Origin of the sequence: Salinicola socius (genome assembly GCF_001937195.1) — a bacterium.
Taxonomy (GTDB): domain Bacteria; phylum Pseudomonadota; class Gammaproteobacteria; order Pseudomonadales; family Halomonadaceae; genus Salinicola; species Salinicola socius.
The window spans coordinates 1-370,185 of sequence record NZ_MSDO01000001.1 but is presented as its reverse complement, the minus strand read 5'-3'; the positions used below and the strand labels follow the sequence as shown (position 1 = coordinate 370,185).

Sequence of the window (370,185 nt, the reverse complement as noted above, 5' to 3'; positions counted from 1 at the left end):
AGTTGGTAGAGCAGTTGGCTTTTAACCAATTGGTCGTAGGTTCGAATCCTACACGACCCACCAGACCCGCCGATTCCACGCCACAGCGCGATTTTACGCGCAATCGTGACGCTAACACCGCCGATTACCGTACCTTCTGATAAGTGCGTCATTTGGAACAATGACAGGTAGGCACGGCAAACCCGACAATGAATGACGCTGTTCTATTTTGCGACTCTTCATCCGCCGTGCCGATGGCTCGCCTCTATCCCGCCGTCTTGACGTCCGGTTCCGCCAGCAAGGCGGCCTCGGCCATGACCGTCTGGCGAAAGCGTTGGGCGAGCACACTCTGCTCTCGGTCACGGGTGGCGATGGCGAACGCGGCAACGGGTTGCGGCCCCACGAGTCTTACCAGCTTCAGGGCACCGGTTTGAACCCCCCGCATCGAGGCCGGGACGAAAGTGACCCCCGCGCCTCCGGCCGCCAGCATCATCGCCGATGCCTTTTGAGGAGCATGGTGGACGATCCGGGGAGAAAAGCCGGCATCCGCACAAGCGCCAAGGATCGCATCATAGATGGCGGGAGCCAGGCTGCGCTCGAACATCACCACATCTTCGTTGGCGAAATCGGCCAGAGAGACCTGCTCCAACTTCGCCAGGCGGTGCGTATGCGGGACGACGGCGACAATCGGTTCATCGACGATATGCTCGACGCGCAGTCGGTCGCGAACGGGCGCGGGCGGCCGGATGAAGGCGACCTGCACCTTTCCGTCTGCCACGCGGTCGCACAGTGGCACTGTGTCGCGTTCCTCGAACAGCAGATCGACGTCAGGGGCCTCTTCACGAAAGGCCCGAATGGCCCTTGGTAACAGCGGATGTAGCGTTGCGCCTGGCGTGAACCCAATTGACAGCGCCCCTTTGCGTCCCTTGGCTGCGCTCTGCACACGGGCGGGGATCGCGGCCGCTGCGGTTAGAAGAGGTTCGGCAAGCGCGCGAAGCTCTTGTCCGGCATCGGTGAGTTCGACCGTTCGCGCATGGCGGATAAACAGTCGCTGACCCAATTGCGCCTCCAGCGCCATGATCTGTTGGCTGAGAGGCGGTTGCGCCATGCCGAGATGCTCCGCCGCGCGTTTGAAGCTCGATGCTTCCGCAACAGCGACGAAATAGCGAAGCCGACGGAGATCGAGCTGCGGTTTAGTCATTGTTTTCTTCCCGGATCACGACGGCTCTTTCCGGCGTGACTGCCACATGAGACGTCTTTGGGTTTCGGTTTTCTGATTTCGATATTCATATCATATCAAAAAACCTTAAAAGTCATATCGGAATTTATCTTACGATAGGACTTTCATATGCCTTGTCATGTGCAGATCAAGGTGGTTTCAGAATGGCAAACGCATCGAGAATAAAATCCTCCCCTGCTGACATTTCAGGGGTAGCCCTGCTGAACGATCCACATCTCAACAAGGGCACCGCCTTTACCGCCACCGAACGGGAACGATACGGCCTCGTCGGTCTGCTTCCCGATACGGTCGAAACGCTGGACCGAGAGGTCGAGCGCGTACAGACCCTCCTTGCGGTCAAGGACAGCGACCTGGAGCGCTATATCTATCTGATCGAGCTCCTCGATCGCAACGAGACGCTGTTCTACAAGATGGTGATGGCGGACCCGATGCGCTTCCTGCCGATCCTCTACGATCCGACCGTCGGCGAGGTATGCCTGAAGTTCGGACACATCTACCGCCGGGCAGGCGGCATGTATGTGTCGCTGACCCACAAGGGCCGCGTCGCCGAGGTGCTCCGCGCCTGGCCGGTCGAGGACGTACGCTTCATCTGCGCGGCGACGGTCGAGCGTCCGGCGGATGTCCGGGCATGGATCGAGGGGATGCTCTACACGCCGGTCTACGCGGAGCTCGGGACGGCATGATCGGCACGATCGTCTCGGCTTTGGCGCCGATCGCGCTGGTGACGGCGCTCGGCTGGTTCGCCGGGCGCTGGAAAGTGCTGCCCGACAACGCCGCCGCGGTGCTGGCGGGTTTCGTCGTCACCTTCGCGCTACCGCTGTCGCTATTTCTGGCGGCCGTGGCAGCCAAGCCGTCGGAGATCCTGAACCCACCCTACCTCGCCGCGCTCGCAGCGGGGCTCGTCGGCAGTTACGCGATCGGGCTGCTGCTCGCTCGCTTCGCGTTCCAACGAACCTTGCCGGAGGCGTCCGTCCAGGCCATCGCGGCGTCCTTTCCCAACATGGCCTATTGCGGCCCCCCCGTCCTGATCGCGGCGATCGGACCGTCCGCGGTGCTGGCGGTGGTGATCGGCAATCTCATCGTCACGCTGATCCTCATTCCCCTGACGCTGGTTCTGCTCGGCGGCAGCGGCGGCATCGCGCGCGCGATCCGCTCGGCGGTGCTGCAGCCGCTGGTGCTGCTGCCGGTCTTCGGCGCGGTGCTTGCCGTTGCCGGTGTCCGCCTGCCCGACCTGCTGACATCCTCGGTCGACGAGATCGGCAGGGCGGCGGGCGGCACCGCGCTCTTCACGCTTGGCCTGATCCTGTCCCGGATCACGCCCCGGATCGACCGCGACGTCCTCGTCAATGTCAGCCTCAAGAACGTCGTTCAGCCCGCCCTGATCCTTGGGACGGGGATGGCGGTGGGCCTGTCGGGGGACCAGCTCGCCCAGGTCTTCCTGATCGGCGTGCTGCCGGCGGCGACCGCAGTGCCGACGCTTGCCCTGGCGCATCAAACCTATGCGGACGAGGCTGCGGCCAGCGTGATGGCCAGCACCCTCTTCGCCATCCTTTCCATCAGCGGCGGTATCGCCATCGTAGGAGCCTTGTCATGACCTTCTTCGGGAAAGCAGGAACGCTGTCGGTTGCCGACCTCATCACCCAGACTCTTGCCGATATCGGTGTCGAGCGGATCTGGGGCGTTACCGGCGACAGCCTGAACGCGATCAACGACTCGTTGCGGCGGCTGGGCAGCATCCAGTGGATGCATGTGCGCAACGAGGAAACGGGCGCCTTCGCCGCTGGCGCGGAGGCATCGGCGACGGGCAAGCTTGCGGTCTGCGCCGGCAGTTGCGGGCCGGGTCATCTCCACCTGATCAACGGGCTTTACGACTGCCAGCGCAATCACGTCCCCGTGCTCGCCATCGCCGCGCACATTCCCTCGTCCGAGATCGGCCTTGGCTATTTCCAGGAGACGCGGCCGACCGAGCTGTTCCGCGAATGCAGCCATTTCTGCGAGATGGTGCAGGACCCGGCGCAACTGCCCGAACTGCTTCATCGCGCGATCCGCACCGCGATCGGGCAGCGCGGCGTCGCGGTGCTGGTCATTCCCGGCGACGTGTCGATGAAGGACGCGCCCGCCCATGCGCGTGCCGAAATGCCGCCGCTGTTCGAGCCGCGCATTGTTCCCAATGCCGACGAGATCGGGACGCTCGCGGAAACGCTGAACGCCTCGAAGGCTGTGACGTTGCTCTGCGGGTCGGGAGTCGCGGGCTCTCATGCCGAGGTGGTAGCGCTCGCCGACGCGCTCGGCGCCCCCATCGTCCACGCTTTCCGAGGCAAGGAACATATCGAGTGGGACAACCCGTTCGACGTCGGCATGACCGGGCTGATCGGCTTTTCGTCGGGCTATCACGCGATGATGGAGTGCGACACGCTGCTGATGCTGGGGACCGATTTTCCCTATCGCAACTTCTATCCCGAGAAGGCAACGATCGTGCAGATCGATCGCGATCCGTCGGCGCTGGGCCGCCGCGCGCAGCTCCACCAAGGCATTGTCGGCGATGTGTCCGAAGCGGCGACAATGCTTCGGCCGCTCATTGCGGGTGGTCGCGACCGGACGTTCCTTGACAAGGCGCTGAGGCATTACCGCAAGGCGCGCGAGGGCCTCGATGACCTCGCCGCCCCGCGCGAGGGCGACAAGCCGCTGCATCCGCAGTATGTGGCCAGAATGGTGAACGATCTTGCGACCGACGACGCGATCTTCACCGCCGATGTCGGGACGCCCTCGGTCTGGGCAGCCCGCTACCTGACGATGAACGGGAAGCGCCGGCTGATCGGATCGTTCAACCACGGCTCGATGGCCAACGCGATGCCGCAGGCGCTGGGCGCGCAGGCGGCCTATCCCGGGCGGCAGGTGGTGTCGCTGTCGGGCGATGGCGGGCTGACGATGATGATGGGGGATCTCCTGACCGCGATCCAGATGCAGCTTCCGATCAAGATCGTCGTCTTCAACAACGGCACGCTCGGTTTCGTCGAGCTGGAGCAGAAGGCCTCCGGCTATCTCGACACCAACGTATCGCTCAAGAACCCCGATTTCGGCGCGATCGCCCGCGAGATGGGCTTTTTCGGGCAGCGCGTGACGCGCTCGGATCAACTGGGAACCGTGTTGCGCGAGGCGTTCGCGCATGACGGCCCGGCGCTGGTCGATGTCGTCACCGATGGCATGGAACTGGTGATGCCGCCGAAGATCAAGGCGCAGCAGGTGGCGGGGTTCAGCCTCTATTCGACCCACGCGATCATGAACGGGCGCGGCGACGAACTGGTCGAACTCGCACGGACCAATCTCCTGCGATGATCGCTTCGCTCGGCCCGCGCAACCTGGCGAGGATTCGCTCGGCCCTGTTGGTGGCGCGCTGCACCGCGGCGGCGATCCTGTCCTATGCCGTCGCGGATGCGCTCGGACTGGGGCACCCGGTCTGGGCGGTCGTCTCCGCCCTGATCGTGTCGCAGGAAACCGCTCGCGAAACGCGGCGTTCGTTCCTGTGGCGGGGGGCGGGGACGTTGATCGGGACGGGCGCGGCGCTGCCGGCAGCGGTGCTGCTGATGCCCGATCCGGCGCATCCCCTGACCGCTACCGGCGCCGCCGTGGCGATCTGCGCCGCCATCGCCCGACGCTGGCCGCGCATGCGCGTCTGCCTGTGGACCGCGCCTCTGGTGATCCTGACCGCCACCACCGACCATAGTATTTTATACACTGCCGCCCAACGCAGCGGCGAGGTCTTGCTGGGCGGCATGGTCGGCGCGGCGATTCACCTGCTGCTCGATTATGCAGTTATCAGGCGTCTGGCGCAGAATTGGAATGACCGCGATGACGCGACGCCCATGCTTCCCGCGTCAGAACCCGCGCAACCCGAAGTGCCTGCTTCGGGCAGAGGGCGCCATTAGAGTGCTTTAGCGTAGAGGTAGTGCCCATCATCGTCGGGCGGGGCCCACCATTCGATTCATGTTCCGCTTTTTACCCCCCATTCTTCACCCCGAACGGCTTGCCGCGCTAAAAGTTGCGCATCGTTTCGCGATAGCCCAGGAAATCCTTGTGTCGCTGTTCGATACGGCTGGCCATGGCGTAGTCACCGTTCTGCTTGGCGACTTTCTCGGCGGAGTCGATCTGACGGATGGCGGTATCGATCCGGCCCTCGAGCTGGAGCTGTTCGGCGCGCGCCAGCTGCCCCCAGGCGTCGCGGCCGGTGCGGCCGGCGGCTTCGGATAGCAACCCGAACACGCCAGGATCTTCCGGATACTGCTCGCTCATGTCGCGCAGCACGTCGAATGCCTGGGCCGGAGACGTCTGCACCAGGGCTTCCGCCTGTACCCACTGCGCCGGATAGTATCGGGGAGAGAGTCGCAGGAGGTGCTGTGCCCGGGTCAGCGCGTCCTGGCGGCGGCCGGCGTCGTAGGCGACCTCGGCGGCGGTGGCGGGGATCATCGAAAGATCGGGATACGCCTCGGCGAGTTCGTCGAGCGTCTTCAGTGCCGCGTCCGGCCGCGACTGTCGTGCGTCGATCAGTGCCTGCAGGTAGCGGACGGCGGCCTGGGGCGGGTCGTCCTGTTCCAGCGTCGTCATTGCCTGGCTCGGATTGTCCTGATTGAGCATCACCAGCGCGCGACCACGGATCATGGCGTAGGTCGGGTCGTCACGGTGTGGGGGAGAGGGCAGCTGGTCGGCACGAGCCTGGGTATCGCTGATCCGCGATTCGGTGACCGGGTGCGTCAGCAGGAACTCCGGCGGGTTGCCGCCCTGAAGCGCGGCCAGCTTCTGCAAGGTGCGAAACATCTCCGGCATGGCCTGGGGATCATATCCGGCCTTGGACATGGCGCTGAGACCGACGCGATCGGCCTCCTGCTCGAAGCGACGTGAGTAGGCCAGCTGATCCTGAATGAATGCTGCCTGTGAGCCCATCATGGCGGCAATGCCGGCACCACCGCCGCCGCCCGCGGCAAAAATCATCCCCGCCAGCATCGCTGCCATGGTCGGCAGTTGCGTCTCCTCGACCCGCTCCATGCGCCGGGCATAATGGCGTTGGGCCAGGTGGCCCAGCTCGTGAGCTAGCACCGAGGCGAACTCGTCTTCATTGGGGGCGGTGGTGAACAGGCCGGCATTGACGCCGACCACGCCACCGGGCACCGCAAACGCATTCAACAGGCGGCTGTCGATCAGCGTCACCACGAGCCGTTCGTTGACCCCGCTGTAGGGCACCAGCTTGGCCAGCATCGAGCGGACGTAGGTCTGGGTTATCGGGTCCTGCCAGGGATCGGTCTGCGCCCGAAACTGGCGCAACCAGGCCCGCCCCAGACGATACTCGTCGTTGGTGGTGACGGCGGCACTGGTACTGCCGAGATCCGGAAGCTGATAGCCTTGCTGAGCCTGAGCCAGCGGGATCGAACCGGCCAGGCCGGCCGATAGCAGCGAGACGGCCAGCAGCTGGCGTTTGAATGATGTCAGTCGTTGATTGGTCATGCTGACGATCTCGATTCCCATTAAGGCAAAGACGCTAGTGGAATGGCGATAGTGTACTGGCAGACACGAGGCTTTCAGAGCCACGTTCGGTGGTCATGGTCTGAGGTATCATGACTTCGACCACCGTGTGGTGAAGACGTTGCCTGGGCGCTGTTCGAAAAGCCAGGGTGCGATGTCATCGGCCCCGTGGCAGGCTAACGAACTTTAGATTCCTCTTTCAATTCACGTTCATCAACCTGGGATGCGCCATGTCTCGAACGCCCGATTGCCGACTGGATACGTCCGGATTGAGCTGCCCGCTTCCGCTGCTCAAGGCCAAGCAGGCGCTGGCCGACATGGAAGGCGGGCAACTGCTCGAGGTCACTGCCACCGATGCCGGCTCGTGGCGGGATTTCGAAAGCTTCGTCGAGCATAGCCAGCATACGCTGGTCGAACGTGAGGCGTCGGAGGGCGTCTACCGCTACTGGCTGCGCAAGGCCGATGGAGCCGCACGAGCATGAGTTTGAAGGGCATTCTGCGTCACTGGTTCGAACGTTATCTTTCCGACGAGGAGGCCATCGTCCTGCTGGCACTGCTGGTGGGCGGCTTTGCCATCGTCATCTGGCTCGGTGGCGCTTTGGCACCGTTTTTCACCGCCCTGGTCGTGGCCTTTTTGCTGCAGGGCGTGGTGGCTTGGCTTGAGCGCCGCGGTCTGCCACGGCTGCTGGCGGTCGGGCTGGTCTTTCTGCTGTTCGTGGGGGCGGTGCTGGCGCTGGCGCTGATCGTGATGCCGCTGGTCTGGAACCAGCTGGTCGAGCTGGTCCAGGAAGCGCCCAGCATGTTCGCCAGCAGCCAGCGCTGGCTGGGCGAGATGCAGGCGAAATACCCCACCATCGTCACGCCGGACCAGATCCAGGGCTGGATCGCCACCGCGGGCCACCAGGCCTCCCAGATCGGCCAGCGGGCGTTGACTTTCTCGCTGGCGTCGCTGGGCAACCTGATGGCGGTGATCATCTATCTGGTGCTGGTGCCGATCCTGGTTTTCTTCATGCTCAAGGATCGCGAGCGGCTGGTCGACTTCATGCTGTCGATGCTGCCGGGCAAACGCACCCTGATGACACGTATCTGGCAGGAGATGGACGATCAGATCGCCAACTACGTTCGCGGCAAGACCATCGAGATCATCATCGTCGGTAGCGTTGCCTTCATCGTCTTCTGGGCGTTCGGTTTGCCCTACGCGGCACTGCTGGGGCTGATGGTTGGGCTGTCGGTGCTGGTCCCCTATATCGGCGCGGCGGTGGCCACGCTGCCGGTGGCGGCGGTGGCCGTTTTCCACTTCGGCATCAGCGATCAGTTTCTTTACGTGCTGGTGGCCTATGCCATTCTGCAGGCGCTCGACGGCAATGTGCTGGTGCCGATCCTGTTTTCGGAAGCGGTCAACCTGCACCCCGTCTCGATCATCCTGGCGGTGCTGTTCTTCGGCGGCCTGTGGGGGTTCTGGGGCGTGTTCTTCGCCATTCCGCTGGCGACCTTGATCAAGGCGCTGGTCCAGGCCTGGCCGCGAGGCGAGTCGGGCCAGACCGGGTTGACGAAAGCGTCCTGACGTCGTCGTTCCGGCCGTCAGCCGTTAAGTTCGCGTGCCGCTGCGAGCACTTCCTCGACATGGCCAGGAACCTTGACGCCACGCCATTCCCGGGCGAGCTTGCCGTCGGCGTCGATCAGAAAGGTGCTGCGCTCGACGCCGAGATGTTCCTTGCCGTACATCTTCTTCAACTTGATCACGTCGAACTGCTTGCAAACGGCCTCGTCGCGATCCGAGATCAGTTCGAAAGGGAAGCCCTGTTTGGCCTTGAAGTTCTCGTGAGACTTGAGGCCATCCCGGGAGACGCCGAAAACGACCGTGTTGGCGGCTTCGAACTCGCCGATTCTGGCGCCGAAGTCGCCGCCCTCGGTGGTGCAGCCGGGCGTGCTGTCCTTGGGATAGAAGTAGATCACCAACTGCTTGCCGCGATAGTCGCTGAGCCGAAAGGCGGTGTCGCCGGTGGCCTCGGCGGAGAAATCGTCGACGGGTTGTCCAACGCGGATTGTCATGAGTCGCTCCGAAATGAGGAGAAGGTGAGTCGTGGGGATTCCTCGGGAATCCGTCGTGATCGAACGATAGCCGATTCTGAAGGTCAATGCTCGGGCGTGGCCTCGCCGTGACGGTCGTCCGGATCCCCTCAGTCGCCTCCGTCGTCGGGACGCCGAGACTTGTCAGCCGCCATCGATGTGACCCCCGTCATCGTCGACATGACCATCGTTGGAGACGCCGATATCGCCGGGAGCCGGCTTTGTCGGCTGTACACGCCGGGGCTGCCTGAGTACCATCTGGGATCTGCAAAATCGTGCCTGGACAGGCGCCATGCCAACTCGGCATGCGGCCGGGGTTCCGGAATCCGCGAGCGGCCGACCATCCCGGCCACAGGAAGAGAGCTGCAAAATGATCACAGGCAGTATCGTTGCCATGGCGACGCCGATGAAAGCCGGCGGTGAGATCGATTGGGAGGCGCTGCGTCGCCTGGTGAACTTTCATCTCGACCACGGCACCGACGCGATCGTCGCCGCCGGTACCACGGGCGAGCCGACCACGATGTCGTTTGCCGAGCATTTCGATGTCATCCGCACCGTGGTCGAGGAAGTCAACGGTCGGATTCCGGTGATTGCCGGGACGGGTGCCAACAACACCGCCGAGGCGGTGGAGCTGGCGCGCTATGCCAGCGAAGTGGGCGCCGACTGCTGTCTGTCGGTGGCGCCCTACTATAACAAGCCGACCCAGGAAGGCTTGTACCAGCACTTCAAGGCGGTCGCCGAAGCGAGCGAACTGCCGATCATCCTGTACAACGTTCCCGGTCGTACCTGCTCCGATATCTACAACGAGACGGTTTTCCGTCTGGCGGAGCTCGAGCGAATCGTCGGTCTGAAAGATGCGACCGGCAATCTGGAGCGTGCCGAAGAGCTGATCGACCGGCTCGAGGGCAGTGATTTCGCGCTCTATTCCGGTGACGACCCCACCGCCTGCGACTTCATGCTGATGGGTGGCCACGGCGATATCTCGGTCACTGCCAACGTGGCACCGCAGTCGATGCACGATTTGTGTGTCGCGGCGACCAGCGGCCAGCGTGAAAAGGCGCACCAGATCAACGCCCGCCTGGCGCCACTGCACACGGCGCTGGGGATCGAGTCCAATCCGATTCCGGTCAAGTGGGCACTCAATCGCATGGGTTACGCCGAAACCGGCATCCGACTGCCGCTGACCTGGCTATCCGAGCGCTACCACGGCAACGTCGGCGAAGCGCTGCAGCTCGCCGGTATCGACAGGAAGTGATGCCTGTCGACGTGGAACGAATCGCTAATCAGCCCATTGCTTCAAACAAAGGTGGATGCATGAAGCCCATCCTCAAATGGATGCCTCTGATGTTGTGCTCGTCGCTGGCCCTCTCGGGCTGCGGGCTATTCCAGGACGGTTACTACTACGACCGTAACGACGAATATCAGAACGCCAAGATGACCCAACCGCTGGATCTGCCGGCTTCACGCAATAAGGTCCGATATCAGGATTCGATGCCGGTACCTCAAGCGGATAGCGATTTTTCGGCCGACGACAGCGTCGAGGAGGCACCCCGCCCGCAGCCTCTGGCTTCGGGGCAGAGCGACGAGCAGCCGTACGTGGAGATGCGTCAGGCCGGCAGCGAGCAGTGGCTGCTGGTCGACGCCGCGCCGGCAAGCGTATGGCCACGGCTGCAGGGGTTCGCCGTCGATCACGGCGTCAATCCGACGGCCATCGATGCCGCCAGTGGTCGTATCGAGACCGCTCAGGGCAGCATGAGCCTGCGCCAGGGGCTGCGCAGCGGTACCAGTGAAGTGCGCTGCGATATCGGCGGCAGCAAACCCTGCCTGAGTTCGGTCAAGGCCTATCTCGATGCCAACCACACGGCCGACAGCGGCGTGTCGCTGGCCGCGCAGCCGCTCGATCAGAGCGAGCGGGTTCGATTGCGCAGCCGCGATGGCGGCTGGGAGCTCGACCTGGCGCTGGATCGCGAACGTGCCTGGTCCGAACTCTATTACCAGCTGCAGAACGGATTCGATGCCGCTCGCCTGACGGTGACCGATCAGAATCGCAGCGCCGGCCAGTTCTTCATCGATTACCTGCCGCTTGACGCCGGCGATGGCGGATGGTTCAGCTGGTTCGGTAGCGATCCGCAGCCCAGCCACTATCGCCTGCAGCTCGACTCCAACGCCGGCAATACCGTGGTGACGGTGGCCGACGCCGAAGGTCAGCCAGTATCGCCGGCCGCGGCCCGGGAGCTGCTCGACGCCATCGCGTCCAAGCTGCGCTGATGTCGTCGCCGTCCACTCCGGGCCTTCACTTCGCCTCGCTGGGCAGCGGCAGCAAGGGCAACGCGACGCTGGTCAGCGACGGCGAAACGCTGGTCCTGGTGGATTGCGGCTTTGGCGTGCGCGAGGCCGAAAGGCGCCTCGCGCGGCTTGGCGTCCATCCGCGTCAGCTGGCGGCGGTGCTCGTGACCCACGAGCACAGTGATCACATCACGGGCGTGGGGGCGCTGGCTCGCCGTCATCAGCTGCCGGTCTATCTCAGCGCCGGCAGCTGGCTCTCCGGCAAGCTCGGCGAGGTGCCCAGTCACCAGTTGCTGGTACCGCAGGCGCGTTTCGCCATCGGCGGGCTGGAGATCGACCCGGTCACCGTTCCCCACGATGCTCGCGAGCCGATCCAGTTCTGCTTTCGTGCCAACGATCGTCGTCTCGGCGTGCTGACCGATCTCGGTCACCCGACGTCTCACGTGGTCGATGTCTTCAATGGCTGCGACGCGCTGTTCCTCGAGTGCAATCATGATCCGCGGATGCTGGCCGAAGGGCCTTATCCGCCTCATCTGAAGCGCCGTGTCGCCGGTCGCTGGGGGCATCTGGCCAACGGTCAGGCGGCGGATCTGCTGCGCCAGCTGGGGCTTGACCGACTGCAGCGGATTGTCTGCTCGCACCTGTCGGCGCAAAATAATCACCCCGAGCGAGTGCTGGAAACGCTGGTGCCGCTGCTCGACGGCGATGAATCGCGTCTGCTGGTCTCGGCCCAGGATCGAGGTATCGACTGGCAGCAGGTGGCATGACGGCGGAATGAATCCGCGTCGCGGCCACACACCACGCTTCACTCTCATCTTGTTCATGAACCTGCTGCCCCAAGGGGCCGCGACGCGGAGACAGCTCCATGCAAAAACGCGATCTTCTCTATGCCGGCAAGGCCAAGTCGGTCTATCTGAGCGACGACCCGCAGCGGCTTGTCCTGCACTTTCGCGATGACACCAGCGCCTTCGATGGCAAGAAGAAAGAAGCGCTCGAGCGCAAGGGCATGGTCAACAACAAGTTCAACGCCTTCATCATGGAGAAGCTTCAGGCCGCCGGCATTCCCACCCATTTCGAACAGCTGCTGTCCGATACGGAGTGCGTGGTCAAGAAAATGGAGATGATCCCGGTCGAGTGCGTGGTGCGTAATCTGGCCGCTGGTGGCCTGGTCCGTCGCCTCGGCGTCGAGGAGGGCATCGAGCTCGCTCCACCGACCTTCGAGCTGTTTCTGAAAAACGACGAGAAAGGCGACCCGATGATCAACGAGTCGCTGGCCGAGACGTTCGGCTGGGCGACGCCCGCGCAGCTTTCGACCATGAAATCGCTAACGTTCCAGGTCAACGACGTGCTCAAGCAGCTGTTTCTCGATGGCGGCATGCTGTTGGTCGATTACAAGCTCGAGTTCGGTGTCTTCGAAGGCGAGATCGTGCTGGGCGACGAGTTCTCTCCGGATGGCTGCCGGCTATGGGATGCCGAGACCCGGGAAAAGCTGGACAAGGATCGCTTCCGCCAGGGCCTGGGTGGCGTGATCGAAGCCTATGAAGAGGTGGGGCGCCGTCTGGGCATGACCTTCGACTGAACCATCATCGCGAGACCGATACGACCAAGCCCCGACGTGAAAACGCCGGGGCTTGTTGCTGTTCGGATGCGGTGACAGAGACGTTTCAACGCCTCGCGTCATCGTTCAGTCGATGCGCTCCGCGCCCTCTATGGTGATCGGTGTCTTCGGCACGTCGGCATGCGGGCCCTGTCGTCCGGTAGGCATTCCGGCGATCTTGTCGACGACGTCCATACCCGAAACCACGTGACCGAATACCGTGTAGCCCGGGTTGTAGAGATCGCGGTAGTTCAACGCGGTATTGTCGACCAGGTTGATGAAGAACTGGCTGGTCGCCGAATCCGGATTGGCGGTCCGCGCCATGGCAATGGTGCCGCGGGTGTTGTCGAGTCCGCTTTTTTCCAGCGCGATCGGATCATGGGTCGCCTTCGGTTCGAGATCCGCCGTCATGCCGCCACCCTGAATCATGAAGTCCTGCATGACACGATGAAAGACGGTGCCGGCGTAGAAACCTTCGTCGACGTAGCTGAGGAAATTGTCCACCGTGTCGGGTGCAGCCTTGGCGTCGAGTTCGACTTCGATGTCGCCCTGGCTCGTCTCCAGACGCACGTGGGGGTGATCGGCATCGGCCAGCGCCGGAAGAGAAAACAGCGCCAGGGCGGACAGGCAGAGAGAAAACAGCGACTTTCGCATCGAGGGCACTCCAGTCATTCGTCGAAGCACGCCAGCCTAGCCGCATCGATGCCCGCTGACCAGTGTCGACCCCGGTGCAGATGCGTTTAACGCGGCGCGATCGTCTCCACCCGGATTTCGATGCTCCGGCCATCCTCCGTGACCTGAAAGCCCACGTTGACGTCGCGCAGGAACACGCCGTAGCGCCTGGAGGCATCGTGCCGGGTCGGCGAATTGCCGTGGTAGGCAGGGCGCGGGTCCTGCGCCAGCACCTCTTCGATCAGACGCAACAGGGATTCGCCGTCGGGATGACAGCGAAGCGCTTCGCTGGCCGTGGCGCTGAAAGTGACGCGGTGTTGAAGCGGCGGCACGGGCGCGTATCCGGCGCTGGCATCGGGGCGCGACTCGGCCCAGGGTAGATACGGCTTGATGTCGAGGATCGGGGTCGCGTCGCAGAGATCGTGCCCGCGCAGATGCAGTTTGACTCGGCTCCGGCGCTCGGCCAGCCGCGAGCCGGCAACCGGTGCCCGAGCGAGTGAGGGTGTGGCGGTGCACTCGACGGCGACCAGTTCGACCAGTGACAGTCCCAGACGATTGGGCCGGTGGGTACTGCGGCTGGCGAAGACGCCGATACGCTGATTGCCCCCCAGGCGCGGCGGGCGAACCCGAGGCTTCCAGCTTTCGGGGCTGCGATCGAAGACGAACGTCAGCCAGAGGTGCGTCATCGCCTCCAGCCCCTCGACGGCGAGAGGGTCGTCGAACGCCGGTGCGAGGTAGAGAATCGCCCGCGCCGACGGTGCCAGCCCCGGCTGACGCGGAATCCCGAACTTGTCGGGATAATCGCTGGCGACGTGACCAATGGTCTCCAGCGTGAAAGCGCTGTCGTGTGGAGGGACGTGAGATCGAGGCTCTGGAATCATGGAATCGCGCTTCTCGAGGTGAAATTTCGCAACGGTGCCATACTGCAGTGGCGCTCGGGCCTCCGCGCGCGCGGGATTTTGAAGACTCGCATGATACCAAGGAGAGGTGTTGGATGAGTTTTTTGCACGTTTACCACGAGGCGGATGGTGATCAACCGCTACTGAGTACCCATGATGCCTACCGCATCGCGCTGGAGATGAGCTCGATCGAGATCTACTTCGATCGACGCGAACTGACGGAGTTGCCGGTGGGTATCGATACACAGCAGCTCATGGTGTTGAACAACGAGACCGCGATCGACATCCAGCGTCTGAGCGGGCGCCAATATTGCGATCTGCGCGGAATGAGCCCGCAGTATCCCGGTCTCGAGTTACGGCGTGAACTCCTTTGCACGGAATCGTCCAACGACGAGGAGACCTGGCACCTCTTTCTCAGGGGACAGGCGATCTTCTATTTCCATCTCAACTATCGGGTCTACGTCGTCGGCTGCGATCGAGGCGACCTGATCTCGGTTCCGGCGGGACTGCCGCACTGGCTCGATATCGGGCCCGAACCCGACTTTCTATTGCTGGCGCTAAGTAACACCCGGTCGCCCAACCTCATCGCGACGGCGAGCGACATCGCACTGCGATTCCCGCGCTTCGAAAGGTTGGTCGACAACGTTGCAGCGTGACAGCGATCTGCCTCGCGCTGATGAAGGAGAGACCGCCATGCTCGAGCGAACCCGTTTCCGGCAGGCGCTACCCAAGGATGCGCCGGACCAGGCCGAAGTCTTCCATCATGCGATCATGGAAGGCGCCGCCGGCCACTACACGCTGGCGCAGCGTGAGGCCTGGGCGGCAGTGCTGCCGCGAACGGCGGAGGCCTGGGTGGCCCGTCAGGCACTCTATCCCACGCTGGTCGCCGAATGTGACGGTCATTGCGTCGGCTTCTGTGAACGCGACTTGTCGGCCGGGCGTATCGAGACGCTCTACGTCTGGCCGTCGGTGGCCCGACAGGGGCTGGGCTCGCGTCTGCTGGCGCTCTCCGTCGAGGCGCTGAGCGACGCCGGCTACAAGGTCGTGTCGATCGAAGCGAGTCTGGTGCTGGCGCCATCGCTGGCCGGGCGCGGCTGGGAAACACTCCAACAGGAGCGTGTCGAACGCCATGGCGAGCGGCTGGCGAGGGTGCGGATGCGTTTGACCATGGAAGATACCGACGTCCAGTGATCCGGTTATTGATGTCAGGCGCCTGGACTTTCCTTGGAACGGTGAATTCGGTAGAGTCACTTCCATAATGAAAGTGACCCATGATATTTCCCTGTTCTGCCCGGTAGCTCGCGCGCTCGAATGCGTGGGCGACAGCTGGACGCTATTGATTCTGCGTGATGCGATGCACGGCGCGCGGCGATTCGACGAGTTCCAGCGCGGCCTGGGTATCGCCTCCAGCATGTTGACGCGACGCCTGGAGCGCATGGTTTCCGACGAGCTTCTCGAAAAGCGCTGCTATCAGCAGCATCCCCCGCGTCACGAGTATCATCTGACAGCCAAGGGGCAGGACCTCGCCCCGGTCATCCTGATGCTCTATCGCTGGGGAGAGCACCATTTGCCGATCGAAGCCAACGGCTTCTATCTGATCGATCGACAGACCCGCGAACCCGTCGATCCGATCCTGTACGACCGCCATCATCAGCGCCCCCTGGCGCCCGGTGACGTGCGTCTGGCGCCGGGACCCGATGCCACTCCGGCGGTTCATGCCCGTGTCGAACGCATGCATGCTGCCTTCGACCGTGGCGGTATTTCCGACTCGCAGCCGACAATGGCAACGGCCGCCGGCCAGACAGCCGATGCTGCGAGTGACTCGATCAATGACTGAAAGGACATCGTCATGCGACGTATCGTAGTGACAGGTATGGGACTCCTCTCGCCGCTGGGATGCGGCATCGATCCTGTATGGCAGCGGTTGCTGTCGGGCGCCTCCGGCCTACGCCGATTGCCGGCGGAGACCGTCGAGGGGCTGGCCGTGGGTGTCGGCGGGCCGGTACCGACCATCGAGGACGACAGCGCTGGCTTCGATCCGGACGCGACCATGGATCCCAAGGAGCGGCGCAAGATGGACCGCTTCATCCAGATGGCGGTAGCGGCGGCGGAAGAAGCGCTGGCCCAGGCCGACTGGTTCCCGCAGACGGAAGCCGAAAAGGAGCGCACGGCGACCCTGATCGGCTCGGGAATCGGTGGCTTTCCCGCCATTGCCGACGCGGTGCGTACGGTCGATAGCCGCGGGCCGCGCCGGCTGTCGCCGTTCACCATCCCTTCGTTTCTGGCCAATCTCGCCTGTGGCCAGGTGTCGATTCGTCATGGCTTCAAGGGACCGCTCGGCGCGCCGGTGACGGCGTGTGCCGCCGGTCTGCAGGCGATCGGCGACGCCGCGCGCATGATTCACGCCGGTGAGGCCGATGTGGCGCTCTGCGGCGGCAGCGAAGCCTGTATCGATCGCGTCAGCCTGGGTGGCTTCGCCGCCGCCAAGGCGCTTTCCAGCCATTTCAACGACACGCCGGAACAGGCCTCGCGGCCGTTCGATCAGGGCCGTGATGGCTTCGTGATGGGAGAGGGCGCCGGGTTGATCGTGATCGAGACGCTCGAACATGCCCTGGCGCGAGGTGCGACGCCGATCGCCGAGCTGGTCGGCTACGGCACGACGTCAGACGCCTATCACATGACCGCAGGCCCGGAGGATGGCTCCGGCGCGGCACGGGCGATGCAGATCGCGCTGCGCCAGGCCGGCCTGGAAGCGTCCGAGATCCAGCATCTCAACGCCCATGCCACCTCGACGCCGGTCGGCGATCGCGGCGAACTGGCCGCCATCCATCGGCTGTTCGGCGACCACTCGCCAGCGATCAGCGCGACCAAGGCGACCACCGGCCACCTGCTGGGCGCCGCCGGCGGGGTCGAGGCGATCTTCACGCTGCTGGCGTTGCGCGACCAGGTTGCGCCGCTGACCCGCAACTACACCGATCCTGACCCGCTGGCGGCGGATCTGGACGTGGTCCACGGCGAATCGCGCAAGATGCCGATGGAACACGCCATCTGCAACGCCTTCGGTTTCGGCGGCGTCAACGCCAGCGTGATCTTCAAGCGTTACGATGCTTGAAACCGACTGAAACGGGGTGCGCTCGGCACCGCCTGAGCCTACCCGGACATAAAAAGCGCCGCTGGCCTTAAGGCTAGCGGCGCGTTTCTTTGGCAGCCAAATCGATAATGGGAAACTTGGCGAGCGATGGTCAGGCTAGGCGAAAATTGGCGAGGGCACGGAATTTACCGGGGTAAATGAGTATCCCGAGCCGATTTTCAACAACGTCTGACCGAGCGTAGCCAGTTTACCAAAGCGGTTTCAGGCCATGGTATCGACGATGCCGCCTTCGACTCGCATTGCCGCGCCGGTGGTGGCGCTGGCCTGGGGCGAGGCCAGGTAGACGCTGAGGTTGGCGACTTCCTCGACCTCGGCCACGCGCTGAATGATCGAAGACGGCCGGTTCTCCTTGACGAAGTTGGCTTCCGCCTCGACTTCGCTGATGCCCTGCTGTCTGGCGATGTCGGCAATCATCTTGCCCACGCCTTCGGATTTGGTCGGCCCGGGAAGCACGGCGTTGACCGTGACCTGGGTGCCCGCCAGAACCTTGGCCAGCCCGCGCGAGATCGACTGCACGGCGCTTTTGGTCATGCCGTAATGGACCATTTCCGCCGGGATGTTGAGCGCCGATTCGCTGGAGAGGAACTGGATCCGGCCCCAGTCGCGCGCTTTCATCCCCTGGGCGTAGTGACGCGACAGGCGCACGGCGCTCATCACGTTGACGTCGAAGAACTGCTGCCACTCCTCATCGGGGATCTCGAAGAAATCCTTGGGTCCGAAGATGCCGACGTTGTTGATCAGGATATCGCAGGAAGGCTTGGCCTCGATCAGCGTCTGACATCCCTCGGCGCTACCCAGGTCCGCCGCGACGCCATCCACGCTTGCCCCCGGAATCTTCTGCTCGAGCGTGGCGATGGCCTCATCCACGCGCGCCTGGGTGCGCCCGGTCACGGTGACTGCTGCGCCGGCATTGGCCAGCCCCTGGGCGATGGCCAGTCCGATGCCGGCGGTGGAGCCGGTGACGATGGCGGTCTTGCCGGTCAGATCGATTTTCATCGGGTATCTCCCTCTCCTTGGGCCAATGTAGTCACACTGGCGTGAATCGAGAATGCATCGTGGCCTCGACGAAAGTCGCAGAGGTACACTGATTCAATTAGGGCAGCTTAGTTCAGCCACAACCCCGCTGCCCGTTTCAGCATGGGGCGCTTTTCGCAATTCGCCGTCCCATCGCTGAAAGCCCGGGCGTCATCGCCTCCTTATACTCATCCGACACCACCCTAACCTTCAGGGAGAAAGACATGGCCGCGAGCCCGACACGTGACGATTTCGACCGCTACATGACCCCCAACTATTCGCCGCAGCAGGCGATTCCGGTGCGTGGCGAGGGTAGCCGGCTGTGGGATCAGGCGGACAAGGAGTATATCGATTTCGCCGGCGGCATCGCGGTCAATGCGCTGGGGCACTGTCATCCGGCGCTGGTCGGCGCGCTGACGGCGCAGGCCAACAAGCTGTGGCATCTCTCCAACGTCTACACCAACGAGCCGGCGCTGGCACTGGCCAAGCAGATGGTCGAGCGGACCTTCGCCGACAAGGCTTACTTCTGCTCTTCCGGTGGCGAAGCCAACGAAGCGGCGTTCAAGCTGGCGCGGCGTTGGGCGTTCGACAACTTCGGCGAGAAGAAGCACAAGATCATCTCGTTCAGACAGGCGTTCCATGGCCGTACGCTGTTCACCGTCAGCGTCGGCGGTCAGCCCAAGTATTCCGAAGGCTTCGGCCCGATTCCGGGCGGCATCGTTCACGCCGAGTTCAACGACCTCGACAGCGTGCGCACGCTGATCGATGACGACACCTGCGCCATCGTGGTCGAGCCGATCCAGGGCGAAGGCGGCGTGACGCCGGCAACGCCGGAGTTCATGCAGGGCCTGCGCGAACTGTGCGATCGGCATCAGGCGCTGCTGGTGGTCGACGAGGTGCAATCCGGTGTCGGCCGCAGCGGCAAGCTCTACGCCTACATGCACTACGGCGTCACGCCGGACATCCTGACCACCGCCAAGGCGCTGGGTGGCGGCTTCCCGGTCGGCGCGATGCTGACCACCGATCGCGTGGCGCCGTCGCTGGCGGTGGGCACGCACGGCTCCACCTATGGCGGTAACGCGCTGGCCTGCGCGGTGGGGCTGGCCGCGCTGACCACCATCGACACGCCGGAAGTGCTGGCGGGCGTCGAGCGGCGCCATGCGCTGTTCCGCGAGCATCTCGAAGTCATCAATCGCAAGTACGGCGTGTTCAAGGAGATTCGCGGCATGGGCCTGCTGATCGGTGCCGAGATGAGCGACGACTTCGAGGGCCGCGCGCGGGACATCCTGCCGCTGGCGCTGGAGCAGGGGCTGATGATTCTGGTGGCCGGTCCCAACGTGCTGCGCATGGCGCCCTCCCTGGTAATCCCGGAAGCGGATATCCAGGAGGGCATGGCACGGCTGGAACTGGCCATCGGGCAGCTCGTCGACCCATCATGATCGACGCCGATAACGTCTCAGCTGCCGTGGCGGATCCCGCGGTGAGAAGCGTCGGTCATCTCCTGGTTCGTCCGGCGCAGTCGGGCGATCTGGCAGCGATCGAGCGCCTCGCCGGCGGTTCCACGCCCAGACTGACGAACCTGCCCGCGCATCGCGATCGGCTGGAAGAGCGAATCGCCCGTTCCAACCGCTCGCTGGCGCATAACGTCGACTTCCCCGGCGACGAGCTCTACACCTTCGTCCTCGAGGACCGGGATCTGGGCGAGATCGTCGGCACCGCCAGCATCCGGGCTCAGGCCGGCGCGCAGGACGCCTACTACACCTATCGTCAGGAAACCCTGATCCACGCCTCGCAGCAGCTCAATCTGCGCCACGAGGTGCAGACGCTGTCGCTCTCTCACGAGATGTCGGAAGTCTCGCTGCTCTGCGCGCTGTCGCTGGATTCGCGCTATCGCGGCACCAGTGCGGCGACGCTGCTGCGCCGTGCTCGGTTGATGTTCATCGCCCAGTATCCCGAGCGCTTTGCGGAAACGCTGGGCGTCGCCTTTCCGGGCTATCTCGACGAAGCGGGCGGTTCGCCGTTCTGGGACAGTGTCGGTCGCCATTTCTTCGAGCAGGGCTACCACGAAATCAATCTGCTGGCAGGCGTGCGCTCCAAAAGCTTCATTGCCGAGGTGATGCCGCAGTTCCCACTCTATCTGCCGCTGCTGACCCCGCAGGCCCGGGCGGCGATCGGGCGCGAACATCCCGCCCATGAACCGGCACTGCAGGAGATGCTGGCCGAAGGCTTCGTGCGTTCGCGGCATGTCGATATCTTCGACGCCGGTCCAGTGGTCAGAGCGGAACGGCAGCGTCTGCACACGCTGACCCACTGCGGCTGGCATCCGGTACGCATTCGCCCGGCGGCCTCGCTGCCGGATGCGGAGCCCGCCATGGTGGCCAATCAGCAGCTGGCGGACTTTCGCTGCACCGTCGCGCGCTACGCGCTCACGCCGACCGGCCAGCTGCTGCTGTCGGAAGAGCAGGCGGCACTGCTCGGCGTCGAGGAGGGGCGTGCCGTACTGGTCGCGCCGCTGGCGCTACCCAATGTCGAAGACGCGCTGGACGAGGGAGAACTGTAATGCGCCTGCGACCCATTGGGCATCACGATATCGACGAACTGCAGGCCTTGGCCCAGGAGACCGGTGTCGGTTTCACCTCGTTGCCGAATAGCCGCGAGTTTCTGGCGGCCAAGATCGCCAACGCGGTGGCGGCTTTCGAAGGCCGCGTTCCCGAACAGGAACGACTCTACTTCTTCGTGCTCGAGGACGAGCAGAGCGGTGAACTGGCAGGGTGCTGCGCGATCGAGGCCGAGGTCGGTCGCGAGACGCCGTTCTATCACTACCGTGTCGGCAAGTTGGCTCACTCCTCGGTTCAGCTCGATCTGCATCGCACCATCGATACGCTGTTTTTGAGCTCCGATCATACCGGCGACGCCGAAGTCGCTTCGCTGTTCCTGCGCCCGGCCTATCGCCGCGATCGCAACGGCACGTTGCTCTCCAAGGCGCGCTGGCTGTTCATGGCGGAATTTCGCGAGTGTTTCCCGGCCAAGGTGCTGGCGGAAATGCGCGGCGTGTTCAGCCCGGACGGCGTCAGTCCGTTCTGGGAAAGTCTCGGCAGTCATTTCTTCCCGATGGAGTTCAAGCAGGCCGATCAGCTCACCGGGCTGGGGCAGAAGAGTTTCATCGGCGAGCTGATGCCGAAGTATCCGATCTACACGCCGTTTCTGCCGCAGGCGGCAAGGGAGTGCATCGGCCAGGTCCACGAGCACACCCGCCCCGCGCTGGAGATGCTCAAGAAGGAAGGGCTGCGCTGGGAAGGCTATATCGACATCTTCGATGGCGGCCCGACGGTCGAGGCCTACATCGACGACGTTCGCGCCATTCGCCACTCGTCCTGCGTCACGGTGGAAGTCAGTGGCGACTCTCTCGCCCAGCCCGAACGCCCCGGCTGGATGGCCGCGACCACTGGCATGAGCGACTTCCGCTGCAGCTGGATCGGCCGTGGCCCCAGCGAGGACGGCGTGATCGCGCTCACCACCGTGGAAGCCGAGCGGCTGGGCGTGACCAGCGGCGATGCGCTGCGGGTGCTCGAGTCCTGACCCGTGCAAGGACGCATTCGGAGCCGCCCTTACAAAAACCGGCCCGTTCGAGGGCCCCGGTGACGCGGGGCCGCCCCCTTTTTCAGAACCATCAGGAGTGATGTATGCACGCCAAGCAACAGTTGCTGATCGACGGGCGCTGGACCGACGGCGCCGCCGCGCGCTTTGACAAGCGAGATCCGGTCTCGGGTGCCGTGTTATGGCAGGCGGCGGCGGCTTCGCCCGAGCAGGTCGACGAGGCGATCTCGGCTGCACGGCGTGTGTTTCCTGGCTGGGCGCGACGACCCTTTGCCGAACGTCAGGCCATCGTCGAACGCTTCCGCGACGAGCTCGAGGCCAATCGCGAGCCGCTGGCCCAGAGCATCGCCTTTGAGACCGGCAAGCCGATCTGGGAAGCGCGCACCGAAGTGGGCGCAATGATCGGCAAGGTGGCAATCTCGCTCACCGCCTATCACGAACGCACCGGCGAGCGAGCCCGGGACGCGGGCGGCACGCGCGCCGTGCTGCGCCATCGCCCGCACGGTGTTCTGGCGGTTTTCGGCCCCTACAACTTCCCGGGGCATCTGCCCAACGGGCATATCGTGCCGGCGCTGCTGGCGGGCAATTGCGTGGTGTTCAAGCCCAGCGAGCAGACCCCGATGACCGCCGATCTGACACTGCAGTGCTGGGAGCGGGCGGGCCTGCCTGCCGGCGTGATCGACCTGGTCCAGGGCGCGGCGGAAGTGGGGCAGGCGCTGGCGGGCAACGCCGATATCGATGGCCTGCTGTTTACCGGCAGCGCCAAGGTCGGCGGGCTTTTGCACCGCCAGTTCGGCGGCCAGGTGGGCAAGATCCTGGCGCTGGAGCTGGGCGGCAACAATCCGCTGGTGGTCAAGGACGTGCGCGATCTCGACGCGGCGGTGCTGACCGTCATCCAGTCGGCGTTTCTCTCCGGCGGTCAGCGCTGCACCTGTGCCCGTCGCCTGATCGTGCCGATGGGTGAGTCCGGCGATCAATTGATCGAGAAACTGACGCGCACGCTGACCGAGCTGCGCGTCGCCGAGCCGTTCAGCGAGCCGGCACCGTTCTATGCCGGGCTGGTCAGCCCGCAGGCGGCCGAGGGTTTGCTCGAAGCGCAGCGCGACCTCGAAGCGCGAGGCGGGCGGGTGCTGGTGCGGATGCAGTCGCTGCAGGCGGGGACCAGTCTGCTGTCGCCGGGGCTGGTCGACGTCACCGGCTGCGAGGTGCCGGACGAGGAGCACTTCGGGCCGCTGCTCAAGGTTCATCGTTACCAGAGCTGGGACGAGGCGATCGAACTGGCCAACGATACCCGCTACGGACTTTCTGCCGGCCTGATCGGCGGAGATCAGGTCGACTGGGACGACTTCCTGCTGCGAATTCGCGCCGGCATCGTCAACTGGAACCGTCAGACCACCGGCGCTTCCGGCGATGCACCGTTCGGCGGCATCGGCGACAGCGGCAATCATCGCCCCAGCGCCTACTACGCGGCGGACTACTGCGCCTATCCGGTCGCCTCGATGGAGGCCGATACGCTGACGATGCCGGCGGAGCTGCCGCCCGGCATCCAGCTATGAGCCATGCCCTCAGTGGAGTCACATCATGAGCGACACGATCAACGCTGACGCGCCGGACATTCGCGAGGTCAACTTCGACGGCCTGGTCGGGCCGACCCATAACTATGCCGGGTTGGCGCACGGCAACGTGGCCTCGATGCGCCATGGCGGGCTTGCCTCCAATCCGCGCGAGGCTGCGCTGCAGGGGCTGGCCAAGATGAAGTCGCTGATGGATGCCGGCTACGCCCAGGGCGTGCTGCCGCCACAGCAGCGCCCGGATCTGGGCGCGTTGCGGGCGTTGGGTTTTCATGGCGACAACTCCCGGGTGCTGGCCCGTGCCGCGGAAGAGGCGCCTCAGATTCTGCGAGCGGTGTGTTCGGCCTCGTCGATGTGGACGGCCAATGCCGCCACCATCACCCCGAGCCTCGATGCCTCGGACGGGCGCGTGCACTTCACGCCGGCCAATCTGCAGTCCAGCTTTCACCGCTATCTCGAACCGGAGACCACAGGCCGCGTGCTGGCGTCGATTTTCCGTGACGAGCGTCATTTCGCCCATCATGGCGTACTACCGGCGACGCCGGCGTTCTCCGACGAGGGCGCGGCCAACCATACCCGCCTGTGCGGCGATCATCGGGAGCCCGGCGTGCACCTGTTCGTCTACGGGCGTCAGGCCTTCGGCGGCGAGCGTGGCCCCAGGCGCTACCCGGCTCGCCAGACACTGGAGGCGAGTCAGGCGATCGCGCGCCAGCATGGGCTCGAGGATTCCCAACTCGTGTTCGCCCAGCAGCATCCGGATGCCATCGATGCCGGCGTGTTCCACAACGACGTGATCGCGGTGGGCAACGGGCCGGTGCTGCTCTACCACGAGATGGCGTTTCTCGACGAGGAGAAGACGCTGGAGGCGCTGCGCGCCCGGATGGCCTCGCCACTGATCCCGGTGCGGGTGCCGAGCGAGGCGATCAGCCTCGAGGACGCGGTCTCGACCTATCTGTTCAACTCGCAGCTGTTGTCGAATCCGGATGGCAGCATGACGCTGGTGGTGCCGGGGGAGTGTCAGGAGAACGAGACGGTCTGGCGCACGGTTCAGGATCTGCTGCTGGCGGGCTACAACCCGATCAGCGACGTCACGGTCAAGGACGTCAAGCAGAGCATGCGCAACGGCGGCGGCCCGGCCTGCCTGCGTCTGCGCGTGGTGCTCTCGGCGGCGGAACGCCAGGCGCTGAGCGGCCGGGTGCTGCTCAATGACGCGCTCTATGCCGATCTGGTGGGCTGGGTCGAGCGCCACTATCGCGACAGCCTGACCCCGGACGACCTGGCCGATCCCCGGCTAGCCGACGAGACGCTCACGGCGCTCGACGAACTGACCCGGCTGCTGGGCATCGGCAACGTCTATCCGTTTCAGATGGGGGCGTAAACCGGCCGGTCAGCCTTGGCCCGCAGCCCCGCCGACCATGCCGCTGCGCAGGTTCGAGGAGTCGTGACGCGTCTTGAGGTGCTGACTGACGGTGTCTTCCGGCGAGCCGGCCAGTTCCCGGAACATGCCCATGCTGCCGAGCAGGGCGGAAGACTCGTAGGGGATGAACACGCGCTCGCCATCCTTGGCCATGGTCGGCAGCGCCTTGATGTAGCTCTGGCCGAGCAGATAGCCCACCACGGTTCGCTTGTTCTCTTCGTTCTCGCCGATGGCATTGAGCACCAGCTTGATCGATTCCTGCTCGCCCTGAGCACGCAGGATCGCGGACTGCTTGTCGCCTTCGGCGTTGAGAATCGACGACTCGCGCTGGCCCTGCGCCATGGCGATGGCGGCGGATTTCTCGCCCTCGGCTTCGGTTACCGTCGCGCGTCGTTTACGCTCGGCGGCCATCTGCAGGCGCATGGCACTTTCGACCTCCTCGGGCATGGCGATGTCCTGCACCTCGACACGGGAGATCTTGACGCCCCACTTGGATGCAGGCTCCTCCATGGCGGACTGGATCGCGTTGTTGACCTCGGCACGCGACTCGAACAGCTTGTCCAGCTCCATCTTGCCCACCACCGAACGCAGCGTGGTCTTGGCCAGCACCTCGACGGCCTGGCTCATGTTGGCGACTTCGTAGACGGCCCGCTTGGGGTCGATGATCTGATAGTAGAGCGCGCCATTGATCGTGACCGTCACGTTGTCGGTGGTCACAACCGGCTGGCCGGGAAAATCCATTACCGTCTCTCGGCGGTCGATGCGGATCTCGTCGGTGGCGATGGGATAGTACTCTTCGCCCTGCTTGCGATAGCGGATCATGCTGATGGCGCGAGGCTGCTCGATGAACGGAATGATGAAGTTGATCCCGCTCTCGAGCAGCCGATTGAACGACCCCAGGCGCTCCACGACCATCACCTCAGACTGGCGAACGATCACCAGCCCCTTGACGATGAGCAGCACGCCGATGGCGACGATGATCAGGCTGATGATCAGACCCGGGCTGGCAAGAAAATCCATGTTGGTCACTCCGTTGGGCGCTTCAGCGTGACGATGGCCTCGGTGCCGTCGAAATGCTGAAAGATGACCGGGCTGCCCAGTGGCAGCTCGGTCGTGTCGGTGTCGGCAACTCTCAGTCGATAGAAATCGCCATTGATCTTGAGGCCGCTGGCGCCATCGAAATCGCGCTTGAGCGTGCGGTACTCGTTGCCCTTCTCGACGCCGGTGCCAGTGGTGCCGTAGTCGACGCCCGGCGGTGAGAATCGGGGGCGGATCACCCGGATGACCACCGGCAGCAGCACCCCGGCGACGAGCCCCAGGCCGATCAGTTGCCAGGTCAATGAAGCGCCCAGCCAGGCCAGCAGCGCTGCGGTGGCGGCGGCGATCGCCAGCGCCAGCAATACCAGCGCGCCGGAGGCCAGCTCCGCCAGCCCCAGCAGCAGCGCGACGGCCAGCCAGACATAAGCCACGTTCCAGTCCATATCGGTCCTCGGTGATCGAGTCGGGAGAAAACTTCTCGAGGTCGGCGCTCGATGCCAGCCGGCGCCCGGGGCTCGTCAGCTTCACTGCAAAGCGGTCAAACCGCAGACTGGCAAAAAACCTCATGGATCGGGAGGCAATTCATCCAGTGGCCGACCGATGCATTTATCGAAGATGATAGTCATGGCCTCGTAGTCGCAATGGTAGGCAGCGATATTGGCGTGCAGCCACTCCTCACGCTGGATTCCATCCCATGAAATTTCGTAGCCGACATTGATGACAAGATGCTCGAAAAGGAGGCGCTGAGCTCGACCGTTGCCTTCTCTGAAGGGGTGAATGACGTTCAAATCGCCATAGAACTCAGCGATGGCGCTGACCAGTGGGCCGCGAGAAAGGTTGGTGAATTCCTGTTCCTGGGCCAGGCGAGTGAAGAGCTTGCCAGCCTCGGGTTCGATGCGCTGTACGTTGCAGAAGCGAGTCTCGCCTTTGGTGATGTCGATGGTTCGGAGCTCACCGGCCCAGGGGTAAAGATCGGCAAATAGCTGATGATGAAGGCGCTTTAAATAACCGAGGTCGTAAGGTGGTGGGGCGAACTGAATAGTCTCTGCTGCGAGAACCGTCAGTTCGCGCTCCGCGGCTTCCAGTGTCGGGTCATCCCCAATGCCCAGTAAGTTCCTGAGTATGGTGGTCCCCTCATAGCAATAGGGATCCTGACCGGCGCCGTACTTATCCACGGATCAATTCTGACGATATTTTTCCAGAACAGCCGCCTTACTGCTCAGGGGGCGGGATGGAATAGTCGAGTCCATCCCTTCGAGACGCAGACTGGCCGCATAGTTGGCCTGTTTCACCTTGGCGAAATAGGCCCGCTTAGCCTTGAGAGATACGTTTGGCATGACGACTCCTGCAAGCGTTTTTTCTATTCTAACGCATCGTGGCCCGCGATGGAGTCAATGAGCTGATGCTAGTTGGCTTTGTTGTTTTTTCTGCCCGCCATGAATCTAGAAGCGTATCAGAGATCGTTACGAGAAAGAGGATAGCGGTCACCCTCGATTCGCATGCGAGAAATGATGTGAAGACCATGGCGTGCTCGGCTGGATGCGTCAGTCGTCTCCCAGCTTGACCATCCTGGGCCGGCCGATCAGCACGCCGGCCACGCTCTGGCCGGCGAGCAGCACGATCAGGAAGGTCAGTGACAGCTGCCAGTCGCCGCTCAGGCCGTGCAGGGCGCCGAACAGCAGTGGACCGCTGGCGCCCATCAGGTAGCCGATGCTCTGGGACATGCCCGAGAGCATCGCGGCATGCTGGGGCTGTCGGGTACGCAGCACGATCATGGTCAGCGCGAAGGCGAAGCAGCCGCCCTGACCGGCGCCCAGCAGCAGCGCCCACAGCAACGGCGAGGCGGCGGGTGCCAGCAGCAGGCCGAACAGCGCCAGTGCCACCAGCGAGCAGAGTCCGAGCACCAGCAGGCTGTGATGGGTCAGCCGCGAGGCCAGCCGGGCGACGACGTAGCTGCCCGGAATACTGGTGAGATTGATCAGCGACAGCATGATCCCGGCGGTCGCCACGGGTACGCCGGCCTGGATCGCCACCGCCGGCACCCACGTCTGCAGGGTGTAGAAGCTGAGCGACTGGGCGCCCATGAACAGCGTCAATGTCCACGCCACCGGACTTCTGAACAGGCGCGACATCGGCGGCCGACGGCTCGATGCCTGTTCGGCCGGGGCCAGCGAGAGCGCCACCCGCCACCACACGATGGCGGAACCGACACCGAAGGCGGCCCACAGCCAGATCGGAGTCGACCAGCTTCCCGACAGATTCATCAGCGGAATGGCGCTGCCGGCGCTGATCGTGGCGCCGACGCCCATCATCACCGTATAGAGCCCCATGGTGCGGCCGAGTCGATCACCGCGATCGCGTTTGACCAGGCTCGGCATGAACACGTTGCCGAAGGCGATGCCCATCCCCGCGCACAGCGTGCCGAGCAGCATGACCGTCAGGCTCTCGACACCGCGCAGCACGCCGCCGATGGCGATCAGCGTGATCGCGCAGGCGATGGCACGGTCGAGGCCGACGCGATCGGCGAAGCCCGGCGCCAGCGGTGACAGCAGCCCGAAACAGAGAATCATCCCGGTGGTGAAGAGGCTTGCCGTCCCCGCGCCGATGGCGAGCGTCGACATGATCGGATCGAGCACCGGCCCGATGACGACGATCGGTGCACGCAGGTTGATCGCCGCCAGGCCGAAAGCGACGAGCCACAGCCAGGCCGGTAGCGCGGGACGAGAGATCGAGGCTGGCGACACGGGGAATGATCCTTCGCAGAATGGGTCGGCATCTTATCATCGTTGATCGGCGCATCGATGGTTGTACATGTAAAGTGATCGTTTTACACTGAGGCCATGGACATTCGCACACGACTCATTTCGACCGCCGAGCAGCTCTTCGACCGCCACGGCTTCACCGCCACCGGGATGGACCGGCTGACCCAGGCCGCCGGCATTTCGAGCCGCACGCTTTACAAGCACGTCGGCAGCAAGAACGGCCTGATGGCCGCGGTCCTGAACGAGCGCGATCGTCGCTTCCATCGGCGGATCAACGCCGACAGCGTCGATGCGCTGTTCGGCGCGCTGGAAACCTGGTTCGCCGAGGAGGGCGCGCGGGGCTGCCTGTTCCTGCGGGCCTGGGGAGAAACCGGGGGTAGCGTGCCGGAGATCGTCGAGGTGATGGCCCGGCACAAGGAGCGCCTGCGGCAACGCATCGACGACATCGTCGTGGCGGAGATCGGACACCGCGACGACGAGCTGACCGAGGCGATTCTGCTGCTGTTCGAGGGCGCGACCCATGCCGCGACCTACCGGGGCGGGGCCGCCGTCGAAGGCGCTCGGCGCGCCGCACGGCGCCTGATCGAGGGCGCACGCACCCAAGGGCTCTCGTCCTGACGCGGCCAAGCATGACCTGACGGTCTGACACGACCCTGATCCACTTCTCCGGCCCGAGGCCGGCGGATTCGTCACGACTATGAGGAAAACGATCATTTTACACCACGAGCGTCGTCTCGCGGCCTTGCTGCCGCCCGACGCGCCAGCCAAAAAGGATCCTGATATGACCCGTCAAGAACTTCGGCTCGTCGTTGCCGGCACCCTGCTGATCGGGGTGAGCTACGGGTTGGCCCGCTTCGCCTACGGACTCTTCCTGCCCAGCATGCGCGAGGATGTCGGGCTGAGTTCGGCCATGGCCGGTGCCATCGGCAGCGGCGCCTATCTCGGCTACTGTCTCGCCATCGTGGTCAGCGCGCTGCTGGTGGAGCGTTTCGGCGCCCGATTGATGGCCGTCGTCGCGGCGCTGGTTGCTGCAGCGGGGATGGCGGTCATCGCCGTCAGCACCAGTGCAGTGTGGCTGGCCGGTGCCATTCTGCTGGCGGGTGCCAGCACCGGCCTGGCGTCACCGCCCATGGCGCAGGCGGTATCGACGTCGATCGCGACCGCCCGCCAGGGACGCGCCAATACCGTCATCAATGCCGGTACCAGCCTGGGGGTCGCCATCTCCGGCCCGGTGGCTTTCATCGCGACGGGGCAGTGGCGAATCGCCTACGCCGCCTTCGCGGTGACCGCGCTGTTCAACGCCGTGCTGCTGCTCGTCAGCGTACCGCGACCTCGGGGTTCCGAGGAGCGTGGCGACGCTTCTCCCAAGGAAGAGGACCGTCGGAATAGAGGCGGGCTATGGCGGGCATCGGCGTGGCGAGTGATGTTGGCCGCTGCGGGCACGGGAATCGCCAGCGCCGCCTACTGGACCTTTTCGAGCGAATCGGTCGTCACGCAAGGAAATTTCGACCAGGCGATGGCCAATATCGTCTGGATTCTGATCGGTGTCGCGGGCCTCGTCGGTGGCCTCGCGGGGGATCTCGTCAAACGCTTCGGTATCAATGGGGTGCATCGCTCGACGCTGGCCGCGCTGGCGCTCGCCCTCTGCCTGCTGGCGCTGATGCCGTCTAGCCTGCCGGCGGTGCTATTGTCCGCGGTCTTGTTCGGGGCGGGCTACATCATGCTCACCGGCATCTATCTGGTCTGGGGCGTGCGCCTCTACAGTGACCGCCCGGCCATCGGCCTCGGCCTGCCGTTTCTGATGATCGCGGTGGGCCAGATCGTCGGCTCACCGCTGGCAGGCTACCTGATCGGCAGCCGCGGATACGCATTCTGCTTTATCCTCTTTGCGCTGATCGCGCTGGCGACGATGCTGGTCGGATATCGCTCGGATAAAAAGCAGGACGAGCGACAAAAGAAAGTCGTGGCTGCTCGGGGCGCTGGCCGGAAGCCCGTCTCGTCATCAATGACGGACTCTTCGGTCCATGACTTCTACATGCCGGCCATGCCGCCGCTTGGGTTGATCGAAAAGATGGGCCGCTGGTTCCATCTCGTCAGGCGCTGACGCCATCGCGGGGAGCCCTGGGGCTCCCCAGGCGACTCACTCTTGCAACATCGCCTCCACCACGCAGGCGTGCTGCAATAGCGCGGCATCGTCGCCCTGGGGGCGAGACAGCATCAGGCCAATCGGCAGCTCCGCGCCTGAAGGGAAGTAGGGCAGCGAGATCGAGGCCGCGTCGAGATAGTTGAAGACGCTGGTGTTGCGCAGCGCCAGCCGATTCGCCCGCTGGAACGCGGCGGCATCGTTCTCGAGCTCGGCCCGCCGTGGCGGAAGCGTCGCCACCGTGGGCAGCAGCACTGCATCGAAGCCGGCCATTTCGTGCTCGAAACGTCGTTGCCAGTTCGCTCTCGGCCAGAGGCGCTGAAGATAGTCGGCGGCACTGATATCACGGCCGCCATTCAGACGTTCGGCGATCAGCGGATCGTATTCGGCCTCCGCATGCGCGAGCTGCTCACGGTGCAGCGCCGCCGCTTCCGGCACGACCAGTCCACCTTGCTGATTGATCGCCAGCGCGCCGTCGACGGCCGCGAACGGCAGGCGCTCGATGCAACACCCCCTGGCTTCGAGGGTAGCGACGGCCGCCTCGAAACCGTCGCGAACCGCGTCGTCGAGTTCGCTCAGTAATCCGCCTTCGGCGATCGCCAGCCGCAGCGGGCGCGGCCTGGCATCCAGCGGCGGCATCGGCCGTTCGGCCAGTACCGACCACAACCGCGCGCAGCAGTCGACGCTGGGCGCGATCGGGCCGACGCAGTCGAGACTCGGGGCGAGCGGGTAGGCGCCTTCGCCGGGCACGGTTTGCTGACTGGGCTTGAAGCCGGTCAGCCCGCAGAACGCGGCGGGAATCCGCAGCGAACCGCCGGTGTCGCTGCCCAGCGTCGCCGCGGCGAGGCCGAAGGCGACCGACGCGGCGCCGCCGGAGGTCGAACCGCCGGTGATGCGCTCGGCATCGAACGGATTGGGCGGCGTGCCGTAGTGTCGATTGAGACCGAGCCCCGAGAACGCGAACTCGCTCATGTTGGTGCGTCCGGTCAGCAGCGCACCGGCGCGGCGCAGACGTTTGACCGCGGGCGCATCGTCGGTGGCAGGCTTGCCGTTACCCAGCACCCGGGAGGCGGCTTTGGTCACCTCGCCATGGACATCGAACAGATCCTTGATGCTGATCGGCAGACCGGCCAGCGATTCGGCCAGGTGGACTCGCATCAGCCGGTCACGCAGCTTGTCGGCATCGAATTGGATGAAGGCCGTGGCGGTGACGTCGGCCTGTGACTGGGCCCGCTCGATCAGCGCCTCGAGCGCCTGGGCGGGGGTGAAGGCGTTGCCATCGACCGCCGCCTGCCAGTCGGCCAGCCGGCGTTGCCGAGGAGGGAAATTCCAGAACGCCTTGGCGGCATCGAGCTGACTCATTGGGCTACCTCGAGTTCGATCACGGTGTAGGCGTGGCTCAGACGACGGTTGAGGACCGGATCGTTGAGCGTCATCGAGAAGCGCGGGCTGGGCCGGATACCACCGATGGCAGGCACGGTGCCGCACAGCAGCAGCGTGTTGGATGCCAGCGATTCGCCATGCTTGATCGCGGCGGGCAGTTTGGCCAGCAGCGTCTCGACATCCAGCAGCTCGGCGAGAGTGCCTTGCTGATAGCTGACGAGCTGGCCGCTCTCCTCGATCTCGCTTGCCAGTTCCAGCGAATCCCAATGATCGCGCACCTCGTCCAATGGCCAGGCCTGGATGGCGACCGGCTTGGCGCAGAGCTGCTTGGATTCGGCCACGCCCACGGCTTCCAGCTTGCGATCGGTGTGATCGGAGGCGAGCGTCACCCACAGCCGGCCGTCGCCATCGCTGACGAGACAGACTTCGGCTTCGCCGGAGCCCTCGCCGCCGAGCATCTCGACGTTTTCCGCCTGGGTCAGCAGTTGGGCGCTGGCGCGGTAGAACAGCGGCACGCTCGACGGCGGCTTGACGCCGATGGCGGCCAGCTCGTCGATGTGATGCTGGACACCGGCCTGATCGCGGCCGGCCCAGCCGGCGATGGCCAGGCGTTGCGGGGTGACGCTAAGGGAGCCTTGGGGCGTTTCGAAAGTCAGCATGAGATAGGTTTCCGCATTCGATGGATAAGAATTACAGCGAGTTCGGGAGCCATAGCGCGATGCTCGGAAAAGCGATCAGCAGTACGGCCATCACCAGCATGGCGGCAATGAACGGTAAGGTACCGATGATCACGTCGGAAAATGGCTTGCCGCGACGCGATGCCTGCACGATGTAGAGGTTGAGACCGACCGGTGGCGTAATCAGCGCCATCTCGACGAACAGGATCATCACCACGCCGAACCACACCTTGTCGAAGCCCGCGGCGAACAGCAGCGGCGCGATGATCGGCAGCGTGATCACCATCATCGACAAAGTCTCGATGAAGAAACCGAGAATCACCAATAGCGCCAGCACGCAGAGCAGCAATCCCATCGGCGAAAGATCGAGCTGGGTCAGCAATTGGGTCAGCTGGTTGGAAAGGCCGGCGGATGCGAGCGCGAAGTTGAGAAACGAGGCCGCCAGCATGATGAACAGAATCATCGAGGTGGTGCGCACGGTGTTGTCGAGGGCTTCGGTCAACATGCGCCAGTCCAGTCGCCGATTGAACGCGGCGAGGATCAGCGCTACCACCACGCCGATGGCGGCGGCTTCGGTGGGCGTCGCCCAGCCGGTGTAGATCGAGCCGACGATGGCGACGAACAGGATCAGCAGCGGCAGCAGGAACTTCAGGTGGCGCAGGCGCTCCGGCCAGCTCGAGTGACTGCGTGGCCCCCCGAGCGACGGCTTGATCGCGCAGAACAGGATGGCCGTCAGCATGAACAGGCCGGTCAGCAGCAGCCCCGGCAGCAGCCCGGCAACGAACAGCTTGGGGATCGAGGTTTCGGTCAGAAAGCCGTAGACGATCAGATTGATCGACGGTGGAATCAGGATGCCCAGCGTTCCGCCGGCGGCAATGCTGCCGCAGAAAAGCCGCGGGTGATAGCCGAGCTTGTCGCCCTGCGGCAGCGCCACAGTGGAGATCGTCGCGGCGGTGGCCACCGACGATCCAGAGGTGGCCGAGAACAGCATCGAGGTCATCACGTTGGCATGCAGCAGACCGCCGGGCAGCCAGGAAAGCCAGTGATCCATGGCGCGATAGGCGCGCTCGGCGATCCCCGCACGCACGATGATTTCGCCCATCAGCACGAACAGCGGTATCGCGATCAGCAAGAACGAATCCGCTGCCGACCAGAGATTCTGCCCTAGCGCCCGCATCAGCGGAAAGAACGAAAAAAACTGATCGACGCCGAAGGCGAGCAGGAATAACACAATGGCGACAGGGATGCCGGTCAGCAGTAGCGCCAGAATTCCGATCGAGAGATAGAGCAGCATCAGGATTTTCCCCTTGCTGTCGCGGTTTCGAGGTCGCCAGCTTCCTGCTGATCGGCGTCATGACCCATGCCGATCAGCGTATGGATCGTGGCACTGTCGCCCTGCGTCGCGGCCAGCAGGGCGCGAATCGCGAGCACCGCCGCCGAAAGGGCAAACCAGGTGTAGCCCAACACCCAGACCAGCTGCGGTATCCACAGCGGCGTCGACAGCGGCGTATTGGCGGTGGTGTGGTTGGAAAGCGACCCCGAGAACACTGGCCAGGCGTGGATGACGATCATCCAGCCGACCAGATTGACGGCGAGGATCGAGAGCAGGTCGAGCGCGGCGCGGGCGGCGATCGGCAGCTTCGAGTAGCCGACGTCGATGCGGATATGGGCACGTTCGACCAGCGTATGCGAAAGGCCCCAGGCCGAGAGAATGGCAAGGACATAACCGGCATACTCTTGCACGCCTTCGAAGGAGTGACCCAGCAGTTTGCGGCTGACGACCTCGATAATGACCAACGTCACCACGGCAAGCAGTAGCAGGCCGATGAGGCGAGCGGCCCAGCGGGAGATTTGACGCACAGCGTGCACGAGCACGTCGACCAGCGAAACGAGAGAGAGCATGTTGGATACCTGCATCGCGGCCCGGCCGACGCGCGCTGGCGCCGGCCGGAATGAGCGGGATTTAGGTGGTGCTGGTCACTTGACGATGGGAAGCGCGACCAGCGGTGCGACGTTCTCGTTCCAAAGTGAGATCGTCTCGTCGTCGATGCGCGATGCCCAGCTCGGCAGTACGGCGTCGACCAGAGCCTGATGGGCACGCTCGCGGTCGGCATCGGTCACCTCGACCAGATTCATGTCGCCCGGATCGCCATGTTCGCAATCGCCGTTACCGGTCAGACAGGCAATGCCCTGCTGTTCGTCCTTGGCCAGATTGTTCCAGACCGGATCGACGAAACCAGGTTCGATCTGGTCTTCGATGATCTGCTTGGTCTCATCGTCGAGTGAGCTCCAGGTATCGTTGCTGACCGCGGTGATGACTGTGTCCCATCCGCCGATGGGCAGCGGCAGCAGATAATCGGCGACATCCTGCCAGCCGGAGTTGTAGCCGGAGAGCGAGCCGGTGACGGCACAGTCGATCACGCCGCGCTCCAGCGCGCCGGGGACCTCGTTGAAGGCCATGACCGTGCTCTGGGCACCGATAGCGGAGAGGAACTCCGCCGTGGTGCGGCCACTGGCGCGAACCTTCTTGCCCTGCAGATCGCCGAGGCCAGTGATCGGCGTATTGCAGAACACCACCTGCGGCGTGTTGGGCGCGATCGCCAGCACGTGCGCATTGTAGTGAGACTGCATCGTCTTTTCGGCGATCGGCATGAATGCCTCGCTGACCTCGCGTGCCTTGACGGGATCGGTGGTCATCATCGGCAGATCGAGCCCTTCCAGCGCCGGCGCCTCGCCGCCGACATAGTCCGAGAACGTCATACCGACATTGAACAGGCCGTTTTTCAGATAGGTGAAGACATCGCTGCCTTCGATGCCCATCTGATCGAAGGTCGTCATCTGGACCTGGATCTGACCGTCGCTGGCCTTGGGCAGGGTCTCGGTCCAGAACGGCTTTTCGAAGTTCTTGTGCAGGGAGACCGCGCTCCAGGTACCGACGACATTGAGGCTGGTATCGGCGGCGGCGCTCTGGGCAAGGCCGACAGTCAGGGCGGAGAGCGTGAGGCCAAGCAGTGTCTTCTTCATGGGAGTCTCGCTTGTTGAGGTTGTTTTACGAGTCTTCGGCAGGCGCGAGCGGCGTGACCGCCGCGATATCGCCGCTACCGATACTTGAGGCGATAGTTGGGAATGTCGGTGATCAGCATGTGACCCGGGGCATGGGCCATGGCGAAGGGTAGCTTCGCATTCATCAGCGCGACCTGCGGCGTCACCCCGCAGGCCCAGAACACCGGAATATCGCCGGCTTCCATCACTGGCGCATCGCCAAAGTCCGGCCGGTGGATATCGTCGATGCCGATTAGCTCCGGTCGCGCCAGATGCAGGGGGGCGCCATGAACGCTGGGCATGTCGGTGGTGATCTGCACCGCGCGGATGGCATCGGCCGGCGACATGGCGCGCATCGAGACGACGTAGCTGCCGTGGAACGGGCCGGCGGGTATCAGCGGAATACGGGTTCGGTACATCGGTACGATGGTGCGCGCGGCCATGTGGCGAACCGGCACGCCCTCGGCGAGCAGCGGCTCCTCGAACGAGAACGAGCAGCCGATCGAGAAGGTCACCAGATCGTCGCGCCAGCGAGAGACCAGATCGGCTGGCTCGTCGACCAGTTCGCCATGTTCGTAGACGCGGTAGCGGGGTACGTCGGTGCGCAGGTCGATCGCGTCTCCCAGTGCCTGCGGATGAAAGCTGCCCGGTTCACTGACATCGAGTACCGGACAGGCCGCTCGATTGGCCATGCAGAAACGCAGGAAGTCGCTGGCGTAGGCCTCGGGGATGATGACCAGATTGGCCTGGGCATAGCCCTTGGCGATACCGGTGGTCGTGTTGGGCCAGTCGCCGCGGCGGATAGCGGCGCGTGCATCGGCTGGAGAGACGATAGCGTCGAGAGAGAGCATCTTGTCGATCCTGATTGTCATTGTCGTGGCAGCTTTGGCCGACAGAGCCGGACGCCACCTTATGCAATCCAACGCTATGAGTTCATGGCGCATCAATCCAATCGATTTTTATGATGCCTTTTCATCGGCAAAACCTTTCAATGGCCGGGTCCATCGGCAACGCCCTGTCAGTGTCAGGCGTGCTCGCGCTGGTCCCGCTGGCCGAGTTCGATCGCCAGGTCGATGACGCCATCGGCCAGTGCCTTGTCGATGTGCTGCGGCCAGGAGGCCGCGAAGTCCAGCCGTGGCAGATCACAGGGCAGCGTGACGAGCTCGCCGCGGGCGATCTCCTGTTCGACGATGCGGGGCGGAATGGCACCGACGCCGATACCATCCAGCGCTAGGCGCACGATGGTCCAGACTGAGCCGGAACAGTGCAGTTTGATCCGCTCCAGGCGCTGTTGATGCAGCAGAGACTGCAACTCCCGATAGGGGCGGCTGTCGCTGGCAAAGGTGATCAGCGGCGTGCCGCTGCGTTCCAACGCTGCCAGTGAAAAGGTGTCAGGATCGAACCCTAGGCACGGATTGACGATCAAGCCGGTCGGGTAGTGGCATAGCGGACGACTGAGTATGTCCTGGGCGTCGACCGCCCCCAGCGTGAAAGCCATGTCGATCTGGCGATTGAGCAGCCGGTTGGCGAGCCCCGGCGTGCCATCCACCTCGAGCTGAAGCGTCATGTCGGGAAAGCGGTCGGCGAGCTCGGCAATGAACGCCGGCAACCAGCTGTGAGCGACGGTCTCGACCACGCCGAGGCGCAGCACCCCCTGGAAAGGGTTGTTGGCCTCGAGCATCGCCATCGCTTCCTGGCGCGTCTCCAGCATGTGCTGAGCGTGGCGGTAGAACTGTCGACCCTTCGGCGTGGGCTGGATCGGGCGCTGGGCGCGATCCAGCAACGGCCCGCCGACGAAGTCCTCGAGCCGGGCAATACGATCCGAGATGGAAGGCTGGGTCAGGTGCAGGTGCTGTGCGGCAAGACGAAACGATCCCAGTCGCACGATCCAGACGAAGGCCTCGATTTCCTTGAAGTCGAACATGACGGGGTCGCTCGGGTCGCGGTAAAGGTAACGGTAAAGGTAAAGGTAAAAAGAAACCGGTTGCCCGCCAGTATTGCATGGATGATCTGGCCGGGGAGATGCGCGATTTCCGCCATCGTCGGATGTCCGCGCGCGCTTCGGGCCGCTACAATGGGTCACCCTTTCTGTATCGGACGCGTCCGACTGGCTTCACGAGAGCCGCTTCACAAGAGCCATCGCGTCCGTGCATTGTCATCTGACCGTGACACCTCGATGCACGCCGACCGTCATCTTTTTCTGCATCACTTCAGCCGGCATGTGTCGTTCAACTTCTGCCCGACGTGGTAGCCGGATTGCCCGCGAGGCGAACAGACGAAAACAGGAGCGCTTGATGAGCCAGGATTCCCCGGACGACAATTTTCCCGCCAACACCGATCACCGACGTCGCCACTCCGCCAATGTCGTGGATGGCCCCGGCAAGGCTGCCAGTCGCGCCATGCTGCGGGCGGTGGGCTTCACCGACGAGGATTTCAAGAAGCCCCAGGTCGGTATCGCCTCGACCTGGAGCCGCGTGACGCCGTGCAACAGCCACATCAACGTGCTGGCCGAAGCCGCCAGTGACGGTGCCGATGCCGCTGGTGGCAAGGGCGTGATCTTCAACACCATCACCATCTCCGACGGTATCGCCAACGGCACCGAGGGCATGAAGTACTCGATGGCCTCGCGCGAGATCATCGCCGACTCCATCGAAGCCGTTTCCGGCTGCGAGGGCTTCGACGGCGTGGTCGCCATCGGCGGCTGCGACAAGAACATGCCCGGCTGCATGATCGGCCTGGCGCGTCTGAACCGCCCCAGCCTCTTCGTCTACGGCGGTACCATTCAGCCGGGCGCGGGCCATACCGATATCGTCTCGGTATTCGAAGCGATGGGTGCCTACTCCCAAGGCAACATGTCGCGGATCGAGGTCAAGCAGATCGAGGAGACCGCGATTCCCGGGCCGGGTTCCTGTGGCGGCATGTATACCGCCAACACCATGGCGTCGGCGATCGAGGCGATGGGCATGAGCCTGCCCAATTCCTCTGCCCAGGAAGCCGTCTCCCAGACCAAGAACGACGACAGCCGCGCCGCCGGCGAAGCCGTGCTCAAGCTGCTCGAGCTGGATCTCAAGCCCTCCGATATCATGACCCGCGAGGCGTTCGAGAACGCCATTACCGTGGTCATCGCCCTCGGTGGCTCCACCAACGCCGTGCTGCACCTGCTGGCGATCGCCAATACCGTTGGCGTCGAGCTCTCGCTCGATGATTTCACCGAGATCGGCAAGCGCGTGCCGGTACTGGCCGACGTGCGCCCGAGCGGCCAATACATGATGAGCGAGCTGGTGGCGATCGGTGGTATCCAGCCGATGATGAAAATCCTGCTCGACGCGGGCCTGCTGCACGGCGACTGCATCACCGTCACCGGCAAGACGCTGGCCGAGAATCTGTCCGGCGTGAAGCCGTATCCGCTCGACCAGCAGATCATCAAGTCGCTGGACGAGCCGGTCAAAGCGACCAGCCATCTGCGCATCCTCTATGGCAATCTGGCGCCGGAAGGGGCGGTGGCCAAGATCACCGGCAAGGAAGGCACGCGCTTTACCGGTCGTGCCCGGGTATTCAACTCCGAAGAGGAAGCGCAGGCGCGGATCAACGATCTGACGGTGGTCGCCGGCGACGTCGTGGTGATTCGCTACGAAGGGCCGAAGGGTGGCCCCGGCATGCGCGAGATGCTGACGCCGACCTCGGCGATCATGGGGCGTGGCCTGGGTGACAAGGTGGCGCTGATCACCGATGGCCGCTTCTCCGGTGGCAGCCACGGTTTCGTGGTCGGTCACATCACCCCGGAAGCCTTCGTCGGCGGCCCCATCGGCCTGGTTGAAGACGGCGACGAGATCACCATCGATGCCGAGAACGACGTCATGACCGTACACATCGACGATGCCGAGATGGATCGTCGCCGAGCGGCCTGGAAGCGCCCGGCACCGCGCTATACCCGCGGCACCCTGGCCAAGTATGCCAAGACGGTCAGTTCGGCTTCCAGGGGCGCGGTCACCGACCTGCCCGAAGCGCTGGAAGACTGAGACGTCGGCCAGCGGTTCGCTGGCCGTGTCAGTGAAATCGACGCCCCGGTGCTTTGCATCGGGGCGTTTTGCTGTCAGGCGTTCGTTCGATCTGATCGTGAATTGAATTCATGATCGAGCTGCATAAGTTTCATGTGCTCGCGGGCCTATCATCGCCGGCGCTTGGGTATCCTTGGCGACCTACGCTTTCGACGGCTCGGCGCATGCCGATCTTCATGCTGTTCGAACCGCACAACCCCATCAGGGAATGATCATGAAAACCAGTCGCGACCGAATCATCACGACACACACCGGCAGCCTGCCCAGAACTCTCGAGCTGTCGAAGCTGCTGGTCATGCGCGAGCAGGGCAAGGCGGTCGACGCCGCGACGTTCGATGGCGAGGTCGCACGTTGCCTGGATGGCGTGATCGGCGCGCAGCTCGAGGCGGGGCTCGACAGCATCAATAATGGCGAGGCGCCGCGCGTCGGCTTTTCGACCTATGTCACCGAGCGCATGACCGGCTTCGGTGGTGAAGGACGGCGCAAGCCGACGCTGGATATCCAACGCTTTCCCGGCTACGCCGAGCACATGGCGCGCCAGATCGGGGTTTCGGAGGATCTGGCCAAGGTCTGGAACACGCCGCTGGCCCAGCGCGCCGTTCAGTACGATCCGACACTGGCCGGCGTGAAGGCGGAACTCGCGTCGTTCGATGCCGCGCTCGCCCATCGTGCCCGACCGCTGGAAACCTTCCTGACCGCCGCGTCACCGGGCGTCGTCACCACGACCATGCTGCGCGCGGAGAACAATCCCGACTATCCCACCGACCGCGACTACGTGCTGGCCGTCGCGCGCGAGATGAAGCAGGAGTACGAGGCCATCGTCGCTGCCGGCCATGTGCTGCAGCTCGACGCGCCGGATCTGGCCATGGAGCGGGTCATCATGTTCGGCGATGACGATCTTGGTACGTTTCTCGAACGGGTCGAGTTGCACGTCGAGGCGATCAACCTGGCGCTGGAGAACGTTCCGGCCGACAAGGTGCGTCTGCATGTCTGCTGGGGCAATTGGCAGGGCCCGCACCAGGACGACGTGCCGGTGGCCGAGCTGCTGCCGATTCTCTACCGCGCCAAGGTCGGGGCGTTGAGCATTCCGCTGGGCAATCCGCGTCATGAGCACGAGACCGTCTCGTTCAAGACGCATCCGTTGCCGGACCACATGCTGCTGATGCCGGGCGTGATCGACGTCACCACCAACTATCTCGAGCATCCCGAAGTGGTCGCCAACCGGATCTGCGCCTCGGTCGAGGCCATCGGTGATCGCGAGCGGGTGGTGGCAGGCACGGACTGCGGTTTCGGCACCTTCGCCAGCTACGAGTTCGTCGCCCAGGACGTGGCCTGGGCCAAGCTCAAGGCGCTGAGCGAGGGCGCGGCCATCGCCACCCGCCGGCTGTGGGGCTGAAAGAGAACCGCGACGATTTCCGTGCAGTGATCGGGGGCACTCCTATACTGCAGGGGCAAACGGCACAACAGGGAGAGGTGCAATGTCGACCAAATGGATGAATGCCGGGCTGGCGCTGGGCGCCATGTTGATCGCCGGTAGCGCGGTGGCACAGGAGCTGGATGGGCAGGGCGACAAGGACAAGTCGTCAGGGTCTCAGGTCGGTGAGCAGCAAGGCGCGCATGAAACAGAGACGCAAGCGGAGGGAGCTCCCAAACTCGCCAGGGAGTGTCTCGATCTCGCGCTGCAGGAAGACGAGGGTAGCGAGACATTCCGAGGCAATTCCATCTACGAGAACAACGCCAAGGAGTACGACGCCGAGGAGCTCGAGAAGGGGGATACCTTCGAGCTGCTGGTCGATCTGCTTGGCGAGGGTAACGCCAAGTACAACCTGACCTGCGAGATCGATGCCGACGGCAACATGACCTACAAGGGTATGGGCGAGTCGACCAGCGTCAAATCGTGAAGCGGACTCGTGCAACGTTGCAGGCGGCCCCCCGGGGCCGTCTGCGTTTGCACTCCTCGACCGGCCACGGCTTTTCATCAGGAGGTCATTGGTGAGCATCCCCGCAGACATCGTCGAGACGACGTCTCCGGTCGGCGTCATTTCGGACACTCACGGGCTGCTGCGTGACGAAGCGCTGGCACTGCTGGCGGACTGTCATCCGTTGATTCACCTGGGCGACGTCGGTGATCCGGCGATTCTCGAGCGTCTCTCCGGGCTCGCGCCCGTCTTCGCGGTCCGTGGCAATATCGATCGCGAAGGCGAGTGTGCGACGCTGCCGTCACACCGGCGTCTGGTGGTCAATGGGCACGATCTCCAGCTGGTTCACGACATTGCGGACATCGACGCGCAGATGGCATTCGAGGCCGTGCTGCACGGTCATTCGCACAAGCCGCGCAACGCGTGGCGGGACGAGGCCGCCGGCCGCCAGCTGTGGTTCAACCCCGGGGCGGCGGGCAGGCGCCGTTTCCGCTTGCCGATCACGCTCGGCAAGCTGTGGATCGATGCCGACGGCATCCGCAGCGCGATCATCCATCTGCCGCTGTGAGTTCGGAAATCACTCGTCTTCGGGCACGATCCGGATCAGCGCGCCGTTGCTGGCATCCGTCAGCACCCACAGTGCGCCGTCCGGGCCTTCCGTCACGTCGCGAACTCGGCCAAGCGACGGCAGCAGACGCTGCTCGCCGCTCACCCGTTCGCCATCGAGCGTGAGCCGCACCAGGCCGCCGGGGGAAAGCGAGGCGATGATCAGATCGCCCTGCCAGCCGGGGAAGCGCTCCCCCTCGTAGAAGGCCATGTCACCCGGCGCGATGACCGGATCCCAGTAGTAGACCGGCTGCTCCATCCCTTCCTTTGCGGTCAGCCCGTCGCCGATCGGTGCGCCGCTGTAGTCCTCGCCGTAGGTGATCACCGGCCAGCCATAGTTGTTGCCGGCCTCGGGACGATTGAGCTCGTCGCCTCCTTTCGGGCCGTGCTCGATCGTCCATAGCCGGCCACTGGTCGGTTCCAGTGCTGCACCCTGGACGTTGCGGTGGCCGTAGGACCAGATCTCGGCCAGGCCCGCGTTGCCGTCGGCGAACGGGTTGTCCTCGGGAATCGAGCCGTCCGCGTTGATCCGTACCACCTTACCCAGATGCGCGTTCAGATCCTGCGCCAGCTGACGCGGCTCGGGCAGTGAGCGCTCTCCGAGCGTCACGTAGAGCCGGCCCTCGGCGTCCCACGTCAGCGTGGAACCGAAATGCTTGGTGGAATCCCATGCCGGTGTCTGGCGGAAGATCACCTCGACGTTCGTCAGTCGGCTGTCATCCTGGCTGAGCACGCCGCGAGCGACCGCCGTACCGTTCTCGCCGTCTCCCCTGGGCTCCGCGTAGCTGAAGTAGATCCGACGGTTGCCGGCGAAGTCAGGATCGAGCGCCACGTCCAGCAGGCCGCCCTGGCCGCGGGCGTCGATTTCCGGCAGACCCTCGATCGGGGCGGAGAGCGTGCCGCTTTCCAGATCGACGGTACGCAGGCGGCCGGGACGCTCGGTCACCAACGCCATGCCGTTGTCGACAAATGCCAACCCCCAGGGATGTGCCAATCCTTGCGCTATCGTCGTCGGGGTCAGCGCGATCCGGTCCTCGATCGCGGGGGCGCGGGTCTGGCCTTCGAATGCCGGCGTCTGCCCCGGCGCGTTGGGCGGGCCGCTGTGCACGGGTTCCTGGGCTAGCGTCTCGCCGCTCAGCGATAGCAGTAGAGCGGTACTGGACGAGGTCACGAGATTTCGAATCATGTCGGTCTCCACGGCGTGAGGCTGGCATTACGGTTCACTGTTGACTGTAGCAGCCTTCTTCCGGCGGCGAGTCTCGTCACGGTGTCAGGCCGGACATGAAGATTGTCGACAAACGCTGCCTGTGGTCCATGAGAATTGATATAGTTAGCCTTTTACTGGAGTTTGATCTTGTCCGCCGACTCGCCCGCGCCACGCTCACCCCTGTTCCGCGCTCCCCCTCCCACCTGGATGCGCTGGCTGCTGCTCGTCCTGTGCTGCGTCATTGCCAATCGATTGCTGGATGCGGTGCATATGCCGGCTGGCGGATTCATCGGCCCCATGGCGGTCTCGATCGCTTATGGGGTAATGATCGGTGGCCTGAAACTGCCGCGGATCGGCTTCAAGCTCAGCCAGGGCGTGATCGGCGTACTGATCGCCCAGACCTTGACCCTGTCGGTGCTGTTCAAGATCCTCGACTCATGGCCGGTAATGCTGATCGCGACCGCCATCACGCTGTTGCTGAGTCTGATCGTGGGAATCGGTCTGGTGCGCTACGGTGGGCTGCCGGGCTCCACCGCTGCCTGGGGCACGACCCCGGGCGCCGCCGCGGCGATGGTGGCGATGGCCGAGGAGAGCGATGCCGATCCGCGGATCGTGGCGGCGATGCAGTACGTGCGCGTGGTCTGCGTGGTGCTGATAGGGGCGCTGGTCAGTCACTATCTCGGCGTGACCGATAGCAGTGGCGCGGGCCATGCCGCCAATCTGCCCGCCCGCCTGGGAGATCTGGGAAACTTCGCCGTCACGCTGCTCGTCGTCGTCATCGGGGTGTGGGTGTTCGATCGGCGCCTCCCCGCCGGCGCACTGCTGGGGCCGGTGGTGGTTGGCAGCGTGCTTCATCTTTCCGGGGCGATCACCATTGTGCTGCCACAGCCGCTGCTGGAGCTGGCCTACGGGATCATCGGCACCTATGTAGGACTACGCTTCGACCGCGAGACCATCCATAACATTGCCCGCGCCCTCGGCAAGATGATTCTCGCCTCGCTGATCCTGATTGCACTTTGCGCCCTGTCGGCCTGGTTGATGACCGTGCTGATGCATACCGAATTCATCACGGCCTATCTGGGCACCAGCCCCGGCGGTCTCGATTCGATGACGATCATCGCCATCGATACTCATGCCGACGTTGGACTGGTGGTGGCCTTGCAGACGTTGAGGCTGTTCACCGTCGTGCTGGTAGGGCCGGCCATGGCGAGGTTGGTGGCGCGGTTTGCACGGCCTTCGACGATCTAGATTTGCCCTGACAGTGCTACGCTCTGTCTGAAAAATGCCTGCGCTCGCCCATCCGGCGTTAAAAATTGACTCAAAATGCTCATTTACACCTCGTAAACTCCGCTTTTTCGTCAATTTTTGCCTTGTCTGGCCATCGCTCGCCGATTTTTCAGACAGAGCTTAGTCGAAACTCCACTGCCAGCGCTTTTGGGCGCGTCTCGATGGGGAGGGCGTCGGGGTGTGGCTGCGAACTCGGCTGACCCATGCCTGGCGATTTTCCCAGCGAATCAGATAGACCGTCTCGCCGTCGCGCAGAGGCGGGTTGGCGGGATCGATCAACACGGCTTCGAACCAGCGCGAGAGGTGGTAGACCTGCAGTTTGCCGTTGACCGGGTGAGCGGCGACCTGGACGGCGGCTTCCGCCCCTTTGTCGCTCGCGGACGCCATCGGCGTCGCGTGCGGGGCAGAGTTGGAAAAATGACGATAGATCAACGCGATGGAACATAAGCCCAGCCACGTTGCTATCTCTTCCGGCGTTAGATGGAGCCATTGATCCATGAAGTCCCCCTGCTGCTGAACGCGATAGCCTCTGTCGGTGGGCAGATCGTCTTCTTATACGGCGCCTTCGAGGACGCTTTTCGACGCTGTCGGATCGAGCGTTGCCTAGCAGAATACGGATCGCCAGTTCGGCTCTCCACATCAGAACGGTAAACAATTGCTGTCTAACGTAGTCATCGGCAGGGATTGCGATTGCGATTTCCCGATTGATGAGACGGTTCTTCCTACGCCCTGTTCCGGGGCCACTGTTCCAATCGCGTCACGGGGTTTGCGGACGACTCGGGTCTGCAGTATTCCTGAGTCGTCAACGCGGTTTCGCTCGTGGCGCGGGGTTACGGTGCGCCGCCCATCGGTTGGCTTCGCAATCTGACGATCCAGCAAACACAACAACGACAACGGCGGGAGCAGGTATGCAACGACAATCTTCCAACATTCAATATCGGCAGCAGGATGCCAGCTACTTCGAACAGCGCGGGTTGAGCCGCTACGCTGGCCCCTGGTCGCTATGGGCGCTGGGCGTGGGCGCGGTCATTTCCGGCCACTACTCGGGTTGGAATCTGGGACTGTCGCTCGGCGGCTGGGGTGGCATGGCGATCGCGACCGTATTGATTGCGATCATGTATCTGGGGCTGACATTCTGTATCGCCGAGATGTCGCCGGCGCTGCCACATACCGGAGCGGCGTACTCTTTCGCCCGGTCGTCGATGGGGCCCTGGGGTGGCTTCATTACCGGGCTGTGCGAGAACGTCGAGTACATTCTGACGCCGGCAGTCATCGTCTTCTTCATTGGCTCCTATCTGGGCAGCATCTTCGAGACGCCGGCGGCAATACAGCCGCTATGGTGGGGCATCGGCTATATCCTGTTCGTGGGTCTCAACATCGTCGGCGTGGAGCTCTCCTTCAAGGTGACGTTGACGGTGACGCTGCTGGCCCTGGCGGTGCTGGTGGTGTTCTGGATATCGGCCATTCCCAATATCGATTTCTCGGTCTGGGCGCTGAACATCGGCAGTGACGGGGAGCTGCTGGAGGGCGGTGGCGGGCCGTTCCTGCCCATGGGTATCGGTGGCGCGCTGGCAGCGATGCCGTTCGCGGTATGGCTGTTCCTGGCCATCGAGCAACTGCCGCTGGCCGCCGAGGAAGCCGTCGATCCCAAGCGCGACATGCCCAAGGGCATCATTCTGGGCATGATCACCCTGATCGTCTCGGCCTCGATGGTGCTGTTCCTGAACCCGTCTCTGGTCGGTGTCGGCGCCTATGCGCTGGGCCAGAGCGGCGAACCCTTGCTGGACGGATTCACGGCGATCTACGGCAGCGGTCTGGCCAAGGTGCTGGCGCTGGTGGCGATCATCGGGCTGATCTCGAGCTTTCATACCATCATCTTCGCCCAGGGCCGCCAGATCTACTCGCTGTCGCGCGCCGGCTACTTTCCGACCTGGCTGTCGGTCACCCACGGCACCCGCAAGACACCGCACGTGGCGATGATCGCCGGTGCCTGTCTCGGGCTGGTCATCATGCTGGTGCTGTTCGTCGGTCTGGGGATCGATCAGGGTTCGGCGGTGATCGGCGGGACGCTGCTCAACATGGCGGTGTTCGGTGCCATGTGCTCCTACATCGCTCAGGCCGCTTCGTTCATCCTGCTGCGCAGAAACCGAGCCGATATCGCGCGACCCTATCGTAGTCCGTTCGGCGAACCGGGCGCCTGGGTCACGATCGTCATCGCGCTGGTGACGCTGTTCTTTCAGTTGAGCGATCCGACCTACCGTGTCGGCATTCTCGGCGTCATCGTCTGGTTTGCCGTGGCGATTGCCTACTTCGCCATCGTGGGTCGCCACCGGCTGATTCTGTCGCCGGAAGAGGAGTTCGCCATGGAGCGCGGCGAGAAGATTGGCGAGAAGAGTGGCGGGACGGTACCGGCAACGCCCAAGCGTTGATCGCGCGGGCTATCGTCGAACACCGATGCTCCACAGGCGCACGGCCCCGATCATGAGACCGGGGCCGTGCGTTTTGAAGCGCAGAATGTTTGCCAGGGCGCGTGGCTGGAAGCGAGCGACGCGCCCTGGAAGCCTCGGTTACTGCTGGACCTTGAAGTACTTGTCGTAGATCTTGTCGTAGGTACCGTTGTCCTTCAGCGTGGCCAGGGCGTCGTCGAAGCGCTCGGCGAGCTCCTTGTCACGCGGACGGAAGGCCATGCCGAAACCTTCGCCGAAATACTTCTCCGGCTCGCTGATCATGTCGCCGACGGTGACGTAGTTGCCTTCTTCGCTGTCCAGCAGCGTGGACTTGCCCACCGGGAAGTCGAGGAAGGCGACGTCGACACGACCGGCGTCCATGTCCAGTACCAGGTCATCGGCGGTGGTGTAGCGGCTGATGTTGGCATCGTCGCCATACATGTCGGTCACGTAGTTATCCTGCAGCGTGCCGCGCTGGACGCCGATGGTCTTGCCCTTCAGCGACTCGGGATAGACCGTTTTGATACCGCTGTCGGCGGCAGCGAACCACGCGGAGGGCGGCTGGATGTACGGGTCGGAGAACAGCACGGTCTGGCGACGCTCGTCGTTGATCGTCATCGACGACATGATGGCGTCGTACTTGCGTGCCAGCAGGCCGGGAATGATGCCGTCCCAGGCTTGCACGACCCATTCGCAGTCGGCCTTGATCTGCGCGCACATGGCGTTGCCGAGTTCGATATCGAAGCCCGTCAGTTCGCCGTCCGGAGTGCGGTATTCCATCGGCTCGTAGGGGACATCGACGCCGATACGCAGCTGTTCGGTATCCTGGGCCTGGGCGACACCCGCGATCAGCGCGGCGCCGAGCAGGCTGGTAGTCAGCAGTTTTTTCATGGATCGCTTCTCTTTAGTGATACGTGTGTTCTTGTGTGTTGCGACTTGGCCCGATTCGATGGCGACCTTCTCGAGTCACGAACGCTTCGAGACATCCAATGACGACAACCGCAGCATAACGAAAGCTTACACGATTGAATATCACGTCAATCAACGCCTGACTCACGGCGCCAGCAGATAGCCGCTGCGGTGACTCTGATGGCCGGCGATATCGGCGACGATCATCCCCGCCGTTGCCATCCGGCGCTCGCTGCGGGCGTAGAACATGCCCGCCTGCGGCGCATGGACTGGCTCGACCCGATCACTGAGTGGATCGATGATCTCGGCGATCAGCTGACCGGCTTCCACCTCGATGCCGGGCGCGGCATGGAACACCAGCAGCCCGCCGATCGGTGCATGCAGGAAGTCCATTGCCGCCAGTTCGGTGGCCGGGTAGGCCAGTTCGGGCAGAGGCGGCGCCTCGCCCGCGACGAGGCCGAGATGTCTTAGCCAATCGATGATGGCCTGGGCATCGCGGCCGGCGAGGTCATGGTCGACGTCGCGTTGACCGCGCAATTCCAGCGTCACCGACTGGCAGCCGTAGTCGACTGGAAAGCGTGCACCGAAGGTCTGCTGCAGCTGTTCCCACACCAGCGTGAAGCACTCGTCGAACGACTGCCCGCCGGAGTCGGTGGCCAGCATGCTGGCCTTGGAGCCGAAGTAGCGCGCCAGCGGCTCGAACACGGGCCACGCCGCCGGCGTGGTGTAAAGATGTTCCACGGCATCGAAATCACAGTGGAGATCGAGCACGAAATCGGCGCGGCAGGCCAGGCGCTGCAGGGTCAGGCGCATCGACTCCAGCGCGGTGGTCGGCCCGGTTTTCGCGAGAGCCGCGAGCAGTGCGGCCTCGAAGCGATCACGAATCACATTACGATTGTGGGCGATGTCGTCGTTCAGCGCGGCGTCCAGCCCATCGGCAATCTCGTCGGCGACGCTGGCGTAACGGCGATTGAAATTGGTCAGGCTCTCGAAATCGTAGCGGCCCAGCGGCGTATCCATCAGCTGCTGATCCAGGCCGATCGGGTTGGCGACCGGAACGAGCGTCACCCGGCAGGCCAGTTGCCCCAGCGCTTCGAGCTCGGCCAGACGCTGCTTCAAGGTCCAGGCAACCAGCATGCCCGGCAGCTCGTCGGCGTGCAGCGCGCCCTGCACGTAGAGATGTCGTTCGGCATCCGCCGGGCCGAAGTGAAAGCTGTCGATATGGCGTTCGGTGCCCGGCACCGGGCTGATCAAGGGGTGCTTCTGATGTTCCACGACGCTTCCTCGGCTCAAGGATCGAAAAAGCCCGGCCTGCTGGCCGTCAGTTCAGCGGCCGGGCGGTGGCGGCGGTTTTACTTGGCGCAGTCCTGCTCGCCAGGACGTACCGACAGATCGTAGTCGAAATACTGATCCATCAGCTTGTCGAAGGTGCCATCGGCGTAGACGGCGCAGATCGCCTGGTCGAATTTGGCGGCCAGCGCCTTGTCACGCTGGCGGAACGCCATGGCGGCGCCTTTGCCGAAGATCGACGTCGGCGTCTTGATGCTGTCGCCGAGCTGTTTGTAGGGGCTGTCGTCCTGACGGAAATCGATGGCATCAACGGCGATCGGGAAGTCTTCGAAGGTCAGGTCGAGTCGGCCGGACTTGAGGTCGTTGACCACGTCCTGTGAAGAGCCGTAACGGTGGATGTCGAGAACGTCGCCATATTCCTGGGTGACATAGACATCGCGAATGGTGCCGCGCTGCACGCCGACGGAAAGCCCTTTCAGGGAGTCCTTGTCGTCGATGTCGATATCGCGATCGCGGGCGGCGATCCAGACGCTCGGCGTGTTGTAGTAGGGCAGCGAGAACATTACCTGGCGCTCACGCTCCGGCGTAATCGCCATCGACGACAGGATCGCGTCGTACTTGCGCGCCAGCAGACCGGGAATGATGCCGTCCCAGCTCTGCTCGACCCAACTGCATTCGAGGTTGGCGCGGGCGCAGAGCTCGTTGCCGAGATCGATCTCGAAGCCCTCGAGGTCGCCGTCTGCGTTGCGCACCACGAAGGGTTCGTAGGGCACATCGATACCCAGACGAATGGCGTCCTTGTTATCGTCCTGAGCCATGGCCTGAGTGAAGACCTGACCGGAGAAGAGGGCGCCGGCGATCAGCGCGCTGGTGATCCACTTGTTCATGATGACTCTCTTTTGTGTGTGGTGATTTGTCATGGATGACGAAACGTCGAACGATGGACCTGTCTCGCGATCAGGCCCCGCGCGGGCGCAGGTGCGCCAGCAGTCTCTTCTCCAGGGTCCGGAACGTGAACATGATACTGAAAGTCAGGCAGAGATAGATCAGCGCGACGAAGATGAAGGCATCGAACGGCGCGTAGAAACGGGCGTAGACATAGTAGGCCGCCCCGGTCAGATCCATGATCGTGACCACGCTCGCCACCGCGCTGGCATGCAGCATGAAAATCACTTCATTGCCGTAGGCTGGCAGGGCACGACGGAAGGCGCTGGGCAGGATGATGCGGCGCATCATCAACTTGCGCGACATGCCGTAGGCCCGTGCCGCCTCGATCTCGCCCTTGGCGGTATTCTTGATCGCGCCGTGGAAGATCTCGGTGGTGTAGGCCGCGGTATTGAGGGTGAATGCGATCAGCGCCGGGAAGAACGCCTGCTTGAATACCACCCAGAAGATGCTGTCCTGGATACCGTCGAAGAACACCACGCCGTAGTAGACCAGATAGAGCTGGATCAGCAGCGGCGTACCGCGGAACACATAGGTGTAGGCGTAGATCGGCAGCTTGATCCAGCGCCGCTTCGAGCCGCGGCCGATGGCGAGCGGTACCGCCAGGATCACCCCGATCAGCAGCGACAGGAACACCAGCTGTACCGTGGTGACGAGACCGCTCCAGTAGAAACTCAGCGTGTTGGCGGTGAATATCACGTTGCCGGAGAGCAGATCGGTGAACCAGCCGTTCAATTGTTCCATTCGCTGGACTCCCCAAAACCGGTGTTGTAACGCTTGGTCAGCTTGGCAAAGCCCCATTCGGACAGCGTGGCGATCAGTAGATAGATCATCGCCACCGGGATCATGAACATGAACGGTTCATGCGTTGCCTTGGTCGCCTCGGCGGCGACGCGGACCATGTCGGTCAGGCCGATGATCGACACCAGCGCGGTGGTCTTGAGCAGGACCATCCAGTTGTTGCCGATTCCCGGCAGGGCGTGGCGCATCATCAGCGGGAAACGAACGCGTCTGAACGCGAGCAGGGGGCTCATGCCGTAGGCGCGCGCGGCTTCCATCTGACCCTCTTCCACCGCCTGGAAGGCACCGCGGAAGGTTTCACCCATGTAGGCCCCGAAGATCAGGCCGATGGTGATGACGCCTGCCACGAAGGCATTGATATTGATGAAGATATCGATATCGAACGCGTAGTAGAGCTGATCGGTGAGCATGTTGATGCCGATCTGGCCGCCATAGAACAGCAGCATCATCAGCACCAGATCCGGCACGCCACGTACCAGCGTGGTGTAGAGCGTGCCGATGCCATGGATCAGTCGATTTCGCGATAGCTTGGCGCTGGCGGTCAGCAATCCCAGGATGACGGCCAGTATCAGCGAGAGCACCGCCAGTTCGATGGTGACCAGAGCGCCGTCGAGCAGCCGCGGACCGTAGCCTTGCAGGTCGATCATGATGGAGTCCGCCTCAATGCTTGGGCGCCAGGAATTGGCGCAGGCGCTCGGAGCGCGGATTGTCGAGGACGTCGGCCGGCGTGCCGGTCTCTTCGACCACACCCTGATGCAGATAGATCACCTGGCTGGAGACATCCCGGGCGAAGGCGATCTCGTGGGTGACCAGGATCATGGTCCGCCCTTCGTCGGCAAGGCCGCGCATGACCTGAAGCACGTCACCGACCAGCTCCGGATCCAGCGCCGAGGTCGGCTCATCGAACAGCATGACTTCCGGATCCATCGCCAGGGCCCGGGCGATCGCGCCGCGCTGCTGCTGACCGCCGGACATCTGGGTCGGGAAGTAGTCGGCGCGATCCAGCAGGCCGACGCGATCGAGCAGCGCCCGGGCTTCCTCGATCGCCTGTTTCCTGGGCTTGCCGAGCACGTAGACCGGCGCCTCGATGACGTTCTCCAGCAGCGTCATGTGCGACCACAGATTGAAGTTCTGGAACACCATCGAGAGCTTGGCGCGAATCCGCTCGACCTGTTTCCAGTCGGTGGGCTCGCGGCCGTGTTTGGTGGCGCGAAAATTGATCGCTTCGTTGTGAACGATCAGCTCGCCCTCGTCGGGCTGTTCCAGCAGGTTCATGCAGCGCAGAAAGGTACTTTTCCCGGAGCCGGAAGCGCCGATCAAGGTGATGACGTCGCCCTTGTGCGCCTGGAGAGAGATCCCCTTGAGCACCTCGTGGTCGCCGAAGCGCTTCTTGATGCCCTGGGCTTCCAGGGGGATGGGGGTCGCGGCCATGATGTTGTCCACCGAGTGGGTTGGCTGGCGGGAAGCGGCACGGCGTCAGATGGCCCGTCTTGCTGTCGGTCGTGCCATCCTGGGATGGCGTTGGCGACGCCGACTCCCCGGCGAAAAATCCGGCGATTCTAGCAGTTTCGCCGTTAGGTTCCAGACAAGGGCTGATCCAGGCGGCGGCGCGGCGGGGCGACAGGTCGGTAATCGAACCGTAACTGATTGTTCATGGTGGAAAACTCCTCGGCACTATTGTCGTTGTTGATCGGTTATCGTCTTTGGTGATTGTCGCTATCGATTGTCGCGAAGCCGTCATGGCGAATCGGGTGGTTCACAGGGGCGGACCAGCAATGCCGCACGCGCGTTCAGCTCGACGTGGGCATTGGGGAAGACCACCGAGAGCGGTCCCTCTTCCACGACGAAAGGCCCGCTCTCGTCATCTTCGGCCAACGTCTCGCCGACCGGAAATTCGCTGAAATTGGCGACGTTCTCGGCAAAGGTAAGGCGAAAGGTGTCGCTCGTCCGCATCAGCTCATGCGCCACCTGAAAGAAGCGAAGCTCATCGAGGGTTGCGGTGGAGAATGGGCGTCCTTCCGCCAGCGCGCCAAGCCATGCGCGCATGCCATTCAAGGCGTCGAGATCGTTGTCGCCAAACGGGCGTACCTTGCCGAGCTCCAGAGTATAGGCCTCGGCCGCGTGGTAATGGCGCGAATAGTGGGAAAAGGTCCAACTGTGCTGGTGTTGAAGCAGCACGGCCTGCATGCCAGCGGCCGCGAGCGCCCGCCAGTGGAACCTGGGCTGCGTCTCTGGCTGCTTTTCCGTCTCTGGCCGTTTTTCCGACTCTGGCCGTTTTTCTGAATAGGGCACCACGGCGAAGCGCGGGTATCGGCTGTCGCGAATGGCGGTGTGCATGTCGAGATGCAGCCGGCGCTCGGGATATCTCGCAAAGAAACCGTCCACTGCCCGCATCAGCTCACGCGCGCGCTCGGGTTCCGCTCCGTGCTGGTCGAGCCCACGCCGGAACAGGCGGTTGAGATTGGTGGTGACGAAACGGGCCTGCGCGCGTATCGAGGGGAGATTGCCGAGGATCACCAGCAGCGGTGCAGCGAGTGCGAGACGACCCGATTCGAGGGCGGCCAGCCATTCTCCGACGAGCTCGATGGGCGCGGTCTCGTTGCCGTGGATGCCGGCGGAGATCACCACGCTACGCGCGTCCGCGGAAACGACGTCCGGCGTCAGTTCGAGGATGCCCTCGCCGAGAATGCGGTAGCGTCCACCGGGTAGGCGGCCCTGGCCGGCGGCACCCGGTGAGAAAGAGTCGAAGCCTTCCGAGGCCAATGCCTCGTCAAGCGTTGCCGAGAGCCACTTATCCAGCATGAGCTGCTCGCCGCGGCGGCATCGGGATGATGCGGGGGGACGGGAAGGGAAGCAAGATCGGCGTGGACATAGGCTGGGCTCTCGCCAGTGTTGGCTGCTGTCGGTAGCAGCCAGCTTACCCCGTTCGTCGTCTCCGGCAAGGCGCCTCGTCGATACGCTGAAAGAATGCGGCCTGATCTTGAAACCGGCGTCATGAAAGCGCAGTGGTGGACATCTTCGACCGGAAAGCCTTGGGTCTTGTCTTCCGTCGAGAAAGTCGTGGCGTGGAGTCTGACCGGGAAAACCCGCTCGTCGCGGGTCTTCCAGGTTCGTTCGCGGCGCTGTCGTGCCGCTATTCGATCCCCCCTCCGGCTTTCGTCAGACCCCGCGGGTTCCGGTATAGAGCGTGTAGATCGAACGGCTCGCGGTCATCAGCAGCCGGTTGCGGTGCTCACCGACGAAACACAGATTGGCGCATACCTCCGGCAGCAGGATGCGACCGATGCGGTCGCCATTGGGGGCAAAGATCGAGACGCCGTCATGCCCCTCGCCCCCGGAGACTGCCGCCCACAGGTTGTCGTCCTGATCCAGCGTGATGCCGTCGTAGGTTTCGCTGTCCTGGCTCGACACCACGGTTTCGCGATTGCTGAGCGACTGGCCGTCCTGGGAGAGCGCCCAGCGTGACACCGTCGCCGGCCGATCCGGAAAATGGGAAGGCGCGGTATCGCTGACGTAGAGCCGGCGCTTGTCGCCGGACAGTGCAATGCCGTTGGGCTTGCCCAGCTCGTCGGACAGCAGCTTCGGCGCTTCCAGCGTGTCGTCGACGTAGTAGATCGCCGGCTTGACCTCCAGCGGGCGCTTCTCGCCTTCATAATCGACATGGGCGCCGTAGCCGGGATCGGTGAAGATCACGCCGTCGTTGGGCAGGATCACCAGGTCGTTGGGGGCATTCAATGGTTTGCCCTGAAAGCGACTGGCGAGAACGGTGGTGGTGCCATCCCACTCGTAGCGTACGACGCGCGCCGGTGAATGCTCGCAGGCGACCAGACGGCCATGATGGTCGAAGGCGTTGCCGTTGGAGTGACCGACGCCTTCGCGCAGCACGCTGACCCGACCGGTCATCTCGTCCCAGCGCATCTGCCGGGCGCGGGGAATATCGCTGAACACGGCGTAGCGCCCGACGGCGTTCCAGGCAGGTCCCTCCAGCCACAGCCCCGCCGACCAGTGGCGCTCGAGCGGTGTATTGAAGACATAATAGGGTTTGAAGCGATCATCCAGCACCTGCCACGCCTCGTCCGGATAGCGAGCGGGGGGCTCGGTTGCCGTCTGGGCCAGCAGGCTGGGCGAGAAGGCGACGGAGGCGCCGATCAAGGCAGAATTTCGCAGTAGCTGTCGACGATCGAGGGTCATGGCAGGCTTCCAGTCAAAAGGTGCTCCCACTATAGAACGCCCGTTGGGAGGGGCGAGAGGATGAGCGCTGATTCTCGACCAAAGCATGAGCTTTCGGGTCAGCCAGACGCTCCTCCGATGGCGCCGGTTCGCTGGCAGATTTCCGGATCCTGCGAGACCTGGACCAGTTCGTCGACAGGGAACTCGAGTGCCCGTGCCTTGGAGATCAGCCCGGCATAGGTGGGCGGGTCCAGCGTGGGGTCACGTGAAAGTATCCACAGGTAGTCTCGATCCGGACCGGCGACGAGCGCATGTTGATAACTGTCATCCAGCGCCAGCACGCTGTAGCCGGCGTAGAAGGGGCCGAAGAAGCTGACCTTGAGATGACCGACACTGGGGTCGCCGACGAAGCTGGCGCGACCCTCGGCGCTCTCCCAGCGCTGCTCGGCCGGATCGTAGCCGCGATTGATCACGCGAATGTCGCCATCGTCGCGGCGGCTGTACTCCGCCGTGACGCATTCGAGACCCTCCTCGAAACCGTGGTCGAGTCGGGCGATCTCGTACCACTGGCCCAGGTAATGCTCGATCCGGAAGTCATTGACCGGCTGCGTTCCCTCGGGAACGCCCGTGCAGCCGGCCAGCAACGTGAAGGGGGCGAGCCAGGTCAGGCGAGGGTAATGTGGGAGTCTCGTTGGCAACAGCATGGGGATCCTTCCTTTTGCGGCTGTTGCTGAGAGTTTTTCGATGAGAAAAAGTTGCATTCGCTGTCGGCGCGGCCGCCTCACATGCCTCACGTCTCGTCACGCGGTGGCGTCGGACGGATCAGTATCTCGTTGACATCGACGCGTTCCGGCTGGTTCAAGGCGTAGATCACGGCATTGGCGATGTCCTGCTCTTCGAGGGCCTGTTCGGGCGGCGAATCGAAAAACGGCGTGTCTACCATGCCGGGCTCGATCAGCGTGACGCGAATCCCCGAGCCACGCAGCTCCTCTCTCAGATTGTGGCCGATACCGGTGACTGCCCACTTGGTCGCGCTATACATCGAGCCGGCGATGGTGGTGCGCCCGGCGGCCGAGCCCGTCAGCAGCACATGTCCGTGGCTCGCGCGCAGGGCCGGCAGCGCTGCCTGAATCGACAGCCCGACGCCGTAGACGTTGGTCAGGATCATCGACTTCCACACCTCGGCATCGGCGCCGCTGAAACCACCGGGCGTTCCGCCCATGCCGGCATTGGCAAAAAGCCCGTCGAGACGGCCGAAACGGGAAAGCGTCTGTGCCACGACCCGGTGCTGATCCTCGGCGGAGGTCACGTCGCAACTGAGCGCCAGCGCATGGTCTTCGCCGAGGGAAGCCACCAGGGCGTCGAGCTTGTCCGTGTTGCGAGCGGCCAGGGCAACGCGATATCCCGATTCGACTGCCAGCTTTGCGGTGGCGGCACCGATCCCGCTCGAGGCGCCTGTGATCAAGATGACCTTGTCATGGGACATCGTCGCATCCTTTCGTCGTGAACGAGGGTAGCCGCCCCGAGAGAGGCGGCCGTTTCATCAGCTGGCTTCCCGAGCTTCCATCTCGTGGCGGTAGGTCTTGGCCAGGGTGGCCTTTTCCGAGTCGCTCAGGGCGCGCCCCGCCAACTGGAACACTTCCTGTTCCTCTTCATCGAGATGATGCGTCACCAGATCCTGAAGCTTTTTGGCGCTGGCCAGCCAGCCGGGAGAGTCGTACTCGGTCTCTTCCAGCGTCTCGATCAGCTCGTCGATCTCGTGATGCTCGGCAACGCTGTGACGCGCCTTCTCCTGCGTCATGTCGTGCTCCATCATCGGAATATAGAGCGCGCGCTCTTCCGCGACGGCATGGTTCTCCAGCTCGGCGCGCAGACGCTTGAACAGCTCGTCGCGACCTTCGCTGTCGCCATGGGTCTTGACCAGCAGGTCCAGCAAACGGCGCTGCTTGTCGTGACTTTCACGCAGGTCTTCAAAAAGCGTCATCTTCTTCATCCTTGTGTCGCGGTCCTGGCGGGTGTCGGCAACGGGTCAGGGCCGCTGCCACAGACAAGGTTAGGTGAGATGAACGGCGGCTGCTAAATCCTTCACGATTATCCTCGTGCGAGGGCAGTTACGGCTTAAGTCGGATGTCCATGACGTCTCAACTGTGGTTATTTGTGTCAATAATATTATCAATAATTATGACGACGAGGATGCCATGGCAGACGACGCCAGTAACGAGCGGCACGACGGGCAGAAAGACATCCCGGCCGACGAGCGGCAGACCGGGCTCAATCAGGGCCTGGTGAACTACGGCGACGCCGGGTTTTCGCTGTTTCTACGCAAGGCCTTCATCAAGGGGGCGGGTTACAGCGACGATGCGCTCAATCGCACCATTGTCGGTATCGTCAATACCGGCAGCGGCTACAACCCCTGTCACGGCAATGCGCCGCAACTGATCGAGGCGGTCAAGCGTGGGGTGATGCTGGAGGGCGGGTTGCCGATCGAATTCCCCACCATCTCGATCGCCGAGAGTTTCTCCACGCCCACGAGCATGTACCTGCGTAACCTGATGTCGATGGATACCGAGGAGATGATCCGCGCCCAGCCGATGGATTCGGTGGTGCTCATCGGCGGATGCGACAAGACGGTGCCTGCCCAGTTGATGGGCGCCGCTTCCGCCAATGTGCCCATGCTCGAGCTGGTGACCGGCGCGATGCTGACCAGCGGCCATCGCGGCGTCCGTGTCGGCGCGTGTACCGACTGTCGTCGCTACTGGGGCATGTATCGCGGCCAGGAGATCGACGATCAGGAGATCGAAGAGGTCAACGCCAAACTGGTCGGCAGTGTCGGTACCTGCTCGGTCATGGGCACGGCCAGCACCATGGCGTGTATCAGCGAAGCGCTGGGCATCGCGTTGCCGGGCAGCGCCTCGCCGCCGGCGGTGACCGCGGATCGCATGCGCGTCGCCGAGGCGACCGGAAGACAAGCCGTGATCAACGCCAGGACGCGCGTGACGCCGGACAGGATCCTGACCGAAAAGGCGTTCGAGAATGCGCTGCGGGTGCTGTTGGCGATCGGTGGTTCCACCAACGGGATCATTCACCTGACGGCCATCGCCGGACGCATGGGTATCGATATCGACCTGGCGGCTTTCGATCGGATGAGCCGCGAGACGCCGGTGCTGGTCGATCTCAAGCCGTCGGGTCAGCACTACATGGAGGATCTGCATCGTGCCGGCGGGCTGCCGACCGTGCTGCGCGAACTGAAACCGCTGCTGCACCTGGATGCCATGACCGTGACCGGACGCACGCTGGGCGAAGAGATCGATGCCGTGCCGGCTTTCGAGCAGCAGGTGGTGCATCGCTTCGACGCGCCGCTCTATCCGGCCGGCGGGATCGCCTTCTTACGCGGCAACCTGGCGCCCGATGGCGCGATCATCAAGCAGTCGGCCGCCGATGCCCGGTTGATGGAGCACGAAGGTCGTGCGGTGGTGTTCGAAAATGCCGAGGACATGGCCGCGCGCATCGACGACCCGGCGCTGGACGTGACGGCGGAGGATGTTCTGGTGCTCAAGCGGATCGGACCCGTCGGTGCACCGGGAATGCCCGAAGCGGGTTATCTGCCGATCCCGCGCAAGCTGGCCCGGCAGGGCGTGCGCGACATGTTGCGAATCTCCGACGGCCGCATGAGCGGCACGGCGGCGGGTTCCATCGTGCTGCACGTGACGCCCGAAGCCGCCCTGGGCGGGCCGCTGGCGCTGGTCGAGAACGGCGACCGGATTCGCCTGAGCGTGAGCGAACGCCGCCTCGAGCTGCTGGTCGATGACGCAGAACTCGCGCGGCGCCGGGAAGGCTGGCGGCCGATTGCCCTGACCGCCGAGCGAGGGTATCGCAAGCTGTTTCTCGAGCAGATCACCCAGGCGGATCAGGGTTGCGATTTCACCTTCCTGCGGCCGCCGAACATCCAGCGTCGGGTGCCGAAGTGATGGCGGGCCTCGAGGCCGATCACTCGTATCAGCCGCCTTCCCGGAGCCGGTAGAGATGCAGATAACGCTCTTTCGAGGGCTGGAGATGCTGGTAGCAGAGGCGGTGTAGCTCGGCGCGATCCTGCTGCTTGAGCGCGTCGATCATGGCGAGGTGCTCATCGCGCGCCAGCAGGATCGCCTGGCGATCGGTGGTGCCGATGAAACGAATGGCGTGGGCCTTCTGCGCGAACTCGTTGATCGTATCCGCGAGATAGTCGTTGCCGCAGGCCGCGAACAGCGTGCGATGGAAGGCGATGTTGTGATGGAACACCGCGCGCAGATCCCCGCTCTCCACCGCCGCACCGTGCTGCGACTGGATGGCGGTCAGCGCATCGATCAACGCGGGCGGGGCCGGCATCGGGATGCGATCCGCGGCGGCCTCTTCCAGCAGCTCACGCATGACATAGATCCCTTCCACCTCTTCGGGTGTGTAGGATTTGACGAAGGCGCCACGATTCTTGATCCGTTCCACCAGACCGGCGTTCTCGAGCTGAAATAGCGCCTGGCGCACCACGTGGCGCTTGCCGGCGAAGCGCTGCATCAGGTCCTCTTCGACCAGTCTCTCTTTCGGGTGCACCCGATTCAGCACGATGTCCTCTTCGATGGCCGAGACGATATCGGCGACGCTGACCGCTTCGGCAGTCGCCTCTGCACGCTCGTCGGCGAGCCGCTGACCGCTAGCGGGGATGGTCGATTTAGCGATGTCTCGCTTTGGCATGAGCGTTTCCCGTCATGATGAAGTTCCCGTCGATCTGTCGGCCATTGTCTGCAGCCGATCGGAGTGGGGCAAGTGGCGCTTCGGCACGACTCCCACCAAGAATCATGATCGAAACGTGCAGAATCGATTCTGCTGCGTCAACCTCCCGGATGATGCCAGTTTTTCAGCTTTTAGCGCCGTTTTGTAGGACGTTAGTGCTTTAGTCTCTATTGGCGTCAATATTATTGACAATATGATCGATAAATTAATACGTTCTTTCAGTCGCGGCAAGAACAGGCATGACAAGGACAGGTACGACAAGGACAGGTACGACAAGGATAGGTACGACAAGGATAGGTACGACAACGAATAAGCACGATAACGATAACCAGACTCCGTCAGAGAGGAATCGATCATGCACGCCAAAGCCCTTCGCCACTGGCTGACGATCACCGCCATGGCCATCAGTCTGTCTCCCCTGGCGCAAGCCGCCGATTACGTGGGAGGCGATGAAGTCACCGTACTGCAGGGATTCAAACCGGGAGGCGGCAGTGACGCCCTGGCACAGCTGGTCCAGCCGCGCCTGAGCGAGATCCTCGGCGTCGATTTTGTCAACGAATACATGCCCGGCGCCACCGGTGCCATTGCCTGGACGCGTCTGGCCAAGCAGTCGCCCAAGGATGGCGGCACCATCAGCATCACCAATACGCCGATGCTGATGACCAACTACATCATGAACGATGCCATTACCTACAGCACCGACGAGTTGACCCCGATCGCCAACGTGGTGACCGATCCGGGCATCGTCGTCGTCAGCCCTGACAGTCCCTATCAGACCATCGAGGATCTTTTCGAAGCCGCCGAGCAGAGCCCGGGAACGGTGACAATCGGCAATTCCGGCGTCGGCGGGGACGATTTCTTCACCACCATCCTGCTCGAGCAGGCCAAGGGCCTGTCGTTCAAGAAGGTACCGTTCCAGGGCGACGGCCCCTCCGCGACGGCCGCCATGGGTGGCAAGATCGATGCCAGTTTCAACAACGTGGGCAACGTCTATGGCCAGGTCGAGTCCGGCAACCTCAGAGCGCTGGCGGTGTTCGCCGAAAAGCGGCTGACCAGCCTGCCTGACGTGCCCACCATGAAAGAGAAAGGCGTCGATATCGTGGCGGGCTCCTCGCGCGGTTACAGCGCACCGGCGGGCATTCCGGATGAGGCTCGTCAGCAGCTGATCGAGGCATTCCAGACTCTGGCCAAGGATCCCGACTTCCAGGCCCAGGCGGAAAAACGCGCCATGAACCTCGATGTCGTCACCGGAGATGACTACCGCGCGATGATCGAGCAGATGGAAAGCGACTATCGCGGGATCTGGGAGTCGGTCAAGGACGAGGTCGGTCGCTGAATGGCTGACGCACTAGCGAGGAGAAGGGCGCCATGAATGTCAGTCGTTTGCTGCTGGGTGTGTTCGGCATCGTCGTGGCCGGCGTCTTCTTCTTCGACGCCAGCCAGTACCCGCGCGCCGCGGCCCAGATGCCGGTGATCTACGCCGTGGCCGTGGCGCTGCTGTCGCTGGCGATGGTGGCCAGCGAACTTCGCCTCCGGCGCCGTGCGACGGCCACTCGCGGCTCCGGTGCCGGAGCTGGTTCAGGTACGGGAGTGACTGGCGCAGGTGCTGGAGTGACCCGTGCTGGAGCTACGGGCGTAAACACCGTTGCGGAGGGTTCGAGCGAGGCAACGCCGGAACCTCGGCGCTGGGCGGCGGTCGCCGTCATTTTCCTGCTGGCGGTGGGTTACGTCTCGGTGATGACGACACTCGGCTACGTGCTGGCCACGGCGCTGTTCATGGCCCTGGCGCTGGCGATTCTGCGCACGGTGAAATGGACCTTCGCGTTGATCGCCGGAGCGGTGCTGATCGCGATGATCTGCCTGGTGTTCGTGCAGTTCCTGGGCTTGCCGATTCCGCTGCTGCCGAGCTTTCTATAAGCGCTCATCAAGGACAGCTTGTAAGCACTCGTCACAACCGGCGGCCCACGTTGCTCAAATCGAGCGCAGGAGAGTAGACGCGCATGGATTCCTCTTTGGTAATGATCGGGCTGACCAACGTGCTCAGCTTCAACAACATAGCCTGCATCCTTGGCGGGACGCTGCTGGGGTTGTTCGTCGGGGCGATGCCGGGGTTGTCGGCAACGATGGCGTTGGCCTTGCTGCTGCCGCTGACATTCAGCTTCGACCCCGCGACCGGGCTGAGCATGCTGGCTTCGCTCTACGTGGGGGCGTCCTATGGCGGTTCCATCGCTGCGATTCTGTTGCGCACGCCCGGTACGCCGTCGGCGGCGGCAACCGTTCTCGATGGCTTTCCGCTCTCGCAGCAGGGGCGTGCCGGCGAAGCGCTGGGAGTGTCGCTGTTCGCCTCATTCTTCGGTGGGCTGATGAGCGGTATCGCGCTGCTGACGGCGGCGCCGCTCCTCGGCACGCTGGTGCTCGAGTTCGGTCCGGTCGAGCTGTTCGCGATCGCCGTACTGGGCATCACCATCATCGGCTCGCTGGCCCAGGGCTCGGTCATCAGCGGACTGCTCTCCGGCGGGTTGGGTCTGCTGCTCAGTACCGTCGGGATGGATCTGACGACGGGCACGCCACGGATGACCTTCGATCAGATCAATCTGTTCGGCGGGATCGATTTCACGGTAGCGCTGATCGGACTGTTCTCGGTGCCCCAGGCACTGACCCTGATCGAGAATTCTCACCAGGGTGGCAAGGTGGCGAGCCGTATCACCGACCGCTTGATGCCGCGGTGGAGCACCATCAAGCAACTGATGCCCAACATCCTGCGCTCCAGCGGCATCGGTATTGTCGTTGGGCTGATCCCCGGCACCGGCGGCGATACTGCCAGCTGGTTCGCCTACAACGAGGCCAAGCGCTTCGCCAAGGACAAGAGCCGCTTCGGCAAGGGAGAGGTCGCCGGGGTCGCCGCGCCTGAGGCCGCCAACAATGCCGTGGTCGGTGGCGCACTGATCCCCACCATCGCCCTCGGGATCCCGGGCAGCTCTTCCACCGCGATCCTGCTGGGTGCGCTGATGGTGCAGGGTATTCTGCCGGGCCCTAATCTGCTGACCGATTACGGCGATGTCACCTACACCCTGATCTGGGCGGTGATTCTCGCCAACATCGCGCTGCTGGTGGTGGGGTTGGCGTTCACCAAGATGAGCGTGTCGGTGACCAAGATCCCCGATGGCTTCATCGCCTGCGCGATTCTCACGCTGTGCATCATCGGCGCCTTCGCCATCAACAACAGCCTGTTCGATGTCGGACTCATGCTCGGCTTCGGTCTGTTCGGTTACTGGATGAGCAAGGCCGGAGTATCTCCTGCGCCGATGGTGATCGGTCTGATCCTGGGTCCGGTGATGGAGACCAGCTTCCAGCAATCGATGCTGATCGGCAACGACAGCTTCGGCGTTTTTCTGGAGAGCCCGATCGCCACCGTGCTGCTGATCCTCGCGCTGCTGTCGATCCTGCAGGCGACACCGTTCTTCCGCTGGCTGCGCGTGCCGTTCAAGCGTCGCCTGAAACCTGATTGATGCCACGGCATGCCAACCAACCGGAGAGATGACCGATGACCCGAATTACCGATGTACAGGCGCGAACGGTCAATGTCGCGCTGGACAACCCGACCCGCTTTTCCAACCGGCAGGTCCTCAAGCGTGACTACGCGCTGGTCAAGGTGACCGGCGACGACGGCATCAGTGGTATCGGCTTCTGCTACGGCGGCAACAATGCCGGCCACCTGGTGACGCAGGCCGTACGCGATCTGCTAAAGCCCGTGCTGATGGGGCAGGACACTCACCGCGTCGAGGGGTTGTGGCAGGAGATGTATCAGGAGAGTTTGCTGCACGGCCGCACCGGTTCGGTGATGCGGGCGCTGAGCATCCTCGACGTGGCGCTGTGGGATCGCAATGCCCGCGCCGCCCATCTGCCGCTCTATAAATTTCTTGGCGCCAGCGACGAAGAGAGCGTGGCGGCCTACGCCAGCGGTGGCTATTACCTCGACGGCAAGACGCCGGCCAGGCTGGCGGAAGAGATGACCGGCTACGTCGAGAAGGGTTTCAAGGCGGTCAAGATGAAGGTGGGACGCGAAGGTCTGGCTGGCGAGGAAGCGCGTCTGGCGGCCGTCCGCGAGGCCATCGGCCCCGATGTGCTGCTGATGATGGACGCCAACAACGCCTGGCATGATCTGCCTTCGGCCCTGGCCTTCGCGCGGATGGCCGAGCCCTATTCTCCCTACTGGATCGAAGAGCCGTTCAGCCCGGACGACATCGACAACCATCGTCGCCTGGCCGAGCGCACGCCGATTCCGGTGGCGACGGGCGAGATCGAAGCCGGACGCTGGCGCTTCAAGGAGCTGCTGGACAAGGAGGCGGCGATGATCCTGCAGACCGATGCTGCGGTCTGTGGCGGGATCACGGAATTTCGTCGCATCGCCGCCACGGCGGCCAGTTACGGGGTGGAGATCTGCCCGCACTGGTTCCATGATCTTCACGTACATCTGGTCGGCTCGACACCGAATGCGCCTTTCGTCGAATTTTTTGCCGACGATCAAGTGCTTAACTTCCGTAGACTGATCGATACGCAGTTGACCTTCAGCGACGGACGTCTGCACCTTCCGCAGACGCCGGGATTGGGTTTCGACTTCGACGAGGCGACGCTGTCGCGCCACGCCGCCGACCCCTGGTCCTGAGTCGAGCGATCGCCAGGGTCGACGCTTTCCATTTTCCCACTACCTTTTCCTCATTACCTGCCTGCCAGAGGTTTGTGCTCATGTCGTCGAATGCGCCCTGCGGTGCCGTACTTTCGCCGGTCATCACGCCGTTTAACGATGATCTCTCTCCCGATGCCGAGCGCTTCGTCGACCATTGCCGCTGGTTGATGGCCAACGATGTCGGTCTGGCGATCTTCGGCACCAACTCCGAGGCCAATTCGCTGTCGCTGCAGGAGCGTCTCGATCTGCTCGATCACCTGGTCGCGGCGGGGATCGACACCGCCCGGCTGATGCCGGGGACCGGCTGCTGTTCGATACCCGACAGCGTGGCCCTGACCCGCCATGCCGTGAGCCAGGGCGTGGGTGGCGTGCTGATGCTGCCGCCGTTCTACTACAAGGGCGTCTCGGAAGAGGGGCTGTTCCGGTTCTACTGCGAGGTGATCGAACGCGTCGGCGACGAGCGGCTGCGCCTCTATCTCTACCATATCCCGCCGGTGGCGCAGGTGCCGATCGGGCTGGGTCTTATCGAGCGGTTGCTGAAGCGCTATCCCGAGGTCGTGGCTGGGATCAAGGACAGCTCTGGTGATTGGGCCAATACTCAAGCTGTCATCGATGCCTTCGGAACGCTGGGATTTAGAGTCTATGCGGGTAGCGAGCGCTTTCTGCTGCCCACGCTGCGAGCCGGCGGCGCCGGTTGCATCAGTGCCACGGCCAACGTCAATCCCCGCGCGATCTCGGCGCTGGGCGGCAGTTGGCAGGGCGACGATGCCGATGCGCGCCAGCAGGCGCTGAACGAGATTCGCGATATCTTCGAAAGTGTGCCGATGATCCCGGCGCTCAAGGCTGCCACCGCGCATTTCAGCGGCGATGCCGAGTGGGATCGCCTGCGGCCGCCGCTGGTCTCGCTCGACGAGCGCCAGCGCGAGACGTTGCTGATGTCGCTGGCACGGGTCGGATTCACGATGCCGGGCGTCGCAGGGTGACTGTTGGTGAAGTAGAGTCGATCGTCTTTTTCAGTGATAAGGATCATTCGTGACGCGTCAACAACGCCGCCTGTCCCGCATTCGCAATTTCCTGGATCTCGAGCGCGCCGGTCAGCGCCATCTTCCCCGGCCACTCCATGGATACGTCGCCAACGCGGCGGAAGATGGCAAGAGCCTGGCCGCCAACCGCGCGGCCTTCGATGACTACTGTTTCCTGCCCCGCGCGCTGACCGACGTCTCCCGCGTTTCGCTCGAGACCGAACTGCTGGGTAAGCGCTATGCCGCCCCGTTCGGGATCGCGCCCATGGGGATCAGTGCCTTGTCCGCCTATCGGGGGGATCTGGCGCTCGCTCGGGCGGCGGCTCAGGCCAATGTGCCGATGATCATGAGTGGCTCGTCGTTGATCCCGATGGAGGAGGTAGCCAGGGTCGAGGGCGCAGACTGGTTCCAGGCCTATCTGCCGGGAGACAAGCCGGGCATCGAGGCGTTGATCGCCCGTGTCGAGCGAGCCGGCTTTCATCATCTGGTCATTACCGTCGACTATCCCGTTCCCCCCAATCCCGACAACAACCGACGCAGCGGCTTTTCATCGCCAATTCGTCCGAGTCTTCGCCTGGCCCTGGATGGGCTGGTCAAGCCGCGTTGGCTCTACGAGACGTTCTACAAGACGCTTCGTCATCACGGGATTCCTCACTTCGAGAACAATCACGCGACCCGGGGCATTCCAGTCATCTCCCGTCACGTCAATCGCGACTTCTCCGGACGCACGCATCTCGACTGGGACTATCTCGCGCTGGTGCGAGAACGCTGGCCGGGGAACCTGATCGTCAAGGGCATCCTGCATCCTGAGGATGCCAGGCGGGCCAAGGCGCAAGGTGTCGATGCCATCATCGTGTCCAATCACGGCGGCAGACAGCTGGATGGCACGATCGCGCCGCTACGAATGCTTCCCGAAGTGGTCGATGCGGTCGGAGACTTCCCCGTCATGATCGATAGTGGCTTCCGGCGCGGAACCGACGTGCTGAAAGCCCTCGCGCTGGGTGCCCGCTTCGTCTTCTTCGGGCGCCCTTTCAATTATGCGGCAGCCTACGCCGGAGAAGCCGGCGTCAGCCATGCGATCCGTCTGATGCAAGATGAAGTCACCCGCGATATGGCACTTCTCGGTATTACGGAGATCGAGCAGATGGACATGAGCCGATTGAGAAGAACGCGCTAAAGCCGGTTCTGCCATTCGCTTTTTCCCGACTGTCTTCGAATGGCACCCGTGATCCATATGGCTGCTGGGCGCGCCGGAACAACATGGGTATGCTGTGGATTCACACGCCGCCGATGGTGCGAGACGGTCAAGGCCGCTTTTGCGCGAATAATGCAGAGAATAAAGCAGGGGGACGAGGGAAGAGCAATGATGCCGAACATGGAGCTGGATCGCCTATCTCGAGAGATACGAACCATTCCCGATGTAGATTCTGACTTGTCGGACACCTCAATCTGCCACACTCATTGACGGGCCTAGGTTATTCCGTCGGTTGTTTCCAGGATCTAGTCATCTTCGGGTCGGGGTTCGTCTGTGACGACAGCAATGGCAAAAGCAGACAGGATCAGGGGGCGAGCCGCATGCGATGGGCGTTGATCGGATGTCTGTCGCTACTCTCCTTCGTTTCACTCGACAGTCGGGGCGATGAGCTCGCGCCTGCCATCATTGCCAACCTGACCGTGCAACAGTCCTCCCTGCCGCTCGAAACGCTTAGAGCCATATTCGCGATGCGACAGAGAACGCTTCCCGACGGCCAGGCCGTCCACGTTTTCGTGTTGCCCGACGACAATCCGATTCACGAAGCTTTCTCCAAGAAAATACTTGGGGTCTACCCTCACCAGCTTCGACTGGCCTGGGACCGCGCCGTGTTCTCGGGCACCGGGCAAGCGCCCAATGAGGTCGACGACGAAACCGAAATGCTCGAGGCCGTTGCCTCGACGCCTGGCAGCGTTGGATACATCAAACAAACAAGCCTGACGGATCAAGTGCGGGTGCTCGACATTGAATAAACTGAAACCGTTCTCGATCGCAGCTCAAGCGGCGATATCCCTGATGCTCGCGGCAAACGCTCATGCCGTGGAAATGTCGGATACCTTTCAGGTTCATGGCTTCATGAGCCAGGCACTCATCGTGACTGACCACAATGACTTCTTCGGTCCTAGTAGTGAGAAAGGCGGCAGCCTGGAATATACCGAATTAGGGCTTAACGCTTCTGTTCGGCCATTGAGCAATGTGCTAGTGGCGGGGCAGCTTCTTGCCAGACAAGCAGGAGATATACAACAGTTAAACGACGTAGAGCTGGATTATGGTGTCATCGATTACCAGTTTTATAGTGACGCCGATATGACAGCAGGAGTGCAAGTGGGGCGATTCAAGAATCCGTTAGGTCTCTATAATCAGACTCGTGATATTGCCATTACTCGTCCCAGTATTTTGCTGCCGCAGTCGATTTACTTTGATCGCACACGCAAGCCCGCGTTATCTGCCGATGGATTGACTAGCTATCTTGAAAAACCACTGAAGGACGGTGTTTTAAGACTGCAGGTGGGTGCTGGCAAACCTCGTATGGACAAGCAATCCGAAATATCGGCCTGGGGCAGGGACGATTTAGGAGATTATTCTGGTAAGACCTCTTATATTGGACAGCTACGCTATGAACATGGCGGTGGAGGCATCATCTTGGCGATGACTTACGCCGACGTCAACGCTGGCCTGGATTCCAAACCGTCTGGCCCGGGATCAGGAAACTTTTCGTTTCAACCTTGGATATTCTCTTTTCAATACAATAGAGAAAACTGGTCTTTGACGAGTGAGTATGCTCTCCGTCACGTCAGGTCAAGTGGGTTCTCAGACCCCTATAATTACGAAGCGACAGGCGAGAGTTGGTATGTCCAGTTTACTCGTCGCCTAAGCGCTGATTGGCAGTGGCTGTTAAGATATGACTCGCTGGTGACAAATAGAGCAGATCGTTCTGGACGAGACTATGAGGAAAGAACGGGGAGGCCTGCTTATACAAGGTACGCAAAAGACTGGACTGCTGGATTGCAATGGCAGCCATATTCTCGTTTTTTGATTTCTACGGAATTCCACAATATCGAAGGGACTGGCTGGGTACCGTTTCAGGACGTGTCAGAAGTTAGTACGCAGGAAAAATACTGGAATATGCTTCTTTTTCAGGTTTCTTATTTGTTTTAAATGGATGGGTGATCACTTCAGGGCGTACTCAGATGCACGCAAAGGGAAGGAGTTTTCGTTTAGACCTAAAGTGGCGAGCGATGCTGCTAACGAGCTTGCTGTTGCTGGCACTGACCAGCCTGATAGTATGGGTGAGCAATCATTCTTTGATGAGCCAGTTTCAGCAATCCCGGGACGAATTTTATAGTAATCAGAGCCAAGAAGTCAGTTTTAATATACAGCGGTCTGCTGATGTCATGAGGCAAATGGCCGGCATGATCGCATCTTCGGAAGATCTGGGGCATGCACTTCTGAATCATAACGAAGCCGGTGTCGAAGCAATCATAAAAGCCCTATGGCCGACTTTGCAGCTTGATGTTGGGATCGACGATATTGTCGTTTATAACCGAAATCTAACTCCCATTGTGGCGATGGGACGGAAGTTGGAGTTTTCGTCTCGAGTGGATAGCAAAGAGTGGATAGAGGGAGTTTTGAGTAACGAGAAGCCCAGTGACAGACTACTGTGTGTTGAAGCCTGTCAGCAGTATGTAGCCGTTCCTATCCTTGCACAAGGTGTGGACGCAGGTGTCGTTATGATTTCCAGATCATTGGCAGATATTACCCGCTATTTACAAAAGAGTTCGGGTAGCGAGGTGGCTTTACTTGTCAATTCAGGTAAATCTTCGGTGGAAGGACGTTATCTTCCACGATGGGGCGCATATTTGGCCGCATTGACTCATGAGTCTACGGTTTTCCCTTTTATTAAGAAGCTATCTCAGCAATTCGATTTTTCAGCGACTCAAGGGAAATCCTTGAGTTATAACGATGGCGGTAGAAAATACGAGGTTGCTTCTATTGCCTTGGGCACGGGAAGCGATGACCGGTCTCCTAGTTATTTTTTGTTGATTTCAGACGTAACGAATCAGCTCAAGGAGATAGCGAAGACGACACAAGCCATTCTTACGATCTCTCTCATAGGTTGGGCGGCGGCGGAAATCTTGCTTTATCTCATTCTGCGTTATCGTATGGGCCGTCTGAGAGAAATCAGCCGAAAACTACCTCTGCTAGCCGAGCGCGAATATAACGTGATGCGGCGCAGTATAAAGGCAAGAAAATCCTTGTTTGTCGATGAAATTGATGCGCTGGAAACGACAGCGGTGGAACTTGAAGTCAAGCTTGAAAGTTTGGAAAGTGAGGTTGGTAAACGTGGGGTGCAGCTCGAAGCCAGGGTTAAAGAACTCGCAAGAGAAAGGGATTTTATCAGAGGTCTGATGAATACCGCACAGGTCCTGGTACTGACGCACCGGCGCGACGGACGTATTACGCTGACGAACCATCTTTGCCAGGCTATTACTGGCCTAAGCGATGAAGCTTTGCAGCAGCGCACTTTTCAACAACTGTTCTCGACCGACTTTTTTAATGCCGATGAGTTTTTGAGTATTGGTGGGCAGCAGGAAAGCCATTTTATGGCGGTGGATGGCATTGTTAGAACGATTGTCTGGTATCATACGCCACTCAGAATTGATGAAAACTGCCAAGAGTTGATTTCTGTCGGCGTCGATATCACTGAGCGCAAGCTGGCGGAAAGCCGCCTTGCCTGGCTAGCCAACAGAGACCCACTGACAGAACTTTATAACCGTCGTTTTTTCGAAGAAGCCCTCCAACGAGCCGTCGTCACTGGCGCTTTTGGCGCTGTACTTTACCTGGATCTAGATCGTTTCAAGGACGTCAATGAGCTGAGTGGGCATCAAACCGGCGATCAACTACTGCGAGCGGTTGCCTCTACGCTATCTGGGCTGAGTCATGGATCTATCGTGGCTCGCCTTGGTGGGGACGAATTTGCGGTTCTAATGGAGCACACGTCCACCGACACCGCTGTCGATCTAGCGAGAAAGATAGTTGACCACCTGGATCAGCAAAGTGTCCATATTCATGGGCGGACACATAGAGCCAGCGCGAGTATCGGTATTGCGGCCTATCCCGATCACGGTGATCGTCCTGACGAGCTGATGGCTAATGCAGACTATGCCATGTACAAAGCCAAAGCGGATATGGCGAAACGTTGGCATCTACTACAACCTGATCAGCAGGATCGTGAAGAGCTGAAGCAGCGGGTTTTCTGGGCCGAGAGAATACGAAGCGCGCTATTGTATGATCAGTTCGAGCTAATGCTACAACCCATCTTTAGGTTGATAGATTTCAACATCCAACATTATGAGGCGCTGCTAAGATTGAGAGGCGACGATGGCGAGTATCTCTCTCCGGGCGCCTTCATTCCCATTGCTGAGCGAAACGGCCAAATCGCAGCAATCGACCGTTGGGTGGTAGCGAAAGGGATTGAGCTCATCTCGAAATTTACTGACGGTTCGATAAGTCTTGCTATCAATCTTTCTGGGCAGTCTTTGCAAGACAAGGAGTTAGTGCCTTTCATGGAGTCTGAATTTGGCAAGCGAGGGGTCGAGCCTCGTCGCCTGATTGTAGAAGTCACGGAAACGGCTGCCGTAACTGACTTTACCTCCGCGAGAGGGGTTCTCGAGGATATTCGGCGCCTGGGGTGTCAGGTGGCATTGGATGATTTTGGAGTCGGGTTCAGCAGTTTTTACTATCTTGGCCAACTACCCTCTGATTATATTAAAATTGACGGCTCGTTCATCACGACGCTTCCAGATAGTGCAGAAAATCAGCTTATCGTCAGGGCGATTGCCGACATTGCCAAGGGATTGGGTAAGAAAACGGTGGCAGAATTTGTCGACAAGCCCTCCATACTACCATATTTAAGAAAATACAATATTGACTATGTGCAGGGATTCTATTTGGGAAGGCCTCAGCCGGCCACAGAAGTTGGGATTGGATGAAAGTTCAGCGGCGTATGAGCGATGTCGAAATAGCGAGACGCCAAACGCTGAATTTTTGAGGAACTTCAAATTTCTGTTGGCGACAAATGATCACGACAGAGCGAGGGTTTTTACTCTTAGGCATCGTGTTTTCTGCGAAGAGTTAGGTTTTTTTTCGCTCGACCTGACGGATCGCCTGGAACAGGATGCGTTTGACGCTAACTCTCTTCACTGTCTGGTAGAACACCGTAACACGGGACTGGCGATAGGCTGCTTGCGCGTCGTCATGGGGAATGATTTTACTGGCAGGATTTCGACACTACCTGTCGAAAAACATTGTCGTGATCTTGGCGTGGCGATCAATCTTGATCTCAATGAAATTAACAGGGAAAGCCTATGCGAGATTTCACGCGTTGCTATTCCTCGTTTTTTTCGATCTGGCGGTAAGGATGAATCGCTTGCGACCGAGCTGGAGCGCTGGGTCTTTGGTCAGCATGATCGTCAAGATTTCTTCATGACAGGCGTCGCTCTCAACCTGTGCGCAACGGCATTGAGTGGGATTTCGGAACGTTATCACGTGTTGGCAATGATTGAGCCGCGTTTCCAACGCTTGTTGGCGCGTGTCGGCCTGCGCTTCGAACAAGTAAGCCCGACGGTAGAGCTTCTAGGACTGAGAGCGGCTTTCTACATCAATCAGCAGCGAGCTGAGGTAGAACTTAGCAATACCGTTCGCCCGCTCTATGAGGCACTACGGGATGATTTGAAAGCGCAGTATGCTCGCGAGGGAGGAAACACCCAGCTTGGCGATTTTCGTTGATTGACCGGCGACGGCGCTCCAGCTCGCCGTCGCCGCCTTGCATCAACCGATCGCTGCGGCGATCTTCTCGCCCAGGCTCTGGGTCGTTCCCTTGCCTTTCAGGTCCGGGGTGAGCGCTGACTTGTCGTCGCTCGCCAGCACTTTCTCGATCGCGCTGACCATCGCGTCACCGGCTTCCTTGAAGCCGAGATGCTCGAGCATCATTGCGCCGCACCAGATCTGGCCGATGGGATTGGCGATGCCCTTGCCGGCGATGTCCGGCGCGCTGCCGTGGACCGGCTCGAACAGGCTCGGGAACTCGCCTTCCGGGTTGATGTTTGCCGAGGGCGCGACACCGATGGTGCCGGTACAGGCGGGGCCGAGGTCGGAGAGAATATCGCCGAAGAGGTTGCTGGCGACGACGACGTCGAACCAGTCCGGATGCAGCACGAAATTGGCGGTCAGGATATCGATGTGGAACTGGTCGACGCTGACGTCCGGATAACCCTTGGCCATCGCCTTCACCCGTTCGTCCCAGTACGGCATGGTGATCGAGATCCCGTTGGACTTGGTCGCGGAGGTCAGCTTCCGGCGCGGACGGCTCTGGGCCAGCTCGAAGGCGTACTTCAGCACCCGGTCGACGCCGGTTCGCGTCATCACGGTCTCCTGCATCACCGTTTCCCGTTCGGTACCCTCGAAGATCTTGCCGCCGATGCTCGAGTATTCCCCTTCGGTGTTTTCGCGGACCACGTAGAAGTCGATATCACCGGGCTCTCGATCGGCCAGCGGGCTCTTGATGCCGGGCATCAGACGACAGGGCCGCAGGTTGATGTATTGATCGAAGTGGCGCCGGAACTGCAGCAGCGAACCCCACAGCGAGATGTGGTCCGGCACCTTGTCCGGCCAGCCCACCGCGCCGTAGAAGATGGCGTCGAAGCCAGACAGGATCTCGAACCAGTCATCCGGCAGCATCTTGCCGTGTTCGAGGTAGTAGTCGCAGCTGCCGAACTCGAAATGCTCGAACTCCAACTCGATATCGAAGCGCCTGGCGGCCGCCTCCAGCGCGCGCAGACCTTCCGGAACCACCTCGATACCGATGCCGTCGCCGGCGATCACGGCAATCTTGTGGGCCTTTTTCTGGGCTTTCTGTTGAACCATGGTCGAGTTACCTCATGAAGTCGATGAGCTGTCGGAAGACCGCATCCGGCGCTTCCTCGGGAAGATAGTGTCCGCATGGCAGGGCGCCGCCCTCGACGCTGGCACTGGAGACTGTCCGCCACTCGGCGAGCGCATCGAAGCACCGCTCGATGGTTCCATGCTCGCCCCACAGCACGTTGAGCGGAACGCGAAGATGGTGGCCGGCATCTCGATCGGCGCGGTCGTGTTCCAGATCGATGGTGCGGGAGGCGCGATAGTCTTCACACAGTCCGTGGGCTGCACCGGGAAGCGCCAGGCAGCGCTGGTACTCGGCGATCGCTCGCGGATCGAACGGGCCGAGTCCGGCGTGGCGGCCGCCCATGATTCGGGTGACGTAGTCGCCGGGCGAGGCTTCGATCCAGGATTCCGGCAGCGGCGCGGGCTGAATCAGAAAGAACCAGTGCCAGTAGGCAGTGGCGAAAGCCAGATCGGTGGCCTCGTACATTGCCAACGTCGGTGCGATATCCAGCACCATCAGCTTGATCACCCGGTCGGCGTGATCCAGCGCCAGCCGATGCGCGACCCGACCGCCGCGATCGTGGCCGCAGAGAAAGAATCGCTCGAACCCCAACGCCTGCATGACCGCGACCTGATCCAGCGCCATCCGACGCTTGCTGTAGTTGGAATGATGTTCTTCACCCGCTGGCTTGCCAGAATCACCATAGCCGCGCAGATCGGTCGCGATCACGGTGTAGTGTTCGGCGAGCCTGAGGGCGAGAAGATGCCAGATGATGTGCGTCTGCGGGTGACCGTGAAGCAGCAACAGCGGCGGGCCTTCGCCGCCGATCACGCCATGAATGGCGACGTTATCTTCCACCTCGATATCGAATTCGCGAAATCCCTCGAACATCGGCTTGGCCTCGACTTGGGTTTCTTTCTGCGCTGACTGCAGTGTAGCCACTGAACGGCTCGGGATAATCGGGCTAGAATCGAAGCGACTGTTTCGTTCAAGTGGAGAATCTTATGTCGGCGGTCGATGATCTGGCCTTCTTTCAGCGGGTCGCCCAGGCAGGCAGTTTGACCGGTGCGTCCCGGGAGCTGGGCCTTTCCCTGTCCGCCGTCAGCAAGCGCTTGCAGCAGCTCGAGGCGCGTCTGGGCGTGTCGCTGGCCGCGAGGACGACGCGGCGATTGGCGCTGACGGCGGAGGGGGAGCGCTACCTCAAACGCGGCGCGATGATCCTCGATGATCTGGGCGACCTGGAAAACTCGCTGAGAGATCAGAGTGCTGCGTTGTCTGGTCGGCTGAGAATCAATGCGACGTTCGGTTTCGGTCGGCGTCATGTCGCGCCACTGATCTCACGTTTTGCCGCGCTTCATCCCCAGATGGAGCTGCTGCTGGAACTCACCAGTTTTCCGGTGGGGCTCGACGAGCAGGGATTCGATATCAACATCCGTGTCGGTGAGCCGCCGGCGTCGCGCTGGATCGCCAGACGCCTGCTCGCCAACCGCCGCATGCTCTGCGCGGCGCCCGGCTATCTGGCGCAGTCACCGAAGCTCGAACGGCTGGAGGATCTGGCACGGCATCGCTGCCTGATCGTGCGCGAAAACGACAGCGACTATTCGTTGTGGCGGTTCGAGGCCACCGACGAGACGCGCACACCGCGCGCCATTCGCGTTCAGGGCCGGCTTGCCAGCAATGACGCCGAAGCCATGACGCGGATGGCGCTGGATGGCCATGGCGTGTTGCTGCGTTCGTGGTGGGACGTTCACGAGCATCTGGCGAGCGGTGAGCTGGTGTCCGTGCTGCCTCAGTGGCAGGGGATCCGAGCGGATTTTCATCTGCTCTACAGCGAACGAGCACGCGAGAGCGCGCGGATTCGACAGTTCGTCGACTTCATGACCGCGGAGATGGCCGGGCGGGTGCCACCGTTGTCGTGATGCCGTGGCTCGATGGGGCAGAGACTCAAGTCAGCGAGTGGGGGAAACAAAAGCCGGGCAAAAAAATGCCCACCAGGGGATGGTGGGCGAGTAAGGGATCATTCAAGGGAACACTAACTCAGAGTGCGAGCCGTTCCGATTAGTTCCGAGAGAGATCAAAAAAATCGGCATGAAATTGTAACGTTATTTTGCCAGCGGCCATCGTGCCGCGAGCACGAATCGCGACACCTGGATTACCCTCACATTCTAGAACGAGAATGCGCCTTCGACGGCCGGCCATGCAGGCTTGCCACCCTGGGTCTCGACGCCGTCGAGCATGGCTTCGACGCGATCCGGATGATCTTCGATCCAGGTCTTGGCGACCTCTTCCATCGATTTCTCCTCCTGGCCGTACTGCTTGATCATCCAGCTTTGCTCTTCGGCAGAAAACGAGAACTGGTTGAAAAAGGTGACCAGGTTGGGGTGGGCGTCGGCAAAATCGCTTGCCATCAACGTGCGCACGTCGCTGGCGCCGTTGCCCTCGCCGAACAGGTTCTTCGAATCGCCGAGATACCGCATCGGCAGCTCGAGGTTCATCCAGTGTGGCGTCCAGCCGACCCAGACGATGGGCTCCTCGTTGGCGATGTGGCTCTTGGCGGCACTCAGCATGCCCACCGTGCTGGTGTCGACCAGCGTCCAGTCGCCCAGGCCCCAGGTGTCCCCATCGATCGCCTTGTTGAGGATCTCGCTGGCAGCGGAGCCGGCGCCGAAGCCGTAGATCTCGCCGTTGAACTCGTCACGATGCGCATCGAGATCGGCGAACGACGTGACGCCGCTATCGTAGACATAATCGGGCACGGCCAGCGTCATCTGCGCCCCGGTCACGTTGGTGGCCAGGCGGGTGATGCTGCCGTCGGCTTCCAGCGGTTCCAGCATCGAATTCTGCGCCGGCAGCCAGGCGCCCAGGAAGACGTCCACGTCGCCGGTGTCGAGGCCCTGATAGATCACCTGCAGGCCGATCTCCTGGGCCTTGCCCTGATATCCCAGTGGTGCCAGCAGCTGGCGGGCAATCTCGGTCTTCACGGTGATGCCGGGCCAGGCCGGCACGCCGTAGGTGACGGTGTCGGCGGCCTGCGCCGCGCTCGCGCTGGTCAACGTCAGGCCGGCGCCCATCAGCAAGCCAGTGGTCAGCGTCAGGGCGGAAATCGTTGTCGCTCGTTTCATTTATTGTCTCCTGTCGTTCCCTCAATTGGCGTATCTCCTCCGCATAGGCGCGCGGTCTCGGCGCGCACGCGTACCAGGGATACACGCAGAAAAGCCGCCCGGTTAGTGGATCGAATCCGTAACCTCGGGCGGCTTGCATCAACGCAACGCTGTCCGGTTCATCTCGACAGCACCCGTAGATGTGATTGCAGCATGTCCAGGTCGAGATAGGTGCCCTGGAGATGACGCTTGCCGGTGTTGGGGTCGAAGGCGTTGCGACCATGCAGCACGCGGCGGTTGTCGAAGGCGACCATCTGGCCAGGAGCGAGCGTCAGTTCCACGCGTCCTTCCGGGCGACGCAGGATCTGCCACAGCGCGCGATAGGCGTCATACCACGCTTCGATCCGATCCGATGGCAGGCTCAGCGTATCGCGGATCCAGTTGTTGAAGCGGATCTCGCAGGGGCGGCCTTCGGCATCCAGATCGATGACCGGTTCGCGCACCGCGATATCGTGGCCTTCGTCCTGGAAGCGGAAGTCGATCGGTGTTTCCGACAGCACCCGGAACGCTTCGGGGTTTTCCACCCGCAGGGTTTCGGCGGCAGCGAAGCCGTCGGCGAAGCTGGATTCGCCACCTTCGGCATCGTTCTCGAGGCAGTAAAGTAGTTGGATATCCGGCGGCTGGCGCCAGTTGGGCAGGTCGGTGTGCAGCTCGAGACCGATCGCCGTGTAAGCGGCGTTGTTTGGATTGGGAACCGAGCGCACGTCGAACCGGCCGCCGAAGTTGGTCGAGCGCATCGGCCCGATGCTCTCCGCGATACGCGACACTTCTTCCAGCTCGCACGGCCCCTGATCGAGCATCACCAGCCCGTCGCGCAGCAGGGCGCTGGCCCAGCGGCTGCGACCATCGCCGCCACCGACGAAATCGGCATGGCTGACGTGGCTTGGCGTGAAGCCCTGGTGCCAGGGGGTCGGTGTCGGCAGCAAGGTCGCGAGCTCCTGCCCTGGACAGCGCTGATGTAGCCAGCCGGCGTCGAAGCGTGACACGTGGTCGTCCTGCCAGATCAGCGTCAGCGAATCGACATCGAACTCGAACGACGCCAGCACTTCGTCAGAGGCGAAGCGCTCCCACAAGGGATCATCGAGCAGCTTGTAGAGGCGTTCACGCGTCATCGGATGACGGCACTGATCACAGGCGCAGTGATCGCGCAGCCACATCAGCGGAAACTGGCCGGTTCGGCCATCCGACCAGGTCAGCGTCAGACGTCGAGCCTGCTGGACGGCGCTTGCCAGCGCAGCCTCCGTGGCGCCGTTGCCCTGGCGATAGCGGCGCAGTTCGGCCATGTCGATGGGAGTCTGGCCCTGACGAGCAGTCAGAGCGTCGTTGAAGGCATTTCTGGATGAAAAAAGAGCGGATGACAACAGGGCACTTCCTCGATGGCTGAAATTGCCATCTGTGTTAGTAACGTGTGTTAGTAACGTGTGTTATTGCGTGTCACTAGGATGCGGATTGCGTCGTGACATGACAAACGATTAATCTGACCGCTAAGGCCAAGTTTGGCTAATGACCAGCTTTGTCTCTTGGGCCAACGAATCATTTTTGGGAGCGTCATGTCGGAACTACCGCCGGTGCTATGGCTGCAGGCGTTCGAAGCCGCGGCGCGAACGCTGAGCTTTACCGAGGCCGGGCGCGAACTCGGCGTCACCCAGTCGGCGATCAGCCAGCGGATCCGGCTCCTCGAGGATCGCGTCGGCCAGCCGCTGTTCGTCCGCTATCCGCGCAGTCTGGCGCTGACGCCGGCCGGGCAAGCCTGGCTGCCCAGCGTACAGGGCGCATTCAGCCGGCTGGCCGAGGGCACATCGGAAGTCTTCGGCCCTAGCCCCGGCGCGCCGGTGACGTTACGCGCCACGCCGGCGATGCAGCAGACCTGGCTGGCGCCGAGGTTGATTCATTTTCAGCGGATGCACCCCGAGATCACGCTCCGTCTGGTCAGCGCCATCTGGGCAGACGATTTTGGCGCCGAAGGGGCCGATCTGGAGATCCGCTATGGGCATGGCGACTGGAGCGACGTGACAGCGGAATGTCTGGGGGAAGAGCGGTTGCTGCCGGTCTGCTCCGCCGCGCTGGCGGCGGAGCTCAACTCGCCGGAGGATCTTGCCGGCAAGACGCTGCTGCATGCCGCCGGGTTCGCCGCCGGCTGGCCGCGCTGGCTGGTCGAGGCAGGATTCGCCGGTCTCGAGCACCGCTGTCAGGCGATGATCTGCGATACGCACGTGACGACGCTGGCGCTGGCGTCCTATGGCGGTGGGGTTGCGCTGTCGCATCGCCGCCTGCTCGAGGCCAGCCGGGACCTGGTCGCGCCGTTCGATCTCGACATGGCAACGGATGAAGCGTTCTGGCTGGTCCGCCCCAGCCGTCGCCAGCTCAGGCCTGCCGCTGCGGCGCTGTGGGAATGGCTCTCCCAGACCAGTGAATCTCCGCCCTGAATCTTGGCGGGCGCTACACTCTAGTGGTAACGAATCCTACCGGAGGTGGACCATGGCAACGTTCTTCACGCCCGCCAGGCGTCGCATCACGCTGGCAACGACCTTGCTCGCCCTCGCGCTGGCGGGCACGACGCTGGTCGGTTCTCCCGCCGTCGCCGACGGTGTCTCGGTGGTCGATCCCAAAACCGGCCACCGCGTGAGACTCCCGGACAACGATCGCGACGGTCGAGCCGACTATGTGCCCAACCGGTTGGATGTCCATGTCAGCCCTGGGCTCACCTATCCGCGTGAGACCCGCGAGCAGCGGCCCAGCGGCGGTGGCTCGATCTGCCATGGCAACGATGGCGGGTCGACCGTCTCCACCGCACGGCGTGCCTGCGATCCCGGCGCACCCGCCGGCGATGGCGGCGCTGACGACGCTCCGGCCCGATCTTCTTCGCCTGCGCCAACCCGTCCCAATACGTCCTCGTCGACGCGACTCGACTGAGCTCGTCGAGTCCGTCAGCGGGCGAAGTACTCCTCGAGGGCGGCGACGACCCGGTCGATATCGGCCATCGAGACATCGCGGTGGGTTACGAAGCGTGGGGCATAGAGCGCACCGACCAGGATGTCGCGTTCCTTTAACCAGGCATGCAGATGCGCAGGGTCGAGTTGCGGGCGGGTAAATGCGACGAACACCATGTTGGTGGCCTGCGCTGTTACCGTGATGCCGTCGATATCGGCGAGACCTGCCGCCAGACGCTCGGCCTTGGCGTGGTCTTCGGTCAGTGGCGCCAGATGATGCTCCAGCGCATATTCGCACGCCGCCGCGAGCATACCGACCTGACGCATGCCGCCGCCGACCACCTTGCGCCAGCGTCGCGCCGTCTCGATGAAATCGGCAGCGCCGACCAGCACCGAACCGGCCGGCGCTCCCAACCCTTTCGAGCAGCAGATCGAGATCGTATCGAAGGGCTGGCACAGCGCCTTCAGGCTGGCCCCGGTAGCGGCCGCGGCGTTGCCGATTCGCGCGCCGTCCAGATGGGTCGCCAGGCCGTAACGCCGCGCCAGTGTCGTGGCCTCTTCGACATAATTCGCCTCCAGCACCTGGCCGTGGAAGGTGTTCTCCAGTGTCAGCAGGCGCGTGCGGGCAAAGTGAGGATCGATCGGTTTGACCGCGGCCTCGATCTTCTTGAGAGGCAGCGTGCCGTCCGCTTCGTTCTCGATCGGCTGCGGCTGAATGCCGCCCAGCACTGCCGCCCCACCGCCCTCCATCCGATAGGTGTGTGCCAGCTGGCCGACGATGTACTCATCGCCGCGCTGGCAGTGGCTCAACAGCGCCACCAGATTGCTCTGGGTGCCGGAAGGAAAGAACAGCGCCGCCGCCTTGCCGGTACGCTCGGCGATATAGGCTTCCAGATGTGCAACGCTGGGATCGTCGCCCCAGACGTCATCGCCCAGCGGTGCCTCGAACATCACCTGACGCATCGCCTCGCTCGGGCGGGTGACGGTATCGCTGCGAAGATCGATCATGGGGATAGCCTTGTAAAAGTTGTCGGAGTCGATGGGTGACTTTACTCCATTGCGTGACGCCGCGAGTGCGCACAGGACTCAGGTTGGGCATAACCGTCGCTAGCGCGGCGCGATCGATGTGATACGCGAGCGGCCGCATGGTTCTCGCTGTCTGGGTATTTCCATCCGGCAAGCTTGGCGACAAATGTGGGCGTGTGGTGAACCTGCCGCTTTATAAGATAGGCAGGATGAGAGGGGAAAATCTGATGTAGATTCCATCTAAACTCTGCCTATCGTAACCGCGATGTTAGGTGGAAGCCTGAGCGTCTACTTTCAAATTACTCCGTTGCCTTCACTTTTTTCGGTTTCCATAATTGATAGGTACCCACTCATAGCCCTCTCCGACCTTGCGAATATGACCGATGCCAGGGAAAGGCATATGCGGCGCAGCCACCAGGTCCCGATGCTTGGCAAAGTCGGCGAAGGCCGCTGTGCGGACTTTCCTCGCCTTCTTCTGATCGACGTCATAGGCGATCGTCACGGACGGATCGGGGAGTTGAACAGCCACTACATGAACGATGTCGCCGGTGAAGGTAAGGGTCTGACCCTCGCTTTCCAATGTGAAGAATGCACTTCCCGGCGTATGCCCCGGATGAAGGAAGGCGGTCAGGCTTGGCAGCACTTCGGTAGTTTTATCGAAGGTGTCGATCTTCCCGGCTTTGACATAGGGTTCGAGGATCGTTTCAGCCTGGTCAAAGTAATGCTGGTCATAGTCGGTCTGTTCTGCATTTTGAGGATCCAGGAAAAAGTCGACATCCGGTTTACCCACATGGACCGTCGCGTTGGGAAAAACGCGCTGGCCATCACGGGTTAGTCCGCCCATATGATCGGAATGGACGTGGGTGAGTAAGACATCCGTGATCTGTTCGGGTTTTGCGCCGGCCGCCTGCAAGCTCTCGATCAGCTGACCACCGAGGTTTGAACCGAAGAGTTGACCTACGCCGGTATCAACGAGGACAAGCTTGTCCCCTAGCTCTAGCAAAAATGCATTGATGGAGACCTCGACGGGATTGGTCAGGTACGCCTGCGCCAAGCGTTCGTCGATCTCCTTGTTGGTGATACCGTGCAGAATCTCGTGAAGGTTCTGCGGTACGCTGCCGTCGGAGAGAGCCGTTACCCGGACGCTTCCAATAGTGAAGGCATAAGTATCGGCGCCTTCATTCTGTTGGGCGATCCCCGGGGAGTGATTCAGAGTGGCGGTAGTGGCTGCAGAGACGGGTCCTGCGGCTGAAAGGCCCAGCAGTAGAGTGGAAAGTATGAGTGAACGTATCATCATGGGTCTGTCTTCCTGTTTCAGGTAGGTGTCAGAGACAGATCATAGGGGCCGGCGGGTCTGGCGAGAAAACGATGCCGGTTATACCTTGCATAACCCTCACGAATACTCATGGCCACGCTCGAAGTGAGCGAGGCTCCACAAAAGACGTGCTTTCATGCCCGACCGTTTGAATGATATCGATATTGGTCTTTTGATGGCCTTCGAAGCCCTGATCCAGGAGCGCAACGTCAGCCGCGCCGCAGACCGTCTAGGAATCAGTCAGCCGGCCCTTTCAGGGCGATTGACCCGTCTGCGGGCATTGTTCGGCGATCAGCTTTTCGTACCGGTGGCGGGTCGGGGCGTCATGCCAACGCCACGTGCCCAGGCATTGGGCGAGACATTGCCCAGGCTCCTGGGACACCTGCGCGAGTTCATCGGACATGCTCCCCATTTTGATCCGTCACAAAGCGACCGGACATTCGTGCTGGCAGCTTACGATAACCCTGCCGTCATGCTTGGCCCCGACCTTGTTACGGCCTTGAAGCGAGTGGCGCCCCATGCCCGGATTACGTTCGTGTTGCCGGATCCCGAAACGATCACCCCGGCGCTTGATCGCGGGGACGTGGATATGGTCATCGGATTGCCCCGGACGGCAGACGAGGGCCTGATTGGCCGGACGCTGTTTTCCGATCAGTTCGTCACGGCACAGCGCCGGGGCCATCCACGGGGAAGTCAGCCGGTCACGCTGGACGAGTTTTGCGCCGCTGAGCATGTAGTGGTGTCGAGCGAGGGCGGGGGCTACGCGGGGCCGGTGGATCGTGCATTGGAGGCGCTGGGTCGGAAACGGCAGGTTAGTCTATCGGTCCAGAGTTATGCCCTAGCGCCGATTATCATGGCGGACAGCGATCATCTGTGTACGTTGCCCGGCCGCTTTCTCCGGCGGTTTGAATCCATGTTGGACCTATTCACGCCACCGATGGAGATGGGTTCATTTGAGCTTTATGCGCTTTGGCATCCACGCATGCGGGACGATCCGGCTCATCGGTGGTTTCGCGACCTGGTCGTTGAAGTCAGCGAGGGCATGAGCGATCGTTCCGCGACAAGATGCTAACCATACACTTAGGGGCATTTCTTGCCGGGTGGCGACGCCATCGATGCCGTACAAACATGCCTTGTACTCGTATGTGGCAAGCAGCTGTGAAAAGGCCCCAATGGTGGGGCCAGGCACGATCAGTACGCGGATTATCCTCGATGCTCGTCAAGCCACCGCTGGATATGCGCTGCGACTTCCGCCGGCGCTTCCAGCGGCAACAAGTGGCCGATACCTGCCAGTTCCTGTATTTCCGGGGTCGGTAGAAAGGGCGCGAGTCGGTCGGCGAGCACGGCTGGAGGATCCACTCGGTCGCACTCACCGGTCAACAGCAGCGTCGGCACATCGATCCGTCGTGTCGTCTCGCTGATGTCTTCGAGCATGGCCACGGCCGGCCAGGCGGCCTTGGCCGCCGGATCGCCGGCCAAACTATCGGCAATGGCGCGTTCGCGCATCACCCCGGCGACGGGCGTCGCGGTGAGGACATGATCGAGCGTCTCTTCGACACTCGCGCGGCTGTCATAGGCCGATTGCATGGCAAGACGCTGAGGCTCCGGAACATCCATTGGCAGGGCCGGGGACGATGCCACCAGCACCAGCTCTTTCAGCCAGGCCGGCCGTTGGCCCGCGAGATACTGGGCAATCTTGCCACCCATGGAATGGCCGACCAGGACGACATCGCGAAGCTGACGCGCGTCGATCATCCCGCTAACCGAATCGGCCAGATCCGCAATCCGATACCCGCGCCGCGACAGGCTGGATTGCCCCCAGCCCGGCAGGTCAGGCATCAGGCAACGGTGCCGCCCCCCGAGTGCCTTCGCCACTTCCGTCCAAGTGCGGCCAGAACCGCCCCAGTAATGCAGAAACACGAGCGTGCGCTGCCCAGCGCCATGCTCCACGACATGAAGAACGGCATTGTCTGTTTCGATCATCATCTCTTTCTACTCCCAACACGTACGAGGAGTCGCTATCCTGAATAAGATCGTCAGGCGATGGAATGTGGCAAAAATGAAATACTGTCGATCATGAAATGAGGGAATCGGGTTCATGGATCGTTTCCGACAAATCGAAGTCTTCATCGCGGCGGTCGAACATGGCAGCATCGCCGCCGCCGGAAGAGCGTTGGATCTTTCGCCTGCCATGGCTGGCAAATATCTGAGTGCGCTCGAATCGACGCTGGCAACGCGGCTCTTGCAGCGCAGCACCCGGGCGTTGTCGCTAACCGATGCCGGCCAGCAATATCTGGCGACATCAAACCGGATCATGGAGGCGCTGGCCGAGGCGGACGCCGAAGCACGCGAGGGCCGCAGCCAGCTTGCCGGGGAGATTCGAGTCGGCGTACCGCGCGCCTTCGGCACCCTAAAGCTGGCGCCGATGCTGACCGCATTCTGCCGCGCTCATCCACAGATCACACTGAACCTGCAAACGGATGAGCGTTACGCCGATCTGATCGATGGCCGGCTGGACCTTGCCGTGCGCATCGGAACACTCTCCGATTCGGCGTTGTATACCCGGCCACTCGGCAGTGTTCGCATGGGCCTTGGCTGCGCGCCCGGCTTGCTCGGCGCTCATGAACGTCAAAATGTCTTGCTAATCCGCCAGCTACCGCGACTGGTATTTACGGCCGCCCGATCGCCCGGCGACTGGATGGTGAGCGATAGTGACAATCGCGCGTACGCCGTCGACGGCCCAACCGCTATGCGCTCGGACGACATCACCCTGCTGGTTCGTGCGGCGGCCGAAGGCCTAGGTATCGTGTATGCGCCCATGTTCGCGCTCGACGAGCCGCTGGACGACGGCCGCCTGGTGCGGGTATTGGACGATCACCAAACGACACGACTCGACCTGCAGATCGTCTACACCGATCGCCACCATCAGCCCGTGCGAGTTCGCGCCCTGATCGATCATCTGGCATCCGGTTTCCAAGACTAGTCAGCCAGGACTTCTTCCGTACTGACGGGCTGACCGACATTTCCGGCGCTCCGTGCGTCAGCATGGCTTTTGAAGACGCTGGCGCGGCTGTTGTCATCTCGTCCAGCCTTTATCCTCAAGGCCAATTTGCCTGGTCAGTAGGGCTGACGCATGATGCGAATCATTTTCGAAAACGTCTGAACGACAGGAGAAGCGCATGACACAGTACGCCGTGGTGGCTTACGACTACACGGATGAAGAGGCGCTCGACCGCCGGCTGGCCAATCGCGATGCGCATCTGGCCGGCGTGCGTGAGCTTGCCGCGCAGGGGAAGTTTCTCAGTGGCGGCGCGATCCTGAATGATGAGGGCAAGATGATCGGCTCCAACGCGCATTTTCGTTTCGACGACCGCGCCGATCTTGACGCCTGGCTCGAAACCGAGCCCTACATGACCGGGCGGGTCTGGGAACATGTCGACATTCGCGAAGTGAAACTGTTCGATCCGAGCGCCTGAGAGAATCATGACCGATAGCCCCACGCTTGGATGTCAGGTTCGCCATCTTCTCGAGACGGCGCCTCGCGAAACGCTACCGCTGACCTATCAGCAACTCGCCGAGGCGTTGGGGTTGCAGCCGCCGCGCACCATTCAGCGCGTCGCCCAGGCACTGGAAATCCTGATGCGCGAGGATGCCCAACGGAACCGTCCCTTCATCGCCGCACTGGTCGTCAGCCGCCGCGGGAAAGGCATGCCGGCGCAAGGTTTCTTCGATCTGGCGGTGGCACTGAGGCGATTCCCCGCTGACCCGGCGCAGCAGATTGAGGCCTGGCGGCAGGAGTTCGAGCGCGTTCTGGCGGCGACGAGGTAGGCCTTCGCGGCCAATTTCCAGCCTAAGCCGAGGCGCGGCTCATGTGCCCTTGGCGCCGATCGCCGACAGTTCCATCAGCAGCGGCCCGCCGGCCAGGGCTTGGTGCAGGCGAGTGGCGAGGAGTTCCAGAATGGCGTCGTTCTCGCCCACCAGCCGGGTCGTCACGACATTCAGGCCGGGGGCGCGTGACATCGCCTGGGCGCAGATCTCGGCAATATCGCCACCTTCGCCGGCGTGTCGGCCCGGGGAAAGAAACAGCATGGACAAAATCACGTCGCCTTCGGCCAGCTCCGGTGAGGCCAGCAGCGTCTCCAGCAGTGGCTCGTTGAAGCGGTAGGCCTCGCCCTCGCGGCGCTCCATGGAGGCAAAGGTCACACACTCGGCCTCGTCGGCCAGCAGCGCGCTCAATTGCCCGGCGAGATAGTTGCGCACCGCCGTGACCTCTGGGATCGGGCTGCCGTGGTCGACCAGCACGACCTTGGGCTGCGACAGGTTGGCCATGCGCTCGCGCACGTTGTCGGCGAGAAGTCGCGCCAGGCGCAGATCCGGCGCCAGCAGCGTATCGACCAGCGGCGGGGCGACCTTCACCGACAGCTGCGGGTAGCTGGCCTGCACCTCGGCCAGACGCTCCGGCAGGTAGCGGGTCAGCGCCTGGCTGGGCCCGAAGAAGAAGGGCAGGATCAGCAGCTCCGTCACGCCCTCGGCCGCATATCGTTCGGCCAGCGGCCCCACGGATACAGCCTTCTGCCCGCCGAGCTGCTCGGGCGGAATCTTGAACGAGTGGAGTAGCGATGCAGCCTCGACCGCCTCGCCCGTGGCCTGGCTCAAGGCCTCGGCAAGACGACGCAGGTTGAGCGTTGACTTGGGGCGCAGGGAGCCGTTGTCGACGAGCAGAATCTTTCGCATGGAACCTCAAAGCTGGCGCAGATGGGTGGCCAATCAAGCCTTTCGCGGCAAAACGAGCCGACACGAAACCAGCATAACCGGGTTTTCCCGATAGGGAAAAATAGCAAAGCGGTGGGCCGATGGCGCTCTGGTTTTCCCTATCGGGAAAGTGGGTAGCCTTTTGAATGGCCGGATTAGGTGATGTGAATATAATGCCACTGAGCACGTGCGGCTGCGGCATCAATGTGAAACCGCAATGCCGTTTCCGTGACTGGCCTTGTTAGGGCTTATCAGACGGCATAGCATAACTTTATCGCTACTCGCGGAGGCGTCATGACTACCGAAACGCTGGATCACCTACGCTCCCAGATTTTGACTCTCTCCGAGTCAGAACGCGCGGCGCTGGCTCGCGAACTCATCATGAGCCTGGATGGGCCCCGTGACGACTCCGTTGAGCAGGCCTGGAACGAGGAAATCGTTCGCCGTGCATCCAAGGCCAAAAGCGGCAAGGGCACAATGTTCAGTCGCGAAGAATTCCGAACCAAGATGCGGGCGAGACTGGGCCAGTAAGTGCGAACGGTAAGAATACTCGAAGAAGCCTCTCAGGAAGCGATCGAGGCTGCAGCTTGGTACGAATACGAGCAACCTGGACTCGGAACAGAGTTTTTCGTTGCTATTGAAGCTGCCATTGACGTCATTGAAGAAAATTTCATTCCTTTATCTCCCCTCTCGGAAGAAGCTGGCGAAATCGGTGCAAAGAGACTGATTTTGGAGCGCTTCCCGTTTGACGTTGTCGCGATCGAGTTGCCGGAAGAAACCGTCGTTATCGCCTTTGCTCACCACTCCCGAAAGCCTGGCTACTGGCTAGGACGCAGTAGGTCCTAACAGGTATTAGCGTGGCCTAGGCATTGGATAACTTGATGCGCGGGTGCGCCCGGCGAAGATCGGCCCTTCATCGCCGCATTGGTCGTCAGCCAACGAAAGAAAGGCTGCAGGCCCAAGGCTTCTTCGATCTCGCCTTGGAGTTGGGGCGGTTTCCTGCCGACCTGGCGCGACATGCCAAGGCTTGGCGGGAAGAGTTTAGGCGGCCATCGGGCGTTATGTAATAGGAATTATTGCGTGGCTTTACGATAAGGTAGTGAATTAATTTAAATTCACGTAAATCATGAGTAGATGTTGGGTTCTTTGTTTTTCTAGCTCGAGTGTTAAGTGGCGATTTTTCAAGCGCCTGTTTTGTAAAATTTAGCAGGCTGGTTGGTTTTAATGGCGGCTTGAATACTAAACGTGATGTGCACATAGTTTTCGAGAAGAAATCGATTGAACTCCCATTGATGACTTAGACGATCCTTTTTTCTCGGACGCGCTGTCGGGTCCGTATACATGTACAGATGAAGGCGGCTCCCGGACCGCTGCTGAGCGAATTGCTCAACTTCCGAATGGGTCATGAGCCAGACTTTTTCGCTTGATAAATCAACGAACGCTACTAACTCAGCAGGGGAATCCTTACGCAACCACCAGTCAAGCGCTGATTTACCAGAGCCACCACCTGGTTTTGCCTTATGATTAGTTTTTACCTGTATCGTTCGGGCCTCCCCATCCTTAGGGGAATACGCGACGAGATCCACGCCGGTATCAGTGGTCATGGGAGCAGACTCAATCCCGCACAGAAGTAGACGGTACTGAACTAAAAACTCTCCGCATTTGCCTATCTGAGATTTTGATAACTCCATGACATCCTCGAGTGTCTGGCGTTGCCAGGAAGTCCAATGCCGTTTTATGGAATGAGCCAAAGTTGTGACACCGTCGCCGAATCCACTTTGTTAGGTCTTTGAATTACCCCCAAACCGCCCCAATACATCTTGCCTAAAGTACCGCTTCAGCAGGTCGTAAAGCTCGGGGTAGACATCGACTAACTGATCTGGGGCGGTGAAGAAGAGTTCGCAGCAGACGGCGAAGCATTCGCCGGGGTGGGTGGCGGCGTAGTCGTCGATGGGCGTTTCTTCACCACGTTCGAGATGGGCTTGCAGGTCGTCCCACACCGCGGTGAAAACGCGATGCCACTCCTGGGCGGTGACATCACTGTTGGCGGCGAGCGGGGGGAAGCCGTCGATATCCTGCGAGTTGCCCAGGTCGAGCTTGTGGGCGAATTCGTGAATGATGACGTTATAGCCGGTGTAGTCGCCGCTTTCGGCGACATCGGGGATCGCCAGTACCACTGGGCCGCGCCAGGAGGTTTCCCCGGCGCGCTCGTCGACGTATTCGTGCATCACGCCGAAGTCGTCCATCTCCTCGACGTGGCGATGGAAGGCGTCCGGCAGCAGGAGGATCTCGGTGACATTGTCGAAGGCGGCGCTGGCGTCGCGGTCCGACCAGCCGAGGGTGAGCAGTTGAGCCTGCGCGGCGATGGCGAGCAGGGCGGATGAGTCGAACTCGACGCCGTCACCCGCGCCCCAGCGTTTGCGCTGCAGCAGCTGCCAGGCGCGTGGGCCGAGCCATTCGGCATCACTGTCGTCGAGATCGGCCAGCAGTGGCAGGCCGTGGCGGATCGTCCGCCACGCCTCTGGGTCGAATGGCTGGCGCGACCGCTTCCTGGCGTCGCGCCGGCTATCCTTCCAATCCTGGCGCCGGGCTTTCCACCAGCCCTGCCACCCGCTCTTTTCCCCGTCTTTCCAGGCACTCATGTCACGCTCAGCTCTCTTCCTGACGGCCTCCGGATTTCCACGACCAGTCGCGCAGGCGCAGGTCGAACAGGTCCAGACGGCGATCCTTGAGGTTGGTCACCGCGCCCTCGGAGCGCACCAGCTTGAGCTTGGTCAGGTCGAGATCCGAGAACATCACCATTTCGGTATTGGGCGTGGTTTCCGACAGCACCGCATCGTGGGGGAAGGCGAAGTCCGACGGCGAGAACACCGAGGACTGGGCGTACTGGATGTCCAGGTTCTCGATCGACGGCACGTTGCCGACGCTGCCGCAGACCACCACGTAGCACTCGTTCTCGATCGCGCGGGCCTGGGCGCAGTGGCGCACGCGCAGGTAGCTGTTCTTGGTGTCGGTCCAGAACGGTACGATCAGGATATCCATGTCCTGCTCGGCCAGCAGCCGCGGCAGCTCGGGGAATTCGACGTCGTAGCAGATCAGCATGCCGACGCGACCGGCATCGGTTTCGAACACCTGCAGCTCGTCGCCGCCTTCGACCACCCAGTCACGACGCTCCTGCGGGGTGATGTGCAGCTTTGCCTGACGGTCGATCTCGCCATCGCGGTGGCAAAGATAGGCGACGTTGTAGAGCTTGCCGTCCTCGCCCAGTTCGACCATCGAACCGGCCACGATGTTGATGTTGTAGGAGATCGCCATGCGCGAGATTTCGGTCTTGAAGCGCTCGGTGAACCCGGCCAGGAAATGGATCGCGGCGACCTGATCGGTCTGGTCGGTCAGCCCCATCAGAGGCGTGTTGAACAGTTCCGGGAAGACCGCGAAATCGCTCTGGTAGTCGGAGATCGCATCGACATAGAACTCGACCTGCTGAAGCACCGCTTCGACCGAGTCGAATTCGCGCATCTGCCACTGCACGGCGCCCACGCGAACCTGGGTGCGGCGGGTCTCGATGATCCGGCTTGCCGGTTCGTAGAGGATGTTGTTCCACTCGAGCAGCGTGGCGTAGCCCATCGATTTCTCGTCTTCGGGCAGATACTTGGTCAGCAGGCGCTTGACCAGGAAGTCGTTGGCCAGCTGGAACGAGAGGATCGGGTCGTAGAACTCCTTGCGCGCGACCCGATCGATGTACTCGGCGGGGGACATCTCGTCGGCGTGCTGGTGGTAGTTCGGGATCCGGCCCCCGGCGAGAATCGCGCGCAGGTTCATCGAGCGGCACAGATCCTTGCGCGCTTCGTAGAGGCGCCGGCCGAGACGATAGCCTCGATAGGCCGGGTCGATCAGTACGTCCAGCCCGTAGAGCGCGTCGCCATTGGCATCGTTGAGGATGATCTCGCGATGGCCGATCAGCTCGTCGTACTTGTGCGGGTTGGAGAAGTGGTCGTAGTCGACCAGCACCGTGAGCGCGACGCCAACGATCTTGCCGTCGTCCTCGATGATGATCTGACCATCGGAAAATTCGCCGATCAGCTTGTCGATCGTCAGCTTCGACCATGCGCCGCCGATATCGTCGTAGACGGCGTCCATCAGTCGCTTGAGCTGCGGGTAGTCCTCGGGGGTGAGGTTGCGCAGATTGAGGTGCAGTTCTTCCAGAGACATTGAGCGCCTGACTCCATCCGAGAATAAGGGGCGTGGAAAACGTGGATCTAGGCGCAAAGTCTAACACGCCGACGCCTCCTCACCCCCGCGGTATCGGGATTCGAATCGTCCAACCCCGGTCAATCGGCCCTTCAGAATGCGGGCGTCCTGCCGACAATAACCTCAGCAAACCTAATTTTCCTTTGCGACGTTGAGCGGTTCGGCGCTCCCGTCGGAGATGCGGCATGAGACGATTACTACCGGTCTGTGCGGGGCTGGCCATGGCGGCGCTGAGCGGCATCGCCGAGGCGCGCCCCCTGACCGATGATGGGCGGTTGACGTTCAGCGGGTTCGGCACGTTGGGGCTGATCCACAACAACCTCGACGAGGCGGATTTTACCCGCGACATCAGTCAGCCCAAGGGCGCCGGCGAGGGCTGGAGCGCGCGCACCGACTCGCTGTTGGGCGCGCAGGTCGGCTATCGCTTCACCGATCGGCTCGACACCGTGGTGCAGGGCATCAGCCGCTACCACGACAGCGGCGATTTCAGTCCGGAAGTGAGCTGGGCGTTCCTGCGCTATCGACCAGATCCGGGTGTGCAGCTGCGCGTCGGCCGCCTCGGCTGGGATGTCTATCAGCTCTCCGACTCACGCTATGTCGGCTACGCCTACCCCTGGGTACGACCGCCGGTGGATCATTTCGGCACCCTGCAGCTGACCTATATCGATGGGGCCGATGTCACTTTCAAGCAACCGGTCGGCAGCGATCTGCTGCTGCTGAAGCTTTACACGGGGCGTTCCGACAGCGATGTCTTCATCGGGAAAGGCATCGAGGCCCATTTCGACGTCGACAAGGTCTACGGCGGGCATCTCGATTACGAGACCGGGCCGTGGCGATTCCGCGTGGGTTACACTGAGGTCGAATCCGACATTACCTTTTCGGGGGATGTTCCAGAGCAGCTCGACGCTCAGTTCGATCAGATCCGCGCGTTCAATCCCTTTTTCAGCCTGACCGCCGACGACGTGCTGGGCGATGCCTTCGGTTTCGACCGGGTCCGGCTTTACTCGCTGGGCGCAGTCTACGATCAGGGGCCCCTGCAGCTGCAGGCGATGTGGAATCGCAGCAAGACCAGCGCGGAAGGTGCCGTCGATTCGGGATTCGTCTCGGCGGGCTATCGTATCGATCGTGTCACGCCCTATCTGGTCTATTCGGAGGTCGAGACGACGTCCGATGGCGAGGGCGGCAGCGAGGGCGACTTCAAGCAACGGACCTATTCGGTGGGTGCGCGCTATGATGTCACGGCCAACATGGCCTTGAAGGCACAGCTGGACCGCGTTCATATTCAGCGCCCCGGATTTCTGTGGCGAGACATCGATAGTGACTGGAACGGGGGCTGGGGATCGATCTTCAGCCTCGGTCTGGACTTCATTTTCTAGGATAGCGTCCATGAACCGAGTCCGAAGGCTTCTACTTGCCTCAACCCTGACCGTCACCACGCTGATCACCTCGTCGGCCAGTGCCGACATCGCGATCGTGGTCAATGCCGGCAGCGGCATCGACCAACTGACCCGGAGCGATGCGGTCAATATCTTCATGGGCCGCTACCGCAAGCTGCCCACGGGTAACGTCGCGCTGCCGGTGGATTCGTCTTCGCTCAAGGCGCGCTTCTACCGTGCGCTGGTCAACAAGGATCTGGCGGAGATCAACTCCTACTGGGCCAGGCTGGTGTTTTCCGGCGAGGCGTCGCCGCCACAGCAGATCGCCTCGAGCGATGACGTGCATCAACTCGTGATCCAGAACATGAACGCCTTGAGCTATGTCGATGGCGCCAACGTACCCGACGACATGCATGTCGTACTGATGTTGGGCGAGTAATCGCATGCCTCGCCTATTGCTGCTGCTGCACACACGGCTGGCGCTGCGCACCACGGCGATCATTCTGCTCATCGTCACGCTGCTGGGCGTGGTGTTCCTGTCGCTGGCCGTCTACCTGCGGGCGGAGAGCGTCCAGCAGGAGCAGCAGTCGCGTATCCAGGAGCTGCTGACGACGGTGGAGCGTACCGCCCAGGTCGGTTGCTTCCTCGGCGATCGCCATTTGGCGCAGGAGGTCACCGACGGTCTGCTCAGCAACAATATCGTCAACGCCGTAAGCATCGAGTCCGCCGATGGCACCACGCTGGCGAGTGGCCGAGCCGGTCAGATCGCCCCCGGTGTCACACGGGTCACCCGAGACGTTGCCTCGCCGTTCGAGCCGCAGACGCCGGTCTGCCGAATCACGATCGAGCCCAACCAGGCCTATATCGACACGCTCGTGGCGCAGGCCTCGAACTTCATCGGCGGCGCCTTGCTGCTGCAGCTGATAGGCATCGGCTTCTGTGTCGTGCTGGTAGTGGTGAAGTTCGTCACGCGGCCGATCACCGGGCTTTCGCATCGCTTGAGCGAACTGGAGGCGGAGACCGGCCAGCAGCTACAGGCGCCCAAGGGCAACCGCGATGACGAGATCGGTCAGCTCGTCATCAGCGTCAACGCCATGATCGACAACCTGGTCCAGAGTCTCAGCGAGGAGCGCCGGCTACGGCTCGAGCGGGAAGTCGAGGAGCGCCGTTACCGGGCGATCTTTGACAACGTGGAAGCCGGTATTTTCGAGCTCGACGGTGCCGGCCTGATCCGATCCGCCAATCCGGCCTTCCGGCGCCTGTTCGACATCTCGGGCGAGATGGATCTGGAAAGTCACCCGGTCGCGTTCGCATCGCTGGTGAGCGAGGGTGAGGGCATGGCTGGGCCCTTCTTGATCGACGATGACGCCGGCGGGCACGAACGGCAGTGGGAAGTGGCGCTGGAGAATGGCGATCAGCAGCGCTGGGTCAGCCTGATCCTGAGCCCGCTCGAGACCGGACGGCTGCAAGGGGTTGCGCACGACGTTACCGAGCGCAAGAGAGCCGCGGATGCCGCCGAACGGATGGCGATGACCGACCCCTTGACCGGACTGGGCAACCGTCGCGGTTTCGATCACCGTCTGGCGGTGATGGCGCGCCACCACCGTCTCTATCCCGAACGCTGCCATGCATTGATCACGCTGGATTTCGATCACTTCAAGCGCATCAACGATACTTATGGCCACCAGGTCGGAGATCTGGTGCTGAGTCATGTCGGCGCCATTCTGGCGGATCTGATGCGACAGCGGGACTACGTGGCTCGCCTGGGCGGCGACGAGTTCGTGGTGCTGCTCGAAGGGTGCGATCAGCGTGCCGATGTCGAGATCGTTCTGGCGCGATTCCTCGACCGCCTGCGGGTACCGTTGAAGGTCGAGGACAATATCGATATCGCCATTGGTGTCAGCATCGGTGTCGCCATGCTGGGTCTGGACACCGATGACGTCAGCCAGGCCGTGCAGTTCTCCGACATGGCGATGTACGCCTCCAAACGCGCCGGGCGCAATACCTGGCGCTTTTACGAGGCCCTGAGCACGATCTGAAGGTCAGGCACGATCTGAAAATCAGGCGCGATCCGACGCCGAATCTCAGCCGGGACGGAACATCTTGAAATTCTGATCCTGGCTTATCTCGAAGTAGTCGGCGGGGCCGCCGCCACGCAGGATCGGCCGAGCGGCAGCGGTCTGATAGACGCCCTCCTCCAATAGCGTCGGGTCGATATGCACGCCGACCACTTCGCCCAGCACCATCCAGGTATCGATCCTGTCGCCGGCGGAGGACTGCAGCTGAAGGGTTTGCGTCAGCCGGCATTCGAACACGACCTGCGCTTCCTTGACATGGGGGACGCCCACTACCTGCGATTCGGCCGGCGTCAGCCCGGCCAGTTCGAATTCGTCGACCTCGGGGCCGACGGCGGCACAGCTCTGGTTCATCGGCTCGGCCAGCGGGCGCGTGGCCAGCTGCCAGCAGAACTCGCCGGTCGCTTCGATGTTGCGCACGCTGTCCTTGTAGCCGACGCTGGCAAAACCCACGATCGGTGGCGTGTAGTTGAAACCGTTGAAGAAACTGTAAGGGGCGAGATTCAGCTGGCCTTCGCGGTTACGAGACGAGATCCAGCCGATCGGTCGCGGGCCGACGATGGCATTGAACGGGTCATGGGGCAGCCCATGGCCGCGGCTCGGTTCATAGAAATGCGCGTTGTTGGGCATACCGGAGGATCCTGAAAGTCTTGATGGAGCGTCTTGATGGAGCGTCTTGATGGAAAGAGGCGGGCTAACGAAATGACGGGAAGAGGATCGATTGGTCTCAAACATTCTCTCGAGGCTTTTGATCCGGGCTCTCGATCAGGGCTCTCGATCAGGTCTGGGCGAGAGACCTTCAGTCCGCTCTGTCGATCGGGAGCCGACAGCTTGTCGGCCCGGCGGACTGAGCCGCCGGGCCGAGCATCCAGGCGGTGCTACTTGCGCACGACGCGATAGATGATCAGCAGCACGATGGCACCGAGCACGGCGATGACGAAACTGCCGAGATTGAACCCGGAAACGTCGCCGAAGCCGAGTGCCGTACCGATCCAGCCGCCAATGACGGCACCGAGAATACCGATGATGATCGTGACGATGAAGCCACCCGGATCTTTACCCGGCATGACCAGCTTGGCAATGGCACCGGCGATCAGGCCGAAGATGATCCACGCAATAATTCCCATGGTGTCTGTCCCTGTTTGAGTCATGCTGAGTGATTCGCAACAAGCGCATCCTTCCTGACACGCCCTTGGAAGTTAGTCGTAGATGGGGGAAACGACAAGCAAGGATCGGCGCTATCATCATGGCTTGCGTCGGGTGTTCCGGACGTCATGATCTCGCCTCTCGGGCATCATGAGCCAGATCGCGCTCGGACGACGCATCGCTGGATATCGATCGAATGATCCAGGGAGGGGGCATGTCTGCTGGCGGAGTCGACCAGGCGATCGCGCCGGCCGAAGCCATCCTCGAGGACTGGCCGCTCACGCTTTGCCGCATTTTCACCGGCCCTGATTCATCAGCCCTGGCCTTTCAACACTCGCGCCGAAACGCTCTCAGCCATTCCGACACGAGCTCGACTCGCTTCTCAGGCGGTACGGCTGGCCAGGAAGGTCAGCGTACGACCGTGGGCCAGCGCCGACGCTTGCTGGTGGTAGCTCGCCCGTGCCCAGCAGTTGAAACCGTGCTCCGCTCCGTCGTACAGATGGACTTCGGCATTCTGGTGGCTGGCAAGTGCCTGGCGGGTCTGCTCGACATGCTCGAGCGGAATGTGGTCATCCTCGGCACCGAAGTGAAACTGGACCGGCACCTTGAGTTCGCCGGCCCGCGGCAGATACTCGGTGATGCCGCCGGCGTAATAGCAGATCGCCGCATCGACACCGGCATCCAGGGCGCAGAGGTAGGAAAAGACGCCGCCCATGCAGTAGCCCACCGAGGCTACCGGGCCGTCGCAGACCGGGCTTGCCTTCAACGCCTTGACCGCGGCGCGCAGGTCGCTGGTCGCCGTCGGGTAATCGAGCGCCTGCTTGTGGGCGACCGCCGCTTTCCAGTCGTCGCCGTCATAGCCCAGCTCGACGTCCGGCTCATCGCGCCAGAACATGTCGGGCACGATGACGCTATAGCCATCCATCGCGTACTGCTCGGCGACGCCACGCATGTGGCCATTGACGCCGAAGATCTCCTGAATCAGCAGAATGCCCGGGCCTTTACCCTTGTGCGGCAGCGCCTGGTACGCCTTGAACGTCTTGCCGTCCTCGGCGGTGATCTCGATCCATTCGGTCTTGATGTTCGTCTGGGAATCGCTCTGAGACATGGTCTCTCCTTGTGGGCGGTTGACTGAACTTGAGATAGACGGTGAAGCCCGAGGGAGGAAGTCTAGCAGGCAATGAAAAAGACGAGAGTATGGCGATCCCCCGATCCCCCGATCCCCCGATCCCCCGAGCCGTCGGGTGGCAGGCAGATCAAAGGGAGGATAGTGGTTGGCCTGGCTCTGCAGCGTCTCTTACCGCTGCGTCTCACCCAGAATTCTCGCGGTATCCCGGGCCGGCGGCAGCCCGAATACCCGGGCGTAATCACGGCTGAACTGGGTGGCGCTTTCATAGCCGACTTCGAAGGCCGCGCTGGTGACGCTTTTGGCACCGGCCACCATGAGCATGCGTGCCTTGAGCAAGCGAACCCGCTTTTGATACTGCAATGGGCTCAGCGTCGTGACTGCCTTGAAGTGCCGGTGGAAAGCGGACACGCTCATCGACGCTTTCCGAGCCAGTGTCTCCACTCGGATCGGTTCGGCGAAGTCCCGCCGGATCCACTGAATGGCCTGGCTGACGCGTGCCATGGCGGTATCCGGCGCCGCGATGTCTCGCAGCATCCAGCCGTGGGGCCCTTGCAGGACGCGATAGAGAATTTCCCGCTCATATACCGGTGCGAGAGCCGCGATGTCGTCTGGCCTGTCCATCAATCGCAGCATACGTAGCCACGCGTCCATCAATTCAGGCGTGACCGCAGCCACCGAAAAGCCGGCTTCGCTTTCGTTGCGTTCGGCGGGCGAGGGCAGGTCGGTCAGCAGCGTCGAGAGCACCGTGGAATCGAGCGTCAGACTCAGCGCGAGATAGGGCTCTCCCGACGCCGCCGGATGGATCGTGCCCACCGCCGGCAACTCGATCGACATGACGAAATACGTGGCCGGATCATAGCGCAGCGTGCGCTCGCCGACGGTCATCGTCTTGCTGCCCTGCAGGATCAGATTGATCATCGGGTCGTAGACGGCGGCCAGCATATGTTCCGGGATTTCGCCCTGAACCATGGCCACCCGCGGGATACCCGTTTCGGTACGGCGATTCTCGGCCCTGGAAGCCAAGGCGCGAAGGTCGAGCAGTTGATCGTTCATGAGATCTTTCATGCCAGGCATGCTGATCCCGGGCGGGTGTCCGCGCAAGCAAAAAGCAGAAACGGGCAGGTTTGGGGCAGGAACGGCTGAGCCCGCGATGAGGGTAAGGGTTACGGTAGTCGCTGGCGACATCGTCGGAACCGCGAGGCTACTCCATGCTTGATCATCTCTTTCTATCCGTCAGCGATATCGAACGCTCGATTCGCTTCTACGAGGCCGTGCTCGCCCCGCTGGGGATTACGGCGCGGCTCGATTACGACGGCAAAGACGGCCCGCCGGGCCACCCGGATCTCAAGGGATTCGGCGCCAATGGCCGGATGTTCTTCTGGCTGCGCGAGGGCGTGGTCGAAGGAAAAGCCGTTCACGTCGGTTTCGTGGCGAACGGCAAGGCAGAAGTCGAGTCGGCCTACGCTGCGGCCATCGACAACGGTGCTATCGACAACGGCGCGCCCGGGGCACGACTGCATTACGACCCCGACTATTACGCCGCCAACGTGCTGGATCCCGATGGCTACAGTCTCGAATTCGTCTACAAGAACTGGCAGCACGCCCGATGAAAAAACTCCTGATCTACGGCGCGACCGGCTATACCGGCCGCATGGCGGCAGCGCATGCCAAAACGTGGGGGCTCGATTTCGAGATCGCCGGACGCAACCAGCAAAGGCTGGCGCCCCTCGCTGAACAGCTGGGTGTTCCGTTGCGGGTATTTGAGGCCGAGGCCGATGCCGGGGCAGCGCAAGCCCTGGCCGGTATCGATGTGCTGCTGAACGTCGCGGGTCCTTTCGCGAAAACGGCGGAGCCATTGATGCGGGCGTGCCTCGAGGCCGGGGTCGATTACCTGGATATCACCGCCGAGATCAACGTCTATCGGTTGGCGGAACGCCTGGGTGATGAAGCAGTCGAGGCCGGCGTCATGCTGCTGCCTGGTGTCGGCTGGGACGTGGTGCCGACCGATTGCCTGGCAGTGCATGTCGCGCAGCGTGTGCACGAGCCGCAGTCGCTGAGGGTGGCGCTTCAGGTTCCCGGCTCCATGTCGCGGGGCTCCGCCATGAGCGTCAGCGAGATCATCGGCGCGGGTCTGATGGCGAGAGTCGACGGCCATCTCGCACCCATCCCCGAGGCGCAGCCGCAAGACTTCGATTTCGGCGAGGGTTTGGTGCCGTGCGCGCCGCTGTCGTTCGGGGATCTGGTGACCGCCTGGCACTCTGCCAGTATCCCCAATATCGCCATGTTCGTGCATGTCAGTGGCGATGCATTTCCCGAGGGCGATTTGTCACAACTGCCTGACGGCCCGACGGCGGAGCAACGCGATGCCCATCGCGCCCGCGCCGTGGCCGAGGTAACGGCGGCTGACGGCACGGTGGCCCGCTCGATGATCGAAACCGTCAACGGCTACTCCTACACGCCGCTGGCGGCCGTGGCGGCTGCAAGTCGAGTCCTCGAAGGTGAACGCCGGTCGGGTTTCGAAACGCCAGCGCGGCTATTCGGTGGCGGGTTCGCCGAGACCATTGCGGGCACGGTAATTACCGATCTTTAGGGTGAAAATGGGTATTTAGCGGGGGCGGGGCAGAGGGAGGCGTCACCAGGCACCTTTCCTTCCCCGACAAAGCACTGATTTTGTCAGGTGCGGGAATTACGACATCTCGTTCTCGCGCCTATCGAATGCATTCTGCGCCTCGGCCACCCTTTCCAGATGGTCGATCGTCCACCGATAGAGAGCACCGAACGGTTCCTCCAACGTTCGCCCCAAGGGGGTGATGCTGTATTCCACCGCGACTTGTGAGGATGGGATGACCCGCCGAGCGACAATGCCGTTTCGCTCGAGACGGCGAAGTGCCTGAGTCAACGATTTTTGAGTAATCCCCTCCAGGCGGCGTTTGAGTTCATTGAACCGAAGCGGCTTTTCGCAAAGTGCCGTCAGAATCAGCACTGACCACTTGTCCGTTATCTGATCCAGCAAGAAGCGGCTCGTACACTCGATGGTGTTGTCCTTTTCGGTTGACTCGTTGGGAGCCGATATCCGATCCGTCGTTTCCTGCATGCGGTTACCTCCGAGATACCTGATGGCTTTAAAGTGCGTAATTGATATCTGGTATCAGAAGTATACCATTCGAATTCATTCGAAAAGGATCAACCTCATGTCGTCAGTTCATTTCACAGAAACGGAAGATAAACTCGCGGTCATCGATGTGCTTTACCGGTTCGCCGCAGGCATTGATCTGCGCGACGGCGCGCTTCTCGGGTCCACTTTCACGGAAGATGCGATATCCGATTTCCGACCGGCCGCGGCAAAAGCCGGGTTCGAATATCCAGTGCTGCAAGGCAGAGAGACTATCGTCTCCGCGTTATCGGACTCGTTGCAGCACTTCGACACCACTCACTCCGTCACCAACCCCCGCGTGTGCATCGACGGTGACAAGGCGACTCTGGAAGCGATCGTGGAAGCGCAACATGTGCCGCGCGATGACCACTCGCGGCACTACCTCATGAAAAACCGCTATGACGTCGAATTGATCCGACACGATGAAGCGTGGCTGATCCAGCGAGCGACGATCGACAACGTATGGCGCGATGGCGACCCAACGGTCCTCACCGGCGTCTAGAACACGGCCGAACCTCCCGTTGCGACTGGCGTGGTGTCGTAATGTGGATGCTGGACATTAGCGCTGATAGGTCGAGGCGATCGCGAAGGGCGACCATCATCGGCCAGTAGATATAGACCTGCCGAGATGAACCTGCAGAGATAGACGCGACTCACCCACAGCGACTTCACGGCTCAGGAAGCTGTCGTGGGCTCGTCGGCTTCCAGTTCATGCGCGATAAATCGGCCGGCGGTCCGGGCGACTTGCGTCAGGCGCTCGTAGGGCATGCCGTTGCAGGCCGAGGCGGATAGCCCGCGCAAGGTGACCGACACATAGTCGGTCAGGGACTCCGCATCCTGCGGATGGACTTGGTCGAGGTAAGCGCGAATCGCCTGGAGGCCGCCGCTGGCAAGATTCTCGGCCATCCGACGGGCGGCCGGGTCATCTGCCCGCATTCCCTCCGTAATCATGCAGCCACGCAGCACGCTATCTCGACCGTACTGTTCGGCCGCGGCGAGCAGCAGCGCGGGAAGCGCTTCGGCGGGGGGGCGATCAGGTGCCAGAAGTTCGGCCAGCGGCAGGGCGTTTTCCTGCGCATAGCGCAGCATAGTCCGTTCGAACAGCTCTGCCTTGCTGCCATAGGCGGCATAAAAACTGGGGGGCTTGATGTCCATGGCGTGGGTCAGGTCCGCAAGGCTGACCGCGTCATAGCCGCGCTCATGAAAAAGCGCCTGGGCAATAGCGACGCCCGCTTCGCGATCGAAAGCAGGACGGCGTTGCCGGGTCTTGGCGTTCATGGGACCTCGCGAGATGAAAACTGCATTGTATCGACTGCTATATCAAAGCTCCAATGCATGAGCAAGGACTTCTCTATATCGACCGCTAAATAAAGTGCGTGACACATCGTGCTATGTAGCGTTCACTACATTGGTCATTTCCGTCTCCTTCCTCGTACAGGGAAATTTCCATGTCATTCCAAGATAAAGTCGTGCTGGTCACCGGTGGCTCATCCGGTCTGGGGCTCGCGATTGCGCAGGAGTTCGCCGAGCAGGGTGCTCGCGTGGTCATCACCGGGCGCCGACAGGAGGCGCTGGACGAGGCCTTGTCCAGCTTGGGCGACAACGCGGTCGCCATTGCCGCCGATGTGTCGAACACCTCCGATCTCGCCTCGCTATTTAGCCGCATCGAGTCGCTGCATGGCCGTCTCGATGTCCTGATCGCCAACGCGGGGACGGGAGAAATTACGCCACTGGGTACGATCACCGAAGCGACCTTCGATCGCATTTTCAATCCCAACGTGAAAGGGGTGACGTTTACCGTCCAGGGCGCGCTGCCCCTGATGCCTAGGGGCTCCAGCATCGTCATCATCGGCTCGACCGCCTCGATGAACCCCGGCCCTGGCCTGAGTGTCTACGGTGCCACCAAGGCCGCTCTGCGTGCCATGGTCAGAAGCTGGATTCTGGACATCAAGGGTTCCGGCGTGCGGATCAATCTCCTCAGTCCCGGCCCGGTCGACACGCAATCTCTGCGCAGCATGCTGGCCGATGACGCGGAGCAGATCATTCAAGCGTTCAGCGAAAAGAGCACGCTCGGACGGATCGGCGAGGCACACGAAATCGGCAAGGCGGCGGCGTTCCTGGCGAGCGATGCCTCGAGCTATATCAACGGCGTCGAACTGTTCGCCGATGGTGGCGCGTCCCAGGTCTGATCAGCCAGCGAGCCGGTAACCCATACCACTGGAGCAGCTGCGTAAAACCATGACCATCCTCGACCACATCGAATTTGCCGTGCGCGACGCCGAAGTCTCGCGTCGCTTCTACGAACTTGCCCTCGCGCCGCTGGATATCGTCCGGGTCATCACCGTCGGGCCCGAGCGTACCCGCACAGGGGGCACGCGCCACGGTTTCGGCAAGGACCGCTATCCCAGCCTCTGGGTCCATGATCACGAGGCGCCTGGAGCGGGTATGCACATAGCCTTCGCGACGCGGGACCGGGCCATCGTCGATGCCTTCTATCAGGCCGCAGTGAAAGCGGGCGGGACCGACAACGGACCGCCCGGCATCCGGACGCACTACCACGAACACTACTACGCGGCGTACGTATTGGACCCGGACGGTAACAATGTGGAAGTGGTTTGCCAGGACGCCACTATCAACAACCAGTGATGGTAGGAAAGCTTCCGTAGAAACTTGTGTGGCAAAAGGCACAAAGAGCCTGGAAGACGACTCCTCATCGATGTCAGCTTGCCTAGACACCCGTTTCTATTACGGCAACGCTATCCGTGACCGTCGGTGATCGGAACCGCGCCGCGTCTCGGGCAGGCGGCAGCCCAAACAGACGCGCATATTCTCGGCTGAATTGTGACGCGCTTTCGTACCCGACGGTGAACGCGACCGATGCGGCGTCAAGCGTATCGAACATCAGCAGCCAGCGGGCCCTGAGCAAGCGTAGTTGTTTCTGGTACTGAATCGGGGTCATGGCGGTCACCGCTTTGAAATGGCGATAGAAGGCTGCAACGCTCATGTTGCTCATCGTCGCGAGTGGCTCCACGCGAAAAGGCTCGGTGTAATGTTCGCGAATCCAGTGAGTGGCACGCTGGACCTGCGCCAGTCTGCCATCCGGGCGTGCGATTTCACGCAACGTGCCTCCCAGCGGCCCTTGCAATGCCCGAAACAGGATTTCTCTCTCGATCATCGGCGCCAGCACCGGGGCGTCGTTCGGTCGGTCCATCAACCGCATCATGCGTAGCCAAGCATCGATCATCTCGGCCGGCGCGGGCACGGCGGAGAAGTCACTCGTGCTCGGCTGCTCCGTCGTCACCACTTCGTCGATCAGTAGCGTGGCGATGACATCGGGATCCAGCGTCAAGCTGATCGCGAGGTAGGGAAGGTCCGGTCCGCTGGCGTGGATCTGTCCAGTGGCGGGCACGTCGACGGGGACGAGAAAGTACGTGCCCGAATCGTAGGTCGAAATCTGATTTCCGATAGATAGCGTCTTGGAGCCTTGTAGAACCAGGTGCAGCATCGGCTGATACACCTGATCTGCACACGCCTCGGCCTGGACCATCGCCACGCGTGGCAGGCCAGTATCCGTCCATCTGCTTTCCGCGCGCATCACGATGCTGCGCAGTTCACCCATTGGGTTGTTCATGGACTCGACCTTGAGCCGGCTATACGGGCAAAGCAAGCGACATGAGAAGAACAGGCAATAAGCTGCGAGTAGTTGGCAATCGTCTGACTTCCTTTTGGCCGAATACTGTTGCCAGGCCGTAGATCGCACCGAGGTTGCAAGAACGTAACGCGATATTTACGGGATCACCCCATAATTGGAAGCTAATCTCATGAAACTCGAAGGAAAAATTGCCGTCGTCACCGGCGGATCTAAAGGCATCGGTGCGGGTATCGCCAAAGCGCTGGGCGCGGCGGGCGCCACCGTCGTCGTCAACTATGCCTCGAACGCGGACGACGCCAACACGGTTGTGAAGCAGATTCAGGAGCAAGGCGGCAACGCTTTCCCTATCCAGGCGGACATGAGTCAGGCCATCGATGTCGTTCGGCTGTTCGAAAGCGTGAGAATGGAATACGGGACGCTAGATGTCCTGGTCAACAATGCCGGTGTGGCGGTCTTTCAAATGATCGAAGATCTCACCGAGGAAGCGTTCCACAAACAGTTCGATCTGAATGTCTTGGGCTATCTCCTGGCCATTCGTGAGGCCTCCAAGCTGTTCGGTCAATCGGGCAGTGTCATCAATATCAGTTCGATTCTCAGCACCGATCCCTACCTGGCTTCCAGTGTCTATTCCGCCACCAAGGGCGCCGTCGATACGTTGACGTTCGCCTTGGCAAGAGAGCTCGGAGCGCGAGGTATTCGAGTGAATTCGATCTTGCCCGGACACACCAATACCCCGGGGACTGACGGCAATTTTGCCGGGGAGCTTGGCGAAAAGCTCGTTGCCGGTACGCCGCTGGGCCGGTTAGGCGAGCCGGAAGACGTTGCACCGCTGGCGGTGTTCCTGGCCTCCGACGACTCGCGCTGGGTTACCGGCGAATCCATTCGGGCGTCCGGCGGCGTGCGCGGAGTGGGTTACTAAGCGCTCTGGTCTCGTCACTGTCTCATCACTTCAGCTATTTCTCTTCGTCTGGCGTCTTTCTTGATGGGGGTAGGGCTGCGCCAGCATGAACGTTCACTCCAGGGAATTTTCGATCGATGCGAGGCAGAGGCATCGGTCGCGTTCCGAACCGTCTAAGCTTGAGGGCTTTCAAGTCAATCCTGCTCGGCATTAGGAGCCGCATGGACGCTTTCAGCCCGACCTGGATCGCCGCCCAACTGGGCGGGCTCGTCGCTCTCGGCTTTATCATCATCGCCTTTGCCAGCCGCCAGGATGATCGGCTGCTGGTCTATCTGATCTTCGCCAATGTCGCTTTCGCGGTGCATTTCGGCTTTTTCGGGCAGTGGGTGGCGATGGGCATGTCGGTGCTGGTCGTCTTGCGTATCCTGCTGGCACGTCGTTTTCCCCGCAATCTGACGGTGATGAGTCTGGTGCTGGTCGCCAGTGGCCTCGTGGCGCTCGCGACGTGGCGCGAATGGTACGATCTCTTTCCTTTGCTGGCGGCCACCTTCGGCACGCTGGCGATGTTCCTGTTCCGCGGCCTGGTCATGCGGGCCATGCTCGCCGGCGTGGCGCTTAGCTGGTTGATCAATGCGTTGATCATCGGCTCGATCGGTGGTGCCATCGCCGAAGCGTTGGCGCTCGGCACCAACCTTCTCACCATCTGGCGTCTTCATCGCGCAAGGCATCGGCCCGAGTCAGGCTGATGACGATGTCTTTTTCGCAATCTCCGGTATCAACGCAAGGGAGCGAGGCCATGTTCAACGCGGCTCGCGGCCGCCGCGCCAGTCTATTCGGCCTGGCTGTCCTGGTGATGTTTCTGATCCTCGTGGTGGGGCCTTGGGCGCTCACGAAGTGGGCGGAAAGCCGCTTCACCCAATCGCTGGGGGAGCGTGTCCAGATCGAACGCGTCAGTTTCAATCCGTTCACGGCGACTGCCGCGTTCTCGGCGCTGCGAATCGGCAAGAACGACACACCGATGATCTCGATCGAGTCCGGCAAGGTCGTCTTCTCGTGGTCGACGCTCTGGCAGCCCGGCATTCATATCTCTGAGGTGCAGCTCCATTCGCCACGTCTCCACCTCGTTTCTCCTTCCTCCGGGCCGCTCAACCTGACCACACTGGGCGAGGATTCATCGTCGGGGAACGTCGCGCCGCTCGGCATCGACCGTATCGAGGCGGACGACGGCCGGATCGATTGGCAGGACCGACGGATTTCCGGGAAGCCGTCATTGGGCGCCACTGACGTGAGCGTCACGCTGCACGATTATCAGCGCTCGAGCGATTCGCCGATGCAGGGGCAGGCCTCGGGGACGGTCGGCGGTGGCCGCGTCGATCTCGACGGGCGATTCGGCGTGATGCCGTTGATCGGCGATCTTTCCGTCAACGCGCGAAACGTAGCGGTCAAGGCCTTCGAGCCGTGGATCAGCGCTGCGTCGGCGGTACGACTCGAGAGAGGCCGAGTCGATCTCGATGGTCAGGTTCGTTTCGGTGCCGCCGTGGACGCGTTGATCGCCTATCAGGGGCAACTGGGGCTCGATGATCTGGCAACGACCGACAAGCAGGGCCAGTCGTTGCTGTCGCTGGAACATGGCGTCTTCGAGGGCCTCGATTTCACTGCAGGCGATCATCTGGTGATCGATTCATCGAGGCTCGCCGCACCAACGCTGACGGCCCTGATCGATGATGATGGGCGTTTGAATCTCACCGCGCCGTTCAGCGACGGGCAAGGTGGTCAGGCGACGAATGATCGACAGGGCGGCGATCAGGCCGCTGGTCGAGGCGAGGCCTCTCCGAATCAGGGGCAGGAGCAGAACCGGAATCTGCCGCAGGACCAGGCGCGTAACGCGGGTCGGAGCCAGGGGCTGGCGGTCGCCTTGAACCGACTCGAGATCGAGCGGGGAAGGTTCGATTTCGAGGATCGGCGCATGTCGCCGACCGTTTCGCTCGCCGTCAGCCAGTTGAGCGGCCAGTTCACCCGGTTCGATACCCGCAGCGCCAAGCCCGCGAGCTATCGCTTCGAGGGCATGGAGAGCGACGGCACCCCGGTGAGGATCGAGGGGAACGTCAGTCTGGGCAACCCACCCGGTGGACGGATGCGCCTGACGACCCAGCATCTGGCGCTGTCCCAGTTCGCGCCCTACATTCAGCGCTTTGCCGGCTATCGTATCGAACACGGTATCGCTGATCTCGAGCTCGACTATCTCTTGCAGGGCGATACGTTGACCGCGCGCAACCACATCATTCTCAAGCGGTTGGATCTGGGCAACGAGATCGACCCGAACGAGACGTCGTTACCTTTGAAGCGTCTGATCGGGTTGCTGCAGGCCGAAACGGGCGTGATCAACCTGGACATCCCCATCGAGACCACCGTCGATGGCAACACTCAGGTGGATATGAGCGTGGTGGTGTGGCAAGCGCTCACGGAGTCGCTCAACAATATTGTCACGTCGCCGGTCGACTCCCTGCAAGCGCTGATCGGGGGCGACGGTTGAACGGATAGCCCACTAGCGGCGATCTGGGCGCTATTCGGCCAGCCATCAGTCAATCAGCCGTCAGCGGCAGCCAGACATGCTCGTAGCCGATGGACAGCGCGACACCCGCGAGTAGCGCGGCCATCCCCAGGCTGAAGCCCTGGAGGATTTTGGGATTCTCGAGTCGCTTGCCGAGCACGACACCGATCAGCGCGTAGCTGCCGGGGGCACCGACAGCCAGCGCGGCCAGACCCATTGACCACAGCGTCAGGCTGAGCCCGTGGATGCCCGCAGCGGGAAACTGAATGGTGGCGATCGGCAGCGTCGCCACGATTCCCTTGGGATTGCACAGCTGCATGATCAGCCCATCGCGCAAGCGCATTACCCGTGGTGCCTGGCGCACGGCCGGCAGGTCGATGCTCGAACGGGCGATATTGATGGCGAGATAGAAGATGTAACCGCAGCCCAGCGCGCCCACCACCGCAAGCATATCGCCCCGGACCCAGGCGGCACCGGCCCAGCCGAACAGGAGAAACAGGATCAGCATGGCCAGCCCCACGCCGATATAGAACCCCAGCGAGGATCTGGCCTGGCCATGGAGCCCGGCATTCAGGCCGAGCAGGTTCACGGGCCCAGGCGTGTACATGACGCCCAGAGCATAGGCGACGATCGCTAACATGGCGGACTCTGGGTCAGGGGGTGACGGCGCGCTGGTACTGGTACGGCGTCATGGCGTAGATGCGTTTGAAGCGCCGGTTGAAGTGGCTGAGGTCGGCGAAGCCGTAACGCATCGCAACCGCGCTGGGCTGCTCGCCGGTTTCCAGCGCATGACGCGCGGCGTTGATGCGGCAGTTGATGACATACTGGTGCGGCGTCATGCCGAACTGCTGGCGGAACAGTCGCAGGAAATGGTACTTCGAAAGATGCGCAGCCTGGCTCAGATCGTCCAGCGACATATCCTCTTCCAGATGAGCGAGAACGTACTCCCTGGCGCGCTTCAGCAGCGCATCGGAGCGGCCCACGACGGCCCCCGGATTGAACTGGCCGTCACGCTGGACGAGTCGGGTGGCGATCCGGTAGAGGGCGTATTCCTGGTCGATACGGCTGCCGACATGCTGGGTCACCAGGCGCGCCAGCTCCAGGATGGCGTCGCGCAGTACCGGGTCGGGGATCAGCGTGTCGCGGCTTCTGAAGCTTTCGTTACTCTCGTGCCCCGTCGCATCGGCAAACGCGGCTTCGAGCTGGGCGGGCGACACGTAGGTCATCACGTAGCCCAGCGCGCTGCCGCCACCCGACTGACCATCGTGGACCTCGCCGGGATTGAACTGGATGACGTTGCCGGGCGGGCTGCGGTGATACTGCCCGCTGCTGAAGAAATCCTGGCGGCCGGCGAGCGTGACGCCGAAGGCATACTCCTCGTGAGCGTGAGGATCGTAGCGAAAATCACTCATCGCCGCTTGCAGCACGGTAAGCTCGGGCACGTGCCGACTCTTGAAAAACCGAAACTGGCTGGTCTGCTTGGCCATGGCTCCTCTCCCCGAACGCCGATCCGCCTAGCCTAGGCCGAGCGACATGCCGATAGCTTGGACATTATTGCGCAATGGCAGGCGACGAGGCCGGATCTCGACTCAGGCTCGCTGGCGCCGATCCTCGATGATTCGTCTGCCACGAATGCAGTCGGCCTCATGTGGCTCGTCGATCCACGTCTCGGCGATGCCCTGTTCGATCCATTCGGCCACCGCCGGATGCGCGAGCAGGCGCTCGGCGTAGGCCATGGCGGGCGTGCCGAGTTCGATACCGTAGCCGCGGATACGCACCGCGACCGGGGCGAACATGGCGTCCACGGCGGTGAACGTGTCGCCGGCGAGCCATGGGCCGCCAAACGCCTCGAGACCTTCCTGCCAGAGAATATCGAGGCGAGTCAGATCCTTCTCGAGCGCTTCGCTCGGCGTATCCAGATCGAGGGTCAGCGAGCAGTTCATCGAGCACTCGTCGCGTATCGCCGCAAAGCCCGAGTGCATCTCGGCACTGGCGCAGCGCGCCCAGGCCCGGGCGGCGCGATCGCCGGGCCATGCGGCCGGATGACCCTCGGCAACATATTCCAGAATCGCCAGTGAATCCCACACCACCTGCTCGCCATCGTGCAGGCAGGGCACTTTGGCCGTGGGCGAAAAGTGCGTGAACGCCTGCTGCTGGCCGGCACCTTCGAACGGCGTCAGCACCTCCTCGAACGGGATGTCCAGCGCGCGCAGCAGCACCCAGGGTCGCATCGACCAGGAAGAGTAGTTCTTGTTGGCGATGAAGAGTCGATACGTCATGGCGGCCTCCGCTGTCAGGGAAACGTCGAGTATTGCGATTTCGTCGTTGATCCGCAAAGCCTCGGTCACTCGGTCGCCGAACGTTCGAGAGAACAGCGCCTGATTACTCGGGACACAGCGCGCGATCCAATGAAGCGTGATCGTTCGATGGAATAAGCACAGCGCCGATCGGACTTTTTGATTCTTTTCACTCGCCCCAACACTCAACGGTTAACCGACTAGGCTTTAGCCAATCGATGTCGAGAGCGCGCTTTGCGCCGTTTCGTTCAATTACCGGTTTATCGGTTACCGGATATGCCGAGAGGTCATGGATGGCTCCCAACTCGCTGACCGACACCAACAGCCCCCTGAGTGCCGATCAGGCCAAGCGCGTGCAGCAGGCGCTGGCGGATCTGGATGCCTCCCAGCGCCAGTGGTTGAGCGGTTATCTGGCCGGTCTCGGCGCCCAGGCCGCAGCAGGGACGACGCAGGCCGGGGCCTCGCAGACAACGCCGACAGCGTCCACCACGTTGACCGTGCTCTACGGCAGCCAGACCGGCAATGCCGAAGGGGTGGCCGAGCTGGCCGCCGAGCGTGCTGGCGCCAAGGGCTTCGACGTCACGCTATTGAGCATGGCGGATGCCAGCAAGAAGACGCTGAAGGCGGTCGAGCGGTTGCTGGTCGTCGTCAGCACCCAGGGCGACGGCGATCCGCCCGACCCGGCGCTCGAATTCCACGAGCTGATGATGGGCCGCAAGGCGCCCAAACTCGCGGGGCTGCGTTTTGCCGTGCTGGGCCTGGGCGACGCCAGCTACGAGCACTTCTGCCAGACCGGCAAGGAGTTCGACGCCCGGCTGGCAGAGCTCGGTGGCGAAGCGATCCACGAGCGGATGGATTGCGACGTGGATTATGAAGAGACGGCCGAAACCTGGATCGACGAGGTGCTCGAGTCGCTGGCCGGGGATCTCGCCACGCCGCCACCGACTCAGGTCGCCGCAACCGACGCTTCGCAACACGTTCAGCCACGCTACTCCAAGAAGCATCCGTTTTTGGCCGAAGTGCTGACCAGCCAGCCGCTCAACGGTCGCGACTCGGACAAGCAGACCCTGCATCTCGAACTGTCGCTGGAAGAGTCGGGGCTCGAATATCTGCCGGGCGATGCGGTCGGCGTGGTGCCGCAGAACGACCCTGGCCACGTCGACGAACTGATCGAGATGCTCAAGTTCGATGCCGAATCGCCGCTGGAAGAGGGGCGCGTGCTGCGGGACGCGCTGCTGACGGACTTCGAGGTGACGACGCTGACGCGGCCGTTCCTGCAGCAATGGGCCGAATGGTCGCAGGCGCCGGAATTGCGCCGGTTGCTGGGTGAAGAGGCCCGCGATGAACTGCGTGACTGGCTTCACGGGCGCCAGATCATCGATGTGGTCGAGCAGTTCCCGGTCGAGGGGATCGATGCCGCCCAGTTTTCGGCGGCGCTGCGCAAGTTGCCGCCACGGCTCTATTCCATTGCTTCGAGCCAGGCAGCCGTGCCCGACGAAGTGCATCTCACCGTCGCCGTGGTGCGCTACGAGACGCACGGCCGCGCCCGCAACGGCGTCACCACGAGCTACCTGGCGGACCGCATCGAGCCCGGCGACCGCGTGCCGATCTATATCGACCGCAACAAGCAGTTCAAGCTGCCGGACGATGACGAGGCGCCGCTGATCATGATCGGCCCCGGTACCGGCGTTGCCCCGTTTCGCGCTTTCCTGCAGGAACGCGAGGAGCGTGGCGCCGGCGGCGACAACTGGCTGTTCTTCGGTGACCGACGCTTCCGCAGCGACTTCCTGTATCAATCGGAATGGCTCAAGTGGCGCCAGCATGGCTTGCTAACGCGATTGGATGTCGCTTTCTCTCGCGATCAGGCCGACAAGGTCTACGTTCAGGATCGTCTGCGCGAACAGGCTGAAACGCTCTATGCCTGGCTCGAAGCGGGGGCGTATGTCTACGTCTGTGGCGATGCCGAGTTCATGGCGCCGGACGTGCATCAGGCGCTGCGCGACGTCATCCGTGAGCAGGGTGGGCACGGCGAGGCCGGCGCCGACGATTATCTGCGCGAGATGCAGCAGGAGAAGCGGTATCAGCGCGACATCTATTAAGCGTAGGAGCGCCAACATGGACATCATCGCCAAATTGCGTGACGTACCCTTGGATGAGCTGCATCCCAACGAGCGGCTCAAGGTTGAAAGCGATTACCTGCGGGGGACGCTCGAAGAGGGTCTGGCCGACCGTGCTACCGGTGCCGTCGCCGAGGACGATACCCAACTGACCAAGTTTCACGGCTTTTACCAGCAGGATGATCGAGACCTGCGCGACGAGCGCCGGCATCAGAAACTCGAACCGCTCTACAGCTTCATGGTGCGATTGCGGCTGCCCGGCGGTCTGGTCACGCCGGCGCAGTGGCAGACCCTCGACGACGTGGCGTCACGCTACGCCAACGGCACGCTGCGCATCACCACACGGCAGACCTTTCAGTACCATGGCGTGCTGAAGGAAAATCTGCGACCGCACCTGCAGACGATCCATCAGGCCATGGTGGACACCATCGCCGCCTGTGGCGACGTCAACCGCAACGTGATCTGCACCGCCAATCCGCATCGCTCGGCCGTTCATCGTCAGGTTTACGAGTTGAGTCACCGGATCAGTACCCGACTACTGCCCAGCACCCGCGCCTATCACGAAATCTTTCTCGGCGAGGAGCGTGTCGCCGGTGGGGCCCAGGAACGTGAATCGAAGAGTGAATCGGAGCGCGCTGAGTCGGAAGCGAAGGTGGGAGACGACCGGGAGCCGCTCGATCCCAAGGAGCCGTTGTATACGCGCCATTACCTGCCGCGCAAGTTCAAGGTGGCCCTGGCGATTCCGCCGGAGAACGATGTCGATCTGTTCGCCCACGACGTCGGTTTCATCGCCGACGTGGTCGACGGCGAGCTTCACGGCTTTACCGTCTGCATCGGCGGTGGCATGGGCATGACCCATGGCGACCCGTCGACCTTTCCGCGCCTTTCCGATCCCATCGGATACTGTTCGCCGGAAGCCGCGCCCGCCGTCGCGGAAGCGATCATGCTGGTCCAGCGCGATAACGGCAATCGCCGCGATCGCAAGCAGGCACGACTGAAATATACCGTCGAGGAGATGGGACTCGACGCGTTCAAATTGGAGGTGGAACGGCAACTGGGCGAATCGCTGGCACCGGCGCACGACTATCACTTCGACAACAACGGCGATCGGCTGGGCTGGATACAAGGCGATGACGGTCGTTGGCACTATGGCCTGTTCGTCCAGAACGGTCGCATCGCCGACTTCCCGGATGGCCCGCAGCTACGCACCGGCCTGCGCGAGATTGCCGAGCAGCATGACGGCGATCTGGTTCTGACCACCAATCAGAACGTGATCATTACCCAGGTCGAAGAGTCCCGGCGCGGGGCCATCGACGCGCTGCTGGACCGTCATCGGCTGGTCGCGGAAACTTCGCCGCTGCGACGCAACGCCATGGCCTGCGTGGCATTCCCGACCTGCGGGCTGGCGATGGCGGAAAGCGAGCGCTACCTGCCGTCGCTGATCGACCGGCTCGACGCCGTGATGCGCAAGGCTGGGCTCGCCGACGATGCCATCATCGTGCGCATGACCGGCTGCCCCAACGGCTGCGCGCGGCCGTACCTGGCCGAGATCGGTTTCGTCGGCAAGGCGCCGGGGCATTACAACCTCTATCTTGGCGGCGGTTTCAGCGGCCAACGGTTGAACAAGCTCTACCGCGAGAACATCGACGAAGCGACCATTCTCGAGGCGCTGACGCCGCTGATCCAGCGCTACGCCACCGAGCGTGAAGATGGCGAGCCCTTCGGCGACTTCGTGATTCGCATCGGCGAGATCAACGCGACCACCGCCGGGCGTGTGTTTCACCAGACTTGAACGGCCGCCGTTCAAGAGAGATCAGCCCCGGCTTGGTACCGGACGCTTGGCCGGACCGCCGTAGGGCCACAGCCAACCCTTGGGCATCGGTCCTTTGTTGCGACCGCCCTGGCACTGCTGTTCCCAGGCGTGGGCGAGGATGCCCACCGAGCGCGACAGGCAGAACAGGCCGCGAGCCAGCGGGGCGGGAAAGCCCAGTTCGGCATAGATCACGGCGGTAGCACCGTCGATGTTGAGCGGAATCGGCTTGCCTTTCATGGCGATGAGCTGGCGTTCGACCTCGCGGGCAATGGCGACGAAATTGCCATCTACCTCGCCGCGACCGGCGGCTTCCTCGACCAGTTCCAGCAGTCGCGGCCCGCGGGGATCGACCGGATGGAAGCGGTGACCGAAGCCGGGAATGATTTTGGTTCGTTCTCGCTGCCAGGCGGCAATCCCTTCCTGGACGGCGGCTTCCAGCTTGTGCCCGCCAAGCTGGTATTCGAGGATCGACTGGTACAGCTCGACGGCCTGTTCGCCAGCGCCGCCGTGGACGTCGTCGAGCACGTTGACGGCCGAGGCCATGGCGTTGTTGAGGCTGCTGCCGCAGGTCACCGCCATCCGTGCGATGGCGATGCTCGGGGCCTGCGGACCGTGATCGACAGCGCTCATCAACGCCGCTTCCAGCAGCGCCGCCTGCGCTCGGGTGGGCAGCTCACCGCGAGTCATCAGCCACACCATGTCGGTAAAGCCGACGTTGCCGATCAGCTCCTCGATCGGGTAGCCGCGATAGCGGATCTCGCCGGGGCGCATATCGATGATGTCGGTTTTCCACCACTGCTGAGCCTGGTATTCGGGCGTGTGAGCGTCGATCATGAGATATCTCCGGTTCTATTCGTCGTTGGCGGCGTGAGCGGGAAGCAGGGTGGCGTTGTCCTGGCCTAGCCGAGGCGGCGGCGACGCCACCCGCGGTGGCTGGTCATCGAAGCGATAACCGCCGCTGACCACCTCCAGCGGTCGGCCGATCGAGGTGTCGTCGAATCGCTCGATCAACCCGCGGTCGCGAACCTGGGGGTGGGCCAGCGCTTCGGCGACGCTGTAGACAGGCCCGGCGGGCACGCCGGCTTCGACCAGGCGTGGCCACCAGTACTCGGTCGTTTCCTGTTTCAGCACCACCTCGATGCAGTCGCTCAGCGCCTGTCGGTTATCCAGCCGTGCCTGGCGCTGGGCAAATCGCGTATCCGTCAGCCATTCGGGGCGTCTGAGCAAATGGCAGATCGCTTCGAACTGCTCCTGCTTGTTGGCGGCGATATTGATCAACCCATCGGCCGTGGAGAAGGTGCCGGAAGGGCTCGCGGTCACGTTGTCGTTACCGAGCGGCTGCGGCGGCTTGCCGGCGATGAGCAGGTTGGATACCGCCCAGCCCATGGTGGCGAGCACGGACTCGAGCATCGAGATATCGATGAAGTGTGCCTTGCGCGGGCGCTCCGCCAGTGCCGCGTTGATCGCCATCGCCGCCGTCAGGCCGCCGACGGTGTCGGCCAGCGGATAGCCGACCCGGTAGGGTGCGTTCTCCGGCGCGCCGGTGATGCTCATCACGCCGGCCATGCCCTGAATGATCTGGTCGTAGGCCGGATAGTTGGCCAGCGGGCCGTCCTGGCCGAAACCGGAAATCGCGCAGTAGACCAGTTCGGGATTGGCCTGGCGCAAGGTCTCGAAGCCGAGCCCGAGGCGCTGCATCACGCCGGGGCGGAAGTTCTCGACCACGACATCGGCGGTGGCGACCAGTTCGAGAAAGGCTTCACGCTCTTCCGGTCGCTTGAAGTCGAGCGTCACCGAACGTTTGCCGGCGTTCTGGGCGAGGAAGGAAACCCCCATCAGCGCCTGATTGAGCGCGGGGTCCGCGCCGAGCTGGCGGGCCAGATCGCCACCCTGGGGTCGTTCGACCTTGATCACCTCGGCTCCCAGATGAGCCAGTTGATGGCAGCAGAACGGGCCGGCCAGCACGTTGGTCAGATCGAGTACCCGATAACCGGTTAACGGCGATGACATCATTCCTCCTGACGAAACAAATTCTTTCAGAGAGAATATGTTCGGTCCGAGTTGGTTGCAATAGCGTTTTGTCTGTCGCAACATTCGCCATTAGTTCAAGTCAAATGTCCGTGACAGAAAATATCCACGATCGAAAGGAGCGTCCCATGGCCCAGCGACGTGTGGAGGCCGTCGAGCGAGCCCTGACTCTGCTCGAGGCGTTCTCCCAGGAGCGGCGAGAGTTCTCGTTGACCGAACTCGCCAACGCCTCGGGTTTTTACAAGAGCACCATCCTGCGGCTGATGGCGTCGCTGGAGCATTTCGGCTACGTCACCCGTGACGAGCGCGGCATCTACCGGGTCGGCCCCGCCGTGTCGCGCCTGGCGCCGCTGGCGGGCGACGGACCGCAGCTCGAGAATCTGGTGCGGCCGATTCTGGAATCGCTGCGCGACGCCAGCGAAGAGACCGCCTCTTTCTATGTCCGCGATGGCGACCATCGTATCTGTCGGCTGCGCGAAAACGGTCGGCTGGAGGTGCGCCACCACCTCGAGGAAGGCGTCAGACTGCCTCTGGGTCGCGGTGCGGCGGGTCGGGTGCTCAATTACGAGACACCCCGGGGCCAGGTCGCGGTGTCGAGCGGAGAGCGCCAGGCCGGCCTGTCGGCGGCGGCCATCGGCATCTATAACGGTGAAGGGGAGTTGATGGGCGCGCTGGCGTTGTCGGGTCCGAGCGAGCGATTCAACCTGGCCGCCAAGGACCGCCACATGCCGCTACTGACACAGTACGCCCCGCGTCTCGAACGCCAATGGCCACGCGCGCTGCGCACCTCCTGAATAATCGGCGTTCGCGTGATACAACGGACGGCTCGGTAGCGAGTCGTCCTGTTGCCAACGAGTTGCCAGCTGATTGCGAGCAGGAATCGAGATTTACCTTGCTGCTGAACCCGCCTGTGGAACCGCCGTGTCGGACTGGACTTACCAAATCAGGCTCGCCAGATCAGACCCGCCGGATCAGGCTTACTGGATCAGGCCGACTTCCTTGGAGATCTCTTCGATATCGGCGATCTGCTGGTGGACGTAATCCTTGAAGTCGTCGCCGCTACGGTCGAACGGAATCAGCCCGTTCTGACGCATGACGTCCTTCCACTCCTGACTTTCGTACACCTTGTGCAGGGCATCTTCCCACCAGGCGACGTCTTCGTCGGAGAGTTTCGGCGGTAGGTAGAAGCCGCGCCAGTTGATGCCTTCGACATCCACGCCCTGTTCCTTGGCAGTGGGGAAGTCGTTGAGCGCACCGGGCAGGCGGCCATCGGCGAGTACGGCGAGAACGCGAAGATCGCCCGATTCGACGAAACCCAGAATCTCCGAGGCGTCTCCGGAGAAGGCGTCGATATGACCGCCGACGACCTGCGTCATCGCTTCGCCGCCGCCGTCGAACGGAAGATACTTGATCTTGTTCAGCGGCTTGATGCCGTCGGCGCGGGCCATCATCAGTACCTTGAGATGATCCCAGCCCCCGCTGGCACTGCCGCCGGCAAAACTGACGCTGGAGGGTTTCTGCTCCATCGCGTCGAGCAGATCCTCGAGGGTCCGGTAGGGAGAATCCTTGCTCACCGCGATGACGCCGTAGTCGGCGCCGACGGTGCCGGCCCAGTTGACCATGTCGGCGTCCAAGCCCGGAAACTGATGCTGGGCCAGGCGGGTGGTGGTGGACGTCGACGCCGAAACGATGACGTCGTTCTGACCGGCCCGTTTGGTGACGACGTGAGAGAATGCGACGCCACCGCTGGCGCCTGGCATGTTGGTGGTCTGGACGCTGCCGTCGATGGCGCCGATTTCACTCAGTACCTGCCCCACGCTGCGGCAGGTGAAATCCCAGCCGCCGCCGGGATTGGCGGGCGCGATACAGTCGATCTTCCCGCTCGGACCGGCCGCCTGGGCCGACAGGGACAGCGTTGCCAACGTGAGCGCCGCACAGAGTGCGGATGGTTTCAAGGACAGCAGTTTCATGGCGTCTCCATTATTCTCTTTTGTAGAACCTGTTCCGACAGTGGAAATTATGTCGGCTCGGGAACGGGGTCAATCTCAAGACCGTGAATTGCGACTAAAGAATATTGACAGAGGCTATGTTGTTCTCTCAGGTAGAACTTTTCGGGCCGATAAGTTCCCCCGGCAGTCGTAGAGAAGACGCTATCGACGGGTCCAGGTTTTATCCCCGCGGCTTGAGCGTCAAACTACCCGGACGCGTCGTCCTCGGTTGGGAGGGCTGACGCCTTCGGGGAGTGGACGACTCCGAGCCATCTCTTTATCAACTATCTGGCCACCACGGTGTTTTATGGCGTTACGACAATCGACCCGTATCAACAAGTACATCAGCGAAAGCGGGATGTGCTCTCGCCGTGAAGCCGACCGTTTCGTGGAGCAGGGCAACGTATGGATCAACGGGCGCCGAGCGACGACCGGCGACCAGGTGGTGGCGGGGGATCGGGTCAAGGTCAATGGGCAGGAGATCGAGCCTCAGGAAGCGGAGGATCTGATCCTGATCGCGCTGAACAAGCCGGTGGGTATCGTCAGCACGACCGAGTCCAGCGAGAAGGACAATATCGTCGAGTTCGTGAAACACGGCGCGCGAATCTTTCCCATCGGCCGACTCGACAAGGATTCCCAGGGGCTGATCTTCCTGACCAACAACGGCGATCTGGTCAACAAGATCCTGCGCGCCAACAATCATCATGAGAAAGAGTATCAGGTGACGGTCAACAAGCCGGTCACCGACGAATTCATCGACGGCATGCAAAGTGGCGTGCCGATTCTGGGCAAGGTGACGAAGCGCTGCCAGGTGCGCAAAGAGTCCACGTTCGTGTTCACCATTACCCTGGTGCAGGGGCTCAACCGACAGATACGCCGCATGTGCGAGTATTTCGGCTATGAAGTCACTCAGCTGATTCGTACCCGAATCATGAACGTGGCGCTCAAGGGTCTGGCGCTGGGCGACTGGCGGGATCTGACCGAAAAGGAACTCGACGGTATTCTCGCGCTGACCCAGCAGTCCGAGAAGGTGGCCGACAAGGGCCAGTCACCCCGCGCCAGGTCGGCGTCGAAAGCGGGTGCGAAAAGCGCCGGTCATGGGCCAGGGAATAGCTCGGCCGGTGGCGCGAAGAACAAGCCGCCCAGCGCGGGTGGCAGGGGTGGCCCCGCCAGCCGTCACGCCGCGAAATCGGGCGCGCGGGGCTCGGCCACCCCCCCGGGGAAGGGCAGGTCTGCAGAGAAGGGCAAGCCGGCCGCGAAGCGCAAACCGGCCATGAAGGGAAAGCCAACGGCGAACGGAAAACCCGGCGCCAAAGGCAATCCGAAGGCCACCCAGGGCAAGCCTGGCGCCAGGGGCAAGCCGGCAGGGCAACACGCCACGAAGTCCGGCAACGGCGGGCCGAGCCAGTCCAAGGCGGCGTCATCGAAACCGGGCAAGCCCGATGCCCGCCGAAGCGGCAAGAGCGCCGGCCGTTCAGCGCAGGGCCGCAAGAAGCGCTAAGGCGCGGGCCGTCGATGCCGATGTTTGCGCCGCTCGCGCCGCGTCAGCCGACGTGGTCGATTACCTGATCGAACCCCTGCTTCATGTGCGCTTCGATGAAGTCGAGCGCCGCTGGCAGGGACTCTCCCTTGGCATGCTCCAAATAGCGGTCGTGGGACTGGCGCGCCGGGCCGGATCGGTTGTGTGCCCGCTGATGCAGGACGAAATAGCAGCGCAGATGCGGCTTGACCCGCCCCCAGGCATCGATCAGCAGGGCATTGCCGCTGAGTTCGTAGCACCACTGATGCAGCTCCAGCTCACGATCGATGGCAAGCGCACTGTCGCCGCTGTCGATTGCCTCGAGCAGGCGGGCGTGACGCCGGTCGAGATCCGCGAAACTCTCTGCGCTGCGTTTGGGCCACAGGCTGCGAAACGCCATCTGCTCGATCCCGGTGCGGTACTCGTAGAGTTGATGCAGCCCTTCGCTGGTCAGCTCGAGTACCCGCACGCCCTTGTAGGGCTCGCTGATCAGCAGTCCGATATTCATCAGGTGCCGAATCGCTTCGCGCAAGGGAGCGCGACTGACCCCGAGCTGCTTGGCGAGCGCGTTCTCGGTCAGTCGTGTCCCCGGCGCAATCGTGCCGTTGGCGATCAGCGTCTGTAGACGCTGTGCGGTCTGTTCCCAGAGTGTGCGTCGCCCGGGTATCTGCTCGATGTCGGTGGTGAACATTCGGTTCCAGCGGTTGGAATGGAGGCCTTCAGGCGTGCAGGTAGGCGTCGTAGAGCGCCGCCAGACGTGCCGTAAGGCTTTCGCTTTGGGGGTTCACGATAGCATGTCCGTCGATTTGATAGACCGGTGTCAGACCGCCAAGCGTGCCGGTCACGAAAGCCTCGTCGGCAGTGTAGGTCTCTGCCAGGGTATAGTCCGTCTCGCGAACGACGATACCGTTGTCGCGGGCCAGACGCATGACTGTCTTGTGGGTGATGCCGTTGAAGTTGTAACGGCCGGTTGAGGTCCACAGCTCGCCATCGCGAACGATGAAGAAGTTGGTGGAGTTGCAGCTGGCGACGAAACCGTGAGGGTCGAGCATCAGCGCCTCGTTGGCCCCGGCGTTGATCGCCTGGATCAGGGCCTGAATGAAGTTGAGTCGGCTGTGGGAGTTGAGCCTGAGATCGAACACGTCCGGCGAGCTGCAGCGAAACGTCGACGTGAACAGCGTCAGCCCCTTCGCCTTGGCCGCCTTGTCGATCACCTTGTGCTCGGCAACGATGACGATGGTCGCCTCGCCGAGCAGGAATCGCGGGTCCTGGTTGGGCGTGCTCTTGAGGCCGCGGGTGACCATCAAACGGATATGCACGCCGTCGGTCATGTCGTTCTTCGCCAGCGTCTCGTGGATCAGGCCGACCAGTTCGTCGCGGTCGACACCGATATCCAGTGAGATCGACGCCGCCCCCTGATAGAGGCGCTTCATGTGCTGGTCGAGTGCGACCAGCTTGCCGTTCACCAGGCGAATACCTTCCCACACGCCATCACCCAGCACGAAACCGCTGTCGAAGATCGACACCGTCGCCTGGCTCTTGGGTTTGAATTCGCCGTCGACGTAGACGATGACGTCCTCGTTGCGCGCGTCGGCGACGTAGGATTGCGAGCTGCCGTTGGTATGGGTCATTCGGGTGTCTCCAGAAAACGAAAATCAATGGGCGGGTTCGACATCGGTCTGCGGGCGTTGCCACATGGCGAAACCGGTGAAGCCGTAGAGCAGCGAGAACGCCATCACCAGCCAGTGGTACCAGAGGAAGGGCAGGTAGTCGGCGGTAGCGACACCGGTGGTGGTCGCCATGAAGACGGCGCCGCTGGTCCATGGAATCATCGGCGTGGAGAGCGTGCCGCCGGCCTCGACGTTGCGTGACAGCACCACCCGCGCAAGCCCCAGCCGGTCGTAGATGTTTCGGGTCATCGACGCGGCCGTGAAGATGGCGACATACGCCGCGCCGCCGAAGATCGTGCCGAAGAAACCGCAGGCCATGGTGGCGAGCGTCAGCCTGCCAGTGCTGCGGTGCACCATCTTCGTCAGCGCGTTGGCGATGGTTTCCAGCACGCCCAGACGTTCCATCAGTCCGCCGAGGCCCAGCGCGAAGATGACGATGGCGATCACCGGTAGCATCGACACCATGCCGCCGCGGTTGAGGATGCTGGCGAGGTAGCCGTCGCCGTAGTCGCCCTGATTGCCTGCATAGAGTGCAGTGACGGCCTGCAGCGGCGTACTGCCCTGGATTGCCCAGGCGCAGGTGACGCCGAGTACCGCACCGATGGCGATGACCGGCAGCGCCGGCTTGCGCAGGGCCAGCAGCACCAGTGTGGCGAGGATGGGCAGCAGCAGCCAGAGCGAGATCGAGAAGTGCGCGTCGAGCTGATTCATGACCGCATCGGCCTGCTGCATGTCGTAGTCGGCGCTGGAGAAGTGATTGCCGGCGATGGCGAAACCGACGGTTGCCAGGCTCACGCAAGGGACGCCGGTGTAGAGCATGGAGCGCACGTGCTCGATCAGCGGCACTTCACAGATGGAGGCCGTCAGCACGGTGGTATCGGAAAGCGGCGAGAGCTTGTCGCCCACGTATGCGCCGGAGATGACCGCGCCGGCAACGACCGGCAGCGGCAGTTCGAAACCGTGGCCGATGCCCATCATGGCGATCCCGATGGTGCCGACCGCGCCGAAGGACGTACCCGTGACCAGGCCGGTGAGGGCGCAGATCAGAAACGCCGCCGGCAGGAACCATGCGGGGTCGATCAGCGACACGCCGTAATAGATGACGCTGGGAACAATGCCACCGGCGATCCAGCCGCCGATCAGGGCACCGACGGTCACGATGATCAGAACGCCTTCGAGCCCGCTGCGGATCCCGTCGAGCGCACCCTGCTGTAGCGAGTCGTAGGCGTGCCCCAACCCTTTGCCGATCGCGAACATGGCGAACCAGGCGGCAAAGAGCGCCAGCGCCACCGGAATCTTGAGGATCAGCACCGTCGACATGATGACGGCGAAACTGGCAAGGATCAGACAGAGGGCACCAGGCCCCGGTGGTCGGGCATTCCGTGAAGTCATTTCGCACCTCTAGCGTTCTTGAGCTTGTTATGTGTCGTGCTGCCCAAGATTGTATACAGCATACAAAGAGGTCGATTCAAGCGATAGCCGAAGCGCGTTAGCGTTAGGGCCGCTGCAACCGGCCAGCATCGAGACGAAAAAAAGCGGCCGAACGCGGCCGCTGGAGGGGAGAATCGGAAAAATGAAAAGGTCAGTCGCGGCGCTTCTGTGAGTCGTGACGATCCTGACAGTGGTGCAAGGAGAACGGCCCGGCTTATCCGCCGTGGCGACCGGACCTAGGCTATGTCTGAAAAGTACTGCGCTTACTCATACGGCGTTAAAAATCGGATGGTGCGCCAGTCCGATCAAGATGCTCATTGACACCCCGTAAACTGGTACGCCAGCCCGGTCTTGCCTTCGCTCGTCGACTTTTCAGACAAAGCCTAGCCGACAGCTTCGACACCGGCCTTGGCAACCTGGACGTCCTGGTCCGGTTTCACTCCCGATACGCCGACACTGCCGATCACGTGGCCATCGTGAATGACCGGCACCCCGCCGGCCAGCAGCGCCGTCATCGGGGCGGTCACGAAGGCGGTGCGGCCATTGTTGATCATATCCTCGAAGACTTGGGTCTCCTTGCGCCCGATCGCCGCGTTGCGCGCCTTTTCGGTGGCCACGCCAGCGCTGAAAGGCGCGGCGCCATTCATGCGACGCAGGCCGAGCAGATGGCCGCCGTTATCGGCGACGGCGATGGTGACCGCCCAGCCTTGCGCTTCGGCTTCGGTCTGCGCGGCATCCAGGATGGTGTTGACGTCGGTGAGTTCGAGTGCGGCTTGGGTAAACATCGGGGTTCTCCTGTGAGGAATCCGTTGGGTTATGGTCAACGATCAAGCGTTATGGGAGGACTGGCGCCTGGTGTCAGGCGGTGTCCAGGCATTCATCCACCAGTTCGATCCAGTGGCGTACCGGCGTGCGTCCGGCGCCATTGAGATGACTCTGGCAGCCGATATTGGCGGTGACGATGGTATCCGGCGCTTGCGCTTCCAGCGCGTCCAGCTTGTTGTCGCGCAGCCGCTTGGCCAGCGTCGGCTGGGTGATCGAATAGGTACCGGCGGAGCCGCAGCAGAGGTGCGAGTCCTGCACCGGGGCGAGCGTGAACCCCAGCCGCATGAGCACGCCTTCGACGGCTCCCCCCAGTTTCTGCGCATGCTGTAAAGTGCACGGGCAGTGAAACGCCAGCCGTGCTGCCGGATGGCGCGTGCCCAGCGCTTCCAGATCCTCCTCCCGCAGGATCTCGACCAGGTCCTTGGCCAGCTCGCTGACGCGCCTGGCCTTGGTGGCATACTCGGGGTCGTCGGCCAGCATTTCGCCATACTCCTTGACGAAGGCGCCACAGCCGCTGGCGGTCTGGACGATCGCTTCCACGCCGGTTTCCCCGGGGGCTCCTCCGTTTTCGATCAGCGGCCACCACGCATCGATATTGGCACGCATGCGTTCGCGCCCAGCGGCCTGGGCATTGAGGTGAAAGTCGATGGCGCCACAGCAGCCGGCTTCCCGGGCCGGCTTGACACCGATACCCAGCCGGTCGAGCACCCGTGCCGTGGCGTCGTTGGTGTTCGGCGCCAGCCCTGGCTGCACGCAGCCTTCCAGGATCAGCATCTGGCGGTCGTGGCGGGCAGGGTCGGGGCGTTGTTGGCGATAGGGTTGCCGTTGCGGCTGGCGGGCCGGAATCTTGTCGCGCAGATCCTGTGGCGCCAAAGGTCGAAACGTCTGGCCCAGGGCCAGCAGGGCCTGAAAGCGCTTGGGTTCGACCAGCGCCGTGCGCAGGCCCAGTCGCATCACGCGCTCGCCGGGCCGGCGACCGACTCGGCGGTCGATCTCGGCACGCCCGATATCCAGCAGTTTGTGGTATTCGACGCCTGAAGGGCAGGTCGTCTCGCAGCTGCGACAGCTCAGGCAGCGATCCAGATGCAGCTGAGTTTCCTCGGTGATCCGGGCATCGCCGTCATCGCTCTCCAGCAGCTCCTTGATCAGGTAGATGCGCCCGCGGGGACCGTCGCGCTCGTCACCCAGCAGTTGGTAGGTTGGGCAGGTGGCATTGCAGAAGCCGCAGTGCACGCAGGTGCGCAGAATGCGATCGGCCTCGACAATATGAGGCTTCGTGCGGGCGGCTTCGGAGAAATGGGTCTGCATGGGATGGAAGTCTCCTCACCACTCGGCGTAGAGCCGGCCGGGATTGAAAATCGACTGAGGATCGAGTCGGTTCTTGAGCTGGCGGTGATACTTGGCCAGCACCGGCGCCAACGGCGTGAACGGTGACGCGCCGCTGGCATCGGGCGTGAAGCGTGTGGCGTGACCGCCGACCGCGATGGCGGCCTCGTGAATGTGGGCGTCGGCCTGCGGGTCGCCCTCGACACCGCGTCCCTCGGAACCTTTCAGCCAGCGTTGGGCACCGGCCCAATCGACGAGCCAGTCGCCCTCGAGCGCCGGCATGCGGGCCAGCGCCGGCAGCGACAGACGCCACAGGGTGGCAGAAGTCTCGAGCGCGTCAGCGAAGAAGGGCAGTCGCTGCTCGCGAAGTTGTTCCCAGAACAGCGGCTCTTCCGCTTCACCGCCAAGGCGCTGACGCGTGGCCGTCACCGAGCCTTCGCCGCCCTCGAGTCTCAGGTGCAGCGTCTGGCCATCATGAGCGGCACCGGTGATCGGCAAGGGTTCTCGACCCCAGGCCGTCAACCGATCGAGCGCTTCGGCCAGCGGCAGTTCGAAGCGCAGGCAGGCGCGTGCCTGGGGCAGCGGCAACACCTTGAACGAGATCTCGGTCAGCACCCCGAGCGTGCCCTGGGCGCCGACCATCAACCGCGAGAGATCGTAGCCGGCAACGTTCTTCATCACCTCGCCGCCGAATCGCAGCAGCTTGCCCTCAGCGGTAATGACGCGAACGCCGAGCACGAAATCGCGCACGGCGCCAACCCACGGGCGGCGGGGGCCGGAAAGTCCGGCGGCGACCATGCCGCCCACCGTGGCGTTGTCACCGAAGTGCGGTGGTTCGAAGGCGAGGCGCTGGCCGTTGTCGGCGAGCACCCGTTCGAGATCGCGAAGCCGAGTGCCGGCGCGCACGGTCGCTACCAGCTCCACCGGATCGTAATGCACGATGCCGTGGTGGCCGGTGGTGGAGAGCGACTGCGCGGCATCGACCTGGCGACCGTAGAACGCCTTGGTGTCGCCGCCGACGATTCGCAGCGTGGCTCGCTCGGCCTGGGCGCGCGCGACCTGCTCGCAGAGCGCCTCGCTATCGTCGTTGCCCGCCAGCGCATCCGGCCCGGGTTCGTCCGCCGAGGTGTATTCCGGCCGCTGATCCTGCAGATGAGTCATGGGCGTGATTCCTGTTTCTGAAGCGGCGTGGCGCTATGCCTCGTATCAGAGCTCAAAATCTGGGCAGCTCGGGATGCGGCAGCTCACCGTGATGCACGTGCATGGCACCGAATTCGGCGCAGCGGGCCAGCGTCGGGATGTTCTTGCCGGGATTGAGCAGGCGACGCTCGTCGAAGGCTGACTTCACCGCATGAAACAGGGTGATCTCGTCGTCGGCGAATTGCGTGCACATCTGGTTGAGCTTCTCGCGGCCGACGCCGTGCTCGCCGGTAATGGTGCCGCCCGCCTCGACGCACAGCTCGAGAATCTTGCCGCCGAATGCCTCCGTGGTCTCGAGCTCGCCCGGCTGGTTGGCGTCGAACAGGATCAGCGGGTGAAGATTGCCATCGCCGGCGTGGAAGACGTTGGCGACCCGCAGTCCGTAATGCGCGGACAGTTCGTTGATGCCCTTGAGCACGCGCGGCAGTTCACGCCGCGGAATGGTGCCGTCGATGCAGTAATAGTCCGGCGACATCCGGCCCACGGCGGGGAAGGCGGCCTTGCGGCCGGCCCAGAACAGCTGTCGTTCGGCATCGTCGCGCGCGAGCTGGATCTTAGTCGCGCCAGCGGCATTGAGCAGCTCGCGAACGCGCTCGCAGTCGGCCTGCACGTCGACCTCGACGCCGTCCAGTTCGCATAGCAGGATCGCCTGAGCCTCGACCGGATAGCCGGCGTGAACGAAATCCTCGGCGGCGCGAATCGCCAGGTTATCCATCATCTCGAGTCCGCCGGGAATGCAGCCAGCGGCGATGATGTCCCCGACTGCTCTGGCGGCCAGCTCGACGTCGTCGAAGCAGGCCATCAGCACCTTGGCCACTTCCGGCTTGGGCAGCAGCCGCACCGTGACCTCGGTGATCACCCCGAGCATCCCCTCCGAGCCCATGAACAGCGCCAGCAGGTCGTAGCCGGGAGTATCCAGCGACTCGCCGCCGAGGGTCATGCGCTCGCCCTCGATGGTGACGATCTCCACGCTCAGCACGTTATGGACGGTGAGGCCGTACTTCAGGCAGTGCACGCCACCGGCGTTCTCGGCGACGTTGCCGCCGATCGAACAGGCGATCTGCGACGACGGATCGGGGGCATAGTAGAGACCGAAAGGCGCCGCCGCCTCGCTGATCGCCAGGTTACGCACGCCGGGCTGAACGCGGGCGATGCGGGCATCGGCATCGACGCTGAGGATCTTGTTGAAGCGGGACATCACCAGCAGCACGCCTTTTTCCAGCGGAAGCGCACCGCCGGAAAGCCCGGTGCCGGCGCCGCGTGTCACTACCGGTACATGATGCTCGTAGCAGACCCGCACCAGCGCCTCGACCTCGGCCAGCGTCGTGGGCATGGCCACCAGCATCGGCACCACGCGATAGGCCGACAGGCCGTCGCACTCGAACGGTCGCAGGTCCTCCTCGCGATCGAGCACCGTCAGTTGGGGAGCGACCGCCAGGATCGCCGCCATCAGCGCCGATTTGTCGACGTCGGCGATATCGCCATCGATGCGCTCGTCATAAAGCAGTTCCATGGCCTCTCCTGGGTGCTGATCTTGCATCGGGTGCGGCTCGGGAAAACGATTTTGTGGAAGCGCTTTCCACATCGGTGATCCGACCATTCTGTGGAAGGTCTTCGGCAGCGGCTATTAGCCAAAAGCCCAACGAAAGGAAAAGTGGTCAGACCAAAAGGGTGGCAACGGCGCGACTCCCGACCGTGGCCGGGAGTCCTCGAGCGTTAACGCCTGACGTCGATCGGCGCTGTCTGGTCATCCGCCCATGAGCGGGTCGTTGAAGCCGAACACATAGAACGCGAGCAGCCCTATGATCCCCGCGAACAGGCAGTAGTAGATCGTCGGCAGGATCGTCTTGCGCAGCGTCGTGCCTTCCCGACCGAGCAGTCCGACGGTGGCGGAAGCCGCAACCACGTTGTGAATCGCGATCATGTTGCCTGCAGCGGCGCCCACGGCCTGCAGCGAGATCATCATCGCGGTGGAGACGCCCAGCACTTCGGCGACATTGAACTGGAACGCCGCCAGCATCAGATTGGAGACGGTGTTGGAGCCGGCAATGAACGCACCGAGCGCACCCACCGCCGGGGCGAACAGTGGATAGATCTGACCCACGCCATCGGCGACCAGCTGGGCCATGGCGACAGGCATCGAGACCAGGTCGGACTCGTTGACGCCCGAGTTGATCAGGATCCGCACCATCGGAATCGTGAACAGCAGCACGAAACCGGCGCCGAAGATGGTCTTGGAGGACTCGGCAAAAGCGGCCTTGACCTGGGGGGCGCGCATGCGATGCAGGAAGATCGTGCAGATGACGGCGATCAGGATGATGCCGCCGGGCAGATACAGCCATTCGACGCTACCGGAGACGCCTTGTTCGCCGAGGATGTTGCTCCAGCCGGTACTGATCGATGACAGGCCCGCCTTGACCGAGGGGATGGTGCGCGAGATCACCAGCAGGATGGCGACGATGACGTAGGGCATCCAGCCCCGCAGCGTCGACATCGGCGCACGGCCGGCGACATCGTCGACCTTGATCTCGATGGTGCCGATCCATTCTGCCGGCCATTTCGAGCGCTCCGGGAAGTCCCAGGTATCCTTGGGCAGCAGGAAGCCCTTGCGCGCCGCCGGGACCACGATCGCCAGCCCTATCAGGCCGCCCAGCAGCGACGGGAATTCAGGTCCCAGGAAGACGCCGACCAGCATCGAGGGGACCACGAAGCTGACGCCGACGAACAGCGCGAACGGTGTGATCGACAAGCCTTCGGTCCAGGATCGGTTTTCGCCGAAGAAACGCACCATCACGATGACCAGGATCAGCGGCATGAAGACACCGATGATCCCGTGGGTGACGACCACCTCCGAAGTGATCAGGCGGAAATAGGTCTCCCAGGTCGAGCCGTTGGTGGTGAGCTGATCGGCGATCGCTACCTGATTCACGCCACCGGTGACACCCACCACGATCGGGGTGCCGACGGCGCCGAACGAAACCGGCGTCGACTGCAGCATCATGCCGACCACCACGGCAGCCAGCGCCGGGAAGCCCAGTGCCACCATCAGCGGGGCGGCCACGGCGGCCGGCGTGCCGAAACCGGAGGCACCCTCGATGAAACAGCCAAACAGCCAGGCCACGATCAGAGCCTGCACACGACGGTCCGGACTGATGCCGGAGAAGCCGTTGCGGATCGCCATGATGCCACCCGAGTGCTTCAGCGTGTTGAGCAGCAGGATGGCGCCGAAGATGATCCACAACAGCGAGACCGTCATGATCAGCCCCTGCAGCGTCGAGGCCAGCACCCGGGTGCCGGTCATGTCCCAGGCCAGCAGCGCGATCAGCACTGCAACGACGAATACGATCGGCATCGCCGTCCGTGCCGCCATGCGGAAACCGATCAGCAGGATACCGGCCAGCACCAGCGGCAGGAAGGCAAGCAGAGAGAGAAGCGTGTGATCCATATCGAGAGCCCCTGTGTCGTTGTTATCAGTGGGAGGTCGCCGGTAGCCATCGCGACCTGACGATGGCGCTTGCCGGATCGCCGGCCGATGTCGATATTCTTCCGCTCGATACTCAGGCGTGGCGATTGACTCGGAAGATAACCACAGAACGGGTCACTGCCAATCGTGGTTAATTGGTCAGACCTTTATGGGGCGGGACATGGGATCGCTTTCCAAGTACTTGAACGGAAAAGAGTTAGGAGCCTATTGGCGGGGGTGGAAACGGGGGCGGTTGGCGGTGGCGCTGCGACTAATGGACATCGCCGCCTCACCGGAACGGCGAGGCGGCGACGGTGTCGAGGCAAGAGAGGGCCCGGCCACGGGTTGCGGTGAAATGGCCCGGCGACAGAACCGTCAGCCGGTGGCGAGCACACCCGTCTCGGCTTCGACCTGCTCGGTGGACATCAGCTCGAGGGTCACGGGGATCGACTTGCCGGCGATGGTGTTGCTCTGCCGATCCCGATTGGCCAGCGGAATCAGATCGTTGACCTCCGGGTAGTAGGCGCCGAGACAGTTCTCCGGCAGGTCGTAGGCGATGATCTTGAAGCCCGACACGCGACGTTCGATACCATCGTCGCTCACCGCCCTCAACGTGACCCGGTTGCCGGCTTGGAAACCGTGCTTCTCGATGTCGGCAGGATTCATCATCAGTACCATGCGGGTGCCGTAGATATCCCGATAACGGTCATCCAGGGAGTAGACCGTGGTATTGAACTGATCGTGCCCGCGGATCGACAGCAGCTGGAAGTGGGCGTCGCCCGGTTCGGAGGCATCTTCGGTGAGATGGTCGTCGGGGAACAGGAAGTGGGCCTTGCCGGAGTCGGTCTTCCAGATCCGGTCGCGGGCGGCGATATCGAGATGGAAGACGCCTTTCTCCCCCAGGCGCTGATTGAAGTCGTAGAAGGTATCCGGCTGCGTCGCTTCGATCCTGTCGCGGATGCGGGCGTAATCCTCGGCGAGCCACTCCCAGTCGACCTTCGGGTTGGGGGCGAACGTCGCCTTGCCGAGGCCGGCAACGATGGCGATCTCGGAGCGCAGATGCTCCGACGCCGGCTCCAGGGCACCCTTGGAGCCCTGAACGTTGCACATGCCGTCTTCGATGGTAATGGTCTGCTCGACGCCGGCCTGGATGTCCTTCTCGGTGCGCGCCAGCGCCGGCAGCAGGTAGGCCGCCTTGCCGTGTATCAGATGGCTGCGATTGAGCTTGGTGGCAATCTGGACGGTGAGCGGGATGTCGCCCACGTGGGCGGCGACACGGGCCTGGTCTGCGATGGCGCGGAAGAAGTTGCCGCCCATGCCGAGAAACGCATCGACCTCGTCACGCAGGATCGCCTCGCAGCAGAGCGACACGTCGTGACCGTGCTCGCGCAGACATTCGATCCCGAACACCTCGTCCATCTTCGCCAGGAACGCCTCGCCGGACTTGTGAAAGATCCCCACGGTGCGATCGCCCTGGACGTTGGAGTGGCCACGAACCGGGCAGGCGCCGGCGCCGCGCCGGCCGATATGACCGCCCATCAGCAGCAGGTTGAGAATCTGATGGACGTTGTCGCCGCCGCGGATGTGCTGGGTGATACCCATGCCCCAGCAGCAGATCACGCGCTCGGATCGCATCCAGGCCCGGGCGGCTTCCTCTATCGCCGCACGTTCGAGCCCGCTGTGGCGCTCGATACGCGCCCAGCTCAGGTTGCGGCAGTGATCCGCGAACGCGCTGAAGCCATCGGTGTGCATCGCAATGAAATCGTGGTCGATGACACCCTTGGCGCCGCTGGCACGAGCCTCGTCGTCGACATCGAGAATGTGCTTGCAGATGCCCTGAATCGCGGCGATATCGCCGCCGATGCGGACCTGGTGATATTGCGAGCTGATCGGCACGCCGTGGTTGGTGAGCATGTCCCTGGGCGTCTGCGGATTGGCGAACTTGACCAGCGCCCGTTCGCGCAGCGGGTTGAAGGTGATCACCTCGGCGCCGCGCAGGCGCGCCTCGTGCAGCAGCCCCATCATCCGCGGGCTGTTGGTGCCGGCGTTCTGGCCGAACAGGAAGACGCAATCGGTATGTTCGAAATCCTCCAGCACCGTGGTTGCCTTGCCCACGCCGATACTTTGGGGCAGGGCCACGGTGGTGGTCTCGTGGCACATGTTGGAGCAGTCGGGAAAATTGTGCGTGCCGAGCATGCGACCGTAGAGCTGCCACAGGAATGCCGCCTCGTTGGAGGTGCGCCCCGAGGTGTAGAGCTCGACTCGCTTCGGGTCGAAGGCGGCGACGCGCTCGCCGATCTCGCGGAAGGCAGTCTCCCAGTCGATCGGATCGTACTTGTCGGTCGCCGGGTTGTAGCGCATCGGGTGCGTCAGCCGCCCTTGCTTCTCGAGGGCGTGATCCGACCAGCCGTGCAGCTCGGAGACGGTGTGCCTGGCGAAGAATTCCGGCGTGGTCCGCGCGGCCGTTGCCTCCCAGGCGACCGCCTTGGCGCCGTTTTCGCAGAACTCTGCCGGGCCAGGCTTTTCCGGATTGGGCCAGGCACAGCTCGGACACTCGAACCCGCCGTTCGGGTGATTGATCTTGAACATCAGGCCGTTGCCCTTGAACGGCACCTTCTCGCGCAGGAAATGCGACTCGGTGGCCTTAATCGACTGCCAGCCGCCGCCCGGCGCATCGTGTTTGCCCTGCTTGCCATGCAACTCGTCATCCTTGAGTCGGCGTACCATGATCTACTCCTTCGTGACCGATCCGAGGTGGTAAACCCGCCGCGATCCTGTCTGAAAAGTCCTGCCCGAAAAGGTGGCTCGCAGGCTCACGGTATGACTGCTATCCGTAACAGTATGGCAACGATTTCCGATTTTCGCCGACGCGATGTGAATCGTCAGCGTGCGCGTTCAGGGTTTGACGACTCACGCTCCCTTGGACATGCTGCGACCACTGCAGCGTGACAGCCGTATCTGACGAGGAGTGTGACATGGGCCGTAAGATGTTCGATCTGTGTGGGCGCGACGAGCGTCTGCGATTCTCTCCCTACTGCTGGCGGGTCAAGTATGCGCTGGCGCATAAAGGGCTCGATTGCGAATTCGTGCCGTGGAAGTTCACCGACAAGGAGGCGATCGCCTTCTCCGATCAGACGAAGGTGCCGGTATTCGTCGATGGTGACCAGACGGTCGTCGACAGCTACGAAATCTTCCGCTATCTCGATCGCGTCTATCCGGACAAGCCGCTGCTGGGAGGCGAGACGGCCGAGGCTCGGGCAAGATTCTTCAAGTTCTACGCTGAGCGTTCGCTGGCGCCGGGCGTCATGCGCACCATCCTGATGGACGTATTCAACGCCGTGCATCCCGACGACCGTGACTATTTCCGTACCACGCGCGAAAAGGCGTTCGGCCGCACGCTGGAGGAGATGCACTCGCCGAGCCAGGGGCTATCGATGCTCGACAAGGCACTGGAGCCGATGCGCGGTCGACTGGAAGAATCGCCGTTTCTGGAAGGCGACGAAGCGGGCGCATCGGACTATCTGGTGGTGGGCGCGTTCATGTGGGCGCGGGTCACCTCCGCGGCCGATCTGATCTCCAACGCCGACCCGGTCTACGCCTGGTTCCAGCGAATGCTGGATCTGCATGGCGGCGTCGGCCGCAATGCCACACGGATCGTCGATATCGACGGCGGCTATGCCAACTGATCGCGAGCTTTAGCCGATCGAGCAGGCGCTTTTGAACGGCGCGGGGCGATGTCGGAAGACGCCGCCTCGCGCAAAGCCTATCCTGACAGCATCCGGCTTACCGCCGGGCGTCACGACAGGAGCCTGTGATGATCGATCTCTACTACTGGACGACCCCCAACGGTCACAAGATCACGCTTTTTCTCGAGGAAGCGGGTCTCGATTATCGTATTCATCCGGTCAATATCGGCAAGGGCGAGCAGTTCACGCCTGAGTTTCTCGAGATCGCCCCCAACAACCGTATTCCCGCGATCGTTGATCGTGCGCCGGCCGATGGCGGTCAGCCGCTGTCGCTGTTCGAATCCGGCGCGATCCTCGAATATCTGGCCGACAAGAGTGGCAAGTTCCTGCCCAAGAGCGGGCGCCAGCGCTATCGCGTGCTGCAGTGGCTCAACTGGCAGATGGGCGGGTTGGGGCCGATGGCGGGCCAGAACCATCACTTTCGCAACTACGCGCCGAAGAAGATCGATTACGCCGTCGAACGCTACATGAACGAGACCTCGCGGCTTTACCGCGTGCTGGACAAGCAGCTCGACGATAACGATTTCGTCGCCGGCGATGATTACTCCATTGCCGATATGGCGATCTGGCCGTGGATCAAGCCCTACGAGAAGCAGGGCATGGACCTGGAAGACTATCCCAGCCTGCAGCGCTGGTTCGAGCAGATCGGCCAGCGCGAGGCGGTCAGGGTCGCCTACGCCAGGGCGGAAGAGATCAATCCGCAGAACAACGTGGAAATGACCGACGAGGCGCGCAAGCACCTGTTCGGGCAGTAGCGCCTGCGCCACGACGCCAGACTTGGCGATATCCACGACAACCCCGGCCTCGGCCGGGGTTGTCGTTTTGCGCTCTAGCCGGCAAAGAACTCCCGGACCTGGCGAAACGCGGTCGAGAAATAGAGCTCGTAGGTGTCCTTCTCGACGAAGCCGATATGCGGGGTCGCCAGCACCCGGGGATGGGCCTGGTAAGCGTTGGCACCGGCGGGCTCGTTCTCGAATACGTCCAGCGCGGCCGCCCCGGGACGCCCGGCATCGAGGGCGTCGAGCAGCGCACCGGCGCGGATCAGCTCGGCACGGCTGGTGTTGACCAAGAGCGCATCGGCGCGCATCGCGGCAAGGTCCGCCGGCGTGATCATGCCTCGGGTATCGCCATTGAGCTTGAGATGCAGGCTGATCACGTCGCAGCGGGCAAGGAAGGCGTGACGATCGGGCTCGAATTCGATGCCCATTTCGAAGGCACGTCCGGCGCTGCTTTCCCGACCGTGTGCGACGACGTTCATGCCGAAGGCCTGGGCGTAACCGGCAACCAGATTGCCGATCTTGCCCAGACCCCAGATGCCCAGCGTACGCCCGTGGACGGCGTGGCCCAGCGACTCCGCCTCCAGGAGCTGGTTGGTGCGCTGCCAGTCACCCTCGGCCTGTCGGGCGAGATAGCCGCCCAGACGCCGACAGCCCGCCATGATCAGCAGCCAGGTGAGCTCCGCCGGCGCGATTGGCGAGCCGCCACCGTCGCGTACGGCGATATCCAGTTCCTGGCAGGCCTCGACATCGATGGCCGAGGAGAGTCGCCCGGTCTGGACCACCAGCTTGAGATTCGGCAGCTGCTCAAGCAGTTCGCGGGTCAACGAGGTGCGTTCGCGGATCAGGATGATGGCGTCGCTGTCCGCCAGGCGGGCGGGCAGCGCCTGGTCGTCGAGATGTCGATGTTCGATGTCCAGGCGCACATCGCTGCCGTCGAGTTCGTGGGCGGCATCGAGAAAGGCACAGCATCCCTGATAGTCGTCCAAGACCGTGACCGTTATCGACATGACTGCTCCCTCGAAATGATGGCGTTTGCGCATTGTTGGCACTTTCGCCATCGGCTGTCGAGTCGCTTTCACCGTCTTCGATGGCCGGTCTTCGTTTCAACTCTCTTCGCGCTCCAGGAACTTGCGTACCCGCTCGGTACTGGGGTTGGTGAAGAACGTCTCCGGGTCCGCCTGTTCGATGATCAGCCCCTTGTCCAGGAACACGACCTTGTCGGACACCGCCCGGGAGAAGGCCATCTCGTGGGTGACGATGACCATGGTGTAGCCCTCGGCGGAGAGATCCCTGATCACCGACAGCACCTCGCCGACCAGCTCCGGGTCGAGCGCCGACGTCGGCTCGTCGAACAGCATCACCTCCGGCTGCATCGCCAGGGCGCGAGCGATCGCCACGCGCTGCTTCTGGCCGCCGGAGAGGGTGCTGGGGTAGGCGTCGGCCTTGGGCGACATGCCGACCTTCTCCAGCAGTTCGCGAGCGTGGGCCTCGGCCTGGGTCTTCGATTTGCCCAGTACGTGGATCGGCGCCTCGGTGACGTTGTGCAGCACGTTGAGATGCGGCCACAGGTTGAAGCTCTGGAAGACCATGCCGGTACGGGCGCGAACCCTGGCCAGCTCGCGCACCGGCATGGGCCGGCCGGCGTCGTTGACCCCGATGCGCTGGCCGCCGATATGAATGCTGCCGCGGTCGGGCTGCTCCAGCCAGTTGATGCAGCGTAACAGCGTCGACTTGCCGGAGCCGGAGGAGCCCAGAATCGTCACCACGTCGCCTTCGCGCACCTCCAGATCCACGTCGCGCAGGACCTCGACGCCGTCGAAACTCTTCGACAGATGGCGGATCGAGACCGCGGCCTGCTCGCTGCGGGCTGCGTCAGGCACGGTTTGTTCAGCCCCGACCCTTTCAGACGTGTTCTTCTCAAACATTGTCGAACCCCCGTTTGGCGCTGAAGCGGCCACACTGCTTGATGATGATCTCCATGACCACGCTGACCGCCCAGTAGAAGCCGATGACCACGATGAAGGCCTCGGTAGGGATGAAATAGGTTCCCGACAGGCTATTGGCGGCGGCGGTGAGTTCCTGCACGGTGATGATTACCAGGAAGGCGGTGTCCTTGAGCGCGTAGATCAGCTGGTTGCCCAATAGCGGCCGGGTCTGCATCACGATCTGGGGCAGGATCAGGCGGAAGAACATCTTGCCCTTGGTGAATCCATGCGCCTTGGCGGCTTCGACCTGGCCGGGCGGGAAGGTCAGCCGGGTGCCGCGGAATATCTCGGCGAAATAGCAGCCGTGGTAGACCGCGAGTGCCCCGACGCCGGACCACCACGCATCGAGACGAATGTCGAACGCCGGCAGACCGTAGTAGAGCAGATAGGCCAGGATCAGAAACGGCAGCATCCGCATGCCGTCGATGACTACCCGCAGCGGCACGGTCAGGCGTGGCCGGCTTCCCTCCAGCAGATAGAGCATGCCGCAGCCGATCAGGAATGCAGCGCTGATCGACAGGCCGAAGATCTCCATCGTGCTGAAGAATCCGCTCCAGAACTGGTCACGGGCGCTCCACAGAATCTCCCAGTTACTCATGGCGCCTCCTCGGCGTTTGGGGACTGCCGCCCTGTCGTTGTTGGCCCATCACACCGCCAGCCGATTGGCGCGACGTTCGGCGATTCGCTGCAGCCAGACCAGGCAGCCGATCGCGGCCATGTAGAGCGCGCAGGCGACCAGAATCGGTGGCAGGGGTTCGTAGGTGACGGCCGAGATGCGATTGGTGACCCGGGTCAGGTCGACGATCCCGATCACCGCGATCGCCGGGCTGCCCTTGATCAGAAACGACATCTCGTTGATCAATCCGGGCAGGCTGGTGATCATCATCTGCGGCAGCATGATGCGCCGGAAAGTGACCCACGGTGTCATGCCGGCGGCCATGGCCGCCTCGCGCTGATCGCGGGAGAAGTTGCGAAAGGCGCTGCGCCAGATTTCGGCGTTGAACGCCGTGGTGTTGAGCGTCAGCGCCAGGATGCCGGCGACGTTGCGATCGAGATTGATGCCGAAGGTCGGGGCGCTGAGGAAAATGAACAGCGCCAGCGTGACCAGCGGCGTGGCACGCGCCAGGCTGATATACAGCACCAGAATCTGATCGATGACGGGAATGCGGGCGAGGCGGATCAGGGCCAGCATCAGGCCGGCCGTGACCCCCATGGCGATCGATACGCCGGAAATCCAGACGGTCGTCCAGGCGCCCTCGAGCAGCATCTGCCAGGCACTGGCGTTCATGGGCGGCTCCCGAAGACTTGAGAACGGGGAAGGCGCCGCGCAAACCTGCGGCGCCAAGGATGTTACGTGTCAGGCGCTGTGACGTGTCAGGCGATGAGGTGTGTCGTGCGACTCGACGATCGGGCCACCAGGATCAGTCGTCCAGGCCCGCCAGCTCGTGGAACTGCTCGACGCTTTCCAACGGCTCGTCGGGCAGGTCGGGGAAGCTCTCGCCGAACCACTTCTCCTGCAGCTCGGCCAGACGGCCGGTTTCCTTCATGTGATCGAGGAATGTGGTCATGTAGGCGAGCAGTTCCGGGCTCGACTTGGGGATCGGCCAGGAGACGTAGCCGGCGCCGGAGACCGCCGGGCCCTTGGCAAAGACGTCCGGCTTGGAAGTCACCAGCGTGTTGACCGGCACGGCCGAGTCAATGACGAAATCGAGGCGGCCGTTGGCCAGGTCGGCGAAGGCTTCGGGGTAGGATTCGTACTGCACTACCTCACCCAGCTCGCCGCCGTCGTCCTCGAGCATCTTCTTCAGCTCCGGCAGCCGCGACAGCAGCACGCTGCCCGCCTGAACGCCCACTTTCTTGCCGCTGAGGTCGTCGACGTCGTTGATGCTGTCGTCGTCGGCGCGCTTGATCGCGAAGTGTTGGGCGGAGGCGTAGGGCGGGGTGTAGTTGAACACCCGCAGGCGCTCGTCGGAGACCGAGGCGCCGGTCAGCGCCATGTCGTACTGGCCGGTAGAGACGGCCGCCAGCAGGCCGGTCCAGGGCAGGATGTCCTGGCGGATCTCGAAGTCGGCGTAGTTACGCAGCTCCTCGAGCATGTCGGTGTTGAAGCCCTTGGCGTTGCCATCCTCGATGAAGTTGAACGGGGCGTAGTTGTCCTCCGTCGCCACGCTCAGATAGCCGCGGCTTTCGATCTCCGGCAGGTCGGCGGCGAACGTCGCCGGCGACACAGTCGACAGGGAAAGTGCCATCAGCGTACCGGCCATGGTCTTGGCGGCGAGACGGGACAGTGGGAACCTGACGGTGGATTTGCGGTTCGGGAAGCGCATCATGAAGTACACCCTCTCATTGTTGTTGGTGTCGGTGATGGGTCGTGACGATTGCGTACCGGTGATCCCACCCTAAAGAATCCGGGAGCGGTTGCTGTAGAGCCAGTTGATGAACATCGGCTGGCCAGATCGGCGTTGCCGCCGGCAAATCAGGCGAGGGCCCTCAGTGCCGCGATCAGCGCATCCAAGGGTGCCCCGGCAAAGCCGATTCCCACCAGCTGTCTGGCCCCCGGGCGTGGCGCAGTGGGCGTCCATTCGGCCTGTCCGCCGCTCCACTGGAACACGTAGTGCCGGCCGTCGGCCTGAAGGAACCCCTTGGCTCGCGCCAGGCCGTCGGCATGCTCGGTCAGCAACGCTTCCAGCGTTTGCCGTGACAGCGAGGAGGGAAGCGCGATCGCGAAGCGTTGCCAGTCGGGGTCGCGCTCGTCGGTACGGCGCAATGTCAGCGGTCGCTTCGGTGCCGCTCGCTCCCGTCGTCCGGTCCTGAAACCGGCGTGAGCGACCTGGGCATGGGGATTGAGCGAATGCAGCCGACGCATCAATCGTTCGCGCTCGGCATCGTCGAGATCGTCGCCGCGATTGAGCGAGAGGGTGTCGGCGCTGGCAATCTGATCGGCCACCAGCTCGCCGACGCGGCTGTCAATCAGCCGCTGTGCCAGGCTCGCCAGATCGACCAGGGTGACGATGCGTGCCAGCCGGAAGCGGCGCGCCACCCGGATCAGGTCGGCGATCCGGCGCGGCCGGGCCACGCCGCTGGTCTCGATGATCAGCGCCGCCGGCGGCGCCGGCCAACGGCCGATACGCGACAGCTGGGTTCCCAGCTCGTCGCTCAGCGAGCAGCACAGGCAGCCGCTGCTGAGCTTGAGCAGGCGCTCCCCGGCGTAGTCGATCAGCTCGGCATCGACATTGATGGTGCCGAAGTCGTTGACCAGCACCAGCGTATCCGGCGCCACGCCGTCTCGCAGATGGGCGTTGAGCCAGGTCGTCTTGCCGGCGCCGAGATAGCCGGCAATCAGTATCACCGGGATCGGATCGGCGTCGGGCTCAGCCATTGTCGAAGACGCGACCACCGACGACCGTCGCGGCGACGCCGATCGAGGCCAGCCGCGCCAGCGGCACCTCGCGCGGGTCCTCGTCGAGCACCGCCATGTCGGCGAACTTGCCCACCTCCAGGCTGCCGACGCGGTCGTCCAGCTTGAGGGTGTAGGCCGCGTCCAGCGTGATCAGGCGCAGCGCGCGTTCCACGCTCAGCGCCTCGTTGGGCCCCAGCACCTCGCCGCTGGCGGTCTGACGGGCGACGGCGCACCACGCCGTGAACAGCGGCGCCAGCGGGGTGACCGGGGCATCGCAATGCGCCGCGATGGGGATGCCCAGGCGATCCGCCGAGGCCAGCGGTTCGAGGCGCTGGCAGCGCTCGAAACCCAGCGTGCGCGAGCGGTGGATGTCGCCCCAGTAGTAGAGGTGGTTGGCGAACATGTTGAGGCACACCCCCAGTCGTGCCGCGCGTTTCAACTGGGCGTGGCTGATGATCTGGCAGTGCTGCAGGGTGTGGCGATGATCGGCCCGCGGCCACAGTTCCAGCGCCGATTCGATGGCGTCCAGCATCAGCTCGACGGCCTCGTCGCCGTTGGTGTGGATATGCAGCTGCAGCCCGGCCTGATGATAGCGCTGCACGATCTCGGTCAGGCGTTCCGGCTCGGCGTTCCACATGCCGTTGGGCGAGCCGTCGTGGTAGCCCGGCCACATGAGGCGTGCGGTATAGCCCTGGATGGAGCCGTCGGTCATCAGCTTGACCAGTCCGAAATGGAGCTTGTCGCTGCTCTTGTCGCGGCAGCCCAGCACCCGCTCGATACCGTCTTCGGGCGTGTAGGTCAGCGCGCTCATCGCCGGCGCCAGCCGCATCGGCACGTCGTCCCGGTTGCAGGTGCGCTGCATGCTCTCGACGCCGGCCTCGCTCAGCGGATTGTAGAGGTCGGTCAGCGTGGTCACCCCGTGGCGCTGGCCGATGCGCGCGTAGCGCTCGAGTGTCGCTTCCTCGCTGCCGCGGTCGAAGAGATCGAGGTCGAGCGAGTCGAAGATCGCGAACATCGCTGCCATCTCGCGCAGCTCGCCGTTGGGACGGCCGTCTTCGAAGGTCACCACGCCCTCGATGTCGGCCTGCGATTCGAGTCCCGAGGCGCGCAGCATGGCGCTGTTGACGGTCATCATGTGCAGGTTGGCATGAATGACCACGATCGGCCGCTCGGCGTCGACGGCATCGAGGTCGTTGCGATCCAGGCGACGATCCGGGAAGTAGATGGGATCGAAGCCCCAGGCGATCAGTGGCGTCTCGGCGTCGAGCTTGGCTACCTGCTCGCCAAGATGGTGCTGCAGTGAAGCGATGTCGGTCAGCCCCGGCCAGGTATGGCCGTCGGGGTCCTGTCGGGGAAAGAAGCCGGCGTAGGGATACTCCCATAGCACGCCTTCCAGCGCGTGGCTGTGGCCCTCGACGAAGCCGGGCAGAATCACCTTGTCGGCGAAGCGCTCTTCGAGCTCGAAGTCTCCCAGATCCGACAGCGTTTCCAGCGAGCCGACGCCGAGAACCCGGCCATCGCGTACCGCGATGTGCGTGGCCTCCGGCTGCGAAGGGTTCATGGTCAGGATGCGCCGGGCGGAGAAGATGCGATGGCTCATGAGGGATTGGGCTCCTGAATCGGGGCGGTGCGGTTGCCCCGGCTGCGCTGCCATTTCAGCAGCAGCGGGATGCAGATCAACATCAGTATCACGTAGCCGCCGAAGATCGCCAGGTAGCTCCAGGCGCCGAGGGAGGGGGCGATCGGGGCGACGAAGAACAGCGTGGGAATGTTGACCACGATGATCGCGATGTTGAAGAACGCCAGCTCCTTGGGTACCGAGGTGCTGAAGTCGGCATCCAGCATGCGCAGCAACAAAAGGCCGGTGCCGGTGGAGCCACAGCAGCAGCCGAAGGCGGTGACGGCGCGTTCGGGACCGAGTCGTCCGCTGAGCTTGCCGATCGCCATCGCGCCGAAGAAGGTGACCGTCGTCACCGCGACCGCGATAAGCAGGATCGGCACCAGCAAGGCCGACAGCACGGCGATCTGGATGCTCATCAGCGTGGCGACGACCATGAAGTCCACCGAGCCGCTGGTGATGCGCTTGAGCGTGTCGTCGTCGACCTTGGCGGCCCAGCCGAAGCGGTCGATCGCCATTCGCATCAGCACGCAGACCGTCAGCCCGTGGATGAAGAACAGGTTATAGCTGAAGAACACCGACAGCACTTGATTGCCTGCCACCAGCGGTTGCATCGCACTCAGCCATGCATAGGTAATGACATAGGCCACGCCCAGCAGGCCCAGATGCCAGGCCAGCGAGTCGACGGTGCCGGCGTGCGACACCTGTCTGCCGGCCGAAGGCTGAGTCTCGGGCGTGTGAAAGCCGCGCACGAAGTCGTCATCGAGCGTCGAATGGCGATTGGCGTTGAGCCCTCGCTTGAGGAAATGGCGTGCGGCCGGTACACCGACGAGGAAGGCGGCCACGAAGCCCAGCGAGGCGAAGATCACGCCCACTTGCGCGGCGTTGGCAATGCCGTAATCGTTCTCCCAGATCGTGCCGTAGGTCAGCGCCTGGCCCGGCCCCTGGGTAAATCCATGAGTGACGATGGCGCCGAGCAGCGGGCTGAGATCGCTGTCGGTGATCAGGTCGTAGCCCGCCATCAGGCCATAACCGATCACCGCCTGAGCGCCGAGGCTGGCGGTCCAGATCAGCGTCAACCACAGCCCGCCACCGACGATACCCTGACGCTGTTCGCCCGCGGCCGGTTTGGGGCTGCCGGTCAGACACAGCGACATGAAGCTCAGGGTGAAGAAGTGGAAGGCCAGCGCGGTAAAATCCGAAGGGCCATAGCCGGGAATCAGCCCCGCGGAGAGTCCGACGAAGCCGATGATCCCCGCGACGATGCTGCCGGGGATCAGGCTGGCACGCAGCCAGGAAAGACGACTGCGCAGCAGACTGCCGGCGACCAGCAGGGCGGCGATCAGCGCGAAGGCAATGACGCCAGGGAAGGTGCTGCCCATGATGTAGTCCTTGTGATTGACGTTGTTGTGGTTGGCTCATACTACGCTCTGTCTGAAAAATGCCTGCGCTCGCCCATACGGCGTTAAAAATTGACTCAAAATGCTCATTTACGCCTCGTAAACTCCGCTTTTTCGTCAATTTTTGCCTTGTCTGGCCATCGCTCGCCGATTTTTCAGACAGAGTTTAAAGTTCGCGCTGCACGGCACTACAGGCCAGATTCTCGTCATGCTCGGGACAGTTCCGAACCCCGGCCGCCTGTCGAACAGGTCGACTGGCGCGAATCTTGCAGCGTTTAGAGCTCAGCCACGGGGCGGGAGCTCGGCATGCTCGATCATTATTTTCACCTCGACTTCGATACCCGGCGCGGCCTGCAGGAGCAGCTGCGCGAAGCGCTGCTGGATGCCATTCACACCGGCACGATCCCGACCGAGGAGGCGCTGCCCTCGTGTCGCAAGCTGTCGCTGCAGCTCGGCATCTCGCGCAATACGGTCGCGCTGGTCTACGAGGGGCTGGTGGAGGACGGTTATCTGGTCAGCCGGCCGCGCAGCGGTTACTACCTGCACGATGCCTACCACGAGCCCGATGCACTGGAAACGGGCCGGGGGATGCGCGACGAGATCGTGGATGCACCCGTGTGGGGCAGTCGTTTCACCCATCGGCCCAGCCATCTGCAGGGCGTCCTGCGTCCCGGCAACTGGATGAGCTACGAATTTCCTTTCGTCTACGGTCAGCTCGATACCCGGTTGTTTCCGCTGGAGCAGTGGCGAGAGACGTCGCGCCGGTTACTGGGCGGACGGCGCGAACGCCACTGGCTGAGCGATCGCTACGATCAGGACGATCCCATGCTGGTCGAGCAACTGCGAACCCGGGTGCTACCCAAGCGCGGAATTCATGCTCGCAGCGACGAGATCCTGATCACGCTGGGATCGCAGAATGCCCTGTTTCTGATCGCCCAACTGCTGTTCGATGCGCGGACGCGGGTGGCAATGGAGAATCCCGGCTACCGGGAAGCCGCCAACGTCTTTTTGCGCCAGGGCGCTCAGCTGAGCTACCAGCGGATCGACGCTGAAGGCATTTGTCTGGATGCGGCAGCGGCCGGGAGCGACTACCTCTACGTGACGCCGAGCCATCAGGGGCCGACCGGGGTGACCATGAGCCGCCGTCGACGGGAAGCCTTGATCGAGCAGATCCAGCGCCGCGATCAGATCGTGCTGGAAGACGATTACGACGCCGAGGTCAATTTCGATCGTCATGCTCAGCCGGCATTGAAGGCGAGCCGGGCAGGCTCCCGCGTGATCTACATGAGCAGTCTGTCGAAGCCGCTGTCGCCGGGACTGCGACTAGGCTACGTGGTGGCCGATGCCGAGCTGATCGAGGAGCTTCGCGCATTGCGCCGGCTGATGTATCGACACCCGCCTTCCGGACTGCAGCAGCAACTGGCGCAGTTTCTCTCCCAGGGGCATTACGACCGTTATCTCAGGCTGTTCGCCGACGAAATGCGTCATCGCTGGGAGATCATGGACGCTGCCATCGGTCGGGATCTCCCCGCCTGTCGTCGAGTCGGTGGCGACCATGCCAGCGTGTTCTGGCTGGAAGCCCCCCAGTCGGTCGACACCCAACGTCTGGCGTGGCAGGCCGCGCAGTACGGCGTGCTGATCGAGCCAGGCTTTCAGCACTTCTTCGATCAGGCACCACCGCGCAACTACATGCGACTGGGATTCGGGGCCATCGATGCCGAGCGCATTGCGCCGGGAATCACCCGATTGGCTCGGGCCTTCGGTTAGGCGGATATCCTGTGCGCATTCAAACGCCTGCGTTCAGCCGGACAGCGGCGACCGGCATGTCGCCGGTCGCCGCTGTCTGGTCTTAGGAAACCAATCAGCCAGCCGCAAACTCGCCCAGCACGGCGTCGAGGATCGTCAACCCCTCGGTGACTTCCGCTTCGCTGACGATGCACGGTGGCACCACGTGAATGCGATTCTCGACCACGAACGGTAGCAGTCCCTTGGCGATCAGCGCGTTCTTGATGGCGCCCATTCGAGCAGCCGGTAATGGGGTACGGGTATTGCGATCGCTGACCAGCTCGAGTGCATGGAAGACGCCGAGGCCTCGGGTTTCGCCGACGATGGCATGATCCTTCGCGAGCTGCTGGAGCCCGGCGGCCAGCGGGCCGTTGCCGACACGGTCGGCGTTTTCCACGATGCCTTCGTCGCGCATCGCATCCAGCGTGGCGACGATCGAAGCCATCGCCAGCGGATGGCCCGAATAGGTCAGGCCGCCGAAGAACATGTGATCGTCGAAATGGCGGCAGATCTCATCCGAAATGATTACCCCGCCGGCCGGCACATAGCCAGAATTGACGCCCTTGGCGAACACGATAAGATCCGGCCTGGCGCCGAAATGCTCGAGGGCGAACCAGCGTCCGGTGCGGCCGAAGCCGGCCATGACCTCATCGAAGATCACCAGGATGCCGTACTGGTCGGCCAGTTGGCGGACACCTTCCAGATAGCCCCTGGGAGGAATCAGCACGCCAGCGGTGCCGGGAATCGACTCCAGCAGAATCGCCGCGATGGCGCTGGGGCCTTCGCACTCGATCACTCGCTTGAGATGTTGCAGCGCGCGCTGGCACTCCTCTTCCTCGTTGCCGGCCCAGAAGTCGCTGCGGTAGAGGAACGGGTTGAAGAAGTGGGCATGACCGCGGGCGAATTCGTTGGGGACCCGGCGGGGGTCACCGGTTGCGACGATCGCCGCACCGGTATTGCCATGATAGGAGCGGTAGGCCGACAGAATCTTGTCGCGGCCAGTGACGCTGCGGGCCATGCGCATGGCATTCTCGTTGGCATCGGCGCCGGCGTTGGTGAAGAACACCTTGCCGAAGCCGGACGGCGCGCGTTCGAGAATGCGCCTGGCCGCTTCCCCCCGGGCAAGATTGGCATGCGCTGGCGCGACGGTGGTCAAGGTCTCGGCCTGGGCCTGAATGGCAGCAACGACCCTGGGATGCTGGTGGCCGATGTTGGTATTGACCAGCTGGCTGCTGAAATCCAGATACTCCTTGCCAGCGTAGTCCCACAGCCGGCAACCCTTGCCACCGGCGATCACCATCGGCGAGAGATTGCCCTGCGTCGACCAGGAGTGGAACACGTGCTGGCGGTCGAGCTGGTGGACGTACTCATTGGACACGTCTTCGTTGATGATGGTGTCGGTCATGGCGAGCTTCCTGTTGTTCGGGTTTGATTCCTGGCCGGGCTTGCGGAGGTTGGAGCCGGATGTTCAAAGACTAGGACGCTGCGATCGAAACGCGTAGAGCCAGAATTCGGCAGAGGTCGTGACAGCGTAGCCGGATGTCCCGAGCTGGACGCCAAACTGGCCCTACCCGGGCTTCGAGCCGCTGGGTATGGTTCTCGCTCGGCACCGAGCGGACCTCATGGCACCCAACGATATCTGTAGCCGATCGATATCTGGAATGAGCGATATCTGGAATGAGCGATATCGGCAGGCAACCCATGCTCGGTGGATCAAGGCCGATCTATCAGGGAAGTACCCCTCAGCGTGATCTCATCGATGCCAATGCTGTGGCCGGCCGTGGGGCTTGCCTGCTTTGCCGGATTCGTCAGGGGCTACTGCGGCTTCGGCTTCGCCATGCTGCTGGCCCTGGGGCTGATGCTGTTTCTGCCGCCGATCGAAGCGGTGCCGTTGGCGTTGCTGCTGGATCTGGTCACCAGTGTCGGCCTGTGGCGGCGCGCCGGTCGTCTGGCCGACTGGCCCCGCCTTCGGCGGCTACTTTGTGGCATGGTGGTGGCGACCGCTCTGGGTGTGGGCCTGATGGCCTCGTTGCCGACGGCACCGATGCGGATTGCGGTCGCCCTGCTGGCCCTGACCGGAGCCGTGGCGCTGTTGCTGCGGCGGGAGTCGCCGGTCGAAGCCGAAGAGCCCGCTCCAGCGCGGGCCGGCAGCGGCAAAAAGGGAAGCTGGTCCAGCGTGGCTGCCGGCGGCATTTCCGGTCTCTGCATGACGCTGGCCTCTTCCGGCGGGCCACCGCTGATGCTCTATCTGCTTCATCAGCGACTGCACCCCAAGGCGCTGCGGGCCACGGCGATCATGTTCTTCGCGGCCAGCAGCACGGCGTCGCTGATCGGATTGACGCTGGCGGCAGAGTTGGGCCGGGAAACACTGATCCGCGCTGCCTGGCTTGTGGCACCGGCGCTGATCGGCAATATTCTGGGGCAGTGGGCGTTCGAGCACTCCCGACCACGCTCGATGAGAGCCACCGTGGCGCCGCTGCTGATCGTGCTGTCGGTCTGGGTGCTGGCCCGTGAAGCTGGCTATGGCTAGAACCGTCTGGCGAGCGGATGAACACCGTCGAGCGCTGTCGCTCGGCCTATCGAAATCTGACGAGGAACATACTGTGAGCGATATCGTTTTCATCACCGGGGCGACCTCCGGTTTCGGCCGTGCCGCGGCCCATCGTTTCGCCGAGGCCGGCTGGTCGCTGGTGCTGTCCGGTCGCCGGGGCGATCGTCTGGATGCGCTCGAAGCCGAGCTGGGGGACAAGGTCGCGGTGCATACGCTGGTTCTGGACGTGCGCGACGACGAGGCCGTACAGAAGGCCGTCGATACACTGCCGGAGCCGTTCAAGCGCGTGCGTACGCTGATCAACAATGCGGGTCTGGCGCTGGCGCCGCAGCCGGCACAGAAGGTGGCGCTGAAGGACTGGCATACGATGATCGATACCAACGTTACCGGCCTGGTCAATGTGACCCATGCGCTGCTGCCGACGCTGATCGAGGTCGGTGAAGGGGCGACGATCGTCAATGTGGGCTCGATTGCCGGCCAGTGGCCCTATCCGGGTAGTCATGTCTACGGCGCGTCCAAGGCTTTCGTTCAGCAGTTCAGCTACAACCTGCGCTGCGATTTACAAGGTACCGGCGTGAGGGTGACCGATCTGGCCCCGGGCATGGCCGAAACCGAATTTACCCTGGTACGTACCGGCGGCGATCAGACGGCTTCCGACAAGCTGTATCGCGGTACCACCGCACTGACGGCCGAGGATATCGCCGAGCAGATGTTCTACATCTCGACATTGCCGGCGCACATCAATTTCAACCGCGTGGAGGTGATGCCGACGCGCCAGGCCTGGTCGGCTTTCGCGGTCGATCGCGACGACTGATGGCGGTTCGGAAGCCGGCGCGATAACGGGCCGGCGAGAGGATATACGCAAAAGGCCCGAGCCTGTGGTTGACAGGGCTCGGGCCTTTCTCGTTGGTCTTTCTTATTGGCCTTGCGTCAGAGCTTGCTGGAATGCTTGAGCTTTATGGTTAGACGCCGGGATTCTGCTCGATGCCCTGAACGTACCAGGGAGAGCCATCGCGCAGGGCCCGCTTCAAGTGCCAGGTCTCGTTGAATTCGGTCTCTTCGCCGTTCTCATCGAGCACGCCATGGAACAATACGGTCGCTTCGGCTTCATCCTTGAGTTCCTGCACACTGCCCAGTTCGGCAAACAGACGCACGATCTCGGTGCGGTTGTTGGCCGGCTGCGCCATGCGTTCCGCTTTGAGCAGGTTGTAGAGCTCCGGCGTCACGTACTCCTGGATCTGGCTCAGATCGTTGTTGTCCCAGGCGCGCTGCAGGGTGGTGAAGTGCTCCTTGGCTCCGGTCAGGAAACGCTCGCGATCGAACCACTGCGGCTCGGTGGCGATACCGCCGGCGCTCGTTCCGGTGGCGTTGCCGCCCATGAACGGTGCCGGCTGCGAGCTGGCATCGTGGTGCGCCGCGTCGCGCGGCTGACCGCCGTCGCGATGGCCGGCCGGCGCATGGCGTCGACGTCCCGCAATGAACCGGAAGGCGATGAACGCCACCAGCGCGATCAGCAGCATGTCCAGCATTCGGAAACCGTCGAAGGCGCCGCCGAAGAACAGCGATGCCAGCAGGCCGCCCGCCAGCATGCCGGCCAGCGGACCGGCGAAACGGGACAGCCCCGCGCTTGGCTGACGCGGCGGCGCGGCGGCGTTGCTGCGCGTGGTGGTCGGGGTCGGCTGCTGGGCCGAACGCGAATAGGAACCGAAGCTCTTGCCACCGCCCAGCCGGCGGGCCTCGGCGTGGTCGACGGCGGCGCTGAAGCCGAGCAGGCCGACCATTAACATGACGAGCAGATGGCGCATGGCGTTCTCCTGAAAATCGTTGTCCTGGACGAGTACCGAGCCCGAACCGACAAGAGGCCGGATGGATGCGGATTGCGACCGAACAGGGGTTTCGAACCGATGCGGGTTTCGAAACGAGTCTCGATCGAGCGCACTCGTTGCTGCGAGCATTGTCGCAGACGGGCATGAATGGAAGCTGAACGTACCGGCTTCCGGCCTGATTCTTTGGTCGCGATCTACTCGCGATCCCGCTCGCGTCGGCAGAAGACGGGCTTGCCCGGTTTCGACTCTTCCGGCGAATGGCGATAGCCGGCGACGTCGAACTCGGTCAGCGTCGCCGGCTTCTCGATCCGTTCCCGAATCAGCCAGGCTGCCATCAACCCGCGGGCCTTCTTGGCGTAGAAGCTGATGATCTTGAACTGGCCATTCTTTTCGTCTTTAAAGACCGGCGAGACGACATCGGCCTCGAGCCGCTTGAAGTCGATCGCCTTGCTGTACTCGTTGGAGGCGAGATTGACCAGCGTCGAACTGCCGCTGGCGGCGACCGCCTTGTCCAGATCCGGGGTCAAGCGATCCTGCCAGTAAGCATACAGGTCCTTGCCGGCGGCGTTCTCCAGACGGATACCCATCTCCAGTCGATAGGGCTGGATCAGGTCCAGCGGGCGCAGCATGCCGTAGAGCCCGGATAGAATCCGCAGGTGGTCCTGAGCGAAGGCGTTGTCGGCAGCGCTGAAGCTGGCGGCTTCCAGTCCGATATAAACGTCGCCCTGGAACGCCTGCGCTGCCGGCTTGGCATTGTCGAGCGAGAACGGCGTCTTCCAGTCGGCATAACGGGCGGCGTTGAGTCCGGCCAGCTTGTCGCTGATACCCATCAGCTTCGATAGCTGCTGGGGCGAATAGCCGCGCAGGATGTCGATCAACTCCCGGCTCAGATCGAGATAGTCGGGGCGGGTGACGTCCCGGGTCGTCGGGGGCGTCTCGAAGTCCAGCGTCTTGGCCGGAGAGAGGATGCTGAGCATGGCGTGCTTATCCGTTTCGTGAACGATTCGTTATGGTGCGCTGCTGTCGGCGAGCGTCAGGATCGCGTTTCAACAACGCGCCCCGGGGCCGAGCTTCAAGGGCAGGGATTGGAAATCCGCTGATGAACCCTCTCGATGGCGTCGAGTACCTCGTCGGAAAGCGTGAGCGAGTCGCTGTCGATGTTGGCATCGAGCTGTTCGAGGGTGGTTGCGCCGATGATGTTGCTGGTGACGAACGGCCGCGAGGTGACGTAGGCCAGTGCCATCTGGGCCGGATCCAGGCCGTGCTCGCGGGCGATGTCGACGTACGCCTGCGCTGCCTCGTTCGCCAGTTCGGAGGTGTAGCGGGAGAAACGCTCGAACAGCGTCAGCCGACCTTTGGCTGGCTTCTGGCCGTCGAGATACTTGCCCGAAAGCACACCGAACGCCAGCGGCGAGTAGGCCAGCAGGCCGACGGACTCGCGATGAGCGATTTCGGACAGGCCGATCTCGAAGCTGCGGTTGAGCAGATTGTAGGGGTTCTGCACGCTGGCGACCCGCGGCAGGCCCTGAGTCTCGGCCAGGTGCAGGCAGCGCATGACGCCCCAGGGGGTGTCGTTGGAGAGTCCCACGGCGCGGATCTTGCCTGCCTCCATGGCCTCTTTCAGCGCGCCGAGGGTCTCTTCCAGCGGTGTGGCATCGCTGTCGTCGCCGGGCAGGTAGCCCAGCTGACCGAAGCAGTTGACGTGCCGGTCCGGCCAGTGAAGCTGGTAGAGATCGAGATAGTCGGTCTGCAGGCGCTTCAGACTCGCGTCCAGCGCCTGATGGATCTGCTCGCGGGTATGGCGCGGGCCGCCACGCAGGTGCTCCATGCCCCGGCCGGCGCCCGCTGCCTTGCTGGCGATGATCAGATCGTCGCGCTTGCCACGTTTCTGCAGCCAGCTGCCGATATAGGCTTCGGTGCGCCCCTGAGTCTCGGGCTTCGGCGGCACCGGGTACATCTCGGCAGCGTCGATGAAGTTGATGTCGGCGGCGATGGCCCGGTCGAGCTGTTGGTGCGCTTCGACTTCGGTGTTCTGTTCACCGAATGTCATCGTGCCGAGGCACAGACGCGAGACCTGCATGTCGGTATTGCCTAGGGGGCGTCGCTGCATGTTGCGCTCCAGAGTGTAAAAAAGCCGGGTCGAAAGGAACCGGACCGAGACGAAAAAGGCGGTGAAAATCGTATGTTACTGGCGTCGCTGTGAGGCGGCAAACCAGGGCTGGGCGTCAGGGGTTGAGTCGCTGCCCGGGCAGGCGTATTCTTGCGGCCTTTCGCCGCTCGGCCCCGGTCGAGCGCGCCTGTGTAGAGTCGATTCCGACGCGCCATGGATTGTAAAAAAGCGGCACGCTGTCCTGCTGTCCAGACAGCGTGCGGCCATAGAGAACAAGAGGCGTCCAGATCGACACGGTAGTTCGGACCGTCAACGGATCCCAGTCTCCAGGGTCACTGTCAGTTATGCCACAGACGTTTTCTTTCTTTACGCGCTTCGAGTTTCAGCTGGCCACGCAGCTCAGCCACACGCGCTGGATGACGGGGTCGCCGGGCAAGCAGCGCTTCATGCTGCGCTGGTTCAAGCGTTGCGCCGACGCCGGCCACGTACCGGCGCGCTCGCTCTACGGTCGCGTGCTGATGCATCGCGGAATCTCGCCGCGGGACAAGTCGACCGGTGCGCGCTATGTGCTGCAGGCGGCCCAGCAGGGCGACAGCCACGCTCAGTATCAGGCCGGACGCATCTACGAGCTGGGCTGCTCGCAGTATCAGCCCAACGTGCATCACGCGGTGACCTGGTACGCGCGATCCGGCGAGAATGGACATCTCCAGGCGGCGCAGCGGCTGGCCGATGCGTATCGCCGCGGTGAGCTGGGCTTGCCTCATGATCCCGTGCGTGCGGACGAATGGCAGCGCTGGGCGCACAATCTCGCTGCAGACGGACCCAACGGCGAGACGCCTGCCGCGCTCGCCACGCACTGACCGCCCGCAACCGTCGGAGCACTCCGCGTGAACCCCGTCACCCTCCGGTGGCGGGATGAAGTCACGCCCCAACGCTGTCATGATGATGCCTCATCGGCGTCGCAAGATGAGACGGCATCATGGAGAGGGAGCCCGCAACGTGTTGCTGCCCACCCTGCTAGACATCGAAGCTTCCGGCTTTGGCCGTGGCAGTTATCCCATCGAGATCGGCCTGGCCCGTGGCGATGGCAGTCGCTGTGCGTTCCTGATCCAGCCGATCCAGGCGTGGACGCACTGGGATCCCAAGGCAGAACTGCTGCACGGCATCTCCCGATCGCGTCTGCTGCGTGAAGGTCACCCACCGATCGAAGTCGCGCGCTGGCTCAACGACGAGCTGGCGGCGAGCGGTATCGCCTACAGCGACAGCTGGGGCTACGACAATACCTGGCTGTCGCTGCTGTTCGATCAGGCCGGCATGCTGCCGCGGTTTCGGCTGGAAGCACTGCGACGACTGCTGAGCGAGGCGCAGACCGAGTGCTGGGCTGCGACCAAGGAGCGGATCGCCGAGCAGCACGACATACGCCGTCATCGTGCCGGTGACGACGCCCGCCTGTTGCAGCTGACCTATAAAGCCACGCTGAATCTCGACTAGTTCGCCACCATCGCCTGCTGATCGTGGACGACGGCCCGGCGGCGCCTCAACCTTCTCCGCTGACGCTCAGCAGGATCTTGCCGGTATTGCGATTGTCGGACAGATGCTGCATCGCCGTCTCCGCTTCCTGAATGGGCCAGGCCCCGGCGATCAGCGGTTTGATGTCGCCGCTGACCAGCTTGGGCCAGACGTGGGCGTACAGCGCATCGAGAATCGCCCCCTTGGCCTTCGCCGAGCGTGAGCGCAGGGTCGAGCCGATCACCCGCTGGCGCTTCATCAGCATGCGGCCCAGGTTGATCTGCGCTTCCAGCCCGCCCATCAGACCGATGAGCACCAGGCGGCCATCCGCGTTCAGTACGACCAGATCCTGGGCGATGTAGTCGCCACCTACCGGATCGAGAATCATGTCGGCGCCGCCCCAGTTCTTGACCGCCTCGACGAAGCTGCCGTCATGCCGGTTCCAGCCGGCGTCGGCGCCCAGTCGATAGCAGGTCTCCAGCTTGTCGGCGCTGCCGGCGGTGACGAAGCAGGGGTTGCCGAACACTCGGCAGAGCTGAATCGCCGCGGTGCCCACGCCGCTGGCGGCGGCATGCAGCAGGACGCGCTGGCCGGTCTGAACGGCGCCTTCCATGTAGAGGTTGAGCCAGGCAGTGGCGAAGACTTCCGGCAGCGCGGCGGCCTCACGCAGCCCCAGGCCCTGGGGAATGGGCAGCACCTGCGCTTCATTGACGACGACCTGTTCGGCATAGCCGCCACCGGCAAGCAGGGCACAGACCCGGTCGCCTTTCCGGAAACGCTCGACGCCGTGGCCGACTTCGCTGATCGTGCCACTGACTTCCAGCCCCGGTATTTCGGACTCTCCCGGCGGCGGCGGGTAGTTGCCGCCACGCTGCATCAAGTCGGCGCGATTCATTCCCGCCCAGGCGACGTTGATTCGCACGTCGCTGGCACCCAAGGCGCCGGGGGCGTCGTGCTCGCGCCAGATCATCTGATTGGCTTCGATAGCGATGGCATGCATTCGTAATCCTCCTTGATGGTACGGCGTGCGTTACCGAGCTTCGAATCGCTTCACTCAAGCCCGGTCGTTTTCCAGCCCGGTCTCGTTCATGCTGCACTGTCGGCCAGACGGTCCAGCAAGGCCTCGATATCGCTCTCGGAAAACAGCGTGCGACGGGTTTCGACATCCAGGAAACCGTGCTCGACGGTGGTGTCGAGGAAGGTCAGCAGTGGCGAGTAGAAGTCGGCGACATTGAGCACGCCGATCGGCTTGCCGTGCAGGTCCAGATAGCGCCAGGTCCAGATCTCGAACAGCTCCTCCAGGGTGCCGATACCGCCGGGCAGGGCGATGAACGCATCGGCATGTGCGGCCATGGCCGCCTTGCGCTCGTGCATGTTGTCGACCCGGATCAGCCGGCTCAGGCCGTGATGCGAGACTTCGCGCTGTACCAGATGTTCGGGCATCACGCCGATCACGTCACCGCCTTCGGCAAGGCAGGCGTTGGCCAGTCTGCCCATCAGACCGTTACGGGCACCACCGTAGACCAGACCCCAGCCGCGTCTGGCAATCGCCGCACCCAGCGCTTCCGTCGCCTCGGCGAACCGCGGATCGTTGCCTTCGCGCGAGCCCAGATAAACACAGATTTTCACGCTATCGCTCCTGGAAAATGAATGAAAGGGAGTGGCCGGGACCTCGCATACGATCAGGGAATGCTGGCCGCGACGTCATGCTCTGCGTCAAGCCAGCGACCGATGGCGTTGTCGCCGCAGAGATGGTGGGCGTACTGCGTGTGCAGGCAGCGCACCTGATCCCAGTTGGTGATGCCGCCGACGCCGCGCTCGCGCATCAACTGCGAGTAGCCGCGCTGCTCGACCGCCTGGCGCTGTTCGTCACTCATGAAGTCCCAGCGCTGGCGGACATAGTCGGCGTGGCTTTGATGATAGCTGGCGAGCCATTCGGAATCCTGCTGTAACCGGGCCTCCAGCTCCTTGATCACACCGCTGGCCTCGAGGCGGGACAGCACGACCTTGAGACGCTCGCAGGAGAGCCAGTAGAGCGTCGGAAACGGTGCCTCGTCGATGATCGGGGCCATTCGCAGCACCAGCGGGCGGCCGTGGCTATCGGTGGCGGCAACCGCCTCCAGGCCTCGGGGCGGGCGGCCCAGCTGTTCGGCGATGATCGATAGCTGCTCGTCGGTGGGGGCCTGATTGGGGTGTATCACCATAGCGAAATCCAGTATGACCTAGTCCGTTGCGACTCAGCCTGCCACGACTCAGTCCAGTATGACCTTGTTGGAGCGCGCCACGGCGCGATAGAAGGCCTGGCTCAGCTGCATCGGGGTGGGCGAGTAGAGATAGTCGCGCAGCAGGTAATCGCGGGCGCGCTCGACCAACACCGCGTGCAGTCGATTGAACGGCGCATCATAGTCGTAGGGATCGGGGCCCGGCAAACGCAGATGTGGATAGTCGGCCAGGCGTTCCATGAAGTAGTGCTCCAGCACACGCTCGACCGCGCGATGACGATCGAGATCGTCAGGATCGATCCACAGGTCGAAGTCTATCGACATGCGGGGATTATCCGCGTCGCGCCAGATCCGCAGTACGAGCTGCGGTCAGGGCGATCAGGTCGTTGGGCGCCAGCGATAGCTCCAGGCCGCGCCGGCCGCCGCTGACGTGTATCGTCGCCAGGGTCATGGCGCTCTCGTCGATGAAGGTCGGCAGCCGCTTCTTCTGGCCCAGCGGGCTGATGCCGCCGACCAGATAGCCGGTGGTGCGTTCGGCCGTCGCGGCTTCAGCCATGCGGCCCCTGCGCCCGCCGGCGGCCTTGGCCAATGCCTTGAGATCCAGCGTGGCATCGACGGGAACGAGAGCGACGACCAGACGGCCATCGTCGAGTTGCGCAAGCAGTGTCTTGAACACGCTGGCGGGTGGAAGCGAGAGCGCCTGTGCGGCATCGAGGCCATAGGAACCCTGGGAGTCGGACTCGCCATTCAGTTCGTAGCTGGTGACCTGATGAGGAATCTTGCGCGACTCGAGCAGCCGGACGGCCGGCGTCACGAGGTTGCCCGCCTCTCGCTCGTACCGGGTTGCGGAGTACCCGGGGACGTTTCTACGCTGATCATGCTATGGAGACTCCCTGCCGATGGCGACTGACTGCGAACTGACCGACTGCGAGCCGACCGGGTGCTGCGCGCTTTGCGAGCGTGCCGCGCCGTTGACGCGTCATCATCTGATTCCCAGATCGTTGCACCGCAAGCCGCGCTATCGCAAGCGTCATGGTCGCGATCGGATGCAGATGGCGGTGCTGTGGGTCTGTCGGCCGTGCCATTCCCATCTGCACCGTACCCTGAGCGAACGCGAACTCGCCGATCATTATGCAAGCCGCGAGGCGCTGCTGTCGCATCCCGACATTCGCGCCTTCGCCGCATGGCTGTCGACCAAGCCGGATGGCTTCGTGCCCAAGCGTCAGGCTAGGCGCCGCGGATCGTGACCTCATGGATATCAGACCAGGCGCAGGCCGCGAAAATCCTGCCACGCCTCCGCGAGCGGTGCCGAGAGGCGGTCACGCAAATGTTCGGGCAGGCTGTCACGTGCCGTCTCGAAGGCTTCGAAATCACGGTTGTGCAGCCAGCAATAAGCCCAGGCACAGGCCTCGTCTTCGTCACGGGGCAGGGGCTTGGCGGGCATCTGCACCAGCAGGAAAAGCGCCGTTCTGGCGGCCCAGCGCGGCGGCCTGGCGTCGCCGCTCCAGTGGGTCAGGGTGGCGCCGTCCGGTGTCGACTCGGGCTCTCCCAGTTTGGCGATGCGCGCGGTATCGGCCAGAATCATGGCCAGCCGGTCGGGATCGGCCTGCCCCAGCATCAGCCAGTGGCCGACCAGTTTCGAGTTGCCGGCCAGCACCCGAGCGTAGAAAGGTCGGGAGGAAACGTTGTCGGGCGCGTCAGGCCGCTTGCACATATTCGTCCATCCATTTCCGATGATGAGAACACTATCGTGAACTTCGATTTTGCCACGCGTATCGATCGCCGCCAGCACCCCACCAAGAAATGGCAGCAGTACGACGAAGACGTCCTGCCGCTGTGGGTTGCCGACATGGACTTCCGCTCGCCGCCGGCGATACTCGAGGCGCTGGCGACGCGCGTCGAACATGGTGTGTTCGGTTACGGCGGGGTCTCCGAGAGTCTAAAGCAGACGCTGTGCGAATGGAGCCGCCATCACTATGACTGGGCGATAGACGCGCGGTGGCAACACTGGGTGCCCGGTGTGGTACCGGCGCTCAACCTGGCCGCGATGGCATTCAGTGACCCCGGCCAGGGCGTGCTCACCGCGACCCCGATCTATCCGCCGTTCCTGAGCGTGGCCAGTAACACCGGACGCGAGGCGCAGACGTTCGAACTGGCCGAACCCGTGGCAGCCGGCGGGCCCTGGCGGCTCGATCTCGAGGCGCTGGAGGCGGCGATCCGGCCCAACACCCGCGTCCTGCTGTGGTGTCATCCGCACAACCCCACCGGCCGGGTGTGGAATCCCGATGAGCTCGAGGGGCTGGCCGAGCTGGCGGTACGGCACGACCTGATCGTCGTCTCCGATGAACTGCACTGCGATCTGATTCTCGATCCGGCGCTCCCCCATCGCCCGCTGGGCCAGCTGTGCCCGGCGCTGGCGGATCGCCTGGTCACGCTGTGGGCGCCGTCAAAGACGTTCAACATCGCAGGGCTCTCTTCGGCCTGCGCGATCATTGCCGACGACGACCTGCGCCAGCGATTCCAGGCAGCGGCCGCCGGCTTGCTGCCCGGCGTCAACGTGCTCGGGCTGAGCGCATCGCTGGCCGCCTACGCCGAGTGCGAAGATTGGCGGCAGGCGCTGCTGAGCGAGCTGCGGGACAACCTGGCCATGGTGGAGGCCCATGTCTCGCGCTGGCCGGGCGTGACCATGGCGACGCCGGAAGCGACCTATCTGGCGTGGCTGGATTTTCGCCATAGCGCGTTGGCCGAATCGCCGCAGCAGCGCTTGCTGGAGGAAGCCCGCGTGGCGCTTTCCGATGGCGCCGACTTCGGCTCTCCGGGATTCGTCAGGCTCAACTTCGGGATGCCGCGAAGCTGGCTGGAAGAGGCGCTGATGAGGCTGGACAGGCTGCTGGCGGAACCGGCCTGACAAAAACGCCCGGCCCGAGACTCCACTCGGACCGGGCGTTCCTGACTCCCCCCGAATCGGCGCCGATCAGTAGAGCAGGGCAAACAGACGCCGGCGGTAGACCACGGTCAGCGGATGCTCGGCACCCAGCGCGTCGAAAACGCGCAGCAGCGTCTTGCGTGCGGCGTCTTCCCCGTAGGCGCGATCACGCTTCATCACCGCCAGCAGCGCCTCGAGGCCGGTTTCGTAGTGACCGTCGGCAATCTGGCGCATGGCGCGCTGATACTGCGCTTCGCTATCGTCGCGCTCGCCCAGGGCGTCGATGTCGGCCTGACTCAAGGCTTCCTCGCCGAATTCGATGCGGGCACGTACGCCGCGCGCCTTCGCGGCATCGCGCTGTTCCGGCGGCAGGTTGTCGAGAATCTGCTTGGCGTCGTCGGTGCGGCCGGCGGCCACTCGCACGCTGGCCAGATCGATCTGGTAGTCGTGATGTTCCGGGTACTGCTGGATCAGCTCCCGATAGATCGCCTCGGCAGTTTCGGTGTCACCGGCGGCCAAGGCCGACTCGGCCATCTCCTCCGGGCTCTGGGACGCATCGGCCGGCGCCTCGATGTACTTGCCCAGCCATTCGCGCACCTGCTTCTCCGGTAGCGCGCCCTGGAAATGATCATAGAGCTGACCCTGAGAGATCAGCTTGACGTCCGGCACCGAGCGCACACCAAGCTGTGACGCGATCTGCGGGAAGGCTTCGATATCGAGCCGGGCCAGCACGAACGCGCCGGCGTACTCCTGAGCGAGTTTTTCCAGCACCGGCTTCAGGCCCCTGCACGACTCGCTCGAGTTGGCCCAGCTCTGCAACACCACCGGGTACTGCATCGAGCCTTCGAGCACGACCTGCTGAAAGTTTTCCAGCGTGACGTCGACAATGACGTCCTCCGGGGCAACGCTACTGCCGGTGCCGTTCGGATTGCTCTGTTCCGGGCCGGTCAGCGGCTGTCCGGTACGGGGATCGACGATAGCCATGTAAAAACCCTTGATGTTCGATTCGAGATTGCTGAGTGTTATGCGGGTAACGGTGCGTCTATTCAACCCCGGCGTTCGACTCACGCTCTGGAATCCGCCATTTCATGCCATTGTCTCGCATACTCAGGCGCACGCTGGCCCTCGTGCTGGCGTTCGCCGTTCTGGTCATCGCGCTATTGCTGGGGCCTGCCTACATGCTGGCTTCGCAGCAGGTGCCGCTGCATGCCAACTGGCAGGGTGCCGACCGCTCTTCCAGTGGCCTGGCGCCGGACCCGGATGAGATGCGCGAGGCCGTGGTCCAGGTCTACGCGGCGCGCACTTTCGAGTGGCGCGGGGCATTCGGCGTCCATACCTGGATAGCGACCAAGGCCGAGGGCGCCAGTCGCTACCGCGTCTATCAGGTGCTGAGCTGGCGTCGGCCCACGGTGGAAACCGGCTATGCGTTGCCGGATCGTCAATGGTACGGCAACCCGCCGACGTTGCTGGCAGAGATCCGAGGTGACAAGGCGGCGCGGGCGATCCGCGAGATCGAGCGTGTCGTGCCCGATTACCCGGATCCCGATCGATACCGTATCTGGCCCGGCCCCAACAGCAATACCTTCGTTGCCTGGGTAGTGCGACAGGTGCCGGAGCTGTCGGTCGATTTTCCGCCCAATGCCATCGGCAAGGATTATCTGCCGGGCCGGATCATGGCGCAGACGCCGACGCAGACCGGCTATCAACTTTCGCTCGGTGGACTGTTCGGCGTCATGCTGGCTTGGGACGAGGGCTTCGAACTCGATGTGCTTGGTCTGACGGTCGGGTTCGACTGGCAGTCGCCGGCGCTCAAGTTGCCCGGTATCGGCCGGGTCGGCATGGCGCAGCCGACCGGCAGCCAGTCACAAAAGGCAGTGGAGCAGGACATGCCTTAGGCGGTGACTCTCCGCTTCCAATCATGAACCGGCATCAGACGGATGGATAGCCGGGCGGTCCGGAACAATCCCGTTGGAGGTGGCTCGTCGCATCAAGTGCGTTGAATGACAGGTCTTGAAGGAAGGACTTCGAGAAGAAATTCGATAGAACGACAGCGCAAAGGTGGGTGAGGCAAAGCCTCGGCGCGATGCTCGTAGAGACGGTCGGGCATCGCAGAAAGATTTGCCAAACCAAAAAGTAGCAACAAAAAAAACCGGCGCCTGAGGAAGGCACCGGTTAAATAATTTGGTAGCGGGGACCGGATTTGAACCGATGACCTTCGGGTTATGAGCCCGACGAGCTACCAGACTGCTCCACCCCGCATCAACTTGTGGCGTATTATACGTATGGATTAGACGATGTCAACACCGTCATCTTCATGACGATGTCCTGGGCGGCCCAGGTGTGCCATCACGTTATCGAACGCGGATTCATAGCGCTCCCACAACTCGCCCGAGACCGGAGCGATCGACAACAAGCGCAGCAGCGTCTGATGCAATTCTTCCGGGGGCGTGGGCGGGCGGCCCAGGCCATCGTTGAGTCGTGCCACCTGAACTTCCAGGCGCAGCGGCTCCAGCGCCGTAGGAATGGCGTCGCCGGCGAGCAGCACGAGCTGGACCAGGCAGCGCTGGAGGTGCTCCTCGGCCTGCTCCGGAGACTGCGTCTGGCGCTGGGTGTGGCGGGCTTCCAGCGCCTGGCGGATTTCGCTGTCGAGCTGGGTCGTCTCTGCGGCCTCTGCTGTTTCCGGTCGCATCCACTCGCGATATTCGGGCCACTGTCGCGCCTCTTCCATCAGGGAGAGCCGGTCCAGCGTGACTTCCCGCGCGTGGACGATGCCTTGCCAGCGCTTCTCCATGCCTTCGCTGCGTCGGCTGCGCGGCAGCGGCACCAGACGCTGCGCTTCTGCCAGCGCCGAGTCGAGGACATGTCGCTCTCTGGCGGATTCGGGCTGCCAAGCGTCCAGTCGGTCGATCAGCGCCTGCATATCGTCGAAGCGCTGCTGCTGTTTCGCCTGCTGCTCGTCGCGGACACTGTCGCGGGAGGCAAAAATGGTGTCGCAGTGGCTGCGGAACTGGCGCCACAAAGTCTGTTCGATGCCCTTGGGCGCTCGACCCAGTTCTCGCCAGCGTTGCTGCAACGCTTTGGCCTGCTCGGCTCGCTGCCCGGCCGGCGCCGCATCTTCTGCCAGCTGTCGTGCCTGCTCGACCAGGTCGCGTTTGCGGCTGGCGACATCACCGGCGCGCTCGTCGATCAGCGACTGCAGCTGGCGGCGCAGGCGCGCGTAGTGCCGGCCGGTCGAGGCGGCCTGGCGCCGCGGCACCGGCCAGTGCTGATCCCACTGCTCCTGGGCGGCATCGCGAACCTTGCGCAGGCCGTCCGGATCGGCTGCGTCGGAAGGGTGGGCCAGCAGCGTCTCGAGCTGCTCGCAGAGCGCCTGGCGGACCGCGAGGTTATCCTGTTCCCGCGACTCGAGCTCGGCCTCCCACTCCGCCAGCTGTGCATGCAGGGCATCCGAGGCGGTGCGAAAGCGCTGGGCCAGATCACGGGTCGCGGCGGCGTCGCCGAGCTGGCGCCAGTCGCGGATCAGCTGCTGATGTCGGCGATGACGCTCCGCATCCGGCTGCTCTCGGGCTTCGGCCAGCGCTTCGATGTTCGCCAGCAGGGCTTCACGCTTCGGCGCCGCAGCGAAGCCGCGCCAGTCCTTCAGTTCGGCCAGTCGGGCGGACTGCTGCTTGTAGGTCTGCTCGTGAGTCGAGGAGAGGGGCTGCCCGCTGGACTCCAGATGTTGACGCAATCGGCGATGTAGCTGCGAGGCGGGGCGATAGCGGCCCTGGTCGAGTTCCTGAGACAGCGCGTCGAGGTGTTCGCCGATCTCCTCTTGCGACCACTGACTCTCGGCCTTGGCTGCGCCCTGGGCATCGAGATATCGCTGGCTGGCCGTCGCCTGGCGCTGCGCGTCGAGTACCAGCTCGGTCGGCGGCAACGTGTCTGGCCAGGCCAGCCGATCGAGAGCGGGCTGCAGCGGTTCGCCCTTCTCCAGACCCGCGCGCAGGGCGGGGGCTTCGGCCTGCAGCCGCTCCCAGGCCTGCCAGATGGATTGGGCCTGCTGATCGAGCGCGACGTAGCGTTGCTGGTAAGGCTCGCTGACGCCGTAACGGTCCGAGACATCCTGCCAGCGCTCCTCCTGCAGCCGCCATTTGCCTTGCAGCGCCTGCATGACTTCCGGCGTCAGCCGTTCGGATTCGCCGACGATCGCCAGTGCCTGACCCAGCGCCTCGAGAATCCCGTCGCGGGTTGCTTGTGCCTCGGACTTCTCGCGCTTGACGCGCTCGAGTTCGCGGTGTTGATGGTCGTGCTCGGCGATGCGCTGGCGACAGCGTGTCACTGCGGTCTCGAAGCGGGCATGCTGGCTCTCGTCGACGCTACTGGTGAGAGCGTCCCAGCGCTTGATCCAGTGCTTCAAGCGCGCCTCGAACGTCGGTTCCCAGGGGCGGTTGGCCTGTGCCTCCAGCGTCTCCAGAAGCTGCTCTCGCTCACCCTCCTCACGACTCTGCTGTTCGGCATCGGCGCGCAGCCGTGCCAGACGTTCGCGGGCGAGGCGAGCCACCTGCTTGTCGCGTCGCGCCTGCTTGGACAACAGCGCGAGCCCCTCGGCGGAGACGACTCGCTCCGCGGCGGCGTGGCGCACGGCGGTAATGCCGTTTTCACTGGCGTGATGAATCAGGCGACTTTCATCGTCGATGCGCGCCAGCGCGGCGAGACGCAGGGATTGATTGTCACTGAGCACGATCAGCGCATCGACCAGCGCCATGTCCTCGAGCTGCTCGACCTTCGCGAGACGGGTATTGAGGTCGGGACTGGGCGAGACGCGACCGCCGAGGAGATCGACGAGGCGCTGGAACGACTCTTCGCTGGGCGACTGGCGGTGCCACTGAAACAGCGGATCGAGCGCCTGCACCCGAGCGAGTGCTGCCTGACGAACCGCGGGCGAATCATCCTGGGCGAGCTGTCGAAGCGTGTCGAGGTCGTCCGGGCTCAGCTGAGAGGCGGCTTGGGCGCGGACAGCGGGATCCTTGTGCCGCCAGCGGGGAGAGAAAAAACGTTGAAAGAGTCCTGGCATGGCCGGTGTGGCATCCTGAAAACGACGAGGCTGGCAAAGGTCGACCTCGCAACTTGGCGGCGCCGACGGCAACTGTCTATCTAACCATCTGACGGCCGGCGGTAAAAGCCCGATTGATGGACGTCGGTCTGCGATGAAGTCTGGTATTGATGGATGCGGCGGTCTGCGACCAATGAATGCATCGGTCCGGGATCGTCAGCTGCGTCGGTCTGTGGAGACACCTGACAAAAGGTCTGAGGAGCCTTATGATCGGTTGCAGCGACGCCCTCCCTCGCTTAGCGTAACCCCATTCCCCCGCTGCGGAGTTCGGTCATGAGTCTCAACAGGGATCGGGCAGATACTGCCTTTACATTCAAAGGCGGCATGCTGCCGATGACAGTCATGGAGTTGTCCAGTGGCGACCCCGAGCGTATCCGCGCGCAGTTGGCTGGCAAGGTGAGTCAGGCACCAGCCTTCTTTCAGCATACCCCGGTGGTGTTGAGCGTCGAACAGCTCGATGAGCCACATCTCGCGCTCGAGCGCATCTGTGCTGTCTGCCGTGCGCACAAGCTGTTGCCGGTGGCCGTGCGCGGCGGTTCGGATCCGGTCAAGCAGTCGGCGTGGGCGCTGGGACTGGGATGGTTCCCGCCGCAGGAGAGTCGTCCGCGGGCGGTCGAGCCCCGCCCCGTCGAAGCGCCGGTCGAAGCGGAGCTGCCGGTACCGCCGCCGGAGGTGTCGGTCCACGCCGGGGGGCGTATTCATCGTGGCACGGTGCGCTCTGGCCAGCAGATCTCCGCCTCGGAAGGCGACCTGGTCGTCATCGGAGCCGTCAACCCCGGCGCCGAAGTGCTGGCGGCGGGTAGCGTGCACGTCTACGGGTCGTTGCGGGGGCGGGCGCTGGCCGGCATTCACGGCGACCGTGAAGCCGGCATCTTCTGCCATGACCTGCATGCCGAGCTGCTCTCCGTGGCCGGAACGTACAAGCGGCTGGAAGATATCGACCCCAAGATTCTGGGTTGTTCGGTACAAGTGCAGCTCAAGGAAGACCAGCTAAGGATCTCGGCGCTGAACTGAATGGCGCGAGAATGATCAACATTTATCGGGTAACAGGAAGTTCATCTTGGCCAAGATCATCGTTGTAACATCCGGTAAAGGTGGCGTCGGTAAAACGACCAGCGCAGCGGCTATTGCCACGGGGCTGGCGCTGCGCGGAAACAAGACCGTGGTCATCGACTTCGATGTGGGGCTGCGGAACCTGGATCTGATCATGGGTTGCGAACGCCGGGTCGTCTACGATCTGGTCAACGTCATTCAGGGCGAGGCCGGGCTCAAGCAGGCCATGATTCGCGACAAGCGCTCCGAGAATCTGCACATCCTTCCGGCTTCCCAGACCCGCGACAAGGATGCGCTGACGCTGGAAGGGGTCGAGAAGGTGCTGATGGATCTGTCGGAAGAGTTCGACTACATCATCTGCGACTCTCCTGCCGGTATCGAGCGCGGCGCCCAGTTGGCGCTCTACTTCGCGGACGAGGCCGTCGTCGTCACCAACCCGGAAGTGTCGTCGGTGCGAGATTCCGATCGCATTCTCGGGCTGTTGTCTTCCAAGTCGCGCCGCGCCGAGCAGAACCGCGAACCGATCAAGGAGCATCTGCTGGTCACCCGCTACAATCCGAACCGGGTCGACGACGGCGACATGCTCAATCTGGACGACATTCGCGAGATTCTGGCGATCGATCTGGTCGGCCTGATTCCCGAATCGGAAGCCGTCCTGCGCGCCTCCAACCAGGGGGTGCCGGTCATCCATGACGACAAGAGCGATGCCGGGCAGGCTTACGCCGATACCGTGTCACGCCTGATGGGCGAGGACGTACCGCTACGTTTCCAGTCGGTGCAGAAACGCGGGTTGATCGCACGCATGTTCGGAGGAGGAGGCCGCCGGTGAGGCTACTTGATTTTCTCAAGGGCGAACGCAAGAAATCGGCATCCGTTGCCAAGGAACGGCTGCAGATCATCGTTGCCCATCAACGCGGACATCGGGGTCAGCCCGACTACATGCCAATGCTGGAGCAGGAGTTGCTCGCGGTCATTCGGCGTTACGTCAAGGTCGACCAAGATGCTATCAATATCAGCCTGGACAGCGACAACGACTGCTCGGTGCTCGAACTCAACGTGACGCTGCCCAACGAAGGCGAAACGGTCAAGGGTTAGTGTCGCCGACGACTCGGATCAGGGCTCGCGAACAGATGCTTCGCGAGTCGATGGTCGGTCAGTCGCTCAGCGGCACATGAGTCGTGTTGCCGGCTATGCTAGGCTTGGCCTTTTGCGCAGGCGGAGAGCGGAATGGCCAAGAGTGGAATGGTCCATGGCAAAAAAGCCCAGCCCCAGGCAGAACTGACGTTCCTCTGGCACGACTATGAAACCTTCGGCGCCGATCCGCGACGGCACCGAGCCTCCCAGTTCGCGGCGATTCGCACCGATGCCGATTTCAACGAAATCGGCGAGCCGCTGACGCTATACGCGCGTCCGGCCGATGACGACCTGCCCAACCCCCAAGCCTGTCTGATCACCGGTATCACGCCGCAGGCGGCGCTACGCCGTGGCGTGCCCGAGGTGGAATTCGCCGCGCGGATTCAGGCGGAAATGAGCGTTCCCGGCACCTGTTCTCTGGGCTACAACAGCCTGCGCTTCGATGACGAAGTCAGCCGCCACCTGTTCTATCGCAATCTCTTCGATCCTTACGCCAGAGAGTGGCAGAACGGCAATTCACGCTGGGATCTGATCGATGCCGTGCGCGCGTTCTATGCCGTGCGTCCCGAGGGCATCGAATGGCCGAAGCGCGAGGATGGCGCGCCGAGCTTCAAGCTCGAGCATCTCACCGCAGCCAATGGTATCGAGCACGAGGGCGCTCACGATGCGCTGGCGGACGTGCGTGCCACGATCGGCCTGGCTCGGCTGCTGCGGGCGCAGAACCCCAAGTTCTTCGATTATCTGCTGTCGTTGCGTCAGAAGCGCCGGGTGGCCGGGCTGCTCGATGTCGAGGCCCGCAAGCCGATGCTTCACATCTCGCGGCGCTATCCCGCCAGTCGGGGCTGCAGCGCGCTGGTCGTGCCGCTGGCCGCACACCCTTCGAATCCCAACGGGATCATCGTCTATGATCTCGCCGTCGACCCGGCGCCGCTGTTCTCGCTGACGCCCGAGGAGATTCGCGCGCGCATCTTCGTCAGCGACAGCGAGCTGGCCGAAGGCGAGACGCGAATTCCGTTGAAAGTGGTCCATCTCAATCGTAGCCCGGTGCTGCTGCCGATCGCCACGGCAGACGAGACCGTGGCCAAGCGCCTGGGGCTCGACCGGCCGCTGTGCGAGCGCCACTGGCAAGCGCTGGTGCAGAATCCGGAATCCGCCAGCAAGGCAGCTCTGGCCTTCGCCGATGCGCCCGCCGATCCGCCGCAGGATCCCGATCTGATGCTCTACTCCGGCGGCTTTTTCTCGCCGCACGACCGCCAGGCGATGGAGCGCGTGCATGCCACCTCGCCGGATGATCTGGGCGAAACCGGCTTCGCGTTTCAGGATCCTCGGCTCGAGGAGATGCTGTTCCGGATGCGGGCGCGTAGCTACCCCGATACCCTCAGCAGCGACGAGAAAGCGCAGTGGGATGCCTTCCGCTGGACGCGCATGAACGACGCCCACAGTGGCGGAATGACGCTCAAGGATTTCGCCCGCGAGATCGAACGCCTCAATCAGACCCCGCTGGAGGATCGTGAACGCCAGGTGCTCGAGGAACTGGTGATGTACGTCGAATCGATCATGCCGGAGCAGGCCTTCGACGCCTACTGAGATGTCTCGTGCCCGACATTCAGGGTGCAATCGTCGCGCGTCATCGCGCTGTCACACACACTGCCTAGCCTGCATTCCCTTGATGACAAACAACAAGCATGGATCAGGGGAGCTTCATGGGGATCGAGATCAGACGGCGTCGCGGCGTGGCGCTGATGGCGGTGTCGTTTTCTGCGGCGGCGTTCTCGGCACTGGTGCCGGTGCTGAGCATTGCCGACGTCTATACCATCGCTGGTGGTGACAGCGAAGCGACACCTCGCAGCGTGACCGGTACGGATACGTTGAGCGTCGAGGCCGGGGCCGTGCTCGAAACCGGGGACACCGCGGTCGAGTGGACCGGGGCGTCGCCCGCGCCCGGCGTGACCATCATCAACGCCGGCTCGATTCTCAGTCGGGGCCGGGGCATCGATACCGATGGCGACGAGAGCGAGCGCTCGCTGACGCTGTACAACGCCGCCGGCGCGGTTATCGAAACGGGTGACGACGCCTTCCGGGACGACACCGACGTCACCGATGGCGAGATCAGCGTCGATAACGCAGGCACCCTGCACTCGATCGGCGGTCAGGTTCTGGATTTCGACTCGATCGAATCGCCGACGGCCGTCGTCACGATCACCAATGCCGAAAGTGGCGTGATCGAGGCCGACGACAACGATGCGATTCGCCCGGGCGCCGGCAAGATCACCATCGATAACGCGGGCCGGATTCTGTCGACGGCCTCCGCCAACCGGGCGATCAATGTCGACGATGTCGCCAACCTTTCCGAATTTCATCTGACCAACGATCGTACCGGGATCATCGAGTCCATCGACGACGCCGTGCGAATCGATGGCGATGACGACCAGCGGGGCGCCAACGGCGTCGTCACGGTCGACAACCACGGCCTGATTCTCTCTTCCGGCACCGGCGACGATGCCGGTCAGGCGATCGATTTCGATCACATCGAGTCCGGGCAGACCGCCGTCACGATCAATAACTACGTCGGCGGCGAAATCCGGGCCGAAGATGCCGATGCCCTGCGCCCGGGAGAGGGCGCCACGGTCAACAATACCGGCACCATCGTCTCCAACAGCAGCGAACCCGATGCCTCCAACGACGCGGTCGATCTTCAAGCCCATGCCGCGGCAGTCAACAATCTGGCCGGTGGCACGATCTCCGGCGCACGCCACGGTATCACGACCGATGTCGACGTGACCGTCTACAACGCGGTCGGGGCGACGATCCGGGGTCGCAACGGCTCGGGTATCGGTTCCGATGGCAATGGGACGGTCGTCAACGAGGGCTTGATCAGCGGCGACATCGATAGCGACTCCGAACTGGGCGATGGCGACGGCGTGGATATCGACTTCATTGGCGATATCACCAACCGCGGCACGATCCGGGGAACCGGAGCCAAGGGCCAGAAGCCGGGCGATACGCCCAGTCAGAGCGAAGGTATCGCCATGGGCGGCGGCTCCATCGTCAATGCCAGCGAGAGTGCGCTGATCAGCGGCGCCGACAACGGCATTCTGATCGACGATGGCAGCAGCGGTGGTGCCTATGGCGAGACCACGATCGTCAACCGCGGCACCATCGAAGGCATCGATGGCTACGGGATTTCGCTGGTCGGCGACTACGACGACACCGTCGTCAACTCGGGGCGGATTGCCGGCGGTAACGGATTGGCGCTGGATCTGGGTGATGGTGACGATACGCTGGTCGTCGAGACTGGCGGGGCGTTCGATGGTCGTATCGATGGTGGAGATGGCGTCGATAGCGTCCTGCTCGACGGTGACGGTAAATTTGCCGGTGGCGACGATTTCGAGTCGCTCTCGATCAACGGTGACTGGCGGATCACCGGCATTCAGCGCTATGCGGATGGGATCGACGTCACCAGCGGCAGTCGTCTCGATCTGGACGGCACGCTGGATGGCCCGCTGACGGTTGCGGCCGAGGGCCTGCTCGAAGGCAATGGCACGCTGGGGGAGGTGACCGTGAATGGCACCATCTCGCCCGGCCACTCCGTCGGCCAGCTGAACGTGACCGGCGATTACCGGCAGACCGCCGGTTCGACCTATCAGGCGGAGATCGATGGCGCCGGGCGCGCCGATCGAATCCGCGTCGATGGCATGGCGGCGCTGGCTGGCGAGCTCGTCGTGACGCCGCTATCGGATGCCGCTTATGCGGCCTCGAGCTACACCCTGGTCACCGCGACCGAGGGCGTCAGCGGCGTCTACACCGATCCCGAAGCATACTCACCGTTTTTCGATCTCGATCTGGATTATCGGAACAATGCCGTCGTGCTCGACGTCACGCGCAACGACACCCGCTTCGCCGATCTTGCCGCGAGCGATAATCAGCGTGCGGCGGCCGCCGGGATCGAGAGTCTGGGCGCGGGCAACGGTCTCTACGACCTGATCATCAGCACGACCGATACCGCGAAGCTTGGCCACGATTACGACGCGCTTTCCGGCGAGATTCATGCCAGCACGCGCACCGGGCTGATCGAGGAGAGCCGGTTCGTGCGCGAGGCGGTGTTCGAGCGGATCCGTCGTGCCGACGCGGAGTCTCCTCATGTCGCCATTGCCACCTCATTGGCCATGGAAGGGCTGTCCAGCGACCGGTCGGGGTTCTGGCTGCAAGGGTTTGGCGGCTGGGGTGAGAGTGACGGCGATGACAATGCTGCCGGGCTGGAGCGCTCGATACACGGGCTTTTCGTGGGGGTCGATACGATGATGGGCGCCAGCGAAAGTGATGCGTGGCGACTCGGTATGGCCGCGGGTTATGGTCGCTCGGACTACGATGTCGACCGTCGCGATTCGTCCGCTGATATCGACAGCTACACTCTGGTCGCCTACGCCGGCCGATCCTTCGGGCCGTTGGGTCTGCGTCTGGGTGCGGCGCAATCCTGGCACGATGTCGACACGCGCCGCTCGATCGACGTCGCGGACTTCGAGACGGCCAAGGCTTCCTACGATGCTCGCACCGCTCAAGTGTTCGGCGAGATCGGCATCTCTCTGACGGCGGGCCGGACTCGGCTGGAGCCCTACGCCGGACTCGCCTATGTCGATCTGCACAGCGACGGCTATCAGGAGAGCGGAAAGGCGGGCCTGCATGGCCAGGATGGGGACGCCGACGTTACCTTTTCGACGCTGGGGCTGCGGTCGACGACGCCATTCGAGATCGGCAGTGTAAACGCCGGTTGGCAGGCGGCGGTGGGTTGGCAGCACGCTTTTGGCGAGCGGACACCGACGGCGGACCAGGCATTCCGGGTCGGGGACACCTTTTCGGTCGATGCCGTTCCGGTGGGCGAGGACGCCATCACGCTCGAAACCGGGATCGACATGGCGATCTCGCCGGCAACCTCGGTGGGGGTAGGCTATACGGGCAGACTGGCCAGCGACGCACGGGACCAGAGTGTCGACGCCAATCTGAAGATACGTTTCTAGGCACTATCCGATAATCGACCGCGCCGAGCCTGCGCTAACGACGAAACCCCAGCCAGACGGCTGGGGTTTTGCGTTGACGGATCCGCGACGATGCGGGGCCCTATTGTGTCAAAGGCTCGAAGTCGCTGGTCAGCGCATCGACGTCACTGGGTTGATCGCGCGGGTCGGCGGTGATGTCGAGCGCCGGGCTGTGGCGCAGGGTCTGCCAGGCGCTGCGGATATCCGAGGCGGTCAGCTTGTCGACCTGCGCGGCCAACTGCTGGCGACGATCGAAATCCGCCTCGGGGTAGGCAAGCGTCTGCCACAGTCGATCGGCCCGCGCCGACAATGACTGATCGCGCTGCAGCAGCTGCTGACGCACGGCCTGGCGATAGGGCGCCAGATCATCATCGCTCAACGCCTCGATGCGCTGATCGAAGGTCTTCAGGAAGGCGTCCATGCGCTGTTCGATGGTGTCGCTTGCGACGCTTGGCGACTGCACCAGCATCATCAGCCCCGGGGCATCCATGAACGGTGCGTAGCCGGCGCTGACGATGTAGCCCAGCTGCTCGTCGGTGCGCAGCTTGGCGAAGAAAGGTGGTCCGATCAGTTGCCCGATCACGGCCAGGCTGGCCTGGCTTTGCAGCGCGCGGTCGGGCCCCTGAAGGTAGCGCAGCACGGCTGCGTCGTTTCGCGCCGTCGCCGGATGCAGAGCCGGCGCGTCCGGCGGTACGTCGAGCACGGTCAAAGGCGGGATGTCGTCGGCGCGAAGTTGGGGCGCCAGCGCGTTGGCCACCAACAGCCCCTCGCGCTTGGCAAGCGTGGCATCGAGGTTGCCCACCGCCATCGCTTGTACGTAGAGCTTGCCGAGAAACTGCCGGCGGTAGTCGCGCACATCCTGGGCGCTGATCTCGTCGATCGCTGCCAGCATATTGGGCGTGCTGATCTGAGGGCGCATCAAGGCCTCGCCCAGTGTTCGCTGCATCTGCCGGTAGAGTGCATCCTGGGGCGCGTTTTCCCAATTGCGCTCCAATCCCTGCTTGACCCGCTCGATGCTGCCATCGGTGATATCGCCTTGCTGCAACTGTTCGATGACCGTCTGCATCAAGCGGTCCTGATGGTCACGCCATCCGGAAAAGGCGAGCGTGATGCCGCGACCGTGGGCATAGGCCGCAAACTCCTGGCCGGCCAGCGAAGCGGGATAGAAGCGCTCGTTGAGGCCGTCGTTCAACCAGCCGGCCAGCAGTCGTGTCAGCACCGCATGGCGGGCATCCTGCGTGGCATCGGGGTTCTGCAGGCTGAAGCGCCACTCGACGCGCGGGGCGCCGAATTCGCTGTCGGCCTGGTGCCAGATCTCGACGCTGGGTGAATCGACGAGGCGCGCGGGTTCGGCGCTATTGAACGGCTGGACGCTGAGGTCCTCGGCGATGTAGGGGTTGGGCTCGGGAAGCGCCAGTCCGTCGAGTGACGTTCCGCGGGGCCAGTCGTCGCGACGCGTCAAGGTGTAGGGCGTCGCAAAGTACTGTGTGGTTTCGTCTCCCGAGACATCCGGCCCGCTATAGACCCGCAGCAGGTTGCCCGGTGTCAGCCGGTCGAGAATGTCGTCGATCGCCGCCTTGTCGAATTGATCCATGCGGTAGGGCGCGTACTGCACGTCCTTGAGCGGATAGTGCGCCAGGCTCATTGCCATGCCGCTGACGGTATCGATCGGCTCGCTGCGCTGCTGGAAACGGAAGCTCTGTTCGGCCAGCTTGGCTTGTTCGTCGTAGCGCCAGGCGTCGACGCCGTGATCGCGGATGCGCCGAATCTGGTCGAACAGGCTTGCCTGGATGTCGTCGAGGTGATTTTCGCCCTTCGGCGTCAGACTGATCGAGATATCGAACAGCGCATGCTGACCGTCGCCCTGGCTCGTGCCGGCGGACAGGCCATCGGCCCAGCCGGCCTTGCGCAAGGCGGCCAGCAGGCTGCCTTCGCCTTCGTGGCCCAGCAGGTTGGCAAGATAATCGTCGGGCTTGTCGGCGTACTCGAGGATCGGGTCGTCGACGGGGAACAGGAACTCCAGCTGGCGCCGGGCTTCGTTGGTCTTGATGCGCAGCGATGCCGGCAGGTCACCGTCTCTCGCCAGCGGCTGATCGACGACCGGCTTTTTCAGGTCGCGATCCGGCACCGCATCGAAGCGCTGACGCACCTGCTGTTCGATCGTGTCCAGCGGCTCCGGAGCCAACACGGCCAGGTGCATCACGTTGGCACCGTAATGCTGGTGATAGAAATCGAGCAAGGCCTGACGCAGCGGACGTTTGTCGCTATTGAGCGTCTCCAGGCTGCCGACGGAAAAATGATTGATCGGATGATCGGGGTTGAGCGCCTTGCCCAGCGCTTCGTTGATGCGACGGCCGTCGTCGTCACGACGCGCCTGATACTCGGAGTTGACCGCATGTCGTTCGCGATCGACGTAATCGGGATTGAATTGGGGGGAGATGAAGAACTGCGAGAAGCGATCGAGCGCGTCGGGAAAGGCGCCGGGATCGACATCGAAGTAGAAATTGGTGTCCTGGTCCGCGGTAAAGGCGTTGTGGGACCCGCCATTCTGGCTGATGAAGCGCTGATAACCGTCCGGATCGGGATATCCCTCGGTTCCCAGAAACAGCATGTGCTCGAGAAAGTGTGCAAGCCCGGGCATGTCGGCCGGATCGTTGTCGCTGCCCACCGAGACATCCATCGCCGCCGCGGCCTTGTCGGCATCGGGATCGCTGACCAGCAGTGCCTGCAGACCATTGTCGAGCGTGATGGCCCGATACTGGCGGTCGTCATTAGGGCTCTGGATCAGGGCGTTTTGAACCAGAGCGCTCTGGGCTGCGGAACTCTGGGTCGGCTGAACACGATCCACCGAGGCGGCATCGGCAGCGGCGAGGGTGGTTGCAGGCATCGTGATGCCGACCAGCGCAAGCCCTAGGGCCAGATAACCGGCAGCGAACCAGGTGCGAAGTCCAAAACGCTGCGCTACCGAGGTGCCGGGGAGCCGCGCACGGTGCGATGACGCTCGGTGATGGAATTGCTGCATACAGACTCTCTCAGTAATGGATCGACTCATTGGCTGACAACGCCAGGCGATGAACAAGGGTCAGGCGGTGAACTCTCTACCCGGTCGTCAACAGCGAAGCAGGTGGCGAGGTGGCCTTTCAGGCACTCCACACCCGCATGGGGCCGGTCGGATAACCGCAAGCCCACGCCTGATTTGCCGGGTCGTTCACCTGCCTTGATACCGGAAAAGCGCCCAACAGTTCCCTATCCGCCACGCCGATCAGGTTGCGCGCCGAGGCCAGCGAGGTCTCCTGAGAGAGCCACTCTTCGGCCTGGGACGAAGCGATGACCGCGGGCAGGCGATCGCTCATCGGCGAGATGACCTCCGTGGTGGGCACCGTGATCAGCGCAAACGAGTCGCGTGACTCGCCGGTATCCGGTGCGTAGCGACTCCAGATGCCGGCCAGCAACAGCGGCGAACGGTCGGTGTGAGTGACCATGAAGGGCTGCTTGCCGCGTAGCCCGGGCTGCCAGACGTAAATGCCGGTCACGGGAATCAGGCAGCGCCGTTGCGCCATCGCTTCACGGAACATCGGGCGCTCGTCGAGGGACTCGGCGCGCGCGCAGTGAGGCGCCTGATCGAGGACTTTCAGCCAGGTGGGGGTGAGGCCCCAGAACGCGTCGCGCAGCACGGTGACATTCGCCTCCCGGCGCAGCATCGACAACCATCGGCGAGGCGCCAGGTTGGGGCCGAGCACCGGTGGATCGATGCCACGAAATGCGGGACGTTGCGGATGGCGCGTCCAGTCGTCGACATGCAGTCGACCAGCCATGATTTCTCCTCGTGGGTGTGCGGGCTGCAGGAGTCACAGCCTATGCCACCGTGGGCTCGGGGCCAAGGCGTTATCGCGCGGATGGCCCAGCCAGCTTCCGCCTGGGCCAGCTACGGTCATCAGGCGTAAAACTCTCGCGAAAACGTAGCGTTAATGCGCATGACGCTTGCGTTTATGCGGTATGGCGATATGCTGGGAAACGCTGTTCGATTTTAAGTCGACAACAACATTTTTCCGGCCTCCGGACCATCGGCAGCGATTCGACACTATTCCGAGCGAGGAATTTCATGGCTCGACCGCGACAGCACGCCCCCGAGGCGCTCCATGCTCAGGTCATGGCGGCCTGCAATGCCTGGCTGAGAGACAATCCCGTGCACACGCTGTCGCTGCGCTCGCTGGCTCGCGATGTGGGCTGTGCACCGAGCACGCTGCTCAAGCTGTACGGCAGCTTCAGCAACCTGCTGCAGTACGTCAATATCGAGACGCTCGATCGTATGGGCGCTGCTGTCTCCTGGCTCGAGGATGCCGATCCGGAGCCGCAGCTCAAGGCGCTGGCGACGGCGTACTGGCAATTTGCCCAGCATGAACCCCACCGTTGGCAGATGCTGTTCGAATATCCGCTTGCCGACGAAGGTGAGCTGGACGAGCGCCAGAGTCATATCATCGAAGCCCTGTTTCTGCGGGTCGAGAGCGCCCTCAAGGCGCATCAGCCGGCCCTCGACGACCTCGGCGCTCGACGCATGGCGAGAACGCTATGGGGCAGTGTCCACGGTCTGGTCCAACTGGGGCTCAACGATCGTCTCGGTTATTGGCAGGGGCAGCCGATGGAAGTCGGTGAATTGCTCGATCAATTGCTGACGATGACCCTGAACGGGCTGAGCTACCGACCGGATGCCTCGTGATCTCGGGGTTTCTGACCCAGCGCCGCTTTGCGCCGTTCTTCTGGACTCAGGCGCTGGGCGCGTTCAACGACAATCTGTTCAAGAACATCCTGCTGCTGCTGCTGACATTCGTTGCCGTGCCTCGATATGGCTGGGACACGGGACTGCTCAACAATCTGGCAGCGGGCCTTTTCATCCTGCCTTTCTTCCTGTTTTCCGCCTGGGGCGGTACGCTCGCCGACCATCTCGACAAGCAGCGTCTGGTACGTCGGCTCAAGTTGCTGGAGCTGGTGACGATGATCGCGGCGGCGGTGGCGGTCTGGTTCGAACTGTTCGGCCTGCTGCTGGCATTGCTGTTCATGATGGGGACTCAGTCGGCGCTGTTCGGGCCGGTTAAGTACGCCATTCTCCCCCAGCATCTGGCCGCCACCGAGCTGGTCAAGGGCAACGCCTGGGTCAATCTGGGCACGTTCGTCTCGATACTCCTGGGCACGCTGCTGGCCGGCGTGCTGGCATCGCTGGATGGCGCCCTGGGCCGAGCGACGATTGCGGCGAGCCTGATCATCATTGCGCTGATCGGCGTCGTCGTCAGCCTCAAGATTCCCGCCGCGCCGCCGAGTGTGGCCGGGCGCGTGGCATGGCGACCGTTTTCCGGGACCTGGCGCGTGATGCGCGACGGTCTCGGCGAAAAGCGGGTGCGGCCGGCTCTGATCGGGATCAGCTTCTTCTGGTTTCTGGGGGCCTGTTACCTGACCCAATTGCCCGCCTGGGTACGTGACGTGGTTCACGGCAGCGAAGGCGCGGTCAGCTTTCTGCTGGGGGCCTTCGCGGTTGGCGTCGGACTTGGGGCGCTGCTCTGCTCGCGGTTGTCGGCAGGGCGTCTGGAGCTCGGACTGGTGCCGATCGGGGCGCTGGTGATCGGCGTGTCAGGTCTCGAGCTGGCCTCGCAATCGGGCCTTGCCGGCGAACAGCTGGCGCTTGGCGAACTGCTGACGATGACCGGTTTCTGGCAGATGAGCACGCTGCTGGCGCTGGTGGGGCTCGGTGGCGGTCTCTACAGCGTGCCGCTCTATACCTTGATGCAAGTGGCCAGTCGCGATGAGCGGCGCGCCCGCATGGTCGCTGCCAACAATATCCTCAACGCGTTGTTCATGATCCTGTCCGCCGTGTTCGGGATCGTGGTGCTGAGCGTGATGAAGCTGTCGCTATTCGTACTGTTCGCCTGCCTCGGGTGGTCGGCGCTGCTGGTGGGCATCGCCCTGCTGATGCGCAACCCGAGACCGGCGCTGCGGCTGTTGATCTTCGCCTTGATCCAAGTGCTCTATCGGCTTCGCTGCCGCGGTCGACAGCATGTGCCGGCGACCGGCCCGGCACTGGTGGTCTGCAATCACGTCAGTTTCATGGATGCGCTGGTGCTGGGCGGCGCCTGTCCTCGTCCGCTGCGCTTCATGATGGATCGGCCGATCTACGAAAATCCTTGGGTCAACTGGTTCTTCCGCATCGCCGGCGCGATTCCCGTGGATTCCGACCGGCGCGACCCGGGCGGCGTGCGGCGAGCCCTGGAGGAAGTCAGCCGAGCCCTGCGCAATGGTGAGGTGGTGATGATCTTCCCGGAAGGCCGGTTGACGCCGGACGGCGACGTGCAGGCCTTCCGTCGCGGTCTCGATCTGGTGCTGGCGCGCGATCCGGTGCCGGTAGTGCCGGCGGCGCTGTCGGGATTGTGGGGATCGTGGACATCGAACAAGGACGGCAAGGCGTTGACCAAATGGCCGCGGCGATTGAGAGCTCGGGTACTGCTGGTCTTCGGTGAACCGATCCCGGCAGGGCACTCGCCGCGCCGGACGCTGGAGCGGCGGGTCCGTGGTCTCAAGCGGGCGGCGGACCAGAGTCTGGCCTCGAGGCTGGGTGGTCCGATCTAGCCGCCGGACATCGCGGCCGACTTTCCGGATCAGCCAGTCGCCAGCGCCGGCGACTGGCCGTCGTCTCGAAGACCGGCCGGTCTACTCGCTGCTGCGGCGTCGAACGCCTTGTTGCCAGCAGCGTGCCGAGGTGATCAGGTTATCCCCGATCTCGAGAATCTCCAGCCGATTGGCGCCGATCTGCAGGCAGGCCTGGGCGTCGGGAAAGGACTCCAGCTCCTCGAGAATCAGGCCGTTCAGGGTCTTGGGGCCGTCCGTCGGCAGTTGCCAGCCGAGCGCCTTGTTGACTTCGCGAATGTTGGCCGTGCCTTCGATCACGTAGCTGCCATCGGTCTGCGGGTGAATGTCCCGGTAGGTGCCGGCGACATCGGTGGTGAACTCGCCCACGATCTCTTCCAGAATGTCTTCCAGCGTCGCCAGCCCCTGCACGTCGCCGTACTCGTCGACGACCACGCCGATGCGGCGCTTCTGCTGCTGAAAGTTGAGCAGTTGCGTATGCAGCGGCGTCGACTCCGGAATGAAGTAGGGCTCGCGCGCTTCCTGCACGATCGCCGCCTTCTGCAGATCCGGCTTGGAGAGAAAACGCGAGGCGTTGCGTAGATGCAGGATGCCGATGATGTTGTTGACGTCGCCCTTGAAGATCGGCAGACGGGTGTGCTGACTCTGGCGAATCTGCGCGAGCAGCGTCTCAAGGTCGTCGTCGAGATCGAGGCCGACGATTTCGTGGCGCGGCACCATGATGTCGTTGACGGTGACGTTTTCCAGATCGAGGATCGACAGCAGCATCGCCTGGTGACGGCCGGGGATCAGCGATCCGGCTTCGTGGACCACGCTGCGCAGCTCGTCTCGGGTCAGACTGTCGGCGCCCGCGTTGAGGTGGCGAACGCCGATGAGCCGCAGCAGGTTGTTGGAGATGGCGTTGACCAGCCAGACCAGGGGGTAGAATAGCTTCAGCAACGGCGCCAGGACCAGCGACGCCGGCAGCGCGATCCGATCGGGCTTGATGGCCGCGTAGGTCTTGGGTGTCACTTCACCGAAAATCAGCACCACGATCGTCAGCACCAGCGTCGCGATCGCCGGCCCCGAGACATCGCCGAAGAAATGGATGGCGAGGATGGTGGCGATCGAAGCCGCGAGGTTATTGACCAGATTGTTGCCGATCAGTATCACGCCCAGCAATCGGTCGGGACGCTTGAGTAGTTCGACGACACGCCTGGCCGAGCGAGATCCGGCATTGGCCTGATGATTCAATCGGTAGCGATTGATCGACATCATGCCGGTTTCGGAGCTTGAGAAGAATGCTGACAGGCAGACCAGAATGAACAGCAGGCCCAGCATCAGGCCCAAGGGTATGTCATCGCTCAAGGCGGGGAATTCCTCAGGGGTGGTCAGGTTGTTTTAGGGCGTTAACCGAATCCTGTCAACGCCGCCGATAGCCGCATCCGTCGCGGCTGTCGGCTGACAGGAGTCAGGCGTTGTAGTGGAAAATGTACTCGAGCACGAACTTGGTGCCGAAGAAGGCCAGTACCAGCACGCCGGCGCCGGCCAGCGTCCAGCGTACCGCCTTCTGGCCGCGCCAGCCCAGATAATGGTGTCCCGCCAGCAGTCCGGCAAAGATCAACCACGCCAATAGCGACAGAATGGTCTTGTGGGCCAGGTGCTGGGCGAACAGATTATCCAGAAACACGAAGCCGCTGATGATAGCGACGGTCAGCAACAGCATGCCGCACCAGATCAGTTCGAACAGCAGCTGTTCCATCCGGGTCAGCGGTGGCAGCACCTGGACGATGCCGCCGGTGTGGCGGCGTTTGAGGGCATGATGCTGAAAACCCAGCAGCGCTGCCTGAACGGCGGCGATGGCGAGAAAGGAGAACGCGGCGATCGAGCTCAGGATATGGAAATAGAGTCCGGGCGAAACGCCGGATTCGATCATTCGGCTGGGCATGCCGACGACGCCGACGATGGTGACGGCGGCCAGCGGAAAGACGCAGACGCCCGCGTTGAGGACCGGTTTGAACAGGCTGGCCAGCAGCAGCAGTGCCACCACCAGCCAGCCGACCAGCGCCGCGCTCTGGGTCAGGCCCAGGTGCAGGCCGTACGGGCCGATGATCGCCACCCCGACGATGAGGGTGTGACAGAGCAGTGCGATCAGCCCGGCGCCGCGCACCCAGTTCGGGCGTTCGGTCACGCGCCGGGCGAGGCTCAGGCTTTGCCATAGCCCGGCGGCGAGATAACAGACAATAGCGACAAGGGCGAAAGGAAGCGCCGGCATCGGTGGTTTGGCCTCGTTAGCGGTTTCTGGTGGCCGCCGTGACGATGAAAAGAGTTCGAGAAGCAGATGTGCTGGATGATAGGCAATCGCGTTTCGCGGCTACTATACCCAATCGCTGCCACCTCGCCCAGCCATGGCTTCCAGCGGCCAAGCACGGCGAAGTAACGGGATGCGACCGGCCGCATGGAGCCAGGCCGCTTCCATGCGTATAATACCGGCCACATTCCTTCTAGCGGCGCCGCGAGCTTGAGTTCGAGCATCGGTGGCGCCAGGCATCGTTGCCCGGAGCGTTCCATGTTCGAAAGTCTCTCCAATCGCCTGTCGCAGACGCTCAAGTCGATTACCGGCCAGGCACGTCTGACCGAAGACAATATCAAGGATACCCTGCGCGAGGTGCGCAAGGCCTTGCTCGAGGCCGACGTTGCCCTGCCGGTGGTCAAGGATTTCGTCGAGCGGGTGCGTGAACGCGCCGTGGGGCAGGAGGTTTCCAAAAGCCTCTCCCCGGGTCAGCAGTTCGTCAAGATCGTCCAGCAGGAGCTGGAAGCGATCATGGGTCAGGCCAACGAGGCGCTGACGCTTCGAGGGTCACCCGCCGTGGTGCTGATGGCCGGTCTGCAGGGCGCGGGCAAGACCACGTCCGTCGCCAAGTTGGCCAAGTATCTGCGCGAGCGGGAAAACAAGAAGGTACTGGTGGTTTCTGCCGACGTCTATCGTCCGGCGGCGATCGATCAGCTCGAGACGCTGGCGAAGGAGGTCGAGGTCGACTTCTTTCCGTCGAACAGTGCCCAGCAGCCGGTGGCGATCGCCGAAGCCGCGATCAAGCACGCCAGGATTCAGTTCCACGACGTGGTGATCGTCGATACCGCCGGGCGGCTGGCGGTGGACGAGGCGATGATGGCGGAAATCCAGGCGCTGAATCAGGCGATTCAGCCGCAGGAGACACTGTTCGTCGTCGATGCCATGACCGGCCAGGACGCTGCCAATACCGCCAAGGCCTTCCATGACGCGTTGCCGCTGACCGGGGTGATCCTGACCAAGGCCGATGGTGATGCGCGCGGTGGTGCTGCGCTCTCGGTACGCCACATTACCGGCAAGCCGATCAAGTTCATGGGGATGGGCGAGAAGGTCGACGCCCTGGAACCTTTCCATCCCGATCGCGTGGCCTCGCGTATTCTCGGCATGGGCGACATGCTGTCGCTGATCGAGGAAGCCGAGCGCAACGTCGACAAGGGCAAGGCCGAGCGACTCGCCAAGAAGGTCAAGAAGGGGCAGGGCTTCGATCTCGAGGATTTTCGCGATCAGCTCCAGCAGCTCAAGAAGATGGGCGGTATGGGCGGGCTGATGTCCAAGATGCCGGGTATGGGGCAAATGGCGGAGATGGCCCAGAACAAGGGCGCCGAGCAGGAGTTCGGCAAGCTCGAGTCGCTGATCAATTCGATGACCCCGCAGGAGCGCCGCAAACCCGAGATCATCAACGGGTCGCGCAAGCGCCGCATCGCCATGGGCGCGGGCTTGCAGGTGCCGGATCTCAATCGTCTGCTCAAGCAGCACAAGCAGATGCAGAAGATGATGAAGAAGGCCGGCCAGAAGGGCGGTATGCAGAAAATGATGCGCGGCATGTCCGGCATGATGGGTGGCGGAGGCCCGGGTGGTCCTGGCGGCCCCGGTGGCATGGGCGGAATGGGCGGGATGGGCGGCGGCGGTTTCCCCCGACGTTGATTCGTTCGCTGACCGCAACAAAAGGTTCCCAAGGCACGGCCTTTTCCGTAGAATGCTGCGTCTTCGTCTCGGGCAAGTGTTCGAGAAGACTTGATTTCGTGGCGTAACGATTAACTTAACCGAAGGATTATCAACGCAATGGTAACCATTCGTCTGGCACGTGGTGGCGCCAAGAAGCGTCCCTTCTATCACCTGACCGTTAGCGATTCTCGCGTTTCTCGCGATGGCCGCTTCATCGAGCGCGTCGGCTTCTTCAACCCGGTCGCCCGCGGCCAGGAAGAGCGCCTGCGTGTCGATCTGGAACGCGTCACCCACTGGCAGTCCCAGGGTGCACAGGTTTCCGAGCGCGTGGCCGAGCTGGTCAAAGAAGCGCGCAAGGCCCAGGCCTGAGTTCGATCATCATGCCGCAGTCGGCTCACGAAACGCTGCCGGGTGAACCCTTGCCGAATGAATCCGGCAAGGACGAACCGATCCAGCGTGAAGAGACGCAGCACCTGGTGCTGGGGCGTTTGACTAGCCCGCACGGCGTGAAGGGTTGGCTCAAGGTCTACTCCTATACCAGTCCGAGCGAAGGCATCTTCGACTATCCGGTATGGGTGCTTTCGAGGCAGGGGCAGCGCGAGTCGCGGCGTCTGCTCGAGGCGCGGCCGCAAGGCAAAGGTCTGGTGGTCCGACTGGAAGGTATCGATACGCGAGAGCTGGCCGAGCAGTGGGCCGGCGCTGACGTGTTGATGGAAAAGACGGCGCTGCCCGAACTGGATAGCGGCGAGTACTACTGGTATCAGTTGGAAGGCTTGCAGGTCGAGACCCGCGACGGCGTCAAGCTGGGGCGAGTCGATCATCTGTTCGAGACCGGTGCCAACGATGTGCTGGTGATCAAGCCCGCCGAGGGCAGTCTCGATGATCGCGAACGGTTGCTGCCGTTCCTGCCTGACGATGTCATCGTTCAGGTCGATCTGGTCGGGCAATCCATGATCGTCGATTGGGATCCTGCCTTCTGACACTCTGTACGCTGGCGGGTGGATGCCGGTAGCAGAGCTCAGCGAGAGAGCGATCGTCGGCGACGGACAGGAGAAGCGTACCGTGTGGATTGGTGTCGTCTCCCTGTTTCCGGAGATGTTCGAGGCCATTACCCGGCATGGCGTCACCGGTCGCGCCGTGGAGCGTGGACTACTGGAAGTGGCGTTCTGGAATCCCCGGGACTATGCCACGGACAGACATCGTACGGTCGATGATCGACCTTACGGCGGTGGCCCCGGCATGTTGATGAAAGTCGACACCCTGCGTGGAGCCCTGGTCGAAGCGCGGGCCGGCGCGGAAGCCGCCGGGCATCGGCCCAGCGTGATCTATCTCTCGCCCCAGGGACGCAGGCTGGATCAGGCCGGGGCTCGCGAGCTGGCATCGCGGGATGGCCTGATCGTCGTGGCGGGGCGTTACGAAGGTATCGACGAGCGCGTGGTCGAGGCCGATATCGATGAAGAGTGGTCGATCGGCGATTACGTGCTCAGCGGTGGCGAGCTACCGGCCATGGTGTTGATCGATGCACTGGCGCGAGAAGTGCCGGGCGTGTTGGGTCATCAGTCTTCGGCCAGCGAAGACTCGTTTGCCGACGGCCTGCTGGATTGTCCGCACTATACGCGGCCCGAGGTCATCGACGGCCACCGGGTGCCGGACGTCCTGCTCAGCGGCAATCACGAGCTGATTCGTCGCTGGCGACTGAAGCAATCTCTCGGGCGCACCTGGCTCAGGCGTCCGGATCTGTTGCAGAGCCGAACGTTGGATCGTGAACAGCGCAAGCTGCTCGACGAATTCATCGATGAACACGTCGCGAAGGAAGCGGTTTTTCGTGACGGCGGTGCATGAGGCGATCGATCTTCGAATGCGTGAATTTCGAACGGATGAATCGTCGACATGCGTCATCCACGAGTCCGATTCCGCCCCGACCGTCTGTCGGACGGGCGCCGGGATCACGAAATGTCCCCCAGGGATGTTTCTTCAATCAGGAGCAAGACATGAGTAGCAAGAGCAAAGTGATCCAGGCGCTCGAAGACGAGCAGATGGGCAAGGAAATCCCGGCGTTCGCGCCTGGCGATACCATCATCGTCCAGGTCAAGGTCGTGGAAGGTAGCCGTGAACGTCTCCAGGCTTTCGAAGGCGTTGTCATCGGCAAGCGTAACCGCGGTCTGAACTCCGCTTTCACCGTGCGCAAGATCTCTCACGGTGTCGGCGTCGAGCGTACCTTCCAGACTTACAGCCCGCTGGTGGCCGGTATCGAGGTCAAGCGTCGCGGTGACGTGCGTCAGGCCAAGCTCTACTACCTTCGCGAGCGCAGCGGCAAGTCTGCTCGTATCAAGGAAAAGCTGGGCTGATTCAGCGCACGCCGCTGATTCACGCGCTCCCGTTCATCGCTCTGGAGCGTGCCCGGCAGGAGCTACGGAAACCCCGCGAGTCATTCGGCTCGCGGGGTTTCCGCGTTATGATGGGGCTCCTTGTTTCACCTGCCAATTTCCGCTTCGGAGCCGCATGAACGATCACGATCGACGCGATGCCTTTCTCGATGCGCTGTGGCTGGAGCGGGGTGTCAGCGAGCACACGTTGAGCGCCTATCGCCGGGACCTGACGGCGTGGATCGTCTATCTCGAGGCGCAGGACGAGCGTCTGCTGGCGCCCGGCGACGCCACCCTGATCGACTTCGTCGAGACGTGTCGCGAACGCTACCACCCACGTTCCATCGCGCGACAGCTCTCCTGCCTGCGACGGTTCTACCGGTGGGCGTTGGCGGAGAGCCTGATGAGCTACGACCCGCTGGTCGAGATTCAGGCGCCGCGGGTACAGCCGGGTTTGCCGTCGACGCTCGAGGAGCACGATGTCGACCGGCTGCTGATGGCACCGGACGTGGAGACGGCGCTGGGCCTGCGCGACCGGGCCATGCTGGAGGTGCTCTACGCCTGCGGGCTGCGCGTCTCAGAGCTGGTGGGGTTGACGGTGGCCGCGGTCAACCTGCGCCAGGGTGTCGTGCTGATCCGCGGCAAGGGCGACAAGGAGCGGCTCGTGCCGCTGGGCGAAGAGGCGATGGCCTGGGTCGAGCGCTATCTCCGCCAAGGGCGCAGCGAACTGATGCAGGATATCCGCCAGCCGCCGCTGTTTCCTGGGCGCCATGATGGTTTCATGACCCGCCAGACCTTCTGGTATCGACTCAAGCACTATGCCCAGCTCGCCGCCATCGACAAGCCGCTGTCGCCGCATACCCTCCGTCACGCCTTTGCGACGCATTTATTGAATCATGGAGCCAATTTGCGTGTCGTACAGTTGCTGCTCGGTCACAGCGATCTGTCGACCACGCAGATCTACACCCACGTGGCCCAGGCGCGTCTGGAAGCGCTACACGCTCAACACCATCCAAGAGGTTGAACATGAGAAGTCGTCTACTGTTGTCCACTATCGCGCTGTTGGGGACCGTTCTGGCGCCGGCGGTCTTTGCCGCCCCCCCGGCCGATCTCGCCGACAAGCTCAATGCGCATAGCGGACAGCCTCTGCCGATAGAGGCCATCGACGATTCGCCGGTGCCGGGGCTTTACGAAGTTCGGCTACGTGGTGGCAATACGCTCTATTCGGATGCCGACGGGCAGTACCTGATCGTCGGGGACCTCTATCAGAATGCCGACGACGGCATGGTCAACCTGACCGAGCAGGCTGCCAACCAGCGGCGCAAGGCGCTGGTCGATGCGATCCCCGAAGCGCAGCGCGTGGTCTACAGACCGGCTGGCGAGGTCAAGGCCAGGCTCACCGTGTTTACCGATCCCACCTGCCCTTACTGCCACAAGTTGCATGAGGAGATGCCCCAGCTGAATGAGTTGGGTATCGAAGTCGACTATCTGGCCTTCCCGCGCATGGGGCCGAATTCGGATGCGGCGAGACAGCTCGCCCAGGTGTGGTGCGCCGACAACCGTTCCGAAGCGATGAGCGCGGCCTTCCGCGGTGACAGCGTGGAGGCGTCCGGCAGCTGCAAGGCACCCATCGACTCGCAGTATCGGCTGGGGGTCGAATCGGGCATTCAGGGCACGCCCGCGATCATCTTCCCCGATGGCAAGATGGTGCCGGGCTATCTGCCGGCGAAGCGCCTGGCGACGATGCTCGGCATCGATGCGGACGGCGATAGCTGATCGCCGGCGCGAAACCCCTCGAGTCAGCTTGACAAGGGGGGCTGGGCTTTCTACCGTGACCGCCCTTCAGGGCACTTTGTGCGTCAATATCGGTACTGCAAAGAGTCTGGTGCCGTGACCGCGGTTACCGCTCCGGAGGGTGATGCGAAGAGTACATATCAGTAGGGGAGAGCGACATCTTGGATCCGGTGAGAGTGGGTATCTGCGGACTGGGCACCGTAGGCGGTGGCACCTTTGACGTTCTGACGCGCAATGCCGACGAGATTGCCCGTCGTGCGGGACGTCCCATCGTCATCGAACAGGTCGGTGCCCGTCGTGACAACCCCGATTGCGACACCACCGGGGTCAAGGTGACACGCGACATTTTCGAAGTCGCGCGCAATCCTGATATCGATGTACTGGTCGAGCTGATCGGTGGCTACGACGTCGCCCGCGAGCTGGTCATGACGGCGATCGAAAACGGCAAGCACGTGGTCACCGCCAACAAGGCGCTGATCGCCGTTCATGGCAACGAAATTTTCCATGCCGCCCACAAAAAGGGTGTCATCGTCGCTTTCGAAGCTGCCGTCGCTGGCGGTATACCGGTGATCAAATCGCTGCGGGAAGGCCTGGGCGGCAACCGCATTCAGTGGCTGGCTGGCATCATCAACGGCACCGGCAACTACATCCTCACCCACATGCGTGACGAAGGGCGGGCTTTCGACGACGTACTCGCCGAAGCGCAGGCGCTAGGATATGCCGAGGCCGACCCGACCTTCGATGTCGAGGGCATCGACGCCGCCCACAAGCTGACGATTCTGGCATCCATCGCCTACGGCGTTCCGCTGCAGTTCGATCGTGCCTATACCGAGGGCATCGCGCGGATTACCGCCGAAGACGTCGAACAGGCCGACAACCTGGGCTATACCATCAAGCATCTCGGCATTACCCGGCGCGGCGACAATGGTATCGAACTGCGAGTCCATCCGACCCTGATTCCCAAAGAGCGGCTGCTGGCCAATGTGCACGGCGTCAAGAACGCCATCGCCGTGATGGGTGATGCGGTTGGTCCGACGCTCTACTACGGTGCGGGCGCCGGGGCGGAACCCACGGCATCGGCCGTGGTTGCCGATTTGCTGGACGTCGCGCGGAACATTGCCACCGCGCATCGCTATCTCGTGCCATACCTCGCTTTCAGTGGCATCAACGATGAAGCCAACGCGCTGCCGATTCTGCCGATGGAAGAGATCGTCACGGCATACTACCTGCGACTGCTGGCCGTGGATCGCCCCGGCGTGCTGGCTCGAGTGGCGACGATTCTCGCCGAGCAGAGCATCTCGATCGAGGCCATCATTCAGAAAGAAGCGACCGAAGGTGAGCTGGTACCGATCATTCTGCTGACCCATCGCACTCGCGAACAGCATATGAACGATGCGATTCGACAGCTGGAATCGCTGGCTGACATCGCCGGGCCGGTCACGCGGATTCGGGTCGAGTCGCTGGACGAGCAGTAACAAACCGAGAGGGAAGAGGCCAGTCGCACCAGAGAAGTGCGAGGAACCGGGCAATATCCTGCTCCTGGGCTCCTGGGCTCCTGGGTTCTCTGGCTCTTCCTGGCGCAACGCGCCGCCATTCTGTCTTCAAGCGGCGCCGCCGCGTTCTTTCGGGTGAGGGATTGACGATGCGTTACATCAGTACGCGCGGCCAGGCGCCAGCGCTGAGTTTCGAGGAGGTCGTGCTGACTGGCATGGCGGTCGACGGTGGCCTTTACGTGCCGGAGACGGTGCCGCAGCTGTCGCACGAGGAGCTGGCCGCGATGGCCGGGCTCTCCTACGCCGAGATCGCCTTTCGGGTGATGAAGCCGTTCGTCGGCGGCGAGATCGACGACGACACCTTCCGCGGGCTGGTACGCGATGCCTACGCGACCTTCAGCCACGATGCCGTGGTGCCGCTCAATCAGCTCGATGCCAACCACTTCCTGCTCGAGCTGTTTCATGGCCCGACGCTGGCGTTCAAGGACGTCGCGCTGCAGCTGCTGGGGCGCATCCTCGATCACTTCCTGGCCAAGCGTGGCGAGCGGGCGGTGATCATGGGCGCCACCTCCGGCGATACCGGCTCTGCCGCCATCGAGGGCTGTCGTCACTGCGATCATCTCGACATCTTCATCCTGCATCCGCACAACCGCGTCTCCGAAGTACAGCGACGCCAGATGACCTCGGTGCTGGCCGACAACGTCTTCAACATCGCCATCGAGGGCAACTTCGATGATGCCCAGGCGATGGTCAAGGCGAGCTTCGCCGACCAGGCGTTCCTGAACGGCGCTCGACTCGTGGCGGTGAACTCGATCAACTGGGCCCGCATCATGGCCCAGATCGTCTACTACGTTGCCGCTGGCGTGGCGCTGGGTGCCCCGCATCGTGAAGTGAGCTTCTGCGTGCCGTCGGCCAATTTCGGCAACCTCTTCGCCGGCTACATGGCTTACAAGATGGGGCTACCGGTCAAACAGTTCATCATCGCCACCAACGCCAACGATATTCTGCACCGCACGCTGGCCGACAACGATTTTTCGAAGCGCGAGCTGGCAGCGACGCTGGCGCCATCAATGGATATCGTGGTGTCGTCGAACTTCGAGCGCCTGCTGTTCGATGCCTACGACCGGGACGGCAATGCCGTGCGCGAACTGCTCGAGCGTTTCCAGCAGGAGCCGGCCGTGCTGGCCGAAGCCCCGCTCGCCAAGCTGCGCGAGAAATTCTCCAGTTTCAGCGTCGATGACGACACCATCCTCGAAACCATTCGTGATGCCCATCATCGCACCAAGGCGCTGCTCGATCCGCATACCGCCACCGGTTACCGGGCGGCAGAGCGCGCCCGCGCCGATGCGGTGACGCCGATGATTACCCTGGCGACGGCGCATCCGGCCAAGTTTGCCGAAGCCGTGGTGAGAGCGGGTTTCTCCGGCGTGCCGCTACCGCCGCACATGGACGATCTGCTCGAGCGCGAAGAGCGCTATACGGTGCTGCCGGCCGAGCTGAAAGCGGTACAGAGCTTCATCGCCGATAACCGACGCTGAGCGCGACGCATGCCTGAGGCCATTGCCATTCCGGATTCTGCCCGGTGTCGAATCCAATCGCGGCCGAGAGACGAGAGTGTCTATCGGCGCGGGCTGGACGGCGGGCTTAGCGAGCTCCAGTCGCGCATTCTCGCCGGTCGGCTGCACGGGTACGACGGGCCGCTGGAGGCACTGACCGCACCGGCGCTGCGCTATCTCAGCCATCCCGAGCAGCTTTGCGACGCCCGCCGGGGTGCCGAGCGCATCGCGCGTGCCGTCAGCGATGGCGAGCACATCGGCATCCTCACCGATTACGACGTCGACGGCATCACCTCGCATGTGGTGATGCTGCGCTCGATGACCGAGCTGTTCGGCGTGCCGGCCCAGAAGCTGCATAGCCTGATCGGGCACCGCATCAACGACGGTTACGGCATCAGCCTGCCGCTGGTCGAGCGCACACTGGCGCTGAAACCGCGCCCGAGTCTGGTGATCACCGCAGATTGCGGCTCCTCCGACGAGCCGCGCATCGCGCGCCTGCGCGAAGCGGGGATCGATGTGGTCGTCACCGATCACCACGCCTTGCCCATCGAAGGCCCGCCGGCTTCCGCCTACGCCACGATCAATCCCACTCGTCCGGACTGCGGCTATCCCGACAAGACCATCGCGGGCTGCATGGTGGCGTGGCTGACGATGTCGCTGACCCGCTCGGTGTTGATCGAGCAGGGCGCGCTGTCGGCCTCTACCCCTAAGCTCTCACCCTGGCTTTCCTACGTGGCGCTGGGCACGGTGGCCGACTGCGTCTCGTTGGGGGCGAGTGCCGCCAACCGCGCCGTGGTGACTTACGGGCTGAAGCTGATCAACCGTATGGAATCGGCCTGCTGGCGGGTCATGGCAGAGCGCCTGGGCGCCGACAGCATGCCGTTCAACGCCGAGACGCTGGCCTTTCAGATGGGCCCGCGAATCAATGCGCGTTCACGACTGGATGACCCTTACGCGGCACTGCACTACATGCTGGCCGCGGAAGACGGCGTCGCGCGCCAGCATCTTCAGATACTTGACGACGACAATCAGGCACGCAAGGCGCTCGAGGCCGATATGGTCGAAAGCGCCCGTGCGCTGGCCAAACCGCAGCTGGCGGACGATCTGCCGGCGCTGGTGATCCACCTGCCGGAAGGACACGCCGGGGTGCAGGGCATCGTCGCTTCGCGCCTGGTCCAGTCCTACGGTCGCCCGACGCTGGTGCTGACGCCGGCCACCGCGCCGGACATGCTGACCGGTTCCGGACGTTCGATCGAGGCGCTGCATCTGCGTGATGCGCTGCAGCGCACCCACGATATCGCACCCTCGAGCCTGCCGCGTTTCGGTGGCCACCGCGGGGCGGCCGGTGTCGGTGTCCCGCTGGCCGAGCTGGGTACGTTCCGCCACGCCTTTCTGCAGGCCGTGCGGGAACAGCTGGGCGAACGTGAGCTGTTCCCGGTGGTCTGGACCGACGGCAGCCTGAACGCGTCGCAGCTGACCCTGGCAACGCTGGACGAACTCGAGGTGTTGGCGCCCTACGGCCGTGAATTCGATGCGCCGCTGTTCGAGGCCGAGTTCCTGGTCGAGCAGCTGCGTCCGGTGGGCGCCGAGGGCAATCACCTGATGCTCGAACTCTCCTGCGAGGCAGTCGTCAGTCGGGCCATCTGGTTCCGCGCGCTCAACCCCGGCGAAGCCGCCCCGATTTCGCTGGGCGACCGGATACGATGTGCCTTCAAGCTCTCTCGCAATCGCTGGAAGGGTCGTGAGTCGCTGCAGCTGATGGTCGAGCACGCCGAGCGCCTGACGCCCTGAACTCTCGAACCGCTCGCTTTTAGCCCCAATTCCTGCCCTGCACTTCTGCCGCGCCGACCTCGGCGCTTCCCCGTGATGCCGACGCTCTCTTCTGAGTCGCGTTGACGATATAATTCGCCGCGGCGCCACAAGCGCCGCCTTTGAATTCGGCTGCCTATCCGGCAGTGACAAGACAACAGGGATTGCCTGATGGAAGCGACGCAACGTCACCGTTCCTACGAGGATGCGCTGGCTATTTTACTGGGATCGTCCTGCGCGGCGCTGGGATTGGCGCTCTATCACCATGCCGAGATTCTGATCGGCAGCACCGCGGGCATGGCGTTACTGGTGACCTATATCACCGGTTGGAGTTTCGGGCCCGTCTTCTTCGTCATCAACCTGCCGTTCTACTGGCTCGCCTGGCGGCGCATCGGCCATCACTTCACTTTCAAGACGTTCGGCGCGGTGGCACTGCTTTCGTGGATATCCTGGATGCTGCCGAGCTGGCTGGAGATCGGCGAGGTCGACCCGCTGTTCGCGGCGCTGGCCGGGGGCAGCCTGATCGGTCTGGGCGTGCTGTTTCTGTTCCGCCATCGTGGCAGTCTCGGCGGCTTCAACATCCTGGTGGTCTATCTGCAGGATCGTTATGGCTGGCCGGCAGGCAAGGTGCAGATGGGGCTGGATGGCCTGATCATGTTGGCCGCGTTTTTCGTGCTGCCGGTGACCAACGTGCTTTATTCGATCGTCGGCACCGTGGTGCTGGGTGCGATTCTGACCATCAATCACCGCCCGGGACTCTACGCCGGCATCAGCCAGAGCTGAAGAACGCGCCGGAAAACGTCCGCCAGCGCCGCGATTCAATAGTTGGGCCACAGGCCCGGGGTGACCAGTTCGAGCAGGTGGCCGTCCGGGTCTCGAAAATAGAGGCTCACGCTGCCTTTCGGCCAGCGGGTTCGACCTTCGATCTCGATCCCTTGGTCGGCGAGGTGCGCCTCCCAGGCTGAGAGACTCGCCGTGGGAATCGCCAGCGCCAGGTGCTGACGGCCCTCGCCGTCGTGGGGCGGAATCGTACCCATGTCACCCGGCAGGAATACCGTCTCGTCGGTCTGACCCCGCTGAAACACCAGCAGCATGGTGTTGCCGGTGGGATAGGCGGTGAAGCGCTCGTCTTCGAGATGAGGCTCGAGCCCTAGCACGCGCATGAAGAAGTCCCGCGCCCGCTGCATGTCGGCCGTGTAAAGAACGCTCTCGATGACGCTGCCCAGCGGTGGTGCCTGGCGTGGTGAAGTCATCGCTTTCTCCTTGCTGGTTTCGGCCTTCTGGCTGCGATCAGCCGCGCAGCCAGAACCACCAGACGATGAACACGATCACGGCGATGCCCAGGGTGTTGAGCAGGAGTGTCATGCCGTTGCTTCCTCTGCTTGGATCTCGGGTTTCGAATGGCGACCGCGATCGGGCCGAAACAGGCGCAGTCGGTTGGCGTTGCTGACCACCGTGACCGAAGAGAGCGACATCGCCAGCGCCGCGATCATCGGCGACAGCAGCATCCCGGTGAACGGGTAGAGTATACCGGCGGCAATCGGGATGCCCAACGCGTTGTAGCCGAACGCGCCCCACAGATTCTGCTTGATGTTGGCAAGCGTGGCGCGGCTGATGGCGATGGCGTCGCCGACGCCATGCAGCGAGTTGCGCATCAGCGTGATGCCGGCACTTTCGATGGCGATGTCGGTGCCTTGACCGATGGCGAAGCCGACGTCCGCCTGGGCCAGTGCCGGGGCGTCGTTGATGCCGTCGCCGACCATGCCGACACGTTCGCCGCGTCGCTGCAGCTCGGCGATGGCCTGCTGCTTGTCGCCAGGCATCAGTTCGGCACGAACCTCGTCGATGCCCGCCTCTTTTGCGATGGCTTCGGCGGCAGCACGATTGTCACCGCTCAGCATCACCACTTTCAGGCCCTCCGCCTGTAACCGCGAAATCGCCGCGCGACTATCCGGGCGCAGTGCATCGCGAATCCCGAAAAGGGCTGCCAGCTCACCGCCGATGGCGAGATAGATCACGCTGGTCGCCTGCGCCTGCCACTCTCCGGCAGCGGACGCGGCGGGAGCGATATCGATGTCGTGCTCGTTCATCAGCGCGGCGTTACCCAGAAACACCTGGCTGCCGTCATTTAGCGTAGCGCTGACGCCACGGCCGGTCAGGCTCTGGAAGTCGTGAATCGACAGAGTATCCCCGGTATCGCCGACATGGGTCATCAACGCATCGGCCAGCGGGTGCTCCGAGCCGCGCTCCACGGCCGCTACCACCGCGTTGACACGCGCTTCGTGCTGCCAGTAGCGGCTATCGGTGACGCGCGGCTTGCCCTCGGTCAGGGTGCCGGTCTTGTCGACCACCAGCGTGGTCAAGTGGCTGGCGGTCTGCAGCGCTTCGCCGTCGCGAATCAGAATGCCGTATTCGGCGGCCTTGCCGATGCCGATCATGGTCGAGATCGGTGTCGCCAGACCCAGCGCACAGGGGCAGGCGATGATCAGCACGGTAGTTGCCGCCACCAGCATGTGCACGAGTTGCGGTGCGGGGCCGAAGTTGAGCCAGACCAGCGCCGTGACGACGGCGGCGATCATCACGCTGGGCACGAAGATCGCCGACACCCGGTCTGCCAGTGCGCCGATCGGCGGCCGCGACTCCTGGGCGCGGGAGACCTGATCGACGATACGCCCCAACCGGGTGTCGTCGCCGATATGGCTCGTTCGATAGATAAGGCTGCCTTTGCCATTGACGGTACCGGCGCTGACACGATCTCCCGGCGTCTTGCGTATCGGCTCCGGCTCGCCGGTGAGCATCGACTCGTCGATGAAGCTTTCGCCTTCCTCGACGTCGCCATCGACCGGTAGACGCTCGCCGGGCCGCACGCGAATTCGATCGTCCACCTGAACCTGCTCGATCTCGATATCGCGCTCTTGTCCATCACGGATCACCCGGGCCGTCTTGCTCTGCAGATCGAGCAGTCGAGACAGCGCCTGACTGGTGCGGCCTCGGGCCCTCAGCTCCAGTGTCTGACCGATGCCGATCAGACCGATGATCATCAGTGACGCTTCAAAATAGAGATGGCGGGAACCCTCGGGAATGGCCGTGGGTATCAGCAGCACGGCTATCGAATAGAGCCATGCGGCGGTGCTGCCCAGGGCAATCAGCGTGTCCATGTTGGCCTGATGATGACGAAACGCTTTCCAGGCGCCGTCGAAAAAACGTCGGCCCGCGGTCGCCAGCACGCCCAGGGTGGCAAGGCCCAGCGCCAGCCAGATCCCACGTTCGCCGCCTTCGAGCTGTGGGGTATGCACGAACATCGCCAACATCATCGGCACCCCCAGTGCCAGGCTGATGGCGGATTCGATGGCATGGCGGCGAGCCAGGCGGGAAGCGTTCTGCTGGCGCTTGGCGGAGGCCTCGCGCAGATCCTCGATTGGCGAGGCACCATAGCCGGCGCTCTCGACCGCCGCGATCAGCTCGGCGGTGCCTGCCTGGCCGCTGACCTGAGCCGTCTCGCTGGCGAAGTTGACCTGGGCATGCTGCACGCCAGGCGTGTTCGACAGCGCTTTCTGCACTGCGTTGACGCAGCCGGCGCAGGTCATGCCGCTGATCGACAGGCGTTGCAACTGGCCGATCTCTGAGGTCGATCCCGTCTCGTCGGATTCGCTCCCATCGGCGCTGGACTCGACTGCGGCCTCGACCGGAGCCGTGTCTGGTGTCCCGGCGTCTTCCTCGCGCGCCCCCTCGACCGGGGGATAACCGGCTTCGGTCAGCAGTTGGGCGAGCCGATCCTGTGACAGCGTGCTGATGACGTGAAGGCGATGCCGATCCGGTTCGCCGCTGACTTCGGCCTGATCATCCGCGGCTTGAATGGCCACGCGCATCCGTTTGACGCAGCCCTGGCAGTGCATGGCATCGACGCGATACTGGTAGCGGTTCATGAGCTCTTCCTTGCCGGTGCGCAACAGGCATCGGCGTTGTCGGGCGTCTGCTCGATCAGGCGGCAGATGCTATGGCCGTCGGGCGTGCCGTCCGGCAGTCGCGACCATTCGTTCATGGCACGCTCCATCCGATCCGCCAGCGCCTGAAGTTCGCGGATCCGAGCGTGAATCTGCGGCAGACGCGCGGCCAGCAGGTCGCGGACCAGCGGACAGGGAGAGTCCCCCTGATCGGCCTGCTCGAGAATGTCGGCGATCTCCTTGAGGCTGAAGCCCAGCGTCCTGGCTCGCTGAATGAAACGCAGCCGTTCGAGATCTCGCTGATCGAACAGCTGATAGCCATTGTCCGGGTCGCGGCTGGGCTTCAGCAGCGCCTGACGCGTGTAGTGACGCACCGTCTCGGCGGTGACACCGGCGGTTCGGGCCAGTTCGGTTACCTTCATCTCTCGTCCTCGCTGATCCACTGATAACGTCAGTCTAAAACCCAGGTGTAGCCCAATGGTCAAGCAGCCTCGTCATCGGTTGCCCCTGGCGTGACCGGGATATAGCGGTTGGTCTTACGACTAAAGAAATCTCTAAAAAGCGATTAAAACGACCGTTTGCGCATTGACGCTCAACCCCCGTTCCGTCAAAACGGATAGCGAAAAGTCGAGCTTTTTCATCTCGGGAAATGGCTCAGAGAAAAACGGAATCACCGACCGCATTAAAGGCAAACAAGCCGCCGCGGCGGCTTCCTGGGTCCAGGGGAACCAATCATGATTATTCGTTATCACCGTCTGACATTGGCCATCGCCTTAGCGAGCGTCGCGACATCGGGACAGGTTTTCGCCGGGTCGTTCCAGTTGCAGGAGCAGAGCGTCAGCGGCCAGGGCACCTCCTGGGCCGGGCGAGCTTCCAACGTACAGGATGCTTCCATCGTCTACGGTAACCCTGCGGGGATGTCCTTCCTCGATCGTGCCCAGATCACGGCCGGTGCCAACCTCATCGATGCCAGTGCCGACATCGACGAGGCCAGCGGCACTCAGCCGGCGGTAACCGGTGTCGGTCCGGGCGGACCCGTGATCGGCGCCGTGCCCTCCAGCGGGAGTAACGACGGCGACATGATCCCGCACAAGGCGATCCCGTTCGGTTACTACGTCCAGCCGATCAACGACCGCTGGACCTTCGGCCTCGGCGCCTACGTGCCTTTCGGCCTGGTCACCGATTACGACAACGATTTTCAGGGTCGCTATTTCGGCAACTACAGTGAAGTCGAAGTCATCACCGTTCAGCCAACGCTCGCCTATCGCTTCAGCGATCAATTCGCGATCGGGGTCGGCGTGACCTGGAACCATATCAACGGCGAACTCGAGAGCAAGACGCCCAACCCGCTGCCGGCCGCGCTGGGCGGCACCGGTGACGGCACCGTCAATGTCGAGGGTGACGACGACGCCTGGGGCTACAATATCGGCATGATCTATCGCCCGGTCGAGTCGACGACACTCGGTCTGACCTACCACTCGAAGGTCGATTTCGATCTCGATGGTGATGTCGACTACGACAATATCTTCAATAGCGCCAATCCGCTGGCCGGGCCCATCAACACCAGTGCCGATGCGGGTCTGGCGATCACGCTGCCGGAGACCATCGATCTCTCACTGACCCATGAGCTCGACGAGCGTTGGACGCTGATGGCCGGCGCGAGTTACATCCGCTGGAGTCGTTTCGACGAAATCAAGGTGAATGTCGGGCCCGGCGCGCCAACCGGCGACATCGTGGAAGAGCAGGATTACGACGATGTCTGGCAGTATCGCGCGGGTCTTTCCTATCGCGTCAATCCGCAGTGGCTGCTCCGTACCGGCATCGGCTACGACGAATCGCCGATCAACGACGAGCATCGTAGTCCGCGTGTGCCATCCGCAGACCGGACGCTGGTCTCGATCGGTGCCGGCTGGACGCCGATCGACGACCTGACCATCGACGCGGCCTACAGCTATATCTGGGAAGATCGAGCGGATGTCGATCTGCAGGATGCCAACGGCACTTCCTACCGCGCCGAGTACGACAATACCCTCAATCTGTTCGGACTACAGGCGACCTACCGCTTCTGATGCCACGCCAGTCGCGGCAACCCTATGACCCCGGCCCAGGCCGGGGTTTTTGCGTCATGGGGCGCGCCGGGACGATCCCTATATCCGAGTCACGGAGATGCATAAATAACGTTGGACGTTTCATTTCCTTTACATAATAAAAAAATATGTCACGTAGCAGCGCTCTCAGAAGAATAGAGAGACGGGATACTGATTCAGGCCGAGACCTGTTCGTCTCTCTTGTCTTGACCGACTCCTCAATTGTCTTGACCGACTCCTTAATATCCTCATGGCTCAGGAGGCTATCGATGGCACCTTCGGTGAACTCAGACCGCGATATCAACACGTTGGATGCCACAGCCGCTACGGCAGGCTCTCCACAATGGTTGTCGACGCTGGTGAAGGCCATCGCTTCGAGCAAGTCCAATGGCGAAACGGAAGAAAGTCGTGCTTCCGAGGCATCCGAATCGACCTCCGATACCTCGCTGAGCGTCGAGCAGATGCGCGACAAGTACGACATTCCGGATTTTACGGGTGACGGTCTGCTGGAGGTCAAGGTCGGTGACGACAAGACCGTGGGCGAGAAAGCCGCCGAGGATTTCATCAACGGTATCCGCGACGACGTGAAGAGTGGAAAACTCGCCGAGGATTCGGATGAAGCGAAACTGGTCGATCTGATCGACGCTCAGGGCGCCACCGAAAACGGCTACGATCTCTACGGCTACGTCGAGCTGATGGAGTCTGGCGGCTCGACCTACCGTCAAACCCAGACGGACCCGACGCACCTTACGGGCGATGACGCCAAGGCGATCATCGACGAAGACGAGTTGGCCAAACAGATTTCCGGCCTGATGCAGAAGGAAGGTATCAGCAAGCGTTACGACGATGCCCTGCAAGGCGCGATCGAGAGCATCCCCGAGGATACCAGGACGGATATCGCCGACAGGGTGGACAAGGCGCTATTCGAGCCCGACAGCAAGGACCCCAATCTGGACTTCGAGGATTACGTCATCGCCATGAAGGAGAAGGCGGACGCGACGGATGACGAGGCGCTGTCGGACGAGATCCAGAAAGAGGTCGACAACTATTTCGAAGCGTTGCAGGCGCTGGAGCCGGACAGCTACGTCGATCGTAAACAGACCTTCGATCAGAACATGATGACGCACCAGCTGGACTCCTATATGGAGAATCCCGACTCGGTGGATGCCGAAAATGCCAGCATTGGCCTGCGGGACACGATCGATATCGTGCAGGCCGGGGTCAACAGTACGCTGCAGAGCCTCGACAAGTCCGACAAGTCCTACAACGCCTATCAGACCCTGAACAAGGATCTGGAGTCCTTCAAGCAGTCTCTGCCCAGCCTGTCGCCGGAGGGCCACAAGCAACTGGCCAAGGCGCTGCAGCTGGCGACCGAGGTCACCAATCGTCCTGGCATCAGTCAGAATGAGAAGAACAAGCTGTTCCAGTCGGTCATCAACGATAACCTGAAATCGCTGCCTGCAGCGGAGAGAGGTACCTTCAAGAAACTGCTCGACTCGGCGAGTTCCACCGGCACCTTGGGCGCGATGAGTGGCACGATGAGCCTGATCAGCGGTGGTATGCAGATTTCCAACGGCGGTTGGGACGACATGTCCACCGACGAGCGCGTCGCCGCGGTCAGGGATCTGGTCGGTGCGCTGAGTTTCGGCAACGATTTCGCCCGATTCGGTTCGAACCTCATCGAGCAACTATCGGGCAAGATCGATGTGCCCGGCGTCGAGGGTGGCGTTCCCCGAGCGCAGGCGACCTCCTGGCTGGGGCTGCTGGGCGACAACTTCCCGGATATCTGGAGAACCGGAGCCGACGTCAAGGCCGACCTGTTCTCCGAGGCGATCAGTACCCGAGTCAACAAGGCCTCCGAGAATCTGGGCAATCAGGGGATCCCGCTGGATGATCTCGACGAGAACGGGCGCAAGAATTTCGAGAAGCTGGCGGAAAACCTGGGCAATCAGATGATCGACACGGGGTCTCGCACCTCGGGCGGGGATATCGCCAAGAATGCCGGGCGTTCGTTCCTTCGCTTCATGGGGGGCGCCGGACTGGATATCACCGGTGGCGTCATGGACCTCGTCAGCGGCGTCAAGAAGCTCAAGGATGCCGACACCGCGCTGGAAAGGGCAGGGGCCGGCCTTCAGATCGGGCTCGGTGCTTCCGGCACCGGCATGGCGATCGCCAATACGGTGTCGATGTTCGCGCCCAGCGGCAGCAATCTGGCCGCCAATATCGGCGGAATCGGCACTCGCGTGATGAGCGGGATCTTCATGGGAGCCCGCGTGGCTGGCCCGGTACTGGGTGTCGTCGGCACCATTTTCGGTATCGCCGGGACGCTGATCGCCGAGGCGATCAACCACAAGAAGCTGCAGAAGCTGACCGACTCCCAGGGCGAGTTCTTCAAGGATCTCTCCGAGTACGGCGTGACCGAGGAGGACTGGGGCGACAAGCTCGAGTTCGCCCGCTACGAGTCCTACATGTATGGCGGGCGCGACTCGCCCGACGATCAGTCGATCTTCGAGTACCAGGCCGACGAATGGGAACACTTCCAGAACACCGAGGGCGAGAAGGGCAGCTCGTTGCCGCGCCTGGCGCCTCATCTACACAAGGACGGCGACCCGGACGAGAAAAATCTCTGGGAAAAACATCTGGATGGCGGCACCACGCGACAGAACGGCAAGGACAGCTACTACAAAACCGATGACTGGCGTCCCTGGGGCGATACGGACACGGAAATACTGGACCCTGCGGACGAATCCGGTCTGCCCCGATATGGCGATAGTGGCGGCGCGGGCACCTTCAGCGACTTCAGAGAGGATATCGACCGGGTCGATATCGGTTCCATCGAGCTCGTCGATGATGGCCGCGTCGTGTTCGTGAAAGATGGCGTCAGGCAGATCATCGACCCCGAGGCCGGCGACAGTCACTCGGACAAGGAGACTCGCACCGAGATCATCGACTACCTCAAGGGGCTCTACGATCTTGCGCATCCAGACGGGGAGAGAAGCCAGCAGCGTATCGACGAGATGGATAGCGTGTTCGCCCAGACCGATCGCTACAACGATGTCGATGCCATCGGCAATTACGTCAAGGCGGAAGACCCCGCCGCCTGGGACGAAAAGCCTGATGTCGTCAATATCTTCGGCGACAAGGGGAGCCCGGGTAATTTCGGAGACTTCAAGGAGGACATGGACAAGGTCGATGTGGCCTCCATCCGGGTGTTCGACGATGGCCAGGTCTACTTCAAGAAGTCGGGAACCTGGTACGTGCTCACACCGAACGCCAACAGCAAGATCGACGGCGAGTTCGACAAGTTCACCGGCTACCTCAAGGAGCTTTACGACATCACCCACGATGATGGTGTGCTGAACAAGCGTCTCGCGGCGCAGATCGACGAGCTGTTCGGAAGTACCGACGATTACAACGATCTCGACGATCTCAAGAAGTTTCTTGATATCGCCTGAGCCTAATGGGTGTCCTGACAACGATCGAAGATAGAAGCCCCGCCGCGCCTCCATGAGCCATTGGCGAGGCGGATAAAAAAAGCCGCTGCGCAGGGCAACGGCAATCGATCGAAGAAACCATGTTACGAGATGCCTTCGGGCCTCTTTTCGGCAGGGTGTGTCCATGGAGCACTCCTGCTGGAGTGTTCCATGTACGTGGGATCAGAAGTTGTAACGTACCAACAGGTCGGTCTCGTCGTTGCTGTAGTCACTGTCGTCGACGTTTTTCGAGTCGTCGAACTTCTGTTCGAGCGCCAGGATCAAATTGTCGTCGAACAGCATCCACGCCGCGCCGGCGAGATAGAACGCGTTGCGGGCATCGGAGTCGCTATCTTCCAGCCGGTTGAGACCGGTATAGAGCTGTACCGTGCCGGGAACCTGACCCTTGACGTTGTAGAGCGCGACACCCTCGTAACCCCGCGCCTCGTCGACGATCCCGTCGCCGTTTTCGACTCCGCTGAAGTCGCCGTCACGAACCAGGTTGTGATATTCCCCGGCGGTCAGCGCGAAATACCAGTTCCCGGGCGTCCAGCGCGCGCCGAGCAGGGCGGCATCGACATTTTCGTCGGTGTTGTCGCCACCACGGAGTTCGCCATCGATATCGCTATGGGTGTAGGTCAAGCCCAGCGACAGGTCATCGCGCGGTTGGTAGACCGCCGCACCCTGGGCGGTGTATTTCCGATCCAGGCCGGTGAGGTTGCCGCTATAGCCCACGGAGCTGGGAACGTCGTCTCTCGAAGTCTGATAGAGCACACCCAGTGTCCAGTCTCCCCAGCTGTTCTTGTAGGAGATGGCATTATCGGGCCGGCCGTTGCCATCGAAGCCACCATCGCTGGAAGCGCCGCTGAACGAACCCTGCGCTGTCGCCCCGTTGTACCAGAACCAGTCGGTCCAGACGCCCACCATGTCGTACCACAGCGAGTACTGCTTGCCGACCAGAATGGTGCCGTAATCGTCATGGCTGACACCGGCATAGAGCAGTCGCTTGTAGTGTGCATCTTCGCCGTTCTCGTAGAAGGGATCGAAGCCCCACTCGGCGCGGGCGATCGATGACCAGCCGCCCTTGAAGTTGTGTTCATGAATCAGACGAACACGTGACCCGGCATTGGTCGGATCGTGATCGTCATGCACGTCATCGACGAAGCTGCTTCCCGCCGCGATACGGCCACTGAAGGTCACTTTGTCCTGGGTGGTTTCGTACAGCGTCAAGCCCAGTGCGGATTGACTGGCCACAAGCGTTCCGGTGGCGACGATACCCGCCAAGAAAGTTTTATTCATGGTAATGACTCTTACTGACTGTTTTTGTAGAAAGTGGTCATTCGTTTTATAAAACGAGTTCACTGGATTTATAAAAAGGTCGACTCGATTGATAAAAGCGCCACTTGATTGATGATCCGTGATCGCTCCAGCGATCAGTTGTTATCGGTGGCCTGACTATCGGCGAACTCTTCGAGCGACAGCTGACGGTCACTATCGACGTCAGCGGTACCGAAGGCACCCATCAGGTCAGAATTCGAGCGCGCTTCGCTGACATCGATGACGCCGTCACCATTGCTGTCGAGCGAGTTGAATTGCTCGACCACCGCTGGCGGTAAGCTCATTTCCAGCTTGCCACGATCGAAACTGCCAGCACCGTCACCCGCCGGGGTGTAGTTCTGACAACCTGCCAATGCCACGACGGCGGCGGTGAAGAGTCCTGTTGTTATGGACTTCATGTTCAAGAACATCTTGAGCTCCCTTGCAGGAGTGGGTTTTGGGGCTATTCCCCGCTTTTTAGCCGCAAGCGCCCTAAACAGGCGGCGTGAGGCGCCTGCGGCCAAATCTATTGTTATTGGATAGAGAAGGGCGCTAGGCCGCTTCGCTTTCCAGAAATGCCGCCTTGAGCAGTGCTTGAGTGTAGGGTTCTCTCGGATGGGTGAAGATATCCTCTACCGAGCCGTGTTCGATGACCCGCCCCTCCTTCATCACCATCACGTCGTCGGAGAGCGCGCGAACCACCGAGAGATCATGGCTGATGAAGAGATAGGTCAGGCCGTGCTTCTTCTGCAGATCCCGCAGCAGGTCGATGACCCGGACCTGAACCGAGCGGTCGAGGGCCGAGGTCGGTTCGTCGAGCAGCAGCAGCTCGGGCTTCAGAATCAGCGCGCGGGCGATGGCGATTCGCTGACGCTGGCCGCCGGAGAATTCATGCGGGTAGCGGTTGCGCATCGAGGGGTCCAGTGCGACCTCTTCCAGCGCGGCGATGACCTCAACCTCGCGCTGACGCCGATTCAGCGCCGGGTGATGCACCTTGAGGCCTTCACTGATGATCTCGCCCACCGTCAGGCGCGGTGAGAGCGAACCGAAGGGGTCCTGGAATACCACTTGCAGGCGCGACCGCAGCGGCCGCATCCCGGACTTGTCGAGCCCGGAAATATCGGTCCCTTCGAAGCGAATATCGCCCTTGGATTTCAGCAGCCTTAGCAGGGCTCGGCCTAGCGTCGACTTTCCCGAGCCGGACTCGCCGACGATGCCCAGCGTCTCTCCACGCCGAATGGTGAGGTCGATCCCCCGGACGGCTTCGAAGTACTGACTCTTGCCGAACAGACGCTTCTTGAGCGCGAAGCGGACCTTGATGTCGCGCCCGCTCATCAACACCGGCGCATCCGCCGGCGCCGGCTCCTTGCGGCCTCGCGGAATCGCGTCCAGCAGCATGCGGGTATAGTCGTGCTGGGGATTGTCGAATACCTCGAGGGTGCGGCCGCTCTCGACCACCTCGCCATAGCGCATCACCGCGACGTGATCGGCGAAGTGACGAACGATGCTCAAATCATGGGTAATGAACAGGATCGCCATGCCGTACTTGGCCTGCAGCGACTTGAGCAGGTCGAGGATCTGCGCCTGTACGGTGACATCGAGCGCCGTTGTCGGCTCGTCGGCGATCAGCAGCTTGGGCTCGCAGGCGAGCGCCATGGCGATCATCACCCGTTGACGCTGACCGCCGGAGAGCTCGTAGGGATAGCTATCGATGCGTCGTTCCGGCTCGGGAATGCCGACCTGGTTCAATAGCTCCAGGACGCGCTGGCGATTGGCCTTGCCGGTAAGCTGTTTGTGCTTGATCAGCACCTCGCCGATCTGGCGGCCGATGCGATGCAGCGGATTGAGCGAGGTCATCGGCTCCTGGAAGATCATCGAGATATCGTTGCCGCGCACGCGACGCATCCGCTTGGGGGTCACCTCGAGCAGATTTTCGCCATTGAAGCGGATCGCACCGGCGGTTTCGGCGAGGTCGGGAAGCAGACGCATCGCGGCGGTGGAAGTCACCGACTTGCCGGAACCGGATTCGCCGACCAGCGCCATCGTTTCGCCCTCGGCGATGGAGAAACTGACGTCCTTGACTGCGGTCACCGGTCCATTGGGCAGCTGAAACGTCACGCTGAGCTTGTCGATTTCGAGCAGGGATTGAGTCATCGATCAGTCCTTAACGCGTGCGCGGATCGAGGGCGTCGCGCAGCCCATCGCCCAGGAAGTTGAGACAGAACAGCGTCGCCGCGAGGAAGAATGACGGCACCAGCAACATCCACGGTGCGCTCTCCATCATGTCGACGCCTTCGGAGATCAGCACGCCCCAACTGGTCAACGGCTCCTGCACGCCGAGTCCCAGGAACGACAGGAAGCTTTCGAGCAGAATCACCTTGGGCACGGTCAGGGTGACGTAGATGATCACCGGTCCGATGGCGTTGGGGATCAGGTGGCGGGTGACGATCTTGGTATCGCGAACGCCGAGCGCATGGGCGGCCTCGATGAACTCGCGACGTTTCAGCGCCAGGGTCTGGCCGCGCACGATGCGCGCCATGTCGAGCCACTCCACCGCACCGATGGCGGCGTAGATCAGGAAGATGTTGCGCCCGAACACCACCATCAGCAGGATCACCAGGAACATGAACGGCAGCGAATACATGATGTCGACGAAACGCATCATGACGTTGTCGACGCGGCCACCCAGATAGCCCGAGATGGCGCCATAGAGCACCCCGATCACCAGGCTGACGAAGGAGGCGACCAGTGCCACCGATAGCGAGACACGCCCGCCGTAGAGCACCCGGGTGAGCAGGTCGCGGCCGTTGGCGTCGGTACCCAGGTAGTGGGCGCCCTCAAGCGCAGGGCCGGTGCCGAAGGCATTCCAGTCGACCTCGGCCAGCCCCCACGGCAGCAGCCACGGGCCGACGATGCAGACCACGATGATCGCGATCAGCAAGGCCAGGCTGGCCATGGCAGCGCGGTTCTGGGAGAGCCGCCGCCAGGCGTCGCGGGCCAGGCTTTCACCCATAGGGGCGGCGCCCGCCTCCGGCTCCGGCGCGCGGGGCGGATTGGGGCCGCCGGCGGGCAGCGGAGCACCATGGGATTGTTCGCCGCTGTAGGGCTTGGATTCAGACGTCATTGGCGCCCTCCCCGGTGGCACGAATGAATGGAGTCGAGGCTCGGTCGTTGTTCATGAGGCGGTTATTGTTCATGGGTCAGTCGTCGTAGCGAATTTGGGGATCGAGCGCGGAATAGAGCAGATCGACGATCAGATTCATCAGCACGATCAAGACGCCGTAGAAGACCACGGTACCCATCACCAGGGTGTAGTCGCGGTTGAGCGCCCCCTGCACGAAGTAGCGGCCGATGCCGGGGATGCCGAAGATCTGCTCGATCACCACCGAACCGGTGATGATTCCGGCGATGGCCGGTCCGAGATAGGACATGACCGGCAGCAGGGCGGGGCGAATGGCGTGGCGCCAGATCACTTCGCCCTCGTTGAGACCCTTGGCCCGCGCGGTACGGATGAAGTGGCTACCCAGTACTTCGATCATGCTGGCGCGCATCATCCGCGCGATATAGGCGATCTGCTGGATCGACAGCGCCACCACCGGCAGCACCAGGTTGGGCAGGGCGCCGCCGTTCCAGCCGCCCGCCGGCAGCCAGCCCAGCAGGACGCCGAACACCAGCGCGAAGATCGGCGCGATCACGAAGTTGGGTACCGCGATGCCGGTCAGCGCCGTGCCCATGACCACGTAGTCCACGGTCGAATTTCGCCTGATCGCCGCCGCGATCCCCAGCGGTAACCCGATGATCAGTGCCAGCAGGATCGCCAGCCCGCCGATCTCCAGACTCACCGGGAAGCCCTGGGCTATCAGCTCGGTGACGGAGAAGTCCTTGTACTTGAACGACGGCCCGAAATCGCCCTGGAGCAGGTTGCCCATGTAGCGCAGATACTGCATCGGCAGCGGCTCGTCGAGATGGTAGGCCGCCATCAGGTTGGCTTCGATCTCCGGCGGCAGCTGGCGCTCGCCGTCGAACGGCCCGCCCGGTGCCACCCGCATCAGGAAGAACGAGATCGTGATCACGATCAGCAACGTGGGAATCGCCTGCAGCAGGCGCTTGAGGGTGTAGATCAGCATGCGGAATCACCTGAGCCTGGACGCAGCGGCGTATTAGAGAGAATCATTGCTCGCTCTCCTGGAGATAGCGCAGCGGGTGAACGTCCATCGGGTTGCTTTCCCAGCCCTGAATGTCGGGCGAGACCAGATGGACGGAGACATAGTCGTAGAGTGGCAGCAGCGCGTAGTCGTCCAGCAGTCGCTGCTGGGCACGGGTCATCAACTGGCGGCGTTTCTGCGGATCGAGCTCCGCTGTGCTGGCGGCGACCAGCGCGTCGTACTCCGCATCGTGATAGCCGCTGCTCCGGCTGGCCGAGCCGTTGTCGGCGTAGGCATTGAGAAAATCGAACGGATCGTTGATGGTCGCCACCATGCCGTAGCGCGCGACTTCGAAATTGCCTTCGCGAATGGTGGCGTAATGCACGGCGGCCTCGGAATTGATCAGCTCGACTTCCACGCCCAGCGGCTTCCACATCGCGGCCACGGCCACCGCGATCTTCTTGTGATCCTCCAGCGTGTTGTAGTTGAGTCGCAGACGTAGCGGATGGTCGGGGCCGTAGCCCGCTTTCTGTATCAGTGCCTTGGCGCGTGCCATGCGCTCGTCCATCGGCATGTCGGCGAAATCCAGCTCGCCTTGCGGCGCGTTGGCGGTGTTGCGGGGCACGTACCAGAACGAGGGTGTCTGGCCCTGACCCAGAATCTGGTCGGTAATGACGTCGCGGCGGACTGCCAGGTTGAGGGCTTCGCGGACGCGTTTATCTGCCAGTGGCTGGCCGTCGTGGAGGTTGAACATGTAGAAATATTCGGCGGTCAGCGGCCCGACCCGAAGCGCGTCGCCGAGGTTCTCCCGCGCCCAGGCAAAGCGCGACGACGGCACGCTGGAATAGGCGATGTCCATCTCGCCGGTGCGGAAACGGTTGAGGGCCGAGCCGGCATCGTCGATGGGATAGAAGGTAGCCTTGTCCACCTCGACGCTGTCGGCGGCATGGAAATGCGGATTCTTCTCCACCACGATGCGCGACTGCGGTTGCCACTCACTCAGCGTGAAGGCGCCGCTGGAAACGGTGTTACCCGGCTGCACCCAACCCGCGGCCTTGGCGATGACGTGTTCGGGAAGCGGCGCCGCTTCTGTCATCGCCAGCGCCTGCAGGAACCAGGCGGTGGGCTGGGACAATCGGATGCGCAGCGTATGCGAATCGACGGCTTCGACCCCGAGGGCGTCGGCACTCTTGTCACCGGCATTGATCGCCCGGGCGTTGACGATGGGGTAGTAGAGATTGGCGTTCTGGTTGGCGATCGCCGGATCGAGCACGCGACGCAGGGCGAAGACGGCGTCCTCGGCAGTGATCGGCTCGCCGTCGGACCACTCGGCGTCGCGCAGATGGAAAGTGTAGGTCTTGCCGTCGTCGCCGACTTCCCAACGATCGGCCAGCCCCGGGACCAGGCTGCCATCCTTGGCGTAGGTGACCAGGCCCTCGAACAGCGCGCGGGTGATGCGTGTCTCCCAGGTGCCGCTGGTCTTCTGCGGATCGAGGGTGCCCGGCTCGGCACCGTTGGCGATATTGACGCTGAAGGCCTGCGCCGGGATGGCGAATGCAGCCAGCGTGATGCCGCCCAGCGTGGCAAGTAGGTGGCGCGAGATCTTGCTGCAGGGTTTCGAAATCATCTTGTCATGCTTCCCTCGGCCGCCGGTCGCAACGATCGTACGATCCGGCGGCATTGGTGATTCGAGTTGTTATGTCGTCAGTCCGCTTTTAACGAAAACCAGCGCGACAGATGCCGGTTGAGCGCGTTGTCCTCCCATCCCTCCAGCTTGGGATTGACCAGATTGCGCGAGACGTCGACGTAGATCGGTGCCACCGCGTAGTCGGACAGCGCCTGCTGTTCGGCCTGCTGCAGCAGTTTCTGTCGGGCCGCCAGGTCGGTTTCGCGACTGGCCTTGGTCATCAGCTCGTCGAAGGGCTGGCTCTTGTAGCCACCGTAATTCTTGGGCGAGTCGCTCTGCAGAATGCCGAGGAAGTTGCTGGCGTCGTCGAAGTCGGCGACCCAGCTGCCGCGTCCGACGTCGAAGTTGCCTGCGGCGAGCTCGGCGTAGTGCACGGCGCCTTCGGCATTGATCAGCTGCGTCTCGACGCCCAGCGGCTGCCACATCGCGGCCAGCGCCACGGCGATTCGCTTGTTGGCCTCGGTGGTGGAGTAGCGCAGGGTCAATTCGAGCGGGTGGTCGGCATCGTAGCCGGCCTCATCGAGCAGGCCCTTGGCCTCGGTGACTCGGTCGTCCATCGCCTGATCGAGGCCGGGCATGGTCTGGGCATCGTAATGGCCGACGCCATCGGGCACGAAGCCGCTGGCCGGGGAGACGACGCCGCCCATGATCTTGTCGGCGATGACGTCCCGGCGAATCGCCAGGTTGAGCGCTTTCCTGACACGCTTGTCGGCGGTCGGGTGGCCGTCGCGCTGGTTGAGGGCGAAGTAGTAGTTGGCCAGCTGCGGGGCGAGATGCACGGCGTCGGGCAGGTTCTCCTGCAGCCACTGATATCGATCCGGCGAGAAGTCGCGGACGATGTCGAGGCCGCCGGCGCGGAAGCGCTGCAGGCCGGCGCTGCGATCCTCGACCGGATAGTAGTCGACACCCTCGAGCGCGACGTCGTCGACGGCATGGAACTCGGCGTTCTTGCGCGCCGCGATATGATCGTGGGAGACCCAGCTTTTCGGGGTGAAGGCACCGTTGGTGGCGATATGGTCCATCTGGGTCCAGTCGTCGCCATACTGCTCGACCAGATGCGAGGGCACCGGAGACGCGGCGATATGCGCCAGCAGCGTCGGAAAGTAGGGCGTTGGCTGGTTCAGGGTGATCTTCAGCGTCTTGGCGTCGATGGCTTCGACGCCGAGTTCTGGGGCGTCCTGCTCGCCCTTGGTGTGCGCTTCGGCGCCGCGAATGGGATAGAACAGGCTGGCGTAGACGGCGCCGTTGGCCGGATCGAACAGACGCTGGAAGGCGAGCACGAAGTCCTTGGCAACCACGGGTTCGCCGTCCGACCAGTTGGCGTCGTCGCGGAGCTTGAAGGTGTAGACGGTGCCATTGTCGCTAATGTCCCAGCTGCTGGCTGCGCCGGGGATGTACTCGCCGCCCGGATTCAACGTCACCAGGCCCTCGAACAGGTCGCCGAGGACGTCGTTCTCCCAGGTGGTACCGCCGATCCGGGCGGTATCCAGTGATGCCGGTTCGCCCTGGATGCCGATATTCAGCGTGGCGGCCCGGGCGGTGTCGACGGACAGGGATGTCGCAAGGCTCACGGCCGCGAGCAGGGGAAGGACGAGCCTGGCGGTTCTTCGATGTGAGCCGTATCTGGGCTGTGTACGCATGATCGAGTCCATCCGTTGTTGAGCGTTTGTTATTGCCGGGGCTGCTGGCGCCTTCGCCGGTTTTGGCGACCCCGTCTCGATCTTAAGTCTTCATGTTCCCGCTGGAACAGTTCCTGCGGGAATCACCGTTCCCGGATCGCCCGGGTCGAGATAGCGACGCACGGCGCAGAGCTCCGTTTCATAGCGACTACCCGAAAGTCGACGGCATTCGATACGCGCATTGTTGGTGGGCGAGTGCAGCATGCGGTCCTCGCCGAGGTATAGCGCGACATGATCGACGACCAGCCGGCCCTGGTCGTTGGGCTTCTCGAAAAACAGCAGATCGCCGGAGCGCCGCTCGTCGAGCTCGACCGGCTGACCCGTCTTGACCTGATCGTGGGCGTCGCGAGGCAGCGCGATGTCGATGGCGGCGAACAGGCTGTGAACCAGCCCTGAACAGTCGTAGCCGAAGCTCGAGTTGCCGGCCCACAGATAACGCAGTCCATCGAATCGTCGACCCAGCATTTCCAGGGTGGCCGCGGTAGCCGGAAAAGCGTCGCCCGGTAACTGGACGCTGTCGCGTGGCAACCAGCCGCGTCCCAGCGAGGTCTTCACCCACACTCGCGAGCCTTCGCGGGCCTTGGCGTTGTCTCCCGGTTCGGCCAGTTTCAGCCGAGTCAGAAAACTCAGTTTCAGCGAGCGTTCCTGGGGCAGACCCTGGAGCCAGGCGACGGGAGCCATCACCACCACCGACTCGGCATCGGCCGGGCAGCCCTCTGCCTCGACGAGCTGCGTCGCCGGAATCCAGCCGGGGTAGCCGCGCTCGTCCAGCGAGGACCGCTGGCTCGGGACCACCACCCGATTCCAGTCGTTGCCCTGGCTGTCCCGCTGGCGTTCGAGCACCTCGACCGGCGTGTCCAGCAGGACCTGCGTGGCGAGCCGCTTCTCCTGGCACAGGGCAAGACGGGTGTCGTCGTCCAGATCGGCCAGCCACTGCTCCAGCAGCACCGGGTCGGCCAGCGCCGGGGAGTCGATGGCTCTCGGCGCTTCGGGGGATGTCCACAATCCGGCGACGGCAACACCTACGCAACTCACGTCAAGTCTCGCTGAGCGTCATTCACGCGATTACTCCGTGAAGTGAACCCAGCGGGACGGATGATCGTCCTCGACGTTGTCTGCCCAGCCTTCGAGCTTCGGGTTCACCAGATTGCGGGTGACGTAGGTCAGCATGGGAATGAACGCATAGTCGTTCAGGGCCACGTTCTCCGCTTTCTCGAGCAGCTTCTCGCGGGCATCCAGATCCAGGGTCTGAGCCGCCTGGTCCATCAGCTTGTCGTACTCGGGGTTGGAGTAGGCGCCGTAGTTGTTGCCGACACCGGTGTGCAGCAGGGTGAGGAAGTTCTCGGCATCGTCGTAGTCGGCGATCCAGCCGGCACGCGCCACATCGAAGTCACCTTGCTGAATGGTCTGGTAGTGGACGGTCGCTTCGGAGTTGATCATCTGCACGTTGACGCCCAGCGGCTTCCACATGGCGGCAACGGCGATGGCGATCTTCTTGTGCTCGTCACTGGTGTTGTAACGCAGGCGTAGATCCAGCGGGTGATCCGGCCCGTATCCGGCTTCCTTCAACAGTTCCTTCGCCTTGGCCATGCGCGCGTTCATGTCGTCACTGCCGAGATCCATCTGCTGGACGTCGTAGTGGCTGGTGCCCGGCGGGACCATGGCAGTCGAGGCCTTGAAGCTGCCGGCCATGATCTGCTCGGAGAGCACGTTGCGACGGACCGCCAGGTTGAGCGCTTCGCGCACGCGCTTGTCGGCGGTGGGGCTGCCCTCGCGGTTGTTGAGCACGTAGTAGTAGGAGCCAAGATATGGGCTCATGTGGGTGGCGTCGGGGAGGTTCTCGGTCAGCCACTGGTAACGGCTGGAGGGATATTCTCGCAGCACGTCCAGCTCGCCGGCGCGGAAGCGCGAGATGCCGGCGTTGCGATCTTCCGTGGTGAAGTAGTTGACGCCGTCCAGGGAGACATCGTCGGCATCGTAGTAGGTCGAGCTCTTCTCGACGCTGATCTTCGACTGCGAGACCCAGTCCACCGGCTTGAACGCCCCGTTGGTGGCGATGTGGTCGAGCTTGACCCAATCCTTGCCGTACTCGTCGACCAGGTGCTTGGGTACCGGGTAGGAGGTGTAGTGGGTCAGCAGTTGCGGGAAATAGGGCGTGGCGTGGTTGAGCGTGACCTTGAGCGTCCTGCCGCCATCGAGAGATTCCGCTCCCAGCGTGTCCGCGGCCTTGTCGCCGGTGTTGATCGCTTCCGCGTTGACGATCGGATAGAGCATGTAGGCGTACTTGGAGGCGTTCTCCGGCGCCAGCAGATGCTGCCAGCCGAACACGAAGTCCTCGGCTGTGACCGGCTCGCCGTCGGACCATTTGGCGCCTTCACGCAGTTGGAAGGTGTAGGTCTTGCCATCGTCGGAGACCTCCCAGTCTGTCGCCATGCCCGGCAGCAGCTCGCCATCCGGCGACTTCTTGAACAGCCCTTCGTAGACGTCCATCAACACCTGGGATTCCCACACGCCGCCGGAAACCTGCGAGGTATCGAAGGAGGCGAGCTCGCCCATGACGCCGATGTTGAGTGTCTCGGCCAACGCCGGCGATGCCATCAGCGAGGTGGCCAGCGCCAAAGCACTGAGCGGAAACAGCGTGCGGGGGAGGGACGTCTTCGACATGGATGGAGCACTCCGGCTTGTTGTTGTGAAACATTTCGTTGTGAAACATTCGTGGTGGAAATCTTTACGGGGCAGCGCCGAGAAGGAGCCGATCCGAATGCGTTCCCGAGCGATGGCCGGTATGGCCCGTAGATTCAATGCAGTACCTTCGCGCGAACCTCATGAGCCGTCTAATTCAAATGCTCGATGGCCTGTTTCATTTCACGCATAGAGGACCGCAAAGGCGGCGGATACGCCACCTTTGCCTTGCATTCGATCCCCGTTAGACGTTGGTCTATTCACTCTGGCAGATCGACCCAGCGCGAGGCGTGCATATCCAGCGCGTTGTCTTTCCAGCCTTCGACTTCGGGATCGACGAGGTTGCGCGAGCTATAGGTATAGATCGGGGTCAGCGGATAGTCGGCCAGGGCCAGCGCTTCGGCCTGGGCCATCAGCTTGCTGCGTTTGGCCGGGTCCTGCTCGGCGTCCGACTGGGTGATCAGCCGATTGTAATCGGCATCCTGGTAGCCGCCGTAATTGTTGGTCTCCGCCGACAGCAGCTGCAGGAAATTCTGAGGATCATCGTAGCTGGAGATCCAGGCGGCGCGGGCGACCTGGAAATCGCCCTCCATCAGATCGGCGTAATGGACGTTGGCTTCGGTATTTCTGAGTTCGACGTCGACTCCCAGCGGTTTCCACATGGCTGCCACGGCCACCGCGATCTGGCGATGCTCGTCGCCGCTGTTGAAGCGCAGCGTCAGTTCGAGCGGCTTGTCCGGGCCGTAGCCGGCTTCCTGCATCAGCGACCTGGCCTTGGCCAGTCGGCTGTCCATGTCGTCGTCGAGGCCCGGCTGGGACTGGGCCTCGTAGTCGCTGGTACCCGGGGGAACGAGAGAGGTCGCCGGCTCGACACCGCCTTTCAGCAGCTGCTTGGCGATCACGTCGCGACGAATCGCCAGGCTCAGCGCCTCGCGGACGCGCTTGTCGGCGACCGGGGAGCCGTCGCGAAGGTTGAACACGTAGTAGTAGGTGCCCAGTGACGGGAACAGGTGGGTGGCGTCCGGCAGGTTTTCCGACAGCCGTGGATACTGCGCCGCCGGGTAGTCGCGCAGGATATCGAGCTCGCCGGCGCGGAAGCGCTGGATGCCGGCGTTCTTGTCCTCCAGCGGATAGTAGTCGACGCCGTCCAGGCTGACGTTGTCGGCATCATGGAAGTTCGGGTTCTTGACCGTTTCCAGCTCGGTGTTGGAGACCCATTTCACTGGCTTGAACGCCCCGTTGACCGCGATATGCGACGGATCGCTCCAGTCATCGCCGAACTCGTCGACGACGTGCTTCGGGATCGGGTAGGCGAACGGCAGCACCAGCGTCTTGAGGAAATAGACGGTAGGGGCGTTCAAGGTGATCCTGAGCGTCCTGCCGTCGTCCAGGGACTCGACACCCAGTGAATCGAGCGGCTTGTCACCGGCGTTGATCGCCTGAGCGTTGACCACTGGATAAAGGCGATGCGCGTAGTTGGAAGCCGTCTCGGGATCGACCTGATGACGATAGGCGTAGACGAAATCATCGGCGGTCAACGGTTCGCCATCGGACCATTCGAGATCGTCGCGAAGGTGAAAGGTGTAGATCTTGCCGTCAGCGGAAATATCCCAGCTTTCGGCGGCACCGGGGATGATCTGGCCGTCGGCATCGATGGCGATCGGGCCTTCGAAGATATCCCGCAGGACGTCCTCTTCCCACACGCCGCCGGTGATCTTGGCCGGGCTCAGCGAGGCGGGATCGCCGGAGATGCCCACCTGTAGCGTGGCGGCCTGAAGCGGCAGGGCGGTCAAGCTGGCGGCAAAACCGATAGCGGTGGCAAGTCGGGTCGGTATCATGGAAGCGCTATCCCTCGAATGAGTGTTGAGTCGAACGCGTATCGATGACGCGCGATTTTTCCAACCTTAGCGCATAGCGTCATCCCGCACAGCGCTTTGAGGTTGCCCGTGGCGCGCGGGATGACGCTATGGCGCCATTTGGCTACAATGAGCGCCCTTTTGGGGCGTTCTCTCGATTCGGTTTCCGGCTCACGCTTTTGTCGGCTCGGGGGAGCGCCCGTGGCTACGTTGGCAGGAACCCCATGCAAGAGATCAACCCGATCAACAACCTCATCAAGGACCTGTCCGAACGGACAGACGTCCTGAGGGGGTATCTTTGACTATGCCGAGAAGAAAGACCGGCTAGAAGAAGTCTCCCGCGAGCTGGAAAACCCGGATGTCTGGAGCGATCCGGACTATGCCCAGAAACTGGGCAAGGAGCGTGCCTCCCTCGAGGCGGTGGTCGAGACGATCGATACGCTCGACAGCGGCCTCACCGACAACCGCGAGCTGCTCGAGCTGGCGGTGATGGAAGAGGACGACGCCACCATCGACGAAGTGCGCAAGGAGCTTGCGTATCTCGAGGGGCAGCTCGACAAGCTGGAATTCCGGCGCATGTTCGCCGGCGAGATGGACGAGAATAACGCCTATCTCGATATCCAGGCCGGCTCCGGCGGCACCGAGGCTCAGGACTGGGCCAACATGCTGCTGCGCATGTATCTGCGCTGGGCCGAGCATCACGGCTTCAAGGCAGAATTGACCGAAGTCTCGGCAGGCGAAGTCGCCGGTATCAAGTCCGCCACGATTCACGTGCAGGGCGAATACGCCTTCGGCTGGCTCAGGACCGAAACCGGTGTCCACCGTCTGGTGCGCAAGAGCCCGTTCGACTCTGGCGGCCGTCGCCACACCTCATTCGCGTCCGTGTTTCTTTCCCCCGAGGTGGACGACAAGTTCGAGGTGGAGATCAATCCGGCCGATCTGCGAACCGATACCTATCGCTCCTCCGGCGCTGGCGGTCAGCACGTCAACACCACCGATTCGGCCGTGCGTATCACCCACGAGCCGACGGGCATCGTGGTGGCGTGCCAGAGTCAGCGTAGCCAGCATGCCAACCGCGACTTCGCCATGAAGCAGTTGAAGGCGAGGCTGTGGGAGCACGAGATGCAGAAGCGTAACGAGGCCAAGCAGCAGGCCGAGGACAGCAAGGCGGATATCGGCTGGGGCAGTCAGATCCGCTCCTACGTGCTCGACGATCAGCGGATCAAGGATTTGCGCACCGGCGTGCAGAGCAGCAATTGCGACAAGGTGCTGGACGGGGATCTGGATCAGTTCATCGTGGCGAGCCTTAAACAGGGCCTTTGATCGGGCCGACTGCGCTCGCCAATACGGCGTTGAAACTCGACTCGCCATGCTCATTGACACCACCGTCAACTCCGCTGGCTCGTCGAGTTCGCCTTGTCTTGGCGTCGCTCGTAGCGGCCCCTCGACCGGTTCGGGCGCTCGAACAACGCGCCGCGCTCGCGGCTTAACTTTCTTTTCGACAGGCGATGACATGGCGAATCAGGACAATCCGCAATCCCCTTCCGAGGCACATTCTGAATCGCAGAACGAGGTGCAGGAAGAAAATCGGCTGATCGCAGAGCGCCGCGCCAAGCTGGCGATGCGTCGCGAGCAGGCGGCGGAGCAGGGCGGCAGTGCGTTCCCCAACGACTTCCGACGCGACAGTCTGGCGGCGGCTCTGCAGGCGGAACTGGGCGACAAGGACAAGCCCGAGCTCGAGTCACTCGATCGCCAGGCTTCCGTTGCCGGCCGGGTCATGCGCAAGCGCGGGCCGTTCGTGGTGATCCAGGACGTCTCCGGCCAGATCCAGCTCTACGTCGACAAGAAGGGACTGCCGGCCGCGCTGCTCGAAGATATCCAGAGCTGGGACATCGGTGACATCGTCGCCGGCCGCGGCCCGGTGCACAAGTCCGGCAAGGGTGATCTCTACGTGATGCTGGTCGAGGCCAAGCTGCTGACCAAGAGCCTGCGACCGCTGCCGGACAAGTTCCATGGCCTGACCGATCTCGAAGCGCGCTATCGTCAGCGCTACGTCGATCTGATCATGAACCCGCAGTCGCGGCGCGTGTTCGAGGTTCGCTCCGGCGTCATCGCCGCGATCCGTCGCTTCATGGTCGAGCGCGGTTTCATGGAAGTCGAAACCCCGATGCTGCAGCCGATTCCCGGCGGTGCCACGGCGCGACCGTTCACCACGCATCACAATGCGCTGGATATCGACATGTATCTGCGCATCGCGCCCGAGCTCTATCTCAAGCGTCTGGTCGTGGGCGGATTCGAGCGGGTGTTCGAGATCAATCGCAACTTCCGTAACGAAGGGCTGTCGACGCGCCACAACCCCGAGTTCACCATGCTCGAGTTCTACTGGGCCTACGCCGACTATCGTGACCTGCTCGATCTCACCGAAGCGATGGTTCGCGACGCGGCCGAACAGGTGCTGGGCACGACCACCGTCACCTATCAGGGCACCGACTATGATCTGGGTCAGTCGTTTCGTCGTCTGACCCTGCGTCAGTCGATTCTCGAATACGGTGGCGAGGTCGAAGGCGGCGCCATCGGTGAAGCCGATATCGATACCCTCGACGCCGCCAAGGCGACCTGCGAGCGCCTGGGTATTTCGACCAAGCCGAGCTGGGGGCTGGGCAAGCTGCAGACCGAGATCTTCGAGGCAGTCGCCGAGCACCGACTCGATCAGCCGACGTTCATTACCGAATACCCGGCTGAAGTCAGTCCGTTGGCACGGCGCAACGATACCAATCCCCATGTCACCGACCGCTTCGAGTTCTTCGTCGGCGGGCGCGAGATCGCCAACGGGTTCTCCGAGCTCAACGATGCCGAGGATCAGGCCGAGCGTTTCGCCGCCCAGGTGGCAGAGAAGGACGCTGGCGATCTGGAGGCGATGTATTACGATGCCGACTACGTGCGTGCGCTGGAATACGGCATGCCGCCGACTGCCGGCGAGGGCATCGGGATCGACCGTCTGGTGATGCTGCTGACCGACAGCCCGTCGATTCGAGATGTGTTGCTGTTCCCGGCGATGCGCCCCGAATAAGGCCGAATACGATAGCTGCGCTGCTCGATCGCAGCGTGGCGCGGCAAGCGGCGGCTTCACCCATACCCCATGGGCTCGGACGCCCGAGTTCCGTGCGCCTTGCGCTAGAGCAGCTCGCAGATTGTCTCGGCCTCTTTCACTTGAAGACGACCAATCGGCATTCTGTGAGCGGTTTTCGTTAGACGTTGTTGGTCAGGGGCGCAGCGAGCGCCCATAATGGCTGCGGTTCGAATTCCGCCGACCCCGTGCGGTTCCCAAAAAGAGGTGACACCGATGAAGCTGCTCAATCGTTCCGCGCTGAGCGTCAAGCCGACCCAGGCGTTCGTCGACTGGGTCAACTCGTTGGAGCCGACCGTCGGTGAAGACGACCTGACGCTCGACGACATCGCTGGCGAAAACACCGTCTATCTGATTCCCGAAATGGATACGCCGGAGGCATTGCACGGCTATATCGAGGAGCGTTACTACGACATTCTCGAAAGCGAACTGCGGGCCTGGGAAGAGGACGAACGCCAGTGGCCGGAGAGCCTGAACTGGGCATTGTTCGAAGCTTTCCTGACGCTCGAGCATAGCTATCTGGCGGTGGATCTCGACGACGAGGCCGAGTTGGAGACCTCCGAGGTCGACGACGAACTGCTGATGGAAACCGACGAGGAGTGATGGGTCGGATGTTGCCTGACGGTAGTGCTCGACGCTTCTTCAGACCATGCTGAAGCGGCTATTCGAGGAGCGCCCGGGGGACGACGGTCTACCCGGGCGCGAACGCAGGCTGGCGCTGCTGGCGATGATCACCGGTACCCAGATGGCGGTGCTGGACAACGGTATCGTCAACATTGCCCTTCCCACGTTGGCCAAAGAGCTGGCGATCAGCGGCTCCGAATCGATCTGGATCGCCAACGTCTATCAGCTGGTGACCGCCGCGCTGCTGCTGACCTTCGCCGCGGTGAGCCGGCGCGTCGGGCGCCACCGCCTCTATATCGGCGGGTTGATATTCTTCACCGTGGCATCGCTGGGCTGTGCACTGGCCCGTTCGTTCGAATTCCTGCTGGCAATGCGGGGGCTGCAGGCGATCGGCGCTGCCGCGATGCTGAGCATCGGCCCCTCTCTCTATCGAATCATCTTTCCCACCCGGCTGCTGGGCTCGGCGATCGGGCTCAGTGCGCTGACGGTGGCCTTCGGTATCGCGGCGGGGCCATCGCTGGGCGGGCTGATCCTGCATGTGGCGAGCTGGCCGTGGCTGTTCGCGATCAATGTACCGATCGGCCTGCTGGCTCTCGTGCTGGGCGTGCGCGCGCTGCCGCGAGAGAAACCCATCCTCGGGCGAATCGATGTCTGGGGCGCGCTGATGTCGATCGTCATGCTCAGCGGCAGCGTCTTTGCCCTCGATCAACTGGGTCATGGCAACGGGGGCGCGCTCGCGCTGGTGACGCTGGCGCTCAGCGTGATCTGCCTGGTGGGGTTCATCTATCGCCAACGCCACGCCGCCAGGCCGCTGGTACCCCTGGCCCTGTTTGCCGAGCCGCGCTTCTCGTTCGCCGCTATCGTGTCGATGTTCGCGTTTCTGGCGCAGGGTGTGGCCTTCGTGGGCTTGCCGTTTCTCTACCAGACCGTCATGGGCGTGTCGCCAATCATGTCGGCGGTACTGTTCACGCCCTGGCCGCTGGTCATCATGATCATCGGTCCGCTGGCCGGGCGGCTGGCGGACAAGGGCAATCCGGCCTTGATCAGCTCGACCGGGCTGGCGCTGTTTCTGCTGGGCATGCTGGCGTTGACCGGGCTCGATGCCGATTCCAGCTATATCGACGTGATCTGGCGCACCGCGCTCTGCGGCGTGGGCTATGGTCTGTTCCAGGCACCCAACAACCGCGAAATGATCGGCAGCGTGTCGGTGGAGTTGAGCGCCAATGCCTCGGGCGTGCTGGCCTCGGTGCGCACCTTCGGGCAGTCGCTGGGGACGGCGCTGGTCGGTCTCATCCTCGGTCTCTCCTTCGGTTCGCTGACGCTGTCGCTGTGGGTCGGGGTTGGCTCGGTTCTGGTGGCTCTGGCGCTGAGTCTCTACCGAACGCCGATGGCGGCCAAGGGGCTGCGTCGCTGATCTGCCGCCTCTGCGCGCCACCTCGTTCTTCGGGCCGTCGCCCGAGAGGGCGATGAGGCGTTACAATGGTTCGGTTGGCACAGGAGGAGCTGTCATGAGTGTTCAAGCACGTATCGAAGAGAAACTCTCGACGCTCGAACCGGTCCGGATGACGGTCGAGAACGAGAGTCACATGCACCATGTGCCACCGGATTCGGAAACCCACTTCAAGGTGACGCTGGTCTCCGAGCGGTTCGCGGGCCTGATGCCGGTCAAGCGCCATCAGTTGATCTACAGCCTGCTGGCCGACGAGCTCGCGGGGCCCGTTCATGCGCTGGCGCTGCATCTCTACACGCCGCAGCAGTGGTCGGCTCGCGGCGAGGCGCGCCCCGATTCGCCCAATTGCCGCGGCGGAGGCCGCCGGTGATCGGCGACCCTCAACGCCTCCAGTACCTCGAAGCCATGGGAATCGCCAGTTGGGTTTCGCGGTATCGCTTCGTCAATGCCCGGCCGACCGAGCAGGGCGATTGGAGCGTTGCACCGGAGCCGGAAAAGCCGGCGCCGGGTCAGCGTCTGCACGCACTGCTGGAAACACCGGTGCGGCCAGTCGAGGTCGATCGCGGCCAGCCCGCCGATGATGTACCTCCGGCTGGCTCAGGCGCCGCGGCGCCGTTATCGCGAGCCCGGGCGCTGCTTGATGGTGTTTCGGTCGATGGCGTTTCGATCAATGGCGCTTCGAGCGGTGGCGATAAGACCGCCGAGACCGCAGCGGCATCCGAGCCCGCTTCCCGGCCGGCATCTGCGCCTGTCGACGAGGCACCCTCCGACGATGTCGCAGCGCTCGGGACATCGGCGCCGGCCGAGCCGTTGCGTTTCACGCTGTCGCTATCGGTCATCGGCGAGCGATGGTGGCTGATGCTGCCCGGCGAGCGGCCGCTCTCCCTCGCAGGTCAGATCCTGCTCGGACAGATGCTGAAAAGCGTCGGGATGCCCGTCGAGGCGACCCCGTTGTCGAGTCTGTCCTGGCCGTTGATGGATGTGTCGGCGAGCGACCCGGCCGACGAGGCCCGCGAAGGCATCCAGGTGTTCTGTGCCGGACAGGCGCGACGCCACGGCATGACGATCGACGGCGCTATCGTGGTGGGCGAAGAGATCTGGGCACCACTGCTGAGCGACCCGGCAAACGAGGTCAACTGGCGCTGTCACCATCTACCGCATCCCGACGATCTGCTGACCTCCGCCACGGCCAAACGGGAATGCTGGTCATTGCTGCAGGCGGTTGGGCAAGCCTGGCATCTACGATCTACCGCTCCGGAGTGAGCGGATCTCGCTGACGTTCGGCGTCTCCGACGTCAAATGCTCCCTAGAGTCACGTTTTCCATGTCCGCCAATGTTCCAACTTCCCCGATTTCATCGCATAACGCGTCACTGGTTCTGCTTGGTGTCCATGACCTGCCGGCACTGATGGCGTTCGAGCGCCGGGCCAACGACGATGCCTGGTCGGAAGCGCTGTTGAGCGCCGCGCTGATCGATGACGGCTACGAAGTCTGGGGCCTCTGGTCCGGGGGCGGCGCGGAACTGCGAGCCGCGGCCGTTCTGGCCTATCTCCCCTTTGACGCCGAGCTGCAGTCGATCTGTGTTCTGCCGGAAGAGAGGCGTCACGGCCTGGCCCGGGAATTGCTGGGCTGGATCATGCGGCGTGCCGGCGAACGCGGTGCCGAGCGCCTGTTGCTCGAGCTTCGCGCTTCCAATGTCGCGGCTCGCAGGCTCTATGAGGGCGCCGGATTCGGAATCGATGGCCAACGGCGTGGCTATTATCGGCAAGATGACGGTAGTAACGAGGACGCGCTACTGATGTCGCGGGCGCTGACCGAGTAACCGTGTCGGCGGCCAGTGGCGAAGACAGTGGTGTAAGCAGGCAATGGCAGATGAAACGAACGGTGGGCAGGGCAGTTGTCGGAAAGGCTTGCAGCAGAATGAGCGGATGAGCGTGATACAGGTAGGGGGTTAACGGGGCAGCCTGTGGCAGGTCGCCCCGTGGCATCGCTTCAGCCGTTGTCGCTGGTCGCGCTGCCGTCCAGAGGTTGCAGCTTCTCGAGCAGGCCACCCAGGCGCTGTTCCCACTCGTCACGCTCCTGCTGGAAGCGAGCGTTCTCGGCCTTCAGTTCTTCATTCTCCATCTTCAGCATCTCGATGCTGTCGACGGCGTCCTGAATCTTCTGTTCCAGTTTGGCGAAGATTTCACCATTCATTGATACTCTCCTTGAAAGTGAGTGACGTTAACGGTTAACGACGGGTGTCTTTAACGTTGATGACCGCGTGTTTGAAAACATCGATGGGCCCAGTGGGCGCCAGCCTACGTGGCGCCGGGGCCGACGACAAGCGTCTCGAAGTGGCGACGTCAATCGGTCGCCAGCTGGCGCCGAAACAGCCGACCGTGACTGTCTCCGGCGACGATTTCGCGGTGCAGTTGCCAGTGGGCCGGTGGCTGCCAGTCAAGCTCGTGCTCCGTCTCGACGTAGATCATCGCCTCGGGCGCCAGCCACCCCTGGGACTCGAGCCGCTGGCAGGCCAGGGCTGCAAGGCCTTGGCGAAAAGGCGGGTCGAGAAAGACGATATCGAACGGAGACGGGACCCCGGTCAGGAAGCGCTCGACGTCGATTCGATGAACGTGGCCGGCCGCGCCCAGCGTTTCGATATTCGTTTCCAGCATCGTTGCCACATCGGCAACGGACTCGACGAACGCTGCCATGGCCGCGCCGCGCGATAGCGCTTCCAGACCCAGTGCGCCGGTGCCGGCGTAGAGATCCAGCACGCGACGGCCGCCGATATCGAATGCCAGCCAATTGAACAGCGTCTCGCGCACTCGATCCGGCGTCGGACGCAGACCCGGGCTATCCGTAATGGGTAGCTTGCGGCGGCGAAACTCGCCGCCGATCAGGCGCAGCTGGCCGCTGCCACGATGGGCGGGTTGCTGGCCTGTGCGGCGAGAGTCGCTGCCTTTGGCGGGGCTTCGAGCGCTATCGTCAGCGCGGTGTCGGGCGCCGTTGGCAGCTCGGCGGGAGCGGCGTCGATTCATGGCGCGCAATTGTACCCCCGCAACCCTCGCGGTGATAGGATGAGGCCTCGATATCGATATTCTCCGAAGCCGTGATGATCGACGCTAATCCAGCGGCGCACGCACGGCTTTTCAGCAGTGAAGCCATCCATGTTCGGACTATTCAAGAGTCGTAAAAAGCAGCAGGAAGAAGAGGCCCGCCGGCGCGAGGCCGAGGAAGCCGAGGCCGCGGCGGCAGAGAGAAGCGCAGAAGAGGAAAGCGCAGAAGAGGGATCCGGCGAGACGGCAAGCGACGATGCCGAGCGCGTCACCTCCGACGCGTCGCAGTCCGAGGACGTGCCGCGCGGCCAAACCGGCGTCGAGCAGGCGTCCTACCGGACCGAAACCTCCCCTGCGCCGGGCCAGGAGCCCCCCCTGAATGTCGAGACCGTTGCGCCCGGTATCGAACCTCTCGTTCAGGATGAGGATCCCGATCGTCCGCCCGCGGTGGATTACGATCCTTCGACACTCGAGGAGACGGCCGCCAGGCAAGCGCTCGATGCACCCCTGTCGCAGGAGTCGTCGAAGTCCGCGCTCCAGGAAACCCCGGCCGACGGCACACGTGAAGCCGATCTGGCAACGGATGTGACCCCGACGCCGTCGCCCTCGTCAGCATCCGATGCCACGCTGGATTCGACGCCAGAGCCTGAAGCCTCGTCGCCGGCTGTCGAGCCATCGACCGCCGCGGCCGAGCCGAGGGAAAAGCCCAAGGGCGGCTGGCTGTCGCGCGTGCGTGCCGGCCTCGGCCGCACGCGCGCCAACCTGACCGACGGCATTGCCGATCTGCTGCTGGGCAAGAAGCAGATCGACGACGAGCTGATCGAGGATCTCGAAACCCAACTGCTGCTGGCCGACGTGGGTATCGAGGCGACCAGCGAAATCATCGAGCGTCTGACCGAGCGGGTGTCACGCAAGGAGCTGGCCGACGCCGATGCGCTATACCGCGCGTTGCAGGAAGAACTGGCGGCACTGCTCGAGCCGGTGTCGAAGCCGATGCAGCTGCCAGCGAAGGGCGAAGGCCCGTTCGTGATTTTGATGGTCGGCGTCAACGGGGTCGGCAAGACCACGACCATCGGCAAGCTGACCCAGCGCTTTCAGAACGAGGGTCGCAGCGTGATGCTGGCGGCCGGCGATACCTTCCGGGCCGCGGCGGTGGAGCAGCTCAAGGTCTGGGGCGAACGCAATCGGGTTCCGGTCATCGCTCAGCACACTGGTGCCGACAGCGCTTCGGTCATCTACGATGCCGTCGCGGCGGCGCGAGCTCGCAAGGTCGATGTGCTGATCGCCGATACCGCCGGCCGACTGCACAACAAGAGCCATCTGATGGAAGAGCTCAAGAAAGTGCAGCGAGTCATGGCCAAGCTCGATGCCACGGCACCGCATGAGGTGATGCTGGTGCTCGATGCGGGCACCGGCCAGAACGCGATCTCCCAGGCGACCACGTTCAACGAGGCGATTCCGGTCACCGGTATCACCTTGACCAAGCTCGATGGTACTGCCAAGGGCGGCATCATTTTCGCGCTTGCCAAGAAGATGGGGACGCCAATTCGCTTCATCGGTGTCGGGGAGTCGCTCGAGGATCTGCGCCCGTTCGATGCCCAGACGTTCGTCAAGGCGCTCTTCGATCGAGACGCCGGCCGGGACAGCGACGCGGATTCATGATCGCGTTCGAGCATGTCGGCAAACGCTACGGCGGGCGCTTCGAGGCGCTCGCCGACATCAATTTCCGCGTCGAGCGCGGCGAGATGCTGTTTCTGACCGGCCACTCCGGTGCCGGCAAGAGCTCCCTGCTGCGTCTGGTCATGCGGCTCGAGCGGCCATCACGGGGCCGCGTTCTGGTCGCCGGCCACGACCTCGATCGACTGCATATCAGTCAGGTTCCCTACTATCGCCGTCAGATCGGCGTGGTTTTCCAGGATCATCAATTACTGTTCGATCGCGATATCTTCGCCAACGTCGCCTTGCCATTGACGATTCAAGGCGTCGAGCCGGCCGATGCCGCGCGCCGCGTGCGTGCTGCACTCGACAAGGTGGGGCTGCTGCATCGCGAGCGGGCGCTGCCGATCGAACTTTCCACCGGTGAACAGCAGCGCGTAGGGATCGCCCGTGCGGTGGTCAACAAGCCGGCGCTGCTGCTGGCCGATGAGCCGACCGGCAATCTCGACCCTCAGCTTTCTGCCGACATCATGCGGCTGTTCGAGGATTTCAATCGCATCGGTACCACGGTAATGGTGGCGAGCCACGATCTGGCCTTGATCGCCCGGCTGCGTCACCGCGTGTTGAAGTTGCGGGATGGACGGCTCATCGGTGACGGGGAGGCGGCATGAGCAAGCGTCAATCTCCGGTGGAAGAACGTCGCGGCGAAGAACGCCGTGGCGCGCAGAAGCCGCAGCGTCGTGCCGCGGGCGGCGGTCGCGCGTGGATGCGCCACCATCGCGCGATGATGGGTGACAGTGCCTTGCGGCTGGTCAAGCGACCGATCGCAACGCTGTTGACTATGCTGGCGATCGCCATCGCGCTGATTCTGCCAGCCGGCCTTTGGCTGGCGCTGGATAGTGCCCGGCTGCTCGATGCCGAGCTCGACGAGAGCGCCACGCTGACGGTCTACTTCGACGCCGATGTCGACGAGTCCGAAGCGATGGACCTGGCGGCCGAAGTCGGGGGGCAACCTGGCGTGGCCGGAACCCGTCTGGTGACCGCAGCCGAAGGGTTGGCGGATTTTCAGCAGACGCTGGGGGTCGACGACGCGCTGTCCCAGCTCGATGCCAATCCGCTTCCGGCAAGTGTCGTGGTGACGCCCGCGGATACCGATCCTGCTGGTGTCCAGTCACTGAGCCAGCAGTTGCAGACGCTCGACGGTGTCGATGAGGTGCGGCTGGATCTGGCTTGGCTGGATCGGCTGCAACAATTGGCGGCGCTGGGGCAGCGCGTTGCGCTGGCACTGGCATTGCTGTTCGGCCTGGGCGTGCTGCTGGTGGTCGGCAATACCATCAGGCTCGCCGTGGAGAGTCGTCGCCAGGAGATCGAGGTCGTCACGCTGATCGGCGCGACGCATGCGTTCGTGCGGCGCCCGTTTCTTTACAGTGGCGCCTGGTACGGGTTGGGTGGTGGCGTCCTGGCACTGGTGATTCTGCTGCTGGGTGGCAACTGGCTGGCATCGCCGGTGGCGGCGCTGGCGCAAAGTTATGGCGCTCACTTCGCGCTGCCATCCCTGGGCGGAAGCCATTCGGCTTTGCTGCTGCTTTTTAGTACACTACTAGGCTGGCTAGGCGCATGGCTCGCCGTCGGGCGTCATCTGGCGGACATCAAGCCAAGGTAGATTGATCAGCGGTGTCGAGTCATCGCCAATGCTGCCCAACTGAGGGCATAATAGCCGGCGTCACCGTTCGCCGGTTTATCGTCATCTCGAAGGACGGCATGACTTCGGATTTTCCGGAGCTGGCGTCAGTATTGAACGTTTGTCTAGACTGAGGGTCTTATCAGGCATCCTCGTAGACAGGCAGAATACCCTGTCGCGACGCGTTGCTGTCGAATCGAGCCGGATGGCTCTTCGCCTCGACACGCCGCCTATCATGGAGACAACGCACATGAGCACCAGTCTTCAATCCATTGGGAACCTCTCCCCGGGTCACGATCTCAACGGTTATATTCAAGCCGTCAACGGCATTCCGGTGCTGACGGCGGACGAAGAGCATGATCTGGGCGTGCGGCTATACCAGGAAGACGATCTCGAATCGGCTCGCCGATTGATCATGTCGCACCTGCGTTTCGTCGTGCACATCGCGCGTAGCTATTCAGGCTATGGATTGCCCCAGGCCGACCTGATCCAGGAAGGTAACGTCGGGTTGATGAAGGCGGTCAAGCGCTTCGATCCCTATCAGGGCGTGCGGCTGGTCTCCTTCGCGGTTCACTGGATCAAGGCCGAGATTCACGAATACGTGCTGCGTAACTGGCGCATCGTCAAGATCGCCACGACCAAGGCGCAGCGCAAGCTGTTCTTCAATCTGCGCAGTGCCAAGAAACGTCTGGGTTGGTTGAACAACGACGAGGTCGATGCGATCGCCAGGGATCTCGACGTCAAACCCAAGGTCGTGCGTGAGATGGAAGGTCGCCTGACGTCCTATGACGCCGGTTTCGACGCCAGCCCGGGCGAAGAGGAAGAGCAGGGCTATCAGGCGCCGGCGCAGTATCTCGAGGATCACAGTTTCGATCCTGCCGCCCAGCTCGAGGCCGACGATTGGGAAGCCGATTACACGCAGCGGCTGCGCAGCGCGCTGAGTGAGCTCGACGAGCGCTCTCGGGACATTCTGCAGCGCCGCTGGCTCTCCGAGCACAAGTCCACGCTGCATGAACTGGCTGATGTCTACGGCATCTCCGCCGAACGTATCCGTCAGCTCGAGAAAAATGCAATGAAGAAGATCAAACTGCAGCTGGGTGATTCCCTGGCGGCTTGATGATCTTTGCAGGACGCAGCACCAGAAAGCCCGGCCAATGGCCGGGCTTTCTGGTGTCAGTACGACTGGTGTCAGTACGACTGGCGCCAGCGCTATAGCGAGGTGGTCTGAGGCGAGGCGGCCAGCAGCCCGCCGCCCAGCAGACGCCACTGGTCTTCCCAGTGCGTCGTGGGCCGATGGCGAAAGTCGCTGCGAACGTACTGGCTGATCCGGCCTTCCATGAAGGCTGACAGCAGATTGGCCGCCGCCGATACGGTCAGCCGAGGGCGCAAGCCCTCGCGGAGTTCCGCCTCGCGCAGCACCTGCTTGAGCTGTGTTTCCAGTCGCTCGAACAGCTGGGACATGCGTGTGCGCAGACGCGCGGTCTCGCCGGTCAGCACGTCGCCATCCATCAGCCGGCTGAGACCGGGATTCTTTTCGGCGAACGTCAGCACCAGTTGGACGATCGTCTCGCAGCGCGCGAGCGCCGACGGTTCGTCGTCGAGGATGCGTCGGATACGCTCGAACAGGCTGGCCTCGATGAACTCGATCAGCCCCTCGAACATGCGCGCCTTGCTCGGAAAATGGCGGTAGAGAGCTGCCTCGCTGACACCGACCTGGCGGGCCAGCGCGGCCGTGGTGATACGTTTGCCGCTATCCTCCTCGAGCATCAGTGCCAGTGCCTGAAGGATCTGTTCGCGGCGGGAGAGTGGGGGAGTTGCCTGCGTCATGGCGGTTCTTATCGGTCGCTTTGTTGGAGCTCCTTCCTGGAGCGGCCCGGTCGCGTGATGATCTATTGGGCGACCGGGGCGGGCCTTCCGGGCCCGCAATGATGGGAACGGGGGTTATGCGCACCGTTGTTGCTGGATTCGTCAGTCTCGGTGGTCGGTGATCTGGGTGCCGACCCCGGCATCGGTGAAGATCTCCAGCAGCGTCGAGTGCACCACGCGGCCATCGACGATGACAGCGCTGCCGACGCCGCCCTTGACCGCTTCCAGCGCGCAGCGAATCTTCGGCAGCATGCCGCCGTAGATCGTGCCGTCGGCGATCAGCGCATCGACCTGCTCGGTGGAGAGTCCGGTCATGACATTGCCTTCGGCATCCTGCAGGCCGGCGACGTTGGTCAGCAGCATCAGCTTCTCGGCCTTCAGCGCTTCGGCCACCTTGCCTGCCACCAGATCCGCGTTGATGTTGTAGCTGCGCCCCTGGCGGTCGACGCCGATCGGCGCGATGACAGGGATGAAATCGCGCTCGGCGAGCATCTCGATCAGATCGGTGGAGATGTGCTCCACTTCACCGACATGTCCGATATCGATGATCTCGGGCTCGGTCAGCGCCGGATTGTGCTGCTCGACCTTGAGCTGACGCGCCAGGATCTGAGCGTTGTCCTTGCCGGTCAGACCGATCGCCTTGCCACCGCACTGGTTGATCTGGGTGACGATGCTCTTGTTGACCAGCCCGCCGAGCACCATCTCGACCACATCCATGGTCTCGGCATCGGTGACACGCATGCCGTTGACGAAGCGCGATTCGATGTTGAGTCGCGCCAGCAGCTGGCCGATCTGCGGGCCACCACCGTGGACCACCACCGGATTGATCCCGACCTCCTTCATCAACACCATGTCGCGGGCGAAGGAGTCGATCAGCTTGTCTTCGGTCATGGCGTTGCCACCGTACTTGACCACTACCGTCTTGCCGGAATAGCGCTGAATATAGGGCAGCGCTTCCGACAGGATCTCGACGACCTGACGCGGATCGCGTGGGCTCTCGTTCATGAGGCGTTATATCTCCACTGTCTGTGCGCCACGCGTCTATCGAAGGCGGCGCGTTCCCTGTTGTTGCGTAAGGCTCGTCTTCTGCGACCTCAGAACGGCAATTCGACGTTCGGTGCCACCGACAGCAGTGCGGCGCCGAACTGGCGCTGGATGCGGGCCAGCGCAGCCTGATCCTTGCCTTCAAAACGCAAAACCAGCATCGGCGTGGTATTGGAGGCGCGACACAGCCCCCAGCCATCGGGATAGTCGACGCGAATGCCGTCCAGCGTCGTCTTGATGCCATCCTGACCGAAGTCACCGGTCTCGGCCAGTCGTTCGATGATCGCGAACTTCTCCTCGTCGGTGACCGCCGCGTTCAGCTCCGGGGTGCAGATATCCTGCGGGAAAGCACTGAAAAAACGATCGGCGTCATGCGGTTGGCGCGAGAGAATCTCCAGCAGCCGGGCGGCGGCATAGAGCCCGTCATCGAAGCCGTACCAGCGTTCTTTGATGAAGATGTGGCCACTCATCTCGCCGCCAAGCTGGGCGCCGGTCTCCTTCATGCGCGCCTTGATCAGCGAGTGACCGGTGCGCCACATTTCCGGCTCGCCGCCGGCCTGCTCGATGATCTGAGCCAGGTTGCCGGTGCACTTGATGTCGAACACGATGCGGGCGCCGGGATCGCGCGCCAGCAGATCCACCGCGAAGGCCATCAGCAGCCGGTCCGGATAGATCATCTCGCCTGCCGGCGTGACCACGCCGAGGCGATCGCCATCGCCATCGAAGGCCAGCCCGATATCCGCACCGCTCTCCTTGACCCTGGCGATCAGGTCGACCAGATTGTCGGGATTGCCCGGGTCGGGATGGTGGTTGGGAAAGTCGCCGTCGATTTCGGCGAACAGCGGGATCGTCTCGACGCCCAGTGCCTCGATGAGCCTGGGGCCGAGCTCACCGGCGACACCGTTGCCGCAGTCCACCACCGCCTTGAGCGGTCGCTCGCGCTGGCTCCGGTCGAGAGAGACATCACCCAGGATGCGCTGGAGATAGGCTTCGCTGACATCGACCCGTGTGAGCGTACCGTCGCCATCGGCGAGCTCGCCTTGGCGGATGCGCTCGAACAGGCCGGTAATCGCCTCGCCCGAAATCGCCACACCATCGAGCACGATCTTGAAACCGTTGTAATCCGGCGGATTGTGGCTGCCGGTCACCATCACGCCACTGCGACTCTCGTCGAGGGTGGCGGTGGCAAAATAGAGCACCGGCGTTGGTACCCGACCGATATCGATCACGTCGCGGCCGGAAGCCCTCAAGCCGCGAATCAGCGCCGCCTGCAGCCGGGGGCCGGAATGGCGGCCATCGCGAGCGACGATCACGCGCTGCTGGCCGCGGGCGGCGGCTTCGCTGCCTACCGCACGGCCGATCCACTCCACCGTTTCCTCGGTCAACGTCTCGTCGACGACGCCGCGGATATCGTAGGCGCGAAAGATCGAAGCGGGCACGTTGGCGCCGGACTGGTCATTCATCGTCGTTTCCTTGCCTTCGTTCGTCACGGCCATCGTTTACCACGTCTATCATCCACCATATCCGTCGTTCACTACGGCGATCCGTGTTCACGCCCAGCGCTCGAACTCGAGTTCCACCGAAGCGTGACCATCGGTGATCAGCCACTGGCCTTCCATCAGCGTGGCGCCAAGACTCAAGTTGCGATCGACGAGGGCAGTCAAGGCGGCCAGCGGCTCGGTCGGCAGATTCCAGACCTCGACCCGCGGCAGTGCGCGAATGTCGTTCTCGAGTTTCTTCCACCACTGCACCGCGCTGCGGGGCGCGTAGGGGTAGATCAGCACGCGCTCGGCCCGGGAGAGCCCCTGCTTGATTCGCTTCAGCGACGGCTCGCCCAGTTCTATCCACGAAAGAATGCGGCCGTCCGATGCCTTGAGCCACAGATCCGGCTCGTCGTCGCTGCTCAGTCCGCGCGTCATCGCGAGATCGTTATCCGCGCTGGTGGCGTGCGCGTTGGCGATGAACGCCAGCAGACGCACCATCAGCCGAGTGGCCGTCTCGGAGGGATGGCAGGCCACGGTCAGCGCGTGATCGCCGTAGTAGTGACGGTCCAGGTCGCTGACATTGAGTTTCGCTTTATAGATAGTTGCGCTTAGCGCCACGCTGGATTCCTTCAATGAGAGAACAGCTGACTGCTGCCGTGGTCGGCAGGGATCATCGGCGGCCGTTCATCGACGACCCGAGTGACCGAAACCGCCATCCGCTCGGTCGGTGGCGACGAACTCCTCGACGATCTCGAGTTCGGCCTGGACCACCGGCACCAGCACGTACTGTGCCAGCCGCTCGCCGGGCTCGAGCATGAACGTGTCGCGGCCGCGGTTCCACACCGAGATCATCAGCTCGCCCTGATAGTCGGAGTCGATCAGTCCGACCAGATTGCCCAGCACGATACCGTGCTTGTGGCCGAGCCCGGAGCGCGGCAGGACCACACCTGCCAGGGCGGGATCGCCGATATGGATGGCAAGGCCGGTGCGTACCAGGGCGCTGTCACCGGGCGTCAGGGTCAGCGCCTCGTCGAGCAGCGCGCGCAGATCCATGCCGGCGCTGCCGGTGGTTGCGTAGTGCGGCAACGGATAGTCGTGCACACGCTCGTCGAGAATCTTGACCGAGAGCCTGGGTCTGACCGTCGCTGCCGCAGATGGCGCGGTGGAAGAATGGCTGAGTGACATGAAAAATCATTCCTGAAAGCGCATGAGGGGAAAGCGTTTGATGCGAAAAACGACCTGATAAAACAGCGATAGTTTACCACCGCTGGAGGCGAACCGATCGACACCCTGTCAGGTTAGGCGGTCAGCGATATGATCGACGATGGCGCCGGCCAGAGCCGCCTTGGATTGAAGCGGAAGCTCGAGATGACGTATCTGGTCGTGCGTTTTCCACAGCAGTGTGACGGCGTTGTCATCACTTCCGAAACCGACGCCCTCGCGAGAGACGTCGTTGGCGACGATCAGATCCAGCCGCTTGCGTTCGAGCTTGCTACCGGCGTGAGTCTCCAGCGACTGCGTCTCGGCAGCGAATCCAACCGTGAACGGGCGGTCCGGTCGCGCCGCGATCGTGGCGACGATATCCGGATTGCGCACCAGCTCGAGGGTCAGGCCGCTGTCGGCGTCCGTCTTCTTGAGTTTGTGCTCGCTGACGGCCGCGGCGCGATAGTCCGCCACGGCGGCGCAGCCGATGAACAGATCGCAGGGCAGTTGGGATTCGACGGCGGCCAGCATCTCCGTCGCCGAGGTCACGTCGATTCGATTGACCCCGGGGGGGATCGGCAATGTGACGGGGCCGCTCACCAGGCTGACGCTGGCGCCGCGCTCGACGCAGGCGGCAGCGAGTGCGTATCCCATCTTGCCGGAGCTGTGGTTGGAGAGATAACGCACCGGATCCAGTGCCTCGCGAGTCGGTCCGGCAGTGATCACCACGCGCTTGCCGGCCAGATCCTGATGCACGGGCATCATTCTGACCGACTCTCCGCCGGATTGTCCGACCTCGCTCAGCAGCTGGGCGAGAAGGGTTTCCGGCTCCAGCATTCGGCCAAGACCGACGTCGCCACAGGCCTGGTCGCCGGCGTCCGGCCCCAGCAGGGACCAGCCCAGCTCAACCAGTCGATCGGCATTGGCCAGCGTCGCCGGATGACGCCACATCGCCTGGTTCATGGCGGGTGCCATCAGGCATCTGGCTTCGGTCGCCAGGCACAGCGTCGTCAGCAGATCATCGGCATGACCGTGGGCCAGTCGCGCCATCAGGTCGGCGGTGGCCGGCGCGATCAGGACGATATCCGCCCATTTCGCCAATTCGATATGGCCCATGCCGGCCTCGGCTTCCGGGTCGAGCAGTGACGTCCGCACGGGTTCGCCGGTGAGCGCCTGCAACGTCAGCGGCGTGATGAACGCCTGTGCGCCCTCGGTCATCACCACGCGCACATCAAAGCCCGTCTTTTTCAGCAGACGAGCGAGATGCGCGCTCTTGTAGGCGGCGATGCCGGCGCTGATGCCGAGCAGGATGCGGTTTCCGGTCAATCCCGGACCAATCGGTAGCGACATGGAATCTGTCCTGATGGTTCGGTCGTTACCATACCACTGCGGTCGCGGGTTGCGTAATGGTGAGGTAAAAGTGGCGGCCGCCGGTGCAGCGGCCGCTCGTGGCGATCACTCGGCGTTGCTGACCAGGCGCCTGCGCGAATCGAACGAACGCGGTCGGTTCATGATGGCTCCCGAGAGGTGAGGTGTGGTTCCACCATAGCCCAGTCGGCGTCCCTCGCCATGCGCGGACGCCAACTGAGCCGCTGCCACCGCTGCCTTAGCGCACCGCGGGGCCGAAGGCGAAATCCACCGGCACCGGACTGTCGATCAGCTTGATCGGGCCTTCGAGCTGGCCGTCGTCCGCGCCGATGCGGAACACCGCGATGGTGTCCGAGTTCTGATTGCCCACGTAGAGCCAGCGGCCGGACGGTTCGATGTTCATGCCCCGGGGGATCTGCCCCCGGCTCTGGACCCAGCCCATGGGGGCCAGACGCCCCGAGTTCGGGTCGACTTCGAACATGGCGATGCTGTCCATCCCGCGATTGGTGGCATAGACCCAGCGTCCGCTGGGATGAACCCGGATTTCGGCGGTGGTGTTCGTCCCTGTCGGCACCTCGCCCGGATTGTCTGGATTGAAGGCGGGCCGGGTGAAGGGAGTGCCCTGGGGCAGCGTGGAGATCGACTGGCGCCAGATGAAGGCACCCCGGCGGGGCTCGAAGTCGAACACGTCGATGGTCGAAGAGAGCTCGTTGATGACGTAGGCCCGGCGCTCGTCGGGGTGGAACGCCAGGTGGCGACAGCCGCTGCCGGAAGGCACGTTGGCCCGCGGAACCGGGCCGGGTGCCAGCTTGCCCGTCGCCGGGTCGAGCTGCCACGCCAGCAACGTATCGCCGCCCAGGTCCACCCCGAAGACGTGCTGGGCGCCGGGGTTGGCGAGCATCATATGGGCGTGCGGCCCCTCCTGGCGTACCGGGTCGGGCCCGCCGCCATTGCCCGGCGCCTGGAACAGGTCGCTCATCGGCTCGATTCGGCCATCCTCGCCCAGCGGGAAGACGACGAAGGTGCCGGTGCCGTAATTGGCCGCGAGCAGGTGCCCGCCCGAGGGGTGAACGGCGCAGTGGCAGGGCCAGGTACCGCGGGTCGAGCGGGCGTTGATCAGCGTCAGCTTGCCGGTGTCGGGGGCGATCGAGTAGGCGCTGACCCGACCCAGCGGCTCGCCGGTGGCGTCTGCGCCGAGTTCGTTGACGCAGTAGAGATAGCGCTGCGACGGCGCCACGGCGAGAAACGACGGGTTGTCAGCGGTGATCGTCTGGACGTGGCTCAGATCGCCGGTAGCGTGATTTAGTTGGTAGACGTAGAGGCCTTCGGCGCGGCTCGGGGCGACACCACCGGGAGCCGTGTTCGGCGCCGAATAGGTGCCGACGTACAGATAGCGTGATGCGGCCGGTGCGATCGGGTCGGCCTGCGACGCGCTGTTCTGGGCAAAGGCGCCCGGTGCGCTGACCGCCCAGGCCGCGCCGACGCCCACCGCCTGCAGGAAAGTGCGTCGGGAGAGGCCTGCGGTGGCTGAGGAAACACTAGAGGGCCGTTGTTGTTGCTCTTTGACTGTCATCTCGATGACTCCAGGGGCTAGCGGTCGGGCGCTATTGGCATCGGCCGCAAGTTGGGTAGCACTCGCCTCGGCGTGTTGCCGAGACGGCGCTACGGGATCCAGTGCTGCACCGCCGTCTCCACCCCCCGCAGCTCGGCAAGCCCCTTGAGTCGACCGATCAGCGGGTAGCCGGGGCGGCTGTCGCGCTTCAGGTCGTCGAGCAGGTGGTGACCGTGATCGGGGCGCATCGGCAGGCGATGGCCGCCTTCCCGCTGGCGGCGGCGCTGTTCCCGAACCAGCTCGCCGATCACGCCCACCATGTCGACGTCGCCGTCCAGGTGCTCGGCCTCGTGGAAGCTGAGCGGATCGGCTTCGCGCCGGGTGGCGCGCAGGTGCACGAAGTGGATCCGCGGCCCGAACCGCCTGGCCATGGCGACGAGATCGTTGTCTTCACGAACGCCGTAGGAACCGGTGCAGAAGGTCAGGCCGTTGGCGGGGCTGGGGGCGCACGCCAGAATCGCCTGGGCGTCGTCGGCAGTCGAGACCACGCGAGGCAGTCCGAGCAGCTCGCGGGGCGGGTCGTCCGGGTGAATCGCGAGGCGGATGCCGGCGGCTTCGGCAGTTGGTACGATCGCGCGCAGAAACGTGGCCAGATTGGCGCGCAGCCGTTCGGCATCGATCTCGCGGTAGGCGTCGAGCGCCTGACGGAAATCTTTGAGCGTGTAGTGTTCTTCGGTGCCGGGCAGCCCGGCGATGACGGTATCGATCAACTGCGTTCGCGCTGTCGTGTCGAGTGTCTCCAGATAAGCGCTGGCCGCTTCCCGCTCGGTCTCGCTGTAGTCGGTTGCTGCCCCTTCACGCTGAAGCAGAAACAGATCGAAGGCGGCGAATGCCGTCTGGTCGAAGCGCAGCGCGGTGCCGCCATTAGGTAGTGGCCAGGCCAGATCGGTGCGAGTCCAGTCGAGAATCGGCATGAAGTTGTAGCAGACCACGTCGATACCGCACTCGCCGAGATGGATCAGCGTCTGGCAATAGTTGTCGATATAACGCTTGGCTTCCGGCAGCCCCTGCTTGATCGCTTCGTGTACCGGCACGCTTTCCACCACGGACCAGGTCAGGTCGGCGGCTTCGATCAGGCGCTTACGCTCGGCAATGGCGGCGACCGGCCAGACCTCGCCGTTGGGAATCTCGTGCAGGGCCGTGACGATGCCGGTTGCGCCGGCCTGGCGAATCTCGCCGAGGGTGATGGGATCGGCAGGGCCGAACCAGCGCCAGGTATGTTCCATGATCAGGCTTTCCCGTCTGAGTTCTTGTAGGACATTGCGGCGATGGCCGCTTCGATGCCGTCGCGTTCGATGATCGTCAGCGCGTCCACGACGCGAGTGTGAAAAGGCGCATCGTCGCGCAGCGCCGCTGGGAAAACGGCATCGAGCGCGAGGAAGGCCGCGACCAGCGCCACCGGATCGTCCGGGTGACGGCGATGCAGCGCGGCGAACGTCTCGGCCAAGGGATCGTCGACCGGATGCGGCTGGCCGCGGAGATCGGTGCCCGCGGTGTAGCGAATCCATCCGGCGACGCCCAGCGCGGTTACGCTGATGTCGGCGCCGTCGATCGACCGCTCGACACCGCCGGCCAGCCAGCGCTGGGGAATCTTCTGCGAACCGTCCATGGCGATCTGCTGCAGCCGGTGGCGCAGGCTGTCGTTGCCGAAGCGCGCCAGCAGGCTGTCGGTATAGGCGCCGGCATCGGTACCGGTCGGCAGCGACAGCGTCGGGATCGCTTCCTGATGCCAATAGTGCCGAAGCAACTCACGAAAAGCGGGGCGCGCAACGGCGGCATCCACCGTTTCGATGCCGGCCAGCGTGCCAAGATAGGCGAGCAGCGAGTGGGCGCCGTTGAGCAGGCGCAGCTTCATGGTTTCGAACGGGGCCACGTCCTCGACCATCTCGACGCCGTCGGCTTCCCAGTCCGGCCGGCCCAGCGGGAAATCATCCTCGACCACCCACTGGCTGAAGGTTTCGCAGACCACGGCGGCGGGATCGTCGACCCCCAGCGCCGCCAGACGCTGGCGATCGGCATCGGTCATCGCCGGTACGATGCGGTCGACCATGCTCGAGGGGAAGGCGACGCTGGCTTCGATCCAGTCGGCCAGCGCCTCATCGTGAAGACGGGCCAGCGAGACCACCGCGCGCCGCGTGCGCTGGCCGTTGTGGGGCATGTTGTCGCAACACAGCACGGTGAACGGTGCGACCCGGGCCGCTCGGCGTCGCGCCAGCGCCTCCACCAGCATGCCCGGCGCGGTCTCCGGCGATTCGGGATTTGCGATGTCATGGACGATCGGCGCGGCATCGGTCAGCAGTTCGCCGCTGCTCGGACTCAGAAAATAGCCCTTCTCGGTCACCGTGAGCATGACGATGCGGACAGCGGAATCGCTCATCCGCGCCAGCAGCGCCTCCCGGTCGGGCCCATCCGGCCCCGCGTAGAGCGCTTCACTGATGGCGGTGACGTCCCGCAGCGTGACATGCTCGCTGTCGCTGTATTCGGCGACGTGGTAGCGGCAGTCGCCTTGGCGCAGTTGCTCGACCAGGGTGCGGTTGGAACGGATGTTGGCGCTGCAGATGCCCCAGTCTGTCCGTCTTTGGTCATCGAGCCCGCGGTCGTCGACGAGGCGATTCAGGCAACGCTGAACGTAGACCGCCTGATGGGCGCGATGGAACGCGCCCAGGCCCAGATGAACGATACCGATCCCGCTCGACGTTCGTCGGCTCGGCTCGCGCTCGATATGGATGTCGGCTGCGGCCATGGCGCTATTTCCCCATCAGTAGATTCGGCAGCCACAGCGACAGCGCCGGGACGAACGATACCAACATCAGCACGATCAGGTTACAGATCAGAAACGGTACGATGGCTTTTGCCACGCGCAGCATGGGCAGCTTGCCGATGCTCGATACCACGAACAGACAGACACCCACTGGTGGCGTGGTCAGGCCGATCATCAGGTTGAGTACCGCCATCACGCCGAAGTGGATCGGATCCATGCCGATGCCGGTGGCCACGCCCAGCAGCGCCGGGAACAGGATGATCAGCGCAGCGATGGTCTCCATGAAGGCACCGACGAACAGCAGGATCAGATTGAGGATCAGAATGACCACGATCGGATTGGTGCTGATGCCGAGAATCGCATCGGCGAGCATCTGCGGAATCTGCTGGCTGGTCAGAATCCAGCCGAACAGATTGGCCAGCCCGACCAGCAGCATCAGCGAGGCGGAGGTGATCACGGTGTCCGACAGAATGCCGCCCAGGTTGCGCCAGTTGATCCCCTTGTAGACGAAGGTGCCCACCAGCAGCGCGTAGAGGCTGGCGACGATCGAGGCCTCGGTCGGCGTGAACAGGCCGCCGATGATGCCGTAGAGGATGATGAAGGTCATCAGCAGCGCCCAGAACGCGCTGCGGCCCTCCTTGATCAACTCCTTGAAGGTGGCGCGTTTCTCCTTGGGATAGCCACGCCGCACCGCCAGCCAGTAGGCGGTGATCATCATCGCTATGCCCAGCAGTAACCCGGGCACGGCGCCGGCCAGAAACATGCGACCCACGGAAATGCCCGAAAGCGAGCCGACGATGATCATCGGCACGCTGGGTGGAATGATCGGGCCGATCGTCGAGGAGGCGGCGGTCACGGCGGCGGCGAACGGCTTGTCGTAGCCGGCCTTGGCCATGCCCGGGATCATCACCGAGCCGATGCTGGCGGCATCCGCCACCGCGGTGCCGGAAATGCCGCTGAAGATCATCGAACCGCCGACGTTGGCTAGGCCCAGGCCGCCGCGGATGTGGCCGACCAGGGCATTGGAGAAGCGCACGATATGCTGAGTGATATTGCCCACGTTCATCAGGTTGCCGGCCATCACGAAACCGGGGATGCACAGCAGCACGAAGGAGTCGATCCCGGAAAACATGCGCTGCGGCACGATGGTCAGCGAGATGCCGCCGAGCATCAGGTAGGCCACTGACGAGACACCGAGGCAGAAGGCGATCGGCAGACCGATCAGCAGCAGTGCCAGAAAAGTGATGAAGAGAACGGCGATTTCCATCAGAGCGCCTCCTGGCGAGCGGTGTCGATGCGTTCGCCACGAGCGATGGCGATGATGCCCTCGGCGAGACCGATCAGGCTGTACAACAACAGCGCCCCGAACAGCACTACCGAAGAGAGAAAGATGTAGAGCATCGGGATACGCAGGGTCGGTGATGTCTGAAACGCCCCGATCTGGGCGAACTGCCAGGCATTGGGCAGCACCATGACCGTGAACACGAGAGTGATTGCCGAGATCAGCGTGAGATAAGCGGCACGACCGCGAAACCCAAGCCAGCCGTGAAACAGTTCGACGTTGACGTGGCGGTTGCGGTGCTGCACCACGCCGGCTCCCAGCGCCACCATGTAGATGAAGAGATAGCGGGTGAGTTCCTCGGTCCACGACAGCGTGATGGGTAGAAACAGTCGCGAAGCGACCTGCAGCAATACCGTCAGCGACAGCCCGACCAGCGCGATCACGGCCAGCCATAGCAGAAGGCGATCCAGCCCGTTAGCCAGACGGCCGATGGGGCCGCCCAGGCGCGGAACACGGTTCAGGATCTCCAGGCTCTCCTGAATATCCTGCGGCTGAGTGTCCGTTTCTTGTTCCGACATGGCGATCTCCGAACGGGGGAATGGGGCCGGGAGCGTCGTGCCCCCGGCGTGCGATTGTCAGAGACCCTGAATTTCGTCGTAGAGCTTGCGCTGATCGTCGTCGAGCGCGTCGAGTACCGCCGGACGCGCTTTCTTGGCGAACGCTTCCTGATCGACGTCGACGAACTTCATGCCCTTGTCCTTGAGTGCCTGTTCGAGGCGCTTCTGGTCATCCACGAACAACCCTTCCTCGTAGGACTGCATCTCGCTGGCCGCGTCGCGTACCACGTTCTGCAGATCGTCCGGCATCGATTCGAGCTTCTGCTTGCCGATCACCACGTAGATCCAGCTGCGGACGTGATCGGTCATGTCGACGTACTGCTGGACTTCGTTGAAGCTGGCGCTCTCGATCAGGCTGAGCGGGTTTTCCTGCGCTTCGATGGTGTTCTGCTGCAGCGAGGTGAAGACTTCGCTGAAGGCCATCGGGGTCGGCCGAGCGCCGAGCGCTTGCCAGGTATCGACGAACAGCGGCACGTTGGGCACCCGGATCCGCAGTCCGTCGAGATCGTCCGGCGTCTTGATCGGGCGGTTCGAGGTCAGCTCGCGCGGACCACGCTCGAACCAGGCGATCGGCACCAGCCCGGTGCGCTCGGTGATCTGCTGTTCGATCTGATCACCGACCTCGCCTTCCACGGCCTTGCGCATGTGGTCCGCATCGCGAAACAGATAGGGTACGGCCATCATCGCCGCGGCGGGCGCCCAGTTCTGCAGGCTCTCGCCGGTGATGGTCATGTCGGCGGTCCCCAACTGGATGCTGTTGATCACATCCATCTCGCTGCCGAGCTGCTCGTTGGGGAACACCTGGACTTCGATGCGGCCATCGGAATTGGCTTCCACCAGCGCCTTGAACTTCAGCGCGGCCTTGTTCCAGATATTCTGCTCATTGGCCAGATGGCCGAATTTCAGCGTGTAGTCCGCGGCCATGACCGCCTGGCTGCCCAGCAGGGTGGCACCGAGGGCCGCACCGGCCAGCAGATGTTTGAGGGTTGTCGTCGTCAACATGGCGTGAGTCTCCTGTCGCGTGGGATACGCGTCGGTGTTGTTGTCCGAGCTCGCACTTCCGGATCTTTTTCCGGCCTCAGAGCGGGTTCGATAGGGCGTTCAAGGCGAGATTTTCACCAGCACCTTGCGCGCCTGTTCCGGGTGGTTCTCAAGCAGATCGATGGCACCGGGCATCTCGGTCAGCGCGACGCGATGGCTGATCAGCGCCTTGGGGTCGAGACGACCGGCGGCGATGTGCGCGATCACCTCCGGGAATTTGCGATTGTTCAGACGCGAGCCGACCAGCGTCAGCTCCTTCTTGATCACTTCCAGCTGAATCAGGTCGCTGGGCGTGGGGCTGAAACCGAGCAGGCCGATGCGACCGGCGGGACAGGCCATCCGCAGCATGGCCGGCAGCATCGCCGGTATGCAGGCGGCATCGGCGATCAGCGGGATGCCCTCGCCGTCGGTGGCGGCCAGCACGGCCTGCTCGAGATCGTCCGTGCGACCGTTGATCACTTGGCTGGCGCCCAGTTCACGTGCCGTCGTCAGCCGTTCGTCGAGGATGTCGGTGACGATCACCTCTTCGATACCGAGGGCGCGAGCCATCTGCAGCACGGTCAGGCCGATCACGCCGGCACCGATCACCAGCAGGCGATCGCCCGGATGCGGCTCCATCCTCGACAAGACGTTGGCGGCGATCGAATAGGGCTCGACCAGCGCGGCGGCATCCAGATCGAGCGCGTCGGGAATTCGGTGGGCGTTGGCCGCCGGCACGTTGACCCGTTCGGCAAAACCGCCGTTTCTGTGAACGCCGATCACCTGCATGGCGCTGCAGACGTTGGGCCGGCCGATACGGCACGGATAGCACTGGCCGCAGTTGACCACCGGATCGATGCAGACGCGCTCGCCGACGCGGGCGGCATCGACACCTTCGCCGACCGCGCTGATCACGCCGGCGAACTCGTGACCTGTTATGCGGGGAAACTGCACGAAGGCGTTGTCGCCATGAATGATGTGCATGTCCGAGCCGCAGATGCCGGCGAACGCGACGTCGACGACGACTTCACCCGGTGCTGCGGCCGGTGCAGGCTGATCGCCGACGGCAAATACATGAGGGGCGCTGACTTCAAAGGCTTGCATCGATGACTCTCCTGACTGTGTCGCAATCGCCGTATCGGTGGCTGACCGGTCCCGCATTCGCCAGCGCTACATGCGCCGGCCCCACATTTGCCCGTGCCACCTTCACCAGTGCCACAGCGTGCCGTCCTCGAGCCGGTTGACCGGCAGGCTGGCGCGCTTGAACGGGTAGCGGGCGGCGGCTTCCTCGTCGATGTCGACGCCGTGCCCCGGCGATTCGCCGACCAGGAAATGGCCATCCTCGAATCGATAATCGTGAGGAAAGACCGAGTCGGTCAGCGCGTCGTGGGGCATATGTTCCTGTATGCCGAAGTTGGGCACCCAGGTATCGAAATGGACCGCGGCACCGAGACAGACCGGGGACAGATCCGTCGGCCCATGGAAGCCGGTGCGCACGTGGTAGAGCGAGGCGAGGTCGGCGATCCGGCGCAGATGCGTGATACCGCCGCCGTGGGTCAGCGGGGTGCGGATGTAGTCGATCCACTGGTTCTGGATCATCTCTCGACAGTCGTGGATCGAGTTGAACACCTCGCCGATCGCCAGCGGCGTGGTGGTGTGTTCGCGGATCAGGCGCAGGCTCTCCTGATTCTCGGCCGGCACGCAGTCCTCGAGCCAGAACAGGTGGTAAGGCTCGACCGCCTTGCCGAGACGTGCCGCCTCGATCGGTGTCAGCCGGTGATGGACGTCATGCAGCAGGTGCAGGTCATGGCCGAAACGCTCGCGCACGGCGGCGAACAGCTGGGGCACGTGGTTGAGATACTTCTCGGTACTCCAGACGTGTTCGGCGGGAAGTTCGGCATCGGCCGGCTCGTAGCGCTCGCCCTCACGCTTGGCGACGCCGTAGATGGTCTTGATGCCCGGCACGCCGGCCTGCACCCGCACCGCCTTGTAGCCGAGCTCGACGTGACGAGCGACCTCTTCCAGACAGCTGTCGATATCCTTGCCGGTGCAGTGGGCGTAGGTCATCACCCGCTCCCGGCTCTTGCCGCCCAGGAGCTGATAGAGCGGCATGTTGGCGGCCTTGGCCTTGATGTCCCAAAGCGCCATGTCGACCGCGCCGATCGCGCTCATGGTGACCGGACCGCGACGCCAGTAGGCGCCACGATAGAGATACTGCCAGGTGTCCTCGATACGGCTGGCATCGCGACCGATCAACGCCGGCACGACATGCTCTTCGAGATAGGCCGCGACCGCCATCTCCCGCCCGTTTAGCGTGGCATCGCCGATTCCGTAAATACCGGATTCGGTCATCAGCTTGAGAGTGACGAAATTGCGTCCGGGGCTGGTGACGATGACGCGGGCGTCGATAATTTTCATGGACTCTCCGGCTAGGTAGAAGGGCAGCTTCAGTGGTTGGCGAAAAGCTCGGGGAAACGTTCGATCAGGCGCGGCAGCGAGTTGAGCAGTTCGCGCAGGTGGGCCTGCACGGCACGCTCGGCGGCATCCGGGTCGCGATTCTTGATCGCTTCGACGATACGGGCGTGCTGGTCGACCAGCGTCTCCAGCGGCGTGCCATCGGGCACGCTGATGTAGCGCACGCGATCGAAGTGCGCCTTGACCTCTTCGGTGAAGCGCCAGGCCGATTCATGGCCGGCTTCCCGAGACAGGGTCTGGTGAAACTCCTCGTCCAGCACGTAGAAACGGTCATAGTCGCCGCCGTCGATCGTTCTGCGCTGGCGTTCGACCAGCTCGGACAGATCGTCCAGTCCGCGCGATGACAACCCGTTCTCCGCCGCGGATTTGGCCACCGCCACCTCGATCGCCTCGCGGACGAAACGCGCGCTGTAGACCGCCTGGGGCGAAATCTTGACCACGAAGGTGCCGCGCTGGGGGCGGACTTCGACCAGGCCGGCTTCGGAGAGCCGGATGAAGGCTTCGCGGACCGGCTGGCGGCTGACATCGAAGGTGTCGGCAATCTCTTTCTCGGAGAGCGCCTGCCCTGGCGAGAGCACCAGCCGAATGATGGCGTGACGCAGTACCTCGTAGAGACGCTGGCGGACATGGCCGGCATCCGAGAGATTCCAGAGGTCATGCAGGGTCGTTGTGGTCACAAGGGCTCCAGCGTTCTTGTCTGACTAGTATGGTAGTTAATTGGCAGAAATTGGCGATTCGACTTTGGGGGTAGAAATGCACCATGCCGGAGAATCGATCACAGGTTTTGACCGAAGTGGCCGATGTCCTGAATGAATGGCTCGACAACTCACGGCAGATGAACGGGAGGGGCATGGCAATACGCGATTGGCCGGAGGGGGAGCGGCCGCGGGAGAAGCTGTTGACGCTGGGGGCCGCGGCACTGTCCGATGCCGAACTGCTGGCGATCTTTCTGCGCGTCGGCGTCAAGGGGCGCTCGGCGGTGGATCTGGCCCGCGATCTGCTGAGCAGCTTCGGCGGGCTACGCCAACTGCTGGAGGCGGATCGTCAGCGATTCTGTGCCGAACATGGCCTCGGCGAGGCAAAGTTCGTGCAGCTTCAGGCGACGCTCGAGTTGTCGCGTCGTCATCTGGGCAGCCTGCTTGAACGTGACGCGGCATTGACCTCTCCGACATTGGTCCGTCGGTTCCTGAGCGCCCAACTGCGCCATCTCGACCACGAGGCGTTCGCGGCGCTGTTCCTGGACACCCAGCATCGCGTGATCCGCTTCGAGATCCTGTCCGAAGGCACGCTCGACAGCGCCTCGGTCTATCCTCGGGAAGTCGCCCGGCGTGCGCTGGCGCGCAACGCCGGCGCGGTGATCTTCGCTCATAACCATCCCTCCGGAGTGGCCGAGCCCAGCGATGCGGACCGGCGAATCACCGAGCGCCTGCGCGAGGCGCTGGCGCTTTTCGACATTCGCGTGCTGGACCACTTCGTGATCGGCGATGGCGAGGTGATCTCGTTCGCCGAGCGAGGTTGGTTATAGCGGGCAGGGACTGTTGGCTTTAGGAACTGTTGGCTGCAGGGATTTTGGCGACAAAAGCCCTGAGGCTGCTGGTCATGGACATATAGATGGCTGATGACCATAGAGGGTAGAAGACTGCAGCAGGAAACCTTCAGCGAGAGGCGAGTCGTGGAACGAAAACCGATTCGAGATTCGGATGGGAACTCGCGCCGGATTCGGGTAACATACCGCGCCATGATCTCGGGTGGCTCCCCTCAGATGGCCTGTCGATCACGCGGGTCGACGCTTTGCTCGCGCGGTGTGACTTGCCGTTGCTTGTTGCGAAGAATGGGGGGCTCTGGTATAAAGTACGCCCTTTGAATCGGGGTACCTTTGAGTCAACGCACTGAATTCAGTGAATCAAGGCATCGACTCAAGCCAGTAGGGCAAATGAATGCCAGCCATTTCCGTGATGGATCCGAAATGGATGGGCGCGTCCCGAACCGAGTGCCCGAGATAAACCGAACAACCCAACCCGCCAGTGGTCGGAGGCTTCCATGTCCCAAGTTTGTCAGGTTACCGGTAAGCGTCCGGTGACTGGTAATAACGTCTCGCACTCACAGCGCAAGACACGTCGTCGTTTCGTCCCGAACCTGCACACGCATCGTTTCTGGGTCGAATCCGAGAAGCGTTTCGTCAAGCTGCGTCTGTCTTCCAAAGGCATGCGCATCATCGACAAGAAGGGCATCGAAGCGGTGCTCAGCGACATTCGCAAGCGCGGCGCTAGCCTTTAAGGAGTCGAGACATGCGTGACAAGATCAAGTTGGTGTCCAGTGCCGGTACCGGCCACTTCTACACCACTGCAAAGAACAAGCGTAACACCCCGGACAAGCTGGAATTCAAGAAGTACGATCCGGTCGTTCGCAAGCACGTCATCTACAAGGAAGCCAAGATCAAGTGATCTAGCTTTCCACCGGTGCTGCAATGCCAGCGCTGGAGTGACAGTACGGAAAACCCGGTCCTCGACCGGGTTTTCTCGTTTGTGGTGAATTCGTTTGTGGTGAATTCGTTTGTGGTGAATTCGTTTGTGATGAATTCGTGTGTGATGAAAGAGTCGCGAGAACCTGACGCATGCCGGAACTTCCCGAAGTCGAGACAACTCGCCGCGGTATCGCGCCTTACGTCGAGGGGCGAGAGATCGTCGAGGTCGTCGTGCGCCAACGCAGTCTGCGCGTACCGGTCCCGAGCGATCTGGAGTCGGCGCTGATCGGCGAGCGATTCGGCGAGCTTGCCCGTCGCGCGAAATACCTGTTGCTGCCGCTGGCGGATCGGACCTTGCTGTGGCATCTGGGAATGTCCGGCAGTCTTCGCGTTGCCCGCCTGGGGGATTCGCCAAAGAAGCACGACCATGTCGATGTCGTCTTCGAGGGCGGCAATATCCTGCGCTATCACGATCCGCGTCGTTTCGGTTTCGTCGATTGGCTGAAGGGTGATGCCGAAACGGATACCCGGCTCTCGCGTCTGGGGCCGGAGCCGCTGTCGCCGGATTTCGACGGTCGGCGACTCTATCGGCTCTCCCGGGGGCGCCGGGCTGCGGTAAAGACCTTCATCATGGACAACATCGTGGTGGTGGGTGTGGGCAATATCTACGCCACGGAAGCGCTGTTCATGGCCGGCATCGATCCGCGTCGGGCGGCGGGGCGGGTCTCGCTGGCGCGCTTCGAGCGTCTTGCCGAGACGATCAAGGCGGTGCTGGCGGCGGCAATTACCCAGGGCGGGACCACGCTACGAGATTTCGTCAGCGGTACCGGCGAGCCGGGGTACTTCGCCCAGCGGCTCAGTGTCTACGGTCGTGCCGGCGAGCCTTGCCGCCACTGCGGTATGGAATTGCGCCACATCGTGCTTGGTCAGCGCGCTACGGTATATTGCGCCATCTGCCAGACCTGAGTCGGGTTTGCCCGGCTCGAGTCAGACCCGAGAATCATTCGATTTTGCCTCTGCGGGTTGGTGTCGGACGCATGCGGGTTAGAATGCGCCAGGATTGCTGTTTACCGATGCCCGTTCGAAACGTTTTTTCCAACTTCTTTTTCCCGATGTCCCCTGCCGATGGAGCCCTGCACATGGAGTCAACCGTGACCCAGACCCTGCGTCTCAAGAAGAACGCCGATCGGCGTCTGAAGGCGGGCCACCTGTGGCTCTACTCCAACGAGATCGATATCCAGGCGACACCGCTCAAGGGGCTCGAGCCGGGCGCGCAGGTGATCATCGAAGCCGCCAACGGCAAGGCGCTGGGCGTCGCTTACGTCAATCCGAACTCGCTGATCTGTGCCCGTGTCGTGTCACGCGATGCCGCTGTCCGGCTGGACCGTTCGCTGCTGGTGCATCGTTTCAATCAGGCGCTGGCACTGCGCAACCGCCTATTCGCCAAGCCGTTCTACCGGTTGATTCATGGCGAGGGTGACCTGCTGCCAGGACTGATCATCGATCGGTTCGATGACGTGCTCGTGGTTCAGCTCAATACGCTCGGCATGGAGATGGTGCGCGACGAGGTGATCTCGGCATTGGACAAGGTGCTGTCGCCCCGGGCGATCGTGTTCAAGAACGATTCCAGCGGCCGTCGTCTGGAAAAACTCGAGTCCGAAGTCGCAGTGGTTCACGGTGAGCTGCCGGACGAGGTGCTGCTGGAAGAGAACGGCGTGCGATTCGTGGCCCCGGTGCTGGATGGTCAGAAGACGGGCTGGTTCTACGACCACCGCGCCAATCGCGCCTGGCTCAATGGTCTGGTCGCCGGCAAACGCGTACTGGATCTGTTCAGCTACGTGGGTGGTTGGGGCGTACAGGCGGCGGCACACGGCGCCAGTGAAGTACTGTGCGTCGATGCCTCCGAGGTGGCACTCGATCGGGTGGCCGAGAATGCCGCACTCAACGGCGTTCACGAGCAGGTCGCTGTCGGCCATGGCGACGTCTTCGAAGCCATGACGGCGCTGCGTGCCGAGGGTGAGCGTTTCGATGTGGTGATACTCGATCCGCCGGCGTTCATCAAGAAGCGCAAGGATCTTGCCAATGGCGAACGCGCCTACGCGCGTCTCAACCGCGAGGCGATGCGCCTGCTGAGCCGCGATGGCCTGTTGATGTCGGCCTCCTGTTCCATGCATCTCTATGAAGAGCGGCTGGTCGAGTGCGTGCGCGGTGCGGTTCGTCACCAGGATCGCCATGGCCAGATTCTCTATCGAGGCGGCCAATCCGGCGATCACCCGATCCATCCGGCCATTCCGGAAACGGCCTATCTGAAAGCGCTCGGCGTGCGGGTCTTCCACAATTGATCGGCACGATGGAGCGGTACCGCTGACATGGCCGCCGTTCAGGTTTGCGTTTTTCGTCATCCCAATGTCTTGTTGGTCAGTCATGTTCGTAACGTGATCGAGAACGCTGGCTTGTCGGTCACGTTGCGTAATCTGACCCTGGCCGGCGGGGCGGGGGAGCTGCCCCCGGATCAATGCGAGGCGGAAGTCTGGGTCGATGCCGAGATCGAAGCGCCGGCCAGCGAGCTGGTTCGGGAAGCGCTCGATGGGCCCGCCGTGGTCGCGCCCGGCTGGCGCTGCCCGGGCTGCGCGGAGCAACTCGAGGGCGTTTTCGATCGCTGCTGGCAGTGTGGTCGTGAGCGTCCGGCAGAATTCGCATCGATCTGACTTTACGTTGTTGAACGACGCTGCTCAGGAGGCCGATATGACGTGGGATCTGCCCAGCCCTTTCGTGATCGACATTCAGGTCGAAGCTTCGAGCATCGATCACTACGGGCACGTCAACAACGCCGAATACCTGCGCTGGGTCGAGCGCGCCAGCTGGACGCATTCCCGGCATCTCGGTTTGAGTCTGGAGGACTACCGCGCGCTCGATCGTGGCATGGTCGTCCATCGCCACGAGCTCGATTATCTGGCGCCCGCCTTCGAAGGCGAGCCGCTTCAGCTTGCCACCTGGATCGTCGTCTGCGACGGCCGCCTGACGCTGGAGCGTCGGTTCCAGCTGTGCAATGTCGAAACCTCGCGCACGCTGCTTCGGGCGCAGACACGTTTCGCCTGCATCGAGCTCTCCAGCGGGCGGCCAAAACGCATGCCGCCTCGGTTCGTCGAGGTTTACGGTAATGCGGTGGCATCCCGCTAGCGTGTCGTAGCCCTAAGCGGGGAGTGCTGTCGCACTTGCCTGGAAAATAATCCTGTATATCACGTTAAATCAGAATTTTTCTTCACGTAAATCCTAAAATTCAGGTCTTGTTCGTGTTTTCTCGGACATTGTCCCGCCTTTATTGCTGGTGTGCTGTAATTCGCTCGATCCTTCAATGACAACCAGCGATCGAGGAAACCACCATGCATATCGGCGTCCCCAAGGAAATCAAGAACCATGAGTATCGCGTCGCCCTGACACCGGGCGGCGTGCGTGAACTGGTGGGACGAGGCCACCGCGTCTCGATCCAGGCGGAGGCAGGCGTCGGTTGCGGCTATCCGGACGAGGCTTATCGCGAGGCCGGCGCCGAGGTACTGAGCGATGTCGATGCGCTGTGGGCCACCACTGACCTGATCCTCAAGGTCAAGGAGCCGCAGGCAGAAGAAGTCGCTCGTCTGCGCCCGCAGCAGACGCTGTTCACCTACCTGCATCTGGCCGCCGAAGAGCGTCTCACGCGGGGGCTGGTCGATAGCGGAGCGACCTGCATCGCCTACGAAACCATTACCGATGCGCAGGGCGGTTTGCCGCTGCTGGCACCCATGAGTCGCGTCGCGGGTCGCATGGCGGTACAGGCCGGCGCGCACAGTCTGGAAAAGGCTCAGGGCGGTGCCGGCATTCTGCTGCCGGGCGTACCGGGCGTGGCACCGGCCAAGGTCACGGTGATCGGCGGCGGCGTGGTCGGCGAGAACGCTGCACGTATGGCGCTGGGGCTGGGTGCCGAGGTGACCATTCTCGACAAGTCATTGCAGCGCCTTGAGGTGCTCGATCATCGCTACCAGGGCCAGATCCGCACGGTCTATTCGACCACCGAGATGCTGGAAACGGCCGTGCGCGAGTCGGACATGATCATCGGGGCAATACTGGTGCCCGGCGCCGCCGCGCCCAAGCTGATCAGCCGCGCGATGCTCGCCGAGATGAAGCCGGGCAGCGTGCTGGTCGACGTGGCGATCGACCAGGGCGGCTGCTTCGAGACCAGCAAGCCGACCACCCACGCCGAACCCAGCTATATCGTCGATGGTATCGTGCATTACTGCGTTGCCAACATGCCCGGTGCCGTTGCCCGGACCTCGACCCAGGCGCTGACCAACGCGACGCTACCGTTCGTGATCGCCCTCGCCGACAAGGGCTGGAAGCAGGCGCTGGCCGACGATGTTCATTTTCGCGGCGGTCTCAACGTCCACGCCGGCCAGGTGACCTACGCCGCCGTCGGCGAAGCGTTCGGTATGGAAGTGGTTTCAACCGAGCAGATTCTGAAGGGCTGAGATCGAACACCTCCCGAGGCGGGTGCCAATAGACGAAATCGATAAGTCAGCGGCGCCGACACTGTCGGTGCCGCTTTCGGTTTCAGACTGTGTTTGTGCAGCCTTGCATGAAATGCAGTTGGTAAGAATCTCGCTATGTGAGACGAACTTGGTCAGGCGTCTCGGTATGCTCGGGAAAGACCCTGTCTCGAGCCGTCAACATGTCGTCAGCTTCACGTGAATCCTCCCAGACTCCCTCCACCCTGCGCCATGTGATGGCACTGCTGCGGGTGACCGCAGCGTGCGGCGCCCGAGGCGCCGGTATAGACGATTATCTTGATGCCACTGAGTTGAGCCGGCCGACTATCTATCGGCTGCTCAAGGGGCTGCGAGAAGAAGGGTTTTTGCGGCCCTCTCCGTTGCGTCATCGCTACCTGCTGGGCTACGAGCTGCTGGTACTCGGTGCCGAGGCAGGCAACGGCGGCAGTCTGCGCGATCTGTCCCGTCCCCGACTACTAACGATGGCGCAGCGTCTCGGCGACAGCTTCTATCTGTTTGCGCACGATGGCCGCTACGCGGTCTGCCTCGAAGTTCAGAACGGTGCCTACCCGGTCGGCAGTTTCGTCGCCTCGATCGGCGGCCGCGTACTGCTGGGTGTGGGGCAGGCATCGGTCGCGCTACTGGCCTCGCTCGAATCACGTGAGCGCGAATGGATCCTGACCGCCAATCGCGATCTGCTACAAGATCGCTACGAGATCAGCGTCGAAGCCGTCGAGGAGGAAATCTCGCGTTTCCATCGAGAGGGTTACGCCCGGGGTGTCGAGGGTTCGAGCCTGCCGGAGTTTACGGGCCTGGCGATCCCCATTCTCGACCATAGCGGGCGCTGCCTCGGCGCCTTTAGCTGCTCGATGCTCAAGTCACGGATGACGGTGGACCATCGACGGGACGTGCTGGCGATGATGGCGGAACAGGCCGATAGCCTGATGTCGGAAGCCCACGGTCTGTTGCAGGCGGAATGATGACTATGTCGAAAACGGTTCAACCATCTCATCTTCGCCCATGTGGATGGCAGGCGCTGTTGCCTCCCGCAACGCCGCGGGCTGAGCTCCAGGGTGAGCAGGTCGCCGACCTGGCGATCGTGGGTGCGGGCTACACCGGCGTCGCCGTGGCGCAGACCTATCACGCTCTGGCGCCGGATCGCCGCATCGTGATGCTTGAGGCCGAAAGAGTCGGTGAGGGTAGCCCTGGGCGTAACTCCGGTTTCATGCTGGAGATCGCCCTAGCCAATGATGCCTCTTCGGGTCAACTGGCGCGAATGTCGACGCTCAATGCGCTGAGCCGTCGGGCGATGGCGAAGCTCAAGGCGCAGGTCGACGATCACGCTATCGAATGTCAGCTGCAGCGCACCGGCACTTATCGAGCCGCCCGGGGGGGGGAGGGGCGCCGTGCGCTGGCCCAATATCGAGATTTTCTGGATGCGGCGGGACTGTCTTACGAGCGACTGGAGCGCGAGCAGCTCGCCACTGCGTTAGGGACCCGCTACTACGCCGAAGGGCTCTACTCTCCCGATTGCTATCTCGTTCAGCCGGCCGCGCTGATCAGGGGGCTGGTCGACGCGTTACCAGAAGCGATCGACTGTCGGGAGCAGAGTCCGGCGTTGGCGATTCAGCGAGACGCCGACGCATGGAGAATCACGACGCCGAATGGCTCGATTCGTACGCGCCAAGTGGTGTTGGCCAATAACGCGTTCTCGCGTTCCCTGGGCGCTGACCGGTCGCGTCTCGCCGCTATCTATACCTACGCCGCGCTGACCGCGCGCCTCGATCCCGCTTTGACGGCTGCGATCGGAGCCGCACCTTGGGGGCTGTTGCCAACACATCGTCTGGGCTGCACGTTACGCACCACCCGGGATGGCCGGCTGATGATCCGTGCCCAGTACAGCTACGAGCGAGAGCGGGACAACGCGACCGTGGCCGCCGATCTCAAGGCAAGCCTGGTGGCGCGCTATCCGGAGCTGGCTGATATCGAGTTCGAGCGGGTCTGGGGTGGAACCACCGGTCTGACTTATAACGGTGCCCCGCTTTGGGGGGAGCTGGAGGATGGCATATTCGTCTCTGCGGGCTGCAACGGCGGGGGCATCGTCAAGGGCACCTTGTTGGGCGATGCCTTGGCGCGCCTGGCTCTGAAACTGCCGACAGTCGATGTTCCCGGCCTTTTCGGTAAGCCAAGCTGGATGCCGCCCGAGCCCATCCGCAAGCTCGCCTTCAATACCATTCGCAACATCGAACAGCACAAGGGGCGAGATGAGGCCTGATACGTTCGTCCCGCCCCTGGCCTAGGCCTTAGTACCACCAACGAGTCATCGAGACCCATAAACAACAATTCAAGGAGTCACCATGGACCCGCAGACGCACTATGGAATACTGTCGTTACTGCCTGCCTGTCTCGCCATTGTCTTGGCTTTCTCTACGCGCAACACGATTTTCTCGCTAGCTGTCGCCTGTGTCGTGGGCGTATCGATCATGGGGAAGGGGCTGTTTGGTTTCCCCAACCTGTTGAAGACCTCGCTTGGCACCACGGATTTTTCTTGGATCCTTCTGCTCGAACTCTTCATCGGTACCGTTATCGCTTTCTTTCAGCGAACCGGGGCGATTCGCAATTTTACCCTTTGGGTCGAAGCCAAAGCGCTGTCACGCGTCCGTGTACAGCTGGTGGGTTGGTTCATGGGCATGTTCGTTTTCTTTAGCGACTACTTCAGTCCGCTGTTCGTCGGTTCCACGCTTCGCGGGCTGACTGATCGTTATCGCGTCTCGCGGGAGAAGCTGGCTTATATCGCTGATTCCACCTCGGCGCCGGTTAGCGTTCTGGTACCGATTACCGGATGGGCGGTGTTCATTTCCGGACTGCTCATCGGCATGGGGCCCATCGAGACGGCAGGCGATGCCATGCAGGCCTTCATTTACGCGGTGCCGTTCAACGTCTATGCCTGGATGTCGGTATTGATGGTTGGGTTGGTGATCGTGGGGATCGTGCCGCTTTTCGGTCCCATGAAGCGCGCCGAGGCTCGGGCGCAGCAGGAAGGCAAGGTCTTCCGAGACGGCGCGGATCCATTATTGGGCGAGGAGTTGACCGACCTTCAGCCATTCGAAGACATCAAGACCAGTCTCTTCCTTAATTTCGTGCTGCCGGTATTGATCGTGATCAGTGTCGCCGTGGGCACCTTCGCATTCATGGGGTCGGCGAAGACCATGGAAGCCTTTCTGGCCGCGGCGATCGTGCTGGGCGTGATCATGCGATTTCAGGGAATTCCGCTCAATGACATCATGAAGACCGCCACGGCGGGCATGAAAGGGGTGATGCCGGCAATTCTCATTCTGGCACTGGCCTATTCGCTGAATCAGCTCTCGAAGGACATGGGAACGGCGGACTATATCGTGCATTTGAGCCGCGACTGGCTGTCACCGACGCTGCTTCCTGCCATAACCTTTTTATTCGCTGCATTGATCGCCTTCGCAACCGGATCATCTTGGGGCACCTTCGCAATCATGATGCCGATTTCGGTGCCGGTGGCATTCGTGCTCACTGGCGATACGCTGACGCCTCTTGTCTATGCGACGATCGCGGCCGTCGCAGGCGGTGGCGTTTTTGGTGATCACTGCTCGCCACTGTCCGATACCACGGTGCTGGCTTCCACCGGCTCCGCTTGTGATCACATGGATCATGTGCGCACGCAGATACCCTTTGCTCTTGCGGTTGCGGCCGTATCTTTGATTGTCTATCTACTGATCGGCTATGGCCTGTAGGCACTCATTGCGAGTGTTCGCCACGGGGAGAGTGGCAGGGTAAACTGCCCGCACTGTCACTTTCCCCTATCGATTCGAAGAGTTCATGAGCAAGCGACGCGTTCTTACCGGCATTACCACCACGGGTACGCCGCATCTGGGCAACTATGTCGGCGCGATCAAGCCGGCCATCGCCGAGAGCCAGAATCCCGACGTTCAGTCCTACTACTTTCTCGCTGATCTGCATGCGCTGATCAAGGCGCAGGATCCGCAACGGGTGCAGCAGTCGCGTCTCGAGATCGCCGCCACCTGGCTCGCGCTGGGGCTGGATACCGACAACGCCATCTTCTATCGCCAGTCGGACATCCACGAGATTCCGGAACTCGCGTGGTTGCTCTCCTGCGTCTGCGCCAAGGGGTTGATGAATCGCTCCCATGCCTACAAGGCGGCGGTTGCCGATAACGAGGCCGATGGTCAGAGCGATGCCGATCGCGGTATCACCATGGGCCTGTTCGGCTATCCGGTGCTGATGGCGGCCGATATTCTGATGTTCAACGCGCACAAGGTGCCGGTGGGTCGCGACCAGATCCAGCATATCGAGATGGCGCGCGATATGGCGGGGCGGTTCAATCATATCTACAAGGGTGACTACTTCACGCTGCCCGAGGCCATTGTCGACGAGAAGGTCGAAGTGTTGCGCGGGTTGGATGGTCGCAAGATGTCGAAGAGCTACGACAACACGATTCCGCTATTCGTCAGCGAGAAGAAACTGCTCAAGCTGGTACGCAAGATCAAGACCAATTCGCTGGAGCCCGGCGAGCCCAAGGATCCGGACACCTGCACGCTGTTCCAGATCTATTCCGCCTTCGCGACGGTGGAGGAGAGCGCGGACATGCGCCAGCGCTATCAGCAAGGGATCGGTTGGGGGGATGCCAAGAACGAGGTGTTCGAATACTTGAATGCCCATCTACGCGAGCCGCGGGAACGCTATGAGGCACTGATGAGCGACCCCGCCTATATCGAGCAGGTGCTGGTCAAGGGTGCCGAGCGCGCGCGCGCCGAGGCCAACACGCTGATGGAGAAGTTGCGTGTCGCGGTCGGGTTGGGACGCTTCCAGTAAGCGTACGCTCCCGTAAAAGGCCGGCCCCTGGGCCGGTTTTTTTGTGCACCTTCATATAATATTCCGTTCTATTAACAGCATTTTTTGTCGTTTTCGTATTCCTGAGTAAAAGACTAAAGTATCGGCCATTCGATTTTAGTCTAAAAGGGGCTCCGCTTATGACGACTCTGGCACGCACGTCGCCACCAGGGATTGGCCGGCTTTCGCCGAAAGCATGGATCGCGGCGGCCCTGCTGGTGCTGGGTTCGTTGGCTGTGGGTGTGGCGTTCGGCGGCAATCAGGGCTGGCTGATGCTGGTCGGCGGCGCGCTGGGCATCGTGCTCTATCATGCATCCTTCGGTTTCACGTCGGCGTGGCGAGTCTTCATCACCGAGCGTCGCGGTCGCGGCCTGCGCGCGCAGATGGTGATGCTGGCACTTGCCGTGGTGCTGTTCTTTCCGGCGCTCGGGGCCGGGACGCTGTTCGGCCATCCGGTGCAGGGTTTCGTATCGCCCATCGGCGTTTCCGTGATCGTCGGCGCTTTCCTGTTTGGAGTGGGTATGCAACTGGGCGGTGGCTGTGCTTCGGGAACGCTGTTCACCGTGGGTGGCGGTAATGCCCGCATGCTGATCACGCTTTTGTTCTTCATCGTCGGTTCGGTGATCGGTACGGCACATTTCACCTGGTGGCAGAGTCTGCCGGCCTTCCAGCCGACCTCGATGATCGATCTCTTCGGCACCGGCGGCGGCATCGTCGCCAGTCTGGTGCTGTTCGCGGCGATCGCTGGGCTGACCGTTGCCATGGAGAAGCGGCGTCACGGCCAGTTGGAACAGACTTCATCGGTTTCTCCGGGGCCGGGCCGCTGGCTGACCGGACCGTGGCCGATCCTGGCCGGAGCGATCGGCCTGGCGCTGCTCAACTTCCTGACACTATCGCTGGCCGGGCGCCCATGGGGAATCACGTCGGCGTTCGCGCTGTGGGGCGCCAAGACCTTCCAGGCGCTGGGCGGTGACGTTACCGGCTGGGGTTACTGGCAGACGCCGGGCAATGCCCGGGCGCTGACGGCCAACGTCTTCAGCGACATCACGACCGTCATGAATGTCGGGATCATTCTGGGCGCCGGCCTGGCGGCGTCGCTGGCCGGTCGGTTCGCCCCGAGCTTTCGTATTCCGTGGCGTTCGGTGTCAGCAGCGGTGATCGGCGGACTGTTCCTCGGCTACGGCGCCCGCCTGGCGTTCGGCTGCAATATCGGCGCCTACTTCAGCGGCATCGCCTCCGGCAGTCTGCATGGCTGGCTGTGGTTGGTGGCGGCCTTCGCCGGTAACATGTTCGGCGTCAAGCTGCGGCCGCTGTTCTTCCCCGGGCCGGCCAGACCGGTTGCCGCCAGCTGCTGAACGTCTCGATGGCGATCACGATAGCCCCGCCAAGGCGGGGCTATTTCGTGGGTCGATAGTTTTCGGACTCGCGGTCTTCTGGCCGGTACCGCTCCGGTCCGGGTTTTTCTGGCGGACATGCCATTGTCCGCGGCAGATGGCATACTGGTCGGCCCTCGGCCAGCCACTGGCGGTAGGGGCGTTCGTTCGGTTGCGTGGCAGCCGTACGGGCGATAACGACAATGCGCCATCGGGCCTGCACCAACGATCGGTGAGTTCGCCCGTGCGACAGGCGCGTTTCATTCGTTGGTTACCGCGAGAGTCGATTCATGTCCGATCACGCCAAGCGCCCGCTTTATATCCCCTACGCTGGACCTTCGTTGCTGGAGACGCCGTTGCTCAACAAGGGCAGCGCCTTCACCAGCGAGGAACGGGTCGAGTTCAACCTGGTGGGCCTGCTGCCGCAGAACGTCGAGAGCATCGAAGAGCAGCTCGAACGCGCCTATCACCAGTACACCCTGTGTCAGAACAACCTCGACAAGCACATCTACCTGCGGGCGATTCAGGACGACAACGAGACGCTGTTCTTCCGCCTGTTGGAAGAACATCTCGAAGAGATGCTGCCGATCATCTATACCCCGACGGTGGGTGAGGCGTGCGAAGAGTTCTCCAATATCTATCGCAATCATCGCGGTCTTTTCATCTCCTATCCCGACCGCCATCACATGGAAGATATCCTGCGCAGCGCCACCAAGGACAAGGTCCGGGTGATCGTGGTGACCGACGGCGAGCGTATCCTCGGCCTGGGCGATCAGGGTATCGGTGGCATGGGCATTCCGATCGGCAAGCTTTCGCTCTATACCGCCTGCGGCGGTATCAGCCCGGCGTACACACTGCCGATCACGCTGGACGTGGGTACCAACAATCAGAAGCTGCTCGATGATCCGATGTACATGGGCTGGCGGCACAAGCGCGTCTCGCCGGACGAGTACGCCGAGTTCATCACCCTGTTCATGGAAGCGCTGAAGGCTCGCTGGCCGAATGTGCTGTTGCAGTTCGAGGACTTCGCGCTGACCAACGCCATGCCGCTGCTGGAGCGCTATCGCGATGAGCTGTGCTGCTTCAACGACGATATCCAGGGCACGGCCTCGGTGGTAGTCGCCACACTGCTAGCCTCGTGCAAGGCCAAGAACGTCAAGCTCAGCGAGCAGACGATCACCTTCGCGGGGGCCGGTTCCGCCGGTTGCGGTATCGCCGAGCAGATCGTGATCGCGATGACCCGCGAGGGGCTGTCGGAAGCCGAAGCGCGCCAGCGGGTCTTCATGGTCGACAAGGACGGCCTGCTGACCACCGACATGGACGGGCTTCACAGCTTCCAGCAGCGCCTCGCCCATAATCCCGCAGCGCTGGATTTCGACAGCGACGTTCGCCTGCTGATCGATGTGATCCGTAACGCCAAGCCGACGATTCTGATCGGTGTTTCCGGTCAGCGAGGGCTGTTCACCGAAGAGGTGATCAAGACGCTCAACGCCAACTGCGAGAACCCGCTGGTGATGCCGCTCTCCAACCCGACGTCCAAGGTCGAGGCGGTGCCGCAGGACGTGCTGGAATGGACCAATGGTCAGGCGATGGTCGCCACCGGCAGCCCGTTCCCGCCGGTGGAGATCAACGGTCGCAAGATCCCCATCGCGCAGTGCAACAACTCCTATATCTTCCCGGGCATCGGTCTCGGCGTGATTGCCGCCAACGCGACGCGTGTCACCGACAACATGCTGATGGCGGCGTCCAACGCGCTTGCCGACAGCGCCCCGATCGTCAAGACCGGCGAAGGCGCATTGCTACCGGCGCTGGGCGACATCCGCGAGATCAGCCAGGCGATCGCCTTCGCTGTCGGCAAGCAGGCCCAACAGGATGGTGTCGCGCTCTCCTCCAGCGACGAGGTGCTGTGGGATGCGATCCACGGCCACTTCTGGTATCCGCGTTATCGCCAGTATCGTCGACGCTCGATCTGATCGCGCGAGTTACGTGCTACGAGTTTCGAACAAGCCCCGCCCTAGAGCGGGGCTTGTTCGTTGATGGGGGTTTTTCCCCGCACGCGAAAAGTGGCAGCCTTCGACGCCTTTGCAATAGCGCTGAACGTGGGAGCGATGAATCGGGGTTTGCGACATGGATGTCGCGAAAGGCGCGTTGGGCAGGATGCCCTTTTGCGCGGATCCGAATTCAGCGTGACTGCGTTCAGGGTTTCGCTATTGTGCGGCGTCAAAAAGGGGAGTGTGAGGGGCTTGCCCCACACGACCATGAGCAGAAGGTAGGTTGATGCCAGATCAGTGGCAAGTACGAGGACATGAAATGAGTTGCCTCGTCCGGTTGGCGGGGACCCACAAAAAACCCCACCGATCGGTGGGGCTTCGTTGACTGCCATTCAAGCGACGCGATTGCGCCTACAACATGCTGCGTAGCACGTAGTGGAGGATGCCGCCGTGGCGGTAGTACTCCAGTTCGTTGACGGTATCGATGCGGCAGAGCGCGTCGATTTTCTTCTCGCCCTTGTCGCCCGCGATGGTCACCTTGACCGTGCTGCCCGGGGCGAGATCCGCCAGACCTTCGATGGAGATGGTCTCGTCGCCGGTCAAACCCAGCGTTTCGCGGCTTTCGCCTTCCGGGAACTGCAGCGGCAGTACGCCCATGCCGATCAGGTTGGAGCGGTGGATACGCTCGTAGGATTCGGTAATCACCGCACGCACGCCCAGCAGGCGGGTACCCTTGGCCGCCCAGTCGCGGGAGGAGCCGGTGCCGTACTCCTTGCCGGCGATGACCACCAGCGGCGTGTCGTCTTCGGCATACTTCATCGCCGCGTCGTAGATCGACATCTGTTCGCCGCTAGGCACGTGACGCGTGTATCCGCCTTCCACATCGTCGAGCATCTCGTTGCGGATACGCACGTTGGCGAAGGTGCCGCGCATCATCACTTCGTGGTTGCCGCGACGCGAGCCGTAGGAGTTGAAATCCTTCACCGCCACGCCGTGCTCCTGCAGATACTTGCCTGCGGGGCTATCCGGCTTGATCGATCCGGCCGGCGAGATATGGTCGGTGGTGACGGAGTCGCCAAGTTTGGCCAGCACGCGGGCATTCTTGACGTCCTCGACCGGCTTCGGCTCTTTTTCCATGCCCTCGAAGAACGGCGGATGCTGGATATAGGTCGAATCCTTGGACCAAGCGTAGACCTCGCTCTCCGGGAACTCGATCGACTGCCAGATCTCGTCACCATCGAAGACTTCGGCGTACTCCTTGCGATACATCTCGGTCTTGACCTTCTCGACCGCCTCGGCGATCTCGGCCTGGGATGGCCAGATATCCTTCAGGTAAACGTCGTTACCCTGTTGATCCTTGCCCAGCGGCTCCTTGGTCAAATCCTTGCGCACGTTGCCGGCCAGGGCATAGGCGACGACCAGGGGCGGCGACGCCAGCCAGTTGGTCTTGACCAGCGGGTGGACGCGGCCTTCGAAGTTGCGGTTACCGGAAAGCACCGAGGCGACGGTCAGATCGCCGTCGTTGACGGCTTTCTCGATCGGTTCGGGCAGCGGGCCGGAGTTGCCGATGCAGGTCGTGCAACCGTAACCGACCAGGTTGAAACCCAGCGCGTCGAGATCGTCCTGCACACCGCCAGCGGCCAGATAGTCGGTGACGACCTTGGAACCAGGTGCCAGCGAGGTCTTGACCCAAGGCTTGGTGGTCAGTCCTTTCTCGTGCGCCTTCCGCGCCAGCAGGCCGGCAGCCATCATCACGCTGGGGTTGGAGGTGTTGGTGCAGGAGGTGATGGCGGCGATCACCACGGCGCCGTGGTTGAGCGAGAACGTCTCGCCGTCGTACTCCACTTCCTGGCTGTCGCCGGTACGGTAATCGCTACCGGTCCGATAGCTTTCGCCGTCGGCAGGCGGAGCGCCGACCGCGGTATCGCCACCTTCGGACATCCACTTGCCCTGCTCTTCGGCGGAGGCATCCGGCTTGTCGCCGTTCATCAGGCCTTCGAAAGTGGACTTCAGGTCGGTCAGGGCGACGCGGTCCTGGGGACGCTTGGGACCGGCCAGGGAAGCCTCGACCTTGCCCATGTCGAGTTCGAGGGCATCGGTGAAGGTCGGCTCGGCACCCGGCTGACGCCACAGGCCCTGCGCCTGGGTGTAGGCCTTGACCAGTTCGATCTGCTCTTCTTCGCGACCGGTCAGGCGCAGGTAGTTGAGTGTCTCCTCGTCGACCGGGAAGAAACCGCAGGTGGCGCCGTATTCCGGTGCCATGTTGGCGATGGTGGCGCGGTCGGCCAACGGCAGATCATCGAGGCCGTCGCCGTAGAATTCGACGAACTTGCCCACGACGCCTTTCTTGCGCAGCATCTGGGTGACGGTCAGCACCAGATCGGTGGCGGTGATGCCCTCGTTGAGCTTGCCGGTCAGCTTGAAGCCGACCACTTCCGGAATCAGCATCGACACCGGCTGGCCGAGCATGGCCGCCTCGGCTTCGATGCCGCCCACGCCCCAGCCAAGAATCCCCAGGCCGTTGATCATGGTGGTGTGGGAATCGGTGCCGACCAGGGTGTCCGGGAAGGCGTAGGTCTTGCCGTCGACCTCCTTGGTCCACACCGTCTTGCCGAGATACTCGAGGTTGACCTGGTGGCAGATGCCGGTACCCGGCGGAACGACGCGGAAGTTGTCGAAGGCGTCCTGGCCCCAGCGCAGGAATTCGTAGCGCTCGAGGTTACGTTCCATCTCCATCGCGACGTTGTCCTTGAACGCGGACGCGTCGCCGAAATGATCGACCATCACCGAGTGGTCGATGACCAGATCCACCGGGGATAGAGGATTGATGCGATCCGCCTTGGCCCCCAGCTTCTTGACCGCGTCACGCATGGCGGCCAGATCGACCACACCGGGCACACCGGTGAAGTCCTGCATCAGAACGCGGGCGGGGCGGTAGCCGATCTCGCGAGTCGACTTGCCTTCCTTGAGCCAGTCGGCCAGCGCCTGGATATCGTCTTCCGCGACGGTAGGGTCGTCGGCGTAGCGCAGCTGATTTTCCAGCAGCACCTTGAGCGTCATCGGCAACTTGTCGATGTTGCCGAGGGTCTCGGCCGCCTTGGGCAGGCTGTAGTAGTGAAAGGTCGTGCCTTTGACGTCGAGCGTCGCTAGCGTATGACTCGGGTCTGTAGACATCAGGGTGATCCTCCTCATGGCGGCGGCTGGCCTCGAGAGATGGCGCCAGCAAGCCTGTCAGGTTCCTTTGCGGCGATTCCGCAGCGCAGATAGCTGTCAATCGCCTGTCGATGGGGTGTCGGTGCACCGCTCTGTTGTCTGGGTCCTGCTGCTCCGCTTCGCCTCTTGGTGCGAAATCGTTCGGTGCCATCCGACGATCCAGCAGGCATCGCTGCGCGTGTCTGTCGGACGGATCAGGTTGTCGACAATAATCATGGGCACAATAACACGCATTTTCAATCGGATGCTTCTCGACTATCGTCCGGTGCGACCTTGAAAGCGCCTGTCTTCGCCACCAGTTCCCACGTAATTCGGTAGTCGCGTCGAGCGTCGAGCGTGGTTCGTGTGAAGCATAGCCCTTGGCGACATACTCTGCAGAGCGGCCCGCATAACGCGCCGCAGACGCCACCTGCATCTCTGGAGGTTGCCCTTGTCTCAGGAAGCGATCATCGAGTGGCCGGTTCACTGCCCCTACTGCGATGCCCCATTTTCAATGCTGCTCGATCTGAGCGCCGGCGGCTATGACACCTGGGAAGACTGCGCCGTCTGTTGCCAGCCGATTCATGTCGTGGTCGAAGCTACGCCAGCGGGGGAGCTGGCGGCGGTAACCCTCGCCAGCGACGACGACGTCGTATGACGTGCAATAGGGATACCGCAAAGTCTCGATAGCCAATGACTATATGGTTTATTGCGGCAATCAAATTGGCGTCCGAGCGGTTAGCCATTAGTCTAACCGCTCTAAATTTTTCACCTCACCATAATCCATACAGGAGATGCTCATGAGTGTACTCGTAGGCCGCCAGGCCCCGGATTTCGAAACAGCCGCCGTGATGCCCGACGGTTCCATCAACGACAACTACCGTTTTTCGGACAGCAACGGCAAGCTGCGGGTGTTGTTCTTCTGGCCGCTGGATTTCACCTTCGTCTGCCCGTCCGAGATCATCGCGCACGACAACCGTCTGGCGCAGTTCAAGGAACTCGGGGTCGAGGTGATCGGTGCTTCCATCGATTCCCAGTACACCCATCACGCCTGGCGCAAGACCTCTCCGGACGCCGGTGGTATCGGTGAAGTCGGGTTCCCGGTCGTTGCCGACGTCAAGCACGAGATCTGCCAGGCGTACGGCATCGAGCACCCGGAAGCCGGCGTTGCGCTGCGCGCCTCTTTCCTGATCGACGAAGACGGTATCGTTCAGCATCAGACCGTCAACAACCTGCCGCTGGGTCGTAACGTCGACGAGATGCTGCGCATGGTCAAGGCGCTCAAGTATCACCAGACTCACGGCGAAGTCTGCCCGGCAGGCTGGGAAGAAGGCCAGGAAGGTATGAAGGACACCGCCGAAGGCGTTGCCAAGTACCTGGGCACCTACGCCGGCAACCTGTAAGGGAAACACTGCATAAATGTCTGTGCAGGCGAATCGCTGCGTTGCGTGGCGCTGGAGCGCCAGCCCGGTCGAATCCTCACCTATACCCCTAGGCTCCGGTTCCCGCGCTCCATGCGTCTTGCGCTGCAACCTGCTCGTCAATTTATTCGATATTTCCTGAGCGGCATGATGTTGGAGGCGGCCCATCGGGCCGCCTCTGCCGTTTCTGGTATCATGCCTGCCGATCGCAGTGCCCTGTGGCATGACTCGGATTCGGGATATGCCACAGGACGTTGAGTAACGATACATACCAACCGAATCGTTGATCTGAATCGAGGTAGTCATGAGCGACGCGCGCCACGAACGTTTGATCATCCTGGGCTCCGGACCGGCGGGCTATACGGCCGCCGTCTACGCTGCGCGGGCGAATCTCAAACCGCTGCTGATAACGGGGATGCAGGCCGGCGGTCAGTTGACCACGACCACCGACGTCGACAACTGGCCTGGCGACGACGAAGGCGTTCAGGGTCCCGAGCTGATGGAGCGTATGCGCAAGCATGCCGAGCGTTTTCAGACCGAAGTGCTGTTCGATCACATCAACGAGGTCGAGCTTCGCGAAAAGCCGTTCACTCTCAAGGGGGATAACGGTACCTATACTTGCGACGCCTTGATCATCGCCACCGGGGCCAGCGCGCGTTATCTGGGATTGCCATCCGAGCAGCAGTTCATGGGCCAGGGCGTTTCCGCCTGTGCCACCTGCGATGGTTTCTTCTATCGCAATCAACACGTCATCGTGGTCGGTGGCGGCAACACGGCGATGGAAGAGGCGCTCTACCTTTCCAATATCGCTTCGAAGGTCACCCTGGTTCACCGTCGCGACAGTCTCCGTGGTGAAAAGATCCTGCAGGATCGACTGCGCGAGAAAGTCGAGAACGGCAATATGGCGATGGAGTGGAATCACACGCTCGATGAGGTGTTGGGTGACGGTAGCGGTGTCACCGGTGCTCGGCTGCGCTCCACGCTGACCGGCGAAACCCGGCAGCTCGACGCCATGGGCGTATTCATCGCCATTGGTCACACCCCGAATACCGGGATCTTCGAAGGCCAGCTCGACATGGCCAACGGCTACATCCGTGTTCAATCCGGGCTGGAAGGCAATGCCACGGCGACCAGTGTGCCCGGTGTGTTTGCCGCGGGCGACGTCATGGATCACGTCTATCGTCAAGCCATCACCTCTGCCGGCAGCGGCTGCATGGCGGCGTTGGACGCGGAGCGATTTCTGGACGGTATCGACTGACAGTCGTCGGCTGGCGGTAGCGAGCCATTCCGAACCTTCACGAAGCCCGGCAGCCGCTGGGCTTCATTGTTCCGGACAAGCTTCAGAATCGTCACCAAAACCCTCGCCAGGGGATTGTCCTCGAAAATCAGTAATGGGGTGGCAGCTCGTCTTCCGGTCGTGGCATCTCCCCGCCCAGTTCGTCGATCGCCTGGCGCTGCTCGCTGAGCCGTTCTCGCATCAGTGTATTGACGCGCGTCAGCCGCTCGAGCTCGCCGGCCTGTTCTGTGATCAACCGATCGAGGGTTTCCAGCCAGTCGTCCTGGAACGCCACACGGCTCTCGAGTGCGTCGAGACGCGCCTCCAGGTCCATGCGCGAGGGGGGCGCTACCGTGTTAGACTTCCGAGGGTGTGTGTCATCTTTCATTCACGGCACCTTTTAGTGAACGCATTAGTGAACGTAATCGTTGTTGAAAGTCGAATAGTAGAGATAAGTTAGTGATATTAGGTATGAAAACCGCTCTCGCCCGGGAATCGATGGTGAGGCGTTTTCCTTGTTCCGACGTCTAGAGATATGAGAATCCATGAATAGCAAGGTAATTCTGCGTTGTACGCTGATCAGTCTACTCCTCTCGATACCCTCGCCATTGCTGATTGGTCTTTTGATCACGCTGATCAGCAGCATGTTAGCCACCGACCTGACCTGGTTTCTGAACGTGGAGGGCGTTTCCGCCATGTATGGCGCGACGGTGATCGCCGTCTTCATCGTGCTGTGGTTGGGCACGCTGGCCATGGCGTTGCTATCTCCCGCTTCGCCCAGGGCGGTTACCGCCGCCATGCTCGCCGACGTGGAGAATGACGATCGCGAGCTGGGCGAGGTCAAATGGTTCAACGTCAACAAAGGCTACGGTTTCATCACCCGCGCCGATGGCGAAGACGTGTTCGTGCATTTCCGCGCGCTTCGCGGCAAGGGTCATCGCACCCTCGCCGAGGGGCAGAAAGTGCGTTATCACGTGATCGAAAACGAGCGTGGCTTGCAGGCGGATGACGTGACCGTCATCACCTGAGACCGATCGCCATACGCTCGCTACCCCTCGAAGGCTCGCCTTCGAGGGGTATTTTTTTGCGCCATGGCGGGCTGGTTTCAGCTGGCGCCGAGCGGTACCGGTGTATCGTCGACTCCGGCGCGAGCTTCGGCTTCGACGAACACCCGCTTGACGCTGTCGTTAGCCTGCTTGATCTCCCGATCGAGCTTGGCGATCGCGCGTTCGATACGCTCTGCAGTAGCATCGCGGGTGAAGCGGACGCTGAGATTGACCAGGATGAAGTTGGGCCCCATGTGCATGGTCAGCACCTCGTTGACGCCCTCCACCCCATCGGCTTCCCCCGCGAGCTCGCGAATGCTGTCGACCACGTGCTGGTTGGCGCTTTCGCCGATCAGCAAACTCTTGGTCTCCTTGGCCAGCCAGATCGCCGTGCCCCCGAGGATCAGGCCGATGATCACCGAAGCGATGCCGTCGAACAGCAGGATGCCAGTCCATTGCGACAGTGCCACACCGGCGAGCGCGACCATCAGACCGAGCAGCGCGGCGGAGTCCTCGAAAATCACCACGAACATGGAGGGGTCCTTGCCGCGGTGTACAGCCTCCACGTAGCCCCACTTGCCCTTGGTCTTGCGAAACTCGTTGAGAGCGAAGGCCCATGATGCGCCCTCGAACAGAATGCCCAGACCCAGCACGATGTAGTTGACCATCGGTGATGTGATCGGCTCGGGGTGCAGAATGTGTATCACCCCTTCGTAGAGAGAGACGCCGGAACCGATCGCAAAGATCAGCAGCGCAACCACGAAGCTCCAGAAATAGACTTCCTTGCCGTGACCGAAAGGGAACTGAGGGCTTGGTGGGCGCTTGGCGCGCTTCATGCCCAGCAGCAGCAGAATCTGATTGCCGGTATCCACCACCGAGTGGATGCCCTCGGAGAGCATCGCCGAGCTGCCGGTGATGGCTGCCGCGACGAATTTCGTGATCGCGATGAGCAAATTGCCGCCCATGGCGGCATAGATGACTGGCTTGGATTCCGCCATGTGAACGACTCCCTGTCAGATTGGCCGCATCCCGGCGGCGATGGCGTGATCAGCGGCCTGAGTCTGGCCACTCGATGGTGTTTTCATGACCGTCCGGCAGGACCTGCCAGAAACGATCGGGTTCGTCGCCGGGTTGCCAGCCGCCGAGCGAACAGCGCGCCTCGCAGCCCAGCGCCCGCGAGGCATCGCGCGCGCAGTCGGTATCTCTGGGCCACGGCGTGGCGTCGCAGTCGAACCACAGGCTGGCATAGCCGTCGGCGGCCCGTTCGACGAGCATGATGCCGATACTGCGTCCGTCACAGGCTGCCCTGCCGCGCCAGATTCCCTTTCCGGCGCGACCGAGCGTCATGTCGTTATCGACCAGTGCCTCGCGCAGCCACCGGGTGATGGCTTCGACGTCGGCCACGGCGAGATAGATTTCGATATCAGGAAAACGCTCCATGGGTTCCTCTGGCGAACAGCCGCTCGAGTGTCGCCTCGTAGATGCGGCTCAGGGTATCGAGGTCTTCGGCACGGATGCGTTCGTTGACCTGGTGGATAGTGGCATTGACGGGACCCAACTCGATCACCTGTGTGCCCAGTGTAGCAATGAAGCGGCCGTCCGATGTGCCGCCGGAGGTCGACAGCGTCGGGCGATGACCGGTGATCGCCTCGCAGGCATCGCGGGTCGCCTCGAGCAGATCCCCCGTCGCGGTGAGAAAGGGCTCGCCGTTGAGCGTCCAGTCGACATGATAATCGAGGCCGTGAGCGGCTAGCTTCTGTTCGACGCGTTCACGCAGCTGGGTCTGCGTGACTTCGCTCGAGTAGCGGAAATTGAACGTCACTTCCAGCTCGCCGGGAACGACATTGGTGGCGCCGGTTCCCGCATGAAGATTGGAGATCTGGAAGGTGGTTGCCGGAAAGAAGTCGTTTCCGGCGTCCCAGGGCTCGTTGACCAGCTCGGACAGCACGGGGAGCGTCTGATGAATCGGATTGCGTACCAGATGCGGATAGGCCACGTGACCCTGAATGCCTCGTACGCGAAGCACGCCGCCCAGCGATCCGCGACGTCCGTTCTTGATCACGTCGCCGAGGTGACTGGTGGAGGAGGGTTCCCCGACGATGCAGTAGTCCAGCGGCTCGTGACGTTCGCGCAGCCGTTCGACCACGGCCCGGGTGCCATTGATCGCCGGGCCTTCCTCATCGGCGGTGATCAGAAAGGCGATCCTGCCATGATGATCCGGATAGGCAGCGACGAAGCGCTCGACCGCTGTGACCATCGACGCCAGGCTGCCTTTCATGTCGGCGGCCCCGCGACCGCAAAGAAAGCCTGCCTCATCGATGAGTGGCTCGAAGGGGGGATGGTCCCACTCGTTTTCCGGACCGCTGGGTACCACATCGGTGTGGCCGGCAAAGGCCAGCATCGGGCCGTGCTGACCGCGAACGGCCCAGAAATTGTCGATGCCGCCGATCGCCATTCGCTCGACCTGAAAGCCGATCCGTTCCAGCCGGTCGATCATCAGCGTCTGGCAGCCATGATCGTCCGGGGTCACCGACGGTCGCCGCAGTAACTCGAGAGCCAATGCCTGCGTGGGGGAAAGCGCATTCGGCTGTGGCGCTTGGGTCATGCGGTTCTCCAGAACAGCCGGCCGCTTAGGCCGGATCAATTGTGAGCGTGCAGGGATTCGTTCAGCGCAACGGCGCTCTTGTTGGTGCGGCACTCCAGGCGCCCGGTCACCGAATGACGAATGAACAGCAGATCGTCCTGGCCGGCGAGCTCGCGTGCGGCCACGGTCTGCACGGCCTCGCCCTGATCGTCGAGCACGGTCACCTTGGAACCGGCGGTGACGTAGAGGCCCGCTTCGACGGTGCAGCGATCGCCGAGCGGAATGCCGAGACCGGCATTGGCGCCGATCAGGCAGTTTTCGCCGATCTTGATCACCACGTTGCCGCCACCCGAGAGCGTGCCCATGGTCGAGCAACCCGCGCCCAGATCCGAGCCCTTGCCGACGAAGACGCCGGCAGAGATACGTCCTTCCACCATGCCCGGGCCTTCGGTGCCAGCGTTGAAGTTGCAGAAACCTTCATGCATGACCGTGGTGCCTTCGCCCAGATGCGCGCCGAGACGCACGCGAGCGGTATCGCCGATCCGGATCCCCTTGGGCACGACGTAATCGGTCATCTTGGGGAACTTGTCGACGCAGTCGACGGAGAGCGGGCGCCCGGCCAGTCGGGCCTTGAGGCGGCGCGCCGGCAGCTCTTCGACATCGATGGCGCCTTCGTTGGTCCAGGCGATGTTCTTGAGCAAGCCAAACATGCCATCGAGCTGCGTGCCGTGGGGTTTGACCAGGCGATGGGACAGTAGGTGCAGCTTGAGATAGACCTCCGGCACGCTGGTCGGGGCATGATCCTCGCTCAGAAAGACTGCGACCAGCGGGCGCTGGGCGTCCGCCAATGCCTCGGCAACGTCGGCCTGATCGGCGGCGCCGGCTTCGCGCAGCGCTGCGGCGAGCTTGACGGCATGCTCCGGCAGAAAGCTGACGACTTCTTCGACCTCGTCGGCACCCAGTGCCTGACGTGCCGCCACGACGAGGTCATCGGCTGGCTGAAGCAAGGGCGCCGGATAGTAGACTTCGAGCCAATCGCCTTGGCTGTTCTGGGTGCCGATTCCTAGCGCGAAGCTCAGCATCGAAGGTTCCTCTGGTTAGTCGGTTGTTGAGGGTCGTTCAGTGAAAGTCGTTCGCTGAAAGCCATGCTCGCTCGCTGACAGACACCGGCGAGGCGGCCATCGATCCAGCGGGTCGAGCCCGCTCATGAGGCGAGCGCCGCGTAGCGGGCAGGGTCGAAACCGACGATCAGCGTGTCGTCGGTACCCGGCTTTGAGCGTTGCAACACCGGGCGCTTGATCAGCGTCGGGTTGGCGAGCATGAGTTCCCGCGCCCGTTCGGCATCGAGCGGCTTCTTGTCTGCCGCATCGAGCTGGCGCCAGCTCGTGCTGCGAGTGTTGAGCAGTGTCTGCCAATCGACGTGGCGCAGGAATTGATCCAGATGTTGTGGATCGAGACCGTCTTCGCGTAGATCGTGATAGCGATACGCGACGTTATCTGCATCGAGCTGACGGCGCGCCTTGCGGCAGGTGTCGCAGGTCTTGATGCCGTAAACGGTAATGGTCATGTCACGGGTCCGTCGAGCGCTTGCGGAGAAGCGGGGGATTATAGGCGCCCACGGACGCCGGCTCAAACCGCGCCGGTTCGACGCCAGCCTGGTGTTGGTCAAGGCTCGGTCTGATGGGTGTCGATGGAACGATGATATAGGGTTTTGGTTGCGCTTGACCTAGGGGTGACACCATGGTGCTAGCGTCGGATTTTTCCTGGGAGATAACGAATGATGACTTCAAAGCGCTGGTTGGCCGGTATCGTGGCCGTTGGTTCGCTGGCTTTTGCCATCAGTAGTCTGGCTCAGTCAGAGCGCGATGGTCATGATGAGCATCAGGTTCATTCTGAATCGGACGTCCAATCCAGTGAGGCCGTCGATGCCTACCGTGAGGCAGCGAAGACCATGCAGCACGACATGGAGCTGGCGAATAGCGGTGATCCGGATGTCGACTTTGCTACCGGCATGCTGGCTCATCACATGGGAGCGGTTGCGATGGCCAAGGTCGAGCTCGCCTACGGCAAGGACCCGGAAATGCGGGCGTTGGCTCAAAACATCATTGAGGCTCAGCAGGCTGAGATAGCGCAGATGCAGGCGTGGCTGAAAGCCAACCCTGCGCCGGTCGATTGAGAATATTTAGGGCTGGCCGACCTGAGCGCTATACATCCAGCACTTCATACAGGCGCGCGCGCAGGCGTGCCTGGGCTTCGGGATCGGTCAGCGGCCGGCCGCGCTTGTCGGTGATGAAGAACACGTCTTCGACCCGCTCGCCGAGCGTGGCGATCTTGGCCGTCGACAGCGCGATATCCTGCTCCATGAAGATGCGGCCGACGCGAGCCAGCAGCCCCGGACGGTCGGGGGCGATCAATTCCAGCGAGGTGCGGGCATTGGCCGGGTCCTGTTCGATGATGACCTCGACCGGTACCCGGAAGTGCTTCAGCTGGCGAGGCGTATGACGGCTGACGATCTGCGGATAGTCATCGGGATCGTCGAGTTCCTCGACCAGATGACGACGGATCGTTTCCAGCCGAGCGGGGTCGCGGATGGCGTCATCGTCGTCATCCAGCAGGATGAAGGTGTTGAGCGTCCAGTCGTCGCTGGAGGTGGCGATGCGCGCGTCGTGGATCGACAGGCCCAGTTGTTCGATGGCCGCTGCCGTCGCGGCGAACAGGTCGTCGGCCGAGCGCGTATGGATGAACAGCTTGGTGCCGCCCTCGGTCATGTCTTCGCTGGGGGCGCTGACCAGGATCAGCGGCAAGTGGTCGTCGTGATGGGCGAGAATCCCCTGGGTCTGCCAGACGATCTCGCTGGGCGTGTACTGCAGGAAGTAGTCCTCGCCGAAGGTCTGCCAGAGGGCGGTGACCCGGGCGATGTCGGCGCCGATGGCCCGCAGCAATCCAGAGGCTTCTTCGCGGGTCTCGCTGACCCAGCCCTGACGGTCGACCGTATTGTCGAGACCGCGCCGCAGCACCCGGCGGGTCTCGGTATAGAGCTGACGCATCAGCGAGGCGCGCCAGCCGTTCCATAGCGTCGGGTTGGTGGCGCTGATATCGGCGACGGTCAGCACATAGAGATAGTCGAGATGGGTTTCGTCGCGCACGGTGCGGGCGAAGGCGTGAATCACGTCCGGGTCGGAGATGTCCCGTTTCTGGGCTGTCTTCGACATCAATAGATGGTGCTCGACCAGCCACGCGACCAGGCGCGTATCCCAGTGTGACAGCGCGTGCCGGCGGCAGAAGTCGGCGGCATCGACAGCGCCGAGCACGGAGTGGTCACCGCCACGGCCCTTGCCGATATCGTGATAGAGCCCGGCGATCCACAGCAGTTCGAGCTTGGGCAGCTTCTGGATCACCTCGAGGGCGACGGTGTATTCATCGGTCTCCCGTTCTTCGCGAAACCGTTGAAGGAAGCTCAGTAGCCGCAGGGTATGCGCGTCGACGGTATAGATGTGGAACAGGTCGTGCTGCATCAGTCCGACGGCTTCGCCGAACTCGGGGAGATACTTGCCCAGCACCCCGTAACGGTTCATGCGGGTCAACTGGGTCGGCACGTCGCCACCGCTGCGCAGCAGCTCCATGAACAGGCTTTGATGGCGCAGATCGTCGCGGAAGGCATCGTCGATCAGGTGGCGGTGATCCCGGATCTGACGAATGGTATCGGCGCGAACGCCTTCGATTTCCGGATGCTGGGCCATCAGTAGAAAGAGTTCGAGCAGCGCGCCGGGGCGATAAAGAAAGACGTTGGGATGACGATGCTGAATGTAGCCACCTCGAATCTCGAAGCGCGCATTGATCGGTTTGATCTCCAGCGATTCGCCAGCATGCAGAATCACTTCGTCGAAATGCTGCAGCAGCATGTCGTTGAGCCCGGCCAGCGCGGTGACATGACGATAGTAGGCTTTCATGAACTGCTCGACCGCGAGGCGCTGCGGGGTGTCGGCGTAGCCGAATAGCGTTGCCAGCGCGCGCTGATGATCGAACAGCAGGCGATCCTCGGCCCGCGCGGCAATCATGTGCAGTGCATAGCGAACCTGCCACAGAAAGGCCTGGCCCTGGCTCAGAATCCGCAGTTCGGCATCGTTCATGAAGCCCTGGGCGACCACATCTTCATAGCGCAGCGGTCCGAAATGACGCTTGGCCACCCAGCCGATCATCTGGATGTCGCGCAGTCCGCCCGGCGCGCTCTTGAGGTTGGGCTCGAGATGGTACTCGGAGTTGTTGTGCTTGTAGTGGCGGGTGATCTGTTCCTGCCATTTGCCCTCGAAAAACGCCGCCGATGACCACATGTGCTGTGTCGACAGCCGCTCTCGCATGGCGCTGCGCAGGCTTTCCGGGCCCGCCAGGGTGCGAGTTTCCAGCAGGTTGGTGATCACGGTGATGTCGGCCCGGGCCTCGCGCTCGCAATCGTCGAGCGAGCGCACGCTCTGGCCGATCTCGAGGCCGATGTCCCAGAGCAGGGTAATGAAGCCTGTCAGCGACTCGCGATAGGGGGTGTCATCGTTGGTGCCGAGCAGCAGCAGCAGATCGATGTCGGAATGGGGGTGCAGTTCGCCGCGGCCGTAGCCTCCGACGGCGAGCAGCGCGACATTGTCGTCGGGCCAGTCGAAACGCGCCCAGGCAATTTCCAGCAGCCGATCCAGGCACCAGGCGCGACCGTAGACCAAGTCGCGCACATCGGCACCGGCACGGAAGCGTTCGTCGAGGCGCTCGCGGATCGTCCTGAGCGCCTGCTTGAACAGCGGGATCGGCTGGCGATCTCGCGCCAGTGCCTCGCGAAACGCCGTTGCATCGAAGAGCGTCGGGTCCGGATGAAAGCGATAGTGATGCAGCAGCATGCGACGTGCGTCTCCGATGGCGAGGCAATGGCGCGGCGATCAGGCCGTCAGGAAGCTGAAGTCTTCGTCGGAACGCGCTGTCAGAACTTCCACGCCGGAGGCGGTGACCAGCAGGGTGTGCTCCCACTGCGCCGACAGGCTCTTGTCCTTGGTCACGGCGGTCCAGCCATCCTTCAGCACCTTGGTCCGGTAGCCACCGGCGTTGAGCATCGGTTCGATGGTCAGGCACATGCCTTCGGCGAGTTCGGCGTCGGCCTCTGATGCATACCCGTCGTAATGCAGCACCTGAGGCTCCTCGTGGAAGCCGGCGCCGATACCGTGACCGCAGAAATCTCTCACGACCGAGTAGCCGGCGTTTTCCGCGTGAGCCTGGATGACCTTGGCAATGGTCGACAGCTTGACGCCCGGACGGACTTCGGCGATACCTTTATACAGGCTCTCCCGAGTCACACGGCAGAGACGTTCGCCCTGGATGGTATCGCCGATCACGAACATCATGCTGCTGTCGCCATGATAACCGTCGGTCGTCTTCACGGTGATGTCGATATTCATGATGTCGCCATTCTTGAGCTTCTTGTCGAAGTCGGGAATGCCGTGACAGACGACGTGGTTGATCGAGGTGCAGATCGCCTTGGGGAAACCATGGTAATCGAGTGGTGCCGGCGTCGACCCCAGCTCCTTGACGATGAAGTCGTGGCAGAGGCGGTCGAGTTCGCCGGTGGAGACGCCTGCGGTAACGTACGGTGTGATCATCTCGAACACGGCGGCGGCCTGGCGGCCGGCTTCGCGCATTTTCTCGACTTCTTCGGGGGTCTTGCGTGGAATGTTCATGCGCTCTCGCAATGGGGCAATAGGAGAATGAGTCGTTCCGGATGGCGATGAATGGCTCGCCCGGGAGCGGTCTTGGACGTCCGGCGACTTCATCTTGTGCGTCTTCTATGGTATAAATCCGCGCGCTCGACTGCAATTGCCCATCCCTGCGTTCTGCGAAGTGGTGGCCGAGCTGGCCTGCCGTCGGCATTCATGTCGAGGCGCCAGCGCAGCCGAGTCAGTAGCGACGATGGTTCTCCGCGTGATTGCCGCGTCATCAAAAAACACACATGCACCGGCACATGGTCCCGGGTGCCGTGACGGCCTAGCCGTACGGTCGGATCCATGGGGTGTGTGGAAGCCTAACCCGATTCTCCAGGAGTCATCATGGCACAAGTCAATATGCGTGACCTGCTCAAGGCAGGCGCTCACTTCGGTCACCAGACCCGTTACTGGAACCCGAAGATGGGGCAGTACATCTTCGGTTCGCGTAACAAGATCCACATCATCAATCTCGAGCACACGCTGCCGGCCCTGCTGGAAGCGACCAGTGTCGTCGAGAAGATGGCCTCTTCCAACAACAAGATCCTGTTCGTCGGCACCAAGCGTTCCGCCAGCAAGATCATCAAGGAAGAAGCCAATCGCGTAGGTCAGCCGTTCGTCAATCACCGCTGGCTCGGCGGCATGTTGACCAACTACAAGACCATTCGTCAGTCGATCAAGCGTCTGCGCGAACTCGAAGCCATGCGCGAAGACGGTACGTTCGAGAAGCTGACCAAGAAAGAAGTCCTGATGGCGACTCGCGAGCAGGACAAGCTCGAGCGTTCCATCGGTGGTATCAAGGAAATGGCGGGTCTGCCGGATGCGCTGTTCGTGATCGACGTCGATCACGAGCGTATTGCGATCAATGAAGCCAACAAGCTGGGCATTCCGGTCATCGGTGTCGTCGACACCAACTCCAACCCGGATGGCGTCGATTACGTCATCCCGGGTAACGATGACTCCATTCGCGCCATCCAGATCTACGTCCAGGCCATCGCCGATGCCTGCGGCAAGGCGAAGGAAGGCCGCCCCGACGATTTCGTCGAGGTGAACGAGACGAGTGAAACCAGCGACGCCGCCCAGTAACGCAAGATGGCCACGGCATCGAGTCTGCGCTGAACCTGCTCCTGCAGAAGGCAGTCGATGTGCCGATATCGGCGCAGACAGAAAGGGGGCTCTATAGCCCCCTTTTTACACCCGGAGCGGTGCCCGCGCGGCACCGCTCGTCAGACGAAACAGCGATCCTCAGGGGTAGAACATGGCAGCTATCAGCGCTTCTCTAGTCAAGGAACTGCGCGAGCGTACCGGTCTCGGCATGATGGAGTGCAAGAAAGCACTGACCGAAGCCGACGGCGATATCGAGCGTGCGATCGAAGATCTGCGCAAGAATTCCGGCCTGAAGGCCGCCAAGAAGGCGGGTCGTATCGCCGCCGAAGGCGCGATCCTGACTCAGGTTGCCGAAGACGGCAGCTGCGCCGCGATGCTCGAAGTCAATTCGGAGACCGATTTCGTCTCTCGCGATGACAACTTCAAGGGCTTTGCTTCCAAGGTGCTGGCCAAGGTGTTCGAGACCAAGTCCGAAGACATTGCCACCATCATGGATGGCGAGCTGGAAGATGCTCGTAACCAGCTGGTGCAGAAGATCGGCGAAAACATCTCCGTACGTCGTGCAGTCGTCGTCGACGCGCCGGAAGGCGGCGTGGTTGGTGCCTACGTCCACGGCGATCGCATCGGCGTGCTGACCGTGCTTACTGGCGGTAGCCAGGAAGTGGCCAAGGACATTTCCATGCACGCAGCGGCGATCAATCCGGTCGTGGCACGTCCGCAGGACATGCCGCAGGCGCAGCTCGACAGCGAGAAGGCGATCATCCTGGCGCAGCCGGACATGGCCGGCAAGCCGGCGGAAATCGCCGAGAAGATGGTTCAGGGCCGTCTCAAGAAGTACCTGGCGGAAAACAGCTTGACCGAGCAGCCGTTCGTCAAGGATCCGAACCAGTCTGTCGCTGAATATGCCAAGGCGGCTGGCGGTGAAGTCGTCGGATTCACGCGCTTCGAGGTCGGTGAAGGTATCGAGAAAGAAGAAGTCGACTTCGCCAAGGAAGTGATGGAACAGGCTCGCCGTAGTTAAGTTTTGCAGGGCCGAGTTTCATCCAGTGCCCAAGGCTGAGGTGTCAGGTAACATTGACTGAACCCGGCCTCATCGATGGCGTGCGCGAAAGCGCACGCCATTGCGTATCCGGCAGATGAGAAGATCATCTGTCATGACCTGCCGACCCGACTCGTCAAACCAGGAGAGAGCGTCATGCCTGAAGTCATCGATCGAACCAGCAAGCCCAGTGAGCGCGGTGATAAATCGGAGCGTGGTGATAAATCAAAGTACAAGCGCATATTGCTGAAACTCTCGGGTGAGGCGCTGACCGGTGAGCAGGAGTTCGGTATCGACCCCAAGGTGCTCGATCGCATGGCGCTGGAAATCGGGCAGCTGGTGGGTATCGGCGTCCAGGTCGGTATCGTGGTCGGTGGTGGCAATCTGTTCCGTGGCGCTGCACTGCACGCGGCGGGCATGGACCGGGTTACCGGCGATCACATGGGCATGCTGGCGACGGTGATGAACGCGCTGGCGATGCGGGACGCGCTCGAGCGATCCAACATCCGTTCGCGGGTGATGTCGGCGATTCCCATGAGCGGCGTCGTCGAGCACTATGATCGCCGCTCCGCGATTCGCTACTTGACGTCCGGTGACGTGGTCATCTTTTCAGCCGGTACGGGCAACCCGTTCTTCACCACGGATTCCGCGGCCTGCCTGCGTGGCATCGAGATCGATGCCAATGTGGTGGTCAAGGCGACCAAGGTCGACGGCGTCTACGACAAGGATCCGGTCAAGTATCCTGACGCCATCAAGTACGAGAGTTTGAGCTACGATGAGGTGCTGGATCAGAAGCTCGGCGTGATGGATTTGACCGCTATCTGCCTGGTACGGGACCATGATATGCCGGTACGCGTCTTCGATATGACCAAGCCTGGCGCACTGCTGAATCTGGTGGTTGGTGGGCGAGAAGGCACGCTGATTGATTGAGGTATAGGACATGAACGACGATATCAAGAAAGACGCCAGTGCGCGCATGCAGAAAAGCCTGGAAGCGCTTCAGAGCAACTTCCACAAGATTCGCACGGGTCGAGCCCATCCGAGCATTCTCGATGCGGTGATGGTGGACTACTACGGCAGCAACATGCCGATCAACCAGGTCGCCAACATCACGGTCGAAGATGCCCGCACCCTGGCGGTGACGCCGTGGGAACGTCCGATGGTGGCCAAGGTCGAAAAAGCGATCATGACGGCCGACCTGGGATTGAATCCTGCCACGGCCGGTACCGTGATCCGTGTGCCGATGCCGCCGTTGACCGAGGAGACGCGTCGCAACTACATCAAGCAGGCGCGAGCCGAGGCCGAGAACGCGCGTGTTGCGATCCGCAGCATACGTCGTGATGCCAATGGCGATCTCAAGGCGTTGCTCAAGGACAAAGAGATCAACGAAGACGAAGAGCGCCGCGGCGAAGAGGAAATCCAGAAGTTGACCGATAAGCACGTCAGTGAAATCGACCGGCTTCTGGAAACCAAGGAACACGACCTGATGCAGGTCTAAGGAACGCAGGCGCCCGTTTTCTACCTGCCGCGGGCGCCGCTACCTACCTGTCTTGCGAGCTATCATGACTGACATGCAGTTGCGCGACGCTCAAGCGGTGTCGTCGATGCCTCGCCACGTGGCGATCATCATGGACGGCAACAATCGCTGGGCGCGCGCCAGGGGGCTCTCCAGCGCACAAGGGCATCGTGCTGGCGTCGAATCGCTGCGTGCGGTCATCCGGCGCGCGGCCGAGCGGCGCATCGAGACCCTCACGCTTTTCGCCTTCTCGAGCGAGAACTGGCGTCGGCCTTCGGCCGAGGTCAGTGCCTTGATGGAGCTTTTCATGCTGGTGCTCAAGCGCGAGGTGAAAAAACTCCACGAGAATGGTATTCGACTCAGCATCATCGGCGATCGCCGTCGTTTCTCCTCGTCTTTGCAGAAGCACATGAGCCGTGCCGAAGCTCTGACTCGCGACAACTCGGGCATGCATCTCGTGGTCGCAGCCAATTACGGCGGTCGCTGGGATATCGCGTGCGCCGCCCAGCGTCTGGCACGCAAGGTTGCCGATGGCCTGATGACACCCGAGTCGATCGACGAGGAAGCGCTGGACCGCGAGATGTGCCTGAGTCAGGAGCCGCCAATCGATCTATGTATCCGCACCAGTGGGGAGCAGCGAATCTCTAATTTTCTGTTGTGGCAGCTTGCCTACGCGGAGTTCGTGTTTGCGCCGGAGCTGTGGCCCGACTTCGATGGTACGACATTCGATGCGGCGCTCGAGGCTTTTCAGCAGCGTCAGCGCCGTTTCGGCCTGAGCCAGCAGCAGGTCGAGGTTCAGGGTGCTTAGACAGCGTATATTGACGGCATTGATATTGGCGCCTCTGGCGCTCGGTGGCCTGTTCGGGCTATCGGGTGGTGCCTTCGCAGCATTTACCGCACTGGTTCTGCTGCTCGGGGCCTGGGAGTGGGCGCGCCTGGCCGGGTTCGACGACGCTCAGCCGCGGCTGCTCTACACCGCCGGGCTGGCACTCCTGCTGCTGGTCGCCTGGTGGGCGGGATGGCTGCTGGATCGCTGGCCACTGTGGATCGGCGCCATCGGCTGGCTGGCCAATGCCTGGTGGGTGTCGCGCTACCCTCGAGCCACCGGCCAGTGGCAGCCTCCGGCGCTGCGCCTCGGCATGGGCGCGTGGGTGCTGGTGCCCTGCTGGGTCGGGCTCTATCAGCTGCGCCAGGAAGGGAGCGAATGGCTGCTGTTCGTGCTGCTGCTGGTGTGGGTCGCCGATATCGGGGCTTACTTCGCCGGACGTCGCTTCGGGCGCCGCAAGCTGGCCCCGCACGTCAGTCCGGGCAAGTCCTGGGAAGGCGTCTACGGCGGCTGGGTGGCCGTGGCCGTGCTGGTGCTCATCTATGCCGTCTGGCTCTCCTTCGATGTCGCGCAGACGCTGGCGCTGATGGTCGTGGCATGGGGCGTTGCCTTCATCTCCGTCATCGGGGATCTGTTCGAAAGCATGCTCAAGCGCTTCCGGGGCCTGAAGGATTCCAGCCATCTGCTGCCGGGGCACGGTGGCATCCTCGATCGTATCGATAGCCTGACCGCTGCCGTTCCGCTCTTCGCCTTGATTAGCCCCTGGCTGGGATAGCAATCCGATGTCCACATCTTCTCCCCGAAAAGTCACGCTATTGGGTGCGACCGGCTCCATCGGTCGCAGCACGCTGGACGTGATCGGCCAGCATCCCGATGCCTATGAGCTCCACGCGGTGACCGCTCAGCGCTCCCGCGAGGCGCTTTTCGAGATCTGTCGACGATTCGAGCCGGCGCGAGCCGTCATCGGCACGCAGGAAGATGCCAACTGGCTGCGTGCCCAGCTGCGAGAGGCCCGTCTGACGCACATCGATGTCAGTCATGGCGAAGCGGCGCTGCTCGAGGTCTCACGGGCACCGGAGGTGGACGCGGTGATGTCGGCGATCGTGGGGGCGGCAGGATTGTTGCCGACGCTGGCGGCCGTGGAGGCAGGCAAGCGGGTGCTGCTGGCCAACAAGGAAGCGCTGGTCATGTCCGGGGGGCTCTTCATGGACGCCGTATCCCGCCATGGCGCAACGCTTTTGCCTATCGACTCGGAACATAATGCCATCTACCAGTGTCTGCCTATGCAGCACCGGGGCGGGTTATCGGCTCACGGCGTGTCGCGGCTGTTGTTGACCGCATCGGGTGGACCGTTTCGCGAGTGGTCGCTGTCAGCGCTGGAGAGGGTGACGCCGGATCAGGCTTGTGCGCACCCCAACTGGTCGATGGGGCGCAAGATTTCGACCGACAGTGCCACTCTGATGAACAAGGGATTGGAACTGATCGAAGCGTGCTGGCTGTTCGATGCGAAACCTGAGCAGATCGAAGTGGTCGTGCATCCGCAAAGCGTCATCCATTCGATGGTGGGTTATGCCGACGGCTCGATATTGGCCCAGATGGGTAATCCCGACATGCGCATACCGATCGCCTATGGTCTGGCGTGGCCCGCCAGGATCGATGCCGGCGTCGAGCCGCTCGATCTGTTCGCGGTTTCCCGGCTCGATTTCGAAGCTCCGGATGAAGCACGGTTTCCCTGTTTGCGCCTGGCGAGAGAGGCAATGGCTGCAGGCGGCACCGCCCCGGCGAGCCTCAATGCTGCCAATGAGATCGCTGTGCAGGCGTTTCTTGATGGAAAACTACCGTTTCTCGGTATCGCACAATTGGTGAAAGCGACGCTCGAAGCGACCGAGGTACGCGCGGCGGACTCGCTCGACGTGATACTGTGCGAGGATGCACGAGCGCGGCAGCTGGCCGAGCGTTTGTTGCACCAACGGTCTTTCCAGAGGGGGCGGGCGTGATGGATACGATCCAGAACGTACTGGCGGTCATCGTCGTACTCGGCCTGCTGATCACGTTTCACGAGTTCGGGCACTTCTGGGTCGCCAGGCGCTGCGGCGTCAAGGTGCTGAGGTTTTCGGTAGGCTTTGGCAAACCGTTGTGGTCGCGTTTCGATCGTCAGGGGACGGAGTACGCCATCGCTGCCATCCCGCTGGGCGGGTACGTCAAGATGCTCGACGAGCGGGAAGGTCCGGTGGCACCGGAAGAGCTCGACCGGGCGTTCAACCGCAAGAGCGTCTGGGCGCGGATCGCGATCGTGGCAGCCGGCCCCATCGCCAACTTCCTGCTGGCACTGGTCGCCTACTGGGCGCTGTTCGTCTACGGCGCCACCACCGTCGCGCCTGTGGTCGGCGACGTGATGCCGGATTCGCCCGCGGCTCAGGGGGGGCTACGCAGCGGCCAGGAAATCGTCAGCATCGAGGGACGCGAGACACCCTCCTGGAATGAGGTCAATCTGCAGCTGATCGCGGCCATCGGCGCCGATGGCGAGCTGCAGTTCACGACGCGCGATCCCGCAGGCGGCGCGACAAGAACCCACGACGTACCGGTGCGGCAGTGGCTGGTGCGGCAGGACCCGCCGCAGCCGATGTCGTCGCTTGGCATCACGCCCTGGCGCCCGCAGGTGCCCGCGGTTCTTGGCCGCGTGCTCGACAACAGCCCGGCCAGCCGTGCGGGATTGAAGGCGGATGATCGCATCGTCAGCGTGGACGGCAAGCCGGTCGACGACTGGGTCGCCTTCGTCGAGACCGTGCGCCGTCATCCTGGCGTCGAGCTGGCGCTGGAAGTCGAGCGCGATGGCGGCAAGCGCCGCGTGTCGCTGACGCCCGAGTCGAAGCAGGCCGAGGATGGCGAGAACATCGGATATGTCGGTGCCGCATCCCAGACAGTCGAATGGCCTGAGTCCTATCGGCGTGAAATTCGATATGGTCCGATCGCCGCGATCGGGCAGGCTGTGAGCAAGACCGGCGAGATGACCTGGCTGACCGCGGATTCGATTCGCAAGATGATCGTCGGCTGGATATCCCCCTCGAATCTGTCGGGGCCGATCACCATCGCTCGCATTGCCGGCGACTCGGCCCGCAGCGGCGTCGAGACGTTCGTCGGCTTTCTGGCTTATCTGTCGATCAGTCTGGGGGTCTTGAACCTGCTGCCGATCCCGGTGCTCGATGGTGGTCATCTGGCTTATTACCTGATCGAGCTGCTTCGCGGCAAGCCGGTGTCGGAGGCCGCCCAGGCGATGGGTCTGCGTGTCGGCGTGGCGTTGGTCGGATGTTTGATGATGATGGCGCTCTACTTTGACTTGATGCGACTGTAGCGACTGTAGCGACTGTAGCGACTGTAGCGACAGGAACGACAGGAACGACAGGAACGAGAGGCGACGCTGGCGATGCGAACGGTCAGCGGTCGGCGCCGCAGTGGCGGCGAACGGAAAGACCCCAGGCGTGGCGAGCGATGAGCTTGTCAGTCGTAGGGAGAAATGTATAAGGTGCCTGTTCGATACGCGGGCGGACCCCACAGAAGCGATTGATTGCATGAAACTCAAGACCATCGGATTGGCAGGACTACTGCTGGCCAGCTCTCCCGTTGCGCTGGCGGCACCTTTTGAGATTTCGGATATTCGTGTAGAGGGGCTGCAGCGCGTCTCGGCTGCATCCGTTTTCAACGCTTTCCCCGTCAGTGCCGACCAGACGGTAGACGACCAGCAACTGGGCGAGGCCGCCCAGCAACTGTTCGACACCGGGCTGTTCGACGACATTCGGCTATCCCGCGACAACGACGTGCTGATCGTCAATGTGGTCGAGCGGCCGTCGATCGCCGAGATCAACATCGAAGGCAACTCCCAGATCTCCGACGACGACCTGCGCAAGGGCCTGACCGACGCTGGCCTGGCCGAGGGTCAGGTGCTGCAGCGCTCGACGCTGGAAGAGATGCAGCGCGAGCTTGAGCGTCTCTATCAGTCCCAGGGCCGCTACAGCTCCAGCATCAAGACCTCGGTCGAGCAGCTCGAACGTAATCGGGTTCGCGTCAACATCGACATCAACGAAGGGGAAGTGGCGAAGATTCGCCAGATCAACGTCGTGGGCAACGAGGCCTACGACGACGGCACTCTGAGTGACCTGTTTCAGCTCGAGGACAAGCCGGGCTGGTTCTTCGGCTGGTTCTCCGACGACGAGTATTCCCGGGAGGCGCTTTCCGGTGATCTGGAAACGCTGCGTTCCTGGTATCTCGATCGTGGCTACGTCAACTTCGCCATCACCTCGACGCAGGTCTCGATCAGCCCGGACAAGTCGCGGATCTTCGTGACCATCAACGTTGACGAAGGCAAACGTTACAAGCTCGACCAGATCAAGTTCGACGGCGATCTGAAGATCGACGAATCGATGGCGCGCTCGCTGGTGACTGCCAAGTCGGGAGAGTATTTTTCCCAGAGCAAGTTGACCGAATCTTCGGAAGCGCTGCGCCAGAAGCTCGGCGCCGAAGGCTTCGCCTTTGCCGATATTCAGGCGGTGCCTACGGTCGATGAAGCGGGCGATACCGTGGACATCACTTTCCGCGTCGATCCGGGTCGTCGTGCCTACGTGCGGCGGATCAACTTCGAAGGTAATACCACGACGCAGGACGAAGTCCTGCGCCGCGAAATGGTACAGATGGAGGGCGCGCCGGCCTCGACCGACCAGATATCGCAGTCGCGTCAGCGTCTCGAGCGGCTCGGGTTCTTCAAGCAGGTCGATGTGGACACCCGACCGGTAGCCGGCGAGCCGGATCAGCTGGACGTTACCTACAACGTTCAGGAACAGCCCTCGGGCTCCATTTCGGCCAGCGTCGGGTTTTCCCAGACCGCAGGCGTCATTTATGGCGCTGCGCTGTCCCAGAGCAACTTCCTGGGGACGGGCAATCGCGTCAATATCGGCGCGCAGCGCAGTGACACGTTCACCAACATCAACTTCGGCTTCACCGACCCTTACTGGACGCTCGACGGGATCTCGCGCGGCTACAACGTCTTCTACCGCGAAACCGATTACGAAGACTCCGATATCTCGACCTACTCGACCGATTCCTACGGCGGCAACATCAATTTCGGTTATCCGATCAATGATCTGTCGCGGCTGAACTTCGGTGTCGGGCTCGAGAATCTGTCGATCGATACCTACGACGACACGCCTTCCGAAATCGTCAAGTACACCGACGATGAGGGTGAAGACTTCTTCAATTACAAGCTGACGGCGAGCTGGACCCGCAACAACCTGAACCGCGGGATCATGCCGACGGCCGGTAGCTATCAGCGCGTCTCGCTGGAAGCCGCACTGCCGGGATCGGACGCCGAGTACTACAAGGTGCGTTACCGCGGCCAGAAGCTGTTCGAGCTCAACCCGGACTGGTCGCTCAAGTTCGGCAGCAATCTCGGCTATGCCGATACGCTGGGTTCCAACGATCCTTATCCGTTTTACGAGAACTTCTACTCGGGCGGTCTGGGCTCGGTACGTGGCTACACCGGTAACACGCTGGGGCAGAAGACCACGCAGCGCGGCGATGGGGATGACGATACCCTGGGTGGCAACATTCTGGTCGAGGGCTCTGCGGAGCTGATCTATCCGTTCCCCTGGATCGAGGATCGCCGGTCGCTGCAGACCAGTATTTTCCTCGACGGGGGTAATACCTTCCTCTCCGACTGCTACGAAGTGGTGCCCGGCGATGGTCCGTCCAGCTGTAACAGCGGTGTCAGCCTCGACGACCTGCGCTACAGCGTGGGCCTGGGGCTCTCCTGGCTGACACCGGTCGGCCCGCTGACGTTCAGCGTTGCCAAGCCGCTGAACGAGAAGGATGGTGACGACCCGCAGGTGTTCCAGTTCTCGCTGGGTCAGACGTTCTAGCGCCATCGCACCGGATTCACGGCACGATTCACAGGGCCGTGAATCCGGAGTCAGAAAAATTCCAGATTCCAAGTCAGGCTTTCAAGGAGTTGCCGCATGCGCAAGATAGCAGGAGTTCTCGGGCTCGGTTTGTTGACCATGGTCTCGGTGCCGGCCATGGCCACCGAAGTGGGCGTGCTCGACTGGCGCGAAGCGCTGATGTCTTCCAGTTCCGCCCAAGCATCGATGAATCAGCTGAAGAACCGTATCAGTTCCCAACAGCAGCAGGCGCAGTCGTTGAGCCAGGAGCTGCAGCAGCTGCAGCAGCGGCTGCAGAAGGATGGCGACGTGATGTCGGAATCCGAGCGCAACTCGGTGACCCAGCAGCTGCGACAGAAGGGTGGTCAGTTCCAGCAGTTGCGCGGTCAGATCTCCCAGGCGCAGCAGCAGGCCGAGCAGCAGTATCTGAAAGGGGCCAAGCCCAAGCTCGATCAGGCCATTCAGCGAGTCGTCGACAAGCATGATCTGGATATGGTCGTCGACCGTGATGCCGTCGTCTATTCCGGCGATAGCCTCGACATTACTTCCGAAGTGACGCAGATCTTCAATTCGCTCAACTGATGATTCAAACCGGCGCCCGTTCATGAAGAGAGATGCTTCCACCTCTTACACGCTTGGCGAGCTCGCCGAGCGGATCGACGCCCGCGTGGTGGGTGATGACACAGTGCGTGTCAGTGGTCTTTCGACGCTGACCGACGCGGTATCGACGGATCTGGCGTTTCTCGCCAACCGGGCTTATCTGAAGTATCTGGCGACGACGCAGGCCGGTGCCGTTCTGGTGCACCCGGCGCATGGTGAAAACTGCCCTTGCCCGCGGCTGGAGCTGGAAAACCCGTACCTGGGCTACGCCAAGCTGTCGCGCCTGTTCGATCCGCTGGCCAACCAGGCTTCGCAAGGTGTGCATCCGACGGCAGTCGTATCCCCCGAGGCGACCCTTGGCGAGCGCGTCGAGATCGGCGCTCACTGCGTCATCGAAGCCGGTGTGCACATTGCTGATGATTGTGTCATCGGTGCCGGGTGTTTCATCGGCGCCGACACCGCGATCGGTAGAGGCTCTCGCCTGCACGCCAATGTCACGCTGTATCACGGGGTGATCATCGGTGAGCGGGCGATTCTCCATAGCGGATGCGTCATCGGTGGCGACGGCTTCGGGTTCGCCCATGATGGCAAAGGCTGGGAGAAGATCGCTCAGCTGGGTGGCGTCAGTCTGGGTGACGATGTCGAAGTGGGTAGCTGTTCGAGCATCGATCGCGGAGCCCTGGGCGACACGCTGATCGGCAACGGGGTCAAGATAGACTCCCAGGTGCAGATCGCCCACAACGTTCAGGTCGGCGATCACAGTGCGCTGGCAGGCTGCGTCGGCATCGCGGGTTCCACCAAGGTCGGCCGCCACTGTCTGCTGGGCGGCGGCGTCGGGCTCTCCGGCCATCTCACGCTCACCGACGGTGTCCAGGTGACCGGGATGAGTCTGGTCACGAACTCGATTCTGGAGCCCGGCGTCTACTCTTCCGGCACGGGTTCGATGTCGAATAGTCAGTGGCGGAAGAACGCGGTACGCTTCAAACAGCTCGACGAGATCGCCAAGCGCTTGACGCGGCTCGAGCGCGATATCCGCGACGCTTGAGGATCCGTGACACCCTCGGGGCCGTCACCGGTCGCCTCCCGAGGCTGGCAGTCGTCAGGTGCGCCTGTATAATGCCCGCCCACATGGGTGAACGCCGTTTTGCCGCCCTTTGCCTGCCCTTAGCCAAAGTGTAGGGGCAGGCATTTCGTTATTTCAGAGGTTGTATTGATGATCATGGACATCAACCAGATTCGCGAATATCTACCGCATCGTTATCCATTTTTACTGGTAGATCGCGTGATGGAAATCACGATTGGCGAGTCGATCGTGGCGTACAAGAACGTCAGCATCAACGAACCTTTCTTCAACGGCCATTTTCCTCATCACCCGATCATGCCCGGCGTGCTGATCATCGAAGCGATGGCCCAGGCCTGTGGCATCCTCGGTTTCAAGACCGTCAACAAGCTGCCGGCCGATGGCTACGTCTACTACCTCGTCGGTAGCGATAACGTACGCTTCAAGCGCCCGGTCATGCCGGGTGACCAGCTGCGGCTCGAGGCCAACGTGATCAAGGGCAAGCGCGGTATCTGGAAGTTCGCCTGCCGGGCAACGGTCGGTGACGAGCTGGCCTGCGAAGCAGAAATCATCTGTGCCGAGAGGAAAGTCGCTTGATTCATCCCTCCGCCATCGTCGATCCCTCCGCCCGACTGGCCGACGACGTCGAAGTCGGTCCATTCAGCGTGATCGGAGCCGACGTCGAGATCGATGCCGGTAGCGTGATCGGGCCGCACGTCGTGCTCAAGGGGCCGACTCGACTCGGCAAGCGTAATCGGGTCTTCCAGTTCGCCTCGGTCGGGGAGGACTGTCAGGACAAGAAGTACGCCGGCGAGCCGACGCGGCTCGAAATGGGGGACGACAACGTCGTGCGCGAGAGCGTGACGATCCATCGCGGAACCATCCAGGACCGTGGCGTTACCACCATCGGCAACCGCAACTTGTTCATGGCCTATTCCCATGTGGGCCACGACTGCCTGATCGGCAACGACTGCATTCTCGCCAACCAGGCGACGCTGGCCGGTCACGTGACGCTTGGCGACTTCGCCATCATTGGTGGGCTCTCCGCGATCCATCAGTTTGCCCACATGGGCGAACATGCCATGGTCGGTGGCTGCTCGGCTATCACCAAGGACATTCCGGCGTTCATCATGGTCAGCGGCAATCCGGCGGCACCCCACGGGCTGAACTCGATCGGGCTCAAGCGCCGGGGTTTCTCCGCCGAGGCGATCAAGGCGCTGGGCGAGGCGTATCGCCTGGTCTATCGCAAAGGTCTGACGCTGGAGCAGGCTGTCAGCGAAATCGAAAGCCGTTTCTCGCTCGACGAAACGCAACGCTTCATCGATTCTCTGAAAGTGTCTCAACGCGGCATCATCCGCTAGGAACAGCCTGATGCGCGTCTATCTCGTGGCGGGCGAACTGTCAGGCGACATTCTCGGTGCCGGACTGATGCAGGCGCTCAGGTGTCGCCATCCCCAAATCGAGTTTCGCGGCATCGGTGGCCCGCGAATGCAGGCACACGGGCTCGAGTCGCTCTATCCGCTGGAAACCCTCTCGGTGATGGGTCTGGTCGAGGTGCTCAAGCATCTCCCGGGCCTGATCAAGGTGCGCCGTCATCTCAAGCGAGATGCGCTGGACTGGCGACCTGACATCATGGTGGGTATCGATGCCCCGGACTTCAATATCGGCCTCGAGCGGCAGCTCCATGACGAGGGTATCCGGACCGCGCATTACGTCAGTCCCTCGGTCTGGGCCTGGCGTCAGGGGCGCGTCAAGACGATCGCCAAGGCGGTCGACGGAATGTTGACCTTTCTGCCGTTCGAAGCGGATTTTTACGCGGACCACCACGTGCCGGTCGCCTATGTCGGGCATCCGCTGGCCGACGAGATGCCGCTGGTCAACGACCGTGCTGAAGCCCGGCGAGCGCTCGGGCTGGTTCTCGACGTGCCGACGCTGGCCATGCTGCCGGGCTCGCGCAGCAATGAGGTTCGGTTCCAGGGCGAAATGTTCCTGCGAGCGGCGTCCGCGCTGCGCGCGCATCTCGGCGCCCTGCAGGTGGCAATACCTGCGGCCTCGCCGGAGCGGCGCCAGGAGCTCGAGTCGCTGCTCGGGCGGTTTCCGGATCTCGCCGCCAATACGGTCATTGTCGAGGGACGTTCGCGAGAGGTGATGACGGCCGCCGAGGCGGTGCTGTTGACGTCCGGCACGGCGGCGCTGGAAGCCATGCTTTGTCATCGGCCCATGGTGGTCGCCTATCGCATGGCGCCAGCGACATACTGGCTGGCCAAGCGGATGGTCAAGACGCGCTGGATCTCGCTGCCCAATCTGATTGCCCAGGAAACGCTGGTGCCGGAGCTGATTCAGGAGGCGGTGACACCCGAATCGCTGGTCGAGACACTGCTGCCGTGGTTCGAGGATGACCAGTCTCGTGCTGCGCTCGAACGGCGTTTCGCGGCACTGCACGCCGAGTTGCAGCGTGATGCCAGCGAGCGGGCCGCCACGGCCATCCTTTCGCTGGCCGAGTACGGGACGCTGGAGCCAGCATCCGGAAGTCTCTGACGAGAAGTGTTTGACGAGAAGTGTTTGACGAGAGAAGTCATGCCATTGAAATCTTCGCCATCCGCCTGGCCGGAAATCATCATCGAATACGAGGGGCATCTGCTCGCCGGCGTCGATGAGGTCGGGCGGGGCCCGCTGGTCGGTTCGGTGGTGGCTGCCGCCGTGATTCTCGACCCCGACCGCCCGATCGAGGGTCTGACCGACTCCAAGTGTCTGAGCGCGGCACGGCGCGAGGCGCTCGACGTACAGATTCGCGACCGCGCGCTCGCCTTCGCCGTCGGTGAAGCCTCGCCCCAGGAGATCGATTCGCTCAATATCTATCACGCTACGCACCTGGCAATGCGACGTGCCATCGACGCGCTGCCGACCCCGGCCGAGTATCTGCTGGTCGACGGCAACCGGTTGCCGGGGCACGCCTGCCCGGGGCAGGCCGTGGTCAAAGGCGACCTGCGCCATTCCGCGATCAGCGCGGCGTCGATTCTGGCCAAGGTGGCCCGGGACGCGCAGATGGCCGCGCTCGATCTGCTGTATCCGGACTACGGTTTCTGCCGTCACAAGGGCTACCCGACGCCGGAACATCTCGATGCGCTGGTTCGTCTTGGCCCGCTGGCGGAGCACCGCAGCTCTTTCGCGCCCGTCCGCGCCCGGCTCGCCTGGGCATGAACGATCGACCGTGATGGATCGCGCCGGCCCCCGGTCTTTATCCATCGGCCCATTGTGGCTCGTGCCGCCTTTAGGCATGCTGATCTTCTCAATGCGCTGGCCATGGCATGCCGCTATCGCGTTGCCAGGCGCATGACCGGGCCTTATCGATCGTATAGCCAGTGTCTGAATTCATTCGCCGCCTGACTCGAGTTCGTCATGACAACACCCTTCGTTCACCTTCGTGTCCACAGCGAATACTCTCTCGTCGATGGTCTGGTCCGGCTCAAGCCGTTGGTCAAGGCCACGGCCGAGACAGGCATGCCAGCCGTGGCCGTGACCGACGACACCAACCTGTTCGGGCTGGTCAAGATCTACAAGGCGGCCCAGGGCGCCGGCCTGAAACCGATCATCGGCGCCGATCTGTGGCTGCATAACGCCCATGATGAGAGCCACCCCTATCGTCTGACGCTGTTGGCGATGAACGATATCGGCTACCGCAATCTGACCGAGCTGATCTCGCGAGCCTGGACCGAAGGTCAGCGTCAGAATCTGGCGATTCTCGACAAGGCCTGGGTATTCGAGCAGAGCGAGGGGCTGATTGCGCTATCCGGTGCCCGGGAAGGGGAGATCGGCCGGTTTCTGATCGCCGAGCATGTCGATACCGCGCGTCAGCTGCTGTCGGAATGGCAGCAGCATTTTCCCGGGCGTTTCTATCTGGAGCTGCAGCGCACCGGTCGCCAATACGATGAAGAGTGTGTCCACCACTCCGTGCGGCTGGCGAGCGAAACCGGCGTGCCGGTGGTGGCGACCAATGACGTGCGCTTTCTCGAACGCGAGGACTTCTGGGCGCACGAGACCCGGGTTTCGATCGGCGAGGGCAAGGCGCTAGAGGATCCCCGCCGCGAGCGTCGCTACAGCGAAGAGCAGTATCTCAAGACGCCCCAGGAGATGGCCGAGCTTTTTTCCGACGTCCCCGAGGCGCTCGAGAACAGTGTCATGATCGCGGCGCGCTGCACTGCCAGCGTGCGCCTGGGTGAGATATTCCTGCCGGAGTACCCGATTCCCGAAGGGCTGACGCAGGACGAATTCTTCCGCAAGATTTCCCATGATGGTCTCACCGACCGTCTGAATCTGCTGTTCGGTGGCGACACGCCGATCTACCCGGGACGGTCGCTGGCCGAGCACGAGCCGGCCTACCGGCAGCGGCTCGACTTCGAGCTCGACATCATCCTCAAGATGGGATTCCCGGGCTACTTCCTGATCGTGATGGACTTCATCCAGTGGGCCAAGGACAACGACATCCCGGTCGGGCCGGGGCGTGGGTCGGGCGCGGGCTCGCTGGTCGCCTATGTGCTCAAGATCACCGATCTCGATCCGCTCGAATACGATCTGCTGTTCGAACGTTTCCTGAATCCGGAACGTGTCTCGATGCCCGACTTCGATGTCGATTTCTGCATGGAGAAGCGTGACCGGGTCATCGACTACGTGGCCAATCGCTACGGCCGCGATGCGGTCTCCCAGATCGTCACCTTCGGCACCATGGCGGCCAAGGCCGTGGTGCGTGACGTGGCGCGTGCCCAGGGCAAGCCTTACTCGATGGGCGACAAGCTCTCCAAGCTGATTCCGTTCGAGGTCGGCATGACGCTGGGCAAGGCGATCGAGCAGGAGCCGCAGCTCAAGGAGTATCTCGAGTACGACGAGGAAGCGGCCGAAATCTGGGAGATGGCGCTCAAGCTCGAAGGCATCACCCGCGGTACCGGCAAGCACGCCGGCGGCGTGGTCATCGCGCCGACCAAGCTGACCGATTTCTCGCCGCTGCTGTGCGAGGCCAACGGCTCGGGGCTGATGGTCCAGTTCGACAAGAACGACGTCGAGGATGCCGGCCTGGTCAAGTTCGACTTTCTCGGCCTGCGCACGCTGACGATCATCGACTGGGCGCTGGAAATGGTCGACGTGGTGCGGGCCCGCGATAATGTCGGTCCGCTCGATATCAGCACCATTCCGCTGGACGACAAGCCGACCTTCGACATGCTCAAGAAGGCCGAGACGACGGCGGTGTTCCAGCTCGAATCCCGCGGCATGAAGGAACTGATCAAGCGGCTGCAGCCGGATTCGCTCGAGGACATGATCGCGCTGGTGGCGCTGTTCCGGCCGGGGCCTCTGCAGTCCGGGATGGTCGATGATTTCATCAACCGCAAGCATGGGCGCGCGGCGATCGCCTACCCGAGTGCGGATTACCAGCATGAGCTGCTCAAGCCGGTGCTGGAGCCGACCTACGGCATCATCCTGTATCAGGAGCAGGTGATGCAGATCGCCCAGGTGCTGGCCGGCTACACCCTGGGCCAGGCAGACATGCTGCGTCGAGCCATGGGCAAGAAGAAGCCCGAGGAGATGGCCAAGCAGCGCGCCGGCTTCATGGAAGGGTGCGCCGCCCACGGGATCGACAAGGATCTGGCCGGCAACCTGTTCGACCTGGTGGAAAAGTTCGCCGGCTACGGCTTCAACAAGTCGCACTCGGCCGCCTACGGGCTGGTCTCGTATCAGACCGCCTGGCTCAAGGCACACTATCCCGGGCCGTTCATGGCGGCCGTGCTCTCGACCGAGATGGACAATCTCGACAAGGTCGTGCCGCTGATCGAGGAGTGTCGTCATATTGGGCTGACGGTGACGCCGCCCAATGTCAACGTGGGCGCCTACAAGTTCACCGTCGACGAGAGTGGTCAGGTCGTCTACGGGCTCGGGGCGATCCGCGGCGTCGGTGAAGGTCCGATCGGTGCCATCGTCGAGGCGCGCGAGGCGGACGGCGAGTTCACCGATCTGTTCGATTTCTGCCGACGTATCGATGGCAAGCGCATGAACAAGCGCACCCTCGAAGCATTGATCCGCTCCGGTGCGCTGGACACGCTGGGGCCATCCCGCGCGGTGCTGGCGGCCTCGGTCGATGCCGCGATCAAGGCGGCTTCACAGAATCAGGCCAACCAGAGCCGGGGCATGATGGACATGTTCGGCGAGGCATTTGCCGAAGTCGACGGCAGCGAGGACATCTACGCCGACTATCGCCACGCCCGCGACTGGAGCGACAAGGAGCGTCTGGCGGGCGAGAAGGAGACGCTGGGGCTCTACCTTACCGGTCACCCGATCGACGAGTACGAACACGAGCTCAAACGTTTCGTGGCGACCCGCATCGTCGACCTCAAGCCGTCCCGCGAGCCCCAGCGCGTTGCCGGGCTGGTCGTGGCGATGCGGACCATGAAATCGAAGCGTGGCGACACCATGGCGTTCGTGACCCTCGATGACCGTACCGGCCGCATCGAGGCCTCGCTGTTCGGCGAGTTGTTCGATCAGGTCCGCGGCAAGCTCACCGCCGATCAGGTATTGATCATCGAAGGCGAGGTCTCGAGCGACGATTATTCCGGCGGTTTGCGGTTGCGTACCAAGGACGTCACCCTGATGGCGGACGCCCGCGCGCGTTTCGGCGAGGCGGTGGAGCTCTCGGTGGATGGCAGTCAGCTCAACGGGCGATTCTCCAGCTCGCTGCACGACAGCCTCTCGCCGTGGTTGAGCGAATCCGGTCTTCCGGTTCGCGTGCGCTATCGCAATGCCCAGGCCAGCGGCTGCTTCGAGCTGGCGGCGGCGTGGAAGGTATCGCCCAGCGATGAGCTGATGAGCGCGCTTCGTGACGTAGAAGGTTATGAAAAAGTCGCCCTTCGCTATCGGGGTGGCTGACCCGTGCTCGCCGGACGCCTCCTTGCCAACACTTGTGAAGGTGCGATAATGATCCGTTTCGCGGCACGCCAGTCGCCCGTATTTCAGAAATCGAAGCTTGCCAGGATCACAAAGTAGAAGCTCTATGAATCCCAACTATCTAGACTTTGAACAACCGATTGCCGAACTTCAGGCCAAGATCGAAGAGCTGCGACTGGTCGGCAACGATAGCCGTATCAGCCTGAGTGACGAGATCGGCAAGCTCGAAGAGAAAAGCCGCAAGCTCACCGAGCAGATCTTCCGTGACCTGACCGCCTGGCAGGTGACGCAGCTGTCGCGCCATCCCCAGCGCCCCTACACGCTCGATTACCTTGACAGCATCTTTACCGACTTCGACGAGATGCACGGCGATCGTCATTTCGCCGACGATGCCGCCCTGGTCGGCGGTGTGGCGCGGCTCGACGACAAGCCGGTGATGGTCATCGGCCATCAGAAGGGTCGTGACGTCAAGGAGAAGGTTCGCCGCAACTTCGGCATGCCGCGTCCGGAAGGGTATCGCAAGGCGTGTCGTCTGATGGAGATGGCCGAGCGCTTCAGGATGCCGGTGCTGACCTTCATCGATACGCCGGGTGCCTATCCCGGTATCGATGCCGAGGAGCGGGGCCAGTCAGAGGCGATCGCCTACAACCTCGCCGTCATGTCGCGGCTGAAGACGCCGATCATCGCCACGGTCATCGGCGAGGGCGGCTCCGGCGGGGCGCTTGCCATCGGTGTCTGCGACGAGCTGCAGATGCTGCAGTACTCCACCTATTCGGTGATCTCGCCGGAGGGTTGTGCCTCGATTTTGTGGAAGAGCGCCGACAAGGCCTCCGAAGCCGCCCATGCGATGGGCATCACCGCGTCGCGTCTGAAAGAACTCGGGTTCGTGGATTCACTGATCGACGAGCCGTTGGGTGGCGCACACCGGAATCCGCGCAAGACGGCCGATCGAGTCAAGGACGCGCTGACGGGCAGTCTCGATCGGCTGCGGGCGATGGATACCGAGGCGCTGTTGGAGCGAAGGTATGATCGCCTGATGAGCTATGGCGCCCCTTAGTGAAGATGACCGGCTGCGCTCACTCACACGGCGTTGAGCGCTCACTCGGTCCGCTCATGTAGTGAACTACACTGCGCGCCCTCGACCGCGCTCGCCTTGTCTGAGTATCGCTCGCACGGTCACTCGGCGACATGGGATGTTGTCCAAAGGTCGAGCGTTCAGGAGCCCCGCGTTGCAGCATTCTCTAGAAGATCTCGTCGATAACGCCCTGGCACGTCATGTGTCGGGGCGTGTCGTTTTGGTGGCGCTCTCCGGGGGGCTCGACTCTTGCCTGCTGTTGAACGTGACGGTGCCGCTGGCGCGCCGGCGCGGGATCGAGCTGCGGGCGATTCACGTCAATCACGGCCTGCAGGCGGCGGCACGCGACTTCGAGTCACATTGCCGTGAGCTGTGCAATGCGCTGGCGGTGTCGTTGACCGTGGCGCAGGTGCAGGTCGAGTTGCAGGGGCAAGGGCTCGAAGCGGCGGCGCGAGACGCCCGCTATCGGGCCTTCGCCGAACATCTTTCGGCGGGGGACCACTTATGGCTGGCTCAGCACGCCGATGACCAGGCCGAGACGTTCCTGCTGGCCGCGCTGCGCGGGAGCGGCGTGCGCGGGCTGGCGGGCATGCCTTCCCGGCGCGAGTGGCGGGGCATCCAGATCGAGCGACCCTGGTTGATTATCAGCCGGTCGACGCTGACGCAGGAAGCGGCTCGGCGCGGTGTCACCTGGTGTGAAGATCCCACCAACGAGGACTTGGTCTTCGATCGCAACTATCTGCGCCATCGTCTGATGCCACCGTTGCGGGACCGTTGGTCAACGGCTGTCGAATCGCTCGCGCGTAGTGCCGTCTGGCTGCAGGAGAGCGATGGGTTGATGACAGAGCTGGCGGCGATCGATCTGGCGGCCGCGGGTGGCGATCCCGGACGTCTGCCGTTATCGACGCTGATGGCGTTGAGCGGGCCACGGCGCCGGCTGCTGATTCGTCATGCGCTGGAACGTCTGGGCCTTCCCTCGCCGCCGGCCGCGCGCTTGATCGAACTCGAGCGTCAGCTTGCCGAGGCGGGCGCGGATCGCCTGCCGGCCATTCTCTGGCCGGGCGCCGAGGCACGGATCTGGCGGGACCATCTCCATCTGCTGGCGCCACTGTCGGCGGTGGATCCGGCCTGGCAGACGATCTGGGAGGGCCACGCGCCGCTTGCGACGCCTTGGGGCGTCTATCCGTTTGAGTTGCGCCCGCCACCGGAAGCCGCCACGGCGCGTTTACGGGTCGGTCTGCGTCGGGGTGGAGAAAGTCTGCGTCTGGCCGGTCGCGGCAGGCGCGATCTCAAGCGCCTGCTGCAGGAAGCCGGCGTCCCGCCGTGGCAGCGAGATCGCCTGCCACTGGTATGGTTTGGCGAAGAGCTGGTGGCTGTCATTGGCCTGGTGTCGGCGGAAGGCTGGTGTCAGACGCGCTAGATCGACGTCAGGCATCGTAGGTCAACGACAGCCCTGCGGCCTTCTGAAATTCCGCTTCCTGCTCCAGGTCGTTGAGCAGCAGGGCCTGGTGTCTGGCTTGTGGCAATGCAAGATGCAGCGCGTCACCGTCGCAAGCGAGGCGAAAATCGGTGCTCGCCTGCTCCGGCCGGGCATGATTGAGCATGACTGCGAGCCTGAGCAGGCGGGCCAGGCGCTGATAGGTGGTCTGCACGGCGCGAGGCAGCGATTCCAGCTCCTTCTGGGCAAATTTACGCCGGTGGGCGCGGACCAGGAACGCCAGCGCCTGCTGTTCGGGACGGGAGAAGCCTGTCAGGTCGGAGTATTCGATCAGATAGGCGCCGTGACGATGAAACTGGCTGTGAGAGATCGCCAGGCCGATTTCATGCACCTGGGCTGCCCAATAGAGAAACAGTCGCTGTTGTTCACCGAGTTCCCAATGATCCTGGACCTGATCGAAGGCAGCCATGGCGGTTTCCGCGACGTGATCGGCATGGCTGGTCTCGACGCTGTAGCGTCGCATCAATAGTTCGACGCTGTGACGACGGGGGTCTTCCAGCGTGTTGCGGCCGATCAGGTCGAAGAGCACGCCCTCCCGTAGCGCGCCGTCCGAATAGCGCATGCGTTCCAGCTCGAAGGCTTCGAAAACGGCGCAGAGAATGGCAACGCCAGCCGGGAAGACTCGCGCTCGGTCCTCCTTGAGCCCGTCCATCGCGACCTTGTCCAGGTGGCCGCAGGCGATCAGTTTCCTGCGCAGTTTCATCAGCGCATCGCGCTCGATCAGTGTGGCGTCTCCGTCGCCTCGCGCGGCGATGACGGCTGCCACCGCCTTGATCGTGCCACTGGAGCCTATCGGATCCTGCCATCCCAACTGACGATAATGGCGCTGAATATGGGCCAGCTCCGACAGCGCGGCCATCTCGGCACGCCGGAAGCGCTTTTCACTGAGTTCGCCATCGGCGAAAAAGGCGCCGGTGTAGGCGACACAGCCCATGTGGAGGCTTTCCAGCGCCTGCGGTTCGAAGTCCTCGCCGATGATGAATTCGGTGGAGCCACCGCCGATATCGACGATCAGGCGTCGCCCGTGGACTTCGGCCAACGCGTGGGCGGCGCCGAGATAGATCAGGCGAGCCTCTTCACGGCCACCGATGATTTCGATCGGATGGCCGATCAGCGCTTCGGCACGCTCGATCAACGCTCGGGCGTTATGGGCGGCGCGAAGGGCATTGGTGCCGACGATTCGCAGATCGGCGGAGGGCACGCCCTCGAGAAAGGGGGCAAAGCGTTCCAGGCACCCGAGTGCCCGGTCCATCGCCGCGTCGGTAAAGTTCTCATCGTCGTCGAGCCCGGCGGCGAGCTGGACTTTCTCGCCCATCTTGGCGACGACCTGGAGTTGGCCGTCCTGATAGTTGGCAACCAACAGATGAAAGCTGTTGGAACCGAGATCGATGGCGGCCAGACGGCGCGTCGCGTCTTCGGCGGTCGACTTCCCGCTCATGGCGTGGCGTCCTCGAAAGCTGGCAAGTGGAAGGCGGGTCTGCCGGGTATGCCCGACGCCGGACCAATGCCGGCAGGGCAGGCGCTTCGGGCACCGCAAGATTGCGGTGGGGGCGTGGCCTTGTCAATCGATGAGGCGGCAGGCATGCTGTCGGCAACAGGCAGTTACCCCGATCGAGACCCGAGAACATGTCGTCACAGCGTCGCCAGTTGGACAGTGAAGCTTTCGAGCTTCAGCGTGAAGATCATGACTCTCCGTGGTTGGCGGTCTTCGTTGCCGACTGGTGCCAGCCCTGCGAAACGCTGCTATCACGGCTGTCCTCGGTCTCCCAGGAGTCGATTCGCGGTCTGCCGGTAGCCGTGGTGGATGTCGATCGCGAGCCGATGCTGGCCGAACGCTACGGGGTCAAGGGAACGCCGACGCTGATTCTGTTCATCGACGGTGAACCGCGGCTGACGCGAGTCGGCGCGTTGTCGGAACAGCAACTGCTGCAAATTGGCGAAGAGTGTGCGCGTAATTAGTCGGAGACATTGGACAATACAATCGGTTATCGCCCTATCGTGACTTGCTTTCGGCAGATAGCTTGTCTACCATCTGGACGTTCGCCTGTTCCGAATGCTTCTCGACCGCGTCGCGGTCCCCCAAGTCGTCAGTCAATCCCAGTACCGATTTTCGGCAACCCCGATCGTTGGACAGTGACAACTCTCTCGGATGACTCTTCCGTGAGATTGCAGGCGAATCGAAACGCTCTCCCGGCACCTTCGTCACCCAGCAGTCGGCTCTCGACATGCTTCGGCGTTGGACCAATAGACCATACGAATGCCTGACATCCTGGGACGACTGAACGCGCCGCGCGGCGTTTGAACTGACCGCCTCTTGTCCTTCTTTTCTATCTCGGCAAAAGTCATTGCCTGCGACACGAGCCCTCTCTGACCGAACTCATGAATCTAACCGAACTCAAGCAAAAATCCGTTCCTGAACTGCTGGATATCGCCCGTGAAATGGGAATCGATAATCTGGCGCGCTCACGCAAGCAGGACATCATCTTCGCGATCCTGAAAAAGCACGCGAAGAGCGGCGAGGACATCTACGGCGATGGCGTCCTGGAGATTCTGCAGGACGGATTCGGTTTCCTGCGTAGTGCCGACTCTTCCTATCTGGCTGGCCCCGATGACATCTATGTCTCGCCGTCCCAGATTCGCCGCTTCAACTTGCGCAAGGGCGACTCGATTTCCGGCAAGATTCGCCCGCCGAAGGAAGGCGAGCGCTATTTCGCGTTGTTGAAAGTCAATGAAATCAACTTCGACAAGCCGGAAAACGCCAAGCACAAGATCCTGTTCGAGAACCTGACGCCACTGTTCCCGCAGGAACGGATGGTGATGGAGATCGGCAATGGCTCTACCGAGGACATCACGGCCCGGGTGATCGATCTCACCGCGCCGATCGGCAAGGGCCAGCGTGGCTTGATCGTGTCGCCGCCCAAGGCCGGCAAGACCTTGATGCTGCAGAACATCGCCACCTCGATCACGCGCAACAATCCTGAATGCCACATGATCGTGCTGCTGATCGACGAGCGCCCGGAAGAGGTGACGGAAATGTCGCGTACGGTGCGTGGCGAGGTCGTGGCATCGACCTTCGACGAACCCCCGGCACGCCACGTCCAGGTGGCCGAGATGGTCATCGAGAAGGCCAAGCGTCTGGTCGAGCACAAGAAGGATGTGGTCATCCTGCTCGACTCCATCACTCGCCTGGCGCGTGCCTACAACACCGTGGTGCCGTCATCGGGCAAGGTACTGACGGGTGGTGTCGATGCTCACGCCCTCGAGAAGCCCAAGCGCTTTTTCGGTGCCGCGCGTAACATCGAAGAGGGTGGCAGTCTGACCATCATTGCCACGGCGCTGGTCGATACCGGCTCGAAGATGGACGAAGTGATCTTCGAGGAGTTCAAGGGTACCGGCAACATGGAAGCCCATCTCGATCGCAAGCTGGCCGAGCGTCGGGTCTATCCGGCCTTCAACATCCGCCGCTCCGGTACCCGTCGCGAGGATCTGATCGCTTCCGAGGAAGAGATGCAGCGCATGTGGATTCTGCGCAAGCTGCTCAATCCGATGGACGATGTGGCCGCCACCGAGTTCCTGATCGATCGCCTCAAGGATACCAAGACCAATCTTGAATTCTTCGAAGCCATGAAGCGTAGATAACGTCGGGCTGCGCTCGGCAGTACGGCGTTGAACGCCGACTCGCCATGCTCATGTACGACAGTACACTCGGCTGGCTCGTCGTCGTTCGCCTTGTCCTGCCATCGCTCGATCCGATGTTCGGGTCTGATGGGATCGAGATTTGGAAATCGAGCAGAGATGCAATAGGGCAGCATGTTATGCTGCCCTTTTTGCGTTCTTGGATAGCGGGATACGGGCAACGCCATGAAATATCATGATTTACGGGACTTCATCGCGGCGCTGGAAGCTCGCGGCGAGCTCAAGCGCGTCACGGTGGAGGTGGATCCATACCTCGAGATCACCGAGATCTGTGACCGCACGCTGCGTGCCGGCGGACCCGCGCTGCTGTTCGAGAACGTCAAGGGTAGCGACATGCCGGTCCTGGGAAACCTGTTCGGGACGCCTGAGCGGGTGGCGTTCGGTATGGGCCAGGAGAGTGTCGAGGCACTGCGCGAGGTCGGCAAGCTGCTGGCTTTTCTGAAGGAGCCGGACCCGCCCAAGGGGCTCAAGGATGCCTGGGAGAAGCTGCCGATCTTCAAGCAGGTCATGAGCATGGGGCCGAAAACGCTGCGTTCGGCACCGTGTCAGCAGGTCGTGCTCGAAGGCGAGGATGTCGATCTCGACCGCCTGCCGATTCAGCACTGCTGGCCGGGCGACGTCGCGCCGCTGGTGACCTGGGCGCTGGTGGTGACCAAGGGCCCGCACAAGTCGCGCCAGAATCTGGGCATCTATCGCCAGCAGAAGCTCGGCAGGAATCGTCTGATCATGCGCTGGCTGAGTCATCGGGGCGGGGCGCTGGACTTCCGCGAGTGGCAGCAGGCTCATCCCGGCGAGCCCTTCCCGGTCGCGGTAGCGCTGGGCGCCGATCCGGCGACCATCCTGGGCGCAGTGACGCCGGTGCCGGACACGCTTTCCGAGTATGCCTTCGCGGGGCTGCTGCGCGGCTCGCGGACCGAGCTGGTCAAGTGCGGCCATGCCGATCTGGAGGTTCCAGCGTCGAGCGAGATCGTGCTGGAAGGCTACATTCATCCGGATGACATGGCGCCCGAAGGGCCCTATGGCGACCATACCGGTTACTATAACGAAGTCGAAAGTTTTCCCGTATTCACCGTCGAGCGAATCACCCATCGTCGTGATCCGATCTACCACTCTACCTACACCGGCCGCCCGCCGGACGAGCCGGCGGTGCTGGGCCTGGCGCTCAATGAAGTGTTCGTGCCTATCCTGTGCAAGCAGTTTCCCGAGATCGTCGATTTCTATCTGCCACCGGAAGGCTGCTCCTACCGGATGGCGATCGTCACCATGAAGAAGCAGTATCCCGGCCATGCCAAGCGCGTGATGATGGGCGTGTGGAGTTTCCTGCGTCAGTTCATGTACACCAAGTTCGTGATCGTGCTGGATGACGATGTTGACGCGCGCAATTGGGAAGACGTGATCTGGGCGATCACCACACGGATGGATCCGGCACGGGATACGGTGATGGTGGAAAACACGCCGATCGACTATCTCGATTTTGCCTCTCCGACGGCGGGACTGGGATCGAAGATGGGTCTCGATGCCACCAACAAGTGGCCCGGTGAAACCACGCGCGAGTGGGGCGAGCCCATCGTGATGGATTCAGCGACCCGATCGCGCGTCGACGAACGCTGGGAAAGCTACGGTATCGATATCGCGCCACCATCGGCGCGAACCGGGAAATCCTCGAATGATGGGGCGGCATGACGGCAAGCAATGAGGTGAACATGACGGTCAGAACGTTGACCTGCCAGGTGGAAACCGTCGAGGATCTGACGCCCGACGTATTTCGGGTCGTGCTAGAAGGGCGCGCCGAGGCGATTGCCCATGCACCCGGCCAGTATCTCGAACTGGAGTTGCACGAGGAGACCTGGGTGCCTTTCTCTATCGCCTGCGCCGAGGCCGGCGACGGTCGGCTGGAACTGCATATCCAGCATTGGCCGGAACGCACTCACTCGGCACGTCTGCGACAGCTGTTGACCCATCGCAACCGACTGTCGGTTCGTCTCCCCAGCGGTGAGTGCGTTCTGCCACCGAAGCGCTCCGAGCCGCTGCTGTTGATCGCCGCCGGCACCGGCTTTGCCCAGCTCAAGGCGATCGTCGAAGCGGCTTTGGCCGAGAACCCCGAGAGAGACCTTTCGATCTGGTGGGCGGTGCGCGAGCGTCGCGATCTCTATGCCGAGACCCTGGCGCGGGAGTGGGCCCGAACCTACGCGAACGTGCAATTCCACGCCGTGGTCGAGTCACCCGAGACCGAGCTCGAGGCGCTGTCGGACATCCACTGGCACAGCGGGCGTATCGACCAGGTACTGGCCGACGTGCTGGGGCGGCAGCTCGAGTCGCTGACGGGGATCGAGATCTATCTCGCCGGCTCTCCGGGCATGGTCTATGCCTGCGTGGACACATTGGCACCGATGGGGCTGGTCGAACAGCAGGTCCATTCGGACGTCTTCAGCTACGCGCCGCGCATTCCCTTTCTGCCGCTGCCGGAAGGCGACCCGGCACGGGCGCCACTGACCCCGGGCGAGAGCGCGTGGTCATCGGAGAAGAAGTCGTGAGCCAATCCCCGATTCTGATCACCGGTGGTGCTCAGCGCCTGGGTCGACACTGCGCCGAACGGCTGCTCGACGACGGCCATCCGGTCATCCTCACCTATCGCCGCGAGCGCGAGGCGCTGTCGGCGCTGCGGGCGCGCGGTGCCGTGACCCTGGCCGCGGATTTTGCCAGTGAAGCCGGGATTCTCGACTTCATCGCTCGGCTACGCGATAGCACCTCGAGTCTACGCGCCATCATTCACAACGCCGGCGAGTGGCTATCGGATCCCGAGCCGGAGGCGGCAGGGGCAACCTTCGAGCGCCTGTTTCGCGTCCACATGCAGGCGCCCTATCTGATCAATCTGCATGCGAAGGCGCTGCTGGAGGCGTGTCAGGAACCGCAGTGTGACATCGTGCATATCACCGACAGCGTGGTGCAGCGTGGCGCTGCCGGCCAGGCAGCCTATGCCGCGACCAAGGCCGGGCTGGAGAGTCTGACCCGATCGTTTGCGGCGCAGTTCGCGCCGCGGATTCAGGTCAACGCCATCGCCCCGGGTCTGGTGATGCTCAACGATGACGATGATGGCAGCCGGGAACCCGGGCGACGTGTGCCCGGGCCCGGCGTGGTGTATCAGACCTTGCGCTATCTACTGGACAACGATTTTGTGACCGGCACCGTCGTACCGGTCGACGGTGGCCAGCACCTCGCCTGACGGCCACCCACGAGCCCGCCACGGCGTGTCATGGCGAGCTCGGTGTCATAACGAGACGGGTATCATAACGAGACGGTACTGTTGCGGATCTGCACCAGCTTGCCTTCGTCGATCACCGGCCCGGACGGTTTGCCTCCCGGTGCACCGGCGCTGGGTTCCATGCTGACGGCGAAATCTGCCGTCTTCATCAGCCCCAGCATCTTGGCCGGCAGCTGCATGGTGGCCTGCCCGTGAATGGGCAGCATCCCCAGGGAGATCGGCGTGCCGTTCTCCATCATCCACAGTTCGCCACCTTTTCCTGACGGCATCGGGCCCGGCGCGACGGCCTGAACCATCATCTTGCCATCCAGCGTGGCATTGAGGATCCAGCCCGGCTGACCGCTGGGCTGATTGATCACGAAGACATATTCCCCCGGCATCATCGGCGGCTCGCGTGGTGCCAGCGCGATCGTCGCCAGCGCCAGCGCCGCAGCGGTGGCGAAACCACTGAAAGCACGCCAGAAACCGAGTCGATGGATCAGACCGGTTCGCAGCCCCAGGCGGGAGGCGATATCCGCCCACAACCGGCTGGGAGGGGAGACCGCTTCCAACTGCTGGTTGAGCAGTTGCAGGTGTTCCCGCCACGCATCGACGCTGCGTTGCAGATCCGAGCTGACCGCCAGCAGCGCTTCGAATTCTGCGCACTGGTCGCGATCCAGCGTGCCGAGGACGTACTCGCCGGCCGCCAGGTCTCGCGCTTCAGGATCGCTCAAGCTAAACGTGTCATGCATGCCTTCAACCTCTCGAGGCCTCTCCGGACCCAGCTCTTGACGGTTCCCAGCGGCGTGGTCAGATGTGATGCCAGGTCGTGGTGGGTCAGCCCTTCGAAAAACGCGAGTTCTAGCGCCTGGCGCTGCTGCGTCGTCAATTCGGTCAGGCACTGCTGTAGAGACGCCGCCTGCTGATTGAGGTCGCTCTCGCGCTCGACATCGGTCTCGCCGGGCAAGGTCTCGATGATGGCATTACCGTCGGCTTCCTGGGGGCGCTGACGCCTCAGCCAGTCGATACCGATATTGCGCGTGAGCGTCGACAGCCAGGTCATCGGACGGGCGCGGGTGGCATCGTACTGCCCGGCCACCTGCCACACGCGCAGATACACCAGCTGCAGGCAGTCCTGTGCGGCGGCTTCTTGTCTGACGATACGCAATAGCTGGGCATATAGATGCGGACTGGTCGCGCGGTAGAGCTTTTCGAATGCGAGACCGTCGCCACGGGCGCTGGCGTGGAGATTGTCGATCAGCACGTCATGAGGCGGGTAGGCCATGGAAGTCCTTAGAATGCTTTCTTTTTCTTGTGCGTCAGTCTCGCCAACGGGCCCCAACAAGTAAAGCGTGGATGGCGATCGGTTGTCATTCACGCCAAAAGACTTGTCAAAATTCATCGGGGCGTTAGGATAGAACCACGACTTACGAAGACTCTCTGCGAGAGATTGTCATGACCGAACGCCACGACACACGCTTCATCGACACCGCCTGCGCTTCTGGCGGCGTGATGGCGTTGGCGTTCTCTGGTTATGGCTACTGGTTTAGGACTGGCGTGCCCGCCGGTTGGTCGATATGACCTGAACCCGCGAGGCACGCCCGGAACCGGGCTGCCTCCTCGCATCAAGAACCCCCGGATGGCAGCCCCAACCGGGGGTTCTCGCGTTTCGGGTCTCAATTCTTGAATTCACCTGGAATGAGATCGTTATGAACGCCGCTACCGCCGAGCTGAAACCGACCCCTTCGAGACGGGCTGCCCTGTCTACCATCAGAACGCTGCCGTTGCCGACGGCGCACGAACTGCGCCAGGCAGTGCCGTTGAGCACGGCACTGGAGACCCAGATCGCCGCGAGCCAACAGGCCATACGTGCCATTCTCGACGGCGAGGACGATCGTCTGCTGGTCGTCACCGGGCCCTGCTCGGTACATGATCCTGCCGCGGCCCTCGAGTACGCCGAGCGTCTGGCGGCGCTCAATGCGGTAGTCGGCGATCGGTTGCTGCTGGTGATGAGAGTCTACGTCGAGAAACCGCGCACGACCGTCGGCTGGAAGGGCATGGCCTACGACCCCCACCTGGATGGCAGCGACGACATGGCCGCAGGTCTGGCCATGGCAAGACACCTGATGCGCGATATCGCCGAAATGGGTCTCCCGATCGCCACCGAGCTGCTGCAGCCGATGGCCAGCGCCTACTTCGACGACCTGCTGAGCTGGGTGGCGATCGGCGCGCGTACCACCGAATCCCAGATCCATCGTGAACTGGCCAGCGGTCTGGCGGCGGCGGTAGGTTTCAAGAACGGCACCCAGGGCAACATCGATGTCGCGATAGCGGCAATGCAGTCGGCCGCCCACTCGCATCGCCATTTCGGCGTCACTGCCCAAGGGGGGCCAGCGATGATCGAGACGCCGGGAAACTCCGCCACGCACCTGGTGCTGCGCGGCGGTCGCAGCGGGCCCAACCACGATGCCGGGAGCGTGGCTGCCAGCCGCCGGGCAATGGCGCAGGCCGGGCTCGAGCCGAGGATCATGGTCGACTGTAGCCATGCCAACTCGCACAAGGATCATCGGCGCCAGACAGAGGTTCTCCACGATGTGCTGGAGCAGCGGCTAGCGGGCGAGCGCAGCCTGATCGGCGTGATGCTCGAGAGCCATCTGTTCGAAGGCAAGCAGGCGCTGAATCCCGTCGCGCTCCGTTATGGCGTCTCGATCACCGACGCCTGCCTGGGGTGGGACGCGACCGGCAGTCTGCTGACGCGAGTGGCGGAGCGACTTCGCCAGGTCTGATCCGGCCGCCATCGTGACGTTCGGGTATGATCGACATGATCTCGTCATATCTCCGGCTTAGCCTCGTCAAGACGAGCAATCCGTGATGAGTCAGGGGATATGACATGAGTCGGGAAGTCGAAGATCATCGTAGTCACAATAACAGCCGCAACATGCCTTTTGGCGAAGTGGTCGAACGCCATCTATCGCGTCGCCAGATTCTGCAGGGTGGCCTGGGGCTGGCCGCACTCTCCATGATGGGCGGATTCGGACTTGGCGGGAGTGCTGGCGCCCGGGCCCAGGATAAGACGCCGTTGGCACTGGCCTTCGAGGCGATCCGGGGATCGCACACCGATGCCGTCGTGGTGCCCGAGGGGTACCGGGCGCAGGTGCTGATTCCGTGGGGAACCCCGCTCAATGCGAGGGCCAGTGCCTGGCAGAACAATCTCGCCATGACTCCCGAGCAGCAGGCGAACAGCGTGGGCATGCATCACGACGGCATGCACGCCTTCCCGCTTGACGCAGACAGCGGCTCGCGCCGCTTTCTGCTCGCCCTCAACAACGAATACATCGACCAGGATGCGCTATGGGCACCTCAGGGCGGACCGACTCAACCGGATGGCGTGCGGCCGGCCGACGAGGTACGCACCGAAATCAACGCCCATGGCGTCACGATCGTCGAGATCCAGCGCCAGGACGATGGCGGCTGGGCGCACGTGGTCGACTCTCCCTACAATCGCCGCATCACGACCGCCACGCCGGTCCTGCTGTCCGGGCCGGTGGCGGGTAGCGACTATGTCAAGACGCGCTACTCCAGCGACGGGACTCGAACGCGGGGCACCAACAACAACTGCGCCAACGGCTATACGCCTTGGGGTACCTACCTGACCTGCGAGGAAAATTGGCCGGAAGTGTTCGTCAATACCGGCGAACGTTTCAGCGACGACGCGCGCCTGGGGTTGCCGACCGATCGCGGACGCTACGGCTGGGAAACGGCGGCGGGCGACGACGAGCATGATGACGAGTTTGCGCGTTTCGATGTCACGCCCGGCCAGGGCGAGGCCAGCGAAGACTATCGCAACGAGGCGCGGACCTTCGGCTACGTGGTCGAGATCGATCCCTACAGCCAGGCGGTGGCGATGAAGCGCACGGCGCTTGGACGGTTTCGTCACGAGGGTTGCTGGCCGGGTCCGGTTCGCGCTGGTGAGCCGCTCACGTTCTATACCGGTCACGACTCGCGCAACGAGTACATCTACAAGTTCGTCAGCGCGGCCAGGTGGGACCCCGCCGATGCCCCCGAGCCGGGCAATGAGGCAGATCGCCTGGCCATCGGTAGCAAGTATCTCGATGAAGGCACGCTCTACGCAGCGCGTTTCGACGAGGAGGGGCGAGGCGAATGGCTGGCACTGACGCCGGATGCCAGAACGCCGTCCGGCCAGACGCTGGCCGCGGCGCTGGGCCTGGAGGCCGGTGATGCCGCCGGGATCATCATCCACACCTGCGACGCGGCCGACCTGATGGGCGCGACGCCGATGGATCGACCGGAGTGGTCGAGTGTCGACCCCGTTTCCGGCGAGGTCTATTTCACGCTGACCAACAACTCCAAGCGTACCGAAGACGGCACCGAGGCCACCTTCACCAACGGAGGCGTCGCGGTTGACGCCGCTGGCGTCGGTTTCGCGACGGCGCCGACCAATGCTGCCAACCCGCGGGCCAACAACGAGAATGGCCATATAATTCGATGGCGTGAGGAGAACGACAACCGCTTCAGCTGGGAGATCTTCGTGTTCGGTAGCGACGTCGATGCCGCCGATAATCGCTCTGGCCTGACCCGGGACAATCAGTTCGCCAGCCCCGATGGACTCTGGTATGACGACCGTGGGGACGGCCAGGGCATCCTGTGGTTCCAGACCGACAACAGCGATAATGCGGTGGCCGAGTATACCAACGATCAGTTGCTGGCAGTCGTCCCGGCAGCACTGGGTGCTGGCGGTGGATCGGGGTCGGTCATCAATGCCGACAATCAGGACCAGCTCAAGCGTTTCGCCGTGGGCCCGAATGGCTGCGAGGTGACGGGTATCTTCGCCACGCCGGATCGAACCGCGCTGTTCATCAATATCCAGCACCCCGGCAACTGGCCGGCGGATGGTGACGCGCTGAGCCAGGACGCAACGCAAGCGGCTAGCGGCAAGGTTCGACCCCGCGCCGCGACGGTGGCGATCTGGAAAGCGGATGGCGGTCAGGTCGGCCTTTAGATCGATCCCACTTCTCGCCAAATGACGGGCGCTGCAGTGGCAGTGCCCGTTTTCTTTAAGGGATCGGAATGGGTGGCGGTTTCCGCGAGGCAACGAAAGGCGCCGATCGACAGGCTCGATCGGCGTAAAGCCCGTGGGTGCAGATCAGGCCTGGCTGGCGTAGGCGTAAAGCAGCGTTTCCTGGGCGCTGATCGGCTCGGCATCGCCGGGGTTGCGCAGCTGATACTGCCCCTCGGTGTCGAGCTCCCAGCTCTGGCAGTTGTCCAGTAGATAGGTGTCGAGATCCTTGCGTACCTGCTGCGCCACTTTTTTGTCCAGCAGCGGAAAGCAGGTCTCAACCCGATGGAACATGTTGCGTTCCATGGCATCGGCGCTGGAACACCACACGTCGTGCTTGCCGTCATTGTGGAAGTAGTAGACGCGGGTGTGCTCGAGGAAGCGGCCAATGATCGAGCGCACCCGGATATTGTCGGAGATGCCCGGAATGCCGGGGCGCAGACAGCACATGCCGCGAATGATCAGGTCGCAGATCACGCCAGCCTGAGAGGCCCGGTAGAGTGCCCGAATCAGCCTGGGCTCGGTCAGCGCATTGCACTTGATGACGAGCCGGGCCTTCTTGCCGCTTTCGGCCAGCTTGGCTTCGCGTTCGATCATTTCGATCAGCGCCTTGTGCAGCGTGAACGGTGCATGCAACAGCGTGTGAATCTTGCGCGGCTTGCCCATGCCGGAGAGCTGCTGAAACACCTTGTGCACGTCCTCGCACAGCGCCTCGTTGGTGGTCATCAGGCTGTAGTCGGTGTACAGCTTGGCGGTCTTGGCGTGGTAATTGCCGGTGCCCAGGTGAGCATAGTGACGTAGCGCGCCTTTCTCGCGGCGCACGATATGCATCATCTTGGCGTGAGTCTTGTAGGCCATGACGCCGTAGATAACGATGGCGCCGGCCTCCTGCAGCCGGGAAGCCAGTACCAGATTGTCGGCCTCGTCGAAGCGCGCGCGCAGCTCGATGACCACGGTCACTTCCTTGCCGCCGCGCGCGGCTTCCACCAGTGCGCCGACGATCGAGGAGTCGGCGCCGGTGCGGTAGAGCGTCTGCTTGATCGCCATCACGTCGGGGTCGCGTGCCGCCTGGCGCAGCAGATCCTCTACCGGATTGAACGACTGGAAGGGGTGGTGCAGCAGAATATCGCCCTGGAGGATGGCGGAGAACAGGTTGACCTCGCCGCGCAATGGCTTGGGCAGGCCCGGAGTGAAGGGTCGGTAGCGCAGATCGGGGCGCTGTACATCGCCGAGCACGGCCATCATCCGGGTCAGATTGACCGGTCCATTGACCCGGTAGAGGTCCTCTTCACCAAGCTCGAACTGCTTGAGCAGAAAGTCGATCAGGCTGTCGGGACAGTTGTCGGCGACCTCCAGACGGACACCGCTGCCATAGCGTCGTGCCAGCAACTCACCGCGCAGTGCCGAGGCCAGGTCCGAGACTTCTTCGGGATCGACCGACAGGTCGGCATTGCGGGTCAGCCGGAACTGGTAGCAGCCCCCCACCTCCATGCCGGGAAAGACTTCATGGGCATGGGCGTGGATCATCGACGACAGAAACACGTAGTCGGTGAAACCCTCCTCGCAGAGCGCCGCCGGCAGCCGGATCAGTCGCGGCAGCGAGCGTGGGGCGGGCAGAATCGCCATGCCGCCCTCGCGGCCGAAGGCATCGGTGCCATCGAGCTCGACGATGAAGTTGAGGCTCTTGTTGACCAGCCGAGGAAACGGATGCGAGGGGTCGAGTCCGATCGGGCTGATGACCGGTGCGATCTCCTCCTCGAAGTAGTCCGCGACCCAGGCGGCCTGCTCGGGTGTCCACTGAGCGCGACGTCGAAAACGGATCTTCTGCTCTTCCAGAGCCGGTACCAGCACATCGTTGAGGATGCGGTACTGGCGTTCCACCTGCTCATGCGCGATGCGTGAGACTTCCTGCAACACGCGGATGGGCGGCATGCCGTCGGCGCCGGTCTCCTCGTGGAACGAGGCCAGCTGATGCTTGAGCCCGGCGACCCGAATTTCGAAGAATTCATCGAGATTGGAAGAGACGATCAACAGGAACATCAGGCGATCGAGCAGCGGGTGCGAGGCATCCAGTGACTGCTCGAGCACGCGGATATTGAACTGCAGATGTGACAGTTCCCGGTTGAAATAGAGCGCCGGGTCATCGAGATCCGCATGGGAGGAAGGCGTTTGCTTGGCGTGAATGCCCTTGCGCGTGCGGTTGACGCGCAAGGGTGCCGTGTTCATCTCGTCACCGATAACCGCCAGCGGGATATCGGTATCGGTAGAGGTGTCGGGCGTGTCGGGTGTGCCTGAGTCTGTCATGAGAAGTCTCCGGTACCGGGGTAGACACGCCCGCGGTCCTCAGGATTTGAGCAGTTGTGCGGCGCGTTTGGCAAAGTAGGTCAGGATGCCGTCGGCGCCCGCGCGCTTGAAGCAGGTCAGCGATTCCAGAATCACGCTGTCCGCATCCAGCCAGCCTTTCTCGAAGGCGGCCATGTGCATGGCGTACTCACCGCTGACCTGATAGGCAAAGGTGGGCACGCCGAACGACTCTTTCACGCGCTGGATCACGTCCAAGTAGGGCATGCCCGGCTTGACCATCACCATGTCGGCGCCTTCCTGAATATCCAGGGCGGTTTCGTGCAACGCCTCGTTGGTGTTGGCCGGATCCATCTGGTAGCTGAACTTGTCGGCTTTCCCCAGGTTGGCGCTGGAACCGATGGCATCGCGGAACGGGCCGTAATACTTTGAGGCGTACTTGGCCGAGTAGGCCATGATCTGGGTCTCGTGGAGCCCTTCGCGTTCGAAGGTGGCACGAATCTCGCCGATCCGACCGTCCATCATGTCGGATGGCGAGATCACGTCGGCGCCGGCTTCGGCGTGGGACAGTGCCTGCTTGATCAGCGCCTCGATGGTGCGATCGTTGATCAGGTAGCCATTGTCGTCCGGTACGCCGTCCTGACCATGGGTGGTGTAAGGATCGAGCGCCACGTCGGTGATGATGCCGAGTTCCGGGAATCGCTCGCGCAGCGCCCGGATCGCACGCTGAATCACGCCATCCGGATTCCATGCTTCGGCCCCGTCGAAGGTCTTCTTTTCCGCCGGCGTGAACGGGAAAAGATCGATCGCCGGAATACCGAGCTCGACCAGCTCCTCGGTCTCGCGCAGCAATTCGTCGATGGACAGTCGTTCGACACCCGGCATCGAGGCGACCGGTTCGCGGCGTTTCTCGCCATCGAGGACGAACACGGGAAGAATCAGGTCGTCCGTCGTCAGTGTCGACTCTCTGGCCAGGCGGCGGGAAAAGTCGCTCTTGCGCAGACGACGCAGGCGTGTGGCCGGATACTGACGAGGAAGGTTGTAACGCATGAATCTCTCCACGATAGACGGCGAGCGTGCCTTTCGACACGTTCGCGGCGCCGGTAGCTAACTTACCGACGGCGAGTGACAGAACGATGACAGTGGGTTCGACGCCTCAGTATAACAACCGTGGCGAACGCCAGGTTGAGGGCGGTTGTCGCAGCAGTTCGACAAGCAAGCGGCTCAGCCAGCCTCGGTCGGCTCTTCCGCGCGTCGCCGCTGGACGATACGGCCGAAGATGATGCCTACCTCGAACAGTAGCCACATGGGCACGGCCAGCAGGCTTTGCGAGATGATGTCCGGCGGGGTCAGCAGCATGCCGACGATGAAGCAGATCAGAATCACGTAGGGGCGCTTCTGGCTCAGACTTTTCACGTCGGTGATCCCGGTCCAGATCACCAGAAACGTGGCGATGGGGATCTCGAAGGCGACGCCGAAAGCAAAGAACATCTTCAACACGAAATTGAGGTAGGCGTTGATGTCCGTCATCACCGTGACGTCCTGAGGCCCGGTATGCACGAAGAAGCTGAACAACAGCGGAAACACCACGTAGTAGGCGAAAGCCGCGCCGCAGTAGAACAGCAGAATGCTGGAGGCGAGTAGCGGAAATGCCAGTGCCTTCTCGTGCTTGTAGAGCCCCGGTGCGATGAACGCCCACGCTTGATAGAGAATGAACGGGATCGCCGCGAAGACGGCGACCACCATGGTCAGCTTGAACGGTGCCAGAAAGGGCGACGTGACCTCGGTGGCGATCATCTTCGACCCGACCGGCAGCAATGCCACCAGGGGGTTGGCCACGAAACGGTAGATGTCGTTGGAGAAAGCGTAGAGCCCGAGAAAAATCACCACGACGACGATTACCGCCTTGAGCAGGCGCGAGCGCAATTCGATCAGGTGCTCGATCAACGGTGCCTGTGGCTGCTTGTCATCTGGCGGTGGAGAGGAGGCATCGCTCATCGGGGAGCCGAATCCTTGTCCGCAGGTGAGGAGGAGGGCGTGGAAGGCGGCGAGCCCGGCGCGGAAGACGACGAGGGCAGGTCGGTATCGGAAGGCAGGGCGGTCTGCTCGCGATCGCCGCCGGCCGCGGATGCTGACGTCGAAGCGGGCGAGTCGTTTTTCGACTCGCTCTCGAAGCTCCTTTCGACGCCGCGCCGCGCCTGATTGATGCCTTCATCCAGTTTTTTCTGCTGCTCGGCGAGCTTCTGGCGCAGCTCTTCGGCTTCCAGCTGGGAGGTGATTTCCCGTTGCATGGTCGAGACGCTGCGCTTGATCCGACCGACCCACAGGCCGGCGGTTCGTGCCGCCTTGGGCAGTCGCTCGGGGCCCAGCACCAGCAGGCCGACGATGCCGATCAGCAGAAGTTCGAAGAAGCCGATATCGAACATGTCGGTTACTGGCGCTCGACCTTGTCGCCGGACGTTGTCTTCGTCTCGTCGGGACGACTGTCGAAGTTGCTGTCCTGGCTGGTCGTGTCATGGGGCGTCGTGTTGCGAGTCGCGTCCTGGGAGTGGTCGATACTCTGCTGCGTGTTGCTCCCCTTCTTCTCCTCTTCATCTTCCCCAACGGCTTTCTTGAAGCCCTTGACGGCGCCGCCGAGGTCGCTGCCCACGTTGCGCAGTTTCTTGGTGCCGAAAATCAGGATGATGATCCCGAGGACGATCAACAGCTGCCAGATACTAATCCCGCCCAGCATAACTCTCTCCTTACCGATGCGCGTTGGCGCGATGATGATTCATGAATCTCGTTGGCGCGAGGCTTTTTCGTCCAGCCCCGAGACGCCGGCACGCCGGGCCAGTTCCGCCAGCACTTCCCTATGATCGATATCGAGATGCGACAGCATGACCAGACTGTGAAACCAGAGATCGGCCACTTCGCCGACCAGATCCTGACGGCTTCGTGCATCATCTACCTCGAAATCCTTGGCGGCAAGCAGCGTTTCGGTGGCTTCCTCGCCGACCTTTTCCAGGATCTTGTTGAGGCCTCGGTGATGCAGCTGCGCGACATAGGAGTTGTCCGGGTCCGCGCTGCGACGGGCGTCCAGTACCGCTGCCAGTTGCTCGAGGGTATCACTCATCAGATGACATTCCTGCGTGTATAGCGAATTTGGCCCGGCGAGGCGCTCGACGACGTCGTGGCTCGGGCCACCATTATAGACTCAGCGCCAGGCGAGCAGCACCAAGCCCAGTCCGGCGGCGACCAGTACCGGCCAGGGTTGCTGTTCGGCCCATTCCAGCATCGGTTGCCAGGCCAGCGCCACGGCCAGCAGAACGGCGCCCAGACGCAGGCGCCTGGCCCGAGGCGCGGCTCGCTGGAAGCGGGCTTCGAGGCCCGTCAGCGCCTCCGTCTGCTGGCGGTTGAGCCGACGCTGCTGTTCGCGATCGGATAGCGCCTGATAGGCGAGCACCGGCAGCTCTGGAATCTGGTGAGCCAGTTCGGGTGCGTGCTTCTGCAGGGCTTTCCAGAACCCCTTGGGGCCGGCGCGCTCGCGCATCCAGCGCTCGAGATACGGTCTGGCGGTGCTCCACAGATCCAGATCGGGATAGAGCTGACGACCCAGGCCTTCGATATTGAGCAAGGTCTTCTGCAGCAGCACCAGCTGTGGCTGGACTTCCATATTGAAGCGGCGAGCCGTCTGGAACAGGCCCAGCAGCACCTGGCCGAAAGAGATGTCCTTGAGCGGTTTCTCCAGAATCGGCTCGCAGACGGCCCGGATCGCCGAGGCGAACTCGTTGGCCCGCGTGCCTTCCCCGACCCAGCCGGATTCGATGTGCAGCACCGCGACCTCGTAGTAGTCCTGGCGGAAGAAGGCGAGCAGGTTCCGGGCCAGGTAGTCCTGATCTTCACGGGTCAGGCTGCCGACGATGCCACAGTCGATGGCGATGTAACGAGGTTCGGCAGGATTGTCCCGCGACACGAAGATATTGCCCGGGTGCATGTCGGCATGGAAGAAATTGTCGCGAAAGACCTGGGTAAAGAAGATCTCGACGCCACGCTCGGCCAACTTCTTGAGGTCGGTGCCCTGGGCGCGCAGGGCGTCGATATCGGCAACCGGGATGCCGTTGATGCGCTCCTGGACCATGACCTGGCGGTGGGTCAGCGACCAGTGGATGGCCGGCACATAGAGCAGCGGTGAACTCAGGAAGTTACGCTTGAGTTGCGACGTATTGGCGGCTTCCTTGTTGAGATCGAGCTCGTCGAACAGGGTCGCCTCGTAGTCCTGAACCACCTCGACCGGCCGCAGGCGGCGCGCTTCGGGAATTCGTCGCATCAGGCGCGCGAAGGTATAGAGCAGCCCGATATCCTCGCGCATGATGCGATCGATCCCGGGACGAATGATCTTCACCACGACCTGCTCGCCGCTGTGCAGCTCGGCGGCATGAACCTGGGCGATCGACGCCGAGGCCAGCGGTTCGGTGTCGAAGGCCGCGAAAGCTTCCTCGACGGTCTTGCCGAGTTCGACTTCGACCATGGCACGAGCGGTCTCGCCGGGGAAGGGCGGAACCTGGTCCTGAAGACGCTTGAGCTCGTCGGCGATATCCGGCGGCAGCAGATCACGGCGCGTCGACAGCATCTGGCCGAACTTGACGAAGATCGGCCCGAGTGACTCCAGCGCCAGGCGTAACCGTTTGCCGCGCGAATCGTTGCCGATCGGAATCAGCCGAACGGGCGCGAAGCGCCATAGCCAACGGATGACCGGCGGTAGCCGTTCCGGAGGCACCAGGCTGTCGAGGCGATAACGGGAGACGGTCCAGGCGATGCGAAATAACCGCAAGCTCATGAATGCGACTCCTGGCCACGTTGTAGCCGAGCCACTCGGGCACCGAGGCGGTCGACGGATTGCTGAAGTGCCGTGAGATGGTCGCGCGCCACTGCGAGCTGGTCGCGTCCGGCCAGCCAGCGCCGTTCCTCGAACAGATAGTCGCGCATGTCCTGATGCCATTCGCTGACCAGGAAACGGGCCTGGCGGTCGAGGTGGCGAATGCCGCTGGCGACACCATGAGCCGTCGCGTTGCCCATCGCCCGGGATAACGCGCCTTCCCAGTCGACATCAAGCTCCATGAACAGCGCCTGGATCGGAGACAGCAGCCCCGTTTGGCCGGTGACCGGCAATTGCCCGCTGAACAGCAGACGTTCGGGCGAGTCGCCGGCCACGAGGCGAGTCATGACGTGGCGAGTGACGGTGATTTCGAGATCGTCTGAATCGTGCCAGTCATGGACGCGTCCGAGCGTGACGCCTTCGGCATGAAAAGCCACGCGCAGTCCGAGTTCCGCGTCGACGAAGGTCAGCCGCAAGGTATGGCCGGCCAGCGCTGCCAGACGTGCGGGCGATGCGGGGTCACGACGCAGCAGCGTGTTCAGCGAGCGCTCCAGGGCGACCAGGGCGAAAGTATCCAGCATGACGCCAGCCCTCAGAGCTTGATGCCGCGGTGTAGCGCGACGATTCCACCGGTCATGTTGGTATATTCGACGCGCTCCAGACCGGCCGCCTGCATCATGGTCTTGAGCGTTTCCTGGTCGGGATGCATGCGGATCGATTCCGCCAGGTAGCGGTAGCTGTCGGCATCGTTGGCCACCAGTCGGCCCATCTGCGGCAACAGGCGGAAAGAATACTGATCGTAGGCTTTCGACAGCAGGCCGTTGACCGGCTTGGAAAACTCCAGCACCAGCAGGCGTCCGCCGGGTTTGAGTACCCGTGTCATCGAGCGTAATGCAGCGTCCTTGTCGGTCACGTTGCGCAGGCCGAAGGCGATGGTGATGCAGTGAAAGCTGTTGTCCGGAAACGGCAGGCTTTCGGCATTGGCCTGAACGTACTTGACGTTGTCGCCGACGCCGTGATCGATCAGCTTGTCACGACCCACACGCAGCATGGATTCGTTGATGTCGGCCAGGATGACCCGGCCTTTCGGGCCGACGCGCTTGGCGAACTGGCGGGTCAGGTCACCGGTGCCGCCGGCGATGTCGAGAACGCTGTGGCCCTGGCGAACACCGCTGCGCTCAAGTGCCAGCTGTTTCCAGAGGCGGTGAATGCCGAATGACATCAGATCGTTCATGACATCGTAGCGCGCGGCCACCGAGTGAAAGACGTCGGCCACGCGGGCGGCCTTCTCGTCGACCGCGACCTTTTCGTAGCCGAAGTCGGTGGTGCGCTTATCCATGTGCTTTTCTCCGAGATGACGCGAGCGGCGATCGTATCGCCATCGAGGCGATGTTGTCGCTGTCCGGCGATGAGCTGTCGAGCGGACCGAGCCGATGTGGGTGACGCGCTGAAGGTCAGGGCCAAAACGATGTGAATCGATCGAGTCCGCATTGTAGCGTCTGGTCGCAAACTTGTCTTTGCGCTTCACGCACGCAAAAGGGCGGCACCTTGCGGTCGCCGCCCTTTTCGATTTCCTGCTCGAGATCTCTCGCCCGGGATTTCCTGGCGTCGCTCGTGCGGCTTCAGACCTGGTGAATCCGAATCACGCTGGCATCGCGCGAGGCGCCGGCGCGTGCCAGCCGAGCGAGATAATCTTCCCACCACGCTTGTCGGTGGATCGCCATGTCGTGAAGGTACTCCCAGGTATAAAGCCCGGTATCGTGTCCGTCGTCGAAGTGCAGCTTCAGCGCGTAGCGGCCGGTCTGGGAGATATCCAGCAGCCCGACGTGGCGCTTTCCGGTCTGCAACACGGCCTCGCTGGGATGATGGCCCTGGACTTCCGCCGAGGGCGAGTAGACGCGCAGCAACTCCACCGGCAGGCGATAGCTCTGACCATCGGGATAACCCAGCTCGAGCTCGCGATCGCCCTTGTGGTAGTGGACACGGGTGGGAATCGGGACGGACATGACGGACTCCTGGCTTCGGGCCGATCGCCCGCCATGACGGCGAGCGACCGACGCGTTTCGCGGCTCGTGCCTTAGAGAATATACCGCGACAGATCTTCGTCCACCGCCAGTTCGCCCAGCTTGTCGTTGACGTAGTCCGCGTCGACCACCAGCGGACTCGCGAAGTCACTGCCCTGGAAAGAGGCTTCCTCGAGCAGTCGCTCCATCACCGTGTGCAGGCGACGCGCCCCGATGTTCTCGGTGCCATCGTTGACCTGCCAGGCGATCTGGGCAATACGGGAAATCCCGTCGTCGGTGAACTGGACGTCCAGACCTTCGGTATTGAGCAAGGCCCGGTACTGCTTGGTCAGTGCCGCCGAAGGCTCGGTCAGGATGCGCTTGAAGTCGTCCGGCGTCAGCGCAGTGAGTTCGACCCGGATCGGTAGACGACCCTGCAGTTCCGGGATCAGATCCGAAGGCTTGGAGAGGTGGAAGGCCCCTGAGGCGATGAACAGGATGTGGTCGGTCCGCACCATGCCGTGCTTGGTGGAAACGGTGGAGCCTTCGATCAGCGGCAGCAGGTCTCGCTGCACGCCCTCGCGAGAGACGTCGCCGCCGCTGCCGGACTCGCCGCGCTTGGCGACCTTGTCGATCTCGTCGAGGAACACGATGCCGTTCTGCTCGACCGCTTCCAGCGCGCGCTGCTTGATCTCTTCCTCGTTGACCAGCTTGGCGGCTTCCTCGTCCTGCAACAGCTTCCAGGCATCCTTGACCGTCACGCGGCGGTTTTCGGACTTCTGCTTGCCCATGTTGGCGAACAGGCTCTGGAGCTGATTGGTCATCTCCTCCATGCCGGGCGGCGTCATGATATCCACGCCCTGGCTGGCGGGCGTCACCTCGATATCGATCTCCTTGTCGTCGAGCTGACCTTCGCGCAGTTTCTTGCGGAACACCTGACGGGTCGAGGAGTCATCGCGGCCGGCGTCATACTCGCTACCCCGCGGACGCGGCAGCAGCGCATCGAGAATGCGGTCTTCGGCGGCATCCTGGGCCTTGTGGCGCACCTCGACCTTGGCCTGCTCGCGGACCATCTTGATCGCCATTTCCATCAGGTCGCGAATGATCGACTCGACGTCGCGGCCGACATAGCCCACTTCGGTGAACTTGGTCGCTTCGACCTTGAGAAAGGGCGCCCCGGCGAGCTTGGCCAGACGTCGCGCGATCTCGGTCTTGCCGACGCCGGTGGGACCGATCATCAGGATGTTCTTGGGTACGATCTCGCCGCGCATGTCCTCGTCGAGACGCATCCGACGCCAGCGATTGCGCAGGGCAATGGCGACGGCGCGCTTGGCATCGTGCTGGCCGATGATGTACTGATCGAGCGAATGCACGATCTCCCGCGGCGTCATCGCCGACTGGGTCAGCGCCGGTCGAGCGTTGGCGCTCTCCTGAGTGACGCCGTTATCGGTCGTGGCGCTGTGAGACGAAATATTCTGAGACATGGGTATGCGGCCTCGTTACAGCTCTTCGAGCGTAATCTGGTGATTGGTAAAGACGCAGATGTCGGCGGCGATGTTGAGCGACTTCTCGGTGATCTCGCGGGCACCGAGCTCGGTATTCTCGAGCAGCGCTCGCGCCGAAGCCTGTGCAAAGTGGCCGCCGGAGCCGATGGCGATGATGCCGCGTTCCGGTTCGACCACGTCGCCATTACCGGTGATGATCAACGAAGCCGTCTTGTCGGCCACGGCCAGCATCGCCTCGAGACGACGCAGCGCGCGATCGGTACGCCACTCTTTTGCCAGCTCGACCGCAGCCTTGGTCAGATGCCCCTGGTACTTGTCCAGCTGCGCTTCGAAACGCTCGAACAGGGTGAAGGCGTCGGCGGTACCGCCAGCGAAACCGGCCAGGACCTGGCCGCGGTAAAGACGGCGAACCTTGCTGGCGTTGCCTTTCATCACCGTGTTGCCCAGCGAAACCTGGCCATCGCCGGCCAGAGCCACCTGGTCGCCACGGCGCACGGATACGATTGTGGTCATGCAGTTTAACTCCCAATGGCGCGCCGCCCAGTGTCACCGGAGGCACGGAAAAACGGGTGCGATCGCGTCAGCATTGAACGAGGTGATGAATGACGCGATGCAGCATGACTCATCAAATGTGGGCGGGTAACGGGGAAATCAAGCCGCGGGCTTTTGCGGGTCCCGGAAAGAGAAACGGCCGACAAGGGATGCCGGCCGTCCTGAAGTGCTGTAATGAAAGTGCTGTAATGAAAGTGCTGTAATGAGGTGAGCTGCAGCGACGAGGCGCCGTCCACGGGATGACGTCGGGCGTTCAGGGCGGGACGATCCCGGGGTTTCGGATTCGAGGACTCAGTTCTGCAAGCGCAGCAGCAACGGCTCGATGCCCTGGGTCACCATCAGATCCTGAGCGCGCGACAGCTCGCGCTTGTCCTCGTAGGGTCCGACCTGGACGCGGTGCCATAGCTGATCGCCATTGGCGCGCACGTCGGTGATCTTGGCCAGCAGGCCGAAGTCCTTGAGTCGGTTGGCAAGGCGTTCGGCGTCGCCAAGATCGCGAAAGGAGGCCGCCTGCAAGACGTAGCGACCGCCGCTGGGCGTCGGCTGCTTGGTCTGATTCGCGGCATCGTCGGCAGCGGCTTCCTGGGTCGTCTTGGCGGTGGGCTCCGGCGCCGAGCTGTCACTGTTGGGGGCGATGACCTCCGTTTCCGGCAGCAGCGTGTAGAACTCGAACGTTGGCGTCGCTGGCGGCTGGGCGGTGTTCTCGCCGGCGCCCGCACCACCATTTTGCGCGCTGCTTCCCCCCCCGCTGGCGGCCTGATTGGAGGTCGGCCGCGGCACCACTGCGGCCACCGGCTCCGGAGAAGATCGATCCAGGTATTGCGACAGTGCGAAGCCGGCAATCAGGCCGGCAATCGCCCACAGCCAGCCCGGAATGCCACCGAGACCGCCGCCCTGGCTGTTGTTGGATCGGCTGGAGCGAGACTTCGTCGTCGCGCCTTTGGGTGAAGAACGAGAGGTCGAGGGGCGGCTGTTCTGATCGGGGCGGCGTGCCATGATTTACATCTCCTCCGGGGCGCTGACGCCGAGTAGCGCCAATCCATTGCCGATGACCTGGCGCGTTGCCAGACCCAGTGCCAGCCGCGCGTTGCGCAGCTCGGCATCGTCGACCATGACTTTCTGGGCGTTGTAGCAGGTGTGGAAATCGCTGGCGAGTTCGGTCAGATACTGCGCGATCTGATTCGCTTCGCGGGCGCGGGCGGCACGCTCGACGACATCGGGATAGCGTGCCAGCCGATTCATCAATGCCTTCTCCTGAGGGGCGTCGAGACGCTCCAGATTGGCCATCGCGGTCGAGTGGTCGAAGGCAAGGTCGTCGCTCTCGGCCTTGCGCAGCACGCTGCAGACGCGGGCGTGGGCGTACTGGATGTAGTAGACCGGGTTGTCGTTGGTCTGCGAGCGCGCGAGATCGATATCGAACGTCATCTGGGAATCGGCGCGGCGGGCGGCAAGAAAGTAACGTGTGGCATCACGGCCCACCTCGTCGATCAGGTCGCGCAGCGTGACGTAGCTGCCGGCGCGCTTGGAGAGCTTGACCTCGACGCCGGAGCGGGTCACCAGCACCATCTGATGCAGCACGTAGTCCGGCCAGCCCTGCGGGATCCCGACCTCGAGGGCCTGCAGGCCGGCGCGAACACGGGTGACGGTCGAATGGTGATCGGCCCCCTGTTCGTCGATCACGGTGGTGAAGCCGCGTTGCCACTTGTTGTAGTGGTAGGCGACGTCGGGCACGAAGTAGGTGTAGTCGCCGTCGCGCTTGCGCATCACGCGGTCTTTGTCGTCTCCGAAATCGGTGGTGCGAAGCCACAGCGCGCCGTCCGCCTCGTAGGTGTGCCCCCCGGAGACCAGTGCCTCGATGGTCTCCTCGACCCGACCCTCGGCATACAGTGAGGACTCCAGGAAATAGACGTCGAATTCGACCCCGAATGCCTTGAGATCGAGATCCTGCTCGCGTCGCAGATAGGCCACGGCGAACGCGCGAATGGCCGCCTCGTCGTCGGGATCGCCCTTGGCGGTGACCTCGCGGTCATCGGCCGTCACGGTCTCGCCGGCCAGATAGGATGCCGCGACATCGCCGATGTAGTCGCCGCGATAACCGTTTTCGGGCCAGCCTTCGTCATCGGGGCCGAGGCCGCGGGCGCGGGCCTGCACCGAGCGCATCAGATTGTTGATCTGAGCGCCGGCATCGTTGTAGTAGAACTCGCGGGTCACCTCGAAGCCGGTCGCTTCCAGCAGTCGACACAGGCAGTCGCCGATGGCGGCGCCACGGCCATGACCGACGTGCAGTGGCCCGGTCGGGTTGGCGGAAACGAACTCGACCTGAACTTTCTCTCCCGCCCCGATCATGCTGCGACCGAACGTGTCGCCGGCATCCAGGATCTGGCTGACGATGCCGGCAATGGCGTCGGTAGCGGCGAAGAAGTTGATGAATCCCGGCCCGGCGATCTCGGTCTTGCGGATCACCTCGTTGGCGGGAATGGCGGCTACCAGCTTGTCGGCGAGCTCGCGGGGCTTGCAGCCGGCCGGCTTGGCGAGCATCAGCGCCAGGTTGCTGGCGTAGTCGCCATGGGCCTTGTCGCGGGTCGGATCGACCTTGATCGCCGGATTCACGTCCGCCGGTAGATCGCCTGACTGCTGCAGCTTGGCGATGGCGGCTTCGAGCAGTTGTGTGATCGTCTCTTTCATTGGCTACTTCGTCGTCGTGGGGCCTGGGCCTGGCATGCGCTGTCTGGCCCGGCGCGGGGCGCCGCGGATCTGAACGTCGTGAAACTGTCGTCACGACGCGGGAAAAAGGGCGGCCATTATCAGTGATTGCGGCATGGCTTTAAACCCTCGGCATCAGCTCAGCGTCATCGGGTCGATATCCAGCGACCAGCGCACGCGACGCGTGGCGCTGCTTTCCAGCCAGCCGACCAGCCAGGCGCCGGCCTCATGCAGAGCGCTGCGCTTTTCCGACGACAGCATCAGTTGCAGGTGGTAGCGGTTCTGACGACGTTCCATGGGGGCGGGGACGGGGCCCAGGCAGTGTACCGGCAGTTGGCGTGTGGCGAGCCATTCGCGCACGGCATCGCCGGCGGCCTCCGCCATCTGGCGGGCATCCTCCTCGCGTGTCGCCTCGAAACGCGTCAGCGCCAGATAACGATAGGGCGGCAGGCCGGCCACACGACGCTCTTCGAGCATCTGATAGGCGAGCGCATCGTAGCCGTCATCCGCCAGCAGGCGCAGGTTGGGGTCGTCGGGATGCAGGGTCTGGACGAGCACCCGACCCGCGCGATCCGCCCGCCCGGCGCGGCCGGCGACCTGGACCAGCAGCTGAGCGCTCTGCTCGAGCGCGCGGAAATCGCTGGCGTAGAGCCCGGCGTCGGCGTTGACCACCACGACCAGCGTCACGTGAGGGAGATGATGCCCCTTGGCTAGCATCTGGGTACCCACCAGCAGGCTGGGTTCGCCACGGCGGATCTCGGTCAGCAACTGGTCGAACGCTTCCTTGCGCCGGGTGCTGTCGCGGTCGATACGATAGACCGGCACGTCCGGGAACAGTGTGGTCAGCGTCTCTTCGGTGCGTTCGGTACCGGCGCCGAGCGGTCTCAGGTCGGCGCTGCCGCAGCCGGGACAGGCGTCCGGCTGGGGCGTCTGGTGTTCGCAGTGGTGACAGACCAGGCGCGGGGGCTGGCGATGCAGGGTCATGCGCGAGTCGCAGTGACGGCACTCGGCGATCCAGCCGCACTGATGGCACGCCAGCGAGGGCGAGAATCCGCGTCGGTTGATGAATACCAGAACCTGGCCTTCGGCTTTCAGTGCCTGACGGATGGCATCGATCGCTGGGGGAACCAAGCCGCCCTGGCGCAGGCGTCCACGCAGATCGACCAGCTCCAGTTTGGCCGGCGCGTGGCGGCTCGGGCGCTGGGTCAAGCGCAGATGCCGGTAACGGCCGCTGCGTGCCTGAGCCAGCGTTTCCAGCGACGGCGTCGCGCTTCCCAGCAGGATCGGCACGCCGTCGCGGTGCGCTCGCGCCATGGCCAGATCACGAGCATGGTAGCGCAGGCCGTCCTGCTGCTTGAACGAGCCGTCGTGCTCCTCGTCGACGATGATCACGCCGGGGCGGGCCAGCGGTGTAAAGATGGCCGAGCGCGTGCCGATGACGATCGGCGCGCGTCCGCTGCGGGCGGCTTCCCACGCATCCAGCCGCTCCAGATCGGTCAGCCCTGAGTGCAGCGCCACGACCGGGGCGCGAAAGCGCTTGCGGAAGCGTGACAGCGTCTGCGGTGTCAGGCCGATCTCGGGCACCAGCACCAGTGCCTGGCGGCCCTGGCCGAGCACGCCCTCGATCAGCTGCAGGTAGACCTCGGTCTTGCCGCTGCCGGTTACGCCATGCAGCAGGCAGGGATGAAAGCGGTCCAGACCTTCGTGGAGTGCGGCCAGTGCCACCGCCTGCTCCCGGTTGAGCGGCAGCGACGGTTCGGCCAGCAGCGCGCCCGACCAGCCCTCGCTGGCCATCAGCGGTTCACTGCTGCGGGTAATCAGCGCCTTGTCGAGCAGCCCCTGCAGTTGGGCGCGGGTATATCCCTGTGCGGTGATCGCGGAGGTGATCATGCCGTGGCGATGTTGCGCCAACAGTTGAACCAGTTCCCGTTGGCGCGGCGCCCGGCCGAGTGCGTCGAGGGCGAGGGCTTCGCGGGTATTCAGCTGCCAGCGTTCGCGGATCCTGGCTTCCAGGGGCCGCCCCTGGCGGAGCGGTCCGGGCAGCGCGTGCTGCAACGTATCGCCCAGAGAGTGTTGATAGTAGCGGGCGGTGAATTGACACAGCCACAGCCAGTCCGCCGGCAACGGCTCGTCGTCGAGGCGCTCGGTGATCGGCTTCAATTGATGTGCGGGCAGCTCGCTGCTGGCCGCGCACTCCATCACGATTCCCACCAGATGACGCCGGCCAAACGGTATCTTGACCCGCAGCCCGGGGCGCCAGCCGCCGACAGGGGGCCGGCCGGCGGGGCGATAATCGAAGAGGCGCCTCAGCGGCGTGGGAACGGCGATACGAAGAACCCGAGGGACCGGCGGGCTGCTATCGGGGTCGGTACGGGAATCTGCCAATTGGCCTCCATGAAGAGTTCTGCTAAAATACGTCGCCTTCCGACGTAGGGTGCGTCTTTTATCCGTGGTGTCATCGTCTTGAAACGGTGCGCTTCGGGATTCCAGGCGGGCCGGTCGCGCGGGAGTGAACCGCGATTCCCTATCCGTGTACGGTGCCTGGCGAGAGATCAGGTGGCGGTACACCGCAAAGCGAGGCTTCACGATGAAACAGTCTATTCATCCCGAATACAAGAAGGTCACGGCGACTTGTTCCTGTGGCGCGACCCATTCGATCGGCACCACGGCTAACGAAGATTTTCACGTCGACGTCTGCTCTCAGTGCCACCCGTTCTACACCGGCAAGCAGAAGCAAGCGACCACCGGTGGCCGTGTCGAGCGTTTCAACAAGCGCTTCGGCGCTGCAGTACGACCGGCCAAGAACGCGTAACGTCGGAACCGACCGGTTGTCAGAAAGCCCGCCACCAAGGCGGGCTTTTTTGTGGGCGATCAATCGGCTTCGATGTGCCTGGCACGAGACGAGTTGCGATAGGAGCTCCCTTCCGGCAACGCAGGATAAGGGATGTTTTATGGCTGGGTGTCCAGGTATAAGTGTCGCCAAATGCATCTAAGTGATTCAAACAGGCGCTTAAAAGTCGTGAAAGCCGAAAAAGGGGAAAGATTTGTGCGCGTTGTTCTTTTTCGATAGTCTGGCGCCACCTCACGGCACGTCGATGCCGAAACATCCCACCTTCATCTCTGGACAATTTCCCATGAGTGACGATAGAAGACAGGCGGCGCTCGATTATCATGCCAAGCCGATCCCCGGCAAGCTGTCGGTCGAATTGACCAAACCGACAGAAACCGCCAAGCACCTGTCGTTGGCCTACAGTCCCGGGGTGGCGGAACCGTGCCGGGAAATCGCCCTGGACCCGGAAAATGCCTATCTCTATACCGGTAAAGGCAATCTGGTGGCCGTGGTTTCCGACGGCAGCGCGATTCTTGGTCTGGGCAATCTTGGCCCGCTGGCAAGCAAACCGGTGATGGAAGGCAAGGGGGTTCTGTTCAAGCGCTTCGCCGGCATCAACTCCGTCGATATCGAGGTCGAGGCCGATTCGCCCCAGGCCTTCATCGATACCGTAGCCAGCATTGCCAATACCTGGGGCGGTATCAATCTGGAGGACATCAAGGCGCCGGAGTGCTTCGAGATCGAGGCGGCGCTCAAGGCGCGCTGCAGCATCCCGGTGTTCCACGACGACCAGCATGGCACCGCGATCGTGACCGCGGCGGGACTGCTCAACGCGCTGGATATCGCCGGCAAGACGCTGGCGACGGCCCGCATCGTCTGTCTTGGCGCGGGGTCTGCTGCCATCGCCTGCATGAAGCTCCTGATCGAATGCGGTGCCAAGGCCGAGAACATCTTCATGCTGGACCGCAACGGCGTCATCCACAGTGGCCGCAGCGATCTCAATAGCTACAAGGCGCAGTTCGCGACCGAGACGCCACTGCGTACGCTGGATGACGCGATCGACGGCGCCGACGTCTTCGTCGGTCTGTCCGGGCCGAACCTGTTCAAGCCCGAGCAGCTCGCGAAGATGGCGGCGAATCCGGTGGTCTTCGCCTGTTCCAATCCGGACCCGGAAATCCATCCTGACGTGGCGCGGGAGACGCGCAGCGACGTGATCATGGGGACGGGGCGTTCGGACTATCCCAATCAGGTCAATAACGTGCTCGGCTTCCCGTTCATCTTCCGCGGAGCGCTGGACGTTCGGGCTTCGGCGATCAACGAGCAGATGAAGATCGCTGCCGTACATGCGCTGAAAGATCTGGCGAGAGAGCCGGTGACCCAGGAAGTGCTGGATGCCTACGACGTCGACTCGCTGGAGTTCGGGCGCGGTTACATTATCCCGACACCGGTGGATTCACGTCTGCTTGAACGAATCCCGGCAGCAGTGGCACAGGCCGCAGTGGAATCCGGCGTGGCGGGCAAGCCCTACCCCTCTCACTATCCGCTGAAAAGCGTCAAGGAGATCTACGGCCGATAACGGTTGGTCGTGGAATATGACGATGCCGCCCCGAGAGGCGGCATCGTGCTTTTCAAAGATCTTGTATGGCGACCCGTGGCCGTCTTTTTACAGCGACCCAGAGCCGTCGGCGGGGCTACCAGCCATAGAGAATCGAGACCGAGGTCGTGGTGTCGGTGCGGGCTTCGGCGCCCGGCGGCGGATGAGTGTTGCTCCTGGCATCGTAGGAGACCCGCAGCGCAAGGTGAGAGTTGAGCTGCGAGGTAATCGACGAGAGTGAACGGGTAGTGACACTGATGTGAGTCGCTTCCGCCGACAGCTCCTGATCGAAGGAGATGTCGTCGCTGAAGTTGTAAGTGTAGTCCAGCGCCGCGTAGGCCAGCGCCAGATCGTCGCTGCTGCCGCCTTCGTAAGCGTCGTCATCGTCATCGTCGCTGTCGTCGGCATAGACGTCATGACGATAGCCTGGGCCGACTTCGGCAGACAGCGTGTGCGTGGGTCCGTTCAACAGCTGGCGCCCGTAACCGGCAATGGTCGTGAACTGCGAGTCGTAGCCGCTGAATCGATCGCGCTCCCAGCGCGCGAAGCCGAACAGATAGTTGTTGTTCTCGAGCTCGTAGCGTTCGCGCGCACCGACCAGATACCGCTCCGAAGTGGTGTTGTCATTGTCCTGGACGCTGCGGGTCTCGGCCCGAAACGTATGCGTATTGCGCCCGGTCAGCCAGGTCAGGCGAGCCTTCGCGAGCAGCGTCTGGGTATCGGTATTGCCGGTCAGCTTGGTGTAGCCGAGTTCGGCGTTGCCGCTGAAGTTGGGCGCATTTTCATCGGGCGCCGGCGGTGCGTAGAAAAGCTCGGCGTAGGACGGCGAAGCCATCAGACAGGTGATCAGTAGCCACCATCGGCAACTGGGCAGGGGCATGACATCTCTCTCAACGTCGCTGCGACGTCCTGTTGCGGTGAAGAGCGGATTGGAACAGCCATCTGGAACGAGGCCGTCGGGGCGCCAGCCCCGACGGCCTTGGTCTTGATTGACCGGGCCTCGACCAATGTATCAGAAGATAGCTTCGTAGGTGCCAGTGCCTTGCGAACCGCTCTCATCTTCGAGTTCCGGGCGGATACCGCGTGGCTGATAGTCAGGCAGGTTGTCCTTGCGGAAAATTTCACTGATGCCGCCGGATTGATCCTCGTGCAGGCGCTTGCCGGTATCCGGATCGATGCGAACCCGAACGATGTCATCGGGGGCTTCGGGAATCACTTCCGGGGTGCCTTCCAGTGCCGGGCCCATGAACGCTTTCCAGATCGGCAGGGCGGCCTGAGCACCGTATTCCGCCGTCGTGGTGTTGTCGTCCTTGCCGACCCATACCGTGGTCACGAGCGAGTTGTTGAAGCCGGAGAACCAGGCATCACGCTGATCGTTGGTGGTGCCCGTCTTGCCGACGATGTCGCTGCGGTTGAGCGATAGCGCGCCGCGACCAGTGCCGTGTTCGATGACGTCGCGCAGGATGCTACGCAGGATGTAGAGCGCGTCCGGATCCACCACGCGGGGCGCGATGCGGCGGGGCTCGCCATCGACTTCGGTCTGTGTCGCATCCGGTGCGCAGTCGCGACAGGCGACCAGCGGATTGGCCTTTTCGACCACGGTGTTCTGGCTACCCTGAGTGACCTCCTTGATGTACCAGGGCGAGACCTGGAAGCCGCCGTTGGCCAGCACCGCATAGGCGTTGGCGATCTCCAGCGGCGTCAGCGAGGCGCTGCCCAGCGCCAGCGACAGCCCGTGCGGCAGGCGGTTCCGCGAGAAGCCGAAGCGTTCGAGGAAGTTCAGCGCGTTGTCGAGCCCCAGCGACTGCAGTACGCGGATGGTCACCAGGTTGCGCGAGGTGTAAAGCCCGACCCGCAGGCGTGTCGGCCCGCGGAACTGGCGCTCCGCGTTTTCGGGGCGCCAGTCGTCGCCGCTGTACTGGGACATCACCACCGGCGCGTCGTTGATGATGGTGGCTGCGGTCATGTCGCCTTCCTGCAGCGCCGCCAGATAGACGAAGGGCTTGAAGTTGGAGCCGACCTGGCGCTGCGCCTGGATGGCCCGGTTGAACTTGCTGGCGGCGAAGCTGAACCCGCCCTGGAGTGCATCGATGGCGCCGGTCTGCGGGTCGAGGACGACAATGGCGCCCTCGGCGCCGGGACGCTGTGACAGACGCCACTGATCGCCTTCTTGCATGATGCGGACCAGGTCACCGCGGTCGGCGATGGCGGCGGCATTGGCGGGCTCGCCCCCTCGCCACTTGGCGCTCTTGTACTCGCGCGCCCACTTCAGGCCATCCCAGCCAAGGGTGATGACCTTGCCGTCGGCGTCGAGCACGCGCATCTGCTTGCCGTCGGTGGCGGTCACGATGGCGGGCTGGAGCGGTCCATAGGCGGGCGTGCGCTGCAGCACCTTGAGCCAGTTGCTGACGTCGCCGTCGACGCCCTCGATCGTGGCCTCGCTGGACTGAGCCGCCTGGCGTGCGGTTTCGATGACTTCGGGCGATTCCGACAGCTCTTCTTCCAGGCCCTGACGTTCGGTGCGATCCTGCGCCTCGACGAGGCTCGGCGGGACGTCCTTCTCTTCTGGCCCACGCCAGCCATGGCGAGTGTCGTAGTCGATCAGGCCCTGTACCAGCGCATCGCGCGCCTCGGTCTGCAGCCGACTATCGAGCGTGGTGGTGACACGAATGTTGTCGGTGTAAGCCTTGTCGCCGAAACGCTCGACGGCGTAGGCGCGGGCCATCTCCGCGACGTAGGGCGCATCGACTTCCGCCTGTGCCGTATGGCGGCTGGCGGTGATGGGAGCCTTGACCGCCTCGTCGTAGGCGGCCTGGTCGATCGAGCCGAGCTGGCGCATCCGGTAGAGAATCCAGTTGCGCCGAATCAGTGCGCGTTCCGGGTTGGTCAGTGGATTGAAGCTCGACGGCGCCTTGGGTAGCCCCGCGATCATCGCGTACTCCGGCAGGGTCAGATCGGCCAACGGCTTGCCATAGTAGGTATTGGCCGCGGCGGCGATACCATAGGAGCGATGTCCGAGGTAGATCTTGTTGACGTAGAGCTCGAGGATTTCCGGCTTGCTCAGGATCTGCTCCATCTGCAGCGCCAGCAGGATTTCCCGGATCTTGCGGGTGAAGGTCTGATCCAGGGTCAGCAGGTAATTACGTGCCACCTGCATGGTGATGGTGCTGCCGCCGGACTGGATATTGCCCGAAGAGGCCAGCTCGACAGCGGCGCGCACGAGTCCCTTGGGATCGACCCCGGGGTGGTTGTAGAAATTGGCGTCTTCGGCGGCCAGCAGTGCGTTGATCAGCGGCTTGGGAATTTCGTCGTAGCTGACCGGCATGCGGCGCTCTTCGCCATATTCGCCGATCAACTTGTTGTCTTCGGTATAGATACGCAGTGGCGTCTGAAGCTCGTAATCCTGGAGCTGGCGCACGTCCGGCAAGCCGGGGGCGAAGTAGAGCCCAGCGCCAATGACTGCCAGCACCACGCCGGCGCAAAGCGACAGCAGTAGCCAGAAGGCGGTCGTCAGTAGGCGGGTAAAAAGCTTCATATGAAGGGGTGATCCTTGACTGGTGGCGGTCCGGCCGCGTGCGTGCTCGCTATCCCTGGCGTCGGACATGATTCAGCATCGGGGCATTATATGGATGCGATAGAGTCGGGGCCAGTTTCACTCGTGCCGCTTCCTGCAAGCACCAAGAAATAAGTGTAACAAAATGTCTCAAGTTGGTTTCGGTGCCGCCGTTAACCCTGATTAGGATTTTCGAGTTCCGGCGGGGTAAGACAGTGTTGCGCTTGAAAAGATCCTCTCAAGGTCTGGTGGGCGTGGATATCACGTCCGCCACCGTCAAGCTGCTTGAGCTGGAGCGTCGCGCCGGCGGCTTGAGAATCGACAGCTACGCGGTGCGTCCCCTGCGTGAGGGTGCCGTCGTCGAAAGGCGCATCCGCGACAAGCGCGAGGTCGAGGATACGTTGCGTCGCGCGGTCGAGCATGCCCAGCTTCGCTCCCGGCGCGCCGTGGTCGCGGTGCCTAGTTCGGCGGCGATCACGCGGGTGCTTTCGCTGCCGGCCTCGCTCAGTGACGACGAGATCGAAGCGCGGATCCAGATGGAGTCCGACAAGCATATCCCGTTTCCCCTCAATGAAGTCGCTTTCGACTTTCAGCGGTTAGGTCCCCACCCACGCTATGACGATCAGCAGGAAATTCTGCTGGTGGCCTGTCGCCAGCAGGATATCGAAACGCTGGTGTCGACCATGGAAGCGGTGGGTCTGGAGACGGTGGCCGTGGATGTCGAGGGTTTCGCGCTCGAGCGCGTCTGCCGTGATCTGCGTACCTCGCACGAGGAAGAAGGGGACAGTACGGCGCTGGTGGATATCGGCGCCAACCTGTGCGCATTCCATGTCCTGAAGGGCGGAAGGATCGTCTATAGCCGCGACAATCTCTACGGCGGGCGGCAGCTAACCGATGCCATCAGCAAGCGTTACGGCATGAGTTTCGATGCGGCCGGCCGGGCCAAGAAGCGCGGCGGATTGCCCGACGATTATCGCCAGCAAGTCCTGCTGCCGTTCATCGATACCCTGATTCAGCACATCGGGCGCTCGCTGCAGCTCTATTACACCTCCGCGGGGCAGCAGCAGGTTCGGCGCCTGGTACTCGCCGGCGGCTCGAGTGCGCTACCGGGGTTCGCGGAGCGCCTGCGAGCCCAGAGCGGGCTGGAGGCAACGCTTGCCAACCCTTTTGCGCAGATGCGGATCCACTCGCGGCTGGATGTCGGTGCCCTGGCCGCGGATGCCCCGGCGATGCTGACGGCCTGCGGCCTTGCCATGCGGGCGCTGTCATGACGATCGAAATCAACCTGCTGCCGTGGCGGGAGCGACACCGTCTGCGCCGGACTCGGCGATTCAAGCAAGGGCTGCTGCTGACGCTGCTGCTCGGGTTGGTGGTGGGTTTTTGCATCGCACAGTACGAGGAATCCATGGTGCGAGCGGGGCAGGCCCGGCTGGCATTGATTCAGCGCGATACCGACGCGCTCACGCGTGATATCCAGGTGATGCGCGATTTCCGCCAGCTGCGCGAACGCATGCTGAAACAGATCGAGGTGATCAGCGAGCTGCAGTCGAGCAGGCCCCTGACCATCCGCGTTCTCGATCAGTTGACGGCCACTGTGGTCGACGGCGTCCACTACACCGAATTGCGCCGCAAGGGCAGCAGGCTCGAGCTGAGTGGCGTCGCGGCCTCGAATCGCCAGGTATCCGACCAGATGAGGGCGCTCGACAACAGCGCCGCGTTCGACATCCCATTGCTGTCGGACGTGCAGTCCGACGAGGGCGCGGTGTCGGCCAAGCGCTTTCACATGAGTGTCGATGAGCACGCCATCGACGATATCGAACCGGAGGCGGGTTCATGAAGCGTCCGGCGTCGAACAGATCATGGCTGAGCGATTGGCGGGGCGCGTGCGCAGATCAGTGGCGCCAGCTGCGCGAGTTGCAGTGGCGCGAACTCGACGTCAAGGAAGCCGGCACCTGGCCCGTTACGCTCCAGGGATTGATTGCACTGAGCGTGCTGCTGGGATCGATGTGGGTCACCCAGTGGTTGCTGGCCTCGACGCCGCGGGAAATGCATCAGCGACTGATCACGCAGGAGCAGCAGGCGTTGCAGCGCTTCGAGACGCTCTCCTATCAGGCGGTCAATCTGCCGGCGATGGAGCGCCAGATGGGCGAACTCCAGGCTCGCATGCAGAGCGTTCTCGAGATGTTGCCAAGCGACGCGGAAGTGCCCGCGTTGCTGGACGCCATCAGCGACGCGGCACGCGAGCAACAGCTCGACATCGATAGCATCACGCTGCGCCCTGCAGTGGAGCAGGAGTTCTACATCGAACAGCCCTTCGATATTCAGGTGCGCGGCGACTTTCATCAGATATCGGCTTTTCTGGCCCGCGTCGCCGCGATGCCGAGGATCGTCACGCTTCACGATTTCACGCTGATGCCGGTGGGTGACCATCTCAAGCTGGCGATGCTGGCGAAGACCTACCGCTATCGAGAGGATCGCGATCCGGCTGTCGATTCACAGAAGCGGAGAGGGAAATCGTGAAGTCGAGCCGCATTCTCCTCGTCGGGTGGCTGGTCATCGGCGCCCTGCTCGCCGGCTGCGAAGACGCCAACCTGGGAGCGCTGCAGGCGCACCTGGACACCCTGCGTCACAAGCCCCAGGGACAGATTGCGGCGCTACCGGAGATGCCTCGGTACGCCACCGCCAGCTACGACCAGGCGTATCGCCGGAGTCCCTTCGTGGCTGAAGCGATTGAAGAGGTCAAGCCTGCCGATGTCACGCCACTGCCGGATGCCGAGCGTCCACGTCAGCCACTGGAAGCCTTTGAGCTGGACAGTCTGAGCCTGGTGGGCACGTTGACGGTGGGGAACACCCTGTCGGGGCTGGTCTCCGCGCCGGATGGCGCCATCCATCGCCTCTTCAAGGGCGATTATCTGGGCCGGGATTATGGCCGGATCATCAGCGTCGAGCCGCGAGGGTTGGTGCTGGTAGAGACCGTCCGCACTCCCGAAGGGGGTTGGAGCGAGCGTCTCCAGCGCCTGGACATGGCAGAACAAGAATCCGACGGTGGCAGCCGGCGGCAACGGTAGCAGGGGATACTATGACTTCTCGACGGTGCTTGGTCGCATGCGCAGCAGCACTGACCTTGTGGGCGCTGGCGTTCGCCGCCTGGGCGGCACCGGCAGTGACGACGCTGACGGCGATGACCTTCACCGACCGGGGTGCTGGCCGCCTGGACGTCGGTCTCGATTTCGTCGGCGGCGTGCCGGACATTCGCGGTTATCGCACCGATGCACCCCCGCGGCTGGCGCTGGATCTGCTGCAGGCCCAGAGCGGCCTGTCGCAGTCGAGCTTCGCCATCGGCAGTGCCGGCGTCGATTCGGTCAGAGTGCTGGGAGCGGGGACACGTACCCGGCTGGTGTTCGAGCTGGCATCGCCTGCCGACTACCGATTGGAGCGTCTCGACGGCAAGGTCGTGGTTCATTTCGGCGACAAGGCCGCTGGGTCGGCCGCGACCGATTCGGCCGTCGCGAGCGCGCCTGCTGGCGAGTCCGGGATGGCGGCGGTGTCGACGCCACCCGAGGTGACCTCGATCGACTTTCGACGCGGCGCGGATGGTGCCGGACAACTGGAGCTCGTGCTCGATCGTGCCGGTATCGCCGCCGAGGTGTCGGGGCAGGGACGCCAGGTTTCGGTCTCGCTCCCCGGCACCCGCTTGCCTGACGAGCAGTACCAGACGCTCGACGTCAGCGATTTCGGCACCCGTGTGTCGCGTATCGTGCCGCGTCGCAGCGCCGATGGCATCGTCTTCGACATCGTAGCCTCCGAGGCGGTGGAGCCGTTGGTGACCCAGAACGGCCGCCGTTTGACGATAGAGCTGGCGCCCGCGGGTAGTGTCGAACGCCCCCAGGCCGAGAATCGACCCGAGTATACCGGTCACCGCATCACCCTCGATTTTCAGGACATTCCAGTACGGGACGTGCTGTCGATCATCGCCGAGGAGTCGGGGCTCAACGTGGTCGCCAGCGACGGTGTGCAGGGCAACGTGACCCTCAATCTGACCGACGTGCCGTGGGACCAGGCGCTCGATCTGGTATTGCGCAACCATGGTCTGTCGGCCCGCCGGGAAGGTAACGTGATGATGGTGGCGCCGACCGGCGAGCTGGCCAGCCTGCAGCGCCAGACGCTGGAAACGCGCGAGCAGTCGGCGCAGCTGGCGCCGTTGACCACGGAATTTCTGCAGATTCGTTACGCCAAGGCCGAGTCCCTGGCCACGCTGCTGCAGGGGGGGGAGGGCGTCGGCATGATGTCGGCGCGCGGTCGCGTCACCGTCGATCCGCGTACCAACACGCTGATTCTCCAGGACACGCGCGACCAGCTCGATGCCATCCGGCGCACCATCGATCATCTCGACGTCCCCGTGCGTCAGGTTCAGATCGAAGCGCGGATCGTGATCGCCCGAGACAGCGCGACCCGCGAGCTCGGGGTCAACTGGGGCATGTCGGCCAATGGCGGGCGCCACTTCGATCTTGGCGGCGCGGCAGACGGCGATGCCTCGACGGTGCCCACGACGTCGGACGATCCTGCCTCCTATGGCGGCGGTCTGGCGGTCGATCTGGGCAATGCGACCAACCCCGCCAGCGCGTTCAGCTTCGGCTATCTTTCCGGCGACATTCTGATCGACCTGGAGCTCCGGGCGCTGGAGAGCGAGGGCAAGAGCCAAACCATCTCCCAGCCCAAGGTGATTACCGCCAACCAGCGTACCGCTGTGATCAAGCAGGGACAGGAGGTGCCGTATCAGGAGGCGTCGTCCAGCGGAGCCACCACTACCGAGTTCAAGGAAGCCGTGCTGTCGCTCGAGGTGACGCCGCAGATTACCCCCGATGACCGCATCATCATGGATCTGCGCGTCAATAACGATGATATCTCCGACACCCGCTACGACGGTGCACCGGCCATCGACACCAACGAGATTCAGACTCAGGTGCTGGTCAACAACGGTGAAACCGTGGTGCTGGGCGGCATTCTGACCTCCGAGCAGCTGCGAACGCTGTTCAAGACGCCGTTCCTCGGCGACATTCCGGTGATCGGCAATCTGTTCCGCTATACCCAGGAAAGCAACGAGAAGGTAGAATTGCTGATATTCATCACCCCCAAGATCATCGAGGACGGACTGGCCATTCGCTGATGCGGTCGCTTCCCAATCTTTTCCTGGTCGGCCCCATGGGGGCCGGCAAGAGTACAATCGGCCGCCTCCTGGCGGCCGAATTGCAGCGCCAATTCCTGGATAGCGATCATCAAATCGAAGGTCGCTGCGGGGCGAATATCCCATGGATTTTTGATGTCGAGGGCGAGCAGGGCTTTCGGGACCGCGAAACGGCGATGATCGACGAGCTGACTCGGTGCAGCGAGATCGTCATGGCCACGGGTGGCGGCGCGATCATGCGCGAAATCAATCGCCAGCTGCTGCGGGAGCGGGGCACGGTGATCTATCTGGCCACCACCGTCGAGCAGCAGATTCGACGTACCTCGCGGGATCGCAACCGGCCGCTTCTGCAGACCGCCAATCCCGAGCAGGTGCTGCGCGATCTGTTCGCGATCCGCGATCCGCTCTATCGTGCCACTGCGGATATCGTTGTCCGTACGGATCGTCGAGGTCCCCGAAGCGTGGTGGGGGATATTCTGCGCCGGGTGTCGCGTCTGGCGGAGCCGCTTGGCGAGTCTGCCTCCCTTTCTCATCAGCGGTAAGATCGTTGTCACCTCGAAGGTCCTGTCTTGCCCACATCGAAGGTAATCTGCCATGTCCTCTGTCTCGTCGCTTCCCGTGGAATCGCTGAACGTTTCGCTGGGGGATCGCAGCTATCCGATTCACGTCGGCGCGGGCATCCTTTCGAGTCGAGAGCACCTGCTGCCTTATCTGGCCGGCCGTCAGGTCATGATCGTGACCAACGAGGTGATCGCGCCGCACTATCTCGCGGCACTCAAGGAGACGCTTGCCGGCGCCGAGCTGGAAATTCGGGAAGTCATCCTGCCCGACGGCGAGGCGACCAAGTCGCTGGCGTCGGTCGAGCGCATCTGGGACGCCCTGCTGGCCGCGGGCTTCAACCGGCGCTGTACGCTGATCGCGCTCGGGGGCGGGGTGATCGGTGACATGACGGGCTATGCGGCCGCCAGTTATCAGCGCGGCGTCGCTTTCATTCAGATTCCCACCACGCTACTGGCTCAGGTCGACTCCTCCGTCGGGGGCAAGACCGGCGTCAATCACCCGCGCGGCAAGAACATGATCGGTGCGTTCTGGCAGCCCAGAGCGGTGATCGTCGATACCGACACCCTGCGAACACTGCCGGCGCGGGAGCTGTCGGCGGGGCTGGCGGAAGTGATCAAGTACGGCTTGATCTGGGACCTTTCCTTCCTCGAATGGCTGGAGGGCGAACTGGCGGCGCTTCGAGCGTTGGAGGGGGCGGCCATTCGCCATGCCATCCGCCGCAGTTGCGAGATCAAGGCGGAAGTGGTCGCGGAAGACGAGACCGAGCAGGGCGTGCGGGCGTTGCTCAATCTGGGTCACACCTTCGGCCATGCCATCGAGGCGCATCAGGGCTACGGCAACTGGCTTCACGGTGAGGCGGTCGGGGCCGGCATGATGATGGCGACTCGACTCTCGGCCGAGCGCGGCTGGCTGAGCGAGGCCGATGTCGAACGCGTCGCCGAGATTCTGAAAGCGGCAGATCTTCCGGTGACGGCGCCGGCAAACATGTCAGCGGATGATTTCCTCGATCGCATGCGCCTCGACAAGAAGAATGTCGACAGCCGTCTGCGACTGATTCTGCTCGAAACGCTGGGGCGCGCCTGTATCCGCGATGATACGGATACCGATCGGCTCGGCCGGCTGTTGACGGATTTTCCGCGAGCCTGATCCTTCCTCGTCGCCGGTTCTGCTCTCCGGCACGGCCTCAGTGCGAGCCCGACCGATCCTCGTCACTTCAGTTAACCAATTTCCGCTGGCGTCAGTGGGTGGCGCCAGCTCCGGGCCTCTTTTCACGCCGTCTGCCCGTCCGGGCATCCATCCCGTCGGTCGGGCTTCGCGTATGGGTGGCGGCAGAAGGCTTCATCGTGGCCAGGAAATTTTGTCGACAACCCGATGCCGGTGTCTGTCTTTTCGATGCGTTATCGATATAATTGGTATGCTCCATGCCGTATCGGTATGGGTATCGCGCCGAGATCTCACCCCGATCTGGCCATCGCGCAGAAGGCTTAGACTTTAGTCTACTCCTAAAGTCTAAGCCTTTGTGCCAACAGTGTATTTTGGCGATTATCTCGCTAAGTCTTCGATTTTAAATGTGTTTACGGAGAAAAACGCCGGCGCTCGAATTGCGCTGGGGTGGGTAACTGGCTATTCTGTCCGGCCTTTTGACAAGCGCCAGCGGCAAGATTGTCAGCGTTGCGCGATGAAAATCAGACCGATTTTGACGCGATTTACTCGGTCATAAAAATAAGAAAACCGGTAATAATCTCTTTTTATCAGACCGAATGCAATACCTTGTATTCAGACACTGCTTTGTGAGGCACGCCCATGATGAGAGGTCTTCACCAGCCTGGCGAATTCCGCGACAACTGCGGTTTCGGCCTGATTGCTCATATGGAAGGGCAGGCCAGCCACGATCTGCTCAAGACGGCGATCGAATCCCTGACCTGCATGACCCACCGTGGCGGAATCGCGGCGGATGGCAAGACCGGCGATGGCTGTGGCCTGTTGCTGAAAATGCCGATGAGCTTCATGCGAGCGCTGGCCCAGGATCAACTGGGCGTGACGCTGGGCGAGCGCTTCGCGGTCGGCATGGTGTTCTTTCCCGATGACGACGCCCGCGAGCAGAGCGCTCGGGAAACGCTGGAAGGCGAGCTGGCCGAGCGGGGGCTGAGCGTCAAGGGGTGGCGCGATGTGCCCACGGACCCCAGCGTCTGCGGGCCGATGGCACTCGAGTGCCTGCCGCGTATTCGTCAGGTGTTCGTCGAAGGCGACGCCTCCCAGTCCGATGCCGCTTTCAACGTCGAGCTGTTCATGGCCCGTCGCCTGACCGAGCAGAAACTGCGTCAGGAAGAAGAGTTCTACGTCTGCTCGCTGTCGTCCAAGGTGGTTTCCTACAAGGGTCTGATGATGCCCGCGGATCTGCCCACCTTCTATCAGGATCTGGGCGACGAGCGTCTCGAGACCGCCGTCTGTGTCTTTCATCAGCGTTTCTCGACCAATACCGCGCCGCGCTGGCCGCTGGCTCAACCGTTTCGCTTCATGGCGCACAACGGCGAGATCAATACCATCGAGGCCAACCGCAGTTGGGCCAATGCGCGCAAGGCCAACTTCGTCAACGAGCTGCTGCCGGATATCGAGGGTCTCGACGAGATCGTCAACACCACCGGCTCCGACTCGTCGAGCATGGACAACATGCTGGAAGTGCTGCTGACCGGCGGCATGGATCTCTATAACGCGGTGCGGATGATGGTGCCGCCGGCGTGGCAGAACGTCGAGACCATGGATGGCGATCTGCGCGCCTTCTATGAATACAACTCCATGCACATGGAAGCTTGGGACGGCCCCGCCGGCATCGTGATGACCGATGGCCGCCACGCTGTGTGCATGCTCGATCGCAACGGCCTGCGTCCGGCGCGCTGGGTGATCACCGATAACGGCTACATCACGCTCTCTTCCGAGATCGGCGTATGGAGTTACCAGCCGGAATCCGTGGTGGCCAAGGGGCGCGTCGGGCCGGGCCAGATTCTCGCCGTCGATACCCAGACCGGTGAGGTGCTCCACACCGACGACATCGATCAGCGGCTCAAGTCCGCCTATCCCTATCGTCGCTGGCTGAAGGAGCACGCCCACTACCTGGAATCCGCACTGACCGAGCTGGCGCGCTTCCAGCCGTTCGAGACCGATGAACTCAACGTCTATCAGAAGATGTTCTCGGTGACGTTCGAGGAGCGCGATCAGCTGCTGCGTCCGCTGGCCGAGAGTGGTCAGGAAGCGGTGGGCTCGATGGGCGACGATACGCCGATGGCGGTGCTGTCGCGCCAGAATCGTCTGCTCACCGATTTCTTCCGCCAGAAATTCGCCCAGGTCACCAATCCGCCGATCGACCCGTTGCGGGAAGCGATCGTGATGTCGCTTGAGACCTGCTGCGGGGCCGAGCTGAACGTCTTCGAGGCGACGCCCGAACACGCGCACCGGCTGATTCTGACGACGCCGGTGCTGTCGCCGCGCAAGTTCACCGCACTGGTGACCCAGGAAGATCCGGCATTCGCCTCGATCACCCTGCCGTTGCAGTACGATCCCGAGACGACCTCGCTACGGCAGGCGCTGGTGGCGCTGTGCCAGCAGGCCGAGCAGGCCACCCATGATGGCAAGGTGATCCTGGTCCTGTCGGATGCCGAGCTCGAAAAAGGCAAGCAGCCGATCCAGGCGCTGCTGGCGACCGGTGCGGTGCATCATCACCTGGCAAGGCTAGCGCTGCGTCCGCGGGTCAATATCGTGGTCGAAACCGGCTACGCTCGCGACGCCCACCAGATGGCGGTGTTCTTCGGCGTCGGTGCCACCGCGGTCTATCCGTATCTGGCCTACCAGGTGATGGCGGACATGCACCGTACCGGCGAGCTGGTCGGCAACCCGGCGGATGCCCGCGAGAACTATCGCAAGGGCATGCAGAAGGGGCTTTACAAGATCCTGTCGAAGATGGGCATTTCGCAGATCTCCTCCTACCGCGGCTCGCAGCTGTTCGAAGCCGTCGGGCTGGGGTCCGAGGTCATGCAGATGTGCTTCGAAGGCATGATGTCGCGTATCGAGGGCACCGGATTCAGCGAGCTGCAGATGCAGCAGGAACTGGCCGCACGCGATGCCTGGATCCCGCGCAAGACCATGCGTCAGGGCGGGCTGGTCAAGTTCGTCCACGGCCACGAGTATCACGCCTACAATCCCGATGTGGTGATGACGCTGCAGCAGGCGGTCCAGCAGGGCGACTACGCCAAGTGGAAGGCGTTCGCGCGGCTGGTCAACGAGCGCCCGGTCGCCACCATCCGCGATCTGCTGAAGCTCAAGCCGGCCCCCGAACCGTTGCCGCTGGACGAGATCGAGCCGGTCGAGAGCCTGCTGCTGCGTTTCGACAGCGCCGGGATGTCGCTGGGCGCGCTGTCGCCCGAGGCGCACGAGGCGCTGGCCCAGGCGATGAACGAGACGGGCGGTCGTTCCAACTCCGGTGAAGGCGGCGAAGATCCGGCCCGTTACGGCACCATTCGCTCGTCGAAGATCAAGCAGATCGCCTCCGGGCGCTTCGGCGTGACGCCGGCCTATCTGGTCAACGCCGAGGTGTTGCAGATCAAGGTGGCCCAGGGCGCCAAGCCCGGCGAAGGGGGTCAGCTGCCGGGCGGCAAGGTCAACGAGATGATCGCGCGGCTGCGCTACGCCGTGCCCGGCGTGACGCTGATCTCGCCGCCGCCGCACCACGACATCTACTCGATCGAGGATCTGGCCCAGCTGATCTTCGATCTCAAGCAGGTCAACCCGAGCGCGCAGGTGTCGGTCAAGCTGGTATCCGAGCCGGGTATCGGCACCATCGCTACCGGCGTGGCCAAGGCCTACGCCGATCTGATCACGGTCTCCGGCTACGACGGCGGCACCGCGGCGAGCCCAATCACCTCGATCCGCCACGCCGGCAGCCCGTGGGAGCTGGGGCTGCCGGAGGTCCATCAGGCGCTGCGCATCAACGGCCTGCGCGACAAGATCCGGCTGCAGACCGATGGTGGGCTCAAGACCGGCCTCGACGTGGTCAAGGCAGCCATTCTGGGAGCGGAGAGTTTCGGCTTCGGCACCGCGCCGATGGTGGCGCTGGGCTGCAAGTATCTGAAGATCTGCCACCTCAACAACTGCGCCACCGGTGTCGCCACCCAGCATCAGGAGCTGCGCGACGAGCACTTCCGCGGCACGGTGGACATGGTCAAGCACTACTTCCGTTTCATCGCCGAGGAAGTGCGGGAACTGATGGCGCTGCTGGGCGTGCGGCAGCTGACCGATCTGATCGGGCGCACCGATCTGCTCGAGATGCTGGAAGGCGAGACGGCGGCACAGCGCAAGCTCGACCTGAGCCCGTTGCTTGCCAACGACTTCGTGCCCAAGGACGCGCCGCAGTTCTGCCAGGTCAGCCGCAACGTGCCCCATGACCCCGGCGCCAAGAATCAGGAAGTGTTCGACGCGCTGCTGCCGGCGATCGAATCGAAGTCCGGGGGCGAGTTCGAGTTCAAGATCACCAACTGCGATCGTTCGGTAGCGGCACGGGTCTCCGGCGAGATCGCCAAGCGCTACGGCGAAGCGGGCCTCGAGGACGCTCCGATCACGGCGCGCTTCACCGGTGTCGCAGGTCAGAGTTTCGGGGTGTGGAACGCGCGCGGGCTGAATCTGTATCTGGAAGGCGATGCCAACGATTATGTCGGCAAGGGCATGAACGGTGGCAAGGTGGTGATCGTGCCGCCCAAGGCCAGCCGTTTCCTGAGCCACGAGACCGCGATCATCGGCAATACGTGCCTGTACGGCGCCACCGATGGCAAGCTGTTCGCCGCGGGCATGGCCGGTGAGCGCTTCGGCGTGCGCAACTCCGGCACCCATGCGGTGATCGAGGGCGCCGGCGATCACTGCTGCGAGTACATGACCGGCGGTCTGGTCTGCGTGCTCGGCAAGACCGGGATCAACTTCGGTGCGGGCATGACCGGCGGCTTCGCCTACGTGCTCGACGAGGATCGCGGTTTCGTGGATCGCTACAACCACGAGCTGGTGGAAATTCATCGAATCAATACCGAATCGATGGAAGCCTATCGTCGTCATCTGCGCGAAGTGATTACCGAATACGTGGAAGAGACGGATTCGCCACGGGGGCATGCGATTCTCGAGGATTTCTCCGACTTCATCCGCCATTTCTGGCTGGTGAAGCCCAAGGCCGCAAGTCTCAACGGTTTGCTGGCCCAATCCAGGCGCCAGCCTGAGTAAGAGGCGGCGATGGCCCGAATGACCCGGGGTTCAGCCCCGGGGTGCGGGCATCAGCCGGAATCCTAGAGCGTCGTCGGCCCAGTGAGGAGAGAGAACATGGCAAACCGTTTGAGTAACGACTTTCAGTTCATCGATGTGGGGCGGCGCGATCCGCAGAAAAAGGATGCGCGCAGCCGGGCGAAGGAATTTGCCGAGATCTACGAGCCGTACAAGCCCAGCGAGGCGGCCAGCCAGGCCCACCGTTGCCTGCATTGCGGCAATCCTTACTGCGAGTGGAAGTGCCCGGTCCACAACTACATTCCCAACTGGCTCAAGCTGGTCAGCGAGGGCAACATCCTCGAGGCCGCGGAGATGTCGCACCGCACCAACTCGCTGCCGGAAGTCTGCGGCCGCGTCTGCCCGCAGGATCGTCTGTGCGAAGGCGACTGCACGCTGAACGACGGCTTCGGTGCCGTCACCATCGGCTCGGTGGAGAAGTACATCACCGATACCGCCTTTGCCATGGGCTGGCGTCCGGACATGTCCAACGTGACCATGACCGACAAGCGCGTGGCGGTGATCGGCGCAGGCCCGGCCGGGCTGGGATGTGCCGATGTGCTGGTACGCAACGGCGTCAAGCCGGTGGTGTTCGATCGCTATCCGGAGATCGGCGGTCTGCTGACGTTCGGGATTCCCGAGTTCAAGCTCGAGAAGCACGTGATGGAGCGGCGCCGCGCGGTGTTCGAGGAGATGGGTATCGAGTTCCGACTCAATACCGAGATCGGTCGCGATATCACCTTCGAGCAGCTGAACGACGAATTCGACGCAGTCTTCCTCGGCATGGGCACCTACAAGTACATGGTCGGCGGTTTCCCCGGCGAGGAGATGGATGGCGTCTACAAGGCGCTCGACTTCCTGATCGCCAATGCCAACCATCATCTCGGCTTCGAGCAGGATTCGGTCGATTACGTATCGATGGCCGGCAAGCGCGTGGTGGTGCTGGGGGGTGGTGATACCGCCATGGACTGCAACCGCACCTCGATCCGCCAGGGGGCGACCAGCGTGACCTGCGCCTATCGCCGTGACGAGGAGAACATGCCGGGCTCCAAGCGCGAGGTGAAGAACGCGCGCGAGGAGGGCGTCGAGTTCCTGTTCAACCGCCAGCCGGTGGCGATCGTCGGTGAAGGCAAGGTCGAGGGCGTCAAGCTGGTGCGCACCCGCATGGGCGAACCGGACGACAAGGGTCGACGCAGTGCGGAAGTGGTGCCGGGCTCCGAGGAAATCCTGGCCTGCGACGCGGTGGTCATCGCCTTCGGCTTCCAGCCGAGCGAAATCGAGTGGTTCGATACACACCAGATCGAGGTCGACGAACGCGGCCGCGTGCTGGCACCGGAGATTCCGGCGCAGATGGAGCGCTTCGCCTATCAGACCAGCAACGAAAACGTGTTTGCCGGTGGTGATATGGTGCGCGGCTCCGACCTGGTGGTGACGGCGGTCTACGAAGGGCGCCAGGCGGCCGAAGGTATCCTCGATTATCTCAAGGTCTGAGACTTCCCGAGGCGATATCGGTCGATGACCGGCAGGCGCCGACGGTGCCGTTGGCGTTTGCCACTCAGGCGATCGATACCCTTGGGCGATGGTATAAAGCGCGATGAGCCTTTACAGTGGCGCGCTCGAAACGAACCGCAATTCTCAGAAAGGTCACATCATGATCAGGCTTGAACGCAACATTCTCGACCAGGCAAACACCCAACTGCGAGCGCTGGAAGATCATGTGCTGGATCAGGACGGCGGCCATCAGGCCATCATGATCAGTGGGCAGCTCAAGGCGCTGTTCTCACTCGCCAAATTGAATGACAGCGGGATGTCGGACGAGTGTGCAGGGATGCTCGAGGAGATCGAGCGTCGCGCCAAGATCCTGGCGGCCCGGCTGCCCGAATAGCACCATCGCTGAAGCCGGAGTGTCAGTCCGTCATCTCAGGCCAACATGTCAGAATGGATGTGCCGGGCTTGAAGGCAGCGGATAGGGAAAAGCGCCAATGGCCAGGGTTCATTCCCGCCGTTGGCGTTTTGGTGTCTGGAGTTCGCTGCTCGACGTGGTAGCGGCCGTTTTCCCCTTCATTTCATTCTGGAGAACAACAACGATGTCATCCTGGTTTCCCCGCTGGCGCCGCGTCGAAGCCGCTCGCCAAGGTGTGGTCGCGCCCGACGAGAGGTTGCCGGCGGCGCAGACATTGCTGATGGGAATTCAGCACGCCGTCGCCATGTTCGGCTCCACTGTGCTGGCGCCACTGCTGATGGGGTTCGATCCCAATCTGGCCATTCTGATGTCGGGGATCGGCACGCTATTGTTCTTCGTGGTGGTTGGCGGGCGGGTGCCCAGCTATCTGGGCTCGAGTTTTGCCTTCATCGGCGTGGTGATCGCGGCCACCGGATATGCCGGGAGCGGCGGCAATCCTTCGATCGGGCTGGCGCTGGGCGGCATCATTGCCTGTGGTGCGATCTATGCGCTGATCGGTCTCGTCGTGATGGCATCGGGGACGCGCTGGATCGAGTTCCTGCTGCCGCCGGTGGTGACCGGTGCGATCGTCATGACCATCGGGCTCAACCTGGCCCCGGTGGCGGTTTCCAGCGTGAAGGGCTCCAACTTCGATGCCGCGATGGCACTGGTGACCATTCTCTGCATCGGTCTGGCTGCGGTGCTGACTCGCGGCATGCTCCAGCGGCTGCTGATTCTGGTCGGATTGATGGCGGCCTACGCGATCTATGCGCTGGTCACCAATGGACTGGGCTGGGGCGCGCCGATCGATTTCTCGATCATCGAGAATGCCGCCTGGTTCGGCCTGCCCGCATTCACGGCGCCGACCTTCAGTCCGCAGGCGATGGTGCTGATCGCGCCGGTCGCGGTGATTCTGGTGGCGGAAAACCTCGGCCACATCAAGGCGGTGGGGGCGATGACCGGCCGCGATCTCGACCCCTACATCGGCCGGGCCTTTCTGGGCGACGGGCTGGCGACGATGGTGTCGGGGGCGTCCGGCGGCACCGGCGTGACCACCTATGCCGAAAATATCGGTGTGATGGCGGTGACGCGGGTCTACTCGACGCTGATCTTCGTCGCGGCCGCCGGATTTGCCATTCTGCTCGGGTTCTCGCCGCGTTTCGGCGCGCTGATCCAGACGATCCCCGGGCCGGTGCTGGCCGGCGCATCGATCGTGGTGTTCGGTCTGATCGCGGTAGCCGGCGCCCGCATCTGGATCCAGAACGAGGTCGACCTGGGTGACAACACCAATCTGATCGTCGCGGCGGTGACGCTGGTGCTGGGGGCAGGCAACTTCTCGATCGCCGTCGGCGACTTCACCCTCGATGGGATCGGCACCGCCACCTTCGGCGCGATCCTTCTGCATCTCGTCCTGCGTCATGGTGCCGGTTGCCGACGGCACGATTGATTGCCGGGTTCGCGGTCCGGCCTTGCAGTTAGGCTTGATGCCCGCGGGTCAATGCTCAGGAGTTGATGCCGGCGCCGAACTAGCGCTTCGCTTTGCGCGCGTTGGACGTTAGTCTGGGGTGACGGTGCCAGCCATCCGTGGTCGTCACCCTGTCAATGCTGAATCATACCGATCGTGCCCGAGATAGAGCCCCCAATGAGTGAGCCGCAGCCCAGCGACATATGCGCCGACGAAGACACTTCCGCGGAGAAGTCGATCGCCATGACACGCGAGGTGCTGGAGCAGGATCTGATTCGTCGTCACTTCGAACATGTCTATCCCGAGGTGGCGTTGAAGAGCCATCAGGAGCTTCGCAGCTCCATCCACCACGTTCTGGACACGGCGCCGCCTGGCGTAAGCATCAGTGACGGTGTCTATCTGTTCGCCTACGGTTCGTTGATCTGGAATCCGTGTGTCGAGGTTGCCGAACGTCATACCTGCCGACTGTACGGTTATCATCGCGATTTCTGCCTCAAGCTCGATCATGGCCGCGGTACGCCTGAAACCCCGGGGCTGATGCTGGCCTTGGCGCCGGGCGGCTCTTGCCATGGCGTTGCGCTGCGTGTACCCGGCGACAATCTGGAGCGGGAGCTGACGCTGGTGTGGCGACGCGAGATGCTGACCGGCGCCTATCGACCGCGCTGGATCAAGCTGAAGACGGACGTCGGCCCGATCTGGGGCGTCGCCTTCGTGATCAATCCGCATCACGACCGCTATATCGGTCGCCAGTCCGACGAGACGGTGGTGCACCTGTTGCGTACCGGCCGCGGCGTGCTGGGATCGTGCCGCGAATATCTCGACAATACGGTGGGCGACCTCCATGCGCTCGGCATCCGGGATCGTCGGCTGGAGTCGCTGCAGCGCGCCGTGGCGGATTGATCGGTCTCCTCGGCACGTCGACCGCGCGATCCAAAATTGAGCCTTTCGAACGACTCTGGTAATCTGACGTCCCATCCTGGCCCGACTTTCTCCCCCGGGTCTTTTCTCACGAGCTTTACGACCACGATTCGACAGGTTTTCCATGACACGATATATCTTCGTGACCGGCGGCGTTGTGTCCTCTCTGGGCAAGGGTATTGCATCCGCCTCGCTGGCGGCGATCCTCGAGGCCCGCGGCCTCAAGGTCACCATCCTCAAACTGGATCCGTACATCAACGTCGATCCGGGCACCATGAGTCCGTTTCAGCATGGCGAAGTATTCGTCACCGAGGATGGCGCGGAAACCGATCTCGACCTGGGACATTACGAGCGCTTCATCCGTACCAAGATGACCCAGAGCAACAACTTCACCACCGGTCGGGTCTACGAGCACGTGCTGCGCAAGGAGCGCCGTGGCGATTATCTCGGCGGCACGGTGCAGGTCATCCCGCACATCACCGACGAGATCAAGCACCGTGTGATCAAGGGGGGAGAAGGTTACGACGTGGCGCTGGTCGAGATCGGCGGCACCGTGGGCGACATCGAATCGCTGCCGTTTCTGGAGTCCATCCGTCAGCTGCGGAGCGAAGTCGGGGCCAACCGGGCGCTGTTCATGCACCTGACGCTGGTGCCCTACATCAAGACCGCCGGCGAGACCAAGACCAAGCCGACCCAGCACAGCGTCAAGGAGCTGCGTTCGATCGGGATCCAGCCGGACATCCTGATCTGCCGCAGCGAAGTCGAGCTCGAGGAGAGCGAGCGGCGCAAGATCGCGCTGTTTACCAATGTCGAAGAGCGTGCGGTCATCCCGCTGCAGGATGCCGACACTATCTATCGCATTCCGCTGATGCTGCACGAGCAGGGGCTCGACGATATCGTCTGCGACAAGTTCCGTCTCGAGGCGCCGCAGGCGGATCTCGCCGAATGGATCCACGTCCTCGACGCCAAGCTCAATCCGCTCAAGACGATCAATATCGCCATGGTCGGCAAGTACATGGAGCTGCTCGACGCCTACAAGTCGCTCAACGAGGCGCTGATTCACGCCGGCATCCAGACCCGCGTGAAGGTCAACGTCGAGTATATCGACGCCGAACTGATCGAGCGTCACGGCACCGAGCGCCTGGCTGGGAAGGATGCGATTCTGGTGCCGGGCGGCTTCGGTGAGCGCGGCGTGGAAGGCAAGATTCAGGCCGCCCGTTTCGCCCGCGAGAACGACGTTCCCTATCTCGGCATCTGTCTCGGCATGCAGGTGGCGGTGATCGAGTTCGCGCGCCACGTGGCGGGTTGGGAAGACGCCAACTCCACCGAGTTCACTCGCGAGACCCAGCATCCGGTGGTCGGCCTGATTACCGAGTGGATCAACCCGGAAGGGCAGATCGAGCTGCGTGACGAAGCTTCCGATCTGGGTGGCACCATGCGTCTCGGCGGGCAGGAGTGCCGACTCAAGCCGGGTTCCAGAGCGCATGAGGTGTACGGGCTGGATACGATCACCGAGCGTCATCGGCATCGTTTCGAGGTCAACGAGCAGTTCGTCGAGCAACTCGAGGCGGCCGGTCTCATCGTGTCGGGCAAGAGCGGCGATCAGTCGCTGGTCGAGATGATCGAACTGCCGGATCACCCCTGGTTCGTGGCGTGTCAGTTCCATCCCGAGTTCACTTCGACGCCGCGCGACGGGCATCCGCTGTTCACCGGTTTCGTCAATGCGGCGCTGGAGCACAAGGCGCAACGCCAGCGTCAGCATGGCATGGCGCATCAGGAGTGATCGAATGACCTGGCGGGGGATGAAGCGATTCATCCCCCGCTGTCGTTGGAGACGCTGGACCTGGGATCCCTGCGCTGGCTAAGCTCCAGAACTGCTGACATGATGGAATCACCACGCCCGCAACTGCACGCCAAGGAACGGGCGTTTCACCCTCGATCATTGATTTTTCAACCGACAGGACGACGTAACATGGCTGAGATCGTTGATATCCGCGCCCTCGAAGTGCTCGATTCCCGCGGCAACCCCACCGTTCAGGCTCAGGTCACCCTGAGTGGCGGTATTACCGGCAGCGCCTGCGCGCCCAGCGGTGCTTCCACCGGTTCGCGTGAAGCGCTGGAACTGCGTGACGGAGACAAGTCACGCTACCTCGGCAAGGGCGTGTTGAAGGCCGTCGATGCCGTCAACGGCAAGATTCGCGAGCGGCTGATGGGAATGGATGCCAGCGATCAGCGCGCCCTCGATGACGCCATGCTGGCCCTGGATGGCACCGACAACAAGGCCAGTCTTGGCGCCAATGCGATTCTCGCGGTGTCGCTGGCCGCGGCCAAGGCCGCGGCGACCGAGAAAGGCGTGCCGCTCTACGCTCACATCGCCGAGCTTTATGGCCAGCCGGGTCAGTACATCATGCCGGTGCCGATGATGAACATCATCAACGGCGGCGAGCATGCCGACAACAACGTCGATATTCAGGAATTCATGGTCCAGCCGGTCGGCGCACCGAACTTCCGTGAAGCGCTGCGCATGGGTGCCGAGATCTTCCACTCGCTGAAGAAAGTGCTGACGGCCAAGGGGCTGTCCACCTCGGTGGGCGACGAGGGCGGCTTCGCGCCGAACCTGGCGTCCAACGCCGAAGCGCTGGCGGTGATCAAGCAGGCGGTCAGTGATGCCGGCTACACGCTGGGCGACGACGTCACGCTGGCGCTCGACTGCGCTGCCAGTGAGTTCTTCAAGGATGGCGTCTACGATCTTGCTGGTGAAGGCAAGCAGTACGACGCCGCCGGCTTCACCGACTATCTGGCGGATCTCTGCGATCAGTATCCGATCGTCTCGATCGAAGATGCCATGGACGAGTCGGACTGGGACGGCTGGAAGGCACTGACCGAGAAACTGGGCGACAAGATTCAACTGGTCGGGGACGATCTGTTCGTCACCAACACCAGAATCCTCAAGCGCGGTATCGACGAGAAAATCGGCAACTCGATTCTGATCAAGTTCAACCAGATCGGTTCGCTCTCCGAGACGCTGGATGCGATCCGGATGGCGCAGGATGCCGGTTTCACCGCGGTCATCTCCCACCGCAGCGGCGAGACCGAAGACACCACCATCGCCGATCTCGCCGTGGGTACTGCCGCCGGTCAGATCAAGACCGGTTCGCTGTGCCGCTCCGATCGTGTCGCCAAGTACAACCGCCTGCTGGTGATCGAGCAGGAGCTGGGTGACAAGGCGAGCTACCCGGGGTTGAAGGCCATCAAGGGGCAGTAAGATCGCTGCAGATCGATAAACCAGGAAGGCCGCTCATCGAGCGGCCTTCCTGCGTTCTTCGGCAGCGAGCGTCCGATTTGCGTAATAGCAAATCAGCGTTCGAGCAGCTCGATCTTGTTGGGCTTGCCGTCCCACGCCTTGGCATCTTCCGGCGGATCCTTCTGCTCGGCAATGTTCGGCCACACTTCGGCGAGCTCGGCGTTGAGCTCGATGAACTGCTGCTGGCCTTCAGGCAGTTCGTCCTCGGAGAAAATCGCCTCCGCAGGGCACTCCGGTTCGCACAGCGCGCAGTCGATGCACTCGTCGGGATGGATGACGAGGAAGTTGGGACCCTCGTAGAAACAGTCCACCGGGCAGACTTCGACGCAGTCGGTGTATTTGCACTTGATGCAGTTCTCGGTGACGACGAACGTCATGGGTGTTCTCTCCTGATTGACGGCCCGGTCATGGCTTCTTTATCACGGCTTCTTTTATTACGGCTTCGTGCCACAGCCCATTGTCGCGTCCAGGTGGAAGAGGAAGACGTTCTCGAATCCACCGTTTCCACGGCGCCGCCGCACGCTACTCGAATGGCGCCATATTCTAGGCGGCGGGCACCGGCTCGGGCAAGCCGCTACCTGGAACATCGAGGAATGGCGTTATAGCTTCCGTGTGTCTCAACGCTGATCGCGCCAGGCATAGAGCAGGTCCAGCGCCGCCCGGGGCGTCAGCGAGTCGACGTCGAGCGATTCCAGCGCTTCCAGTACTGGATGCGGGACCGCGGCAAACATGTCTGCCTGCTGAGGCCTGGCGGGTTGAGCGCGTGCGTCATTCGCGACAGGCATGGCCGTGGGCTGCTCAAGACTGGCCAGCTTGTCGCGCGCTCGCGCGATCACGCTCTGCGGCACGCCGGCGAGCTGGGCGACCTGCAGGCCGTAGCTCTGGCTGGCAGGGCCCTCCTCGACACGGTGCATGAAGACGATACCGTCCTTGTGCTCGGCTGCCGTCAGGTGCACGTTGGCTACCGTTTCCTGCTGTTCGGCCAGCGCGGTCATCTCGAAATAGTGGGTGGCGAACAGCGTGAAGGCGCGCCGGTTAGCCAGGTGTTCGGCGCTGGCCCAGGCGAGTGACAGGCCATCGAAGGTGCTGGTGCCGCGGCCTATCTCGTCCATCAGCACCAGGCTCTCGGCGGTAGCGTTATGGAGAATGCTGGCGGTTTCGGTCATCTCCACCATGAAGGTGGAGCGCCCGCCGGCCAAATCGTCGCTGGAGCCGATACGCGTGAAGATACGATCCACCGGGCCGATTTCGGCACTGTCCGCCGGCACGAAGCTGCCGGTGTGCGAGAGCAGGGCGATCAATGCTGCCTGGCGCATGTAGGTAGACTTGCCGCCCATGTTGGGACCGGTGATCACCAGCATGCGGCGATCCTCGTCGAGCACGAGATCGTTGGGCACGAACGGATGCTGGCTGACATGCTCCACGACCGGGTGGCGGCCGCCGATGAGTTTGAATCCGGGGGTCTCCGACAGCTGCGGGCGCACGAATTCGAGATGTTGGGCACGCTCGGCGAAGGCACAGAGGACATCCAGCGCCGCTAGCGAGCGCCCGGTGGCCTGCAGCGCATCGAGATCGGCATTGAGTGTGTCGATCAGGCTTTCGTAAAGCAGTTTTTCTCGCGCCAGCGCGCGGGATTTGGCGGATAGCGCCTTGTCCTCGAACTCCTTGAGTTCGGGGATGATGAAGCGCTCGGCATTCTTCAGCGTCTGGCGGCGGATGTAGTCCGCCGGCACGTCCCGCGCCTGGGCGCGGGGAATTTCGATGTAGTAGCCATGAACCCGGTTATAGCCGACCTTGAGGCCAGCCAGGCCGGAGCGCTCGCGCTCGCGCACCTCGAGCTGGACCAGATACTCGCCGGCGTGCTCGGCCAGACCGCGATACTCGTCGAGCTCGGCGTCGAACCCTTCACGAATGACGCCACCCTCTCGAATCACCACCGGCGGATTGTCGATCATCGCTCGTGTCAGTGTCTCGGCCAGCTCGGGGTAGGGCCGGATGTGGCGAGCGAGATCGTTTAGTGCACTGTCGCCCTCGATCCGCTGCAGTTCGCTCTCTAGCGTCGGCAATACGTTGAGCGCATCACGCAGGCGGGCCAGATCGCGCGGGCGGGCGCTGCGCAGGGCCACGCGGGCGAGGATCCGCTCGACGTCACCGACCTCGCCGAGCGGTTCGCGGACCAGCAGATACCGGTCATCATCCAGCAGCAGCTGCACGGCTGCCTGGCGTCCGCCGATCTGGGTGCGGTCCCGTAGCGGCCGATTGAGCCAGCGCTTGAGCAGACGCGACCCCATTGGTGTCACGCTGGTGTCGAGCACGCTGGCCAAGGTGTTGTCGCTGCCGCCGCCGAGGTTGATGTCGATCTCGAGGTTGCGCCGACTGGCGGCATCGATCACCACGGCGTCGTCACGGTTCTCGACGCCCAGCGCCGTGACATGTGGCAGACGCGAGCGCTGGGTATCCCGGGCGTAATCGATCAGCACACCGGCCGCGATCAGCGCGGATTCGAGATGCGTGCAGCCGAAGCCTCTGAGATCGGCGACCTCGAACTGATCGCACAGCAGCCGGGTGGCGGTCGCCAGATCGAAGTGCCAGTCGTTCTGGCGGCGCAGGCCGGACCGCGAGGCCAGCGACGGTGACAGATCGAGACTCTCGGCCGCGAGCAGCTCCGCGGGTTGCAGACGATGGATCTCGGCCAGCATGTCGGCTTCTCCATCGACCTCGAGCAGGCTGAAACGACCGCTGGAGAGCTCGAGCCAGGCAATTCCCCAGCGCTCGCCGGCCTGGTGCAGCGCTACCAGCAGGTTGTCGCGGCCGGCATCCAGCAGTGCCTCGTCGTGCAGCGTGCCCGGCGTGACGATACGCACGACGCGACGTTCGACCGGGCCCTTGGATGTGCTCGGATCGCCGATCTGTTCGCAGATCGCCACCGATTCGCCGGATTTGACCAGCCGTGCCAGGTAGGACTCGGCGCTATGGTAGGGGATCCCGGCCATGGGAATGGGTTTGCCTCCCGACTGGCCGCGCGCCGTCAGCGTGATATCGAGCAGCCGCGATGCCCGCTTGGCGTCATCGAAGAACAGCTCGTAAAAATCACCCATGCGGTAGAACAGCAGGACATCCGGATGTTCACGCTTGATGTTGAGGTATTGCGCCATCATCGGCGTATGCTGAGTGTTCTTGCTGGAGGCCGCGTCCTGCATGGTTTCTCGGTAAGCTCCGTCGATTCTTGTGGCACAGATGGGGCATCGGGATGCCGGGGTCATACGATGAGGGGCAAGGTTACCACGCAGTGGCTGGGTCCAGCACGGCACGAGGCGACGGCCGCTCCGCCTTAGTGGGGATCATGCCTCAGGTCTAGTGATTTCAACCTGAGAGCCCGTCGATAACTCGTTACAGTGTTGACACTGGCACTCGAGGACTTCCCTATGGCCCGGTTGGTGCTAAACCACCTCAGCGACTCCACATATCGGCTATTGGCGATCGAAGCCAACAAACGCAACGTCAACTTGAGCGAGCTGGCCGTGGTGCTGCTGGAGATCGCCGTTGCCGAACTGGCGGCCCGTCGACCGGCGGCATTGCCGCCGGTGCTGAATCCCCGTGCCCCGGACTGAGCGTCTTCTCTGCCACTGGCGGTCAGCACATGCCGCCGTTCACCGCGATCACCTGTCGTGTGATATAGGCGGCATCCGCCGAGCAGAGAAAGCTCACGGTGCCGGCGACGTCCTCGGTTGTTCCGGTGCGCTGCATGGGGATCAGCTTGCGAATCTCATCGCGCGGTAGCTCGTCGGTCATGCGTGTCTCGATCCAGCCGGGCGCGACGCAGTTGACCGTGATCCGACGCTTGGCGAGTTCGACGGCCAGCGCCTTGCTGGCGCCGATGATTCCGGCCTTGGCTGCGCTGTAATTGACTTGACCGCGATTGCCCGTCAAACCGGACATCGAGGAGAGCGCCACGATACGTCCTGGCTTGCGGCGCTGGATCATCGGCATGACCAGTGGGTGCAGAACGTTGTAGAAGCCATCCAGATTGGTCCGCAGGACGCGATCCCAATCCTCGCCGTCCAGGGCCGGAAAAGGCTTGTCCGCGGTGATGCCGGCGTTGCAGATCACGCCGTAGTAACAACCGTGGGCGGCGATGTCCGCCTCCAGCACCGCCTTGACCGTGTCTCTCTCGGTGACGTCGAAGTGAACGAGGCGCACTCGGCGACCTTCGCTTTCCACTGCAGCCTTGACCGCGTCGATATCGTCGCCCGGGCGCCGGCAGTGCAGCACCAGGTCGTAGCCGTCCCAGGCCAGACGTTTGGCGATCGCTTCGCCGATGCCTCGATTGGCACCGGTAACCAGAACAGTCTCGGAATGTCGTTCTTCCATGGAGCCTCAAGCGTAGCGCTGCGAGTGATGAAACCGATGCCGTCAGACGCGGTTGGATATTGGCATCGAGTCGGGTCGATAGAGCGTCAGACTGCCGTGAGCCAAGGGCGCCTCGCTACCTGCGAGAGCCGTCGAAGCCTCGTTTTCGGCGACCTGCAGCTCACCGTTGATCTGGGTGACGCCGTTGTCGGCGACGAAGTCGATGGTCACGACGACGCGGATACGCTGGTCGAAGGCAAAGACGGGCTCGCGGGCGCGGTAGCGCCTGGCGCCCAGCAGCAGACCCGGGGGCGGCGGCTCCTGGGTCGCGGCAGCGCGAAAGCCGGCCCAGGCGGCGACGGTCTGCGCCAGCCACTCGATGCCGATCCAGGCCGGAATGCCATCGGCTTCGGCAAACAGATCGTCGCGCCGGGTGACGATCTCGGCCGTGGCGCCGTCCACGTGAGCGTCGATCAGCCGGTCCAGCAGGCACATGCCTCGGGCATGGGGGACCAGCGGCGCGATGGGTCCGGGCAATGGCATCGCGCCGGGCGGTGAAACCGTGTCGGGGGCAATCACAGGAATAACGTTCCGTTCTCGTATTCGTGGCTCAATCTATTCGGATGCGTCACTCGGTTCGGCTCAGCAGCAGGCTGGCGTTGTTGCCGCCAAATGCAAAGCTGTTGCTCAACGCATGGCGCAACCGACGCGCCGGTGCCGCGCTGGTGGTTGCCAGCGGCAGCGACGCGATCTCGGGGTCGTGCTCACCGTCGAAGACATGCCTTGGCAGCCGCCCCTGATCGAGCGCCAGCCAGCAGAACGCCGCTTCCAGCGCGCCGGCCGCGCCCAGGGTATGGCCGGTCAGCGCCTTGGTCGAGCTGCAGCCGGGCGGCGTGGCGAAGAGCGTCGCCACGGCTGCCGCTTCCATGCTGTCGTTGAGCCGCGTGCCGGTACCGTGAAGGTTGAGATAGTCGATCTCCGCCGGATCGCGTCCGGCCATTGCCAGCGCCTGGCGCATGGCATCGGCCGCGCCGCTGCCGTCAGGCCGGGGCGCCGAAATATGATGGGCATCGACGCTTTCACCGACCCCTGCCAGTTGAATGCCGCCGGTTTCTCGCGTGATGACGAACAGCGCCGCCGCCTCGCCGAGGTTGATGCCGTCGCGATGCCGGGAGAAAGGCAGGCAAGGTTTGTCGCTGACGGCTTCCAGGCTGATGAACCCGTTGACCGTCAGGCGACACAGGCTGTCCGCGCCACCGGCGATCACCGCGTCACACTGGCCGCTTTTGAGCAGTCGTCTGGCGCTGGCCAACGCTCTGGCACTGGAGCTGCAGGCGGTGGACAGAGCGTAGCAGGGGCCGGCAATACCCAGACGCTCGGCGACGAAGCGTGCCGGCGCCCCCAGTTCCTGACGCGCGTAGGCGAACGTCTCGGGCAGCGCTCCTTCCCGGCCGCTGACGGCCAGCGCCTGCTCGGTTTCGCCGATCCCCGACGTGCTGGTGCCGATGACCACGCCGATCCGATCCCGCGCGACGTGTTTCAGCAACGGCTCGATTTCCGACTCGAGCCGTTTCAGTGCCAGTGCCAGCAGGCGATTGTTTCGGCTGCGATGATCCTTCGGCCACTGGCTGTCGTCGGGTAGTTCGCCGGTGACGCGTCCCAGCGGTAGCGGATGGCCTGGTGTAAAGGCATCGCTGCTCGTCAGGCCGCGCTCACCGTCGAAAAGCGCCTGACCGATCGTCTCCAGATCGTCGCCCAGCGAGCAGACGACGCCGGGTCGGGACAGGCGGCAAGCGAAAGCGGCACTCATGGCTCGGCATTCTCCTGTTCTTCGTTGTCCTGTTCGTCGCTCTGCTGCTCGTTGTTCTGCTTCTCGTTGGCGTCTTGCATGGGAGCGATCGTCAGTTGGTAGTTGCCCTGCCGATCATCCAGCACCAGCGTGGTGGGGTGATCGCGGTCCGGCACCGGCGTGATGCGCGCGGCGAGTTTGCCGCGGTAGCGGATGTCGCGACTCGCGGCGCTGTCGACGACCTGCCAGGCGCTACCGGAAAAGGACTGCCGCAGGGCGTCCAGTGGCCACAGGCTCCATTCCAGACGCGACGCCAGCCACGCTGGGGGTATCGGCAGAGGCGATTCTCCCGGCGCATCCCCGGCTTCGAAGCGTGCGCCATCGGCATCTCGAATCAGTGTCGTCAGCCGTTGGCCATAAGGCGTGATCAGCACGGCGCGCAGCTGCTCCGGCGTGATTCGGATGAATGCGATCAGCGTGCGGGCGTCGCCATCCTCGGGCTGAAACGTCAGCTGACTCTTCAAGGTATCGGACGTCGTCGCCGCGGCCAGCGTCGGCGACGGCGAGGCCGGTGGCGTCAGGCTGCAGGCGGCCAGCATCAGTGCCAGCCAGGGCATCAGACAGCACGCCAGCAGGCGGGGAGACAACTGGCGCATCACGATCGGCTCTCCGCGGGCAGGTCGGTATCGGGGTCGTCGGTTCCGGAATGGTTCGATGCGGCTGTCCGCATCTCGCAGATCGCCGCCAGGGTGTCGATATGGCGGCGCGAGGCACTGGCAAACGGATTGCTTCGGTCCCATGCGTACCCTGCCAGGATCGCGCTGATGCGGGCCTTGATGTCGCTCGGCGCATCGGCATGAAAGATGATCGTCTGCAGGCGACCGTCGTACCAGGCATCGACAAAGGCACGGAACGTCTCGACACCTTCGCGCAGCGGAGCCTCGAACTCGGCGTGCCAGTCGGTGTCTCCCCCCGCCAATTGCCGTTCCACCAACGGTGCGGCGAGGCTGGCCGAGCGCAGGGCGATGGTGACACCGGAGGAGAATACGGGATCCAGAAACTCCCCGGCGTTGCCCAGCAGCGCATAGCCGGGGCCATGCAGCTGCGTCACATCGGCGGAATAACCGCATAGCTCGCCCACCGGCCGGGTCGGGCGGGCCCCATTGAGAAGCTGGCGGAAGCGGGGTTCGGCATCGATCAGCGCTTGCCATCGCGCTGCCGGAGTGGCGCCATGGGCATGGATGCGATCGGTTTGGCCGACCATGCCCACCGAGGCGCGCTGATTTCGAAACGGAATCAGCCAATACCAGATGCCGGGATCTTCAGGATGGACACCAATCAGAATCTTTTCGCGATCGTGGCCTGGTTCCACCGGGCAGGCTTCGACATGGGTGAATAGCGCCGTGCGAGGGTCCTGGCGCGCATCGCGCTCGAGATTCTCGAGTCGGGCCAGGACACGCCCATAGCCGCTGGCGTCGAGCACGAAGCGGGCCGTCAGCGTACGGACATCGCCGGATTCATCGACGAGATCGACCTGCGGACAGCGCTCGTCGGGGCGAAAGGCGGTGACGGTAACGCCGAATTCGACCTTCGCGCCCTGGTCGCGGGCACCTTCGATCAGCCGCTGATCGAAGTCGGCGCGTTCGACCTGGAAAGTCGTGCCCCAGCCGGGCGTATATTTCTCGCGGAAATCGATTGCCGTCTCTTCACCGTTGCGGGTGAATGCGGCGCCATTCTTGGGCTGGTAGTCGGCGGCCATGACAGCGTCCAGCAGGCAGGCCTCCTCGAGATGGATCATGCACTGCGGCAGCAGACTCTCGCCGATGGAAAAGCGTGGAAAATGGCTGCGCTCGACCACCAGTACGTCCCGCCCGGCCGCCGTCAGACGAGCGGCAGCCGTCGCACCGGCCGGCCCGGCGCCGATGACGATGACATCGTGGTCGACTTCACTCATGTTCGATCTCCTGTCGTTGCGTCCGGTTGGGATCGACTGGTCTTACCCAGGGAACCAGCATCCATACGCTGGCCAGACCGATCAGGCAGGTCAGACCCAGATAGTGCAGCGCGGGCGTGGCGCTGAAGGCGAGCATGCCGAACGCCAGCAGGCTGGTGAGCGTCGACAGCGTGATCGCGAGCCAGGCCGACGGCTTCCTGGCGTGCTCCACGTTGAAGATACCGGCATCCAGTCCGATCCCCAATACCAGCAGCAGCCCCAGTTGGTTGAAAATGTTGAGCGGGACGCCAGCGAGGGCAAACGAGGCCAGCACGATCAGGGTGGCGCCGAAGGGTGGCACGATGACGCGCCAGGCGTGGCGGCGGTAGCGCCCTATCAGTGCCAGTGTCATCAGTGTCATCGCCGCCAGAACCCATACCGCGGTATGGCGGCGCAACTCGCCGAGCAGGGCGCCGATCCGTTCGACGCGATCGACATATTCGACGCCGGCCTGCGCGCCGGCCAGGTCGCGCAGGACCTTGTCGGGTGCGGCGCCCCGGGCACCGGAGATGACCACCGTCGCCGCGACACCGCCTTCCGGCGTCCGGCCCAACCATAGCCGCTGCTGAAGCTTTCCCAATGGTGTGCCGAGCCAGTCATCGAGAGTCAAGGGCGGCGACTTCCCGAGCTGGGCTCTGGCTTTCCGGGCGACTTCGGCCGGCAGCCCGGCGCGTTGGACGAGGTCATCCAGCGGCGCGCCATAGAGCTTGCCCACCCTTGCCAGATTGGCCTGCTGCTCGGCCATCGTCGGTACCGAGCCGGCCAGCGACTGGTACTCGATCTGGAGTCCGTCGGCGATGGCCCGGTCGAGCTCGGCATCCAGTGCGTCGAGCCGGGCCAGCAGCGCCTGGGTGTTCTCGGCCTGAACCAGAAAATAGCGGCTACCGGTATCGCGGTCGAGCAGCTGTTGTACGCGCTGCTCGTCCTGCATCAGCGCCGCTGGCGAAGGATTGAGCAGTTCCAGGCTGTCGTCGCTGGTCAGGCGCACGGCGCAGACGATCACCAGCGCGATCGCGCCGATCAAGGCGAGCCACGGCGGTAGCTGCCAGCGTGGCTGACACAGACGCCACCATCGGGTGGCCAGGCGGTCGGTAAACGGGCTGGCGTGCAGCGTGAAGCGAGGCAGCCACAGCACCACGGTGAGCCAGGCTCCGATCAGTCCGAACGCGGCGAACGCGGCCATCTGGCGTAATCCCGGCATCGGCGTCAGTGCCTGGGCCACGTAAGCGATGACGCTCGAGATCAGCCCCAGGACGAGGCTCGGCAGCAGCCGGCGCAGGCGAAATCCCCGGCCCGCGATGGCGCGATCGCACTGCAGGTGCAGCACGTAGTCGATGGCAATGCCGATCAGGCTGGCACCGAAGGCCAGCGTCAGCAGGTGGAGCCGGCCGAACAGCCCCAGGGTCAGGGTCAACGCGAACAGCGATCCGGCCAGCAGCGGGACCATCAGTTGCAGCAACACTCGGGGCGAGCGGAACACGAACGCGATGATCAACAGCACCCCGAGCAGAGACGCGGCGCCGATGGTCGACATCTCGTGTTTGGCCTGACGGGCGCCGGCGGCGGCGTGAAAGACCAGACCGGAGCGCAGCAGTTCGGCCTCGGGATGCTGCTGCTGAAACTGCGCAAGCGTGCTGTGCAGGGCATTCTGCATCGGTAGATCGTAGGGGGAACCCTTGAGCTCGCCGATCAGCACGCTCCACTGCCGGCCATCGGGCTGATCGCCGGTATCCAGTGTCAACAGGCCATCGGCGGCGCCAATCGGGCTCTGTGGCAGCCGCGAAAGCCAGACATCCAGCAGGCCGAAAGGGTCGGCGACGGGATCCGGACGGGCCGTCGGCGAGAACAGTCGGCGCAGCGCCGGCTCGACCAGGGTGCGGCCATCGCCGTCATCGAGGGTCTGCTGCCATTGCGGCGTCAGCAGCCGATAGCGCCACGGCCCCATCCAGCCGTGCGGATCGGCGTCGGCCAGATCCAGCTCGCGCCAGTCGATCGCGGCAAGCTGGCCTTCGTCGACCAGCGTCTGCAGCGATTTCCCCAGTGCCTGGGTCGTCGCGACGCGATCGTCGTCACCGAGCAGCAGCAGAAAGCGATTCTCGAAACCGCGCCCCAGTTCGCGATCCGCCCTTTCGACCAGCGGCGCCTGCCGATCGGCGGGCAGCAGGGCGGTCAGATCGGTATCCGCGGGCAGTCCCTGACGTAGCATCCAGCCCAGCCAGAGGGTGCAGAGTGTCAGTACCGCGAACCAGAGCCAGCCCAGGCGGTGATAGTTGGCGCGGGTCATGCGCCGTTCAGCGGGTGCTGGTCGAACAGACGAACCTTGAGCCGGTCACCATCGGGCGTGCGCATGTCGAGATGATCGATGGTGCGGTCCCCCTGAAGGGTGATTCCGGCGATGCGCTCACGCAGTGCCGCCTCTTTTGGCCTCAGCGCGACCTGCCAGGCGTCCTGATCGCCGGACAGTTGCAGCGTGAAGCGGGATTCCAGCGCCTGCCAGTCGCCTTCCAGCAGTTGCAGAAACAGCTGGGCGACCTGTTCGCCGCCCGGCGGCGCAGTCTCGCCGCTGCCATCGGTGATGGCCTGGGGCGTCAGTTCGATGCGCTCCTGAACCGGCGTTTTCAGCTCCCAGACGACGCGCTTGCCGCGCTCGAAGACGAAGGTGCCGGTACTGGTCAACGAGCTGTCGAGATCCGCCAGTTCGCGCTGCTGTTCGAAGCGGCCCGCCACCGACGGCGTAGCGGCGAGCTGACGTTGCAGATCGTCCAGATCGAAAGCCTGGGCGCTTATTGGCACCAGCACCAGCACCAGGAGCGTAATCAACCATCGACGAAGCGGCATGTTCGAATCCTTCGGTTTGATGTCTGTGTGGCCGGGGGTCAGGTGGCGGAGTGTCGATCTTCGGGGGCGTTCTCGCGTTGCTGATCGCGGTCGGCGTCGGCATGGGCGTCATCGCAATCCAGCCAGAAGGGGAAGAAGTTGAACCACTGTAACGGCGTCTTCTCGCATTGACGGGTCAGCCAGTCGACATAGCGGTGCATGGCGCTGTCGATCCATGCCGCACGATCCCGTCGGCTCAGTTCGCTGGTGTCGTCGAAGTGATCGAAATCGATCCGGTAGCTGGTGGCTTCGCGGAAGCAGCCGATGGTGTAGATCGGGCAGCGCAGCAGGCCAGCCAGCCAGAATGGCCCTTCCGGGAATCGTGCCGGATGGTCCAGAAACGGCAGCGTCCGGGCGCGTCCGCTATCGCTGATCGGCACCCGGTCGGCGGCGATGACGACGAAGCCGCCCTCGGCAATTCTGCGACCCAGCTGCATCGCCGTCGAGGGCGTGATCTCGCTGACTTCGATGATCTCTGGCGGATTCTCGCGATGGGTCGAGCGCGCCAGTACCTCGTCGAACTGCTTGGCGTTACGCGTATGCATCAGCAGTGTCGCCTGGAAGTCATCCTGCATGTCGCTCATGGCGGTACAGATCTCCATGTTGCCGACATGGGAGACGAGCATGATGCCCCCGCGTCCACCCACGACCGCCTGGCGAAAACGCTCACGCGTGTCGCCCTCGAAGCTGAGCGCCGGTGGAATGCCGCTCCAGGCATCGATCTTGTCCATCAGACTCTGTCCGAAACTGCGGAAATGGCGCAGGCTCAGCCAGGTCAGATGGCCGGGTGCATGACCATGCCGGTGCTGCCACAGCCGGGTCAGGTAGGTATGGGACGCACGTCGATGCAGACCGTGGGCGATATAGTAGTAGACGATCACCAGCGTCAGCATGATCTGAAACGGCAGACGGCCCAGTTTGCGGCGGATCCAGACCATGGTGCGGACGCCACGGGCAGTGCCGGTTTCGCGAATTCTCGACCAGTGATTGGGATTGCTGCTGACCGGTGTCATGAAAGCGTTTCCTGGCGGCGGCTCAAGAGATGGGGAAGGCGTCGGCACATGCCGATCACGAGACGGAAATGCATGCGGGCGAGCAGAACGTTGTCTCGCCACAGCTTGAAATGGGAGACGCCGTCGATCGGATAGCGAACCCGTACCGGCAGATTGGCGATGGCGCCCCCCCACCAGTGCCAGCGCACCGGTAGCTCGCTGTCGAACTCCATGCGGTCGCCGCAGGGTTGTTCGGCGACCAATCGATTGACGGCGGAAACCGGGTAGAGCTTGACCCCGCACATGGTATCGCGAAGATCGAAAGAGAGCGTTGCCAGCCACACCAGCGAATGGGTGATATAGCGGGAATAGAATCGATGTCGTGGCACGCTGGCGTCGAAACGTGGATAGCCGATCTTCAGCACCTCGTCGTCGGCACCAAGCCCCTCGACGAAAGGAGGAAGGTCGGTGGCTTCGTGCTGGCCGTCGGCATCCACCTGGAGCACGTGAGTCAGCCCGCGCTCGGCAGCCCGCGCCAGTCCGGCTCTCACGGCGGCGCCCTTGCCACGATTGACCGGCAACCTGACCAGATCCACCGTGTCCGACTCGGCCAGGTTTTCCAGCACCTCGGCGCAGTGCGCGTCGCTACCGTCGTCGACCAGAATGAACGGCAGGCTCAGCAGCCGGAGCCGCTCCAGCGTGTGGCCGATGGCCTCGGCATGGTTATAGACGGGAACCAGAACCGCGACACGGGCGCTGTTGTCGTTCGACATCCGCTACCTCTCCCACTCTTGCCGGGTCACCAGGGCGATGCGCCCGGTGACGTGCTTTCCGCGCTGGCTATCGCAGTCGATGCGCAGGCTCTCGTTCGCGTCGCCGTGACGATGATCGAGCGTCATCTCGAAGCGGTCGCCGGGCAGCAGGGGCTGGGGAAATCGCAGGCGTTCGAGCCCGGCAAAATCGGATCTCAGCGCGAACAGTCGGCGCGCCTGCTGCATCGCCCATTGCACCAGGGCAATACCTGGCAGCACAGGCTGGCCGTCGAAGTGTCCATCGACGAAAGCGCAGCGCTCCGGAACTTCCAGCGTGATCTTCCAGCCGTTTTGGTGCGGATGCTCGCCCAGCCAGCGCGGCGCGCGTCGGTCCTCCAGATCCCGGAACAGACGCTGGCGGATCTCGGCGCTCAACTTGCCCTGGGTGTTGGTGGGCCAGTGATCCACGAAGCGCCAGTAACGAGGTAGCGCCGGCGTTTCGAAATGCGCGGCAAGCGCCCGTCGCAGCCGTTTTACCATGGCTCGATGGTGGCGGTGGTCGTGGGGCATCGTGCCCGGCGTCAGCTGGATGACCGCGGCCAGACGCAGTTCTCGCCGCTGCAGTGTCCAGGTTCGTGCTCGCTCGACGCCCGGAAGTGTGGCAAGCGCCCGATCCATCGCTGTCAGCGAGATCCGCTTGCCGCCGATCTTGACGATGCGATCGGCTCGGCCCAGCAGCTCGAATCCGGCTTCTGTCAGCGCGATCCTGTCGGCCTGACGCTGCCACTGATCCGGCGACGCCAGATGGCGCGAGCGCAGCCACAGGCGGTTGTCCTCGTCATGGCGCACGTCGACGCCGGGAAGGGCGATCCAGTCCGGGCCGTGTCGTTGAATGCGCCAGGCGATGCCGCCGGTCTCGGAGCTGCCGTAGACCTCGTGAACGGGCTTGCCGAGCAGCTCATGGACCTGATCGCTGGCACCTTTCGAGAGTGGCGCGCCGGAGCTGTAGATCGTCTCCAGCGCGGCGCTCACCGGTTTCCAGTCGAGCGCCTCGGGCAGGCGTGACAGCGCGGGTGGGGCGCTGACGAGGATGATCCGACGCCCCGCCGTCCGGCTGCTCTGCAGCCAGGTACGCAGGGTTTCCGGGTAGCGGCAGGTCTGTGCCGCGAATGGGCTCGCCTCGCACAGTGGACGCAGAATCGAGAACAGCAGCCCGTAGATGTGCTGATGACTGACCTGGCTGACCACCAGCTGCGACCGAAGGGGCCAGAGTGATGCCTGGGTGGCGAGTTCGGCATCCAGTTGATCGAAGCGCTTGTCCAGTCTCTGCGGCTCGCCGCTGGAGCCGGAGGTGTAGAGCGAAACGGCGATGTCGGGCAGTGACCGCGAGGACCAGCGAGGGGGGCGACTCGGCAGTTCTGTCGGCGCGTCGTCTTCATGCGCCGGGGGGGGTGCTCCCAGTGCGACACCCGTAGCACGCAGGTTCGCCAGTGTCTCCGGCTGATTATCCGCCGGCAGTACGACCCGCTCGCCGCGTTCCCAGATTGCGATCAGGGCCGCGCTGAATTCGATCGGGTCCGGCTCGAAGAGCCGCCAGATGCCGCTCTCGTTGGGTGTGTCGAGCAGATGTTGCTGCCACGCCCCGATTCGCGCGTGCCACTCGCCGACGGTGAACCAGCGTGCTGGCGCAGCGCCCGCCGGGGGGATCCAGGCAAAGACCTCTGCCGCTGAACGATGACGCCAGGGGCGTTCGGTCAATTCACGAAACGTCATGACGCGCCTTTTCTTCATGATGACCGCCCTGAAGGGCTCCGTCCCGGTGTTCTTCCGCCCGACGTTTGACCCGTTGGCGAATACACCATTCGCCCAGGAACATGGCGAGCATGAGCCCATAGACGATCCCGCCGTTGTACCACGCCCAGACATCGAGATCGGCATGGATCGCGGTCGCCAGGGCGACACTGCCGTTGAGCACGAAGAACACGCACCAGGCCTGGGTGACCCGACGGGTATAGCGCACGGCGTGGGGCGGCAGATCCGGCTCCTGGCGGCGGGCGAAACGCTCGATCAGCGTGGGCGGATGGCGCAGCCCGTGGGCGAAGACCAGCAGTAGCGCGAGATTCACCACGACCGGCCACAGCCGAAGGCCGAGCTCCGCGCTGTCGGTGGCCATCAGCACCAGGGTCAGTGGCAGCAGAACCCAGCCCCAGCGGCGCTGCCCCGCAGGCAGGCGCCACCAGGCGATGGCGGCAAGCGCGATCAGTAGTGGCCAGGCCCCGTAATGCGGCAGCAGAAAATGCACCACCAGCGGCCACAGCAGGCCCACGAAGCCCACGGCCAGCCAGAGAAGGCGATGGCGACCGGAGCTGATAGCTGACGACATCAAGACGCCCCCGGCTTCATTTCTGGCGACGCGATTCAACCAGGGCTGCCAAGCTTTTCAGGTTGGCAAAATGCTGGCGGGAGGACTCCGCTTCGGATTCCAGCGTAATGCCGTAGCGCTTCTGCAGCGCGAGACCCAGTTCGAGCGCGTCGATGGAGTCGAGCCCGAGTCCCTCGACGAACAACGGTTCGTCGCGGTCGATGTCATCGGGTGTGACATCTTCCAGCTCCAGAGTCTCGATGATCATCTCTTTGAGTTCGTGTTCCAGCGCTGTCGTTGTCATCTGTCTTGATCGTCCTTGTCATTCATTATCAATGGCTGACGCTCGATCCCGGTGTCGAGCGCGTTGCCGCAAACCTGCGGCGAAGGCGAGACTCTCATATCGGTATCCTGAGACGCCACCGCGATGCGCATGGCCTCTCAGGCCGCGGATCATGGCCGAACGGCTGGAAATTGCCAACTGCGACGACTCAAGGGGCAAGCCACGACCCGACGCCTGTCCATCAGCCAATCGATGATATCGAGGGGTTGCAGCGTCGCTGTCTCGAGCTCGAGCTCGACAGAGGTCTCCGAGAGTCGCCGGGCGCCGGGATTCGGATCTCGGCCCAGGCGAAGAACGACGGCGGCGGAAGACGACTCGGGAGCGTAGGCGGCGAAGCGCCGGGGAACGGGCTGGTCACTGAAGACGATGATGACACTGGGTTGGCCATCGGCGAGATAGCCGCGCGCCTCTGCCATCAGGGCCGCCCACTCGCCGCCGCTGGCGGCAACCGCTTGCTGGCTGCGCCGATTGCCGCTGGCAATGGAGTAGACCCCCACCGTGGCGTTGTGCACCGACAGTCCGAAACGTGCCGGCGACAGCGGCTCACCGTCGTTCAGACCGTACAGCATCTCCAGCGTTCGCTCGCCGTCGCCGTGACGTGAAGCGTGCAGCACGATGCTGTCGGCACCGGAATCGAGGGTCGCGAGCATGTCGCAAACCGCCCGTCCGAGCAGGTTGAGACGCCGTCGCAACATGGACGGTACGGCCGCGCCGGCAGGTTTTTCACGGGTGTCGAGGCGGCACTCCCCAGCGGTCTCCCGATGGGGCGTCCAGGCTCGCCAATCCTGTAGGTAAAGGTCCGTCATTGCGTCGTTTCAACGATCCGTATTGCCACAACTTTACGCATCATAACGGAAAAAGAAGCCCCAGGCGGTGCAAGCTTTATGCATTTTGAAGGGTAGCGCCCCTCACCAACAGGAGGGCGTCAAAGCGCCGAACCGGGGTCCGGCGCACCCTGGGAGGACGATCCCGAAGGCCCGACAAGCCTAACGCCGGTTTTCCCGACAGGACTTGATACAGATTAAATACTCGCGGGCAGCGGTCGAAAAACCGATCTACGGGCTCGGAAGCGTACGGTTCAGATACATGAGAGGCCGAAGCCGTGGAGATCGCGTCGCGTGGTTCAGCGGCTGCACGGATCGTCGAGCGGAGCCTCGCGCGGCCGGAAGCGACGGGAGATCGCGTCGATGGCGATGTTGAGCCCCGCGGTGACCAGCAGCAGGAAAAAGGCCTGATCGAACATCAGGTACTGGAAGCTCGAATCGATGTAGAAGCCCAGCGTCGCGACGCCCAGCATCCCGAGCAGGGCGGTCTCGCGCATGATGACTTCCGCACGATAGCAGATCAGCGCCAGCAGATTGGGGTAGAGCCGCGGCAGCAGTTCGTAGGCGTAGCGCCCGGAAGCCGGAAGATCCGCCATGCCGACCTTGATACCGTCAGCGTGGCGCGCCACCAGGAAGGCGATCAAGGCACCGTTATGCAGTGCCAGTGCCAGCCACGCCGGTAGCATCGAAGGTCCGAGCATCAGCAGAAAGATGAACGCCAGCATCAGCTCCGGCGTCGAGCGCAGCACGACCAGCATCAGTCGTCCGCCAATGCGCTGCCACGGACGACCGAAGTGGTGGCTGGCCAAGGGCCACAGCAGCAGGGCCAGTATCAGGCTGCCGACGGTCCCCATGAGTGCCAGCAGCAGCGTGTTGCCGACTGCCGGCAGCAGGTCGGGCAGACTGGCGAGCCAGGAGCCCAGCCCGACCAGATCTCCATCGAGTAGCGGTGCAGGCCATAGATCGTGGCTGACGAAGCGCCACAGCAGGTTGCCATCGACATCAGGCCATGGCCCGAGAAAGAACAGCGCGCCGATCAACAGCGGCAGCAGCAGGCGGCGATCTCCCCACCACTGCAAGGTGGCGACGAGCGCGTAGAAGATCCACAGCAGCGCGCCGGCTTCGGAGAAACGGCCCTCGCGGAAAGCGCTCTCGAGATAGAAGCCGAGCGTCGGCAGTCCGACGAAGCCGAGCAGCACGCTGGCTCGCATGGCACATTCGAACCGGTAGCGGGTATAGCTGGCGAGGCGCTCCCAGACCAGCGGCAGCTCGGCGTAGAGAAATCGGGACAGGCGATCGGTGCCGGCAGGCAGCGCATCGGTCGGGGATTTCGGCGCAAGTTCCAGAATCTCTGCATAGACTTTGGCGAAAATGCCGGCATAGGGAATCGCCAGCGCCGCGAGAGCGGTGATCGAGGAGAGCCCGAATACCTGAATGAACAGCAGCGCCCAGAACAGTTCGTGAATGGCGCGCACGAACGCGCAGAAGCTGCGTATCAGGCGTGAACGATGGAACAGCAGTGCCAGCGGAAAGCCCAGCATGGCACCGATGCAGGTCCCCCACAGCGCGACGCTCACGGTCAGCGCAATCGCGCGTAACGGGTTTTCCAACGCGAGGAAGTCAGGCCAGGCGAAGCCTTGGGCCATGCGCGATAATTCGCCCCAGGGATCGACGGCAATGATTCGCAGATCGGCGAAGGGCAGCAGCAGTAGACACAACCCGATCAGCGCCAGCGAACGGCGCGCGAGTGTCAATCCGGGGCTGTCACCCCGCAGCAGGCCGGGTGCTGCGCTCATGGCGAGGTCTCTAGCCTGGCCTCGCGGTCAGAATGTCCGGGGGGGCTGGTACCGGCATTTTTCCCGGCATCGGGGTAGAGCGCATCGAGCTGTGCGAGTGTCAGCTCGCGCGCCGGCGCGTCCAGCACGACGTGGCCGTCGCGCAGACCGATGATTCGGTCGAAATATTCCAGCGCCAACCGGTGCTGATGCAGCGCAATGATGCTGGAAGTGTGCCGTGCTTGAATGCGGTCCAGCAGCCGCAGCGCCTGATGAGGGTCGACGCTGGCCAGCGGCTCGTCACCAAGGAATATCTCGCGTCCCTGGAAGAAGGCTCTGGCGATCGCCACGCGCTGGCGCTGCCCACCCGAGAGCTGCGCTACCGGGCGGCGGAGCAGGCCTTCGAGACCCAGTTCGCGCGTCACGGCGTCGATGGCTTGCCACGCCTCGCGTCGGGGTTTCAGCAGGTTGACGAGGTTGGTCAGCGCGGCGTGGCGCTCCAGCTGCCCCATATAGACGTTGTGATACACCGACAATAGTGGCACCAGCCCGTGCCCCTGGGGACACCAGGCGGCAGCGTTGCCCAGGCGGCGGCGAATCTCGGCGAGCAGCGTCGACTTGCCGGCACCGCTCTGACCCAGTAGCGCCACGCGCTCGCCGGCTTCCAGCGATAGCGTCAGCCCTGGAAGCACGACCTGGGTTCCGTAACCCAGGTCGACGCTATCGAACGTCAGTAACGGCATGGAGCCTCAGCGCAGTACGCCGATGGATTTTCCCACCGACTCGATCGGGGCGTAGTCATCGTTGCTGGCGGGTATGAAGCCCGAGCGCGGAAAACTCTCCAGCAGCGCCGGGTCGGTCATGTCGAGCAGCGCCTTCTGCACTTTCTGGGTAAAGCCCTCGCCGTAACGCGCATCGGCGTCGCCGCGTATCGTCCACTGGTAATCCGGGTAGGTCGGCGACTCCCAGACCACTTCGACCTTGTCGGTATCGACGCGGCCTTCCTCGACGGCAGCCTGCCATACGGTGAAGTTGACGGCGCCGATGTCATAGGTGCCGGACTCGACCAGTGCGATGGTGCGAGAGTGATCGCCGGAGAATCCGACGCGGGAGAAGACCTCTTCAGGGGCCTTGTCGAAGCGCTGACGGATGAAATGTTCCGGCATCAGGCGTCCGGACGTCGAGGTCTTGGCGCCGAACGTGAAAGAGTGGCCGCTGACCGATTCCGGCAGTTCGTCCTGCTCCGGCTCGATGCCGGTCGCGGTATTGGCAATGAAGTAGCTCACGAACGCGGCGTCTTCCTTGCCCTGGGCGATGGCCTGCGACCCGGGCACCAGTTGGCGTGCCTGGACGCCCGACAGCCCGCCGAACCAGGCAAGCTGCACCTGATCGTTGCGAAAGGCGGTGACCGCGGCGCCGTAGGAGGTGACGGGAACGTACTCGACATCGACGCCGAGCTGCTCCGAGAGATAATCGGCCACCTTGGAGAAGCGCTCGACCAGGCGTGACTGGTCTTCATCGGGAATGGCAGTGAAGCGGAAGGTCTCGGCGGCATTGGCGGCCGAGCAGGCGACCAACAGAACCAGGGCAAGCAGCCAGCGCATGGGTTAAGGCCTCGATATTTTTGAAGGCGCTCATGATAACCGCTTTCCGGCTTGGGTTTTAAGCCGCGCGTTGGTTGTAGGCTGAAGCCGACACCGGGCCAGTCGACGGCCGAAGCCTTGCCGCCGTCACTTTTCCTTCGGCGGAAATTTGGTCGGCCGCAGGCTCTCCTTTATCGTCTTGAGATGGGGCAGGAACGACTCGCCGCGGCGGAGCGTCACACCGGTTGCCAGGACGTCGATCAACGCCATGTGGATCATGCGCGAGCTCATCGGCATGTAGACTTCGGTGTCTTCAGGCAGATCGACCGGCAGTATCTCGGTGCAGACCTCGGCCAGCGGCGAGCCGTCGCGAGTGATGCCGATGACCAGCGCACCGCTGTCACGCGCGACCTTGGCGACCTCGACCAGCTCGCGAGTACGCCCGGTATAGGAGATCACGACGATGACGTCGCCGGTATGGGACGCCGCCGCGATCATTCGCTGCATCAACACATCGTTGTAAGCGCCGACCGGTAGGTTGAAGCGAAAGAACTTGTTCTGCGCATCGAATGCGGCCGGCGCCGAAGCACCCAGGGCAAAGAAGCTGATCTGACGCGCCTGAGACAGATGGTCGACGATGCGTTCGATCCGCTTGGGATCGATCTGGCGGCGGGCGCCGTCCAGCGCGGCGATGGTCGCGCCGATGATCTTGTCGGTGTAGGCCGTCGCGTTATCGTCACTCTCGACACTGCGGCTGACGTAGGGCGTTCCGCCGGCCAGACTCTGGGCCAGCTGGATCTTGAAATCCGGATAGCCCTTAGTTTCGAAATTACGACAGAAACGGTTGACCGTGGGTTCGCTCACCGTGGCAGCCTGTGCCAGAGTGGCTATGCTCATGCCAATCGCCGCATTGGGGTCCTGGAGGATGACGTCGGCGACCTTGCGCTCCGAGCGATTCAGGTCGTCGACCCGCGAACGAATGCGGTCGATGAGATCGTGCATTGCCATGGTTGCGGGGCATCTCCTTGCGGCGGAATGACGGGTGATTCATGACACAAGCCCTGCATCCTAGCCTCTGGCGACAGCAGCGCCAAGCCGCGTCGGAACCGGGCCAGGCACGCTCGGTCATCTTTCGCGCGGTATACTGAGATGGTGGCGGTAATTTAGTTACGAAGTTGAATGTCAAACCATGCCTGGATGGCGTATTTTGTTCGTAAGTTAACGACTTTGGCGGAGGGAGGCAATGACTCGAGAGGCAACGCCCAACGTGGATCTGGCGCTGTTCGGTGCGCTTGGCGATCTGGCACTGCGCAAGCTCTACCCGGCGCTCTATCATCTGGATCGCGATGGTCTGCTGGGTACCGATACGCGCATTCTGGGACTGGCAAGGCGCGAGCACGACGCCGACAGTTTTCGCAGTGCGGTGCTCGCCACGCTCAAGAAGCGGATCAAGGGCAAGGAGCTGGAACAGGCGTGTCTTGATCGCTTTCTGGCGCGACTCGACTACACGCAACTCGATTTCGATACCGTCGACGGTTACGAGAAGATCAGGGACTGGCACGGCCAGAGCCCGGATTCCCAATGTCCGCTGACGATCTATCTGGCCGTGCCCGCGAGCATCTACGGCGCGATCTGCGCCAATCTCGAGCGCAGCGGCAGCCTGGACAGCGAATCGCGCGTGGTGGTCGAGAAGCCGATCGGTTACGACCTCGAGTCCTCGCACGAGATCAACGATGCCATCGGTGCCGTGTTCCCGGAATCTCGGATCTACCGCATGGATCACTATCTGGGCAAGGAAACGGTCCAGAACCTGATCGCGTTGCGTTTCGCCAACCCCATGTTCGGCAATCAGTGGAACCAGAGTCAGATCTCCCACGTCGAGATCACCGTGGCCGAGCAGGTGGGGATCGAAGGGCGCTGGGGCTATTTCGACAAGGCCGGCCAGCTGCGCGACATGGTTCAGAACCATCTTCTGCAGCTGTTGACCATGCTCGCCATGGATCCGCCGGCCAATCTCGATGCGGATGCCATTCGTGACGAGAAGGTCAAGGTGCTCAAGGCACTCAAGCCGCTGGAGGGCGAGGATCTCAACCGCCACGTGGTCCGCGGGCAGTACGTCGCCGGCACCATGGAAGGCGAGAGCGTGCCGGGCTATCTCGACGAAGAGGACGCCAATACGTCCAGCACCACCGAAACCTTCGTTGCGATGCGGCTCGAAGTGGCCAACTGGCGCTGGGCCGGGGTGCCGTTTTATCTGCGTACCGGCAAACGCATGCCGGAGAAGCTGTCGCAGATCGTGATCCACTTCCGTCAGCAGCCTCACTACATCTTCGATCCGGACCAGCGCAATCTCGCCGCCAACAAGCTGGTGATCCGGCTGCAGCCGGAGGAAGGCATTGCGCTGCAGGTACTGACCAAGGACGGCGGGCTCGACAAGGGCATGCGTCTGCGCCCCGGTCCGCTGCATCTGGATTTCAATCACGCCTTTCCCAAGGAGCGGATTCCTGACGCCTACGAGCGCCTGCTGCTAGAAGTGATGAAGGGGCAGCAGTACCTGTTCGTGCGCCGCGACGAGGTCGAATACGCCTGGAAATGGGTCGATCAACTGATCGCCGGTTGGGAAAAGCGCGATATCCCGCCGCGTCGCTATCCGGCGGGCTCCTGGGGGCCCGTGGCTTCGATCGCGATGATCACGCAGGACGGTCGTTCCTGGTATGAAGACTACTGAGAACGCCCGCGAGCAGATCGGCGCGCAGCTGGCCGTCGCCGCCGCTCAGGCATTGACGGCGGATCTCGCCAGCCAGCCACGGGCGCTGCTGGTCGTCTCCGGGGGCTCGACACCGCTACCGTTCTTGCAGCGGCTTGCCGAACAGCCGCTGGACTGGTCGCGGGTCGATATCACGCTGGCCGATGAGCGCTGGGTGGCAGAGAGCCATCCGGACAGCAACGCGCGCCTGATTCGGGACACGTTGCTGGTCGGGCCGGCCGCTGCCGCGACCTTTCATTCGCTGACAACGTCCGATGCGACGCCGGAGCAGGGCGTGGCGGCAGTTGCCGCTCGCCTGGCAACGTTACCGTGGCCGGCCAGTCTGGTCGTGCTGGGCATGGGCAACGATGGGCATACGGCATCACTATTCCCCGACAGCGGCGAGCTCTCGTTGGCCTTGAGCACCGATGACAGCGTCGTCGCCGTTAGAGCGCCCAGCGTCTCCCAGCCGCGCATCACGTTGAGCGCGGCCCGCCTGCACGATGCCCGTCGTCACGCGCTGCATCTGGTCGGTGATGCCAAGAAGGCGGTGCTGGCCCAGGCTCTCAGTGGCGACGATGCTCGCGAGCTGCCGATTCGAGCCTTCCTGACCTGCCCGTTGACCCTCTATTGGGCGCCTTAGCGCCGCTCGCGGCTGCCCGATTCCCGTGCCTGATCGAAGCCGGGAGAGGCGCCGAAACCCTTCAAAGGAGCCATCTCGATATGTCATCCGAACAACGACTGCCTCAGTCTCATATCGATCGCCTGGATGCGATCTGTCGCTCCAGCGCCATCATTCCCGTGCTGGTCATCGAACGTCTCGAGCATGCCGTCCCGCTGGCCAAGGCACTGGTCGACGGCGGTCTCGACGTTCTCGAGATCACCTTGCGCACCGACTGTGCGGTCGATGCGATCAAGCGCATTCGAGAAGCCCTGCCGGACGCGATCGTCGGCGCAGGCACCGTGCTCAGTATCGACCAGTATCGGATTTCCGAGGAGCTCGGCGTCGACTTCGTGGTCACGCCCGGCACCACCCCGGCGCTGTTCGAGTACGGGATCGCCAGCGATGTGCCGCTGTTGCCGGGCGTCGCCACCGTCTCCGAAGTCGTCACCGGCTGGGAGTATGGCTATCGCCGTTTCAAGTTCTTCCCGGCAGAATCCAACGGCGGCGCCAAGGCACTGAAGTCCTTCGGCGGCCCGCTGCCGGAGGCGCAGTTCTGCCCCACCGGCGGCGTCACCGTGGACAACGCCGCCGACTATCTGGCACTGCCCAACGTGATGTGCGTCGGCGGCTCCTGGATGGCGCCGAAGTCGCTGATCGACAACGAGGACTGGGCAGGAATCACCGAACTGACAAGAGCCGCGACGCAGCGCTATCCACGCTGAACGCGGTTCGGTCTCGTCATACCGGAAGGCGCCGTCCACGGCGCCTTTTCGTGTTTTCAGGGTTTCAATCCGGCAGCGCCGAGGTGGGCGATGCAAAGGCGGGCATCAGTTCCGCTCGATTGCCGTCGCCACGCCCTGACCGCCACCGATACAGAGTGTCGCCAGGCCGCGTTTGGCGTCGCGGCGTTGCATCTCGTACAACAGCGTTACCAGAATGCGCGCGCCGGAGGCGCCAATCGGATGCCCCAGGGCGATGGCACCGCCGTTGACGTTGACCTTGTCCTGGCTCCAGCCCAGATCCTGGGCTACGGCCAGCGTCTGGGCAGCGAACGCCTCGTTGGCCTCGATCAGGTCCAGGTCGTCGATCTTCCAGCCGGCCCGTCTCAGGCAGCGTCGGGTCGCCGGTACCGGCCCGATACCCATGGTCGCCGGATCGACGGCGGCATTGGCGTAGGCACGGAGGGTCGCCAGGATTGGAAGACCGAGCTTCGCGGCCCGCTCGGCACTCATGATCAGCAGGGCGGCGGCGCCATCGTTGAGCGATGAGGCGTTGCCGGCGGTCACGCTGCC

The 370,185-nt window shown here is 62.9% G+C and carries 336 protein-coding genes and 1 tRNA gene; 168 read left to right on the top strand and 169 right to left on the bottom strand.

Going from position 1 to position 370,185, the window contains the following annotated elements:
- Nucleotides 1-244: 244 nt before the first annotated feature.
- A complete protein-coding gene (locus BTW07_RS01680) occupies nt 245-1,180 on the bottom strand; it encodes a LysR family transcriptional regulator (protein ID WP_075568397.1) in 936 nt (311 codons plus the stop codon).
- Between the two features lie 182 nt (nt 1,181-1,362).
- Here BTW07_RS01680 and BTW07_RS01675 point away from each other — a divergent pair, with 182 nt between their 5' ends.
- Genes BTW07_RS01675 through BTW07_RS01660 form a run of 4 tightly spaced genes read left to right on the top strand, consistent with a single transcriptional unit; the run spans nt 1,363 to nt 5,145 of the window.
- Nucleotides 1,363-1,902: an NAD-dependent malic enzyme gene (locus BTW07_RS01675; protein ID WP_075568396.1), complete on the top strand. Its 540-nt coding sequence runs from the start codon at nt 1,363-1,365 to the stop codon at nt 1,900-1,902.
- Nucleotides 1,899-2,813, top strand: coding sequence for an AEC family transporter (locus tag BTW07_RS01670; RefSeq protein WP_075568395.1), 915 nt, complete (start codon nt 1,899-1,901; stop codon nt 2,811-2,813). Before BTW07_RS01675 ends, BTW07_RS01670 begins: the two co-directional genes overlap by 4 nt.
- Nucleotides 2,810-4,555 carry a ubiquinone-dependent pyruvate dehydrogenase gene (gene poxB / locus BTW07_RS01665; RefSeq protein ID WP_075568394.1) on the top strand — a complete coding sequence of 582 codons (1,746 nt, stop codon included), beginning with the start codon at nt 2,810-2,812 and terminating at the stop codon, nt 4,553-4,555. Before BTW07_RS01670 ends, poxB begins: the two co-directional genes overlap by 4 nt.
- Nucleotides 4,552-5,145: an FUSC family protein gene (locus BTW07_RS01660; RefSeq protein ID WP_075568393.1), complete on the top strand. Its 594-nt coding sequence runs from the start codon at nt 4,552-4,554 to the stop codon at nt 5,143-5,145. The genes poxB and BTW07_RS01660 overlap by 4 nt, the downstream gene beginning before the upstream one ends.
- Before the next feature lie 106 nt (nt 5,146-5,251).
- Here BTW07_RS01660 and BTW07_RS01655 read toward each other — a convergent pair whose 3' ends face one another.
- Nucleotides 5,252-6,715: a M48 family metalloprotease gene (locus BTW07_RS01655; protein WP_075568392.1), complete on the bottom strand. Its 1,464-nt coding sequence runs from the start codon at nt 6,713-6,715 to the stop codon at nt 5,252-5,254.
- A 248-nt stretch (nt 6,716-6,963) separates the two neighbouring features.
- Here BTW07_RS01655 and BTW07_RS01650 point away from each other — a divergent pair, with 248 nt between their 5' ends.
- Nucleotides 6,964-7,215 (top strand): sulfurtransferase TusA family protein, encoded by a 252-nt coding sequence (locus BTW07_RS01650; RefSeq protein WP_075568391.1) that lies wholly within the window; start codon nt 6,964-6,966, stop codon nt 7,213-7,215.
- Complete coding sequence (locus tag BTW07_RS01645) at nt 7,212-8,297, top strand: AI-2E family transporter (protein WP_075568390.1); 1,086 nt, start codon at nt 7,212-7,214, stop codon at nt 8,295-8,297. The genes BTW07_RS01650 and BTW07_RS01645 overlap by 4 nt, the downstream gene beginning before the upstream one ends.
- 17 nt (nt 8,298-8,314) lie before the next feature.
- On the opposite strand, the gene BTW07_RS01640 is transcribed toward BTW07_RS01645, so the two are convergent.
- Nucleotides 8,315-8,785, bottom strand: coding sequence for a peroxiredoxin (locus BTW07_RS01640; protein WP_075568389.1), 471 nt, complete (start codon nt 8,783-8,785; stop codon nt 8,315-8,317).
- 388 nt (nt 8,786-9,173) lie between these two features.
- Here BTW07_RS01640 and dapA point away from each other — a divergent pair, with 388 nt between their 5' ends.
- The 4 genes from dapA (at nt 9,174) to purC (ending at nt 12,668) form a co-directional block, all read left to right on the top strand.
- On the top strand, nt 9,174-10,058 hold the full coding sequence (gene dapA, locus BTW07_RS01635; RefSeq protein ID WP_075568388.1) for a 4-hydroxy-tetrahydrodipicolinate synthase: 885 nt from the start codon (nt 9,174-9,176) through the stop codon (nt 10,056-10,058).
- Nucleotides 10,059-10,117: 59 nt separating this feature from the next.
- On the top strand, nt 10,118-11,071 hold the full coding sequence (gene bamC, locus BTW07_RS01630) for an outer membrane protein assembly factor BamC (protein ID WP_075568387.1): 954 nt from the start codon (nt 10,118-10,120) through the stop codon (nt 11,069-11,071).
- Entirely contained in the window at nt 11,071-11,856 is a 786-nt protein-coding gene (locus BTW07_RS01625; RefSeq protein WP_075568386.1) for an MBL fold metallo-hydrolase, read from the top strand. Before bamC ends, BTW07_RS01625 begins: the two co-directional genes overlap by 1 nt.
- 98 nt (nt 11,857-11,954) lie before the next feature.
- Nucleotides 11,955-12,668: a phosphoribosylaminoimidazolesuccinocarboxamide synthase gene (gene purC, locus BTW07_RS01620; protein WP_075568385.1), complete on the top strand. Its 714-nt coding sequence runs from the start codon at nt 11,955-11,957 to the stop codon at nt 12,666-12,668.
- 105 nt (nt 12,669-12,773) lie between these two features.
- Here purC and BTW07_RS01615 read toward each other — a convergent pair whose 3' ends face one another.
- Nucleotides 12,774-13,340 (bottom strand): peptidylprolyl isomerase, encoded by a 567-nt coding sequence (locus BTW07_RS01615; RefSeq protein WP_110640684.1) that lies wholly within the window; start codon nt 13,338-13,340, stop codon nt 12,774-12,776.
- 86 nt (nt 13,341-13,426) lie between these two features.
- Nucleotides 13,427-14,239 carry a tRNA (N6-threonylcarbamoyladenosine(37)-N6)-methyltransferase TrmO gene (gene tsaA, locus BTW07_RS01610; RefSeq protein WP_075568384.1) on the bottom strand — a complete coding sequence of 271 codons (813 nt, stop codon included), beginning with the start codon at nt 14,237-14,239 and terminating at the stop codon, nt 13,427-13,429.
- 113 nt (nt 14,240-14,352) lie between these two features.
- On the opposite strand from tsaA, the gene BTW07_RS01605 reads away from it, so the two are divergent.
- The 4 genes from BTW07_RS01605 to fabF all read left to right on the top strand — a co-directional run bounded on the left by BTW07_RS01605 (nt 14,353) and on the right by fabF (nt 17,369).
- Nucleotides 14,353-14,913, top strand: a complete 561-nt coding sequence (locus tag BTW07_RS01605; RefSeq protein ID WP_075568383.1) for a hypothetical protein — start codon at nt 14,353-14,355, stop codon at nt 14,911-14,913.
- A gap of 37 nt (nt 14,914-14,950) precedes the next feature.
- Nucleotides 14,951-15,448 carry a GNAT family N-acetyltransferase gene (locus tag BTW07_RS01600; protein WP_075568382.1) on the top strand — a complete coding sequence of 166 codons (498 nt, stop codon included), beginning with the start codon at nt 14,951-14,953 and terminating at the stop codon, nt 15,446-15,448.
- A 67-nt stretch (nt 15,449-15,515) separates the two neighbouring features.
- A complete protein-coding gene (locus BTW07_RS01595) occupies nt 15,516-16,094 on the top strand; it encodes a winged helix-turn-helix transcriptional regulator (protein ID WP_083941392.1) in 579 nt (192 codons plus the stop codon).
- 12 nt (nt 16,095-16,106) lie between these two features.
- Nucleotides 16,107-17,369, top strand: coding sequence for a beta-ketoacyl-ACP synthase II (gene fabF / locus BTW07_RS01590; protein WP_075568380.1), 1,263 nt, complete (start codon nt 16,107-16,109; stop codon nt 17,367-17,369).
- Between the two features lie 240 nt (nt 17,370-17,609).
- Here fabF and BTW07_RS01585 read toward each other — a convergent pair whose 3' ends face one another.
- Nucleotides 17,610-18,404, bottom strand: a complete 795-nt coding sequence (locus tag BTW07_RS01585) for an SDR family NAD(P)-dependent oxidoreductase (protein WP_075568379.1) — start codon at nt 18,402-18,404, stop codon at nt 17,610-17,612.
- Between the two features lie 242 nt (nt 18,405-18,646).
- Here BTW07_RS01585 and BTW07_RS01580 point away from each other — a divergent pair, with 242 nt between their 5' ends.
- The 5 genes from BTW07_RS01580 (at nt 18,647) to astB (ending at nt 24,968) form a co-directional block, all read left to right on the top strand.
- Nucleotides 18,647-19,861: an aspartate aminotransferase family protein gene (locus BTW07_RS01580; RefSeq protein WP_075568378.1), complete on the top strand. Its 1,215-nt coding sequence runs from the start codon at nt 18,647-18,649 to the stop codon at nt 19,859-19,861.
- Nucleotides 19,858-20,982 carry an arginine N-succinyltransferase gene (locus BTW07_RS01575; protein ID WP_083941389.1) on the top strand — a complete coding sequence of 375 codons (1,125 nt, stop codon included), beginning with the start codon at nt 19,858-19,860 and terminating at the stop codon, nt 20,980-20,982. Before BTW07_RS01580 ends, BTW07_RS01575 begins: the two co-directional genes overlap by 4 nt.
- A complete protein-coding gene (gene astA, locus BTW07_RS01570; RefSeq protein ID WP_075568377.1) occupies nt 20,982-22,001 on the top strand; it encodes an arginine N-succinyltransferase in 1,020 nt (339 codons plus the stop codon). Before BTW07_RS01575 ends, astA begins: the two co-directional genes overlap by 1 nt.
- Nucleotides 22,002-22,105: 104 nt before the next feature.
- Nucleotides 22,106-23,575 (top strand): succinylglutamate-semialdehyde dehydrogenase, encoded by a 1,470-nt coding sequence (gene astD / locus BTW07_RS01565; protein ID WP_075568376.1) that lies wholly within the window; start codon nt 22,106-22,108, stop codon nt 23,573-23,575.
- Between the two features lie 25 nt (nt 23,576-23,600).
- Nucleotides 23,601-24,968 carry an N-succinylarginine dihydrolase gene (gene astB, locus BTW07_RS01560; protein WP_075568375.1) on the top strand — a complete coding sequence of 456 codons (1,368 nt, stop codon included), beginning with the start codon at nt 23,601-23,603 and terminating at the stop codon, nt 24,966-24,968.
- A 9-nt stretch (nt 24,969-24,977) separates the two neighbouring features.
- On the opposite strand, the gene BTW07_RS01555 is transcribed toward astB, so the two are convergent.
- From BTW07_RS01555 to BTW07_RS01540, 5 genes are all read right to left on the bottom strand, one after another.
- Nucleotides 24,978-26,027 carry an SPFH domain-containing protein gene (locus tag BTW07_RS01555; protein WP_075568374.1) on the bottom strand — a complete coding sequence of 350 codons (1,050 nt, stop codon included), beginning with the start codon at nt 26,025-26,027 and terminating at the stop codon, nt 24,978-24,980.
- Nucleotides 26,028-26,032: 5 nt separating this feature from the next.
- Nucleotides 26,033-26,488 carry a nodulation efficiency, NfeD-like protein gene (locus tag BTW07_RS01550; protein ID WP_075568373.1) on the bottom strand — a complete coding sequence of 152 codons (456 nt, stop codon included), beginning with the start codon at nt 26,486-26,488 and terminating at the stop codon, nt 26,033-26,035.
- A gap of 120 nt (nt 26,489-26,608) precedes the next feature.
- Nucleotides 26,609-27,220: a putative adenosine monophosphate-protein transferase Fic gene (locus BTW07_RS01545; protein WP_075568372.1), complete on the bottom strand. Its 612-nt coding sequence runs from the start codon at nt 27,218-27,220 to the stop codon at nt 26,609-26,611.
- A 3-nt stretch (nt 27,221-27,223) separates the two neighbouring features.
- Nucleotides 27,224-27,382 carry a YhfG family protein gene (locus BTW07_RS19540; RefSeq protein ID WP_110640666.1) on the bottom strand — a complete coding sequence of 53 codons (159 nt, stop codon included), beginning with the start codon at nt 27,380-27,382 and terminating at the stop codon, nt 27,224-27,226.
- A 207-nt stretch (nt 27,383-27,589) separates the two neighbouring features.
- Nucleotides 27,590-28,789, bottom strand: coding sequence for an MFS transporter (locus BTW07_RS01540; protein WP_075568371.1), 1,200 nt, complete (start codon nt 28,787-28,789; stop codon nt 27,590-27,592).
- A gap of 96 nt (nt 28,790-28,885) precedes the next feature.
- Here BTW07_RS01540 and BTW07_RS01535 point away from each other — a divergent pair, with 96 nt between their 5' ends.
- Nucleotides 28,886-29,425: a TetR/AcrR family transcriptional regulator gene (locus BTW07_RS01535; protein ID WP_075568370.1), complete on the top strand. Its 540-nt coding sequence runs from the start codon at nt 28,886-28,888 to the stop codon at nt 29,423-29,425.
- Nucleotides 29,426-29,588: 163 nt separating this feature from the next.
- Complete coding sequence (locus tag BTW07_RS01530; RefSeq protein ID WP_075568369.1) at nt 29,589-30,911, top strand: MFS transporter; 1,323 nt, start codon at nt 29,589-29,591, stop codon at nt 30,909-30,911.
- Nucleotides 30,912-30,947: 36 nt separating this feature from the next.
- Here BTW07_RS01530 and BTW07_RS01525 read toward each other — a convergent pair whose 3' ends face one another.
- The 7 genes from BTW07_RS01525 to BTW07_RS01495 form a co-directional block, all read right to left on the bottom strand.
- Complete coding sequence (locus tag BTW07_RS01525) at nt 30,948-32,312, bottom strand: amidase (protein ID WP_083941387.1); 1,365 nt, start codon at nt 32,310-32,312, stop codon at nt 30,948-30,950.
- Complete coding sequence (locus BTW07_RS01520; RefSeq protein ID WP_075568368.1) at nt 32,309-32,992, bottom strand: DUF2848 domain-containing protein; 684 nt, start codon at nt 32,990-32,992, stop codon at nt 32,309-32,311. The genes BTW07_RS01525 and BTW07_RS01520 overlap by 4 nt, the downstream gene beginning before the upstream one ends.
- A gap of 31 nt (nt 32,993-33,023) precedes the next feature.
- Nucleotides 33,024-34,304 (bottom strand): TRAP transporter large permease, encoded by a 1,281-nt coding sequence (locus BTW07_RS01515; protein WP_075568367.1) that lies wholly within the window; start codon nt 34,302-34,304, stop codon nt 33,024-33,026.
- Nucleotides 34,304-34,912, bottom strand: a complete 609-nt coding sequence (locus BTW07_RS01510; protein WP_075568366.1) for a TRAP transporter small permease subunit — start codon at nt 34,910-34,912, stop codon at nt 34,304-34,306. The genes BTW07_RS01515 and BTW07_RS01510 overlap by 1 nt, the downstream gene beginning before the upstream one ends.
- Nucleotides 34,913-34,987: 75 nt before the next feature.
- Entirely contained in the window at nt 34,988-36,034 is a 1,047-nt protein-coding gene (locus tag BTW07_RS01505; protein WP_075568365.1) for a TRAP transporter substrate-binding protein, read from the bottom strand.
- Between the two features lie 74 nt (nt 36,035-36,108).
- Nucleotides 36,109-36,903 carry a putative hydro-lyase gene (locus BTW07_RS01500; protein ID WP_075568364.1) on the bottom strand — a complete coding sequence of 265 codons (795 nt, stop codon included), beginning with the start codon at nt 36,901-36,903 and terminating at the stop codon, nt 36,109-36,111.
- Nucleotides 36,904-37,076: 173 nt separating this feature from the next.
- On the bottom strand, nt 37,077-37,976 hold the full coding sequence (locus BTW07_RS01495; RefSeq protein WP_075568363.1) for a LysR family transcriptional regulator: 900 nt from the start codon (nt 37,974-37,976) through the stop codon (nt 37,077-37,079).
- 370 nt (nt 37,977-38,346) lie between these two features.
- Between BTW07_RS01495 and ilvD the strand changes: the two genes are divergently transcribed.
- The 4 genes from ilvD (at nt 38,347) to BTW07_RS01475 (ending at nt 42,597) form a co-directional block, all read left to right on the top strand.
- Nucleotides 38,347-40,071 carry a dihydroxy-acid dehydratase gene (gene ilvD, locus BTW07_RS01490; protein WP_075568362.1) on the top strand — a complete coding sequence of 575 codons (1,725 nt, stop codon included), beginning with the start codon at nt 38,347-38,349 and terminating at the stop codon, nt 40,069-40,071.
- 253 nt (nt 40,072-40,324) lie between these two features.
- Nucleotides 40,325-41,506 (top strand): uroporphyrinogen decarboxylase/cobalamine-independent methonine synthase family protein, encoded by a 1,182-nt coding sequence (locus tag BTW07_RS01485; RefSeq protein WP_075568361.1) that lies wholly within the window; start codon nt 40,325-40,327, stop codon nt 41,504-41,506.
- Nucleotides 41,507-41,588: 82 nt separating this feature from the next.
- The gene (locus BTW07_RS01480; protein WP_075568360.1) at nt 41,589-42,011 is read left to right on the top strand and encodes a hypothetical protein; all 423 of its coding nucleotides are present in this window, start codon (nt 41,589-41,591) and stop codon (nt 42,009-42,011) included.
- A gap of 91 nt (nt 42,012-42,102) precedes the next feature.
- Entirely contained in the window at nt 42,103-42,597 is a 495-nt protein-coding gene (locus BTW07_RS01475; protein WP_341864688.1) for a metallophosphoesterase family protein, read from the top strand.
- 9 nt (nt 42,598-42,606) lie between these two features.
- On the opposite strand, the gene BTW07_RS01470 is transcribed toward BTW07_RS01475, so the two are convergent.
- The gene (locus BTW07_RS01470; RefSeq protein WP_075568359.1) at nt 42,607-43,821 is read right to left on the bottom strand and encodes a PQQ-dependent sugar dehydrogenase; all 1,215 of its coding nucleotides are present in this window, start codon (nt 43,819-43,821) and stop codon (nt 42,607-42,609) included.
- A 168-nt stretch (nt 43,822-43,989) separates the two neighbouring features.
- Between BTW07_RS01470 and BTW07_RS01465 the strand changes: the two genes are divergently transcribed.
- A complete protein-coding gene (locus BTW07_RS01465; RefSeq protein WP_244158287.1) occupies nt 43,990-45,090 on the top strand; it encodes an AbrB family transcriptional regulator in 1,101 nt (366 codons plus the stop codon).
- Nucleotides 45,091-45,249: 159 nt separating this feature from the next.
- Here BTW07_RS01465 and BTW07_RS01460 read toward each other — a convergent pair whose 3' ends face one another.
- Nucleotides 45,250-45,627, bottom strand: coding sequence for a hypothetical protein (locus BTW07_RS01460; RefSeq protein WP_075568357.1), 378 nt, complete (start codon nt 45,625-45,627; stop codon nt 45,250-45,252).
- A gap of 410 nt (nt 45,628-46,037) precedes the next feature.
- On the opposite strand from BTW07_RS01460, the gene BTW07_RS01455 reads away from it, so the two are divergent.
- Complete coding sequence (locus BTW07_RS01455; RefSeq protein ID WP_075568356.1) at nt 46,038-47,558, top strand: amino acid permease; 1,521 nt, start codon at nt 46,038-46,040, stop codon at nt 47,556-47,558.
- Between the two features lie 138 nt (nt 47,559-47,696).
- On the opposite strand, the gene BTW07_RS01450 is transcribed toward BTW07_RS01455, so the two are convergent.
- From BTW07_RS01450 to BTW07_RS01400, 11 genes are all read right to left on the bottom strand, one after another.
- Nucleotides 47,697-48,467, bottom strand: a complete 771-nt coding sequence (locus BTW07_RS01450) for an ABC transporter substrate-binding protein (RefSeq protein ID WP_075568355.1) — start codon at nt 48,465-48,467, stop codon at nt 47,697-47,699.
- A 162-nt stretch (nt 48,468-48,629) separates the two neighbouring features.
- Nucleotides 48,630-49,760, bottom strand: coding sequence for a succinylglutamate desuccinylase/aspartoacylase family protein (locus BTW07_RS01445; RefSeq protein WP_075568354.1), 1,131 nt, complete (start codon nt 49,758-49,760; stop codon nt 48,630-48,632).
- Nucleotides 49,761-49,837: 77 nt separating this feature from the next.
- A complete protein-coding gene (locus BTW07_RS01440; protein WP_075568353.1) occupies nt 49,838-50,662 on the bottom strand; it encodes a transporter substrate-binding domain-containing protein in 825 nt (274 codons plus the stop codon).
- A gap of 70 nt (nt 50,663-50,732) precedes the next feature.
- Nucleotides 50,733-51,464, bottom strand: coding sequence for an ABC transporter permease (locus BTW07_RS01435; RefSeq protein WP_075568352.1), 732 nt, complete (start codon nt 51,462-51,464; stop codon nt 50,733-50,735).
- Nucleotides 51,452-52,168 carry an ABC transporter permease gene (locus BTW07_RS01430; protein ID WP_075568351.1) on the bottom strand — a complete coding sequence of 239 codons (717 nt, stop codon included), beginning with the start codon at nt 52,166-52,168 and terminating at the stop codon, nt 51,452-51,454. Before BTW07_RS01430 ends, BTW07_RS01435 begins: the two co-directional genes overlap by 13 nt.
- Before the next feature lie 13 nt (nt 52,169-52,181).
- Nucleotides 52,182-52,952 carry an ABC transporter ATP-binding protein gene (locus BTW07_RS01425; protein ID WP_075568350.1) on the bottom strand — a complete coding sequence of 257 codons (771 nt, stop codon included), beginning with the start codon at nt 52,950-52,952 and terminating at the stop codon, nt 52,182-52,184.
- Between the two features lie 306 nt (nt 52,953-53,258).
- A complete protein-coding gene (locus BTW07_RS01420; protein ID WP_075568349.1) occupies nt 53,259-54,323 on the bottom strand; it encodes a succinylglutamate desuccinylase in 1,065 nt (354 codons plus the stop codon).
- A 357-nt stretch (nt 54,324-54,680) separates the two neighbouring features.
- Nucleotides 54,681-55,712, bottom strand: a complete 1,032-nt coding sequence (locus BTW07_RS01415) for an SMP-30/gluconolactonase/LRE family protein (protein WP_075568348.1) — start codon at nt 55,710-55,712, stop codon at nt 54,681-54,683.
- 98 nt (nt 55,713-55,810) lie between these two features.
- Entirely contained in the window at nt 55,811-56,395 is a 585-nt protein-coding gene (locus BTW07_RS01410) for a lipocalin family protein (RefSeq protein ID WP_075568347.1), read from the bottom strand.
- Nucleotides 56,396-56,481: 86 nt separating this feature from the next.
- Nucleotides 56,482-57,177 carry an SDR family oxidoreductase gene (locus tag BTW07_RS01405; RefSeq protein WP_075568346.1) on the bottom strand — a complete coding sequence of 232 codons (696 nt, stop codon included), beginning with the start codon at nt 57,175-57,177 and terminating at the stop codon, nt 56,482-56,484.
- Between the two features lie 57 nt (nt 57,178-57,234).
- Entirely contained in the window at nt 57,235-57,675 is a 441-nt protein-coding gene (locus tag BTW07_RS01400; RefSeq protein ID WP_075568345.1) for a hemerythrin domain-containing protein, read from the bottom strand.
- A 214-nt stretch (nt 57,676-57,889) separates the two neighbouring features.
- On the opposite strand from BTW07_RS01400, the gene BTW07_RS01395 reads away from it, so the two are divergent.
- Nucleotides 57,890-59,659 (top strand): IlvD/Edd family dehydratase, encoded by a 1,770-nt coding sequence (locus tag BTW07_RS01395; RefSeq protein ID WP_075568344.1) that lies wholly within the window; start codon nt 57,890-57,892, stop codon nt 59,657-59,659.
- A 28-nt stretch (nt 59,660-59,687) separates the two neighbouring features.
- Here the strand turns inward: BTW07_RS01395 and BTW07_RS01390 are convergent, their stop codons facing one another.
- The gene (locus BTW07_RS01390; RefSeq protein WP_083941383.1) at nt 59,688-60,416 is read right to left on the bottom strand and encodes a GntR family transcriptional regulator; all 729 of its coding nucleotides are present in this window, start codon (nt 60,414-60,416) and stop codon (nt 59,688-59,690) included.
- A 394-nt stretch (nt 60,417-60,810) separates the two neighbouring features.
- On the opposite strand from BTW07_RS01390, the gene BTW07_RS01385 reads away from it, so the two are divergent.
- The 10 genes from BTW07_RS01385 to BTW07_RS01340 all read left to right on the top strand — a co-directional run bounded on the left by BTW07_RS01385 (nt 60,811) and on the right by BTW07_RS01340 (nt 72,984).
- Nucleotides 60,811-61,791 (top strand): tripartite tricarboxylate transporter substrate binding protein, encoded by a 981-nt coding sequence (locus tag BTW07_RS01385; protein WP_083941382.1) that lies wholly within the window; start codon nt 60,811-60,813, stop codon nt 61,789-61,791.
- Nucleotides 61,792-61,823: 32 nt separating this feature from the next.
- Nucleotides 61,824-62,372, top strand: coding sequence for a tripartite tricarboxylate transporter TctB family protein (locus BTW07_RS01380; RefSeq protein ID WP_075568343.1), 549 nt, complete (start codon nt 61,824-61,826; stop codon nt 62,370-62,372).
- 83 nt (nt 62,373-62,455) lie between these two features.
- Nucleotides 62,456-63,964 (top strand): tripartite tricarboxylate transporter permease, encoded by a 1,509-nt coding sequence (locus tag BTW07_RS01375; protein WP_075568342.1) that lies wholly within the window; start codon nt 62,456-62,458, stop codon nt 63,962-63,964.
- Between the two features lie 35 nt (nt 63,965-63,999).
- A complete protein-coding gene (locus BTW07_RS01370; RefSeq protein WP_075568341.1) occupies nt 64,000-65,121 on the top strand; it encodes a mandelate racemase/muconate lactonizing enzyme family protein in 1,122 nt (373 codons plus the stop codon).
- 80 nt (nt 65,122-65,201) lie between these two features.
- The gene (locus BTW07_RS01365) at nt 65,202-66,125 is read left to right on the top strand and encodes a dihydrodipicolinate synthase family protein (protein ID WP_075568340.1); all 924 of its coding nucleotides are present in this window, start codon (nt 65,202-65,204) and stop codon (nt 66,123-66,125) included.
- Between the two features lie 49 nt (nt 66,126-66,174).
- A complete protein-coding gene (locus BTW07_RS01360; protein WP_075568339.1) occupies nt 66,175-67,341 on the top strand; it encodes an alpha-hydroxy acid oxidase in 1,167 nt (388 codons plus the stop codon).
- A gap of 398 nt (nt 67,342-67,739) precedes the next feature.
- Nucleotides 67,740-68,168: a hypothetical protein gene (locus tag BTW07_RS01355; protein ID WP_075568338.1), complete on the top strand. Its 429-nt coding sequence runs from the start codon at nt 67,740-67,742 to the stop codon at nt 68,166-68,168.
- A complete protein-coding gene (locus BTW07_RS01350; RefSeq protein ID WP_244158286.1) occupies nt 68,161-69,354 on the top strand; it encodes a hypothetical protein in 1,194 nt (397 codons plus the stop codon). The genes BTW07_RS01355 and BTW07_RS01350 overlap by 8 nt, the downstream gene beginning before the upstream one ends.
- A 101-nt stretch (nt 69,355-69,455) precedes the next feature.
- Nucleotides 69,456-72,188, top strand: coding sequence for a bifunctional diguanylate cyclase/phosphodiesterase (locus BTW07_RS01345; RefSeq protein ID WP_158025846.1), 2,733 nt, complete (start codon nt 69,456-69,458; stop codon nt 72,186-72,188).
- A complete protein-coding gene (locus tag BTW07_RS01340) occupies nt 72,181-72,984 on the top strand; it encodes a PEP-CTERM/exosortase system-associated acyltransferase (protein ID WP_075568336.1) in 804 nt (267 codons plus the stop codon). Before BTW07_RS01345 ends, BTW07_RS01340 begins: the two co-directional genes overlap by 8 nt.
- A gap of 42 nt (nt 72,985-73,026) precedes the next feature.
- On the opposite strand, the gene BTW07_RS01335 is transcribed toward BTW07_RS01340, so the two are convergent.
- On the bottom strand, nt 73,027-74,121 hold the full coding sequence (locus BTW07_RS01335) for a tartrate dehydrogenase (protein ID WP_075568335.1): 1,095 nt from the start codon (nt 74,119-74,121) through the stop codon (nt 73,027-73,029).
- Between the two features lie 7 nt (nt 74,122-74,128).
- Nucleotides 74,129-75,010, bottom strand: a complete 882-nt coding sequence (locus tag BTW07_RS01330; RefSeq protein WP_075568426.1) for an alpha/beta fold hydrolase — start codon at nt 75,008-75,010, stop codon at nt 74,129-74,131.
- A 113-nt stretch (nt 75,011-75,123) separates the two neighbouring features.
- On the opposite strand from BTW07_RS01330, the gene BTW07_RS01325 reads away from it, so the two are divergent.
- Entirely contained in the window at nt 75,124-76,038 is a 915-nt protein-coding gene (locus tag BTW07_RS01325; RefSeq protein ID WP_075568334.1) for a LysR family transcriptional regulator, read from the top strand.
- Nucleotides 76,039-76,284: 246 nt separating this feature from the next.
- Here BTW07_RS01325 and BTW07_RS01320 read toward each other — a convergent pair whose 3' ends face one another.
- Together BTW07_RS01320 and BTW07_RS01315 are read right to left on the bottom strand one after the other, a co-directional pair.
- Nucleotides 76,285-77,241 (bottom strand): ABC transporter substrate-binding protein, encoded by a 957-nt coding sequence (locus BTW07_RS01320; protein WP_083941379.1) that lies wholly within the window; start codon nt 77,239-77,241, stop codon nt 76,285-76,287.
- Nucleotides 77,242-77,399: 158 nt separating this feature from the next.
- Nucleotides 77,400-78,641 (bottom strand): TauD/TfdA family dioxygenase, encoded by a 1,242-nt coding sequence (locus BTW07_RS01315; RefSeq protein ID WP_244158285.1) that lies wholly within the window; start codon nt 78,639-78,641, stop codon nt 77,400-77,402.
- 189 nt (nt 78,642-78,830) lie between these two features.
- Between BTW07_RS01315 and BTW07_RS01310 the strand changes: the two genes are divergently transcribed.
- Both BTW07_RS01310 and BTW07_RS01305 read left to right on the top strand, forming a co-directional pair.
- Nucleotides 78,831-79,706 (top strand): LysR substrate-binding domain-containing protein, encoded by an 876-nt coding sequence (locus BTW07_RS01310; protein ID WP_075568333.1) that lies wholly within the window; start codon nt 78,831-78,833, stop codon nt 79,704-79,706.
- Nucleotides 79,707-79,758: 52 nt separating this feature from the next.
- Nucleotides 79,759-80,193, top strand: coding sequence for a hypothetical protein (locus BTW07_RS01305; RefSeq protein ID WP_075568332.1), 435 nt, complete (start codon nt 79,759-79,761; stop codon nt 80,191-80,193).
- A gap of 14 nt (nt 80,194-80,207) precedes the next feature.
- On the opposite strand, the gene ltaE is transcribed toward BTW07_RS01305, so the two are convergent.
- Together ltaE and BTW07_RS01295 are read right to left on the bottom strand one after the other, a co-directional pair.
- A complete protein-coding gene (ltaE, locus tag BTW07_RS01300) occupies nt 80,208-81,218 on the bottom strand; it encodes a low-specificity L-threonine aldolase (RefSeq protein ID WP_075568331.1) in 1,011 nt (336 codons plus the stop codon).
- Nucleotides 81,219-81,549: 331 nt separating this feature from the next.
- Nucleotides 81,550-82,533 carry an MBL fold metallo-hydrolase gene (locus tag BTW07_RS01295; RefSeq protein ID WP_075568330.1) on the bottom strand — a complete coding sequence of 328 codons (984 nt, stop codon included), beginning with the start codon at nt 82,531-82,533 and terminating at the stop codon, nt 81,550-81,552.
- A 154-nt stretch (nt 82,534-82,687) separates the two neighbouring features.
- On the opposite strand from BTW07_RS01295, the gene BTW07_RS01290 reads away from it, so the two are divergent.
- Nucleotides 82,688-83,623, top strand: a complete 936-nt coding sequence (locus BTW07_RS01290) for a LysR family transcriptional regulator (RefSeq protein WP_075568329.1) — start codon at nt 82,688-82,690, stop codon at nt 83,621-83,623.
- 131 nt (nt 83,624-83,754) lie between these two features.
- Here BTW07_RS01290 and BTW07_RS01285 read toward each other — a convergent pair whose 3' ends face one another.
- Nucleotides 83,755-84,537, bottom strand: a complete 783-nt coding sequence (locus BTW07_RS01285) for an alpha/beta fold hydrolase (protein ID WP_075568328.1) — start codon at nt 84,535-84,537, stop codon at nt 83,755-83,757.
- A gap of 112 nt (nt 84,538-84,649) precedes the next feature.
- Here BTW07_RS01285 and BTW07_RS01280 point away from each other — a divergent pair, with 112 nt between their 5' ends.
- From BTW07_RS01280 to BTW07_RS01270, 3 genes are all read left to right on the top strand, one after another.
- Nucleotides 84,650-85,534 carry a LysR family transcriptional regulator gene (locus BTW07_RS01280; RefSeq protein ID WP_075568327.1) on the top strand — a complete coding sequence of 295 codons (885 nt, stop codon included), beginning with the start codon at nt 84,650-84,652 and terminating at the stop codon, nt 85,532-85,534.
- 196 nt (nt 85,535-85,730) lie between these two features.
- Nucleotides 85,731-86,027, top strand: coding sequence for a YciI family protein (locus tag BTW07_RS01275; RefSeq protein WP_075568326.1), 297 nt, complete (start codon nt 85,731-85,733; stop codon nt 86,025-86,027).
- Between the two features lie 7 nt (nt 86,028-86,034).
- Complete coding sequence (locus tag BTW07_RS01270) at nt 86,035-86,379, top strand: hypothetical protein (protein WP_075568325.1); 345 nt, start codon at nt 86,035-86,037, stop codon at nt 86,377-86,379.
- 39 nt (nt 86,380-86,418) lie between these two features.
- Here BTW07_RS01270 and BTW07_RS01265 read toward each other — a convergent pair whose 3' ends face one another.
- The gene (locus BTW07_RS01265) at nt 86,419-87,285 is read right to left on the bottom strand and encodes a sirohydrochlorin chelatase (protein WP_075568324.1); all 867 of its coding nucleotides are present in this window, start codon (nt 87,283-87,285) and stop codon (nt 86,419-86,421) included.
- Nucleotides 87,286-87,597: 312 nt separating this feature from the next.
- On the opposite strand from BTW07_RS01265, the gene BTW07_RS01260 reads away from it, so the two are divergent.
- A complete protein-coding gene (locus BTW07_RS01260; protein WP_075568323.1) occupies nt 87,598-87,834 on the top strand; it encodes an addiction module protein in 237 nt (78 codons plus the stop codon).
- Entirely contained in the window at nt 87,835-88,149 is a 315-nt protein-coding gene (locus tag BTW07_RS01255; protein ID WP_075568322.1) for a hypothetical protein, read from the top strand.
- A 335-nt stretch (nt 88,150-88,484) separates the two neighbouring features.
- On the opposite strand, the gene BTW07_RS01250 is transcribed toward BTW07_RS01255, so the two are convergent.
- From BTW07_RS01250 to BTW07_RS01240, 3 genes are all read right to left on the bottom strand, one after another.
- The gene (locus BTW07_RS01250; protein ID WP_144076777.1) at nt 88,485-88,907 is read right to left on the bottom strand and encodes a hypothetical protein; all 423 of its coding nucleotides are present in this window, start codon (nt 88,905-88,907) and stop codon (nt 88,485-88,487) included.
- 177 nt (nt 88,908-89,084) lie between these two features.
- On the bottom strand, nt 89,085-89,945 hold the full coding sequence (locus tag BTW07_RS01245; protein WP_075568320.1) for a M90 family metallopeptidase: 861 nt from the start codon (nt 89,943-89,945) through the stop codon (nt 89,085-89,087).
- A gap of 7 nt (nt 89,946-89,952) precedes the next feature.
- Nucleotides 89,953-91,515, bottom strand: coding sequence for a bifunctional GNAT family N-acetyltransferase/carbon-nitrogen hydrolase family protein (locus BTW07_RS01240; RefSeq protein WP_075568319.1), 1,563 nt, complete (start codon nt 91,513-91,515; stop codon nt 89,953-89,955).
- A 224-nt stretch (nt 91,516-91,739) separates the two neighbouring features.
- Between BTW07_RS01240 and BTW07_RS01235 the strand changes: the two genes are divergently transcribed.
- From BTW07_RS01235 to BTW07_RS01225, 3 genes are read left to right on the top strand one after another with little or no spacing between them, the layout of a single operon-like run.
- On the top strand, nt 91,740-92,930 hold the full coding sequence (locus tag BTW07_RS01235; RefSeq protein WP_083941378.1) for a porin: 1,191 nt from the start codon (nt 91,740-91,742) through the stop codon (nt 92,928-92,930).
- A gap of 10 nt (nt 92,931-92,940) precedes the next feature.
- On the top strand, nt 92,941-93,369 hold the full coding sequence (locus BTW07_RS01230) for a hypothetical protein (protein WP_075568317.1): 429 nt from the start codon (nt 92,941-92,943) through the stop codon (nt 93,367-93,369).
- A gap of 4 nt (nt 93,370-93,373) precedes the next feature.
- Complete coding sequence (locus BTW07_RS01225; RefSeq protein WP_075568316.1) at nt 93,374-94,969, top strand: sensor domain-containing diguanylate cyclase; 1,596 nt, start codon at nt 93,374-93,376, stop codon at nt 94,967-94,969.
- A 45-nt stretch (nt 94,970-95,014) separates the two neighbouring features.
- Here BTW07_RS01225 and BTW07_RS01220 read toward each other — a convergent pair whose 3' ends face one another.
- The 4 genes from BTW07_RS01220 to BTW07_RS01205 all read right to left on the bottom strand — a co-directional run bounded on the left by BTW07_RS01220 (nt 95,015) and on the right by BTW07_RS01205 (nt 98,333).
- Nucleotides 95,015-95,635, bottom strand: a complete 621-nt coding sequence (locus tag BTW07_RS01220; RefSeq protein ID WP_075568315.1) for a flavin reductase family protein — start codon at nt 95,633-95,635, stop codon at nt 95,015-95,017.
- 248 nt (nt 95,636-95,883) lie between these two features.
- Nucleotides 95,884-96,132, bottom strand: coding sequence for a GlsB/YeaQ/YmgE family stress response membrane protein (locus tag BTW07_RS01215; protein WP_075568314.1), 249 nt, complete (start codon nt 96,130-96,132; stop codon nt 95,884-95,886).
- Nucleotides 96,133-96,533: 401 nt separating this feature from the next.
- Nucleotides 96,534-97,259 carry a dienelactone hydrolase family protein gene (locus BTW07_RS01210; protein ID WP_075568313.1) on the bottom strand — a complete coding sequence of 242 codons (726 nt, stop codon included), beginning with the start codon at nt 97,257-97,259 and terminating at the stop codon, nt 96,534-96,536.
- A gap of 189 nt (nt 97,260-97,448) precedes the next feature.
- Nucleotides 97,449-98,333, bottom strand: coding sequence for an AraC family transcriptional regulator (locus BTW07_RS01205; RefSeq protein ID WP_198651149.1), 885 nt, complete (start codon nt 98,331-98,333; stop codon nt 97,449-97,451).
- A 155-nt stretch (nt 98,334-98,488) separates the two neighbouring features.
- Here BTW07_RS01205 and BTW07_RS01200 point away from each other — a divergent pair, with 155 nt between their 5' ends.
- Both BTW07_RS01200 and BTW07_RS01195 read left to right on the top strand, forming a co-directional pair.
- Nucleotides 98,489-98,890, top strand: a complete 402-nt coding sequence (locus BTW07_RS01200) for a VOC family protein (RefSeq protein ID WP_075568312.1) — start codon at nt 98,489-98,491, stop codon at nt 98,888-98,890.
- Entirely contained in the window at nt 98,887-99,870 is a 984-nt protein-coding gene (locus BTW07_RS01195) for a saccharopine dehydrogenase family protein (RefSeq protein WP_075568311.1), read from the top strand. Before BTW07_RS01200 ends, BTW07_RS01195 begins: the two co-directional genes overlap by 4 nt.
- A gap of 96 nt (nt 99,871-99,966) precedes the next feature.
- On the opposite strand, the gene BTW07_RS01190 is transcribed toward BTW07_RS01195, so the two are convergent.
- On the bottom strand, nt 99,967-100,374 hold the full coding sequence (locus tag BTW07_RS01190; RefSeq protein WP_083941377.1) for a winged helix-turn-helix transcriptional regulator: 408 nt from the start codon (nt 100,372-100,374) through the stop codon (nt 99,967-99,969).
- A 97-nt stretch (nt 100,375-100,471) separates the two neighbouring features.
- Between BTW07_RS01190 and BTW07_RS01185 the strand changes: the two genes are divergently transcribed.
- The gene (locus BTW07_RS01185; RefSeq protein WP_075568310.1) at nt 100,472-100,936 is read left to right on the top strand and encodes a nuclear transport factor 2 family protein; all 465 of its coding nucleotides are present in this window, start codon (nt 100,472-100,474) and stop codon (nt 100,934-100,936) included.
- Between the two features lie 173 nt (nt 100,937-101,109).
- On the opposite strand, the gene BTW07_RS01180 is transcribed toward BTW07_RS01185, so the two are convergent.
- Nucleotides 101,110-101,712: a TetR/AcrR family transcriptional regulator gene (locus BTW07_RS01180; RefSeq protein ID WP_075568309.1), complete on the bottom strand. Its 603-nt coding sequence runs from the start codon at nt 101,710-101,712 to the stop codon at nt 101,110-101,112.
- A gap of 170 nt (nt 101,713-101,882) precedes the next feature.
- Between BTW07_RS01180 and BTW07_RS01175 the strand changes: the two genes are divergently transcribed.
- Nucleotides 101,883-102,623, top strand: coding sequence for an SDR family NAD(P)-dependent oxidoreductase (locus tag BTW07_RS01175; RefSeq protein ID WP_075568308.1), 741 nt, complete (start codon nt 101,883-101,885; stop codon nt 102,621-102,623).
- 49 nt (nt 102,624-102,672) lie between these two features.
- Nucleotides 102,673-103,080 (top strand): VOC family protein, encoded by a 408-nt coding sequence (locus tag BTW07_RS01170; RefSeq protein ID WP_075568307.1) that lies wholly within the window; start codon nt 102,673-102,675, stop codon nt 103,078-103,080.
- 82 nt (nt 103,081-103,162) lie between these two features.
- On the opposite strand, the gene BTW07_RS01165 is transcribed toward BTW07_RS01170, so the two are convergent.
- Entirely contained in the window at nt 103,163-104,065 is a 903-nt protein-coding gene (locus tag BTW07_RS01165) for an AraC family transcriptional regulator (RefSeq protein ID WP_110661392.1), read from the bottom strand.
- Between the two features lie 190 nt (nt 104,066-104,255).
- Here BTW07_RS01165 and BTW07_RS01160 point away from each other — a divergent pair, with 190 nt between their 5' ends.
- From BTW07_RS01160 to BTW07_RS01150, 3 genes are all read left to right on the top strand, one after another.
- Entirely contained in the window at nt 104,256-105,005 is a 750-nt protein-coding gene (locus BTW07_RS01160) for an SDR family NAD(P)-dependent oxidoreductase (RefSeq protein ID WP_075568305.1), read from the top strand.
- A 200-nt stretch (nt 105,006-105,205) separates the two neighbouring features.
- Complete coding sequence (locus tag BTW07_RS01155; RefSeq protein WP_075568304.1) at nt 105,206-105,730, top strand: YgjV family protein; 525 nt, start codon at nt 105,206-105,208, stop codon at nt 105,728-105,730.
- 50 nt (nt 105,731-105,780) lie between these two features.
- A complete protein-coding gene (locus BTW07_RS01150; RefSeq protein WP_075568303.1) occupies nt 105,781-107,517 on the top strand; it encodes a DUF748 domain-containing protein in 1,737 nt (578 codons plus the stop codon).
- A 49-nt stretch (nt 107,518-107,566) separates the two neighbouring features.
- Here BTW07_RS01150 and BTW07_RS01145 read toward each other — a convergent pair whose 3' ends face one another.
- The 3 genes from BTW07_RS01145 to BTW07_RS01135 all read right to left on the bottom strand — a co-directional run bounded on the left by BTW07_RS01145 (nt 107,567) and on the right by BTW07_RS01135 (nt 109,814).
- Nucleotides 107,567-108,175, bottom strand: a complete 609-nt coding sequence (locus BTW07_RS01145) for a LysE family translocator (protein WP_075568302.1) — start codon at nt 108,173-108,175, stop codon at nt 107,567-107,569.
- A 13-nt stretch (nt 108,176-108,188) separates the two neighbouring features.
- Nucleotides 108,189-109,022, bottom strand: a complete 834-nt coding sequence (locus BTW07_RS01140) for an AraC family transcriptional regulator (protein WP_075568301.1) — start codon at nt 109,020-109,022, stop codon at nt 108,189-108,191.
- Nucleotides 109,023-109,124: 102 nt separating this feature from the next.
- Nucleotides 109,125-109,814 carry a glutathione S-transferase family protein gene (locus tag BTW07_RS01135; RefSeq protein WP_075568421.1) on the bottom strand — a complete coding sequence of 230 codons (690 nt, stop codon included), beginning with the start codon at nt 109,812-109,814 and terminating at the stop codon, nt 109,125-109,127.
- Nucleotides 109,815-110,125: 311 nt separating this feature from the next.
- On the opposite strand from BTW07_RS01135, the gene BTW07_RS01130 reads away from it, so the two are divergent.
- Both BTW07_RS01130 and BTW07_RS01125 read left to right on the top strand, forming a co-directional pair.
- Entirely contained in the window at nt 110,126-111,931 is a 1,806-nt protein-coding gene (locus tag BTW07_RS01130) for an assimilatory sulfite reductase (NADPH) flavoprotein subunit (protein ID WP_075568300.1), read from the top strand.
- A gap of 16 nt (nt 111,932-111,947) precedes the next feature.
- Nucleotides 111,948-113,741: an NADPH-dependent assimilatory sulfite reductase hemoprotein subunit gene (locus BTW07_RS01125; protein ID WP_075568299.1), complete on the top strand. Its 1,794-nt coding sequence runs from the start codon at nt 111,948-111,950 to the stop codon at nt 113,739-113,741.
- A gap of 21 nt (nt 113,742-113,762) precedes the next feature.
- On the opposite strand, the gene BTW07_RS01120 is transcribed toward BTW07_RS01125, so the two are convergent.
- Together BTW07_RS01120 and BTW07_RS01115 are read right to left on the bottom strand one after the other, a co-directional pair.
- The gene (locus BTW07_RS01120) at nt 113,763-114,596 is read right to left on the bottom strand and encodes a citryl-CoA lyase (RefSeq protein ID WP_075568298.1); all 834 of its coding nucleotides are present in this window, start codon (nt 114,594-114,596) and stop codon (nt 113,763-113,765) included.
- Between the two features lie 15 nt (nt 114,597-114,611).
- On the bottom strand, nt 114,612-115,772 hold the full coding sequence (locus tag BTW07_RS01115; RefSeq protein WP_208605355.1) for a CaiB/BaiF CoA transferase family protein: 1,161 nt from the start codon (nt 115,770-115,772) through the stop codon (nt 114,612-114,614).
- Nucleotides 115,773-115,918: 146 nt separating this feature from the next.
- On the opposite strand from BTW07_RS01115, the gene BTW07_RS01110 reads away from it, so the two are divergent.
- Nucleotides 115,919-116,584 (top strand): IclR family transcriptional regulator, encoded by a 666-nt coding sequence (locus BTW07_RS01110; RefSeq protein WP_075568296.1) that lies wholly within the window; start codon nt 115,919-115,921, stop codon nt 116,582-116,584.
- A 183-nt stretch (nt 116,585-116,767) separates the two neighbouring features.
- Here BTW07_RS01110 and BTW07_RS01105 read toward each other — a convergent pair whose 3' ends face one another.
- Nucleotides 116,768-117,760: a Bug family tripartite tricarboxylate transporter substrate binding protein gene (locus BTW07_RS01105; protein WP_075568295.1), complete on the bottom strand. Its 993-nt coding sequence runs from the start codon at nt 117,758-117,760 to the stop codon at nt 116,768-116,770.
- A gap of 325 nt (nt 117,761-118,085) precedes the next feature.
- On the opposite strand from BTW07_RS01105, the gene rluF reads away from it, so the two are divergent.
- Nucleotides 118,086-119,279: a 23S rRNA pseudouridine(2604) synthase RluF gene (rluF, locus tag BTW07_RS01100; RefSeq protein ID WP_075568294.1), complete on the top strand. Its 1,194-nt coding sequence runs from the start codon at nt 118,086-118,088 to the stop codon at nt 119,277-119,279.
- Between the two features lie 43 nt (nt 119,280-119,322).
- Here rluF and BTW07_RS01095 read toward each other — a convergent pair whose 3' ends face one another.
- The 9 genes from BTW07_RS01095 to BTW07_RS01055 all read right to left on the bottom strand — a co-directional run bounded on the left by BTW07_RS01095 (nt 119,323) and on the right by BTW07_RS01055 (nt 131,939).
- Nucleotides 119,323-119,988: a GntR family transcriptional regulator gene (locus tag BTW07_RS01095; RefSeq protein WP_075568293.1), complete on the bottom strand. Its 666-nt coding sequence runs from the start codon at nt 119,986-119,988 to the stop codon at nt 119,323-119,325.
- Between the two features lie 28 nt (nt 119,989-120,016).
- On the bottom strand, nt 120,017-120,928 hold the full coding sequence (locus BTW07_RS01090; protein WP_075568292.1) for an aminotransferase class IV: 912 nt from the start codon (nt 120,926-120,928) through the stop codon (nt 120,017-120,019).
- Nucleotides 120,929-120,952: 24 nt separating this feature from the next.
- Complete coding sequence (gene nhaC / locus BTW07_RS01085) at nt 120,953-122,359, bottom strand: Na+/H+ antiporter NhaC (protein WP_075568291.1); 1,407 nt, start codon at nt 122,357-122,359, stop codon at nt 120,953-120,955.
- A 422-nt stretch (nt 122,360-122,781) separates the two neighbouring features.
- Nucleotides 122,782-123,183, bottom strand: a complete 402-nt coding sequence (locus BTW07_RS01080) for a GlcG/HbpS family heme-binding protein (protein ID WP_075568290.1) — start codon at nt 123,181-123,183, stop codon at nt 122,782-122,784.
- 73 nt (nt 123,184-123,256) lie between these two features.
- Nucleotides 123,257-124,531 carry a glycolate oxidase subunit GlcF gene (gene glcF, locus BTW07_RS01075; protein WP_075568289.1) on the bottom strand — a complete coding sequence of 425 codons (1,275 nt, stop codon included), beginning with the start codon at nt 124,529-124,531 and terminating at the stop codon, nt 123,257-123,259.
- A 15-nt stretch (nt 124,532-124,546) separates the two neighbouring features.
- Entirely contained in the window at nt 124,547-125,710 is a 1,164-nt protein-coding gene (gene glcE, locus BTW07_RS01070) for a glycolate oxidase subunit GlcE (RefSeq protein ID WP_075568288.1), read from the bottom strand.
- Between the two features lie 52 nt (nt 125,711-125,762).
- On the bottom strand, nt 125,763-127,262 hold the full coding sequence (gene glcD, locus BTW07_RS01065; RefSeq protein WP_075568287.1) for a glycolate oxidase subunit GlcD: 1,500 nt from the start codon (nt 127,260-127,262) through the stop codon (nt 125,763-125,765).
- Nucleotides 127,263-127,496: 234 nt separating this feature from the next.
- Entirely contained in the window at nt 127,497-129,194 is a 1,698-nt protein-coding gene (locus BTW07_RS01060; protein WP_075568286.1) for an L-lactate permease, read from the bottom strand.
- A gap of 393 nt (nt 129,195-129,587) precedes the next feature.
- Nucleotides 129,588-131,939 carry an FdhF/YdeP family oxidoreductase gene (locus BTW07_RS01055; RefSeq protein WP_075568285.1) on the bottom strand — a complete coding sequence of 784 codons (2,352 nt, stop codon included), beginning with the start codon at nt 131,937-131,939 and terminating at the stop codon, nt 129,588-129,590.
- A 248-nt stretch (nt 131,940-132,187) separates the two neighbouring features.
- Between BTW07_RS01055 and BTW07_RS01050 the strand changes: the two genes are divergently transcribed.
- Both BTW07_RS01050 and BTW07_RS01045 read left to right on the top strand, forming a co-directional pair.
- Nucleotides 132,188-132,898 (top strand): glutathione S-transferase N-terminal domain-containing protein, encoded by a 711-nt coding sequence (locus BTW07_RS01050; protein WP_075568284.1) that lies wholly within the window; start codon nt 132,188-132,190, stop codon nt 132,896-132,898.
- A 128-nt stretch (nt 132,899-133,026) separates the two neighbouring features.
- Nucleotides 133,027-133,713 (top strand): glutathione binding-like protein, encoded by a 687-nt coding sequence (locus BTW07_RS01045; protein ID WP_075568283.1) that lies wholly within the window; start codon nt 133,027-133,029, stop codon nt 133,711-133,713.
- A 74-nt stretch (nt 133,714-133,787) separates the two neighbouring features.
- On the opposite strand, the gene BTW07_RS01040 is transcribed toward BTW07_RS01045, so the two are convergent.
- From BTW07_RS01040 to BTW07_RS01005, 8 genes are all read right to left on the bottom strand, one after another.
- Complete coding sequence (locus BTW07_RS01040; RefSeq protein WP_341864685.1) at nt 133,788-134,744, bottom strand: D-2-hydroxyacid dehydrogenase family protein; 957 nt, start codon at nt 134,742-134,744, stop codon at nt 133,788-133,790.
- Nucleotides 134,745-134,840: 96 nt separating this feature from the next.
- Nucleotides 134,841-135,617, bottom strand: a complete 777-nt coding sequence (locus BTW07_RS01035) for an amino acid ABC transporter ATP-binding protein (protein ID WP_075568282.1) — start codon at nt 135,615-135,617, stop codon at nt 134,841-134,843.
- Nucleotides 135,618-135,654: 37 nt separating this feature from the next.
- Entirely contained in the window at nt 135,655-136,320 is a 666-nt protein-coding gene (locus BTW07_RS01030) for an amino acid ABC transporter permease (protein ID WP_075568281.1), read from the bottom strand.
- Between the two features lie 48 nt (nt 136,321-136,368).
- A complete protein-coding gene (locus BTW07_RS01025) occupies nt 136,369-137,010 on the bottom strand; it encodes an amino acid ABC transporter permease (RefSeq protein ID WP_075568280.1) in 642 nt (213 codons plus the stop codon).
- Between the two features lie 133 nt (nt 137,011-137,143).
- Nucleotides 137,144-138,052 (bottom strand): transporter substrate-binding domain-containing protein, encoded by a 909-nt coding sequence (locus BTW07_RS01020; RefSeq protein ID WP_244158284.1) that lies wholly within the window; start codon nt 138,050-138,052, stop codon nt 137,144-137,146.
- Nucleotides 138,053-138,198: 146 nt separating this feature from the next.
- Nucleotides 138,199-139,101, bottom strand: coding sequence for a CobW family GTP-binding protein (locus BTW07_RS01015; RefSeq protein ID WP_075568279.1), 903 nt, complete (start codon nt 139,099-139,101; stop codon nt 138,199-138,201).
- Nucleotides 139,094-140,722, bottom strand: coding sequence for an amidohydrolase (locus BTW07_RS01010; RefSeq protein WP_075568278.1), 1,629 nt, complete (start codon nt 140,720-140,722; stop codon nt 139,094-139,096). The genes BTW07_RS01015 and BTW07_RS01010 overlap by 8 nt, the downstream gene beginning before the upstream one ends.
- Entirely contained in the window at nt 140,719-142,122 is a 1,404-nt protein-coding gene (locus BTW07_RS01005) for a sodium/glutamate symporter (protein WP_075568277.1), read from the bottom strand. The genes BTW07_RS01010 and BTW07_RS01005 overlap by 4 nt, the downstream gene beginning before the upstream one ends.
- 324 nt (nt 142,123-142,446) lie before the next feature.
- Here BTW07_RS01005 and BTW07_RS01000 point away from each other — a divergent pair, with 324 nt between their 5' ends.
- On the top strand, nt 142,447-143,907 hold the full coding sequence (locus tag BTW07_RS01000; RefSeq protein ID WP_075568276.1) for an aminotransferase-like domain-containing protein: 1,461 nt from the start codon (nt 142,447-142,449) through the stop codon (nt 143,905-143,907).
- A gap of 94 nt (nt 143,908-144,001) precedes the next feature.
- Here the strand turns inward: BTW07_RS01000 and BTW07_RS00995 are convergent, their stop codons facing one another.
- On the bottom strand, nt 144,002-145,330 hold the full coding sequence (locus tag BTW07_RS00995; protein ID WP_075568275.1) for an aspartate aminotransferase family protein: 1,329 nt from the start codon (nt 145,328-145,330) through the stop codon (nt 144,002-144,004).
- A 354-nt stretch (nt 145,331-145,684) separates the two neighbouring features.
- On the opposite strand from BTW07_RS00995, the gene BTW07_RS00990 reads away from it, so the two are divergent.
- Together BTW07_RS00990 and BTW07_RS00985 are read left to right on the top strand one after the other, a co-directional pair.
- The gene (locus BTW07_RS00990) at nt 145,685-146,455 is read left to right on the top strand and encodes a sulfite exporter TauE/SafE family protein (RefSeq protein WP_208605354.1); all 771 of its coding nucleotides are present in this window, start codon (nt 145,685-145,687) and stop codon (nt 146,453-146,455) included.
- A gap of 73 nt (nt 146,456-146,528) precedes the next feature.
- A complete protein-coding gene (locus tag BTW07_RS00985; protein WP_075568273.1) occupies nt 146,529-147,290 on the top strand; it encodes an SDR family NAD(P)-dependent oxidoreductase in 762 nt (253 codons plus the stop codon).
- 148 nt (nt 147,291-147,438) lie between these two features.
- Here the strand turns inward: BTW07_RS00985 and BTW07_RS00980 are convergent, their stop codons facing one another.
- The 3 genes from BTW07_RS00980 to BTW07_RS00970 form a co-directional block, all read right to left on the bottom strand.
- Nucleotides 147,439-148,281: a Tim44 domain-containing protein gene (locus BTW07_RS00980; protein WP_075568272.1), complete on the bottom strand. Its 843-nt coding sequence runs from the start codon at nt 148,279-148,281 to the stop codon at nt 147,439-147,441.
- Nucleotides 148,282-148,496: 215 nt separating this feature from the next.
- Complete coding sequence (gene yaaA / locus BTW07_RS00975) at nt 148,497-149,279, bottom strand: peroxide stress protein YaaA (protein WP_075568271.1); 783 nt, start codon at nt 149,277-149,279, stop codon at nt 148,497-148,499.
- A 95-nt stretch (nt 149,280-149,374) separates the two neighbouring features.
- Entirely contained in the window at nt 149,375-150,412 is a 1,038-nt protein-coding gene (locus tag BTW07_RS00970) for an NADP(H)-dependent aldo-keto reductase (RefSeq protein ID WP_075568270.1), read from the bottom strand.
- 344 nt (nt 150,413-150,756) lie between these two features.
- On the opposite strand from BTW07_RS00970, the gene BTW07_RS00965 reads away from it, so the two are divergent.
- Complete coding sequence (locus tag BTW07_RS00965; protein ID WP_075568269.1) at nt 150,757-151,272, top strand: tetratricopeptide repeat protein; 516 nt, start codon at nt 150,757-150,759, stop codon at nt 151,270-151,272.
- 139 nt (nt 151,273-151,411) lie between these two features.
- On the top strand, nt 151,412-151,903 hold the full coding sequence (locus tag BTW07_RS00960; RefSeq protein ID WP_244158283.1) for a 3'-5' exonuclease: 492 nt from the start codon (nt 151,412-151,414) through the stop codon (nt 151,901-151,903).
- A 46-nt stretch (nt 151,904-151,949) separates the two neighbouring features.
- On the opposite strand, the gene BTW07_RS00955 is transcribed toward BTW07_RS00960, so the two are convergent.
- From BTW07_RS00955 to ybaK, 5 genes are all read right to left on the bottom strand, one after another.
- Nucleotides 151,950-152,921 (bottom strand): NAD(P)H-quinone oxidoreductase, encoded by a 972-nt coding sequence (locus BTW07_RS00955; protein WP_075568268.1) that lies wholly within the window; start codon nt 152,919-152,921, stop codon nt 151,950-151,952.
- A gap of 86 nt (nt 152,922-153,007) precedes the next feature.
- A complete protein-coding gene (locus tag BTW07_RS00950; RefSeq protein WP_075568267.1) occupies nt 153,008-153,550 on the bottom strand; it encodes an LOG family protein in 543 nt (180 codons plus the stop codon).
- A gap of 53 nt (nt 153,551-153,603) precedes the next feature.
- Nucleotides 153,604-154,125 (bottom strand): DUF501 domain-containing protein, encoded by a 522-nt coding sequence (locus tag BTW07_RS00945; RefSeq protein WP_075568266.1) that lies wholly within the window; start codon nt 154,123-154,125, stop codon nt 153,604-153,606.
- 48 nt (nt 154,126-154,173) lie between these two features.
- Complete coding sequence (locus BTW07_RS00940) at nt 154,174-154,467, bottom strand: hypothetical protein (RefSeq protein ID WP_075568265.1); 294 nt, start codon at nt 154,465-154,467, stop codon at nt 154,174-154,176.
- 7 nt (nt 154,468-154,474) lie between these two features.
- Nucleotides 154,475-154,957, bottom strand: a complete 483-nt coding sequence (gene ybaK / locus BTW07_RS00935; RefSeq protein WP_075568264.1) for a Cys-tRNA(Pro) deacylase — start codon at nt 154,955-154,957, stop codon at nt 154,475-154,477.
- 85 nt (nt 154,958-155,042) lie between these two features.
- Between ybaK and BTW07_RS00930 the strand changes: the two genes are divergently transcribed.
- The gene (locus BTW07_RS00930; RefSeq protein ID WP_075568263.1) at nt 155,043-155,390 is read left to right on the top strand and encodes a hypothetical protein; all 348 of its coding nucleotides are present in this window, start codon (nt 155,043-155,045) and stop codon (nt 155,388-155,390) included.
- Between the two features lie 11 nt (nt 155,391-155,401).
- On the opposite strand, the gene BTW07_RS00925 is transcribed toward BTW07_RS00930, so the two are convergent.
- Nucleotides 155,402-155,857 (bottom strand): hypothetical protein, encoded by a 456-nt coding sequence (locus BTW07_RS00925; protein WP_075568262.1) that lies wholly within the window; start codon nt 155,855-155,857, stop codon nt 155,402-155,404.
- Nucleotides 155,858-155,893: 36 nt separating this feature from the next.
- Here BTW07_RS00925 and BTW07_RS00920 point away from each other — a divergent pair, with 36 nt between their 5' ends.
- Nucleotides 155,894-157,051 (top strand): MalY/PatB family protein, encoded by a 1,158-nt coding sequence (locus BTW07_RS00920; RefSeq protein ID WP_075568261.1) that lies wholly within the window; start codon nt 155,894-155,896, stop codon nt 157,049-157,051.
- Between the two features lie 66 nt (nt 157,052-157,117).
- Here the strand turns inward: BTW07_RS00920 and BTW07_RS00915 are convergent, their stop codons facing one another.
- Entirely contained in the window at nt 157,118-158,053 is a 936-nt protein-coding gene (locus BTW07_RS00915; protein WP_075568260.1) for a tetratricopeptide repeat protein, read from the bottom strand.
- 104 nt (nt 158,054-158,157) lie between these two features.
- Here BTW07_RS00915 and BTW07_RS00910 point away from each other — a divergent pair, with 104 nt between their 5' ends.
- On the top strand, nt 158,158-158,964 hold the full coding sequence (locus BTW07_RS00910) for a DUF3750 domain-containing protein (RefSeq protein WP_075568259.1): 807 nt from the start codon (nt 158,158-158,160) through the stop codon (nt 158,962-158,964).
- A gap of 287 nt (nt 158,965-159,251) precedes the next feature.
- Here the strand turns inward: BTW07_RS00910 and BTW07_RS00905 are convergent.
- Nucleotides 159,252-159,328: transfer RNA gene (locus BTW07_RS00905), tRNA-Met, on the bottom strand.
- Between the two features lie 28 nt (nt 159,329-159,356).
- Nucleotides 159,357-162,125, bottom strand: a complete 2,769-nt coding sequence (locus BTW07_RS00900) for a DUF349 domain-containing protein (protein ID WP_075568258.1) — start codon at nt 162,123-162,125, stop codon at nt 159,357-159,359.
- A 312-nt stretch (nt 162,126-162,437) separates the two neighbouring features.
- Between BTW07_RS00900 and minC the strand changes: the two genes are divergently transcribed.
- The 5 genes from minC to BTW07_RS00875 all read left to right on the top strand — a co-directional run bounded on the left by minC (nt 162,438) and on the right by BTW07_RS00875 (nt 169,366).
- On the top strand, nt 162,438-163,178 hold the full coding sequence (minC, locus tag BTW07_RS00895; RefSeq protein WP_075568257.1) for a septum site-determining protein MinC: 741 nt from the start codon (nt 162,438-162,440) through the stop codon (nt 163,176-163,178).
- 46 nt (nt 163,179-163,224) lie between these two features.
- Nucleotides 163,225-164,046, top strand: coding sequence for a septum site-determining protein MinD (gene minD, locus BTW07_RS00890; RefSeq protein ID WP_075568256.1), 822 nt, complete (start codon nt 163,225-163,227; stop codon nt 164,044-164,046).
- Nucleotides 164,043-164,312 carry a cell division topological specificity factor MinE gene (minE, locus tag BTW07_RS00885; RefSeq protein WP_075568255.1) on the top strand — a complete coding sequence of 90 codons (270 nt, stop codon included), beginning with the start codon at nt 164,043-164,045 and terminating at the stop codon, nt 164,310-164,312. Before minD ends, minE begins: the two co-directional genes overlap by 4 nt.
- Before the next feature lie 132 nt (nt 164,313-164,444).
- Nucleotides 164,445-165,938: an exodeoxyribonuclease I gene (gene sbcB / locus BTW07_RS00880; RefSeq protein ID WP_232823677.1), complete on the top strand. Its 1,494-nt coding sequence runs from the start codon at nt 164,445-164,447 to the stop codon at nt 165,936-165,938.
- Between the two features lie 116 nt (nt 165,939-166,054).
- Nucleotides 166,055-169,366, top strand: coding sequence for an autotransporter outer membrane beta-barrel domain-containing protein (locus BTW07_RS00875; RefSeq protein ID WP_075568254.1), 3,312 nt, complete (start codon nt 166,055-166,057; stop codon nt 169,364-169,366).
- Between the two features lie 100 nt (nt 169,367-169,466).
- On the opposite strand, the gene BTW07_RS00870 is transcribed toward BTW07_RS00875, so the two are convergent.
- Nucleotides 169,467-172,406: an insulinase family protein gene (locus tag BTW07_RS00870; protein WP_244158282.1), complete on the bottom strand. Its 2,940-nt coding sequence runs from the start codon at nt 172,404-172,406 to the stop codon at nt 169,467-169,469.
- Between the two features lie 118 nt (nt 172,407-172,524).
- Entirely contained in the window at nt 172,525-173,199 is a 675-nt protein-coding gene (locus tag BTW07_RS00865) for an SOS response-associated peptidase (protein WP_075568253.1), read from the bottom strand.
- 287 nt (nt 173,200-173,486) lie between these two features.
- Here BTW07_RS00865 and BTW07_RS00860 point away from each other — a divergent pair, with 287 nt between their 5' ends.
- Together BTW07_RS00860 and BTW07_RS00855 are read left to right on the top strand one after the other, a co-directional pair.
- Complete coding sequence (locus BTW07_RS00860; RefSeq protein ID WP_075568252.1) at nt 173,487-174,101, top strand: TetR/AcrR family transcriptional regulator; 615 nt, start codon at nt 173,487-173,489, stop codon at nt 174,099-174,101.
- On the top strand, nt 174,098-175,999 hold the full coding sequence (locus BTW07_RS00855; RefSeq protein WP_075568251.1) for an MFS transporter: 1,902 nt from the start codon (nt 174,098-174,100) through the stop codon (nt 175,997-175,999). Before BTW07_RS00860 ends, BTW07_RS00855 begins: the two co-directional genes overlap by 4 nt.
- 81 nt (nt 176,000-176,080) lie before the next feature.
- Here the strand turns inward: BTW07_RS00855 and BTW07_RS00850 are convergent, their stop codons facing one another.
- The gene (locus tag BTW07_RS00850; protein WP_075568250.1) at nt 176,081-177,364 is read right to left on the bottom strand and encodes an HlyC/CorC family transporter; all 1,284 of its coding nucleotides are present in this window, start codon (nt 177,362-177,364) and stop codon (nt 176,081-176,083) included.
- Nucleotides 177,365-177,467: 103 nt separating this feature from the next.
- Nucleotides 177,468-178,271 (bottom strand): cytochrome C assembly family protein, encoded by an 804-nt coding sequence (locus BTW07_RS00845; protein ID WP_075568249.1) that lies wholly within the window; start codon nt 178,269-178,271, stop codon nt 177,468-177,470.
- A gap of 294 nt (nt 178,272-178,565) precedes the next feature.
- Between BTW07_RS00845 and ffh the strand changes: the two genes are divergently transcribed.
- From ffh to BTW07_RS00790, 11 genes are all read left to right on the top strand, one after another.
- Nucleotides 178,566-179,990, top strand: a complete 1,425-nt coding sequence (gene ffh / locus BTW07_RS00840) for a signal recognition particle protein (protein ID WP_075568248.1) — start codon at nt 178,566-178,568, stop codon at nt 179,988-179,990.
- A 138-nt stretch (nt 179,991-180,128) separates the two neighbouring features.
- Entirely contained in the window at nt 180,129-180,380 is a 252-nt protein-coding gene (gene rpsP / locus BTW07_RS00835; RefSeq protein ID WP_075568247.1) for a 30S ribosomal protein S16, read from the top strand.
- 11 nt (nt 180,381-180,391) lie between these two features.
- On the top strand, nt 180,392-180,991 hold the full coding sequence (gene rimM / locus BTW07_RS00830) for a ribosome maturation factor RimM (RefSeq protein WP_075568246.1): 600 nt from the start codon (nt 180,392-180,394) through the stop codon (nt 180,989-180,991).
- An 82-nt stretch (nt 180,992-181,073) separates the two neighbouring features.
- Nucleotides 181,074-181,853: a tRNA (guanosine(37)-N1)-methyltransferase TrmD gene (gene trmD / locus BTW07_RS00825; protein ID WP_075568415.1), complete on the top strand. Its 780-nt coding sequence runs from the start codon at nt 181,074-181,076 to the stop codon at nt 181,851-181,853.
- 149 nt (nt 181,854-182,002) lie between these two features.
- Nucleotides 182,003-182,359, top strand: a complete 357-nt coding sequence (gene rplS, locus BTW07_RS00820) for a 50S ribosomal protein L19 (protein WP_075568245.1) — start codon at nt 182,003-182,005, stop codon at nt 182,357-182,359.
- 154 nt (nt 182,360-182,513) lie between these two features.
- Nucleotides 182,514-183,401 (top strand): site-specific tyrosine recombinase XerD, encoded by an 888-nt coding sequence (gene xerD / locus BTW07_RS00815; protein WP_075568244.1) that lies wholly within the window; start codon nt 182,514-182,516, stop codon nt 183,399-183,401.
- A 2-nt stretch (nt 183,402-183,403) separates the two neighbouring features.
- Nucleotides 183,404-184,153, top strand: a complete 750-nt coding sequence (locus BTW07_RS00810) for a DsbC family protein (protein WP_075568243.1) — start codon at nt 183,404-183,406, stop codon at nt 184,151-184,153.
- Between the two features lie 179 nt (nt 184,154-184,332).
- Complete coding sequence (locus BTW07_RS00805) at nt 184,333-185,646, top strand: homoserine dehydrogenase (RefSeq protein ID WP_075568242.1); 1,314 nt, start codon at nt 184,333-184,335, stop codon at nt 185,644-185,646.
- 167 nt (nt 185,647-185,813) lie between these two features.
- Nucleotides 185,814-187,202 carry a threonine synthase gene (thrC, locus tag BTW07_RS00800; protein ID WP_075568241.1) on the top strand — a complete coding sequence of 463 codons (1,389 nt, stop codon included), beginning with the start codon at nt 185,814-185,816 and terminating at the stop codon, nt 187,200-187,202.
- A gap of 9 nt (nt 187,203-187,211) precedes the next feature.
- Entirely contained in the window at nt 187,212-189,011 is a 1,800-nt protein-coding gene (locus tag BTW07_RS00795; protein WP_075568240.1) for a single-stranded-DNA-specific exonuclease RecJ, read from the top strand.
- 189 nt (nt 189,012-189,200) lie between these two features.
- A complete protein-coding gene (locus tag BTW07_RS00790; RefSeq protein WP_075568239.1) occupies nt 189,201-189,812 on the top strand; it encodes a YitT family protein in 612 nt (203 codons plus the stop codon).
- Nucleotides 189,813-189,847: 35 nt separating this feature from the next.
- Here the strand turns inward: BTW07_RS00790 and BTW07_RS00785 are convergent, their stop codons facing one another.
- The 3 genes from BTW07_RS00785 to BTW07_RS00775 form a co-directional block, all read right to left on the bottom strand.
- A complete protein-coding gene (locus BTW07_RS00785; protein WP_075568238.1) occupies nt 189,848-190,282 on the bottom strand; it encodes a VOC family protein in 435 nt (144 codons plus the stop codon).
- 108 nt (nt 190,283-190,390) lie between these two features.
- Nucleotides 190,391-192,955, bottom strand: a complete 2,565-nt coding sequence (locus BTW07_RS00780; RefSeq protein ID WP_244158281.1) for a heavy metal translocating P-type ATPase — start codon at nt 192,953-192,955, stop codon at nt 190,391-190,393.
- A complete protein-coding gene (locus tag BTW07_RS00775) occupies nt 192,952-193,395 on the bottom strand; it encodes a MerR family transcriptional regulator (RefSeq protein WP_075568237.1) in 444 nt (147 codons plus the stop codon). Before BTW07_RS00775 ends, BTW07_RS00780 begins: the two co-directional genes overlap by 4 nt.
- Before the next feature lie 312 nt (nt 193,396-193,707).
- On the opposite strand from BTW07_RS00775, the gene BTW07_RS00770 reads away from it, so the two are divergent.
- The gene (locus BTW07_RS00770) at nt 193,708-195,042 is read left to right on the top strand and encodes an OmpP1/FadL family transporter (RefSeq protein ID WP_075568236.1); all 1,335 of its coding nucleotides are present in this window, start codon (nt 193,708-193,710) and stop codon (nt 195,040-195,042) included.
- Nucleotides 195,043-195,329: 287 nt separating this feature from the next.
- Entirely contained in the window at nt 195,330-198,515 is a 3,186-nt protein-coding gene (locus BTW07_RS00765; RefSeq protein ID WP_075568235.1) for a hypothetical protein, read from the top strand.
- A 201-nt stretch (nt 198,516-198,716) separates the two neighbouring features.
- On the opposite strand, the gene BTW07_RS00760 is transcribed toward BTW07_RS00765, so the two are convergent.
- The 10 genes from BTW07_RS00760 to BTW07_RS00715 all read right to left on the bottom strand — a co-directional run bounded on the left by BTW07_RS00760 (nt 198,717) and on the right by BTW07_RS00715 (nt 211,881).
- Complete coding sequence (locus BTW07_RS00760; RefSeq protein ID WP_075568234.1) at nt 198,717-199,832, bottom strand: porin; 1,116 nt, start codon at nt 199,830-199,832, stop codon at nt 198,717-198,719.
- A 134-nt stretch (nt 199,833-199,966) separates the two neighbouring features.
- The gene (locus BTW07_RS00755) at nt 199,967-200,281 is read right to left on the bottom strand and encodes a hypothetical protein (protein WP_075568233.1); all 315 of its coding nucleotides are present in this window, start codon (nt 200,279-200,281) and stop codon (nt 199,967-199,969) included.
- Nucleotides 200,282-200,402: 121 nt separating this feature from the next.
- Nucleotides 200,403-202,004, bottom strand: coding sequence for an ABC transporter ATP-binding protein (locus BTW07_RS00750; RefSeq protein WP_075568232.1), 1,602 nt, complete (start codon nt 202,002-202,004; stop codon nt 200,403-200,405).
- Nucleotides 202,005-202,014: 10 nt separating this feature from the next.
- Nucleotides 202,015-202,863: an ABC transporter permease subunit gene (locus tag BTW07_RS00745; protein ID WP_244158289.1), complete on the bottom strand. Its 849-nt coding sequence runs from the start codon at nt 202,861-202,863 to the stop codon at nt 202,015-202,017.
- 187 nt (nt 202,864-203,050) lie between these two features.
- Nucleotides 203,051-203,977 carry an oligopeptide ABC transporter permease OppB gene (gene oppB / locus BTW07_RS00740; RefSeq protein ID WP_075568230.1) on the bottom strand — a complete coding sequence of 309 codons (927 nt, stop codon included), beginning with the start codon at nt 203,975-203,977 and terminating at the stop codon, nt 203,051-203,053.
- A 43-nt stretch (nt 203,978-204,020) separates the two neighbouring features.
- Nucleotides 204,021-205,622, bottom strand: coding sequence for a peptide ABC transporter substrate-binding protein (locus BTW07_RS00735; RefSeq protein WP_075568413.1), 1,602 nt, complete (start codon nt 205,620-205,622; stop codon nt 204,021-204,023).
- A gap of 77 nt (nt 205,623-205,699) precedes the next feature.
- Entirely contained in the window at nt 205,700-207,253 is a 1,554-nt protein-coding gene (locus BTW07_RS00730; RefSeq protein ID WP_244158280.1) for a peptide ABC transporter substrate-binding protein, read from the bottom strand.
- A gap of 159 nt (nt 207,254-207,412) precedes the next feature.
- Nucleotides 207,413-208,396, bottom strand: a complete 984-nt coding sequence (locus tag BTW07_RS00725) for a C40 family peptidase (protein ID WP_075568229.1) — start codon at nt 208,394-208,396, stop codon at nt 207,413-207,415.
- Nucleotides 208,397-208,426: 30 nt separating this feature from the next.
- Nucleotides 208,427-210,025: a peptide ABC transporter substrate-binding protein gene (locus BTW07_RS00720; RefSeq protein ID WP_075568228.1), complete on the bottom strand. Its 1,599-nt coding sequence runs from the start codon at nt 210,023-210,025 to the stop codon at nt 208,427-208,429.
- Nucleotides 210,026-210,303: 278 nt separating this feature from the next.
- A complete protein-coding gene (locus BTW07_RS00715; protein WP_075568227.1) occupies nt 210,304-211,881 on the bottom strand; it encodes a peptide ABC transporter substrate-binding protein in 1,578 nt (525 codons plus the stop codon).
- A 242-nt stretch (nt 211,882-212,123) separates the two neighbouring features.
- Between BTW07_RS00715 and prfB the strand changes: the two genes are divergently transcribed.
- From prfB to BTW07_RS00675, 7 genes are all read left to right on the top strand, one after another.
- A protein-coding gene (gene prfB / locus BTW07_RS19535) for a peptide chain release factor 2 (RefSeq protein WP_110661390.1) occupies nt 212,124-213,222 on the top strand; the annotation gives its coding sequence in 2 pieces (ribosomal slippage) (nt 212,124-212,198 and nt 212,200-213,222; 1,098 coding nt in all).
- Nucleotides 213,223-213,412: 190 nt separating this feature from the next.
- Nucleotides 213,413-214,969 carry a lysine--tRNA ligase gene (gene lysS, locus BTW07_RS00700; RefSeq protein WP_075568224.1) on the top strand — a complete coding sequence of 519 codons (1,557 nt, stop codon included), beginning with the start codon at nt 213,413-213,415 and terminating at the stop codon, nt 214,967-214,969.
- A gap of 273 nt (nt 214,970-215,242) precedes the next feature.
- Nucleotides 215,243-215,629 carry a hypothetical protein gene (locus tag BTW07_RS00695; RefSeq protein ID WP_075568223.1) on the top strand — a complete coding sequence of 129 codons (387 nt, stop codon included), beginning with the start codon at nt 215,243-215,245 and terminating at the stop codon, nt 215,627-215,629.
- Nucleotides 215,630-215,675: 46 nt separating this feature from the next.
- The gene (locus tag BTW07_RS00690; RefSeq protein ID WP_075568222.1) at nt 215,676-217,064 is read left to right on the top strand and encodes an MFS transporter; all 1,389 of its coding nucleotides are present in this window, start codon (nt 215,676-215,678) and stop codon (nt 217,062-217,064) included.
- A gap of 94 nt (nt 217,065-217,158) precedes the next feature.
- Nucleotides 217,159-217,470 (top strand): BolA family protein, encoded by a 312-nt coding sequence (locus BTW07_RS00685; protein ID WP_075568221.1) that lies wholly within the window; start codon nt 217,159-217,161, stop codon nt 217,468-217,470.
- Nucleotides 217,467-218,363 carry a hypothetical protein gene (locus BTW07_RS00680; RefSeq protein WP_075568220.1) on the top strand — a complete coding sequence of 299 codons (897 nt, stop codon included), beginning with the start codon at nt 217,467-217,469 and terminating at the stop codon, nt 218,361-218,363. The genes BTW07_RS00685 and BTW07_RS00680 overlap by 4 nt, the downstream gene beginning before the upstream one ends.
- A gap of 60 nt (nt 218,364-218,423) precedes the next feature.
- Nucleotides 218,424-218,921, top strand: a complete 498-nt coding sequence (locus tag BTW07_RS00675) for a GNAT family N-acetyltransferase (protein WP_083941369.1) — start codon at nt 218,424-218,426, stop codon at nt 218,919-218,921.
- 170 nt (nt 218,922-219,091) lie between these two features.
- On the opposite strand, the gene BTW07_RS00670 is transcribed toward BTW07_RS00675, so the two are convergent.
- Complete coding sequence (locus BTW07_RS00670) at nt 219,092-219,295, bottom strand: cell division protein ZapB (protein WP_075568219.1); 204 nt, start codon at nt 219,293-219,295, stop codon at nt 219,092-219,094.
- A gap of 149 nt (nt 219,296-219,444) precedes the next feature.
- Nucleotides 219,445-220,122: a 16S rRNA (guanine(966)-N(2))-methyltransferase RsmD gene (rsmD, locus tag BTW07_RS00665; RefSeq protein ID WP_075568218.1), complete on the bottom strand. Its 678-nt coding sequence runs from the start codon at nt 220,120-220,122 to the stop codon at nt 219,445-219,447.
- Between the two features lie 129 nt (nt 220,123-220,251).
- Between rsmD and ftsY the strand changes: the two genes are divergently transcribed.
- The 4 genes from ftsY to rpoH all read left to right on the top strand — a co-directional run bounded on the left by ftsY (nt 220,252) and on the right by rpoH (nt 224,594).
- Nucleotides 220,252-221,802 carry a signal recognition particle-docking protein FtsY gene (ftsY, locus tag BTW07_RS00660; protein ID WP_075568217.1) on the top strand — a complete coding sequence of 517 codons (1,551 nt, stop codon included), beginning with the start codon at nt 220,252-220,254 and terminating at the stop codon, nt 221,800-221,802.
- On the top strand, nt 221,799-222,467 hold the full coding sequence (gene ftsE / locus BTW07_RS00655) for a cell division ATP-binding protein FtsE (RefSeq protein ID WP_075568216.1): 669 nt from the start codon (nt 221,799-221,801) through the stop codon (nt 222,465-222,467). Before ftsY ends, ftsE begins: the two co-directional genes overlap by 4 nt.
- Nucleotides 222,464-223,459 carry a permease-like cell division protein FtsX gene (gene ftsX, locus BTW07_RS00650; RefSeq protein WP_075568215.1) on the top strand — a complete coding sequence of 332 codons (996 nt, stop codon included), beginning with the start codon at nt 222,464-222,466 and terminating at the stop codon, nt 223,457-223,459. Before ftsE ends, ftsX begins: the two co-directional genes overlap by 4 nt.
- Nucleotides 223,460-223,727: 268 nt before the next feature.
- Entirely contained in the window at nt 223,728-224,594 is an 867-nt protein-coding gene (gene rpoH, locus BTW07_RS00645; protein ID WP_075568214.1) for an RNA polymerase sigma factor RpoH, read from the top strand.
- Between the two features lie 92 nt (nt 224,595-224,686).
- Here the strand turns inward: rpoH and slmA are convergent, their stop codons facing one another.
- The 15 genes from slmA to BTW07_RS00570 all read right to left on the bottom strand — a co-directional run bounded on the left by slmA (nt 224,687) and on the right by BTW07_RS00570 (nt 240,886).
- On the bottom strand, nt 224,687-225,304 hold the full coding sequence (gene slmA / locus BTW07_RS00640; protein WP_075568213.1) for a nucleoid occlusion factor SlmA: 618 nt from the start codon (nt 225,302-225,304) through the stop codon (nt 224,687-224,689).
- A gap of 141 nt (nt 225,305-225,445) precedes the next feature.
- Entirely contained in the window at nt 225,446-226,348 is a 903-nt protein-coding gene (gene argB / locus BTW07_RS00635) for an acetylglutamate kinase (protein WP_075568212.1), read from the bottom strand.
- Nucleotides 226,349-226,437: 89 nt separating this feature from the next.
- On the bottom strand, nt 226,438-227,850 hold the full coding sequence (locus BTW07_RS00630; RefSeq protein WP_075568410.1) for a phosphomannomutase/phosphoglucomutase: 1,413 nt from the start codon (nt 227,848-227,850) through the stop codon (nt 226,438-226,440).
- Between the two features lie 87 nt (nt 227,851-227,937).
- The gene (locus BTW07_RS00625; RefSeq protein WP_075568211.1) at nt 227,938-228,489 is read right to left on the bottom strand and encodes a YaeQ family protein; all 552 of its coding nucleotides are present in this window, start codon (nt 228,487-228,489) and stop codon (nt 227,938-227,940) included.
- Between the two features lie 66 nt (nt 228,490-228,555).
- The gene (dut, locus tag BTW07_RS00620) at nt 228,556-229,056 is read right to left on the bottom strand and encodes a dUTP diphosphatase (RefSeq protein ID WP_075568210.1); all 501 of its coding nucleotides are present in this window, start codon (nt 229,054-229,056) and stop codon (nt 228,556-228,558) included.
- Nucleotides 229,057-229,164: 108 nt separating this feature from the next.
- Entirely contained in the window at nt 229,165-230,424 is a 1,260-nt protein-coding gene (coaBC, locus tag BTW07_RS00615) for a bifunctional phosphopantothenoylcysteine decarboxylase/phosphopantothenate--cysteine ligase CoaBC (RefSeq protein ID WP_075568209.1), read from the bottom strand.
- 256 nt (nt 230,425-230,680) lie between these two features.
- Entirely contained in the window at nt 230,681-232,015 is a 1,335-nt protein-coding gene (locus BTW07_RS00610; RefSeq protein ID WP_083941367.1) for a lactonase family protein, read from the bottom strand.
- 89 nt (nt 232,016-232,104) lie between these two features.
- Nucleotides 232,105-233,280: a mannonate dehydratase gene (uxuA, locus tag BTW07_RS00605; protein WP_075568208.1), complete on the bottom strand. Its 1,176-nt coding sequence runs from the start codon at nt 233,278-233,280 to the stop codon at nt 232,105-232,107.
- A 2-nt stretch (nt 233,281-233,282) separates the two neighbouring features.
- Nucleotides 233,283-234,797 (bottom strand): mannitol dehydrogenase family protein, encoded by a 1,515-nt coding sequence (locus BTW07_RS00600; protein ID WP_075568207.1) that lies wholly within the window; start codon nt 234,795-234,797, stop codon nt 233,283-233,285.
- 4 nt (nt 234,798-234,801) lie between these two features.
- Nucleotides 234,802-236,082 carry a TRAP transporter large permease gene (locus BTW07_RS00595; protein ID WP_075568206.1) on the bottom strand — a complete coding sequence of 427 codons (1,281 nt, stop codon included), beginning with the start codon at nt 236,080-236,082 and terminating at the stop codon, nt 234,802-234,804.
- The gene (locus tag BTW07_RS00590; RefSeq protein WP_075568205.1) at nt 236,082-236,675 is read right to left on the bottom strand and encodes a TRAP transporter small permease; all 594 of its coding nucleotides are present in this window, start codon (nt 236,673-236,675) and stop codon (nt 236,082-236,084) included. The genes BTW07_RS00595 and BTW07_RS00590 overlap by 1 nt, the downstream gene beginning before the upstream one ends.
- A 57-nt stretch (nt 236,676-236,732) precedes the next feature.
- The gene (locus BTW07_RS00585) at nt 236,733-237,716 is read right to left on the bottom strand and encodes a TRAP transporter substrate-binding protein (RefSeq protein ID WP_075568204.1); all 984 of its coding nucleotides are present in this window, start codon (nt 237,714-237,716) and stop codon (nt 236,733-236,735) included.
- 99 nt (nt 237,717-237,815) lie between these two features.
- A complete protein-coding gene (locus BTW07_RS00580) occupies nt 237,816-238,838 on the bottom strand; it encodes a Zn-dependent oxidoreductase (protein WP_075568203.1) in 1,023 nt (340 codons plus the stop codon).
- Between the two features lie 102 nt (nt 238,839-238,940).
- Entirely contained in the window at nt 238,941-240,152 is a 1,212-nt protein-coding gene (gene manD / locus BTW07_RS00575) for a D-mannonate dehydratase ManD (protein WP_075568202.1), read from the bottom strand.
- 29 nt (nt 240,153-240,181) lie between these two features.
- A complete protein-coding gene (locus tag BTW07_RS00570; RefSeq protein WP_075568201.1) occupies nt 240,182-240,886 on the bottom strand; it encodes a GntR family transcriptional regulator in 705 nt (234 codons plus the stop codon).
- Between the two features lie 173 nt (nt 240,887-241,059).
- Between BTW07_RS00570 and radC the strand changes: the two genes are divergently transcribed.
- The 14 genes from radC to BTW07_RS00500 all read left to right on the top strand — a co-directional run bounded on the left by radC (nt 241,060) and on the right by BTW07_RS00500 (nt 255,420).
- Nucleotides 241,060-241,734, top strand: a complete 675-nt coding sequence (gene radC, locus BTW07_RS00565; protein ID WP_075568408.1) for a RadC family protein — start codon at nt 241,060-241,062, stop codon at nt 241,732-241,734.
- A 515-nt stretch (nt 241,735-242,249) separates the two neighbouring features.
- Nucleotides 242,250-242,486, top strand: a complete 237-nt coding sequence (gene rpmB, locus BTW07_RS00560) for a 50S ribosomal protein L28 (protein ID WP_075568200.1) — start codon at nt 242,250-242,252, stop codon at nt 242,484-242,486.
- Nucleotides 242,487-242,497: 11 nt separating this feature from the next.
- Entirely contained in the window at nt 242,498-242,653 is a 156-nt protein-coding gene (gene rpmG, locus BTW07_RS00555) for a 50S ribosomal protein L33 (RefSeq protein ID WP_035472447.1), read from the top strand.
- 170 nt (nt 242,654-242,823) lie between these two features.
- The gene (gene mutM / locus BTW07_RS00550) at nt 242,824-243,639 is read left to right on the top strand and encodes a bifunctional DNA-formamidopyrimidine glycosylase/DNA-(apurinic or apyrimidinic site) lyase (RefSeq protein ID WP_075568199.1); all 816 of its coding nucleotides are present in this window, start codon (nt 242,824-242,826) and stop codon (nt 243,637-243,639) included.
- 185 nt (nt 243,640-243,824) lie between these two features.
- Nucleotides 243,825-245,015, top strand: a complete 1,191-nt coding sequence (locus tag BTW07_RS00545) for a class I SAM-dependent rRNA methyltransferase (protein ID WP_075568407.1) — start codon at nt 243,825-243,827, stop codon at nt 245,013-245,015.
- A 27-nt stretch (nt 245,016-245,042) separates the two neighbouring features.
- Nucleotides 245,043-245,381 carry a putative signal transducing protein gene (locus BTW07_RS00540; RefSeq protein WP_075568198.1) on the top strand — a complete coding sequence of 113 codons (339 nt, stop codon included), beginning with the start codon at nt 245,043-245,045 and terminating at the stop codon, nt 245,379-245,381.
- 37 nt (nt 245,382-245,418) lie between these two features.
- The gene (locus BTW07_RS00535) at nt 245,419-245,853 is read left to right on the top strand and encodes an acyl-CoA thioesterase (protein WP_075568197.1); all 435 of its coding nucleotides are present in this window, start codon (nt 245,419-245,421) and stop codon (nt 245,851-245,853) included.
- Nucleotides 245,854-246,056: 203 nt separating this feature from the next.
- The gene (gene ald / locus BTW07_RS00530) at nt 246,057-247,175 is read left to right on the top strand and encodes an alanine dehydrogenase (RefSeq protein ID WP_075568196.1); all 1,119 of its coding nucleotides are present in this window, start codon (nt 246,057-246,059) and stop codon (nt 247,173-247,175) included.
- 200 nt (nt 247,176-247,375) lie between these two features.
- Nucleotides 247,376-248,173 carry an IclR family transcriptional regulator gene (locus BTW07_RS00525; protein ID WP_075568195.1) on the top strand — a complete coding sequence of 266 codons (798 nt, stop codon included), beginning with the start codon at nt 247,376-247,378 and terminating at the stop codon, nt 248,171-248,173.
- Between the two features lie 59 nt (nt 248,174-248,232).
- Nucleotides 248,233-249,468 carry an NAD(P)/FAD-dependent oxidoreductase gene (locus tag BTW07_RS00520; protein ID WP_158025845.1) on the top strand — a complete coding sequence of 412 codons (1,236 nt, stop codon included), beginning with the start codon at nt 248,233-248,235 and terminating at the stop codon, nt 249,466-249,468.
- 82 nt (nt 249,469-249,550) lie between these two features.
- Nucleotides 249,551-250,957, top strand: coding sequence for a Na+/H+ antiporter NhaC family protein (locus BTW07_RS00515; RefSeq protein ID WP_075568193.1), 1,407 nt, complete (start codon nt 249,551-249,553; stop codon nt 250,955-250,957).
- Between the two features lie 85 nt (nt 250,958-251,042).
- Entirely contained in the window at nt 251,043-252,056 is a 1,014-nt protein-coding gene (gene trpS, locus BTW07_RS00510; protein WP_075568192.1) for a tryptophan--tRNA ligase, read from the top strand.
- Nucleotides 252,057-252,214: 158 nt separating this feature from the next.
- Nucleotides 252,215-253,429 carry a YeeE/YedE family protein gene (locus BTW07_RS00505; RefSeq protein WP_075568191.1) on the top strand — a complete coding sequence of 405 codons (1,215 nt, stop codon included), beginning with the start codon at nt 252,215-252,217 and terminating at the stop codon, nt 253,427-253,429.
- 308 nt (nt 253,430-253,737) lie between these two features.
- On the top strand, nt 253,738-255,420 hold the full coding sequence (locus BTW07_RS00500; protein WP_075568190.1) for an NAD-dependent malic enzyme: 1,683 nt from the start codon (nt 253,738-253,740) through the stop codon (nt 255,418-255,420).
- 429 nt (nt 255,421-255,849) lie between these two features.
- Here BTW07_RS00500 and acnA read toward each other — a convergent pair whose 3' ends face one another.
- Complete coding sequence (gene acnA / locus BTW07_RS00495; RefSeq protein ID WP_075568189.1) at nt 255,850-258,612, bottom strand: aconitate hydratase AcnA; 2,763 nt, start codon at nt 258,610-258,612, stop codon at nt 255,850-255,852.
- Between the two features lie 469 nt (nt 258,613-259,081).
- Here acnA and BTW07_RS00490 point away from each other — a divergent pair, with 469 nt between their 5' ends.
- The 3 genes from BTW07_RS00490 (at nt 259,082) to trxB (ending at nt 261,309) form a co-directional block, all read left to right on the top strand.
- Nucleotides 259,082-259,288: a zinc ribbon domain-containing protein gene (locus BTW07_RS00490; RefSeq protein ID WP_075568188.1), complete on the top strand. Its 207-nt coding sequence runs from the start codon at nt 259,082-259,084 to the stop codon at nt 259,286-259,288.
- Nucleotides 259,289-259,430: 142 nt separating this feature from the next.
- The gene (locus BTW07_RS00485; RefSeq protein ID WP_075568187.1) at nt 259,431-260,033 is read left to right on the top strand and encodes a peroxiredoxin; all 603 of its coding nucleotides are present in this window, start codon (nt 259,431-259,433) and stop codon (nt 260,031-260,033) included.
- A gap of 322 nt (nt 260,034-260,355) precedes the next feature.
- Nucleotides 260,356-261,309, top strand: coding sequence for a thioredoxin-disulfide reductase (gene trxB / locus BTW07_RS00480; RefSeq protein ID WP_075568186.1), 954 nt, complete (start codon nt 260,356-260,358; stop codon nt 261,307-261,309).
- Between the two features lie 127 nt (nt 261,310-261,436).
- Here trxB and BTW07_RS00475 read toward each other — a convergent pair whose 3' ends face one another.
- Nucleotides 261,437-261,715 carry a SlyX family protein gene (locus tag BTW07_RS00475; RefSeq protein ID WP_075568185.1) on the bottom strand — a complete coding sequence of 93 codons (279 nt, stop codon included), beginning with the start codon at nt 261,713-261,715 and terminating at the stop codon, nt 261,437-261,439.
- A 157-nt stretch (nt 261,716-261,872) separates the two neighbouring features.
- Here BTW07_RS00475 and BTW07_RS20250 point away from each other — a divergent pair, with 157 nt between their 5' ends.
- Nucleotides 261,873-262,355: a cold-shock protein gene (locus BTW07_RS20250; RefSeq protein WP_075568184.1), complete on the top strand. Its 483-nt coding sequence runs from the start codon at nt 261,873-261,875 to the stop codon at nt 262,353-262,355.
- A gap of 77 nt (nt 262,356-262,432) precedes the next feature.
- Here BTW07_RS20250 and BTW07_RS00465 read toward each other — a convergent pair whose 3' ends face one another.
- The 5 genes from BTW07_RS00465 to BTW07_RS00445 all read right to left on the bottom strand — a co-directional run bounded on the left by BTW07_RS00465 (nt 262,433) and on the right by BTW07_RS00445 (nt 266,524).
- Nucleotides 262,433-263,371: a cation diffusion facilitator family transporter gene (locus tag BTW07_RS00465; RefSeq protein ID WP_075568183.1), complete on the bottom strand. Its 939-nt coding sequence runs from the start codon at nt 263,369-263,371 to the stop codon at nt 262,433-262,435.
- Nucleotides 263,372-263,420: 49 nt separating this feature from the next.
- Nucleotides 263,421-263,813 carry a hypothetical protein gene (locus tag BTW07_RS00460; RefSeq protein WP_075568182.1) on the bottom strand — a complete coding sequence of 131 codons (393 nt, stop codon included), beginning with the start codon at nt 263,811-263,813 and terminating at the stop codon, nt 263,421-263,423.
- Nucleotides 263,797-264,978 carry a succinyl-diaminopimelate desuccinylase gene (dapE, locus tag BTW07_RS00455; protein WP_075568181.1) on the bottom strand — a complete coding sequence of 394 codons (1,182 nt, stop codon included), beginning with the start codon at nt 264,976-264,978 and terminating at the stop codon, nt 263,797-263,799. The genes BTW07_RS00460 and dapE overlap by 17 nt, the downstream gene beginning before the upstream one ends.
- Before the next feature lie 35 nt (nt 264,979-265,013).
- Nucleotides 265,014-266,039 carry a 2,3,4,5-tetrahydropyridine-2,6-dicarboxylate N-succinyltransferase gene (dapD, locus tag BTW07_RS00450; protein ID WP_075568180.1) on the bottom strand — a complete coding sequence of 342 codons (1,026 nt, stop codon included), beginning with the start codon at nt 266,037-266,039 and terminating at the stop codon, nt 265,014-265,016.
- A gap of 122 nt (nt 266,040-266,161) precedes the next feature.
- Nucleotides 266,162-266,524 (bottom strand): ArsC family reductase, encoded by a 363-nt coding sequence (locus BTW07_RS00445; RefSeq protein WP_075568179.1) that lies wholly within the window; start codon nt 266,522-266,524, stop codon nt 266,162-266,164.
- 210 nt (nt 266,525-266,734) lie between these two features.
- Between BTW07_RS00445 and copM the strand changes: the two genes are divergently transcribed.
- On the top strand, nt 266,735-267,133 hold the full coding sequence (gene copM, locus BTW07_RS00440) for a CopM family metallochaperone (protein WP_279626523.1): 399 nt from the start codon (nt 266,735-266,737) through the stop codon (nt 267,131-267,133).
- A 28-nt stretch (nt 267,134-267,161) separates the two neighbouring features.
- On the opposite strand, the gene BTW07_RS00435 is transcribed toward copM, so the two are convergent.
- Nucleotides 267,162-269,837, bottom strand: a complete 2,676-nt coding sequence (locus BTW07_RS00435; RefSeq protein WP_075568178.1) for a [protein-PII] uridylyltransferase — start codon at nt 269,835-269,837, stop codon at nt 267,162-267,164.
- Between the two features lie 39 nt (nt 269,838-269,876).
- Nucleotides 269,877-270,668: a type I methionyl aminopeptidase gene (gene map, locus BTW07_RS00430; RefSeq protein WP_075568177.1), complete on the bottom strand. Its 792-nt coding sequence runs from the start codon at nt 270,666-270,668 to the stop codon at nt 269,877-269,879.
- 366 nt (nt 270,669-271,034) lie between these two features.
- Here map and rpsB point away from each other — a divergent pair, with 366 nt between their 5' ends.
- From rpsB to tilS, 18 genes are all read left to right on the top strand, one after another.
- Nucleotides 271,035-271,775: a 30S ribosomal protein S2 gene (rpsB, locus tag BTW07_RS00425; RefSeq protein WP_075568176.1), complete on the top strand. Its 741-nt coding sequence runs from the start codon at nt 271,035-271,037 to the stop codon at nt 271,773-271,775.
- 172 nt (nt 271,776-271,947) lie between these two features.
- Entirely contained in the window at nt 271,948-272,817 is an 870-nt protein-coding gene (tsf, locus tag BTW07_RS00420) for a translation elongation factor Ts (protein ID WP_075568175.1), read from the top strand.
- Between the two features lie 174 nt (nt 272,818-272,991).
- Entirely contained in the window at nt 272,992-273,765 is a 774-nt protein-coding gene (pyrH, locus tag BTW07_RS00415) for a UMP kinase (RefSeq protein ID WP_075568174.1), read from the top strand.
- Nucleotides 273,766-273,775: 10 nt separating this feature from the next.
- Nucleotides 273,776-274,333, top strand: coding sequence for a ribosome recycling factor (frr, locus tag BTW07_RS00410; RefSeq protein WP_075568173.1), 558 nt, complete (start codon nt 273,776-273,778; stop codon nt 274,331-274,333).
- Nucleotides 274,334-274,397: 64 nt separating this feature from the next.
- A complete protein-coding gene (gene uppS / locus BTW07_RS00405) occupies nt 274,398-275,159 on the top strand; it encodes a polyprenyl diphosphate synthase (protein ID WP_075568172.1) in 762 nt (253 codons plus the stop codon).
- Complete coding sequence (locus BTW07_RS00400; protein ID WP_075568171.1) at nt 275,152-275,952, top strand: phosphatidate cytidylyltransferase; 801 nt, start codon at nt 275,152-275,154, stop codon at nt 275,950-275,952. The genes uppS and BTW07_RS00400 overlap by 8 nt, the downstream gene beginning before the upstream one ends.
- Nucleotides 275,953-275,959: 7 nt before the next feature.
- Complete coding sequence (gene ispC, locus BTW07_RS00395; RefSeq protein WP_075568170.1) at nt 275,960-277,174, top strand: 1-deoxy-D-xylulose-5-phosphate reductoisomerase; 1,215 nt, start codon at nt 275,960-275,962, stop codon at nt 277,172-277,174.
- Nucleotides 277,174-278,529, top strand: coding sequence for a sigma E protease regulator RseP (rseP, locus tag BTW07_RS00390; RefSeq protein WP_075568169.1), 1,356 nt, complete (start codon nt 277,174-277,176; stop codon nt 278,527-278,529). The genes ispC and rseP overlap by 1 nt, the downstream gene beginning before the upstream one ends.
- Nucleotides 278,530-278,746: 217 nt before the next feature.
- Nucleotides 278,747-281,086: an outer membrane protein assembly factor BamA gene (bamA, locus tag BTW07_RS00385; protein WP_232823889.1), complete on the top strand. Its 2,340-nt coding sequence runs from the start codon at nt 278,747-278,749 to the stop codon at nt 281,084-281,086.
- 96 nt (nt 281,087-281,182) lie between these two features.
- On the top strand, nt 281,183-281,686 hold the full coding sequence (locus BTW07_RS00380; RefSeq protein WP_075568168.1) for an OmpH/Skp family outer membrane protein: 504 nt from the start codon (nt 281,183-281,185) through the stop codon (nt 281,684-281,686).
- 22 nt (nt 281,687-281,708) lie between these two features.
- Nucleotides 281,709-282,749 (top strand): UDP-3-O-(3-hydroxymyristoyl)glucosamine N-acyltransferase, encoded by a 1,041-nt coding sequence (gene lpxD, locus BTW07_RS00375; protein ID WP_075568167.1) that lies wholly within the window; start codon nt 281,709-281,711, stop codon nt 282,747-282,749.
- Between the two features lie 168 nt (nt 282,750-282,917).
- Complete coding sequence (gene fabZ, locus BTW07_RS00370; protein ID WP_075568166.1) at nt 282,918-283,361, top strand: 3-hydroxyacyl-ACP dehydratase FabZ; 444 nt, start codon at nt 282,918-282,920, stop codon at nt 283,359-283,361.
- Nucleotides 283,358-284,125, top strand: coding sequence for an acyl-ACP--UDP-N-acetylglucosamine O-acyltransferase (lpxA, locus tag BTW07_RS00365; protein ID WP_075568165.1), 768 nt, complete (start codon nt 283,358-283,360; stop codon nt 284,123-284,125). The genes fabZ and lpxA overlap by 4 nt, the downstream gene beginning before the upstream one ends.
- A 10-nt stretch (nt 284,126-284,135) precedes the next feature.
- Nucleotides 284,136-285,302 (top strand): lipid-A-disaccharide synthase, encoded by a 1,167-nt coding sequence (lpxB, locus tag BTW07_RS00360; protein WP_075568164.1) that lies wholly within the window; start codon nt 284,136-284,138, stop codon nt 285,300-285,302.
- Between the two features lie 39 nt (nt 285,303-285,341).
- The gene (gene rnhB, locus BTW07_RS00355; protein ID WP_075568163.1) at nt 285,342-285,965 is read left to right on the top strand and encodes a ribonuclease HII; all 624 of its coding nucleotides are present in this window, start codon (nt 285,342-285,344) and stop codon (nt 285,963-285,965) included.
- 198 nt (nt 285,966-286,163) lie between these two features.
- A complete protein-coding gene (gene dnaE, locus BTW07_RS00350) occupies nt 286,164-289,673 on the top strand; it encodes a DNA polymerase III subunit alpha (RefSeq protein ID WP_075568162.1) in 3,510 nt (1,169 codons plus the stop codon).
- Nucleotides 289,674-289,797: 124 nt separating this feature from the next.
- A complete protein-coding gene (gene accA / locus BTW07_RS00345) occupies nt 289,798-290,748 on the top strand; it encodes an acetyl-CoA carboxylase carboxyl transferase subunit alpha (RefSeq protein ID WP_075568161.1) in 951 nt (316 codons plus the stop codon).
- Nucleotides 290,749-290,920: 172 nt separating this feature from the next.
- Nucleotides 290,921-292,186: a tRNA lysidine(34) synthetase TilS gene (gene tilS / locus BTW07_RS00340; RefSeq protein ID WP_244158279.1), complete on the top strand. Its 1,266-nt coding sequence runs from the start codon at nt 290,921-290,923 to the stop codon at nt 292,184-292,186.
- 7 nt (nt 292,187-292,193) lie between these two features.
- Here tilS and ppx read toward each other — a convergent pair whose 3' ends face one another.
- A complete protein-coding gene (ppx, locus tag BTW07_RS00335; protein WP_075568159.1) occupies nt 292,194-293,702 on the bottom strand; it encodes an exopolyphosphatase in 1,509 nt (502 codons plus the stop codon).
- A 188-nt stretch (nt 293,703-293,890) separates the two neighbouring features.
- Between ppx and BTW07_RS00330 the strand changes: the two genes are divergently transcribed.
- From BTW07_RS00330 to folM, 5 genes are all read left to right on the top strand, one after another.
- Nucleotides 293,891-294,223, top strand: a complete 333-nt coding sequence (locus BTW07_RS00330; protein WP_075568158.1) for a thioredoxin family protein — start codon at nt 293,891-293,893, stop codon at nt 294,221-294,223.
- Nucleotides 294,224-294,643: 420 nt separating this feature from the next.
- Nucleotides 294,644-295,903, top strand: a complete 1,260-nt coding sequence (rho, locus tag BTW07_RS00325) for a transcription termination factor Rho (protein WP_075568157.1) — start codon at nt 294,644-294,646, stop codon at nt 295,901-295,903.
- Between the two features lie 222 nt (nt 295,904-296,125).
- Nucleotides 296,126-297,643, top strand: coding sequence for a 4-hydroxy-3-polyprenylbenzoate decarboxylase (ubiD, locus tag BTW07_RS00320; RefSeq protein WP_075568156.1), 1,518 nt, complete (start codon nt 296,126-296,128; stop codon nt 297,641-297,643).
- A 20-nt stretch (nt 297,644-297,663) separates the two neighbouring features.
- Nucleotides 297,664-298,494 carry an FAD-binding oxidoreductase gene (locus BTW07_RS00315; RefSeq protein WP_075568404.1) on the top strand — a complete coding sequence of 277 codons (831 nt, stop codon included), beginning with the start codon at nt 297,664-297,666 and terminating at the stop codon, nt 298,492-298,494.
- The gene (folM, locus tag BTW07_RS00310) at nt 298,491-299,183 is read left to right on the top strand and encodes a dihydromonapterin reductase (protein ID WP_075568403.1); all 693 of its coding nucleotides are present in this window, start codon (nt 298,491-298,493) and stop codon (nt 299,181-299,183) included. The genes BTW07_RS00315 and folM overlap by 4 nt, the downstream gene beginning before the upstream one ends.
- Nucleotides 299,184-299,245: 62 nt before the next feature.
- Here folM and BTW07_RS00305 read toward each other — a convergent pair whose 3' ends face one another.
- Together BTW07_RS00305 and BTW07_RS00300 are read right to left on the bottom strand one after the other, a co-directional pair.
- The gene (locus tag BTW07_RS00305; protein ID WP_083941361.1) at nt 299,246-299,953 is read right to left on the bottom strand and encodes an anti-sigma factor; all 708 of its coding nucleotides are present in this window, start codon (nt 299,951-299,953) and stop codon (nt 299,246-299,248) included.
- Nucleotides 299,932-300,486, bottom strand: coding sequence for a sigma-70 family RNA polymerase sigma factor (locus BTW07_RS00300; protein ID WP_075568154.1), 555 nt, complete (start codon nt 300,484-300,486; stop codon nt 299,932-299,934). The genes BTW07_RS00305 and BTW07_RS00300 overlap by 22 nt, the downstream gene beginning before the upstream one ends.
- Before the next feature lie 170 nt (nt 300,487-300,656).
- Between BTW07_RS00300 and BTW07_RS20245 the strand changes: the two genes are divergently transcribed.
- The 3 genes from BTW07_RS20245 (at nt 300,657) to BTW07_RS00290 (ending at nt 304,221) form a co-directional block, all read left to right on the top strand.
- Entirely contained in the window at nt 300,657-300,782 is a 126-nt protein-coding gene (locus tag BTW07_RS20245) for a hypothetical protein (protein ID WP_279626522.1), read from the top strand.
- A gap of 128 nt (nt 300,783-300,910) precedes the next feature.
- On the top strand, nt 300,911-301,987 hold the full coding sequence (locus tag BTW07_RS00295) for a 3-deoxy-7-phosphoheptulonate synthase (protein WP_075568153.1): 1,077 nt from the start codon (nt 300,911-300,913) through the stop codon (nt 301,985-301,987).
- 104 nt (nt 301,988-302,091) lie between these two features.
- Complete coding sequence (locus BTW07_RS00290; RefSeq protein WP_075568152.1) at nt 302,092-304,221, top strand: PhoX family protein; 2,130 nt, start codon at nt 302,092-302,094, stop codon at nt 304,219-304,221.
- A gap of 144 nt (nt 304,222-304,365) precedes the next feature.
- Here BTW07_RS00290 and ppk1 read toward each other — a convergent pair whose 3' ends face one another.
- The 15 genes from ppk1 to BTW07_RS00215 form a co-directional block, all read right to left on the bottom strand.
- Complete coding sequence (gene ppk1, locus BTW07_RS00285; protein WP_075568402.1) at nt 304,366-306,504, bottom strand: polyphosphate kinase 1; 2,139 nt, start codon at nt 306,502-306,504, stop codon at nt 304,366-304,368.
- A 117-nt stretch (nt 306,505-306,621) separates the two neighbouring features.
- The gene (gene hemB, locus BTW07_RS00280) at nt 306,622-307,629 is read right to left on the bottom strand and encodes a porphobilinogen synthase (RefSeq protein ID WP_075568151.1); all 1,008 of its coding nucleotides are present in this window, start codon (nt 307,627-307,629) and stop codon (nt 306,622-306,624) included.
- Nucleotides 307,630-307,803: 174 nt separating this feature from the next.
- Nucleotides 307,804-308,577 (bottom strand): twin-arginine translocase subunit TatC, encoded by a 774-nt coding sequence (gene tatC / locus BTW07_RS00275; protein WP_075568150.1) that lies wholly within the window; start codon nt 308,575-308,577, stop codon nt 307,804-307,806.
- Nucleotides 308,574-309,005: a Sec-independent protein translocase protein TatB gene (gene tatB / locus BTW07_RS00270; protein ID WP_075568149.1), complete on the bottom strand. Its 432-nt coding sequence runs from the start codon at nt 309,003-309,005 to the stop codon at nt 308,574-308,576. Before tatB ends, tatC begins: the two co-directional genes overlap by 4 nt.
- Nucleotides 309,006-309,010: 5 nt before the next feature.
- Nucleotides 309,011-309,313: a Sec-independent protein translocase subunit TatA gene (gene tatA / locus BTW07_RS00265; RefSeq protein WP_075568148.1), complete on the bottom strand. Its 303-nt coding sequence runs from the start codon at nt 309,311-309,313 to the stop codon at nt 309,011-309,013.
- A 39-nt stretch (nt 309,314-309,352) separates the two neighbouring features.
- On the bottom strand, nt 309,353-309,694 hold the full coding sequence (locus tag BTW07_RS00260; RefSeq protein WP_075568147.1) for a phosphoribosyl-ATP diphosphatase: 342 nt from the start codon (nt 309,692-309,694) through the stop codon (nt 309,353-309,355).
- A gap of 81 nt (nt 309,695-309,775) precedes the next feature.
- The gene (gene ubiB / locus BTW07_RS00255; protein WP_075568146.1) at nt 309,776-311,398 is read right to left on the bottom strand and encodes a ubiquinone biosynthesis regulatory protein kinase UbiB; all 1,623 of its coding nucleotides are present in this window, start codon (nt 311,396-311,398) and stop codon (nt 309,776-309,778) included.
- On the bottom strand, nt 311,395-312,018 hold the full coding sequence (locus tag BTW07_RS00250; RefSeq protein ID WP_075568145.1) for a ubiquinone biosynthesis accessory factor UbiJ: 624 nt from the start codon (nt 312,016-312,018) through the stop codon (nt 311,395-311,397). The genes ubiB and BTW07_RS00250 overlap by 4 nt, the downstream gene beginning before the upstream one ends.
- 11 nt (nt 312,019-312,029) lie before the next feature.
- A complete protein-coding gene (ubiE, locus tag BTW07_RS00245) occupies nt 312,030-312,776 on the bottom strand; it encodes a bifunctional demethylmenaquinone methyltransferase/2-methoxy-6-polyprenyl-1,4-benzoquinol methylase UbiE (RefSeq protein WP_075568144.1) in 747 nt (248 codons plus the stop codon).
- A gap of 283 nt (nt 312,777-313,059) precedes the next feature.
- Complete coding sequence (locus BTW07_RS00240) at nt 313,060-313,443, bottom strand: gamma-butyrobetaine hydroxylase family protein (RefSeq protein WP_075568143.1); 384 nt, start codon at nt 313,441-313,443, stop codon at nt 313,060-313,062.
- 71 nt (nt 313,444-313,514) lie between these two features.
- Entirely contained in the window at nt 313,515-314,831 is a 1,317-nt protein-coding gene (gene hslU, locus BTW07_RS00235) for an ATP-dependent protease ATPase subunit HslU (protein ID WP_075568401.1), read from the bottom strand.
- 108 nt (nt 314,832-314,939) lie between these two features.
- A complete protein-coding gene (gene hslV, locus BTW07_RS00230) occupies nt 314,940-315,458 on the bottom strand; it encodes an ATP-dependent protease subunit HslV (protein ID WP_075568142.1) in 519 nt (172 codons plus the stop codon).
- 330 nt (nt 315,459-315,788) lie between these two features.
- On the bottom strand, nt 315,789-316,493 hold the full coding sequence (locus BTW07_RS00225) for an SPOR domain-containing protein (protein ID WP_075568141.1): 705 nt from the start codon (nt 316,491-316,493) through the stop codon (nt 315,789-315,791).
- A gap of 3 nt (nt 316,494-316,496) precedes the next feature.
- The gene (gene argS / locus BTW07_RS00220) at nt 316,497-318,182 is read right to left on the bottom strand and encodes an arginine--tRNA ligase (protein WP_075568140.1); all 1,686 of its coding nucleotides are present in this window, start codon (nt 318,180-318,182) and stop codon (nt 316,497-316,499) included.
- A 153-nt stretch (nt 318,183-318,335) separates the two neighbouring features.
- Nucleotides 318,336-320,585: a primosomal protein N' gene (locus BTW07_RS00215; protein ID WP_075568139.1), complete on the bottom strand. Its 2,250-nt coding sequence runs from the start codon at nt 320,583-320,585 to the stop codon at nt 318,336-318,338.
- 202 nt (nt 320,586-320,787) lie between these two features.
- Between BTW07_RS00215 and rpmE the strand changes: the two genes are divergently transcribed.
- Both rpmE and BTW07_RS00205 read left to right on the top strand, forming a co-directional pair.
- Nucleotides 320,788-321,012: a 50S ribosomal protein L31 gene (rpmE, locus tag BTW07_RS00210; protein WP_075568138.1), complete on the top strand. Its 225-nt coding sequence runs from the start codon at nt 320,788-320,790 to the stop codon at nt 321,010-321,012.
- 322 nt (nt 321,013-321,334) lie between these two features.
- The gene (locus BTW07_RS00205; RefSeq protein ID WP_075568137.1) at nt 321,335-322,606 is read left to right on the top strand and encodes a malic enzyme-like NAD(P)-binding protein; all 1,272 of its coding nucleotides are present in this window, start codon (nt 321,335-321,337) and stop codon (nt 322,604-322,606) included.
- A gap of 115 nt (nt 322,607-322,721) precedes the next feature.
- Here the strand turns inward: BTW07_RS00205 and BTW07_RS00200 are convergent, their stop codons facing one another.
- Nucleotides 322,722-323,504, bottom strand: a complete 783-nt coding sequence (locus BTW07_RS00200) for a DUF481 domain-containing protein (protein ID WP_075568136.1) — start codon at nt 323,502-323,504, stop codon at nt 322,722-322,724.
- 132 nt (nt 323,505-323,636) lie between these two features.
- Nucleotides 323,637-326,159 carry a penicillin-binding protein 1A gene (locus BTW07_RS00195; protein WP_075568135.1) on the bottom strand — a complete coding sequence of 841 codons (2,523 nt, stop codon included), beginning with the start codon at nt 326,157-326,159 and terminating at the stop codon, nt 323,637-323,639.
- Nucleotides 326,160-326,395: 236 nt separating this feature from the next.
- Here BTW07_RS00195 and pilM point away from each other — a divergent pair, with 236 nt between their 5' ends.
- The 14 genes from pilM to eno all read left to right on the top strand — a co-directional run bounded on the left by pilM (nt 326,396) and on the right by eno (nt 345,804).
- Entirely contained in the window at nt 326,396-327,448 is a 1,053-nt protein-coding gene (gene pilM, locus BTW07_RS00190) for a type IV pilus assembly protein PilM (RefSeq protein WP_075568400.1), read from the top strand.
- Nucleotides 327,445-328,014 (top strand): PilN domain-containing protein, encoded by a 570-nt coding sequence (locus BTW07_RS00185; protein ID WP_075568134.1) that lies wholly within the window; start codon nt 327,445-327,447, stop codon nt 328,012-328,014. Before pilM ends, BTW07_RS00185 begins: the two co-directional genes overlap by 4 nt.
- Nucleotides 328,011-328,697 carry a type IV pilus inner membrane component PilO gene (locus tag BTW07_RS00180; protein WP_075568133.1) on the top strand — a complete coding sequence of 229 codons (687 nt, stop codon included), beginning with the start codon at nt 328,011-328,013 and terminating at the stop codon, nt 328,695-328,697. Before BTW07_RS00185 ends, BTW07_RS00180 begins: the two co-directional genes overlap by 4 nt.
- Nucleotides 328,694-329,245: a pilus assembly protein PilP gene (locus BTW07_RS00175; RefSeq protein WP_157958669.1), complete on the top strand. Its 552-nt coding sequence runs from the start codon at nt 328,694-328,696 to the stop codon at nt 329,243-329,245. Before BTW07_RS00180 ends, BTW07_RS00175 begins: the two co-directional genes overlap by 4 nt.
- Before the next feature lie 29 nt (nt 329,246-329,274).
- Complete coding sequence (locus tag BTW07_RS00170; RefSeq protein WP_232823891.1) at nt 329,275-331,344, top strand: type IV pilus secretin PilQ; 2,070 nt, start codon at nt 329,275-329,277, stop codon at nt 331,342-331,344.
- A complete protein-coding gene (aroK, locus tag BTW07_RS00165; protein ID WP_075568131.1) occupies nt 331,344-331,904 on the top strand; it encodes a shikimate kinase AroK in 561 nt (186 codons plus the stop codon). Before BTW07_RS00170 ends, aroK begins: the two co-directional genes overlap by 1 nt.
- Nucleotides 331,905-331,956: 52 nt before the next feature.
- On the top strand, nt 331,957-333,069 hold the full coding sequence (aroB, locus tag BTW07_RS00160; protein ID WP_075568130.1) for a 3-dehydroquinate synthase: 1,113 nt from the start codon (nt 331,957-331,959) through the stop codon (nt 333,067-333,069).
- 657 nt (nt 333,070-333,726) lie between these two features.
- Nucleotides 333,727-338,178 (top strand): glutamate synthase large subunit, encoded by a 4,452-nt coding sequence (gene gltB / locus BTW07_RS00155; RefSeq protein WP_075568129.1) that lies wholly within the window; start codon nt 333,727-333,729, stop codon nt 338,176-338,178.
- 96 nt (nt 338,179-338,274) lie between these two features.
- Nucleotides 338,275-339,705 carry an FAD-dependent oxidoreductase gene (locus tag BTW07_RS00150; protein ID WP_075568128.1) on the top strand — a complete coding sequence of 477 codons (1,431 nt, stop codon included), beginning with the start codon at nt 338,275-338,277 and terminating at the stop codon, nt 339,703-339,705.
- Nucleotides 339,706-339,865: 160 nt separating this feature from the next.
- Nucleotides 339,866-340,099 carry a hypothetical protein gene (locus tag BTW07_RS00145; RefSeq protein WP_144076774.1) on the top strand — a complete coding sequence of 78 codons (234 nt, stop codon included), beginning with the start codon at nt 339,866-339,868 and terminating at the stop codon, nt 340,097-340,099.
- A 202-nt stretch (nt 340,100-340,301) separates the two neighbouring features.
- Nucleotides 340,302-341,603, top strand: coding sequence for a solute carrier family 23 protein (locus BTW07_RS00140; protein ID WP_075568126.1), 1,302 nt, complete (start codon nt 340,302-340,304; stop codon nt 341,601-341,603).
- Nucleotides 341,604-341,798: 195 nt separating this feature from the next.
- Nucleotides 341,799-342,521 carry a gamma-glutamylcyclotransferase gene (locus BTW07_RS00135; protein WP_075568125.1) on the top strand — a complete coding sequence of 241 codons (723 nt, stop codon included), beginning with the start codon at nt 341,799-341,801 and terminating at the stop codon, nt 342,519-342,521.
- Nucleotides 342,522-342,663: 142 nt separating this feature from the next.
- Nucleotides 342,664-344,322, top strand: coding sequence for a CTP synthase (locus BTW07_RS00130; protein ID WP_075568124.1), 1,659 nt, complete (start codon nt 342,664-342,666; stop codon nt 344,320-344,322).
- Between the two features lie 189 nt (nt 344,323-344,511).
- On the top strand, nt 344,512-345,804 hold the full coding sequence (gene eno, locus BTW07_RS00125) for a phosphopyruvate hydratase (protein ID WP_075568123.1): 1,293 nt from the start codon (nt 344,512-344,514) through the stop codon (nt 345,802-345,804).
- Nucleotides 345,805-345,896: 92 nt separating this feature from the next.
- On the opposite strand, the gene fdxA is transcribed toward eno, so the two are convergent.
- Together fdxA and mutS are read right to left on the bottom strand one after the other, a co-directional pair.
- A complete protein-coding gene (gene fdxA / locus BTW07_RS00120; RefSeq protein ID WP_075561136.1) occupies nt 345,897-346,220 on the bottom strand; it encodes a ferredoxin FdxA in 324 nt (107 codons plus the stop codon).
- Nucleotides 346,221-346,460: 240 nt separating this feature from the next.
- Nucleotides 346,461-349,043, bottom strand: coding sequence for a DNA mismatch repair protein MutS (mutS, locus tag BTW07_RS00115; RefSeq protein WP_075568122.1), 2,583 nt, complete (start codon nt 349,041-349,043; stop codon nt 346,461-346,463).
- A gap of 225 nt (nt 349,044-349,268) precedes the next feature.
- Here mutS and BTW07_RS00110 point away from each other — a divergent pair, with 225 nt between their 5' ends.
- Nucleotides 349,269-349,454 carry a hypothetical protein gene (locus BTW07_RS00110; RefSeq protein WP_075568121.1) on the top strand — a complete coding sequence of 62 codons (186 nt, stop codon included), beginning with the start codon at nt 349,269-349,271 and terminating at the stop codon, nt 349,452-349,454.
- 22 nt (nt 349,455-349,476) lie between these two features.
- Here the strand turns inward: BTW07_RS00110 and fabG are convergent, their stop codons facing one another.
- The 17 genes from fabG to hexR form a co-directional block, all read right to left on the bottom strand.
- Complete coding sequence (fabG, locus tag BTW07_RS00105) at nt 349,477-350,214, bottom strand: 3-oxoacyl-ACP reductase FabG (protein ID WP_075568120.1); 738 nt, start codon at nt 350,212-350,214, stop codon at nt 349,477-349,479.
- 42 nt (nt 350,215-350,256) lie between these two features.
- Nucleotides 350,257-350,772, bottom strand: a complete 516-nt coding sequence (locus tag BTW07_RS00100) for a hotdog family protein (protein WP_208605352.1) — start codon at nt 350,770-350,772, stop codon at nt 350,257-350,259.
- Nucleotides 350,773-350,821: 49 nt separating this feature from the next.
- On the bottom strand, nt 350,822-352,003 hold the full coding sequence (locus BTW07_RS00095; protein WP_075568119.1) for a beta-ketoacyl-ACP synthase: 1,182 nt from the start codon (nt 352,001-352,003) through the stop codon (nt 350,822-350,824).
- On the bottom strand, nt 352,000-352,638 hold the full coding sequence (locus BTW07_RS00090; RefSeq protein WP_075568118.1) for a DUF3261 domain-containing protein: 639 nt from the start codon (nt 352,636-352,638) through the stop codon (nt 352,000-352,002). The genes BTW07_RS00095 and BTW07_RS00090 overlap by 4 nt, the downstream gene beginning before the upstream one ends.
- Nucleotides 352,638-353,936 (bottom strand): NAD(P)/FAD-dependent oxidoreductase, encoded by a 1,299-nt coding sequence (locus BTW07_RS00085; RefSeq protein WP_075568117.1) that lies wholly within the window; start codon nt 353,934-353,936, stop codon nt 352,638-352,640. Before BTW07_RS00085 ends, BTW07_RS00090 begins: the two co-directional genes overlap by 1 nt.
- Entirely contained in the window at nt 353,929-356,259 is a 2,331-nt protein-coding gene (locus tag BTW07_RS00080) for an MMPL family transporter (RefSeq protein WP_075568116.1), read from the bottom strand. Before BTW07_RS00080 ends, BTW07_RS00085 begins: the two co-directional genes overlap by 8 nt.
- Complete coding sequence (locus BTW07_RS00075; RefSeq protein ID WP_075568115.1) at nt 356,256-356,813, bottom strand: outer membrane lipoprotein carrier protein LolA; 558 nt, start codon at nt 356,811-356,813, stop codon at nt 356,256-356,258. The genes BTW07_RS00080 and BTW07_RS00075 overlap by 4 nt, the downstream gene beginning before the upstream one ends.
- A 38-nt stretch (nt 356,814-356,851) precedes the next feature.
- Nucleotides 356,852-357,865, bottom strand: a complete 1,014-nt coding sequence (locus BTW07_RS00070; RefSeq protein WP_075568114.1) for an LpxL/LpxP family acyltransferase — start codon at nt 357,863-357,865, stop codon at nt 356,852-356,854.
- The gene (locus BTW07_RS00065) at nt 357,862-358,617 is read right to left on the bottom strand and encodes a glycosyltransferase family 2 protein (RefSeq protein WP_075568113.1); all 756 of its coding nucleotides are present in this window, start codon (nt 358,615-358,617) and stop codon (nt 357,862-357,864) included. Before BTW07_RS00065 ends, BTW07_RS00070 begins: the two co-directional genes overlap by 4 nt.
- A gap of 3 nt (nt 358,618-358,620) precedes the next feature.
- Nucleotides 358,621-360,369, bottom strand: coding sequence for an ApeI family dehydratase (locus BTW07_RS00060; RefSeq protein ID WP_075568112.1), 1,749 nt, complete (start codon nt 360,367-360,369; stop codon nt 358,621-358,623).
- A complete protein-coding gene (locus BTW07_RS00055) occupies nt 360,356-360,979 on the bottom strand; it encodes a COG4648 family protein (RefSeq protein WP_075568111.1) in 624 nt (207 codons plus the stop codon). The genes BTW07_RS00060 and BTW07_RS00055 overlap by 14 nt, the downstream gene beginning before the upstream one ends.
- Before the next feature lie 16 nt (nt 360,980-360,995).
- Entirely contained in the window at nt 360,996-361,262 is a 267-nt protein-coding gene (locus BTW07_RS00050) for a phosphopantetheine-binding protein (RefSeq protein ID WP_075568110.1), read from the bottom strand.
- A gap of 149 nt (nt 361,263-361,411) precedes the next feature.
- Complete coding sequence (locus BTW07_RS00045) at nt 361,412-362,107, bottom strand: beta-ketoacyl synthase chain length factor (protein ID WP_075568109.1); 696 nt, start codon at nt 362,105-362,107, stop codon at nt 361,412-361,414.
- A gap of 317 nt (nt 362,108-362,424) precedes the next feature.
- A complete protein-coding gene (locus BTW07_RS00040) occupies nt 362,425-363,921 on the bottom strand; it encodes a PhnE/PtxC family ABC transporter permease (RefSeq protein WP_075568108.1) in 1,497 nt (498 codons plus the stop codon).
- The gene (locus BTW07_RS00035) at nt 363,918-364,643 is read right to left on the bottom strand and encodes an ATP-binding cassette domain-containing protein (RefSeq protein ID WP_075568107.1); all 726 of its coding nucleotides are present in this window, start codon (nt 364,641-364,643) and stop codon (nt 363,918-363,920) included. The genes BTW07_RS00040 and BTW07_RS00035 overlap by 4 nt, the downstream gene beginning before the upstream one ends.
- 6 nt (nt 364,644-364,649) lie before the next feature.
- Complete coding sequence (locus BTW07_RS00030; protein ID WP_075568106.1) at nt 364,650-365,504, bottom strand: putative selenate ABC transporter substrate-binding protein; 855 nt, start codon at nt 365,502-365,504, stop codon at nt 364,650-364,652.
- Nucleotides 365,505-365,630: 126 nt separating this feature from the next.
- On the bottom strand, nt 365,631-366,491 hold the full coding sequence (gene hexR / locus BTW07_RS00025) for a transcriptional regulator HexR (protein WP_075568105.1): 861 nt from the start codon (nt 366,489-366,491) through the stop codon (nt 365,631-365,633).
- Between the two features lie 235 nt (nt 366,492-366,726).
- On the opposite strand from hexR, the gene zwf reads away from it, so the two are divergent.
- From zwf to BTW07_RS00010, 3 genes are all read left to right on the top strand, one after another.
- Nucleotides 366,727-368,211 carry a glucose-6-phosphate dehydrogenase gene (gene zwf / locus BTW07_RS00020; RefSeq protein WP_075568104.1) on the top strand — a complete coding sequence of 495 codons (1,485 nt, stop codon included), beginning with the start codon at nt 366,727-366,729 and terminating at the stop codon, nt 368,209-368,211.
- Nucleotides 368,198-368,872 carry a 6-phosphogluconolactonase gene (pgl, locus tag BTW07_RS00015; protein WP_075568103.1) on the top strand — a complete coding sequence of 225 codons (675 nt, stop codon included), beginning with the start codon at nt 368,198-368,200 and terminating at the stop codon, nt 368,870-368,872. The genes zwf and pgl overlap by 14 nt, the downstream gene beginning before the upstream one ends.
- An 80-nt stretch (nt 368,873-368,952) precedes the next feature.
- Nucleotides 368,953-369,615 carry a bifunctional 4-hydroxy-2-oxoglutarate aldolase/2-dehydro-3-deoxy-phosphogluconate aldolase gene (locus BTW07_RS00010; protein WP_075568102.1) on the top strand — a complete coding sequence of 221 codons (663 nt, stop codon included), beginning with the start codon at nt 368,953-368,955 and terminating at the stop codon, nt 369,613-369,615.
- A gap of 105 nt (nt 369,616-369,720) precedes the next feature.
- Here the strand turns inward: BTW07_RS00010 and BTW07_RS00005 are convergent.
- Nucleotides 369,721-370,185: acetyl-CoA C-acetyltransferase (locus BTW07_RS00005; RefSeq protein ID WP_482822357.1), on the bottom strand; the 465-nt coding region annotated here is incomplete at its 5' end.

What these genes read in the sequence shown, in the direction of transcription:
- uxuA (WP_075568208.1), bottom strand. Translation starts at nt 233,280, where the DNA reads ATGGAACATACCTGGCGCTGGTTCGGCCCTGCCGATCCCATCACCCTC.
- BTW07_RS01325 (WP_075568334.1), top strand. Translation starts at nt 75,124, where the DNA reads ATGTCGGCGGTCGATGATCTGGCCTTCTTTCAGCGGGTCGCCCAGGCA.
- BTW07_RS01430 (WP_075568351.1), bottom strand. Translation starts at nt 52,168, where the DNA reads ATGATCGACCTGCAAGGCTACGGTCCGCGGCTGCTCGACGGCGCTCTG.
- dapE (WP_075568181.1), bottom strand. Translation starts at nt 264,978, where the DNA reads ATGACCCAAGCGCCACAGCCGAATGCGCTTTCCCCCACGCAGGCATTG.
- glcE (WP_075568288.1), bottom strand. Translation starts at nt 125,710, where the DNA reads ATGACTCATCTGCAGGATCAGCGGCCGGAATACACCTCGGCGGACGAA.
- rho (WP_075568157.1), top strand. Translation starts at nt 294,644, where the DNA reads ATGAATCTAACCGAACTCAAGCAAAAATCCGTTCCTGAACTGCTGGAT.
- BTW07_RS00580 (WP_075568203.1), bottom strand. Translation starts at nt 238,838, where the DNA reads ATGCAAGCCTTTGAAGTCAGCGCCCCTCATGTATTTGCCGTCGGCGAT.
- astD (WP_075568376.1), top strand. Translation starts at nt 22,106, where the DNA reads ATGCACGCCAAGCAACAGTTGCTGATCGACGGGCGCTGGACCGACGGC.
- BTW07_RS01015 (WP_075568279.1), bottom strand. Translation starts at nt 139,101, where the DNA reads ATGGCTGAGCCCGACGCCGATCCGATCCCGGTGATACTGATTGCCGGC.
- poxB (WP_075568394.1), top strand. Translation starts at nt 2,810, where the DNA reads ATGACCTTCTTCGGGAAAGCAGGAACGCTGTCGGTTGCCGACCTCATC.
- BTW07_RS01130 (WP_075568300.1), top strand. Translation starts at nt 110,126, where the DNA reads ATGGCTCCCAACTCGCTGACCGACACCAACAGCCCCCTGAGTGCCGAT.
- BTW07_RS00865 (WP_075568253.1), bottom strand. Translation starts at nt 173,199, where the DNA reads ATGGCTGGTCGACTGCATGTCGACGACTGGACGCGCCATCCGCAACGT.
- BTW07_RS00770 (WP_075568236.1), top strand. Translation starts at nt 193,708, where the DNA reads ATGATTATTCGTTATCACCGTCTGACATTGGCCATCGCCTTAGCGAGC.
- BTW07_RS00135 (WP_075568125.1), top strand. Translation starts at nt 341,799, where the DNA reads ATGAGTGAGCCGCAGCCCAGCGACATATGCGCCGACGAAGACACTTCC.
- BTW07_RS01260 (WP_075568323.1), top strand. Translation starts at nt 87,598, where the DNA reads ATGACTACCGAAACGCTGGATCACCTACGCTCCCAGATTTTGACTCTC.
- map (WP_075568177.1), bottom strand. Translation starts at nt 270,668, where the DNA reads ATGAACATTCCACGCAAGACCCCCGAAGAAGTCGAGAAAATGCGCGAA.
- BTW07_RS01395 (WP_075568344.1), top strand. Translation starts at nt 57,890, where the DNA reads ATGGCAGACGACGCCAGTAACGAGCGGCACGACGGGCAGAAAGACATC.
- BTW07_RS00085 (WP_075568117.1), bottom strand. Translation starts at nt 353,936, where the DNA reads ATGAGTGAAGTCGACCACGATGTCATCGTCATCGGCGCCGGGCCGGCC.
- thrC (WP_075568241.1), top strand. Translation starts at nt 185,814, where the DNA reads ATGCGTTACATCAGTACGCGCGGCCAGGCGCCAGCGCTGAGTTTCGAG.
- BTW07_RS01555 (WP_075568374.1), bottom strand. Translation starts at nt 26,027, where the DNA reads ATGGATTTTCTTGCCAGCCCGGGTCTGATCATCAGCCTGATCATCGTC.
- BTW07_RS01140 (WP_075568301.1), bottom strand. Translation starts at nt 109,022, where the DNA reads ATGGCCAAGCAGACCAGCCAGTTTCGGTTTTTCAAGAGTCGGCACGTG.
- BTW07_RS00250 (WP_075568145.1), bottom strand. Translation starts at nt 312,018, where the DNA reads ATGCTGGATACTTTCGCCCTGGTCGCCCTGGAGCGCTCGCTGAACACG.
- BTW07_RS01455 (WP_075568356.1), top strand. Translation starts at nt 46,038, where the DNA reads ATGCAACGACAATCTTCCAACATTCAATATCGGCAGCAGGATGCCAGC.
- nhaC (WP_075568291.1), bottom strand. Translation starts at nt 122,359, where the DNA reads ATGACTTCACGGAATGCCCGACCACCGGGGCCTGGTGCCCTCTGTCTG.
- eno (WP_075568123.1), top strand. Translation starts at nt 344,512, where the DNA reads ATGGCTGAGATCGTTGATATCCGCGCCCTCGAAGTGCTCGATTCCCGC.
- BTW07_RS01175 (WP_075568308.1), top strand. Translation starts at nt 101,883, where the DNA reads ATGTCATTCCAAGATAAAGTCGTGCTGGTCACCGGTGGCTCATCCGGT.
- fabG (WP_075568120.1), bottom strand. Translation starts at nt 350,214, where the DNA reads ATGGAAGAACGACATTCCGAGACTGTTCTGGTTACCGGTGCCAATCGA.
- BTW07_RS00945 (WP_075568266.1), bottom strand. Translation starts at nt 154,125, where the DNA reads ATGGTGATACACCCCAATCAGGCCCCCACCGACGAGCAGCTATCGATC.
- BTW07_RS01655 (WP_075568392.1), bottom strand. Translation starts at nt 6,715, where the DNA reads ATGACCAATCAACGACTGACATCATTCAAACGCCAGCTGCTGGCCGTC.
- gltB (WP_075568129.1), top strand. Translation starts at nt 333,727, where the DNA reads ATGATGAGAGGTCTTCACCAGCCTGGCGAATTCCGCGACAACTGCGGT.
- minC (WP_075568257.1), top strand. Translation starts at nt 162,438, where the DNA reads ATGAGTCTCAACAGGGATCGGGCAGATACTGCCTTTACATTCAAAGGC.
- BTW07_RS01190 (WP_083941377.1), bottom strand. Translation starts at nt 100,374, where the DNA reads ATGCAGGAAACGACGGATCGGATATCGGCTCCCAACGAGTCAACCGAA.
- rpmB (WP_075568200.1), top strand. Translation starts at nt 242,250, where the DNA reads ATGTCCCAAGTTTGTCAGGTTACCGGTAAGCGTCCGGTGACTGGTAAT.
- BTW07_RS00535 (WP_075568197.1), top strand. Translation starts at nt 245,419, where the DNA reads ATGACGTGGGATCTGCCCAGCCCTTTCGTGATCGACATTCAGGTCGAA.
- BTW07_RS01010 (WP_075568278.1), bottom strand. Translation starts at nt 140,722, where the DNA reads ATGAGCCATCGCATCTTCTCCGCCCGGCGCATCCTGACCATGAACCCT.
- BTW07_RS00485 (WP_075568187.1), top strand. Translation starts at nt 259,431, where the DNA reads ATGAGTGTACTCGTAGGCCGCCAGGCCCCGGATTTCGAAACAGCCGCC.
- trpS (WP_075568192.1), top strand. Translation starts at nt 251,043, where the DNA reads ATGAGCAAGCGACGCGTTCTTACCGGCATTACCACCACGGGTACGCCG.
- BTW07_RS00715 (WP_075568227.1), bottom strand. Translation starts at nt 211,881, where the DNA reads ATGATACCGACCCGACTTGCCACCGCTATCGGTTTTGCCGCCAGCTTG.
- purC (WP_075568385.1), top strand. Translation starts at nt 11,955, where the DNA reads ATGCAAAAACGCGATCTTCTCTATGCCGGCAAGGCCAAGTCGGTCTAT.
- pyrH (WP_075568174.1), top strand. Translation starts at nt 272,992, where the DNA reads ATGCCTGAAGTCATCGATCGAACCAGCAAGCCCAGTGAGCGCGGTGAT.
- BTW07_RS01415 (WP_075568348.1), bottom strand. Translation starts at nt 55,712, where the DNA reads ATGACCCTCGATCGTCGACAGCTACTGCGAAATTCTGCCTTGATCGGC.
- BTW07_RS00980 (WP_075568272.1), bottom strand. Translation starts at nt 148,281, where the DNA reads ATGCGCCATCTGCTCGTCATGTTAATGGTCGGCCTGCTCGGCTTCAGC.
- BTW07_RS00690 (WP_075568222.1), top strand. Translation starts at nt 215,676, where the DNA reads ATGCTGAAGCGGCTATTCGAGGAGCGCCCGGGGGACGACGGTCTACCC.
- BTW07_RS01170 (WP_075568307.1), top strand. Translation starts at nt 102,673, where the DNA reads ATGACCATCCTCGACCACATCGAATTTGCCGTGCGCGACGCCGAAGTC.
- ppx (WP_075568159.1), bottom strand. Translation starts at nt 293,702, where the DNA reads ATGAGCGGGAAGTCGACCGCCGAAGACGCGACGCGCCGTCTGGCCGCC.
- BTW07_RS00775 (WP_075568237.1), bottom strand. Translation starts at nt 193,395, where the DNA reads ATGAAGGTAACCGAACTGGCCCGAACCGCCGGTGTCACCGCCGAGACG.
- dapA (WP_075568388.1), top strand. Translation starts at nt 9,174, where the DNA reads ATGATCACAGGCAGTATCGTTGCCATGGCGACGCCGATGAAAGCCGGC.
- BTW07_RS01310 (WP_075568333.1), top strand. Translation starts at nt 78,831, where the DNA reads ATGTCGGAACTACCGCCGGTGCTATGGCTGCAGGCGTTCGAAGCCGCG.
- BTW07_RS01050 (WP_075568284.1), top strand. Translation starts at nt 132,188, where the DNA reads ATGGGCCGTAAGATGTTCGATCTGTGTGGGCGCGACGAGCGTCTGCGA.
- BTW07_RS00955 (WP_075568268.1), bottom strand. Translation starts at nt 152,921, where the DNA reads ATGCATGCCATCGCTATCGAAGCCAATCAGATGATCTGGCGCGAGCAC.
- BTW07_RS01615 (WP_110640684.1), bottom strand. Translation starts at nt 13,340, where the DNA reads ATGCGAAAGTCGCTGTTTTCTCTCTGCCTGTCCGCCCTGGCGCTGTTT.
- zwf (WP_075568104.1), top strand. Translation starts at nt 366,727, where the DNA reads ATGACTCGAGAGGCAACGCCCAACGTGGATCTGGCGCTGTTCGGTGCG.
- BTW07_RS20250 (WP_075568184.1), top strand. Translation starts at nt 261,873, where the DNA reads ATGAATAGCAAGGTAATTCTGCGTTGTACGCTGATCAGTCTACTCCTC.
- ffh (WP_075568248.1), top strand. Translation starts at nt 178,566, where the DNA reads ATGTTCGAAAGTCTCTCCAATCGCCTGTCGCAGACGCTCAAGTCGATT.
- BTW07_RS00785 (WP_075568238.1), bottom strand. Translation starts at nt 190,282, where the DNA reads ATGACTTCACCACGCCAGGCACCACCGCTGGGCAGCGTCATCGAGAGC.
- BTW07_RS00990 (WP_208605354.1), top strand. Translation starts at nt 145,685, where the DNA reads ATGCCAATGCTGTGGCCGGCCGTGGGGCTTGCCTGCTTTGCCGGATTC.
- BTW07_RS01645 (WP_075568390.1), top strand. Translation starts at nt 7,212, where the DNA reads ATGAGTTTGAAGGGCATTCTGCGTCACTGGTTCGAACGTTATCTTTCC.
- BTW07_RS00790 (WP_075568239.1), top strand. Translation starts at nt 189,201, where the DNA reads ATGGAAGCGACGCAACGTCACCGTTCCTACGAGGATGCGCTGGCTATT.
- BTW07_RS01020 (WP_244158284.1), bottom strand. Translation starts at nt 138,052, where the DNA reads ATGATGCGCTTCCCGAACCGCAAATCCACCGTCAGGTTCCCACTGTCC.
- hexR (WP_075568105.1), bottom strand. Translation starts at nt 366,491, where the DNA reads ATGGCAATGCACGATCTCATCGACCGCATTCGTTCGCGGGTCGACGAC.
- BTW07_RS00305 (WP_083941361.1), bottom strand. Translation starts at nt 299,953, where the DNA reads ATGCATGACACGTTTAGCTTGAGCGATCCTGAAGCGCGAGACCTGGCG.
- ftsE (WP_075568216.1), top strand. Translation starts at nt 221,799, where the DNA reads ATGATCGCGTTCGAGCATGTCGGCAAACGCTACGGCGGGCGCTTCGAG.
- bamA (WP_232823889.1), top strand. Translation starts at nt 278,747, where the DNA reads ATGAAACTCAAGACCATCGGATTGGCAGGACTACTGCTGGCCAGCTCT.
- tatA (WP_075568148.1), bottom strand. Translation starts at nt 309,313, where the DNA reads ATGCTGGGCGGGATTAGTATCTGGCAGCTGTTGATCGTCCTCGGGATC.
- argB (WP_075568212.1), bottom strand. Translation starts at nt 226,348, where the DNA reads ATGAACGAGAGCCCACGCGATCCGCGTCAGGTCGTCGAGATCCTGTCG.
- BTW07_RS01060 (WP_075568286.1), bottom strand. Translation starts at nt 129,194, where the DNA reads ATGGATCACACGCTTCTCTCTCTGCTTGCCTTCCTGCCGCTGGTGCTG.
- yaaA (WP_075568271.1), bottom strand. Translation starts at nt 149,279, where the DNA reads ATGCTCAGCATCCTCTCTCCGGCCAAGACGCTGGACTTCGAGACGCCC.
- BTW07_RS00445 (WP_075568179.1), bottom strand. Translation starts at nt 266,524, where the DNA reads ATGACCATTACCGTTTACGGCATCAAGACCTGCGACACCTGCCGCAAG.
- BTW07_RS01515 (WP_075568367.1), bottom strand. Translation starts at nt 34,304, where the DNA reads ATGCTGCTCTATCTCTCGATCGGAATTCTGGCGCTACTGCTGACCGGC.
- BTW07_RS00260 (WP_075568147.1), bottom strand. Translation starts at nt 309,694, where the DNA reads ATGAGTGATACCCTCGAGCAACTGGCAGCGGTACTGGACGCCCGTCGC.
- BTW07_RS01550 (WP_075568373.1), bottom strand. Translation starts at nt 26,488, where the DNA reads ATGGACTGGAACGTGGCTTATGTCTGGCTGGCCGTCGCGCTGCTGCTG.
- BTW07_RS01355 (WP_075568338.1), top strand. Translation starts at nt 67,740, where the DNA reads ATGCGATGGGCGTTGATCGGATGTCTGTCGCTACTCTCCTTCGTTTCA.
- BTW07_RS00755 (WP_075568233.1), bottom strand. Translation starts at nt 200,281, where the DNA reads ATGTTCTTGAACATGAAGTCCATAACAACAGGACTCTTCACCGCCGCC.
- BTW07_RS01080 (WP_075568290.1), bottom strand. Translation starts at nt 123,183, where the DNA reads ATGTTTACCCAAGCCGCACTCGAACTCACCGACGTCAACACCATCCTG.
- BTW07_RS00460 (WP_075568182.1), bottom strand. Translation starts at nt 263,813, where the DNA reads ATGGAGCGTTTTCCTGATATCGAAATCTATCTCGCCGTGGCCGACGTC.
- pgl (WP_075568103.1), top strand. Translation starts at nt 368,198, where the DNA reads ATGAAGACTACTGAGAACGCCCGCGAGCAGATCGGCGCGCAGCTGGCC.
- BTW07_RS00500 (WP_075568190.1), top strand. Translation starts at nt 253,738, where the DNA reads ATGTCCGATCACGCCAAGCGCCCGCTTTATATCCCCTACGCTGGACCT.
- BTW07_RS00910 (WP_075568259.1), top strand. Translation starts at nt 158,158, where the DNA reads ATGCCATTGTCTCGCATACTCAGGCGCACGCTGGCCCTCGTGCTGGCG.
- BTW07_RS00915 (WP_075568260.1), bottom strand. Translation starts at nt 158,053, where the DNA reads ATGGCTATCGTCGATCCCCGTACCGGACAGCCGCTGACCGGCCCGGAA.
- BTW07_RS01110 (WP_075568296.1), top strand. Translation starts at nt 115,919, where the DNA reads ATGGCCCAGCGACGTGTGGAGGCCGTCGAGCGAGCCCTGACTCTGCTC.
- BTW07_RS00970 (WP_075568270.1), bottom strand. Translation starts at nt 150,412, where the DNA reads ATGCAGCGACGCCCCCTAGGCAATACCGACATGCAGGTCTCGCGTCTG.
- BTW07_RS01230 (WP_075568317.1), top strand. Translation starts at nt 92,941, where the DNA reads ATGAACCGAGTCCGAAGGCTTCTACTTGCCTCAACCCTGACCGTCACC.
- BTW07_RS01600 (WP_075568382.1), top strand. Translation starts at nt 14,951, where the DNA reads ATGCTCGAGCGAACCCGTTTCCGGCAGGCGCTACCCAAGGATGCGCCG.
- BTW07_RS00670 (WP_075568219.1), bottom strand. Translation starts at nt 219,295, where the DNA reads ATGAATGGTGAAATCTTCGCCAAACTGGAACAGAAGATTCAGGACGCC.
- argS (WP_075568140.1), bottom strand. Translation starts at nt 318,182, where the DNA reads ATGAAAGAGACGATCACACAACTGCTCGAAGCCGCCATCGCCAAGCTG.
- BTW07_RS01000 (WP_075568276.1), top strand. Translation starts at nt 142,447, where the DNA reads ATGCTCGATCATTATTTTCACCTCGACTTCGATACCCGGCGCGGCCTG.
- rnhB (WP_075568163.1), top strand. Translation starts at nt 285,342, where the DNA reads ATGCCATTGAAATCTTCGCCATCCGCCTGGCCGGAAATCATCATCGAA.
- xerD (WP_075568244.1), top strand. Translation starts at nt 182,514, where the DNA reads ATGAACGATCACGATCGACGCGATGCCTTTCTCGATGCGCTGTGGCTG.
- rimM (WP_075568246.1), top strand. Translation starts at nt 180,392, where the DNA reads ATGCCGCAGTCGGCTCACGAAACGCTGCCGGGTGAACCCTTGCCGAAT.
- fdxA (WP_075561136.1), bottom strand. Translation starts at nt 346,220, where the DNA reads ATGACGTTCGTCGTCACCGAGAACTGCATCAAGTGCAAATACACCGAC.
- BTW07_RS19540 (WP_110640666.1), bottom strand. Translation starts at nt 27,382, where the DNA reads ATGCCAAACGTATCTCTCAAGGCTAAGCGGGCCTATTTCGCCAAGGTG.
- BTW07_RS00290 (WP_075568152.1), top strand. Translation starts at nt 302,092, where the DNA reads ATGAGTCGGGAAGTCGAAGATCATCGTAGTCACAATAACAGCCGCAAC.
- BTW07_RS00380 (WP_075568168.1), top strand. Translation starts at nt 281,183, where the DNA reads ATGCGCAAGATAGCAGGAGTTCTCGGGCTCGGTTTGTTGACCATGGTC.
- BTW07_RS01595 (WP_083941392.1), top strand. Translation starts at nt 15,516, where the DNA reads ATGAAAGTGACCCATGATATTTCCCTGTTCTGCCCGGTAGCTCGCGCG.
- radC (WP_075568408.1), top strand. Translation starts at nt 241,060, where the DNA reads ATGGCAATACGCGATTGGCCGGAGGGGGAGCGGCCGCGGGAGAAGCTG.
- BTW07_RS00140 (WP_075568126.1), top strand. Translation starts at nt 340,302, where the DNA reads ATGTCATCCTGGTTTCCCCGCTGGCGCCGCGTCGAAGCCGCTCGCCAA.
- BTW07_RS00065 (WP_075568113.1), bottom strand. Translation starts at nt 358,617, where the DNA reads ATGTCGAACGACAACAGCGCCCGTGTCGCGGTTCTGGTTCCCGTCTAT.
- BTW07_RS00930 (WP_075568263.1), top strand. Translation starts at nt 155,043, where the DNA reads ATGGCGACTGACTGCGAACTGACCGACTGCGAGCCGACCGGGTGCTGC.
- BTW07_RS00685 (WP_075568221.1), top strand. Translation starts at nt 217,159, where the DNA reads ATGAGTGTTCAAGCACGTATCGAAGAGAAACTCTCGACGCTCGAACCG.
- BTW07_RS00200 (WP_075568136.1), bottom strand. Translation starts at nt 323,504, where the DNA reads ATGCCCCTGCCCAGTTGCCGATGGTGGCTACTGATCACCTGTCTGATG.
- frr (WP_075568173.1), top strand. Translation starts at nt 273,776, where the DNA reads ATGAACGACGATATCAAGAAAGACGCCAGTGCGCGCATGCAGAAAAGC.
- rpmE (WP_075568138.1), top strand. Translation starts at nt 320,788, where the DNA reads ATGAAACAGTCTATTCATCCCGAATACAAGAAGGTCACGGCGACTTGT.
- BTW07_RS01420 (WP_075568349.1), bottom strand. Translation starts at nt 54,323, where the DNA reads ATGCTGGATAAGTGGCTCTCGGCAACGCTTGACGAGGCATTGGCCTCG.
- BTW07_RS01250 (WP_144076777.1), bottom strand. Translation starts at nt 88,907, where the DNA reads ATGACCACTGATACCGGCGTGGATCTCGTCGCGTATTCCCCTAAGGAT.
- BTW07_RS00075 (WP_075568115.1), bottom strand. Translation starts at nt 356,813, where the DNA reads ATGCCGCTTCGTCGATGGTTGATTACGCTCCTGGTGCTGGTGCTGGTG.
- BTW07_RS01180 (WP_075568309.1), bottom strand. Translation starts at nt 101,712, where the DNA reads ATGAACGCCAAGACCCGGCAACGCCGTCCTGCTTTCGATCGCGAAGCG.
- BTW07_RS00180 (WP_075568133.1), top strand. Translation starts at nt 328,011, where the DNA reads ATGAAGCGTCCGGCGTCGAACAGATCATGGCTGAGCGATTGGCGGGGC.
- BTW07_RS01290 (WP_075568329.1), top strand. Translation starts at nt 82,688, where the DNA reads ATGCCCGACCGTTTGAATGATATCGATATTGGTCTTTTGATGGCCTTC.
- BTW07_RS01280 (WP_075568327.1), top strand. Translation starts at nt 84,650, where the DNA reads ATGGATCGTTTCCGACAAATCGAAGTCTTCATCGCGGCGGTCGAACAT.
- ubiB (WP_075568146.1), bottom strand. Translation starts at nt 311,398, where the DNA reads ATGAGCTTGCGGTTATTTCGCATCGCCTGGACCGTCTCCCGTTATCGC.
- BTW07_RS01450 (WP_075568355.1), bottom strand. Translation starts at nt 48,467, where the DNA reads ATGAAAAAACTGCTGACTACCAGCCTGCTCGGCGCCGCGCTGATCGCG.
- BTW07_RS01195 (WP_075568311.1), top strand. Translation starts at nt 98,887, where the DNA reads ATGAAAAAACTCCTGATCTACGGCGCGACCGGCTATACCGGCCGCATG.
- BTW07_RS00965 (WP_075568269.1), top strand. Translation starts at nt 150,757, where the DNA reads ATGCCACAGACGTTTTCTTTCTTTACGCGCTTCGAGTTTCAGCTGGCC.
- mutM (WP_075568199.1), top strand. Translation starts at nt 242,824, where the DNA reads ATGCCGGAACTTCCCGAAGTCGAGACAACTCGCCGCGGTATCGCGCCT.
- BTW07_RS01030 (WP_075568281.1), bottom strand. Translation starts at nt 136,320, where the DNA reads ATGAGTAACTGGGAGATTCTGTGGAGCGCCCGTGACCAGTTCTGGAGC.
- BTW07_RS01205 (WP_198651149.1), bottom strand. Translation starts at nt 98,333, where the DNA reads ATGAACGATCAACTGCTCGACCTTCGCGCCTTGGCTTCCAGGGCCGAG.
- BTW07_RS01435 (WP_075568352.1), bottom strand. Translation starts at nt 51,464, where the DNA reads ATGGAACAATTGAACGGCTGGTTCACCGATCTGCTCTCCGGCAACGTG.
- fabF (WP_075568380.1), top strand. Translation starts at nt 16,107, where the DNA reads ATGCGACGTATCGTAGTGACAGGTATGGGACTCCTCTCGCCGCTGGGA.
- BTW07_RS00040 (WP_075568108.1), bottom strand. Translation starts at nt 363,921, where the DNA reads ATGAGCGCAGCACCCGGCCTGCTGCGGGGTGACAGCCCCGGATTGACA.
- BTW07_RS00475 (WP_075568185.1), bottom strand. Translation starts at nt 261,715, where the DNA reads ATGAAAGATGACACACACCCTCGGAAGTCTAACACGGTAGCGCCCCCC.
- BTW07_RS00720 (WP_075568228.1), bottom strand. Translation starts at nt 210,025, where the DNA reads ATGTCGAAGACGTCCCTCCCCCGCACGCTGTTTCCGCTCAGTGCTTTG.
- BTW07_RS00205 (WP_075568137.1), top strand. Translation starts at nt 321,335, where the DNA reads ATGAGTGACGATAGAAGACAGGCGGCGCTCGATTATCATGCCAAGCCG.
- BTW07_RS01680 (WP_075568397.1), bottom strand. Translation starts at nt 1,180, where the DNA reads ATGACTAAACCGCAGCTCGATCTCCGTCGGCTTCGCTATTTCGTCGCT.
- tsaA (WP_075568384.1), bottom strand. Translation starts at nt 14,239, where the DNA reads ATGATTCCAGAGCCTCGATCTCACGTCCCTCCACACGACAGCGCTTTC.
- BTW07_RS01320 (WP_083941379.1), bottom strand. Translation starts at nt 77,241, where the DNA reads ATGAAACGAGCGACAACGATTTCCGCCCTGACGCTGACCACTGGCTTG.
- BTW07_RS01090 (WP_075568292.1), bottom strand. Translation starts at nt 120,928, where the DNA reads ATGACCCATACCAACGGCAGCTCGCAATCCTACGTCGCCGACGCGCGC.
- BTW07_RS01410 (WP_075568347.1), bottom strand. Translation starts at nt 56,395, where the DNA reads ATGCTGTTGCCAACGAGACTCCCACATTACCCTCGCCTGACCTGGCTC.
- manD (WP_075568202.1), bottom strand. Translation starts at nt 240,152, where the DNA reads ATGAAAATTATCGACGCCCGCGTCATCGTCACCAGCCCCGGACGCAAT.
- BTW07_RS00795 (WP_075568240.1), top strand. Translation starts at nt 187,212, where the DNA reads ATGCCTGAGGCCATTGCCATTCCGGATTCTGCCCGGTGTCGAATCCAA.
- BTW07_RS00185 (WP_075568134.1), top strand. Translation starts at nt 327,445, where the DNA reads ATGACGATCGAAATCAACCTGCTGCCGTGGCGGGAGCGACACCGTCTG.
- rpsB (WP_075568176.1), top strand. Translation starts at nt 271,035, where the DNA reads ATGGCACAAGTCAATATGCGTGACCTGCTCAAGGCAGGCGCTCACTTC.
- mutS (WP_075568122.1), bottom strand. Translation starts at nt 349,043, where the DNA reads ATGCAGGACGCGGCCTCCAGCAAGAACACTCAGCATACGCCGATGATG.
- BTW07_RS00240 (WP_075568143.1), bottom strand. Translation starts at nt 313,443, where the DNA reads ATGTCCGTCCCGATTCCCACCCGTGTCCACTACCACAAGGGCGATCGC.
- BTW07_RS01520 (WP_075568368.1), bottom strand. Translation starts at nt 32,992, where the DNA reads ATGCTGACTTTCGAAACGCCCCAAGGCTCCCTTAGCGTCACCCCGCAA.
- BTW07_RS01470 (WP_075568359.1), bottom strand. Translation starts at nt 43,821, where the DNA reads ATGATTCGAAATCTCGTGACCTCGTCCAGTACCGCTCTACTGCTATCG.
- BTW07_RS00300 (WP_075568154.1), bottom strand. Translation starts at nt 300,486, where the DNA reads ATGGCCTACCCGCCTCATGACGTGCTGATCGACAATCTCCACGCCAGC.
- BTW07_RS01155 (WP_075568304.1), top strand. Translation starts at nt 105,206, where the DNA reads ATGGACGCTTTCAGCCCGACCTGGATCGCCGCCCAACTGGGCGGGCTC.
- BTW07_RS01500 (WP_075568364.1), bottom strand. Translation starts at nt 36,903, where the DNA reads ATGCTCTCTCTCGACGCTATCGTCTCTCCAGCCGATGCACGCGCCGCT.
- BTW07_RS00435 (WP_075568178.1), bottom strand. Translation starts at nt 269,837, where the DNA reads ATGCTGCTGCATCACTATCGCTTTCATCCGGACCCGACGCTCTTCGAT.
- BTW07_RS01305 (WP_075568332.1), top strand. Translation starts at nt 79,759, where the DNA reads ATGGCAACGTTCTTCACGCCCGCCAGGCGTCGCATCACGCTGGCAACG.
- BTW07_RS00780 (WP_244158281.1), bottom strand. Translation starts at nt 192,955, where the DNA reads ATGAACCGCTACCAGTATCGCGTCGATGCCATGCACTGCCAGGGCTGC.
- copM (WP_279626523.1), top strand. Translation starts at nt 266,735, where the DNA reads ATGATGACTTCAAAGCGCTGGTTGGCCGGTATCGTGGCCGTTGGTTCG.
- BTW07_RS00610 (WP_083941367.1), bottom strand. Translation starts at nt 232,015, where the DNA reads ATGACAGTCAAAGAGCAACAACAACGGCCCTCTAGTGTTTCCTCAGCC.
- BTW07_RS00330 (WP_075568158.1), top strand. Translation starts at nt 293,891, where the DNA reads ATGTCGTCACAGCGTCGCCAGTTGGACAGTGAAGCTTTCGAGCTTCAG.
- BTW07_RS01265 (WP_075568324.1), bottom strand. Translation starts at nt 87,285, where the DNA reads ATGCGAAAGATTCTGCTCGTCGACAACGGCTCCCTGCGCCCCAAGTCA.
- BTW07_RS00225 (WP_075568141.1), bottom strand. Translation starts at nt 316,493, where the DNA reads ATGGCACGCCGCCCCGATCAGAACAGCCGCCCCTCGACCTCTCGTTCT.
- BTW07_RS00925 (WP_075568262.1), bottom strand. Translation starts at nt 155,857, where the DNA reads ATGTGCAAGCGGCCTGACGCGCCCGACAACGTTTCCTCCCGACCTTTC.
- BTW07_RS01485 (WP_075568361.1), top strand. Translation starts at nt 40,325, where the DNA reads ATGAAAACCAGTCGCGACCGAATCATCACGACACACACCGGCAGCCTG.
- rpmG (WP_035472447.1), top strand. Translation starts at nt 242,498, where the DNA reads ATGCGTGACAAGATCAAGTTGGTGTCCAGTGCCGGTACCGGCCACTTC.
- coaBC (WP_075568209.1), bottom strand. Translation starts at nt 230,424, where the DNA reads ATGTCGCTACCGATTGGTCCGGGATTGACCGGAAACCGCATCCTGCTC.
- BTW07_RS01055 (WP_075568285.1), bottom strand. Translation starts at nt 131,939, where the DNA reads ATGGTACGCCGACTCAAGGATGACGAGTTGCATGGCAAGCAGGGCAAA.
- BTW07_RS00540 (WP_075568198.1), top strand. Translation starts at nt 245,043, where the DNA reads ATGGCCGCCGTTCAGGTTTGCGTTTTTCGTCATCCCAATGTCTTGTTG.
- ltaE (WP_075568331.1), bottom strand. Translation starts at nt 81,218, where the DNA reads ATGATCGATCTTCGCAGCGATACCGTCACCCGCCCGAGCGAGGCGATG.
- BTW07_RS20245 (WP_279626522.1), top strand. Translation starts at nt 300,657, where the DNA reads ATGACCGAACGCCACGACACACGCTTCATCGACACCGCCTGCGCTTCT.
- BTW07_RS00585 (WP_075568204.1), bottom strand. Translation starts at nt 237,716, where the DNA reads ATGTTGACGACGACAACCCTCAAACATCTGCTGGCCGGTGCGGCCCTC.
- BTW07_RS00810 (WP_075568243.1), top strand. Translation starts at nt 183,404, where the DNA reads ATGAGAAGTCGTCTACTGTTGTCCACTATCGCGCTGTTGGGGACCGTT.
- BTW07_RS00735 (WP_075568413.1), bottom strand. Translation starts at nt 205,622, where the DNA reads ATGATTTCGAAACCCTGCAGCAAGATCTCGCGCCACCTACTTGCCACG.
- lpxB (WP_075568164.1), top strand. Translation starts at nt 284,136, where the DNA reads ATGCGCGTCTATCTCGTGGCGGGCGAACTGTCAGGCGACATTCTCGGT.
- BTW07_RS01185 (WP_075568310.1), top strand. Translation starts at nt 100,472, where the DNA reads ATGTCGTCAGTTCATTTCACAGAAACGGAAGATAAACTCGCGGTCATC.
- ftsX (WP_075568215.1), top strand. Translation starts at nt 222,464, where the DNA reads ATGAGCAAGCGTCAATCTCCGGTGGAAGAACGTCGCGGCGAAGAACGC.
- BTW07_RS00045 (WP_075568109.1), bottom strand. Translation starts at nt 362,107, where the DNA reads ATGACGGACCTTTACCTACAGGATTGGCGAGCCTGGACGCCCCATCGG.
- rpsP (WP_075568247.1), top strand. Translation starts at nt 180,129, where the DNA reads ATGGTAACCATTCGTCTGGCACGTGGTGGCGCCAAGAAGCGTCCCTTC.
- BTW07_RS00150 (WP_075568128.1), top strand. Translation starts at nt 338,275, where the DNA reads ATGGCAAACCGTTTGAGTAACGACTTTCAGTTCATCGATGTGGGGCGG.
- acnA (WP_075568189.1), bottom strand. Translation starts at nt 258,612, where the DNA reads ATGTCTACAGACCCGAGTCATACGCTAGCGACGCTCGACGTCAAAGGC.
- BTW07_RS01270 (WP_075568325.1), top strand. Translation starts at nt 86,035, where the DNA reads ATGACCGATAGCCCCACGCTTGGATGTCAGGTTCGCCATCTTCTCGAG.
- ubiE (WP_075568144.1), bottom strand. Translation starts at nt 312,776, where the DNA reads ATGGATAAGCGCACCACCGACTTCGGCTACGAAAAGGTCGCGGTCGAC.
- BTW07_RS01375 (WP_075568342.1), top strand. Translation starts at nt 62,456, where the DNA reads ATGGATTCCTCTTTGGTAATGATCGGGCTGACCAACGTGCTCAGCTTC.
- BTW07_RS01530 (WP_075568369.1), top strand. Translation starts at nt 29,589, where the DNA reads ATGACCCGTCAAGAACTTCGGCTCGTCGTTGCCGGCACCCTGCTGATC.
- slmA (WP_075568213.1), bottom strand. Translation starts at nt 225,304, where the DNA reads ATGACGCAGGCAACTCCCCCACTCTCCCGCCGCGAACAGATCCTTCAG.
- BTW07_RS01675 (WP_075568396.1), top strand. Translation starts at nt 1,363, where the DNA reads ATGGCAAACGCATCGAGAATAAAATCCTCCCCTGCTGACATTTCAGGG.
- astA (WP_075568377.1), top strand. Translation starts at nt 20,982, where the DNA reads ATGCGCCTGCGACCCATTGGGCATCACGATATCGACGAACTGCAGGCC.
- BTW07_RS00195 (WP_075568135.1), bottom strand. Translation starts at nt 326,159, where the DNA reads ATGAAGCTTTTTACCCGCCTACTGACGACCGCCTTCTGGCTACTGCTG.
- BTW07_RS01495 (WP_075568363.1), bottom strand. Translation starts at nt 37,976, where the DNA reads ATGTTCGACTTCAAGGAAATCGAGGCCTTCGTCTGGATCGTGCGACTG.
- BTW07_RS00765 (WP_075568235.1), top strand. Translation starts at nt 195,330, where the DNA reads ATGGCACCTTCGGTGAACTCAGACCGCGATATCAACACGTTGGATGCC.
- tatC (WP_075568150.1), bottom strand. Translation starts at nt 308,577, where the DNA reads ATGAGCGATGCCTCCTCTCCACCGCCAGATGACAAGCAGCCACAGGCA.
- BTW07_RS01045 (WP_075568283.1), top strand. Translation starts at nt 133,027, where the DNA reads ATGATCGATCTCTACTACTGGACGACCCCCAACGGTCACAAGATCACG.
- BTW07_RS01385 (WP_083941382.1), top strand. Translation starts at nt 60,811, where the DNA reads ATGCACGCCAAAGCCCTTCGCCACTGGCTGACGATCACCGCCATGGCC.
- BTW07_RS01330 (WP_075568426.1), bottom strand. Translation starts at nt 75,010, where the DNA reads ATGTTCGAGGGATTTCGCGAATTCGATATCGAGGTGGAAGATAACGTC.
- hemB (WP_075568151.1), bottom strand. Translation starts at nt 307,629, where the DNA reads ATGCGTTACAACCTTCCTCGTCAGTATCCGGCCACACGCCTGCGTCGT.
- hslU (WP_075568401.1), bottom strand. Translation starts at nt 314,831, where the DNA reads ATGACGCCGCGGGAGATCGTGCATTCGCTCGATCAGTACATCATCGGC.
- glcF (WP_075568289.1), bottom strand. Translation starts at nt 124,531, where the DNA reads ATGCAGACCCATTTCTCCGAAGCCGCCCGCACGAAGCCTCATATTGTC.
- BTW07_RS01405 (WP_075568346.1), bottom strand. Translation starts at nt 57,177, where the DNA reads ATGTCCCATGACAAGGTCATCTTGATCACAGGCGCCTCGAGCGGGATC.
- sbcB (WP_232823677.1), top strand. Translation starts at nt 164,445, where the DNA reads ATGGCCAAGAGTGGAATGGTCCATGGCAAAAAAGCCCAGCCCCAGGCA.
- BTW07_RS01150 (WP_075568303.1), top strand. Translation starts at nt 105,781, where the DNA reads ATGTTCAACGCGGCTCGCGGCCGCCGCGCCAGTCTATTCGGCCTGGCT.
- rsmD (WP_075568218.1), bottom strand. Translation starts at nt 220,122, where the DNA reads ATGAATCGACGCCGCTCCCGCCGAGCTGCCAACGGCGCCCGACACCGC.
- BTW07_RS00095 (WP_075568119.1), bottom strand. Translation starts at nt 352,003, where the DNA reads ATGAGTGCCGCTTTCGCTTGCCGCCTGTCCCGACCCGGCGTCGTCTGC.
- BTW07_RS00505 (WP_075568191.1), top strand. Translation starts at nt 252,215, where the DNA reads ATGACGACTCTGGCACGCACGTCGCCACCAGGGATTGGCCGGCTTTCG.
- BTW07_RS00745 (WP_244158289.1), bottom strand. Translation starts at nt 202,863, where the DNA reads ATGGGTGAAAGCCTGGCCCGCGACGCCTGGCGGCGGCTCTCCCAGAAC.
- ppk1 (WP_075568402.1), bottom strand. Translation starts at nt 306,504, where the DNA reads ATGAACACGGCACCCTTGCGCGTCAACCGCACGCGCAAGGGCATTCAC.
- fabZ (WP_075568166.1), top strand. Translation starts at nt 282,918, where the DNA reads ATGATCATGGACATCAACCAGATTCGCGAATATCTACCGCATCGTTAT.
- BTW07_RS01585 (WP_075568379.1), bottom strand. Translation starts at nt 18,404, where the DNA reads ATGAAAATCGATCTGACCGGCAAGACCGCCATCGTCACCGGCTCCACC.
- BTW07_RS01235 (WP_083941378.1), top strand. Translation starts at nt 91,740, where the DNA reads ATGAGACGATTACTACCGGTCTGTGCGGGGCTGGCCATGGCGGCGCTG.
- BTW07_RS00870 (WP_244158282.1), bottom strand. Translation starts at nt 172,406, where the DNA reads ATGCAGCAATTCCATCACCGAGCGTCATCGCACCGTGCGCGGCTCCCC.
- dnaE (WP_075568162.1), top strand. Translation starts at nt 286,164, where the DNA reads ATGACAACACCCTTCGTTCACCTTCGTGTCCACAGCGAATACTCTCTC.
- BTW07_RS01425 (WP_075568350.1), bottom strand. Translation starts at nt 52,952, where the DNA reads ATGGCCGCGACCCCCATCCCCCTGGAAGCCCAGGGCATCAAGAAGCGC.
- accA (WP_075568161.1), top strand. Translation starts at nt 289,798, where the DNA reads ATGAATCCCAACTATCTAGACTTTGAACAACCGATTGCCGAACTTCAG.
- oppB (WP_075568230.1), bottom strand. Translation starts at nt 203,977, where the DNA reads ATGCTGATCTACACCCTCAAGCGCCTGCTGCAGGCGATTCCCACGTTG.
- tatB (WP_075568149.1), bottom strand. Translation starts at nt 309,005, where the DNA reads ATGTTCGATATCGGCTTCTTCGAACTTCTGCTGATCGGCATCGTCGGC.
- BTW07_RS01380 (WP_075568343.1), top strand. Translation starts at nt 61,824, where the DNA reads ATGAATGTCAGTCGTTTGCTGCTGGGTGTGTTCGGCATCGTCGTGGCC.
- BTW07_RS01200 (WP_075568312.1), top strand. Translation starts at nt 98,489, where the DNA reads ATGCTTGATCATCTCTTTCTATCCGTCAGCGATATCGAACGCTCGATT.
- BTW07_RS00055 (WP_075568111.1), bottom strand. Translation starts at nt 360,979, where the DNA reads ATGTCGTCAGCTATCAGCTCCGGTCGCCATCGCCTTCTCTGGCTGGCC.
- BTW07_RS01025 (WP_075568280.1), bottom strand. Translation starts at nt 137,010, where the DNA reads ATGAACGCCAGTGCCTGGCAGATGCTGCTCGAGGGCGCCTGGACGACC.
- astB (WP_075568375.1), top strand. Translation starts at nt 23,601, where the DNA reads ATGAGCGACACGATCAACGCTGACGCGCCGGACATTCGCGAGGTCAAC.
- BTW07_RS01460 (WP_075568357.1), bottom strand. Translation starts at nt 45,627, where the DNA reads ATGGATCAATGGCTCCATCTAACGCCGGAAGAGATAGCAACGTGGCTG.
- BTW07_RS00010 (WP_075568102.1), top strand. Translation starts at nt 368,953, where the DNA reads ATGTCATCCGAACAACGACTGCCTCAGTCTCATATCGATCGCCTGGAT.
- BTW07_RS00080 (WP_075568116.1), bottom strand. Translation starts at nt 356,259, where the DNA reads ATGACCCGCGCCAACTATCACCGCCTGGGCTGGCTCTGGTTCGCGGTA.
- trxB (WP_075568186.1), top strand. Translation starts at nt 260,356, where the DNA reads ATGAGCGACGCGCGCCACGAACGTTTGATCATCCTGGGCTCCGGACCG.
- bamC (WP_075568387.1), top strand. Translation starts at nt 10,118, where the DNA reads ATGAAGCCCATCCTCAAATGGATGCCTCTGATGTTGTGCTCGTCGCTG.
- BTW07_RS00295 (WP_075568153.1), top strand. Translation starts at nt 300,911, where the DNA reads ATGAACGCCGCTACCGCCGAGCTGAAACCGACCCCTTCGAGACGGGCT.
- BTW07_RS01135 (WP_075568421.1), bottom strand. Translation starts at nt 109,814, where the DNA reads ATGACGTATCGACTCTTCATCGCCAACAAGAACTACTCTTCCTGGTCG.
- aroB (WP_075568130.1), top strand. Translation starts at nt 331,957, where the DNA reads ATGTCCTCTGTCTCGTCGCTTCCCGTGGAATCGCTGAACGTTTCGCTG.
- BTW07_RS01400 (WP_075568345.1), bottom strand. Translation starts at nt 57,675, where the DNA reads ATGACGCTTTTTGAAGACCTGCGTGAAAGTCACGACAAGCAGCGCCGT.
- BTW07_RS01510 (WP_075568366.1), bottom strand. Translation starts at nt 34,912, where the DNA reads ATGCTCTCTCTCGTTTCGCTGGTCGACGTGCTCGTGCACGCTGTGCGT.
- BTW07_RS01005 (WP_075568277.1), bottom strand. Translation starts at nt 142,122, where the DNA reads ATGGGCAGCACCTTCCCTGGCGTCATTGCCTTCGCGCTGATCGCCGCC.
- BTW07_RS01335 (WP_075568335.1), bottom strand. Translation starts at nt 74,121, where the DNA reads ATGGTTCAACAGAAAGCCCAGAAAAAGGCCCACAAGATTGCCGTGATC.
- BTW07_RS00940 (WP_075568265.1), bottom strand. Translation starts at nt 154,467, where the DNA reads ATGTCGATAGACTTCGACCTGTGGATCGATCCTGACGATCTCGATCGT.
- ubiD (WP_075568156.1), top strand. Translation starts at nt 296,126, where the DNA reads ATGAAATATCATGATTTACGGGACTTCATCGCGGCGCTGGAAGCTCGC.
- BTW07_RS01365 (WP_075568340.1), top strand. Translation starts at nt 65,202, where the DNA reads ATGTCGTCGAATGCGCCCTGCGGTGCCGTACTTTCGCCGGTCATCACG.
- rpoH (WP_075568214.1), top strand. Translation starts at nt 223,728, where the DNA reads ATGAGCACCAGTCTTCAATCCATTGGGAACCTCTCCCCGGGTCACGAT.
- ftsY (WP_075568217.1), top strand. Translation starts at nt 220,252, where the DNA reads ATGTTCGGACTATTCAAGAGTCGTAAAAAGCAGCAGGAAGAAGAGGCC.
- BTW07_RS01650 (WP_075568391.1), top strand. Translation starts at nt 6,964, where the DNA reads ATGTCTCGAACGCCCGATTGCCGACTGGATACGTCCGGATTGAGCTGC.
- BTW07_RS00465 (WP_075568183.1), bottom strand. Translation starts at nt 263,371, where the DNA reads ATGGCGGAATCCAAGCCAGTCATCTATGCCGCCATGGGCGGCAATTTG.
- BTW07_RS00030 (WP_075568106.1), bottom strand. Translation starts at nt 365,504, where the DNA reads ATGCGCTGGCTGCTTGCCCTGGTTCTGTTGGTCGCCTGCTCGGCCGCC.
- BTW07_RS00145 (WP_144076774.1), top strand. Translation starts at nt 339,866, where the DNA reads ATGATCAGGCTTGAACGCAACATTCTCGACCAGGCAAACACCCAACTG.
- BTW07_RS01105 (WP_075568295.1), bottom strand. Translation starts at nt 117,760, where the DNA reads ATGAAACTGCTGTCCTTGAAACCATCCGCACTCTGTGCGGCGCTCACG.
- BTW07_RS00675 (WP_083941369.1), top strand. Translation starts at nt 218,424, where the DNA reads ATGTCCGCCAATGTTCCAACTTCCCCGATTTCATCGCATAACGCGTCA.
- BTW07_RS00600 (WP_075568207.1), bottom strand. Translation starts at nt 234,797, where the DNA reads ATGGCCGCAGCCGACATCCATATCGAGCGCGAGCCGAGCCGACGAACG.
- ispC (WP_075568170.1), top strand. Translation starts at nt 275,960, where the DNA reads ATGTCCACATCTTCTCCCCGAAAAGTCACGCTATTGGGTGCGACCGGC.
- BTW07_RS01245 (WP_075568320.1), bottom strand. Translation starts at nt 89,945, where the DNA reads ATGAGTGCCTGGAAAGACGGGGAAAAGAGCGGGTGGCAGGGCTGGTGG.
- uppS (WP_075568172.1), top strand. Translation starts at nt 274,398, where the DNA reads ATGACTGACATGCAGTTGCGCGACGCTCAAGCGGTGTCGTCGATGCCT.
- BTW07_RS01370 (WP_075568341.1), top strand. Translation starts at nt 64,000, where the DNA reads ATGACCCGAATTACCGATGTACAGGCGCGAACGGTCAATGTCGCGCTG.
- BTW07_RS01040 (WP_341864685.1), bottom strand. Translation starts at nt 134,744, where the DNA reads ATGTCGATAACGGTCACGGTCTTGGACGACTATCAGGGATGCTGTGCC.
- BTW07_RS01625 (WP_075568386.1), top strand. Translation starts at nt 11,071, where the DNA reads ATGTCGTCGCCGTCCACTCCGGGCCTTCACTTCGCCTCGCTGGGCAGC.
- BTW07_RS01440 (WP_075568353.1), bottom strand. Translation starts at nt 50,662, where the DNA reads ATGAACAAGTGGATCACCAGCGCGCTGATCGCCGGCGCCCTCTTCTCC.
- BTW07_RS00060 (WP_075568112.1), bottom strand. Translation starts at nt 360,369, where the DNA reads ATGACGTTTCGTGAATTGACCGAACGCCCCTGGCGTCATCGTTCAGCG.
- rluF (WP_075568294.1), top strand. Translation starts at nt 118,086, where the DNA reads ATGGCGTTACGACAATCGACCCGTATCAACAAGTACATCAGCGAAAGC.
- BTW07_RS01220 (WP_075568315.1), bottom strand. Translation starts at nt 95,635, where the DNA reads ATGCCCAACAACGCGCATTTCTATGAACCGAGCCGCGGCCATGGGCTG.
- BTW07_RS00315 (WP_075568404.1), top strand. Translation starts at nt 297,664, where the DNA reads ATGACGGTCAGAACGTTGACCTGCCAGGTGGAAACCGTCGAGGATCTG.
- glcD (WP_075568287.1), bottom strand. Translation starts at nt 127,262, where the DNA reads ATGGAACTGCTTTATGACGAGCGCATCGATGGCGATATCGCCGACGTC.
- BTW07_RS01275 (WP_075568326.1), top strand. Translation starts at nt 85,731, where the DNA reads ATGACACAGTACGCCGTGGTGGCTTACGACTACACGGATGAAGAGGCG.
- BTW07_RS00760 (WP_075568234.1), bottom strand. Translation starts at nt 199,832, where the DNA reads ATGAATAAAACTTTCTTGGCGGGTATCGTCGCCACCGGAACGCTTGTG.
- BTW07_RS00900 (WP_075568258.1), bottom strand. Translation starts at nt 162,125, where the DNA reads ATGCCAGGACTCTTTCAACGTTTTTTCTCTCCCCGCTGGCGGCACAAG.
- BTW07_RS01580 (WP_075568378.1), top strand. Translation starts at nt 18,647, where the DNA reads ATGGCCGCGAGCCCGACACGTGACGATTTCGACCGCTACATGACCCCC.
- BTW07_RS01640 (WP_075568389.1), bottom strand. Translation starts at nt 8,785, where the DNA reads ATGACAATCCGCGTTGGACAACCCGTCGACGATTTCTCCGCCGAGGCC.
- BTW07_RS00595 (WP_075568206.1), bottom strand. Translation starts at nt 236,082, where the DNA reads ATGGAAATCGCCGTTCTCTTCATCACTTTTCTGGCACTGCTGCTGATC.
- BTW07_RS01480 (WP_075568360.1), top strand. Translation starts at nt 41,589, where the DNA reads ATGTCGACCAAATGGATGAATGCCGGGCTGGCGCTGGGCGCCATGTTG.
- BTW07_RS01285 (WP_075568328.1), bottom strand. Translation starts at nt 84,537, where the DNA reads ATGATGATCGAAACAGACAATGCCGTTCTTCATGTCGTGGAGCATGGC.
- BTW07_RS01525 (WP_083941387.1), bottom strand. Translation starts at nt 32,312, where the DNA reads ATGAGTCAGCTCGATGCCGCCAAGGCGTTCTGGAATTTCCCTCCTCGG.
- BTW07_RS00875 (WP_075568254.1), top strand. Translation starts at nt 166,055, where the DNA reads ATGGGGATCGAGATCAGACGGCGTCGCGGCGTGGCGCTGATGGCGGTG.
- BTW07_RS00630 (WP_075568410.1), bottom strand. Translation starts at nt 227,850, where the DNA reads ATGAATGACCAGTCCGGCGCCAACGTGCCCGCTTCGATCTTTCGCGCC.
- BTW07_RS01505 (WP_075568365.1), bottom strand. Translation starts at nt 36,034, where the DNA reads ATGAAGAAGACACTGCTTGGCCTCACGCTCTCCGCCCTGACTGTCGGC.
- BTW07_RS01210 (WP_075568313.1), bottom strand. Translation starts at nt 97,259, where the DNA reads ATGTCTCAGAGCGATTCCCAGACGAACATCAAGACCGAATGGATCGAG.
- BTW07_RS01120 (WP_075568298.1), bottom strand. Translation starts at nt 114,596, where the DNA reads ATGATCGACGCTCACACGCCCGAATACCAGGCTCAGCAGTGGTGGAAA.
- ald (WP_075568196.1), top strand. Translation starts at nt 246,057, where the DNA reads ATGCATATCGGCGTCCCCAAGGAAATCAAGAACCATGAGTATCGCGTC.
- BTW07_RS01115 (WP_208605355.1), bottom strand. Translation starts at nt 115,772, where the DNA reads ATGTCATCGCCGTTAACCGGTTATCGGGTACTCGATCTGACCAACGTG.
- lpxD (WP_075568167.1), top strand. Translation starts at nt 281,709, where the DNA reads ATGAAGAGAGATGCTTCCACCTCTTACACGCTTGGCGAGCTCGCCGAG.
- BTW07_RS01125 (WP_075568299.1), top strand. Translation starts at nt 111,948, where the DNA reads ATGGACATCATCGCCAAATTGCGTGACGTACCCTTGGATGAGCTGCAT.
- BTW07_RS01535 (WP_075568370.1), top strand. Translation starts at nt 28,886, where the DNA reads ATGGACATTCGCACACGACTCATTTCGACCGCCGAGCAGCTCTTCGAC.
- rseP (WP_075568169.1), top strand. Translation starts at nt 277,174, where the DNA reads ATGGATACGATCCAGAACGTACTGGCGGTCATCGTCGTACTCGGCCTG.
- BTW07_RS01145 (WP_075568302.1), bottom strand. Translation starts at nt 108,175, where the DNA reads ATGTTAGCGATCGTCGCCTATGCTCTGGGCGTCATGTACACGCCTGGG.
- BTW07_RS00525 (WP_075568195.1), top strand. Translation starts at nt 247,376, where the DNA reads ATGTCGTCAGCTTCACGTGAATCCTCCCAGACTCCCTCCACCCTGCGC.
- BTW07_RS01575 (WP_083941389.1), top strand. Translation starts at nt 19,858, where the DNA reads ATGATCGACGCCGATAACGTCTCAGCTGCCGTGGCGGATCCCGCGGTG.
- tsf (WP_075568175.1), top strand. Translation starts at nt 271,948, where the DNA reads ATGGCAGCTATCAGCGCTTCTCTAGTCAAGGAACTGCGCGAGCGTACC.
- BTW07_RS01215 (WP_075568314.1), bottom strand. Translation starts at nt 96,132, where the DNA reads ATGGGAATTATTGCGTGGATCATCTTCGGCCTGATCGCCGGTGCCATT.
- BTW07_RS01605 (WP_075568383.1), top strand. Translation starts at nt 14,353, where the DNA reads ATGAGTTTTTTGCACGTTTACCACGAGGCGGATGGTGATCAACCGCTA.
- BTW07_RS00515 (WP_075568193.1), top strand. Translation starts at nt 249,551, where the DNA reads ATGGACCCGCAGACGCACTATGGAATACTGTCGTTACTGCCTGCCTGT.
- BTW07_RS00050 (WP_075568110.1), bottom strand. Translation starts at nt 361,262, where the DNA reads ATGACAACGACAGCGCTGGAACACGAACTCAAAGAGATGATCATCGAG.
- BTW07_RS00035 (WP_075568107.1), bottom strand. Translation starts at nt 364,643, where the DNA reads ATGCCGTTACTGACGTTCGATAGCGTCGACCTGGGTTACGGAACCCAG.
- BTW07_RS01390 (WP_083941383.1), bottom strand. Translation starts at nt 60,416, where the DNA reads ATGCCAAAGCGAGACATCGCTAAATCGACCATCCCCGCTAGCGGTCAG.
- BTW07_RS00750 (WP_075568232.1), bottom strand. Translation starts at nt 202,004, where the DNA reads ATGACTCAATCCCTGCTCGAAATCGACAAGCTCAGCGTGACGTTTCAG.
- BTW07_RS00130 (WP_075568124.1), top strand. Translation starts at nt 342,664, where the DNA reads ATGACACGATATATCTTCGTGACCGGCGGCGTTGTGTCCTCTCTGGGC.
- BTW07_RS01165 (WP_110661392.1), bottom strand. Translation starts at nt 104,065, where the DNA reads ATGAACAACCCAATGGGTGAACTGCGCAGCATCGTGATGCGCGCGGAA.
- BTW07_RS01095 (WP_075568293.1), bottom strand. Translation starts at nt 119,988, where the DNA reads ATGTTCACCACCGACATCGAGCAGATACCCGGGCGACGCACACTCTGG.
- BTW07_RS00070 (WP_075568114.1), bottom strand. Translation starts at nt 357,865, where the DNA reads ATGACACCGGTCAGCAGCAATCCCAATCACTGGTCGAGAATTCGCGAA.
- dapD (WP_075568180.1), bottom strand. Translation starts at nt 266,039, where the DNA reads ATGCTGAGCTTCGCGCTAGGAATCGGCACCCAGAACAGCCAAGGCGAT.
- BTW07_RS01295 (WP_075568330.1), bottom strand. Translation starts at nt 82,533, where the DNA reads ATGATGATACGTTCACTCATACTTTCCACTCTACTGCTGGGCCTTTCA.
- hslV (WP_075568142.1), bottom strand. Translation starts at nt 315,458, where the DNA reads ATGACCACAATCGTATCCGTGCGCCGTGGCGACCAGGTGGCTCTGGCC.
- BTW07_RS00860 (WP_075568252.1), top strand. Translation starts at nt 173,487, where the DNA reads ATGGCTCGACCGCGACAGCACGCCCCCGAGGCGCTCCATGCTCAGGTC.
- rplS (WP_075568245.1), top strand. Translation starts at nt 182,003, where the DNA reads ATGAGTAGCAAGAGCAAAGTGATCCAGGCGCTCGAAGACGAGCAGATG.
- lysS (WP_075568224.1), top strand. Translation starts at nt 213,413, where the DNA reads ATGGCGAATCAGGACAATCCGCAATCCCCTTCCGAGGCACATTCTGAA.
- BTW07_RS01240 (WP_075568319.1), bottom strand. Translation starts at nt 91,515, where the DNA reads ATGTCTCTGGAAGAACTGCACCTCAATCTGCGCAACCTCACCCCCGAG.
- BTW07_RS00110 (WP_075568121.1), top strand. Translation starts at nt 349,269, where the DNA reads ATGGCCCGGTTGGTGCTAAACCACCTCAGCGACTCCACATATCGGCTA.
- BTW07_RS01160 (WP_075568305.1), top strand. Translation starts at nt 104,256, where the DNA reads ATGAAACTCGAAGGAAAAATTGCCGTCGTCACCGGCGGATCTAAAGGC.
- BTW07_RS00090 (WP_075568118.1), bottom strand. Translation starts at nt 352,638, where the DNA reads ATGCGCCAGTTGTCTCCCCGCCTGCTGGCGTGCTGTCTGATGCCCTGG.
- BTW07_RS00695 (WP_075568223.1), top strand. Translation starts at nt 215,243, where the DNA reads ATGAAGCTGCTCAATCGTTCCGCGCTGAGCGTCAAGCCGACCCAGGCG.
- BTW07_RS00995 (WP_075568275.1), bottom strand. Translation starts at nt 145,330, where the DNA reads ATGACCGACACCATCATCAACGAAGACGTGTCCAATGAGTACGTCCAC.
- BTW07_RS00845 (WP_075568249.1), bottom strand. Translation starts at nt 178,271, where the DNA reads ATGCCGGCGCTTCCTTTCGCCCTTGTCGCTATTGTCTGTTATCTCGCC.
- dut (WP_075568210.1), bottom strand. Translation starts at nt 229,056, where the DNA reads ATGTCACTCAGCCATTCTTCCACCGCGCCATCTGCGGCAGCGACGGTC.
- ilvD (WP_075568362.1), top strand. Translation starts at nt 38,347, where the DNA reads ATGAGCCAGGATTCCCCGGACGACAATTTTCCCGCCAACACCGATCAC.
- BTW07_RS00590 (WP_075568205.1), bottom strand. Translation starts at nt 236,675, where the DNA reads ATGTCGGAACAAGAAACGGACACTCAGCCGCAGGATATTCAGGAGAGC.
- BTW07_RS01670 (WP_075568395.1), top strand. Translation starts at nt 1,899, where the DNA reads ATGATCGGCACGATCGTCTCGGCTTTGGCGCCGATCGCGCTGGTGACG.
- aroK (WP_075568131.1), top strand. Translation starts at nt 331,344, where the DNA reads ATGCGGTCGCTTCCCAATCTTTTCCTGGTCGGCCCCATGGGGGCCGGC.
- BTW07_RS01225 (WP_075568316.1), top strand. Translation starts at nt 93,374, where the DNA reads ATGCCTCGCCTATTGCTGCTGCTGCACACACGGCTGGCGCTGCGCACC.
- BTW07_RS01660 (WP_075568393.1), top strand. Translation starts at nt 4,552, where the DNA reads ATGATCGCTTCGCTCGGCCCGCGCAACCTGGCGAGGATTCGCTCGGCC.